Origin of the sequence: Clostridium beijerinckii, assembly GCA_003129525.1 — a bacterium.
GTDB lineage: Bacteria > Bacillota > Clostridia > Clostridiales > Clostridiaceae > Clostridium > Clostridium beijerinckii_D.
Window position 1 is genome coordinate 1,465,172 of the sequence record CP029329.1, and the last position, 461,373, is coordinate 1,926,544.

399 protein-coding genes, 9 tRNA genes, 3 rRNA genes, 1 other RNA gene, 9 pseudogenes and 4 riboswitches (2 of these 425 only partly in view) are annotated in these 461,373 nt (G+C 29.6%); of the genes and pseudogenes, 349 read left to right on the forward strand and 72 right to left on the reverse strand.

What is annotated here, in order from left to right; translation table 11 throughout:
• From atpF to DIC82_06450, 12 genes are all read left to right on the forward strand, one after another.
• A protein-coding gene (gene atpF / locus DIC82_06395; protein AWK50669.1) for an ATP synthase F0 subunit B crosses the window boundary here: on the forward strand, positions 1-391 show its 3' portion. 89 nt of this gene lie to the left of the window's left edge; only the last 391 of its 480 coding nucleotides appear in the window; its start codon lies off the left edge, out of view; the stop codon is at positions 389-391.
• A gap of 1 nt (position 392) precedes the next feature.
• Positions 393-932, forward strand: coding sequence for a F0F1 ATP synthase subunit delta (locus tag DIC82_06400; GenBank protein AWK50670.1), 540 nt, complete (start codon positions 393-395; stop codon positions 930-932).
• A gap of 10 nt (positions 933-942) precedes the next feature.
• Positions 943-2,457 (forward strand): F0F1 ATP synthase subunit alpha, encoded by a 1,515-nt coding sequence (locus DIC82_06405; protein ID AWK50671.1) that lies wholly within the window; start codon positions 943-945, stop codon positions 2,455-2,457.
• A 40-nt stretch (positions 2,458-2,497) separates the two neighbouring features.
• On the forward strand, positions 2,498-3,349 hold the full coding sequence (locus tag DIC82_06410; protein ID AWK50672.1) for a F0F1 ATP synthase subunit gamma: 852 nt from the start codon (positions 2,498-2,500) through the stop codon (positions 3,347-3,349).
• A 14-nt stretch (positions 3,350-3,363) separates the two neighbouring features.
• Positions 3,364-4,755: a F0F1 ATP synthase subunit beta gene (atpD, locus tag DIC82_06415; protein AWK50673.1), complete on the forward strand. Its 1,392-nt coding sequence runs from the start codon at positions 3,364-3,366 to the stop codon at positions 4,753-4,755.
• A gap of 14 nt (positions 4,756-4,769) precedes the next feature.
• On the forward strand, positions 4,770-5,177 hold the full coding sequence (gene atpC / locus DIC82_06420) for an ATP synthase F1 subunit epsilon (GenBank protein AWK50674.1): 408 nt from the start codon (positions 4,770-4,772) through the stop codon (positions 5,175-5,177).
• A 202-nt stretch (positions 5,178-5,379) separates the two neighbouring features.
• Positions 5,380-6,030 carry a hypothetical protein gene (locus DIC82_06425; protein ID AWK50675.1) on the forward strand — a complete coding sequence of 217 codons (651 nt, stop codon included), beginning with the start codon at positions 5,380-5,382 and terminating at the stop codon, positions 6,028-6,030.
• Between the two features lie 173 nt (positions 6,031-6,203).
• Positions 6,204-7,466 (forward strand): UDP-N-acetylglucosamine 1-carboxyvinyltransferase, encoded by a 1,263-nt coding sequence (gene murA / locus DIC82_06430; protein ID AWK50676.1) that lies wholly within the window; start codon positions 6,204-6,206, stop codon positions 7,464-7,466.
• A 312-nt stretch (positions 7,467-7,778) separates the two neighbouring features.
• The gene (gene spoIID, locus DIC82_06435) at positions 7,779-8,840 is read left to right on the forward strand and encodes a stage II sporulation protein D (GenBank protein ID AWK50677.1); all 1,062 of its coding nucleotides are present in this window, start codon (positions 7,779-7,781) and stop codon (positions 8,838-8,840) included.
• 452 nt (positions 8,841-9,292) lie between these two features.
• A complete protein-coding gene (locus DIC82_06440) occupies positions 9,293-10,027 on the forward strand; it encodes a M23 family peptidase (GenBank protein ID AWK50678.1) in 735 nt (244 codons plus the stop codon).
• Positions 10,028-10,309: 282 nt separating this feature from the next.
• Complete coding sequence (gene spoIIID, locus DIC82_06445; GenBank protein ID AWK50679.1) at positions 10,310-10,564, forward strand: sporulation transcriptional regulator SpoIIID; 255 nt, start codon at positions 10,310-10,312, stop codon at positions 10,562-10,564.
• A gap of 79 nt (positions 10,565-10,643) precedes the next feature.
• Positions 10,644-11,678: a rod shape-determining protein gene (locus DIC82_06450; protein AWK50680.1), complete on the forward strand. Its 1,035-nt coding sequence runs from the start codon at positions 10,644-10,646 to the stop codon at positions 11,676-11,678.
• A 122-nt stretch (positions 11,679-11,800) separates the two neighbouring features.
• Here DIC82_06450 and yyaC read toward each other — a convergent pair whose 3' ends face one another.
• On the reverse strand, positions 11,801-12,337 hold the full coding sequence (yyaC, locus tag DIC82_06455; GenBank protein AWK50681.1) for a spore protease YyaC: 537 nt from the start codon (positions 12,335-12,337) through the stop codon (positions 11,801-11,803).
• A 99-nt stretch (positions 12,338-12,436) separates the two neighbouring features.
• Between yyaC and DIC82_06460 the strand changes: the two genes are divergently transcribed.
• The 15 genes from DIC82_06460 to DIC82_06530 all read left to right on the forward strand — a co-directional run bounded on the left by DIC82_06460 (position 12,437) and on the right by DIC82_06530 (position 24,989).
• Positions 12,437-12,841 (forward strand): hypothetical protein, encoded by a 405-nt coding sequence (locus tag DIC82_06460; GenBank protein ID AWK50682.1) that lies wholly within the window; start codon positions 12,437-12,439, stop codon positions 12,839-12,841.
• A 158-nt stretch (positions 12,842-12,999) separates the two neighbouring features.
• Positions 13,000-13,083, forward strand: a tRNA-Tyr gene (locus tag DIC82_06465).
• Positions 13,084-13,210: 127 nt separating this feature from the next.
• Positions 13,211-13,286 (forward strand) — tRNA-Val (locus tag DIC82_06470).
• A gap of 28 nt (positions 13,287-13,314) precedes the next feature.
• Positions 13,315-13,389, forward strand: a tRNA-Thr gene (locus tag DIC82_06475).
• 59 nt (positions 13,390-13,448) lie between these two features.
• Positions 13,449-13,532: transfer RNA gene (locus DIC82_06480), tRNA-Tyr, on the forward strand.
• 10 nt (positions 13,533-13,542) lie between these two features.
• Positions 13,543-13,618 (forward strand) — tRNA-Val (locus tag DIC82_06485).
• Positions 13,619-13,646: 28 nt separating this feature from the next.
• Positions 13,647-13,721: transfer RNA gene (locus tag DIC82_06490), tRNA-Thr, on the forward strand.
• A gap of 59 nt (positions 13,722-13,780) precedes the next feature.
• Positions 13,781-13,864: transfer RNA gene (locus DIC82_06495), tRNA-Tyr, on the forward strand.
• A 129-nt stretch (positions 13,865-13,993) separates the two neighbouring features.
• A riboswitch (SAM riboswitch) is annotated at positions 13,994-14,093 on the forward strand.
• Between the two features lie 223 nt (positions 14,094-14,316).
• Positions 14,317-15,492 (forward strand): methionine adenosyltransferase, encoded by a 1,176-nt coding sequence (locus tag DIC82_06500; protein ID AWK50683.1) that lies wholly within the window; start codon positions 14,317-14,319, stop codon positions 15,490-15,492.
• A gap of 249 nt (positions 15,493-15,741) precedes the next feature.
• Positions 15,742-17,973, forward strand: coding sequence for an ATP-dependent RecD-like DNA helicase (locus DIC82_06505; protein ID AWK50684.1), 2,232 nt, complete (start codon positions 15,742-15,744; stop codon positions 17,971-17,973).
• A gap of 162 nt (positions 17,974-18,135) precedes the next feature.
• Positions 18,136-19,152: a hypothetical protein gene (locus tag DIC82_06510; protein AWK50685.1), complete on the forward strand. Its 1,017-nt coding sequence runs from the start codon at positions 18,136-18,138 to the stop codon at positions 19,150-19,152.
• On the forward strand, positions 19,125-19,781 hold the full coding sequence (locus tag DIC82_06515; protein AWK50686.1) for an amidophosphoribosyltransferase: 657 nt from the start codon (positions 19,125-19,127) through the stop codon (positions 19,779-19,781). Before DIC82_06510 ends, DIC82_06515 begins: the two co-directional genes overlap by 28 nt.
• 414 nt (positions 19,782-20,195) lie before the next feature.
• Positions 20,196-20,729 carry a ribosome-associated translation inhibitor RaiA gene (gene raiA, locus DIC82_06520; protein AWK50687.1) on the forward strand — a complete coding sequence of 178 codons (534 nt, stop codon included), beginning with the start codon at positions 20,196-20,198 and terminating at the stop codon, positions 20,727-20,729.
• A 353-nt stretch (positions 20,730-21,082) separates the two neighbouring features.
• Positions 21,083-23,650, forward strand: a complete 2,568-nt coding sequence (locus DIC82_06525; GenBank protein ID AWK50688.1) for a preprotein translocase subunit SecA — start codon at positions 21,083-21,085, stop codon at positions 23,648-23,650.
• A gap of 243 nt (positions 23,651-23,893) precedes the next feature.
• Positions 23,894-24,989 (forward strand): peptide chain release factor 2 gene (locus DIC82_06530; GenBank protein AWK50689.1). Its coding sequence is split into 2 segments (ribosomal slippage): positions 23,894-23,971 and positions 23,973-24,989, totalling 1,095 coding nucleotides; the frame shifts between segments, so codons are not numbered across the junction.
• Positions 24,990-25,092: 103 nt separating this feature from the next.
• Here DIC82_06530 and DIC82_06535 read toward each other — a convergent pair.
• Entirely contained in the window at positions 25,093-25,425 is a 333-nt protein-coding gene (locus DIC82_06535) for a hypothetical protein (protein AWK50690.1), read from the reverse strand.
• A 307-nt stretch (positions 25,426-25,732) separates the two neighbouring features.
• On the opposite strand from DIC82_06535, the gene DIC82_06540 reads away from it, so the two are divergent.
• From DIC82_06540 to DIC82_06560, 5 genes are all read left to right on the forward strand, one after another.
• Positions 25,733-27,910, forward strand: coding sequence for an RNA-binding transcriptional accessory protein (locus tag DIC82_06540; protein ID AWK50691.1), 2,178 nt, complete (start codon positions 25,733-25,735; stop codon positions 27,908-27,910).
• A 291-nt stretch (positions 27,911-28,201) separates the two neighbouring features.
• Positions 28,202-29,164 (forward strand): gfo/Idh/MocA family oxidoreductase, encoded by a 963-nt coding sequence (locus DIC82_06545; GenBank protein AWK50692.1) that lies wholly within the window; start codon positions 28,202-28,204, stop codon positions 29,162-29,164.
• Between the two features lie 33 nt (positions 29,165-29,197).
• A complete protein-coding gene (locus DIC82_06550) occupies positions 29,198-30,121 on the forward strand; it encodes an EamA family transporter (GenBank protein ID AWK50693.1) in 924 nt (307 codons plus the stop codon).
• Between the two features lie 440 nt (positions 30,122-30,561).
• On the forward strand, positions 30,562-31,029 hold the full coding sequence (locus tag DIC82_06555) for a methylated-DNA--[protein]-cysteine methyltransferase (protein AWK50694.1): 468 nt from the start codon (positions 30,562-30,564) through the stop codon (positions 31,027-31,029).
• Between the two features lie 68 nt (positions 31,030-31,097).
• Positions 31,098-31,937: an endonuclease IV gene (locus DIC82_06560; GenBank protein ID AWK50695.1), complete on the forward strand. Its 840-nt coding sequence runs from the start codon at positions 31,098-31,100 to the stop codon at positions 31,935-31,937.
• A 4-nt stretch (positions 31,938-31,941) separates the two neighbouring features.
• On the opposite strand, the gene DIC82_06565 is transcribed toward DIC82_06560, so the two are convergent.
• Positions 31,942-32,796, reverse strand: coding sequence for an AraC family transcriptional regulator (locus DIC82_06565; protein AWK50696.1), 855 nt, complete (start codon positions 32,794-32,796; stop codon positions 31,942-31,944).
• Between the two features lie 169 nt (positions 32,797-32,965).
• On the opposite strand from DIC82_06565, the gene DIC82_06570 reads away from it, so the two are divergent.
• Positions 32,966-33,754, forward strand: a complete 789-nt coding sequence (locus DIC82_06570) for a gluconate 5-dehydrogenase (protein AWK50697.1) — start codon at positions 32,966-32,968, stop codon at positions 33,752-33,754.
• A 58-nt stretch (positions 33,755-33,812) separates the two neighbouring features.
• Positions 33,813-34,451, forward strand: a complete 639-nt coding sequence (locus DIC82_06575; protein ID AWK50698.1) for a hypothetical protein — start codon at positions 33,813-33,815, stop codon at positions 34,449-34,451.
• 155 nt (positions 34,452-34,606) lie between these two features.
• On the opposite strand, the gene DIC82_06580 is transcribed toward DIC82_06575, so the two are convergent.
• Positions 34,607-36,301, reverse strand: coding sequence for a DDE transposase (locus DIC82_06580; protein AWK50699.1), 1,695 nt, complete (start codon positions 36,299-36,301; stop codon positions 34,607-34,609).
• A 383-nt stretch (positions 36,302-36,684) separates the two neighbouring features.
• Positions 36,685-37,491: an IclR family transcriptional regulator gene (locus DIC82_06585; protein AWK50700.1), complete on the reverse strand. Its 807-nt coding sequence runs from the start codon at positions 37,489-37,491 to the stop codon at positions 36,685-36,687.
• Positions 37,492-37,816: 325 nt separating this feature from the next.
• Between DIC82_06585 and DIC82_06590 the strand changes: the two genes are divergently transcribed.
• From DIC82_06590 to DIC82_06635, 10 genes are all read left to right on the forward strand, one after another.
• A complete protein-coding gene (locus DIC82_06590) occupies positions 37,817-38,764 on the forward strand; it encodes a 2-keto-3-deoxygluconate kinase (GenBank protein AWK50701.1) in 948 nt (315 codons plus the stop codon).
• An 84-nt stretch (positions 38,765-38,848) separates the two neighbouring features.
• Positions 38,849-39,475 carry a 2-dehydro-3-deoxyphosphogluconate aldolase gene (locus DIC82_06595; protein ID AWK50702.1) on the forward strand — a complete coding sequence of 209 codons (627 nt, stop codon included), beginning with the start codon at positions 38,849-38,851 and terminating at the stop codon, positions 39,473-39,475.
• Positions 39,476-40,185: 710 nt separating this feature from the next.
• The gene (locus tag DIC82_06600) at positions 40,186-40,599 is read left to right on the forward strand and encodes a siderophore-interacting protein (protein ID AWK50703.1); all 414 of its coding nucleotides are present in this window, start codon (positions 40,186-40,188) and stop codon (positions 40,597-40,599) included.
• A gap of 55 nt (positions 40,600-40,654) precedes the next feature.
• Positions 40,655-41,968, forward strand: a complete 1,314-nt coding sequence (locus DIC82_06605; GenBank protein AWK50704.1) for an electron transport complex subunit RsxC — start codon at positions 40,655-40,657, stop codon at positions 41,966-41,968.
• A gap of 16 nt (positions 41,969-41,984) precedes the next feature.
• Positions 41,985-43,025, forward strand: a complete 1,041-nt coding sequence (locus tag DIC82_06610; GenBank protein AWK50705.1) for an electron transporter RnfD — start codon at positions 41,985-41,987, stop codon at positions 43,023-43,025.
• 4 nt (positions 43,026-43,029) lie between these two features.
• Positions 43,030-43,593, forward strand: coding sequence for an RnfABCDGE type electron transport complex subunit G (locus tag DIC82_06615; protein AWK50706.1), 564 nt, complete (start codon positions 43,030-43,032; stop codon positions 43,591-43,593).
• Position 43,594: 1 nt separating this feature from the next.
• Complete coding sequence (locus DIC82_06620) at positions 43,595-44,233, forward strand: electron transport complex subunit RsxE (GenBank protein ID AWK50707.1); 639 nt, start codon at positions 43,595-43,597, stop codon at positions 44,231-44,233.
• On the forward strand, positions 44,218-44,793 hold the full coding sequence (locus DIC82_06625) for an electron transport complex subunit RsxA (protein AWK50708.1): 576 nt from the start codon (positions 44,218-44,220) through the stop codon (positions 44,791-44,793). The genes DIC82_06620 and DIC82_06625 overlap by 16 nt, the downstream gene beginning before the upstream one ends.
• Positions 44,794-44,982: 189 nt before the next feature.
• On the forward strand, positions 44,983-45,834 hold the full coding sequence (locus DIC82_06630) for an RnfABCDGE type electron transport complex subunit B (protein ID AWK50709.1): 852 nt from the start codon (positions 44,983-44,985) through the stop codon (positions 45,832-45,834).
• A gap of 333 nt (positions 45,835-46,167) precedes the next feature.
• The gene (locus tag DIC82_06635; GenBank protein AWK53041.1) at positions 46,168-47,112 is read left to right on the forward strand and encodes an FAD:protein FMN transferase; all 945 of its coding nucleotides are present in this window, start codon (positions 46,168-46,170) and stop codon (positions 47,110-47,112) included.
• 42 nt (positions 47,113-47,154) lie between these two features.
• On the opposite strand, the gene DIC82_06640 is transcribed toward DIC82_06635, so the two are convergent.
• On the reverse strand, positions 47,155-47,481 hold the full coding sequence (locus DIC82_06640; GenBank protein AWK50710.1) for a hypothetical protein: 327 nt from the start codon (positions 47,479-47,481) through the stop codon (positions 47,155-47,157).
• A complete protein-coding gene (locus tag DIC82_06645; GenBank protein ID AWK53042.1) occupies positions 47,453-47,680 on the reverse strand; it encodes a hypothetical protein in 228 nt (75 codons plus the stop codon). Before DIC82_06645 ends, DIC82_06640 begins: the two co-directional genes overlap by 29 nt.
• A gap of 90 nt (positions 47,681-47,770) precedes the next feature.
• On the opposite strand from DIC82_06645, the gene DIC82_06650 reads away from it, so the two are divergent.
• The 5 genes from DIC82_06650 to DIC82_06670 all read left to right on the forward strand — a co-directional run bounded on the left by DIC82_06650 (position 47,771) and on the right by DIC82_06670 (position 52,103).
• Entirely contained in the window at positions 47,771-48,160 is a 390-nt protein-coding gene (locus DIC82_06650) for a bacteriohemerythrin (protein ID AWK50711.1), read from the forward strand.
• Positions 48,161-48,310: 150 nt separating this feature from the next.
• Positions 48,311-48,427: riboswitch (FMN riboswitch) on the forward strand.
• A gap of 174 nt (positions 48,428-48,601) precedes the next feature.
• Positions 48,602-49,186: an ECF transporter S component gene (locus DIC82_06655; GenBank protein ID AWK50712.1), complete on the forward strand. Its 585-nt coding sequence runs from the start codon at positions 48,602-48,604 to the stop codon at positions 49,184-49,186.
• A 379-nt stretch (positions 49,187-49,565) separates the two neighbouring features.
• Positions 49,566-50,753 carry an MBL fold hydrolase gene (locus DIC82_06660; protein ID AWK50713.1) on the forward strand — a complete coding sequence of 396 codons (1,188 nt, stop codon included), beginning with the start codon at positions 49,566-49,568 and terminating at the stop codon, positions 50,751-50,753.
• A 114-nt stretch (positions 50,754-50,867) separates the two neighbouring features.
• Positions 50,868-51,026, forward strand: coding sequence for a rubredoxin (locus DIC82_06665; GenBank protein AWK50714.1), 159 nt, complete (start codon positions 50,868-50,870; stop codon positions 51,024-51,026).
• A 312-nt stretch (positions 51,027-51,338) separates the two neighbouring features.
• Positions 51,339-52,103 carry a DeoR/GlpR transcriptional regulator gene (locus DIC82_06670; protein AWK50715.1) on the forward strand — a complete coding sequence of 255 codons (765 nt, stop codon included), beginning with the start codon at positions 51,339-51,341 and terminating at the stop codon, positions 52,101-52,103.
• Between the two features lie 208 nt (positions 52,104-52,311).
• Here the strand turns inward: DIC82_06670 and rimI are convergent, their stop codons facing one another.
• The 3 genes from rimI to DIC82_06685 are packed head-to-tail and all read right to left on the reverse strand — an operon-like array spanning position 52,312 to position 53,968.
• Positions 52,312-52,755, reverse strand: a complete 444-nt coding sequence (rimI, locus tag DIC82_06675; GenBank protein ID AWK50716.1) for a ribosomal-protein-alanine N-acetyltransferase — start codon at positions 52,753-52,755, stop codon at positions 52,312-52,314.
• 2 nt (positions 52,756-52,757) lie between these two features.
• Positions 52,758-53,510: a tRNA (adenosine(37)-N6)-threonylcarbamoyltransferase complex dimerization subunit type 1 TsaB gene (gene tsaB / locus DIC82_06680; protein AWK50717.1), complete on the reverse strand. Its 753-nt coding sequence runs from the start codon at positions 53,508-53,510 to the stop codon at positions 52,758-52,760.
• A complete protein-coding gene (locus tag DIC82_06685; GenBank protein AWK50718.1) occupies positions 53,507-53,968 on the reverse strand; it encodes a tRNA (adenosine(37)-N6)-threonylcarbamoyltransferase complex ATPase subunit type 1 TsaE in 462 nt (153 codons plus the stop codon). Before DIC82_06685 ends, tsaB begins: the two co-directional genes overlap by 4 nt.
• A gap of 320 nt (positions 53,969-54,288) precedes the next feature.
• Between DIC82_06685 and DIC82_06690 the strand changes: the two genes are divergently transcribed.
• From DIC82_06690 to DIC82_06705, 4 genes are all read left to right on the forward strand, one after another.
• A complete protein-coding gene (locus DIC82_06690; GenBank protein ID AWK50719.1) occupies positions 54,289-55,191 on the forward strand; it encodes an ABC transporter substrate-binding protein in 903 nt (300 codons plus the stop codon).
• A gap of 136 nt (positions 55,192-55,327) precedes the next feature.
• A tRNA-Trp gene (locus DIC82_06695) sits at positions 55,328-55,402 on the forward strand.
• A 333-nt stretch (positions 55,403-55,735) separates the two neighbouring features.
• Positions 55,736-56,149 (forward strand): hypothetical protein, encoded by a 414-nt coding sequence (locus tag DIC82_06700; protein ID AWK50720.1) that lies wholly within the window; start codon positions 55,736-55,738, stop codon positions 56,147-56,149.
• Positions 56,150-56,365: 216 nt separating this feature from the next.
• The gene (locus DIC82_06705) at positions 56,366-56,746 is read left to right on the forward strand and encodes a regulator (protein ID AWK50721.1); all 381 of its coding nucleotides are present in this window, start codon (positions 56,366-56,368) and stop codon (positions 56,744-56,746) included.
• 95 nt (positions 56,747-56,841) lie between these two features.
• Here DIC82_06705 and DIC82_06710 read toward each other — a convergent pair whose 3' ends face one another.
• Complete coding sequence (locus DIC82_06710; GenBank protein ID AWK50722.1) at positions 56,842-57,909, reverse strand: nitronate monooxygenase; 1,068 nt, start codon at positions 57,907-57,909, stop codon at positions 56,842-56,844.
• Between the two features lie 326 nt (positions 57,910-58,235).
• Here DIC82_06710 and DIC82_06715 point away from each other — a divergent pair.
• The 13 genes from DIC82_06715 (at position 58,236) to DIC82_06775 (ending at position 75,944) form a co-directional block, all read left to right on the forward strand.
• Positions 58,236-58,310 (forward strand) — tRNA-Trp (locus DIC82_06715).
• Between the two features lie 721 nt (positions 58,311-59,031).
• Positions 59,032-60,543: ribosomal RNA gene (locus DIC82_06720) — 16S ribosomal RNA — on the forward strand.
• Positions 60,544-60,861: 318 nt separating this feature from the next.
• Positions 60,862-63,775, forward strand: a 23S ribosomal RNA gene (locus tag DIC82_06725).
• 179 nt (positions 63,776-63,954) lie between these two features.
• A 5S ribosomal RNA gene (gene rrf / locus DIC82_06730) occupies positions 63,955-64,071 on the forward strand.
• The 16S, 23S and 5S rRNA genes sit together here, the layout of an rRNA operon.
• 554 nt (positions 64,072-64,625) lie before the next feature.
• Positions 64,626-65,630, forward strand: coding sequence for a hypothetical protein (locus DIC82_06735; GenBank protein ID AWK50723.1), 1,005 nt, complete (start codon positions 64,626-64,628; stop codon positions 65,628-65,630).
• Between the two features lie 217 nt (positions 65,631-65,847).
• Positions 65,848-66,033 carry a small, acid-soluble spore protein, alpha/beta type gene (locus tag DIC82_06740; protein AWK50724.1) on the forward strand — a complete coding sequence of 62 codons (186 nt, stop codon included), beginning with the start codon at positions 65,848-65,850 and terminating at the stop codon, positions 66,031-66,033.
• A 190-nt stretch (positions 66,034-66,223) separates the two neighbouring features.
• A complete protein-coding gene (locus tag DIC82_06745; GenBank protein ID AWK50725.1) occupies positions 66,224-67,357 on the forward strand; it encodes a DNA repair exonuclease in 1,134 nt (377 codons plus the stop codon).
• A gap of 107 nt (positions 67,358-67,464) precedes the next feature.
• Positions 67,465-70,200 (forward strand): hypothetical protein, encoded by a 2,736-nt coding sequence (locus DIC82_06750; GenBank protein ID AWK50726.1) that lies wholly within the window; start codon positions 67,465-67,467, stop codon positions 70,198-70,200.
• A gap of 88 nt (positions 70,201-70,288) precedes the next feature.
• Positions 70,289-71,200 (forward strand): ABC transporter substrate-binding protein, encoded by a 912-nt coding sequence (locus DIC82_06755; protein ID AWK50727.1) that lies wholly within the window; start codon positions 70,289-70,291, stop codon positions 71,198-71,200.
• Between the two features lie 359 nt (positions 71,201-71,559).
• Positions 71,560-72,306, forward strand: a complete 747-nt coding sequence (locus tag DIC82_06760; GenBank protein ID AWK50728.1) for a Maebl — start codon at positions 71,560-71,562, stop codon at positions 72,304-72,306.
• Between the two features lie 269 nt (positions 72,307-72,575).
• Positions 72,576-74,366, forward strand: coding sequence for a DNA mismatch repair protein MutS (locus DIC82_06765; protein ID AWK50729.1), 1,791 nt, complete (start codon positions 72,576-72,578; stop codon positions 74,364-74,366).
• 99 nt (positions 74,367-74,465) lie between these two features.
• Positions 74,466-75,371: an exonuclease gene (locus tag DIC82_06770; protein ID AWK50730.1), complete on the forward strand. Its 906-nt coding sequence runs from the start codon at positions 74,466-74,468 to the stop codon at positions 75,369-75,371.
• Positions 75,372-75,494: 123 nt separating this feature from the next.
• Positions 75,495-75,944, forward strand: a complete 450-nt coding sequence (locus tag DIC82_06775; protein AWK50731.1) for a CBS domain-containing protein — start codon at positions 75,495-75,497, stop codon at positions 75,942-75,944.
• A 43-nt stretch (positions 75,945-75,987) separates the two neighbouring features.
• On the opposite strand, the gene DIC82_06780 is transcribed toward DIC82_06775, so the two are convergent.
• The 3 genes from DIC82_06780 to DIC82_06790 are packed head-to-tail and all read right to left on the reverse strand — an operon-like array spanning position 75,988 to position 78,007.
• Positions 75,988-76,647 (reverse strand): DUF1292 domain-containing protein, encoded by a 660-nt coding sequence (locus DIC82_06780; GenBank protein ID AWK50732.1) that lies wholly within the window; start codon positions 76,645-76,647, stop codon positions 75,988-75,990.
• Positions 76,648-76,656: 9 nt separating this feature from the next.
• Positions 76,657-77,307 (reverse strand): phage shock protein A, encoded by a 651-nt coding sequence (locus tag DIC82_06785; protein ID AWK50733.1) that lies wholly within the window; start codon positions 77,305-77,307, stop codon positions 76,657-76,659.
• A 22-nt stretch (positions 77,308-77,329) separates the two neighbouring features.
• Positions 77,330-78,007, reverse strand: coding sequence for a hypothetical protein (locus DIC82_06790; GenBank protein AWK50734.1), 678 nt, complete (start codon positions 78,005-78,007; stop codon positions 77,330-77,332).
• A 370-nt stretch (positions 78,008-78,377) separates the two neighbouring features.
• Here DIC82_06790 and DIC82_06795 point away from each other — a divergent pair, with 370 nt between their 5' ends.
• On the forward strand, positions 78,378-79,532 hold the full coding sequence (locus tag DIC82_06795; GenBank protein ID AWK50735.1) for a 30S ribosomal protein S1: 1,155 nt from the start codon (positions 78,378-78,380) through the stop codon (positions 79,530-79,532).
• Between the two features lie 171 nt (positions 79,533-79,703).
• On the opposite strand, the gene pyk is transcribed toward DIC82_06795, so the two are convergent.
• The gene (gene pyk / locus DIC82_06800; GenBank protein ID AWK50736.1) at positions 79,704-81,122 is read right to left on the reverse strand and encodes a pyruvate kinase; all 1,419 of its coding nucleotides are present in this window, start codon (positions 81,120-81,122) and stop codon (positions 79,704-79,706) included.
• Positions 81,123-81,286: 164 nt separating this feature from the next.
• Between pyk and DIC82_06805 the strand changes: the two genes are divergently transcribed.
• The 21 genes from DIC82_06805 (at position 81,287) to DIC82_06905 (ending at position 109,693) form a co-directional block, all read left to right on the forward strand.
• Positions 81,287-82,744: an aminoacyl-histidine dipeptidase gene (locus DIC82_06805; GenBank protein ID AWK50737.1), complete on the forward strand. Its 1,458-nt coding sequence runs from the start codon at positions 81,287-81,289 to the stop codon at positions 82,742-82,744.
• 316 nt (positions 82,745-83,060) lie between these two features.
• Positions 83,061-83,654, forward strand: coding sequence for an NlpC/P60 family protein (locus DIC82_06810; protein ID AWK50738.1), 594 nt, complete (start codon positions 83,061-83,063; stop codon positions 83,652-83,654).
• A 363-nt stretch (positions 83,655-84,017) separates the two neighbouring features.
• Positions 84,018-84,704: a sporulation-associated protein gene (locus tag DIC82_06815; GenBank protein AWK50739.1), complete on the forward strand. Its 687-nt coding sequence runs from the start codon at positions 84,018-84,020 to the stop codon at positions 84,702-84,704.
• A gap of 264 nt (positions 84,705-84,968) precedes the next feature.
• A complete protein-coding gene (locus tag DIC82_06820) occupies positions 84,969-85,535 on the forward strand; it encodes a septum formation inhibitor Maf (protein AWK50740.1) in 567 nt (188 codons plus the stop codon).
• 45 nt (positions 85,536-85,580) lie between these two features.
• A complete protein-coding gene (locus DIC82_06825) occupies positions 85,581-86,270 on the forward strand; it encodes a hypothetical protein (GenBank protein ID AWK50741.1) in 690 nt (229 codons plus the stop codon).
• 21 nt (positions 86,271-86,291) lie between these two features.
• On the forward strand, positions 86,292-87,308 hold the full coding sequence (locus DIC82_06830) for a rod shape-determining protein (GenBank protein ID AWK50742.1): 1,017 nt from the start codon (positions 86,292-86,294) through the stop codon (positions 87,306-87,308).
• 3 nt (positions 87,309-87,311) lie between these two features.
• The gene (locus DIC82_06835) at positions 87,312-88,160 is read left to right on the forward strand and encodes a rod shape-determining protein MreC (GenBank protein ID AWK50743.1); all 849 of its coding nucleotides are present in this window, start codon (positions 87,312-87,314) and stop codon (positions 88,158-88,160) included.
• Between the two features lie 10 nt (positions 88,161-88,170).
• Positions 88,171-88,662 (forward strand): rod shape-determining protein MreD, encoded by a 492-nt coding sequence (gene mreD, locus DIC82_06840; GenBank protein ID AWK50744.1) that lies wholly within the window; start codon positions 88,171-88,173, stop codon positions 88,660-88,662.
• The gene (locus DIC82_06845) at positions 88,659-91,574 is read left to right on the forward strand and encodes a penicillin-binding protein (protein ID AWK50745.1); all 2,916 of its coding nucleotides are present in this window, start codon (positions 88,659-88,661) and stop codon (positions 91,572-91,574) included. Before mreD ends, DIC82_06845 begins: the two co-directional genes overlap by 4 nt.
• A 173-nt stretch (positions 91,575-91,747) precedes the next feature.
• Complete coding sequence (locus DIC82_06850) at positions 91,748-92,428, forward strand: DNA/RNA nuclease SfsA (protein AWK50746.1); 681 nt, start codon at positions 91,748-91,750, stop codon at positions 92,426-92,428.
• 194 nt (positions 92,429-92,622) lie between these two features.
• Complete coding sequence (locus DIC82_06855) at positions 92,623-93,282, forward strand: septum site-determining protein MinC (protein AWK50747.1); 660 nt, start codon at positions 92,623-92,625, stop codon at positions 93,280-93,282.
• 20 nt (positions 93,283-93,302) lie between these two features.
• The gene (minD, locus tag DIC82_06860) at positions 93,303-94,103 is read left to right on the forward strand and encodes a septum site-determining protein MinD (GenBank protein ID AWK50748.1); all 801 of its coding nucleotides are present in this window, start codon (positions 93,303-93,305) and stop codon (positions 94,101-94,103) included.
• Positions 94,104-94,118: 15 nt separating this feature from the next.
• Positions 94,119-94,388, forward strand: a complete 270-nt coding sequence (locus DIC82_06865) for a cell division topological specificity factor MinE (GenBank protein ID AWK50749.1) — start codon at positions 94,119-94,121, stop codon at positions 94,386-94,388.
• 449 nt (positions 94,389-94,837) lie between these two features.
• Positions 94,838-95,968, forward strand: a complete 1,131-nt coding sequence (locus tag DIC82_06870; GenBank protein ID AWK50750.1) for a rod shape-determining protein RodA — start codon at positions 94,838-94,840, stop codon at positions 95,966-95,968.
• 252 nt (positions 95,969-96,220) lie between these two features.
• Positions 96,221-96,694: a hypothetical protein gene (locus DIC82_06875; protein ID AWK50751.1), complete on the forward strand. Its 474-nt coding sequence runs from the start codon at positions 96,221-96,223 to the stop codon at positions 96,692-96,694.
• A 125-nt stretch (positions 96,695-96,819) separates the two neighbouring features.
• On the forward strand, positions 96,820-97,680 hold the full coding sequence (locus DIC82_06880) for a peptidase M50 (GenBank protein AWK50752.1): 861 nt from the start codon (positions 96,820-96,822) through the stop codon (positions 97,678-97,680).
• Between the two features lie 372 nt (positions 97,681-98,052).
• Positions 98,053-100,140, forward strand: coding sequence for an S-layer protein (locus DIC82_06885; GenBank protein ID AWK50753.1), 2,088 nt, complete (start codon positions 98,053-98,055; stop codon positions 100,138-100,140).
• A gap of 600 nt (positions 100,141-100,740) precedes the next feature.
• Positions 100,741-104,982 (forward strand): hypothetical protein, encoded by a 4,242-nt coding sequence (locus DIC82_06890; protein AWK50754.1) that lies wholly within the window; start codon positions 100,741-100,743, stop codon positions 104,980-104,982.
• Positions 104,983-105,564: 582 nt separating this feature from the next.
• On the forward strand, positions 105,565-107,421 hold the full coding sequence (locus DIC82_06895; GenBank protein ID AWK50755.1) for a TIGR03960 family B12-binding radical SAM protein: 1,857 nt from the start codon (positions 105,565-105,567) through the stop codon (positions 107,419-107,421).
• Positions 107,405-108,106 carry a radical SAM protein gene (locus tag DIC82_06900; GenBank protein ID AWK50756.1) on the forward strand — a complete coding sequence of 234 codons (702 nt, stop codon included), beginning with the start codon at positions 107,405-107,407 and terminating at the stop codon, positions 108,104-108,106. Before DIC82_06895 ends, DIC82_06900 begins: the two co-directional genes overlap by 17 nt.
• Before the next feature lie 138 nt (positions 108,107-108,244).
• A complete protein-coding gene (locus tag DIC82_06905; protein ID AWK50757.1) occupies positions 108,245-109,693 on the forward strand; it encodes a ribonuclease in 1,449 nt (482 codons plus the stop codon).
• An 82-nt stretch (positions 109,694-109,775) separates the two neighbouring features.
• On the opposite strand, the gene DIC82_06910 is transcribed toward DIC82_06905, so the two are convergent.
• Entirely contained in the window at positions 109,776-110,255 is a 480-nt protein-coding gene (locus DIC82_06910; protein AWK50758.1) for a hypothetical protein, read from the reverse strand.
• Entirely contained in the window at positions 110,252-110,461 is a 210-nt protein-coding gene (locus tag DIC82_06915; protein ID AWK53043.1) for a transcriptional regulator, read from the reverse strand. The genes DIC82_06910 and DIC82_06915 overlap by 4 nt, the downstream gene beginning before the upstream one ends.
• A gap of 260 nt (positions 110,462-110,721) precedes the next feature.
• Between DIC82_06915 and rplU the strand changes: the two genes are divergently transcribed.
• The 9 genes from rplU to DIC82_06960 all read left to right on the forward strand — a co-directional run bounded on the left by rplU (position 110,722) and on the right by DIC82_06960 (position 117,575).
• Positions 110,722-111,033 carry a 50S ribosomal protein L21 gene (gene rplU / locus DIC82_06920; protein ID AWK50759.1) on the forward strand — a complete coding sequence of 104 codons (312 nt, stop codon included), beginning with the start codon at positions 110,722-110,724 and terminating at the stop codon, positions 111,031-111,033.
• 7 nt (positions 111,034-111,040) lie between these two features.
• Entirely contained in the window at positions 111,041-111,427 is a 387-nt protein-coding gene (locus tag DIC82_06925; protein ID AWK50760.1) for a ribosomal-processing cysteine protease Prp, read from the forward strand.
• Between the two features lie 4 nt (positions 111,428-111,431).
• Positions 111,432-111,731 carry a 50S ribosomal protein L27 gene (locus DIC82_06930; protein ID AWK50761.1) on the forward strand — a complete coding sequence of 100 codons (300 nt, stop codon included), beginning with the start codon at positions 111,432-111,434 and terminating at the stop codon, positions 111,729-111,731.
• A gap of 206 nt (positions 111,732-111,937) precedes the next feature.
• Positions 111,938-113,230 (forward strand): GTPase CgtA, encoded by a 1,293-nt coding sequence (locus tag DIC82_06935; GenBank protein ID AWK50762.1) that lies wholly within the window; start codon positions 111,938-111,940, stop codon positions 113,228-113,230.
• 198 nt (positions 113,231-113,428) lie between these two features.
• Positions 113,429-113,725 (forward strand): ribosome assembly RNA-binding protein YhbY, encoded by a 297-nt coding sequence (yhbY, locus tag DIC82_06940; GenBank protein AWK50763.1) that lies wholly within the window; start codon positions 113,429-113,431, stop codon positions 113,723-113,725.
• A gap of 210 nt (positions 113,726-113,935) precedes the next feature.
• Complete coding sequence (locus DIC82_06945; GenBank protein ID AWK50764.1) at positions 113,936-114,553, forward strand: nicotinic acid mononucleotide adenylyltransferase; 618 nt, start codon at positions 113,936-113,938, stop codon at positions 114,551-114,553.
• A gap of 21 nt (positions 114,554-114,574) precedes the next feature.
• Positions 114,575-115,159: a phosphohydrolase gene (locus DIC82_06950; GenBank protein ID AWK50765.1), complete on the forward strand. Its 585-nt coding sequence runs from the start codon at positions 114,575-114,577 to the stop codon at positions 115,157-115,159.
• A 77-nt stretch (positions 115,160-115,236) separates the two neighbouring features.
• A complete protein-coding gene (locus tag DIC82_06955; protein AWK50766.1) occupies positions 115,237-116,532 on the forward strand; it encodes a LytR family transcriptional regulator in 1,296 nt (431 codons plus the stop codon).
• A 128-nt stretch (positions 116,533-116,660) separates the two neighbouring features.
• Positions 116,661-117,575, forward strand: a complete 915-nt coding sequence (locus DIC82_06960) for an RluA family pseudouridine synthase (GenBank protein ID AWK50767.1) — start codon at positions 116,661-116,663, stop codon at positions 117,573-117,575.
• Positions 117,576-117,761: 186 nt separating this feature from the next.
• Here DIC82_06960 and DIC82_06965 read toward each other — a convergent pair whose 3' ends face one another.
• Positions 117,762-118,997: a D-alanyl-D-alanine carboxypeptidase gene (locus DIC82_06965; protein ID AWK50768.1), complete on the reverse strand. Its 1,236-nt coding sequence runs from the start codon at positions 118,995-118,997 to the stop codon at positions 117,762-117,764.
• Between the two features lie 292 nt (positions 118,998-119,289).
• Here DIC82_06965 and DIC82_06970 point away from each other — a divergent pair, with 292 nt between their 5' ends.
• Positions 119,290-119,964: a competence protein ComEA gene (locus DIC82_06970; protein AWK50769.1), complete on the forward strand. Its 675-nt coding sequence runs from the start codon at positions 119,290-119,292 to the stop codon at positions 119,962-119,964.
• Between the two features lie 114 nt (positions 119,965-120,078).
• The gene (locus DIC82_06975) at positions 120,079-120,918 is read left to right on the forward strand and encodes a MurR/RpiR family transcriptional regulator (protein AWK50770.1); all 840 of its coding nucleotides are present in this window, start codon (positions 120,079-120,081) and stop codon (positions 120,916-120,918) included.
• 47 nt (positions 120,919-120,965) lie between these two features.
• On the opposite strand, the gene DIC82_06980 is transcribed toward DIC82_06975, so the two are convergent.
• Positions 120,966-121,418, reverse strand: coding sequence for a YhcH/YjgK/YiaL family protein (locus DIC82_06980; GenBank protein ID AWK50771.1), 453 nt, complete (start codon positions 121,416-121,418; stop codon positions 120,966-120,968).
• A gap of 197 nt (positions 121,419-121,615) precedes the next feature.
• On the opposite strand from DIC82_06980, the gene DIC82_06985 reads away from it, so the two are divergent.
• The 12 genes from DIC82_06985 (at position 121,616) to DIC82_07040 (ending at position 135,477) form a co-directional block, all read left to right on the forward strand.
• The gene (locus DIC82_06985; protein ID AWK50772.1) at positions 121,616-123,331 is read left to right on the forward strand and encodes a methyl-accepting chemotaxis protein; all 1,716 of its coding nucleotides are present in this window, start codon (positions 121,616-121,618) and stop codon (positions 123,329-123,331) included.
• Positions 123,332-123,674: 343 nt separating this feature from the next.
• Positions 123,675-125,318 (forward strand): ABC transporter substrate-binding protein, encoded by a 1,644-nt coding sequence (locus tag DIC82_06990; GenBank protein AWK50773.1) that lies wholly within the window; start codon positions 123,675-123,677, stop codon positions 125,316-125,318.
• Between the two features lie 75 nt (positions 125,319-125,393).
• On the forward strand, positions 125,394-126,353 hold the full coding sequence (locus tag DIC82_06995; GenBank protein ID AWK50774.1) for a peptide ABC transporter permease: 960 nt from the start codon (positions 125,394-125,396) through the stop codon (positions 126,351-126,353).
• Positions 126,354-126,362: 9 nt separating this feature from the next.
• On the forward strand, positions 126,363-127,292 hold the full coding sequence (locus tag DIC82_07000) for a peptide ABC transporter permease (protein ID AWK50775.1): 930 nt from the start codon (positions 126,363-126,365) through the stop codon (positions 127,290-127,292).
• A gap of 11 nt (positions 127,293-127,303) precedes the next feature.
• Entirely contained in the window at positions 127,304-128,314 is a 1,011-nt protein-coding gene (locus DIC82_07005; protein AWK50776.1) for a peptide ABC transporter ATP-binding protein, read from the forward strand.
• Positions 128,301-129,332: a peptide ABC transporter ATP-binding protein gene (locus DIC82_07010; GenBank protein ID AWK50777.1), complete on the forward strand. Its 1,032-nt coding sequence runs from the start codon at positions 128,301-128,303 to the stop codon at positions 129,330-129,332. The genes DIC82_07005 and DIC82_07010 overlap by 14 nt, the downstream gene beginning before the upstream one ends.
• 2 nt (positions 129,333-129,334) lie before the next feature.
• Positions 129,335-130,264, forward strand: coding sequence for a dihydrodipicolinate synthase family protein (locus DIC82_07015; protein AWK50778.1), 930 nt, complete (start codon positions 129,335-129,337; stop codon positions 130,262-130,264).
• A complete protein-coding gene (locus tag DIC82_07020) occupies positions 130,254-131,873 on the forward strand; it encodes a F420H(2):quinone oxidoreductase (protein ID AWK50779.1) in 1,620 nt (539 codons plus the stop codon). Before DIC82_07015 ends, DIC82_07020 begins: the two co-directional genes overlap by 11 nt.
• Positions 131,874-131,883: 10 nt before the next feature.
• Entirely contained in the window at positions 131,884-132,849 is a 966-nt protein-coding gene (locus DIC82_07025) for an acetylxylan esterase (GenBank protein AWK50780.1), read from the forward strand.
• A gap of 1 nt (position 132,850) precedes the next feature.
• Positions 132,851-133,804 (forward strand): acetylxylan esterase, encoded by a 954-nt coding sequence (locus tag DIC82_07030; GenBank protein ID AWK50781.1) that lies wholly within the window; start codon positions 132,851-132,853, stop codon positions 133,802-133,804.
• 23 nt (positions 133,805-133,827) lie between these two features.
• Positions 133,828-134,526: an N-acetylmannosamine-6-phosphate 2-epimerase gene (locus DIC82_07035; protein ID AWK50782.1), complete on the forward strand. Its 699-nt coding sequence runs from the start codon at positions 133,828-133,830 to the stop codon at positions 134,524-134,526.
• A 3-nt stretch (positions 134,527-134,529) separates the two neighbouring features.
• Positions 134,530-135,477, forward strand: a complete 948-nt coding sequence (locus tag DIC82_07040) for an ROK family protein (protein ID AWK50783.1) — start codon at positions 134,530-134,532, stop codon at positions 135,475-135,477.
• 245 nt (positions 135,478-135,722) lie between these two features.
• On the opposite strand, the gene DIC82_07045 is transcribed toward DIC82_07040, so the two are convergent.
• From DIC82_07045 to DIC82_07060, 4 genes are all read right to left on the reverse strand, one after another.
• A complete protein-coding gene (locus tag DIC82_07045; protein ID AWK50784.1) occupies positions 135,723-137,687 on the reverse strand; it encodes a class 3 fructose-bisphosphatase in 1,965 nt (654 codons plus the stop codon).
• A gap of 263 nt (positions 137,688-137,950) precedes the next feature.
• Complete coding sequence (locus DIC82_07050; GenBank protein AWK50785.1) at positions 137,951-138,511, reverse strand: adenylate cyclase; 561 nt, start codon at positions 138,509-138,511, stop codon at positions 137,951-137,953.
• A 37-nt stretch (positions 138,512-138,548) separates the two neighbouring features.
• Complete coding sequence (locus tag DIC82_07055) at positions 138,549-139,403, reverse strand: transcription antiterminator BglG (GenBank protein ID AWK50786.1); 855 nt, start codon at positions 139,401-139,403, stop codon at positions 138,549-138,551.
• Positions 139,404-139,447: 44 nt separating this feature from the next.
• Entirely contained in the window at positions 139,448-139,936 is a 489-nt protein-coding gene (locus DIC82_07060) for a PTS glucose transporter subunit IIA (GenBank protein AWK50787.1), read from the reverse strand.
• Between the two features lie 436 nt (positions 139,937-140,372).
• Between DIC82_07060 and DIC82_07065 the strand changes: the two genes are divergently transcribed.
• The 9 genes from DIC82_07065 to DIC82_07105 all read left to right on the forward strand — a co-directional run bounded on the left by DIC82_07065 (position 140,373) and on the right by DIC82_07105 (position 150,261).
• Entirely contained in the window at positions 140,373-141,809 is a 1,437-nt protein-coding gene (locus tag DIC82_07065; protein AWK50788.1) for a PTS glucose transporter subunit IIBC, read from the forward strand.
• Between the two features lie 367 nt (positions 141,810-142,176).
• On the forward strand, positions 142,177-144,927 hold the full coding sequence (locus DIC82_07070) for an AAA family ATPase (GenBank protein AWK50789.1): 2,751 nt from the start codon (positions 142,177-142,179) through the stop codon (positions 144,925-144,927).
• Positions 144,928-145,133: 206 nt separating this feature from the next.
• On the forward strand, positions 145,134-145,445 hold the full coding sequence (locus DIC82_07075) for a PTS sugar transporter subunit IIB (protein ID AWK50790.1): 312 nt from the start codon (positions 145,134-145,136) through the stop codon (positions 145,443-145,445).
• Between the two features lie 20 nt (positions 145,446-145,465).
• The gene (locus tag DIC82_07080; GenBank protein AWK50791.1) at positions 145,466-145,771 is read left to right on the forward strand and encodes a PTS lactose/cellobiose transporter subunit IIA; all 306 of its coding nucleotides are present in this window, start codon (positions 145,466-145,468) and stop codon (positions 145,769-145,771) included.
• Positions 145,772-145,815: 44 nt separating this feature from the next.
• Entirely contained in the window at positions 145,816-146,703 is an 888-nt protein-coding gene (locus DIC82_07085; GenBank protein ID AWK50792.1) for an ATPase, read from the forward strand.
• A gap of 18 nt (positions 146,704-146,721) precedes the next feature.
• Positions 146,722-147,825 carry a DUF871 domain-containing protein gene (locus DIC82_07090; GenBank protein ID AWK50793.1) on the forward strand — a complete coding sequence of 368 codons (1,104 nt, stop codon included), beginning with the start codon at positions 146,722-146,724 and terminating at the stop codon, positions 147,823-147,825.
• Positions 147,826-148,064: 239 nt separating this feature from the next.
• The gene (locus tag DIC82_07095; protein ID AWK50794.1) at positions 148,065-149,354 is read left to right on the forward strand and encodes a PTS lactose transporter subunit IIC; all 1,290 of its coding nucleotides are present in this window, start codon (positions 148,065-148,067) and stop codon (positions 149,352-149,354) included.
• Between the two features lie 90 nt (positions 149,355-149,444).
• Positions 149,445-149,585, forward strand: a complete 141-nt coding sequence (locus DIC82_07100) for a hypothetical protein (protein ID AWK50795.1) — start codon at positions 149,445-149,447, stop codon at positions 149,583-149,585.
• Positions 149,548-150,261 carry a hypothetical protein gene (locus tag DIC82_07105; GenBank protein AWK50796.1) on the forward strand — a complete coding sequence of 238 codons (714 nt, stop codon included), beginning with the start codon at positions 149,548-149,550 and terminating at the stop codon, positions 150,259-150,261. Before DIC82_07100 ends, DIC82_07105 begins: the two co-directional genes overlap by 38 nt.
• A gap of 158 nt (positions 150,262-150,419) precedes the next feature.
• On the opposite strand, the gene DIC82_07110 is transcribed toward DIC82_07105, so the two are convergent.
• From DIC82_07110 to murQ, 3 genes are all read right to left on the reverse strand, one after another.
• The gene (locus DIC82_07110; GenBank protein AWK50797.1) at positions 150,420-150,911 is read right to left on the reverse strand and encodes a PTS glucose transporter subunit IIA; all 492 of its coding nucleotides are present in this window, start codon (positions 150,909-150,911) and stop codon (positions 150,420-150,422) included.
• 140 nt (positions 150,912-151,051) lie between these two features.
• Positions 151,052-151,888: a MurR/RpiR family transcriptional regulator gene (locus DIC82_07115; GenBank protein ID AWK50798.1), complete on the reverse strand. Its 837-nt coding sequence runs from the start codon at positions 151,886-151,888 to the stop codon at positions 151,052-151,054.
• Between the two features lie 216 nt (positions 151,889-152,104).
• Positions 152,105-153,013: an N-acetylmuramic acid 6-phosphate etherase gene (murQ, locus tag DIC82_07120; GenBank protein AWK50799.1), complete on the reverse strand. Its 909-nt coding sequence runs from the start codon at positions 153,011-153,013 to the stop codon at positions 152,105-152,107.
• A gap of 570 nt (positions 153,014-153,583) precedes the next feature.
• Here murQ and DIC82_07125 point away from each other — a divergent pair.
• The 3 genes from DIC82_07125 to DIC82_07135 all read left to right on the forward strand — a co-directional run bounded on the left by DIC82_07125 (position 153,584) and on the right by DIC82_07135 (position 157,287).
• Complete coding sequence (locus DIC82_07125) at positions 153,584-155,005, forward strand: PTS trehalose transporter subunit IIBC (GenBank protein AWK50800.1); 1,422 nt, start codon at positions 153,584-153,586, stop codon at positions 155,003-155,005.
• Positions 155,006-155,025: 20 nt separating this feature from the next.
• The gene (locus DIC82_07130; protein AWK53044.1) at positions 155,026-156,072 is read left to right on the forward strand and encodes a DUF871 domain-containing protein; all 1,047 of its coding nucleotides are present in this window, start codon (positions 155,026-155,028) and stop codon (positions 156,070-156,072) included.
• Positions 156,073-156,249: 177 nt separating this feature from the next.
• On the forward strand, positions 156,250-157,287 hold the full coding sequence (locus DIC82_07135; GenBank protein ID AWK50801.1) for a nucleoid-associated protein: 1,038 nt from the start codon (positions 156,250-156,252) through the stop codon (positions 157,285-157,287).
• A 152-nt stretch (positions 157,288-157,439) separates the two neighbouring features.
• On the opposite strand, the gene DIC82_07140 is transcribed toward DIC82_07135, so the two are convergent.
• The 10 genes from DIC82_07140 to DIC82_07185 all read right to left on the reverse strand — a co-directional run bounded on the left by DIC82_07140 (position 157,440) and on the right by DIC82_07185 (position 168,276).
• A complete protein-coding gene (locus DIC82_07140; GenBank protein ID AWK50802.1) occupies positions 157,440-158,069 on the reverse strand; it encodes a flavodoxin family protein in 630 nt (209 codons plus the stop codon).
• A gap of 294 nt (positions 158,070-158,363) precedes the next feature.
• Positions 158,364-159,284: an ornithine carbamoyltransferase gene (gene argF / locus DIC82_07145; protein ID AWK50803.1), complete on the reverse strand. Its 921-nt coding sequence runs from the start codon at positions 159,282-159,284 to the stop codon at positions 158,364-158,366.
• A 117-nt stretch (positions 159,285-159,401) separates the two neighbouring features.
• Positions 159,402-160,586 carry an aspartate aminotransferase family protein gene (locus DIC82_07150; protein AWK50804.1) on the reverse strand — a complete coding sequence of 395 codons (1,185 nt, stop codon included), beginning with the start codon at positions 160,584-160,586 and terminating at the stop codon, positions 159,402-159,404.
• A gap of 107 nt (positions 160,587-160,693) precedes the next feature.
• Positions 160,694-161,548, reverse strand: coding sequence for an acetylglutamate kinase (gene argB, locus DIC82_07155; protein ID AWK50805.1), 855 nt, complete (start codon positions 161,546-161,548; stop codon positions 160,694-160,696).
• Between the two features lie 20 nt (positions 161,549-161,568).
• Positions 161,569-162,792 (reverse strand): arginine biosynthesis protein ArgJ, encoded by a 1,224-nt coding sequence (locus DIC82_07160; protein ID AWK50806.1) that lies wholly within the window; start codon positions 162,790-162,792, stop codon positions 161,569-161,571.
• A gap of 203 nt (positions 162,793-162,995) precedes the next feature.
• Positions 162,996-164,030 (reverse strand): N-acetyl-gamma-glutamyl-phosphate reductase, encoded by a 1,035-nt coding sequence (locus DIC82_07165; protein ID AWK50807.1) that lies wholly within the window; start codon positions 164,028-164,030, stop codon positions 162,996-162,998.
• Between the two features lie 186 nt (positions 164,031-164,216).
• Positions 164,217-165,602, reverse strand: coding sequence for an argininosuccinate lyase (gene argH, locus DIC82_07170; GenBank protein AWK50808.1), 1,386 nt, complete (start codon positions 165,600-165,602; stop codon positions 164,217-164,219).
• Entirely contained in the window at positions 165,602-166,825 is a 1,224-nt protein-coding gene (locus DIC82_07175; protein ID AWK50809.1) for an argininosuccinate synthase, read from the reverse strand. Before DIC82_07175 ends, argH begins: the two co-directional genes overlap by 1 nt.
• 378 nt (positions 166,826-167,203) lie before the next feature.
• Entirely contained in the window at positions 167,204-167,584 is a 381-nt protein-coding gene (locus DIC82_07180) for a hypothetical protein (protein AWK50810.1), read from the reverse strand.
• Positions 167,584-168,276 carry a DUF421 domain-containing protein gene (locus DIC82_07185; GenBank protein ID AWK50811.1) on the reverse strand — a complete coding sequence of 231 codons (693 nt, stop codon included), beginning with the start codon at positions 168,274-168,276 and terminating at the stop codon, positions 167,584-167,586. Before DIC82_07185 ends, DIC82_07180 begins: the two co-directional genes overlap by 1 nt.
• A 270-nt stretch (positions 168,277-168,546) precedes the next feature.
• Between DIC82_07185 and DIC82_07190 the strand changes: the two genes are divergently transcribed.
• The 9 genes from DIC82_07190 (at position 168,547) to DIC82_07230 (ending at position 180,115) form a co-directional block, all read left to right on the forward strand.
• Positions 168,547-170,202 carry an AAA family ATPase gene (locus DIC82_07190; GenBank protein AWK53045.1) on the forward strand — a complete coding sequence of 552 codons (1,656 nt, stop codon included), beginning with the start codon at positions 168,547-168,549 and terminating at the stop codon, positions 170,200-170,202.
• 515 nt (positions 170,203-170,717) lie between these two features.
• Positions 170,718-172,049 (forward strand): citrate synthase, encoded by a 1,332-nt coding sequence (locus DIC82_07195; protein AWK50812.1) that lies wholly within the window; start codon positions 170,718-170,720, stop codon positions 172,047-172,049.
• A gap of 347 nt (positions 172,050-172,396) precedes the next feature.
• Positions 172,397-173,074, forward strand: a complete 678-nt coding sequence (gene sdaAB, locus DIC82_07200) for an L-serine ammonia-lyase, iron-sulfur-dependent, subunit beta (GenBank protein ID AWK50813.1) — start codon at positions 172,397-172,399, stop codon at positions 173,072-173,074.
• Between the two features lie 91 nt (positions 173,075-173,165).
• Complete coding sequence (gene sdaAA / locus DIC82_07205; GenBank protein ID AWK50814.1) at positions 173,166-174,050, forward strand: L-serine ammonia-lyase, iron-sulfur-dependent, subunit alpha; 885 nt, start codon at positions 173,166-173,168, stop codon at positions 174,048-174,050.
• A gap of 629 nt (positions 174,051-174,679) precedes the next feature.
• Positions 174,680-174,789, forward strand: a riboswitch (TPP riboswitch).
• Between the two features lie 98 nt (positions 174,790-174,887).
• Complete coding sequence (gene thiD / locus DIC82_07210; protein ID AWK50815.1) at positions 174,888-175,691, forward strand: bifunctional hydroxymethylpyrimidine kinase/phosphomethylpyrimidine kinase; 804 nt, start codon at positions 174,888-174,890, stop codon at positions 175,689-175,691.
• A 368-nt stretch (positions 175,692-176,059) separates the two neighbouring features.
• Positions 176,060-177,376, forward strand: coding sequence for a thiamine biosynthesis protein ThiC (locus tag DIC82_07215; GenBank protein AWK50816.1), 1,317 nt, complete (start codon positions 176,060-176,062; stop codon positions 177,374-177,376).
• A 2-nt stretch (positions 177,377-177,378) separates the two neighbouring features.
• Entirely contained in the window at positions 177,379-178,209 is an 831-nt protein-coding gene (locus tag DIC82_07220) for a hydroxyethylthiazole kinase (protein ID AWK50817.1), read from the forward strand.
• A gap of 94 nt (positions 178,210-178,303) precedes the next feature.
• Positions 178,304-178,933 (forward strand): thiamine phosphate synthase, encoded by a 630-nt coding sequence (locus DIC82_07225; protein AWK50818.1) that lies wholly within the window; start codon positions 178,304-178,306, stop codon positions 178,931-178,933.
• 207 nt (positions 178,934-179,140) lie between these two features.
• On the forward strand, positions 179,141-180,115 hold the full coding sequence (locus DIC82_07230; GenBank protein AWK50819.1) for a D-2-hydroxyacid dehydrogenase: 975 nt from the start codon (positions 179,141-179,143) through the stop codon (positions 180,113-180,115).
• 156 nt (positions 180,116-180,271) lie between these two features.
• Here the strand turns inward: DIC82_07230 and DIC82_07235 are convergent, their stop codons facing one another.
• The 5 genes from DIC82_07235 to DIC82_07255 all read right to left on the reverse strand — a co-directional run bounded on the left by DIC82_07235 (position 180,272) and on the right by DIC82_07255 (position 185,797).
• On the reverse strand, positions 180,272-181,243 hold the full coding sequence (locus DIC82_07235; GenBank protein ID AWK50820.1) for a peptide ABC transporter ATP-binding protein: 972 nt from the start codon (positions 181,241-181,243) through the stop codon (positions 180,272-180,274).
• Positions 181,236-182,216, reverse strand: coding sequence for a peptide ABC transporter ATP-binding protein (locus tag DIC82_07240; GenBank protein AWK50821.1), 981 nt, complete (start codon positions 182,214-182,216; stop codon positions 181,236-181,238). The genes DIC82_07235 and DIC82_07240 overlap by 8 nt, the downstream gene beginning before the upstream one ends.
• Positions 182,217-182,228: 12 nt before the next feature.
• The gene (locus DIC82_07245) at positions 182,229-183,137 is read right to left on the reverse strand and encodes an ABC transporter permease (GenBank protein ID AWK50822.1); all 909 of its coding nucleotides are present in this window, start codon (positions 183,135-183,137) and stop codon (positions 182,229-182,231) included.
• Between the two features lie 16 nt (positions 183,138-183,153).
• Positions 183,154-184,158, reverse strand: a complete 1,005-nt coding sequence (locus DIC82_07250) for a peptide ABC transporter permease (protein ID AWK50823.1) — start codon at positions 184,156-184,158, stop codon at positions 183,154-183,156.
• A 76-nt stretch (positions 184,159-184,234) separates the two neighbouring features.
• Complete coding sequence (locus DIC82_07255; GenBank protein ID AWK50824.1) at positions 184,235-185,797, reverse strand: ABC transporter substrate-binding protein; 1,563 nt, start codon at positions 185,795-185,797, stop codon at positions 184,235-184,237.
• A 557-nt stretch (positions 185,798-186,354) separates the two neighbouring features.
• Here DIC82_07255 and recQ point away from each other — a divergent pair.
• Complete coding sequence (recQ, locus tag DIC82_07260; protein AWK50825.1) at positions 186,355-188,139, forward strand: DNA helicase RecQ; 1,785 nt, start codon at positions 186,355-186,357, stop codon at positions 188,137-188,139.
• Positions 188,140-188,441: 302 nt separating this feature from the next.
• Positions 188,442-188,875: pseudogene (locus DIC82_07265) on the forward strand (phosphohydrolase).
• Positions 188,876-188,997: 122 nt separating this feature from the next.
• Here DIC82_07265 and DIC82_07270 read toward each other — a convergent pair.
• On the reverse strand, positions 188,998-189,690 hold the full coding sequence (locus DIC82_07270; GenBank protein AWK50826.1) for a PHP domain-containing protein: 693 nt from the start codon (positions 189,688-189,690) through the stop codon (positions 188,998-189,000).
• 394 nt (positions 189,691-190,084) lie between these two features.
• Between DIC82_07270 and DIC82_07275 the strand changes: the two genes are divergently transcribed.
• From DIC82_07275 to DIC82_07300, 6 genes and pseudogenes are all read left to right on the forward strand, one after another.
• Positions 190,085-191,077 carry a serine protease gene (locus tag DIC82_07275; GenBank protein AWK50827.1) on the forward strand — a complete coding sequence of 331 codons (993 nt, stop codon included), beginning with the start codon at positions 190,085-190,087 and terminating at the stop codon, positions 191,075-191,077.
• 278 nt (positions 191,078-191,355) lie between these two features.
• The gene (locus DIC82_07280) at positions 191,356-191,676 is read left to right on the forward strand and encodes a PTS lactose/cellobiose transporter subunit IIA (protein AWK50828.1); all 321 of its coding nucleotides are present in this window, start codon (positions 191,356-191,358) and stop codon (positions 191,674-191,676) included.
• 120 nt (positions 191,677-191,796) lie between these two features.
• Positions 191,797-193,346 (forward strand): annotated as a pseudogene (locus DIC82_07285) (aryl-phospho-beta-D-glucosidase).
• Positions 193,347-193,514: 168 nt separating this feature from the next.
• A pseudogene (locus tag DIC82_07290) lies at positions 193,515-194,853 on the forward strand (PTS cellobiose transporter subunit IIC).
• A gap of 293 nt (positions 194,854-195,146) precedes the next feature.
• Positions 195,147-195,854, forward strand: a complete 708-nt coding sequence (locus DIC82_07295; protein AWK50829.1) for a GntR family transcriptional regulator — start codon at positions 195,147-195,149, stop codon at positions 195,852-195,854.
• A 310-nt stretch (positions 195,855-196,164) separates the two neighbouring features.
• On the forward strand, positions 196,165-197,031 hold the full coding sequence (locus DIC82_07300; GenBank protein AWK50830.1) for a Cof-type HAD-IIB family hydrolase: 867 nt from the start codon (positions 196,165-196,167) through the stop codon (positions 197,029-197,031).
• Between the two features lie 111 nt (positions 197,032-197,142).
• Here DIC82_07300 and DIC82_07305 read toward each other — a convergent pair whose 3' ends face one another.
• Together DIC82_07305 and DIC82_07310 are read right to left on the reverse strand one after the other, a co-directional pair.
• A complete protein-coding gene (locus DIC82_07305; protein AWK50831.1) occupies positions 197,143-198,198 on the reverse strand; it encodes a galactose-1-epimerase in 1,056 nt (351 codons plus the stop codon).
• Between the two features lie 265 nt (positions 198,199-198,463).
• The gene (locus DIC82_07310; GenBank protein ID AWK50832.1) at positions 198,464-200,161 is read right to left on the reverse strand and encodes a methyl-accepting chemotaxis protein; all 1,698 of its coding nucleotides are present in this window, start codon (positions 200,159-200,161) and stop codon (positions 198,464-198,466) included.
• A 325-nt stretch (positions 200,162-200,486) separates the two neighbouring features.
• Here DIC82_07310 and DIC82_07315 point away from each other — a divergent pair, with 325 nt between their 5' ends.
• From DIC82_07315 to DIC82_07345, 7 genes are all read left to right on the forward strand, one after another.
• Complete coding sequence (locus DIC82_07315; GenBank protein AWK50833.1) at positions 200,487-201,689, forward strand: DNA-binding response regulator; 1,203 nt, start codon at positions 200,487-200,489, stop codon at positions 201,687-201,689.
• A gap of 1 nt (position 201,690) precedes the next feature.
• Complete coding sequence (locus tag DIC82_07320) at positions 201,691-202,632, forward strand: LacI family transcriptional regulator (GenBank protein AWK50834.1); 942 nt, start codon at positions 201,691-201,693, stop codon at positions 202,630-202,632.
• Positions 202,633-202,772: 140 nt separating this feature from the next.
• Positions 202,773-203,783, forward strand: a complete 1,011-nt coding sequence (locus DIC82_07325) for a LacI family transcriptional regulator (GenBank protein AWK50835.1) — start codon at positions 202,773-202,775, stop codon at positions 203,781-203,783.
• Positions 203,784-204,144: 361 nt separating this feature from the next.
• Positions 204,145-205,662 (forward strand): sugar ABC transporter ATP-binding protein, encoded by a 1,518-nt coding sequence (locus DIC82_07330; GenBank protein AWK50836.1) that lies wholly within the window; start codon positions 204,145-204,147, stop codon positions 205,660-205,662.
• A gap of 1 nt (position 205,663) precedes the next feature.
• Positions 205,664-206,704 (forward strand): sugar ABC transporter permease, encoded by a 1,041-nt coding sequence (locus DIC82_07335; GenBank protein ID AWK50837.1) that lies wholly within the window; start codon positions 205,664-205,666, stop codon positions 206,702-206,704.
• Positions 206,701-207,711 (forward strand): sugar ABC transporter permease YjfF, encoded by a 1,011-nt coding sequence (locus DIC82_07340; protein ID AWK50838.1) that lies wholly within the window; start codon positions 206,701-206,703, stop codon positions 207,709-207,711. Before DIC82_07335 ends, DIC82_07340 begins: the two co-directional genes overlap by 4 nt.
• Positions 207,712-207,875: 164 nt before the next feature.
• Positions 207,876-209,639, forward strand: a complete 1,764-nt coding sequence (locus DIC82_07345; GenBank protein AWK50839.1) for a histidine kinase — start codon at positions 207,876-207,878, stop codon at positions 209,637-209,639.
• Positions 209,640-209,904: 265 nt separating this feature from the next.
• On the opposite strand, the gene DIC82_07350 is transcribed toward DIC82_07345, so the two are convergent.
• Positions 209,905-211,371: an L-arabinose isomerase gene (locus DIC82_07350; protein ID AWK50840.1), complete on the reverse strand. Its 1,467-nt coding sequence runs from the start codon at positions 211,369-211,371 to the stop codon at positions 209,905-209,907.
• A gap of 413 nt (positions 211,372-211,784) precedes the next feature.
• Between DIC82_07350 and DIC82_07355 the strand changes: the two genes are divergently transcribed.
• The 22 genes from DIC82_07355 to DIC82_07460 all read left to right on the forward strand — a co-directional run bounded on the left by DIC82_07355 (position 211,785) and on the right by DIC82_07460 (position 241,620).
• Positions 211,785-212,858, forward strand: coding sequence for a GntR family transcriptional regulator (locus DIC82_07355; GenBank protein AWK50841.1), 1,074 nt, complete (start codon positions 211,785-211,787; stop codon positions 212,856-212,858).
• Between the two features lie 297 nt (positions 212,859-213,155).
• Entirely contained in the window at positions 213,156-213,842 is a 687-nt protein-coding gene (gene araD / locus DIC82_07360) for an L-ribulose-5-phosphate 4-epimerase (GenBank protein ID AWK50842.1), read from the forward strand.
• A gap of 198 nt (positions 213,843-214,040) precedes the next feature.
• Positions 214,041-214,697, forward strand: a complete 657-nt coding sequence (fsa, locus tag DIC82_07365) for a fructose-6-phosphate aldolase (protein ID AWK50843.1) — start codon at positions 214,041-214,043, stop codon at positions 214,695-214,697.
• Positions 214,698-214,787: 90 nt separating this feature from the next.
• Entirely contained in the window at positions 214,788-216,779 is a 1,992-nt protein-coding gene (gene tkt, locus DIC82_07370) for a transketolase (protein ID AWK50844.1), read from the forward strand.
• 179 nt (positions 216,780-216,958) lie between these two features.
• Positions 216,959-218,566: an ATPase gene (locus DIC82_07375; GenBank protein AWK50845.1), complete on the forward strand. Its 1,608-nt coding sequence runs from the start codon at positions 216,959-216,961 to the stop codon at positions 218,564-218,566.
• Positions 218,567-219,171: 605 nt separating this feature from the next.
• The gene (locus tag DIC82_07380; protein AWK50846.1) at positions 219,172-219,444 is read left to right on the forward strand and encodes a hypothetical protein; all 273 of its coding nucleotides are present in this window, start codon (positions 219,172-219,174) and stop codon (positions 219,442-219,444) included.
• 196 nt (positions 219,445-219,640) lie between these two features.
• Positions 219,641-220,777 carry a sugar ABC transporter substrate-binding protein gene (locus tag DIC82_07385; protein ID AWK50847.1) on the forward strand — a complete coding sequence of 379 codons (1,137 nt, stop codon included), beginning with the start codon at positions 219,641-219,643 and terminating at the stop codon, positions 220,775-220,777.
• Between the two features lie 68 nt (positions 220,778-220,845).
• Positions 220,846-222,399 (forward strand): ABC transporter ATP-binding protein, encoded by a 1,554-nt coding sequence (locus DIC82_07390; protein ID AWK50848.1) that lies wholly within the window; start codon positions 220,846-220,848, stop codon positions 222,397-222,399.
• Positions 222,396-223,616: an ABC transporter permease gene (locus DIC82_07395; GenBank protein ID AWK50849.1), complete on the forward strand. Its 1,221-nt coding sequence runs from the start codon at positions 222,396-222,398 to the stop codon at positions 223,614-223,616. The genes DIC82_07390 and DIC82_07395 overlap by 4 nt, the downstream gene beginning before the upstream one ends.
• A gap of 615 nt (positions 223,617-224,231) precedes the next feature.
• Complete coding sequence (locus tag DIC82_07400) at positions 224,232-224,483, forward strand: iron-only hydrogenase system regulator (GenBank protein ID AWK50850.1); 252 nt, start codon at positions 224,232-224,234, stop codon at positions 224,481-224,483.
• Between the two features lie 109 nt (positions 224,484-224,592).
• Positions 224,593-226,011, forward strand: a complete 1,419-nt coding sequence (gene hydG, locus DIC82_07405) for a [FeFe] hydrogenase H-cluster radical SAM maturase HydG (GenBank protein ID AWK50851.1) — start codon at positions 224,593-224,595, stop codon at positions 226,009-226,011.
• 247 nt (positions 226,012-226,258) lie between these two features.
• Positions 226,259-227,965, forward strand: coding sequence for a methyl-accepting chemotaxis protein (locus DIC82_07410; protein ID AWK50852.1), 1,707 nt, complete (start codon positions 226,259-226,261; stop codon positions 227,963-227,965).
• A 538-nt stretch (positions 227,966-228,503) separates the two neighbouring features.
• The gene (locus tag DIC82_07415) at positions 228,504-229,571 is read left to right on the forward strand and encodes a galactose/glucose ABC transporter substrate-binding protein MglB (GenBank protein ID AWK50853.1); all 1,068 of its coding nucleotides are present in this window, start codon (positions 228,504-228,506) and stop codon (positions 229,569-229,571) included.
• Positions 229,572-229,668: 97 nt separating this feature from the next.
• Positions 229,669-231,168: a sugar ABC transporter ATP-binding protein gene (locus DIC82_07420; protein AWK50854.1), complete on the forward strand. Its 1,500-nt coding sequence runs from the start codon at positions 229,669-229,671 to the stop codon at positions 231,166-231,168.
• A gap of 54 nt (positions 231,169-231,222) precedes the next feature.
• Positions 231,223-232,449, forward strand: a complete 1,227-nt coding sequence (locus DIC82_07425; GenBank protein AWK50855.1) for a galactose/methyl galactoside ABC transporter permease MglC — start codon at positions 231,223-231,225, stop codon at positions 232,447-232,449.
• Between the two features lie 315 nt (positions 232,450-232,764).
• On the forward strand, positions 232,765-234,378 hold the full coding sequence (locus DIC82_07430) for a DNA-binding response regulator (GenBank protein ID AWK50856.1): 1,614 nt from the start codon (positions 232,765-232,767) through the stop codon (positions 234,376-234,378).
• A 10-nt stretch (positions 234,379-234,388) separates the two neighbouring features.
• On the forward strand, positions 234,389-236,197 hold the full coding sequence (locus DIC82_07435) for a sensor histidine kinase (protein ID AWK50857.1): 1,809 nt from the start codon (positions 234,389-234,391) through the stop codon (positions 236,195-236,197).
• Entirely contained in the window at positions 236,197-237,177 is a 981-nt protein-coding gene (locus tag DIC82_07440) for a LacI family transcriptional regulator (GenBank protein ID AWK50858.1), read from the forward strand. The genes DIC82_07435 and DIC82_07440 overlap by 1 nt, the downstream gene beginning before the upstream one ends.
• Positions 237,178-237,421: 244 nt before the next feature.
• Positions 237,422-238,474, forward strand: coding sequence for a galactose ABC transporter substrate-binding protein (locus DIC82_07445; protein AWK50859.1), 1,053 nt, complete (start codon positions 237,422-237,424; stop codon positions 238,472-238,474).
• A 299-nt stretch (positions 238,475-238,773) separates the two neighbouring features.
• On the forward strand, positions 238,774-239,838 hold the full coding sequence (locus tag DIC82_07450; protein ID AWK50860.1) for a galactose ABC transporter substrate-binding protein: 1,065 nt from the start codon (positions 238,774-238,776) through the stop codon (positions 239,836-239,838).
• 46 nt (positions 239,839-239,884) lie between these two features.
• On the forward strand, positions 239,885-240,937 hold the full coding sequence (locus tag DIC82_07455) for a galactose ABC transporter substrate-binding protein (protein ID AWK50861.1): 1,053 nt from the start codon (positions 239,885-239,887) through the stop codon (positions 240,935-240,937).
• Between the two features lie 122 nt (positions 240,938-241,059).
• On the forward strand, positions 241,060-241,620 hold the full coding sequence (locus DIC82_07460) for a carbonic anhydrase (GenBank protein AWK50862.1): 561 nt from the start codon (positions 241,060-241,062) through the stop codon (positions 241,618-241,620).
• Between the two features lie 55 nt (positions 241,621-241,675).
• Here DIC82_07460 and DIC82_07465 read toward each other — a convergent pair whose 3' ends face one another.
• The 7 genes from DIC82_07465 to DIC82_07495 all read right to left on the reverse strand — a co-directional run bounded on the left by DIC82_07465 (position 241,676) and on the right by DIC82_07495 (position 249,928).
• On the reverse strand, positions 241,676-242,413 hold the full coding sequence (locus DIC82_07465) for a DNA metabolism protein (GenBank protein ID AWK50863.1): 738 nt from the start codon (positions 242,411-242,413) through the stop codon (positions 241,676-241,678).
• 2 nt (positions 242,414-242,415) lie between these two features.
• Entirely contained in the window at positions 242,416-243,843 is a 1,428-nt protein-coding gene (locus DIC82_07470; protein AWK50864.1) for a putative DNA modification/repair radical SAM protein, read from the reverse strand.
• A gap of 209 nt (positions 243,844-244,052) precedes the next feature.
• Positions 244,053-245,066, reverse strand: a complete 1,014-nt coding sequence (locus DIC82_07475) for a LacI family transcriptional regulator (protein AWK50865.1) — start codon at positions 245,064-245,066, stop codon at positions 244,053-244,055.
• A gap of 12 nt (positions 245,067-245,078) precedes the next feature.
• The gene (gene galT / locus DIC82_07480) at positions 245,079-246,575 is read right to left on the reverse strand and encodes a UDP-glucose--hexose-1-phosphate uridylyltransferase (protein AWK50866.1); all 1,497 of its coding nucleotides are present in this window, start codon (positions 246,573-246,575) and stop codon (positions 245,079-245,081) included.
• A gap of 12 nt (positions 246,576-246,587) precedes the next feature.
• Complete coding sequence (galE, locus tag DIC82_07485) at positions 246,588-247,583, reverse strand: UDP-glucose 4-epimerase GalE (GenBank protein AWK50867.1); 996 nt, start codon at positions 247,581-247,583, stop codon at positions 246,588-246,590.
• A 224-nt stretch (positions 247,584-247,807) separates the two neighbouring features.
• The gene (locus tag DIC82_07490) at positions 247,808-248,977 is read right to left on the reverse strand and encodes a galactokinase (protein ID AWK50868.1); all 1,170 of its coding nucleotides are present in this window, start codon (positions 248,975-248,977) and stop codon (positions 247,808-247,810) included.
• A gap of 453 nt (positions 248,978-249,430) precedes the next feature.
• Positions 249,431-249,928, reverse strand: a complete 498-nt coding sequence (locus tag DIC82_07495) for an RNA-binding protein (protein ID AWK50869.1) — start codon at positions 249,926-249,928, stop codon at positions 249,431-249,433.
• Between the two features lie 289 nt (positions 249,929-250,217).
• Here DIC82_07495 and DIC82_07500 point away from each other — a divergent pair, with 289 nt between their 5' ends.
• Positions 250,218-251,021, forward strand: coding sequence for a hypothetical protein (locus tag DIC82_07500; GenBank protein ID AWK50870.1), 804 nt, complete (start codon positions 250,218-250,220; stop codon positions 251,019-251,021).
• A 104-nt stretch (positions 251,022-251,125) separates the two neighbouring features.
• Here the strand turns inward: DIC82_07500 and DIC82_07505 are convergent, their stop codons facing one another.
• Together DIC82_07505 and DIC82_07510 are read right to left on the reverse strand one after the other, a co-directional pair.
• Positions 251,126-251,371 carry a spore coat protein gene (locus DIC82_07505; protein AWK50871.1) on the reverse strand — a complete coding sequence of 82 codons (246 nt, stop codon included), beginning with the start codon at positions 251,369-251,371 and terminating at the stop codon, positions 251,126-251,128.
• Positions 251,372-251,776: 405 nt separating this feature from the next.
• A complete protein-coding gene (locus tag DIC82_07510) occupies positions 251,777-253,924 on the reverse strand; it encodes a methyl-accepting chemotaxis protein (protein AWK50872.1) in 2,148 nt (715 codons plus the stop codon).
• A 483-nt stretch (positions 253,925-254,407) separates the two neighbouring features.
• Between DIC82_07510 and DIC82_07515 the strand changes: the two genes are divergently transcribed.
• The 17 genes from DIC82_07515 (at position 254,408) to DIC82_07595 (ending at position 274,760) form a co-directional block, all read left to right on the forward strand.
• Positions 254,408-254,971 (forward strand): hydrolase, encoded by a 564-nt coding sequence (locus DIC82_07515; protein AWK50873.1) that lies wholly within the window; start codon positions 254,408-254,410, stop codon positions 254,969-254,971.
• A gap of 48 nt (positions 254,972-255,019) precedes the next feature.
• Positions 255,020-255,622, forward strand: a complete 603-nt coding sequence (locus DIC82_07520; GenBank protein ID AWK50874.1) for an HAD family phosphatase — start codon at positions 255,020-255,022, stop codon at positions 255,620-255,622.
• A gap of 129 nt (positions 255,623-255,751) precedes the next feature.
• Positions 255,752-256,444: a hypothetical protein gene (locus tag DIC82_07525; GenBank protein ID AWK50875.1), complete on the forward strand. Its 693-nt coding sequence runs from the start codon at positions 255,752-255,754 to the stop codon at positions 256,442-256,444.
• 336 nt (positions 256,445-256,780) lie between these two features.
• On the forward strand, positions 256,781-257,596 hold the full coding sequence (locus tag DIC82_07530) for an adenosylmethionine decarboxylase (protein AWK50876.1): 816 nt from the start codon (positions 256,781-256,783) through the stop codon (positions 257,594-257,596).
• A gap of 18 nt (positions 257,597-257,614) precedes the next feature.
• Positions 257,615-259,078, forward strand: coding sequence for an arginine decarboxylase (locus DIC82_07535; GenBank protein AWK50877.1), 1,464 nt, complete (start codon positions 257,615-257,617; stop codon positions 259,076-259,078).
• Between the two features lie 99 nt (positions 259,079-259,177).
• Positions 259,178-260,032, forward strand: coding sequence for a spermidine synthase (locus tag DIC82_07540; GenBank protein ID AWK50878.1), 855 nt, complete (start codon positions 259,178-259,180; stop codon positions 260,030-260,032).
• Positions 260,033-260,172: 140 nt separating this feature from the next.
• Positions 260,173-261,375 carry a saccharopine dehydrogenase gene (locus tag DIC82_07545; protein ID AWK50879.1) on the forward strand — a complete coding sequence of 401 codons (1,203 nt, stop codon included), beginning with the start codon at positions 260,173-260,175 and terminating at the stop codon, positions 261,373-261,375.
• A gap of 257 nt (positions 261,376-261,632) precedes the next feature.
• The gene (gene nspC, locus DIC82_07550; protein ID AWK50880.1) at positions 261,633-262,775 is read left to right on the forward strand and encodes a carboxynorspermidine decarboxylase; all 1,143 of its coding nucleotides are present in this window, start codon (positions 261,633-261,635) and stop codon (positions 262,773-262,775) included.
• Between the two features lie 59 nt (positions 262,776-262,834).
• Positions 262,835-263,680 (forward strand): agmatinase, encoded by an 846-nt coding sequence (speB, locus tag DIC82_07555; protein ID AWK50881.1) that lies wholly within the window; start codon positions 262,835-262,837, stop codon positions 263,678-263,680.
• 599 nt (positions 263,681-264,279) lie between these two features.
• On the forward strand, positions 264,280-266,478 hold the full coding sequence (locus DIC82_07560; GenBank protein AWK50882.1) for an alpha-galactosidase: 2,199 nt from the start codon (positions 264,280-264,282) through the stop codon (positions 266,476-266,478).
• Positions 266,479-266,639: 161 nt separating this feature from the next.
• The gene (locus DIC82_07565) at positions 266,640-267,161 is read left to right on the forward strand and encodes an NAD(P)H nitroreductase (protein ID AWK50883.1); all 522 of its coding nucleotides are present in this window, start codon (positions 266,640-266,642) and stop codon (positions 267,159-267,161) included.
• Between the two features lie 213 nt (positions 267,162-267,374).
• Positions 267,375-268,310: a cysteine synthase A gene (gene cysK, locus DIC82_07570; GenBank protein ID AWK50884.1), complete on the forward strand. Its 936-nt coding sequence runs from the start codon at positions 267,375-267,377 to the stop codon at positions 268,308-268,310.
• A gap of 460 nt (positions 268,311-268,770) precedes the next feature.
• Positions 268,771-269,754, forward strand: coding sequence for a hypothetical protein (locus DIC82_07575; protein ID AWK50885.1), 984 nt, complete (start codon positions 268,771-268,773; stop codon positions 269,752-269,754).
• Positions 269,755-270,074: 320 nt separating this feature from the next.
• Positions 270,075-270,875 (forward strand): nucleotidyl transferase, encoded by an 801-nt coding sequence (locus DIC82_07580; protein ID AWK50886.1) that lies wholly within the window; start codon positions 270,075-270,077, stop codon positions 270,873-270,875.
• A 100-nt stretch (positions 270,876-270,975) separates the two neighbouring features.
• Complete coding sequence (gene aepX / locus DIC82_07585) at positions 270,976-272,274, forward strand: phosphoenolpyruvate mutase (protein AWK50887.1); 1,299 nt, start codon at positions 270,976-270,978, stop codon at positions 272,272-272,274.
• Positions 272,275-272,454: 180 nt separating this feature from the next.
• Positions 272,455-273,588 carry a phosphonopyruvate decarboxylase gene (aepY, locus tag DIC82_07590; protein AWK50888.1) on the forward strand — a complete coding sequence of 378 codons (1,134 nt, stop codon included), beginning with the start codon at positions 272,455-272,457 and terminating at the stop codon, positions 273,586-273,588.
• 29 nt (positions 273,589-273,617) lie between these two features.
• Positions 273,618-274,760 (forward strand): 2-aminoethylphosphonate--pyruvate transaminase, encoded by a 1,143-nt coding sequence (locus tag DIC82_07595; GenBank protein AWK50889.1) that lies wholly within the window; start codon positions 273,618-273,620, stop codon positions 274,758-274,760.
• A gap of 516 nt (positions 274,761-275,276) precedes the next feature.
• Here DIC82_07595 and DIC82_07600 read toward each other — a convergent pair.
• From DIC82_07600 to DIC82_07610, 3 genes are all read right to left on the reverse strand, one after another.
• Positions 275,277-276,077 carry a metal ABC transporter permease gene (locus tag DIC82_07600; GenBank protein AWK50890.1) on the reverse strand — a complete coding sequence of 267 codons (801 nt, stop codon included), beginning with the start codon at positions 276,075-276,077 and terminating at the stop codon, positions 275,277-275,279.
• A gap of 21 nt (positions 276,078-276,098) precedes the next feature.
• Positions 276,099-276,770 carry a metal ABC transporter ATP-binding protein gene (locus tag DIC82_07605; GenBank protein ID AWK50891.1) on the reverse strand — a complete coding sequence of 224 codons (672 nt, stop codon included), beginning with the start codon at positions 276,768-276,770 and terminating at the stop codon, positions 276,099-276,101.
• A gap of 91 nt (positions 276,771-276,861) precedes the next feature.
• On the reverse strand, positions 276,862-277,266 hold the full coding sequence (locus DIC82_07610; protein ID AWK50892.1) for a hypothetical protein: 405 nt from the start codon (positions 277,264-277,266) through the stop codon (positions 276,862-276,864).
• Between the two features lie 287 nt (positions 277,267-277,553).
• On the opposite strand from DIC82_07610, the gene DIC82_07615 reads away from it, so the two are divergent.
• The 46 genes and pseudogenes from DIC82_07615 (at position 277,554) to DIC82_07840 (ending at position 328,492) form a co-directional block, all read left to right on the forward strand.
• Positions 277,554-277,955: a hypothetical protein gene (locus DIC82_07615; GenBank protein ID AWK50893.1), complete on the forward strand. Its 402-nt coding sequence runs from the start codon at positions 277,554-277,556 to the stop codon at positions 277,953-277,955.
• A gap of 148 nt (positions 277,956-278,103) precedes the next feature.
• On the forward strand, positions 278,104-279,888 hold the full coding sequence (gene pepF, locus DIC82_07620; GenBank protein ID AWK50894.1) for an oligoendopeptidase F: 1,785 nt from the start codon (positions 278,104-278,106) through the stop codon (positions 279,886-279,888).
• 324 nt (positions 279,889-280,212) lie between these two features.
• Entirely contained in the window at positions 280,213-281,259 is a 1,047-nt protein-coding gene (locus tag DIC82_07625; protein ID AWK50895.1) for a rhomboid family intramembrane serine protease, read from the forward strand.
• A gap of 131 nt (positions 281,260-281,390) precedes the next feature.
• Positions 281,391-282,734 carry an NADP-specific glutamate dehydrogenase gene (locus tag DIC82_07630; GenBank protein AWK50896.1) on the forward strand — a complete coding sequence of 448 codons (1,344 nt, stop codon included), beginning with the start codon at positions 281,391-281,393 and terminating at the stop codon, positions 282,732-282,734.
• Positions 282,735-283,037: 303 nt separating this feature from the next.
• Positions 283,038-284,426 (forward strand): glycosyl transferase family 2, encoded by a 1,389-nt coding sequence (locus DIC82_07635; GenBank protein AWK50897.1) that lies wholly within the window; start codon positions 283,038-283,040, stop codon positions 284,424-284,426.
• 346 nt (positions 284,427-284,772) lie between these two features.
• Positions 284,773-286,725, forward strand: a complete 1,953-nt coding sequence (locus tag DIC82_07640) for a DNA topoisomerase IV subunit B (GenBank protein ID AWK50898.1) — start codon at positions 284,773-284,775, stop codon at positions 286,723-286,725.
• Positions 286,726-286,821: 96 nt separating this feature from the next.
• Entirely contained in the window at positions 286,822-289,728 is a 2,907-nt protein-coding gene (locus DIC82_07645) for a DNA topoisomerase IV subunit A (GenBank protein ID AWK50899.1), read from the forward strand.
• A gap of 468 nt (positions 289,729-290,196) precedes the next feature.
• Positions 290,197-290,745: a DJ-1 family protein gene (locus tag DIC82_07650; protein ID AWK50900.1), complete on the forward strand. Its 549-nt coding sequence runs from the start codon at positions 290,197-290,199 to the stop codon at positions 290,743-290,745.
• Positions 290,746-291,017: 272 nt separating this feature from the next.
• Entirely contained in the window at positions 291,018-292,784 is a 1,767-nt protein-coding gene (recJ, locus tag DIC82_07655) for a single-stranded-DNA-specific exonuclease RecJ (protein AWK50901.1), read from the forward strand.
• Positions 292,785-293,047: 263 nt separating this feature from the next.
• Complete coding sequence (locus tag DIC82_07660) at positions 293,048-294,121, forward strand: undecaprenyldiphospho-muramoylpentapeptide beta-N-acetylglucosaminyltransferase (GenBank protein AWK50902.1); 1,074 nt, start codon at positions 293,048-293,050, stop codon at positions 294,119-294,121.
• Between the two features lie 151 nt (positions 294,122-294,272).
• Positions 294,273-294,704, forward strand: coding sequence for a flavodoxin (locus DIC82_07665; protein AWK50903.1), 432 nt, complete (start codon positions 294,273-294,275; stop codon positions 294,702-294,704).
• A 172-nt stretch (positions 294,705-294,876) separates the two neighbouring features.
• Positions 294,877-298,386 (forward strand): pyruvate:ferredoxin (flavodoxin) oxidoreductase, encoded by a 3,510-nt coding sequence (gene nifJ, locus DIC82_07670; GenBank protein ID AWK50904.1) that lies wholly within the window; start codon positions 294,877-294,879, stop codon positions 298,384-298,386.
• Positions 298,387-298,573: 187 nt separating this feature from the next.
• Complete coding sequence (locus DIC82_07675) at positions 298,574-298,954, forward strand: DUF1292 domain-containing protein (protein AWK50905.1); 381 nt, start codon at positions 298,574-298,576, stop codon at positions 298,952-298,954.
• 155 nt (positions 298,955-299,109) lie between these two features.
• On the forward strand, positions 299,110-300,303 hold the full coding sequence (locus tag DIC82_07680) for an aspartate aminotransferase (GenBank protein AWK50906.1): 1,194 nt from the start codon (positions 299,110-299,112) through the stop codon (positions 300,301-300,303).
• A gap of 529 nt (positions 300,304-300,832) precedes the next feature.
• Positions 300,833-301,471 (forward strand): HAD-IB family hydrolase, encoded by a 639-nt coding sequence (locus DIC82_07685; GenBank protein AWK50907.1) that lies wholly within the window; start codon positions 300,833-300,835, stop codon positions 301,469-301,471.
• A 362-nt stretch (positions 301,472-301,833) separates the two neighbouring features.
• Complete coding sequence (locus DIC82_07690) at positions 301,834-302,574, forward strand: aminotransferase class IV (protein ID AWK50908.1); 741 nt, start codon at positions 301,834-301,836, stop codon at positions 302,572-302,574.
• 111 nt (positions 302,575-302,685) lie between these two features.
• The gene (locus DIC82_07695; GenBank protein AWK50909.1) at positions 302,686-304,644 is read left to right on the forward strand and encodes a DUF342 domain-containing protein; all 1,959 of its coding nucleotides are present in this window, start codon (positions 302,686-302,688) and stop codon (positions 304,642-304,644) included.
• Positions 304,645-304,658: 14 nt separating this feature from the next.
• Positions 304,659-305,108, forward strand: coding sequence for a chemotaxis protein CheW (locus DIC82_07700; protein ID AWK50910.1), 450 nt, complete (start codon positions 304,659-304,661; stop codon positions 305,106-305,108).
• A 9-nt stretch (positions 305,109-305,117) separates the two neighbouring features.
• On the forward strand, positions 305,118-305,606 hold the full coding sequence (locus tag DIC82_07705) for a chemotaxis protein CheD (GenBank protein ID AWK50911.1): 489 nt from the start codon (positions 305,118-305,120) through the stop codon (positions 305,604-305,606).
• A gap of 17 nt (positions 305,607-305,623) precedes the next feature.
• Positions 305,624-306,733: a chemotaxis response regulator protein-glutamate methylesterase gene (locus DIC82_07710; GenBank protein ID AWK50912.1), complete on the forward strand. Its 1,110-nt coding sequence runs from the start codon at positions 305,624-305,626 to the stop codon at positions 306,731-306,733.
• Between the two features lie 8 nt (positions 306,734-306,741).
• Positions 306,742-307,509, forward strand: coding sequence for a chemotaxis protein CheR (locus tag DIC82_07715; protein ID AWK50913.1), 768 nt, complete (start codon positions 306,742-306,744; stop codon positions 307,507-307,509).
• Positions 307,510-307,522: 13 nt separating this feature from the next.
• The gene (locus DIC82_07720; GenBank protein AWK53046.1) at positions 307,523-309,592 is read left to right on the forward strand and encodes a chemotaxis protein CheA; all 2,070 of its coding nucleotides are present in this window, start codon (positions 307,523-307,525) and stop codon (positions 309,590-309,592) included.
• 38 nt (positions 309,593-309,630) lie between these two features.
• A complete protein-coding gene (locus tag DIC82_07725; GenBank protein ID AWK50914.1) occupies positions 309,631-310,230 on the forward strand; it encodes a CheY-P-specific phosphatase CheC in 600 nt (199 codons plus the stop codon).
• Positions 310,231-310,249: 19 nt separating this feature from the next.
• Positions 310,250-310,609, forward strand: coding sequence for a response regulator (locus DIC82_07730; protein AWK50915.1), 360 nt, complete (start codon positions 310,250-310,252; stop codon positions 310,607-310,609).
• A 174-nt stretch (positions 310,610-310,783) separates the two neighbouring features.
• Positions 310,784-311,185 (forward strand): chemotaxis protein CheW, encoded by a 402-nt coding sequence (locus DIC82_07735; GenBank protein ID AWK50916.1) that lies wholly within the window; start codon positions 310,784-310,786, stop codon positions 311,183-311,185.
• Between the two features lie 33 nt (positions 311,186-311,218).
• Positions 311,219-312,214, forward strand: coding sequence for a flagellar motor switch protein FliM (locus DIC82_07740; protein AWK50917.1), 996 nt, complete (start codon positions 311,219-311,221; stop codon positions 312,212-312,214).
• A complete protein-coding gene (locus DIC82_07745) occupies positions 312,207-313,403 on the forward strand; it encodes a flagellar motor switch phosphatase FliY (GenBank protein ID AWK50918.1) in 1,197 nt (398 codons plus the stop codon). Before DIC82_07740 ends, DIC82_07745 begins: the two co-directional genes overlap by 8 nt.
• A 283-nt stretch (positions 313,404-313,686) precedes the next feature.
• On the forward strand, positions 313,687-314,487 hold the full coding sequence (locus DIC82_07750; GenBank protein ID AWK50919.1) for a replication protein: 801 nt from the start codon (positions 313,687-313,689) through the stop codon (positions 314,485-314,487).
• Positions 314,488-314,645: 158 nt separating this feature from the next.
• Positions 314,646-314,921, forward strand: coding sequence for a flagellar biosynthesis protein FlgM (locus DIC82_07755; protein AWK50920.1), 276 nt, complete (start codon positions 314,646-314,648; stop codon positions 314,919-314,921).
• Positions 314,922-314,923: 2 nt separating this feature from the next.
• Positions 314,924-315,334, forward strand: a complete 411-nt coding sequence (locus tag DIC82_07760) for a flagellar protein FlgN (GenBank protein AWK50921.1) — start codon at positions 314,924-314,926, stop codon at positions 315,332-315,334.
• A 170-nt stretch (positions 315,335-315,504) separates the two neighbouring features.
• A complete protein-coding gene (locus DIC82_07765) occupies positions 315,505-317,358 on the forward strand; it encodes a flagellar hook-associated protein FlgK (GenBank protein AWK50922.1) in 1,854 nt (617 codons plus the stop codon).
• Between the two features lie 11 nt (positions 317,359-317,369).
• Positions 317,370-318,653, forward strand: coding sequence for a flagellar hook-associated protein 3 (gene flgL / locus DIC82_07770; protein ID AWK50923.1), 1,284 nt, complete (start codon positions 317,370-317,372; stop codon positions 318,651-318,653).
• Positions 318,654-318,669: 16 nt separating this feature from the next.
• Positions 318,670-319,056: a flagellar assembly protein FliW gene (locus tag DIC82_07775; GenBank protein ID AWK50924.1), complete on the forward strand. Its 387-nt coding sequence runs from the start codon at positions 318,670-318,672 to the stop codon at positions 319,054-319,056.
• Between the two features lie 596 nt (positions 319,057-319,652).
• Positions 319,653-320,783 (forward strand): transposase, encoded by a 1,131-nt coding sequence (locus tag DIC82_07780; protein ID AWK50925.1) that lies wholly within the window; start codon positions 319,653-319,655, stop codon positions 320,781-320,783.
• 306 nt (positions 320,784-321,089) lie between these two features.
• Positions 321,090-321,308 (forward strand): carbon storage regulator, encoded by a 219-nt coding sequence (gene csrA, locus DIC82_07785; protein ID AWK50926.1) that lies wholly within the window; start codon positions 321,090-321,092, stop codon positions 321,306-321,308.
• A 43-nt stretch (positions 321,309-321,351) separates the two neighbouring features.
• Positions 321,352-321,738, forward strand: coding sequence for a flagellar biosynthesis protein FlaG (locus tag DIC82_07790; protein ID AWK50927.1), 387 nt, complete (start codon positions 321,352-321,354; stop codon positions 321,736-321,738).
• A 32-nt stretch (positions 321,739-321,770) separates the two neighbouring features.
• Positions 321,771-322,055, forward strand: a complete 285-nt coding sequence (locus DIC82_07795; protein AWK50928.1) for a hypothetical protein — start codon at positions 321,771-321,773, stop codon at positions 322,053-322,055.
• Between the two features lie 12 nt (positions 322,056-322,067).
• Positions 322,068-322,442: a flagellar export chaperone FliS gene (fliS, locus tag DIC82_07800; GenBank protein AWK50929.1), complete on the forward strand. Its 375-nt coding sequence runs from the start codon at positions 322,068-322,070 to the stop codon at positions 322,440-322,442.
• A gap of 21 nt (positions 322,443-322,463) precedes the next feature.
• Positions 322,464-323,933 (forward strand): flagellar hook-associated protein, encoded by a 1,470-nt coding sequence (locus tag DIC82_07805; GenBank protein ID AWK50930.1) that lies wholly within the window; start codon positions 322,464-322,466, stop codon positions 323,931-323,933.
• A 33-nt stretch (positions 323,934-323,966) separates the two neighbouring features.
• The gene (locus tag DIC82_07810) at positions 323,967-324,296 is read left to right on the forward strand and encodes a hypothetical protein (GenBank protein ID AWK50931.1); all 330 of its coding nucleotides are present in this window, start codon (positions 323,967-323,969) and stop codon (positions 324,294-324,296) included.
• 464 nt (positions 324,297-324,760) lie between these two features.
• Positions 324,761-326,341, forward strand: a complete 1,581-nt coding sequence (locus DIC82_07815) for a flagellin (protein ID AWK50932.1) — start codon at positions 324,761-324,763, stop codon at positions 326,339-326,341.
• A gap of 456 nt (positions 326,342-326,797) precedes the next feature.
• Positions 326,798-327,112, forward strand: coding sequence for a hypothetical protein (locus DIC82_07820; protein AWK50933.1), 315 nt, complete (start codon positions 326,798-326,800; stop codon positions 327,110-327,112).
• A 51-nt stretch (positions 327,113-327,163) separates the two neighbouring features.
• On the forward strand, positions 327,164-327,343 hold the full coding sequence (locus tag DIC82_07825) for a putative motility protein (protein AWK50934.1): 180 nt from the start codon (positions 327,164-327,166) through the stop codon (positions 327,341-327,343).
• A gap of 5 nt (positions 327,344-327,348) precedes the next feature.
• Positions 327,349-327,600: a hypothetical protein gene (locus tag DIC82_07830; protein AWK53047.1), complete on the forward strand. Its 252-nt coding sequence runs from the start codon at positions 327,349-327,351 to the stop codon at positions 327,598-327,600.
• 493 nt (positions 327,601-328,093) lie between these two features.
• Positions 328,094-328,271: pseudogene (locus tag DIC82_07835) on the forward strand (putative motility protein).
• Between the two features lie 5 nt (positions 328,272-328,276).
• Positions 328,277-328,492, forward strand: a pseudogene (locus DIC82_07840) (hypothetical protein).
• 20 nt (positions 328,493-328,512) lie between these two features.
• Here DIC82_07840 and DIC82_07845 read toward each other — a convergent pair.
• Entirely contained in the window at positions 328,513-328,767 is a 255-nt protein-coding gene (locus DIC82_07845) for a hypothetical protein (GenBank protein ID AWK50935.1), read from the reverse strand.
• Between the two features lie 65 nt (positions 328,768-328,832).
• Entirely contained in the window at positions 328,833-329,168 is a 336-nt protein-coding gene (locus DIC82_07850; protein AWK50936.1) for a hypothetical protein, read from the reverse strand.
• A gap of 499 nt (positions 329,169-329,667) precedes the next feature.
• On the opposite strand from DIC82_07850, the gene DIC82_07855 reads away from it, so the two are divergent.
• From DIC82_07855 to DIC82_07990, 28 genes are all read left to right on the forward strand, one after another.
• Positions 329,668-330,504, forward strand: a complete 837-nt coding sequence (locus tag DIC82_07855; protein AWK50937.1) for a flagellin — start codon at positions 329,668-329,670, stop codon at positions 330,502-330,504.
• Positions 330,505-330,903: 399 nt separating this feature from the next.
• Positions 330,904-330,991: riboswitch (cyclic di-GMP riboswitch) on the forward strand.
• Between the two features lie 464 nt (positions 330,992-331,455).
• Positions 331,456-331,857: a flagellar basal body rod protein FlgB gene (gene flgB / locus DIC82_07860; protein AWK50938.1), complete on the forward strand. Its 402-nt coding sequence runs from the start codon at positions 331,456-331,458 to the stop codon at positions 331,855-331,857.
• Between the two features lie 12 nt (positions 331,858-331,869).
• Complete coding sequence (locus tag DIC82_07865; GenBank protein AWK50939.1) at positions 331,870-332,277, forward strand: flagellar basal body rod protein FlgC; 408 nt, start codon at positions 331,870-331,872, stop codon at positions 332,275-332,277.
• Positions 332,278-332,290: 13 nt separating this feature from the next.
• Positions 332,291-332,608: a flagellar hook-basal body complex protein FliE gene (locus DIC82_07870; GenBank protein AWK50940.1), complete on the forward strand. Its 318-nt coding sequence runs from the start codon at positions 332,291-332,293 to the stop codon at positions 332,606-332,608.
• 21 nt (positions 332,609-332,629) lie between these two features.
• Positions 332,630-334,207, forward strand: a complete 1,578-nt coding sequence (locus DIC82_07875; protein ID AWK50941.1) for a flagellar basal body M-ring protein FliF — start codon at positions 332,630-332,632, stop codon at positions 334,205-334,207.
• Between the two features lie 9 nt (positions 334,208-334,216).
• On the forward strand, positions 334,217-335,233 hold the full coding sequence (locus DIC82_07880) for a flagellar motor switch protein FliG (protein ID AWK50942.1): 1,017 nt from the start codon (positions 334,217-334,219) through the stop codon (positions 335,231-335,233).
• Entirely contained in the window at positions 335,217-336,008 is a 792-nt protein-coding gene (locus tag DIC82_07885; GenBank protein AWK50943.1) for a flagellar biosynthesis protein, read from the forward strand. Before DIC82_07880 ends, DIC82_07885 begins: the two co-directional genes overlap by 17 nt.
• A 14-nt stretch (positions 336,009-336,022) precedes the next feature.
• Positions 336,023-337,339 (forward strand): flagellar protein export ATPase FliI, encoded by a 1,317-nt coding sequence (gene fliI, locus DIC82_07890; protein ID AWK50944.1) that lies wholly within the window; start codon positions 336,023-336,025, stop codon positions 337,337-337,339.
• Between the two features lie 343 nt (positions 337,340-337,682).
• A complete protein-coding gene (fliJ, locus tag DIC82_07895) occupies positions 337,683-338,120 on the forward strand; it encodes a flagellar export protein FliJ (protein ID AWK50945.1) in 438 nt (145 codons plus the stop codon).
• Between the two features lie 142 nt (positions 338,121-338,262).
• The gene (locus tag DIC82_07900; GenBank protein AWK50946.1) at positions 338,263-339,618 is read left to right on the forward strand and encodes a flagellar hook-length control protein FliK; all 1,356 of its coding nucleotides are present in this window, start codon (positions 338,263-338,265) and stop codon (positions 339,616-339,618) included.
• Between the two features lie 11 nt (positions 339,619-339,629).
• A complete protein-coding gene (locus DIC82_07905; protein ID AWK50947.1) occupies positions 339,630-340,406 on the forward strand; it encodes a flagellar hook capping protein in 777 nt (258 codons plus the stop codon).
• 6 nt (positions 340,407-340,412) lie between these two features.
• The gene (locus DIC82_07910; protein AWK50948.1) at positions 340,413-340,808 is read left to right on the forward strand and encodes a flagellar biosynthesis protein; all 396 of its coding nucleotides are present in this window, start codon (positions 340,413-340,415) and stop codon (positions 340,806-340,808) included.
• A 217-nt stretch (positions 340,809-341,025) separates the two neighbouring features.
• Positions 341,026-342,036 carry a flagellar biosynthesis protein FlgE gene (locus DIC82_07915; protein ID AWK50949.1) on the forward strand — a complete coding sequence of 337 codons (1,011 nt, stop codon included), beginning with the start codon at positions 341,026-341,028 and terminating at the stop codon, positions 342,034-342,036.
• 250 nt (positions 342,037-342,286) lie between these two features.
• Positions 342,287-342,478 (forward strand): endoflagellar protein, encoded by a 192-nt coding sequence (locus tag DIC82_07920; GenBank protein AWK50950.1) that lies wholly within the window; start codon positions 342,287-342,289, stop codon positions 342,476-342,478.
• A gap of 44 nt (positions 342,479-342,522) precedes the next feature.
• Positions 342,523-343,008 carry a flagellar basal body protein FliL gene (locus DIC82_07925; GenBank protein ID AWK50951.1) on the forward strand — a complete coding sequence of 162 codons (486 nt, stop codon included), beginning with the start codon at positions 342,523-342,525 and terminating at the stop codon, positions 343,006-343,008.
• Positions 343,009-343,016: 8 nt separating this feature from the next.
• The gene (locus DIC82_07930; GenBank protein ID AWK50952.1) at positions 343,017-343,415 is read left to right on the forward strand and encodes a flagellar formation protein; all 399 of its coding nucleotides are present in this window, start codon (positions 343,017-343,019) and stop codon (positions 343,413-343,415) included.
• On the forward strand, positions 343,405-344,184 hold the full coding sequence (gene fliP / locus DIC82_07935; protein ID AWK50953.1) for a flagellar biosynthetic protein FliP: 780 nt from the start codon (positions 343,405-343,407) through the stop codon (positions 344,182-344,184). Before DIC82_07930 ends, fliP begins: the two co-directional genes overlap by 11 nt.
• Positions 344,185-344,195: 11 nt before the next feature.
• Entirely contained in the window at positions 344,196-344,465 is a 270-nt protein-coding gene (fliQ, locus tag DIC82_07940; protein AWK50954.1) for a flagellar biosynthetic protein FliQ, read from the forward strand.
• A 16-nt stretch (positions 344,466-344,481) separates the two neighbouring features.
• On the forward strand, positions 344,482-346,323 hold the full coding sequence (flhB, locus tag DIC82_07945; protein ID AWK50955.1) for a flagellar biosynthesis protein FlhB: 1,842 nt from the start codon (positions 344,482-344,484) through the stop codon (positions 346,321-346,323).
• Between the two features lie 219 nt (positions 346,324-346,542).
• Entirely contained in the window at positions 346,543-348,609 is a 2,067-nt protein-coding gene (gene flhA, locus DIC82_07950) for a flagellar biosynthesis protein FlhA (GenBank protein ID AWK50956.1), read from the forward strand.
• The gene (locus DIC82_07955) at positions 348,610-349,896 is read left to right on the forward strand and encodes a flagellar biosynthesis protein FlhF (protein ID AWK50957.1); all 1,287 of its coding nucleotides are present in this window, start codon (positions 348,610-348,612) and stop codon (positions 349,894-349,896) included.
• Entirely contained in the window at positions 349,890-350,750 is an 861-nt protein-coding gene (locus tag DIC82_07960; protein AWK50958.1) for a MinD/ParA family protein, read from the forward strand. The genes DIC82_07955 and DIC82_07960 overlap by 7 nt, the downstream gene beginning before the upstream one ends.
• 9 nt (positions 350,751-350,759) lie before the next feature.
• Positions 350,760-351,404, forward strand: a complete 645-nt coding sequence (locus tag DIC82_07965) for a pilus assembly protein PilZ (protein ID AWK50959.1) — start codon at positions 350,760-350,762, stop codon at positions 351,402-351,404.
• 79 nt (positions 351,405-351,483) lie between these two features.
• Positions 351,484-352,212 (forward strand): FliA/WhiG family RNA polymerase sigma factor, encoded by a 729-nt coding sequence (locus DIC82_07970; protein ID AWK50960.1) that lies wholly within the window; start codon positions 351,484-351,486, stop codon positions 352,210-352,212.
• A gap of 49 nt (positions 352,213-352,261) precedes the next feature.
• The gene (locus DIC82_07975; protein ID AWK50961.1) at positions 352,262-352,852 is read left to right on the forward strand and encodes a hypothetical protein; all 591 of its coding nucleotides are present in this window, start codon (positions 352,262-352,264) and stop codon (positions 352,850-352,852) included.
• A 195-nt stretch (positions 352,853-353,047) separates the two neighbouring features.
• Complete coding sequence (gene flgG, locus DIC82_07980; protein AWK50962.1) at positions 353,048-353,818, forward strand: flagellar basal body rod protein FlgG; 771 nt, start codon at positions 353,048-353,050, stop codon at positions 353,816-353,818.
• Between the two features lie 17 nt (positions 353,819-353,835).
• Positions 353,836-354,603 carry a flagellar basal body rod protein FlgG gene (gene flgG, locus DIC82_07985; protein ID AWK50963.1) on the forward strand — a complete coding sequence of 256 codons (768 nt, stop codon included), beginning with the start codon at positions 353,836-353,838 and terminating at the stop codon, positions 354,601-354,603.
• A 264-nt stretch (positions 354,604-354,867) separates the two neighbouring features.
• Complete coding sequence (locus tag DIC82_07990; protein AWK50964.1) at positions 354,868-356,514, forward strand: inorganic diphosphatase; 1,647 nt, start codon at positions 354,868-354,870, stop codon at positions 356,512-356,514.
• Between the two features lie 157 nt (positions 356,515-356,671).
• On the opposite strand, the gene DIC82_07995 is transcribed toward DIC82_07990, so the two are convergent.
• Entirely contained in the window at positions 356,672-357,433 is a 762-nt protein-coding gene (locus tag DIC82_07995; protein AWK50965.1) for a hypothetical protein, read from the reverse strand.
• Between the two features lie 310 nt (positions 357,434-357,743).
• Here DIC82_07995 and DIC82_08000 point away from each other — a divergent pair, with 310 nt between their 5' ends.
• From DIC82_08000 to DIC82_08010, 3 genes are all read left to right on the forward strand, one after another.
• On the forward strand, positions 357,744-360,344 hold the full coding sequence (locus tag DIC82_08000) for a calcium-translocating P-type ATPase, PMCA-type (GenBank protein AWK50966.1): 2,601 nt from the start codon (positions 357,744-357,746) through the stop codon (positions 360,342-360,344).
• 719 nt (positions 360,345-361,063) lie between these two features.
• A complete protein-coding gene (gene ltrA, locus DIC82_08005) occupies positions 361,064-361,978 on the forward strand; it encodes a group II intron reverse transcriptase/maturase (GenBank protein AWK50967.1) in 915 nt (304 codons plus the stop codon).
• 84 nt (positions 361,979-362,062) lie between these two features.
• A complete protein-coding gene (locus DIC82_08010; protein ID AWK50968.1) occupies positions 362,063-362,407 on the forward strand; it encodes a maturase in 345 nt (114 codons plus the stop codon).
• Positions 362,408-362,976: 569 nt separating this feature from the next.
• Here DIC82_08010 and DIC82_08015 read toward each other — a convergent pair.
• Complete coding sequence (locus DIC82_08015) at positions 362,977-363,405, reverse strand: hypothetical protein (GenBank protein ID AWK50969.1); 429 nt, start codon at positions 363,403-363,405, stop codon at positions 362,977-362,979.
• 329 nt (positions 363,406-363,734) lie between these two features.
• Here DIC82_08015 and DIC82_08020 point away from each other — a divergent pair, with 329 nt between their 5' ends.
• From DIC82_08020 to DIC82_08070, 11 genes are all read left to right on the forward strand, one after another.
• The gene (locus DIC82_08020) at positions 363,735-364,781 is read left to right on the forward strand and encodes a DNA polymerase IV (GenBank protein ID AWK50970.1); all 1,047 of its coding nucleotides are present in this window, start codon (positions 363,735-363,737) and stop codon (positions 364,779-364,781) included.
• 122 nt (positions 364,782-364,903) lie between these two features.
• On the forward strand, positions 364,904-367,210 hold the full coding sequence (locus DIC82_08025) for an ATP-dependent protease (protein AWK50971.1): 2,307 nt from the start codon (positions 364,904-364,906) through the stop codon (positions 367,208-367,210).
• Between the two features lie 683 nt (positions 367,211-367,893).
• Positions 367,894-368,229: an anti-sigma F factor antagonist gene (spoIIAA, locus tag DIC82_08030; protein AWK53048.1), complete on the forward strand. Its 336-nt coding sequence runs from the start codon at positions 367,894-367,896 to the stop codon at positions 368,227-368,229.
• Between the two features lie 14 nt (positions 368,230-368,243).
• Entirely contained in the window at positions 368,244-368,675 is a 432-nt protein-coding gene (locus DIC82_08035) for an anti-sigma F factor (GenBank protein AWK50972.1), read from the forward strand.
• Between the two features lie 9 nt (positions 368,676-368,684).
• Positions 368,685-369,440 carry an RNA polymerase sporulation sigma factor SigF gene (gene sigF, locus DIC82_08040; GenBank protein ID AWK50973.1) on the forward strand — a complete coding sequence of 252 codons (756 nt, stop codon included), beginning with the start codon at positions 368,685-368,687 and terminating at the stop codon, positions 369,438-369,440.
• A gap of 359 nt (positions 369,441-369,799) precedes the next feature.
• On the forward strand, positions 369,800-370,267 hold the full coding sequence (spoVAC, locus tag DIC82_08045) for a stage V sporulation protein AC (GenBank protein ID AWK50974.1): 468 nt from the start codon (positions 369,800-369,802) through the stop codon (positions 370,265-370,267).
• A 218-nt stretch (positions 370,268-370,485) separates the two neighbouring features.
• A complete protein-coding gene (gene spoVAD, locus DIC82_08050; protein AWK50975.1) occupies positions 370,486-371,505 on the forward strand; it encodes a stage V sporulation protein AD in 1,020 nt (339 codons plus the stop codon).
• A 64-nt stretch (positions 371,506-371,569) separates the two neighbouring features.
• Entirely contained in the window at positions 371,570-371,926 is a 357-nt protein-coding gene (gene spoVAE / locus DIC82_08055; GenBank protein AWK50976.1) for a stage V sporulation protein AE, read from the forward strand.
• Positions 371,927-372,066: 140 nt separating this feature from the next.
• Complete coding sequence (locus DIC82_08060) at positions 372,067-374,586, forward strand: ATPase (GenBank protein ID AWK50977.1); 2,520 nt, start codon at positions 372,067-372,069, stop codon at positions 374,584-374,586.
• Positions 374,587-374,590: 4 nt separating this feature from the next.
• On the forward strand, positions 374,591-376,291 hold the full coding sequence (locus tag DIC82_08065; GenBank protein ID AWK50978.1) for a competence protein ComEC: 1,701 nt from the start codon (positions 374,591-374,593) through the stop codon (positions 376,289-376,291).
• Between the two features lie 202 nt (positions 376,292-376,493).
• Positions 376,494-377,528, forward strand: coding sequence for a DNA polymerase III subunit delta (locus tag DIC82_08070; GenBank protein ID AWK50979.1), 1,035 nt, complete (start codon positions 376,494-376,496; stop codon positions 377,526-377,528).
• Positions 377,529-377,633: 105 nt separating this feature from the next.
• Here DIC82_08070 and DIC82_08075 read toward each other — a convergent pair whose 3' ends face one another.
• Complete coding sequence (locus DIC82_08075; GenBank protein ID AWK50980.1) at positions 377,634-377,897, reverse strand: 30S ribosomal protein S20; 264 nt, start codon at positions 377,895-377,897, stop codon at positions 377,634-377,636.
• A gap of 172 nt (positions 377,898-378,069) precedes the next feature.
• Here DIC82_08075 and DIC82_08080 point away from each other — a divergent pair, with 172 nt between their 5' ends.
• The 29 genes from DIC82_08080 (at position 378,070) to DIC82_08220 (ending at position 411,561) form a co-directional block, all read left to right on the forward strand.
• Positions 378,070-379,053 carry a GPR endopeptidase gene (locus DIC82_08080; protein ID AWK50981.1) on the forward strand — a complete coding sequence of 328 codons (984 nt, stop codon included), beginning with the start codon at positions 378,070-378,072 and terminating at the stop codon, positions 379,051-379,053.
• Positions 379,054-379,300: 247 nt separating this feature from the next.
• Positions 379,301-380,359, forward strand: a complete 1,059-nt coding sequence (locus DIC82_08085) for a stage II sporulation protein P (GenBank protein ID AWK53049.1) — start codon at positions 379,301-379,303, stop codon at positions 380,357-380,359.
• A 752-nt stretch (positions 380,360-381,111) separates the two neighbouring features.
• A complete protein-coding gene (locus tag DIC82_08090) occupies positions 381,112-381,441 on the forward strand; it encodes a hypothetical protein (protein ID AWK50982.1) in 330 nt (109 codons plus the stop codon).
• A 527-nt stretch (positions 381,442-381,968) separates the two neighbouring features.
• Positions 381,969-383,774 carry an elongation factor 4 gene (locus DIC82_08095; GenBank protein ID AWK50983.1) on the forward strand — a complete coding sequence of 602 codons (1,806 nt, stop codon included), beginning with the start codon at positions 381,969-381,971 and terminating at the stop codon, positions 383,772-383,774.
• A 181-nt stretch (positions 383,775-383,955) separates the two neighbouring features.
• Complete coding sequence (locus tag DIC82_08100; GenBank protein AWK50984.1) at positions 383,956-384,396, forward strand: hypothetical protein; 441 nt, start codon at positions 383,956-383,958, stop codon at positions 384,394-384,396.
• 102 nt (positions 384,397-384,498) lie between these two features.
• Positions 384,499-385,623, forward strand: coding sequence for an oxygen-independent coproporphyrinogen III oxidase (locus DIC82_08105; protein AWK50985.1), 1,125 nt, complete (start codon positions 384,499-384,501; stop codon positions 385,621-385,623).
• A 356-nt stretch (positions 385,624-385,979) separates the two neighbouring features.
• On the forward strand, positions 385,980-387,011 hold the full coding sequence (locus DIC82_08110; protein ID AWK50986.1) for a heat-inducible transcriptional repressor HrcA: 1,032 nt from the start codon (positions 385,980-385,982) through the stop codon (positions 387,009-387,011).
• A 38-nt stretch (positions 387,012-387,049) separates the two neighbouring features.
• Positions 387,050-387,658, forward strand: a complete 609-nt coding sequence (locus DIC82_08115; GenBank protein ID AWK50987.1) for a nucleotide exchange factor GrpE — start codon at positions 387,050-387,052, stop codon at positions 387,656-387,658.
• An 87-nt stretch (positions 387,659-387,745) separates the two neighbouring features.
• A complete protein-coding gene (locus DIC82_08120) occupies positions 387,746-389,593 on the forward strand; it encodes a molecular chaperone DnaK (GenBank protein ID AWK50988.1) in 1,848 nt (615 codons plus the stop codon).
• Positions 389,594-389,929: 336 nt separating this feature from the next.
• Entirely contained in the window at positions 389,930-391,051 is a 1,122-nt protein-coding gene (gene dnaJ / locus DIC82_08125; protein ID AWK50989.1) for a molecular chaperone DnaJ, read from the forward strand.
• Positions 391,052-391,397: 346 nt separating this feature from the next.
• Positions 391,398-392,948, forward strand: coding sequence for a ferredoxin--nitrite reductase (locus tag DIC82_08130; protein AWK50990.1), 1,551 nt, complete (start codon positions 391,398-391,400; stop codon positions 392,946-392,948).
• A 189-nt stretch (positions 392,949-393,137) separates the two neighbouring features.
• Complete coding sequence (locus DIC82_08135; protein ID AWK50991.1) at positions 393,138-393,794, forward strand: tRNA (guanosine(46)-N7)-methyltransferase TrmB; 657 nt, start codon at positions 393,138-393,140, stop codon at positions 393,792-393,794.
• A 316-nt stretch (positions 393,795-394,110) separates the two neighbouring features.
• Positions 394,111-395,055 carry a 50S ribosomal protein L11 methyltransferase gene (locus tag DIC82_08140; protein AWK50992.1) on the forward strand — a complete coding sequence of 315 codons (945 nt, stop codon included), beginning with the start codon at positions 394,111-394,113 and terminating at the stop codon, positions 395,053-395,055.
• A gap of 8 nt (positions 395,056-395,063) precedes the next feature.
• Complete coding sequence (locus tag DIC82_08145) at positions 395,064-395,831, forward strand: 16S rRNA methyltransferase (GenBank protein ID AWK50993.1); 768 nt, start codon at positions 395,064-395,066, stop codon at positions 395,829-395,831.
• Positions 395,831-397,222: a tRNA (N(6)-L-threonylcarbamoyladenosine(37)-C(2))-methylthiotransferase MtaB gene (locus DIC82_08150; protein AWK50994.1), complete on the forward strand. Its 1,392-nt coding sequence runs from the start codon at positions 395,831-395,833 to the stop codon at positions 397,220-397,222. The genes DIC82_08145 and DIC82_08150 overlap by 1 nt, the downstream gene beginning before the upstream one ends.
• A gap of 247 nt (positions 397,223-397,469) precedes the next feature.
• Positions 397,470-397,814 carry a histidine triad nucleotide-binding protein gene (locus DIC82_08155; GenBank protein AWK50995.1) on the forward strand — a complete coding sequence of 115 codons (345 nt, stop codon included), beginning with the start codon at positions 397,470-397,472 and terminating at the stop codon, positions 397,812-397,814.
• Between the two features lie 144 nt (positions 397,815-397,958).
• Positions 397,959-398,135, forward strand: a complete 177-nt coding sequence (locus DIC82_08160; GenBank protein AWK50996.1) for a 30S ribosomal protein S21 — start codon at positions 397,959-397,961, stop codon at positions 398,133-398,135.
• A 30-nt stretch (positions 398,136-398,165) separates the two neighbouring features.
• Positions 398,166-398,618: an aspartyl-tRNA amidotransferase gene (locus DIC82_08165; GenBank protein ID AWK50997.1), complete on the forward strand. Its 453-nt coding sequence runs from the start codon at positions 398,166-398,168 to the stop codon at positions 398,616-398,618.
• Positions 398,619-398,771: 153 nt separating this feature from the next.
• On the forward strand, positions 398,772-399,050 hold the full coding sequence (gene yqfC / locus DIC82_08170) for a sporulation protein YqfC (GenBank protein ID AWK50998.1): 279 nt from the start codon (positions 398,772-398,774) through the stop codon (positions 399,048-399,050).
• Positions 399,051-399,056: 6 nt separating this feature from the next.
• A complete protein-coding gene (gene yqfD, locus DIC82_08175; GenBank protein AWK53050.1) occupies positions 399,057-400,184 on the forward strand; it encodes a sporulation protein YqfD in 1,128 nt (375 codons plus the stop codon).
• 69 nt (positions 400,185-400,253) lie between these two features.
• Positions 400,254-402,371, forward strand: a complete 2,118-nt coding sequence (locus tag DIC82_08180; GenBank protein ID AWK50999.1) for a phosphohydrolase — start codon at positions 400,254-400,256, stop codon at positions 402,369-402,371.
• 8 nt (positions 402,372-402,379) lie between these two features.
• Entirely contained in the window at positions 402,380-402,889 is a 510-nt protein-coding gene (locus DIC82_08185; protein ID AWK51000.1) for an rRNA maturation RNase YbeY, read from the forward strand.
• Positions 402,890-403,115: 226 nt separating this feature from the next.
• Positions 403,116-403,817: a diacylglycerol kinase gene (locus tag DIC82_08190; GenBank protein ID AWK51001.1), complete on the forward strand. Its 702-nt coding sequence runs from the start codon at positions 403,116-403,118 to the stop codon at positions 403,815-403,817.
• A 309-nt stretch (positions 403,818-404,126) separates the two neighbouring features.
• Complete coding sequence (locus tag DIC82_08195; protein ID AWK51002.1) at positions 404,127-405,017, forward strand: GTPase Era; 891 nt, start codon at positions 404,127-404,129, stop codon at positions 405,015-405,017.
• Positions 405,018-405,113: 96 nt separating this feature from the next.
• On the forward strand, positions 405,114-405,863 hold the full coding sequence (locus tag DIC82_08200; GenBank protein AWK51003.1) for a DNA repair protein RecO: 750 nt from the start codon (positions 405,114-405,116) through the stop codon (positions 405,861-405,863).
• Between the two features lie 6 nt (positions 405,864-405,869).
• On the forward strand, positions 405,870-406,502 hold the full coding sequence (locus tag DIC82_08205) for a ubiquitin (protein ID AWK51004.1): 633 nt from the start codon (positions 405,870-405,872) through the stop codon (positions 406,500-406,502).
• Between the two features lie 188 nt (positions 406,503-406,690).
• Positions 406,691-407,329, forward strand: a complete 639-nt coding sequence (locus DIC82_08210; protein AWK51005.1) for a transcriptional regulator — start codon at positions 406,691-406,693, stop codon at positions 407,327-407,329.
• Positions 407,330-407,409: 80 nt separating this feature from the next.
• Complete coding sequence (locus DIC82_08215; protein ID AWK51006.1) at positions 407,410-410,037, forward strand: pyruvate, phosphate dikinase; 2,628 nt, start codon at positions 407,410-407,412, stop codon at positions 410,035-410,037.
• A 285-nt stretch (positions 410,038-410,322) separates the two neighbouring features.
• A complete protein-coding gene (locus DIC82_08220) occupies positions 410,323-411,561 on the forward strand; it encodes a GNAT family N-acetyltransferase (GenBank protein AWK51007.1) in 1,239 nt (412 codons plus the stop codon).
• A 177-nt stretch (positions 411,562-411,738) separates the two neighbouring features.
• Here DIC82_08220 and DIC82_08225 read toward each other — a convergent pair whose 3' ends face one another.
• The gene (locus DIC82_08225; GenBank protein ID AWK51008.1) at positions 411,739-412,806 is read right to left on the reverse strand and encodes a CotS family spore coat protein; all 1,068 of its coding nucleotides are present in this window, start codon (positions 412,804-412,806) and stop codon (positions 411,739-411,741) included.
• Between the two features lie 239 nt (positions 412,807-413,045).
• On the opposite strand from DIC82_08225, the gene DIC82_08230 reads away from it, so the two are divergent.
• From DIC82_08230 to rnpB, 7 genes are all read left to right on the forward strand, one after another.
• The gene (locus tag DIC82_08230; GenBank protein AWK51009.1) at positions 413,046-414,071 is read left to right on the forward strand and encodes a deoxyguanosinetriphosphate triphosphohydrolase; all 1,026 of its coding nucleotides are present in this window, start codon (positions 413,046-413,048) and stop codon (positions 414,069-414,071) included.
• A gap of 288 nt (positions 414,072-414,359) precedes the next feature.
• Positions 414,360-416,141 (forward strand): DNA primase, encoded by a 1,782-nt coding sequence (locus tag DIC82_08235; protein AWK51010.1) that lies wholly within the window; start codon positions 414,360-414,362, stop codon positions 416,139-416,141.
• Between the two features lie 5 nt (positions 416,142-416,146).
• Positions 416,147-417,280: an RNA polymerase sigma factor RpoD gene (locus DIC82_08240; protein ID AWK51011.1), complete on the forward strand. Its 1,134-nt coding sequence runs from the start codon at positions 416,147-416,149 to the stop codon at positions 417,278-417,280.
• A 363-nt stretch (positions 417,281-417,643) separates the two neighbouring features.
• On the forward strand, positions 417,644-418,336 hold the full coding sequence (locus DIC82_08245) for an SAM-dependent methyltransferase (protein ID AWK51012.1): 693 nt from the start codon (positions 417,644-417,646) through the stop codon (positions 418,334-418,336).
• 11 nt (positions 418,337-418,347) lie between these two features.
• The gene (locus tag DIC82_08250) at positions 418,348-419,139 is read left to right on the forward strand and encodes a Nif3-like dinuclear metal center hexameric protein (protein ID AWK51013.1); all 792 of its coding nucleotides are present in this window, start codon (positions 418,348-418,350) and stop codon (positions 419,137-419,139) included.
• 235 nt (positions 419,140-419,374) lie between these two features.
• A complete protein-coding gene (locus tag DIC82_08255) occupies positions 419,375-419,680 on the forward strand; it encodes a hypothetical protein (protein ID AWK51014.1) in 306 nt (101 codons plus the stop codon).
• A gap of 211 nt (positions 419,681-419,891) precedes the next feature.
• Positions 419,892-420,238, forward strand: an RNA gene (gene rnpB / locus DIC82_08260) — RNase P RNA component class A.
• Between the two features lie 58 nt (positions 420,239-420,296).
• On the opposite strand, the gene DIC82_08265 is transcribed toward rnpB, so the two are convergent.
• Entirely contained in the window at positions 420,297-421,457 is a 1,161-nt protein-coding gene (locus DIC82_08265; GenBank protein AWK51015.1) for a site-specific integrase, read from the reverse strand.
• Positions 421,458-421,804: 347 nt separating this feature from the next.
• Positions 421,805-422,179 (reverse strand): XRE family transcriptional regulator, encoded by a 375-nt coding sequence (locus DIC82_08270; protein ID AWK51016.1) that lies wholly within the window; start codon positions 422,177-422,179, stop codon positions 421,805-421,807.
• Positions 422,180-422,433: 254 nt separating this feature from the next.
• Between DIC82_08270 and DIC82_08275 the strand changes: the two genes are divergently transcribed.
• From DIC82_08275 to DIC82_08305, 7 genes and pseudogenes are all read left to right on the forward strand, one after another.
• Positions 422,434-422,658, forward strand: coding sequence for a transcriptional regulator (locus tag DIC82_08275; protein AWK51017.1), 225 nt, complete (start codon positions 422,434-422,436; stop codon positions 422,656-422,658).
• A 165-nt stretch (positions 422,659-422,823) separates the two neighbouring features.
• Complete coding sequence (locus tag DIC82_08280; protein AWK51018.1) at positions 422,824-423,045, forward strand: transcriptional regulator; 222 nt, start codon at positions 422,824-422,826, stop codon at positions 423,043-423,045.
• A gap of 82 nt (positions 423,046-423,127) precedes the next feature.
• Entirely contained in the window at positions 423,128-423,319 is a 192-nt protein-coding gene (locus DIC82_08285) for a hypothetical protein (GenBank protein AWK51019.1), read from the forward strand.
• 141 nt (positions 423,320-423,460) lie between these two features.
• Positions 423,461-424,705 carry a phage replisome organizer gene (locus DIC82_08290; GenBank protein ID AWK51020.1) on the forward strand — a complete coding sequence of 415 codons (1,245 nt, stop codon included), beginning with the start codon at positions 423,461-423,463 and terminating at the stop codon, positions 424,703-424,705.
• A gap of 49 nt (positions 424,706-424,754) precedes the next feature.
• A complete protein-coding gene (locus DIC82_08295) occupies positions 424,755-425,381 on the forward strand; it encodes an AAA family ATPase (protein ID AWK53051.1) in 627 nt (208 codons plus the stop codon).
• A gap of 50 nt (positions 425,382-425,431) precedes the next feature.
• Positions 425,432-425,674: an AbrB family transcriptional regulator gene (locus tag DIC82_08300; protein AWK51021.1), complete on the forward strand. Its 243-nt coding sequence runs from the start codon at positions 425,432-425,434 to the stop codon at positions 425,672-425,674.
• A gap of 22 nt (positions 425,675-425,696) precedes the next feature.
• A pseudogene (locus tag DIC82_08305) lies at positions 425,697-426,452 on the forward strand (phage antirepressor Ant).
• A gap of 80 nt (positions 426,453-426,532) precedes the next feature.
• On the opposite strand, the gene DIC82_08310 reads toward DIC82_08305, so the two are convergent.
• Together DIC82_08310 and DIC82_08315 are read right to left on the reverse strand one after the other, a co-directional pair.
• Positions 426,533-426,751, reverse strand: coding sequence for a DUF2922 domain-containing protein (locus DIC82_08310; GenBank protein AWK51022.1), 219 nt, complete (start codon positions 426,749-426,751; stop codon positions 426,533-426,535).
• Between the two features lie 43 nt (positions 426,752-426,794).
• Complete coding sequence (locus tag DIC82_08315; GenBank protein ID AWK51023.1) at positions 426,795-427,019, reverse strand: hypothetical protein; 225 nt, start codon at positions 427,017-427,019, stop codon at positions 426,795-426,797.
• A 796-nt stretch (positions 427,020-427,815) separates the two neighbouring features.
• Here DIC82_08315 and DIC82_08320 point away from each other — a divergent pair.
• Positions 427,816-429,549, forward strand: a complete 1,734-nt coding sequence (locus DIC82_08320; GenBank protein ID AWK51024.1) for a carboxylesterase — start codon at positions 427,816-427,818, stop codon at positions 429,547-429,549.
• A gap of 269 nt (positions 429,550-429,818) precedes the next feature.
• Here DIC82_08320 and DIC82_08325 read toward each other — a convergent pair.
• Positions 429,819-430,127: pseudogene (locus DIC82_08325) on the reverse strand (IS30 family transposase).
• A gap of 114 nt (positions 430,128-430,241) precedes the next feature.
• Between DIC82_08325 and DIC82_08330 the strand changes: the two are divergent.
• The 6 genes and pseudogenes from DIC82_08330 to DIC82_08355 all read left to right on the forward strand — a co-directional run bounded on the left by DIC82_08330 (position 430,242) and on the right by DIC82_08355 (position 432,770).
• Positions 430,242-430,607, forward strand: coding sequence for a MerR family transcriptional regulator (locus tag DIC82_08330; GenBank protein ID AWK51025.1), 366 nt, complete (start codon positions 430,242-430,244; stop codon positions 430,605-430,607).
• A gap of 28 nt (positions 430,608-430,635) precedes the next feature.
• The gene (locus DIC82_08335; protein AWK53052.1) at positions 430,636-430,692 is read left to right on the forward strand and encodes a hypothetical protein; all 57 of its coding nucleotides are present in this window, start codon (positions 430,636-430,638) and stop codon (positions 430,690-430,692) included.
• Positions 430,693-430,839: 147 nt separating this feature from the next.
• Entirely contained in the window at positions 430,840-431,601 is a 762-nt protein-coding gene (locus DIC82_08340; GenBank protein AWK51026.1) for a carboxymuconolactone decarboxylase, read from the forward strand.
• 150 nt (positions 431,602-431,751) lie between these two features.
• Entirely contained in the window at positions 431,752-432,150 is a 399-nt protein-coding gene (locus DIC82_08345) for a cupin domain-containing protein (GenBank protein ID AWK53053.1), read from the forward strand.
• A 281-nt stretch (positions 432,151-432,431) separates the two neighbouring features.
• Complete coding sequence (locus tag DIC82_08350) at positions 432,432-432,566, forward strand: hypothetical protein (GenBank protein AWK53054.1); 135 nt, start codon at positions 432,432-432,434, stop codon at positions 432,564-432,566.
• Positions 432,562-432,770: pseudogene (locus DIC82_08355) on the forward strand (MerR family transcriptional regulator). Before DIC82_08350 ends, DIC82_08355 begins: the two are co-directional and overlap by 5 nt.
• Positions 432,771-432,978: 208 nt before the next feature.
• Here the strand turns inward: DIC82_08355 and DIC82_08360 are convergent.
• A complete protein-coding gene (locus DIC82_08360; GenBank protein AWK51027.1) occupies positions 432,979-433,629 on the reverse strand; it encodes a TetR/AcrR family transcriptional regulator in 651 nt (216 codons plus the stop codon).
• A gap of 131 nt (positions 433,630-433,760) precedes the next feature.
• Between DIC82_08360 and DIC82_08365 the strand changes: the two genes are divergently transcribed.
• From DIC82_08365 to DIC82_08380, 4 genes are all read left to right on the forward strand, one after another.
• A complete protein-coding gene (locus DIC82_08365; GenBank protein ID AWK51028.1) occupies positions 433,761-434,612 on the forward strand; it encodes a 2,5-diketo-D-gluconic acid reductase in 852 nt (283 codons plus the stop codon).
• A gap of 34 nt (positions 434,613-434,646) precedes the next feature.
• A complete protein-coding gene (locus tag DIC82_08370; protein ID AWK51029.1) occupies positions 434,647-435,774 on the forward strand; it encodes an alpha/beta hydrolase in 1,128 nt (375 codons plus the stop codon).
• A 278-nt stretch (positions 435,775-436,052) separates the two neighbouring features.
• Positions 436,053-436,625, forward strand: a complete 573-nt coding sequence (locus tag DIC82_08375; GenBank protein AWK51030.1) for a histidine phosphatase family protein — start codon at positions 436,053-436,055, stop codon at positions 436,623-436,625.
• Between the two features lie 90 nt (positions 436,626-436,715).
• Positions 436,716-437,936, forward strand: coding sequence for an MFS transporter (locus DIC82_08380; GenBank protein AWK51031.1), 1,221 nt, complete (start codon positions 436,716-436,718; stop codon positions 437,934-437,936).
• A gap of 245 nt (positions 437,937-438,181) precedes the next feature.
• Here DIC82_08380 and DIC82_08385 read toward each other — a convergent pair whose 3' ends face one another.
• Positions 438,182-439,027: a 2,5-diketo-D-gluconic acid reductase gene (locus DIC82_08385; protein AWK51032.1), complete on the reverse strand. Its 846-nt coding sequence runs from the start codon at positions 439,025-439,027 to the stop codon at positions 438,182-438,184.
• Positions 439,028-439,194: 167 nt separating this feature from the next.
• Here DIC82_08385 and DIC82_08390 point away from each other — a divergent pair, with 167 nt between their 5' ends.
• From DIC82_08390 to DIC82_08470, 17 genes and pseudogenes are all read left to right on the forward strand, one after another.
• Positions 439,195-439,656, forward strand: a complete 462-nt coding sequence (locus DIC82_08390) for a MerR family transcriptional regulator (protein AWK51033.1) — start codon at positions 439,195-439,197, stop codon at positions 439,654-439,656.
• A gap of 582 nt (positions 439,657-440,238) precedes the next feature.
• The gene (locus tag DIC82_08395) at positions 440,239-441,150 is read left to right on the forward strand and encodes a LysR family transcriptional regulator (protein AWK51034.1); all 912 of its coding nucleotides are present in this window, start codon (positions 440,239-440,241) and stop codon (positions 441,148-441,150) included.
• A gap of 352 nt (positions 441,151-441,502) precedes the next feature.
• The gene (locus tag DIC82_08400) at positions 441,503-442,528 is read left to right on the forward strand and encodes an alpha/beta hydrolase (GenBank protein AWK51035.1); all 1,026 of its coding nucleotides are present in this window, start codon (positions 441,503-441,505) and stop codon (positions 442,526-442,528) included.
• A gap of 17 nt (positions 442,529-442,545) precedes the next feature.
• A pseudogene (locus DIC82_08405) lies at positions 442,546-442,689 on the forward strand (heme d1 biosynthesis radical SAM protein NirJ1).
• 96 nt (positions 442,690-442,785) lie between these two features.
• Positions 442,786-443,463 (forward strand): flavodoxin, encoded by a 678-nt coding sequence (locus DIC82_08410; protein AWK51036.1) that lies wholly within the window; start codon positions 442,786-442,788, stop codon positions 443,461-443,463.
• Positions 443,460-444,158 carry a hypothetical protein gene (locus tag DIC82_08415; protein AWK51037.1) on the forward strand — a complete coding sequence of 233 codons (699 nt, stop codon included), beginning with the start codon at positions 443,460-443,462 and terminating at the stop codon, positions 444,156-444,158. The genes DIC82_08410 and DIC82_08415 overlap by 4 nt, the downstream gene beginning before the upstream one ends.
• 295 nt (positions 444,159-444,453) lie before the next feature.
• Positions 444,454-445,014, forward strand: coding sequence for a flavin oxidoreductase (locus DIC82_08420; protein AWK51038.1), 561 nt, complete (start codon positions 444,454-444,456; stop codon positions 445,012-445,014).
• Positions 445,015-446,110: 1,096 nt separating this feature from the next.
• On the forward strand, positions 446,111-446,371 hold the full coding sequence (locus DIC82_08425; protein ID AWK51039.1) for a hypothetical protein: 261 nt from the start codon (positions 446,111-446,113) through the stop codon (positions 446,369-446,371).
• Between the two features lie 16 nt (positions 446,372-446,387).
• A complete protein-coding gene (locus DIC82_08430) occupies positions 446,388-446,891 on the forward strand; it encodes a hypothetical protein (protein AWK51040.1) in 504 nt (167 codons plus the stop codon).
• Positions 446,892-447,025: 134 nt separating this feature from the next.
• Positions 447,026-448,165, forward strand: coding sequence for an alpha/beta hydrolase (locus DIC82_08435; GenBank protein AWK51041.1), 1,140 nt, complete (start codon positions 447,026-447,028; stop codon positions 448,163-448,165).
• Positions 448,166-448,392: 227 nt separating this feature from the next.
• Positions 448,393-449,295 carry an alpha/beta hydrolase gene (locus DIC82_08440; protein AWK51042.1) on the forward strand — a complete coding sequence of 301 codons (903 nt, stop codon included), beginning with the start codon at positions 448,393-448,395 and terminating at the stop codon, positions 449,293-449,295.
• A gap of 348 nt (positions 449,296-449,643) precedes the next feature.
• The gene (locus DIC82_08445; GenBank protein ID AWK51043.1) at positions 449,644-450,405 is read left to right on the forward strand and encodes a flavodoxin; all 762 of its coding nucleotides are present in this window, start codon (positions 449,644-449,646) and stop codon (positions 450,403-450,405) included.
• 189 nt (positions 450,406-450,594) lie between these two features.
• The gene (locus tag DIC82_08450) at positions 450,595-451,560 is read left to right on the forward strand and encodes an aldo/keto reductase (GenBank protein AWK51044.1); all 966 of its coding nucleotides are present in this window, start codon (positions 450,595-450,597) and stop codon (positions 451,558-451,560) included.
• A gap of 196 nt (positions 451,561-451,756) precedes the next feature.
• Entirely contained in the window at positions 451,757-452,524 is a 768-nt protein-coding gene (locus DIC82_08455; GenBank protein ID AWK51045.1) for a 4-carboxymuconolactone decarboxylase, read from the forward strand.
• A gap of 304 nt (positions 452,525-452,828) precedes the next feature.
• Positions 452,829-453,239, forward strand: coding sequence for a cupin domain-containing protein (locus tag DIC82_08460; protein AWK53055.1), 411 nt, complete (start codon positions 452,829-452,831; stop codon positions 453,237-453,239).
• 219 nt (positions 453,240-453,458) lie between these two features.
• On the forward strand, positions 453,459-454,559 hold the full coding sequence (locus DIC82_08465) for an IS4 family transposase (GenBank protein AWK51046.1): 1,101 nt from the start codon (positions 453,459-453,461) through the stop codon (positions 454,557-454,559).
• Between the two features lie 316 nt (positions 454,560-454,875).
• Positions 454,876-455,904 (forward strand): alpha/beta hydrolase, encoded by a 1,029-nt coding sequence (locus tag DIC82_08470; GenBank protein ID AWK51047.1) that lies wholly within the window; start codon positions 454,876-454,878, stop codon positions 455,902-455,904.
• Between the two features lie 121 nt (positions 455,905-456,025).
• Here DIC82_08470 and DIC82_08475 read toward each other — a convergent pair whose 3' ends face one another.
• Positions 456,026-456,484 (reverse strand): MerR family transcriptional regulator, encoded by a 459-nt coding sequence (locus DIC82_08475; GenBank protein ID AWK51048.1) that lies wholly within the window; start codon positions 456,482-456,484, stop codon positions 456,026-456,028.
• A 133-nt stretch (positions 456,485-456,617) separates the two neighbouring features.
• On the opposite strand from DIC82_08475, the gene DIC82_08480 reads away from it, so the two are divergent.
• Complete coding sequence (locus DIC82_08480) at positions 456,618-457,787, forward strand: alcohol dehydrogenase (protein ID AWK51049.1); 1,170 nt, start codon at positions 456,618-456,620, stop codon at positions 457,785-457,787.
• 157 nt (positions 457,788-457,944) lie between these two features.
• On the opposite strand, the gene DIC82_08485 is transcribed toward DIC82_08480, so the two are convergent.
• Positions 457,945-459,639, reverse strand: a complete 1,695-nt coding sequence (locus DIC82_08485; GenBank protein AWK51050.1) for a DDE transposase — start codon at positions 459,637-459,639, stop codon at positions 457,945-457,947.
• 159 nt (positions 459,640-459,798) lie between these two features.
• Here DIC82_08485 and DIC82_08490 point away from each other — a divergent pair, with 159 nt between their 5' ends.
• A complete protein-coding gene (locus DIC82_08490) occupies positions 459,799-460,701 on the forward strand; it encodes a LysR family transcriptional regulator (GenBank protein ID AWK51051.1) in 903 nt (300 codons plus the stop codon).
• 390 nt (positions 460,702-461,091) lie between these two features.
• A protein-coding gene (locus DIC82_08495; GenBank protein ID AWK51052.1) for a flavodoxin crosses the window boundary here: on the forward strand, positions 461,092-461,373 show its 5' end (the start). 393 nt of this gene lie beyond the right edge of the window; only the first 282 of its 675 coding nucleotides appear in the window; its start codon is at positions 461,092-461,094; the stop codon falls past the right edge of the window.

Below are 461,373 nucleotides of genomic sequence, written 5' to 3' on the forward strand. Positions count from 1 at the left end.
AAAAGGAATAATTGCAGAAAGACAAAAATATGTAGATGATAAGTTAGCCAAGGCAGATGAAGATTCTGAAAAAGCTAGAATGTATTTGCTTAAAAATGAAAGCATATTACAATCTGCTAAAGAAGAAGGTAAGAAAATTACTGAAAGACAAAAGCAAAAAGGCGATAAAGTTTACGAAGAAATCATTGATAATGCCAAGAATGAAGCAATTTCATTAAAAGAAAGAACTATGCTAGAAATTGAAAGAGAAAAAGAAAAAGCTGAATATGAAATCAAAAGGCAAGCAGCAGATTTAGCATTAGAACTTGCAATTAAAGCATTAGAACAAAAAATTGATGAAGATACACATAGAAAACTTATAGGCGATTTTATTGCTAAGGTAGGTATATAATATGTATGAATATTTAGACAGGCGATATGCCTTAGCTATTTATGAAGTTGCTGAAAAAAAAGGCAAAGTTGATGAATATTTAAGAGACTTAAGAGAAATATGCGATTTAATTGATAATAATCAAGATTTTCATGAAGTAATTAAGCATCCACAAATTAATACAACAAAAAAGAAACAACTTTTTACTGATTTATTTAAGGATAAAATTGATGAACAATTACTTTCTTTCATGATTATATTAATTGAGAAGAACAGGATACTTTATTTAAGAGAAAAACTAAATCAAATGGAAAATATTGATTTAGAAAGAAGAAATATAATAAGGGGTATAGTTAAAACTGCTATACCACTTTTACCAGAAGAACTAGAAAAGATGAAAGTTATCTTTGAAGAGAAGTATGATAAGACGATTATATTCGATACAGAAATAGATAAAAGTATTTTAGGTGGAGTTTATGTAAGTGTTGGAAATGATATTATTGATGATACTATTAAATCAAAGATAGAAGAAATGAAAGCTTTAATGCTTAAGAAGGAATAGAGGTGAATCCATGAATATTAAACCAGAAGAAATAACTTCTATTATTAAAAGAGAAATAGAAAAATATGAAAAGCAAATTCAAACAGTAGATTCTGGTACAATAATCACAATTGGTGATGGTGTTTCAAGAGTTTATGGATTAGATAATTGTATGGAAGGGGAATTGTTGGAATTCCCTAATGAAGTATACGGAATGGTTTTAAACCTTGAACAAGATAACGTTGGATGCGTTATTTTAGGAGACGATAAAGGAATAAAAGAAGGCGATATCGTTAAAGGAACAGGTAAAGTAGTTGAAGTTCCAGTTGGAGATCAAATGCTAGGTAGAGTTGTTAATGCATTAGGACTTCCTATAGACGGAAAAGGACCAATAGTTACAACTGAAACTAGACCAATTGAAGTTCATGCTCCTAGTATAATAGATAGAAGTTCTGTTAATGAACCATTACAAACAGGAATTAAGGCAATTGACTCAATGATTCCAATTGGTAGAGGTCAAAGAGAACTTATAATAGGAGATAGACAAACTGGTAAAACAGCAATAGGTATAGATACTATCCTAAACCAAAAAGGTAAAGATGTTATATGTATATATGTAGCTATAGGTCAAAAACAATCTACAGTTGCTAATATAGTGAATATTTTCACTGAAATGGGAGCTATGGATTATAGTATCGTAGTAAGTGCTACAGCATCAGAATCTGCACCATTACAATATCTTGCTCCATATGCAGGATGTAGTATAGGCGAATATTTTATGCATAAAGGAAAGGACGTATTAATTGTATACGATGATCTTTCTAAACACGCAGTAGCTTACAGAGCAATGTCATTATTGCTTAAGAGACCACCAGGTAGAGAAGCTTATCCAGGAGATGTTTTCTATATTCATTCAAGATTGCTTGAAAGAGCAGCTAAATTATCTAAAGAATTAGGTAGTGGATCATTAACAGCTCTTCCTATTATAGAAACACAAGCTGGAGATGTTACAGCTTATATACCAACAAATGTTATATCAATTACAGATGGACAAATATTCCTAGAAGCTGATTTATTCTTTTCAGGACAAAGACCAGCTGTAAATGCAGGTATATCAGTATCAAGAGTTGGTGGTAATGCACAAATTAAAGCAATGAAACAAGTTAGTGGTACATTAAGACTAGAACTTGCACAATACAGAGAACTAGAAGCTTTTTCTCAATTTGGATCTGATTTAGATAACGATTCTAGCAGAAGACTTCAAAAAGGTAAAAGATTAGTTGAAATATTAAAGCAAGATCAATATAGCCCGTTGGAAGTTGGAAAACAAATTGCAATATTATATGCTGCAGTTAATGATTTCTTATCAGACATTAAGGTTAGCGATATAAAAAGATTCGAAAAAGAATTTTTAGAATATTTGGATACTCACTATAGAGAAATTGAAAAATCAATTATTACAGGAAAAACTTTAACTGATGAACTAAAATCTAAGTTAGAGGAAGCAATAGTTGAATTCAAAAAGGTATTTTTACAAGAAGCATAGCTTAAATTTGAGCTATGCCCTTCTTTAGGAGGTGGAAATCATGGGTGCAGCTGGACTTCTTGAAATTAAAAAAAGAATTAAGTCAGTAGAAAATACAAAGAAAATTACAAATGCCATGGGGCTTGTTGCCACTTCAAAGCTTAGAAAATCTAGAAAAGAATTATTGGTAAACAATAAATTTATTGAATCAACTGAACCAATAGTAAGAAATCTTGCAACAACTGCTTCTGAAGATGGTGCTAATATTTATTTTGATGGGAATAAGAGTGAAAATAAATTATATGTAGTAATGACATCAGATTCAGGATTATGTGGTGGGTTTAATGGTAATGTAGTATCTTACTTACAAACTTTAATTGGAAATAAAAAAAGTAGTACAAAAATTATTGTAGTTGGAAATAGAGGAATTGGTTATGTTAGAAGAGCTCAACTGGATACGGTAGGAGAATATGTTGATATTTCAGATTTACCAACAGTAAGAGAAGCAAAAGTCATATTTGATAAAGCACTTCAAATGTATATCGATGGAGAAGTTTCAGAAGTAAATATTGTGTATTCTGATTTTATTTCACCAGTTAAACAAATAACAAAAGTAGATAAGATTTTACCTATCGAGAAATTTGAAGGTAAAGTAAAGAAAAATCTTATTGAGCCAAGTTTAGAATTGGTATTAGAAGATGCTCTTAATATTTATCTAAAGGGAAAAATCAGAGGTATTTTATTAAGTTCTAAATGTAGCGAGCAAAGTTCAAGAATGACAGCTATGGATGGAGCTACAAAAAATGCAAATGATTTATTGTCTGATTTAAAACTTAAATTTAATAGAATCAGACAAGGTGCTATTACACAAGAAATAAGTGAAATTGTTGGAGGAGCAGCAGCTCAAAAATAGTAAGGAGGTATCTTATGCCTGGAAAGATAGGAAAGGTAGTTCAAGTAATTGGACCAGTAATAGATATAAAGTTTGATTCAGATTCTCTTCCAAATCTATATAATGCAATTAGTATTAAGATGGGAGAACATGAGTTAGTAGCTGAAGTTGAGCAACATGTTGGAGACGATATCGTTAGAACAATCGCTATGTCAGCTACAGAAGGATTAAAAAGAGGAATGGATGCTGTTGATACAGGAAATCCTATTTCTGTTCCAGTAGGTCAAGAAGTATTAGGAAGATTATTCAATGTTTTAGGTGAGGCTATTGATAATTGTGGAGCAGTTGATGTAAAGGAAAAATATCCAATTCACAGACCAGCTCCTAGTTTTAAAGATCAAACTGTTGAGCCAGAGATGTTTGAAACAGGAATTAAGGTTGTAGACTTACTTGCACCATATCAAAAAGGTGGTAAGATAGGTCTATTTGGAGGAGCTGGAGTTGGTAAAACAGTTTTAATCCAAGAATTAATAAATAATATAGCTAAAGAACATGGTGGATTATCAGTATTTACTGGAGTTGGTGAAAGATCAAGAGAAGGTAATGATTTATATCATGAAATGATGGAATCAGGAGTTATCAGTAAAACTGCATTGGTATTTGGACAAATGAATGAACCACCAGGTGCCAGAATGAGAGTTGCATTAACTGGGTTAACTATGGCAGAATACTTTAGAGATAAAGGTCAAGATGTGTTATTATTTATAGATAACATATTTAGATATACTCAAGCAGGTTCTGAAGTTTCAGCATTGCTTGGAAGAACACCTTCAGCAGTTGGATACCAACCAACATTAGCTACTGAAATGGGAGCGCTTCAAGAAAGAATTACATCAACAGTTAATGGATCTATTACATCAGTTCAAGCTGTATATGTTCCAGCTGATGACTTAACAGATCCAGCACCAGCAACAACATTCTCACATCTAGATGCGACAACAGTTTTATCTAGAAGCATAGCTGAACTTGGTATATATCCTGCAGTAGATCCATTAGAATCTACATCAAGAATATTAGATCCAAGAATAGTTGGAGAAGAACATTATAAAGTGGCATCAGATGTTAAGCACGTTCTTCAAAAATATAAGGAATTACAAGATATTATAGCAATCTTAGGTGTTGATGAACTAGGTGATGATGATAAGGCTGTTGTAGCTAGAGCAAGAAGAATACAAAGATTCTTATCTCAATCATTTACAGTTGCTGAACAATTTACTGGAATGAAAGGAAAATACGTTACAGTAAAAGAAACAATAAGAGGATTTAAAGAAATTCTTGAAGGTAAATATGATAATTTACCAGAATCAGCATTCTTATTTGCAGGATCTATAGATGATGTTATAGAAAAAGCAAAAAGCTTAGGATAAGGGGATGAGCAATAATGGCTAGTACCTTTTTACTAAAAATTATTACACCAGATCATGAGGTTTATAATGGCGAAGTTGAAAAAGTATTTTTAAAAAGTGTAGATGGAGACTTCGAAGTATTAGCAAACCATGAAAATATGATATCAAGTACTATACCTTGTATTGCGAAATATAAAGATTCTAAAGGAATTGAAGATGAATTATTTATTTCAACATCAATAGTGCATATTACTGAAAATGAAATGACAATATGTAGTGATGCAGCTGAATTTGAATCAGATATTGATGAAAAAAGAGCAGAAGAAGCAATGACAAGGGCAAAGAAAAGACTCGAGGAAGCTGGCAAGTTTAATAAAGATAGAGCAGAATCAGCATTCCTTAGAGCTAAACAAAGATTAATATTAAAAAAATCTAATAAATAAAATAATTTAAAGTGTACCTCTTTATATAGAAAATCTATATAAAGAGGTACACTTTAATTTTTTCACTATTTTTATTCTATATGTTGACAATCTATCACAAAATTTTAATAAATTTATATTATATATATATACTTCGATATAAAGAGAATAAGAACTGAAAGAGATGGTCATAATTAAAAAAGATAAAGTAGGGGGTATTACTATGAATATAAAAATCAGTATATTAATTTTTGTATTATTATCTTTTTTAAATATGGGTGCTATTTCTAATGAAAGAAGCAACACTAAAAATTCATTTAGTGTTTTAGAAACAAATATAACAAATATAAGTGAATTTCAAGAAAATGGTGCAAAGCTTCAATATAAAACAAAAAATAATATTGAAAAAGAAAGCGCTAGGATAAAAGAAAATTTGAATAATAATATAAAAGGAAGCCACAGAGAAATCAATAAAAGTCAATTTGAAATATTTAATAATAATTTTTATACTAATATAAAAATGTGGTATGAAGATAAATATACTTATGTCGAAATCACATTAATAAATAAAAATGCGAAATACACAACAGTAGATATAAAGAATATACTACGAAAATTAGAAAATCAAGAATCAGAAAATACAAAATACTTTTTTTATTATGAAGGCAAAGAAAAAGAGCTAGATAATAATTATTCTATAGATAAATTAATAAATGAAAACAATATACAAAAAACAAATTTATTAAAAATAAACAATGGTTATACAGGAACAGGATATTTAAGTAATGGAGAAAGAATTAATTTTGCACTTACTAGGTATAATACTGGTTCGCATATAATAATTGGTACGCCAATAATATTTGCAACATACTAAAGCATCTTCAAAAAAAATCTAACAGTAATAGATTATTTTATATTATACTCTTGAGTAAATTTTGCTAATAGTTTGTTAGAAGTAAAATTCATTTACCTGTCTGATATAAAATAAGTATTACATATTTGGATGGTTATTTTTCAGATGCCTAACAATTCAATATGGAGGATAATATGGAGAAAATAATAGTTAAGGGTGTAAAAGAACTTAAAGGTGAAGTTGATATAAGCTGTGCAAAAAATTCAATTTTACCTATAATCGCAGCAACTATATTGTGTCCAGAACCTATAGTTATAGATAATGCACCTAGATTGGAAGATGTTGAGGTTATATGTAAGTTATTAAGTGAATTAAACTGTGATGTTGATATTTCAAAATTAAATAATAAATTGACTATAGATACAAAAAATATAGTAGAAATGGATGCGAACGCAGAACTTATGCGAAAAATGAGAGCATCATTTTTAATTATGGGACCTATGCTTGCTCGATTTGGTTATTGTAAATTATCATTGCCAGGTGGATGTAACATAGGTAGTAGGCCAATAGATTTACATCTTAAAGGATTTAAGTTACTTGGAGCCGACGTTATAATGGGTCATGGTTTTGTAGAAGTAAAAGCAAAAAAGATGATTGGAAGTAGAATATACTTAGACTTTCCTTCAGTTGGTGCAACAGAAAATATTATGATGGCATCAGTTTTTGCTGAGGGTACAACAATAATAGAAAATGCAGCTGAAGAACCAGAAATTTGGGATTTAGCACGATTTTTAAATAAGATGGGTGCTAAGATACATGGAGCAGGACTTGGGAAAATAACAATAGATGGAGTAAAGAACTTAAAAGGAATAAACTATACTCCTATATACGATAGGATAGAGGCTGGAACATTTATGATAGCAGCAGCAATTACAAATAGTAAAATAAAGATTAATGGAGTAAATGAAGAACATTTAAGACCTATAATAGAAAAATTAAAAGAATGTGGAATTATTTTCAGTGATTATAAGAATGATTCTGTAATTGTAGATGGAAGAAAGTCTAAAAAACCATTAGATATAAAGACACTCCCATATCCAGGATTTCCAACTGATATGCAAGCTCAAATGATGAGCTTATTATCTGTAATAGAGGGAGTTAGTGTTATTACAGAAACAGTTTTTGAAAATAGATTTATGCATGTTGCTGAACTAAATAGAATGGGTGCTAATATAAAAATTGATGGTAGAACTGCTATAATTGAAGGTGTATCAAAGCTTACAGGATGCGAAGTTAAGGCAACAGACTTAAGAGCTGGAGCAGCAATGATACTAAGCGGATTGGTAGCAGAAGGTGAAACTGAAATAAGTGACATTTATCATATTGATAGAGGCTATGTTAATATTGAAGATAAATTTAGAAATCTAGGAGCAGAAATTTATAGAGTAAATAGGTAGAATATAAAATGATATTAATCTAAACTAATCAGCTTAGATTAAATTTACCAAATTTATTTAGGCATATATTTTAAGTTAATGTATAATTAGGAAATAAGATTACAAAAAAGTTTAAAGCCAAAACAATAGGAAATACAGCTCATTACATTTGCCAGTGTGATGAGCTGATCTTATTTGTTGGCGGTGTGTTATGCATTGAAATTCTATTTCTAAGCATAATAAAACTTTAATATGTGGTTTTTGAGTTAACATAATTATCATAATAATAAAACTAAAACATATACTTTATAGTGCATGTTTTAGGAGGCGAAAATGAAAATAATTAATATAAAAACTACAAATATAAAAATTAATAGTAGTATAAAAATAATTATTATTATGACTTTAATTATTTTTACTATATTAATAACATTACCATTGATTTTTTTAACAGTAAGTAAAGAAAGTGTTGATATATTTAAGCTGAATAATGAAAATATAGTTAAGAGTTCAGAAATTGTATTTCCAGTTAATGGTAGAGTTAAGCTTTATCATAAAGAAGAAGATAGTGTAGAGGAACTAGATTTAGAAGAATATATTATGGGAGTGGTAGCAAGTGAAGTTCCAGCAAACTTTAATGAAGAAGCTTTAAAAGCTCAAGCAATAGCTGCAAGGACATTTTATATGAATAAAAGGAATAATCCGGATAAGGATGCAAAAAATAAAGGTGCTGAAATTTGTGATACTACTGATTGTCAAGTATATATGAGTAAGGATGAGAGAATAGCTAAATGGAGTAGTAGTCAAGCAGGAAGTAATTGGAATAAAATACAAAAGGCGGTTTTAGATACAAAAGGTCAAGTTCTTACTTACGAAGATTCATTATTAGAATATCCACAATTTTTTGCGACTAGCTCAGGTAGAACTGAAGATGCAAAGGATGTATTCTCAATGGATGTACCATACTTAAAATCAGAAGAAAGTAAAGGTGAGGAAATTGCACCTAAATATAAAACAACTGTAGAAATTCCTATAAATGAATTTGTAGATAAGATTAATGCGAAATATAAAAATGCCAATATAAAGAAAAGTAATATAGAATCATTAATTAAAATTGAAGGTTATACTGAATCTGGAAGTGTAAAAGAAATTAAAGTAGGAAATGAGAGTATAAGAGGAACAGAATTTAGAACATTATTCAATTTAAATTCAACAAATTTTAAATTAGATTTTGAGAAAGACATAATAAAGATAAATTGTAAGGGATATGGTCATGGTGTTGGAATGAGCCAATGGGGAGCAAATGTAATGGCTAAAAATGGGTCAACATATGAAGAAATTCTTAAGCATTACTATAGTGGGGTTGAAATTCAAGAAATAAAATATACACATTAATAAAAGCGCGAAGCGCAACCAAGAACATTTCACCTTAAAAAAAGTGCGTCAGCACAACCACGATCATATCACCTTAGAAAAAAGCGCGAAGCGCAACCACGATCATATCACCTTAGAAAAGGTGCGTCAGCACAACCACAATCATTTCACCTTAAAAAAGGTGAGAATGCAACCATGAACTTTTAACATAAAGAAAATGAGTAATTTTAATATCAATTGTAAATAATCAATCAATAGGGGAAGTAAATAGAGGCAATACCTGTTTTTAGATAACTAAAAATAGATATTGCTTCTATTTCTTTGTTTAGAAAATTTAAAAGAGGAGATACTTTAAATTAATAATATTTAAATAAAAATTATTAATTTAGATTAAAAAAAATATGCAATAAAAAAATTATATTTATGTATTAATTTTCATAAAAGGGGAATTATAACAATAGGAGGTGTTCATATTGGACAAAAAGTTAAAAGAAAAATTCGGAAATTTAGTTAGGAAGGAGGGATTTTATATCGCTTTATTCCTTTGTCTTTGCATAATAGTTACTGTTGGAACTGTTTCTTATAAAATGATTAGCAATAAAAACGAAGTTAATAAGGCAGAAGATATAAATAAAGACTTAGCATTGAATTCTAACAATGAAGAAAAAACAATTAATGAGATTCCCAATGCTGAGAGGGTAGAAAATGTTCCAGACACTAGTAAAAATAATATTGATAAAGCAAAGACAGAACAATCTACTACAGTATCTACAACTAATATAGTGAAATTTTCAAATCCTATAGATGGTGTTGAAAGTAGAAATTATACTTACCCTACACCCGTAAAGATGGAAGAGGGTATTTTTAGAACTATTAGAGGTGTAAATTTAGAAACCAAAATAGGAACTGAAGTTAAGGCAGCAGCAGAAGGCGTAGTAGAAGTTGTAGAAAATTCAGGTGTTGAAGAAGGCGTAGTTGTAGAAATTAAACACGCTAATGGATTAAAAACAAGATATGGAAATCTTGATGAAAACGTACTAGTAAAAAAAGGCGATAAGGTTAAAGTAAATCAAGTTATTGCAAAAGTTGGAGAAACTGCAAAGGTATTTAGCAAAGAAGTATTTGGAGAATTTCTAAATTTACAAGTAATTGATGCTAAAGGAGAACAAGTTAATCCTGAAAAGTATTTTACATTAAAGTCTAAATAAAACATTAGGCATATTCAAAAAAGATAACAAGTCAATCAGCATGTTAGTTTATTTTGTATCATACTGCATCAGTATGTTTGCCTAATATTCAACCATGAGGGAAACATACTTTCACTCAGTTGATACAAAATATACTTTATATATTTGGCTTGTTATTTTCTTTCATATATCTTATGAAAAATAAAAATTAATCATTTATTTAATTTGAATGGATGATTAATGAAAAACAACTAAATTTATGATGTAAAAATTAATAAAAGATAAAGTCAAGGAAGTGGTATTTTGAAAGATTATATTGAAGAAAGGGTATTAGATGTTGCAAGGTATATTATAGATTCAAAGTCTACAATAAGAAAAACAGCTAAGGTTTTTGGTGTTAGTAAAAGCACAATTCATAAAGATATGACGGAGAGACTTCTAAAAATAAACCCTGAAATTGCAGAAGAAACTCATTCGATTTTAGAATTAAATAAGGCAGAACGACATATTAGAGGTGGAAAAGCTACACAAATGAAATATAAAATTATTGAATCTTAATAAGATTAAGACTATAATATAATATTAGTAGAATTATGTAAATACAGGTATTAATATGTATTATAGGAGTGAATAAGAAATGTGTTTTTGGAAAACAGGAACAGACCTTGCAATTGATCTAGGAACAGCAACTGTACTAGTTTATATGAAAGGTAAAGGAGTGATATTAAAAGAACCTTCTGTTGTAGCTATAAATAAAAGTAATAATAAATTGTTGGCTATAGGGGAAGAAGCAAGAAAAATGATAGGAAGAACTCCAGGAAATATAATTGCAGTAAGGCCATTGAGAGATGGAGTTATTTCGGATTATGATATAACACAAAAGATGCTAAAAGAATTGATAAAGAAAGCATGTGGGACACGTAGTATTAGAGCCCCTAAAGTGATTGTTTGTGTACCATCTCAAGCTACAGAAGTTGAAAAGAGAGCCGTTATTGACGCAACTATGAACTCAGGAGCTAAGACAGTTCATTTAATTGAAGAACCCTTAGCAGCAGCTATTGGAGCAGGGCTAGATATCACTAAACCAAATGGATGCATGGTAGTAGATATTGGCGGTGGTACTTGTGATATTGCAGTTATTTCATTAGGTGGAGTAGTAGTGAGAGAATCAATAAAAGTGGCTGGAGATAAATTTGATGATTCTATAATAAAATATGTACGAAATGAATATAAGTTAATGATTGGTGAGAAAACAGCTGAAGATTTAAAGATAAATATTGGTTCAGCATTTAAAAATTCAAGAAACCTAACATGTATGATGAAGGGGAGAAATCTTGTAACAGGGTTACCAGATGAAGTGGAAATTACCACAGAAGAAATAAGAAATGCAATAAGAGAACCTATAGAAATTATCGTTCAAACAGTAAAGAGAGTATTGGAAAAAACACCACCTGAACTAGCTTCAGATATAATAGAAAGAGGAATAGTAATGACCGGTGGAGGAGCGCTAATACATGGCTTAGATAAGCTGATAGAATTTAAAACAGGAGTGGTAACAATTGTTGCGGAGGATTCTGTTGAATGCGTTGCTAAAGGGACCGGTAAAGTACTTAGTTATATAGATAAGTTAGATAGTAAGATGAATTCACAACAAATAGTTTTCATAGAATAATGAAATAAATAACAGTCAAAATTATTAATTTTGACTGTTATTTATTTTTTAGAAGTAGGTATATCAAATAAAATAATATACTGAATATGTGACATATATTTGTGGGAAATGTGTATTAAAGATTAAACCATAGGAAATTGTCCACGATTTAAATTATAAGATTCAATAAATACTCTAGCTATAATTTTAGCCATATTCATAATAAAAGAAAGTCTTATACTATGTGAAAAAAAGAATTCAGAGTTATCACTTGAATCGACGATACCTATAACTGATGCAACTCCGACTTCTGGAAGCTCTTTTCCTACTCCTTTACCAGGGCGTATTGCATAGTCTCGTATACGAATATCTCCAATATCTTCAGCATCACCCAAACAAGCATCAACACCAATTATAGATGCGTTAGGATGGTTAGAATATATTTCATCTAAACGTTCATCAATATTTAAAGCATGAATTGGATGTGATAAAGTTCCATAAACAGGTAGTGGAAAAAAATTTTCTGTCAATATAGATCCAACTAAAGGACCTAGACAATCCCCAATGCATTTGTCAGTACCAATACAAACTATTACAGTGTCTTTAGTAATGTAATTTTTGATTTCTAGCGTTAGATTATAAGAAAACATAGTATTAAGATTAATATCTGGTTTAATCAAGGATAGATACCTCCTTTATAAAATATATATATGAAGAATATAAGAAATATAGTATAAAAAAATAATTTGTGGAAATTAATACTAATAAAGGAGACATTTATGAAGAAGATTACAATATATTTAATTTTAGTGTTTACAGTAATAATAAATATTTACTTAATATTTTATTGGGAACCGGAAAATAGAGTTGTTAATAAAGAAGAGAGTAGTAAAGCAGCTATATCTTATTCAAAATCGGTATATAAGTTAGATAAGGAAAAAGCATTAGAAAAATTATCACCTGCTGATAAAAATGATTTTGAAAAAATAATTGGAAAGTTATCTGCATTTGATTTAGGAAAAATAAAAGATTATTATGAAGATTCTAATGATGAAGAAGGTACAGTAAATATCTTTAAACTTTTAAGGAAAAGGCTTACAACAGAAGATTATAAACAAATACATGAAATAAGCGCTTCTTTTTTAGAATTAGAGAGGATTGATCAAAGAATAAAAAATAATTAAGGTTACTATATTAAACAAGAGTATTATGAAGAAATATAGAGTAATAGAGATTTAAATTCATTAGATTGAGTGCTGTAAGAGTTGAAAAAAAAGCTTTTTGCAGATATACTAATCATTGTTGATTGGTAATTAATCAACATAGTTAAATAATTAATTTTGGAGGAGTTCCCGAGTGGCCAAAGGGGGCAGACTGTAAATCTGTTACGTTAGTTTCGATGGTTCGAATCCATCTTCCTCCACCAATTTTATCTGATGTCTAGCATTTCTAACCTCCTATCGTAGATGGTAGCTAAGAACTGCACGACCCTAGGTAAGTTCAACTAAATTCAGCTAAAGTACAACTTCACCTGAAAAGTTTCACTTTATAATGGGCGCATAGCTCAGCTGGGAGAGCACCTGCCTTACAAGCAGGGGGTCACAGGTTCGAGCCCTGTTGTGCCCACCATTATAAAAATTAATTATACAATCTATATGCTGGCATGGCTCAACGGTAGAGCAGCTGACTTGTAATCAGCAGGTTGTAGGTTCGATTCCTATTGCCAGCTCCAGTAAAATAATATAAGAAAATAAACAATTAAAAACTTATATTATAATTAAAAATGAATATGGAGGAGTTCCCGAGTGGCCAAAGGGGGCAGACTGTAAATCTGTTACGTTAGTTTCGATGGTTCGAATCCATCTTCCTCCACCAATTTTATAATGGGCGCATAGCTCAGCTGGGAGAGCACCTGCCTTACAAGCAGGGGGTCACAGGTTCGAGCCCTGTTGTGCCCACCATTATAAAAGATAATTATACAATCTATATGCTGGCATGGCTCAACGGTAGAGCAGCTGACTTGTAATCAGCAGGTTGTAGGTTCGATTCCTATTGCCAGCTCCAGTAAAATAATGCAAGAAAATAAATAATTAAAAACTTGTATTATAATTAAAAATGAATATGGAGGAGTTCCCGAGTGGCCAAAGGGGGCAGACTGTAAATCTGTTACGTTAGTTTCGATGGTTCGAATCCATCTTCCTCCACCAAAAAAAAGAATAAACTTAGTTTATTCTTTTTTATTTATTTAAAGAATAAAAAGAATGTAAAATTTTTATTGTAACATTGACTAATTATAAATCATATGATAAAATATTTTTGAAAATTAAATTATGTAACTCTTATCAAGAGAGGTGGAGGGAAAGGGCCCTATGAAACCCGGCAACCTGTATTATATAAGGTGCCAATTCCTGTAGATATATTTCTACGAGATAAGAAAAGGATTATTAAAATCGCGCTCTTCTTATTGAAGGGTTTTTTTATTTCTATTTATAAGTTTATACAGATTTAAGCTGTGAACAAACAGTGAAGATTACAAAAAATTATTAACACATGTATAAGTTTATAATAATAGAGAATTTAATTAAGGATATATCTTTTAATAAGAGACAATAAATTTATCAAAAATTGATAAAGAGTTAAGTCGAGGGGAGAAAAAAGTATGAAACGATTATTTACTTCAGAATCAGTTACAGAAGGTCATCCAGATAAGATGTGTGATCAAATTTCAGATGGTATTTTAGATGCTATTTTATCAACAGATCCACTTGCTAGAGTTGCCTGTGAAACATGTACAACTACAGGTATGGTTATGGTAATGGGAGAAATAACAACAAATTGTTATGTTGATATTCCTAAAGTAGTTAGAGAAACTGTAAGAGAAATTGGATATGATAGAGCGAAGTTTGGATTTGACTGTGATACTTGTTCAGTTATTACAGCAATAGATGAGCAATCAGCAGATATTGCTATGGGTGTAAATGAAGCTTTTGAATCTAGAAAAGGTGAAAAAGATGATGTTGAAGCAGTTGGAGCTGGAGATCAAGGTATGATGTTTGGTTTTGCAACCAATGAAACAGACGAATTTATGCCACTTCCAATATTTATGGCTCACAAGTTATCTAGAAGGCTTACAGAAGTGAGAAAGAACAATATATTAAGCTATTTAAGACCAGATGGTAAAACTCAAGTTACTGTTGAATATGAAGATAATAAGCCAAAGAGAATTGATACTATTGTAATATCTACACAACACGATGAAAAAGTTACTTTAGAACAAATTCAAGAAGATCTAAAGGAATATGTAATTCAAGCTGTTGTACCTGCGGAATTATTAGATAGTGAAACTAAATATTTTATAAATCCAACAGGAAGATTCGTTGTTGGAGGGCCTCAAGGAGATTCAGGATTAACAGGAAGAAAGATAATAGTTGATACATATGGTGGATATGGTAGACATGGCGGTGGAGCCTTCTCAGGAAAAGATCCAACAAAGGTAGATAGATCAGCTGCATATGCTGCAAGATGGGTAGCTAAGAATTTAGTTGCTGCGGGTGTTGCAGATAAGTTAGAAATTCAACTAGCATACGCAATAGGGGTTGCAAAGCCAGTTTCAATTGAAGTAGAAACTTTTGGAACAGGAAAAGTAGATGAAGACAAGATTGTTCAAATAGTAGAAAAGGTATTTGATTTGAGACCAGGAGCTATAATTAGAGATCTTGACTTAAGAAGACCAATATACAAACAAACAGCTGCTTATGGACATTTTGGAAGAAATGATCTTAATTTACCATGGGAGCAATTAAACAAAGTACAAGAAATAAAAAAATATTTATAATATGATATATGAGCTGTCTCGAATTTATTTTGGGACAGCTTATTTTAGTATTAAGAATTTATATAATTATAATTACCTAAGATAAAGTAACTAATTATATGAAAATAATAGCCAATAGCCAATAGTCAATTTAAGATTATTATAAAGAGTATTATGATATAATTAAAAAATAAAAGTAAAATTAAAAAAGTTAAGTTTTATTGTTAGAAATTTAAAATAAATATTATAGAAAAGATTTGGAGAGATTCTATGGAAGTTCTAAATGGTTTTGTTGAGAACATTGTTTTTAAAAGTGAAGATACTGGTTATGTAGTTTGTAAAATTAGGAATGGAAAAGAGTTAGTTAGTGCTGTAGGGACAGTTCCTTTTATGAAGGAAGGTCAAAATGTAAAATTAACAGGGTACTGGACAGTACATAAGCAGTTCGGCAATCAATTTAATATTCAAGAGTATGAAGAGCTTCTTCCAAATTCATTAGATGGAATAGAAAAATATTTGAGTGCAGGAATAATACATGGAATTGGACCTGTTACTGCTAAGAAGATAATAGAAAAATTTGGCGCTGAAACTTTAGATATAATGGAAAATAGCATTGAGAGGCTTACGGAGATAGAGGGTATAGGAGAAAAAAAGTTTCAAATTATATATGAGTCTTATATAGAACAACAAGGATTAAAAGATATAATTTTATATTTTCATAAACATGGAATGACTAATAATCAATGTGTTAAGATTTATAAGAAATTTGGACCAAATGCAAGACAAATAGTATCAGATAATCCTTATATATTATGTGATGAAATTTCAGGTATTGGATTTAAAACAGCAGATAGAATTGCCATGAGTATTGGAATTGAAAATAATTCTGAATTTAGAATTCAAAGTGCAATTAAGTATGTAATGAACCAGTTTTGTGCTGCAGGAAATACATTTATGCCTAAAAATAATATAATAGAAGAATGTGAAAAAAACTTATTAATATCTAAGGAATTAATTGAAAAAAATATATATGATATGGCAGCACAACAGAAAATAATTATTGAAAAAATAAATGATGTTGAAATTGGATTTTTACTTCAATATTATTATTGTGAACTTGGAGTAACTAGTAAAATAATTACTTTGGGATTACAGCAAATACAAACAATAAATTCAGATGTTGATTTTGAAATTGATGTTTTTGAAAAGGATCAAAAAATACAGTTTGCGCCATCTCAAAGAGAGGCAATTATTGGGGCATTTAATAATGGTATAGAAATAATAACAGGTGGTCCGGGAACGGGTAAGACTACAATTATAAAGGCTATAATTCATATCTACGAAAATAATGGCATGAAAGTAATACTAGGAGCTCCAACTGGGAGAGCAGCTAAAAGAATGACTGAATCTACTGGAAGAGAGGCAAAAACAATACATAGACTTCTAGAAATGGGCGTTTCAGAAGAGGATGAATCAGTATTTGAAAAAGGAGAATCATCACCATTAGATTGCGATGTGATAATAATTGATGAAGCATCTATGATTGATATAATGTTAATGCAGAACCTACTTAAAGCAATTAATTTAGGCACGAGACTTATAATTGTTGGGGATGTTGATCAATTGCCGTCTGTTGGGCCAGGAAACGTATTAAAAGACCTTATAGAGAGCGAATATATAAAAGTAGTAAGATTAAAAGAAATATTTAGACAAGGCGCAGAAAGTTTAATTGTTATAAATGCGCATAGGATTAATGAAGGTGAAATGCCATTATTAAATCAAAAAGACAAGGACTTCTTCTTTATTAATGAAAATGATCAAGATAAAATTTTAAACACAATAATAGATTTAATGAATAGAAGACTTCCTAAGTTTAATAAATCATGGGATATACTTAAGGATATGCAAGTGTTAACTCCTATGAGAAAAGGAATACTTGGGGTTAATAATTTGAACATTAGACTTCAAGAAATATTTAATTCACCATCAAAAGATAAAAAAGAAAAAACTTCTCGAGATATATTATTTAGAGAAGGAGACAAAGTGATGCAAACAAAGAATAATTATACTTTAAAGTGGGTTAGAGTAAATGGGTTTGGAGAAAGTGAAGGTTCTGGAGTCTTTAATGGCGATTTAGGTTTTATTGAGAGTATCGATGAAGAAAAAAAAGCTTTAACAATTATATTTGATGATGAAAGAAAAATTGTTTATGATTTTAATTTTCTAGATGAATTAGATCTTGCATATGCAACTACAATCCACAAAAGTCAAGGAAGTGAATTTAAAGTTGTAATTATTCCCGTATTTATGGGATCACCTTTTCTAATGAATCGTAATTTACTTTATACAGGAATCACAAGGGCAAAACAGTTGGTAGTTGTTGTTGGATTTCAAAAAGCATTAATGTATATGATTAATAATACAAATAGTATAGAACGATATTCAGCTTTAAAGCATAGAATTAGAGATATAATAACTAAAGATGAGTTTGAAGATAAGTAGATAAGTGAGATCCGAATCTACGATTTTGCGTGAATCACTTACTCAGCGACTAAAAGGAGTCGAGTTTCATAAGTAGAGAACCAAAATCTATGATTTTGTGTGAATCACTTACTCAGCGACTAAAAGGAGTCGAGTTTCATAATAAAGAAAGGAGATGGAGGTATGGGAGATGTATGCAAAGTAACTCAAGAGGACTTAAAGTATGCATATGATAAAATAGATTATTGGTATAAAAAAAATATTAAATTTTTGACAATAATCACAGTTCCGTTTAATACACCTTGTGTTTTTTCGAATATAATAAGTTATATTGCTCAAAATAATGGAAAAGTACTATATGTTTGGGGAAAAAATGCAGAGAATAGAGAATTAATTAATATAATAAGAGATCTTAATTCAAACATAACGCACTCATATATTGAAAAGGGAGTTTCAACCACTAATTTAGTATTTATACATCATGACAATTTAACAAAACTTGATGGACAATATGATATGGTAATTTTTGATGATATAACATATTTTTCAAATTTAAGTAGTCTCAATGTAAGAGATGGATTAGAGATTTGTGCAAATTTAGGAGAAAGAGTTTTGTTATATAGCATAGAGAAAATGGCATTAGTTGGTGAAAAGTTTGAACTTGCAGCATATAACTATAAGAAACCTTTTGTAGAGCCTAGGATATTAACAACTAGGATAGATTTAAATGTAGATATTCCATACACTCTTTATGATTATCTAAAATGGTTCAAAGAAAATAATCATAAAGTAGCTATTTATGTACCAAATAAAGAAAAATTAGATATAGTTTATGATTATTTTGCCAATAAATTAAAGCTTTCAGAAGTTAAAATAATAAAAGTTTCTAAAAGTGATGAAATAAAAAGATGTGAGAGAGTATCAAAATATAAAGATAAGGCAATATTTATAATAACTAATAAAATAGAGGAGTTACTTGAATATTGTTATATTGACGATAGTGTAATAATGTTTTCTGATAATGAAAGATATAATTACAAAAAGATTTTATATGTATGTGGTCAAATGAGAAATATAAATTCAAAATTACCAGAAGTACTTTTAGTATCAAATGATATATCAGAAGATATGGATAAGGCAAAAAATATGGCAAGAAATTTCAATAAAAGAGTATGGGAAAAAAGATTACGAAAATTATAAGGAAATTATGGGAAGGGTTACTTGAAGTAGTATATCCAAGAGAAAATTATTGTATTATATGCAAAGAAGATGATTGTTTCGGGATATGTAATACTTGCAAAGATAGTATTAAAATTTTAAATGAAGTACATCAAGATGAAGTAATAAGTTATGGATATTATGGCGGAGTATTGAAAGATTTAATACTAAAACTTAAATACAAAAATAATTTTACAGCAGGAGATATACTAGCAGAATTTTTGGAAGAGTATATAACTAAAAATTTAAAGTATAAAGAATACATAATAACATATATACCTTTATCAAAAAAATCTAAAAAAAATAGAGGCTTTAATCAGTGTGAATATATTGCGAAAAAGATAGCTAGAGATTTATCAATTGAAGTTTTAGATGTATTGATTAAACAAAAAGAAACCAAAGAACAAAAAAAGTTAAAAAGAGATGAGAGATATGAAAATATAAAAGATGCATTCGAAATAAAAAAAGGAATAGAAGTAAAAAATTACAATATTATATTGATAGATGATGTGGTAACTACAGGTGCAACTCTTCAAGAAGCATATAAATTATTAAAAAAATTTGAAGTAAAAGAGATAAAACTATTGACCTTAGCCAAAAGTCATATATAATATTAATGTAAAGCTAGGTTTGTGGTTGAAAGTCGATGCCAGTCGCAGGCGAAACGATCCACGTAATTTAGATAAAATGTCTAGGGAGCATGGTGCGGTATAGAAGTAAGTCCTGCCAGTGTATAGTACTGAGAGGGTTAGTAGTGAGGGATTAATTTCTATTAGCAAAAGCTCCAGCAGGCGAGTGTGGGGGCAAAAACCAGGTCAACTAGCTTTACTCTTTAATTATATGAACTACTAAATAGTATAAAGTTTCTCTAATCTATAATTTTATGGATTAGATTTTTTTTGAGATAAATTATCAGAATTTACTGATAATTATCTTGTTAAATTTGTGAAGAAGTGATAGAATAATATTAACTTAAACATATTAAATTTAATAAAACTTTTTCATGTAGAGAGGGGCTGGAATTTATGAAAGTAACAGTTATAGCAAAAAATATGGAATTAACAGATGCACTAAAGGAAATAGTGCAAAAAAAGATAAGTAAATTGGAAAAGTATTTTGAAGCAAATATAGAAGCAAGAGCTACATTGAGTGTTCAGAAAAATAGACACATAATTGAAGTTACTATTCCATTTAATGGAGTCATATTAAGAGGAGAAGAAGCAACATCAGATATGTATAAGTCATTAGATTTAGTAGAAGATAAGTTAGAAAGACAAATTAGAAAGCAAAAAACTAGATTATCAAGAAGACATGGAGCATCATTAAGATTCGGTGAAATAAATACTATAGACCTTAAACCATCAGAAGAAGAACAAGGTCAATTAGTTAGAGTAAAGAAATTTGGAGTTAAACCAATGAATTCTGAAGAAGCAATTCTTCAAATGGATTTATTAGGACATAATTTCTTCGTATATCAAGATGCAGATAGCAATAAAGTAAATGTAATTTATAAAAGAAAAGATGGAGATTATGGTTTATTAGAACCAGAATTTATATAAGACATATTTAAAAAAAATAACTGTCTAATATGCATGTTTAACTTGTATATTCTGACAGTTATTTTTTCATATGCTCAAGTGAAAAATGTATTATTTTAAAGTGAAAGTAAGTTAAGAGTATGTTTTATCTCAAAATTGGCAAGTATTATTAATAATTTATGATTAAAATATTAAAAAACAGTTAAATTTAAATGTTTTATATAGGATTTAATACAAAAATCGTAAGTTTTATTGAAAAATAGATAGTTAAAATGATATAATTGAAAAATACGTGATTTATAAAATAAATTATGAATCAATAAACGATGTGTTAGAAATTAATATGAAATATAGAATTTCGAAAGGATGACATTATGGGACTATTAAATGCCGTATTTGGAACATATAGTGAAAGAGAAGTAAAAAGGCTTAAGCCTACTATACAAAAAATAAATGATTTAGAGGAAGGGTTACAAAAACTTTCAGATGAAGAGTTAAAAGCAAAAACATCTGAATTTAGAGAAAGATTAAGTAATGGTGAAACATTAGAAGATATTTTACCAGAAGCATTTGCTGTTGTAAGAGAAGCATCAGTAAGAGTATTCGACAAGAGACATTTTGACGAACAACTTATGGGAGGAATGGTACTTCACCAAGGTAGAATTTCAGAAATGAAAACAGGTGAAGGTAAGACTCTTGTTGCAACGTTACCAGCTTACTTAAATGGATTAAGTGAAGATGGGGTTCATGTTGTAACTGTAAATGACTATCTTGCTAAAACACAATCAGAAGAAATGGGTCAATTATATGGATTTTTAGGATTGACTACAGGAGTAATAATTCATGATTTAAATAACGATCAAAGAAGAGAAGCTTATGCTGCAGATATTACTTATGGAACTAATAATGAGTTTGGATTTGATTATTTAAGAGATAACATGGTTGTTTATAAACAAGAAAGAGTTCAAAGAGGATTAAATTTTGCTATAGTAGATGAAGTTGACTCAATTTTAATTGATGAAGCTAGAACTCCACTTATAATTTCTGGTCAAGGAGAAAAATCTACTGAATTTTATAAGGTTGCAGATTATTTTGCAAAGAAGTTAGTCGTAGAAAAAGATTTTACAAGAGATGAAAAAGCTAATGCAGTAATGTTAACTGATGAGGGTGTTAGAAAAGCAGAAGTAACATTCAAAATAGAAAATTATGCTGATGCTGAAAATATAGAATTACAACATTACGTAACGCAAGCATTAAAAGCAAACTTTGCCATGAGAAAAGATAAAGATTATATGGTTAAAGATGGAGAAGTAATAATTGTTGATGAATTTACAGGAAGACTTATGGAAGGTAGAAGATACTCAGATGGCCTTCATCAAGCGATAGAAGCAAAAGAAGGCGTTAAGATCGCAAGAGAATCCAAGACTTTAGCAACTATTACATTCCAAAATTACTTCAGAATGTTTAAAAAATTGGCAGGTATGACTGGTACAGCATTAACTGAAGAAAATGAATTTAGAGAAATCTATGGATTGGATGTTATTGTTATTCCTACACACAGACCAGTAGCTAGAATAGATAATCCGGATTTAGTTTTTAGTACTGAAATGGGTAAATTTAAGGCTGTAGTATCAGAAATAAAGAGGGTACATGAAAAAGGTCAGCCAGTATTAGTTGGTACAGTAAGTGTTGAAAAGTCAGAACTTGTTTCAAGTCTGCTTAAGAAAAGTGGAGTGTCACATCAAGTATTAAATGCAAAGTTCCATGAACAAGAAGCTGAAATTATAAGTCATGCTGGAGAGTTCGGTATGGTTACTATAGCTACTAATATGGCTGGCCGTGGTACGGATATTAAGCTTGGTGAAGGTGTAGTTGAAGTTGGTGGTCTTAAGATAATAGGTACTGAAAGACATGAATCAAGAAGAATAGATAACCAATTAAGAGGACGTTCTGGTAGACAAGGGGATCCAGGTGAATCAACATTCTTTATTTCACTAGAAGATGATTTAATGAGAATATTTGGGTCAGAAAAGATTCAAGGAATTGTTGAGAAGTTAGGACTTCAAGAAGAGGAAGCAATTGAAAGTAAAATGGTTTCAAAAGCTATAGAAAATGCTCAAAAGAAGGTTGAAGGTAATAACTTTGACATAAGAAAACAATTGTTAGGTTATGATGATGTAATGAACATACAAAGAGGAGTTATCTATAAGCAAAGATCAGAAGTTCTTGAGGGTGAAGATGTAAAAGAAGAAGTATTATCAATGGTAAAAGAAGTTATAGCTAAAGGCGTTAATACTCATATTACAGGTGAATCTGAAGACTATAGAGAAGAATTCCTACATTTAATGATGCAGTTACAAGAAATATGTATACCACCAAATTCAGTTAATTTGCCTAGTCTTGAAAATCTTTCAAATGAAGAAATAACTCAAAGTCTTTATGAAACTGCATGTAAATTCTATGAGCAAAAGGAAGAAGAATTTACTTCAGAAAGATTAAGAGAAATTGAAAGAGTTGTTCTTTTAAAAGCTGTTGATACTAAATGGATGAATCATATAGATAATATGGATCATTTAAAGCAAGGTATTGGACTTCAATCATTTAAACAAATTGATCCAGTTCAAGCATACCAAATGGAAGGTAGCGAAATGTTTAGTGAAATGATTGAAGCAATCAAAGAAGAAACAGTTAAACTATTATTCCATGTTAAAATAGAAAGAGCACCAGAAAGAGTAAGAGTTGCACAAGAAACTGCTGCAATTCATGTTGATACTTCAAGTCCATCAGCAGGACCAGGAGCAAATCCAGGATTAGGAGCAAACCCAGGACCAGGAGGTCCAAGTGTAGGACCTGTTAGAAATCTTGATAAGCATGGAAGAAATGATTTATGCCCATGTGGTAGTGGAAAGAAATTCAAGAATTGTTGTGGAAGAGAAGCTTAGTTCAGTTAACAGTGAACAGTTAAGGTGAAAACTCTACAGAGTTTTTAAAACAATAAATATGTTATAATAAATTCCGTAGATGTTTTGAGAATTGTTGTTATTAATGTAAGTAGCAATTATGGTTAAATTTCTACGGAATTTTTATTTAATTAAATTAAAGTTAAAGAAATCCAGAAAGGATTTCATCATAAATTGTTAACTGTTACTTGTTAACTGTTAACTGATAAAAAGGGGTGAAAATAGATGATTATTGAGCTTGAAAAAGAATTAGTAAAGCTTCCGATTATAAAAAAATCTATAGAAGAAATGGGGGCTTCACTTTGACAGGGGAGGCTTAGAGCGAGAACTTCATGAATTGGAATGTCAAATGCAAGAGACGGGATTCTGGGATGATACTAAAAGAGCAGAAGAAGTTACTAAAAAGAGTAAATCCATAAAAGATAAAATTCAAGGTTTTGATAAGTTAAAATCTCAAATTGAAGATGTTGAAGTGCTGAAAGAGATGATGGAAGAAGATGATCAAGAATCAGCCAATGAAATAATACAAACAATGAGAGCAATAGAAGCTCAAATTGATGATTATAACATGAAGGTACTTCTATGCGGAGAATATGATAAAAATAACGTTATTTTAACTTTACATGTTGGTGTTGGTGGTACTGATGCTAATGATTGGACTGAAATGCTTTTAAGAATGTATACAAGATGGTGTGAAAAACAAGGCTATAAGGTTGAAACTTTAGATTTAATTCCAGGAGATGAAGCAGGAATTAAAAGTGTTACCTTAAAGGTTACTGGAGATTATGCATATGGATACCTAAAGGCAGAAAAAGGAATTCATAGATTAGTTAGAATTTCACCATATAATTCTAATGGCAAAAGACAAACTTCTTTTGCATCTATGGAAGTGCTTCCAGAACTTACAAAAGAGCAAGATATAGATATAAAACCTGATGATCTTAGAATAGATACCTATAGATCTGGAGGTGCTGGAGGACAACATGTTAATACAACCGATTCGGCAGTGAGAATTACTCATCTTCCTACGGGGGTAGTTGTACAATGCCAAAATGAAAGAAGTCAATTTTCTAATAGAGATACAGCTATGGAAATGCTTAAATCTAAATTAGTTGAATTAAAGGAAAGAGCTCATAAAGAAAAGATTGAGGACTTAACTGGAGAGTTAAAAGACATGGGCTGGGGAAGTCAGATAAGATCATATGTATTTCATCCATATAGTATGGTTAAGGATCATAGGACAAATGTTGAAACATCAAATGTCACAGCAGTGATGGATGGAGAAATAGATATGTTTATAAATGCATATTTAAAGCAGTAATAATATAGATAACCAATGTATGAAGGCCTCTCTTTGCTTATAAACAGAGGGAGGTCCTTTATATTTGTGGATAAATTTTATGTTAAAAAGGTGCTTTAAATAGCTAAGCGACCCTATAAAACATATCAACTAAGGAATATACTACTGTAAGAACTACACAAACATATAAAGATATATTTAATCCTGGCTTAAGAATTGAAATAACTCCACCAGCCACTAGTGCAAATATTATTATTACACTAATAAATTTAAAGAAGCCAGATTTATTTGTTAATAGTGTTGTAACAGAAGAAAACATTATTAAAATCAGCGCCAAAAAATAAAAAATTTTTTTTAAATCATCCGAATAATTCATTATTTGAAATTGATTCAAGGTAAGAAGAGAAAGCAAAAATAATAATAAAAAAGAACATATTTTACTAATGTTTTTAATCATAAGCCACCATCCTTTGGTAAATATTTACATAATAATTATACAGTCATATTTTTATTAGGGCAATATAAAAATTGCTTACAGTCTACTTATTTACAATAAAATGTACTTATAATTCAGATAAAGGGTTGGAGTTATTCATGAATATAGAAAATTCTTGCCTTAAATTTAAATAAGTTTATAATATTAATAGGAATATGAGATAATTATATTATTGCCATTACTAAAAATAGTAATGGCAATAATAATTTATGTGGTAAAATATTGTTAGATTAGTAAGAACATAACTAATATAAAGCAGGAGGAAATTATGAATTCAATTGAAGAAAGAATCGCAAAAGAGTTAGAAATAAGATTAGGTCAAGTTCAAAGTGTTATTGAACTCTTAGATGATGGAAATACAGTTCCCTTTATTTCAAGATATAGAAAAGAAGTTACAGGTGGACTTTCAGATGAAGTTTTAAGAAAATTATCTGAAAGATTGACTTATTTAAGGAATTTAGAAGAAAGAAAAGCAGCTGTTACAAGAATAATACAAGAACAAGAGAAGTTTACAGAGGAAATTGGAAAGGCTTTAGAAAAAGCAACAACTTTAACTGAAGTTGAAGATATATATAGACCTTATAAAGCTAAAAAAAGAACAAAAGCAACAATGGCTGTTGAAAAAGGATTAAAACCTCTTGCAGAATTGATTTTAGAAGGTAAATTTAACGGTGATTTAAATGAAGAAGCAACTAAATATATAAGTGAAGAAAAAGGTGTAACAAGTAGTGAAGAAGCTATTTCTGGAGCTTTAGACATAGTTGCAGAAAGTATATCAGATGAAGCAAAATATAGAAAATATATAAGAGACTTTGTTATGAGAGAAGGAAACATAGAAAGCAAAGGAGAATCTAAAGAATCAACACCATACGAAATGTATTATGAATATTCAGAAGCAGTAAACAAAATACCACCTCATAGAATACTAGCTATTAATAGAGGGGAAAAAGAAAAAGTATTAAGCGTTAAAATTACTGTAAATGAAGATAAGATTATACAATACTTAGAAAATCAAGTATTAAAGAAAAATTCAATTTTAGATGAGAAACTAAAACTTGCAATAAAGGATTCATTAAAGAGATTAATTTATCCATCAATTGAAAGAGAAATTAGAAGTGAATTAACTGATATTGGTGAAGAAGGTGCTATTAACATCTTTAAAGAAAATCTAAAAGCATTACTTTTGCAAGCTCCAATCAAGGGAAAAGTAGTAATGGGGTATGACCCTGGATTTAGAACAGGTTGTAAGATTGCAATATTAGATGCAACAGGAAAGTTCTTAGAAAATACAGCGGTATATCCAACAGTACCTAAAAGAGATATTGAAGGAACAAAGAAAACTTTAAAAGCACTTATTGCTAAACATAATGTTGATGTTATTTCCCTTGGAAATGGAACTGCATCTAGAGAATCAGAAGAAGTAATTGCTGAAATGATTACTGAAATAAAAAATGAAACTGGAAGAGAATTAGCTTATGTGATTGTATCAGAAGCAGGAGCATCAGTTTATTCAGCATCTGAACTTGCAACTAAAGAATATCCAGATTTAGATGTTACAGTAAGAGGTGCTATTTCAATAGGTAGAAGATTACAAGATCCACTTGCTGAATTAGTTAAAATAGATCCAAAGGCAATTGGGGTTGGACAATACCAACATGATGTAGCTCCTAAAAAGCTAGAAGAATCTTTAGCAGGAGTCGTAGAAGATTCAGTTAATACTGTTGGAGTTGATTTAAATATAGCAACACCATCACTTTTAACACATATTTCGGGAATAAATGCAGCAATTGCTAAGAATATTGTTGATTATAGAGAAGAGGTTGGTCACTTTACTTCAAGAAAAGAATTACTTAAAGTAAAGAGATTAGGACAAAAGGCATATGAACAATGTGCAGGGTTCTTAAGAGTAGATGATAGTAAAGATCCTTTAGATAATACATCAGTGCATCCTGAATCTTATAGCGTAGCTAAAAAGTTAATTGAACTGTTAGGATATAAGAAGCAAGATCTTAAAGATAACAAACTAGGAGACATTGATGAAAGAGCAGAATCACAAGGATTAAAGAATTTAAGTGAAACTCTAGAAGTTGGAGAACTTACTTTAAAAGATATAATCAAAGAACTAAAAAAACCAGGCAGAGATCCTAGAGAAGAAATGCCAAAGCCAATACTTAAGACAGGAATAGTTGAACTTAAAGACTTAATGCCAGGAATGGTTTTAACTGGAACAGTTAGAAACGTATCAGACTTCGGTGCTTTTGTAGATATTGGAGTTCATCAAGATGGATTAGTACACAAAAGTCAAATGGCAAATAGATTTGTAAAGCATCCTTTAGATATTGTTAAAGTTGGAGACATCGTAAAAGTAGCCATAATAGAAGTTGATGAAAAGAGAAAAAGAATTTCTTTAACTATGAAGGATATTAATGAATCAGCAGAAGTATAATTTTAATCAATTCACAGTTTGCAATGCACAAATAACAATTCATAATAATTGTTATTGAAAGAACTGTATATTTAAATGTATAGAAAAGCCTTAAGAATAAATATACAATTATTCTTAAGGCTTTTAAATATAAAAAATCATAGTTTATTATTACTTTGCTGATAAAATTCAATTCTAAATAAAACTTCATAATATCAGTATAAAAAAGTTATATTAAATAATATAATAAACATAAAGTATATTCAAAGAAACAAGCAGTCGAATTGTTTTTATAAGAAGGAGAGAAAATGAATGATTAAATGGGGAATTATCGGACTTGGAAATATAGCTATGCGTTTTGCAAAAAGTTTATCTTATACAAATGAAGGAAAATTATATGCAATTGCTTCTAAAACAAAAGATAAACGGGATTCTTTTTATGAACAATATAATTGCGATAAAGTTTATGAAGATTATCATGAATTATTAAACGATGAGGAAATAGATGCTGTTTATATTGCATTGCCTCATGGGTTACATAAGTATTGGTCAACTGAAGCAATAAGGCACAAGAAGGCTGTTTTATGTGAAAAACCTGTAGGTTTAAATGCAGACGAAATGAAAGAAATAAAAGATGAGGTTTTATTAAACAATACTTTCTTTATGGAAGCGATGAAAACGAGATTTATTCCACTAATTCATACCATCAAAGATATAATAAGAAATAAGGAGATTGGAGAAATTATATCTATTGAAGCTAATTTTTGTAATCATGTAACAAATATTAAGCAGGGATCTTATTTATTGGATAAAACACAAGGCGGAGCTTTACTAGATGTTGGAGTTTATCCATTATCATTTGTTATGGATATGATTGACTCACAAGTTAAGCAAGTGAAATCACATATGGAAATAAATGAAACAGGAGTAGATTCATATTTTAAAGCAATATTAACCTTTGAAAATGGAGTAATAGGAACAATTGAAGGCGCCATTGATAGAAATAAGGAAAGAACTGCTATTATTAAAGGAACAAAGGGTTATATGGAAATTCCAATATATAATAGGCCAGATAAGGTTTTTGTCAATTTAAATAATGGGGAATCTTATAAAATAGAAAAAGAATTAGAATTTGATGATATGTATGCGGAAATTAATGAAGTACATAATTGTTTGAAAAAATTAAAACTCGAAAGTGAGCATTTATCTTTAAATGAGTCAATTCGTGTAATGAATGTATTAGATCAAATTAGAAAAACTGCAACATTAAATTAAGCTCTTATAATAGACAGGAGAGAGAACTACAACATGGATAAAACTAAATTTTATACTAATAGAAAAAACATCATAATTTTAGCAACCTTATGTTGCATTTTATGGGGGAGCGCCTATCCATCAATAAAAATAGGATATTCACTATTTAATATAAATGATATGGGATCCAAATTAGTTTTTGCAGGATACAGATTTGCGCTTGCAGGTATTTTAGTACTTTTATTAGAATTAATTACAAAGAAAAATGTATTTAATTTTTCTAGAAAGCAATTTGGACAAATAACACTATTAGGTTTAACACAAACTGCCCTTCAATATATATTTTTTTATATAGGAATGTCATATACTACAGGGGTCAGAGGATCTATAATTAATGGAACAGGGACGTTTGTAAGTATTATATTGGCTCATTTTATTTATAAAAATGACAAGCTTAATTTTAACAAGATAATAGGATGTATCATAGGATTTTTAGGAGTAGTAATTGTTAATTTAAATGGACAATCATTAGAGGGAAATGCTTTTACTTTTAATGGTGACGGTTTTGTAATGATTGCAGCAATCATATTTGCAGCTTCTGCAATATATGGCAAGAAAATAACACAAACTCAGGAACCATCATTAGTTACAGGATTTCAACTATTTATAGGCGGAATTATATTAACAATTCTAGGATGGTTTTTAGGAGGTAATTTAAAAGGATTCACAATAGGATCTACATTGCTTTTAATTTATATGGCATTATTATCATCAGTGGCATTTGTTATATGGACTCAATTATTAAAATATAACAAAGTAGGAATAATATCAGTGTTTAACTTTTTAATACCTGTCTTTGGAACATTATTATCATCAATATTTTTGGGTGAAAATATATTTGATATTAAGATCTTGATAGCATTAATACTTGTATGTTATGGAATATTTTTAGTTTATAGAGTTAAGAAAGAAGAATAGCATTAACTAGCATTGCTAGGTGCAGCAACAAAGGCAAAAAACATATCAATAGAATAACAAGGTATTTGGATATGCTAATAATCCTAATACAACAACAATAATTGATAAAATGCTAGAATTAGGAGCAAACAATAGGAATTGTATATAAATGGGAAATAAAAGGATGAGTATAACTGGTACTCATCCTTAAATACTTTATGGATATGAAAGAAAATAACTGATAAAAGTATATAATATATATTAAAAAAAGTATCTTATGTAAATACATAAGAGTGTTTAAGATAATAGCAAAGGAAGAACTTGATAAAATCTAGATTTATTCTATAATCGTATTAGGAAGTAGGCACATTCAAAAGATATATATGCATAGAGTTCTTCCTATGTTATTTCAAGTGCTTTATACGAGTTAATAAACACATTTTAATTAAAAGGAGGATAACATGAAAAATATATTTTATTACAACACTAAGATCGGAAGAATTGGTATAGAAGAGAATGGTACAGCTATTACAAAATTAGATTTTATAAATAAAGATATGGAAGAAGAAATAATAGAAGAAAATGAAACAGCATTATTAAAAAAAGCTATAAATGAGCTTAATGAGTATTTAGATGGAAATCGTAGTTCATTTGATTTACCATTAGACCCTAAGGGGACAGAATTTCAAAAGAAAGTATGGAATGCTCTAAAAGAAATTCCTTATGGTGAAACAAGAAGTTATGGCGAGATTGCAAAGATAATTGGAAATGAAAAGGCAGCAAGAGCTGTTGGAATGGCAAACAATAAAAATCCAATTGCTATTATAGTTCCTTGCCATAGAGTAATTGGAGCTAATGGTAAGCTAGTTGGTTACGCAGGTGGGCTTGATTTAAAGGAAAAACTTCTTCAATTAGAGAGCATGAAGTAGTATATTAAAAAATTTGATAAAATATTATTCAGAGTTGTGTATTACAAAAGATATGAGGAGGAAATACAATGTTAAAAATAGGATGTCACTTATCAACTTCAAAAGGATTTAAAAATATGGGAAAAGAAGCTCTTAAATTAGAAGGAAATACATTTCAATTTTTTACTCGAAATCCAAGAGGAAGTAAAGCGAAAGCTATTGATGAAAAAGACGTAGCAGAATTCTTGGAATTGGCAAAAGAAAATAATTTTACTACAATATTAGCACATGCCCCTTATACATTGAATGCTTGCTCAGCGGATGAAAATACAAGAAATTTTGCAAAAGAATTAATGGAAGATGATTTAATTAGAATGGAATATACACCGAACAGTCTTTATAATTTTCATCCAGGCAGCCATGTTAAACAAGGGGTTGAGGTTGGGATTAAATATATTTCTGATATGTTAAATGAGGTGCTAAAACCAGAGCAAACAACAACTGTATTACTTGAAACAATGGCAGGTAAAGGCACTGAAATTGGCCGTACATTTGAGGAATTACAAGAAATTTTAAGTCGTGTAAAATTATCTGATAAGATGGGAGTATGCCTTGATACTTGTCATGTATATGATGCAGGGTACGACATTGTGAATAATTTAGATGGTGTGTTAGAACAATTTGATAAAATAATCGGATTAGATAAATTATGCGCAATACATTTAAATGATAGTATGAATGTATTTGAAAGTCACAAAGATAGACACCAAAAAATTGGAGAAGGTTCTATTGGTTTAGAAGCAATTACAAACATTATAAATCATCCTAAACTACGTAATTTGCCATTTTTCCTTGAAACTCCAAATGAACTTGACGGTTATGCAAAAGAAATAGCATTATTAAAAAGTCTTTACAATAAAAGCATATAAAAATCTAATTCATGCTAAATGTAGAATACTTTTTAGGAGATACTCCCACAGCTTTTTTAAATGACTTCAAAAAGTTGCTATAATCATTAAATCCACATTGAATATAGACATCATTAATACTTAAACCATTTGAAAGCATAGATTTTGCTATGGATATTCTTCTTGCAGTAATATATTTATTTATAGTGGTGCCAGTAGCCAATTTAAAAATTCTACAAATATATGATTCGCTTAAAAAAAAGTGTTCTGCTAAATTTTTAATAGTAATGTTTTCTATAACATTGTCGTTGATATAGACAATTATTTCTTGAATTTGATTGTGATATTTATAACAGGATAACAATGAATCTTCATTATCTACAAATGCTTTAGTTAAATAGGTCATCAATTCTATAAAACTTGAATACTCGATCATATCAGAACCAAAACCTTCAGTGCTCGTAATTTTATTTATGAAATATATAAATCTATTTTGCTGTTCTTTATCAAGTTCAATCTTATGACTAAAATTTTCATCACGATGTGTAAAACAATAGCTTAAATCTGTTTTATTAGTAGAGATAGATTTTAAAAAGTCAGGGTGAATAGAAATTACTATTCGCTCATGAATCATTTTATTTATTTGAGAAACATAGTGACTCTCAAACGGATTTATAACAAATAAATTCCCAGCATTAATATCATATAATTTATTATCTATTAAAAACTGTTTACCACCAGAAATAGAATAATAAATTTCATAACAATCATGTATATGAATAGACATGGTTTCTTCTTCAGTATGTAAATGAGCAACTGAAAAGTATTTATTTTTTATACAATTATTTATGGATTCTTTACATGATGTAAATTCCTTCATACAGTCACCTCGTTAAATATTAGTCTATTAATTTTAATTATACTAATCGCTTCAGTATTTGCAATATTTTAATGAAAATATAACAAGAAATAGTGAAAACATAATAGTATAATTAAATTAATAAACTAAGGAATAAACTAAGAGACCTAAATATAAGGAGGCAAATATTATGGATATGATTAAAAATTTTTCATTAGAAGGTAAGATAGCATTAGTAACAGGAGCAGCATATGGTATTGGATTTGCGATTGCAAAGTCTTATGCAGAAGCAGGAGCGACAATAGTGTTTAATGATATTAAGCAAGAGTTAGTTGATAAGGGATTAAAAGCTTATGAAGAAGCTGGAATAAAGGCATATGGATATGTGTGTGATGTTACAGATGAACCAAAGGTAATTGAATTAGTTGAAAAAATAGAAAAAGAAGTTGGAGTAATTGATATTCTAGTAAATAATGCAGGAATAATTAAGCGTATCCCAATGCTTGAAATGAAAGCAGAGGAGTTTAGACAAGTTATAGATGTAGATTTAACGGCACCATTTATAGTAGCTAAAGCTGTAATACCTGGAATGATTAAAAAGGGACATGGAAAAATAATCAACATATGTTCTATGATGAGTGAACTTGGAAGAGAAACTGTTTCAGCTTATGCCGCTGCTAAAGGTGGGCTTAAGATGTTAACAAGAAATATTGCATCTGAATATGGTGAATATAATATCCAATGTAACGGACTTGGACCTGGATACATAGAAACACCACAAACTGCACCGATTAGAACACCAGGACATCCATTTAACGAATTTATAATAGCAAAGACTCCAGCTGCACGTTGGGGAACACCAGAAGATTTAGCTGGACCAGCTATATTCTTAGCTTCTGATGCATCAGATTTTGTAAATGGTCATATTTTATATGTAGATGGCGGAATCTTAGCTTATATTGGAAAACAACCACAATAATAATTAAAATAACAAAATAGTAGTAAAATCAAACCGAATAATTAGGAGGCAAACAAAAATGAAAATAGCTTTAATAAATGAAAATAGCCAAGCGGCAAAAAATGAAATGATATACGCATCATTAAAAAAGATAGTAGAACCAATGGGACATGAAGTATTTAATTATGGAATGTATAGTGCAGAAGACCCAGCAGTATTAACATATGTTCAAAATGGTATTTTAGCAGCTATCCTTTTAAATTCAGGAGCAGCAGATTACGTAATAACTGGATGTGGAACAGGAGAAGGAGCAATGCTAGCATGCAATGCATTCCCCGGAGTATTATGTGGCCATGTAGTAGATCCTTCAGATGCATTTATGTTTGCACAAATTAATGATGGAAATGCAATAGCAATACCTTTTGCAAAAGGATTTGGATGGGGAGCAGAATTAAATTTGGAATATATATTTGAAAAATTATTCCAAGGTGAAAGTGGACAAGGATATCCAAAAGATAGAGTTGTACCAGAACAAAGAAATAAAAAAATATTAGATGAAGTTAAAAAAGTAACACATAAAGATATGGTAACAATCTTAAAAGAAATAGATCAAGATTTATTAAAGGGAGCTATAAGTGGAGAAAAATTTAAAGAATATTTCTTTAATAATTGTAAATCTATAGAGATAGAATCTTGTATTAGAAATATATTAGAGTAACACATTGAGCTAGTTTAATTTTATTATAACATGCTCTAACTAAACCTGCATTATTGGCGCATATTCTTCAGAATATATATGGTAATATGGTTTAGAATAAATATTATTTAAAATATATATGGTGATTAAACCACAAAAACTATAAAGTATCGTGATTAGTTTGACAGCTTTGCTTCAAATTCTAAAAAATATAATTTAAAACAGTTAATTATTACAGCAACTATACATGCAATTATATTGAGAAAACACTCTATGCCACTTTCAAGAAACTGTTTTAACAGTTTCTTGAAGTTATAGGCTGCGATTTTAAATCCAACCCATAATTTTGAGCGCAATAATCCCCGGATAGGCATGGTATCAATTTTATATCTTCTCCTCAAAACAGAAGGAATACCTTCTATACCAGCCCTTTTATTTGCAAGCTTTATATACTCACTCTCGTGCATTTTTTCTCTTTGAGTAGCTGTATTATAAGCTTTTTCGCTAACTCTTATGGTATTAAATTTCTTTGATATTTTCTTTGGACATTGTGAATTTAAAGGACATTTTTCACATGTACTGGAGTCAAATTTGGCTGTATAAGATTTTGAACTATAATAAGACTCTACAGGTTCGACTCCGTTAGGACAACAACTTATTACATTTTTTTCGTCATCTACAATGAATTTTGAATAACTCAGTTTATCAGTAGATACTTTTCTGCCAACTAGTTGACTTGGAATCATTTCAATTCCTTGTTTTAAAGCATTTTTGGCTTTTTCTTGTTCATAGTAAGCACCATCAACTAGTAGTTTACAGTTTGAATTTTTATTTTGTGAAGCTAAATTAGCAATAACATCATCAGCAAATTTTGAATCGCTGTGAATATTTTGCTTAAGGTCATAGCCTGTTATAACACTGTTTTTATCATTAAATGATTCTTGTATATTAACAACATAACCAACGTTACCACCATATTTTTTTCTGTAGGTTGCATCTTTGTCAGTTGGATTTTGTAAACTAGTTGAAGTTATATCTTTTGAATCTTTAATAACTAAATTTTTTGCAGCATCTTCTGTAGTTTGGTCCTGAATAACTCTATTTAAAAGTTGAAACTCTTCTGTTGAAGTAACTATATCTCCAGCTTTCAGAGCGATATTGTATAGAATTTTAGAATGTTCGATTAAAATTGAAAGTTTTGAATCAGCCTTTAAATCTTGAGTTCTATATATAGTGTCATTTTTATGCCCCTTTTCAAGGTACGGTTTTAGTTCATCACTTATAATAGGTGGATTTATTATATTTAGAGCTTTAATAAGTCTGCTATTTATAGAATATACTAGCTCAATTCTACTTAATTTTTTGCATGATGAACTAACCATTAACGAATCCACTCTAACTTTTTTATTATCAACAGATAAATACTTAGCAATGCTTTCGGATAAAGCTTCAACTTCAGCTTTTATTAAGTCTTCATTAGTTGACGCTTCATATTCAACAAGTCTGTTTCTAAAATTTGTTAGAGTATTTATAGATACTGGTTGTGTTTCATAATTAGTTGTATTTAAAGCATATTGATATCTTACATCGAAATGAATAGAGCCGATAAGCTCTTCATCAGTCTGCTGAAATATTTCTTTTATAATTAGTAAGCCAAGAATAACATTAATAGGTGAATTAGTCCTTGAGGCTTTATTGCTATATAAAACCGAAAAACGCTCCTCATTTATTCGCGGAAAAATATGATCCTTAAATGCCTTAGCCCAACTTTTATTTAAAATATCTTGAAGGTATTTTGGCATTTGGTTGATTGGTTCAAATAATGAAGTTTGTTGAAGGTCATTTTTGCAAAACATAGTAATTCTCCTCATACGTTTAATTTTATAATGCTATTATATCATTAAATTCTAATTGGATGATATTTGTCAGCTTTTTGTGGTCTAATCATATGGTAAGCCATATTAGAATATTCAGTGTCTAATTGTAGTAAGTAAAAACATACATTCAATTAGTATGGATATATTAAAAAAACTATCACAATACGTTAGAATAATAGAAAATAGACATAAAGAACCAGTCCTTTGAATATTCATGTCTATTTTTTAGTTATATGAAGAGTTGAAAAATATAGTACTTTTAATAATATCTCGTCATTAGGGGAAATTAAATTTGCAATATAAAAAGTAAAGAAAAGAGAGAGGGTATTAAACAATTAGCCACAATTTAAATTCAAGAATATAAAAAATATATAATATTACAAAAGACTAGATTGAATATATCCCATAACTTTACTAATATTATTGGCAACATTCATGAACTCATTTTTGTACTCTAATAAACTCTCTATATTATTAAAAAAAGTTACCGAGGAAAGGCTAGTAGCCGCAATAATTTTATTAGTTCTATCAAAAATAGGAACAGCTATGCATATAACGCCAGTATCACATTCAATGTTATCGAGTGAATATAAATTCTTTCTTATATCATGAATTTCATCTATAAGTACATTAATATCAGTTATAGTATTTTCGGCATATTTAACAAATTCAGTGTTTTTTAACAATTCTCTTATTTTATCATCAGGATACTGAGATAATAATAACTTACCAGAGGCAGTACAGTAAATTGGTGCTTTTTTACCTATGCTTGAAGACATTGTTATGTTTCTATTAGGATTTTCAGCCGATACTTTATCTACGTATATTATATTTGAATATGATTCGTCAGGAATACAAAGATGTATAACTTCATCAACTTTATTTGCAAAGTCATGTATGTAAGGTCTAGCAATACTTATTAAATCCATACTGTTTGTCATAGAAGTGGATAGATTAAGTACTTTTATATCAAGTTGATATTTATCATTATCTTTGTTTTGGGTAACATATTTTTTATATTTTAAAGTTGTGATAATTCTATGTATTGTGCTTTTACTTAATCCTAAAATTTTTGATAATTCTCCAATTCCACAACCTTTTGGGTATTCTGCTAAACAATCAAGTATGTCTAATGCACGTTCTACAGACTGAACTAAATTAAGATTATTTGAATCCTCAGACATATTAAATCCTCCATAAATAATTATTTACTTTATACTACATTGTAATATTTAATATAGATTTTAACAAATAAAAAATTTATAAGTTTTTATTGTAGCATTATTGACAATTGGGAGCGTAAATATTAAAATAACATTAGGTAGTGAAACAACGTTCCACAATGCGGAACGGAATTAAGCCTGGAAACAGACATATATAATATTCCTTAATTATATATAATATTAACCAAAAATTAATCATAGCCTTATCAAGTATAAATTTAATTCTATCTCTGCATACTTGATAAGGCTAAAAATAAAAATATAAGTTGAAAGTGGTGTATTGTTAATGGATGTAATTACTATAGGCGATGCAATGATTGCAATGTGTCCTAAAGAAAAAGGACCAATAATATTTTGTAACACTTTTGAAAGAAAAATAGGTGGAGCAGAATTAAATGTTGCAATAGGTTGTGCAAGATTAGGATTAAATTCAGGCTGGATAAGCAGACTTGGAAATGATGACTTTGGAAAATATATATTAAAAACAGTAAGAGGAGAAGGTGTTGATATTTCAGAAGTTAAACTTGTAGATGAATACCCAACATCTGTATACTTTAGAGAAGTTTTATCTGATGGCGCTAGTAGATCTTTTTATTATAGAGAAAAATCTCCAACAAGTACAATGAATCATAAAGAATTAAATGAAGAGTATTTTAAAAATTCAAAAGTACTTCATATCACAGGAGTTTTTCCTTCGATTAATATGAATAATAGAGAAGTTATATTTGAAGCAGTAAAATTGGCAAAGAAACATAATTTAATAGTTTCTTTTGATCCTAATATTAGATTAAAAATGTGGAGTAAAGAAGAAGCTAAAAGTTACATAGAAAAACTTTTACCTTATATAGATATTCTTTTAATAGGAGATGAAGAGGTAGAAATATTATTAGGTGAAACAAGTTTAGAAGATGCAATAAAAACTTTTCATAGCTATGGAATAGAAAAGGTTATTGTTAAAAAGGGCGCTAAAGGAGCAATAGGATCGGATAACGAAAATATTTATGAGGTAGATGCCATTAAACCAAAAGCTCTAGTTGATACAGTAGGTGCAGGAGATGGGTTTGCAGCAGGATTTTTAACAGCACTGCTTAAAGGGGAAACATTAGAAAATTGTGTTAGATTTGCAAATGCAGTTGGATCTTTAGTAGTTGGTGTTGAAGGTGATAATGAAGGATTACCTTATTATGATGATGTTTTAGTACATTTAGGACAATCAAAAAAAATAGAACGTTAAGATCATATTATGAAAAAAACAAAATAAAACATGGAAATATAATAATTTTAAATTAATATATAAATAAAGGATGAGGTGTAAATAATGTTTGAAAAAATTTATGAAACATTAAAAGAAGAAAAAGCTGTAGCTGTTATTAGAACTAAAACTTATGAAGAAGCAAAAGAAATTAGTATAGCAGCCATTGATGGTGGAATGAAGATTATAGAAGTAACTATGAGTGTACCAAATGCACCAAAGTTAATAAAAGAATTAAAAGAAGAATACAAAGATGCATGTGTTGGAGCAGGAACTGTTTTAACTAAAGATGCTGTAGATGAATGTATTGAGAATAATGCTGATTTTATTGTTTCTCCTTGTGTTGATGAAGAAGTAATAGCATATGCAATTCAAAGAAAAGCATTAATAATTCCAGGACTTATGACAATGTCAGAAGTAAACAAAGTTTATAAAATGGGATTAAGATTTATAAAAATATTCCCTGGAAATGTTGTCGGAAAAGGATTAATAGGAGCAGCAAAATCGATCTTTCCAGATATTAATATAATGCCTACTGGTGGAGTAAACAAGGATAATATAAGTGAATGGATACAATCTGGAGCAGATTGCAGTGGTATAGGTAGTGATTTAAACAAAATGTATAAGAGCAATGGTGCACAAGGCGTAAAAGAATATTGTGCTGAAGTTATGACAAAAGTAAAAAGTTTATAATTTATTAGAATTTTATACAGTAGTGATTAGTTTTATAATAATAGAGCTAATCACTATTTTTATGCAAAAAAGGCTATACTGAATCAATTGATGGATCAGATAATTTGTATATAACAGGGAATTAGATACGAGAATGTGAGCTATTAGTTCAAAAAGTCTAAGCAGAGGGTATGTTATTTAATTCACTATATGGGAGGTTATTGCTTGCATTATATTCTCAAAATAAAAAATTAGAAGAATATCCAAAATCCTTTAAAATAGGATAAATAAAAAATAATTTGTTTGTGAAATTCCTCATGAATTAGGGAGGAACAAAGGTTGCTGTAGAATATGAAGTTACAGTGAATTATATATGTACGATACTGATACTGCAAAATAACGTTTATATGTCCAATTTTCAGAAATAAAGATTGTTAAAAAAATAGTTATCCTTTAAAAAGTTAAAATCAAAGCTTATAATAAAACTGAAATGTTAAATTATTACACTAATATATTATAGTTACTTATATTGAAGATAATATAAGGATTACCATGTAAATCATATAAATAAAATGAAATTATATATTTTAATTAATTTGAAAGGTGGTTTTTATGTTGTATATTTCAAATGGATAAAATGCTAAGTATAGAAAATTAAAAATAGTTATAAGAGCAGATTTAATTGAAATAAACGTAATAATTTAATAATAGTTTTAGGGAGTCTGATAAATATGAAAACAGAAAGAGGTTTGGTAATTGAGATAAGTGATAATATTGCCAAAATTAAAGTTGGAAGACATAGTGACTGTAGTAATTGCGGTGCTTGTCCAGGCAACGATAGTGTGATTATAAGTGCAAATAATAAAATAGGGGCCAAAGTAGGAGATAAGGTGACCTTTGAAATGAAAGAAGTTAACATTTTAAAAGGAGCCTTTATTGTTTTTGTTTTGCCGCTAATTGTTGCATTTATTGGGGTACTGTTGGGAGGACTCATAGGAAAATACATGGGGTCTAATATAAACGTTTCTCAAATTATAGGTGGAATAACTGCTTTTTTATTATCTATGATATTTGTAAAGTTATTTGATAGAGCTGCAACTATAAGTGAAAAGTCAAAACCAGCAATTATTAGTATCTTACAGTAAATATTTTCTATGACATATTTTTTTTGTTAAAAACATAATTAAGAGGTGATTGTTAATGTTAAAGCGTTTTCTCGGAGGGATTCATCCTAAAGATAGTAAAGTATATACTATGGACAAAACTATTGAAATTCCACCTTTACCTTCTCAAGTAGTTATTCCTATGAGTCAGCATATAGGAGCTCCTTGTACACCGCTAGTTAAGGTTGGTGATAAAGTTAAGAAAGGACAAGTTATAGCTAAAAGTGATGCGTTTATGCATAGTCCAGTGCATGCATCTATTTCTGGAGAAGTTATTAAGATTGCAGAAATGCCACATGCATCTAGAGTTAACTGTTTATCAATCGTTATTAAAAATGATGGATTGGATGAGTGGGTTCAAGGTATTCCGTTACATCGTGAATGGGATCAACTAGAGACAGCAGAAATCCTTGATATTATTAAAGAAGCAGGAGCAGTTGGAATGGGAGGTGCTGCTTTCCCTACACATATTAAGCTTTCTCCAAATAAAGATGTTGATGTTTTTATTGTAAATGCAGCTGAATGTGAGCCGTATTTGACAGCAGATTATAGAATGATGATTGAATATGCCAAGCGTATAGTTACGGGTGTTAAAATAGTTATGAAAGTCCTTGGTGTTAGTAAATGTTTCGTAGGAATAGAGGATAATAAACCAGAGGCTGTAAGAGTTATGAAAGATGCTTTTAAAGGCACATCTGTTGAAGTAGTATCTTTACCTACAAAGTATCCTCAAGGTGCAGAGAAAATGTTGATAAAAGTACTTACCAATCGTGAAGTTCCATCTGGTGGATTACCTATGGATGTTGGTGTTGTAGTACAAAATGTTGGTACTACGGTTTCGATTTGTGATGCTGTAGTTAGTGGGATTCCACTAATAGAAAGAGTTACTACTGTTTCTGGAGATGCAATTAAGGATCCTAAAAATTTATTGTTAAGAATAGGGACTAGCTATGAGTATGTAATAGATTATTGCGGAGGATTTAGTAAAACTCCTGAAAAAATAATTTCTGGAGGACCTATGATGGGTATGGCTCAATTTACATTAGATGTACCTGTAATTAAAGGAACCTCTGGTATATTGGCTTTAAGTAGTGATGTTGTAAATTCTGGAGAAGAGTCTCCCTGTATTAGATGTGGTAGATGTGTTAAAGCATGTCCTATGGGGTTAGTACCAAGTATGCTAAGTATATTAGGCGAACGTAATAGATTTAAAGAAGCTAAAGAAGAATATGGTTTGTTTAATTGTATAGAATGTGGAAGTTGTGTTTATACATGTCCTGCAAAACGTAATATTGTGCAATATATAAAATATTCAAAAGCACAAAACCTAGCACAATCAGCAAAGAAATAGGGAGAGAAGGGATAAAATGAGCTCAGAAACTAAAGGAATTCAAGAAAATAAAATACAAAACATTCAACCAAAGGAAATTCAAGTACAGGATCAAAAATTTACTGTTTCAGCATCACCACATATTAGGTGTAATGAATCAATTTCAAAGATAATGTGGAATGTAAATTTAGCTTTGGCACCTGCAGCTATTTTTTCAATATTTTATTTTGGCTTTCCAGCTTTAATAAATATGATAGTAGGAATAGTTTCAGCAGTTGCATGTGAGTATTTAGTACAAAAGTTTCGTAAAATGAAGATTATAGCATTTGATGGAAGTGCATTTATAACTGGTCTTTTACTGTCAATGTCTCTTCCACCAACTTTACCACCTTATATGGTAGCAATTGGTTCATTTATAGCTATAGTAATAGCTAAACAATCAATGGGTGGACTCGGATTTAATATTTTCAATCCTGCTCATATTGGAAGAGCAGCTTTAATGGTATCTTGGCCAGTTGCTATGACTACTTGGACAAAACTCACAGGATCAGTAGATGCTGTGAGTAGTGCAACTCCATTAAATATATTAAAACATCAAGGTTATACAAGCTTAATTGAAGTTTTTGGAAGTAACACAGCTATGTATAAAGCTATGTTTATTGGTACAAGAAATGGAAGTCTGGGTGAAACATCTACCGTATTACTTCTTATTGGCGGAATATATCTTATATATAAAGGATATATTAACTGGCATGTTCCTGTTTGTATGATTGGAACCGTAGGAATACTTACTTGGATTTTTGGACCAGTAGGTTTATTTACTGGTGATCCATTATTTCATATGATGGCTGGTGGTTTAATACTAGGAGCATTCTTCATGGCAACAGATATGGTAACTATTCCTATTACGACAAAAGGTCAAATAATTTTTGCAGTAGGAGCTGGTGCAATAACTGTTTTAATTAGATTAAAAGGTGGTTATCCAGAAGGCGTTTGTTATTCAATTTTGCTAATGAATGCTGTAACACCATTAATAGATCGTTTCGTAAAACCAAAGAACTTTGGGGCAAGGGGGTAGTAAAATGTCAGATGTAGATATTAAGAAAGAACAGTCTATTTTTAAGATAGCTATAAACTTAATAGGAGCGTGCATAATTTCAGGAGTAATAATAGGAATAGTATATTTTATTACAGCGCCTATTGCAGTAGAAAAAAATGAAATGATGAAACAAGAGTCAATGAAGGCGTTAGTAAATGATGCAGATAATTTTAAAGAAATATCAGATAAAAAAGAATGGTTTACTGCTGAAAAAGATGGAAAAGTAATTGCTTATGTAGTGCCTGGTGAAAGTAAGGGCTATGGTGGAGCAATTAAAATGCTTGTAGCTGTTACTTCGGATGGAAAGATAATTGATTATACTATATTATCAGCTAACGAGACTCCTGGTCTTGGAGATAATGCTGCAAAAGAACCCTTTAGAAGTCAATTTGCAGGAAAGCAAGCCGAGGATTTAACTGTAGTAAAAGATCTTTCTAAAAAAGAAAATATTCAGGCTATGACAGGGGCAACTATTTCATCTAAAGCTGTAACACTTGCTGTTAAAAATGCAGTGGAAGAAGTAGTACAGTTTACAGGAGGTAAATAATATGAAAGAATTATGGAAAATTTTCTCTAAAGGTTTATTTGATGAAAATCCAATATTTGTATTAGCTTTGAGTCTTTGTCCAGCACTAGCTGTTACGACTTCAGTTATTAACGGATTAACCATGGGATTAACAGTGTTATTTGTTATTACAGCTAATAATGTAGTAGTTTCAATAACACGTAAATGGGTAAATGATAAAGTCAGAGTGCCAGTTTATATAACATCAATTGCAACTATAGTAACAGTTGTACAACTTGTATTACAAGCTTTTGCTCCATCTTTATATAAAGCACTTGGAGTATATTTATCATTAGTAGTAGTCTTCGCAATAATACTGGCAAGAGCTGAAGTATTTGCCTCAAAGAACAAGGTTATTCCATCTTTCTTTGATGGGCTGGGTATGGGGTTTGGATTTACAATAGCTATGCTTGTAATATCTGCTATAAGAGAAATTATTGGTAATGGAACAATTTTAGGGATTTCAGTATTCGGATCTGGGTATAATCCAGCTTTAATTATGATTTTGCCACCGGGTGCATTTATCTTAATTGGTTATATGATGGGAGCAATTAAAATTTATACTAAGCGTAAAGAGAGCAAGCAAGTAAAAGGGAGTGAATCACAATGCAAGAATATTTAACACTTTTTATAGGTTCAGTAGTTGTAAATAACTTTGTTTTAACAAAGTTTTTAGGATTATGTATATTCTTTGGAGTATCTAAAAGTCTAAATGCATCTCTAGGAATGGGTATGGCAGTTACATCTGTTATAACACTTAGCTCAATGTTAGCATGGGTGGTATATAATTTTGTACTTTTACCATATGGTTTAACATTTTTAACAACAATCGTTTTTGTAATACTTATAGCAAGTTTTGTACAATTGTTGGAATTAATAATAAAGAAACATGCACCTGCTTTATATAATATGTGGGGAATTTATCTTGTTTTAATAGCAACAAACTGTATAGTACTATCTGTTCCACTTTTAAGTGTAGAGTCTAATTATTCATTTAGTATGAGTATAGTCTATGCAATAGGATCGGGTATGGGATTTGCACTTGCACTTGTGCTTATGGCAAGTTTAAGAGAAAAATTGGTACATGCAGATGTGCCAAAGGCTTTAGAAGGAACAGGAATAGCATTTATTTTAGCAGGTATGTTATCATTGGCATTCCTTGGATTTTCAGGGATGATATGATCAACTAATAATTAACAAAGGACAATTAACAATTAAGTAATAAAATTAAAAGGTCTTTGAAAATATTCGCAGATAAAAAAAGCATGAAACGCTATAAAGACTTAAAGATATTTTGAATTAATATCATCCACAATTGTCAATTGTACATTGAAAAAACGACTAAGTTTATTAAGGAGATGAATAAAAATTATGAATACTGCTATAATGGTTATTGTTGTAATGGGAGCAGTTGGGATAGTTTTTGGATTTATTCTTGCTATCGCAAATAAAAAGTTTTCAATGGAAGTAAATCCGCTTATTCATGAGGTGGAAGAAGTTCTTCCTAAAGGACAGTGTGGTGCATGTGGTTTTGCAGGTTGTTCTAATTATGCTGAATCTGTAGTCTTAAATCCAGAAGTTCCACCAAACTTATGTATACCTGGTAAAGAGGCTGTTGCAAAATTAGTGGCAGAACTTACAGGAAAAACATCTGAACAGCTAGAAGCAAAAGTAGCTCATGTTAGATGTAAGGGATCAATTGGTAAAGCAACTTTAAGTTATAACTATAAGGGCGTAAAAGATTGTACTGCCGCAAGTTTAATTCAAGGTGGTCCTAAAGGATGTAAAAATGGATGTATTGGATTTGGAACTTGTGTAAGTAAGTGTCCTTTTGGTGCTATGACTATGGGTGAAGATGGATTGCCAGTTGTTAATCTAGAAAAGTGTACTGGTTGTGGAGCATGTGAAACAGCATGTCCTAAAAATGTTATACAAATAATACCAAAAAATGCTACTGTAAAAGTGGACTGTAATTCTAGGGAAAAGGGAGCTATTGCACGAAAGGTTTGTAGTACTGCTTGTTTAGGCTGTGGCATTTGTGCAAAGAATTGTAGTTATGGTGCTATTGAGATTAAGGACAATTTTGCAGTAGTAAATAAAGCTATATGTGCTGAAAAGTGTAGCAAAATAACATGCGTAGCAAAATGTCCAACTGGAGCTATAAGAATTGCTAATGCATTAAAAGAAGATAAAAATGCACGTGATTTAAAGGCTACTAGTTAAATATATCTAAATATAGATAAGTAAAAAATAAATCTAAGAATTACTTCATTTATTAGGGAAGAATCTTTTATATTAAATCATATTCAAAAGATAACAGATCAACATGTGTATATTTTGGTCTGTTATTTTATTTTAAAATTCACAATTAAGAAACAAATACATGTACAATAAATTATGAAGTGTGTATTGTTCACTGTGCATTGAGAAGTGATTGGAGGCTAATAACAGTTGAAGAAGATTATATGTGTATTAACAACTTATATTTTAACTATTTTAATTTGCAGTTCATGTGCAAGTCAAAAAAATAAATATTACGAAAAAAGTAATATAGTAATGGATACAGCAGTAACATTAAGTGCTAATGGTGAAAAATCAAAAGAAGCAGTTGAAGAGAGTTTTAAAAGATTAGATGAAATTAATGAAATGGCAAGTGCTAGCATAAGTACTAGTGATGTTTATAAAATCAATAGTTCTTCAGGAAGGAATTATGTAGAAGTTCATCCTGAAACTTTAAAAATGATAGAAACTTCTATAAAATATTCAAAATTAAGTGATGGAGCATGGGATATTACAATAGGTCCAATAATAAATTTATGGGGCATCGGTACAGATAATGAAAGATTACCTTCAGATGAAGAAATTAAAGCTAAATTAGCATTTGTGGGATATGAGAAAATCAGCATTAATGAAAATGATAGTAGCGTTATGCTTCAAAAAGAGGGAATGGCTATTGATTTAGGTGGCATTGCTAAAGGTTTTGCTGCTGACGAGGTATTAAAAATTTATAAAAAGTATAATATTGAAAATGGGCTTATTAATTTAGGAGCAAGTTCTATTTATGCTCTTGGTAAAAATAAAGATAACAATGAGTGGTCTGTTGGTATTAAACATCCTAGAAGTGAAGATCAGAACGTTTATATGGGAATAATAAAGTTATCTAATGATTCATTATCTACATCTGGTGATTACGAGAGATGTTTTATAAAAGACAATAGAAGATACCATCATATTATAGATCCCAAAACTGGATATCCAGTAGATAATGGTGTTATGAGTGATACAATAGTAATAGATTGTGATATTCCTGAAAAAGGCATGTTATCTGATCTTCTAACTACAACAGTTTTTACATTAGGCCAAGGAAAAGGGTTGGAATTAATAGATAGTTTGCCAGGAGTATCCTGTGAGATTACAACATCAGATTATAAGGTTTATACATCAGAGGGATTTAAAGAGAGAATTACAAACTTAAACAAAGATTTTGAATTTGCAAATTAGAGATTTATAAATACATAAAACATCATATAAACTTAGAGGATGTTACAAAATAATTTTTTTAAATCTTTTTGTAACATCTTCATTTATATTAATATCTCTAAAGTAAGATAGTTTAGACATATGTTTAACTATAAAATTTGCGGTTATGCCAATAAAAATTCCTGTGCCAACACCTGCTATGGCGAGTATAGGCAAATAAAGCATTATAGCTATGTTTTGGACTATAACTGAAGCCACAATTAATTGGCCTACATTATAAAATAAAGTCCCAGTGGCACTTACACCTATTATGCTTACCTTATCTTTTCCAAGTTCGTTAACACATATCATAACAAGATAACTAAGGATTGCTCCCGCAACACCGTACATGAAGGTTGAGAGACTTCCATAAATTTATGTGGAATAAAAGTTGACCTGGTTTTGATATAAAGCCAGATTTTATGCAAATTGCATCTCTGCAATCCCCATCGATAATTCTAATAGATGCATTCTTAAGTTTAATTACATTATATCCATACTCAGTTTTTACATCTATATGCTCTTCACCTCTATGTTCAGATAAGAGTATTTCATAGTGACTTTATAGGAAAAAGATGATATATTAATAAAAAATAGGTTGAGCAAAATTAAAATTATAGTTAGGAAGAGGGTATTATTTATGTATGAAATGAAAGAAGAATATAAAATTGGAGTAGAGCTTATTGATGAGCAACACAAGAAACTCTTTGAATTAGCTGATAAAGCATATCTGTTATTGAAAGATGATTTTTCACTTGATAAATATGATAAAATAGTACACATATTAGAAGAATTAAAGGATTATACTATTTTTCATTTTAAATCAGAAGAAGAATATATGGAAAGCATAGAGTATAAAAGACTTTTTACTCAAAAGATAGAGCATGAGAAATTTATAAAAGCTCTTGAAGAAGTAAATTATAGAGATATTGATGAAAAACAGGATGAAAGCTTAGTAAAAATTTTAAACTTTTTAAATGATTGGTTAATAGAGCATATATTAAAGACAGATAAGCTTATAGTACAATAAAATTCATGCGAGATGTTTACTATGGATGAAAGAATTAAAAATTGTATTTATACTGTCATAAATTTATCACAAATCAATCAAATTTAGTGTATGATTTATATAAAATGCATTGCAAATTATATGATAAAGTTATATAATAGAATAAATTTAATATATCTTCAGGGCAGGGCGTGAATCCCTACCGGCGGTATAGCCCGCGAGCTTTAACACAGCTGATTCGGTGTAACTCCGAAGCCGACAGTATAGTCTGGATGAAAGAAGGTAACTATTAGGAATTAAGATTTTCTTTATTCTTATTTATTGTAGCATATGCCCTGATGTTTTTTACATCAGGGCTTTTTAATTAATTTGTTATAACAATAAACAATAAAATAATAATGTAGTAAAGATGAATTACCTAATAAGCTACCCCAAGAAGATAACTTTTGGGAGGCAAATAAAATGAATAAAAACACAAATAAAATGGTTAAAATTTCTTTGTTATCAGCATTAGCACTTATACTTATGTATATTGATTTTCCAGTGATACCACTTTTTCCATGGCTTAAGATTGACTTAAGTGATGTTCCAGCATTACTAGGTGCATTTGGGTTTGGACCTTTAGCAGGAGTGCTTATCGAACTAATAAAAAATGTACTTATAGTATTAGTAAAAGGAACACAAACAGGATTAGTTGGAGAAACCGCAAACTTTTTAATTGGAGTTGCATTAATATTACCAGCATCATTTATATATAGCAGAAATAAGAGTAAAAAAAGTGCAATATTAGGAATGGTTTTAGGTGCAGTTTGCATGGAGATAGTAGGAATAGTAGCGAATGTTTATTTCCTATTACCAGCTTATGGAATGCAAATGTCACCAGCAGAATCAATCAAATATATAACTTTAGGCTTACTACCTTTTAATGGAATAAAGGCTTTAATTGTATCAGTATTAACATATATAGTATATAAAAAAGTATCAGTTTCAATTTTTAAGGCAGAGCCAAACTTTGGTAGTCCAGAAAGTAAAAGAAAAACAATATAGTAAATATAAAACAAAAAAGAAGGCTGTTTCAAAATAATTAAAGATTATTTTGGCATAGCCTTCTCTTTATTTGGGAAAAATTAAAATATTCAAACATATAATTTATTATTCAAATTACTTAATAGAATTGAATAATAAGTGTTATTTTTAATGCTTATATAAATTATATTAATTATAAAGGAATTTTATTTATGTGATTTATAAATTTTATAGCATAAATTCTGGATTAATCATGTATAATAATTTTAAAAGATAACATATTGCAGATTGAAATTAGAATTGTTAAGAAAAGCAATAGTTAATTAATAATAAATATTGAATAAGAATGCCTAATTTGATATTATATTAATATATACTTTAGGAGAAAAGGGGTTTTAACATGAGTTTTAAAATAAATGATACTATAACTTGGGTTGGGAAAATTGACTGGGAATTAAAGAAATTTCATGGAGATGAATATTCTACACATAAGGGTTCTTCATATAATTCATACTTAATTAAAGATGAAAAGACAGTACTTATTGATACTGTTTGGGGACCATTTACTAGTGAATTTATTACTAATTTAAAAAAAGAAGTAGATATACAAAAAATTGATTACATAGTTATGAACCATTCAGAAGTTGATCATAGTGGTGCATTAGTAGAACTTATGAGGGAAATACCTAATACTCCAATTTATTGTACTAAAGCTGGTGTTAGAATATTAAAAGGATATTATCATCAAGATTGGAACTTTGTAGAAGTGAAAACTGGAGATACATTAGAGTTAGGTAAGCATAAACTTACTTTCATAGAAGCTGCAATGCTTCATTGGCCAGATACTATGTTTACATATTTATCGGAAGAAAATATATTATTTAGTAATGATGGTTTTGGTCAACATTATGCTTCGGAATTTATGTATAATGATAAAGTAGACCAAGCAGAATTATATCAAGAAGCATTAAAATATTATGCCAATATTTTAACTCCGTTTAGCAAACAAGTTCTAAAGAAAATTGAAGAAATATTGAGTCTTAACTTACAAATTGATATGATTTGTCCAAGTCATGGAATAATATGGAGAGATAATCCAATTCAAATAGTAAATAAATACTTGGAATGGGCAAATGAATATCAAGAAAATCAAATCACGATAATTTATGATAGCATGTGGAATGCAACAAGAAGAATGGCAGAATGTATCGCAGAAGGAATAACAACTAATAATAAAGATGTGACAGTAAAGGTTATTAATTCAGCAAAAAGTGATAAGAATGATATAATTGTAGAAACATTTAAATCAAAAATAGTTCTTATTGGATCATCAACTATAAATAATGGAATTTTATCTTCAACAGCTTCAATAATAGAAATGATTAAAGGCTTTAAATTTAAAAACAAAAAGGGAGCAGCTTTTGGTAGTTATGGATGGAGTGGAGAAGCCGTAAAATTACTTACAGAAGAATTAGAGAAAGCTGGAATTAAGACAATTAATTCGGGAATAAGGGAATTATGGAATCCTGATGAAGAAGCATTGAATAGATGTAGAGATTTTGGAAAAAGTATTGTGGAAGAGCTTTAATTTATATACGTATTGAAATGAATAATTTAATATAGGTAATAATAAGTATACAATTATTCATAAAATATGTATATTTGATTAATATTATTATTAATTTAAGGGAGGATTTATATTATGGAAAAATACGTTTGTACAATATGTGGGTATATTTATGATGAAGAGGTAGGAGATCCTGACAACGGTGTTGAACCTGGAACAAAATTTGAGGATGTACCTGAAGAATGGGTTTGCCCATTATGCGGAGTTCCAAAGTCAGATTTTGAAAAAGAATAATAGAAAAAAGTATTTTTAGAATAAAATTAATCATAAAGGGCTATCAAAATGTTTTTAGATTTTGATAGTCCTTTTATATATATTATAACAAATAAAATATTGTTAAATATTGTTTTATATTTTTTTGTATTATTTCAAGATATAATCTCTTGCTTTTCAATTATGTATTATATAGAATATAATTAGTATATTAATTTAGGCATATGGAAGAAAATAAAGAGTCAAAGATATGTGTATATATAATTTATTATTTTTTGAATGTGCCTTATGTAAATTTGCTTTTAGTGAATGAACAGATAGGAGAATGGCATTATGTTTACAAAGGAAAGATTAGATGAGATATTAAATATACTTAATATAGAAGGAAAAGTTAAGGTTAAAGATTTAAGTCGAAAATTTAATGTGACAGAAGATTGCATTAGAAAAGACTTGAAGCAGTTAGAACATAAAGGAAGCTTGGAAAGAACTTATGGTGGGGCAATTCAAGTTAGACAATCATCTCAATTATATGATATCTCAGAAAGAGAAAAAATAGATATTTCAACAAAAACTATTATTTCAAAAAAGGCATTAGAATTAATACAAGATAGAGAAACTATATTTTTAGATATATCAACAATCAATATTTTAATAGCAAAAGCTCTTTTAACAAGTCAAAAAAGAATAACTGTGGTAACCAATATGTTAGAAATAGCAAATGTTTTATCAAAATCAAATAATAATATTACAGCAGTAGTAGTTGCCGGAGTTTTAAATAAATCATTAAATGGATTTATTGGAGCTACAGCTAACGAGTTTATCAAAAAATATAGATTCGATAAATCATTTATAGGTAGTTGTGGAGTTGATGCCTTTGATAAAAGTATAACTACTTTTGAGATTGAGGATGGAATTACTAAAGCTACAATAATACAATCGAGCAAGAAAACATTTTTAGTTATGGAAAATAAAAAGTTCAATGTAGATGGTAATTATAAATTTGCAGCAATTGATGATATTGATGCAATAATGACAGATGAAAAACCTAATGAACAAATTATGGATATATTAATAAATAATGAAATTGAGCTAATATAAAGCAGTTTACATATATAGTCATTTATCCATAAATATTGATACTCAGATTTGAAGGTACTCTTATACATTGAATATATATATCCAAAAGTAGAATAGGGCATGCATTTGTGAACGTTACATCAAAATCTTAAGTAACGGTCACAAATGCATGCCCACTATTTATCTGTATTATAAGCATAAGTAGAATTTTTACGTTACGTATCTATGATTATTGTTCTCTTAGACACATTAGCATGGCATCTTCGTTATTATCTTCATAGTATCTTTTTCTAATTCCATTTTGTTTAAATCCATGTTTCTCATAAAGTGATTGAGCAGCAATATTGCTGCTTCTAACTTCAAGAGTATAAGAAATACATCCTTGATTTTTACAGTAATTAAGTAATTCTTCAAGGAGTTTAGATGCAATGCCTTGTTCTCTATGATTTGGATGTACAGCTATATTAGTTATGTGAGACTCATCTAGTACAATCCATGTTCCTACAAAACCGACAACCTTATTATTAATTTTTGCAACTAGATATTTAGCAACAGGATTTGTTAATTCTTGTAGATAAGAATTCTTGCTCCAACAAATAGAAAAACTTAATGCGCTAATATCTAAAATCTCATCAATATCTTCCTCTTTCATAAAATCGATAATTATATTCATCTTTATTTCATCCTTTGCTCATATTCTCTTTCAGCTTGTGGCTTTTTCAAGTAAAATGGAGTGGAGTTTGGATCGTCAAAGTCACCATTTTTTAACAATATACTACCTAACTCACCTAAAGAAGAAGCACGAACTAAATTAAGATGATTAGGTGGGAAATAACAATTTGGACAATTTTTAATTAAATAATCTTTATATTTTTCTACCCCATCACCAATAAAGATAACTTTTTCTTTTTTAGCTTTGATTATTTCTAGAAGTTCATCAATATCTAATGCAGAATAGTCTAAAAGTTTTTCTAATGTAATTGGTAATTCATGTTTCAAATCAGAACTTTCTGATTCATTATTACAATCAAAAAAAGTTGAATGTCCCTTGTATAGTGAAGTATACACACTATTTCTTAAAGCATCCATTATAGGACAGATAAGTCCATCAAAATTAGATGCACTGAGTGCCAGGGCATCTAAACTAGATACACTAACATAGGGTTTACTACTTCCGAAGCTTAGACCTTTGATTGTTGCCATACCTATTCTAAGTCCTGTGAAAGAACCAGGTCCTTTAGAAACAACATAACCATCAATATCATCTATACTTAAACTATTATCAATCAATAAATCTTGAATTATAGTCATTAATATTACAGAGTGTTCTTTCTTATCATTTAAAGTAATTTCTCCAAGTAATTTCTCATCCTTAATTAAGGCAACAGTTGCAACCTTTGAAGATGAGTCTACAGCAAGTATAATCATAATTTCAACTCCTTTATATAATCATATCTTTCTCCATACGGAGTTAAAGTTATTTTTCTATAATCTTCGCCGATAGCAAAGTCTTTTTCTATTTTTATATGAAGTAAATCCTTTGGTAGAATTTCTTCTATATAATTTGCCCACTCTATAATAGATACTGCATCTGAAAATATATAATCATCAAATCCAATTGCATAAATTTCATCAGGATCACTTACTCTATAAACATCAAAATGATTAAGCTTTAATCTGCCACCTTCATATTCATTAACAATTGTAAAGGTTGGACTAGTAATATTATCATTTATGCATAAACCCTTTGCAATTCCTTTTGTAATATGGGTTTTACCAGTGCCTAAATCTCCAGTTAAACAAATTATATCGCCGGGTTTCAATAATTCACCTAATTTAATTCCTAATTGAGTAGTGTCATGAACACTATAAACTTCAAATTGCATGAAATGCCTCCTTTAAATGAGAATTTAGATTTTACATTTAGAAAATTTAATAAATAATTTGATTTTGTATTTTAGCAATATATAATAAAAATAAGCATATAAATTCTCATTCTTTTATTTTATATCAAAAATCTATAAAAGCAAATTATTAATAAGGTATATACAAAAATAATAAAATAAATTTGTATATATTTATTTTGAATTAGTTGGTATAATAAAATCAAATGTATACTAAACTAAATTAACAGATTAATAAGAAAAGTAATATATAATAATTAAAATATAAAGATAAGTAGTTGAATTTTGGAGGTGACTTATTTTTGAAGAAAATTACCTTTGCGATGGTGATAATAACTATTGCATTGTCTTTTGGTATGAGTTTATTTTCAAGCCCTTTATTAGCTAATACTGAAAAGAATAGGACTGAAAACAGAGATGAGTATTTAAATATAATGACAGTTAATAAACCACAGTATTATATGGTTAAGAAAATTATAAAGGAAAAGAATAATGTAGAATATATGTTTACTAATGAAAAAGAAATTAGTGAATTTAAATATAGTGAAGATGTTTTAAGAAACATATCAAATATGGATTTATTTATATATTCAGGTACTTCATTTGAACCTTGGAGCAATTCATTTATTGATGAATTAAAGAAGGGGAATCTTGGCATAATAAACTTAGCTAGAGGAGTCAGACTTTTTAATTATACTTATGATGGGAATTCTAAAGAAAATCCTTATTATTTCGAAGGTATAGAAGAATATAAGATATCATTATATAATGTAAAGGCAGCTATACAAGATAAAGATCCACAAAATAGGGATTATTACGAAGAAAATTATAATGAATCTATTAAACAATTTGATGAAAATATAAAAAAATATGTAGATAAAATAAAACTACTTGATGAGTATAAATTTATAACATTAAACAATGATTTTGACTATTTAACTAAATCTCTAAATTTAAATACAATTGAGCTTGATAATCATGAAGTAGCTGAATTTATAAAGATTAATAATTTAAATCCTAAAAAAGTTATTATTATAGTGGATGGAGAACAAGGAACAAAAATTAATTTATCAGGATATAATACAATAAAACTATGGAAATATTATGGAGATATGTCTTTTGATGATTTAATTTTATATAATATAAATGAATTATCGAAATGGGCAAAAACAAAAGAAGTTACGGATTTAAGCAATATAACATAACTTAAATATAGATATGAAGAGTATAATAATTTTAACTTTTGGTATCTACATAATAATATTATATTTAAGTTTACATTGATAGAATAAAAAACTTATTGATTTATTTATAAATGTGTTATATAATCATTATTGTCTTAGGGGTATGGCTCAACGGTAGAGTAGTGGTCTCCAAAACCATTGATTCTAGGTTCGAATCCTAGTGCCCCTGCCAAAAAATCGTAATACGTTGTATTACGATTTTTTTTATGCAAAAAAATTCTTATATGACATATTTTTAGAGCTGATCACCAGGGTATTCATAATTTATTTATGGTATTCGGGTGGGAATTATTTTAGAAAAGACGTTTAAATATTTATATAGTATTAAATAAGAAAGTACTCTCATATAATATATATGATTCTAATTATATTATTTGTGGAAATATCAAATTTTGATGAAAAGTAGAAATGAATGATTTGAATTTTGACTACTGCTTATATTAATATTAGATATATATTAAGTGCATATAAATTAATTATAAAAAATTATAGGGGCTGATTTTTAATGAAGGGAATATTTGAAAGGATATTTGAAGATTCAAATGAAACTTATGAAAATGATCTTAATACAGCAAGCTTGGTAGCTATGTCAAAAAAAAATGTTGATGAAATTAGACATTCTACAGGTTTTGATTTTGTTTTTAACAATAATGGTACGTATAAATATATAACAAGACAACATGGTTTTGGGAAAAGTGTGAAACTTCGTGGAAAGATTACAGTTCCAGGAGATGGAGTCTATTCTGTAAATATTCGATCTTCAGATGGTGGCGGTGGTAAATGGGATGGTATTAGAGCAAATCAAGAAGTATCATGTATTATAAATACAAGTTTTTGGCATGAAACAACTATTACAGTTTATATATATTCAAATAAGCCTAACTGCAATGGGCATGCAATTATAGATTATTCTCTATAAGATATATTTAATACAAATTAGGCATATTAAAGAAAAGATAACAAATCAAAATAAAGTATATTTCATGCAAGAAGAGGAAGTATGATACAAAATATACTTGTATACTGATTTGTTATTTTTTAAAGAAACACTGACTATTTACATATCGACATATTTACTTAATATTGCTATCATAGGATTTAAGATAAAATTTATTTTGATTGGGGAAATTAAAAGATGTTAAAAGTAACAAAAACGGATAAAGCTCCAGCAGCTATTGGACCATATTCTCAAGCTATAGGTTTTGGAGATTTATTATTTACATCAGGACAAATACCTTTAAATCCATCAACTGGTGAAATAGTAGGTACAAATATACAAGAGCAAGCAACTCAAGTTATGAAGAATATTGCAGCTATATTAGAAGTTAATAACATCGATTTTAATAGTGTTATAAAAACAACCTGCTTTATTGCTAATATGAGTGATTTTGCCAAGTTTAATGAAGTTTACGCTAAATATTTCATAAGTAATCCAGCACGTTCTTGTGTGGCTGTAAAAGAACTTCCGAAAGCAGTTTTATGTGAAGTTGAAGTAATTGCTTGTAAAAATGCATAATTGATTAATTTTAAGATCATACATATTACAATTTCATAAAAAAGTAAAAGTGTACTATTGCAAAGTTTGTCTTTACAATAGTACACTTTAAAAAATTAAGCTTTCTTTATTTCTAGAACTAATTCGTCCATAAGCTCTTTAACAGTAGTCATTTTTGTAAGTCTGCTAGCATTTTCTCCACAAAAGATAAGTCCTTCATCAACATTGCCGTTTACTGCATTTATTAGAGCTTTACTTATACAATAAGGAGTATTAGCAGGATTACAAGGCGTTAAACAATTGTAGCAATGAGTTATTTTTTCTCTTTCAACAAGAGTTCTTTTAACAAAAGGATTTTTAATAGCACGCCCAGGCATTCCTACAGGACTTTTAACTATTTGAACATCCTCATTTGAACAATTTAAATATGCGTCTTTAAATGCTTGTGAAGCATCACATTCTTCAGTTACTACGAATCTTGTTGCCATTTGAACACCGCTAGCACCAAGTTTAAGATACTTAGCAATATCATATCCGTCAAAAATTCCTCCAGCAACTACAACAGGAATTTCTTTATTATATTTTTCAGCATATTTTTTTGTTTCATCTATTATATCTATAACAGTTCTATCAAAATCAAAATTTTCATTTTCTAATTCTTCTAATTTAAATCCTAAATGACCACCAGCCTTCGGACCTTCAATTACAATGAGGTCTGGAGCTACATTATTATGTTTATCCCAAAGCTTTAATATTACTTTGGCAGCTTTTAAAGTAGAAACAATAGGTGCGATTTTTACAGAAGTTCCTTTAACTATTTTAGGCAACATGGTAGGAAGTCCTGCACCAGAAATTATTAAATCAATTCCTGCCTCTATTGCAGCTTTTATATGTTCTTCATAAAAATTAGTTGCAACCATGACATTGATACCTATTATGCCGTTTGGTGCTTTAGCTTTTGCTAGAGCAATGTGTTTTTTTAAAGCTTTCAAATTTGATTCTACAGGGTTTTTTATAAAATCATCTTCATTATAACCAAGTTGAGCAGCGGAAATAATTCCAATGCCACCAGCATTTGCAACAGCAGAAGCTAATTTAGAAGATGAAACACCAATGCCCATTCCTCCTTGAATAATAGGAATAGGAGCAATTAAATTTCCAATTTTAAGTGAATTAAAATTCATTTTACATATATCCTTTCACGAGAAAATTCGATAATAAAATATTTTGACAATCAAAGCATTTTATTTTACTATATTATAAAATAATATTGGTACTTAAACAAGGAGAATTTTAAAAAAGTGCTGTTTTATTAGGAATATGAAATAAAGTAATGATAAAAATATACTAGTATACGGTCTTGCTATTTTTATGTATGTATAATAAATGTTCTTTTATAATGCTTAATTAAGTTATTTAGTGTGATTAATTACAGTTTAAGATTTAATAAATTTAATTTCTATACTTGTTGACATAAACTATAAATGCATGATACAATATTAGATGTCTTAGGGGTATGGCTCAACGGTAGAGTAGTGGTCTCCAAAACCATTGATTCTAGGTTCGAATCCTAGTGCCCCTGCCACAAAGGTTGTAGTACGTTGTACTACGGCTTTTTTTTATACTCTATTAAATTATAATGTGCGGATAATCCTTAGAGAAAACAGAAAAACATAATTTGTTATTAGAGTTTCATATATAATAAGAAATATATGAAAAAATATAATGTAGTTAAAATCATAGATGATATATTTAGTGAAATGGTTAATTTCATTATAAGCAGTAATTAAAGGCTTTTAACTTAAGTATATTTAGTAGTTAAGTTTAGTAATTTTGAATGCATTAAATATGATTTGGTCAAAATAAAGTATAAATACTCATACAAAATCAATTAAACGAGTGTATTTACAAGACAACTGCTTCTAGTGTATCAATATGCATTAAAGGGAATAAAATAGAGAATAATATAGAATTATGAATTTAAAGTGCAAAAACAATAGTTATTTTAATGGTTTCGATAAATATAAAGTGTTAAGATAAAAGACGTCGCAAAGAGACACAAACAACTTAAAAGAATTTAATAAGAACCCTTTGAAATATAGGAGTTTGAAAGATTTAAAAAAAGTTGTTGACAAGATTGAAACCAAGTGATACACTAAGTGAGTTGCTTGATTGCGACAAAGAAAAACAAATAGTTACAACGAAAGTTGTGAAAGAAAATGGTCTTTGAAAATTGAACAGAATAATATAAGTACATTTAAGTAAACCAGCAATTTTTATTTGAGTAAGCTAAGATTAAACTTTTTATTGAGAGTTTGATCCTGGCTCAGGACGAACGCTGGCGGCGTGCTTAACACATGCAAGTCGAGCGATGAAGCTCCTTCGGGAGCGGATTAGCGGCGGACGGGTGAGTAACACGTGGGTAACCTGCCTCATAGAGGGGAATAGCCTTCCGAAAGGAAGATTAATACCGCATAAGATTGTAGTTTCGCATGAAACAGCAATTAAAGGAGCAATCCGCTATGAGATGGACCCGCGTCGCATTAGCTAGTTGGTGAGGTAACGGCTCACCAAGGCGACGATGCGTAGCCGACCTGAGAGGGTGATCGGCCACATTGGGACTGAGACACGGCCCAGACTCCTACGGGAGGCAGCAGTGGGGAATATTGCACAATGGGGGAAACCCTGATGCAGCAACGCCGCGTGAGTGATGACGGTCTTCGGATTGTAAAACTCTGTCTTTGGGGACGATAATGACGGTACCCAAGGAGGAAGCCACGGCTAACTACGTGCCAGCAGCCGCGGTAATACGTAGGTGGCAAGCGTTGTCCGGATTTACTGGGCGTAAAGGGAGCGTAGGTGGATATTTAAGTGGGATGTGAAATACTCGGGCTTAACCTGAGTGCTGCATTCCAAACTGGATATCTAGAGTGCAGGAGAGGAAAGTAGAATTCCTAGTGTAGCGGTGAAATGCGTAGAGATTAGGAAGAATACCAGTGGCGAAGGCGACTTTCTGGACTGTAACTGACACTGAGGCTCGAAAGCGTGGGGAGCAAACAGGATTAGATACCCTGGTAGTCCACGCCGTAAACGATGAATACTAGGTGTGGGGGTTGTCATGACCTCCGTGCCGCCGCTAACGCATTAAGTATTCCGCCTGGGGAGTACGGTCGCAAGATTAAAACTCAAAGGAATTGACGGGGGCCCGCACAAGCAGCGGAGCATGTGGTTTAATTCGAAGCAACGCGAAGAACCTTACCTAGACTTGACATCTCCTGAATTACTCTTAATCGAGGAAGTCACTTCGGTGACAGGAAGACAGGTGGTGCATGGTTGTCGTCAGCTCGTGTCGTGAGATGTTGGGTTAAGTCCCGCAACGAGCGCAACCCTTATTGTTAGTTGCTACCATTTAGTTGAGCACTCTAGCGAGACTGCCCGGGTTAACCGGGAGGAAGGTGGGGATGACGTCAAATCATCATGCCCCTTATGTCTAGGGCTACACACGTGCTACAATGGCTGGTACAGAGAGATGCGATACCGCGAGGTGGAGCCAAACTTCAAAACCAGTCTCAGTTCGGATTGTAGGCTGAAACTCGCCTACATGAAGCTGGAGTTGCTAGTAATCGCGAATCAGAATGTCGCGGTGAATACGTTCCCGGGCCTTGTACACACCGCCCGTCACACCATGAGAGTTGGCAATACCCAAAGTTCGTGAGCTAACCGCAAGGAGGCAGCGACCTAAGGTAGGGTCAGCGATTGGGGTGAAGTCGTAACAAGGTAGCCGTAGGAGAACCTGCGGCTGGATCACCTCCTTTCTATGGAGAAATCTAGTTCAGCATGATGTCTGACTAGTACAGATACATTTATGTATCAAAAATAAAATACTTACTCGACAGGTTGCTTAAATGTTACTTATATTCTGTTCAATTTTGAAAGACTAAGTCTTTCAAAAAAAAATTTTGCTTTAAATAGTGAAATTGAAGATGTTCTTTGAAAATTGCATATAGATTAATGTATAAAATACAACAAAGCCAAGAATTATATTCTTTGTGAAATGATTATAGATAAACAAATTGTAAACAATCTTTGGGTATATATCGCTATATACACAAAATGTATATTAATTTGTAAATAAAAGGTCAAGCTACAAAGGGCGTATGGTGAATGCCTTGGCATCAGGAGCCGATGAAGGACGCGATAAGCTGCGATAAGCTTCGGGTAGACGCACATAGTCAGAGATCCGAAGATTTCCGAATGAGGAAACTCACATGGGAAACCCCATGTATCTTAAAGTGAATACATAGCTTTATGAAGGTAAACCCAGGGAACTGAAACATCTAAGTACCTGGAGGAAGAGAAAGAAAAATCGATTTTCTTAGTAGCGGCGAGCGAAAAGGAAAGAGCCCAAACCAGAAATTTATTTCTGGGGTTGCGGACAGAACATAACGAGAAATCATGGTTAATCGAACATAACTGGAAAGTTAGACCGTAGGGGGTAATAGTCCCGTAGATGAAAATTATGATAATCAGTTCTGCACCAGAGTACCACGAGACACGTGAAACCTTGTGGGAAGCAGGGAGGACCACCTCCCAAGGCTAAATACTACCTGATGACCGATAGTGAAGCAGTACCGTGAGGGAAAGGTGAAAAGAACCCCGGGAGGGGAGTGAAATAGAACCTGAAACCATATGCCTACAACCGATCAAAGCACCATATGTGTGTGATGATGTGCTTTTTGTAGAACGAGCCAACGAGTTACGGTATGTAGCGAGGTTAAGTACTTAAGGTACGGAGCCGAAGGGAAACCAAGTCTTAATAGGGCGACTAGTTGCATGCTGTAGACCCGAAACCGGGTGACCTATCCATGGCCAGGTTGAAGCGAGGGTAAAACCTCGTGGAGGACCGAACCACGTTGCTGTTGAAAAAGCATGGGATGAGCTGTGGATAGCGGAGAAATTCCAATCGAACTCGGATATAGCTGGTTCTCCTCGAAATAGCTTTAGGGCTAGCGTCGGAAAATGTGAGTAGTGGAGGTAGAGCACTGAATAGGCTAGGGGGCATAGCGCTTACCGAACCTTATCAAACTCCGAATGCCATATACTATCAGTCCGGCAGTCAGACTGTGAAAGATAAGTTCCATGGTCAAAAGGGAAACAGCCCAGATCGTCAGCTAAGGTCCCAAAGTGTAAGTTAAGTGGAAAAGGATGTGGGATTTCTAAGACAACTAGGATGTTGGCTTAGAAGCAGCCACTCATTAAAAGAGTGCGTAATAGCTCACTAGTCAAGAGATCCTGCGCCGAAAATGTCCGGGGCTCAAACTTACCACCGAAGCTACGGGTTCACAATTTATTGTGAGCGGTAGAGGAGCGTCGTAATCGGGCTGAAGTCGTACCGTAAGGAGCGGTGGACTGATTACGAGTGAGAATGTTGGCATTAGTAGCGAGATGTAAGTGAGAATCTTACAGGCCGAATATCTAAGGTTTCCTGAGTAAAGTTTGTCTTCTCAGGGTTAGTCGGGACCTAAGGCGAGGCCGAAAGGCGTAGTCGATGGACAATTGGTTGATATTCCAATACCACTACAATCGTTATTATCGATGGTGTGACGGAGAAGGATAGGATGTGCTAGCTATTGGATGCTAGTCTAAGCGTTTAGGGAGTTAGGATAGGCAAATCCGTTCTAACAATTCTGAGGCGTGATGGGGAAGGTTCTACGGAACCGAAGTATCTGATTCCATGCTTCCAAGAAAAGCATCTAGAAAGAGAAGTAGTGCCCGTACCGCAAACCGACACAGGTAGATGAGGAGAGAATCCTAAGGCCGACGGAAGAATTGCAGTTAAGGAACTAGGCAAATTGACCCCGTAACTTCGGGAGAAGGGGTGCCTGCAGCAATGCAGGCCGCAGAGAATAGGCACAAGCAACTGTTTAACAAAAACACAGGTCTCTGCTAAAGCGTAAGCTGATGTATAGGGGCTGACGCCTGCCCGGTGCTGGAAGGTTAAGGGGAATGCTTAGCGGTAACGCGAAGGTGTGAACTTAAGCCCCAGTAAACGGCGGCCGTAACTATAACGGTCCTAAGGTAGCGAAATTCCTTGTCAGGTAAGTTCTGACCCGCACGAATGGCGTAATGACTTGTGCACTGTCTCAACTGCAAATCCGGCGAAGTTGTAGTGCGAGTGAAGATGCTCGCTACCCGCGATTGGACGGAAAGACCCCGTAGAGCTTTACTGTAGCTTAGCATTGAATTTCGGTATTGTCTGTACAGGATAGGTGGGAGACTGGGAAACCAGAGCGTCAGCTTTGGTGGAGTCGTTGTTGGGATACCACCCTGATAGTATTGAAGTTCTAACTGGATGCCATGAAACTGGTGACAGGACATTGTTAGGTGGGCAGTTTGACTGGGGCGGTCGCCTCCTAAAATGTAACGGAGGCGCCCAAAGGTTCCCTCAGAACGGTCGGAAATCGTTCGAAGAGTGCAAAGGCAGAAGGGAGCCTGACTGCGACACCTACAAGTGGAGCAGGGACGAAAGTCGGGCTTAGTGATCCGGTGGTACCTCGTGGGAGGGCCATCGCTCAACGGATAAAAGCTACCTCGGGGATAACAGGCTGATCTCCCCCAAGAGTTCACATCGACGGGGAGGTTTGGCACCTCGATGTCGGCTCGTCGCATCCTGGGGCTGAAGTAGGTCCCAAGGGTTGGGCTGTTCGCCCATTAAAGCGGCACGCGAGCTGGGTTCAGAACGTCGTGAGACAGTTCGGTCCCTATCCGTCGCGGGCGTAGGAAATTTGAGAGGAGCTGTCCTTAGTACGAGAGGACCGGGATGGACTGACCTATGGTGTACCAGTTGTTTCGCCAGAAGCATAGCTGGGTAGCTAAGTCGGGAATGGATAAACGCTGAAAGCATCTAAGTGTGAAGCCAACCTCAAGATTAGATTTCCCATAGCGTAAGCTAGTAAGACCCCTTGAAGACTACAAGGTTGATAGGTCAGAGGTGTAAGTATGGTAACATATTTAGCTGACTGATACTAATAGGTCGAGGGCTTGACCAATATATAATCAAGTTGTAAAATATACATTAACATCTATATGCAATTTTGAAAGAACAATTCTTTCAATAAAATAGCACAAACGATAGTTTGAGTCAGTTTTCTTTAAAGGAAACACTAACTCACATGCGTTCGTTGGTGTGCAGTTTTTCAACCAAATCGTAGATTTGGGAAAAACAAGCATCTCGTGACGATGGCATAGAGGTAACACTCCTTCCCATTCCGAACAGGACAGTTAAGGTCTATAGCGCCGATGGTACTGCACGGGTGACTGTGTGGCAGAGTAGGACGTTGCGAGGTAAGTTAAAAGAGAATGTCTTAAAGTGATTGGTAAAATCATTTTGAGATATTCTTTTTTTGTATAAGAAATTATAGAACTTTCGAAGTTGCTTATCTATTATTTTCTAGAGTTACCTTTGGGCTTTAAAGCGAATAAAACAGCAAGAAGAATTTAATAAAAATGAACAAGATAATGATATATTAGAATTATATAATTAGTGGTTTAAAGTTTTATATTATGTTAGAAAAACATAAAAAATATTAATATATATTCTATAATACATAATAAATTTAATTTAATTTATTATAAATAATATCTTCAAATATATATATGTAATAAAGTTAAAAATAAAATTTTACAATATATAAAAATAATACTAAAAAAATGTTATAATTATGTTATTTAAAAGTTATATTTTATCAATTTAATAAAATATGTTTGGAAAAATGGATATTTTAATGTGAAATTTATGTCATTTTATGGCTGAATGGTATTGAATTCCATTGAAATGAATACATTATTAGTATAAGATAAGCATATTATGGCAAAAATCCATTATGAGGTGGAATACAATATGAATAAATTAGTTTTACTAAGTGAAGTAAGAAAAGGAAAAAGTAAATTATTAGAATTTAATAAAATTAAAAGTGTAGAAGAAGACTCTGATAATTCATATGTTATTTTTAAAGAGAAATTTGATTTTTTACAAAATCATGAGGATTTTATGGAGTTAGATGGTAAAAAAAAAGATTATACTAAATATGAAAAAACATTAAATGCACTGATGAAAAGAACTTTTTCATTAGATAATAGAATTTTCTTAATAGAATTTTTTAACTCAATATATAATGATGAGTTAAGTGGAAATACTAGAATTGAATATATTAAAAATAAAGATATTATCAATAATGAAGAAGTGATAGTTCTAAAAAATTCTAGTTATAATGTTAGAATTTCAGTAGAAGATGAACACAGAAGATTCCAATACCAAATGCAGTTTCAAACTAGAGACGCTGAAAATATAGCAATAATAATAAATAAAAAAGAGTTGACTAATGGTTATGATAATATAGTAAGTCTTAACAAAAAGAAAAGGGAATATGAAAAAGATAATTTGAATAAAATCAAAAAACACAATTATGCAAAATGTTTAATAATGTTGAATTCCAATATTCAAGTCCCTGATGTATATGAATTTAAATCAAGTTTTAAAGGGGAAAATATAGATTGTAAGATTAATGTAATTAAAAGCTGGAAATACGATTTCAGACAGCTGTTTGAAAAAAATATGTATCTATTATTTCCAGTAAAAATACTAGATCTTAAAAAAAGATTATTAAGCTTAAGCACAGAAATGAATTCAAGAGATTTAATCAAAGATTATATAGTTAAGTTTTTTAAAGACATGAATAAATATTTAAATAAAATTAAAGATAAAAATTTAATTACAGACAAAGATATTAATGAAATGAACTTAATAGCAGTTGATTTATTAAATCATTTTATAAGAGAAAAAAATAATATTTTTGTAGATATAAAGAGAGACATAGAAGCTACTTTAAAAAGTATAGTCGTATAATAAATATCAACTAAGGTATATGCAATAAAATAACAAACTAAGTATGTGCTGTATATTCTTTTAATGTATGTTATTAATACAAGGATATATTTTGTAAATTAGCCTTATATTAATAAGAATAAAAAAAAACCTAAGGGTTAAAATATTATTATCGGCAGAGGAAATTAATCAAGTTTTTTCTACTGATAAATACCAAATTAACCGAGGAGGGATTTATATGTCAAAGAGTAGTTCATTAGTTCCAGAAGCAAGACAAGGTTTAGCTACATTCAAGAACGAAGTGGCTCAAGAACTAGGAGTTCCATTTAAAGAATATAATGGTGACTTAAGTTCAAGACAATGTGGTTCAGTAGGCGGGGAAATGGTAAAAAGAATGGTAGAGGAATATGAGCATAGAATATAATAAGAATCATATGGTTCTAAATTAAAAATGTGTATATGTTAGAAATAACATAATCATATTCTAAAATGAGAGATACATTACAAATATGTAATGTATCTCTTATTTTTTTGTTTTACTTTGGACTCTTTCTTAATTTCGTGCTAAAATTAGAACAAAAGTTCGTGATAAAAAATTGATTATAGGTGATTAGATGAAAAAAATTAAAATTTTACATACAGCAGATATACATTTTGATACTCCATTTAGTGGAATGACACCAAAAGAAGCTTTAAAAAGCAAAGAAGAATTAAAGCAAGTTTTTGAAAAGATAATAAAAATGACTTTGGAAAAAGAAATTGATATCCTTTTAATTGCAGGTGATATATTTGATAATTTATCTGTAAATAAAACTACACTTTATTTTATTAAAAATTGTTTTGAAAATATAAGTAAAGTTAATGTTTTTATAAGTCCAGGAAATCATGACCCATTTAACGAAAAATCTTTTTATAATATTGTAGAGTGGCCTAATAATGTTCACATTTTTAAAAATTCTATGGAAAATATAATTTTGGAAGATTTAAATACTGTAGTTTGGGGTGCTGGATTTAATACTTCTCATGTTAATAAATCACTATTAAAAGAAGTTAAAAGAGTAGAGGAATATAATAATATAATGGTTCTTCATGGTGAAATTACAAATACCAAAGATGGAAATGAGTATAATCCCATTACTGAAGAAGAGATAGCTAGAAGTAATATGGATTATATAGCACTAGGGCACAGACATAAGTTTTCAGACGTTAAAAAGATAGAGAACACTTATTATAGCTATAGTGGTTGTCCACAAGGGAGGGGCTTTGATGAGCTTGAAGATAAGGGAATAATTCTAATAGAGCTTAAAGATAAATTTGTAGAAAGTAAGTTTGTTAGAACATCAATTAGAAATTATTATGAAAAAGAAATAAATATTCAAGGGTGCTTTGGATATAGTGAAGTAAAAAACAAGATTATTAATGAAATTCCAAGTAATCATAGGAAAAGTAATTTTTATAAAATCATTTTAAAAGGAGAAGTATGTGAAGAATTTACATTAAATGAAGAATTTTTGCAAGAATCACTTAAAGATGAATTTCATTTTGTAAAGATCATAGATAAAAGTGAAATTAAATTAGATATAAATGAATTAATTAAGGGCTATTCATTAAAAAGCATATTTGCTAAAAAAATATACGAAAGATTACAAAGTGCAGAAACAGAAGAAGAAAGAGAATGTATAATTTTAGCACTAAAGATAGGGCTTCAAAGTATTTCGGGAGAAGAGGTAAAGATTTATGAAGGATAAACTAATTAAAAATAGATTTATAATTTATAGATTTAAATTATATAGGAATAAGAATGAAGAGGAATACAAACATGGATCAATTTTATCTTATGAAAGAGGTGAGATTGTTGATAATTAAAAAAGTTAGTATTGAATTTTTTGCTGGGCTTAAGGGGAAGAGTTTAGATTTCACGAAGGGGTTTAATTTAATTTATGGAAAAAATGAGAAAGGTAAAAGTTCAGTAGAGAATTTTATTAGAATATGGTTATATGGAATTGATAGTTCTAGAGGGAAGTTTAATGATAGAAAAAAATACTTACCCTTAACTGGAGAAAAAATTTCAGGTGAATTAACTGTAAATTATAACGGGAGAGGTTATATTATAAAACGTAGCTTTGGAACAACTAAAAAGGACGATACTTGTGAAATTTTAGATGAAATAACTGGTGAAGTCATAGAAATTGAGCATAATAACGAACCTGGAAAAGACTTCTTTAATATTAATTTAGCTACCTTTATGAAAACTTTATTTATAAGCCAGCTGGGGGTTATTGTTTCAAAGGATAAAGAAGAAGAAATAATGGAAAAAATAACTAACATATATAATACTGGAGATGAAAACACTTCTGTGAAGAAAGTTATTGAAAAACTAGAGAAAAGGAAAAAACAATTGGTAGCAACTAGAAAAGGTGGAGAATTAGATCTATTAAAAGAAAATAATAATTCTCTTAAAACAGAATTATGGGAAGCTTATAAATTAGGAGAAGAAAATGTTGATAATGAGGAAAATTTATTAAAAAAGAAACAATATAAAGTGAATATAAAAGAACAAATTCAGAAGTTAGACTTATATAAAAAATATATCAAGAAAATAAAACTTCAGAAGGATTATAAAGAAATAAGTAATTACTGTATAAAAGGAGAAGAACTTAAAAGGAAACAAGAGGCTATAAGTGGAGAACTTAAAAATGGAAATGATTATATAACAGTTGAATTTTTAGATGAAATAAATGAAAAATCTTCTAGATACTTAAGCTTATTGGATATAAAACAAGAAAAATCAAATAAATTTTACCAATTACAAGAGGAATTAAAAGAAAAAAATAAAAATATGAAAAGTTATAGTGTATTTTCATCAATGGGAAATAATATCAAGGAAAAGATATATACTTTAAAACTTGAACAAAAGAGCCTAGAAGAAAAGCTTAATGATATTATTAATATTCAAAATTCAATTTCTAGATTTAAAATGGATATAAGTAAGCAAGCTAATAATATTGGTAATTTAGAATTTGTAGAAAAATATAGAGATGAAATAGAAGAATTACTCAACTTTTATAAGGAGGGATTAAAGGAATTAAAATATAAAATTGAAAGCCAAAGTTATAGAAAACCGGAAGCAAGGTCAAAGAATTCCCATAAAAAAATAAATTTTGTTTATTTAACTGTATTTATTAGTGTTTTGATATTTATTTATTCAATGATAAATCAGATAATTCCTGTCGTTATTACATGTATACCTGTATTTATTGTATTGATAAAATTGTATTTAAAATATTCTCTAGCAATAAAGAATAGTGATTTTATTAATAAGAACAATCAATCAATTGAAATGCTGAAAGAAAGAATTACAGAATATGAAGATAAGTTGAATTTTTATATTTATGACACTAATTCTGCAACCTATGAAGAATTTATTAATAAGCTCACTCAATATGATAAGTATAAAAGTTACAAAGATAGTGTATCTTTGGTTGTAAAAAATAAAGAAGATGAGCTTAATAAATATGATATTACTGAATTAAAATCAAAATATAATAGAAACAAGGGAATAATAACATCTTTATATAGTGTTATGTCATGTGATTCATTAGAGAAGGTATTAGAACAAGTGGAATTTTATGAAGAATTAAAGGCAAATATAAATAGGAGTGAGTATGAAATTAATGGAATTAAGCAAGAAATAGAGAATATTAATGAACAATTAATTGATAAAGAAGATGAAATAAGAAAAAAAGTTTCTATGCTCGGATTAGAAAATGTAGAAATAATAGACTTGCATATTAAATTAAAAGAATATAAAGATAAGATGAACAGGATGAAAGAAATTAAAAATGAACTTCAGAATGTAGAAGAAACTTATAAGGTTTTATTGAAGGATAGGAATATAAATGAAATAAAAGAAGAAATGAGACAAATAATTAGCCAAGAAATAAATTACACGTATGAGTCAGAAGAAGAAATAGATGTTGAAATTAGAAGACAATCAAATGAATTGTTAAAAGTTGAAAAAGAAATAAAAGACCTAGAGCATCTTATAGAAAAGAGATATCTAGGAAAGAGAGAAATTTCAGAAATAGAAGAGGACATATTAATTAATAAGGAAAGAATTATAAAATTAGAAAAAGAATTTAAAGCGTTAGAACTAGCAAGTGATATATTTCAAGAATCATTTAATGAAATTAGGGAAAATGTAGGTCCAGATTTAAATGAAAAAGTTGTTAAAAAATTTAATTTGTTAACAGATGAAGGTTATGAAGAAGCTAAAATATCAGAAGATTATAAGCTTAAGATAAGAAATAACGGAGTATTATTTGATGGAGACATATTAAGCAATGGAGCTAAAGATCAACTATACTTAGCTTTAAGACTTTCTTTTATAAACATGTTATTTAAAAATAAAGATGTCCCAATATTTCTAGATGATGCTTTTGTACAGTACGATGATGAAAGAAGAAAGAAAGCATTACAACTTCTAATTAAAGAAGACTTTGCGCAAACAATTTTATTTACGTGTCAAAAGATAGAGAGGGTAATCTTAGAGAATGATTGCTATGAATATAATTTAATCATGCTAAATTAAAGTGCCTTATCTTGACATATTTAAGTTTTATCAGTAATATTATAAACAGAGTTGCAAATGCAAATCAAATGCAAAACGGAGGTATAATATGAAAAGGAAAATTATTTCAGGGTTTTTAGCCACATTAATGAGTATTATGTTGATCGGCTGTGGATCTAAGAACGATACTACAATAGAAAATACAACTGATGAGAAATTGAGTATTATTGTTTCGATATATCCATTGAAAGAATTTACAGAGAAAATTGCAGGAGATAAAGTGACGGTTACTTGTTTAGTACCAGAGAATATGGAACCTCATGATTATGAACCTAAAACTAAAGATTTTGAAGAGTTAATTAAGAGCAAGGCCTTTATTTATAATGGATTGGGTATGGAGACTTGGGTAGATCAAGTTAATGAAACTATTAAAGACAAGGGTGTAACTATTGTGGATTCAAGTACTGGTGTTGAAGTTAGAAAAGAAGAAGATACTATTGATCCTCATATTTGGTTAAGCTTAAAAAATGCAGAAATACAATCTGAAAATATAAAAAATACTCTTGTTAAGCTAGATGAGAAAAATAAAGATTATTATGAAGAAAATTATAAAAAATTTAAAGAAGAATTAGAAAGTTTATATAATGAATACAAACCTAAATTTGATACATTAAGTAAAAAGAATTTCATAACAGGTCATGCTGCTTTTGGATATTTATGCAGAGATTTTGGATTAACACAAAAATCAGTAGAAAACTTATTTGCAGAGGGAGAACCCACTCCAAAGCAATTAGAAGATTTAGTTAATTTCTGTAAGGAAAATAATATAAAGACTGTTTTCTCAGAATCGCTAGCAAGTCCTAAAGTTTCAGAAACTTTAGCGAAGGAAGTTAAAGCAAAAGTTGTACCAATATTAACTTTAGAAGCTAAAGAAGAAGATAAGAATTATATACAAGCTATGAAATATAACTTAGATGAAATATATAGATGTTTATCAGAAGAGGCAAGTAAAGCTGAATAGAGCATAAATTATGCTAAAAATTCACAATGTATTTAAAGATTACAAAACTATCTTTCAAAGCAAATTTGAGAGATAGTTTTTTTCTTTTATATCACTGAAATTAATTTAGAATAAAGATCAAAAAACAAGAAACTATATTAAAAATAAAATTACTCATCGTTAAACCTCTGATAATATATTGCTTTGTTATATATAATTTACATATTTGAGCTAACTCAAAGTCAATACTTTTTGAAAATAAAAAAAAGTGTTAAACAATATAAAAAATAGCATAATAATTACAAAAATTCATTAGAAGAGTGATACAATATTTATTATAGAAGAAAAAGACTAAATTATTGAGACAAGGGGTAGGAAAAATGGAGAATGACAAAAAGATTGCAGTTTTAATTGATGCAGATAATGTATCAGATAAATATATAAAATATATATTTGATGAAATTTCAAATCATGGAACACCAACTTATAAGAGAATTTATGGAGACTGGACTAAGCCACAACTTGCTTCTTGGAAGAATGTGCTTCTTAATTATTCTATTACTCCAATTCAACAATATAGCTATACAACAGGTAAGAATTCAACAGACTCAGCATTAATAATTGATGCAATGGATATACTTTATTCAAAAAATGTAGATGGCTTTTGTATTATTTCAAGTGATAGTGATTTTACAAGGCTGGCTGCAAGATTAAGAGAAGCAGGAATGTATGTTGTTGGTATGGGAGAGAAGAAAACACCTACGCCTTTCATATCAGCTTGTGAGAAATTTAAATATCTTGAAGTTTTAGCTGGAAGCATTACCAATATTAATAATATTGACGAAGTTCTAGAAAAGCAACATACACCAAAAGAAGAGGGTTTGACAAATCTAGGAGAGTTAATAAAATCTATAAAGAATATTATAATAGAGAGCTCTGATGAGGAAGGTTGGGCAAATTTAGGTGTGGTTGGAAATAAACTAAATATGCGTTACCCAGATTTTGATACAAGAAATTATGGATATCCAAAGCTATCTTCTTTTATATCATCATTAAACAAATTTGAAATACAGTCAGGAAAAACAAATAGAGGAGAAACACTTATTAGAAACAAAATAAAAAAATAAAAAATTAATAGTGCTAACTATCAGATAAAATAGAACAGTTGAAATTACGCGCAATAAAGCAGATTGAAATATCTTACAAGAAATATAAGATGTCTTAATTTGCTTTTATTCTACTATGGGAGAAAATTAATAATTAAAAGAATGTATGGCAAATAATTGACACACTCTTATAATAACGTAAAATAGAAATAGTAAGTGTTAATTATACAGATAATTTAAACTAAAGCTTTATTATTATAATAAAAATAAAATTGTATTAAGGAGAGATTATGAGTTTATCAGAAGAATTTTATAAAAATAATGTGGAAAATAATAGCAAAAAAAGTAATGCTTTAAGCAGTAAAGTAAATATTATTGGATGGAGTAGATTAGTTGTAGTATTACTATGCACTTTGATTGATTACTTTTTATATAGACAAAATAAAATAATGTTAATTGTAGTTGCAACAATATTTCTTATAGGAGTCTTTTTAGGTTTAGTATTTTATCATAATAATATATTTGAATATAAAAAAAGAATTGACTTGTTAATAAATATTAATAAAAATGGGCTAAAAAGACTGTCTGGAGAGTTTAAAAATTTAAAAGATAATGGATCAGAATATTTAGATGATGAGCATTCATTTATAAATGATTTAGATGTGTTTGGGAATAATTCAATTTTTCAATACATTAATACTACAGTTACTAAAGGGGGAAGAACAGAATTATCAAAATTATTGAAAAGAGAAAAGGTTTTAACTAATAATGAGATAAAAGAAAGGCAAGAAGCTATAAGGGAGTTAGGGGAAAAAGTTATATGGAGACAAAAAATAATTGTTGAAGGTAGCTTAAAGAAATCAAAAGATATGCACTTATCTTCTCTCATAAAGTGGAGCAAGGATAAAGAATTTTCAAACCCTTTAAGAGTAGCCATTGCTTGTACTTTTATGCTAGCAACTATTTTTTCAATATATTTAGCAGTTAAAGGAATAATACCAGAATCATTTTTAATTTTAGATTTTATGGTGAATTTTATTGTTGTTAAAATATTATCTAAAAGTATGGCAAAAGAACTTAGATTATTTGAATCTATAAAACATAGTGTAGATGGATATAGTAGAATTTTATGTTTAATAGAAAATGAAAAATTTAATTGCTTATATTTGAAAAAATTAAATAATAAATTAAAAAGTGATAAATTAAGTTGTAAAGAAGAAATGAGAAAACTTTCGAATATATTAGATTGGGCTGGCAATAGTTCATATAATGCATATTATTTAGTATTAAATATCCTTTTCTTTTCAGATGTGTTTTTAATGAGAAGTCTAGAAAATTGGAGAGAAAGAAATGGTGACAAACTTGAAGAATGGCTTAAAGTAATGCATGAGATAGATGCATTAAATAGTATATGTAATCTTTCTTTTGAAAATGAAGATTGGACTTATCCTGTAATTTTAAATGAGAATGAGATAGAAGGAATTAATATAGGTCATCCACTACTTGGAACGAAAGCGGTTAGAAATACATTTTCATTAATAGGAGAAAAAAAGGTATCCCTAATTACAGGTTCTAATATGTCTGGTAAAAGTACGTTCCTAAGAACATTAGGTGTAAATTTAGTTCTTAGTTATATAGGGGCACCGGTATGTGCAGATAAATTCTCATGTGGTATTATGAATATATATACTTGCATGAGAACAAAAGATAATTTAGAAGAAAGTATTTCATCCTTCTATGCAGAAATTCTAAGGATAAAAATATTAATAGAAGCATCCAAAAGAGGCGAAAAGATATTTTTTCTTTTAGATGAAATATTTAAAGGAACCAATTCTAAAGATAGACATACAGGTGCTATAGTACTAATCAAACAATTAATTAAATATGGAGGAGTAGGACTTGTATCTACACATGACTTAGAATTATGTGACTTAGAAAGAGAAAACAAAAGTATAATAAATTATAACTTTAGAGAATTCTATGAAAATGATAAAATAAAATTTGATTATATATTAAGAAGTGGAAAGAGTGAAACGCAAAATGCAATTCATTTAATGAAACTTGCAGGAATAGATATTTAAAGGAAACTCAACTCGTATTCACTCACTGAGTGTGATTCACACCAAATCAGAGATTTGAGTTCTCTACTTAAAATAAATTAATTTTAGAAAGGAATAGATATGGGGTACATTATTATTGATTTGGAGTTTAATAATTTAAAAAATATAGCTAATTATCATAAGAATTTTTTTCAAGAATATGGGGAATTTGATTCAGTCAATTTGGAAAATGAAATTATAGAAATAGGAGCTGTAAAAGTAGATAAGTATATGAAACCTATAAGTGAAATTAGAGAATATATTAAACCTACAGTATTTCCTCTGATTAATCCTGTAGTAACTGAAATCACAAAAATAGATATGGATATACTTAATGAAAAGGGAATACCATTTGATAAAGCTATAGGGAAACTTAAAGATATGTTTGAAGATGGAGATATTCTTTGTTCATGGGCAAAAGATGATGTTGTAGAATTAATTATAAATGCAAATTATTATAATTATAATGATTTAAGCTGGCTTAATGAATATTTAGATATTCAAGAATATGTAACTAAAATGTTAGCTCATAAGAAATCATTAGGACTTAAAGCAGCTTTAGATGAGCTTAAAATTAAGGTAGATGAGACAAAATTACATGATGCATTAAATGATGCTAAGTATACAGTTGAGGTATTTAGAAGAGTATATAATTCTAGAGTTATTAAAAATTATTTAGTTAAAGATATATATAATATGCCAGCAATACATGTTTCAAATCTTGAAAGTATTAAAATTGATGAAGAAAAATTAATGCTAAAATGTCCTAAGTGCGGCAAGAAAGTTAAATTAGAAACGCCAATAAAACTTTTGAATTGGAGGTTTGCAGCTGTAGGCATATGCACTAAATGTAAAAATAATGTTTTGTGCGAAGTTTTAGTAAAAAAAACCCTCAAGGGAGAAGAAGCATATAATGAAGTTAATAGTATTCTAAAAGATGAAGTGTATTTAAATTATATTTATAAATTGGAAAATTGGAATGAATAAAGGTGAATTTAAATAAATATTCAACGATAGTAAGAATTTCTTTAAAGAATTTCAACTTAAAATGTGCTAAAATAGACTTATAAAGAAAAGTCGGACGAATATATTAACGAAAGGATTTTATTTATGAATATAGCCTTTTTTCTTACACCTAAAAATGAAGTGGTATGTGAAAATCAGGATGCAACAATGAGACAAGTTATGGAAAAAATGGAGCAGAACGGATACACAGCAATACCAATTATAGATAGAGCAGGAAAATATGTAGGAACATTAACAGAAGGAGACTTATTATGGAAATTAAAAAATACTAATAATTTAAATTTTAAGAACACTGAAGCTGTTAAAGTTAAAGATATAACTAAGAGAATAATTCATAAATCTGTATCTATAACTTCCAATATAGAAAGCCTAATATCGTTAGCAGTAAGCCAAAATTTTGTGCCAGTAACTGATGATGACGGAACCTTTATAGGAATAATAAAAAGAAGTGATATAATAAATTATTGTTTTAATGAAATGGAAAAGAGAAAAGATTTAGAAAGACAACATTTTTCAATGTATGATGAAGGATAAAAAATTACGGGTATTTCACAATACCCGTAATTTTTTTAATTAGTTATTCTGCACTTTGATAAGTTTCAATTACAAAATCAAATTCAGCAGCATCTGTTATTTCACCATAGGAGTCTTCCTTAATTCCTGGATAATAATAGAGTACTAATTTATCACCTGAATTATTTATATTTTCTAGTAAAATATATAGATTATTTAATGTGCAATCTTCAACAACAGCTAAGACTTTATATTTTGAAGAGCTTCCATTGTCATTGTTAGTAAGATCTAATATGAAATTGTTAAATTTTCGTACATTAACTCTTTCTTTATCACAAAAGCAAATCAGAGATTCACTCCTACAGCTTGAACATTTTTTAAAATTACAATCAAAAGCACAGTTTAAACATTCGCAATGAGAACATTTTTCTAATTGCGTAAAAGTTTCTCTGTTTTTAGCTTTAAAATCTTGAAGTAAGGTAATACTTGGATTAGATTTAAACATTGAAAATAAAGATTTCTTTTTGCAATCAGCTTCAGCAGAGTCTAAAAGCTTAGTATATTCTTGAAGTATTGATGATTTAATAAAATATTTTCGTATATTTAAATCTCGTTCAGAAACAAAGGGAGATATCTCACTTATAGCATAAGCTACATCAGTATAAATTTCCCCCCAATATCTTCTTTCTTCATTGATAAAATCAATATCTTTATCATTATCCATATTGAGCACCTAATTATTCTTATATTTTGCTAATTCAAGGTCTAAGTCAACTTCATCTAGTTTTGCAAATTCACTATCGAAATTATCTAAATCTCTTAATTCTCCCAAGCCTTGAGCAAGAGATTCCTTTCTTTGAATTTTTCTTTCTATACTATCAATTTGTATTGAATTACTCTTAGTTTTAACATTAGCAAGTACTTCATTAACTTTTTGAGATGCTTCAGCATTTGCAAATCTAGCAGCAGCCTCATCTCTATAACTTCTAGTTTTTGTTATTTCGTCTTCTAAAGCACGAAGATTTGATTTTAATGTATCAGCTTGAACTTTTGAGTTATCATAGCTTGCTTGTAAAGAAACAATTTTTTTATCTACTTCAACTTTTTTAGCCAAAGCTCTCTTAGCTAGTTCTTCGTTTTCTTTACTTAAAGCTAATTTTACTTTTTGATCATAATCTTCAGATTCCTTTTTAGAAAGAGTTAATTTCTTTTCAATTTCATGAACATTTCCCAAAACTTGAGCTGAACTTAATTTAGCTTTATTGAATTGTTCATCCATATCTCTTATTTTTTGATCTAATAACTCAACAGGATTTTCCATTTCATCTAATGTAGTATTTACCTTTCCTTTAATCATATTTGACATCCTTGTAAAAATTCCCATATAAATACCTCCAAAAATTTTGTTATTTTCTCTTATTATTTAAATATTTTTTTATTAATACAATGGCTAATAGAAATACTCCAGCTAAAACTAAAGTATTAACTATTGAACTCGAAGCTGAACCAAAATAAAATGGTCTGTAAAATCCACCGAAGCCACCAAACCCGCCGAAGAATGGAAAGAAAGAGCTTCTGCCAGAACTATTGTTATAGGTCTGAGTGGTACTATTTTTATTATCATTTGTATTAGAAGAACTCGAAGAATCATTAGTTTTATTTTTATCAGTTGTAGAATATGAGCCACTACTAAATCCCTTCGAAGCACCATCACTATTAGAAGAAGTACTTGAATCAGAACTAGCTTTTGAACCACTACCACTACTACTATTTGAAAAGTCACCTGTTTTAAATCCTTCAGCACTTTTTGAACTAGTTGAATCTTTGCTTGTACTAGTAGAAGATTTACTCGATGAATTGCTAACAGATCCTGAACTAAATCCACTTTTTGATTTTGAACTACTTGTACTAGATTTACTGCTAAAACTTGACTTGCTACTACTTTTAGCAAAAGCTGTTGTGCTATCATACGGACTTATACCTGTGAAGGACAATGCATCTAAAGGAAAACTTGAAAATGCAAAGATAAATGTTAAAAGCAGAATTAAAGCATATTTTTTCTTAATCTTATTAATAGTGATCACCCCTTAAAGACTATGTATTTATTATATAAAAAAGATTACTTATACACAATATGGAGAAACAACGAAAAAAGACTAAAAAAGATTATTAGAATTAAATATCATCACTATAGGGTCATATATCTCACATATAGCAGTAATATCTAATGTTTTAAACGGTATTTCATACCGCTTAATCTATATTTGCCATTTGAGTCTTGATTTAAGAATAATTATTTACAACAAATTATATATTTTGCTATTTATTATATAAAGGTTTTCAATTAATTATATCATAAGTATGTTAGTAGTACATTAACATATACTTGTATAATCGTTTTTCTTAGATTAATATTGTAAGTAGAGTAAATTATAATTTAAGGAGTGATGATTAATGTCTAATGAAGAAACAATGAATAGTATGGGTGAACTTTTAAATGATTATGATGTAAAGAGATTGAGTAGGGGGGATATTTTAAAGGGTAAAGTAATAGATGTAAACGATAAAGAAGTTTCGGTTAATATAAATTATGCTTTTGATGGACTAATATCTAAAGAGGAACTATCAGCAGATGGAAAAGATCCTAGGGAAGTAGTTAGTACGGATGATGAAATTGACGTATATGTTATATCTCCTAACGATGGGGAAGGATACGTTGAACTTTCGTTAGTAAGAGTATTAGAAATAAAAGAAAAAGAAGAAATAAAGGAATCTTTTAAAGAACAAAAAAATATTACTGTTAAAGTTAAGGAAGAAACTAAAGGTGGAATAATTGCTTATTATGGAAATGTAAGAGTCTTTATTCCAGGTTCACTTGCAAGTAGAGAAAGAGTTGAACTTAGTGCTTTAGTAGGAAAAGAACTAGAGATTAGAATTACAGAATTAGATTTTAGAAATAAAAAAGTTGTAGGATCAAGAAGAGTTATTGAAGAGGAAGAATACAACAAAAATAAAAAGGTTATATGGGACAGTTTAATAGAAGGCGAAAAAAGAAATGGTGTTGTTAAGAAACTAGTTAAATTTGGTGCTTTTGTAGATATTGGTGGAGTAGAAGGTTTAATTCATATTTCAGATTTATCCTGGGAAAGAGTAAATAGACCAGAGGATGTAGTTAAAGAAGGCGACAAAGTTGAAGTGTTTATAGGAACTGTAGATAGAGAAAAAGAGAGGTTATCTTTAATATTAAAAGATGTAACAAAGGAACCATGGACAGTTCATAGTGAAGATATTAAAGTAGGAGATTTGGTAGATGGTAAAGTTGTACGTCTTACGACATTTGGAGCATTCGTTGAACTATTTGAGGGTGTAGATGGATTGGTACATATTTCGGAAATTACAGATGAGCGTATTGTAAAACCTTCAGATATATTAGAGGTTGGTCAAAAAGTAAAAGTAAAAGTATTAGATATTAATAGAGAAAATAAGAAAATAGCTTTGAGTATAAAAGATGCTGAAGAAACTAACAAAGAATATATTAATTACACCGATAATGAAGATAGTGAAGGAACATCTTTAGGAGATTTACTTAAAGGATTTAAGTTCAATTAACAGTTAATGCCCTTTAGGGTACCCTGTGGGCAATTAAGGAACAAAGCCTATGGGCTTTGGAATAAATAAGACTCTGAGAATCAATTTTTTTGATTCTCAGAGTCTTATTTTAATTATTCAATTTCCAGAAAAAATTGTACCATAATTTTTAATTGTAAACTGTTAATTGATTTAAATTTTTTCTATCTTTAACATATTAGTTCCACCAGTTTGTGTTGTTGGCATTCCAGCAGCAACTATTATGTCATCTCCAGGTTGTGTAAAGTTTAACTTAAATACAATATTCCTAGCTTCTGTTAATATTTCATCTGTTGTATTAAACATTTGACAAGTCATAGGGAATATTCCAAAGTTTAAGCTCAAAGTTTTCCTTACCTGTTCATAAGGTGTTATAGCTATGATTGGAGCTTTTGACCTGTATCTTGAAAGTAATTTTGCTGTAGCACCGCTCTTAGTTGCAGCAACGATTGCTTTTGCATGTAAAATGTTAGCAGTTCTACAAGCAGAATAACTTATTGCAGCTGCATAATCAGTAAGAGAAGGTTCTCTAAGTCTTGCCGTTAAATGATCATAATCTAAATATTCTTCAGCTTCTTGAGCTATTTTAGACATTGTCTTTGCAGCTTCTATAGGGAACAGACCAGAAGCACTTTCACCACTTAACATTATTGCATCAGTACCATCAAAAATTGCATTACAAATATCACTTGCTTCAGCTCTAGTTGGAATTGAATTTCTGATCATTGAATCAAGCATTTGAGTTGCAGTTATAACAATCTTACCTGCTTCATTACATTTTCTGATTATCATTTTTTGATTTATAGGTACTCTTTGAATTGGAATTTCAACACCCATATCTCCTCTGGCAACCATTACAGCATCGGTTACTTCAATGATAGAATCTATATTATCTACGCCTTCTTGATTTTCTATTTTAGCTATTACTTTTATGTGTTCACCATGATTTTCTTTTAAAACTTTTTTTACATCTAGGATATCACTAGCTTTTCTTATGAAAGAAGCAGCTATGAAGTCAACACCCATTTTACAACCAAATTTAATATCTTCAATGTCTTTTTCAGTGATTGATGGTAGTTTTATAATTACATTAGGAACATTAACACCTTTATGGTTTTTAATTTCTCCACCAACTACAACTTTGGTATGTATTGTTTTGCCTTCAACCCCAGTAACTTTGAACTTTAAAAGACCATCATCAACAAGAATTTTCCCGCCGACTTGTATATCTTGATAAAGTACATCATATGAAATTGAACATCTTTTTTCATCTCCAAGAATTTCTTCTCCACAGATAAAATCAAAATTACTACCGTCAACAAGAGTTACCCCATCATTTACAAAGTTATGAGTTCTAATTTTAGGTCCTTTTATATCAAGAACAATAGCTGTTGCAGAATCCATTTCTTTGCTTAAGCGTTGAATTAATTGGATTTTCTCTTTGTGTGATTCATGTGTACCATGAGAAAAATTTAATCTTGCAGCACTCATACCGATTTCAATAAACTTTCTTAGAATTTCTTCATTATCACTTGCTGGACCAATAGTAAAAATCATTTTTGTTTTTTGCATTTAAACACCTCACATTAAAATTTTATCCATTATACTATAGTGTGTAAAATAATAAATCATAAAATAATAAAAAATACATAATAATAGGAGTATTTTATGATAAACTAAAAAAAGATATGTACAATGTTATTTTATCACATAATTCAAGAAAGGAAGAGTAAAGAATGAAATATTTAGAGAATATTACAGAGAAAAGAATTTTTTATCATTTTAATGAGATAAGTAAAATACCAAGAGGTTCTGGTAATGAAAGGCAAATAAGTGACTATTTAATTAAATTTGGAAGAGACTTGGGATTAGAATGTATTCAAGATGGAGCACTAAATGTAATAATTAAAAAACCAGCAACAAAAGGTTATGAAAAAGCACCAGTAGTTATAATTCAAGGGCATATGGATATGGTATGCGAAAAGAATGGAGATAAAATACATAACTTTATGGAAGATCCTATAAAATTAATTATTAATGATGATTATATATATGCAGATAATACTACTCTTGGAGGGGATGATGGTATTGCACTTGCTTACGCAATGGCTATATTAGAAGATAATACTATAGAACATCCAGCTCTTGAAATATTAATAACATCTGACGAAGAAGCTGGAATGAGTGGTGCCATGGCAATTCAACCTCAGTATATTAATGGGAAAATTGTATTAAATATAGATTCTGAAGAAGAAGGAAAGCTTTTAGTTAGTTGTGCAGGAGGAATTAGAACAAAATCTACTCTTAATATTGAATGGATAGATAAAAAAGAAAATACAAAAGAATATACTCTTGTAATTACAGGATTAAAGGGAGGACATTCAGGAACTGATATTCATTTTGGAAAAGGAAATTCGAATAAATTAATGGGAAGATTATTAAAAGAAATCACAAATGAAATTCAAATAAATTTAGTTTCATTAAATGGTGGTTCAAAAAATAATGCAATTCCAAGAGAAGCTACAGCTGTTGTGTCAATTAATTCAATAGATGAAGAAAAATTAATTGAGTTAAAAACAAAAGTCTGTGAGAATCTAAAAAAAGAATTTAGCAAAAAAGATTCAGAATTAAAAATAAGTTTACTAGAATGTAAAAGTAATATAGAAAAGGTATTTTCAGATGATACCACAACCAAAGTAATTAATTTATTATATATGTATCCAAACGGAGTAAACACAGTAAGCTCAGAAATAGAAGGATTAACAGAAAGCTCAACAAATCTTGGTGTGGTGACAACTAATGAAAATAGTGTAGAATATGATAGTGCAGTTAGAAGTTCTGTATTTTCATTAAGAGAAGAACTAGTTGAGAGAAATAAATCTATAACTGAAATTCTAGGTGGAACATTTATTACTAATGCAGGATATCCAGAATGGCCATATAAAACTGATTCGAAAATAAGAGATTTATGTAAAAATGTATATTCTAAAATGTATGGAGAAGAGCCGGAAGTTGTTGCAATTCATGCTGGAGTGGAATGTGGAATACTTAAGGAAAAACTAGGCGATTTAGATATGATTAGCTTTGGACCAGATATATTTGATATACATACCCCAAATGAACATATGAGTATATCATCTGCCTGCAGATGCTTTGATTACCTATTAGAAGTTCTTAAAGAAATAAGAGATTAATAAATCTATTCTATAGAAATAAAAAACAAACTAAATCTCAATGCAATTGCTAATAAAATTGGGATTTAGTTTGTTTTTTTTATATATGGAAAAGTCAGAAAATTATAAATTTACAGTATATTACTATTACTTGGAGAAATATTGAGGAAAATGAAGATAGTTTATTCTAAAATAAATATATATAAGTGTTAATAGTTTGACCTATATTCCAATTATGAATATACTAAGACCATGTGTAAAAATAAGAAGGGGCTATAAGCCAAGATGAAAATGTTTTCGGTATTAATATATAATCATGTAATGGAGAGGAATAAATATGAATAATAAAAAAAATATGATTACCAAATTTATAATTGCAACTTTTGTTTTTTCAGGAACATGTTTTCTTAATACTCAAAATACTAATGCTGATACTACACTAAAGGCTAATAAAGGAATTACACTTAAAACTAGTCAACTTAAAACAACTAAAGTAATTAAAGCACCTTCCAATACAGAAGAAACATCGAATAGTGGAAGCAAAGCTTCAAGAGGTACTATTAGCAAAGGAAATCAAGTTGTTAATTATGCATATAAATTTTTAGGAAAACCATATGTTTATGGAGCAACTGGACCAAATGCTTTTGATTGTTCAGGATTAACACAATATGTATACAATAAATTTGGTGTAGATATATCTCGTACTACATATACTCAAGTAGAAGAAGGAACTAAAGTAAAGAAAAGTGATTTAAGAGCGGGAGATTTAGTCTTCTTTAATACAGAAGGTTCAATAAGTCACGTTGGTATTTATATTGGAGATGGAGAGTTTATTCATGCACCAAGAACCGGGAAACCAGTAATGGTAAGTTCCTTATCAGATGGATACTACTCGACAAGATATGCGACTGCAAGGAGAATATTTGATTAAGAAATAACTATAACAATAATTTATATTATAGTATTTTCTAAAATAGTAACATTATCATTCAACAAATAGTTCAAGGCTCATATCTAGCATTATGAAAACGATTTTAAAAAAGTTTCAGAATCATACCTATATATTTAGTAGTTAAGTCTCTGTCAATATACTACAATCCATTAATGCGCTAGTATTAAACATTACAGCAGCACATGAAACAGTCATTATTTTACCAAGTAGTCTTTGTGTAGCTAAATTAATCATACTTAAAATACATAATTAGGTTATATCTAATTATGTATTTTTTATTTAACATAACTCATATATGTGTAACTTATGGAATAAATATAGTATATGAAAAGGGGGTATACTATGAGATACACAAGATATGAATATAAAAAATCAGGTAAGATAAAATTTTTATGTAGTATTACAATTATTGTTGGAATATCAATAGTATGTGGATTATATATTAGTAATTTTATTTTTAATGAAAAGCAGATTCAAGATAACAATAATGATAATTCAAGATATTCAATTGAAGGAAATAATGAAGCTGAGATTAAGAGCATTATATCATTACAATGTGGGTATTATTCTAAAGAAGAAAATGCAAAAGAATTATTAACTCTAATATCAAAATATTGCCAGCCTTTTATAATAGAGGATGATGGGAAATATAGAGTGTTGGCTGGAATATATAAAGAAGAAGATGGATTAAAAAAAATAGAAGAATTTAAAGCTAACAATATCGATGTTACAAAGGTTAATTTAATCATTTCAAGCAATAATATAGAAAGTAAAAAAGTAATAGAAGTTATAGATGGGTTTTTAACAATTACAAAAAAACTTGAAGAAGCGTCAGTTAAAAGTATAAAAACAGCAGAGTTCAAAGAATGGGCTGATAAAATTGTAAATGATGGTAGTAATGCTAAATCTAAAACAATAGAGGGTTTAAGTAGCTATGTAAAAAACTTGCCAGATGAAATAAATAAAGAAAATAATAATATAAATATACAAGATTTATATAAATTAATTAAATCACGCGAAATAAAATAGTAAACTGACGTATTATTTTTGCGAGTGGGCCTAAGACTATATTAAAAAATTAATAATTATTACAATAAAATTACATTTATATAAAAAAATCTATAAGTTAGTATAACAGACTTGTTTAAGAACATCTTAAATGATAAACTATAGGGTATAGAAATGGTTTGTGGGTATACCTGCCATTTCTATACTCTAAAAAATTAACATGTCTATAATATATATTATTTGTCAATAATATATATTAAATTCTTTATTTTAGGATGTGAATATATGAAAATCGTTTTAGCTTCTGCTTCAGAGAGAAGGCAAGAACTTTTAAATAGATTAATTGAAAAATTTGATATAATAGTCAGTGATTTTGATGAAAGTAAAGTTCTATTTGAAGGATCTATAGATAGATATGTTAAAAATGTAGCTTTAGGGAAGGCACTTGATGTTAAAAATAAACTAGATGAAGATGCAATAATAATATCGGCAGATACTATAGTTACGTTAGATGATAAGATACTTGGAAAACCGAAAGATGAAGAAGATGCTTTTAAGATTTTAAAATCACTTCAAGGTAAAAAACATTTGGTTTATTCAGGCATTGTTATTATTAATACAGCTAGAAATTTAATAAAACAAGAAAGCTTAGCTACTGAGGTCACTTTTTCTGAAATAAGCGATCATGAAATACTAGAATACATAAAAACTGGTGAGCCTCTAGATAAAGCTGGGGCTTATGGCATTCAAGGCATAGGTGGAATATTTGTTGAGGAAATAAAAGGATGTTATTATAATGTTGTTGGACTTCCATTAAACAAATTAAAATTTATGCTAAAAGAAGTACAATAATTTGAGGGGATTTAGGGGTATCATATATGTGGAGGTAGTATATTAATGGATAGTAGCCTTAAAATTAAGGATATACCACAAAATGAAAGACCTAAAGAAAAATTATTGACATACGGAGCTGATAGCTTAAGCAATTCAGAGTTATTAGCACTTATACTTAGAACTGGAACTCAGGGAGAAAATGTACTTCAACTTAGTAGTAGGCTTTTATCAGAATTAGAAGGATTAGATGGGATTTTAAGTGCAAGTTTTAATGAAATAACATCTATAAAAGGTATAAAAGAAGGAAAGGCTTCTCAAATTTTAGCATTATCTGAGCTTTTTAGGAGATTTAGAACATTAAAAGCAACGAAAAAATATGTTAAGATTAATTCACCTAAAGACTTGGCAGACCTTCTAATGGGAGAAATGAATGAGCTAACTCAAGAAGTTTTGAAGGTGGTATTATTAAGTACAAAAAATATGATTATTGGAACAAAAGATGTTTTCAAAGGTAGTTTAAATACATCTATAGTGCATCCAAGAGAAATATTTAAGCAAGCAATAAATAAAAATAGTGCATCTATAATTATATGTCATAATCATCCATCAGGTGATCCAACGCCTAGCAAGGAAGATATAAATATTACATTAAGAATTAAAGAATGCGGAGATATAATAGGAATTCAATTAGTAGATCATATTATAATAGGAAATAATAAATTTGTTAGCCTTAAAGAAAGAGGACTAATATAGAATCGGAAGGGGAAAAAATAAATGGGATTTTTTGGATCAGGAAAAGATATGGGGATAGATTTAGGAACTGCAAATACATTAGTATTTGTAAAAGGAAAAGGGATTGTTTTAAGAGAGCCATCTGTTGTTGCTGTAAATACAATGACTAAAAAAACATTAGCCGTTGGATCAGAAGCTAAACTTATGATAGGTAGAACTCCAGGAAATATAGTAGCTATAAGACCGCTTCGAGATGGTGTAATAGCAGATTTTGATATAGCTCAAACAATGATGAAAAGTTTAATAGAGAAGGTATCAACAAAGAATGCATTTAAGAACCCAAGAATAATAGTTTGTTATCCATCAGGTATTACTGAAGTTGAAAAGAGGGCTATTGAAGAGGCAACAAAGCTTTCAGGAGCTAGAGATGTTATTTTAATGGAAGAGCCAATGGCAGCAGCAATCGGCGCAGGGCTTCCAGTAAGTGAACCAACAGGAAGCATGATAGTTGATATTGGCGGTGGTACTACTGAAGTAGCTATTATTTCTTTAGGTGGGATAGTAACTAGTAAATCTCTTAGAAAAGCAGGAGATGAATTAGACCAATCAATAATATCTTATATTAAAAAAGAATTTAACTTAATGGTCGGAGAAAGAACTGCTGAACAAGTAAAAATGGAAATAGGTTCAGCTTATAAAGTTGGAGATGAAGAAATGGTTATGGAAATAAAGGGAAGAGATATGATTTCAGGCCTTCCAAAAACTGTTCAAATTTCAGAAACTCAAGTGAGAGAAGCATTAAAAGAACCAGTATATGCTATTATAGAGGCGATTAAAACTACATTAGAAAAAACACCACCTGAGCTTGCAGCAGATATTATAGAAAAGGGAATAATGCTTGCTGGCGGTGGAGCTTATCTAAGAGGCTTAGATGTATTGATAAATAAAGAAACAAATATGCCTGTACATATTGCAGAGGCACCTCTTGATTGCGTAGTACTTGGAGCAGGAAAGGCACTAGAAGATTTTGATAAAATTAGTAGAGATCAAAGAGGTTAGTATATGAAGCTTCTTAGGAATAAACTGGCAGTAACTATTATAGTACTGTCAGTTAGCTTTTTAGGATTAATAGTTTATACTGTTAAGAGAGAGAATAGAAGTATTATTGAAAATGGTGCCGGTAGTACTCTAAATCCTGTACAAAGTCTTATGTATAATGCAACTGATAAACTTAAGGAAACTTTAGACTTTTTCTTGAATTTTTCAGAAGTAAAAGCACAAAATAAAGAATTAATTAATAAAAATCAAGAGCTTGAAAACAAATTAAGTACTTATTCAGATTTGAAAGAAGAAAATGATAGATTAAGAGAAGTATTAAATTTTGTAGAAGAAAGAAATAACTATAACTATATATCATGCGATATTATAGGATATAGTGGAGGAAACTTTTTAGATGGATATATAGTTAATAAAGGTAAAAATGAGAATATTCAAAAAGGCATGATAGTTATAGCAGCTCAAGGATTGGTAGGACAAGTGACAAGTGTAGGGAATAACTGGAGCATAATTCAATCTTTGGCTAATGAAAATATAGCTGTAAGTGTTATGGTTGAAAGCACTAGAGATGCCACTGGATATTTAAAAGGATTTAAAGATAGTAAAAATAGAAATTTAGCAAAAGTGTACGATCTTCCAATGGATTCTGAAGTTAAAGAAGGTGATGTAATAATGACTTCTGGAGTAGGTATGATTTATCCAAAGGAAATTAGAATTGGAGAAGTAATTTCAGTTGAGGAAGATAAAGTAAAAGTAATGAAAAGTGCAGTTGTAAAACCATATGTAGATTTTAATAAATTAGAAGAATTATTTATTGTCTCTCCGAAGGATACGAGAGAAATTAAATATAATTAGGGGTTCGTAAATGGAAAAATTAATTATTATTCTAGTTTCAATAGGCTTAGCTATATTAGACAATTCATTGGTCCCATTTTTTTCTATAAAAGGGGCTTATCCTAGTCTGTTATTTACAGTTGCTATTGCTTATTCAATAATAAATGGCAAAGAAAAGGCTACATTTATAGGTGCTGTGAGCGGTGTGTTGCAAGATGTTTTCTTTTTTCATGGATTTGGAGTGAATTCTTTATTAAATTTATTATTATGTCTTTTAGCAAGCATTATTGGAGAAGGAATAGTAAAAAATAAGAGATTAATACCTGTAATTTCAATTTTTTTTATTACAATAATGAAGTATATAGGAGTAATTATAATATTTTATTTGTTAGATATTGATATACAATTTTCAAAAAGTATTATTATGGGAATATATAATGGAGTAGTAATGTTTTTTGTATATAAGTTAGTAATGAATGTTTATGATGATGAATATTCAAAACAAAGGTGGAGGTTTAAATGATACTAAATAAACCAACAAATAGAAAAAAAAAGAAAACTTCTAGGTATACTGTTTTGGGTATTATTATGGGAATTATATTTGGAATTATTATTTTAAGATTATTGTATATTCAAGTATTTAGTTATGAAGAATACAAGGAAAGAGCAAATGTTACATCGACAAGGTTTGTATCAGAGAAGGCTCCAAGAGGAAAGATATATGATCAAAAAGGTAATATTTTAGCAACTAATATACAAACATATACCATTACATATACTAAAACAGATGATTCAGATAAGCAATTTTATACGACAATGAAACAATTGTTCAAAATATTAGATGAAAATAAAGAAACTGTTCAAGATACATTGCCATTAAAAATAGATAGTGATAATGAGATATATTTTGAATATACTAGTAGCGGTAAAGAAGCGCAAAATTATGAGGAATTAAGATTTAAAAAAGATAGAGGTATAAGTGATACTTTAAAAAATATAATGTTTAAAGATGTTGAAGAACTATCTGATACGCAAAATTCAAAATTAGATGAAGCTCTTCTAAAGATGACACCAGAAGATTCATTTTATGCTTTAGTTAGATATTATAATTTAATTGAAATTATAGATTCTGATTATAAAAATAAAGATAAGAGTAAAATATATTCTAACATGTCAGATAAAGAGTTAACTTATATGATTTTAAATGAAGGCTATTCTTTAAATGATATTAGAAAATTTATGGTTATAAAAGATTCTATAAAGATGCAGAGTTTTAAAGGAGACAAGTCAGCAACAATTGCAGGAAATATAAAAAAGGATACAGCTTTTATAGTTTATCAAAAACTTAATGATTTGTCTGGAATAGATGTTAGCTTAGCACCAATAAGATATTATCCATTTAACAATTTAGCATCTTCAGTTTTAGGTTATGTATCTCCAATTAATGACACTCAAAAAGAAAAGTATGAACTTAAAGGGTACGATGTTTCATCTGACTTAATTGGTAAGTCTGGTATAGAATCAGCTTTCGAAGAACAACTAAAGGGCGTTAAGGGTGGAACTACTGTCAAGGTAAATTCACAAGGTAGAGTTACTCAAGAATTATTTAAACTTGAATCTTATCCTGGAAATGACGTTCATCTTACAATAGACAATGATATTCAATATGCCGCAGAGCAATCTTTAGTAGATACTATGAAAGTTTTACAAAATACATCAGATCAAGGATATACTTATAAAAATGCAACAAGAGGAGCAATAATTGCAGTTGAAGTTAAAACAGGAAGAATCTTATCACTAGTAAGTTATCCTGATTTTGATCCTAATTTATTTGCAGTTCCGGGACAATTGACATCAGAAGAGCGAACAAAATATTTCAATCCAGACTTGGATGCATTTGGGCAAGAGTTAATAAAAAGCATGGGTTTGAACAAGACTGTAGATGATTTATTTCCAATGAAGGATGAATATAGAACAGATCAATATGATTTATATCCAAGAGCATTTTATAATTATGCTACTATGTCATTGTTGCCACCAGGATCTACATTTAAGCCCCTTACATCAGTTGCGGGTATGGAGTCTGGTGTAATAAACGCTGACACAGTTATAAATGATATAGGTAAATTTACTGAACATCCAGAAACTTTTGGTAAAAGCTTTGCACCAGGAAGTGATATAGAAGGTGCAAATGGACCAACAAATTTAACAACAGCTATACAAAAATCAATCAACTATTATTTCTATGAAACTGCATATAGAATGTATATTCAAAAGCAAAATCAAGGAGAAAGTAAGATCGAGGCTTTAAATTCTATTGCAAAATATGCTTGGCAATTTGGATTAGGTGTTGATACAAACAGTAAAGAAAAAGCTACAACTGGAATAGAAATAGGAGAAAATTATGGTCAAACATATAACTTTAAATCATGGAAAGATACCTCTATTGCATATGCTAAATATAACTTAGTTGATGCTTTAGAAAATGGAGATTATAATGGAAAAACTTTCATTCCATTTGACATTCGTGTTTTAGAAGATGATAAGGAAGAGGTTAGTAATGCAAAACAATCCATAAAAGACAAAGTTGTAAATAGCTTAAATAAAGTTGGAACGGATGAACCACAAAGTAGTCATGATGATTTTGCAAAAGATATTAAGAAAGATATTCAAGATATAATTGATAATTCAGATATATATAAACAAAGGATACAAGATTATGAAGCATCAGGGAAAACGGTAAATCTAGATAATCAAGCTTCAATCATAGCAGAGGTTTTGGCTCAATTTACAATTAACGATAAACCTGGAGAAATAAGATCACCAGCTCAACTTGTTTATGCATCAATTGGTCAAGGTATGAATAACTATACTCCAATGCAGTTAGCATCATATATTTCAACTCTTGCCAATGGTGGAACAAGATATAAACTTCATTTAGTTGATAAAGTTACAGATAATGATGGTAATGTAATACAAGAATTCAAACCAGAAATATTAAATACAATATCTATTTCAAAAGCAACCCAAGAGGTAGTTAAGCAAGGGATGACAGCTGTTAATACTGAAGAAGGTGGTACAGCAGCAACTGCATTCTTAGGATTCCCAATAGAAACAGCTGGTAAAACTGGGACAGCTGACTTTGCAGCAGATCAGAGAGAAAAGGGGAGATCGCCCTATGCAACTTATGTAAGTTATGCTCCAGCAAATGATCCGCAAATAGCTGTAGTTGCAGTAGTTTTTGATGGAGGTCATGGAGGGTATATTGCACCAACAGTTAGATCAGTTTATGAAGCATACTTTAAGGATGAATTACTAAGATTGGATCCTAATTATGCATCTAAATCGGAGTCTTTCCAAAAGTATGTTACTAATAATCCATATAATAAAAATAGTAGTGTAATGCAAGTAAGTACAATAGATGAAAAAAAATAAAGGTAGATAACCAAGAATCAAATATGGAAAATTAAAAATAGTTTTTGTAATATCTTTATAGGCATTGGATTTTTGCCTATAAAGATATTTTTTTGCAAAACAATTAAAAATATAAGTTATAATATATATTATATGAAGGATAATATTAGGCGTAGGCCTTGGTGGAGGTAATAATGAAATATGATAATATAAAAAAAGGGAAATTTATATTAAGACCAAATAGATTTATTGCGCATATTGAAATTGATGGGAAAGTTGAAATTTGTCATGTTAAAAATACAGGAAGATGCAAAGAATTATTAATTCCAAATACAAGAGTCTTTGTTCAAGAGAATAATAATCCTAAAAGAAAAACTAAGTTTTCTCTTATAAGCGTTATAAAACAAGAAAAGCTTATTAATATAGATTCTCAGGTACCAAATAAAATTGTTCATGAATGGATATCAGACGGTAATCTTATTAAGGACATTACTTTAATAAAGCCAGAATCTAAATATAAGAGTTCTAGATTTGATTTTTATATTGAAACAGAAAAGAGAAAAGCGTTTATAGAAGTAAAGGGAGTAACGTTAGAGAATCAAGGAGTTGTAAAGTTTCCAGATGCACCTACGGAAAGAGGTGTTAAGCATGTGAAAGAACTTTGCGAGTGTGTAAAAGAAGGGTATGATGCATATATAATATTTGTAGTACAAATGAAAAATGTATTACATTTTGAACCTAATGTAGAAACACATAAAGAATTTGCGGACGCATTAAAAGAAGCAAAAAAACAAGGTGTAAATATACTTGCAGTAGACTGTGAAGTTAAAGAAGACAGCATCAAAATAATGGATTATGTTGAGGTGATAATATAAATGAAAAAAATCAGTTTACATATATTGTACAAAATTGAAAAAAATTGAGTATTATATATTTTTTAATAGAATTTTATTGAAATTTATTGAAAGATATATACAAAAAAAGTTATTATAATGATATAATCTTAAATAGGTTGACAATTTAAAATGAATTTATTGTTTTAATCCGCAAAATTCATTGGAGGGAATGAATGTATAATAATGATGGTATTTTAATAAAAGGGAATAAAGATGGAATAAATACAACTATTCATATGAATAAGTTTGCTTGTTTTGAAGATATGCTTAAAATGTTAATAAAAAAACTGTCTAAAGGAAAACATTTTTACAAAGGAACAACGCTAATTTTGAAAATAGATTTAAAATTAATTAATAAGAAAGAACTTGAAATTATTAGGCGCGAATTATTATCTGAAATAGAAATAAAGGATATCGTGTTAGAAGACATAGAAAAAGAAATTGAACAAGTACATGAAAAGGAGACTAGAATATTTGCTGGTGTATATGAAGGGAAAACTAAATTTATAAGAAAAACAATTAGAGGTGGACAATCTATAAGTTATCAAGGTAACATAGTTATAATTGGTGATATAAATAGTGGAGCAGAAATATATGCAGATGGAAATGTAATTGTTTTAGGAATCATAAAAGGTAAAGTAAGTGCAGGAGCGAATGGGAATACGAAAGCCGTAATTGCTGCATTTTTATTGCAACCAGAAATTCTAAAAATTGCAAGTGTTATAGCAATGTCTCCAGATGATATTGAAAAACCAAGATATCCGGAATTAGCAAGGATTAAGGATGGATCAATAATAGTTGAACCGTATTTGCCAAACAAATATATATATTAGAATGTCGGAGGGATTTGTAAATGGGAGTATCTATTGTAATAACTTCAGGTAAAGGTGGTGTTGGTAAAACAACCACTACAGCGAATATAGGAACTGCTTTAGCATCAATTGGAAAGAAAGTAGTTGTTATAGATGGTGATACAGGGCTTAGAAATTTAGATGTATTACTTGGATTAGAAAATAGAATAGTATATACAATAATAGATGTTATAGAAGGAAGATGCAGATTAAAACAAGGGCTTATAAAAGATAAAAGATTTCCTAATCTATGCTTATTACCTACTGCACAAACAAAGGATAAGGATGATATAAGTGCACAAGATATGCTTAAAATAGTAAATGAATTAAAAGAAGAATTTGATTATGTATTAATAGATTCACCAGCAGGTATTGAGCAAGGATTTGAAAATGCAGTTATAGGTGCAGAAAGAGCAATTATAGTTGTAAATCCTGAAATCACATCTGTTAGAGATGCAGACAGAGTCATTGGAAAACTTGATTCAAAGGGATTAGAGGATCATGCAGTAATTATAAACAGGCTAAATTATGAAATGACTAAAAATGGAGATATGCTTGATGTAAGTGATATTATAGAAACTCTTTCAATAGAATTATTAGGGGTCGTACCAGATGATAAGAATGTAACTATTTCAACTAACAAAGGAGAACCTATTGTATTAGATGAAAATGCATATGCTGGACAAGCATTTAAAAATATTGCAAGAAGAATTACAGGAGAAGAAGTTCCTCTTATGAATTTACAGATAGAAGATCATCAAGGATTCTTTGGCTCCTTAAAAAAGCTATTTAAGCGCAATTAAGGGAGGAGAGAAGAAATGGGGTTTTTTAAAAATTTAAGTAACAAACCAACGCCTAAAGAAGTTGCAAAAGATAGATTGAAATTGATTCTTATACATGACAGAGGCGAGATTGCTCCTGAGATTATAGAAAAAATAAGAGAAGAAATATTAGCAGTAATTTCTAAGTATATTGATATACAAGTAGATGATGTGGAAATATCGGTAAACAAAAGTGACGATGAAGAAGGAGAAAATACTTCTGCATTAATAGCTAGTATTCCTATCAAGGGAATAAGAGGAAGATAAAGCAAAAATTATTTAATATAAAATTACACCACATAAAAGAAATTAGTTAATGATAAAGTGAAATATAAGAGATATTCGTTTTAGAAAAATAGAAATATTAATTTTCTAAAAATGAGTATATCTTATATTTTTATTTTTAATATGAAATATATAGATACTAGCTATGAATTATTACAAAATTATTATGTTTCATATCATCAATGTAATTATTATGGAGAATGAAGAAATAATAATGTATAATTAAAGGTAATTAGATTATACAAAAACAAATTTAATTAATCAGATAATTATTAAATTATAAATGATTGAATCGTAAATTATAAAATTGGAATCAAGTGAAACTTGATTCAGGTGGGGTTTGATCCCCAGATAAAATCATTTTAATATTACTAAATTATTTATATTGTAAAATATTTAAGACAATATATATTTAACTAGGAGGTGAAGTATTGTTTAAGCAATTTAAACTTGATATGAGATTAGTTAAAGAAATTGATAAAACTCTATTAATTTCCTTAATTCTTTTAATTTTATATGGTACATTAAATATATATTTATGTACAAAAGGAACGTATGGATTATCCTTTGTCAAACAACAATTTTTTTGGTTTATATTATCTATGGTTGCACTATATATTATTATTGCAGTAGATTATTCAATAATATTTAACTATGTACCTATATTTTATTGGGGAGTAGTAATTCTTCTTATATTAACTAAAATACCGGGAATTGGAATTGTTGTCAATGGTGCTAGAGGATGGATTAATCTTGGAATAGGTCATATTCAACCAGCAGAGTTTGCTAAGCTTGGAATTATACTAATGCTTGCTAAAAAGCTAGATGATATGGAAGGTAAAATAAATGAAGTAAAGAACTTTTTTATATTAGTTTTCTATGCTGCAGTACCAGTTTTATTTATTGTTACACAACCTGATATGGGCATGAGTATGGTTTGTTTCTTTATAGTTCTTGGAATTTTCTATGCAATAGGATTAGATATGAAAATTATTGGTGGAGGATTAATGTCATTAGTTCTTGCAATAGTAATTGTTTGGAATTCAGGACTTATAGAATCATATCAAAAGGCAAGATTTACAGGATTTTTAAATCCTGAAGCGGATAATGCTAACACTTATCATTTATCTCAATCTTTAATTGGAATAGGTTCAGGAGGAATACTTGGAAGTAGGCCATCTTTAAGTAATGATGGAAGTTCGAGTTATTCAGCGCAAAATGTGCCAGAAGTAAGAACAGACTTCATTTTTGCGGCAATAGCAGATCAATGGGGCTTTTTGGGCGCTATTGGATTATTAGCTTTGTATGGATTTTTAATTTATAAAATGATTTCAATAGCACGAACTTCAAAAGATATATTTGGTTCAGTTATATGTGTTGGAATAGTTTCATATTTCTTGTTCGCTATATTTCAAAATATAGGAATGACAATAGGATTAATGCCAATTACGGGAATAACATTACCACTCATAAGTTATGGAGGAAGTTCGCTACTCACAACAGTAATTTCAGTAGGGTTAGTGATAAATGTGGGAATGAGAAGGAAAAAGATATATTTTTAAGGTATTAAGGACTTACTTACATAAAGGAAAATAAAAAATGAAATATATTCTAACTTGTTATTTTCTTTAAGGTGCCTTATAACTTAGTAAAAATAGGATTGACAATTTAAATGCAAGATTACAAAAACTTCAAAACATAAATTTTAGAGTTTTCTGCATAATTATCAATTCTATTTTTGTTTCTATTTTATTCTCATAATCTTCCTTGTTATTTAATATAATTTAATGATAATGAATTTAAAGGAGTATATTATGAGTATCTACAGAACAGCTTATGAAAATTATTATAAGAACATAAACAATACAGCGAAAGGAAAGAAAGATAATAATAAACATTTTAGTTTAGGTAAGAAAGCCGATGATTCTATTGGTTCAAAATATGGAATTAATTTAAAATATAATGAGAGAATTACAAATACTTTGATTAAAAGAATAATTAGAGAATTAACAGGAGCTATAATTTTATTATTATTTTTTCTTGGGTTAAAATATATTCCATTAAACCAAGTTAAAGAAATGCATGTTAAATATAAGCAAACATTAGAACAAAATTTTAATTATAATGAGTATATAGATGCATTTAATGCTAGTCAAATAGGAAACATAAAAGGAAAAGATTTAACTATAGGTAACTTTACTACAGAAGATTTAAAGATAGATAATTTGAAGATAAAAGCATTGAATTTTATGGAATACTTAAAGAATAGTAGTAATTCACAAAACTAGACATTAGACATGGTAAAGCAAAACTATAAACCAATATATATAGTGTAAATTAATAGATTATTAATTTACATTTTAATTCATACATTGCAAAGTTTCTTCATATAGTAATATTATAGGGGTTATAAATGAAAAAATGGTATATGGCATTGATTGTAGAATTATTAATATTAATGTGGCTTGGAAATTTTAAAAGCGATGTTATTGTTAGTTTTCTATGGGTAATACTACATGAATTTGCACATATAATAGTTGCAAATAAATTTAAGTGCAAATTTAATAATTTTAATATTAGCATATTAGGTGCTAAAGCTGAATTAAGTGATATTGATGAATTAACTGAAAGAAAGAAATTAATTTTATATCTAATTGGACCATTATTTAATATTTTTATGGCTGTGGTTACATGGCTTTTTTATGATTATTTTGGGTGGGAATTTATAAAAAGTAGTATAAGTATTAATTTATGCTTAGGTTTTTTTAATTTGTTACCTGCATATCCATTAGATGGGTCAAGAGTATGTGAAATATTATTATCAAAAAGGTTTCTATATAAAAAGTCAAAGAAGATTACAGAAGTTTTTAGTTTTATTATTTCCGGAGTACTATTTTTAGTATTTAGTACAATGTTATTATTACATAAGGTAAACATAAGTTTATTTCTTGCAGTCATATTAATCACATACACAACCATTTTGGAAAGAGAAAAAACCATGTATATAATAATGGGAGATATGATTAGGAAAGTAAGAAAGTTAAAAAAATATAAATACATAGAAAATAAATCTATTTCTGTGTATTATAAAAAAGGTTTAGTTAATGTATTAACCTTGGTTGATAAAAATAAATTTAATAGTTTTTATGCTCTTAATGATGATATGGAGTTAATTGGTATAATTCATGAGGATGAACTTTTAAAAGCATTGAAATATTACGGTAATATAACATTGGAGGAATATATGAAAATACGAGAAATAGACAAAAAATAACATAGAAGTAATAGGGATTTAACTTGCTTTTTTATAATTAATATAATTATTATTTTACAGTATATAGTGAAAATAAAATTAATATACAGATACCTGAATTCGAAGTTAGTTTAATTAAAGTAGAATTAATATTTGTTTACCAACAAGTGTTAATTCTACTTTTTATTTTATTCATATAAAAGGAAATAACATATCCAAGATGAATTTATATTTAACTTAATTTACATTAATAGTATTAAATTTTTATAATATATATAAAATATTAACTAGTGCAAAATTTTGGAGTCATAAATCGTATTAGTATTGAAAGGAGATTTAAACCGTGTTAATAATTTAATATATAAATAAAACGATAAAGGAAGGTGTGTATTGATGAAAAAGAAGAGGTTCTTGAGTGGAATAGTAATGTTCTGTTTATTGGTATCAACTATGTCTGTTCCGGCATTTGGAGCGGAAGAAGATAGCAAAGGACTAGAACAAGCTATTGTAGCAGCTAAAAAGATATTAATAATTCCAGACAGTTATAGTGAGTTTACACATTATTCAAGTGAAGTTGAAAAAAATGGAGACAAGGTTACAGTTTGGAGACTTAACTGGGCAGAAAAAGAAGGAAACAATGGATCTGTAGGCGCTTATATTGATACAAATGGGAATTTGTATCAATATAATCAATATAGCGGCGATGAAAACAACACAGGGTTAGCACAAGTTACAAAGAAAGAAGCGCAAAATTCAGCAGAAAAATTTTTAAAAAAAGTTATTATAACAGATGTTGGAGAAATGAAGATAGTAGACAAAAATCAAAATGCTTTTCAAAGTGGGACATACGATTTTACTTATGAAAGATTTATAAATAATATTCCAGTTAACTTTTATACTGTTAATATTAGTGTAAATAAATACACTGGTGAAGTAACGTCTTTCAATGAATTAAATACAGATACTGATAAGCTTGAATATCAAACTTTAGAAGGAATAATTGAACCTTCTGTGGCAGAAAAAAATTATATTGATAAAGTTGGCGTTGAATTAAAATATTATTCTTATTATGATTATAAGCAAAAGAAAATGAATGTATTTGCAGGATATGCAACAAATGATAACAAATACAAAGCTATAGATGGAAAAACAGGAGAAGCAATTACTGTTTATAACCAAGATAAAATTTTTTATAATAGTTATGTAGACGGCAAAGGTGATCAATCTATAGCAGCTAACAGTCAAAAAGAATTAACTAAAGAAGAAGCAGATGCTGTTAATAATATTACAGGATTAATCACTAAAGAAAAGGCTGAAGGTATTATTAGAGAATCATCGGACATAATTACTTCAGAAATGAAAGTTAGTAATGCATCTTTAAATAGAGATGATTTTAATGAAAAATATGTATGGCAAATTGGATTTGAAGGTGGATATGGTCAAGTTGATGCACAATCTGGTGAGTTGATATCTGTACATTTTTTTAATAATAGTGGTGATCAAAATAAAAAAGTGTCCAAGCTTCAAGCACAAAATATAGCAGAAAGCTTCTTAAAAAAAATTACACCAGGTAAGTTTTCACAAACAAAATATGAAAATAATGAAGATGTTGAAAAGCCAATGCCAATGGTTAAAATTGGTGTTGTAGTGGGAGGAGATGTTTCTTATTTTAATTTTGTACGTCAAGTAAATGGAATAGAATTTGATAGCAATTCTTTACGAGTAGAAGTTGACAACACTAATGGCAAGATTATTGGATATGATAATAACTGGTATGATAATGTAACATTTCCTGATGTTAGTGGAGTCATGAATAAGCAAACTGCATTTAATAAAATAAAAGAATATAAGAACTTTATATTACAATATGCTATGGTAGACAAAAATAAAGTTCAACTGGTATATAATTTTGAAGATTTAAATGATAATTATATTATTGACCCAATAAGTGGCGTTAGACTAGACTATACAGGACAAGTATATAAAGATAATAAATTACCGGAATACACAGATATAAGTGGACATTGGTGTGAAAAAACAGTGAAAAAACTTTTAGAAAATGGATATTATATTGAAGGAGACAAATTTAATCCTAATATGAACATTACTCAAATTAATTTCTTTAAATATATATATTCATCTTATGGAAGTAGTGATAATGATGAGTTTTATGACATGCTTTTACAAAATGGAATAATTAAAAAAGAAGAAAAAGCTCCAAGCTCATTTGTTTCTTATCAAGATGCAGCAAAATTTATTATAAGATATTTAGGCTATGATAAAGTAGCGGTGCATCCGGAAATATTTATCACTCCTTTTAAAGATAATATAGAAGAACAATACAAGGGATATGCAGCAATGTGCTATGGGTTCGGCATTATTAAGGGCGATAAAAATGGAAATTTTAATGGAACTCATAATATAAATAATGCTGAAGCAGCAGTACTTGTATACAATTTAATTAAGAATAACACACATTAAACTTATCTTTAAATTCTCTATGAGCACAAATAAATTTAAAGTGAATAAGTATTAAAAAAATAAGTAAACAACAGAAGGGATAGTAATTCTTTAATTAGATAACTAGCCCTTCTATTATTTTAAAAAATGTACCTAAAGAAAGTAAAATAATTTATAAGTATTTTAAATATCAAGTAAATTGAAATTGTGTTTGAAAGAGAATCAATGTATACTACCTAGAATATAACGATGAAAAGGAAACGCAAGAATAAGATGTAAAATGCTATGAGGGAAATTAATGAAGATGATATGAAATTTAGACTTTTACTTTTGGATTATTACTTATAGTGATAATGAGGATTTAACTTTAAAATTATATTAAATAGAATATTTATTTATATAAGATTTGCGAAATAGGTAATGCTATAAATAGATGATAAATGTAGAAATATAATTGATAAATAAGTATAATATGAGTAAAAGAACACTATTTTAGGGATGTAAAATAATAATTGCAATATACAATCATACTGAGATTTATTTTTTAAAATTTCTTATGATAAAAGTGTTATTAAGTTACCCTAAAAAAGGTGAAGATTAAATATGAGGAGATAAAGATTTATGTGGAAATCATTTTTTTTATTAGTTTTCCAAGGGATATCTGGTGGGGTAGCTGGATATATTACTAATAAATATGCCGTAAATATGCTTTTTAAGGAATATACTCCTTTAAAATTAGGTGGAGTAATTAAAAAGAAGAAAGAAAAGTTTATAGAAGAAATTAGTGAACTAGTTGAAAGAGATATAATAAATGCTGAAACTTTGAAAGCTGAAATTTCTAATAAGGATTTAAATAGTTATATTGAACAAATGGCTGAAGCCTTTTTTCAAACAGGATTAAAAGATAGTTTAGGTCACACTAAATTATGTGAAGTTTCCGATTTTTCTAATAGTTTTCTTAAGAATGAAGAATTTGCAAGGAGCAATTTGAATGCAACTTTACCAGAATTATTAGATGATATTTTTATTAATGTAAAATTAGAAGATGTACTAACTAAAAATCAAATTTCAAAAATAGTAGATTCAGGCTATTATTTGCTAGTTCAAGAGCTTGGAAACAGTGATACAGTAAATAAATTTATTTCTGGTTTTTATAATGAAAATTCTAATATAACTCTTTCGGATATTTTTTCAGAAGAAGTGCAAAGAAAGTTTATGAAAAATATTACTAAGCGTGTTATAGAAATAATTAAAGAAGATATTTTAGAAGATGAAGATGGATGTAAATTATTTTTTGATAAGATTTTTTCGGCAATAAATATAGATGTAACTCTTATGAAATTACAAGGATTAATTGGAGATTATGAAATTAATCAGTTTGTTACTACTTCTGAGGAAGAAGAGTTTACTTTAAAGTTATTTAGTAAAATTAATGAGTTTATTAATTCAGAAAAAGGCAAAGAATTAATAAAAAGTCTTATGGATAAAATTTTCTTGATTGGAAAGGATATTGACTTTACAGTTTATGAAATTCTTCCACCTGAAATGGAAGAATCACTTACTAATTTTATAGAAACTGTTATACCAAGTGTTATGCCATATATTTCAGAATGGATTTCAGGCAATAAAGAATCATTTGATGAAATGATTGAAGCAGCTATTGATGAAGCTATTCAAGATGTGGATGGTAATATTAAAAAGCTTATAATTTCAAAAGTTAGAAGCGCACTTATGGGGGATATTTCATCTGAAAAAAATATTGTTAATAAGATAATTAATTATCTTAATGATAGCTTCGATGGGGAGTCATATAATAAAATGGCTAATTCTATCATTAATTATTTAAAGTCAAAGAAAATAAAAGATATAATAGAGTTAATTGAAAAACAAAATTTATTTAATTCTGACAAATTATCAGAACTTATTATTAAAGAATTTGATGTGCTAGGGGAAAAACTTTTAGGTGTTATAATAAAATCTCAATTCTCAAAAAAGATACATACTGTTTTAAAATTTGATTTGGTAAAATTGTTTAATGAAAAGCTTAAACTAGTAATATATCAAAATATCTTAAAAAACAAAGATAAACTAAGTGAAAAGCTTATTACGTTGACTACAGATTTTATAAATTCAAAAAGTAATGAAGTTTTTAATAAAAAATTATCTCAATTATTTACACATAGTCAAATTTCTAATTATTCTAATGATTTTGCAAAATTAACTAATAAATTATTTGTTAAGAATGCGCTTACATATAAAACAAAGATAGCAGAATTTTTATCTTTGCAAGTTAAGAATATAAATTTATCTCATGCATTGGGTAATTCTAAAGTGGATATTTCAGATTATATTGTGGATAAGTCTATGGTAGTTTACAAAGAAACTGTGGACAAATATAAGAACTATGAGTTGAAAGAACTTATTACTAAATATTTTGATAAAAATACATTATCTAATATTCTTATAAATGAAGGATATCCAATGTTAATGGATAAATTACCAAATTTATTGAATGGAAATATTAAAAAATTTGCAAGTAATAATTTAAAAAAATATGATGAAGATGAGATTTGTAATATAGTTCAAGATTTTATGGGTGGGCAACTTAAACCTTTATCTATCTTTGGTGCTGTTCTTGGAGTTATAGTAGGAGTATTATATGAATTAATACACCCAACATCTGTGGGGAATTTTGGATTCGCTAGCAGTCTACCAAATATGGTAATGTCATGTGGAGTTATGGCATTCATTGGATATATTACAAATGTAATAGCCTTATGGATGATCTTCCATCCATATAAGGAAAATAAAATTATGGCTAAAATACCATTTCTAAAGAAATTTGCATTAGGGTATATACCTGCACATAAAAATGAATTTGCAATTGGAATGGCTAAGTTAATAGATGATGAATTATTAAATAAAGAAGAAATTAATAAAGTTTTTAAAGTAAAACATAATAAAATGAAGTCAGTACTGATGACGTTAGTTACAAATAATAATTATCAAACTTTAATAAATCTTATTAAAGATAAAAAACAAGATTTATCAAAGTATATTTATGAGAAAATTTTAAAGTATTGTAAGGATAATTCACATTTATCAAAAGGAATTTCAAAAGTAATAACAAATAGTAAATTTAATGAATTTATTGAAAAAGATCATGTTTTAAGTATAGTTCCTAATTTAGTAGGTAAAATTAAAAATGTTGAAGATGCTTTAGTTAAGTTTACAGAAAAAAAACTTGCTGAAAATAATAGAGTTAATGACATTTTGCCCAAGGGAGTATCTGTGGAAACCCAAAGATATGTTGAAACTACCATAAATACATTGATTATAGAAAAAATTCATAACACTAAGAATACAGACTTTGCAAATAAGATTATTAATAATTATAGTAACGATTATGATTTGGAAATAAAAAAATCATGTAAAGAAATTTTCAGTGAAGAATTATTAATAGACATAAAAAACAATATGGAAGTAAAGCTTGAAGCATATGTTTTCAATGACTTGAAAATTTATATAAGTAATTTTGCAAAACAATTTTTACGTAGTGGATTAAATGAAGACAATACTATTGGTTGCATGTTTAATGGAAGAATTAAAAGTATTGTTGATAATAATTTATATTTATTAACTAGTTATATTACAAAGAAATCAATTGATTATTTGCAAGATAATCAATATGAAATAGCTATAAATGTACAAGAAGCCATTAAAAATGAACTTAACTTTTTTGAAAAAATGGCTTATGGAGCATTTGGTGGAGATGATATAGCAAATAAAGTTGTAGCAATAATATTAAATGAAAAGTTACCAGTAATGATTAAAGATGAAACTGATAAAATTATTAGTATTGCTAAAATTACATTAAATGATGATATTTATCCTATGAAAACTAGTACCTTAAAAATTAAAGCTGATGAAATTAATATTTCAATGTTGCTTGATAATTTATTTGAGCAATTTAATAATAATGATTCTGCAAAACAACATATTCGTAATTTTGGTAATTTGATTTTAGATTTATTAATAAAAACTCCAATTATTGAATATCTTGAATTATGCAATTTAAATAGCTTAGATTTAGTGTATAGAAAGTTTTACAATGAAGTCACAATTGTAAAAGAAGATATTTATAATAATATAAATATTAATAATAGTAAATTATCACAAACGGTAGAAGAATTTTTAAATGAAAGAATAGTAAAACCATTATTTAATTCATATAATTCACAAATTTTTAAAGAAATTACCTTAAGAAATATTCAAGATAGTATAAAAAATATCTTAAATTTAATTAGTTCAAGTGAAGAGACTGAAAAACATTTAAATGTATTCTTAGAAAAATTTTATGATAATACATTTTCAAAATTACAGATTAAACAAATTATTCATGCAGATGTATTAAGTAAAGATATTGAAAAAATTATTAAATCAATTTTTGATAATGAAGATTTTAATAAAAATAATATTATGTTAATTGAAAGAATTATGAAAAATGCAGTTGATAATAATTTAGATTTTATTACAGAGGATACAAAGAATTATATAGCAGAGAAAACAATTCAAACAGGATTATATTCTATTAGTGATTATATTGTTCCAATATTGCAAGAAATCAACTTAAAGAATATTACCAATAAACAAATCGAATTGCTTAATCCAGAAGAAATTGATATATTATTCAAGTCTTTTGCAGGAGATTTTTTTAAGAAATTAGAGAAGTATGGAGTATTTGGTTTTGTATTTGGTATTAATGCAGGATTATCAATTGTTTTATGGGCACTTGATTTGAGATATAGCAAGATTTCTTCTAAAAAAGAATTAATTGCATTAGATGATTTATCCAACAGATAGTATGTGTAACACTCCTACTTATATGAAACTCCTCTTCCTAACGTCAGAGGAGTAAGCGATTCACACTAAATCATAGATTTAGGTTCTCTGCTTAACTTGGAGATGACGGCTGCACGCTCATGAATGAGGTGCCATGAGGGTATAGGTTCTTCTAACTTCAGGTTGGGAAAATTGTATTCCAATTAAGAAAACTCAATCTGAGGTTAAGAATCACCTTATAGTATAAGATACAAAGAATGTGGTAACTTATTAAAAATAAGAATTACTGCTAGGAAAATAAAAAATAAACTTTTATATTTTCAGGTGAATAAACATGTCTTATTGTTACTAATCGTAGCAATAAGAATATTCACAATAAAGATTAATTGTGTTAGAATAGTGATAGCAAATAAGAAGTATAGCAAGCTAAGTTTATACTTCTTTTATTTATGTGCAGGAAGATTTTCGCGTAATTAAAATGTGGGGATTTAGTTGTGGTAAATAATTGAAATAAAATAAATAATTTAAAACTTGCTAGAATTTAAAAAATAGTTAGACAAAGATTAGCACATAAAAATGTGCTTTTGAGGAGGAAATATATTAATGAATAAAATTTCAGATGATATCTTATATAAGGTTGAAAAACCAAGTAGATATACTGGTGGGGAATTAAATGAAATTGTTAAGAACCCAAGTGAAGTTGACATAAGATTTGCATTTTGTTTTCCTGATGTTTATGAGGTAGGTATGTCTCATTTAGGAAGTAGAATTCTTTATCATACTTTAAATGCAAGACAAGATACATATTGCGAAAGAGCATTTGCACCATGGCCTGATATGGAAGTACAACTGAGAAAAAATAATATTCCATTATTTACTCTAGAGACTAAAGACTCTTTAAAGGAATTTGATATTTTAGGATTCACTCTTCAATATGAAATGAGTTTTACAAACATTTTAAATATGCTAAACATGTCAGGTATTACTATAAGAGCATCAGAAAGAGGAGAAGATGAACCTATAGTTATGGCAGGAGGTCCTTGTGCATATAATCCAGAACCATTATATGATATAGTTGATTTCTTTGAAATTGGTGAAGGCGAAGAAATGATGAATGATGTTTTGGATGTCTATAAAAAATATAAGGGAAAAGGGAAAAAGAAAGAATTTTTAAGAGAAATATCTAAAATTCAAGGTATATATGTGCCTTCACTATATGATGTTATTTATAATGAAGATAATACTATAAAAGAATTTAAACCAAAGTATGATGATGTTCCTAAAACTATTAAAAAGAGAATAATAAATAACTATACTAATGTTGATTTTCCAACCAATATTATAGTTCCTTATTCAGAAATTGTTCATGACAGAATAGTTCTAGAAATATTTAGAGGATGCACAAATGGATGTAGATTCTGTCAAGCTGGAATGCTATATAGACCAGTTAGAGAAAAGAAGAAAGAAGATCTTGTAAAGCTCGCAAGAGAATTAGTTAAAAATACAGGGTATGAAGAAATTTCACTTTCATCATTAAGTACATGTGATTATTCTGATATAAAGGGACTAATTGCAGATTTAACAGAAGAACATGAAGAAAACCGAGTTGGAATAGCGCTTCCGTCAATTAGAGTTGACTCTTTTTCAGTTGATTTACTTAAGGATATCCAAAAGGTAAGAAAGACCGGATTAACTTTTGCACCAGAAGCAGGATCTCAAAGAATGAGAGATGTAATAAATAAGGGACTTACAGAAGATAAAATTTTAAATGCAGCTAGAAGTGCTTTTGAAGCTGGATGGAAGACTCTTAAGCTTTATTTTATGGTTGGACTTCCTTATGAAGAACTTGAAGATTGTACTGGAATTGGAGAACTTGCAGAAAAAATTGTTGATGAATATAAAGCAGTTCCTAAGAAAAAAGGTGATTATAAGGGCTTAAGACTTACAGTAAGTACATCAATACTTATACCTAAGCCATTTACACCATTCCAATGGACTCCTATGGCAAGACTTCAAGATGTAAATGAGAAGATTGATGCTGTTAAGGATTCAATTAAATCAAAATGTATAGTTTATAATTACCATGAGCAAAAGACATCTATAATGGAATCTGTATTTGCAAGAGGGGATAGAAGGTTATGTGATGTTTTAATTAAGGCCTTTGAAATGGGCGCGAAATTTGATGGATGGGGTCAATACTTTAATTATAGATTATGGATGGAAGCTATGGAAGAATGTAATTTAGATGTAGATTTTTATGCATATAGGGAAAGAAGTTATGATGAAGTATTACCATGGGACTTTATTGATATAGGAGTAAATAGAAAATATTTAGAAGTGGAAAGTGAAAAAGCAAAGAAAGCAGAATTGACTCAAAACTGTAGAAAAGGATGTACAGGATGTGGCATTGATGTAAACTTTAAAGATGGGGAGTGTTTTGAAGGTGCGATACTTAACTAAATTTACTAAAGAAGAGAATATTAAATTCATATCTCATTTAGATGTACTTAAAACTATTCAAAAAAATATTAGAAGATCAGGCCTTCCAGTAGAATTTTCACAAGGATTTAATCCACATATGAATACTTCAATAGCACAACCTTTATCTGTTGGAGTATATTCAAGTGGTGAATATATGGATATGATATTAACAGCTGAGATGGATGAACAAGAAATTGTGGATAAATTAAATGCAACTGCTCCAAGTGGAATAAAATATATAAGTGCACTTGCAATTCCTTACACTCAAGGTGAAAAGAAAGTACCTCAAGCTATGGCATTAATTGATGCAGCAAGGTACACTATAAAAGTTAAATATTCTGATGTTTCCAACTTAGAAGAAGAAATGACTAATCTCTTAGAAAATGAAGCATGGAATACAATAAAGAAGAGCAAAAAAGGTGAGAGAGAAGTTAATTTAAAAACTTTAATTAAGGAATTTAGCTTTTGGATTAAGGATGAATTTTTAGTGCTTAATGTATTAATTAGTACAGGAAGTAGGGAACATTTAAGTGCAGATTTAGTAGTGAGCTATATTCAAGAAAAAACTTCAAATGCAATTGCAGATGCTTTTGTTAATATAAAAAGAGAAGAAATGTATTTTTATAAAAATGAGAAACTTGTGCCACTATACAAGTGCATATAGCTTTTGAGTTATACTTATACTCTAAATTGAATTGATAATTTTAAAGTGCTAATTGTCAATGTTCGATGCTCAATTTTCAATTATTAATTATTGAAAATTGAGCATTGATAATTGTTAATTGAATAGGGATGTGTTGATATGAAAGAGATTTTTATTGAGAGAAGAGAAAGACTTTTAAGAATAGCTGTTAAATCTAATAATGAATTAATAGAAAGTATTGTAGAAGAAAAGAATAATGAGCCTATAATAGGAGAAATTTATAAGGGAAGAATTAAAAATATTCTTCCAGCTATAAATTCTATATTTGTTGATTTAGGATTAGATAAAGAAGGCTATATGTATTATAGCAATGAACTTAAGGCAAAGGGAATAAAAAAGGGTCAAGAAATATTAGTAGAAGTTATAAAAGAACCTATTAATGATAAAGGTGCTAAATTGACTTCTAATGTTTCAATTCCTGGGAAATATATTGTCTTAAATTGTTATAGAGAAGGAATAGAGTTTTCTAAAAGAATAGACGACAAAGAAAAGAAAAAAGAAATTTTAGAAAATATTGAACCTTTAAAAGATGTGTGTATAACAGTAAGAACAGAAGGGGCAAATGTAAGCTTAGAAATTCTTGAAAAGGAAATAAATAAACTTTATGATGAATTTGAAAATATAGACAAAAAAATGAAGTATTCATTAGGATTAAAAAAAGTTTATGGTGAAGATTTAAGTTTAACTAAGCTTTTAATGAATTCTAGTTACGAAGAAGTTACAAAGGTCCATGTAGATAATGAACTAGACTTTGAAAAGGTAGATCACTTTATTAAAGGAGAAGAAAATTTTAAATTAGAGAAATATGAAGGTTATAGAAATCTTTTTGATTTTTATGGATTAGAAAAGGAATTATTAAAACTTCGACATAATAAAGTTAATTTGCTATGTGGCGGTTATATAGTAATAGATAAAACAGAAGCAATGTATGTTGTTGATGTTAATAGTGGTAAAAATATAAAAGAAAGAAGTTTCGATAAAACCATTTTAGAAACTAATTTAGAAGCTGCTAAAGAAATAGGAAAACAAATAAGACTTAGAAATTTAAGTGGAATTATAGTTATAGATTTTATTGATATGAGAGATAAGAGCCAAAGAGCTATTGTAATGTCTACTCTTAAAGAAAGCCTAAAATTAGATAAAGGAAACGTAAGAGTATTCCCATTTACTGAATTGGATTTAGTTCAAATTGCAAGGAAGAGACAAGGAAAGAGCATATACGAGTATATGGAAGAAGAATGCAGTTTATGCAAAGGTAGAGGCATAATTTTAAAATTATCTTATATAGAAGGACTTATAAAAAATGAAATTATAAGAATAAAAGAAGAAAATTCAATAGACTGTTTTCATATAGAAATTGATAGTGTTTATAAAGATAGAATTAAAGAAGATATTTTTGATTTCATAAAAGAAATAGATGGTTTAGATAAAGAAATATATTTAAATTATGTAGATGGAATAGAAGGATATAAAATTGAACCACTTATATTTCAAGGACAAAAGGATAATTTAAAAGATTATAAGGTTACTGCTATAGAAAAAATTTAATTTAAGAAATTAAAAATCAAAATTATATCTGGATAATTCCATTTATAATTTTGAGTTTTACTATTTATTATAGATAAATTTATTACATTTTTTTATTATAATATTTATATGCTACTACATAAGTTAATAAAAATATATAAACTATGAAAGAAAGAACCTTGAATAATATTGGATAGAATATTCCACCAATTAGTCCAATAACATATAGGGAAGCAAGCATTACATAAGCAGCTATATTAAGTGCTTTGCGTGCAATTTCTTGATTTCTTTCATCAGTATTATTTAAACGGCTTTGTCTTAATTTTTCTTCATTATTAAGAATTCTTTTATTCTTAATCCATAAAATTAAACCAGCTGCGAAAAGGCTTGAACCAAGACTAGTATATAGTCCTAAGATTTTATCACTAACTTGTGTTTTAAAATAAAGTTCTATTAAAATAGAAGCAAAGAATGTTATAACACCAATTACCATTAATCCAACCATAACTTTTATACGTTTTTTTATAACATTTTTATATTCTTCATTAGTTTTTTGGGTAGTTGTACAGAAAATATTTTTCATAGATTTTCCTCCTCTAGATCAAAAATAAATATTTCCTCAATAGTTATATTAAAGAATTGTGCTATTTTATATGCCAATATCAAGGAGGCATTATACCTTCCGTTTTCAAGAGAAATAATTGTCTGCCTTGTGACATCAACAGCATCTGCAAGTTCGCTTTGAGTTATTTTTTTTGCTTTACGCAAATCCTGTATTCTATTTTTCAAATTTTCACGACCTTTCAATAAGTACAGTACACTTTACATTTTTAGTATAGTACACTTTACATTTAGCGTCAAGCAAACTATACATTTTAAATTTTGCGATGAAAAAATAAACTTTATTTCAGATAAATGAAGACTGTGCTTTACAAACTACAAAAAATATGATAAACTGACATTTGTAAACCGCGCACGTAAGGTTTTAAATAAAACAAAGTTAAATCTTTGTACCAAAAGTGGCGAGACCGTTATGAGGAGGTGTTTTAATGTACGCAGTATTAGCAACAGGAGGAAAACAATACAGAGTTCAAGAAGGAGACGTAATATACGTTGAAAAACTTATCGCTGATGTTGACTCAACAGTTGAATTAAACGAAGTTTTAGCTGTAGGAACTGACGAAGGTATCAAAGTTGGTACACCAGTAGTTGAAGGAGCTAAAGTTGTAGCTAAGGTTGCAGCACAAGGTAAGGCAAAGAAGGTTATAGTTTTCAAATATAAGTCTAAAAAGGACTATAGAAGAAAGAATGGACACAGACAACCTTACACTAAGCTAGTAATCGAAAAGATCGAAGCTTAATAAAATTATGGTTAAAGTAAAAATCAAACAACATAATGAAAATATTGTTGGATTTGTAATGAATGGTCATGCGTTGTGTGATGATAGAGAATTTTCAAGTGACCCTGCTCTAGTAGGAGAGGCATTTGATTTGATATGCAATTCTGTTGCAGTGTTGTCTCAAAGTGTAATCATTGGATTGGATGAAGTCTTAAAACTTAATTCAACTTACGAAATCAAGGATGGATACTTAAAATTAGATCTTCAAGATTTTAATTTAGAAGAACTAAACCAAGCTCAAGTTCTGTTAAAGACTTTTGAAAAAAGCTTGGAAAGTGTAATTTTAGGATTTGATCAGTTGGTAGGGCAAAAGAAACGTAGAGAATATATAACATTAATAAAAGAGGAGGTGTAGTCACATGCTAATTATGAACCTTCAATTATTCGCTCATAAAAAGGGAGTTGGTAGTTCTAAGAATGGTAGAGACTCTGCAGCACAAAGATTAGGAGCTAAATCTGCTGATGGAGAATTTGTTCTTGCAGGAAACATTCTTTATAGACAAAGAGGAACTAAAATCCACCCAGGTGAAAATGTTGGAAGAGGTAAAGATGATACTTTATTTGCTAAAATCGATGGAATCGTTAGATTCGAAAGACTTGGTAGAGATAAAAAGAAAGCAAGTGTTTACCCAATAAACGTTGAAGCAATAGCTGAATAATTATTCTAGAAATTAAGCACTCTTAGTTTAAGAGTGCTTTTTTTAAATGCCTATGAAATAAATTGTTTTTTAGTTGAGATTAAACATTAAATCGAATATGATATAATAAAGTAAGATTTCATAGGGAAGAATAGTTTATATTGAAATTTAGGAAAATTTTAATTATGAAGTAAGATAATAAAAAATACACAAGGAAAGGTGATTATATGTTTATAGATACAGCGAAGGTCTTCATTAAATCTGGTGATGGTGGCGATGGTGCTATTACTTTTAGAAGAGAAAAGTATGTACCACTAGGCGGACCAGACGGAGGAGATGGAGGAAGAGGTGGTAGTATCATTTTCCAAGTTGAAACTGGTATAACTACATTATTAGATTTTAAATATAAAAAGAGATTTGTTGCAGAAGAAGGCGGAAGAGGCGGCGGTGCTAAGTGCTATGGAAAAGATGGTGAAGATCTTTTTATAAAAGTACCTATGGGAACAATCATAAGAGAAGCAGAGACTAATAAAATAATTGCAGATCTTTCTCATAAAGGTCAAGAATTAGTATTATTAAGAGGTGGAAAAGGTGGAAAAGGTAATGTTAAGTTTGCTACCGCTACTAAACAAGCACCTCACTATGCTGAACCAGGAATGCCAGGAGATGAGTTAAATATACTTTTAGAACTAAAGTTACTTGCAGATGTTGGATTACTTGGATTTCCTAATGTAGGAAAGTCAACATTACTTTCTATGACAACAAAAGCAAAACCAAAGATTGCAAATTATCATTTTACTACTATAAAGCCTAACTTAGGAGTTGTTGCAGTACCTGGAATTGAACCATTTGTTATGGCAGATATTCCGGGAATTATTGAAGGTGCAGCAGAAGGTGTTGGTCTTGGAATACAGTTTTTAAAACATATTGAAAGAACTAGACTTTTAATTCACATAGTAGATATTTCTGGTGTTGAAGGAAGAGAGCCTTTTGATGACTTTGTTAAAATCAACGAAGAATTAAAGAAATATTCTGTTAAGCTATGGGATAGACCTCAAATTGTAGTAGCTAATAAGAGCGATATGCTTTATGATGACAGTATATTTGAAGATTTTAAGAAGAAGGTTCAAGAATTGGGATTTGAAAAGGTATTTATAATGTCAGCAGCTACAAATGAAGGTGTTGATGAGGTAATGAAAGAAGCAGCAAGAATACTTAAGGAAATTCCGGTTAAGGAATTAGAAATTTCAGCAGATGAGATGTATATACCAGAACAAAAGAGATTTACTTATGATATTACAGTTGAAAAGAATGTTGAAGAAGGATATAACGTTTATGTTGTTAATGGTACATTTGTAGATAGAATATTAAGTGCTGTTAATGTAAATGATGCAGATTCTTTAAGATATTTCCACAAAGTTCTTAAAAATAAAGGTATATTCGATGAACTTAGGGAAATGGGAATCAAAGATGGAGATATGGTAAGATTAAATAACTTTGAATTCGAATATGTAATGTAATCAATTGACAATTTACAATTGACAATGAATAATGAACAATTTAGGAAAAAACTCCAAAGGAGTTTTGAAAAAAAGATATATAAATGGCATAGATATTTTATCCTTAATTGTTAATTGTGAACTGTCAATTGAAAAAAGCCCCCAGGGATAATTAATACAACAAATATATGTTGAAAGAAATTTTAGGAGGAAAATAAAATGATAACAGGAAAACAAAGAGCTTACTTAAGAGGCTTAGCTAATCAACTTTCACCAATATTCCAAATTGGTAAAAATGGTGTTGAAGAAAATTTTTTAATACAAGTTTCACAAGCATTAGAAGCTAGAGAATTAATTAAAATAAAAGTTTTAGAAAATAGTGGATTGGAATCTAGGGAAACTTCAGATATGATATGCAAGGCCGTTAAATGTGAAGGAGTTCAAGCAATTGGAAATAAGATAGTACTATACAAAAAGTCAAAAAATAAAGCTAAGATAGAATTACCTATTAAATAAATAATCTATTTTAAAATTTAGGTGTGTAAAACTTAATAAAGTAAATTCTAAACTATAAGATTATTAAAAAAAGAAGTTGTTTTAAAATGAAATTATTTTAAAGCAACTTCTTTTTTTGTGTGAAATTCAAGATATTTTGAATATGCCTAATATTTAATATTGCTTCGTGATATAATATTTAAATAATGATTTTACTTTAGGAGGAAGCTTATGAAACGGTATGGTATAATAGGAGGTACATTTGATCCTATTCATAATGCACATTTATATATAGCTTATGAAGCTAAAGAGCAATTAAATTTAGATGAAGTGATTTTTATGCCAGCAGGAAAGCAACCACTTAAAACTGAAAATATAGTTACTGATTCTAAATTAAGATATGAAATGGTTAAAATTGCAACAGAGCCTTTTGATGAATTTTCGGTTTCAAGTTATGAAATAGAAAAGGGTGGACTCAGCTTTACTTATGAGACATTAAAATATTTTAAAGATGAGAGTGATGTTCAAAACGAAGAAAAAGAATTGTTTTTTATAACAGGAGCAGACTGTTTATTTAATATAGAAAAATGGAAAGCTGTTCAAGAAATATTTTCATTGGCTACTCTTGTGGTATTTGCAAGAGGAGGAATTAGTACAAAAGAATTGATTGAGGAGAAGAAAATAATAGAAGAAAAATATAATGGAAAAATAATTATTTTAGATTTAAAAGAACTTGAAATATCTTCAACAGATATAAGAGAGAGAGTAAATCAAAATAAGAGAATAGATTTTTTTGTACCACCAAAAGTTATAGATATTATTTATGAAAAGGGATTGTATCATTATTAATTATAGCAGGAGGTAATAATTTTGTTATCTATAGAAGAAATAAATTTATATATTAAAGAAAATTTAATTGAAAAACGTTATGTTCACATTTTAGGAGTTGCGGATACAGCTAAAAAACTAGCTAAGTTAAATGGAATATCAGAAGAAAAGGCTGAAATTGCAGGTCTTGCACATGACATAGCTAAAAATTTATCTAAAGTTAGAATGAAAGAAATAATAGAAGAAAATAATATTATTCTTTCAGCTGTGGAAAAGGATAATGCGAATTTATGGCATAGTATTATTGGAGCTATAGAAGCTAAGGATAAGCTAGGGATTGAGGATGAAGAAATATTAGATTCAATAAGATGGCATACTACAGGAAAAGAAAATATGTCTATTTTAACGAAGATTATTTATATTGCTGATATGATAGAACCATCCAGAAATTTTGAGGGTGTTGAAAATATAAGAAAAGCTACATTTGAAGATTTAGATATGGGAGTTTATTATGGATTGACTCATAGTATGGAATTTTTACTAATTAAGAATTTATTGATTGATGAAAACACTATAAAAGCTAGAAATTACTTTTTGTTTGACTCTAAATTCAAGGGGAAATTCTAAAAATGTTGCTAATTAGAATAAGATAAATAAGTTTTAATGAAATGTATTAACTGATTTCGAAGTAAAAGAGGTGGCATATGCGAAGAAGGACCAATAATAAAAAGAAATATAAAACATTTTTGAAAATTTTCAGAAAAAATGATGACACCACAACAAAATTTGAAAAAGTAGTTTTAGGAGCAATAGCTCTTGTAATAACATTTATTATAGTCTTAATGGTATCTGGAGTTTCTGCCTTAATGAAGGTGGGAAGTAAGTCAATGCCAAGTAGTATGGATGTAGCATCAAATGAACCAGTGAATATTTTACTACTTGGGATGGATATAGGAGATCCAAATCAAGTTGATAATATATCAATAAAAAGAACAGATACAATAATGGTGCTAAATTATAATCCTACAAACAAGAAATTAAATATTGTATCAATTCCAAGAGATACATTGATAAATATTAATGATAGAAACACAAAGATAAATGCAGCTTATGCAATTGGCGGATATACTAAAATAAAAGCAGAAACTGAAAGTTTACTAAATATAAAAATAAATTATATAGTTAAAATTGATTACAATGCATTTCGAGAAATCATTGATTCTCTAGGCGGAATTAAAATGAAAATTGAAAGAAATATGATTTATGATGATGAAGGTCAAAATCTTCATATTAATTTTAAAGCCGGGGAAACTGTAACTTTAGATGGTAAAAAAGCAGAGGAATTTTTCAGGTGGAGAAAAAATAATGACGGAAGTGGATTTGCTAATGGTGATTTGGACAGAATAGAAAATCAGCAAAAATTTATATCAAAAGTTGTTGATAAGTGTACAAGTCCTTTTATGTTATTTAGAGTTCCGAATATAATGTCAGCTTTAGGTGATAATATAGAAACCAATATGTCATCTACTAAGATTTTGAGTTATGGGTTAAAATTCATGAACACAAAAAGAGAAAATATGATAATGATAACGGCTGCGGGAATACCGAAAACTATAAACGGAGAGTCGTTTTTAATATTTGATAAAAGTGCCAATAAAGATATATTATCATCACTTAGTTCGTCATCTTCTTCTGAGAATGCATCTGTAAATACATCAAAAGATGATATTAGAATCAAAATATTAAATGGAACTAAGATTAATGGATTAGCAGCTAAAGCAACAAAAGAATTAAATAATGCTGGATATTCAAAGATTGATACAGGCAATGCTGAGCTTAGTGATAAGAGTATAATACTTGCAAATGATAGTGATAAATTAAAAACTGTTAAACAAGATTTGAATATTAAGAATAGCGATAAAAAAGAAAATAAGACAGAATATAATGACTATGATGTGATAATAATTCTAGGTAAGGATTTTAAAACCTTTGGGGAATAAATTGTGCACATATAAAAAATCGCGGAGCACAATCAAAAACTTAAATAATTAGCAAATTATTAATGATGAATAAGTAAAATATCCTTTAATAATTCATCATTTATTTATATGAGGAGTAGATTAATTACATGAGCATTTTAGAAAAAAAGGTTATTAATATAGAAGAAGGTACTAAAATAAGAGAATATCTAAAAACTGAACTTGGATTATCAACAAGATTAATAAGAAGTGCTTCAATTGATAAAAGAATATTTGTTAATGATGAAGTCGTAAAAATGAATAGAATATTAAATGCTGGAGAAATTATAAAAATTGATTTAGCAAAAGATGAAAGTCAAGACATAGCTCCAGAAAAGATGGACATAGGTATAATTTATGAAGATGAAGATATATTAGTAGTTAATAAAAAACCTTTTATGGTAGTTCATCCAACTAAAAGTTATCAAAGTGGAACTCTTGCTAATGGAGTAATAAATTACTTTATGGAAAGTAATCAAAATTGTATAGTTAGATTAGTTTCTAGGCTAGATATGAATACATCAGGACTTATTATAATTGCTAAAAATCAATTTTCACATGGAATGTTATCAAAAGAAATGAGTGAAAATAAGGTTAAAAAAAGGTACTTGGCAATAGTTCATGGTAATTTAGAAAAAGAGTCTGGAACTATTGATTTACCAATATATAAGCCCGAGGGAATCGAAAATGGAATAAGAAGAGTAATAGATGAAAGAGGTCAAAGGAGTGTAACTCATTATAAAGTTATTGAAAGTTTTGAAAATGCAAGTTTAGTTGAATGCAAGCTTGAAACGGGAAGAACACATCAAATTAGAGTTCACTTAAATAGTATAGGACATCCTATTTATGGAGATACATTATATGGGTATGGAGAAGAGGAAGAAGAATTAATAAAGAGGCAAGCGCTTCATGCTTATGCACTAGATTTTAAATCTCCAAGAACTGGAGAAATGCTTTCACTTAAATCGGAACTTCCACAAGATATATTAGATTTAATAGAAAAAATTAAGAATAGTAAAGAATAATATAAGTTGAATTATTTTAAAGATTCATTATATTAAAAAGAAGAGTGTAATAAACAAAGAAATAGGATTGATAATTATTTAATAAACACATGAAAATTGTTAACACAAATTTCAGAATATTTATTAGTAATTATCAATCCTATTTGTATTAGTAAATATATTGTAAAAATAACTATATCAAAAAAGTTACTTTTTGGGTTTCATCTTTATAAATCTCCTTAAGCCAGCTAATCCAGCTAATATAGCAACACCAGATCCGATATAAATTGGAAGGCTAGAATTTTGAGATAAAGATTTAACAGAGATTATAGGCTCATAATATCTAGAAACTCCAGCTGCTAAATCAACAGTTATATATTGTTTATCATTAACATAAACAGTTCCTTTCAAGATATTATCATCTTTATTAAAAGATTGCTTACTTAAATCTGCATCTTCTATTTTAATATCAGAAGATATTGTATTCTCTTTTCCTTTAGGAACAATATAATCTATATCTTTTTTACTCACAATTGGTATTGTAAGTTCATTAGTTACTTTATACTCTGAAATTTGTGTATCTTTCTTATAAAGATGTACTAAAGAATAATTATCAAATCCATAATTAAAAACAGTTTGCATGTCATTAAAGTTTTGATCCTTATTAAGTGCATTTAAAAAGGAAGCTATAAGTACATGACCATCTTTTTCGGCAGCAGCTACATAAGTATGATTTGATTTTGTTGTATATCCATTTTTGCCAGATATGGCAAATGGATAATAATATCTAGAATTTTTGTTAATCATATAATTTTTATTGTTTATTATAATTGTTTTAGAAGTATTATTTTTCATTGTTATTGTACAAGACTGAGTATTAGAAATATTCATGTAATCTTTATTATTTATAGCTTCCCTTAGAAACAATGCTAAATCATGTGCTGTTGTTGTATGTTCTGGATCTGGTAAACCACTTGGATTTTTAAAGTTTGTATGTAATGCTCCAAGTTCTTTTGCCTTGGCATTCATAAGTTTAGAAAACTCAATTGTGCTTCCGGATATATGATCGGCTAAAGCATTTGCACAATCGTTCCCAGATTCTAAAATAAGACCTAGAAGTAAATCTCGTACAGTTAATACATCACCTTTTAATAGCCCGATGGCTGTTCCATCTATTTTTGTAAAGTCCTCTTGAACTGTAACTTGATCGTCAAGTTTACATTTTTCTAAAGTTATAAGTGCTGTCATTACTTTAGTTGTTGAAGCAGGCTCTAAAACCTTCTCTTCATTTTTCCCATATAATACTTCACCAGTAGAGGCATCAATTAAGATACATCCTTCAGCATTAATTTCGGGCTGAGTTGTTTCTGCTTTTACATTAGTAAATGTAAAACAAAATAAGAATAAAAATATTATATTAAATGTTTTAAAAATTCGTCTCATAAAAATCTCCATACTAGATATGTTGAAATACTATTTTTTTTGCATTTGCAACATATAAATTTAAAATATTTTTCATTACGTTTACAATATATTCTACCAAAAAAATCACAATTACGCCATATAAAATTTATATTAATCCACCAAATGGTCTAAATTATAATAAATGTGGAAATGATATACATAATAGAAATTTTAGCTAGGCATATGAAAGAAAACAACAATAAAAAATGAAATATATATTTCGAATTTGCCTTATAAAAGTTCCAATAAATATAAAGAGGAGATAGGAATAATGATGCAAGAATTGCTAAAAGACAAGAAAAAAATAGGAATATTAATTATATTAGCTATTGTATTATTTACATTTGGAATTTTATATCTAAAATCTGGATTTAAAGAATTAAAGAAGAACGATACAGAAAGTATTTTTGTCGACGATACAGAAAATACTGATATATCAACAGTATCATCAAGCAATAATGTGAAAAATAATAAGGAAGTAACTATTGCGGGAAATGATAAAAGTATAGTTGTAGAAATTAAAGGTGAAATCAAAAAACCAGATGTGTATACATTGAATGAAAATGCTATAGTAAAGGAACTTATAGAGGTTGCCGGTGGACTTACTGAAAATGCAGATTTAAGCAATATAAATAGAGCAAAAAAATTACAAAATCATGAGTTAGTTTATATTGCAAACAAAAATGATATAACTAGAGAAGGTATAAATACAAATTCAGAATTAAATACAAATAACAGTCAAGGAATTTCTAATAATATAGTAAATATAAATACTGCAACAATAGAACAATTAAAAACATTAGATGGCATAGGTGATTCAAAAGCGAATAGCATAATTGAATACAGAGAACAAAATGGAGGATTCAAATCAAAAGAAGATATAAAAAATGTAACTGGAATTGGAGAAAAGATGTTTGAAAAAATAAAAGAACAAATTGAAACTTAGTGATATTAGATGATTTTACAATGAAATACTTAACATAATAAAACTATTTGGAGAAAAATGTTATACAAGGAATTTAAGTATTGTGATAATATATAATTAAAGGTTGGTGAAAAAATGAAGTACATAGCAATTATAAAATCTTGTTATCCATCATTAAGTAAGACAGAAAAAAAGGTTGCAGATTATATTTTAAAAGAAAAAGGAAAGATAATATATCAAACATTATTAGAAATATCACAAAACATAGAGGTTGGTGAAGCAACCATTATAAGATTTGTAAGAAAGATAGGCTTTAGCGGATTTCAAGATTTAAAGCTTGAAATAGCAAAAGAAGCTAATACAGATAATGAAAATATGGACAATAGGGAAGAACATAATACTTACGAGAATTATATAGAGACAAATGCTGAAAGAATTGTACAAACAATTACAAATACCAAGGCAACTCTTGTTCAAGATAATCTAAACTTAGCTATTAAAATGATTACTGATGCAAAGAGAGTATTTTTCTACGGAGTAGGATCCTCAGGATTTACCGCTAATGAGGCGCAAGTTAGATTTATGAGGTTAGGGGTTATAGGGAATTCTGTAATAGATCCACATTTTCAATCCATGTATTCATCAATTGGTAATAATAAGGATGTAATCATTGTTTTTAGTATCTCAGGTTATACTAAAGATATTATTGAAGCATTAAAAATAGCGAAGGGAGAAAATACTAAAGTTATTGCAATTACAAGCTACATACTTTCTCCTATTGCCCAGCTTGCAGATTGTGTATTACTTACAGCGGCAAAAGAAAACCCGCTAGAAGGAGGATCTTTTACAGGAAAAATATCACAGCTGTATATAATAGATCTACTTTGTTCAGAATATTTAATGCAAAACAAAAAGAGTGCAGTATTACAAAAACAAAAGACAGCAAAAGCAGTTGTAACAAAGGCTGCTGATTAACATAAAAGAAGTATCGATATATTGATACTTCTTCTATGTTTTTAGAATTATTTAACTAGTACTTTACATACTGCTTTTTCAACAAAGTCATTATTTATTGATATCTTTGGCATATGTATATCTTCTGGAAAGGTGATAATAAAGTCACCAACGAGTGATTTACAATAAGTTTGTACTGAACCAGAATATTTAATAAAGTCATCCTTTGGATCATACTCTGTCACAGCATTTAAATTTGATACATCACTATAACCTAATAACTCTTGGCCTTTAAGTACTAAGTGAATATCTAAGTAATCTTTATGACCTTCAAAAAAACAATCCTCTTCTTTTAAACAAGTGTAAGAAAATCTATTGAGGAAAACATTATCCCCATCAATTTCGTTACGACCATGCTCTAAAGAAAGTAAATCAGTATTTAAAATAAAGTCTATTGCTTTGTCTAAGTTAATATTTAATCCTTTATAACGATTTAAATCTTTAATCTTACCTATTATCATAAAAATCTCCTTTTTGATTTATTATAGCATTAAATAAATAATATCAAATAAATATACTATAAAAAGAAACATGTTCCATTCAATGACAACAGGTTTCTAAAACTCTGTATATTATTGGATTTATTAACTTTCTGTATTAATATTTGATATTAATAGCAAGACAATTGTTAAAATTAATAGGAAATGGGGAGTTTTTCATGAAAACGTTTAAGAATTTTAAAATATCACAAAAACTAATATTATCTTTCACTATTGTTGCAATATTAATTGGGATTGTCGGTTTTATTGGAATATATAATATGAAAATTATTAATAATAATGCAGTTACTATGCATGATTATAATTTAGAAACAGTAAAAAATTTAACTACTATAAGACAAAATTTTGACGAGGTGCGTATTGACTTATTAAAACTTATATATGAAAAAAATAGTAATCCGCAAAATGATATTATAAAGAAGGATATAAATGAATTATTTAATCAAACTAATAATCTTATTGATTCATATGAGAAAAAATTAATTTCTAAATCAGAAGAAAAAATTTTTTTTCAGCTAAAAGAGAATTCAAAGGCATTCATTGATTCATCTAATTCAGCAATAAAATATGTTGATATGAATAATTATGATGCAGCAGAAGCTAGTACTGCTGTAATTAATCAAAATATAAAAAATGTATCTTCAAATATGAGTATATTAATAGCCAATTCTATTAGTCAAGCTGATAATTCCTATGCATTGAATAACTCCAATTATAGAATTTCTTCATACGCTACAATTTCTATAGTAATATTAGGTTTTATTATTGCTATTGCATTAGGATTATCACTATCACTTATGATTTCAAGAAAATTAAAAATGATAGTATTATTTGCTGAAGCTTTTGGAAATGGAGATTTAACTAAAGCTATACAAGTTGATACAAAGGATGAAATAGGTAATCTTTCAAAATCATTAAACATTGCAAATAAAAATATAAAAAATCTAATAATTGAAATAATCAATGGTTCTAGTGATATAAGTGCAACAAGTGAAGAGCTTTCTGCAACCACTGAAGAAATTTCATCTCAAATGAATGTAGTAAATGAATCTACAAATCAAATATCCAAGAGAATACAAGACTTAAGTGATACTGCTGAAAATGTAACCGTTTCAGCAAAGGAAATAAGTATTACTACAAAGATTCTTGCAAAAAATGCAAGTGATGCAACAATATCTGTAAGAGAAATAGAGAAGCGTGCTGTTGATATAAAAGATAAGGCATTAAAAAATATAGAACAAAGTAATTTAATTTACGATAAAAATCGTACAAATATTCTAAAAGCTATCGAAAACTCTAAAGTTGTAGTAGAAGTTAAAGTCATGGCAGATTCTATTGGCAGCATAGCAGAACAAACTAATTTACTTGCTTTAAATGCTGCTATAGAAGCAGCAAGAGCAGGAGAACAAGGAAAAGGATTTGCTGTAGTTGCTGATGAAGTAAGAAAACTTGCTGAACAATCTTCACAAGCAGTTGCTATCATTCAAAAAATGGTATCAGAAGTTCAAAGTGCAGTCGGAAGTCTTTCGAAGAGTGGACAAGATGTTCTTGAATTTATGAGTGACAATGTAAAGCCAAGTTATGAATTTCTTATGAATACAGGTATGCAATATGAAAAGGACGCTGAATTTATGAAGAATCTAATAGGAGAATTTGCATCATCCTCAACACAAATGAATGAAGTGGTAATGAAAGTAGAAAGTGCTATACAAAACGTTTCGGAAGTAGCTAAACAATCTGCAGCTGGCTCTGAAGAAATATTGAGAAGTGTTAATGAAATAACATTTGCAACTTCTGACATTGCAGAATCTTCACAAAGTCAAGCTGAACTTTCACAAAAACTAAATGATATAGTACAAAAATTTAAAATATAAAATTAATGTTAATAATATCTGGAATATGGTATATATTTTTTTTTATATTATTAGAAAGGTAAAAGCAAAGACAATAGAATCTAATTAATTATTCTATTCTTTGCTTTTTTGCATTTACATGGATAGGTGGATAACATGGATATATAAAGATTTAAAAAGCTATTTATATATAATATTCAATAGAATTGTGTAAACGTATTAAGAAATAAAAAAATGCAAAAATATCGTTTACAAAAGTAAAAAGAGATGCTATAATCAAAACAGATGAAGCGATACTCCAAAAAAAATAAAAAAAGGGAGTGGTACTTCAAATAAAATGTTAAAAAATATGGAGGGTAAAATAATGAAAAATAAAAAAATGGTTGCCTTACTTTTAACAGGAATTATGTCATTATCATTAATTGGATGTGGAGGTGCAAACAAAGGATCAAATGGAAGTGCAGAAGCTACTAATATTATGTATTCAAATGGAGGACCAGTTGAATTTTTTGAAACACCTTGGTTAAATCCAGGAAGTTATACATATTCAAAGGTATTGTATGATCACTTAATAGTTGCAGATGAGAATTTAAAACCTTCTGAAGGACAATTGGCAAAAGATTATTCTTTAAGTAAAGATGGTACTGAATTGATATTCAATTTAAGAGATGATATTTACTGGCATGATGGAGAAAAAATCACTCCACAAGACATTAAATGGAGTATAGAATATTCTTTAAAAACTGCTGTATTAAATCAAGTATTTATTAATACTTTCAAAGCTATAAAAGGTAGTGACGCTTATATAGATAAAACGGCTGAATCAATAGATGGTATAGTTATCGATGGTAACAAAATAACTATTACGTTTAATAAAGTAGCACCAGATGCATTATTAACTTTCACACAATTTGCACCATTACCTGAGAAATATTTTAAAGATGTTGATCCATTAAGGTTCCAACAAGCAGAATACTTCCAAAAACCTATTGGATCTGGTCCATTTAAAATAGGGGAAGTAAGCATGAATGATTATGCTACTTTAGTACCATTTGATAAGTACTACAATGGAGTGCCTAAATATGATATTCAATTAACTCCAAGCCCTGGGGACAGTGATCCTAACTTAGTTAACAATGCAAAATCAAACATGTTAGATTTTGGATACACTAAGACTGTTTCCGATATTAAAGCACTTAAAGACTCTAAAGACGTTACATTAAATAAAGTTGATGTTAGATATACTCGTTTATTATATGTAAATAAATTTAATAAAAAAGATGGAACAAAATCTCCACTTTCTGATGTAAGAGTACGACAAGCCCTTAAATATGGTATTGATATGAATACTATATCTAAAAGCTTATATGATGGAACAGTAATTCCAGCAAACAGCTTAACTCCAGATGGACCTGATAAAGTTGAAGGATTAGAAAATTATGATTATAATCCAACAAAGGCTAAAGAATTATTAGCTCAAGCAGGTTGGGATCCAAATTATACATTAAATGTTGTTTACTATTACACAGATCAATTAACAGTTGATCTTATGACTACAATTCAATCTCAACTAAAAGAAATTGGTGTTAATATGAAATTTAAATTAGTTGAAGGCGACTTAGCTTCAATACTTTGGAAAGCACCAGCTGATCAAAAGAACGGCCCAAGTGCTGTAGATTGGGATATGGCTTATGCAGCTAATGCAGCATTATCAATGCATGAATACTATGACAGATATAGAGAAGGTTCACCATCAAACTCTCATACTCCAGCAGATGAAAAATTAAATGCATTAATTGATGCAACAAATTCTTCTATGGATACTGAAGTACAAAAAAATGCATTCTTCGAATTACAAAAGTATGAAAATGAAACATTGTTTAGTATTCCACTATATTATCAACCAATTTATGTAATCCAAAGTAATAAAGTAGATACTGGTATTGAAAAATATGGTAATCCTCAATTTAACTACAACTGGAATATTCAAAATTGGACACTTAAATAAAATTTTAAACATAACAAAAAATAAATGGTGAACTGATTAAATTCAGTTCACCAAGTCTCAAAAAAGGAGGAAAATATGTTAAAGTTTACCGTAAAAAGATTACTCAGTTTAATTCCCATGGTATTTGTAATAACATTCATTATATACTTTGCCCTTGATTTAACACCAGGAGATGCAGTATCGCATATGATTAGTCCAGAAATGTTAGCAAATGTTGATGCTTCAAAGCTGGATGAAATTCGTGCATCTTATGGATTGAATGATCCATTTCTAATTCGTTATTTTAAATGGCTTGGTCAGCTACTAACAGGTAATTTTGGATATAGTTTAACTAGTGGGGTTCCTATAGCTGATGAGTTAAAGAAATTAATACCTGCAACTTTAGAATTATCAATAGCTGCATTATTAATATCAACAATACTTGGTAGTTTGTTAGGTCTAATCAGTGCAATTCGTCGTGGTACTATTGAAGAAGGTGTATTAACTGTAGCAGGAATGATTGGGGTATCTATTCCAGAATTCTTCTTTGGTATGGTTATGATATTAATTTTTGCACTGAATTTAGATTGGCTTCCAGTAGGAGGACGTATGGCACCAGGGAAAAAAGAATTCTTTGACCGCATTCAATACTTAATTATGCCAGCACTTGTTTTAGGAATATCTTTAACAGCTGGAGTTATGAGATATTCTCGTTCAAGTATGTTAGATACAATGAACAAAGAGTATATCCGTACAGCAAGAAGTAAGGGTTTACCAGAATGGCGTGTAAATTTAGTTCATGGATTTAGAGTAGCTTTAACACCTGTAATAGTTTTAGTAGGATTTAGACTACCTACATTGATTGGAGGATCAGTTGTTATTGAAACAATCTTTAGATGGCCAGGCGTTGGTAGTGCGTTTGCTACAGCAATTCGTGCTCAAAACTACTCGTTAGTTATGATGATTGCATTGTTCTCAGTAATTGCAGTTTTACTTGCAAGTTTAATCGTAGATGTTGCAACAGCTTTACTTGACCCACGTGTTAAGTTAGATTAGGAGGGTACTATGGCAGAATTAAATGTAAAAAGAAGTAAATTTGATCGTAAACTTGATAAAATTAAAGAATTAGAAGAGTCAGGACAATTAAAAAATCAAAATGTCAATCGTACACTAAGAAAATTTCTTAATAATAAACTAGCTCTTGCTGGAGCAGGGATATTTATAATTATTTTGGTAGCTTCAATATTGGCACCACTGCTAACTTCATATGATCCTCTTAAAGCAGACATGAATAGTGTATTACAATCACCATCAGCAAATCACTTTTTTGGAACGGATAAAGTTGGAAGAGATGTATTCTCAAGAGTTTTATATGGTGGAAGAATCTCAATATTCATTGGTTTAGGTAGTGCACTTGGTTGTGCCCTTATAGGTGTATTACTTGGTTGTTATGGAGGATATAAAGGTGGATGGTTTGATAAAATAGTATTACATATTTCAGAAGTATTTATGTCATTTCCACAACTAGTTCTTGTATTACTACTTGTAACAATACTTGGACAAAGTTTAACAAACTTAATTGTAATATTTATTTTAACTGGATGGGGTAGCGTATACCGTATGGCTCGTTCGCAAATATTAACAATTCGTGAAGAAGAATATGTACAATCACTTAAAGCTTTTGGACTAAATGAATTTCTAATATGTTATAAACACATGTTACCAAATGCAATTGGGCCAATAGTTGTTAATATAACATTAAGTACAGCAATGTTTATTTTACAAGAAGCATCATTAAGTTTCTTAGGATTAGGAGTTCCATTAGAAATAGCAACTTGGGGTAATATCCTAAATGCTGCACAAGATATGTTTACATTACAAAATAACTGGTGGTTATGGTTGCCTGTCGGCATAACAATTTCATTATTTGTTATGGGCATAAACTTTCTTGGTGATGGTATTCGTGATACTACAGATCCAACACAACAAGGTTAGGAGGTAAAGATATGGAAGATAGACCTATTATTTCGGTAAAAAACTTAAAAACGTACTTTTATACTAATCAAAGATGTAATAAAGCAATCAATGGAGTGTCTTTCCAAGTAAAGAAAGGTAAAACCCTTTGTGTTGTAGGAGAATCTGGTTGTGGTAAGAGCGTAACAGCATCGTCAATTATGCAGTTATTGCCAAAACTTTCTCGTATTGAACAAGGCGAGATTATATATCATGGTGACAAAGGTGATATAAGAATAGATAAGTTAGAGAGAAATGGTAAAGAAATGCGCCATTTAAGAGGACAGGATATTGCAATGATATTCCAAGATCCTATGACAGCATTGAATCCTGTATATACAATAGGATATCAAATAATGGAAAATATTCTTTCTCATGAAAAAGTAACTAAGAAAGAAGCTTACGATAGAGCACTAAAATTATTAATAGATATGGGAATCCCTTTTCCAGAACAAAGAATTAATGAGTATCCACATCAATTTTCAGGTGGTATGCGTCAAAGGGCAATGATAGCACTAGCTATGAGTTGTAATCCAAAAGTATTAATAGCAGATGAACCTACAACAGCTCTTGATGTTACAATCCAAGCTCAAATATTTGAACTTATGGATAAACTAAAGAGAGATTATGATACAGCAATACTTTTAATTACTCATGATATGGGAGTTGTTGCTGAATTAGCTGATGAAGTAGCAGTAATGTATATGGGAAATATCATTGAATCTGGAACCGCAAGAGAAGTATTAAAAACATCTGCTCATCCATACACAGAAGCTTTATTAAAATCAATTCCTATCTTAGGAAAAGGAAGAGAACAAGAATTACATCCAATAAAAGGTTCAACACCAGATCCATTTGATAGACCAATAGGATGTCAATTTGCTCCAAGATGTAATTATGCATGTGAAAAGTGTAATACAATGCCTGGAGAAGAGATGACAAGTGGAACACATATGGTACGTTGTTGGAATCATAAAGAGGTGATGAAGAATGGAAACAAATAACAAAGAAGTTTTATTGGAACTAAAAGGTCTTAAAACTTTATTCCCAGTTAAATCAGGTTTTTTTAATAAAGTAAGTAACTATGTAAAAGCAGTAAATGGTATTGATTTAACTATATACAGAGGAGAAACTCTTGGACTTGTAGGAGAATCAGGATGTGGGAAGACTACTCTTGGAAAATCAATTCTTCAATTAGTAAAGCCTACCCATGGAGAAATGATTTATGATTTTAAACAATATGGTGGTAAGAAAGATTTAAGAAAATTAAATGCAGAGGAAATGGATTTAGCTCGTAAAAAGATGCAAATAGTATTTCAAGATCCACAATCTTCATTAAATCCATCTTTTACCATATATCAATCATTATCAGATCCACTAAAGAAATTTGGAGTAACACTAAAAGAAGATAGACGTATATTAATTGGAGATATTCTAGAAGCAGTAAATATGCGTCGTGAATATATGGATAGATATCCACATGAATTTTCAGGCGGACAAAGACAAAGAATTGGTATAGCTAGAGCCCTTTGTATTAATCCAGAGTTAATAGTATGTGATGAATCAGTTTCAGCATTAGATGTATCTATACAAGCACAGGTGTTAAATCTATTAATGAAGATAAAAAGTGAAAGAGATTTAACATATATATTTATAACTCATGATTTAAGTGTTGTAGAATACATAAGTGATCGAATAGCTGTAATGTATCTAGGAAGAATTGTAGAACTTGCAGAAACATCACAAATATTTAATAATACATTACATCCATATACACAAGCTCTATTATCAGCTATTCCAATAGCTGATTTAGATAAAAAAGGAAAACGTATCATTTTGGAGGGTGATGTACCTAGTCCAGTAAACCCACCATCAGGATGTCATTTTCATCCACGTTGCATAAAGTGCATGGACATATGTAAAAAAGAAGAACCTGAATTAAAGAAATATGTTATAAATGGAGAAGACCACTTCGTTGCATGTCATTTAGCACAACAAAATATGAATAAAAAAGGAGAATAACAATGAGTAAATTTGACATTAAAGCCTTTAAAGGTGTAATTCCAGCTGTATTAACAGTATTTGACAAGGAAGAGAATATTGATGAAGTAGGTATGAGACAATTAGTTTCATTCTTAATAGGTAAAGGTGTAAACGGACTTTATTTAACTGGGTCAACTGGAGAAGGTTTCACAATGACTTCAGAAGAAAGAAAAAAAGTTGTTGAAATAGTAATGGACGAAACAGCAGGTAGAGTACCAGTTGTAGTTCATGTAGGAGCTATTGGAACAAAAATTTCAATCGATCTTGCTAAGCATGCTGAAAGTGTTGGAGCAGATGGTATCTCAAGTGTACCTCCTTTCTACTGGAAGTTTAATGAAGATCAAATAGTTAATTATTATACAGATATAGCAAATTCATGCAGTCTTCCAATGATAGTATACAATGTACCTCTTGCAGGATTACTTGGAATGAATGCTATAAAGCGTTTAGCTGCAGTTGAAAATATTAAGGGAATTAAATACACTGCATTATCTTTATATGAAATAACACAAATAAAAGATGAAGTTGGAGAAGACTTCTTAGTTTATTCTGGTGCTGATGAAATGGCTGCCCAAGGGTTGCTTTCAGGAGCTGATGGAATAGTTGGATCTTTCTATAACATAATGCCAGAATTATTTATAAATATCTTTAATGCAGTTCAAAATAAGGATCTAGATGAAGCAAAAAAACTACAAAAACAAGCTGTAGAAGTTATAATGTATGCATTACAATTACCATCATTTTATGCTGGAATGAAAGTAGTTTTAAAATGGTTGGGTGTAAATGGCGGATATTGCCGTAGACCATTCCAAAATTTAACATCAGAAGATGAAGTTAAATTCAAAGAAGGATTTAAGAAGTTAAAAGAAACTTATGATTTAAAAGGAATTGATTTCTTAGATGCCCTATAAAATCAATCTAAAAAAATCACGTGAATGTGATGTGTTTATTATTGGTGCAGGTATTGCTGGCGTTATGTCAGCAATCCAAGCATCAAATAATGGAGCATCAGTAATTATATCTAGTAGTGCAAATATTTTATCTGGATCTAGCTTTTATCCTGGAACATGGGGATTAGGTCTAATAGGCCCAGAAAACAAAGAAGATGAAAAAGATTTAGCAAAAACAATTAAAGAAGTTGGTTGTGATGTAGTTGATGAAAATCTAGTTCAAACTTTTGTAAGCAATATACCAAAAGCAATACGGCTAGTTAAATCAATGAATATAAATATGAAAGAAGCAGCTAACAAAGATCAAAAAGAGTTTATTCCATGCTTTGATCATAAAATAAGGAATTGGAACGGAATTTTATTTGATAGTGCAAAAGAAGTATTTAGTGAAAAACTTAAAGCACAAAATATAAAGACATATCCTTTTTCCGAGGTAATTGAAATTATAAAGGAAGAAGAAAAGGTTATTGGAATTATATTAATTAATAAGAATAAGGAATTTGAATTTATTAAATGTAAAGCAATTGTAATAGCAAGTGGAGGAATCGGCGGATTATTTAAGTATAGACTTAATACAAATGATATTACTGGAATGGGACAATCGTTAGCATTAAAAAGCGGATGTAAATTAGTAAATATAGAATTTATGCAGATGATGCCAGGATATATAAATCCATGTCCTAAAACAATATTTAATGAAAAGACATTTAAATATGTAGATATTTTAAACCAATATGGAAAAAATATCTTTGACGGAATGGAAAACAAACTGGAAAAATTAGAGGAGCGATCAACACATGGTCCCTTTACATCTAGATTAAATTCAAGAGAGATTGACTATAAAATCTTTAATGAATTTATGAAAGATAGAAATGGAGTTGTAGTTAGGTATAAAGAAGAAATTAAACATCAACAACCTGAATTTATCAAAGTATATTTTGATTGGTTAAAGGAAAGAAAAAATTTAACAGTTGATGATGACATAAACTTAGGAATTTATTTTCATGCTGCTAATGGGGGCATTAAAATTGATGAAAAGGCCCAAACTGGAGTAAATGGTTTATTTGCAGCAGGTGAAGTAACTGGAGGAATGCATGGAGCTGATAGGATTGGAGGACTATCAACTGCAAATGGATTAGTATTTGGAACAATAGCAGGTGAGTCTGCTAGTACATATGCTTCAAATATTATTATGAGCAGTATAGAAAAAATAGAATTTGAACCTTATGAGATTGAAAATGCTGAAGAACTAATTAATGAGTTACAAGAAATCATGTTTAGGGCAGCAATGATCGAAAAAAATGAAATAACGGTTCAAAGTGCGATTAAAAGAATAGATGAAATACAAAGCAATTTAGTATATAAGTCAGATTTTAATATGAAGGATATAAATAAATCTTATAGATTAAAGGCTAATCTATTATTATCTAAATGTATTTTAATGGCAATTGATCTACGTAAAGAAAGTAGAGGATCCCATTATCGTAGTGATTATAAGAAATCTAATTCTAATATGAACAAGAAGATAATTATTGAACTTAATGATAACATAGATGTTCATTTTGAATAGGAGGTAAAACATGCCAGTAGTAGATATGGATTTAGAAAAATTAAGAGAATATACCGGAACAAATCCAATACCAAGTGATTTTGATTTGTTTTGGGATGAAAGACTTAAAGAAGTAAATAATCATCCATTAAACTATAAAGTAGAGAAAAGTGAAATACAAGGATATGACTCATGTGAATATTATGATTTATGGTTTGATGGTATTGATGGAGGAAAAGTATATGCTAAGTATTTACATCCTAAGTCAGAGGAAAAGGTGCCTTTAATACTACAATTTCATGGATACCCTGGAGCTAGTAGAAGTTGGTTTGAACAATCATCATTTGCAGGGATGGGATGTGCAATTATTGCAATGGATTGCCCGGGACAAGGTGGCAAGGGCGATGATATTGGTGGTATAAAAGGTACAACAGTAGCTGGACATATAGTAGCTGGTCTAGATGATGAGCCTAAGAATATGTATTATGTTCGTTTATTCCAAAATACATCAATATTATGTAGAATAGTTCAAGAATTAGAAGGAATTGATATTAATAGGATTTATGCAAATGGTGCTAGTCAGGGAGGTGGCATTGCTCTTGCATGCACGTCACTAAACAAAATAATAAAAAGGTGTGCTGCATTATATCCATTTCTTTCTGATTATGAGAGAGTTTGGGATATGGATTTAGATATGATTGCTTATGAAGGTCTACGTTATTATTCAAGATGGTTTGATCCTATGCAGGAAAATCAAGATGAAGTCTTTACTAAGTTAGGATATATCGATGTTCATAATTTTGTTCATAGATTAGAAGCAGAAGTACTATTTGGAACAGGATTAGTAGATAATGTATGTCCTCCATCAACACAATTTGCAATCTATAATAATATAAAGTCAAAAAAACAACATTTCATATTTCCTGATTATACCCATGAAGAAATTTCAGCATTTGATGATATGTTAATTGATTTCTTCTTAAAGGAGGACGAATAATATGCCAGCATTAGATATGCCTATAAATGAAATGGAACAATATTTAGGCTCTGGAATAAAACCTAAAGATTTTGATGAGTATTGGGATAATCAAATAAGAAAAGCAAATGACATGAAATTAGAATATATAATTACACAAAAAGAATTTAAAAATAAAAAAGCAAAATATTATGAAATAATATTTAAAGGCATAGATGGAGCTAATATATATGCTAAGTACATATGTCCAAATCATGAAGGCAAAGTTCCTACAGTGTTAGAATTTCATGATTATAAGCAATCAAGTAGAGGCTGGCATCACTTAACTAGATATATTGCACTTGATTATGCAGTTCTTGCCATGGATTGCAGAGGTCAAGGTGGAAAGAGCGAAGATTTAGGCGGTGTAAAAGGATCTACAGTGTGTGGACATTTAATAAATGGAATCCACGATGAAGTTGATAAAATGTATTATACTAAGGTTTATTTAGATGGATATATATTATCAAAAATAGCTGAAGCACTACCCAATACAGATAAAGATAAAATGATTACTTTTGGTAAAGGTCAAGGTGGAACAATAGCTCTTGTGACTTCAGTATTTAATGGGAATATAAAGAAGTGTTCACTTCAATATCCATTTTTAAGTGACTTTAAACGTGTATGGGATATGGATCTAGATATAGAGGCTTATGAAGGAATTAGATATTACTTTAGATGGTTTGATCCAATGCATATTAATGAAAAAAGGATATTTGAAAAGCTTGGATATATAGATGCTGTTAATTTTGCATCAAAACTTAAATGTCAACTATTTGTTGGAACAGGATTACTTGACAATATTTGCCCACCAAGTACCCAATATGCCATCTTTAACAATGCAAAAGGTGAAAAAAAGCATGTTGTTTTTCCAAAGTATGGACATGAATTAATTAATTTTTTTGAAGATGAAAATTTAAAATTTATTAAATTGTAATTTAATAAAACATGGAGGTATTTATGAAAAAAGAAGATATACTAAACAAAATAAAAGGAAATCTAATTATATCTTGTCAAGCATTAGAAGGAGAACCTTTATATATAGAAGATGGTTCTATGATGCCACTTATGGCGAGAGCAGCGAAACAAGCAGGGGCTTGTGCTATTCGTACAAATGGAGTTCTTGATGTTATAGGAATAAAAGAAGAAACTAATTTGCCTGTAATAGGAATAATAAAAAAATGTTATGAAGGCTATGAGCAACATATTACAGTTACAATGGATGAAGTAGATCAATTAGTAGAAGCAAAAGCAGATATTATTGCCTTTGATTGCACTTTAAGAGACAGAGTAGATGGACGCACAGTGGCAGAATTTATTAAAGCTATTAAAGAAAAGTATCCAGAAGTAATTCTTATGGCAGATATATCAAACTTAGAAGAGGGTATAAATGCATGGAAGTCTGGAATTGATATGGTTGGAACAACTCTTAGCGGATATACTCCATATACTGAGAAGTTAGAAGAACCAGATTTCAAACTAATAGAAGATTTAGCTAAAAATATTGATATTCCTATAATAGCTGAAGGGAGAATTCACAAACCAGAACAAGCAGTAAAAGCCTTTGATTTAGGTGCATATTCAGTAGTAGTTGGTGGTGCAATTACTAGACCATTAGAAATAGCAACAAGATTTATTAATGCTATTTCAGAGATGTAGATTATGAGATATTTAGGTGTAGATATTGGTGGTACAGCTGTAAAAATGGGAATAGTCACAGAAACGGGCGAAATACTTGATAAATGTAGTTATGATGTAGCATTCGATGGCTATGAAACACCAATATTTGAAACAGTAAAAAAATCAATAGATACATTTTTAAGAGATTCTAATGTATGTGCAAAAGATTTAAGTGGAATTGGAGTTTCTGCAACAGGACAAATTGACAGCAATATGGGTAGTGTTGTTGGAATAGGTGGAAACATTAAAAATTGGTGTAATACTGAAATAAAAAAGGAATTAGAATTAATATATAATGTAAGAACAACAGTTGTAAATGATGCTAATTGTATGGTAATTGGAGAACAATGGTTAGGTGGAGCAAAAGGATATAAAAATGTCATAGGGGTTACTATTGGAACTGGAGTTGGTGGAGGAATTATTGTTGATTCAAAGATTCTTTTAGGCAGTATTGGAATAGCAGGAGAACTAGGACACTTTTCTATAGATGCAAATGGAAGAGCGTGTACATGTGGAAATGTAGGCTGCTATGAAAGATATGCATCTATGACAGCACTAGTAAAAGAAGTAAAAGAAAATTATGAAAAATTAGGTGATGTTTCATTTAAAAAAGAAGAGATAAATGGACTAGCAATATTCAATGAGGTAGAAAAAAATAAAGAATTAAAGAATATTGTAAATGAATGGATTGAAAATATAAGTAAGGGTCTAATAAGTTTAACCCATATATTTAATCCAGAGATAATTTTAATTGGTGGAGGAGTAAGTAAGCAAGAAAAATTATTTATTGAACCAATAAGAGAAATAGTTTTAAATAAAGTAATGAAGAAATTTTCACAAAATTTAAAAGTAGAAGCAGCTATGTTAGGAAATGATGCTGGACTTATAGGTGCTGTGTATTATAATATTAAATCAACAAAAATAGATTAGTATACTTCATAATTTCACTATTTTATTGTATCTAAAATAGGCCATTGCTGGTTTTGGAAAATTTAGTAACCTTAAAAATTTGAGTATATAATAAAGCATAAAATGACAAGAGTGAGTTTATAACTGTAAATATTAAGTAGAAATAGCCATGAAATTAATTTATTAATTAACTTCATGGCTATTTCTTTACTATGGTATTTGTAAATTACTTGTATATACTATTTTATATTAATAGTAAAACTTATTTATCTTACCTCATTTATTAGCCCTTTTCTATAAGCTCTAAGTAATAATTTTAAATCTGTAATCTGATTCTTTAATTCTTTGCCTACATCAGTATCTCCAACTTTTTTTCTATCTAATTTTTCTACTATTTTTCTTGAAGATAGTATATCTGTTTCCTTGCTAAATGCGTCCTCAATTGATTTAAAAGGTTGATGAGATATAAGGTGCAATCCATAGGAGTTGTAAGTTAATGTATATCCGGCTAAACCAGTTTGACTTCTATATGCTTTTGCAAAACCTCCATCTATAACTATAAGTTTACCATTAGCCTTTATTGGATTTTCACCCAATTTATTTTTTACTGGGACATGTCCATTTATTATTCTAGATTCTAATGGATTTAAACCAAATTCTTCAAAGATTAAATTACACATTTCTTCTGTATCCCTAAAATCATAATATGGATTTTTATTTTCTTTATGTGTGGTCTTATCTTTAATAAAATACCTTTCAAAGGTAGTCATATCTTCTTTTCCAAAAAGAGAAGAACAAGATCCTGTCCATAAATACCACATTATATCCATCCCATATAACTTTTCTTCGCTACCTCTATTGTTGAAGTAACCTTCTCTAGCTAAGGTATCAAATTTATCTAAAAGATTTTTACCTTTGTAGTTTTGTCCATTAAGGGTTATGCTTTTAAAGGTTTTATCTTTATTTAGGGGAATACACCCATGGAATAAAAGATTAGAGTTATAAGTTAAGTATATGCTACCTTTATTAAATAAAAATAAAACATGTTTTTGTAATTTATCACTATTTAAAAATGAAATTTGGAGTTTATCTATCAATTTTTTTTCTTCACTTGTAAGCTCGAATGGATTCTTATAATTTATTGTAGGAAAACTTTTATCACTAAGTTCATAAGTAATGTCATTTAACGTTATAGATCCATCTTTATAATTTATTTTATTTAAAAGTAATCTATGATCCATTTTAAATTCAGGTCTTCTCTTTATTATTTCATATTCAAGTTTAAATTGAATAATTGTTATAGCTTTATGCATTTTAGATATAAGTTCAATTTCAGAAGTTCCATATCCAGTTTCATCATTATTTTTAGGAATAAAAGCAGTGCAGCTATCATCCTTATAATATTTAAGTGCAAAGGTTGCAAGTGGTAATAAGTTTATACCATATATATCTTCAATTACATCTACATTAGAATATCTAGCTGCTATTCTTAAGACATTTGCTATACAGGCAGTATTGCCAGAAGCAGCTCCCATCCATAATATATCGTGATTACCCCATTGTATGTCAACAGAATGATAATCCATAAGGGTGTCAATTATTATATCAGGTCTTGGCCCTCTATCATATATATCTCCTAGTATGTGTAACTTATCCACAACTAATCTCTGTATTAGGTTTGATATAGCTATTATAAATTCTTTTGCTCTATCAATATCTATAATAGTATTTATTATTCCATCATAATAACCCTGTTTATCATTGTTAGCAGCTTCTTCATGCAATAATTCTTCTATAATATAGCTGAAATCTTTTGGAAGTGCTTTTCTTACCTTTGATCTTGTATATTTAGAAGATGTATATCTACATAACTCAATTAACCTGTATAAGTTTATTTTATACCAATCATTTATATCCTTTTCTTCCTTTAAAACTATCTCTAATTTTTGTTCGGGATAATAAACTAATGTGGCCAGCCTTCTCTTCTCAGAGTCCATTAATGAGTTGCCGAAAACTTCTTCAATCTTTATTTTAACGGCACCTGAACCATTTCTTAAAACGTGAACAAATGGTTCATATTCACCATGAAGATCAGCTAAGAAATGTTCTGTTCCTTTAGGTAAATTTAAAATTGCTTCTAAATTAATTATCTCAGTAGATGCTTCTGCAATAGTTGGATATTGCTTAGCAAGTAATTTTAAATATTTTAAATCATCATTATAAATATCCATAACATCCTCCCTTTATAAGCAAAAATGTTTAGCTTTATGCATATGAAAAAATAACTATTCGTAAAAAGTATATAATCATACTGAACAGTTATTTCGAAAAATATGATTTAATATATAAACTAAACAGATTTGATTTAAAAGTATATCTATCTCTATTTTACATTAGATTTACTTTTAATACTATAAATAATATTAGGAATATAAAAGAAAATAACAAGTCAAATATGCTAGCATACTAACTTGTTATTTTTTTTGTATGTGTCTTAAACTCCTTTAGGATTATTATTAAGCATTCCTCTTTGAGACAAAATATCGTAAATGGTTTGAGCAGTTGTATCTTCTAAGGTGTAGCCAAGTAACTTAACTACTTTTTCTAATTTCTCTTCAGATGTAGTTTCTATTTCTAAATAAGGAAATGGACAAAAACTCTTATCATTTATGTCTATTTCAATGAGACAATCATATAATTTATAGCTTTCTCTATATTTCTTATTAGATTCTTTTAGAATAAGGCCAAGAGACTTAAATATTCCTTCACCCATGTGTTTATCTTCTATTATTGTTTCATTTTCTTCCATGACTTTAAATATTTTCTGAGACAACATTTTCTTTGTTGTCATGAAATATACAACTTTACTATTAAGAATGTCATTTACCGTTCGTATTCGAGCATATCCCTTTTTTTCTAGAAGCCTTCCATCTTCAAAATCATATATATCATTAACTTGATCTTCCATCTTAACTTTTTCAGCACCATTTGATAATAAAATACTTCTTATATTTTCAACATCAATGTCAATAATTCTAGTTTCTAATTCTTGCATAAAAAATAGTCTCCTTTTATTTAAGTTAAATTATTTTCTATTTGTCTATTGTAGATATTCTGAATCTTTCTATATGCATTGCTAAATATGCTATTTCATCCACTGTAACATCCTTTTCTAATTGCTCAATTAATATCTTTGATACACCCTTAGCTATCTTATAAGATAGCTTATACCTGGACTTTATTTCCTTAATAAAATCATTTTTAATAGATATATCAACTAATATTCTTTTTATTGCAAATCTTAAATGTGTCAAAAATCTAGCATAATCTAAAGATGTTTTGTTTATTTGTACGTCTATTTGTTCTTCAACATATTTAACTACTGAATTTATTAGATGCGTACTCTTTATTGTATTAGATAATTTGCCACAATTTCTAGCAGAATGAATATGCAATGCTATAAATCCAATTTCACCAACTGGAATGGTTATATTTTTTTCATTTTGTAAAGTTTCTGCAACTTTTTCTGCCAAGGTATATTCCTTTTGATATAGTGCTTTAATTTCCATAAGAAATGGATTCTCTATTTCCTCATTATTTGAAAGTCTTTTCACTGTAAAGTTTAAATGATCTACTAATGCAACATGTATTCTCTCATCTAAATTTTCTTTCAATTCAGTTGCTATATTGGATATGATCTTTTCACATAACATTAAAAATTCTTCATCAACATTTTCAATTACCTGTTTAAAATTCCTTAAATTATCTTCATCCTCAATAACAAATACCTTTTCAACTTCAGTACCTTTTTCAATCTTGTCTCCAAATTTTTTACCAAATCCAATGCCTTTACAAAAAAGTATTCTTTCATTTCCGTTTATTTTCACAGAAACTATATTGTTATTATAAGACTTTAATATGACTGCCGAATCAATAAGTATACTCATATTCTCACCCTTTTTATTTATCATTTAAATAATAAAATTATTTTTTATAAACTAAAACTAATTACTTCATCCTGTCCTGAAATAACATCTTTATCAATATTGGCTTTCAATTCTTTAACAATATCCATATTGGTAATTAGAACAGGAGTTATTAAAGAAAAACCTTTGCTTAAAATAAAATCTCTATTTATTTTTATAATTGGAGTTCCAGATTTAACCATAGTTCCAGCTTCAACTAGTTGTTGAAATCCTTCACCATTTAGAGAAACAGTATCAATCCCTATATGAATTAATAATTCAGCACCACTCGCAAGTGTTATTGCAAAAGCATGTAATGTTTTAAATACTAATGTTAATTCTCCATCAGCAGGTGCAACTATTATATCACCGATTGGATCTATAGCAACTCCATCACCAGCTAATTTTTGAGCAAATACGCTATCAGGTACTTTAGATAAATCTATTGTTCTACCAGTTATAGGTGCAACTAATTTTATTTCTTTGTTTGACTTCCTTTTAAAAAAATTAAACATATTTATATTCCTGACTAATCAGGAATGTTCACTTCCTCTCATTTTTTTATTTTTTCATACGTCTTAGTACTAAGAAAAAGGCATAAGCTTCCTGTACAAGGTAAACTCATGCCTGATTTAACAGTAACACATTTATAGCACTAATTATATTATCTAAGATAATTCGTGTCAACAATGAAAAAAGTATTGATTATACAAAAAAGATATAGTAATATAAAAGCATAGAACCATAAAAGAATATATAAATTTAATATTCCGCGTGTAACCGATTAAATTGGGCATTAGCTGAAAAGGATAATAGTAATTTATCCTTCTCAGCTTTTTTTATTTTTCTAGAATTAATAGGAATTTTATTAATAAACTTAATAGTGTAATAGTGTATTTCAAGGATGTAAAAATCCTTTAAATAAATAAAAAATATAGGGGGAATTATATTATGATGAAGTATTTACAAAGATTAGGCAAATCATTAATGCTTCCAGTTGCTTGTTTACCTGTTGCAAGTATTTTAATGGGTGTTGGTTATTGGATTGATCCTACTGGATGGGGAGCAAACAGCGTAGTTTCAGCTTTCTTATTAAAAGCAGGTGGTTCATTAATCGATAATATGGGAATTTTATTTGCAATTGGTGTAGGTGTTGGAATGTCAGATGATAATGACGGTACAGCAGGACTTGCAGGACTTGTATCATGGCTTATGATTACAACTTTGTTAGCTCCAGGCGCTGTAGCAATGTTTAGCCATATTGATGTTAAAGAAGTAGCACCAGCATTTTCTAAGACTCAAACGCAATTTATTGGTATTTTATCAGGTTTAATTGGTGCTGCTTGTTATAACAGATTTAAAGGAGTTAAATTGCCAGATGCTTTAGGATTTTTTAGTGGAAAAAGATGTGTCGCTATTGTAACAGCAGGAGCATCAATTGTTGCATCTTTAATCTTATTCTTTGCATGGCCTCTTATTTATGGAGGATTAGTAGCTTTCGGTAAATCAATTATATCTACAGGCGCTATTGGTTCTGGTATTTACGCATTCTTAAATAGATTATTAATACCATTTGGTCTTCATCATGCACTTAACTCTGTATTCTGGTTTGATGTAGCTGGAATTAATGATCTTGGTAACTTCTGGTCAGGCAAAGGAGTACTTGGACAAACAGGTATGTATATGACAGGATTCTTCCCAGTAATGATGTTTGGTTTACCAGCAGGTGCATTAGCTATGTATCATACAGCTAAAGACAAAAAGAAAAAAGCAGTATATGGTTTATTATTAGCAGCTGCAATATCTTCTTTCTTTACTGGTGTTACAGAACCAATGGAATTTGCATTCATGTTCTTAGCTCCAGGTTTATATTTAGTTCATGCTGGACTAACAGGTGTTTCTGCAATTGTATGTACATTGTTACCAGTAAGATCAGGATTTAACTTTAGTGCAGGTTTTGTAGATTGGTTCCTAAGTTTTAAGGCACCTATGGCTGAAAATCCACTTATGTTGATTCCAATTGGTCTAGTAGTCGGTGTTGTTTATTATATAGTATTCCGTTTTGTAATTACTAAATTTAATTTAAAAACTCCAGGTAGAGAAGATGATGAAGATGAAGAGATTAATGTGAAACTTTCAAATAATGATTTCACACAAGTAGCATCTATTATCTTAGAAGGTGTTGGCGGAAAAGAAAACGTAGTATCTATTGATAACTGTGTAACTAGATTACGTTTAGAAATTAGAGACCAAGCAAAGGTGAATGAAAAGATTATTAAATCTGCAGGAATATCAGGGATAATAAGACCTGGTAAAACAAGTCTACAAGTTGTTGTTGGAACACAAGTACAATTTGTAGCAGATGAATTTAAAAAATTATGTAAATAGAAAAAATAAATGCAATAATTTATAACCATATTTTAATAACCTTTATAAGTAAGTAGTAATAAACTAAAAATACTTACTTATAGAGGTTATATATATTTAAAGGCACACTCAAAAAATAACAAACTAGTATGCTTGTCTATTTTACGCCATACTTCGTCACTAATAGCCTCTGATATGAACAAAACTTACCTCCTTGTATGAAGTAAAACATGCATCGCATCTTTGGTCTGTTATTTTATCTCATGTGCATAAAGGCTTTTTTTTACAGTGGCTAAAGTTTATAATAATTAATATAGCAAAGTTAATATTAACTTAGTAGAAAGTTTTAAGGAATATTGATTATGATTGGAGGAAGGGGGAAGCTTTTATGGAAGGTCTGACGAGAGAAGAAGAAGTTCTAAAATATCTAATTAAAGTTGAAAAGGATAAGAAAAGGGGAATAACAGCTGCTGAACTAAGTTCTTATATGGGATTGGATCGGACAAATATAAGTAGATATTTAAATAAACTATATAAGGAGAAGCGAATAAATAAAAAAGATGGAAGACCTGTTATATATAGTAGTATTGAAAAACTAATAGAAGATAACGATTTAAGTGAAAATAAATATGAACAGATAGTTAAAAATCAAGATAGTTTAGAGAGGCTTGTAGGTGCCAAGCAGTCACTTAAGCTACCAATACAACAAGCAAAAGCGGCAATATTATATCCACCTAGGGGACTACATACTATTATATTGGGTGAAACTGGCGTGGGAAAATCATTATTTGCTGAAGTTATGTATTACTTTGCTAAAGAATCAAATATGATAGCTGTTGATGCACCCTTTGTTAGATTTAACTGTGCAGATTATGCAGATAATCCACAATTAGTTGTAGCTCAGATATTTGGAGTAAAAAAAGGAGCATTTACTGGTGCTGATAGTGATAAAGAAGGATTATTAAAGAAAGCAGATGGGGGAATATTTTTTTTAGATGAAATACATAGATTATCGCCACAAGGGCAAGAAATGCTATTTACTTTCATTGATAAGGGATATTTTAGACAACTGGGAGATACTGAGAAAAAAATAAAAGCTGAGGTACAAATTATAGTAGCAACAACTGAACAACCTCAATCGTTCCTATTGAAAACATTTACGCGAAGAATTCCCATGACTATAGTATTACCTCCATTAAGAGAAAGAAAATTGGAAGAAAGATATTACCTTTTAAATGATTTTATAATAGCAGAATCATTGAGGCTAGCGAAGAGCATATATGTAAGTAAAAATGCAATTATATCATTTTTATTATATGATTGTCCGAGTAATATAGGTCAATTGAAAAGTGATGTTCAGCTTTCTTGTGCTAAGGTATTTTTAAATTATAAAATAAATAAAAATAGTTATATTTTAATAGATCAAGGTGACTTGCAACCTAGAGTTCAAAAAGGAATAATGAAAATCCAAGAATATAGAAAAGAAATAGATTATTTATCCAAAAACATGACGGATATTTTAAGATTTTCTAATGAAGATAATGTATTAAGAAATTTTGAATTAGAGGTTAGTCAAACAGAAAATTCTGAGAATAAGAGTTTTTACTCAATTATAGAAAACAAGATGGAAGACTTAAAAAACCAAGGCATGGACGAAACTAGGATAAATAATATTTTAAATATTGATTTTGAAAAGTATTTTAAAAAATATATTAGTACTATAACTACAAACTTTAAAAAAGATGAAATTTCAAAGGTTGTGGATTTAAGAGTAATAACAGTTGTTGAAAAAATGTTAAAAATGGCATCAGAAAAATTACACAGAGAATTTGATCAAAAAGTTTACTTTGGATTATCACTTCATTTGCAAGGCAGCATTGAAAGGATTACTTCACAAAAAAAGATATATCATCCTAAACTTAATTTTGTCAGGGTTCAATACAGAGAAGAATTCATTGTAGCCATGGAAATAGTTAAGATTGTTGAAAAAGAATTTAATTTAGATGTCCCATTAGATGAAATAGGTTATATAACTATGTTTTTATCTACAAGTAATGATGATAATTGTGTACAATTAGAAGAAAAAGTTAGTGTATTAGTTATGATGCATGGAACAAGTACAGCTAGCAGTATGGTAGAAGTAGCTAATTCGTTGATAGGAGAAGAATATATACAAGCATTGGATATGCCACTAACAATGAAAACAGAATATATGTTTGAAAAGGCTAAGGAAAAGATTAAAAAAATATACAATGAAAAGGGTATATTAATCTTAGTTGATATGGGATCATTAATTAACTTTGGAAATATTATTAGTAATGAGTTGGGAATCAAAATTAAAACAATTGATATGGTAACAACTTTAACTGTTATTGAAGCAGGGAGAAAAGCTTTAAATGGTAGAAGTTTAGATTCGATATATAATTCATGTCAGGAGATAGGAAGGGCATCTATACAAATGCCTAAAGAAGATTATAAGGATGATAAAGAACTTATTATAATTACTACATGCTTTACAGGTGAAGGTGCAGCAGAAAGAATAAAAACAAGAATAAGTTGTAGTTTGAGAAATATAGAGAAAGTAAAGATAATACCTCTTGATATTTTAGATAAAGAAGACTTTTTAAAAAAGGTAAGTGAATTAAAAGAAAAGTATACAATATTAGCAGTTGTAGGAACCGTAAACATATTTATTGAAGGCGTGCCATTCATATCTGCCCAAGATATTTTTATAGAACAAGGAATAAAATATTTAGAACATTTACTTGATATTGAACAAGACTTTTTTAAGGTAAAGAAAGCATTAATAACTCAAATAACGGGATTAGATTGTATAAAATTAGTTACTAATATTAGAGATATGATAAAACAAATAGAAGAAAGCTTAGAAGTAAGAATACAGAATGATGCACAAGTAGGAATTTTAATTCATGTGAGTTTCCTTATAGATAAGCTAAAACATGGTGGAAATGAAATAACATTTAAAAATCTTGAAGATTATAGATATAAAAATAATAAAGAATTTATATTAATTAAAAAGGCTTTAAGAGTTTTAGAACAAACCTATGAGATAAACATTGGAGATGATGAATTAGCATATATAGTTAGGATGGTTACAGAAAATATAGTTATTGTGTAAAAATGGGAATAGTGTGTAAATATAGTTTACACACTATTTTTTTTATTTTTACACTCTAAAAAGTAAGCTGAAATGTAGTAATAAAGCTATTTCGCTTTTTAAAACTAATATATTAAAAGTTGGCATGTTAATTGCTTTATATAATGGTGTAAGGAAAGATAAATAATAAATAAAACTAAATCAAAAGTTTAAAGGAGGATTCAACAATGAAGAAAATATTATTAGTTTGTTGTGCAGGAATGTCTACAAGTTTATTAGTTTCAAAAATGGAAGCAGCAGCAAAAGTAAAAGGGATTGAGTGTAGAATACAAGCTATAGGTGAAACAGATGCTAAGGAATATATAGATGATACAGATATTTTATTATTAGGGCCACAAGTTAGATTTTTATTATCAAAATTCAAAAAGAGTTTAGAAGGAAAAAATATACCAGTAGAAGTAATAAATACAGTTCATTATGGAACAATGAACGGAGAAAAAGTTTTAGAGAGAGCTTTAGAGCTTATAGAAAATAAGTAGTTTAAAAGGAGTAAAACATGATGGAAGAAATAATAATGAATCTTATAGTACACAGTGGAGAAGTTAGAAGTTATTCAATGGAAGCAATTCAATGTGCTAAAAAAGGAAATATAGATGAAGCAAAAGAACTAATAGTAAAAGCTGAAGAAGAACTATCCAAAGCACATAATGTTCAAACATCTTTAATACAAAAAGAAGCTAGTGGAGAAAAGACAGAAGTTTCACTACTTATGGTACATGCTCAAGATCATTTGATGACAAGTATGACATTAAAAACTCTTGCAGTAGAAATCATAGATATACATGAAGAATTACACAAGAAATAGATTCAAATTTATTTTTATGTAAAACAAAGAATGGTGGTGAGAATATGAAGTATGTAATAGGAGTGGATGGTGGAGGAACAAAAACAGAGGCTAGTGCTTATGACTCACATGGAAAAGTTATAGCAACATCAATAAAAGGCTTTGCAAATTTATTAAATAATAAAGAAATAGCTTTAGATAATATAGTAAGTGCTATAAGGGAAATAATAAATAGATTTGGAACTAATGATCTTAATGGAGTATATTTAGGGATTGCTGGATCAGAGGTTGGTGAAAATTCAAAGATAATTTCAGATACAATAAAAAGAGAATTAAAAATTAATTGTGTGGTTATGAATGATGCAGAAATAGCATTAAAGGCTATGCTAAAAGGAAAAGATGGAATACTGACTATAGCTGGTACGGGCTCAGTGGCTTTTGGAATTAATAATAATGTTACTTCGAGATGCGGAGGCTGGGGAAATCTATTAGGAGATGAAGGCAGCGGATATAGAGTTTCAATAGATGCAATAAAGAGAATGATATATGAAGAAGAAAATTCTATTGAAAAATCAGAGTTAACTAAAAAGATTATGAAACACCTAGAAATTATTTCAGTAGAAGAGGTAACAAAGTTTGTATATTCATCAACTAAGGATGAGATAGCAGCTTTAACTCCAATAGTTGCAAGACTCGGAGAAGCTGGTGATGAAATAGCAGCTGGAATATTGATTAAAGAAGGAAGAGAACTTGCTAAGACAGTTATAAATGTATACAAGAAATTAAAGTTTAAAAGCTGCTCTATAGCATTAGTTGGCGGAGTTATTAGAAAAGCTAAAGTACTTAGAAATGCTTTTGAAGATTATTTAAGAGAAAGTATAGTAATTGAAGACATTGTAGATGAAGAAATTTCTCCAACAATAGGAGCTTACTATATAAACAAAATTAAATAAGAAAAGGAATGTGAAGATATGAAAAGATTAGGAATTTCAGTTTATCCAAGCCATAATGACATAAATGAAATAATTAAGTATATACATTTAGCAGGAAAGTATGGATTTAAGAGAATATTTACATGTCTGATTTCAGTAGCTGATAAAAAAGTAGAAGATATAATAGGCGAGTTTAAAACTATGGTGGCAGCAGCAAAAGAAGAAAATATGGAGGTTATTGCAGATTTAGATCCAACAATATTTGAAAAATTACATGCATCTATATACGACTTAAAGGTATTTAAGGATATGGGTTTAGATGGAATAAGATTAGATATGGGTTTTAGTGGTTATGAAGAGTCTATTATGAGTTTTAATGAATATGGATTGAAAATAGAATTAAATATGAGTAGTGGAACTAAGTACATTGATAATATTCTATCATATAAAGCTAATACTAATAATTTATATGCATGTCACAATTTTTATCCTCATAAATATACAGGACTTTCATTTAAACATTTTATAAAATGCTCAAAACAATTTAAGGAACTAGGGTTAAATACAGCAGCATTTGTAAATTCATCCAGTGCAAAGTATGGACCTTGGCCAGTTTCAGAAGGTTTATGCACATTAGAAATCCATAGGGATTTACCAATAGATGTACAAGCTAAACATCTTCTATCAACAGGGTTAATTGATGATATTATAATAGCAAATTCATTTGCATGTGAAGAAGAACTTAAGGCATTAAGTGAATTAAATAAAGAAAAATTAATATTTAAGATTGAATTTAATGAAAGCGCAACTGAACTAGATAAAAAAATTGTTCTTGAAGAGTTTCATAATAATAGAGGAGATGTCTCAGAATACATGTTAAGGTCTACTCAAAGTAGAGTTAAATATAAAGGTGAAAGTTTTCCAGCAGTTAATACTATTGATATAAAAAGAGGAGATATATTAATAGATTCAGATTTATATACTAAATATGCAGGTGAGCTTCAAGTTGCTTTAAAAGATATGAAGAACAGTGGCAAGACTAATGTAGTGGGTAAGATAGCAGATGAGGAAATATTTCTATTAGACTATATTGAACCTTGGATGAACTTTGGTTTTAACTTAAATAAGAGCCCAAATGCATAGCTGCTATGTTTTCTGTATTTTGTGATTGAAGGCAAAAAACAAGCTAAAAGTAGCAAAAAATCTTATTCTTTTAAATTATGCTATTTACCTTCAATTATGTTTTTATATTTTTGTTGTTATTAATATTTTAACATAATAGAGGAAAATATAAATATCTAACTTAAAAAAGTTAGGGAAATAAGCGCTTGTAAAATTCATACAAGCAAATAAAAAATAATAATTGATAAGGGGGAAATATTATGAACAAATTTTTTGAATGGATGGAAGAACACTTTGTGCCAATTGCAGCTAAAATTGGTTCACAAAGACATCTTATGGCAATCAGGGATGGGTTCGCTACAATTATGCCAATAATTATGGCAGGAGCATTTGCAGTATTATTTAATAATTTAGGCTTTCAATGGTATCAAAACTTATTGAATTCAATCTTACCTGTAGGATGGCAAGCCTGGGGAGGCAATATTTGGACTGGATCATTTGCAATAATGTCTATATTAGTTGTATTTACGGTATCATATCATTTAGCAAGATCATATGAAAAAGATGGTTTAGCAGCTGGAATAGTAGCTGAAGCAGCATCTATCATTCTATATGCAGCAACTCCGGATGGGGGAGCATTACCATTTACATTCTTAGGAGCACAAGGACTATTTATTGCATTAATAGTAGCATTAGTATCTACAGAACTATTTGTTAAATTAATAGGAAATCCTAGATTGGTAATAAAAATGCCTGATGGAGTACCACCAGCTGTTACTAAATCATTTGCAGCATTAATTCCATCAATTATAATCCTAGCAATAGCAGCAGGTATTAAGCAGTTATTTATAACATTTAGCATAACAGATATGCATCAAGCACTATTCTTTACAATTCAAAAGCCATTACAAGGATTTGCAGGAAGCTTAGGTGGAGTATTGATAATAGTATTCTTAACACAAGTATTATGGGTCTTTGGACTACATGGGTCAAACATACTTGCACCAGTAATAAATGCATTATTACTTCCACTACTTATGGCTAACACAGAAGCAATTAAAAATGGATTACAACCAGAAAACATATTAAGCAGTCAATTCTTAGATTCATTTGTATATATGGGTGGATCAGGAGCTACAATAGCTTTAATAATTGCAATATATATATTAGGGAAAAAAGCAGGTACTCAACAAAGAACAATTGCTAACTTAGGACTAGCACCAGGATGCTTCAATATAAATGAACCAATAGTATTTGGTATGCCAATAGTATTAAACCCAATGTACTGCGTTCCATTTATATTAGCACCTATGGTTTCAACAATTATAGCATATGTATTAACTTATATAGGATTTGTACCAAAAGTATCAATAATGGCAGCTTGGACAACACCACCAATTTTAAATGCATTGATATCTACTAATTCAATTATGGGTGCAGTTACGTCTGTTATTTGCTTAGCTGTAAGTGTAATAATATATCTTCCATTTGTATATATTGCAGGTAAAGCAGAGATAAAAGTTGAGGAAGGCGCAGGAGTAGAAATTTAATAGGCAGATTATATAAACAAGTAAAGCTTATAATGATTATTTGGAATGTTTTATGTTAAGAACAATAGAAAAATATTTAGAGTATTTTAGATGGAGGTTCTAAATATGAAAAATAAGAAAATAAAGATAGTTACTATTGGAGGAGGATCAAGTTATACTCCAGAATTAATTGAAGGATTTATAAAACGTAGTAATGAATTGCCTATTAAAATTAATAGAATTACTATATAATCCAGAAAATGCAGATTCAAATAATGAAGCTGTAGTAGCTAATATTAAGGAATCAAAGTTTATATACGAACAAATAAAAGATTTAGGATTATTACCTTGTCCATATCACAATTACTATTATGCTACAGATGATATGTTGAAAGAAGAATTAGAAAGTTTTTCAAAAGGGGAAACAAGAGCAGAAGTTGTAAAAAGAACTGAAGCAGAGTTATTTGAATTATATAAAGATCCTAAACTAGATTATAAGCCAGAACAATTAACTAAACGTGGAGGGGCCTACTATAGTGATGCTGCATGTGAAGTTATATGTTCAATATATAATGATAAGAAGACAACAATGGTGGTTTGCACTCCTAATAATGGTTCGGTTTCAGATCTTCCATATGATTCAATTGCAGAAGTTTCAAGTATAATAACAGCACATGGGCCAGAACCAATAAATTTTGGCAAGTTAGATGTAGAAGCAAAAGGAATGCTTCTATTAATGAAATCAATGGAACAAATAACAATATCAGCAGCTATTACAGGAAGCTATGATGAAGCGATCCACGCCTTTACAATAAATCCATTAGTTCCAAGTGGATTTATTGCTAGAGATGTATTAGATGAATTATTAATAGCACATAAAGACTATTTGCATCAATTTGCTGAAATAATAGGCAAATTATATAGATAGAGAATAAATTATAGAAAAGAAGTAAACTGTACCCTGTCAGTTAGACACAGAAAAAGAGGTTGTGTTAATTGACAGGGTACTTCTTATAAAAAATAATTTTATATATAACACTTAATATTCTTTTTATTGTAAACTTTAAATGTATTACAAAACTAGTGCTAGTATACTTTAAAGTTAATTACTTCATCTTGTCCTGCAACAACAGCTTGATCAACATTCATATGTAATTCGCTTACAATATCCATATTGGTAACTAAAACTGGGGTTATTAATGAAAAACCTTTATTTAAAATAAAATCTCTATTTATTTTTATAATTGGTGTTCCAGCTTTAACCTTACTTCCAGCTTTAGCTAGCAGTTCAAATCCTTCACCATTTAAAGAAACAGTATTAATTCCTATATGAATTAATAACTCAGCGCCATTTGAAAGTGTCATGGCAAAGGCATGCAGTGTTTCACATATTAATGTCAATTCTCCATCAGCAGGAGCAACTATTACATCACCAGTAGAATCTACAGCAATTCCATCACCAGCTATTTTTTGTGCAAATACAGTATCAGGTACTTTAGATAAATCTATGGTTTCACCAGTTACAGGCGCAATTAATTTTACTTCTTTATTTGAACTCTTCTTAAAAAAATTAAGCATGTTTATATTCCTAACTAATCAGGAATGTTCACTTCCTTTCATTTGTTATTTTATATGTATTATCACTAAGGCATAAGTTTCCTATAGAATGCAAACCTATAAGCTATTAATTTTGGTGAAAAGTAGATAGCTTATAAAATTTATGATCGTAATTTATTTACTAAATTTCTCGAAGCCATTAAATTTTTCTTGTAATCATCTAATTCATCTTTAATCATACCTAAATATAATAAATCTGTTAAAATTAAAGATGCATTTCTTGATGAAACAGCTCCAAGCCTTAAATCTTTTTCTTGAGACGGCACATATAAAACTAAATCTGAGAATTTTAATAATGGACTTTTTATAAACTGAGTTATTGAAATAGTAGTTGCACCTTGATTTTTGGCATGTTCCATTGCTACATTTATTTCTTTTGTATTTCCACTATAACTAACTGCAAGAGCAACATCCTGTTTAGTTATATAGGTTGTTGCTGCTAATTGCATATGAAAATCGTTATAAAACACTACATCATAACCAACACGAGATAACTTTTGGGCTAAATCATAACAACATATGCCAGAACTGCTTATTCCAAATAAGTAGATACGCTTAGCATTTTTCATAGCTTGCACTGCATTATTTAAAGTTTCTATTCTTAGAAGTTTATAAGTTTGTTGAACAGCGGAAGTATCAGATGCCATTGATTTTTTTACTATTGTTTTTAAAGAATCTTTTTGACAAATTTTTTCAGAAAATAAAGGAACTTCTTCCGTATTATCTTTTGCAAGATCAAGCTTTAGTTCAGCAAACCCATTATATGCAAGCTTTTTTGAAAATCTTATAACTGCAGCAGCTGATGTATTTGTTTTAGCAGCAATATCTTGAACAGAATCATATATTATACTATTAACATTTTCTATAATATATTTAGAAATTTTTTCTTCTGTTTTTGTAAAATTTTCACATGATTTAATTTTATATAAACAACTCATTACAAGACCTCACTTTAAGTAAAATCAGATAGAGTAAAAACGCTATCTGAAATTTTAAATTCTACCAATAAAATTACTATGGATATCAAAAGACAAGATTATACTTATATTATAAAATAATTTCTATGGATTTATTGCATAAGTATGAGTTTTACTGTTGATATCTATAAAATATATAATAATTGTATCAAATTTATTGATAACTTACATTAAAAATTAATTTTTTATATTTCGAAGTGCTTTAGATATATTTCCATTTTCTTTATTTAAGATTTCGTTACATACTTCTTTATTTTCCTTTGTTAAAACCATGCATATTGCAACTTTAACATTATAGTCACTTTGCACCAAATACTTATAAGCCTCATCTATTGTACATTTTCCACTTGTAGCTATAATATTCTTAGCACGTTCTACTAATTTTTCGTTAGTTGGCTGAACATCAACCATTAAATTATGATAAACTTTTCCAAGTTTTACCATTAATGAAGTGGAAATCATATTTAAAATCATTTTTTGTGCACTTCCAGCTTTCATTCTTGTACTACCAGTCACAACTTCAGGACCTACTATGGCCTCAATTGACACGATTGCATGCTTGCTAATTTCAGAAGAATGTACACATGAAATTGCTCCAGTTAATGCACCAATTTCATGTGCATAATCAAGTCCGCCAATTACATAAGGTGTTCTTCCGCTGGCAGCTAATCCTATTACAGTATCATTTTTATTTAATTTTATATTTTCTAAATCCTCTTTGGCAAGAGTTAATGAATCTTCTGCGCCTTCTTTTGCTTTAAGCAGTGCGCTATAGCCTCCGGCAATTAATCCTTGGACTAAAGATGGATCTACTCCATAAGTTGGGGGACATTCACTAGCATCTAATACACCTAATCTTCCGCTTGTACCAGCACCGATATATATTATACGCCCACCTAATAACATTTTTTCGTATGCTAGATTTATTAAATTTTCAATATAAGGAATTACTTTTTCTACAGCGAGTGCCACCTTTTTATCTTCATTGTTAATTATATTAAGTATGTTCTTTGTATCCATAATATCGATATTTATACTATCTTCATTAATTTTCTCTGTATCAAGAACGTTTAGATTTACTTTCATTACAATCACTCCTTTATAAAACATATTATACAAATAATAAAATATAATTTCAATATATTATTAAAATTTATGTAATTAATTTTCAAAGGAAGTTAGAGTACTATGAAAAATATTTTATTTAATTCTATTTATGTAAATTTCAATAACATCGATATAATATAATAATTTCTATAAACATAAATCACGGAGTTCCATAACGAATAATAGAATGGTTCTGTATTACAACTTATATAGATAAGAGAAATTTAAAGAAGATATAATTTAATATATATAATATATTAAAAATGAAGATCTATATTAAGATAGATTAATGTTAATTACTAAATTATTTAATATAAAAAATTATTATTTGAAACAGTTGAACTAAAATGAGCTCTTGTGAAATAAAATTTTAAAAAATGTAAAAAATAATTGAAATATTATTGACATAAATATTAGGGTGGTTATAATAAAAATATATCAGTAAGAATTAGGCGATGTTATTATAATAAACAAAGTAGGAGGCTATTAAAAATTTTATCATAACGTTTTCTTATTTGATAATTATTATAGCAGAAAGGGGTATTTATTATGGATTATAAAAGAATTGCTCAAGAAGTTTTAGTTTGTATAGGTGGAAATGGTAATGTTTCTGGAAATGCAACTTGTATGACAAGGCTTCGTATCACTACTAAAGATTCATCTAAAGTAGATTTAGAAGGATTAAAGAAAATAGAAGGTGTTATGGGGGTTGTTGAATCAGACACTCTACAAATAGTTTTTGGACCTGGAAAGGTAAATAAGGTTGGTGCAGAATTTTCAGAGTTAACAGGTATTTCCTTAGGGAGCTCAGAAGAAGTAAATGCAGAAGATCTTGCAAAGCAAAATAAAGCAGCAAGTAAAGCTAACCAAACAAGTATTGTTCAAGTATTTTTAAGAAAAATTGCAAATATTTTTGTGCCGTTACTTCCTGGAATAATTGCAGCAGGTTTAATAAATGGTATTACAAATGTTGTAAATGTTTCAACTCATGGTGCAGTAAGTGGACAATGGTGGTATGAATGTATAAGAACAATGGGATGGGCACTTTTCGTTTATTTACCTATTCTTGTTGCTATGAATGCAGCCAAAGAATTTAAAGGATCGCCAGTACTAGGTGCAATGGCAGGAGCTATGTCAATTGCCAATGTAGCTATGCCACTTCTTTCTAAATTTAAAGATGCACCAGTGGTTCTTCCATTAACAGGTAATGTGTTTAACCCAGCATCAGGTGGATTATTAGCTGCACTTATTGCCGGTATGTTCTTTGCTATTTTAGAACGTAAAATTAGCAAGTTTATGCCAGATATACTTCAAACATTTTTTACTCCATTATTAACAGTTATTATAGGTGGAATAGTTACATTATTAGTACTTCAACCAATAGGTGCTGGTTTAACAATGGCAATATTCGGAATATTAAATTTTATATATGTAAGTTTAGGGGTAGTTGGTGGATACATATTATCTGCTGGATTCTTACCTTTAGTTGCAGTAGGTTTACATCAAGCATTAACTCCAATTCATGCTATGTTAAATGATCCCAATGGGGCTACACAAGGAATAAATTATTTATTACCTATTCTTATGATGGCAGGAGGAGGACAAGTTGGTGCTGGTCTTGCTTTATATTTAAAAACAAAAAACAAAAAATTAAAACAATTAACTAGAGATTCATTACCAGTTGGTATATTAGGTATTGGTGAACCAATGATGTATGCAGTAACACTTCCACTTGGAAAACCATTTATAACTGCATGTTTAGGATCTGGAATTGGAGGTATATTAGCATCTATATTCCATTTAGGTACAGTATCTCAAGGAGTATCAGGATTATTTGGACTATTAATAGTTATACCGGGAACTCAAATTTTCTATATTATTGCCATGTTAGGCGCTTACGTAGGTGGATTTATATTCACATATTTCTTTGGTGTTGATGAAAAAAGAATTGATGAAGTTTATGGAAAATAACTATGGAAAAGGTGATAGAAATGAATTCATTTGGAATATCATTATATCTTGGAACAGGATACAAGAAAAATAAAGAAATAATTGAGAAAGCTCATAAGAATAATGCTAAGTATGCTTTCACTTCCCTTCATATACCAGAAGAGATAGTACGTGATTATCAAAAAGAGGTGGAATCCTTATTAACTATTTGCAAAGTAAATAATCTTAATTTAATAGTTGATGTTGGACCAAGGACATTAGAAAAGCTCGGATTTAAAGATTTTAAGGAACTAAAACAAACAAGTATAACTCATTTACGTTTAGATTATGGCTTTACTTATGAAGAAATCATTGAATTATCTAAAGACTTTAATATTGTGTTTAATGCATCAACTTTACTAGATAATGATATATATGAGCTTAAAAGATTAAATGCAGATTTTTCAAGGTTTTCAGCATGCCATAATTTTTATCCTAAACCATTAACAGGATTATCTTTAAAAAAGGTAAATAAAATTAATAAGAAATTAAAAAATCTCGGTATTACTATAATGGCATTTGTAGCCGGAGATAAAGATTTACGGGGACCTCTTCATATGGGATTGCCTACTGTTGAAGAACATAGAAGCGGAGATATATTGTTTAATGTATTGCAATTAACAAAAAATACTGAAACTGAGATATGCATAATTGGTGATATAGATATTACGGATGAAGCTTGGATTAAATTAAAGCAATTATCAGAAGGATATATTTCTTTACATGCTAGAATTGATGAAAAGTATTCATTTGTTAAAGATATAATACATCATGATAGACCAGATTCTAGCGACTATGTAATTAGGTCTCAAGAATCACGTGAGTTTAGTTCACAAGGAAAAATTTTTCAAGTTGAATCACCAAAAGAACGTAAGAAAGGTAGCATTTCAATAGGAAATGCTGATTATTTAAGATATTCAGGAGAACTTGAAATTGCAAGACAAAATCTTGAACCAGAACCTAAAGTAAATATTATTGGAGAAGTTGATATAAATGATATTAAATATTTAGATTATATTACTGACGGTATGGGATTTAAATTTATATAGTTTTAGAAAAAATAAAATCTATCCTTAACTTATTAAATATTTTAATAACCTCAATAAGTAAATTAGTTAATAAACTAAAAATACTTATTGAGGTTGTCTATGTTTAAAGGCTTTTTTTTACTTTGATTAAAGTTTATAATATCTAATGTAACAAATTTAATTGGATGGTGAAAATACATGGAATATATAAATGATATTAACATAAACGAAGCAGTTATACACATATTAGATAGTAATGGGGAAGAACCTGTGCTTAATGAATACAGTTTGGAACTAGATGAGGATATACATAAATTTTTATATAGACATATAGAAAGATGTTTAAATGATGATGAACTTAAATATGCACGTTTTAACCCTGAAAGAAATATAGTCAAAGAAGTTGTACAAGACTATTTAAATGGAATAGATAGTGATTTAATTAATTTATCGAAGGAGCTTGCTAGGCAACTATTCATAATAATGAAAGGAAATGTAAATATTCCAGCGGGGGATCTAATAATAGTATCAATATCTACAGATCAAGGACCGATGATAGGGATACTAAAAATGGATTATGTTAAGAATTTTACTCATGAAATCCAATTTGTAGATCAAAAAATTGGGATAGGAATAGTGCCACAAGTAGCTGGACTTCCAGGTAGTGGACAAAAGATACAAAAGGCTGCATTTCTTAAGCCAATTAGGGAAGATGAAAAATATAACTTGATGATTTTAGATAAGCAAAAAAGTAGTAAAGAAGATGAATATGGAGCAAATTATTTTATAAATACATTTTTAGGTGCAAGTATTATTACTAATGAAAGAGATATGACGAAAACCTTTGTAAAAGCCGCAGAAAACTGGACTAGAAAAAATATTACTGAAGATGCAGGAAAAGCAGAAGAAATTAGGACTGCTATTAAAACTAAATTAAAAGAAGAAGATACTATAAATATAGATTCATTCTCAGAAGAGTTATTCAATGAACAACCACAAGTAAAAGAAGATTTTTCAAATTATATAAAACAACAAGGTTTAAGTGAAGAAGTGGCAGTTGATAAAACTTGGGTTGATAAAAAACTAAAAAGAGTTAGGCTTAATATAGATAAGCAAATTGACTTGTACATAAATGAAGATACTTACCATGATTCCAATAAATTTGAAATTCAAAGAAATGGTGATGGAACTATAAACATGATAGTAAAAAATGTAATGAATTATATAGAAAAGTAAGAGTCCGAATTTTACATTTGGTTACTCGAACTTTCTCTGTAAGCAAGTAGATAGCCCAAATCTACGATTTGGTGAAGGTCACTTTCTATTAGAACAAGAAGATAGCACCTTGTACAGATGCTATCTTCTTTAATTTACATTAATATCTATAACTAACGGATAAAATTAGTACCTACTCTAGGCTCTTTTTCAGGTAGTGAAACTCCAGCTTCTTTACCTGTTTGTATACATTTTAGAAGCCATGCCATATTTTTGCCTAATGTTCTCATTGTTTGCATTCCTTCTAAATCTTGTTTTACTTCTTCAGGAGTATTTCCATGAACCATATTCCAATATTGAGAAGAGACAACAGGCATATTAGAAATGGTAAAGTATTTATTCAACTGATCAAAAGCTGAAGTTGCTCCACCGCGGCGGCAACTCACAATTGCAGCGCCAAGTTTATATTGAAATGAGCCTCCTCCTGCATAGAAAAGTCTATCTAAAAAGGATGTAATTGAACCAGATGGAGCTGCATAGTGTACAGGAGAACCAAAGACAAAGCCATCAGCTTCTTTAGCTTTTTCTAAAGCAACATTGACGATATCATCACTAAATACACACTTACCTTCACCATTCTTATGGCAACCGCCACAACCAATACAACCACTAATAGGCTTGTTTCCAATATGGAAAATTTCTGTTTCAATATTTTCTTTTTCTAATTCATTAGCCACTTCGCACAAAGCAGTATAAGTACATCCTTTGGCTTTTGGACTACCATTAATAAGTAATACTTTCATTTTTGACACCTCATTATAATTTTTTTATCTAATTTCTCACCACTGTAACAATTATTAATATACAACAAAATAATGTTAGAAGATATAACTTGCATAAACATTCACCGTTTGATTCAATAATATTTTTATACCAATAGAATGATTTTTTAGGGATACGCTAATATTATATTTAATGTATATTGAGTAGACATTGTAAAGATAACAGTTGAAAGAAAATATACTATGGTATAAAAATTAAGACATAGATGATTTACATGCATTGTAAACATCTATGTCTTCTATTTTATAACCATATTATTTCATCAATTTAACAAGTACAGCTTTTTGTGCATGTAATCTATTTTCAGATTCATCAAAGATTGCATCCGCATGTTCTTCTAAAACTTCGGCTGTTATTTCTTCACCTCTGTGAGCTGGAAGACAGTGGAGCACCATTACATTTTTATCAGCGATTGTGATTAATTCTTTGTTTATTTGGAAGCTTTCAAAAACTTTAGCACGGATTTCAGTTTCTTCTTCATGTCCCATACTAGCCCAAACATCTGTAATTAATACGTCAGCATTTTTAGCAGCTTCAGATGGGGAAGTAGTTATTGTAAAGTTAACCCCTTCTTTTTCTGCAATTTCTTTTGCTCTGTTTAAGTATTCATCAGTTGCAGTATAATCTTTTGGTGAAGCAATTGAAAAATTCATTCCAACTTTTAAGCAACCAATCATTAAAGAATTTGCCATATTGTTACCATCGCCGATGTAAGCAACTTTTAATCCTTCAAGGATGTTTTTATTTTCTCTTATTGTCATTAAGTCAGCTAAAACCTGGCAAGGATGTTCAGTATCTGTTAAACCATTAATAATTGGAATTGATGAATATTTAGCTAATTTCTCAACTTCTTCATGAGAAAATGTTCTAATCATTATGCCTTGTATAAATCTTGAAAGAACCCTTGCAGTATCCTCTATTGGTTCACCTCTGCCGATTTGTAAGTCTCTATCAGTTAGGAACAATGAATTTCCACCTAATTGATACATACCAGCTTCAAAAGAAACTCTGGTTCTAGTAGATGATTTTTCAAATATCATACCTAAACTTTTTCCTTTTAAGTGGTGATGCTCTATACCATGTTTTTGTTCATATTTTAATTGATCTGCTAAGTTTAAAATATCTAATATTTCTTCTTTAGAAAGATCATCCATTTTTAATAAATCTTTTTTCATATAAACCCCCTAAACAATATACAACTGACAATGGATAATTAATAATAAAAGTTAATAAAAACTTAAAATATTGCATTCTCTATTACAAATTGCTAATTATCACTTGTTCATTAATAATTATTTTTCAATTTTAGATAATATTTCAAGAATAATATCTATTCCTATCTTTAATTCCTTTTTAGTTATAACAAGTGGTGGGAGAAGTCTTACAACATCTTTTCCAGCTGTTAATACTAATAATCCTTTTTTTATAGCTTCTTTTTGAACTAATGTTGGATCGCATTTTACCTTTATTCCAATCATTAATCCAATACCACGTACATCTACAATTTGTGGATTTTTAGATTCTTCTAAAAGTTCTTTTACATAAGCACCTCTTTTTGTTATTTTTTCAAAAGACTTTTCATTACAAAGCTCATCAAGAACAACTAAAGAACCAGCACACACAACTGGATTAGCTCCAAAAGTTGAACCATGATCACCTGGTTTAAATACATCATCTACTTTAGAAGAGCATAGGAAACCACCTATAGGAAGTCCAGCTCCAAGACCTTTAGCTACAGTAACAATATCAGCTTCTACATCAAAATGATTATATCCAAACATTTTACCAGTTCTAGCTATACCACATTGAACTTCATCAAAGATAACAAGTACATCTTTTTCATTACATATTTTAACTACTTCTTGTACAAATTCTTTATCTAGTGGAATTACGCCACCTTCTCCTTGAATTGCTTCAAGCATTATGGCACAAACTTTATCTGTAAGTTTTGCTTTAAAATCTTCTAAATCATTTGCTTTTACATAATCAAAACCCTCAGTGAAAGGGAAGAAGTATTTATGGAATTTTTCTTGTCCAGTTGCTTTTAAAGTAGTTATTGTTCTACCGTGAAAAGATTGCATCAAAGTAAGAACTGTACTTCTTCCACCACCGTATTTGTCGTAGCTATATTTTCTAGCTAGTTTAATAGCACCTTCATTAGCTTCAGCACCGGAATTACCAAAAAATACCTTATTCATATTAGATTTTTCAGTTAATTCTTTAGCAAGTTTTACACTTGGCTCAGTGTAAAACATATTTGAGCAATGAACAAGAGTTTTTAATTGCTTACTAGTAGCTTTAATCCATTTTTCATGACTATATCCTAAACTGCTAACACCAATACCACTTGTAAAATCTAAATATTTATTTTCATCTGAGTCATAAAGATAAACACCTTCACCATGATTGATTACAGGCTCTAAACGACCATAGCTATTGACAATATGTTCTTTTGCTTCATTAAAATCATATGACATAAAATTACCTCCCATATTAAATATAATTAACAATGAACAACGAATGACGAAATTCCTTTGGAATTTATTCATTAATTGTTAATCGTACAATGTGCATTGTTAACTGATTAATAAATCATTGTTCCAATTCCTTCAGGTGAGAACAACTCTAGAAGAATAGAATGAGGAATACGGCCATCAATAATAAGTGCTCTTTCTACACCCATTCTGATTGCTTCAACGCAACAATCAATTTTAGGAATCATACCACCTTTTATTACTCCTTCTAAACATAACTTAGGAATTTGATGTATTCTTAAAACACTAAGTAATGATGAAGGGTCTTTTGAATCCATAAGAACACCAGGTACATCAGTAAGCAACATTAATTTTTCAGCTTTTAGTGCAGCTGCAATTTTAGATGCACATATATCTGCATTGATGTTATATGGTTTGTTATCTTCTTCGCCTAAAGCGATACTTCCAATAACTGGAATATAACCTGAATTTATAGCCATTTTTATAACTTCAGTATTAACCTTAGTTATTTCACCTACATAACCTAAATCAGCATCAGTTTTTAATTTTTTAGCTTTAAGAAGAGAACCATCCATTCCGCATAAACCAATAGCCTTGCCACCAAATTTCTCTATAAGAGAAACTAAGTTTTTATTTACTTTTCCACCAAGAACCATTTGAACTATATCAATAGTACTTTCACCAGTGTATCTTAAACCATTAATAAATTCGCTTTTTTCACCTAGTCTATTTAAAAAGTCTGAAATATCAGGTCCGCCACCATGGACAACAACTGGTTCAATGCCAACACATTTCATTAATATAATATCATTTATAACTGTTTCACGAAGTTCTTCGCTTATCATTGCATTTCCGCCATATTTTACTACTATTATTTTACCATAGTAACGTTGAATGTAAGGCAATGCATGAACTAGAACCTCAGCTCTTTCGTTATTATTCAATTTACAACCCCTCCCTAGAATTAGCTTCTATAATCTCCGTTAATCTTTACATATTCATAACTTAAATCACAGCCCCAAACATAAGCACTATAATTACCTAAGAATAAATTAACTTTAATAATAATTTCATTTTCACTTAGAACTTTTTTAGCGATATCCTCATCGAAAGGTAAAGAACTACCTGCTTCACAAACTTTTATAGTACCAGCATGGCTTTCAAAGGAAACATCAACTTTTTCAGAATCAAAATCAATTGTTGTATATCCTAGAGCACAAAGAATTCGTCCCCAGTTTGCATCACTACCAAACATTGCAGTTTTTACTAAACTAGAATTAATAACGCTTTTACCTAAAATAACAGCATCTTCTTCAGTACTAGCTCCAATGATTTGGCATTCTAATAATTTTGTAGCACCTTCGCCATCTTTAGCAATGTTTTTAGCCATAATTGTGTTTAACTCTGTAAGAACTTTAAGAAAGGAATCATAGTTTTCATCTTTTTCAGTTATAGTAGGATTTTCAGCTAAACCATTAGCTAAAATTAATATCATGTCATTAGTACTTGTATCACCATCAACACTAACTCTATTGTAGGTAACAGTAACACTTGACTTTAAAGCTTCAGCCAATAATTCTGGGGAAATAGAAAGGTCGGTTGTAAGAAAAGAAAGCATTGTTCCCATGTTTGGTTCAATCATTCCAGAACCTTTTGCCATTGAACCTATAGTAACCTTTTTGCCTCCAATATAAAATTCTAAAGCCAATTGCTTTTTAAATGTATCAGTTGTCATAATGGCAGAAGAAGCATCATCAAAGCCTTCTTTTGATAATTTTTCAGTAAGTAAAGGAATACCATCTTTAATAGCATCTATATTTAAAGGAACCCCAATTACCCCTGTAGATGCAACTAAAACATCATCTGTTTTTAAATTTAATGCTTTAGCTTGAAGACAAGTCATCTTTTCTGCTTTATGTAAGCCATCATCACCATTACAAGTGTTTGCATTACCACTATTTATAATTATAGCTTGTGCTTTTTTATTTTTTAGATGCTCTTTAGTAATATAAATTGGAGCACCTTTAACTTTATTTTTAGTGTACATACCAGCAGCTGCTGCTGGTACTTCAGAATAAATTAAAGCTAAATCTTTTTGTAAATTACTTTTCTTTAATCCACAATAAATACCTGAAGCTAAAAAGCCATTAGGAGATGTAACTCCACCATCTATATATTTTATATTCAAATTTAGTCCCCCTTTAATTCAGTTGGCAGTTAACAATTAACAATTAACAGTTTAAGAAACAAACTCCTGAGACAGTTATAAAATAGGAAATTAGACTGTTAACTAATTATTCACTACGATTTTATTGCATTACTTTATTGCTTTTTGTTATTTTTAATATAGAACTTAGAATTTTATATAATTTTCATTAATCTATTAACTTATTAAAACGCTGGTGCAATCAAATTTAAGCCATCTGTTTCATTAAAACCTAAAATAATATTCATGTTTTGAATCGCTTGTCCAGCAGCACCTTTAATCATATTATCTATTGTACTTACAACTATGATTTGATCTTGTCTATGATTTAAATGTAATGAGATAAAACAATCATTTGTTAACCTTACATTTTTTATTGAAGCAGTTTCTCCAAGTGGTAAGATGTTAACGAAAGGTTCATTTTTATAACAATCTACATATAATTTATGAATTTCTTCAAGATTTACTTTATTCTTAGGAGTACAATAAATAGTTGAAAGTATACCTCTATTTATTGGAAGTAAATGAGGTGTAAAAGTTATATTAACTTTATCATTTGCCATTGTAGACAAGGTTTCTTCAATTTCAGGTGTATGTCTATGAGCTCCAACTTTATATGGTGCAAAAGTTTCATTTTCTTCAGGAAAATGAGTATTTAAAGTTAAGCCTCTTCCAGAGCCTGTAGTTCCGGACTTAGAATCGCAAATAATGTTATCTAATTTTATTAATGAATTCTTAAACAACGGCATTAATCCGAGTTCTATAGTTGTTGGATAACAACCAGGGTTAGCAATTAATGAACATTCTTTAATTTTTTCTCTATTTAATTCTGGAAGTCCATAAACACTGTTAATATGTATTTCTGGTTGTGTAAATTTTTTACCATACCATTCTTCATATTCAGCTTCATTAGATAATCTAAAATCTGCCCCCATATCAATACAAATCTTTTTATTATCAATTGCTTTTTTTGCGATATCTTCACTTAATCCATGAGGAAGGGCAGTAAAGATTACATCACATTTTTTAATAACTTCATCTGAAGATTCACAAATTAAATCTGTTTTATTTAAAAAGTTTTTATATACGTTACTAATTTCTTGTCCTTTAAAAGAAACTGAACTTAAAGCAGTAACTTCAACTTTTGGATGAGATAATAATAATCTTAAAAGTTCAGCACCAACATATCCTGTAGCACCTATTATTCCAATTTTAACCATTTTAAAATTAGCCTCCTTAATTTATTGATAAATTATTTTTCTATGCATGAATTTTCAATTATTATATTTCAATTGTCTATAAAATTTCATGATGGAAAGTTTATAGTTTAAATTTCATAGACAATTGAAACTTTTAATGTGCATTAAAGAAGAAACTTTAAATTTCTTCTTTAATACTTAGAATTATTATATTTCTTTAAATTCATTTATAAATTTTTCTAATGATGCAATTTGTATTTTCACTGATTCTGTAGATGGACCCCCAATAACTTTACGTTCTTCTACACAAGTTACTAAATCTATTGCATGATATACATCATTTTCAAAGATAGGAGAGAAGCCTTTAAGTTCTTCAAGTGTTAATTCTTCAATCATCTTGTTTCTTTTAATACATTCAAGAACTATTTCTCCAACTACTTCATGAGCATTTCTAAATGCCATACCTTTCTTTACTAAGTAATCAGCTACATCAGTAGCATTAGTAAATCCAAGTCCTGCACCTTTTCTCATATTATCTTTTTTAACTTTCATAGTCTTAACCATTCCACAGAAAGTTTTAAGTGAAAGAGTAACAGTATCTAATCCATCAAAAAGAGCTTCCTTATCTTCTTGCATATCTTTGTTATAAGCAAGAGGAATTCCTTTCATAACAGTAAGAAGTGTCATAAGATCTCCATAAACTCTGCCAGTTTTTCCTCTAACTAATTCTGCAACGTCTGGATTTTTCTTTTGAGGCATTATACTGCTTCCAGTACTATAACCATCATCAAGTTCAACGAAACTAAATTCATTAGTACACCAAAGAATTATTTCTTCTGAAAATCTTGATAAATGCATCATTATCATTGAAAGACAAGAAAGTGTTTCAATGGCATAATCTCTATCAGATACAGAATCTAAACTATTTAATGTAACTTTTGAAAATCCAAGGTCACGAGCAACAGCTTCTCTATCAATAGGGTAAGTAGAAGTTGCTAGTGCTCCAGAACCAAGAGGCATTTCATCAACTCTCTTATAACAATCAGAAAGTCTTCCAAAATCTCTTTTAAGCATTTCAGCATAAGCTAAAATATGATGAGCAAAAGTTATAGGCTGTGCCTTTTGCATATGTGTATAACCAGGCATTATAGTATCTATATTTTCATTTGCTTTTTCTAAAAGAACTTCTTCTAGTGCGATGATATCTTCTTTTAAGCCTGCAATTGCTTTTTTTAAATATAATCTTAAATCCAATGTTACTTGATCATTTCTACTTCTTCCAGTATGAACCATCTTACCTTCTTCACCAATATAGTAAGTTAAAGTTCCTTCAATAAAACTGTGAATATCTTCAGATGTTTCATCTATATCAATAGCCCCACTATCAAGTCTTTTTAATATTTCAAGAAGACCAGAAGCAATTTTATTACTAGCTCCTTTAGGAATTATATTTTGATTTCCAAGCATTGAAGCATGAGCAAGACTTCCTTCAATATCTTCTCTATACATTCTTGAATCAACATTTATAGAAGAATTAAAATCATTAACTAATTTGTCAGTGCCTTTTTTGAATCGTCCGCCCCAAAGCTTCATTATATTTCCTCTTTCTTGACTTTTTCTTGCATTTTTGATCTAACAATAGATGGAAGACCAAATAGATTTATGAATCCAGCTGAATCCTTTTGATCATATACACCATCTTCTCCAAAGGTTGCATATTCTTCACTATATAATGAGTATGGACTTGTCATACCAGCATTGACAATATTCCCTTTGTATAGTTTTAATTTAACTTCTCCTGTAACTGTTTCTTGAGTTTTAGTAACAAATTCAGATAATGCTTCTCTAAGAGGAGTAAACCATTGTCCGTTATATACTATATCAGCAAATTTTAATGCAATTTGTTCTTTATAATGTGAAGTTTCTTTATCTAAACAAAGTTCTTCTAAATCTTTATGTGCTCTGTAAAGTATAGTTCCACCTGGAGTTTCGTAAACGCCTCTTGATTTCATACCAACAAGTCTGTTTTCTACCATGTCAGTAAGACCAATAGCATTTTCTCCACCAACTTTATTTAATGCATCTAATAATTCAACGCTTTTCATTTTTTGTCCGTTTAGAGCAACAGCGTTTCCTTTTTCAAAAGTTAAAGTTATATAAGTTGCTTCATTTGGAGCAGCTTCTAATGTCTTACAAAGTTCTAAAATTTTATCATACTTTGGTTCATTTTCAGGAAATTCTAAATCTAATCCTTCATGACTTAAGTGCCAGATATTTTTATCCTTACTATAATTTGTTTCACGGTTAATTTTTAATGGAATATTTTTAGATTCCGCATAATCTATTTCATCTTCTCTTGATTTTATATCCCAAATTCTCCAAGGAGCAATTATTGCCATCTCTGGAGCAAATGTTTTAACTGCTAATTCAAATCTTACTTGGTCATTTCCTTTACCAGTACATCCGTGACAAATTGCATCTGCGCCTTCAGCCTTAGCAATTTCAGCTAATCGTTTCCCGATTATTGGTCTAGCAAATGAAGTTCCTAGTAGATATTTTCCTTCATATATAGCACCGGCTTGAATAGTAGGGAAGATATAATCATCAACAAATTCTTGAGTTAAATCTTCGATGTATAATTTTGATGCTCCTGTTTTTAGAGCTTTTTCTTCTAAACCATCTAATTCGTCCTTTTGACCAACATTACCACAAACAGCAATTACTTCGCATCCATAATTATCTTTAAGCCATGGAATTATAATTGATGTATCTAGTCCTCCTGAATAAGCTAAAACTACCTTGTTATATTTTGTCATTTTAAAAGCCCTCCTCAAATATTAGACATACCAATTTACTATTTTTAAAATATGCCTTATGTAAAATATAAATTAATATAATTTTCTAAGTTAATGTGTTATTTATAATTATACATTCTAACAAAACAATAATCAAGGGGTATAAGTAATAATATTCATAAAAATACAAAGAATATACATAAAAACACAATGATTATGCATTAAATATTAATTTTTATGCATGAAATATTATATATATCAAAGTTATAAAGATGATGTATATTTATGAAACGTGATAATGTATGGAGGTTAATAGATAATTTTAAATTAAGGTATCTGTAAAATAATTATCCTAGTATATACAAGAATAATTACCCTGTGCTTTTTTCTTTCATATGGCTAAAGTATATTTTCTAAATTTGGCATTTGTAACTTTCTTATATGATCAATATTATGTTTTAGTAAATGTAGGGATGTATGAGCCTCTGTTACATCTTCATGAATTATGTAGGTAGATAATTTTACAGCCTCATTTAGTAAATTATCAAATTCTTGATGACTAAGATATATAGATGTTACCAAATTTTTCTCTTGAATGGAGTTTAACAATTCAAGAGACTTAGAATAAGCTTCTTCAAGCTCACCGCCTGTAATTTTAATTTCTATATCTTCAGCTTGCGTTTTAATATCATTACATAAATTGAGGATAGAATTATTTAAGAAACATACACATATCATAGTGAAGAGAAAGAGAAGTATTGATAATATTGCATTTCTCATTATGTTTTCTCCTTTTGATATTCATCAAAAAGCTGAAATTTAAATTTGCCTTCAGTGTCGTATAAAGCTATTAATACATGTTTTATTGATAAAATATTATGATTTTTAAGTAAATTAAGTATCCATTTTTCATCTTTGTCTATGGACGTTAAAGAATTTTTGTTTATTTTACCATCAGAAATTAATACCTTAGGCAATGTAACTTCAGCATTTTGGGTACTTTTTCCACAATTGATTTTAGATGAATTATAATCTACGGGCAATATAGACATCTGGCCATCATTTTCTAATATTGCATATTGAATTTCATCAAGATTAAAATAATTTGCAAGTCGTAATTCTTCTAATAATTCATCTATATTTAATTGTTGTTTTTTCAAAGTCGAATAATTAATTCTTCCTTTATGAATCAATATACAAGGTTCTCCATCAACAAACTTTCTTGTATATTGAAATTTCAATCCTATTTGGGTTAAAATAGTTTTCAAAAATAATAGGGTTATTATAGGAATAATACCTTGCAATAATGGTAATCTTGAGTCTTGCATGGGTAAGGACGCTAAATCTGAAATCATGATTGTTATTACAAATTCATAAGGTTGAAGTTCACCAATTTGCCTTTTTCCCATTAATCTCATTGTGAGTACTACTAATAAGTATAATATTGCAGTTCTAATTGACACTACAAACATAAAAAACCACCTCTAAAAATTAATATTTGCAATAATAAAATTAATATACAAAGAAAAAATAGTTTTATCATTTTTGGAAAACATGTATATAATATATTTGAAACTATTTAGATGGTTAAAATATATTAGAATAATAAAATCACCAAGAATAAATATAGTTTTAGCTTGGGATACCTATGTATTAAAAGGAAATTTACTTTTAAATTATTACTAAAAATTTGAGGATACCTAAGATTTATAACTAATTTGAGAGGAAAGGTATTGAATTATATGATTAATAAAGGATTAGAATCAGAATGTAATACTATTAAAGCTAAAAGAGGAATAACGTTTTATAATTTAATTCTTGATAATTATAAAGATAAAGTTAAAGATGTTGCTATATGTAAGCTAAATGGAAGATATCATGAATTAACTGAAGTGATTGAAGATGATGGAGAAGTAGAAATTATAGGTTTTGATACAGAATTGGGAATAAAAATTTATACTAGAACATTACAATTCATTTTTATTAAAATAGCGTTAGACTTATTTCCAGAATCTAAAATAACAATAGAACATGCTATAAGTAAGGCCATATATGGAGAAGTGCATAAAGAAATTCCTTTAAATAAAGATGATATTAATAAAATTAAAACAAGAATGCAGGATATAATAAATAAGGATGTACCAATAAACAGCATTATAACATCAAAAGAAGAAGCAATAGAAATTTTCAAGGGTTACAAAATGGATGATAAAGTTAATCTTTTAAAGTACTGTAATATAAAAGATGTACAACTTCATGAACTTGAAGGAAGATACGATTATTTTTATGGGCCAATGGGATATTCTACAGGTATAATAAAAATTTTTGATGTTTTTAAGTATGAATCAGGATTTATTTTGCAAAGACCAGAAATAAAAAATTTAAATGTACTTCCTAAATTCAAGGAACAAAAGAGTTTAACTAAGATTTTTATAGAAGCACAAAAATGGTTAAATATATTAGAGTTGGAGGATGTTGGAGCATTAAATGAAAAAGTAATTAATAATGAATTAAGAAATATAATTATGGTTTCAGAAGCTCTTCATGAAAAGAAGATAGCTAATATTGCAGATGATATTTCAAATAAAAAAGATGTGAAAATTATACTTATTGCAGGACCATCTTCTTCAGGAAAAACAACATTTGCAAATCGGTTAAGTATACAACTTAGGGTAAATGGATTAATACCTATTCCATTATCACTGGATAATTATTTTTTTAATCGAATAGATACACCTAGAGATGAAAATGGCGATTATGATTATGAATCTATTAATGCATTAGATTTAAAATTATTAAATAAAAATTTAGAAAAGTTAATGAATGGGGAAAAGGTTGATTTACCAATTTATAATTTTAAAACTGGAGAAAAGGAATGGAATGATTATAAAGTAGAACTACCACTAAATGGAGTGTTAATACTTGAAGGAATTCATGGATTAAATCCAAATTTAATTTCAAGTGAACTGAATAGTAATGTATTTAAAATATATATATCAGCATTAACCCAATTAAATATAGATAATCATAATAGGATTTCCACAACGGATGTAAGAAAAGTAAGGCGAATAGTTAGAGATTCATTATCAAGAGGATATCGAGCAGAGGAAACTTTAAAAATGTGGAAATCTATAAAAATTGGAGAAAAAAACAACATATTTGTTTATCAAGAGGAAGCAGATGTTGCATTTAATTCTACATTGGTTTATGAACTTGGAGTATTAAAACCATATGCATTAAAAGAATTAAATAAAATAACTGATGAAAGTCCAGTTTATTCAGAAGCTATAAGATTAAAGACTTTCTTAAGTTTTTTTAAAAAAATTCATGTTGAGGAAGTACCTAATAATTCTATTTTAAGAGAATTTATTGGTGGGTCAGCTTTCTATGAATATTAGATGAAAATAATAAGTGCCCATTAAGGGCATAAAGGAAAAATAATAACTCAATTGCAAGAAAAAATGGCATCAATGAATTCAAGTTGATGTCGTTTTTTTGATTTTAAATAAGAAATAAATTAATAAATATTTAACATAAGTTATTTTAAATGGTATGAAATTAGTATCAATAAACTTAATAATGGAATTTTTTTTTAAAAAAATATAGCTAGATTACTATATTTATAATATGTCTTAACTAAATATGTGTTATGATAGTAATAATGGCATATTCTACTTTTGCTACAACCTACGAGCAAACATTTCATTTTATTTAGAAGTATTTTCTATGATGGGGACAAAAGTGTCTAAAGAAATTACAATCTTTCTTATATATTCTCTACAATTGATGATTTCAAAACTATTATTATAATTTATATATTTTGCAATACTAATATAGTGTAAGTAAATATAACTAAAAGAATTTATTTGGGGAGGTGCTCTAACTGAAAAACAATATAGAGCTTGAAGAGAAAATGTTAAAAATCCTTAGTCATAAGGCACAGGAAAATAACAAAATTAATGCCGGATTATTTGGTAAATATCAAGTTAAAAGAGGACTTAGGGATATTGATGGGAGAGGCGTGCTTGTTGGGCTTACAGAAATTGGAGACGTACGTTCATATATAGTTGAAGAAAATGAAATGGTTCCTATGCCTGGGAAATTATTTTATAGGGGATTTGACATTTCTGATATTGTTAATGGATTTCTTAAAAACGATTCTTTTGGATTTGAAGAGACGTGCTATTTGCTTTTATTTGGTAATCTTCCTACGGAACAGGAATTGAAGGAGTTTGAAGAACTCTTGTCAGTATATAGGAATTTACCTGATGGTTTTGTGCGTGATATGATATTAAAAATGCCTAGTAAAGACATTATGAATTCAATGGCACGAAGTGTATTGGCATTTTATAGTTTAGATGATTTAGCAGATGATACTTCTATAGAAAATGTATTAAGGCAATGCTTAATACTAATAGCATGTTTCCCACTGATGGCAGTTTATGGTTATCAAGCTTGTACTCATTACCATGACAACAACAGTTTATTTATACACAGCCCACAACCTGAATTAAGCACTGCTGAAAATATTCTTTATATGCTTAGACCAGACAACCAATATACAAAACTTGAAGCAATTCTTCTTGATCTTGCACTTGTTCTGCATGCAGAGCATGGTGGAGGAAATAACTCAACCTTCGTGACACACGTTGTTACATCATCTGGTTCAGACACATATTCAGTTATGGCTGCGGCTCTTGGTTCGTTAAAAGGTCCAAGGCATGGTGGTGCAAATATCAAAGTTGTACAGATGTTCGAAGATATAAAAGAAAACATCAAGGACTGGACAGACGATAGAGAGGTTGAAGAATACCTTATGAAAATACTCAATAAGGAAGCCTTTGATGGTTCAGGACTAATTTATGGTATAGGTCATGCAGTTTATTCAATATCAGATCCCCGAGCTGTTATTTTCAAAGAACATGTTGAAAAGCTTGCAAAGGAAAAAGGATTTGAAAATGAATATAATTTGTACGCAAAAGTTGAAAAATTAGCACCTGAGGTAGTTGGCAAAGTACGTAAAATATATAAGGGTGTAAGTGCAAATGTGGATTTTTACTCAGCTTTTGTATATAGAATGCTTGATATACCTCCAGAATTATTTACTCCTATTTTTGCTATGTCAAGAATATCTGGGTGGAGCGCTCATCGCATTGAAGAAATTGTGAATGCGGGTAAAATAATTAGACCTGCATATAAGAATGTTATTAAAAGAAAGAAATACGTTGATATGGATGAACGATGATGTTTATCTAATAGTAAATTATGAGATAAACATACTTCACATTATATCAAGTCAAATATACATCGTATCTTCAACTTCTTATGAATAACTTTTTTATTTAGATAGTGATGGAAGCATTACAGTAGCTAGACATCGAGGAAAGAATTTAATGAAAATAATTTGGAGAGTGAGTTTGATATATAGACTCACTCTTTCTAATTTTAAAAAAGGTAATTTAAATTAGTAAGTTATAATAGAAAATTAAATTATATGGTGATTTAATATATTAAATTTAGTGATGTTATGATTTAATATATATAAAACATACAAATTAATGATATATTCATATATAAGAAAGAGGAGTGACAATGAAAGGAATCGGAGTTTTTGATATTTTAGGACCTATTATGATAGGCCCATCAAGTTCACATACAGCTGGTGCAGCTAGGCTTGGCAAAATTGCAATGAGTATAGCTGGTGGAGATATAGCAGAGGTAACATTTTTATTACATGGCTCATTTGCTAAAACATACAAAGGTCATGGAACGGATAGAGCATTGATTGCTGGAATTCTAGGAATGGAACCAAGTGATGAAAGACTTAGGAATTCTATGGATATAGCAAAAGAAAAGAAGATTAAATTTTTATTTAAGGAAGCTGATTTAGGTGATGTTCATCCTAATACAGTGAAATTTATTATGAAGACAATAAATGATAAACATTGTGAGGTTATGGGCTCTTCCATTGGTGGAGGAAGTATTCAAATTATAGAGGTTAATGATAATGAAGTTGATTTTACTGGAATGTATGAAACCTTAATAGTATCTCATAAAGATGCTCCAGGGGTTATTAATAGTGTCACCAGTATTCTTTATAGTGAAAATATAAATGTAGCTTTTATGAGGGTTTTTAGACATCAGAAAGGTCAAGAAGCCACAATGATTTTTGAACTGGATAATAAGGTTAGTGATGAATTAATAGAGAAAATTAAGAATATTGAATTGCTACATAATGTAATCACAATAAGCCCAGCGGAAATAAGTTAACAGTTGCTTGGTAAGATATCTAAATTAATTATGCTGGAATTTAATATCTACAGTGAACAAAGACTAGTTAAGAAAGGTGGAATAGTTATTTATGATAGCAAAGACAGGCGTAGAATTATTAGAAATATGTGAGAAACATAATATTACATTAAGTGAATATGCTATAAGATGCGAAGTAGAGGAAAAAGGATTAACAAGAGATGAAGTCATAGAAAAGATGAGAAAGAATTTAAAGGTTATGATTTCAGCAGCTAATGAGGGAATGGAAAAGGAAGTTTATTCAGTTAGCGGATTAATAGGAGGAGATGGCTTTAAGTTATATAATTATGCTAAAGAAGGAAAAACTCTTACAGGTACTGTAACAAATATGGCAATGGCAATGGCACTTTCTTCATCAGAAGTTAATGCATCTATGGGAAAAATAGTTGCATGTCCAACCGCAGGTTCATGTGGGATATTGCCAGCTATAATTTTATCAGTAGGTAAAAAACTCGACTTAGATGAAGATGGACTTTTAAATGGATTATTTGCAGCAGCAGCAGTTGGAATTATTATTGGATTAAACGCTACATTATCAGGAGCAGAAGGTGGATGTCAAGCAGAATGTGGTTCAGCTTCAGCAATGGGGGCAGCAGCCACTGTTGAGATGATGGGAGGAACTCCTCAAATGAGTTTAGATGCAGCAGCTATAATATTTAAAAATGTGTTAGGACTTGTATGTGATCCAGTTGCAGGACTTGTGGAAATACCTTGTGCTAAGAGAAATGCTCAAGGAGCCATAACTGCATTATGTGCAGCTGATATGGTAATGGCTGGTGTAGCATCTAAAATTCCATTTGATGATACAGTAAGTGCGATGTATAAAGTAGGTAAAAGTTTGCCACCAGCTCTTAGAGAAACAGCATTAGGTGGAGTGGCAACAACAAAAGAAGGATTAAGACTTAAGGAAAAGGTTTTTGGAAAAGATAATAGATAGAAGAAATTCATCCACAGATTAAAATTCTTTGTGAAAATAGAAAACTACAATTAGAATTAAAGGATAATATAAATAGAAATGAAATAAAGGGTACTCTTTTGTAGAGTGCCCTTTATTTTATAGATTCTATTTTTCCCAGCAAATTCTCAGCTTGGGTTAAGGTAGTATTAAGATTACCTTGTTATAATTCAAATAATAAATTAATTAGTTGATGTATTTAGGGCATTGAACATATGCCACGGAGGTATTATTTGACTATAAGTACAATAAGCATTGAATTATTAATAATTGAAATTATAGTAAGTTTAATTTTTATATTTGCTACTGGAAAATAGGAAAGGCCAGAAGTAGTAAAGAGTAGATATGCTCTTGGTACTATAATAAATTTTGAAATATCAGGCAGTCTACAATGATACCAATAAAACAAATAAAAACAAAGAAGGATACAATTTTAATTGAAGTTGCAAAAAACCAAGTTATAGGCGAATTTGTTAATGGTTTTGAAGTAATTAAACCTGTTAAAAATATGGAAAATATTATGCATTAGCACAGAATAAGTAAAAAAATATATACTTGACGTTTTGCAAGTAATGGTATAATCTTTACCTTGTACAAAACAATTTAATAATTTAGATAACTAGAGGGGCTAATATTTTAGCTGAGATTGGAAAGATTGATTTCCTGACTCTTATAACCTGATTTGGTTAATGCCAACGTAGGGAAGTATATTAATATTTATGTATAGTTTTGAAGTATATTTGTGCATAGTTTATTGATGTATTCCTTAAGGAATACATTTTTTTTGCGTAAAAATAATTAAAATGAAAGGATGATTTTATGTTTAGAGCATTGACAATTGCAGGATCTGATACTTGTGGAGGAGCAGGAATTCAAGCAGATTTAAAGTCTTTTTCAGCTAATGGAGTTTATGGAATGAGTGTTATTACAGCAGTAACTATTCAAAATACTATGGGTGTTTTTGGCATTCAAGATATAAATGCAGAAATAATTGAAGGTCAAATTGATGTTATTTTTGAAGACATTAGAGTGGATGCTGTAAAGATAGGAATGGTTTCTAAGATTGAGTCTATAAAGGCTATATCAAAAGCATTAAGAAAAATTGAAAAGTTACCAGTAATAGTTTTAGATCCTGTTATGATTTCAAAAAGTGGATTTAATTTATTATCAAAGGATGCAAAAGATACTTTAGTTAAAGAATTATTTCCTTTAGCAACATTAATCACTCCTAATTTACCAGAAGCAGAAGAAATTTTAGGAATTGAGATAAAAACTTTAGATCAAATGAAGGAAGCGGCTTTAAAACTTATGGAACTTGGACCAAAAGCTGTTTTAGTTAAAGGTGGACATTTAGAAGGTGCAGCTACTGATTTATTATTTGATGGAAAAGAATTTATATTTTTAAAGCAAGAAAGAATAAATACTACCCATACTCATGGAACAGGATGCACTTTATCTTCTGCTATAGCTGCTAATTTAGCTAAAAACATGACTATGGAGGAAGCTGTGAGAGAAGGAAAGAGATACATAACGTGTGCCATTGAACATGGATTTGATCTTGGGAAGGGTGTTGGTCCTACTAATCATTTTTATGAACTTTATAAGAAAGCAGGAATGCTTTAACAATTTACCATACACAATTTAGGAACGAGCCCACAGAGAAAGTTTAAAGAATGAAATGTAAAATGCACTGTGTGAAAGTTTTGCTAGCCAAATATAAAATTTGGATCATCACTTTTCGATTCTCACTTTTGCTTATGGCATTTGAAAAAATATTTTAGAAACCCTAAGGGGATTTTATATATTCTAATATGGCAAAAATTAAAACCATATATTCTGAAGAATATTACCATATATATTCTTCAGAATATGCACCGCTAAAAAAAGTGCAAAGCACAACCAAGAACTTTTTATAGCACAATTAAGAACTTCTGCAAATACAAGTCAAGGCATAATTAGATTAAAAAATGAATGTGAGGAGAGAAGAAAAAATGAATTATAAAACACAAATGGAAGCAGCTAAAAAGGGTATAGTCACTAAAGAAATGAAGGTGGTAGCTGAAAAGGAAAAGATTTCAGAAGAAAGATTAATGAAGCTTGTAGCAGAAGGTAAGGTCGCTATTCCAGCTAATATTAATCATAAATCACTTAGCGCAGAAGGTATTGGCGATGGACTTAAAACTAAAATAAACGTAAACTTAGGTGTTTCTGGAGATTGCATTGATTACTCTAATGAAATGAAAAAAGTAAAAATGGCAATTAAATTTGGTGCTGAAGCTATAATGGATTTAAGTAACTATGGAAAGACTCAAGAATTTAGAGAAAAACTTATTGAGTATTCGCCAGCTATGATAGGTACAGTTCCAATGTATGATGCAATTGGATACCTTGAAAAGGATCTTTTAGATATAAAAGCAGAAGATTTTCTTGGAGTAGTTAGAGCTCATGCAAAGGCAGGAGTTGATTTTGTTACTATTCATGCTGGAATAAATAAAAGAACAGTTGAATTATTTAAAGAAGATAAGAGAAGATTAAATATTGTATCTCGTGGAGGATCTTTATTATTTGCTTGGATGGAAATGACAGGAAACGAAAATCCATTTTACGAATATTATGATGAGTTACTTGAAATCCTAAGAGAATATGATGTAACGATAAGTCTTGGAGATGCAATGAGACCAGGCTGTCTTGATGATTCAACTGATGCAGGACAAATTACTGAACTTATAGAACTAGGATTATTAACAAAGAGAGCTTGGGCAAAAGATGTTCAAGTTATGGTTGAAGGACCAGGGCACATGGCTATGAATGAAATTGCAGCTAATATGCAAATTCAAAAAAGATTATGTCATGGTGCACCTTTTTATGTACTTGGACCTCTTGTTACAGATATTGCTCCAGGATATGATCACATTACATCAGCTATTGGTGGAGCTATTGCAGCAACACATGGAGCAAATTTCCTTTGTTATGTAACACCAGCTGAACATTTAAGGCTTCCAGATTTATCAGATGTTAAAGAAGGAATTATTGCATCGAAAATTGCAGCTCATGCGGCAGATATAGCTAATGGACTTCCAGGAGCAAGAAACCAAGATAATGCAATGGCAGATGCTCGTCAAAAACTTGATTGGGAAGAAATGTTCAAGGTTGCTATTGATGGAGAAAAGGCTAGAACATATTTTGAAAGTTTGCCACCAGAAGAAAAACATAGCTGCTCTATGTGTGGAAAAATGTGTGCAGTAAGAACAACTAATAAAATTCTAAATGGTGAAAAAGTAGAACTTTTTGATAAAGAGGGGAAATAGTTATGAGTAAGGAAATAGTTGTAGAAATAGAAAAATTATTAGATGAGGTTAGAAATAAGAAACCTCTTGTACACAATATAACAAATTATGTTACAGTTAATGATTGTGCAAATATATTACTTGCATTAGGTGCATCACCAATTATGGCTGATGATATTAAAGAAGCAGCTGATATTACTAATATTTCATCTGCACTTGTAATAAATATTGGTACATTAAATGAAAGAACAATTGAATCTATGATTGCATCAGGCAAGAAGGCAAACGAATTAAATATTCCAGTTGTGTTTGATCCAGTAGGTGCAGGTGCATCTGAGTTTAGAAATGTAACTACTAAGAGAATAATAGAAGAAGTAAAAGTAAGTGTTTTACGTGGAAATATGTCTGAGATTAAATTTATAAGTGGTTTGGAATCTACAACTAATGGGGTTGATGCCTCTGAAAGTGATATGCAAAATAGTAATGATGAATGTGTTCATGTAGCTAAAAATTTAGCAAATAAACTTAAATGCACTGTAGCCATTACAGGGGCAACAGACATTATATCTGATGGAGAAAGAGTAGCTATACTTGGAAATGGAAATAAAATGTTATCAAATGTTACAGGAACAGGTTGCATGACAAGTGCATTAGTTGGAGGTTTTTGTGGAGCAAGTTCAGATTACTTTATAGGAGCTATTTCTGGTATTATATCTATGGGGATTGCTGGAGAAATTGCTTTTGAAAAGGCTGGGCAATTTGGTATTGGAAGTTTTCATATAGCAATTATAGATGCTATAAGCAATTTGAATTCTGAAATAATTAGAACTATGGCTAAAATTGAAGTGAAATAGAGTGTAAGGCGTGTATCATATTTAGAGAGGTACACGCTTTATTATATTTAGTATATAATTAGAAATAGAAATGATATAAGAGGAGGAAATATTAATGAAAGCAAAAATAGATTATAGTATTTATCTTGTGACAGATAGGGATTTAATGAGTACAGAAACTTTAGAAGAGGCTGTAGAACAAGCTATAATTGGAGGTTGCACATTAGTTCAATTAAGAGAAAAAGATTGTTCATCTCTTGATTTTTATAATACAGCAGTAAAGGTAAAGCAAATAACAGATAAATATAATGTACCATTATTAATAAATGATAGATTAGATATTGCACTAGCTGTTGATGCCGCTGGAGTACATGTAGGACAAAGTGATTTACCATTGGTAGTTGTTAGAAAAGTTATTGGTGAAGATAAGATTATTGGAGTTTCAACAGGAACATTAGAACAAGCACTTAAAGCACAAGATGATGGAGCAGATTATATAGGTGTTGGTGCTATGTATTCTACTGGTACTAAAAAGGATGCAAAGCCAACATCAATGGAAGAGTTAAAGAAAATAAGAGAAAATATATCTTTGCCTATAGTTGTAATAGGTGGAATTAATAAAGAAAGAGTTAAGGATTTCGAAGGTACTGGCATTGATGGGCTTGCAATAGTTTCAGCTATTATTGCTCAGAATGATATTGCAGAGGCTACAAAAGAATTAAAAAAAATATTCACACAAGGTTAAATTAAAATGGAAAAATAGAACTCTTTTTAAATAGATGTTTTTAAAATTTATATGATTTGCAATAAAAGCATATAAAAACAAAAGAATATAACAATTTATAGGAAACATTAGCATAACAGACAAAAGTGCAACCTATATTTTTAATAAAACAATGTAGATATATATAATATATAATATGATTATTAAAGAATAATGGAGGGTAAAATTATGAATGTTGGTAATATACTTATACTGTTACCTATAAATGAAAGACAAAGAAAATTAATAGAAGTTGAAGCACCTAATGCTAATTATATATATAAAACATATGCTGAGGTAGATAAATCAATAGTTCAAAAATCAGATATAATCATTGGAAATCCACCAGTAGAAATGCTTATGGGTTCTCCAAATTTAAAATGGTTACAATTAAATAGTGCTGGAAGTGATGCTTATATAGAGGAAGGTATACTAAAAAAAGAAGTGTTATTAACAAATGCAACAGGTGCATATGGTCTAGCGATATCTGAACATATGATAGGGCTTCTTCTTCAACTATTTAAAAAACTTCATATTTATAGAAATAATCAAAAGCTACATCTTTGGAAAGATGAAGGTGAAGTTAAATCTATTTATAACTCTAAAGTTTTAATAATAGGACTTGGAAATATTGGTGGAGAATTTGCAAAGAGGATAAAAGCATTTGGGGGCTATACAATAGGAGTAAAGAGAACCAACACTGATAAACCAGATTTTATAGACGAATTGTATTTAATGGATAAAATAGATGAGTTACTCCCATTAGCAGATGTTGTAGCACTTACGATACCTGGTACAAAAGAAACCTATAAAATGTTTTCTAAAGAAAAACTTAAACTTATGAAAAATGGAGCAGCACTATTAAATGTTGGCAGAGGCAATGTACTTGATACTGATGCACTATGTGATCTAGTAGAAAGTGGACATCTTTTAGGTGCTGGACTAGATGTAGTTGATCCAGAACCACTTCCTAAAAATCATAGAATCTGGGATGTAGATAATATAATAATCACTCCTCATATTTCTGGAGGATATCACATTCCAGAAACTTTAGATAAGATTGCTCAAATCAGCGCTAAAAATCTAAGGAATTTTATTAATGGAGATAGGCTTGTAAATATTGTTGATTTTTCTACAGGGTATAGAACTTTGGATATTAAATAAACATAAAATTTGAATTGAAAATTAATATATTAAAAATGTTTAAATATAGAATCTATAAAAATATAACAAGTAAAAAACAGCAGCAAGTTTAGACTTTATATAAACCTAAACTTACTACTGTTTTGTAATATAATATTTTCCATTATAACTATAAAACTATTTTTCATCATAAAGGTGACAAGCCACTTTATGACCAGATTCTAATTCCACTAAATTAGGTTCAGATTGCTTACAGATATCCATGCACTTAGGACATCTAGTATGGAATCTACAACCTGCTGGTGGGTTTATTGGACTTGGTACATCACCTGTTAATATGATTCTTTCTTTTTTCTTTTCAGGATTAGGAATAGGTATAGCTGAAAGTAGAGCTTGAGTATATGGGTGCATTGGAGTACTGTATAATTTATCTACAGTTGCAATTTCTACCAATTTACCAAGATACATAACACCAACTCTATTACTTATATGCTTAACTACATTTAAACCATGAGCTATAAATAAATAAGTGAAGCCCAAATCTTTTTGTAAATCTGACAAAAGATTCAGAATTTGTGCTTGAATAGAAACATCAAGTGCAGAAACAGCTTCATCACAAACTATAAGTTTAGGATTAACTGAGATAGCACGAGCTATTCCAACTCTTTGTCTTTGGCCACCACTAAATTCATGTGGATATCTATCTTTATGGTAAGAAGCAAGGCCAACTTGTTTTAAAAGAATATCAAGTTTATTTTCTAATTCATCTCCACTTGCAATACCATTGATTTTCATAGGTTCTCTTATAATATCTCCAATGGTCATTCTTGGATTTAGAGATGCATAAGGATCTTGGAATATAATTTGTATGTTTTTACTTATATCTTTTCTATTATTCTTACGAATTGCATTAACTTCTTTACCTTCAAAAAGAATTTCACCAGAAGTTGAATCAAGTAAAGTTACAAGAAGTCTTCCCATGGTAGATTTACCACAACCAGATTCTCCAACAATTCCTAAAGTTTCACCTTTATAAATATCAAAGGTAACATCATCAACTGCTTGCACATAGTTTGCCTTTTGAAAAAATCCTGAGGATGCTACAGGAAAGTACTTCTTTAAATTTTTAACTTCCATTAATTTATCCATTAGCTTTATCCTCCTTATTTTCATATAAGAAACAACGAACTTCTCTTTCTACTAGATTAATTAAAGGAGGAGTATTATTATTACATTTTTCAAAACAATTTGGGCATCTATCCCTAAAGGCACAGCCAGTAGGTAAGTCAAGTGGGTTGGGAACAGTACCCGGTATAATAAATAATCTTTCTGCATCTTCATCTATTTTAGGAATTGAGTTAAGTAATCCCTGAGTATATGGATGCTTTGGATCTTTAAATAGATCTTTAACAAATGCCTTTTCAACAACTCTTCCACAATACATAACTACAACTTTATCTGCAACTTCAGCAACAACACCTAAATCATGTGTTATAAGAAGTATAGCAGTACCAAACTTTTCTTTAAGTTCAAGCATAAGTTCAAGTATTTGAGCTTGTATTGTAACATCAAGGGCAGTTGTAGGTTCATCGGCAATTAAAAGTTCAGGACTACAACTAAGTGCCATAGCTATCATAACTCTTTGTCTCATACCACCACTTAATTGATGAGGATAATTGTCAATTCTAGTTTCAGGTGAAGGAATACCAACAAGTTTGAGCATTTCAATTGATCGAGTCCGTGCTTCTTTTTTAGTTACACCATCATGTTTTATAATCGATTCAGAAATCTGTTTTCCAATTGTAAAAACAGGATTTAAAGAAGTCATAGGTTCTTGGAAGATCATAGATAATTGTTTTCCGCGCATTTTTTGCATTTCTTTTTCAGATTTGCTTAGTAAATTTTCCCCTTTAAATAAGGCTTCACCAGTTACATTTGTATTGTCAGTCTTTGAAAGCAGTCTCATTAAAGATAGAGATGTAACACTTTTCCCACTACCAGACTCACCAACTATTGCAACTACTTCACCTTTATCTACACAAAAATCAACACCATTGACAGCAGCAATTATGCCTTTTTTAGTTTTGAATTCTGTCTTTAAGTTTTTTATATCAAGTAGCATTTAAAATCCCTCCTATGCATTTAGCTTAGGATCAAGTGCATCTCTAAGCCCATCTCCAAATAAGTTAAAAGCAAGTACTGTAAGTGTAATTGCAAGTCCTGGGAATAGTATTATATAAGGAGCATTGTAGAAATAACTTCTGCCTGATCCAAGCATTGTTCCCCATTCAGCAAGTGGAGGTTGAACTCCAAGTCCTAAAAAGCCAAGTGCTGCTGTGTCTAAAATTGCACTTGAGATACCAAGTGTAGCACGAACAATTATTGGAGATAAAATATTTGGGAGTACATGTTTAAAAATTATAGTAAATTCGTTATTACCTATGGCCTTTGCAGCTTGAACATATTCGCTTTCCCGTACAGAGAGCACACAGCCACGAACTATACGAGCATACTCTGGAATTGTAACTATACTGATTGCGATAACTGCTTTATCAAGGCCCTTACCTAAAGCACTCATAAATGCGATTGCAAGTAATAGTGAAGGGAAGGCAAGTATTACATCCATTAATCTCATTAAAAACATATCAAGCTTTCCACCAAAATATCCACAAATAGAACCAATTACAGTTCCTATTGAAAGTGCAATAGCAACTGAGATAATACCAACTCTTAATGAAATTTTAGTACCGTCAATTACTCTCGAAAAAATATCTCTTCCTTGTTCATCAGTACCAAAAAAGTGAGTAGCTGATGGAGTCTGAAGACTGTTTGATAATTCTCCAGTATAAGGATCATAAGGCATTAAAAATTTACCGAAGATTGCAACGATAACTATAATCCCAATAATAATCAAACCAATAAGAGCAGCTTTATTGGATACAAGTATCCCCATGAAATTTTTAAATCTAGTAAGTTTTGTGTTTTTTTCAGAAGATACTTCATTTGAAGATGAAATATCTTCATTAGTTAAATCAGTATTCATAAAAATTAATCCTCCTTTAAGAATATTTGATACGAGGATCAATATACGCATAAAGTAAATCTACGAATAAATTTACTAAAACAAATACTACAGCCATTATCATAACAGCACCTTGTACCACTGGATAATCTGATTTTAAAATAGCATCAATTGTATAACTACCAATTCCAGGCCATGAGAAAACTGTTTCAGTTAAAACGGCACCGCCCAGAAGAGAACCAAGTTGAAGTCCAATAACAGTAGTAACTGGAATTAGAGCATTTCTAAGTCCATGACTTTTAATAACTACATTTTCTACAAGTCCTTTTGATCTTGCAGTTCTTATATAATCTTGTCCAAGTACTTCAAGCATAGCAGAACGAGTCATACGAGCAATAATTGCTGTAGAGTACGATGCTAGTGCAATTACAGGTAAAACTAAATGTTTTAAAGAATCCCAAAATGCAGTCATATTTCCTGCCATTAAACTATCTAAAAGATACAAACCAGTAATTTTAACAGGTTCCATGCCGATTGTTGCCCTGCCAGAAACTGGGAGTATATGTAATCCAACTGAAAATATAACAATTAAAATTAATCCAAGCCAAAATATAGGCATTGAAACTCCGATTAAGGATCCACCCATACAAAGATAATCTATAATTGAATTTTGCTTAACTGCTGAGAGAACTCCAAGAGTTACACCAACAATAGAAGCTACAATAATAGACACAATTGCAAGCTCAATAGTTGCAGGAAATCTTGTGAAAATTTCTTTGGCTACAGAACTTTTGGTTATAAGAGAATTACCAAAGTCTCCTTGAAGAATACCTTTTAGGAAATCCCAATATTGTATATACAAAGGATCGTTTAATCCTAATTGTTGCCTTAATGCAACAATTTGATCTTCACTTGCGTGTTGTCCTAAAATTATTGAAGTAGGATCACTAGTAAGGACATGCATAATTAAAAATACTAGTACTGAAACACCAAGAACTACAGGTACTAGTAATAATAATCTCTTAATAAAATATTTGAACATAAATTCACCTCTTTTTAAAATGTTAATTATAAGGCTCCGATATGTATCGGAGCCAATTTTTTTTAAAAGTTATTCGTTATTCTTTATCAACGTTTTTAAAGAATGCTGAACCAGTTGGATGAATACTAAAGTTTTTAACATTTGGAGCTGAAGCTGCCATTAGTTTTGCGTAAGAAATTGGAACCCATGGTGCTTCTTTAGCAAGCAAATCTTGAAGTTGTCCATAAATAGCATTTCTTTCTTCACCGTTAGGAGTTTGCTTACCTTTTAATAAAAGAGCATCTACTTCAGGATTTGAGTATCTAGCTGCATTTAAGCTTGAAGCAACTTCTTTACTGTCAAGTAATGACAAGAAATTATCTGCATCTCCATTATCGCCATTCCAACCGTAGAATACTATATCACCTTCGCCTTGTTTAGTCTTTTCTTTGTATTCAGTCCATTGATAAACATCAATTGTTGCAGTAACACCAACTTTACTTAAGTAGTTTTGAATTGCTTCTGCAAGTTTTTGACCTCCAACAGAATTGTAAGGTCTAGGATTTGAATAAGTAATCATTTTTATAGTAAGATTTTCTGCACCAAGTTCTGCAAGCATTGACTTAGCTTTTTCAGGATCATAATTATATGCAGCTACATTATCTTTGTATCCAGGTATGAAACTTGGAAGTTGAGTTTTTGCAGGATCTGCATATCCTTGGTAAAGGTACTGAACTAATTCGTCACGATTAATAGCATGTGATAAAGCTTCTCTAAGCTTTGGATTGTTAAATGGTGCTCTTTCACAGTTAAAACCGATGTAGTTTATATTCATTCCAGGTTGTGAGAATATAGTCATATTCTTTTCTTTTAATTTATCTACATCATTTGGATCTAAACCATCCATTGCATCAATTGATCCTGTCATAAGTTCACTAGCTCTTACTGAGTTTTCTTTAGTAATTTTAATTACTACTTTGTCTAACTTTGGTTTTTCACCCCAGTATTCATTGTTCTTTTCAATTGTAACTTTTTCTCCCTTTTCCCAAGATACAAATTTGAAGGGACCAGTTCCAACTGGATTTTCATTTAAGTTACCATTATACTTTTCAAGTGCAGTTGGACTTACAATTGGTGCTGCAAGTGTCATTGCAAGATTAGCTAAAAATGGAGTATTTGGAGCCTCAAGTGTGAATTTAACTGTGTTATCATCAATAGCTTCAACATTTTTAACTCCTGCATAAGTAAATGATGCATAAGGCATATCATCAGTTGCATTTGGAGGTAGTTGTCTTTGAACAGACTTAACTACTGCAGCTGCATTAAAGTCAGTGCCATCATGGAATTTAACTCCTTTTTTTAGATGGAATGTATATTCTTTGCCATCTGTGCTAATGTCCCAGCTCTCAGCTAAACATGGTTTAATATCTGTATTATTATCACCATATGCAACTAAGCCTTCATAAATATTACACATTACTTTAGCTGATTCACCATCATCAACAAAAGCAGGATCTAATCCTCTTGGATCTGCTCCTTGTGCAAATATAAATGTTTTACCAGCAGGGTTAGATGTGTTAGTTTGTCCACCACCACAGCCAACAAGTGCAGTTGTAGCAAGTAAACCTGCTAACAAACATGCTAAAATTCTTTTTTTCATAAAAGTAGCCCCCTTAAAAATTTTTTATATTACGTATTCTAATAAAAGGTCTACATTTAATAAGTGTTTATATACTAAATTTACATGCAGATTTTTTACTGAAATACATGTTTATAAAAAGATAAACAACTAAACTACAATAATTAAAAATAAATATTATAGAATGCTGTTCACCTTTGAATAGCTTAAATAATATTATCCTAAATTGATTTAGATAATATTAAAATGAATAAATTAACATATTTGAATTATAGCATATAAATAGCATATTGTATATTAAAAAAATATTATTTTATCATATTTATTAACACAATGATAAAGATTTGCTCTTAAAAATTAAGATTCAATAATTAACAATGAAACAGAAAATTGTTTTATTCGACAAAATATTAATATGATTTAGAATTGAAATATAAATTTTTATTGTTTCAAGTTATTTAATCTATAGATTAAATATAGGTAGCTCTTTTTTGTTTAAGAATTTGAATTTGTGGTATATACTATTATTAAAGCCTATTCAAAAAATAACAAGTCATTATGCGGAAAGGTAATTAAACATGGATAATAAACAGAAGATTTTTTATGCTTTAAAAAAATATTATGGTTTTGATACTTTAAGAAAAGGCCAATTTGAAATTATAAATAGCATTTTAAGTGGTGTAGACACTTTTTGTCTTATGCCAACAGGTGGTGGTAAGTCTGTTTGTTATCAGCTTCCAGCAATAATATTTCAAGGGATAACTATTGTAATATCACCGTTGATTTCACTTATGAAGGATCAAGTGGATAATCTAATAAGTATTGGAATTAAGGCGGCATATATTAATAGTACACAAAACATGGACATGATAAAAAATATATTGATTGAAGCTTCTATTGGAGAATATAAGATAATTTATATTTCCCCGGAAAGACTTGAATCTAAAATATTCAGAGATATGATTAAAGATCTTAATATTTCTCAAATTGCAATAGATGAAGCTCATTGTGTATCACAATGGGGCCATGATTTTAGAAAAAGTTATTTGGAAATTTCAAACTTTTATAAAATTCTTAGAAATAAGCCGATTATTTCAGCCTTTACGGCTACTGCAACTGAAGAAGTCAGAGAAGATTCAATAAAACTTTTACGTTTGAATAACCCATATATATATATAGGGGATATTAATAGAGAGAATCTAAATATTAATGTTCTAAGAGAAGTAGATAAGCTTGAAACACTTAAAGACATAATAAGAGATAATGAAAACTTGGCAGGAATAGTTTATTGTGCATCTAGAAAAGAAGTAGATAATCTTCATTATTATTTAAAAGACTTAGGATATAATGTGGGAAAATATCATGGTGGACTTAAAGACGAAGAAAAAGAACAATTTCAAGAAGATTTTCTATATGAGAATTTGGATATAATTATTGCAACTAATGCTTTTGGCATGGGAATAGATAAGTCTAATATTAAATTTATAGTGCATTTTACTCTCCCTCAAAATATAGAATCCTATTATCAAGAAATAGGCAGAGGGGGAAGAGATGGGGAACAGTGTAATTGTTATTTGTTTTATTGTGAAGCTGATATAAGAAGAGTGGAATATATAATAAACAAAAGTGCTTCAATGAATAGAAAAGAAATACAACTTAGAAAGTTTCAAGCTATGATTGATTATTGTAATTTAAAGGAATGCTATAGGAAATACATATTGAATTATTTTGGAAATAAACGTAAATTAAGTTACTGTAATAATTGTAGCAATTGTTTAAATGATGATGAATTAAAGGATTTTACAAGAGAGAGCCAAATGATTTTATCCACAGTTTTTAGAACTAAAGAACAATACGGGATTTCAGTTCTTGTGGATATCTTAAAGGGATTTAAAGGACCTAAGATAATACAAAATAATTTAGATAAAGTAACTACATATGGAATAATGAAGGAGTATGGCAATGGTTTTATAAAAGATTTAATTAAGAGCTTATTAAATGAAGGGTGTGTTGATTTAAAGGAAGGTACATACTCAATGCTAAAACTTAATCCAAGATCAATGAAAATATTAAAAAGTAAGGAAACAGTAGTGTTTAAGATTTTAGATAAGGAAGAACCAATTTTAGATAAAGAATTATTTGAAGCCTTAAAGAAGTGGAGAAAAGAAAAATCTTATAAAGAAAGAATAAAACCATATATAATATTTTCTGATACAAGCTTAATTGCTATATCAAATAGTAAACCTAAAACTTTAGATGAACTATTAGAAGTAAGAGGTGTTGGTACTAAGAAAATTGAGGCTTATGGAAAAGAATTATTAAATATAATACAAGTAGTTGGCGAAAAAGAAGTGCGAGGGTAAAGTGAAGTTATATATTAGAGTCTTTTTAATTGCCAAAATAAGTTCATGACAACAATTATTAAAATTGTTGTAAAATTTCTTTTAAGAAAATATCAAAGACGAAAATAAAGTATTTCATAAAAATTGCAATAGTTAATATTAAAGTGGTAAAATCCATTCCTTTTAGTTTATATTAAATAACGGTTTCAGTTTTGTTATTAACAAAATAATTAATATTTACTTGATTATAATGGATAATTATGCAAACAACCAAATGATATTATAATATGTGGAAATAAAATAGGTGATGAGATAGTAAAAAGATGTTGAAAGAATATAAAGATGATATGTATCATGATATTATAAAGAGTATGGTTGCTGTATTGGAAGCAAAAGACCTTTATACATCTGGTCATTCAATAAGAGTAGCAAATATGGTATATAATTTAGGAAAAGCTTTAGGAATTACAGAGAAGAAATTAAAAATTATATATATTGCAGGTGATTTCCATGATATTGGGAAAATCGGAGTGCCAGATAATGTTTTAAATAAACCAAGTAAATTAGAATTTGATGAATGGAAATAATTTGTAATTCTATAGATGCAATGAAAAGTGATAGAACATATAGAAAATGCATAAGTGATGAAATATGTAGAGATGAAATAAGTAAAAATCAAGGAGTAATGTATGATTCCCAAATAGCCGAATGTATGCTTGAAAATTGGGGGCAAATAGTAACAAAAATTTATAATTAAAATTGTAACTATATATAGTTTTTTCTATAGTATAGTTACAATTTTTTTGTATAATAATTTATTTGAACTTTTAAGATTTAATATAAAATCAATTTTATATTATGTGAATTTAAATTTAAAAATTAGGAATAAGTTAAATTGCCACCAACTAAAAAATTAGATATTTCTTCTCCATTAAGATAAACATCACCTATTATTCCATGGGTTCTATAAAATTCATTGCAGCTATGAAAATCTGATCCGGCTGTGTAAAGTAAATCTCTATCTTTAGCTATTTTTAAAAAGTACTCAGTATCTTCATCTTTATTGCTGAAGTATTTAGCTTCTAATCCATCAAAATTCATTTTTATAATATCATTAAAATCATCTCTATTTAAAAGCACGGGGTGAGCTAAAATAACTGTAGCCCCAAAGAACTTTAGAATTTCAATTCCTGTTTTTACATATAATTTATCTTTTTTATCATAAAAATTTATATGAGTTCCTAATAGGTGCCTAATAGTAGAGATCTTATGCGCTGCTACATTTTTTAGCACTTCAACAAGAAGCTCATTTTTATAGCTATCGTCTTTAAAATATCCTAAAACATGTACCCTAGTACTATTATATCTAGTAGATAGTTCAACACCTGGAATAACCTTAACTCCAACTTCTTTGCCAGCTAGGATAGCTTCATCTATACCACATGTATTATTGTGATCTGTTAAAGAAATAATGTCTACATTTTTCTTCTTAGATATCATAACGACTTCCCTAGAGGTATATGCACCATCTGAGCAAGTAGAGTGAATATGAAAATCACCTTTTTTATACATTACAGCTCCTATTTAAATGTTATCCACTTTTTAATATATGAGATTATATTTGAATTGTTAAATCACAAATTCACAAAATCAAAGAAAAATATAATTAAATTGAAAAAATATATTCAAAAGAAAAGCTATGTAAAGCTTGATAAAATGGGGGGGAAGGTGATATAGTACTGTAAATAGAAGGAATTCCATAGTTTTTTGGAGATAATCATAGCTAATTTTCGTTGCTAGAATTAGACAAACAAAGAAAAGGTTGAAAAATGTCGAATGTATATGTTAAGATTAGTGCATGGACAAACTTGTAATAAATTTGAATATATGAAAGGAAATTAATAAAACACAATTATATTGAATTTATTGGAATGTCTAAATAAGAATTAGAAAAGAGGAAAAACTAATGAATAAAGCTTCTTTAAAAAAGATAGTGAGTGCAGTTGTTGCAGCTGCAACAATTACTACTCTATCACCATTAGGAGTATCTGCACAGTGGAGACAAAACACTGATAGTACTTGGAATTACATAGAAGGAAATAAAATAGTGCAGGGCTGGGAAAATATTTCTGATATATGGTATTACTTTAATTCAAATGGAAAAATGAATATAGGTTGGATTTGTGATAATGGAAAATGGTACTATAATAATAATTCAGGTGCAATGGAAAAAGGTTGGGTTAATGATAATGAAACATGGTATTATCTCGACAATACAGGAGCAATGAAGACAGGTGCCATAAATATTGGTGGTAAAACATGTATCTTTAATAAATCAGGTGAGCTACTAACTGTTAATAATGCAAGCCAAACAACAGAAAATACGTCAGTAAATAATAACCAAGAAATAAGTGGACAAGATTCAGTGGTAACGATATCTACTAAATCAGATGAAAATAAAGAAATAACCAATATAGATAGTAAACAAAATTCAGATGGAACAACAGAAAATGATAGTTTTACTACAACAGATGTAAACGGATTATCTAAGCTACCACAAAACTATGACATAAGTGTACAAGCTACTGCTGAAAATAAAATTCTAGAATTAATGAATCAAAAAAGAACAGAAGCAGGATTACAACCATTAACTATGGATAATACTTTATTACAAGTATCACGATATAAGAGTAACCATATGATACAATATGATTATTTTGATCATACGAATCCAGATGGAACAAAATGGACTGACTGGCTTAAAACAATCGGTTATAAATATACTGCAACTGGAGAAAATATAGCATATAATACCTACGATGCAGTTGAATTATTCAACCAATGGTGGAATTCACCAGGACATAGAGCAAATATGATGAATAATTCTTATACTAAAGTCGGTGTAGGAGTACTTAATGGAAATGGCAAATATATGGGTACACAAGAATTTTCAAACTAATATTTAAAAATACAAGTAATATTAAATAAAAACTAAATTATATTATAAAAACAACTAAAAGCTACTAATTATTATAATTAGTAGCTTTTGTCTATTTATGATTTTTTTTGTGAATAATAATTTAAAAAACATTTCGAGAAAAAATTTACAAATATAATTCACAGGTATACAATAAATTCATACCTATGAATTATGGATATATAAACCAAATGTTATAAATTTGTATGATTTATAAATAAAACAATAACACTTTAATAATTAGATGTGAGGGATTAAATATGGATGAAATTGAAATGGCAATTATGAATATTATAATTAATGCTGGAGACTGCAAAAATCATGCGTACATGGCTCTTAATAATGTAAACGAAGGGAAATATGAAGAAGCGGATAAGGAATTAGAATTAGCAAATGATGCATTGGGAAAAGCTCATGATGGACAAACAATGTTTCTTCATAAAGAAGCAAGTGGTGAAAAGATAGATATGTCGGTTTTATTTGTACATGCACAAGATCATTTGATGACAGCAATAACAGAAAAGAATTTAATTGAACAAATAATTGAATTAAGAAAAATCATAAATACTTTGGTTAAATAAAATGTAAGTATTAAACTTATAATTAGGATAGATATATATCTAGAGCTAAATTAGAGAGCATTTATAAAAAATCAAATTTTATTATAAAAAAATTATTGTGAATTTAAGGAGGAATAAACTATGATAACAATTAGATTATTTTGCGCAGCAGGGATGTCAACAAGCCTTTTGGTTAGTAAAATGAAAGATGCAGCTAAAGCCAAAGGAATAGAAGTAGATATTCAGGCTTTCCCAGAAAGCCAAATGGACAACCACTTAGAGAATGTTAACGTTGCGTTATTAGGCCCACAAGTTGCATATACAATAGCAAAAGCAAAAAAAATATGTGGAGCAAAAGGAATTTCTAATTGGGATGTATTTTCCAAAATTAAAGGAAAGACTTTTGAAGGCACAAATGGTGATGTAGCGGTAGATCACTATCATAGATACAAAGAAGATATCAAATTAATGGCGGATATGGGATTGGAGTCATATAGATTTTCAATTTCATGGCCTAGGATAATTCCAGATGGTGATGGAGAGATAAACAAAAAAGGAATTGATTTTTATAACAGTGCGACTTAATAGATGAATGTTTAAAATATGGAATAGTACCTTTTGTTACACTGTATCATTGGGATATGCCTCAAAACTTAGAAGAAGATGGAGGCTGGACGAATAAAAGAACAGTCCATGCTTTCGTAAAGTATGCAAATGTATGTTTTAAAGCCTTTGGTGATAGAGTAAAACATTGGATTACCTTTAATGAAACCGTTGTATTTACAACGTTAGGATATTTATCAGGAGCACATCCACCAGGTATAAAAAACAATCCTAAGAAGTACTTCCAAGCAACTCACAATGTATTTACAGCTCATGCTAAAGCCGTGCAAAATTACAAGAAAATGAAACAATTCAGTGAAATAGGAATAACACATGTATTTTCACCAGCATTTAGCATAGATGACAATGAAGAAAATATAAAAGTAACAGAACATGCTAATCAATATGGTATCAATTGGTATTATGATCCAGTGCTAAAAGGAAATTATCCTGAATATGTGGTTAAACAATTAGAGGAAAATGGCTGGACGCCGGATTGGACTGAACAAGAACTAAACATAATAAAAGAATCAGCACAAAAAAATGATTTTATAGGTCTTAATTACTACCAACCACAAAGAGTAATGAAAAATGATGTTTTAAATGAGAGTCAAGAAAGAACTAGAGAGAATTCTACAGGGGCGCCAGGTAATCCTTCATTTGACGGAGTCTATAAAACGGTTATGATGGATGATAAAGTTTATACAAAATGGGGCTGGGAAATTGCTCCAGATGCATTTTTAGAAGGCTTGAGAATGTTAAAGAAAAGCTATGGTGATATAAAAATGTATATTACTGAAAATGGACTAGGAGATGAAGACCCTATTATTGAAGATGCAGTGGTAGATGTTCCAAGAATAAAATATATTGAAGCGCATTTAAAAGCAGCAAAAAGAGCTATTGAAGAAAATATAAATTTAAAAGGATATTATGCTTGGTCATCAATAGATTTGTTAAGCTGGTTAAATGCATATAAGAAACAATATGGATTTATATATGTTGACCACAAGAACAATTTAGATAGAAAAATAAAATTATCAGGATATTGGTACAAGAAGATAATAGAAGAAAGAGGAGAAAACCTTTAATTAAAAAAGCTAGTGTTAGTTATGGAATTTCTATGTGACTTAATGCATGTGTTAATGATGAAATCACATGGAAATCTGTAACTTTAAAGTAATGATTATAAATCTGATACATTTGTAATTATTACACTAAATATAATAACACATTAATTTATAAGGGGGAATTATATTATGTCATCATTCGAAACAACGTTAAATGAAAAAGTAATACCAGTCGTTATGAAATTTGTTAACTTAAAGGGTGTTATTGCCTTAAAGGACGGAATTTTATACACATTACCTTTAACAATGATAGGGTCATTATTCTTGTTACTTGCTCAAATACCTTACCAACCTTTAAATGATGCAATAGCTAATATATTTGGTGCAGGATGGACAGGATCCATTATGGAAAGCATTTGGAGCAACTTTTAATGTAATAGCATTAATTACAACAATAGGAATAGCATATATTTATGCTCAAAATGAAGGACATGAACCATTATCCGCAGGAGTAATATCTTTTGTGGTATTTTTGGTAACAACTACTTCTTCTGTAACAACTAAAAGCGGAGAAGTAGTAGGTGATGTTATACCAACAGCATGGACTGGCGGAAAAGGCATGGTTACAGCAATTATTATAGGATTAGTAGTCGGTGCAGTGTATTCATGGTTTATGAAGAGAAAAATTACAATAAAAATGTCAGCTGGTGTACCACAAGGAGTTGCAAATTCATTTGCAGCATTAATACCAGCAGCAGTTATAATTTTAGGTGCAACTGTACTTTATAGTATATTTAAATTTGGAATGCAAACAACATTTATTGAATGTATATATAAGATTCTTCAAACACCATTACAAGGAATGACAGATTCATTAGGTGGAGTTTTAGTTATGGGATTCTTGATTCCTTTCTTATGGTGGTTTGGTGTTCATGGTGCAACAATTGTAAGTGGTGTAATGTCAGGAATATTACAATCAAATACATTAGATAATGCAGCTATAGTTACAAGTGGAAAAGAATTAACAATAGCAAATGGAGCACATATAGTAACACAACAATTCTTAGATCAATTTATGACAGTAACAGGCTCAGGAATGACAATAGGACTTGTAATATGTATGCTATTCTTTGCAAAATCAGCACAATGTAAACAATTAGGTAAATTAGCTTTAGTACCAGGAATATTCAATATAAACGAACCAATTACATTTGGAACACCAATTGTAATGAACCCATTTATGGCAATACCATTTGTAGTTGCCCCAACATTATCAGGTATAATAACTTATTTTGCAATTGCAACAGGAATAGTACCACCATTTGGAGGAGTAATGGTTCCATGGACAACTCCAGCGCCAATTTAAGGACTTTTAACAGGTGGACCTAGAACAGCTATATTACAAATAGTAGTTTTAGCATTATCAATATTTATTTATCTTCCATTCTTTAAGAGACAAGATAATATAAACTTTAAGAATGAACAAGCAGCACAAAATGTACAAGAAACACAAAATGTACAAGCATAATAATTATTAATAAAAAATACAACTATTTAATAAAGATATAATTAGTTAAACCCAATATTTCTAAGTGTAATATGCTAAAGAAATATTGGGTTTGCTTATTAAAAAGCTATTAAATTAAAATTAATATGGCATTGGTTTTGATGATATGGAGTTTGTGTTTTATCAAAAGTAAAAAGTTATAAAATGTTATAAGTCAAAATACTTATTATGAGAGCTGATGCTTTGATAAAAACATTAAAGTTTGTTATATTAATATTAAAGTAGTCAAATATTGATGTGAGGTAACTATAAATATGGAGAAAAAATATGAAACAATTGTAAATATATTGGAAAAAGAAATATTAGAAGAAAAATATAATTATAACAAGAAACTTCCTACAGAAGAAGAGTTAATGAAAAAACTTAATGTTAGTAAAAATACTATAAGAAAAGCAATAGAAATATTGGTTAGTAAAGGTTATATTTATCGAGTCCAGGGGAGTGGAATATTTTTAAGAGAATTTTCAAAACTAGGTTGTGTAGATATGAAAGAAATGAATGGATTAACTAAGACATACCCTAGCGAAAAGTTAGAAAGTAAAGTTTTGAAATTTTCATTGATAGAGGCTGATGAAGAACTAGCAAGTAAGATGAAATGTAAAGTTAAGAATAAAGTATATTATGTCAAACGTGTAAGGTATTTAAATGGAGAACCAATTGAAATAGAAGAATCTTATTATAATAAAGATGTAGTTCCATATTTAAATGAAGAAATATGTAACAATTCTATATACAGTTATATTATAGATGATTTGAAATTAAAAATTGGATTTGCAGATAGGGTAATAAGTTGCGAAAAATTAAATGAAGAAGAGGCAGAACTTTTAAATTTAAACAAAAGTGACCCAACGTTAGTTTTAAATAACACTGTATTTTTAAGTAGTGGTATAGTGTTCGATGTATCTTTAGAAAAATACAATTATACTAAAATGAAAATAATAAGTTTAACTAGCAATAACTAATAATTAAAGTTTTTATTAATTAAATATAATATGATAAGAACTTTCTGAAAATGATTTTAAAGGAGTACTTATTATATTCAGAAGTAATTAAAAAAACAATTTACATATAAAAAATATAATATTATAAATTAGTGAATAATACGTAGAAAATTTAAAGTCTAAATAAGGCAAATATAGAAATAGAAATAAACAATTATGAAAACGGACACAAGAAATCAATTTGGAATAGTTAAATTTTATAATTATATAAACTTTGGTATAATATATATAATGGAAAATTTAATTAAAAGGATTTAGGAGATGATTTCAGATGATAAAGCTTATTGCATCAGATATGGATGGAACCTTGTTAAATGAAAAACATAAAATAGATAAAGAAACTGTAGTTGCTATAAAAAAAGCAGAAGAAGCAGGTATTGTATTTGCGATTTCAACAGGTAGAGAATATGAAACTGTTGAGTCACTTCTTAAGGAAAATAATATAAAATGTCAATGCGTTCTTATGAATGGTGCAGAGTATAGAGATGAAGATGGAAATATTTTAGAAGAAATAAATATAGAACAAAAAACTGCAACTGAAATTATACGTATACTACAACAAAAAAAAGTAACTGCAAGAATATTTACTAATAAAGGAATATATACTACTGATACTAAGGAAGAAGCATTAAAAGAAATGGTTTATAGAACTTTATCATTTGAGCCACAATTGACTCAAGAGGAAGCTATAGAAATAGCTAAGGTTCAACCATATTTTACTCAGCTTAAATTTATTTCCAATTTAGATGAATTCTTAAAAAGTGACATGGAAATTAGAAAATTTGTAGCTTTTCATAACGATACAGAACTTATAACTAAAATGAAAGAAATTATAGGGAAATTAGAAGGAATTGCTGTTTCATCTTCTTTTAGAGATAATATAGAGATTACACATATAACAGCACAAAAAGGAATTATACTTGCAAAGGTAGCTAAAAAAATGGGATTTAAAAGAGAAGAAGTATTGGTGCTTGGAGATAGCTTCAATGATTATTCTATGTTTACAGAATTTACAGAATCAGTTGCTATGGGAAATGCTATTCCAGAAATAAAAGAAATAGCAAAGTATATAACTGACACTAACGACAATTTAGGAGTTGCAAAAGCAATTTACAAAATCTTAGAAGAACAAAAATAAATAATAGGATATACATTTGTGTAAAAGATGAAACTCTAATAGTCATCTTGCACAAATATATATCCTATTTTATTAAGGAATTATTTTTTTTATTAAATGATATTTTAAGTCTTATAGTATAGAGAACTTATAAATTGTTTTATGTTTATATTCTTCTCCAACCCTAAGAATCGGAGATTCAAAATTACTACAATTTATAGAATTAGGGAAGTACTGAGTTTCAAGACAAAAGCCATTTCTAATGTTATAAATGGCTTTATTTTTACAAATATCAGATCCATCAAGAAAGTTTCCGCTATAAAATTGAATACCAGGGGTAGTTGTATAAACATCCATTACTATACCTGTATTTTCGTCAATTGCTTGAGCTGCTTTCAATTTATCAGAACCATTAGTATTTAATACCCAATTATGGTCATATCCTTTTCCGAAAATAATTTGATCATAGTCACTATTTATATTTTTTCCAATAGGAGTTAATGTTCTGAAATCCATAGGAGTACCATTTACTTCCTTAATTTCTCCAGTAGGGATTGAATATTTATCATTTACAGTAAATTTGTCTGCATTAATCATTAATTTATGATTAAGAACATCACCAGAAGAATGACCTGACAAATTAAAATAAGCATGATTTGTAAGATTTACAATTGTATCTTTATCAGTAGTTGCGAAGTAACTTATTTCCAAGGCGTTATCTTCAGTAAGCACATAAGTGACTTTAATATTAAGATTTCCAGGGTATCCTTCTTCACCATGTGGACTAAAATAAGAAAGTTCTAATGTATTAGGTGAACTTTCGATTATTTTTGCATCCCATACTACTTTATCAAAACCTTGTGTTCCACCATGAAGATGATTTTCACCATCATTTTGTACTAAGTTATATTCTTGACCGTTAAGAGTAAACTTACCATACTGAATTCTATTGCCAAAACGTCCTATTAAAGCTCCGAAAAATTTATCTCCTTTTAAATAGCCTTCTAAATTATCATATCCAAGTATTACATCATGAAATTTACCATTTTTATCAGCAACAATTGATGAAACAATTGCACCACCATAAGTACAAATTCCTGTTTCCATTCCGTTAGAATTTTTTAATGTATAAATATAGACCTCTTTTCCATTAGACATTGTACCAAAAAGTTTTTTTTCTATTGCCATTATATGAACACCTCCAAATTTAATAAGACGCATGAATCAATAGACAAACTTACTAGTCTATTATTTTTATAAATACGTCTAAAACAATCATTTGTTTTAGCATACATTTACATAGGATAAACATTATTGTATACGTATGCACAAACATATTATAATACAAGAAATTTGTACAAGCAATTATTTTAGTCATATGATAATATTTCATAAAAGTTAGATTATAAAAAGGAAAAGATATTAAGCATAGAATGTTTTCTAAGATGAACTATTATTTTAATGAATATTTTGCAATTTCTGTTTCTATGAGTTGGGTTTGAGAAACTAATTCTTCGGTAGATGCAGCTAATTCTTCTGCCGTTGCTGAGTTCATTTGAACTACTTGGGAAATTTGCTCAACTCCGGCAGTTACTTGACTTATAGCTTCAGTCTGATTTTCAGATGCTATAGTTATTTCTTTTACTAAAGTTGCTGTATCCTCGACATTTTTTACTATAATATCTAATGAAGCTGCTGTTTCTTTAGCTAAATTTTCTCCGTTAGTTACAGCAGACAAAGAATTTCCTATAATTATTGTAGTATTTTTTACTGCGGTACCAGATTGTTCAGCAAGATTTCTAACTTCATCGGCAACTACTGCAAAACCTTTGCCAGCTTCACCAGCTCTAGCAGCTTCTATAGCTGCATTTAATGCTAAAAGATTTGTTTGAGAAGCTATGTCTTCTATTGTACTTATAATGACAGCAATTTGTTTTGAAGAAATAGTTATTTCTTTCATAGAATCCATTAATTTTTGCATTTTATTATTACCATCCACAACAATTTGTTTAGTATTGTTTGAAAATTCATTAGCTTTCTCAGCATTTTCAGTATTTTTTTTAACTTGATCTAGTATTTCAGTAAAACTTGCTAAAAGTTCTTCTACAGAGCCAGCTTGATCTGAAGAACCCTCAGAGAGCATTTGAGTAGTCAAAGATATCTGCTCTGAACCATTAGAAATTGAAGAAATTGATTGATGCATATTAAGGAAAATAGTATTTAAGGAATCAATAATATTTTCAAGTGAATTTTGTATAGGAGTAAAATCACCTATGTATTCTATTGATTTATTTAAGTGTATATCTAAGTGACCGCTTGCTAATTTCTCTAAAGTAGTAGTTATATCATTAATATAAGAAACTAACATGTTTATAGAATTGGTCAAATCATTTGACATCTCACCCATTTCATCTTTTGAATTATATTTAGAATCTATCTTAAGATTTCCGGAAGATAGGTTTTTTGCTATATATTTAATATGGCGGATGCCTTCAAGCAATACGTCTTCTAACAATTTACTTAATAAGAGTGATATTGCTATTAAAATAATCGTAATAAGAATAATAAGTACAAGGGATATATTTTTATATATGTTCGAGCTATTAACAAAAGATTTGGCACTTTCTTGGGATACTTCAAAAAGCTTAAGTATAGAATCTTGAGCAGTTTTAATTTGGGAAGAATAAGTATCTTGACTTACTTTAAGTACTGATGGATTGACAGGTGATTTAAGTAAATTACGTAATTTTTCTCTTTTCTCTTCAGAATTTTTTACATTTGATAAAAATTCATTTAATAATGATGGGTTTTCTTTAAATGTTTCTTTTAGAATTTCTATATTATCTGTAAGAGCTATAGATTCAGTATCAGCTTGTTCTAAATATACCATTCTGATTTCTAAATCCGTCTCAGCAATAGCTCTATACATATTCATCTTTATTGTCTGTAGGTTAACTCTAATATCAGATATATTTTGAGAAACTTTATATGGTCCATCATATAATGAATTTGTTCTTGAAGATATAAAGAGTAAAACACAGATTACAACTATCATGAGAAAAAGTGTTAATCCAAGTATAGATGAAAATGTTCTTTTTAATTTAGTGTGTATGGAATAATTTCTCATCAGTTCTTTTAATTTATTATACATATTTAACTCTACTCCTTTAACAATTAAGTGATTTAGATAAACAATCCATTTTTTCTATTGAAATTATGAACACATCCCAATTTAATGAAAAAATCATTTATTTCGTTAAGTATACATTTACATAAGCTAGATTGATGGGGATGTATGCACAAGTATATTATAGTATATTAGTATTGTGCATACAACTATTTATAATAAATTTCCAAAATATATTGAAATAATATAAATATATATCTAATATAGATATTATTAGGTAAAGTAAAAAAATAGAAATAATAAAATGTTTGCTATATAGTTAGGTAATACAGAAAAATGGAGGTTTCTTATGTGGAAATTAGTTATTGCTGATGATGAACCGAAAATTAGAAGAGGAATTGAAAATATATTAAACTGGAATGAATTTAATATTGATATAGTAGGAGAGGCTGAAGATGGGGAACTTGCATTGGAGATAATTCAAGAAAAAACTCCCGATATTATTCTATTAGATATAAATATGCCATTTTTAAACGGACTAAACCTTTTACAAAGATTAAAAGAGATTAATAATAAGAGTATTGTAATTATAATAAGTGGGTATGATGATTTTTCATATGCACAAAAGGCTTTGAAATTTAATGTATTTGATTATATTTTAAAACCTGTAAATAAAAAGAGTATGGAAGAGATAATAACGAAAGCAATTTATAAACTTAATGAAATTGAAAGAGAAAACAATTACTTACAATGGATAAATAAACAAGTGACTGAAAATATAGATGCATTAAAAAAGACTTTTTTTAGTGAATGGCTAAATAACAAATTAAGTGATGATGAAGTATTAAGAGAAATGGAATTTTTCAATATTGATTTCGGAAAGAACATAGGCATTATAGTTATAAAAATTGTAGATAAATTAAATATTGAAATAATAGATAAGAAATGGAATACAGAATTATTAGAATTTGCAATTGCTAATTTACTAAATGATAAGTTTAAGGAATCAAATGTAAAATTTATTTTTGCTGATGATAAGAAAAATGTTATATTAGTGAGTAAAATAGATGATATGCTTGAGTGGATTACTCTTGGGAATCAATTGGAAGTAGAAATATCTAAATATTTAAAGTGTAATGTAATAATTGAACAAGCAAATGTATCAAGTGGAATTTTAAAGATAAAAGATGTTTACTTAACAATAAAAAATAATGTAAATGAAAAAAAGAAATGTAGTCCAATGGCATTATTGACAATTAAATATATAGAAGAAAATTATTATTCAAATGAGTTAAATATAAATGATGTTTCAGATAAATTGGAAGTAACATCTTCGTATTTAAGTAAGTTATTAAAGAAAGAAACAGGCTTATCATTTATTGAGTATTTAACCAATATAAGAATAAAAAAAGCTATGTATATTATGGAGGATCCTACAATTAAGATTTATGATGTTGCTGAATTAGTGGGGTATAGTAATCAACATTATTTCTGTAGAGCTTTTAAACGAGTTGTTGGTTTTTCTCCTACAGAATATAAGAGAGGGAAGTAAGATGAAGATTAAAAATAATATAGTATATATAATTGGAATCATTACAATTTTATCAATGACTGTAGCAATTTATTTCTATAAGACAAGCTCTAATGAAAACGATATATTCATAATTGGAATGTCTCAATCTAATCTTTATGAGCCGTGGAGAATTGTTATGAATAAGGAAGTAGAAGAAGAAGCAAAAAAGCATAGTAATGTAAAGGTAATTTATAAAGATGCAGGCGGAGATGTGGAAAAACAAAAAAAAGATATACAGGATTTAATTAATTTTGGATCAGATTTGTTAATAGTATCAATAAACGATTCTAAACAATTAACGGGAATAGTAAAAAAGGCATATGAATCCATACCAGTTATAATACTAGATAGGGCAGTGGAAGGATATGATTATACATTATATATAGGTTCAGATACTAAATCTATAGGAGTGCAAGCTGGTGAATTAGTAGCAGAATTAGCAGGAAACAATAATGCAAAGGTTATAGAAGTACAAGGAATGCTTAATTCAAGTTCAGATGAAGAAATAACGAGTGAATTTAAAGATTCAATTAGTAAGTATAGAAACATTACTATTGATAGAACTATTGTAGCAAATTGGCAAAAAAATGAAGCACAAGATAAAATAGAAGCAATATTAAAAGAAGATACTGATATAGATATAATATTTGCTCATAGTGATTATATGGCGTTAGGTGCATATTATGCTAAATTAGTAACAAAATCTAACAATGTTAAAATAATAGGAATTGATGGGCTTGAAGGTCGTGACGGTGGAAGAGAATTGGTTAGGAATGGTATACTGCAAGGAACTTTTACTTGTGAAACAGGCGGAAAAGAAGCCGTAGAGTATGCTCTTAAAATACTAAATAAAAAAGAGGAAATTCCTAAAAAAGTAATATTGGAATGTAATAAGATTACTAAAGAAAGTTTGAATAACTAGAATAAAATATATATTTATGTAAATTATAGTAATATTAACAAAAAGTGTACAAAAGTGCTGATTAGTACAAATACAATTTAGGATTGAGGTTATATAATGAATATATGAAAACGAAATCATAAATGTAGGGGGAATTAATTATGAAATTAAAAAAAATGGTTGCATTAATGGCAAGCACAATTTTATGTGTAGGTATGCTTGCAGGGTGTGGGAGTTCAACCACAGCAACTTCAAGTTCAGCAGGATCAACAGCAAGTGGTAGCTCATCAGCTAAAAAGGTAATAGGATTTGCACAAGTTGGTGCAGAAAGTGGTTGGAGAACGGCAGAAACTGATTCTATAAAAACAATTCCAACTTTGGATCCTAATTTTGACTTAAAGTTCTCTGATGGTCAACAAAAGCAAGAAAATCAAATAAAAGCAATAAGATCATTTATTGCACAAAAGGTAGATATAATAGCGTTAGATCCAGTTGTTGAAACAGGATGGGATACAGTTTTAAAAGAAGCTAAGGATGCTAAAATCCCAGTAGTAATTGTTGATAGAAAAGTAACAGTTTCAGATGAATCACTTTACAAAGCTTTCTTAGGTTCAGACATGGTTGAAGAAGGTAAAAAAGCAGCTCAAGTAATAATAGATCAGTTTGGTAAAGATGCTACACTTAACATAGCAGAACTTCAAGGAACTGTTGGATCAACTGCTATGGTTGGAAGACAACAAGGATTTAATGATGCAATAAAAGATTGTCCTAACTATAAAATTATAAAATCACAAACTGGTGATTTTACTCGTGCAAAAGGTAAAGAAGTTATGGAAGCTTTCTTAAAATCAGATGGAGACAAGATAAATGTATTATGGGCTCATAATGATGATATGGCAGTTGGAGCTGTTCAAGCCATAGAAGAATACGGCAAAAAACCAGGAAAAGATATATTTATAGTTTCAGTTGATGGTATTAAAGATATGTTCGAATTAATGGCTGCTGGTAAATCAAATGCAATCATTGAATGTAATCCATTGCTTGGACCTCAATTATTAGAAGTTTCTAAAGATATATTAGATGGTAAAGAAGTAGAGAAATCTATAAAGTCTAAAGAAAGCCAATTCTTACAAAAAGATGCCGCTGCTGAATTACCTAATAGAAAATACTAGACTTATTAATATAACTAACAAAAAATAAAGGGAACTCTTTTGTTCCGGTTACTGAGAATTAGGTTGTGGGAAAATGAAATTCGATTTACTTTGTTCACTTAGTAATTTTGAATAATCAAATGTGAAATTTGGATTCTCACTTAACATCATAAGTTGCACTATTTATGCTTACTTCTGAGGTAAGTTCAGGACAAACATAAATGGAAAAACTTCTAATGAAGAAATGCCTACAGCCAAATTCTCAGATGTAATACTGCACAAAAGAATACCCTTTATTTCCAGTTGTGGATATGCATTTAAAACATAAGCACAATTTTAGAAGATAGTAGTACGTACATATAAAATAAGAGGAGGGATATAAATGGGCGATTCTAATATAGTTTTAGAAATGAAAGGTATAAGTAAAACTTTTCCGGGGGTTAGAGCTCTTTCAAATGTTGATTTTACTCTTGAGAAGGGAGAAATCCATGCGCTTATGGGAGAAAACGGAGCTGGAAAATCAACTTTAATAAAGGTACTTACAGGTGTTTATGAGATAAATGAAGGAACAATTATACTTAGAGGAAAAGAAATAAAAATTTCATGTACACAAGAAGCTCAAAGCTATGGAATAAGTACTGTTTATCAAGAAGTTAATTTATGTTCCAATTTAACAGTTGCTGAAAATATATATATTGGTCGTGAGCCTATAAAAAATGGAAGCATTGATTGGAAAAAAATAAATGAGAATGCAACAAAATTACTACAAGAGAGGTTGAATTTAAAAATAGATGTAAAAAAAGCATTAAATAATTATTCAGTAGCAGTACAACAAATGGTAGCAATTGCACGTGCTGTAGATATTTCAAAAGGGATATTAATTCTTGATGAACCAACATCTAGCTTAGATGATAATGAAGTTAAACAATTATTTAAAATTATGAGAAAATTTAGAGAAGAAGGAATGTCAATAATATTCGTTACTCACTTTTTAGAACAAGTATATGAAGTTTCAGATAAGATTACAGTCCTTAGAAATGGAGAATTAGTTGGAACATATGATGCTGACAAACTTTCTAAAATTGATTTGGTTTCTAAAATGATAGGTAAAGATTATGGTGAAATAGAAAAGAGTACAAGAATAAAGAAAGAAAGCAATGATATAAAAAGAGGAAATTTAATAACAATAAATAATTTTGGTAGAGTTGGAACAATAAATTCATTTAATATGGAGATTAAAAAAGGAGAAATTCTTGGCTTTGCAGGACTTCTTGGATCAGGTAGAAGTGAATGTGCAAGAGCAATATTTGGGATAGATAAATCAACTAGTGGAAATATAACGATAAATGGAAAGAAGTATTCATATATATATCCTCAAAAAGCAATTGAAGAGGGACTTGGATTTTGTCCAGAAGATAGAAAAGTGGAGGGAATAGTTGGAGATTTAACAATAAGAGAGAATATAATATTAGCCTTACAAGCAAACAAGGGTATATTTAAATATTTATCAATGAAAAAACAACAAGAAATAGCACAAAAATATATAGATTTACTTAAAATTAAAACTCCTAGTATGGAACAAAAAATAAGTAATTTAAGTGGTGGTAATCAACAAAAAGTAATTTTAGCTAGATGGCTTGCAACAGAGCCAAAGATTTTGATTTTAGATGAACCAACAAGAGGAATAGATATTGGAGCAAAGGGAGAAATAATGGAATTAATATTAGCATTAGCTAAGCAAGGTATGACAATTTTATTTATTTCTTCAGAACTTTCAGAAGTTGTTAAGTGCTGTGATAGAGTAATAGTACTCAGAGATAGAAATATTATAGGGGAATTAGCTGGAGATGAAATTGAAGAATCGAACATAATGAAGACTATAGCAGGAGGTGCAAATTAATATGGAAAATAAAAAAGACAAAAATATTTTTCGAAAATTTTATAGTGTAAAAATATTTTGGCCAGTAACAAGCTTGATAGTTTTACTTTTAGTTAATTTTATTATGACACCAAGTTTTTTAAGTATAACTATGAAAGATGGACATTTATTTGGAAACACAATAGATATATTAAACCGTGCAGCACCTCTTATCCTTATATCTATAGGAATGACACTTGTTATTGCAACTCAAGGAATTGATATTTCAGTGGGTTCTATAATAGCAATAAGTGCAGCATTATCTGCAACTGTCATAGTTGATGGTGGTTCTGTGCCACTAGCTATATTAATAGGTGTATTTAGTGGAATATTATGTGGAGTATGGAATGGATTCTTGGTTTCTTATATTGGAGTTCAACCCATGGTTGGAACATTAATTTTGTATATAGTAGGTAGGGGAATTGCCCAACTCATAACTGGAGGCCAAATATTAACTTTTACTAATAAAGATTTTATATTTATAGGAACTGGATATATGCTACTTCCAGTAGCAATATTTATTGCACTTATAGCTGCATTTACTATGTATATATTAATAAGAAGAACGGCACTCGGATTGTTTATAGAATCTATAGGTGTTAACAGTAACTCATGTGAATTTGCAGGCATTCAATCTAAAAAAGTTGTATTTTCGCTTTATATTATATGCGGAATGCTTGCAGGTATAGCAGGTATAATTCTATGCTCTAATATAAAAAGTGCAGATGCTAATAACGTAGGATTATGGCTAGAACTTGATGCAATACTTGCAACAGTTATAGGAGGAACTTCTATGTCTGGAGGAAGATTTTATCTCGGAGGTACTGTGGTAGGCGCTTTATTTATTCAAACATTAACAACAACAATTTATAGTTTAGGAGTTGCACCAGAAATCACATTAGTGGTTAAGGCTATAGTTGTTATAGTTGTATGCATAATTCAATCTCCTGAATTAAGAAAAATGCTAAATATAAACAAGACACATAAGTCCACTTTAAAAGAAAAAGAGGTGATTGGTGCATGAATAAATCCATAGAGAAGAGAAGATTACTTAAAATAAATAAAGATTATATTGCAATTTATGCTACAATCTCATTATTTATTGGATTATTTTTAATAGGATCAGTTTTGTACAAAGGATTTTTATCACCACAAGTATTTACAAATTTATTTATAGACAATGCATATTTGATAGTAGTTGCAATTGGAGAAGCAGTAGCAATATTAACTGGTGGAATAGATCTTTCAGTAGGTGCTATGATAGCTCTTGTAAGCATGATAACTGCAAGTTTATTACAAAAAGGAGTAAATCCATTTTTAGTAATGATAATAGTGCTTGCGGTGGGAATAATTTTTGGAACAGTTCAAGGATTCTTAATTCAAAAATTTAAATTACATCCGTGGATAGTAACTCTCGCAGGTATGTTCTTTGCAAGGGGATCAAGCTATATTATAAGCATAGATACAATTACTATTGATAATCCTGTATTTACTAAAATCTCATCATTTAGAATACCAATAATACCAGGAGCATTTATATCAATTAATGTGGTAGTAAGCTTAGTAGTTGTAATTGGAGCAGCTTATATGCTTAAGTTCACAAAGTTTGGTAGAACAATATATGCTGTTGGTGGTAATGAAAATTCAGCTAAACTAATGGGATTACCAGTAGAAAGAACAAAAATACTTGTATATACATTCTCAGGATTTTGTTCAGCATTAGGTGGATTATTGTTTACAATATATACACTTTCAGGATATGGTCTCCACTGCAATGGAATGGAAATGGATGCAATAGCAGCTTGCGTAATAGGAGGTATACTTTTAACTGGAGGTTATGGATATATTATAGGACCATTATTTGGGGTGCTAACAACAGGAATTATACAAAGTCTTATAATGTTCGATGGAACACTAAATTCTTGGTGGACTAAGATAGCTGTTGGAATGTTATTATTTATATTTATAGTATTACAAAGAATAATTGTTATTAGGGATGAGAAACGAAAAGTTCAAATACCAATAAGTTAATAAAATATCTATAAGGGTATATGAAATAAAACAAACAAAAACACTAAGCTGTTATTGTATTTCATGTGCAGAAAAACAAAGTGTAGAGTTTATAATGATTTAAAACTCTACACTTTGTTTTATATAAGGAATATAATATATATGCATGGATTGGAGTGGATGATTTGAATAATATAAAAATACATTTTATGAATAAAAGTATTGGTTATAAGCTTATATTATATTTTTTTGTAGTAATTTTAGCAGTAACAATTACAATAACTACTTTAGGAAATTTACTATATAAGGATTCTATAAATCATTCACAAAATGAAAATACAAATCAGATAATAAAGCAAATAAATAATAGTATGGAGTCTTATGTAAATAACACTGAAAATATAATTAATTATATGTCTACTGATCCAAGAATATTAAAGTTTTTTAATGATAATAAGCTGAAAAGCAATGATATAGAAGATGATGCTTATAAGCCAATATATAATTTCATTGAGTTCAATCCAGAAATAGCTGGAATAATGATTGTAAACACTAACGGTGGATATATAAGTGATGTTATGAACAAGGTATCAAGAGATTCATTAGTGTATGAAGATTGGTATTCAAAATCATATAATGAGCCAGACAAAATACATTTATTTACCAAACCAATAGGAAGAAATATTGATAATATATTTCGTTATTCTGCTGATGAAGTTTTTTCAATGTCCAAGGCAGTGATAGATTATAATACCAAAGAAATAAAAGGCGTAATACTTATTGATATAAAATTGGATGTCATAAAAAGTTTTATCGAAAATTCAAAACCAGGAACAGCCGGGTTCATATATATTATAGATAGTAATAAAAATATAGTATATACTCCTGTTAATAATATAGTTTATAGAATTAAAAATGAGTGGATAGAAAATATTAATAATGAAATAATAATAAAAAATATAAACGGAGACAATTACCAATTAACCAAGATTTCATCAAAATATACAGGATGGGAAACAATGGGTGTATTCCCGGAAAGTGAAGGGCTACGTGTAATAAAATATATAAAATATTATTCTTTAGTTCTTGGTATTATAGCGCTAATAATTGCAGAAGGGTTAGTTGTGATTTTTACAAAATCTATAGTAAAGCCAATTCAAAAATTGAAAAAGTTAATGAAAAAAGCTCAAGAAGGAGATTTGACAGTATCTTTTAATACTAAATATAGTGATGAAATAGGTGAACTTGGAAGTTCATTTAACACAATGGTAAAGGAAATTAATAATCTTATAAACTTGGTACAAATAGAGGAGAAAAATAAAAGAATTGCTGAGATGAATGTACTTCAAGCTCAAATTAAACCACATTTTATGTATAACACATTAGATACAATAAGATGGATGGCAGAAGAACACAATGAACAGGATATAGTGGAAATAATAGAGGCATTTACTAATTTGCTTAGAATCAGTTTAAGTAAAGGAAAAGAAATAATAAGTGTAAAAGAAGAATTAAATCATGTACAAAGTTATTTAACCATACAGAAAATAAGATATGAAGACAAGTTAGATTATGAAATTGATTTTGACGAAAACATGTTTGATTACAAATTAATAAAATTAATATTGCAGCCATTAGTAGAAAATGCAATTTATCATGGCATTAAAGAGAAAAGAGGAAATGGAAAGATTTCAATAATAGGCAAGATTGAAGGCAATTTATTATGCTTTATTATAAAGGATAATGGAAAAGGAATAGAAGCGGAAGCATTAGATAAAATAAATAGAATGCTTATAAATAGTAGTGAAAAAAGAACAGAAATGGGATATGGAATTTTTAATGTAAATGAAAGAATACGACTTATGTATGGTGAAGAATATGGACTAAAATATAAGAGTGTTTATGGGGAAGGAACTATTGTAGAGTTAAGGCATCCTATAATTGAATAAGGTATATTAAATGAATACTTTTCTATTATACCTAAAGTTAATTCCTAAAGAATAAAAAGGACAAAGTCTGAAAGCAGACTTTGTCTTTTACTAATTGGGAAAATATAATAAAAATAATATTATTAACGGGGGGGTATCCGTTTTAGAACAATAATATTTTACATTTTGTTAATCGAACTTACTCAACAAACAAACAAACAAACAAAGTGAATGAAGTTTGTTTTTGAATTTTTATGAAATAAAATAACTAGGGGAAGATTTTAACTTATTTCCAAGCAACGCTAGCAAATTTTAATTCATTTTTGAAAGTTGAAAGTTTAGTATCATTATTAATTAATACGCATTCGACACCAACCATATCAGCCCAATCTACTAATTGTTCTTCATCAACTATGAAAGAGAAACTAGTATGGTGAGCACCGCCAGCAATAATCCATGCTTTAGCACCTTCTTTTAATGATGGTTGTGGTTTCCAAAGAACGCTTGCTACTGGTAAGTTAGGCATATCTTCAGTTACTTCAACAGCATCAACACTGTTAACAATCAGACGGAATCTATTACCCATATCTATTAATGAAGCAGCAACAGCAGGACCTGAAGCTCCTTTAAATACTAAACGAGCAGGATCTTCTTTATCTCCAATTCCAAGTGGATGTACTTCAATAACTGGTTTTGTTGCAGCAAGTGTTGGACAAATTTCAAGCATATGTGCGCCAAGAATTAATCCATTTTCAGAATCAAGGTTGTAAGTATAATCTTCCATTAAGCCTGTACCTTTTCCTTCAGCCATGATTTTCATAGCTCTAAGGAGTGCAGCAGTTTTCCAATCTCCTTCAGCACCAAATCCATAACCCTCAGCCATTAAATGTTGAGCAGCAAGTCCTGGAAGTTGTTTCAATCCATGAAGCGCTTGGAAGTTAGTTGTGAAAGCTGTATATCCTTTTGCATCTAAGAAAGTTCTTATACCAATTTCAATTTTTGCTTGCTCACGAATAGAATCTACTGGAGCTTTAGGATCTATATCGTATAATGAAGCATATTCAGCCATAAGCTCATCAATTTGACTTTCAGTAACATTAGCCATTGAGTTAACCAAGTCTCCAACGCCATAGTAATCTATAGTCCAACCAAATTTAATTTCAGCTTCAATTCTATCACCATCAGTAACAGCAACATCTCTCATGTTGTCTCCAAAACGAGCAACTTTAATGCTACGTCCTTCAGTAACAGCAACAGCAGGAGCCATCCATTTAGCTATATCAGCAGCAACAGAATCATCTGTCCAGTGACCAACTACTATTTTACGAGCTATATCAAGTCTAGCTCCGATATATCCAAATTCTCTATCTCCATGAGCTGCTTGGTTTAAATTCATGAAGTCCATATCAATTGTTCCCCAAGGAATTTCTTTATTAAATTGAGTATGAAGGTGAAGTAATGGTTTTCTAAGTTCTGTTAAACCATGAATCCACATCTTAGCTGGTGAGAATGTATGCATCCAAGTGATTATACCAGCGCAATTTTCAGAAATATTAGCATCATTACATACTTTTCTAATTGAATCAGAATTAGTAGCAACTGTTTTAAATATAATTTTATACGGTAGAGCTTTAGAATTTAACCCTTCAACAATTTTTTTAGTGTTATCGGACACTTGATCTATTACTTCAGGACCGTAAAGAGGTTGACTTCCTGTAACAAACCAAAATTCATAATTTTTTAACTTTATCATTTAAAATTCCTCCTACATAATAAAATATTTATTAGATTTTAATATACATTTTCATAAATACAAACAAACTTAGATGTATGTACAAGTATATTATAATATAATAGTATTGTACATACAAGAGGAAAGCGAAAAAATTATTGATAATTTTTTTATAAAATAAAAGAAAAATAGAGAAAATATTAAGATGGATTTATATTTATGATTTGAGTAAACACTGTGTTGTACAATGTATTAGTAAAAACATGCGATATGGTGAGATGTTTCAATTTAATTAAATAAATAATTCGTAAAAACTATTGATATAATAATAAAATGGATATATAATCAAATCATCAAGTGCGTACAACTTCTGAAATTTAATATTTTAAGAAAAGTAGTGCATACTCTATTTGAATGGAAGTAGTTGATAAATAATGAAAGAATCTGAAACAAAACACGAAATTATTGAAAAATATTATATAAATCTTGTAGAAGAGAATAAGGTTTCATCAGGAGAACAATTAGCTTCTGAGCATGAAATAGCCACTCTATTTAATGTAAGCAGGCATACAGTAAGACAGGCACTTAGTTATTTAGTACAAGAGGGGTGGATATATAAAGAAAGAGGAAAAGGAAGTTTTTACTCTAATAAAAAAACAAATGAAATTAAGAAGAATGTTGCGGTACTTACAACGTATATATCAGATTATATTTTTCCTAAAATTATAGCAGGTATAGAAGAGGAACTTAGAAAAAAGGGATATAATTTATTGCTATTTAATAGTAATAATGATATTGAAAATGAAAGAATTTGTTTTGAAAATATTATAAATCAAGATATAGCGGGGCTAATAGTAGAACCAGCACAAAGTACTATAAATAATTTACACCATGAAAGCATAAAAAAATTAGAAAAGAATAACATAAAATATATTGCAATAAATGCTAATTGTGATGAAGAAAACTCTGCTTTCATTATAGTGGATGATGAACAAGGTGGATATAAACTAACAAATTATTTGTTAGAACTTGGTCATAAGAATATTGCTGCAATATTTAAAGCAGATGATTTACAAGGTGAAAAACGTAGAAAAGGTTATATAAAAGCTCTTAAAGAATACGATTTGAGTTTTGATAAAAATATAGTAGGAGAATATATAACTGATAATGAAGAAATGTACATAAATCAATTTACAAAAAAGATATTAAGTCTTGAAAATAAACCAACAGCAATTGTCTGCTATAATGATAAAGTTGCTTTAAGAGTAATAGACAATTGTAGAAAAGAAGGTATAAAAATACCTAGAGATTTATCAATTGTAAGTTTTGATGATTCTAGCTTAGCAGTTTCATCAGATGTTAAGCTTACAACAATAAAACATCCAAAGGAAGAAATGGGGATAAAAGCAGCAAAATGTATTATTGATATGATTGAAGGAAGAATAGATAAACCTCAATATACATATAATGCTGAGCTTATTGTTAGAGATTCATGTTCTAGAGTTTAATATTTTATCTTTGTTTCACAGTAATTTAAATTTTAAAATGCTTGAAGCAAAGATGAATTTTAATATATTATTATGCATATTGTTGTACGTACAAACATACAACAAGAGGGTATGTGTAAATTTTAAAGATATACACAGCTAAAAAAGTGCGAAGCACAATAGAGAACTTTTTAAAGCATATATAAGACCATTTAATAGAAACCACGTAGTGGTTTTATCATTAGTTGTTAACTATACATTGCCCACAGGGGATACCAATAAAGGGCATTAACTCTTAATTGAATTAAGGAGGATATTATGTTAGAAAAATTAAAGAAAAAAGTTTATGAAGCAAATATGGAACTACAAAGAAAAGGACTTGTAATTTATACATGGGGAAATGTAAGCGAAATTGATAGAGAAACAGGCCTAGTAGTAATAAAACCAAGTGGTGTTGATTATGACACTATGAAAGCAGAAGACATGGTAGTTATAGACTTAGATGGAAATATAATTGAAGGAAAATATAAACCTTCAACTGATACCGCAACTCATTTAGTTATGTATAACACTTATCCAAGTATTGGAGGAGTTGTTCATACTCATTCAGAATGGGCAACAACTTTTGCTCAAGCAGGAATGTCTATACCAGCTTTTGGAACAACTCATGCAGATTATTTCTATGGAGATATTCCATGCACTCGTGACTTAACTGATCAAGAAATTAGTGGAGAATATGAAAAAGAAACAGGAAATGTAATAGTAGAAACAATTGGAGATAAAAATCCATTAGAAATTCCTGCTATTGTAGTTAAAAATCACGGACCATTTGCTTGGGGAAAAGATGCTAATTCAGCAGTTTATAATGCAGTAGTATTAGATAAGGTGGCTGAAATGGCATATAAAACAATCACTTTAAATAATAATGTAAAAGGTGTTAAACAACATCTTTTAGATAAACACTATCTTAGAAAACATGGTGCAAATGCATATTATGGACAATAAAATCAATGTACAATTGACAATTGAGGGAAAAAAGCTTATAGCTTTTCGAAAAATATATAAATTTAGAAATTCCATTAGGGAAAAGTGATAATCCAAATCTTGTATTTGGTTATCAGACCTTTCTCTTTGAGGTTCATCCTAAATTATTAACTGTTAATTGTCAATTGTTAACTAAATTAATGAGGAGATGTTGAGAAAATGAGATTTTTTTTAGACACAGCAAACATAGAACATATAAAAGAAGCAAATGAAATGGGAGTAATATGTGGTGTAACTACAAATCCATCATTAGTTGCAAAAGAAGGTAGAGACTTTAATGAAGTAATAAAAGAAATAACAGAAATAGTAGATGGACCAATAAGTGGAGAAGTTATAAGTGAAGATGCTCAAGGAATGATTAAAGAAGGAAGAGAAATTGCAGCAATTCATAAGAATATGATTGTAAAAATTCCAATGACAGCAGAAGGACTTAAGGCAACTAAGGTTCTATCTAAAGAAGGAATTAAAACAAATGTAACTTTAATTTTTTCAGTAACACAAGCATTACTTGCTGCTAATGCAGGAGCAACATATGTAAGTCCATTCTTAGGAAGAATAGATGATATTTCAATGGATGGAATGGAACTTGTTAGAAATATTGCAGATATATTTGCAATTCATGGAATAGAAACAGAAATAATCGCAGCTAGTGTAAGAAATCCAATTCATGTTATTCAAGCAGCACAAGCTGGAGCAGATATTTCAACAATACCATATAGCTTAGTTCTACAAATGATAAAACATCCGTTAACAGATCAAGGATTAGAAAAGTTTAAGGCAGATTGGGCGGCAGCGTTTGGGTCAGTTAACAATTAACAGTTAAGTAGGAAAAGCTTGCAGCTTTTCTGAAGATTAATATATTTAGAATGTAATTTATAAAATTAGTAATGTAAAGTGAGGAAAAAAATGAGTAGAGAGTTAGATAAGTTATCTATTAATGCAATAAGGGTGCTTTCAGCAGATGCAATTGAAAAATCACAATCTGGACATCCGGGACTTCCGCTTGGCGCAGCTAGTATGGCATTTACACTATGGACAAAGATGAATCATAGTGGAAAAAACCCTTATTGGGAAAATAGAGATAGATTTGTATTGTCAGCAGGACATGGTTCAATGCTTGAATATTCATTATTACATTTATTTGGATATGGTGTAACAGTTGAAGATATAAAAAATTTCAGACAAGTAGGTAGTTTAACACCAGGACATCCAGAGTATGGTCATACTCAAGGTGTTGAAATTACAACAGGACCACTTGGACAAGGTATATGTAATGCCGTAGGAATGGCAATGGCAGAAGCACATCTTGCAGAAAAGTTTAATAAAGAGAACTATAGTGTAGTTGAACACTATACATATGCAATCTGTGGAGATGGTTGTCTTATGGAAGGAATCTCAGGAGAAGCATCATCACTAGCTGGAACTTTAGGTCTTGGAAAATTAGTTGTATTATATGATTCAAATAATATTTCAATTGAAGGAAGTACTGATATAGCATTTAGAGAAGATGTAGCTAAGAGATATGAAGCTTATGGCTGGCAAGTATTAAACATTGCTGATGGAAATGATATAGATGCAATAGAAGCTGCTATTGAAGAAGCTAAAGCAGAAACTTTAAAACCTTCAATTATAATAGTTAAAAACCAAATTGGTTTCGGATGCCCCGCAAAACAAGGAAAAGCATCAGCACATGGGGAACCATTGGGAACTGAAAATGTAAAAGCTATGAAAGAAAACTTAGGTTGGAAGACAGAACCAGCATTTTATGTGCCAGATGAAGTATATACAAATATGAATGAACATATAGAAGAAGGCGTTTCAAAAGAAGAAGCTTGGAACAAATTATTTAAAGAATATAAAAAAGAATATCCAGAATTAGCAAAAGAATACGATCAATGGTTTAGCGATGAAGTTGATAAGGAAGCATTATTAAATAATGAAGAATTCTGGAGCTTTGATAAAGAAATGGCTACAAGAGAATCTTCGGGAATAATGATAAATAGATTAGCTAAATTAATTCCTAATTTAATAGGAGGATCAGCAGATTTAGCTCCTTCAAATAAAACTTATATGGCTGGCAAGGGAGACTTCTCAGATACTGACAGAAGCGGACAAAATCTTCATTTTGGAGTAAGAGAACATGCAATGGCAGCTATAGTTAATGGTATGTATGTACATGGTGGACTTAAAGTATTCTGTTCAACATTCTTCGTATTCAGTGACTACATGAAGGGTGCTATGAGACTATCAAGTCTTATGAATCTTCCAATAGCTTACGTTTTAACACATGATAGTATTGGAGTGGGAGAAGATGGTCCAACACATCAACCAATAGAACAATTATCAGCACTTAGAAGTATGCCAAACATGACGGTATTTAGACCAGCTGACTCAAAAGAAACAGCAGCAGCTTGGTATTATGCTGTAACTAATGGAACTACACCAACATCATTGGTATTAACAAGACAAAAATTACCACTATATGATGGATGTCCTAAGAGAGCATTAAAGGGTGGATATATACTTAAAGATTCTAAAAAGGAAACTCCAGATGTACTTCTTATGGCATCAGGTTCAGAAGTTGAATTAATATTTAAAGCAGCTGACGAATTAGCTACTAAAGGAATAGATGCAAGAGTTATAAGTATGCCATCATTCGAGTTATTCGAAGCACAAGATGAAGCTTATAAAGAATCGGTTATGCCAAATAAAGTGAGAGCAAGAGTTGCTGTTGAAGCATTAACATCATTTGGATGGCATAAATATGTAGGTCTAGATGGAGATGTTATTTCACTAGATACTTTCGGAGCATCAGGAAATGCAAATACATTATTTAAACAATTTGGATTTACTGTAGAAAATGTTGTTGATAAGGCCATGAAGGTAGTTAACAAATAATTATAACAATATATACCTAATAAATATAATAAGTAGTTAAATATAAAAAATATATGTATAGATGTGTGTAAAATAGTAATTATGTAGTTTTAACAAAAATAAAAGAAAGTGTACTTTATAGAGTACATTTTCTTAAATGGTTTAAATGAAATCAATAGATATATAATGGAGGTTTTTTTATGAGTATAGAAATTAATGATATAAAAAATGCCATCATCAATGGTAAAACAGTACTTGGCATTGAACTTGGTTCAACTCGAATTAAAGCAGTTCTGATTGATGAAGATAATGCACCTATCGCTTCTGGTAGCCATGATTGGGAGAATAAATATATTAACAATATATGGACTTACAGCTTAGATGACATTTGGACTGGTGTACAAGACAGTTATAAGAATATGGCTGAGGATGTTAAACAAAAATATGGAGTAACTCTTCAAAATATAGGAGCAATCGGATTTAGTGCCATGATGCATGGCTATATGGCCTTCAACAAAGAGGGAGAACTTTTAGTACCATTCCGTACATGGCGAAACACTATTACTGAAAAGGCTTCAGAAGAATTGACAAAACTGTTTAATTACCATATTCCTCAAAGATGGAGCATTGCTCATCTTTATCAGGCTATATTAAATCAGGAAGAACATGTAGCTGATATTAATTTCCAAACAACCTTAGAAGGATACCTACATTGGAAATTAACAGGACAAAAGGTTATAGGAATTGGTGAAGCATCGGGAATGTTCCCTATTGATATAAATACGAAGAACTATAATTCACATATGATTCAGCAGTTTGATGAATTGATTGCTTCTAAAAATTTTTCATGGAAACTTGAAAATATTTTTCCAAAGGTTTTATTAGCCGGTGAAAAGGCTGGTGTTCTTACTGAAGAAGGAGTAAAGCTTTTAGATGTCACAGGACAGTTAAAACCAGGTATTCCACTTTGCCCTCCAGAAGGCGATGCAGGAACAGGCATGGTCGCAACTAACAGCGTAGCAAAGCGTACTGGTAATGTTTCTGCTGGAACATCTGTTTTTGCAATGATTGTACTTGAAAATGAATTGTCAAAAGCATATGAAGAAATCGATTTAGTTACAACACCTACTGGTAACTTAGTAGCTATGGTTCACTGCAATAACTGTACTTCAGACCTAAATGCATGGGTTGGATTATTTAAAGAATTTGCAGAAGCAATGGGTGTAGAAGTTGACATGAATAAGTTATTTGCAACTTTATATAACAAGGCACTTGAAGGAGATGCAGATTGTGGAGGCTTATTAGCTTATAATTATTTCTCAGGTGAACATATAACTAATTTTGAAGAAGGACGTCCATTGTTTGTGCGTTCACCAGAAAGCAAATTCAACCTAGCTAATTTTATGCGTGTTAATTTATTCACATCATTAGGTGCACTAAAAACTGGTTTAGATATTCTTCTTAAAAAAGAAGGAGTTCAACTAGATGAAATCTTAGGTCACGGTGGCTTATTTAAGACTAAAGATGTAGGACAAAAAATTATGGCTGCTGCTATTGATGCTCCAGTTTCTGTTATGGAAACTGCTGGAGAAGGCGGATCATGGGGTATTGCATTACTTGCGTCTTATATGCTAAACAAAGGGTCAAATGAAACATTACAAGACTATCTTACAAATAAAGTATTTATAGGAAAAATGGGTACAAAGATAGATCCTGATAGTAAGGATGTTGAAGGTTTTAACGAATTTATGAAACGTTACACTAAAGGACTTGCTATTGAAAGAGCAGCAGTAGATAATCTCAAATAAATATTTAATATAATACACTTATGAAGGAGTTGTCGCAAAATGATTTAAGTTTTAATCATAAGCGAAGCTCCTTTTGTGATTGTCAACTAATGGTGATTTAAAAAGAGTAGTTAGTTTATTATGAAATTTCATAAATACAAATGAATTTTAGATGTATGTACATGATAGGGATAATACAATGATATTGTACATACGATATTAAAATAAAAAAAATATTAATAGATTATAGTTATTTATTAAATAAAAAAATGAAAAACTATTGATATAATAATGAAAACGATATATAATAAAAACATCAAGTACGTACAACTTATTAACAAGTACCATTTTATAAAGTTATAATTATTAAGAATTTATGGAATGCTTTAATTAGATGTAAGTAACTGAGAATGATAAAACAAGTATTTAATTTGGACAAGCAGACTGAATATGTAAAGAAAGGTGAAACGGAAGTCTTTAATCCAGTGAGAAAGCAAGAAAATATTGCTGTACTTACAAGATACATATATAAAGAGTATATATTACAATTTTTCATATTTAAATTATGAGAAGAGTATCAATTCAATATAAAATAATAATATCTATTAAGATTGGAGAGAAGTTTAATGAATGAAAAGTACATTACTTTATGTAACAAATTATTATACTATTTAATAGCGCCTTGCTTATTACTATATTTCATTATGATAGATATAGGTTTTCTTACTACTTCCTTCGGGATGTTATTGATATTTGGAATATGCATAGTTTTGGGTGTAGCTATCCCGACGATATATAAGAAAAAGAATACAGAGTATAAGTTTAATGTTAGTAGTAAATATGCCAATATTATGGCTGTATTAGTTATTTTGGAACTTTCATATAATTTCTATAAATAGGAATAAATTTGTAATCAGTAAAGAAAAAATCTGGTTCGAAATAAGAGATACATAATGCAAAGTTGTAACTGTATTTATTAAGTTAGTATATTACCTTTTAGTATATTTTAATTTATCATAAGTGATAACGATTAAATAGATTAGAAGAAAATATAAATTAAAAAAATATATATGGAGATTGAAGGGAGAAATAATTATGAAAAAGAAATTAATGGCAATGTTAGTATCAATGACACTTCTAGGATCATTAGTAGGATGTGGGGTTTCAACTACTGCTCCAGGGGGTGCAACAGACGAGAAGAGTAGTTCTAGTTCAGACTCAAAAGAAACAAAGGCTGATGGAAAAACTATTGGTATTCTTATGCCAACTAAATCTTCTGAACGTTGGATAAAAGATGGAGATGATATGGTAAAAGCATTAAAAGACCTTGGATATTCTACAGATTTGCAATATGCAGAAGATGTTGTAGAAACTCAAGTATCACAAGCTGAAAACTTAATCACAAAAGGTGTAAGTGCTTTAGTAATTGCTAATATTGATGGTGAATCTTTAACTGATGTTTGTCAAAAAGCGAAGGATGCAGGAATTCCTGTTATTGCTTATGACCGTTTGATTAAAAATACTGAAAATGTAGACTATTATATTTCTTTTGATAATACTCTTGTAGGGGTTCAAGTTGGTCAATACATTGAAAAATCATTAGATCTAAAAAATGCAAGTAAGTCATTCAATATAGAATTATTTGCAGGTTCTCCGGATGATAACAATGCACACATGTTATACGATGGTGCAATGAGTGTACTTAAACCTTATATAGATTCTAAAAAATTAAATGTAGTTTCAGGACAAACTTCATTTGATGAAGTTTGTACATTAAGATGGGATGGTGCTTTAGCACAAGCAAGAATGGAAAATTTATTAACAGCTAATTACTCAGCTGGTAAAAAAGTTGATGCAGTATTTTCATCTTTTGATGGATTAAGCCGTGGTATTGTAGAAGCATTAAGAAGTGTTGGTTATGGATCTGCTGATCTTCCATGGCCAGTAATTACAGGACAAGATGCAGAAACTGCAACAGTTAAATCTATTATTGCTGGTGAACAAACACAAACAATATTTAAAGATACAAGAATGCTATCAGCTCAAGCTGTTAAGACAGTTGATGCAGTTTTAAAAGGACAAAAAGCAGAAGTTAATGATGAGAAAACTTATAACAATGGCGTAAAAGTTGTACCATCTTATCTATGTACTCCAGTTTCAGTAGACAAAACTAATTATAAGGCAGTTTTAGTTGATTCAGGATATATAAAAGAAGCAGATCTTTCTAAATAGAATTATATTATAGCAATTATAGTGGCAACTTATTGCCACTATAATTGAAATAAGGAGGGGCGTAACATATGGTGAATAATAATGATATTATTCTTGAAATGATAAATATAACAAAAACATTTCCAGGGGTAAAAGCCTTAGATAATGTTAATCTACAAGTACAGTCCGGAGAAATTCATTCTCTTTGTGGAGAAAATGGAGCAGGTAAATCTACATTAATGAAAGTTCTAAGTGGAATATATCCTTATGGGACATATGAAGGCGCTATTTTATATAATGGGAAAGCTTGTAAATATAAAAGTGTAAAAGATAGTGAAGCTGATGGAATAGTTATTATACATCAAGAGTTAGCTTTGAGTCCTTATCTTAGCATAGCAGAAAATATTTTTATTGGAAATGAAGTTGCAAAATATGGAGTTATTAACTGGCATGAGGTAAAAATTAGAACTAAGGAATTACTTGAAAAAGTTGGATTGAATGAAGATCCAGATACTGTTGTCAATACACTTAGTGTTGGTAAACAACAATTAATTGAAATTGCTAAAGCATTATCAAAGAACGTAAAATTATTAATTCTAGATGAACCAACAGCATCATTAAATGATGATGATAGTGAGCATTTATTGGATTTAATGTTAGAGTTGAAAGAACAAGGAATTACATCTATTTTGATTTCACATAAATTAAATGAAGTTTCAAAAGTTTGTGATTCTATAACTATATTGCGTGATGGAGCAACTATTGAAACTTTAGATGCATCCGGTGGGAAAGTCCCAGAAGATAGAATTGTTAAAGGGATGGTAGGTCGTGAACTTACAGATCGTTATCCAAAGAGAACTCCTAAAATAGGAGATATACTATTTGAAGTGAAAAATTGGAATGTTTATCATCCAGATTATCCTGATAGAAGAATGGTTCATAATGTAAATATAAATGTAAGGAAAGGTGAAGTTCTTGGAATTGCTGGACTTATGGGCGCAGGAAGAACTGAACTTGCAATGAGTATTTTCGGAAGAACATACGGAGAAAAAATTTCTGGAACTCTTATAAAAGATGGTAAAGAAATTCATATAAAAACAGTTAAAGATGCAATTGATGCAGGTATTGCTTATGTAACTGAAGATAGAAAGGAAGCAGGGTTAAATTTAATTGATGATATACGTCATAATATTACAATTGCTTCATTAAATAAAATTTCTAATAAAGGTGTTATAAATGAACAAGTTGAAATTTTAGCATCAGAAGAATTTAGGAAATCAATGAAAATAAAAACTCCAAGCATATTACAAATTACAGGAAACTTAAGTGGAGGTAATCAACAAAAAGTAATACTTTCAAGATGGATTTATGCAGAACCAGACATATTAATACTTGATGAACCTACCAGAGGAATTGACGTTGGAGCAAAATATGAAATATATACAATTATAAATGATTTAGTGGCTCAAGGAAAAGCTGTTATTGTAATTTCTTCTGAATTACCAGAAGTTCTTGGAATAAGCGATAGAATTTATGTTATGAATGAAGGGAAAATGATAGGAGAACTAGATGGAAAAGATGCTACTCAAGAAATTATTATGAGTAAAATAGTTGCAGCAAAAAACGAGGAGGCAGTAAAATGAGTGAGGAAAAAATTATAAAAAAAAATAATGATCAACAAGAACATAAAAAAGTTGAAAAGAGTTCATTAAGTAAATTTATGACGGAAAACGGTATGTTTATTGCATTGTTAGCAGTAGTAGCTATATTTCAAATTTTGACTAAAGGAATTATGTTAAAACCACTTAATATAACAAATTTAATTCAACAAAATGGATATGTACTTATTCTTGCGGTAGGTATGCTACTGGTAGTTATTGTTGGTACTGTTGATCTTGCAGTTGGTTCTGTTTGTGCCTTTATTGGAGCTGTAGCAGGGGTTGTTATGGTTAACCGAGGAATGGACCCTGTAATGTCTGTTATTATATCACTTTTAATAGGTATGGCTGTTGGAGCTATTCAAGGATATTGGATTGCCTATAAATTAATTCCTGGCTTTGTAGTAACTTTAGCTGGTCAATTAATCTTTAGAGGATTTACAATGATAATATTAAATGGTAAGACAATTGCACCATTTCCAACATCATTTGCTAATCTAGGATCAGGATTTGTACCACCATTATTTTATGTGCAAATGGGTTCGGGTTATTTAGTTGGATCATCAATAATTATTGGTATTATATTAGCAGTAGTTATGGTATTGAAAAATATACAAAGTAGAAATAAACTTCAAAAATACAATTTTACTGTTGAAAATAAGACATCGTTTATGGCTAAAAATGCTGCTATAGTTATAGTAATTATTGCTGCAACGTTTGTATTAGGATCTTATAAAGGAATACCTAATATATTAGTAATCGCAGGAATAATAATAGCAATTTATTCATTTGTTACAACTAAAACAGTATTTGGTAGACAAGTATATGCAGTTGGTGGTAATAAAAAGGCAGCGGCACTATCAGGTGTAAAGGTTGATAAAACTACATTTTTAGTATTTGTAAATATGGGACTATTAGCAGCAGTAGCAGGACTTGCTTATGCAGCTCGTGTTAACTCAGCCCAACCTAAAGCCGGTGTTAACTTTGAATTAGATGCTTTAGCAGCCTGTTACATAGGTGGTGCATCTACAGCAGGTGGTACTGGAAGAATTATGGGAGCAGTTGTTGGTGGACTAGTATTGGGAGTTCTTAACAATGGTATGTCTTTAATGGGAGTTGATAATAACTGGCAACAAGCTATTAAAGGATTCGTATTACTATTTGCAGTAGTATTTGATTTATATTCAAAGAAAAAGAAATAATGTTTAATTAGTACTCTACATAAGTAGGGAAGCAAACCTATGATCTTGTGTGAGTCACTTACTCAGCGAACGCATGTGAGTCGAGTTTCCCTTAAAAAATGTTTTGAGTAATTTCATTAAATATATCTATTAGTAAATAATAAAATTAATTATGTATAAATTAAAAGAGAATAGTGTGTATAAAATAATAAATAAAAATGAAAGCAAGTTTTGCAACAAATCATTTCAATGAAAGTGCAAAACTGGCTTTTATTTTTATATAAAATATCAAATGGAGTAATATTAAAAATAGATATTAAGTAATATTTTTACGGTTGTTTTTCAAGAGTTGTTAATATAAGAAAAACAGATATTAATAATAAAAAATAATACACAATTTAGTGGTTAACATAAAAGGTAAAAGCTTTGCTACAGGATTAAAATTATGTTAAAATAATAAGATAATCTGACTTTGAGGACAAATCCAACAAGGAAGATATATAAAACGAAATCGTTCTGAAGTACATTAGGGTTAGTCCCAAATGATAAGGCGGTATTATAAGATAGCTTTGAATACACTATCTCTATGCCTTTTTTGGGGTATAGAGATTATTTTTTTGAAAGGAAATAACTAATATGGATACAAGAATAGCGTTAGTTGGAATTATAGTAGATAATATTGATTCAACAGAAAAATTAAATACTATTTTGCATGAGTATGGACAATATATTATTGGTAGAATGGGTATACCTTATAGAGAAAAGAATGTCAGTATTATAAGTGTAGTTATAGATGCTACTAATGATGTTATAAGTTCATTATCTGGAAAATTAGGCATGATTGAAGGGATAAGCGTTAAAACAGTTTATTCTAAAACAGGAAAATAACATAACCATTCAAAAAAATATAAATAAAAAATGCATTCTATAAATAAATTTATCTTATGAACACCTTAATAACAAAGAAAAATTTAATTAAAGAAGGAAGAGATAAATAATGTATAATGTTAAATCAAAAGTAGCAACAGAGTTTATTGATGATGAAGAAATACTAGAAAGTCTTAAATTTGCTAAGAAAAATAAGAACAACAGAGAATTAATTAATGAAATTTTAGAAAAGGCTAAAGAATGTAAGGGACTTTCACATAGAGAAGCAATAGTTTTGCTTGAATGTGAATTAGAAGATGAAAATGAAAAAATGTACAAACTTGCACAAGAAATTAAACAAAGATTTTATGGAAATAGAATAGTAATGTTTGCTCCATTATATCTTTCTAATTATTGTGTAAATGGATGTACTTATTGTCCATATCATCATAAAAATAAACATATAACAAGAAAGAAACTTACTCAAGAAGAAATTAAGAGAGAAGTAATTGCGCTACAAGATCTTGGACATAAAAGACTTGCATTAGAAACAGGAGAAGATCCAATAAATTCTCCACTTGAATATGTACTTGAAAGTATAAAGACTATATATAGCATAAAACACAAGAATGGCGCTATTAGAAGAGTTAATGTAAATATTGCAGCTACAACTGTTGAAAATTATAGGAAATTAAATGAAGCAGGAATTGGAACATACATCTTATTTCAAGAAACATATAATAAGAAAATATATGAAGAACTTCATCCAACAGGTCCAAAACATGATTATGCGTATCATACAGAAGCAATGGATAGAGCTATGGAAGGTGGAATTGATGATGTTGGAATAGGCGTATTATTTGGATTAAACATGTATAGATATGATTTTATTGGATTGCTTATGCATGCAGAACATTTAGAAGCGGCAAAGGGCGTTGGACCACATACAATAAGTGTACCAAGAATAAGGTCTGCCGATGATATAGATCCAGAAAACTTTTCAAATGGAATTTCAGATGATATCTTTGCTAAGATAGTTGCAGTACTTAGAATTTCAGTACCATATACTGGTATTCTTATTTCAACTAGAGAATCTCAAGAGTCAAGAGAAAAAGTACTTCAACTTGGAGCTTCTCAAATAAGTGGAGCATCATCTACAAGTGTTGGTGGATATGCTGAAAAAGAGAAAAAAGAAGAGAATTCAGCTCAATTTGATATCAGTGATGATAGAACTTTAGATGAAATAGTAAATTGGTTACTTGAACTAGGATATATTCCAAGCTTCTGTACTGCTTGCTATAGAGAAGGAAGAACAGGTGACAGATTTATGAGTCTTGTTAAATCTGGGCAAATAGCAAACTGCTGTCAACCTAATGCACTTATGACTTTAAAAGAGTATTTAGAAGACTATGCATCTGAAGACACAAAAAGAAAAGGTGAAGAAGTAATTAAAAATGAAATTCCAAGGATTTCAAATGAAAAAGTTAGAAAAATTGCTGAAGAAAATTTAAGTAAGTTAAATGAAGGAAAACGTGATTTTAGATTTTAATAACAATGAAGAAATAAGGTGGATAATTGCTAATATTAGCATTAATTCACCTTATTTTTTCATTTTTTTATATATATTTCCAATATAACGTTTACAGATTTAATATGTTAGATTATAATAAAATAATAGTCCAAACTATTACAATTAAATAAATAATAATACAAATAATTATTTTATATAAAGAATTAGCATAATAAATGAGTAAAAAGTATGTGAGAGATATTATATATTAGGAGGAAAGATTAATATGAATATATTGAAGAAAGTAAAATCTAAATTAATAGTTGCATTTTTGATTGTATCTATTTTGATTGGAGTAGTGGGTACTATCGGAGTAGTATCGTTAAAAAATGTAAATAATAAAGCAACAGAAATGTATACGGTAAGTCTTCAACACGTTAATCAAATATTATCCATAAAGGCTAATGTTCTACAAATTAAAAGTGATATTTTAATTATTATCTATGAAAAGGATAAATATAAAGTTGAAGAGTCAAAAAAAAGTATCAATTCTGCAATAAATGAGAATGACAAATACTTATCTGATTATGAAAACTCTCAAATGACAAAAGAAGAAGGAATAGTATGGGCAGAGTTTAATGAAAGTATGAAAAGATATAAAGATATTAGAGACAAAGTAATGGAATATGTTTCGTCTAATAATTTAGATGAGGCACAAAAAAAGTATTTAGAAATGGTACCTGTTCAGACGAATATGATTTATAATGTTAGTAAAGTTATTGATATGAATTTATTGCAAGCTAAATTAGCAAAAGAAAATATTACGTATACATATTCAAATGCTAATATAACAATTGTTATATTAACTTTTACTGGTTTTATAATTGCAATTATACTTGGTTTGATTATGTCAAACAATGTAAATAAACCTTTAAAAAAAATAAAAACTTTTGCAGAGAGGTTAGCGTTATATGATTTCTCCAATCCGATTATTATTAATAGAAAAGATGAATTTGGACAAACTAGTGTTGCTTTAAATAAAGCACAAGAAAATGTAAATTATTTAGTTAAGCAAATCATTGAACAATCTCAGGATATAAGTGCATCTAGCGAAGAGCTTTCAGCAACAGCGGAAGAATTATCCTCTAAAGTTGTATGCGTAGATCAAGCAGTAAATAATATTGCAGCTGGTATGCAAGAGTCTAGTGCTACATCAGAAGAAATAAGTGCTTCGGTTCAAGAAGTAGATTCAAGTATTAATGAACTTTCAGAAAAGGCTATGGAAGGAAGTAATAATGCAATTGAATCTAAAGAAAGAGCTTCAGGAGTTCAAAATAATAGTAGGCAAGCTATTGATGAAACACTAAAACTATATGATGAAAAGAAAAAAAATATGTTACAGGTTATTGAGAATGGAAAAGTAGTAGATAATATTAAGATTATGGCGGATACTATAGGAAGTATAGCTGAACAAACAAATTTACTTGCACTAAATGCAGCTATAGAAGCAGCAAGAGCTGGCGAACAAGGTAAGGGATTTGCAGTTGTTGCAGACGAGGTGAGAAACCTTTCAGAGCAGTCATCACAAGCTGTAATAGGAATTAAGGATACTATTATTACTGTTCAGGAGGCGTTTAAAAATAGTATTGATACTGGAAAGGATATACTGAAATTTATTAATACTGATGTGAATAAGCAACTTAATGCATATGCAGAAACAGGTAAACAGTATTATAATGATTCTGATTTTGTAAGTAAAATGTCGGAAGAAATAGCATCTATGTCAGAAGAAATTACAGCTACAGTAAGTCAAGTAAATAAAGCTATACAAACTATGGCATACACATCGCAAAAATCTACTGAACAAGCTGAAGAAATAAAAGACAGTATGAATGAAACTACAAAAGCTATAGAACAAGTGTCATTAACAGCACAAAGCCAATCAGAACTTGCTCAAAAACTTAATGAAATTGTACAAAGGTTTAAGATTTAATCATTACATGTAAAAATGATTTAGGCACATTATCTTCTGTTTTTTGTTGTTTTTATAATTAGTATCATAAAATATGTAGTGTGGAAAATTATATATATCACATAATAAACTTGTTAATATAATTAACAAGTTTATTATGTGTGTAGGTGAAAGATAGTGGTTACCTTCCTGTGTAGATTTGAGGTATAACTATGGTTTTCTTTTTAAGGAAATTCGACTCGAATGCGCCCCCTGATTAAGTGATTCACACCAAATCTTTTTAAAAGGAAGTTAACTTATGTACATAAGTTAACTAAGTTCAAGGAACTAAATCAAAGATGCCCACAAGGGGAAAGTTCGAAGAACGAAATATAAAATTTCGATTCTCACTTTTGGACTTTCACTTATCTACTTAAGAAATTCGATAAAAGTGTGAAGAATTTCGTATGGAGAGTAAATTGTAAAGGGTTTATAATGAATACTGTAAACAAATAACAAATAATACATTTCGTTTACGAAGATTAGATAAGTGTTAGATAAGAATATGGAGGGGTAAAAAATGAAAAGGTTTAAAAATTTATTAACAATTGTTATGGCTGCAACTATGATTGCTGCAACAATGGTAGGGTGCGGAGCAAGCAAGACTGCTCAACCAGATACAGCTAAAAAGGCTGAAACAAAAAATGTTTTAATAGGTTCTGCTATCTATAAGTTTGATGATACATTCATGACAGGCGTTCGTACTGCTATGGAAGGACAAGCTAAGGAAAAAGGATCAACTCTTGAATTAGTGGATTCACAAAACAAACAACCTACACAAAACGAACAAGTTGATACATTTATTACAAAAGGTGTAAATGCTTTAGCAGTAAATCCAGTTGATAGAACAGCTGCAGGTCCACTTATTGCAAAAGCAAAAGAAAAAAGTATTCCAATTGTATTCTTAAACCGTGAACCAGAGAAAGCAGATATGGATGGTTATGATAAAGTTTGGTATGTCGGTGCACATGCAGAACAATCTGGAACACAATCAGGAGAAATTATATCTGATTATTTCAAAGCACATCCAGAAGCAGATAAAAATAAAGATGGAGTAGTACAATATGTAATGCTTCAAGGTGAACCAGGACATCAAGATGCAACTCTTCGTACAGAATATTCTATAAAAGCTATAGAAGCTGCTGGACTTAAAACACAAAAACTTGCAGCAGATACAGCAATGTGGGACAAAGCAAAAGCAACTGACCTTATGAAAGCATTTATTACAGGTCAAGGACTTGATAAAATAGAAGCTGTTCTTTGTAACAATGATGATATGGCTCTTGGCGCAGTAGAAGCTCTAAAGGCAGAAGGATATAATAAAGGCGATGCAACTAAATATACTCCAGTAGTTGGAGTTGATGCAACAGCACCAGCGCTTCAAGCTATGAAAGAAGGATCACTTCTTGGAACAGTTCTAAATGATGCAGCTAACCAAGGTAAGGCTACAGTAAATATTGCTCAAGCAGCAGCTGAAGGTAAAGATATTACAGAAGCAAATATTGGTTACCCAGTAACAGATTCAAAATATGTATGGATAAATTATGTAAAGGTTACTCAAGACAATTATAAAGATTATCTTAAGTAAGATATAATTAAATTTATAAATAAAAAAATAAGCAGGGATGTGAAATTTTATAAGTTCCCATCCCTGAATTATTGTTTAACAGAAGGAGGATGTATGTATGAGTGAATATGTACTGGAGATGAATCATATAACTAAAGTATTTCCGGGTGTAAAAGCTCTAGATGATGTATCCTTAAAGGTTCGTAAGGGCAGCGTACATGCACTAATGGGTGAAAATGGTGCGGGTAAATCAACCTTGATGAAATGTCTTTTCGGAATATATCATGAAGATGGCGGAGAAATAATATTAGATGGAAATAAAATGGAAATAAATACTTCAAAGCAAGCATTAGATTTAGGTGTATCAATGATACATCAAGAATTACATCCAATTCGTTTCAGACCAGTCATGGAAAATATCTGGCTTGGGAGATTTCCAATGAAAGGAATTGCTGTAGATAAAAAAACTATGATTCGTAAAACAAAGGAATTATTTGAGCAAATTGGATTAGATATTAATCCAGAAGCATTAGCTGGAACACTTTCACCATCTAATCTTCAATTGGTTGAAATGGCAAAAGCAGTTAGCTATAATTCGAAAATTATCATTATGGATGAACCTACTTCATCATTAACAGAAACTGAAGCCGAACATTTATTTAAGATAATAAGGCAACTTCAAGACAAGGGGTGTGCAATTATATATATATCTCATAAAATGGAAGAAATATTAAGAATATCAGATGAAGTAACTATAATGAGAGATGGTCAATATGTAGGAACATGGCCAGCTAAAGAGTTAACAACAGATTTAATTATAAATCGTATGGTAGGTCGTGATATGACTAATAGATTTCCACCAAGAACATATGAACCAAGTAAAGATGTTGTATTAAAGGTAGAAAAACTATGTTCTCCACTTCCAAAATCATTTCAGAATGTAAGTTTTAATTTGCATAAAGGAGAAATACTCGGAATAGGTGGTCTTGTTGGTGCACAGCGTACAGAACTAGTAGAGGCTTTGTTTGGACTTCGCGGGATAGAATCTGGAACCATAGAAAAGGATGGTAAGGTTATTAAAATAAGATCTTCAAAAGATGCTAAAATGCAAGGACTTGCTCTTTTGACAGAAGAGAGACGTGCTAGTGGAATATTCGGTATTCTTTCAGTATTAGATAACACAGTAATTGCTAGTCAAAAGGAATATTCTAAATTTGGTGTACTACAAGATGCAAAACGTTATAAAGCTGCTATAAAGTCTAATGATGAATTAAAGACTAAGACTCCAAATATGGAACAGTTGATTCAAAACCTTTCAGGTGGTAACCAACAAAAAGTTTTAATTGCACGTTGGCTTCTTACAAATCCAGATATCCTCATATTGGATGAACCAACAAGAGGAATTGATGTAGGAGCTAAATATGAAATTTATTCAATTATGCATGAATTGGTTAAAAGGGGAAAATCAATTATTATGATTTCTTCTGAAATGCCAGAATTACTTGGAATGTCAGATAGAATTATGGTTATGTGCGAAGGTAAAGTTACTGGAATTTTAGAGCAAAGTGAAGCAGATCAAGTAAAGATTATGCATTATGCGACACAATTTATGAAATAGAATAAATTTTTATTACAAATGATTATTATAAGAATAAAGAAATGAGGTATAAGTATGCAAGAAGCTAAGTTAATTTCACGTAAAGATTATGCAAAAGCATTTTTAGGTATTGGTGCTTTTCTTATTATTTTAGGAATTGTTTTTAAATTAATTTTAGACCCTAGTGTGTTTTTTGATCTATACATGTATATAGAAGCAATTGGAATAGGAGCTGTTGTTTATGGAACAAAGCAGCTTGTTGATAAAAGTAATAAAAATGTAGGTATTTCTTTTTCCTCAAAGCATGTAAAAAACTTTTTAACTAATAATGCAATTATTTTAGCAATGTTATTATTAATTGTTGTAATTATGATAATTGAGCCACGTTTTATGCAATATCAAGTATTTTTAGATATTTTAACACAATCATCAACTAGAATGATTGTTGCACTTGGTATTTGTTTTACATTGTTAATTGCAGGTACTGATTTATCAGCTGGACGTATGGTTGGACTTGCAGCGGTCATATCAACTTCTATGTTGCAAAATTCAGACTATGCAAATCGCTTTTTCCCTAATTTGCCTGAGCTTGCAATTATCATTCCTATATTGATATCAATTGCTGCATGTATGGTGTTTGGTGTATTTAATGGCTTTTTAGTGGCTAAATATGATATGCATCCATTTATTGCTACATTAGCATCACAAGTTATGGTATATGGTGTATGTTCTTTATACTTTGATTTACCTCCCAATAAATCACAACCTATTGGAGGTATTCGTCCAGACTTTATAGCTCTTGGTCAAACAAAAATATTACAAGTAGGAAGTTTCCCTGGAATATCAATTCTAGTTCCAATTGCACTTCTATTTGTTATCTTAGTTTGGTTCATTTTAAATAAAACTATATTTGGTAAGAATGTATATGCTATTGGAGGTAACCGTGAAGCAGCAGTAGTTTCTGGAGTTAATGTATTTGTAACTATTCTAGGAATATTCATTTTTGCATCAGTTTTATATGGTGTTGCAGGAGTTCTTGAAGCCGCTAGAACGGCTGGTGCAACAAACAATTATGGTAATGGATATGAGTTCGATGCAATCGCAGCCTGCGTTGTTGGTGGTGTCTCACTTAATGGTGGTGTTGGTAAAGTAGGAGGAATCGTAGTCGGTGTATTAATCTTTACAGTTATTCAATACGGATTACAATTCATAGCTGTTAGTCCTATGTGGCAACAAGTTATTAAGGGTATTATTATTGCAGTTGCAGTTGCAATTGATATGGGTAAATATAGAAGAAAATAGAATTTAATTGAAATATAAATATTTAATTTTAATGTAGAATATTTAGTACAAGACTTAAAGAAGTACAGGTAAATCCTTAGGCTATATAAGCAAGGGATTTACCTGTATTTTTTAGTTTCATTTTAAATTAATATGGTAGATTTATTAGAGTAATTATACCTATGCTAGCAATAATCCAATACTTAATGTATAATTGATAATGTTAATAAATTTTACTTATAGAAATTTTAAATATAGTGAGGGCGTAAATTTAGAGAACAAAATATTTTGGTATTTATTATAGAATTGAATAAGTCATCTATAGGAGGGAATTAAATGAATTTATATAGGATTATGGTTGTGGATGATGAAGAAGAAATAAGGCTTGGAATTATTAAAAAAATTGATTGGGAAGCTAATGGTTTTGTGGTAGTTGGTGATGCAGAAAATGGTAAAGACGCACTTGAAAAGGCTGAGAAACTTCAACCAGATGTTATAATGACTGATATTAAAATGCCATTTATGGATGGATTAGAATTAGGGAAAAGACTTTTGGAGTCAATGCCATCCACAAAGATTATTGTATTTTCTGGTTGTGATGATTTTGAGTATGCTCATAGAGCAATCAAGCTTAATGTAATTGAGTACGTTTTGAAACCGATTAACTCTATTGAACTTATTGAAGTGTTAAAAAGATTAAAGGTACAGCTAGATCATGAATATGATGAGAAGCGAAACTTGCAAACACTTTATAAGCATTATGTGGAAAGCTTACCAGTAATTCGAGAACAATTTTTAGTTGGTGCAATTGAGGGGAGAATAAGTAAAAATCAATGGGATGAGCAATCAGAGAAGCTAGACATAGATTTTAAATCAGAGTATTTGTCCGTAGCATTAATTCATGCAGATGGAACTTTAATATCACAAAATGTAAATAGTGTTTCAATTCAAAAAGATTCAGCACTAATATCTATTTCAATAAAAAAAATAGTAGATGAAAATATGGGGAAGTATTGTGAATTTGTTAGTTTTCCATATTCTGATATGGTTGTGGTTATAGGAAACTTTGCTAAAAAAGAAGATATACTGTTATTTATAAAAGGAATAAATGAAGTATGCAAAATTTATGAACGAATTATTGGATTAACAATGTCAGCAGGAGTTGGACATGTTTATAATGATCCTTTAGAAATAAGGTTATCATGCAGGAGTGCACAAAGCGCTTTAGATTATAGATTTATACTTGGAACAGGCAAAGCTATTTATATTGATGATGTTGAGCCGGATAATTCTATTCAGCTTCAATTTGACGAACAAGAAGAGCGTTCAATGTTAAATGCTATTAAAATCTCTTCAGAAGAAGAAATTACAGAAACAATAGATAAGTTATTTAGAAAAATTGAAGATTTACTTTTACCATTTAATAAATATAGGATTTATCTTATGGAAATTATGACATCTCTTTTGAAACTAATACAAGCATACAATTTAAATATAGATGAAATTTTTGGTGAAAACTTTAACTGCTATAGTTATTTAGATTCTTTTGATTCGATACATGAAGTAAAAAAGTGGTTTATAAACAAAGCTATTAGAGTAAACACTTTAATAAAGAAAGAACGTATAAACTCTTCTATGATACTTATTGAAAAGGCAAAACAGTATGTAAAAGATAATTATAGTGATTATGATATTTCTGTAGAAAAGCTTTGTTCTGAGCTGCATGTTAGTCCAACGTATTTTTCTACAATTTTTAAACGGGAGACAGAAATGAATTTTGTGAACTTTCTTACTACAGTACGTTTAGAGCAAGCAGTGAAACTTTTAAATACCACAGATGATAAAACATATATGATAGCCGATAAAGTTGGATATCCGGAAGCCAACTATTTTAGTTACGTCTTTAAACGAAAGTTTGGAGTATCACCTTCAAAGTATAGAAAGAATTGAGCTGATATCTATGTATAATTTAATGAAATTGAGAATGGAAAAAATAGTGAAGGAATGTAAAAATGCAAGTATACAGCACATAATATCAATTTCATTTACAGTAATTGCAGTTATGGGAATGCTTATGGTAGGAAGTGCACTATATTTACGTTTTATAAATTCTACTGAATCGATGGTATCTGAAAATAATAAATCTATGTTGGATCAGGTAAATTTAAACTTAGATAGTTATCTTCGGAATATGATGAAAGTATCTGATGCAACTTACTACAATGTTATTAAAAAGAAAGATTTATCAACAGAGAGTATAAATAAAGAAATGGATTTATTATATGAAACAAATAAAGATTATCTTATTAGTATATGTGTTTTTTCACAAAATGGTGAGGTTGTATCAGCATCTCCAGTTGGCCAGTTAAAAAATTCAGTTAATCCAAGGGTAAACGAATGGTTTTCTAAAGCTGTAAATAAGAAGGAAAATCTGCATTTTTCAACACCACATGTTCAAAACTTATTTGTAGATCCAGATAACAAATATCGTTGGGTTGTATCACTAAGTCGTGCAGTAGAGCTAACTAATAATAAAAGGATTACCTCTGGAGTTTTATTAGTAGATATGAATTTTAGTGGAATTGAGCAGATTTGTAAGAATGTAAATGTAGGAAAATCAGGGTATGTGTATTTAGTTGATAGAGAAGGTGAAATTATATATCATCCTAGACAGCAACTAATTTACTCCAATTTAATAGAAGAAAATAATAAGGTTGTAGCTAGCTATGAAGATGGAAATCATATAGAAACTTTTCAAAATGAAAAAAGATTAGTTACAATTAAAACTGTTGGTTATACTGGATGGAAAATTGTCGGTATTATGCCAATGGAGGATATTACATCTGATTACCGCCAAATGAGTCTTTTTGCAGTATTTATTATGTTTTTTGCTATTTTTATACTTGTATTTCTTAATATGTTTGTTTCTTCACGTATAGCTAATCCAATAAAATCCTTAGAAAAATGTGTAAAGAAACTTGAAAATGGAGTTAAGGATGTAGATATTTCAATAAGTGGGTCATATGAAATTCAGCATTTAGGAAAAGCAATTAGATCCATGGTTAATCAAATGCATACACTTATGGATAACATAATGATTGAACAGGAATCTAAAAGAAAAAGTGAACTCGATGCACTTCAAGCACAAATCAATCCACACTTTTTGTATAACACTTTAGATTCTATTATATGGATGATAGAAAATGAAAACTATGATGGAGCTATTATTATGGTAACAGCTTTAGCAAGACTTTTTAGAATTAGTTTAAGTAAAGGAAAAAATATAATAACATTAAGAGATGAAATAGAACATGCACGTAATTATTTAACGATTCAAAATATACGTTATAAAAATAAATTCACATATGATATGGAAGTGGATGAAGAAACTCTTAATTTTGCAAGTATTAAGCTTATTATTCAACCTTTAATTGAAAATGCTATTTATCATGGTATGGAATTCATGGGGGGAGATGGTGAGATTCTAGTAAAGACATATGTTAAAGGAAATGATTTGTATATTGATGTTATAGATAATGGACTTGGAATGTTACCGGAGGTTTGTGATACTCTTTTAACAAATGATAGTAAAATTGAAAGAAAGAGCTCAGGTATTGGATTGAAAAATGTTCACGAGAGAATACAGCTATATTTTGGTATAAACTATGGTCTTGAAATTTACAGTGAGCCAGATGAAGGAACAACAATTCGAATTCATATGCCAGGGATAGATTTTTATGAGATTCAGAAAAGGGAGGAAGAAAAATAGTGAAAAAGAAAAGAAAACAAATTTCTATAATTTTATTTATATTATTAGTACTATCTTTCTTACTTCTTCTGAATGATACAATACTAAATGCAAATAATAAAAAAATATATAACATTTCAATTATTGTTAGAGGCAAAAATAGTGAAAGTTTAATGATAATGAAACAAGGAATAGATCAGGCGGCTTCAGAAATGAATGTCAATATAAGTTTTGTTACATTGTCAGAAGAAAACAGTTATCTAGAACAGACAGAGCTTATTCAACGAGAAATTAACAATAAAGCAGATGCTATAATTATAGCTCCAGTAGATTATGAAAAAATGATAGAGCCTATAGAAAATGCAATGAAGAAGGTTCCAGTTATATTAATTGAATCAACTGTTAAATCGAAAAATGTAAGATCAAGTATTTCATGCGATAATTATAATCTTGGAGTAAGTTTGGGAGAAAAAATGATACAGATGGGAAATATAAATTCTAATATTGCTATTGTTAAAAATAATTTAGAGTGTAGTAGTATAAAAGAACGATATGATGGATTTATGAGCATTATGAATAATACAGGGAATAACTGTATATATTGGGAAATTTCAGACGGAAAAGAGGTCACTTATTATAATGAAGCAAAGCAATTATTAAAATATAATGATGTTGATGCTGTAGTAACATTTGATCCCAAAATACTAGAACTGGTTGCGGAGGCCAAAAAGGATTTGAGTAGTATTAATAAAGAGAAAACATCTATTGAAATTTATGGGACGGGTAGTACAAATAAAATAATTTCACTATTGGAAGATAATGTAATTAATGCGACTGCCATGCAAAATGAATTTAATATTGGATATTTAGGAGTAAAGACTGCAGTGAGTGTAATTAATAGGAAATATGTAAATAATGAAATTATATATTCAACTGTTATTAATACCAAGGATATGTACTCAGAGGAGAATCAAAGATTATTATTTCCTTTCATAAGATGAAGCAGGCATATTAAAGATAGATAGTTAGTTAGTATGTTAGTTAAATTAATTAATATTGTATTGGCATAATATTTTGGAAAAGTTTTTAATAAGAACATTATATATTAAGTTTAGATAAAGTGAAATTTTCCAGATGGAATTTTAGAACTGTTATACATCACATATAAAATATTCATCACATATTTAATTGTGTTATTTTAATTAAGAAGTGCCTGGGGTAATCATATTGCGGGAGGGATTTATATTGAGATTAATTAGGAAATTATCAGGGATATTAACAATATTTTCAATTTTCACTTCATTATCGGCATGTACTACTAATGCAAATATAATGAAAAATGGTTCTGGCGTGAAAGAGATAAAAATAGGTGTAACATTATACAAACAAGATGATGCATTTATAGCCACAATTACTAAAAATATCGAAGAGATAGCAAAAGAAAAGGAAGGTAAATATAAAATAACTATTAATGTTCTAGATGCAAAAGGTAGTTTAAACAATCAAAGTAACCAAGTAGATAAATTTGTTTCACAAAATTATGATGTTATCTGTGTAAATATGGTTGATCGTACTGCTTCATCAATGATTATTGATAAAGCCAAATCAGCAAATATTCCTATTGTTTTTTTTAATCGTGAACCAGTAGAAGAAGACATGGAGCGATGGAATAAGTTATATTATGTTGGATCACAAGCAGAACAATCAGGAGAAATGCAAGCTAATATTATTATAAATGCTTACAAAAAAGATATCTCAAGAGTAGATATGAATGGAGATGGAAAGATTCAATATGTAATGCTTGAAGGCGAACCTGGTCATCAGGATACTTCTATTAGAACAGAATATTGTGTTAAGACTATAACTAAAAATGGAATTGAATTAGAAAAGTTAGCAGATGATACTGCAAATTGGCAAAGTGCACAAGCAAGCACAAAAATGACACAATGGATCAAAGAATTTGGTGATAAAATAGAAGTGGTATTTAGTAATAATGACGATATGGCACTTGGAGCAATAAATGCAATAAATAATGCCAACATAACTGGAAATAAACCTCTTGTTGTTGGGATTGATGGATTGCCAAAAGCTTTGGAAGCCGTTAAGAATGGATCTATGATTGGGACTATTATAAATGATTCTAAAAAACAGGCAAATGCAATTTTTAATATTGCTTATACATTAGCTACACATGGAAATATAAATTCAGTTGAAGGACTGGAAAATGGAAAATATATTAGAACATCTCATACTGAGGTTACAAGTGACAATGTAGATTTATATTTAGAAAACAAGTAATACTTGGATTTCATATATCACTGAAATAAAGGAAAATGTATTCTATAAAGTAGAGTGCATTTTCCTTTATTCTTTTTCAAAAGGATCGTTAATCATAACAAGTTTAATTTCTCCATATCTATAATTAATTTATCAGCAAATAAAGTATAAACTCCTCTGTTAAAATGCATAATAGATTTATAGATTCATATATATAGATTTATATTGAATTAATATTACAATAATTATGTGAAGAGTTTATTTAAGCAAACTTTAAAGTTTCTGCATTATTATTCGGTAAAATGATATGGAGGATTAATATGAGAAGATGTAAAAGAACATTAGTAACTATAATGATATCATTTATTATAACTGCGGGACTGGTAATTTATAGTCAACGCACAATTGGTGCTACTTTACAGGTTGTTGAAGGAAAAATTGTTAGAGTAAGTGTGTTATTACGCACAACTGATGATCCATACACTCTGTTACTTAAACAAAGTTTCGAAGAAATTCAAAAGAAAAATGAAGATAAAGTAGAATTTACCTTTTATGACTGTAAAAATGATCAATATATACAAAATCAAAATCTTAATTTAGTAATACAAAATCAGGCAACAGATCTTGTATTGCTAAATTTAGTAGAGACAGGAGGTTCACAATTTATTATTGATCAAGTTAAAGAAAAAAATATTCCAGTAGGTTTATTTAATATAGAGCCACCTAGCATAGAGTCAATTAAATCCTACAAGAAAGCCTATTTTGTAGGAACGAGCCCAGAAGAAGCAGGAATGCTACAAGGGAGAATTCTCATTGATGTATGGAATAAGAATAAGGCCGCTATAGATAAAAATAAAGATAATATAATGCAGTATATTATGTTAATGGGAGACCGTAATAATCTTGAAGCAATTGGTAGAACCAAGAATTCAATTTTAACAGTTAATAATGCAGGAATAAAAACACAGGAAATTGCTTCAAGAGTTTGTGATTGGGAAAAAGATCTAGCTAAAGATGTTATGGAACAACTAATTTTACAAAATGGTGATAAAATTGAAGCTATAATATCAAATAATGATGCAATGGCAATTGGTGCTATTGAATCATTACAAAAGTATGGATATAACAAAGGTGGTACAACTAAAAAAATAATAGTCGTTGGAGTAGATGCTATACCGGAGGCTCAAGAACTAATTAGGCAGGGTATCATGACAGGTTCTGTTCTTCAAGATGCTTATTCTATGGCTGAAGCAACTTATGAAATTGGAATGAACTTAGTTTATGGTAGAGCACCGCTTGAAGGTACACAATATAAATTTGATGATACTGGAGTTGTAGTTCGTATTCCTTATAAAGAATATATATATAATCCTAATGCAACTTAAAAATAAAGTCACTATTGTTATTTAGAAAACAATATGGAGGATCAAGATGAAAGTATTAAAAAAAATACCGATAATTATTATAGTTTCAGTTATTATAATCACAATGATAGCAAGTTGTAATTATAATGTGATTAGCACTAATTCACGGGTTGCTGAAGAAAAGCTTGTAAAAGTAGGAGTATTATTATATAGATTTGATGATGCTTATATTTCTCTAGTTCATCAAAGTTTAGAAGAGATTCAAAGAGAAAATGAAGGAAAGGTTAAATTTACGTTCTATGATGGAAAAAATAATCAATCCATACAAAATGAGAATCTTGATACATTACTTGAAAAAGATGATGTAGATCTTTTATTATTAAATTTAGTGGAAACAAACAGTACACGATTAGTTATTGATAAAATTAAAGAAAAGAATATTCCAGTGATTCTGTTTAATAGGGAGCCTGTTGCCATAAATTCTATCCAATCCTACAATAAATCTTGTTATATAGGAACACAAGTGGAAGAGGCTGGAGTGTTACAAGGAAAAGTTGTTATTAAGGCATGGAATAATACTAAAGTAGCTGCAGATAAAAATAATGATAATGCGCTGCAATATATTATGTTAATGGGTGAAAATGATAATCTAGAAGCAATAACAAGAACAAAATATTCTATTTTAACAATTAATAATGCAGGAATAGAAACGCAGAAACTTGCATTAAAAGTTTGCAACTGGAGTGAAGAAGAAGCTAAAAATACTACTAAAGCACTGTTTTTACAATTTGGTAATAAAATTGAAGCAATAATTGCCAATAATGATTCTATGGCAATAGGTGCTATTAAAGCACTACAAGAATATGGCTATAACAAAGGAGGGGAAACTCCAACAATAACAGTTGTTGGAGTTGATGCAATACCAGAAGCTCAAGAATTAATTAAAGAAGGTATTATGACAGGTTCTGTTCTTCAAGATTCTTCTGCTTTGGCTAAAGCTCTTTATACTGTTGGAGTGAATTTAGTTTATAATAGAAATCCACTTTATGATACAGAATATAAATTTGATAATACAGGAGTTTCAATTCGTCTTCCTTATCAAGAATATATGAGTAAGTAATTATATTTCTATAAAAATATAAAATAATTAACTTTACAACATTCATAACTTAATTTAATATTAAGTTAAAAATGAAAAGTATATTTAAAATTCTAACTGAATTTACGAGGATGTGGGGCTAAATGAGTAAATTAGAACAAATAATAGAGTATAATAGAAAATTTATAAATAACAAAGAATATGAAGAATACATAACAACTAAAATACCTAAGAAAAAAATGGCAATATTAACATGTATGGATACTAGATTAACAGAATTATTACCAAAAGCTATGAATATAAAAAATGGTGATGCAAAAATAATCAAAGATGCAGGAGCAACTGTTATTCATCCTTTTGGTGGGGTAATGAGAAGTATATTAGTTGCAGTATATGAATTTGGTGCAGAAGATGTTTTTGTAGTAGGGCATCATGGTTGCGGAATGAGTAATTTAGATACAAAAAGCCTTGTTAATAAAATGATAAGTAGAGAAATAAAGGAAGAAACCTTATTAACCATAAATAATGCAGGAATTAATGTTGAGGGTTGGCTTCATGGATTTGAATCTGTTGAAGAATCTATAAGGGAAAGTGTAAGAATGATAAAAGAACATCCTTTATTACCTAAAGATATAAAAGTACATGGTCTTATTATGAGTCCCGAAACAGGGGAAATAGATATAATAGTAAATGGAGACGATTAGTAGATGAATGATGAAGGATGAAAAATTAAGTATTCATCCTTTATTTTTATAATTTTTATGTTTCCAATATATGTTTCCAATATCTTTTGGGCATCATTCTACATTGTAATCTGAGGTTTTTTCTTTCCTCAATCGTTGTAGATTTAAAGTAAGATTTCCAGAGGTTTGCATATTCATCCTCATAAGACTTAAGTTTTTCGTAAGTATCTTTATCCATGGCAATTATTTCATAAAAAATTCCATTATAAATTAAAGCTTTTTCCCTAGAGATATCATGAATAATGAAATATTCGCTAGAGAATCTATTCTTAAAATGATCACCAAGAAGTTCTAAAATATCATTATCAGGTTCAATAGAGGAATATAAAAATTTTTCGTCAATATAATTAAATCTAACAAAACCTTCAAACCTATGACATTCCATTGAAACTCTTCTATTTATATCATCAACAAGTCGTATTGCATATATATTCAAAAAACTATGAACATCGTGTCCAAGCTTAAATGCTATTTTCAAATATTCAAATATAATCATAGCTTTATCCTTCTCGTTACATAAATAGACCATATATATCTTTTTTAATGCAAGAAGATCTAGTTTATTTATAATTGCATCTCTAACTTTTTTTAATTTAACTTTGTCAGTAATAATTTCAATAATGTCGCCAAGTAAAAGTGGAGCATTAGTTTCATTTTTCCCATAAATAGAGGTTGGTGATTTTTTAGAGTAAAAACCATCATATATAGCAGTTAATAATCCTTCAAAAGTATCATCATATATTAATATTTTCATAATCAAAACTCTCCATGCATAGAAGTAAGTCTATCATTTATCCTAAGAATATTTGTTTCAGGCAATATAATATTTGAAGGTCTATCTTTTTTTATAGAATAGATAATACTTGGAGAGGAAATAGTTTCTTTGGGTAGTATAATACCGGATACTGTAGTTTTTTCTTCTATTGATGGTTTATCAAAAAATGATAATTGATTAGGATTTATACTATTATGTTTAGGGAGATTTTGTTCTAAAAGCTTATTCTTTATTCTAACATCATCAAATAAAACATCACCACAATATTTACCACTACAAGTAATAAAATATTTAGCTCTTTTAAGAACTACCCTTAATTTTTTTAAATCCTCAAAAGTTAAATTATGAACTCTTCTAACTTTCAAAATTTTCTTAGCAGAAGTAACACCAATGCCAGGTATACGCAATAATTTTTCATAAGAGGCTTTATTAATTTCAACTGGGAATTCATTTAAATTTGACAATGCCCAATATGTCTTTGGATCAAAATTCAAATCAAAATTATCATCATCATTTTTCAAAAGTTCATCAGCTTTAAAGCCATAATATCTAAGAAGCCAATCAGCTTGATAAAGCCTATGTTCGCGGAGCATAGGCGGATGAGTTATATCAGGAAGTAGTTTATTGTTCTTAATAACAGGAACATAAGCAGAGTAGTAAACTCTCTTCAAACTATATTTGTTATAAAGATTTTCTGAAAGCTTAATAATTTTCCTATCACTTTCAGGCGTAGCACCAACAATTAACTGAGTACTTTGACCACCCGGAACAAAAAGGGGAGTACTCTTTATACTTTTTTTCATTTCATTATGATTGATTATAGAATTTTTAATGATACCCATAGGTTTTAAAATCTTATCTTTGCTTTTTTGTGGTGCTAAAAGTTTAAGGCTATCACTAGAAGGTAGTTCAATATTAACACTCATTCTGTCAACATATGTACCGGCTTCTTGAATTAGATTCTCATTTGTTCCAGGTATTGCTTTAAGGTGAATATATCCATTAAAGTTTTGTTCTAAACGCAATTTTTTAACAGTCTTAAGTAAAAGTTCCATAGTGTAATTTGGATTTTTAATAATAGCAGAACTTAAAAAAAGCCCTTCAATATAATTACGTCTATAAAAATTAATAGTAAGATTACAAACATCATCAGGGGTGAAACTAACTCTTAAGAAATCTCTAGAAGCACCATTTATACAATATTTACAATCGAAAACACAATCATTTGAAAATAATATTTTAAGTAGAGAAATGCAACGTCCGTCAGAAGTAAAGCTATGACAAATACCACTTTCAGAAGCATCGCCAATTCCATTATTAGAGTTCTTTCTCTTTGAACCAGAAGAAGAACATGAAACATCATATTTTGCAGCATTAGATAGAATTTTTAATTTATCCATTAAATCCATTGTACTTACCTTCCTTATAATAAAAATAAAAAGAGAACATATATTCTTATATATAGATTATATAAGAATGTATGTTCTTGTGCAATGTTTTAATGATATAAATAAATAATTATAAAGCAAAAATATGTTGACATATATGATTATCTAAACAATTGAAAAAAGAAAGGGTATATTTCCATTTACATTGATAAATATACCCTTTACTAATTTTAAATTGGGCCTACAGTATCACGTTCAATTAGAGAATTTACAAGTATTATTCTCTTGCTATAAGAATTATTATATTCTATCTTTTCTAGTAATAACATTGCTGCATTAGTTCCAAGATGGAACATGTTTTGATCTATAGTTGTTAATTTTGGTTCTACAAACTTACTCAGAGATATATTATCAAATCCTATAATGGATAGATTGTTTGGGACATGTAAATTTAATTTTTTGCAAGCGTTAAGAACACCGACAGCCATAAGATCATTACATGCAAAAACAGCAGTTGCAGAAGTTGTTTTTAATACTTTAAGAAATATATTAACAGTATTATCCACAGTTTCATTACTATTCCCATTACCTATGTTAATAATATTTTCAGTTTTAAAATTATGTAAGTCTTTCATTGTTTCTTTATATACTTTTTCTTTTACATCATAAGAATAACTATCTTTTCCTCTAACAAACAATATATCCTTATGATTATTTTCTAAAAGATAATTTAGAGCAATCGTTGAACCCATAGCTTCATCATTAATAACTGATGAAATATTGGTAGATACTGAATGACCATTTACAAAGACAAGTGGAGTTTGCTTTGAAATATTATGATAAAATTTAGAATTAACATTATCTGTATTAGGGTCAATAACTATTATTCCAGATACATTCCTAGATAATAAATTATTAACGCATGATTTTTCTTCTTCAGCATCATTGTTGCTGCAAGCTAAGATTAAAGATAAAGAATTAAGTTTTAAGTTACTTTCAATGCCCTTTATAACTTCAGGAAAAAACATATTATTAATACTAGGAACTACAACACCGATAGTAGCTGACTTTTGCTGTGTAAGTTCACGTGCTTGCATATTAGGAATATAATTAAGCTCTTCTACTACTTCTAATACTCTCTTTTTTGTTTCAGCCTTTACAGGGTAATTTCCGTTCATTACTCTTGAAACTGTTGCAACAGATACATTTGCTTTTTTCGCCACATCTACTATGGTAATTTTCATAATTATTCCACCTTATAATGTATTTATAAATTTATCAAAAGCAACAAAGCCAGTTTCATCTCTCTTGAAAACTCCAGCATGACATAATACTTCTAGGAATTTAAGTCCAACTTCTTCTTGTAATATTTCATAAGCATTTTTCTCAGAAATATTTGAGTGTTTTTCTAAAAGATATTTATACCAATCAGAATGTTTTTCTACTGTTTCATCATTTGAAACATCAGGAGTCTTGTTAATTAAATATTCTTTTAAAGTATTTAATTCTTCTTTTAATCTTGCAGGAAGTACCGCAAGTCCCATAACTTCAATAAGTCCTATGTTCTCTTTCTTTATATGATGAACTTCATCATGAGGGTGGAAAATACCAAGAGGATGCTCATTGCTAGTTCTGTTATTTCGGAGTACTAAATCTAGCTCATATTTACCATTTCTCTTTCTTGCAATAGGAGTTATAGTATTATGTGGTTCATCACCTGTATGACTTAGTATATTTACTGATTCATCAGAATAATTTCTCCAAGAGGTCAATACATGATCTGCTAAATCTAGTAATGTATCTTTATCATTACCTGAAAGTCTAACAACAGACATAGGCCATTTAACTCTGCCTATTTCCACATTTTCATAGCCAGATACAGTATATATTTTCTCTATAGGAGACTCTGCCATAGCAAAGGTATAATGACCACCTTGATAATGATCATGAGAAAGTATAGAGCCCCCAACTATAGGTAAATCTGCATTAGATCCAGCAAAGTAATGAGGTAATATATTTGTAAATATTAGTAGATTTCTAAAAGTATCCTTGTTTATTTTCATAGGTATATGTTGGTCATTGAAGATTATGCAATGCTCATTATAGTAAGTATAAGGAGAGTATTGCAAAAAATACTTTTGCCCTTGAGTAAAATCTAAAGGTATAATTCTATGAGTTTGTCTAGCAGGATGATTTATATGTCCATAAAATCCTTCATTTTCTTTGCATAACAAACATTTGGGATATGAACTTGATTTAACTAATTTAGCTTTTGCTATATCTCTTGGATCTTTTTCTGGTTTTGATAAATTTATTGTTATATCTAAATCACCATATTCTGTAGCGGACTTCCAAACTATATTGTTATTAATTCTATCTTTTCTTATATAATTAGATGCTATGCTCAAATTATAATAATACTGTGTTGCCTTTTCTTTAGAGGCCGTATATAATTCGTTGAATTTGTTTATAACCTCTGAAGGTCTAGGCATTACACAATTCATTATTAAAGTATCCAATAAATCTCTTTCAGTCACAGTGTTTTCTATCAAGTTTTGCTCTGTGGCATAATCTAATATGTTTTCTAATATGGGGGTTGGAGTTTCTAATGTTTCATTAACTTCTGTAGTATTAAATTCATTTAAGTTAAGTACTCCAAGAATCATATTAGTAGAATATATTTTATCTTCTTCGCTTATAAGGTTTTGTTGCATAGCAAAATTTATAAGTCTGTTTATTTCATAATTTATCATTTAAAGTCCCCCTTATTTACGGTCTCCATAGCCATCTGGATGATTTTTATGCCATCCCCAAGCAGTGCTGATTACATCTTTTACATCAGTATATTTAGGCTCCCAACCTAATATTTTTTTAGCTTTCTCATTTGAAGCAATTAATTTTGCAGGATCTCCAGCACGTCTTTCGCCAATGACAACTTTAATGTCTTCATTAGTAGCTTGTTTTGCAGAATCAATGATTTCTTTAACACTAAAGCCAACACCATTACCAAGGTTGAAAATATTACTCTCATTACCTTTTTGTAAATAGTCAACTGCTTTTATATGTGCATCTGCTAAATCAAGCACATGAATATAATCTCTAATACATGTACCGTCTGGCGTTTCATAATCTTCACCAAAAACAGTTATAGCATCTCTCTTCTTTAATGGAACTTGAAGAATTAATGGTATTAAGTGACTTTCAGGAAAATGATCTTCACCTATGCTTCCATCAAGAAGAGCACCACATGCATTAAAGTATCTTAAAGAAACATAAGTTATTCCATAAGCTTTGCTAACCCATTTCATCATTTTTTCCATAGTTAATTTTGTTTCTCCATAAGTATTAGTTGGATTTGTTTCATCATCCTCAAGGATAGGAATTTTTTTAGGTTCCCCATATACTGCAGCAGTTGAAGAGAAAACTATATTTTTAATGTCATGCTTTACCATGCTTTCAAGTAAAACTTGCATTCCATATACATTATTATTGAAATATAATAGAGGTTTTTCCATGCTCTCTCCAACTAAGGAATTGGCAGCAAAATGTATTATAGCTTCAATGTTATTTTCAGAAAAGACTTTATCTAAGAATTCAGCATCTCTTATATCACCTTTATAAAATTTTGCCTTAGAATTTATAGCCTTCATATGGCCTGTTTGTAAATTATCAACTATTATAACATCCTTATTTTGATTTACAAGTTCATGTACTGTATGTGAACCGATGTATCCGGCACCACCGCAAACTAAAATTGACATATTAACATCTCCCTTAATTCAGTTAACAATTTACAGTTAACAGTTAACAATTTAGGAACAAATCACTACGTGATTTGAATTTAAGATAAATTCATTGTTAACTGTTATTTATACATTGTTAATTATTATTGTAATATATATTCTTATTAGATAAGTATAGCTCAAAAATCAATATTTTAACAGAAAACCTCTGGTTTTCATCAATAACTGTTAATTGTTAACTGTTAACTGATTCGTCTTGTTCCATCAGAAATACTAACTACGTAGAAATCTGGTTCATAACCTATTTTTTCTTTATATTTAACTGCGATAGTTTCTTTGAAATTATCTATACATTCATCTTTTACAATACTAACAGTGCATCCACCAAAGCCTGCTCCAGTCATACGTGCACCAACTACACCTTCAGTTCCCCAAGCTAATTCAACTAAAGTATCTAATTCTATTCCAGTAACTTCGTAATCATCTCTTAAAGAAACGTGAGATGCATTCATAAGTTGACCAAATAATTCTAAATTATTTTCTTCTAATGCTTTTACAGCCTTTAAAGTTCTTTGGTTTTCATATACAGCATGTTTAGCTCTTTTTATTTTGATTGGGTCGCCGATACAATCTTTTACTTCTTCAAATTCTTCTTCAGTAAGTTCACCTAAAGCTATGATATTTTTAACTGTTTGTATTTTAGCTAATGCATCTTCACATTCACTACGTCTTTCATTATATTTAGAGTCAGCTAAACCTCTTTTTTTATTTGTGTTTGCAATTACTATTTTATGACCAGCAAGATTTAATTTGCTGTAAGAGTATTTTAAAGTATTACAATCTAAAAGTATTGCACAACCTTCTTTACCCATTCCAATAGCAAATTGATCCATTATTCCACAGTTTACACCTATGAATTTATTTTCAGCCTCTTGGCACATTTTAACTATATCAACCATATCAATATTTAGGTCGAAGGATTCATTTAATATAGTACCCATTAAAACTTCAAGTGAAGCAGAAGATGATAATCCAGACCCGTTAGGAATGTTACCATAGAAAATTATTTCAAAACCACTTGGAATATTATAACCATGATTTTCAAAAGTTTTAATTACACCCTTAGGATAATTAGCCCAATTATGTTCCTTTTCGTTAACCATATTATCTAAAGAAAATTCTATAATTCCTAAATCTTTAAAATTTAAAGAATGAACCAAAACCTTCTTATCATCTCTTTTAGCAACTACAGCATAAGTACCAATAGTTAGTGCACAAGGAAAAACATTACCACCATTATAATCAGTATGTTCCCCAATTAAATTAACTCTACCTGGTGAAAAGAAAACATTTTCAGAATCCTTTTGAAATAGTTCCTTAAAATCATTTTTCAATACATTAATATTATCCATAATTAACGCCTCCCTTTTATTTTATAGTAAGCGATTTCTATAAAAAAGTAAAGAGATAATTAAAAATAATTTTAATTATACATACCTAAGTAAAAACTACACTTAGACGACGGATTTACAGAAAGAAGAGGGGATATATTTGTTGCAGTTACTGAAAATATTGATGTAATGCTCCAAAAAGTCACGTCATGGCTTATTTGAAATTTGGTATACCATATGCAAGGTATAAGAATAACTTAGAATTTGGATTCACATAGTTTTACAAGGAAAAATATAAGATATTATAGAAAAGGCTTACTGTATTTGCAGAGAGTAATAAATTATAATTATTTTACACGAAAATCAGAAATGAAATAATTTTATAAATTTGAAGATTTTAATCTTTTTAAATATTCTAGAAAAGGTTAACTTTAATAGGTAGCTTAAAAATTAAGCTACCTATTGGTATCCTCATTATTTTTTTGAATGAGAGTGTCTAGATGAATTATTAGTCATAGGATTCATGCTATTTGTAGAATTCATATTGTTCATGGACATACCGTTTTGGTTTCCCATTAACATGCTTAAAAGTGAACCGATATTATCCATATTAGGATTATTACCATTCATATTATTGAAAGGAACGTTATTAACATTACCCCTATTGTTATTATTACTATTCATATTCATATTATTAAATGGAGTACTGTTATTATTACCCATATTTCCCATAAGCATATTCATTAAAGGATTTCCATTCATAGAATTCATGCCACCGCCCATGACTCCCATAAGCATATTTAATAAAGGATTACCAGCCATCATATTCATATTAGGATTCATTCCACTCATTTGCCCTGAATTATTTCCTCTATTTTGATTAGGCATCATAGGATTCATCATGTTATTTCCCATACCGCCTCCAATTCCAGAAAAAATAGAAGAAAGGATCATGTTTAATAAAGGATTCATATTACCACCTTTTTTATTAATTACTTTAATATAATCTATTGCAGTTAAGGGAAAAACGATACAAAAACTAAAAATAAGTATTTCAGATTTAATAAATTATTTGAATAATCAAACGAAAAATAAATAAAAGTAGAATATAACTTTAAATAGCTGAGAAAGATAATCTTAGTTCTTTTTTTCTTCCTAGGTGTAAAAATACATAAAATAATTAAGACACTAATAATTTTATCTGTTTTACCATAGAAGAAAATAAAAAGAAAATATAATTTTAAAGATTTAGGAGTAAAGTATGAGAATTGGAGAAGTTGAAGTAGCAATAATTGATGTAATAACATTCATAGGAATTATAATTACTTTTTTAACGGGAGTATTTAACTTATTTCAAAATAAAAAAAGTCTTTATATAAATAATATTACAAAGTTTAGAGTAATATGGATTACTACATTAAGGGGACATATTGCCAATTTGAAAGAATTGAGTAACATAACTAATTTGTATATTATAACTAAGGATGGAACTAACAAAATAGCTTATAGAAGGGAACTGGAGAAAAATGTATCATTAATAAGAATGTATCTTGATTTTACATCTAAGTTTGATATTCAATTAATATCTAAAATAGAGGAATTAAAAGCAATAATTAATAGTTATTTATTAATATATTATTGTAGAAATACTATTGAATCTGTTGATAATGATGATGAACTTGTGACCAAATTTAATGAAGCTGTGGATATAATAAGTGAGAAAAAAGTATTGGTGGCGCTCTTAAATATAGCAATAAATAATAAAAAAATTCAAAAGATAGCTGAAACAAAAGATGTAAAGTTATTAGATTTAAGAAATAATGTTAAAGTAGCTTATAAGGATGATTTATTGTTAATAAAAGAAATACTTAAGCAAAGTTATTATATAATAAATGATTTAGAAAATGACATTGAAAGATTAAATAAGGATATAGATCATATTGTACAAATATATTTAAAAGCAGAATGGATCAGATGTAAAATAGAAACTAGAATGTGGCCCTTTAGTAGATATAATGAAGAAAAGGTAATAAATAAATTACAAAAAGAATATAAGGAAAATTGAAAAAAATATGCAGGTTCTAAATTATAGATATGTATCTATAAATAAACCTGCATTTATTTTTTATATGTATATTAGATATTTAAAAATAAAATTATAGTAAATTTCTATTGTGCAGAGAACTTTTGTCTAGCCTGATCTATTTTAGTTTGTTCAGCTTGTTGTGCTGGATACCAGCCCTTTGCACTCATTTTGCTATAAATTTCATTTTGCATCTTTAAGGAATCACATAATGCTTTATCAAATGCAGAATGAACATTTGGAGTAGCAGATTCTATGGTTCCGTGTAAATATAAATCAGAGGCACCTTTTACTGTTAATAGAATATCTTCAAGTAGATCTTTATCATTCATATCTTACTTCTCCTTATAATTTATAATAATTGATAAAATTGTCCAAATGTTTGTTGGTGGGCATTAACTAATTGATTAACATAAGATTTAAGTTCAGCGTCTTGAATTTGATTTGCATAATCTGTACATTTTGTTTTCATATGTTTTTCATGACTTAAGGCATCTTCAATATATGACAATTCTTTTGGACTCATGATTTTCACCTCCTATATAAATAATTATATGAATGTATTTAACAAATTTATTATGTGATATATATTTTTTTTTTATACCAGATAATTGATGATGAAATTATGATTAAATTTAATTAAATTGTGGATAAAATTAAAGAAAGTAATTATAAAAGTACCTTAAACATTGCAAAATGTTTAAGGTACTTTTATGAAACTTATGATATTCACCAATTTAAAATGTAAATTGATCAAAATTAGCATCTAATTCATTTGATAATGTATTAACTTTTTGGGCTGTATTTGCCACTTCAGAACTTGCTGCACTTAGCTCTTCAGATGATGAATAAATTTCTTGGGTAGTTGCTGAGATTTGTTCAGATACAGAGGAAATATTAGAAATATTACTTACTAAGGAGTCTTTTTCATTATCTAATTTAACAAAGTCTTTTGCAATTGAATACATATTAGGTATCATTTCCTCTACCTTTAAAGAAATTTCTTTAAAGGTAGCTATTGTATTATTTACAACTTCAGTCTGATTCTTTACATCATCATTTATGCTATTTGTACTAGTTACTATTCCATTGGTATTTTTTATAACATTAGATACAATAGTATAAATCTTTTGAGCAGAATTTTTACTCATTTCAGCCAGTTTTCGGACTTCATCAGCAACAACAGAAAAACCACGCCCAGCTTCTCCAGCTCTTGCAGCTTCAATAGCAGCATTTAAAGCTAAGAGATTAGTTTGCTCTGCTATATTATTTATTATATTAGTCATTTCATTAACTTCTTTAATATCAGCTGACATTATACTTAATGAAGAGGTGAAATCATCAAAATTGTGATTAAGTGAATTTATTGAAAATATTAATGACTCAAGTTCAGAATTACCTTTTTTAGCACTATCTCCAATGTTAGAAGATGTAATAGTAACATTGCTTATTTTTTCAGTCAGTGCAGAAATTTTGTCGCCAAATTCATTTAAACTGCTAGTGCTGTCTATTAAATTATCTGTTTGACTTTGTGCACCTTGAGAAATATCACTAATTGATTGGGAAATGCCTTCAATTAATGAAGATAATTCTTGAGATATAGATGAAAGTCCCATAGATTCATTGTTAAGATTGTAAGAATTTAATTTAATTATATCAATGCTTCCATTTAGAGAATTTTGAATTGCAACTAAGGAATTACACATAATTCCAATTTCAGAAGAATCCTTTAGAACGTTATTATCTATTTTGGTAGTAAAATCTCCTTTAGCAAACTCTTTCATTATACTTGCAACGTATAAAATCTTTTTGGAGATTTTTGATATGGCAAATATTAATACTACAGATATTAATATTAGACTTAGAGCACCTGTTATAATATTTGCAGATTTTAAGCTCACAAGTGATTTTAGTAAGTCACTTTTATCAACTGTAACTATAACACACCATCCAGTATTCGGAACTAAAGCATAAGATAAGGTTTGAAGTTTATTATCAGAAACAACTTCAGTAGATCCACTTTTTCCTTGACTGATTTGGCTAATTAAATCATAATCACTTGAACCATCAGTATTTTTTAATATTTGATCGATATTTGAACCACCCTTAACATAATCATTATTAGAATGTCCAATAATTTTACTACTAGAATTTACTACAAATGCTTTCCCAGTATCTAAAAATGATATTTTTTTGCTTAAGTTGGAGATATCATCTCCATATCTAAAGGCAACTAAAACTCCAAGTGTTTTATTCATGTCTTTTATAGGTGAAGATATTGCTATTAAGGAATCTTTACTAAAATTACTTTGAAAAGGCTCTGAAATGTAAGAGTGTCCAGAAAGTGCAACATTAAAATAATCATATGAGCGAATATTTACCTTAGTTCCATTTAGAAGAGTTAAAGTTCCATCAGGATTTGCTATACCCATATCAGAATATTGTTGAAATTTCTTTTCTTCTAATAATATATTTAATTTATCTTGTATAGGTGTTTCGGAATTAATAACAATTGGATTATGTGCTAAACTTTCAATGGATTTTATTTTTTCAGACATTACATCACTTATATCTTGTGCTGCAACACTACTAATTTGGTTTAACAAATCCCTACTATTAGAATAAAGTGCTCTTTCTCCTAAGGAATATGTACAAAATATAAGAGTAGTTAAAGTCAAAATTACAATAGGAAGTACTATTAGCAGAACTCTGAAGCTAATAGAGTTCTTATTAACTTTATAAACACTTTTATTAGACGGTGTAGATTTTCTATTATATTTAAGTAAATCTAAATGTAATAGAAAAGAAGGTTTTTTTAATTTGAATTCTTTAAAGCAATTTTTGCTACGAATAGAATTGATGTGAATTTTTTTTAAAATGTTCATTAGTATAAGTCCCCTTTTTATAAATAAATATTTAATCAAAAATAGTATGAGTTTTACAATTAACATTGTTTTTAATTATATTATTCCTTAATTAGTAATAATTAAATTAATATCAATGTATTACCATATAAGAATTATAATAATTTAAAATTCATAAAAAGTACAGAAATTTTAACAAACGATTAGAATTTTACACTGAATATTAAGAATGTAATAAAGTTATTTTTTTATCCGTTAAAATATTATAATTTAGCATAAAAAACTGATAAAAGGTATTATATGAATTATAAGAAAAAAATAAAAAGAATTTAGAGAAATTAAAGTTTTTAAGTGTAAATTTTGAAATAATATAAGGGTTATTTTGATTATGTAATATAAATATTGATACGGAAAAATTATAGTGATATTATTTTAATAGTAATGTGTATATTAATTAAATATATAAAATTAAATTAATATACACATATATAGGGGGCCATAAATATGGAAGAAAAAGTGGAAAGAGAAAAAGCATGGGAGTTACTTTGCAAATATAATAAAACTGATGCACTTAGAAAACATGGGTTAGCAGTAGAAGGAGCAATGAGACACTTTGCAACACTTTATCATGAAGACCAAGATATATGGGGTGTAATAGGACTTCTTCATGATATTGATTATGAAATGTATCCAGAAGAGCATTGCTTTAAATGTCAAGAAATAATGAAAGAAGAGAATTTACCAAAGAGTTATATAAGAGCGGTTGCATGCCATGGATATGGAATAGTTAATGATATAAAGCCTGAAAGTAACATAGAAAAAGTGCTTTATACAATTGATGAGCTTACAGGACTTATAGGTGCGACAGCATTAATGAGACCATCTAAAAGTGTTATGGATGTAGAAGTTAAATCTGTAAAAAAGAAATTTAAATCAAAAGGTTTTGCAGCAGGGGTTGATAGAAATATAATTTTAAATGGATGCACCATGATAGATATGGAATTAGATAAGGTTATAGAAAATACAATTTTAGGAATGAGAAGTGTCGCAGAAATAATTGGATTATAAATTTAGGCTCTGACAATAAAAAGATCACATTGGAAAGGGAGATTTAAAATGATTAAAAATATAATATTTGATCTTGGTAATGTACTATTAGATTTTAATCCTGAAGTGTACGTTAAATCAAAAATTACCGAAGAAAAAGTAGAAGAAATATATAAGTGCATTTTTCAAAGTGATGAATGGCCAATGCTTGATAGAGGAACGATTAGTGAAGAACAAGCTAAAACAAATATAATTAATAGAAATATTGAAAATCAAGAATTAATAAATTTAGTTTTTGAAAATTGGTATGATATTTTAATTCCTATAGAAAGCAGTGTAGAGGTGTTAAAAAAATTAAAACAAAATGGATATAGTGTATATTACTTATCTAATTTTCATTTAGCTGCTTTTGAGCATGTAACTAAAAAACATGATTTTTTTAGAACTTTTGATGGTGGAGTTGTTTCATATAAGGAAAAACTTCTTAAGCCTGAAAAGGAAATTTATGAGAAAATTATAGATAAATATGATCTTGAACCAAGTCAAACGGTATTTGTTGATGATATGAAAGAAAATGTGAAAGCTGCTATAAGAGCAGGTTTAAAAGTAATTCTTTTGAAGAATCCAAAGGATTTGAAAATAGAATTAGAAAAATTAAATGTTAACATTTAACATCAATATTAATCGGATAATAAAAGTGTTAAAATGATAAAAGAGGCATAATTAATATATATATATATATATTAATGCGAAAAATTAATAATAATTATAAGAACTTAGTTAAAGTTAGGGGATGTATTAATGAGTGATTTAAGTGATTTAAAGGAATTAACGGAAGCTAAAGCAGCAAAAGAAAAGCAAGACTTAAAAGATAAGATAATTGAAAGATTAAGCTCGATTAAAAGAGATGGAATAGATGAATTGATAAAATATCTTATGGATAGAACAGATTATTTTACAGCACCAGCATCTACAAAGTTTCATTCAAACTTTGATGGAGGATTAGCATTTCATTCAGATAATGTTGTTGAATTATTAACTCAGAAGAATAAACAATATAAGCTTGGATTAAGTAATGATACAATATATTTAACAGGATATTTGCATGATCTTTGTAAATGTAATCTTTATGAAAAAACAATGCGATTAAAAAAAGATGAATTGACAGGAAAATGGATAGGATATGCTTCTTATGAATTTGATGAGAAAATTCCTTTAGGGCATGGAGAAAAGAGTGTAATTTTACTACAACAATTTGTTAAATTAACATTAGAAGAATGTTTAATGATAAGATGGCATATGGGGGCTTATGTACCTAAAGATGAGTATAGAGATTATAATAAAGCCATAGAAATGCATAAATCAGTTCTAGCATTCACAAATTCTGATGCAGAAGCATCACATTTCTTAGAAGAAGTAAGAGAACCAGAACTGTATACAATAGAAGAATATAATCAATATGTAAAAGATAAGGCTATGAAAAAAATGAATTAATTATATTTATAAGAAATAGGAAGTATTTTAAAATAAAATGGAGCATAAGCGACTTGAAATCAATTTTTAAATGTATATGAGAAATATTGCGATAAATAGTAGCAATTTTAAAGATAATATAGTAAAATGTCAATGTTGTATGATAAAAATGTTTCAAGTAAAAGCATATTAAATAAATTTACTATCATAAGTACTTGTTATTTTTTTTGAATCTGCGTAAACTAAAAGTTAAACATTTGTAAGATTATAAAACTTGAAATAATAAGCTTTTAATTAATAAATTTTTCGAATAAATTCTATTACAAATAGAATTTAAATTGAATCAGAAAGGTTGTGATGTTAGGGTTGGACAACAAGCTGAAATTATACGGCTTTAACAACCTCACAAAAACACTTAGCTTTAACATCTATGATGTATGCTATGCAAAAAGTGAGCGCGAGCAAAAGGACTACATTGCTTACATAGATGAGCAATACAATTCAGAAAGACTTACTAGGATTTTGTGTGATGTAACAGAAAGTATTGGTGCACATGTACTTAATATTTCAAAACAAGATTATGACCCTCAAGGAGCAAGTGTAACTATTTTAATATCAGAAGAAACTTTAGCAGTTAAGGAAATAGATGCATCTTGTAATAAAGGTGAAATTGACATTTTGAAGACAAGAGAAACTGTTGTAGGACACTTAGATAAGAGTCATGTAACTGTGCATACTTATCCAGAATATCATCCAGATAACTCAATTGCTACTTTTCGTGTGGATATTGATGTAGCCACTTGCGGAGAAGTTTCGCCTTTAAATGCATTAAACTACCTTATAGGAAGTTTTGACTCAGATATTATAACTATAGATTATCGTGTCAGAGGCTTTACTCGAGATGTTGATGGTAAGAAATTATTTATAGATCACAAAATTGCATCAATACAAGATTATATTGATGAAGGTACTTTAAAGAGATATGATGCTATGGATATAAATGTATATCAATCAAATATATTCCATACTAAAATGTTAATAAAAGAAATTGAACTTCAAAATTATCTTTTTAATAGGGATGTTTATGAAATTAAGCCAAAAGAAAGACTTGATATTGAAAGCAACCTACGCAAAGAGATGATTGAGATTTTTAGTGGAACTAATATATATTAATGGGGGGATGAGTTAAGAATGAAAAATAAAGAATCCCACTCAAAAGCACCTATTTATGAGGCTCTAATTGAATATAAAAAGGCTAGAGTGGTTCCTTTTGATGTTCCAGGTCATAAGCAAGGCCGTGGAAATGCTATGCTTAGAGAATTTCTTGGTGAACAATGTCTTTCAGTAGATGTGAATTCAATGAAGCCACTGGATAACCTTTGTCACCCAGTATCAGTTATAAAAGAAGCAGAAGAACTTGCAGCAGATGCATTTGGTTCTAAATATGCATTTTTAATGGTAAATGGAACAAGTTCATCAGTTCAAGCTATGGTTATGAGTGTTTGCAAAAAGGGAGAAAAGATTATAATGCCACGTAATGTCCATAGAAGTGCAATTAATGCATTAGTAATTAGTGGTGCAGTTCCAATTTATATAAATCCAGGGGTTAATAAAAAACTTGGTATACCACTTGGAATGTCAGTTGAAGATGTTAAAAAAGCAATTAAAGAAAATCCAGATGCTAAAGCTGTGCTTGTAAACAATCCGACTTACTATGGCATTTGTTCAAATCTAAAAGAAATTACGAGTCTTGCTCATGAACATGGAATGTATGTTTTAGTAGATGAAGCACATGGAACACATTTTTATTTTGGAGAGAACATGCCAGTATCAGCTATAGAAGCAGGAGCAGATATGGCAGCAGTTAGTATGCACAAAACAGGTGGATCATTAACTCAAAGTTCTTTCTTATTATTAAACTGTGATTTGCATGTTGGATATGTTCGTCAAATAATTAATTTAACACAAACAACAAGTGGCTCTTATCTTTTAATGTCATCACTTGATCTCGCAAGAAGAGATCTTGTGTTGCATGGCGAGGAAATATTTAAAAAGGTAACGCAAATTGCAGAATATGCAAGAAATGAAATAAATAAAATAGGTGGATACTATGCTTTTTCAAAGGAATTAATAGATGGAGATACAGTTTATGACTTTGATGTAACAAAGTTATCTATATTTACAAGAGAAATAGGACTTGCGGGAATTGAAGTATATGATCTTTTGAGGGATGAGTATGGAATACAAATTGAATTTGGTGATATTGGAAATATTCTTGCAATCATCTCTGTGGGGGATCGTAATCTAGCAATTGAAAGATTAATATCTTCTTTATCAGAAATTAAGAGATTACATTCAAAAGATAAAACAGGAATGTTTGATCATGAGTATATAAATCCAGAAGTTGTACTTACTCCTCAAGAGGCATTTTACTCTTCAAAGATTTCTGTACCTATGAATGATAGTGATGAAAAGATATGTGCTGAATTTGTAATGTGTTATCCACCAGGAATACCAATTCTTGCTCCAGGAGAAAGAATTACTAAGGAAATTTTAGATTATATAGATTATGCAAAAGAAAAGGGCTGTTTTTTAACTGGGACAGAAGATGTTAAAATTGAGAATATTAATATAGTTGATTCAATTAACAATTAACAAAGAACAATTAACAATTAAGGAAGAAACCCTTACAGGATTGTAACATTAATTGTTAATTATTAACTGTAAATTGTTAATTGGGAAAGGTGGGTTATTATGGAGTTGTGGTATACAGAACAACATACAGAAAATGTCAGGTTTTCAATTAAGGTTGAAAAACAATTACATAGTGAGCAAACAGAGTTTCAAAGAATAGATGTTATGGAAGCAAAGGAATTCGGAAGGTTTTTTACCTTAGATGGATTAATGATGATAACAGAAAAAGATGAATTTATTTATCACGATATGATAGTACATGTACCAATGGCAACAAATCCTAATATTAAAAAAGTTTTAGTTATTGGTGCTGGAGACGGTGGAACTATAAGAGAGCTAACAAGATACAGTACTATTGAAGAAATTGATATGGTTGAAATAGATGAAAGAGTTGTTGACGTATGTAAAGAATATTTTCCAATAACAGCATGTAAACTTGATGATAAAAGAATAAAAATATTTTTTGAAGATGGTTTAAAATTTGTTAGAGGCAAAGAAAATAAATATGACTTAATAATAGTAGATTCAACAGATCCGTTTGGACCAGGAGAAGGATTATTTACAAAAGAATTTTATGGAAATTGCTATATAGCATTGAAGGAAGATGGAATGTTAGTAAATCAACATGAAAGTCCATATTATGAGTATCATGCTAAGGCAATGAAAGATGCACATCAAAAAATAGTAAATTACTTCCCAATTAATAAAGTATATCAAGCACATATTCCAACTTATCCATCAGGACATTGGCTATTTGGATTTGCTTCGAAAAAATATGACCCTATTAAAGATTTGAACGCAGATGCTTGGAATAAATTAGGCATAAAAACAAAATACTATAATACAGATCTTCATGTGGGAAGTTTTGCATTACCTAATTATGTGAAAGACATGTTAGAAGGTATTACTGAATAAAGTAAAACTTCTCAAAATAATGTATGAAAAATAAGGCATTTTTGAGATGCCTTATTATGTTAGAATTTTATTTTAAAGTATATATTATTAATTAAGATATATATTTATACATAATTTGAATGAATTGGAGGAATTATATAATGGGAAAAGCTTTAATTATTGGTGCTGGCGGTGTTGCTAGTGTTGCTATTCATAAATGTTGTCAAAACTCAGAGGTATTTGAAGAAATTTGTATTGCTAGCAGAACTTTATCAAAATGTGATGCTATAAAAGCTTCATTAGAAGGAAAAACTAAAACTATAATACATACAGCGAAGGTAGATGCTGACAATGTGGAAGAGTTAGTAACTCTTATTAATAAATTTAAACCAGAAGTTGTTCTAAACCTTGCTCTTCCTTATCAAGATTTAACAATCATGGATGCTTGCTTAGAAACAAAAGTTCATTATGTTGATACAGCTAACTATGAACCACTTGATACAGCTAAATTTGAATATAAATGGCAATGGGAATATAAAGAAAAATTCGAAAAAGCAGGGATTACAGCATTACTTGGTAGTGGGTTTGATCCAGGAGTTACAGGTGTATTTAGCGCTTATGCTCAAAAACATTATTTTGACGAGATTAACTATATTGATATTTTAGATGCTAATGCTGGAGATCATGGATATCATTTTGCAACTAATTTTAATCCGGAAATTAATATTCGTGAAATTACAGCTAATGGTAGCTATTGGGAAGAAGGGAAATGGATAGAAACAGAACCTCTTGAATTAAAAGAAGTTTATGATTTCCCAGAAATAGGACCAAAGGATATGTATTTATTACATCATGAAGAATTAGAATCTTTAGCTCTTAACATTAAAGGTATCAAGAGAATTAGATTTTGGATGACATTCTCACAAAAGTATATAACACACTTAAATGTACTTGAAAATGTTGGTATGACTTCTATTGAACCAATTGAATATGAAGGAAAACAAATAGTTCCATTACAATTTTTAAAAGCAATTTTACCAGATCCAGCATCACTTGGACCAAGAACAAAGGGTAAAACGAATATAGGATGTATTTTCCAAGGTAAAAAAGATGGAAAAGATAAGACTTATTATGTATACAATGTATGTGATCATGAAGAATGTTACAAAGAGGTTGGATCACAAGCAATTTCATATACAACAGGAGTTCCAGCTATGATAGGTGCAAGTCTTGTAATGAAAGGTATATGGAATAAAGCTGGAGTAAATAACATTGAAGAATTTGATCCAGATCCATTTATGGAAGAATTAAATAAATGGGGATTACCATGGAAAGAAGATTTCTCTCCAACTTTAGTTAAATAGTATATTACAATGCAATTAAGAATGATGAGGGAATATGTTTTCTTCATCATTCTTAATATTAAGGATAAATTTAATTATAGTTATCTATATTGGAAATCGTACTTATACGTAGAACTTTAATTATCAATGATTAACGATTGAAAATTGATTATTGAGCATTTACAATTAGTACTTTAAAATTATCGAATTAATTAATGTATAAGCACAACTTATAATGTGGTTATCTATATAGTTAAGAGTGGAGGTTGATAACAACTATGAAAGATATAGATTTAAATAAATTACCATCGCCATGTTATTTGGTTGATGAAAGACTTCTTAAAAAGAATTTAGAAACTTTAGATTATGTTCAAAGGAAAACAGGGGCGAATATCATTCTTGCAACAAAAGCATTTTCAATGTTTTCAACTTTTCCTTTAATAGGAAAGTATTTAAATGGGGTTACATCAAGTTCCTTACATGAAGCTAGACTTGGATATGAAGAAATGGGCAAAGAAGTACATATTTATGCTCCAGCATATAGAGAAGATGAATTTGATGAAATTATAAAATACTCTGATCATATAGTGTTTAATTCATTTAGCCAATGGAAAAAATTTAAAAATAAAGTTAAAAATGTTCAAGGGAAAAAAATTGAGTGTGCTATTCGCATTAATCCTGAATATTCTGAAATAGAAACAGACATATATAATCCATGTTTTGAAAATTCAAGAATGGGGGTTACTTTAGATAATTTCGAAGAAGATGAGCTTGAGGGAATAGATGGATTACACTTCCATACTATGTGTGAACAAAATTCCGATACTCTTGAACGTACAATAAAAGTGGTAGATGAAAAATTCGGAAAATACATAAAAAAGATGAAGTGGATTAATTTTGGTGGTGGACATCATATTACTAGACCAGATTATGATTTAGAAACTCTAATCAAATCTATTAATTTCATAAAAGATAAGTATGGAGTGAAGGTATATCTTGAACCAGGTGAAGCTATTGCTTTAAATACAGGTTTTCTTGTATCAACAGTTCTAGATACAATGAAAAATGGAATTGATATAGCAATACTAGATACTTCAGCAGAATGCCATATGCCAGATGTACTTGCAATGCCATATAGACCTAATATTATAGGATCAGGAAAGCCTAATGAACTTGAGTTTACTTATAGACTCGGCGGACCAACTTGTCTTGCTGGTGATATAATAGGAGATTATTCTTTTAAAGAACCATTAAAACCAGGGGACAAATTAGTATTTTGTGATATGGCTATTTATTCAATGGTTAAAAACAATACTTTTAACGGTGTAAATCTTCCTGCTATTGTAAAGTATAGTGAAGAAAAAGGTATTGAAGTAATAAAACAATTTGGATATGAAGATTTTAAAGGTAGGTTATCTTAAAATCTAGAACAAAATGAGGATTTTTGCTTGAATCATTTTATAAAAAGGAGAGATCACTGATGAATAGAAATATCGAAACTTTTATAGGTTGTGATAATGAATACGAAGAATCTAAAATAGTTATTTTTGGAGCCCCTTTTGATTCGACAACTTCTTTTAGACCAGGAACAAGATTTGCAAGTAAAGCTATGAGAAGTGAATCTTTTGGAGTAGAGACATACAGCACATATCAAGATAAGGATTTAGAAGACATATCTATCTTTGATGGAGGAGATTTAGAACTTCCTTTTGGAAATCCTAGTAGAGCTTTAAATCAAATTGAAGAATTTACAGAAGAAATAGTTAATGATAATAAAATTCCTTGCATGATAGGGGGAGAACATTTAGTTACATTAGGTGCAGTTAGAGCTGTAGCTAAAAAATATCCAGACCTACATGTGATTCATTTTGATGCACATGCTGATTTAAGAGATGATTATTTAGGCGAAAAATTATCACATGCTTCAGTTATTCATAGGGTATGGGATATTATTGGAGATAATAAAATATTTCAATTTGGAATAAGATCTGGAGATAGACAAGAAATTTATTGGGGAAAAGATCATGTATTTACCCAAAAGTTTAATTTTGTAGGACTTGAAGAAGTTATTGAGAAATTAAAAGGGAAGCCAATATATTTTACAATAGATTTAGATGTTTTAGATCCATCAGTATTCCCAGGGACAGGAACACCAGAAGCTGGAGGGGTAACTTTCATGGAGTTATTAGGTGCAATTTTAAAGGTTTCAAAATTAAATGTTGTTGGAATGGACGTAAATGAATTATCACCAATATATGATCAAAGCGGAAGTTCAACAGCATTAGCTTGCAAAGTTTTAAGAGAATTATTACTTAGCATATATTAATAAAGCATATAAATAAGGTGAATTTTCAACTAAAATAATATTAAAAGTATTTCATTTAAAGTTCCTAAGAAGCAAACGGAAGAAACAAAGAAAGTTGTTAATTTAGTAAAAAAGTTATTTATATATAAATAGAAAATGAATTGTGTATATTAATATACACGATTCATTTTTTTATTTGTTATTCATGAGTGCCATAAAGAGAATCAATTCTCAGTTAATATAAAGAGAAGAATGTCTAATTCTTTAGAAAATTAACATACTGTTACCTAATTGATGTAAATTATTTCTTGCAACTTATATATGTCAAAATTAAATTTCGAATATAAAATTTTTACATAAGAAACATACATAATACCATATGATTTGCTAGTATATCAGATTATAATGAATACATACAATAAAATACATTGAAAAATAATAAGTTAGTAACTAGTTTATTTTGTGTCATATCCCTAGGGCTAATCTAAAAATAAGATATTCACGTCAAAACAATAGCATTATTGAAATCATTTACATAATGTTACTATTTATGTTAATATTTTCTTAAGCGGGATATAAATATAGCTCAACATCGAAATAGAATAAACGGAGGAATTGACATGGCAATTATTTATGAAAAAGATATAAAAACATTTCATCTTAGAACAAAAAAAACAAGTTATATATTAAAGGTATTAAAAAGTAATCATTTATCTCATTTATATTGGGGGAAAAAGATAAACACTAATAATTTAGATTATCTTATAGAAGAAAATTTATGGGGAAGTTTTCTTACTAATACGGATAATGTAGGAACATTTCAGTTAGAAGCAACTATGCAAGAATATCCGGTCTATGGGCATACAGATTTACGTTCACCAGCTATTGAACTTCAGTTTGAAGATGGTAGTACAACAACGGACTTAAGGTACAGTGGATACAAAATCTATAAAGGAAAACATTTTCTTAAGGGATTACCATCAACATATGTTGAAAATGACGAAGAAGCAGAAACTTTAGAAATATATTTAAAGGATGACTTAAAGAATATAAAAGTGATTTTAACATATAATGTGTTTAAGGATTTTGATGCAATAACAAAATCAGTTAAGATAATAAATGAAAGTAAAGAAGAAGTAAATATATTAAGAGCTTTAAGCGCCAATGTAGATTTTAAGGAGGATGACTTTGATTTTATACACTTATCTGGTGCATGGGCAAGAGAAAGACATATTGTTAGAACAAATCTTAGATCTGGTATGCAGTCAATAGAAAGTAGAAGAGGGGCAAGTAGCCATGCTCAAAATCCTTTTATGACACTCGCAAGAAAGGGATCAAATGAACAAAATGGAGATGTGTATGGATTTAGTTTAGTTTATAGTGGAAACTTTTTAGCTGGTGTTGAAGTTGATATGTATAGTAAATCCAGAGCTCAAATTGGAATAAATCCATTTGATTTCAAGTGGTTATTAGAAAAAGGAGAGGAATTCCAAACTCCAGAGGCAGTGCTTGTATATTCTCCAGACGGGTTAACAGGTATGTCTCATATATACAATAATTTATATGGAAAACGTTTATGTAGGGGAAAATATAGAGATAAAGTAAGACCAATACTTATAAATAATTGGGAAGCTACTTATTTTGAGTTCAATGAAACTAATATAAAAGAAATTGCAAAGGAAGCAAGTAACTTAGGAATAGAACTGTTTGTTCTTGATGATGGATGGTTTGGCAAGAGAGATGATGATACTACGTCCCTTGGAGATTGGTTTGTTAATGAAAAAAAAATAAAAGGTGGACTTGGAAAACTATCTAAAGAAATAAATAATCTAGGATTACAATTTGGTCTTTGGTTTGAACCAGAAATGGTATCTCCAAGTAGTAAATTATATAAAAAACATCCAGATTGGTGCATACACGTACCAGGAAGAATCAGATCAACAGCAAGAGAGCAACTTATATTAGATTTATCAAGAGAAGAAGTATGTGATTATATAATAAAATCGGTAAGTGATGTTTTAGAAAATGCTTCAATATCATATGTAAAATGGGATATGAATAGAAATATGAGTGAAATAGGTTCACTTGGATTGCCAATAAAAAGACAAAGAGAAACAGCACATAGGTATATGTTAGGTCTATATAGAATTCTTGAGGAAATAACAACAAGATTCCCAGAAATTTTATTTGAAAGTTGCTCTGGTGGTGGAGGAAGATTTGATCCGGGAATGCTTTACTACATGCCACAAACATGGACAAGTGATGACACAGATGCAATAGAAAGATTAAAAATCCAATTTGGAACATCTTTAGTTTATCCAAGTGCATCTATGGGATGCCATGTATCAGCAGTACCAAATCACCAAGTGGGTAGAATTACTCCTATTGAGATAAGAGGAATAGTTGCCATGGCAGGGAATTTTGGTTATGAGCTTGATATTACAAAATTAACTGAAGAGGAAAAAGACGCAATAAAATATCAAATTAAATTATATAAAGAAATAAGAGAAACAGTTCAATGTGGAGATACTTTTAGGTTATTAAGTCCATTTGAAAGTAATGAAGTTGCATGGATGAATATTTCTAAGGATAGATGTGAAATTGTTGTTAGCTACATTAAACAATATGCAGAACCTAATAAATGGAATAAACCACTAAAGTTAATAGGATTAGAAGAAGAAGCTAAGTATAAAATAACTAATCAAGATATAATATTTGGTGGGGATGAATTAATGAATATTGGATTAATGATACCTGAACTTAAAGGTGATTATGCATCTAAACAATGGGTGTTAAGAAAATATACACCTTTAAAATAAGCGCGAAGCGCAACCAAAGGATGTTAGCTTTATAAAAGAATGATTTAGTGTGGAATTGATTACTCCTCTGACGTTAGGAAGAGGATTTTCATATAAGTGCCTGTGTTACGAATGCTAGCTATCAGATAAAAATAATCAACAGATGAAAGGAAGATATTATTATGAATGAAGTATTACAAAACATTTTAACAAGAAGGAGTGTAAGAAAATTTAAGAAGGAACAAATAAAGGATGATGAACTAAACATGATATTGGAAGCAGGTATATATGCGCCAAGTGGTATGAATAAACAAAGTTGGCAATTTACTGTTATTCAAAACAAAGAAAAAATAGCATTACTTGCAAAAGTGGTTAGAGAATCCTTAGGAAGAGATGTTGGATATAATTTTTATGAACCTCCAACTCTAATTATGTTATCGAATGAAAAGGATAATACCAATGGGTTAGCAGATTGTTCTTGTGCACTGGAAAATATATTTTTAATGGCAAATTCGTTAGGGATAGGTTCATGTTGGATTAATCAATTAAAAACTATTTGTAATGAAAAAGAAGTACGAGAAGTATTAACAAGCTTTGACATACCGGAAAATCATATTGTTTGGGGAATGGCATCGATTGGATATGCGGATAGTGTGTCAAAATCACATAGGAAAAAAGAAGGAGTTATTAAATTTATAAAATAAGTGAGAAAAAATTAATAAACAATATATAAATAAGCAAATAACCTAAACAAAAGGATTTTGCTTATTTTTCGTTTGAAAAGCTAAAATGTTCTTATGAATTAGTATAAAATTTAAAAAAATATACAAAACTATTGACTATATGATAATACAAGAATATACTTATAGTATAGTAAACAGATAAGAATTATGCGAAAAAGATAAGGAGTGGTTAAAATGTCAAGAATATATAGGAATCTAGCAGATCTAGTGGGGAAAACACCATTGTTAGAAGTATCAAATTATAGTAAGGGCAAAGATTTAAAAGGTACTATATTAGCTAAACTAGAATACTTCAATCCAGCAGGAAGTGTTAAGGATAGAATTGCAAAAGCTATGATTGAAGATGGTGAAAATAAAGGATTATTGAAATCAGGATCAGTTATAATTGAACCAACTAGCGGGAATACAGGAATCGGAATTGCATCTGTAGGAACTGCAAAAGGATATAAAGTTATAATTGTTATGCCAGAAACAATGAGTGTAGAAAGACGTAGTCTTATAAAAGCTTATGGAGCTGAAATAGTTTTAACAGAAGGCGCTAAAGGAATGAAGGGAGCAATAGCTAAGGCAGATGAATTAGCAGCTGAAACTCCAAATTCATTTATACCAGCACAATTTAAGAATCCGGCTAATCCAGAAATACACAAAAGCACAACTGGACCTGAAATATGGGAAGATACAGATGGAAAAGTTGATATTTTTGTTGCAGGTGTTGGTACAGGTGGAACAATCACAGGGGTTGGAGAATATTTAAAATCTAAAAATCCAAACGTTAAGATAGTTGCAGTAGAACCAGCTGCTTCACCAGTATTATCAGAAGGTAAGCCTGGTCCACATAAAATACAAGGAATTGGTGCAGGGTTTATTCCAGACGTGTTAGATACAAAAATATATGATGAAATTATAAAAATCGAAAATGAAGATGCATTTGCTACAGCTAGAGAATTATCTAAATCAGAAGGATTACTTGTTGGTATTTCATCAGGAGCTGCAACATTTGCAGCAACTGAACTTGCTAAACGTCCAGAAAATGCAGGAAAGACAATTGTAGTATTATTACCTGATACAGGAGAACGTTATTTATCAACTGGATTATTTGAAGATAAGTAAAATTCTACTTATAAATGTACATTGTGCATTAAAGTATTATTAAGTAAAATTAATTAAGAACAAAACTTTATAAGCAATATTAAATTAAGGCAAAGAAACTCAAAAAATGAGATTCTTTGCCTTTTGTTTATAATAAAAGAAAAAATTCTGATCAAAATACTTAATTAGAGAGTTTTTACAACAAGTTAAATAGATATAAGATAATATGGTATAAACAGTAGTATCTATAGCATTTGCAGTAAGTTTAAGTTTTTACATTAATACAAACATTCTTATATTTCTTAATACCCATGTGTGATGGAAACTTATGAAAATTTAAGTATAAATTAAGATAAATTTAATATTTAAAGTGGTATTTACTAATAAAAAATATGTATAATAAGAGTGTGATATAAAGTTAATTATTAACATGTATTGTATTTTTATCATAAGAAGATAAGCATTATAAGGGGGAATAAAAATGAAAATGAAAAAAACTTTAGTACTAATTATGACAGCGGCTTTAACAATTGGAACAATGGCTGGATGTAGTCAAACAACGATCAATTATTCAAAGGAAATTTCTAATACAGCAAAATGGGAGACAACAACGTCTGATACAACTGGAATAATTAGTATTGATGGTCAAGGAATAAAGGAAGAAGTAACATTTACTGCTACTGGATATACAGCAAATGATAAATCATATGTGGATATGAAATTCAATAATACATCAGGCGAAATTAAAATCCCAGAACTTAAAGCATATTCAGATGGAACTACAAGTTATATTAATAAGAGCTTTTATGAAGGATTATTCGCTTTAAATGGACAAGCTCAATCAACAGGGTTAGCTAGTATTAAAGAAGAATATATAGCAATTGATGATACAACAGCTACAGGAATGGATATAAATAAAATAAAAGCATTAAGTAACCAATCAAATTCAATGGTGGAGCTTGGGAAAATAATATTTGGAGAGAATAGTGATCTTGATTTACCTTTTATTCAAAATGGAAGAGAATACACAATTAATCTTGATGCAGATAGAGCAGTAAATTTATCTGCTAAAGCTATAAAAGTTGCAGGTAACAATGTAGATAATATTAATAACACCTTTAAATTAGGATTAACTACTGATGATATCACACAAATTAAGACAGCAGTTAACGATGCAAGTTTTGATGCAGGCTTAAATGATGTTAAGACAGCATTAGCTGGTTCAACTATTACTTCAAAAGATGTATTTACAGATACTAATTATACTTCAGAAGTTAATATGAATTTACAAGTTAAAGATTTTGGGAAGATTTCAATTTCAGTGAAAGGAACAAACACTAAGAGTGAAGTTAAAGAAGTAACTCTTCCAGCTAGCAAGATTAAACTTACAGCAGAAGAATTTGCTAAGATATCAGCACCAACAAATACAACTATACCAGCAACTACCAATGTAATAGCCAAATAATATAAGATAAAAAATTATAGTTAGAATAAAGTCTACATCAAAATGATTTTTAAAATTGTTTTGATGTAGACTTTTTATTTTAAAACATATTTTAAAATATAAGTCATTTTATGTATGAACATATTGTTTTGAACAATGAAAGATGATAATATAATATTGTTCATAAAATGAACTTAGTTAATATATCTTTTATTAGATATAAATGGGTAATGAGAATTCAGGATTAAAAAAATAATTTATATCATTAAATAAATTCAGCTGGACATAAAACTCCAATTGAAAAGTTTCACTTTATAAATAGAAAGGAGTTCTGATAATCAATGAAAAAAATAAAAACAGCTGTAATTTTAGCTGCTGGTATGGGATTAAGATTACAAGATATAACTAATGACATGTTGCCAAAGGGTCTTATGAAGATAAATGGTAAGAGCTTAGTAGAAAGATCTATTGAAAAATTAAGAAGCTTAGGAATTGAAAAAATTTATATAGTCACAGGTCATTTAAATGAATTTTATGATAAACTCGCAAAAGAAAATAATTATATAGAAACAAGAAAAAATAGAAAATATAGAGCTACAGGGAGTATGACTTCTCTATCAATACTAGAAAATGAATTAAAGGAAGATTTTTTATTACTTGAAAGTGATCTTATATATGAAGTTTATGGATTAATTAAGGTTATTAATTATGAAAAAGATGATTGCATTTTGCTAAGTGGAAAGACAAATTCAGGTGATGAATGTTATGTGGAAGTTAAGGAGGACAACTTATATAAGATTTCTAAAAATATACAAGAGATAGAACGAGTATATGGGGAATTGGTTGGAATTTCAAAAATATCAATTGAACTATATAGAGAGATGTTAAAACAATATAAAGATTTTAATAATAAAATAAATGATTATAAAAATGAAGATAATTTTTTTGAAAGTGAAAATAAAAAATCAAAGAAATATGATTATGAAAATGCAATATTTGATGTTGCAAAAAAAAGAAAAGTTGGATATTTAAAAATAGAAAATTTAGTATGGGGAGAAATTGATGATAAAAGTCATCTTGAGAGAATAAAAACAATTGTACTTCCTAAGTTAGAGAAAAATACAGAAGAGAAAATAATTTAATATTTAGAAGAATTCTATTTAAAGTTGAAAATATTAAATTTTCTAATATATAAAAATTAAGCACATTAAGAAATTATGAATTTTAGGAGAGTGTTAATATATGAAAACAGTTTACATTGCTATGAGTGCTGATATAATTCACCAAGGGCATTTGAATGTAATAAATGAGGCGAGAAATCTTGGAGATGTAATAGTAGGTTTACATACTGATGAGGTTATAAGAGGCTATTGGAGAAATCCTATAATGAAGTATGAAGAAAGAAAAGAAGTTGTTAGTAATATTAAGGGAGTTCTATCTGTAATACCTCAAGATAGTTTAGATCAAGTTCCAAATCTTATAGAACTTAAACCTGATTATGTTGTTCATGGAGATGATTGGCTAGAGGGCTCTCAACAAAAACTTAGAGAAAAAGTTATAAATGCAATAAAGGAATGGAGAGGAGAACTTGTTGAAGTACCATATACTCAAGGGGTTTCTATTTCAAAATTAGATGAGGAATTAATGCAAATAGGTATAACACCTCAAATGAGAATGAAAAGCCTTAAGGAATTAATTTATTCAAAAAAACCAGTTAGAATACTTGAAGCTCATAATGGATTGACTGGACTTATTGTTGAAAAAACTAAAGTTGAAAAAGATGGGAAAATAAAAGAATTTGATGGTATGTGGATAAGTTCTTTATGTGACTCGACAGCTAAAGGAAAACCAGATATAGAATTAGTAGATTTAACATCAAGATTAAATACAATTAATGACATTTTAGAGGTCACTAGAAAGCCTATAATTGTTGATGGAGATACAGGAGGACAAATTGAGCATTTTGTTTATACAGTTAAAACATTAGAAAGATTAGGCGTGTCAGCAATTATCATTGAAGATAAGACAGGACTTAAGAAAAATTCATTATTTGGCACTGATGTGACTCAAACTCAAGATACTATAGAACATTTTAGTGACAAAATAAGAGCAGGAAGAGAAGCTAGAGCAACAAGTGACTTTATGATAATTTCAAGAATTGAAAGCTTAATTGCAGGGGCAGGAATGGACGATGCAATAAATAGAGCAAAAGCATATATTCAAGCGGGTACAGATGGAATAATGATTCATAGCAAAGAAAAGGATGGAAAAGAGATAGTTGAATTCTGTAGAATATACAATGAATTTGAAAATAGAGTTCCATTAGTAGTAGTACCAACTTCATATAATTTCATGAAAGAAGATGAATTAGTGGACTTAGGAATTAATGTGGTTATTTATGCAAATCACCTAATAAGAAGTGCATATCCAGCAATGGTAAATACTGCAAAGAGCATCTTAGAAAATGAAAGATCAAAAGAAGCTTCAATAAATTGTATGCCTATAAAAGAAATTCTTACTTTAATTCCAGGTGGAATGTGATTCAGTTAACAATTAACAGTTAACAGTTAACAGTTAGAAAATAAAATAAACAATTGATAATGAAGGATAAAATCCATTTAAGGGATTTTTAAAATATATTTTTAAAGACAACCTGCGGTTTTCATCCTTAATTGTACATTGTCAATTTTCAATTGTTAATTGAAAAGGGGGTTGAATTAAATGGTTGAAGTTAAAGAGTTTTATAATGAATTATTAAATAATAATATAAGTTTTTTTACAGGAGTACCAGATTCTTTGTTAAAATCTTTTTGTGCTTATATTAAGGATAATGTAAGTGCCCATAAGAATATCATTTCAGCTAATGAAGGAAATGCTATAGGATTAGCTTCTGGATATTATTTAGGAACAAGAAAAATTGGACTTGTATACATGCAAAATTCAGGACTTGGGAATGCAGTAAATCCACTTGCTTCCCTTACTGATAAATTAGTTTACAGTATACCAATGCTTTTAGTAATTGGGTGGAGAGGTGAGCCAAATAAGAAAGATGAACCTCAACATAAGAAACAAGGGCTAATCACTACTGAAACATTAGAAATGTTAGGAATTAAGTATGAGATTTTAGATAAATATACCAATAATAATGAAATGAAATTAAAAGTAAAAAAAGCATATAGTTATATGAAAGAAAATAATGAGCCATATGCTTTGATAATAAAAAAGGATACCTTTGATGAATACAAACTCAAGAGTAATACTAGTTTTGAGTTTAAAATGACTAGAGAAGAGGCTATAGAAATTGTAGTATCTCAGATGAAAGAAAATTCAGTAATAGTGTCAACAACAGGAATGGCATCTAGAGAGCTTTTTGAATTAAGAGAAAAGCATAAAGAAAATCATAACAAAGATTTTTTAACTGTAGGCTCTATGGGACATGCATCTCAAATTGCTTTGGGTATTGCATTAAATAATAAAAATCAATATGTTTATTGCATTGATGGAGATGGGTCTTTATTAATGCATCTTGGGAGCTTAGCTATAATAGGAAATGCAGAACCTAAGAATTTTAGACATATTTTAATTAATAATGGAGCACATGATTCCGTGGGAGGTCAAGAAACTGTTGGCTTAAAAATAGATACTTTAGCTATTGCAAAAGCTTGTGGATATAAGGAATGTTATTCATGTAGCTCAAAAGCAGAGTTAGTAAATTTATCAGAAAAAATAACAAATGTAGAAGGCCCTGTATTGTTAGAAATTAAAGTTAAGAAAGGGGCACGAAAGGATTTAGGAAGACCTACTACAACGCCAATTGAAAACAAAGAAGCCTTTATGGAATTTTTAGATAAATAAAAGATTAATCATAATAGGGAGGAATCAAAGTGGAGATTAAGAGAAATATATTATTAAATCCAGGGCCTGCAACTACTTCAGACACAGTAAAGCTCGCTCAAGTTGTGCCTGATATTTGTCCAAGAGAAAAAGAATTTGGAGATGTTATGGAGTTTGTATCAAAAGAGCTTACTAATTTTGTAGGTACTAATGATAAGCATACAACTATATTGTTTGGAGGATCAGGAACAGCATCAGTTGAAGCTATTTTAAGTTCAGTAGTAGATGATGGAACAATTATAATAATTAATAATGGTGCTTATGGAAAAAGAATGTGTGAAATAGCAGAAATATATAATTTAAATTATATAGAATTTAAAAGTTCACCTATAGAAGAAATAAGCTTAATTGAATTAGAAGAAATAATAAAAATACATAACTTAGAGAGTATAAGATCTGAAAAAACATCTATAAGCCATATAGCAGTAATCCATCATGAAACTACAACAGGAATATTAAATGATATAAAATCAATAGGAAGTATTTGTGAAAGGTATGAAATAGATATGATAGTTGATGCTATGAGTTCTTTTGCAGGGATTCCTATAAATATGGATGAAATGAACATAAAATACTTAGCTTCAAGTTCAAATAAGTGTATACAAGGAATTGCAGGAACAAGCTTTGTAATAGCTAATAAAGAATCTTTAGAGAAAACTAAGAGTATTAAACCAAGAAATCTTTATCTTAATATATATAAACAATATTCATATTTTAAAGATAACTACCAAATGAGATTTACTCCACCAGTGCAAGTTCTTTATGCTTTAAAACAAGCCATAGTAGAAGCAAAAGAAGAAACGATAGAAAATAGATATAAAAGATATAAAGATTGCTGTAAAATCCTTTGGGATGGCTTAGATAAACTTAAATTAAAAAGATTAGTAAATGAAAAAGCATCATCTATGCTTTTAACTTCAATTATTGAGCCTAAAATTAAAGGGTATAACTTCAATGATTTGCATGATTACTTATATAATAAAGGATTCACAATTTATCCAGGAAAAGTATCTTCTAAAAATACATTTAGAATAGCAAACATAGGAAAAATCTATCCGGATGACATGAATAAATTCATAGAAATATTAGAAGAATACTTTGTGGGTATTGCGCAACATAGATACCCAAAGTGAAAATTAGGGTTAATTGAATAAACTACCGAAATGAAGGTCATGCATTTGTTCGGGTTACTGAGGATTTAGCTGTGAATTTCTAACAGCAAAAGTTGTACCCATTTCCGCATGTTCCTAAAGACAAGCTTAGGACAATTTATCATTAAGATATGCCTATAGAATACTTTACTATAGGCATTGTCAACCTCAGAAATATAAAAATACTTGCATGAATATAGGCATACTTTAAAATTACACTAAACAAAGAAATCAGAGTTATGCTTTTGCGCAACGTTGCATCAGAGAATTTTCTGGGTATATTTCTTCATTAGAAGTTGTTCCAAAGATGCTTGTTCAAAGCTGTGGCTTTGAGGCTATCACTTTGGGCGCAACTTCTAATGTTAGAAATATCCAGAAAATTCTCAGCAACTGGAGCAAACGCATAACTCTGATTTCGGTTGTTAAGCAATAGATTTAAATTATCCTCAAACTGCAAGTATTTTTATATTTCGTCTGATTCGCAATCCCCGTATTTTATTAATTTTCATAGTTGAAAAATCTTGTAAAAGCTAGAGTTAGTAACAAGAAGATAACTGATGTTAATGCTATTGTGCCTCCTGGAGCACTGTTTATGTAATAAGAGAGTACTAATCCTATCATAACATCTAAAAATCCAAATAAAATTGAAAAAATCAAGGTTTTAGTGAATCCTTTTTTTAGTTGCATAGCAGTTGCTACAGGTACAACTATTATTGAAGAAACTACAAGGATTCCCATTACTCTTATTGAAAGAGAAATTGTAGCACCAACGAGTAATGTAAAGATATAGTTTACTAACTTAACATTAATGCCTGATGTTTTTGCACCTGTTTCATCAAAAGTTACATAAATTAATTTATTATATAGGAATAAAAGTGTTATAAGACAAATTCCACCTACAATAGCAATTAATAATATATCAGATTTTGTAACAGTTAAAATACTACCAAATAAAAACGAATCTACCTTAGCGGATGCCTTGCCACTACTTACTAAAATAATGGCTATACCTAAACTTAGAGTCAAAACAATGGACATTACAAGTTCGGCATATTTTTTATAATAAGTCCTTAAAGCCTCTATAACAAGAGCACAAACACTAGTGAATAAAAACGCAGTTAAAAGGGGGTTTGTGCCTATAACAAGGCCAATTGCAACTCCAGCAAAAGAAGAATGGGATAAGGTATCACCAATCATTGAATAACGCCTAAGCACAATAAAAAGTCCTATAAACGGACATAGAATAGAAACAATAAAACCTGCAATAAATGCATTTTGCATAAAACCTAATTGAAACATATATTATTACCTTCCTAATACCTATATTATTTTAGAAATTGAATCTTCAACTTCTAAATACTTTATAAAATCTTCTTTCGTAAATAATTTTAGAGTACCATTTTCTATTTTTAAAATATGTGTTGAATATTTTAATGCAATCTTAGTATTATGTTCAACAGAAATTATAGTTTTTCCTAAATCTTTATTTAAAGTTTGGAGTAATGGATAAATTTCATTTTGACTTTTTTCATCTACTCCAGTTGATGGTTCATCTAATATTATTAAATCCGGATTTCCAAGTAAAGCTCTTGCAATAAAAATTCTTTGCTGTTGGCCACCTGATAAACTTCCGATTAAAGTACTGTCAAATTCACACATATTAACTTTGTGTAAAGATTCTTGAACGCTTCTTGAATTTTTTATACCAACAGTCTTTGCATGACAAGACAATACTTCCTTAACTGTGATTGGAAATTCTGAATTGAAATTATCTAATCTTTGAGAAACATAAGAAATTTTATTGGAAGCTAAAGTAATTAACCCAGAATCAGGTTTTAAGATACCTAATATAAGCTTTATCAATGTACTTTTACAACTTCCGTTTTCACCAAGAATAGATAAATAAATCCCCTTAGGTATATGAAGATTAACATCTTTTAATAAATCATTTGCTTTTGTATATGAAAATGATAGGTTTTTTATAGTTATCAAATAATCAACTCCTTAAAACATTATTATATTATACACTTAAATGCAAATGATTTGCAATAGTGCATAATCCATATTGCCAAAATAATAAAGATTATTGAGTAAATATTTTTTCTAAATACCAACTTTTATTATCTTTCTTAAAACTTCCTTTAACAGAGACATTTTTATGTGGTTCATTTTTAGAAAGACCAGACGCCTCTACAACAGCAGTTTCACCATCACAGTAAATTAAAGACATTTTTTGAACTCTAAGAAGTTCGCTTTCTGATGAAAAATCACTAGTGAAATTATATTCCACAGCAAATCCAAGGTCTTTAGAATTACTGCGTATATATAGATCATGTGTTATGAAAAAAGAAACTATGGTTATAAGTCCTAAGGAAATTATTGCAGATAACATAACTTGTCTTTTAGCTCTTAATATAATTTTTCTTTCAAGTCTTCGTCTTTTTTTATAGACAAGGGATTCCTTTTTTAGTTGTAGATTATTTATCACAATGGAGACCTCCTTTATTTTAAAGCTTTGAATGATTAAATAGATTTTTGGAAAGATTATTTGATGTAATAAATATTTTTTAGAATAAAAATAACCATACGAAAATATTACCATAATTTTACATATAATAAAATTAAAAATCAATGACAATGTAAGGTAAAAAATATAATAATATGAGCAAATTCCAGTAATTAAAAGTGCACATTTTATTTATATGGTTATAAAATGTCTTTTTTGATATAATTTTATTTAAGACACATTCAAAAAAATAATAGGACGGTGAATTTATGGATTTTTCAAGTTTAGTATTAATGGAGAAAGATAAAGAAACAGGATTTATAAAAAAGGAATTAGGAAGTTTTGAAGTAAATGAAGGAGCTTTGTTTGTGAAAAAGCTTTATGTACTAGATGAAATTGTGTATATGCATTTTGATACAAATAAAAATGTGGAAGAATGGGAATACTCAGCAATATATGATTTATTTAATAGCGAAGCATTTACAGAAAGTGGTTATGAGATAGAAGAAGATTTAGAAGAATATAATCCTGCATATATAATAAAATTTAAGTATGAGGATGATTATGATTTAATGAAGAAAAAGATACAAGAAGCAGTAGGAACAATAGAAAGAGAAATGAACTCAGTATTTGAAGCGATACAAGGAAAAGAATCGGAGTATGCAGAATAATTATATATAACAATTCATAAGATATACTTATATATTAAATTGGTAATTTAGAAGTGATAATTGTCAATGCTCAATACTCAATGTTCAATTATTGACCATTGAACATTGGGCATTGATAATTGAATTCTGAAAAGAAAGGTGTGTTAAGATGAGTGAGTTAAAAAAAAGGGAAGAAATTGAAGAGAAGTTTAAGTGGAATGTAGAGAAAGTATATAAAAATATACAAGAATGGGAAAAGGATTTTGAAGATTTAAAAAATGAAGCAGTTAAATTGAAAAGTTATTCTGGAAAACTAGTAAATGGAGAAAAGATTTTAGAATATTTTAAATTAAATGAAGAAATATCTAGAAAAGCAGAAAAAATATATATTTATGCACATTTAAAATCTGATGAGGATACTTCAAATTCTACTTATCAAAGTTTAATGAGTAAAATTGATATATATATGGCTGAATTTGCAAGTTATACAGCTTTTTTTGTACCAGAAATTTTAACTTTAGAAGATAAATTTATTGAAAGTGAAATAAACAGATTAGATGAACTTAAGAAATTTGAATTTTTAATTAGAGATATATTAAAAGAAAAGCCACACATATTATCAAAGGAAATGGAAGAACTATTAGCAGCCGCATCAGATTGTTTAGATGCACCTTCAGCAATACACAATATTTTAACTAATGCAGATATGACATTTGGGAAAATAGAAGATGAAGAAGGCAATAAAGTAGAATTAACGGAAGGAAACTATTCTTCATTCATAAGAAGTAAGAATAGAAATGTAAGAAAAGAAGCATTTGAAAAATTATTTGGAGAATATGACAAACTAAAAAATACTTTAGCTACTACATTAACTTCATCACTAAAAACATTTAATTTTAGTAGTAAGGTAAGAAACTATAGTGGTGCATTAGAAGCATCATTAAAACCAAATAATATTCCACTCGAAGTTTATAAAAATGCAATTAAAGTCATAAATGATAACTTAAATTCACTTCATAGATATGTTAAAATTAAGAAAAAGTTACTAGGATTAAATGAACTGCATATGTATGATTTATATGTTCCTGTAATCGAATTACCAAAAGAAAAAATTGAATTTAATAAAGGTGTAGATATAGTATTAGATGCATTAAAGCCACTTGGAGCAGAATATTTAGATATATTTAAAAGTGGGATTAAAGATGGCTGGATAGATATATATGAAAACAAAGGTAAAAAAGGTGGAGCCTATTCATGGGGTGGATATGATACTATGCCTTATGTACTATTAAATTATAATAATGAACTTGGCGATGTATCGACTCTAGCTCATGAAATGGGGCATTCAATTCATTCATATTATTCAAGAAAAGAGCAATCATATTATTATGCAGGTTATACTTTATTTTGTGCAGAAGTTGCATCAACAACAAATGAGTCTTTACTTATTCATTATCTAATTGAAAAAGAAAGTGATGAAAAGAAAAAACTTTATTTAATAAATCAAGAATTGGAGCAAATAAGAACAACAGTATTCAGACAATTAATGTTTGCAGAATTTGAACTTTATACTCATGAAACATTAGAAAATGGAATGCCTTTAACAGCAGAAGATTATAATAAGGTATGGCATGATTTAAATGTTAAATATTTTGGAGATGAGATTGTAATAGACAAAGAAGTAGATGTAGAATGGTCAAGAATTCCGCATTTTTATTCTGATTTCTATGTTTATCAATATGCTACAGGATATGCAGCTGCATCAGCTTTTTCAAAATCAATTTTAGAGGGAAAAGAAAATGCAGTAGAAAAATATAAAGGTTTCTTAAAATCAGGCGGTAGCGATTATCCAATAAACATTTTAAAAAATGCGGGAGTAGATATGACTACGAATATGCCTATAGAAGCTACTATAAAGAGATTTAATGAACTTTTAGATATGATAGATAAGTAGATAAGTGAGAATCCAAATTTTACATTTGGTTCCTCCAACTTAGTTAACAACCAAAGGGCGTTAACCTCATTGAAAAATGATTTTGTGTGAATCAGTTAAGCAGACATCCCAATCTGTGATTTGATGATGGTCGCTTACTCTGTGAGCACTCAGCGAGTGTATATGAGTCGAGTTTCATAAAAAAATAAATAAATCTTAGAACAATGCACAATGAACAATGTACAATTCATAATTAAGGAACAAAGATCACAGAGAAAGTTTATTAATTATGAATTGTGAACTGTTAATTGTGCATTGAATTCTTATATAGGATAGGTAAATAATATGAAAAAATTCGAAGAAAGTTTTTATAAGATTTTAATAAATAAAGAAAATTTTTATATAAAACAATACTATAGCAATTTTCATGGTGAAGATAAGTTCTTAGCTATTAAGGAACTTAATGATGGTATATATTGTGCTTTGATAAGTAATGATGAAAGTGAAAATATAGATTACTCAGAAGCAATTAAGTATATAGAAACATTAGCGAAACCATTCTCTTTAAATATGATAATTTTATCACATAAAGAATATGTACAAATGGAGTATTCATCAATGAGACATAAACTTATTATAAATAAGGAAAACAATAATATTATCTCATGTGATAAATCATGTATACCATTAAAACAGATATTTGAAAATAATTTGCAAGAAAATAATTTTAAAATTAAGCGTACAAGAGAAAGTTTTTTTAAAGATAAAATAACTACATTAGTTATAATAATAATAAATATAATAATATTTATTGTTATGCAAGTTGTTATTATGAATATTACTAATACTGTGCGTGGTTCTTCAAATGGGATATCAAACGAAGTGATAAATAATTTGGTACTAATAAATTTTGGAGCTAAATATAATGTGTTAATTGAACAAGGTGAGATTTGGAGATTATTAACTTGTGCCTTTTTACATTCTAATTTAATTCATATAGCATGTAATATGTATTCGTTATATATAATAGGACCACAAATTCAACAAATTTATGGAACTAGAAAATATTTAATTATATATATTATCTCATGTATAACGTCAAGTTCGTTAAGTTATTTAATGAGTCCGAGTAGCATATCAGTGGGTGCATCAGGTGGAATATTTGGTCTTATGGGAGCATTATTATCTTTTGCTATTATAGAAAGGCATAAAATAGATAAAAAATATATATCAAGTTTAATGCAAATAATAGTAATAAATTTATTTATAGGTTTAAGCATTAAAAATATTGATAATTTTGGGCATATTGGTGGTCTAATTGGTGGTGCATTAGTAGGATATCTTGTTTATAGAGTATCAAGTAAAAGAATACAAGAAATACAGTATAAATGATTGCATAAAAAAGTGAAAAAAATTTTACAAAATGATTAAAAAATGAAAAAGAATTATTGGAAAATGATAAAAAATGCAGTAATATATTAAAGTAATAAGAATTAACAATAAGAAATAAGGAGATGTAAACTATGAATGGTAAAGAATATGTATCAAGTGTCTTAGAAAAAGTGAAAAAAACTAATGCTGCAGAAAAAGAATTCTTAGATGCGGTAACAGAAGTATTAAACTCTTTAATTCCAGTCTTTGATAAGCATCCAGAATTTACTAAAGCTGCATTGTTAGACAGAATAGTTGAACCAGAAAGACAAATTATGTTTAGAGTACCATGGGTAGATGATAATGGGGATGTACAAGTAAATAGAGGATTTAGAGTTCAATTTAATAGTGCTATAGGACCATACAAAGGTGGATTAAGATTTCATCCATCAGTAAACTTAAGCATAGTTAAATTTTTGGGATTTGAACAAATATTTAAAAATTCTTTAACTGGTCTTCCAATAGGTGGAGGTAAAGGTGGAGCTGATTTCGATCCTAAGGGAAAATCAGATAACGAAGTAATGAAATTCTGTCAAAGTTTCATGGCAGAATTATGTAAATATATAGGAGCAGATACAGACGTTCCTGCTGGAGATATCGGTGTTGGTGGAAGAGAAATAGGATACCTATATGGATATTACAAGAAAATAAGAAATTTAAGTGAAGGGGTATTAACAGGAAAAGGCTTAACTTATGGTGGAAGCTTAACAAGAACTGAAGCTACGGGTTATGGCTTAGTATACTTCACAGAAGAAATGCTTAATGACAATGGTGACAGTTTTAAAGATAAAACAGTTGTAATTTCAGGATCAGGAAATGTTGCAATATATGCAACACAAAAAGCTCAAGAATTAGGTGCTAAAGTAGTTGCGTTATGCGATTCAACTGGATACATATATGATGCAGATGGAATTAAATTAGACGTAATTAAGGATATAAAAGAAGTTAGAAGAGCAAGAATAAGTGAATACGTTAATGCAGTTCCAACAGCTGAGTATCATGATGGATGCAAAGGAATTTGGACTATTAAATGTGATATAGCTCTTCCATGTGCAACTCAAGGCGAAATAGACGCTGAAAGCGCTAAAATATTAGTTCAAAATGGAGTTAAAGTTGTTTCAGAAGGTGCGAACATGCCTACAGCTCTTGATGCAATTGAAATATTCCAATCAAACAATGTATTTTTTGGACCAGCTAAAGCTGCTAATGCAGGTGGAGTTGCTTGTTCAGCTCTTGAAATGTCACAAAATAGCATGAGATTAGCATGGACATTTGAGGAAGTTGATGGAAAACTTAAAGATATAATGAAAAATATTTATCACAACTCTAAAAATGCAGCTATAGAATATGGTTGTGAGGGTAATATATTAGCAGGTTGTAACATAGCTGGATTCATGAAAGTTGCAGAAGCTATGATGGCACAAGGAATTGTGTAATTTAAAGAAATTTTAAATATATACTACTAAATAAATTGATGAGTTATTAAGAGTGCCGTTAAAAGTAAACTTAATAACTCATTATTTTTATGATTTTTAAAGAATTTACACTATCTCAAAAAATTCCAATACAACAAATATTAACCTGTATTAAAAAAATAAATTTAAATATTAACTTTATCTTAAGAAATATAGGGTTGATTTTTTATTTCTATTGAAATATTATTAAATAGGAATAATATGAAAGAAAATATATATAAAATGAATGGGAATAATTCTCATTGAATATTAGGAGTGAATGTAATGGGAAAATATATTTTTACCATAACTGCTTTTTTTCAAATTTTTGTTTTTGCAATAACATGTTATTATTTAGTTTTAGGATTAATAGGTCTTTTTAGAAGAGAAGAAAAGAAAAATTATACACCTAAAAATAAGTTTGCATTATTAATTGCAGCACATAATGAAGAAGTAGTTGTTGGTAGTCTTATAGAAAGTATGTTAAAACTAAATTATCCTAAAGATATGTATGATGTTTTTGTTATTGCAGATAATTGTACAGATGATACAGCCAAAATAGCTAAAGGCTATGGAGTAAATGTTTGTGAAAGATTTGCAGAAGATAAAAAAGGAAAAGGTTATGCATTAGAATGGATGTTTGCAAAGTTATTTAAGATGCAAAAACAATATGATGCTGTTGCTATATTTGATGCAGATAATCTTGTACATAAGGATTTCTTAAAAGAAATCAATTCTAAATTACAGGATGGATACAAAGTTGTACAGGGATATATAGATAGCAAAAATCCAGAGGATTCATGGATTGCTACAGCATATTCTATAGCTTTTTGGACTCAAAATAGAATGTTCCAATTAGCTAGAGCAAATGTTGGATTTTCTAATCAAATTGGTGGTACAGGATTTGCGGTAGAAACTAATACATTAAAAAAATTAGGTTGGGGAGCTACTTGTTTAACTGAAGACTTAGAATTTACTTGTAAACTTGTATTAAATGGAGAAAAAGTAGGTTGGGCTCATGATGCTATTATATATGATGAAAAGCCATTAAAGCTTAAGCAATCATGGAATCAAAGGAAAAGATGGATGCAAGGATTTACAGATGTTGCTTCAAGGTATTTCTTTAAATTAATTAAGAAATCAATCATAGATAGAAAATTTTATGTATTTGACTGCGCACTATATGTATTGCAACCTTTTATAACATTGTTAATAGGTATTTCAGCAGTACTTACGTTAATACAGGCCAATACTAGTGGTGTGAATATATTTATAATAAACTATTTATTTAGTGATACAGTGTTTAAAGCATTTGCAGTTATTCAATTTTTGATTACGCCATTAGTACTCGCAATTGATAAGAAGGTTACAAAACCATTTTTATTTATGATGGCATTATATTCAAGCAATGTTTTTGTAGTTCCATATTTAGTTACCAATATAGATAATTGGATTATTTCATGGTTAATAGGAATAGGATATAACTTACTATTTTTAATAATAACTGGAATATTCTTAGGGAAAAAAGAATTAATATTGTTCTTTAGATTCTGGTTATATGCATTCTATACAGTAACATGGATACCAATTACAATTCAAGGCATTTTAAATAAGAATAATAAGGAATGGAGTCATACAAAACATGTTAGAAAGATAGAAATATGTGATGTATAAAACTTTGGAATTTTGATTTTAAGAGTGTATTATTTTGATAGTACACTCTTTTATTATGGTATAGAATGTAGGGATGATTCTGGGTAAACAATTATTTTAATTCAATATGTACAATAAAGGAGTAAATATCTTAGAAGATTTGAAAAATGAAAAAATAAGAAATGCTAGAGAGCTTTTATAAGGAAACTCGACTCACATTCGTTCGCTGAGTAAGTGATTCACACAAAATCATAGATTTTGGTTCTCTACTTAAGTTTTTTTGACATTAAAGCAGAAAGGAAGTATATTCTTATAGAATAGAAATTTATAAATAAATAAGAACTGGTGTTCAAGATGGAGGGATTTTGTGGAATTAAAAAATACTAATACTTATGATGTGACAGATTTAACATCGCTTGAAAAATTAGAACCTGTAAGAGTAAGACCAGGAATGTATATAGGTTCTACAGGAAGCAAGGGGCTACATCATTGTATATGGGAAATAATTGATAACTCCATAGATGAAATAGCTAATGGATATGGAAATAAGGTGACTATAACTTTAAATGAAGATAAAAGTGTAACAATATTAGATAATGGAAGAGGTATACCTACAGGAATTCATCCAATTAAGAAGAAATCTGGAGTTGAGATGGTATTTACAGAATTACATACAGGGGGGAAGTTTGATAATAAAAATTATAAAACTTCTGGAGGACTTCATGGAGTTGGATCAGCTGTTGTAAATGCCTTATCAGAATGGTTAGAAGCTGAGGTATATCAAAATGGTAATATATATAGACAAAGATTTGAATATGCTTTTGATAAAGAATTAAAAAGAGATATGCCAGGAACAGCAGTTGGAAGCTTAAAGATAATTGGGAAAACAGATAAGATGGGAACAAAAGTTACATTTAAACCAGACAAGGAAATTTTCTCAACAACTGATTTTAAATTTGACATAATAGATAGTAGATTGCAAGAATTAGCATTTCAAAATAAAGGTATAACTTTAGAGTTAATAGATAAGAGAAAAGGACAAGAAATAACTAAGGAATATTATTCTGAAAATGGTCTTTTAGATTTTATTAATTATTTAAATGAAAGTAAAACACCAATTCATGAAGTACCTATAATTTTTGATGGTGAAAGAACAGTCGGAAATCTTCAAATGTATGGAGAAGTTTGCATGCAATTTACAGATTCAACTACTGAATATATTGCAAGTTATGTAAATAACATTCCGACAACTGAAGCAGGAACTCATGAAACAGGGTTTAAAACTGGAATGACAAGGTCTTTTAAAGAATGGGCAAAGAAGCTTGGACTAGTTAAGGAAAAAGATAAGGACTTTGAAGGAGACGACTTAAGAGAAGGTATGACAGCTATTGTAAGAATAAAAATAACAAATCCTATCTTTGAAGGTCAAACTAAAACTAAGCTTGGTAATAATGAAGCGTATACTATGATGAATGATTTAGTTTATACTAAATTTTCTGAATGGATTGAAGATAATAAACCTTTAGCGACAAATCTAATAAATAATGCATTAGAAGCAGCAAAAAGAAGAGATAAAATTAAGAAAATAAATGATGCAGAAAAAAAGAAGATAGGTAAAGGAACTGCACCACTTGCGGGCAAGGTTGCAGTGTGTACATTAAAAGATAAAACTGTAAATGAATTTATAGTTGTGGAAGGAGATTCAGCAGGTGGTTCTGCAAAGCAAGCTAGAGATAGAAGATTTCAAACTATAATGCCTTCTAAAGGTAAAATAATGAATACGGAAAAACAAAAGCTTGAAAATGTATTGGCATCAGAAGAATTGAAAATATTTAATACAGCCGTTGGAACTGGAACATTAGATAACTATAAAGAGGCAGATTTGAAATATGATAAGATAATAATAATGAGTGATGCTGATGTGGATGGATATCATATTAGAACACTTTGGATGACTTATATTTATAGATATATGAAGCCATTAATAGCAAATGGCCATTTGTATTTAGCTCAACCTCCCTTATATAAGGTATATAAAGAAACAAAAGGTAAAACTATAATGAAGTATGCTTATAGTGATGAAGAGCTAGAAAAGACAAAGAAGGAAATAGGAAAAGGTGCATTGATTCAAAGATATAAAGGTCTTGGAGAAATGAATCCAGATCAATTGTGGGATACAACATTAAATCCAGAAAGCAGAACACTTCTTCAAGTTAATATAGAAGATGCAGCAAAAGCTGAAAAGATGGTTTCATTACTTATGGGTGAAATTGTGGAACCTAGAAAGAAATATATTTATAAGTATGGAGAATTTAATTAGCAATTAACAATTAACAATGCACAATGCACAATGGAGGAAAAAGTTCCACTGGAACTTCGTCCTTAATTGTGCATTGTGAATTGAAAGGAGATCAGTATGGCAAAGAAAAATGATATACCTAAAGATAATAATATAATCGGTATTCTTTTAGAAGAAGCAATGCCTGAAAATTTTTTACCATATGCAATAGAAGTTGCAAAAGATAGAGCACTTCCAGACGTTAGAGATGGGCTTAAGCCTGTGCATAGAAGAATTCTATATGGAGCATATATGCTTAAAGCTTTTCCGGATAGACCTTATTTTAAATCTGCTAGAATAGTTGGGGATATTTTAGGTAAGTTTCATCCTCATGGAGATACATCTGTATATGAAGCTATGGTAATTTTAGCTCAAGAATTTTCAACTAGAGAACCTCTTATAGAAGGTCATGGAAATTGGGGCTCAATAGATGGGGATGGAGCAGCGGCAATGAGATATACCGAGGCAAGATTATCACCTATTGCCATGGAAATGTTACGTGATATTGAAAAAGATACTGTAGATATGATTCCCAATTACTCAGAAAGTGAATTAGAACCTAAGGTGCTACCAAGTAGATATCCTAATCTTTTAGTAAATGGTACTTTCGGTATAGCAGTTGGTCTTGCAACTAATATACCACCACATAATTTAAAAGAAGTAACTGATGGAGTGTTGGCTTACATCGATAATAATGAAATAACTACTTCAGAACTTATGAAGTATATAAAAGGGCCAGATTTGCCTACAGGTGGAATTTTAATTGGAGAAAAATCTATGTTGTCAGCGTACGAAACAGGAGAAGGAAAGGTTGCATACAGAGCTAAGACTTCAATTGAAAAATTAGAAAATGGAAGAGTGGGAATAGTAATAACTGAATTTCCGTATAGAAAAAATAAGGCAAAACTTCTTCAGCTAATATCTGAAATGACAGGAGATAAAAGACATGCAAAGGCATTAGAGTCAATAACAGATATTAGAGATGAATCTGATAGAAATGGAATAAGAGCTGTTATTGAATTAAAGAAAAATGTTGATGAAGATATTGCAGATAAGGTATTAAAATATTTATTTAAAAAGACTGATTTACAATCTAATATAAGCTTTAACATGGTTGCACTTTCAAATGGAAAGCCAGAAACTATGAGTTTAAAGGCTATAATAAAATATTATGTAGAGCATCAAAAAGAAGTAATCACTAGAAGAACTAAAAAAGAACTTGATACAGCAAAAAAGAGATTTCACATTGTTGAGGGTTTTATTAAAGCGATAGATGTTTTAGATCAAATTATAGCAATAATTAGAAGTTCAAAATCTAAAAAGGATGCTAGCGATAATTTAATAAGTAAATTTGAATTTTCAGAAGCTCAAGCACAAGCTATATTAGAGCTTATGTTATATAGATTAACAGGACTTGAAATAGAAATATTTGAAAAAGAATATGCAACTCTTGAAAAGTTAATTAAAAAACTTGAAAAGATTTTATCTAGTGAAAAGGAACTCTCAAAAGTAATAAAAACTGAATTGAAAGAAATAAGTGATAAATATGGAAATAAGAGAAGAACTGCAGTTGTAAAAGATGAAAGTGAAAGTAAAATTGATATTGAAGAATTAATTGTAGTAGAAGAAGTGATGATTACAATATCGAAGGATGGTTTCATTAAGAGAATGCCACTAAAGAATTACAATAGATCAAGTTCTAATCCAGAGGATATTGAATATAGAGAAGGGGATAAATTACAATATTTAATAAGCTCCAATACCAAGGATACGTTACTTATATTTACGGATAAAGGATTTATGTATCAAACAAAGGGTATTAATATACCAGAAATGAAGTGGAAGGAAAAAGGAGAGAGATTAGATACAGTAATTAAAACTATAAATCTGGATAATGAGAAGATTGTTGGAGCTGTATCTTTAGATAATTTTAATCCAAGTAAAGTATTTAGATTTATAACTAAGCATGGAGGAATTAAACAAAGTTCAATAGATAAGTTCCAAACTGCATATACTAGACTTCAAGCTTTAAAGCTTAGAGATGATGATGAATTAATAAATGTATCAATAAGAAAATTAGAAGATGAAAGTAAGTTCTTAAGAGTTAAAAGCAAATTAGGTTTAGAGTTTACTCTTGAGGTGCAAAATCTTGAAGATACTTCTAGAAATATATTACCTATTCAATTATTCAATTTTGCACAAGACGATGAAATTATTGAAGTAGAAGATACAAATGAAATTGAATATTTTGAGCTGAGCCTTGGAATTACAGATAAGAATAAGCTTAAATCTTATGGAAGAATTAAAGAAGATTCTTTAAAGGTTAAAACTAATTCACTAAAAGAATTATTACTGTTTAGTAATAAAGGATATGCTTATAAAGTACCAGTATTTTTAATGAAAAATGTGATTAATGAGGAAATCCCAGTAGAAGCATTTTTAGGAAAGCTAGAAAAGGGAGAAAAGATAGTTAGTTTAGTTTCAATTGATTCTTACGATGAAGAGCTTGGAGTATATACTTTTACTAAAAAAGGAATGGTTAAGAAGACATTATTAAAAGAATTTGAAGGGGAGTACTTTAAGCAAGTATGCCATAAATTTAAATTTGAAGATGATGAAGTAGTTTCAGCAGAGATAGATAAAATGAAACTTGGATATTTAGTTATGATTACTAAAAAAGGAATGGGAATAAGATTCCCTGTTGAAAATGTTAATACTATGGGAAAATTAGCTTCAGGTGTTACAGGAATGAGCTTAAGAGATGAAGATGAAGTTATTTTTGGAAAGTATCATAGTAATTACATGAGTAGTGACGGGAATAGTATAATTTTATCTGCAGATAAAACAGAAGTAGTATTGACTTCTAAATCTAAAGAAAAATTAGTAATTAAAATAAATGATATTAAATTACAAAATAGAGCAGGTAGAGGTACAAATATAATGATGATTATACTTGATGACGAAATCAAAGATGTACACATTTAAAAAAGGCACGAAGTGCAACCAAGAACTTCTCACCTATAAAAAAAGTGCACACTGCACTTGCTGATGGAGTAAGTTCGAAGAGCTAAATAAAGGAAACCCGACTCACATTCGCTCGCTGGGGAAGTTCAAAGAACAAAATATAAAATTTTTATTTTCACTTCAAATTTCGATTCTCACTTTCTCACAGAGTAAGTGATTCACACAAAACCAAAGATTTTGGTTCTCTACTTGCTCTCGGAGTAAGTTCGAAGAACGAAATAAAGGAAACCCGACTCACATTCGCTCGCTGGGGAAGTTCAAAAAGCAAAATATAAAATTTTGATTTTCACTTCAAATTTCGATTCTCACTTATGGTAGTGGGTTAGTAAATGGGGTATAATAAAGATATAAATAAAAAAATAGAGTGAGGATATTCTAAATGTTGTTTAGGATATCCTCATTGTTTAGATTATATGAGGAGGACTTAGTGTGAAAAAAGTATGTGTATTATTAGCAGATGGTTTTGAAGAAATAGAAGCACTAACTGTATCAGATGTAATGAGAAGAGCAAATTTAACTTGTGATTTAGTATCTATTAAGGAAAAACAAGTTAAATCAAGCCATGGGTTAGTAGTTGAAGCGGATAAACTTTTTCATGAAGATATGGAATATGATTTAGTAGTAATTCCAGGTGGAGTTCCAGGAGCTCCTAATTTAAGAGATGATGAAAGAGTAATAAATTTTGTAAAAAAACAAAATAAAGAAGGTAAATTAATAGGAGCAATTTGTGCAGGACCTATAGTATTTGCAAGAGCTGGAATTATAGAAGGAAGAAAAATAACCTCTTATCCAGGATTTGAAGACGAGTTGCCAAAATGTGAGTATTTAGAAGAAGCTGTAGTGGTTGATGGGAACATAATAACTAGTAGGGGGCCAGCAACAGCAATGGCATTTTCATATAAATTATTAGAAAAGCTTGGATATGTTAATGAAGCAAGAACTATTTTCCAAGGAATGCTTTATTCAATTAACAGTTAACAATTAAGGAACAAAACTCACAGAGAAAGTTCGAATGACTGAATACAAGATGCACTGTGTGAAAGTGCAGCTAACCAAATATAAAAGTTCTAAAGAGAATGTTCGAGATCCCAAATATAAAATTTGGACTCTCACTTTTTGGAGCTTTACTTTTGGATTTTCACTTTCCAAAAGGAGTTTGAAAAAATATATTTTTAAGAAATTCTGAAAAAGTTTCTTCATCAATTGTGCATTGTTAATAATGCATTGTTAATTGAGTTTAGGGGGTTGAAATGGCAGAACGCTGGTTTATAAAAAATAAAAAAGCTAACTATAAGCAAATATCAAATAAATATGGAATTACAGAGCTTATGAGTAAGATTATAATAAATAGAGATATTATAAATGATGAAATGATAAAAAGTTATATAAATCCAGATTTTGATAAACTTCATAATCCAAGAGAAATGAAAGATTTAGAGAAAGCTGTAGACATACTTGATAACAAAATAAAATCAAACAAAAAGATAAGAATTGTTGGAGATTACGATGTAGATGGAGTCATAAGTGTTTACATTTTATATACGGCATTAAAAAGATGTAATGCAAATGTTGATTATGAAATTCCAGATAGAATAAAAGATGGATATGGAATAAATATAAATATAATAAAACAGGCCAAAGAAGATGGGGTAGATACTATTTTAACTTGTGACAATGGAATATCAGCTATAGATCCAATAAAATATGCTAAGGATATGGGACTTACTGTAATAGTTACAGATCATCACGATATACCGTTTGTTGAAGATGAAAATAAGACTAGAAAATTCATAAGTTCAAGTGCAGATGCTATAGTAAACCCAAAACAAGAGGAATGCAATTATAAATTTAAGCAATTATGTGGAGCTGGAGTAGCATTTAAACTTATAGAAGTGCTTTATGAGAAATTAAGTATAGATAAAAAAGAATGTTATAAACTTATAGAGTTTCTTGCAATTGCAACAGTTTGTGATGTTGTAGATTTAATTGATGAAAATAGGATTTTTGTTAAAAAAGGATTGGAATTAATAAATAATACTACTACTTTAGGAATGCAAGAATTAATAAGAGAATGTGAAATGACTGAAAAAACTTTATCAGTATATCATTTGGGATTTATAATAGGACCATGTATAAATGCGTGTGGAAGACTTGATTCAGCTAAAAAAGGATTAAAGTTGTTACTCTCAAAGGAAGAAGAGGACGCAATTAAGCTTGCAAAGGAATTAGTTAAATTAAACGAAGAAAGAAAAGACATGACTATGAAGGGTATGGAAACTGCTATAGAAATTGTGGAAAAGAATAATATGATAAATGATAAGGTATTTGTCATATATATTAAGGATGTACATGAAAGTTTAGCAGGAATAATAGCAGGAAGAATAAGAGAAAAATATAATGTTCCAACTTTAATAATAACAAAGTGTGAAAATGGAGCAAAGGGATCCGGCAGATCCATAGAAGAATATAATATGTTTGAAGAACTCGTTAAATGTAAAGACTTACTTGGAAATTTTGGTGGCCATCCCATGGCAGCAGGATTTTCTTTGAAGGAAGAGAATATAGATGAGTTTAGACGAAGATTAAATCAAAATACATTATTAAAAGATGATGATTTACTGAGAAAGGTTACTATAGATTGTGCTTTACCCCTTGATTCAATAAATTATGAATTAATTAATGATTTAGAAAGATTGGAACCTTTTGGTAAAGCAAATTCTAAACCATTATTTGCAGAAAAAAATGTAAATCTGTTAAAAGCTACAATATTGGGCAAAAATAAAAATGTATTGAAGTTTAAATTGAAGACAAAATTTAATAAAGCTTTGGATGCTATTTATTTTGGTGATATTTATGAGTTTGAAGAAGTTATAAATGATAAATATGGCAACGAAGAACTACAAAAACTTTATGATGGGACATATAATGATGTAAAGATGGACTTAGTATTTTATCCGAGTGTTAATGAATATAATGGAAATACCAGTATTCAAATTGTAGTACAAAACTATAGATAGTAATTGACAATTGACAATGGGCAATTGTGAATTTAGGAACAAATCTCACAGAGAAAGTTCAAATAACAAAATCATAGATTTTGATTCTCACTTTTCCTTTGGAGTTTGGAAAAAATTATATAGTTAAAAAGCGCGCATATTAAAAAGATGCGCACATATGAAAAAGGTATGAAGTGCAACCAAGAACATATAAAATAAAAAGAAATCCGGGCGGGATTTTATCAATAATTGTAAATTGTCAATTGAAGAAGGGGTGATAGTTTTTGTATAAATACAAAATAATAATGACAGGTGGAGGAACAGCAGGGCATGTAACTCCTAATTTAGCGTTAATACCTAAATTGAAAGAAAGTGGTTTTGAAATTAAATATATTGGTAGTATTGATGGTATTGAAAAGGAAATAATAACAAGAAATAATATTCCTTTCTTTGGAATTTCATGTGGAAAGTTAAGAAGATACTTTGACGTGAAAAATTTTACAGATCCTTTTAAGATTCTGAAGGGAGTTGCACAATCAATAAAAATATTATCAAAAGAAAAACCAGATATTATTTTTTCAAAAGGAGGTTTTGTAGCAGTACCAGTTGTTATTGCAGCATCTATAAAAAAAATACCAGTAGTAGCTCATGAATCTGATATGACTCCGGGTCTTGCCAATAAATTATCAGCACCATTTTGTAATAAGTTATGTGTGACTTTTAGAGAAAGTTTAAACTTTATAAATGGAAATAAGGGAGTACTTACAGGAAGTCCTATACGAGAAGAAATATTTAATGGAAACAAGGATAAGGGAAGAAAAATATGTGGATTCATTGATAATAAAGAAGTGTTGTTTATTATGGGGGGAAGTCTTGGGTCAAAAATAATAAACGAAGAAATAAGAAAAAGTTTAGAGCATCTTTTGAAAGAGTTTAATATAATTCATATTTGTGGCAGCGGTAATATAGATAAGAAACTTATAAACTTTGATGGATATAAACAATTCGAGTATGTAAATGAAGAACTGCCAGATTTGATGAAAACAGCTGATTATATAATTTCAAGGGCGGGAGCAAATTCTATATTTGAATTCTTAGCATTAAAAAAACCTACTCTATTAATACCTCTTTCTAAGAAGGCCAGTAGAGGAGACCAAATTTTGAATTCTAAATCATTTGAAAAAGAAGGTTATTCTTTAATGTTAGAAGAAGAAGAACTTAAAGATGATATACTATACAAGAAAGTTTTAGAACTTAAAGATAGAAAAACAGAGATTATTAATAATATGGAAAGAAGCCAAATTAAAAATGGTGTAGAAGCAATAATAGGTGTATTATTAGAGAGTATAAAGAAATAGATTGCTAAAATATATAATTATTACTTAAAAAAATACAAATTGTACAATCAAATCTTGCAAAAAAAAAAATGTGAGATATAATAAAAGGGTAAGTTTATTTTAGTGAAAAACAAATGTTAAGTATTTAACGAGAAGATGAGGTGCTATTTTAATGAAAAAGGTATCAATCATTTATTGGAGTTGCGGAGGGAACATAGAGGCCCTTGCAAATGTGATGGCAGATGGTGCTAGAGAACAAGGTGCAGAAGTAATTATCAAACATGTTACAGACGCTACTATAGAAGACGTTTTAGAAGCTGACTCTATTGCGTTTGGAAGTCCTGCAGTGGACTCGACTAAAATAGAACAAGAAGAAATGAAGCCGTTTCTAGAACAGTTAAAAGGTTTGAATCAAGAAAATAAAAACAAAAATTGTATTTTATTTGCTACCTATGGATGGATTGAGGATACTTTCATGAAAATATGGAAGGCTGAAATGACATCTTATGGGTTTAATGTAATTGGAAATTTAGCAATTAAAGATTCGCCAACTAAAAAACAAACAAATCTTATTAAGAAATTAGGAGAAGAACTAGTTAAATAATATAAGGTTTAAAAGTTTATTTATAATATTATTTATATGTGCAATGTTGGAAATAAGACTTTAATAGCTAAATATTTAGTGTGTTTATTAGGTAGTCTTTAAGACTTACTTATATAAAAAATTCAAAATATTCAAAATTTAGGTTTTAAAAATAGAAAGAGGGGTCAACGCGATGAGAAAAATGAAAACTATGGACGGTAATACTGCAGCAGCTCATATATCTTATGCATTCACAGAAGTTACTGCAATATTCCCAATTACACCATCATCTCCAATGGCAGAACATGTAGATGAATGGGTAGCACAAGGAAGAAAAAATATATTTGGACAACCTGTAAAAGTTATGGAAATGCAATCAGAAGCTGGAGCTGCTGGTGCTGTTCATGGATCTTTACAAGCTGGAGCTTTAACAACTACTTATACAGCTTCACAAGGTTTATTATTAATGATACCAAACATGTACAAAATTTCTGGTGAAATGTTACCAGGAGTATTCCACGTTTCAGCTAGAGCATTAGCTACATCTTCTTTAAACATATTTGGAGATCACCAAGATGTTATGGCAGCAAGACAAACTGGTTTTGCAATGCTTGCAGAAGGATCAGTTCAAGAAGTAATGGATTTATCGGCAGTAGCTCATTTAACTGCTATTAAAACAAGAATTCCATTCTTAAACTTCTTTGATGGATTCAGAACTTCTCATGAAGTGCAAAAAATCGAAGTTTTAGAATATGACGAATTAGCAAACTTACTTGACTGGGATTCAGTTAAAGCTTTCAGAGAAAGAGCATTAAACCCAAATCATCCTGTAACTAGAGGAACTGCTCAAAATGCAGATGTCTATTTCCAAGAAAGAGAATCTGTTAATAGATTCTACGATGAATTACCAGAAACAGTTGAAAATTACATGGCTGAAATTACTAAATTAACAGGTAGAGAATATCACTGTTTCGATTACTATGGAGCACCAGATGCTGATAGAGTAATAGTTGCTATGGGTTCAGCTACAGATGTATGTGAAGAAACTATAGACTACTTAAATTCTAACGGACAAAAAGTTGGTGTTATTAAAGTAAGATTATTCAGACCATTCTCAAATGAAAGATTATTAGCTGCTATTCCAAAGACAGTTAAGAAAATTGCTGTTTTAGATAGAACTAAAGAACCAGGATCAGCTGGAGAACCATTATACTTAGATATTAGAAATGCATTCTTCGGACAAGCTGATGCACCAATTATTATTGGTGGTAGATTTGGTTTAGGTTCAAAAGATCCAAATCCAGGACATATTGCTGCAGTTTATGCTAACTTAGCACAAGAAGCACCAAAGAATGGATTTACAATTGGAATCAATGATGACGTTACAAATACTTCATTAGAAGTAACTGAAGATATAGATGCTACTCCAGAAGGAACTACAGCTTGTAAGTTCTGGGGATTAGGATCAGATGGTACTGTTGGAGCAAACAAGAGTGCAATCAAGATTATTGGAGATAATACTGATATGTATGCTCAAGCGTACTTCTTCTATGATTCAAAGAAATCAGGTGGAATTACAGTATCTCATTTAAGATTTGGTAAGAAAGCAATTAAGTCACCATACTTAATAAACAAAGCAGATTTTGTTTCATGTTCTAACCAATCATATGTCCACAAATACAATGTACTTGAAGGATTAAAGCCAAATTCTACTTTCTTATTAAATACTATCTGGACTCCAGAAGATTTAGAAGAAAAATTACCAGCATCATATAAGAGATTCTTAGCAAACAACAACATTAAGTTCTACACTTTAAATGCTGTAGGTATTGCTCAAGAAATCGGTCTTGGTGGAAGAATCAACATGATAATGCAATCAGCTTTCTTCAAGTTAGCTAACATTATTCCAGTTGAAGATGCTATCAAACACTTAAAAGATGCAGTTGTATCTTCTTATGGTAAGAAGGGTGAAAAAGTTGTTAACATGAACAACGCTGCTATAGACAAGGGTGTTGAATCAATTGTTGAAATAAATATTCCAGAAGCTTGGAAGACAGTTGCAGATGAAGAAGCAGTAGAAATTAAGTATGCTACTAAATTTGTAAAAGATATAGTTATTCCAATGAACAGACAAGAAGGAGATCAACTTCCAGTTTCAGCATTTATAGGAATGGAAGATGGTACTTTTGAAAATGGTACTGCAGCATTTGAAAAAAGAGGAATTGCAGTAAATGTTCCAGAATGGGATTCAGAAAAATGTATCCAATGTAACCAATGTGCAATAGTATGTCCACATGCTGTTATAAGACCATTCTTATTAACTGAAGCAGAAAAGAATGCTGCTCCAAGTGCAACTAAGATTGTAGCTGCTAAGGCATTAAAGACTGAAGAGCCATTATTATATTCAATGGGTATAACACCACTTGACTGTTCAGGTTGTGGAAACTGTGCTCAAGTATGTCCAGCACCAGGAAAAGCATTAGTTATGAAACCACAAGAATCTCAACATGATCAAATAGAAGCTTGGGATTACTTAACTCATGATATTTCAGTTAAGAAGAACCCAATGAACAAGAAGACAGTTAAAGGTAGCCAATTTGAGCAACCATTACTTGAATTCTCAGGAGCTTGTGCAGGTTGTGGAGAAACTCCATATGTTAAAGCTATAACTCAATTAGTTGGTGATAGAATGATGGTTGCTAATGCAACTGGATGTACATCAATTTGGGGAGGATCTGCTCCTTCAACTCCATATACTAAGAATAAAGAAGGACATGGTCCAGCTTGGGCTAACTCATTATTCGAAGATAATGCTGAATATGGATTAGGTATGTTCTTAGGAGTTAAAGCTATAAGAGAAAGAATTGCAGGAGAAGCAGAAGCTGCTATAGCTGCAAATGATCCAGCAAAAGCTGAATTACAAGATTGGTTAGACAATGTTGATGAAGGTGAAGGAACTAGAGAAAGAGCTGATAAATTAGTTGCTGCTCTAGAAAAATCAGGAACTGAAGCTGCTAAATCAATTTTAGCTCAAAAAGATTACTTCGTTAAGAGATCACAATGGATCTTCGGAGGAGACGGATGGGCATACGATATCGGATACGGTGGAGTTGACCATGTATTAGCTACTGGAGAAGATGTAAATATATTAGTAGTAGATACAGAAGTTTATTCAAACACTGGTGGTCAATCATCTAAAGCTACTCCAACTGCTGCAATCGCTAAGTTTGCTGCAAGTGGTAAGAAGACTAAGAAGAAAGATCTTGGAATGATGGCTATGAGTTATGGTTATGTATATGTAGCTCAAATTAACATGGGTGCTGATAAGAACCAAGTTATGAAAGCTCTTGCAGAAGCAGAAGCATACAAAGGACCATCATTAATAATAGCTTATGCACCATGTATCAATCATGGATTAAGAATTGGTATGGGTAACAGCCAAGAAGAAGCTAAGAGAGCTACTGCATGTGGATACTGGCAAATGTACAGATTCAACCCAGAATTAAAAGAAGCTGGAAAGAATCCATTTGTATTAGATTCTAAAGAACCAACAGCAGACTTCAAGGAATTCTTAATGGGAGAAGTTAGATACTCTTCACTTGCTAAGGCATTCCCAGAAGCAGCAGACGCTTTATTTGAAAAGACTAAACAAGATGCTATGGAAAGATTAGAAGGATACAAGAAATTAGCTAATCAACAATAAGATAAAATATAAATAACTAAATTTGCGCAATAAAAAAGAGTCATTCTTTGAAAAAAGAATGGCTCTTTTTTCATCATTAATCATTCATCAAAATTGCATTGCAATTTTAAGTATTTAAGGGTAAAATTAATTGATATATCTGAAAAGTTAAGTTTTTAGATAATTAGAACCTAAAGGAGGTTATAAGATGGAAAAGGATTTAGAAAAATGTGGATGTAATAGTGAAGAAGGTAATTGTGGATGTGGTGGACATAATCATGATGACCATGAACATGAATGCTGTGGTGGACACGATCATGATAAAGATCATGAATGTGGATGTGGATGTAATGATGACGAAGAAAACTTCGTTATAGATTTAGAAGATGAAAATGGGAATATAGTTACATGTCCTATAATTGATGAATTTGAGTTTGAAGAAAAATCATACTACTTAGCTCAAAATCCAGAAGAAGATTCAGTTTATCTTTTTAGACTTGATGATGAGGAACTTGTAGTTCCTGATGAAGAAGAATTTGATAGAGTATCAGCTTATTATCAAGATGAATTAGTAGGCGGAGAAGAATAAAATAAAAGACTTTAGTATTATTACTAAGGTCTTTTATTTATGTATTTCATATTGTTTACAATTTAATATATTAATGATATATTTTTATTACGTGACAAAAATCTACAATTGGATTAAGGCATCTTAAAAATATCTAAACTGGAGGGAATAGAGCAATGCAATTATCTAAAAAGGCGGGGAATATTAATCCATCAATTACACTAGCAATTACAGCTAAAGCTAATGAATTAAAAAGTCAAGGCGTTGATGTAGTAAGTTTTGGAGCTGGGGAACCAGATTTTAATACACCAGAAAATATAATTCAGGCAGCTATAAAAGCAATGTATGATGGTAAAACTAAATATACTCCAGCAGGAGGAATATTAGAATTAAAACAAACTATATGCAACAAATTTAAAAATGATAATAACTTGGAATATAAGCCAAGTCAAATAACAATTTCAACAGGTGCTAAACAATGTTTAGCTAATGTTTTCATGGCTATTTTAAATCCGGAGGATGAAGTATTAATTCCAGTACCATATTGGGTTAGTTATCCTGAATTAGTAAAGCTAGCTGACGGGGTACCGGTATATGTAGAAACATCTAAAGAAAATAATTATAAATACACAATATGTGATTTAGAAAAAGTAATAACAAATAAAACAAAAGCAATATTAATAAACAGTCCTAATAATCCAACTGGAACTATTTATCATGAAGAAGAATTATTAGAAATAGCGAATTTTGCTAAAGAACATAATCTGTTAATTATATCAGATGAAATTTATGAAAAATTAATATATGATGGAGAAGAGCATATAAGCATAGCATCTTTAAATGAAGATGCATATGAAAGAACAATGGTAATAAATGGTGTATCTAAAACCTATGCGATGACTGGGTGGAGACTGGGATATGTAGCTGCAAGTGAAGAGATAACTAAACTTATGACTAGTATTCAAAGTCATATGACATCAAATGTAAATACAATGGCGCAATATGCTGCAATAGAAGCATTGAATGGACCAATAGAAGATTTAAATAATATGATAAAAGAATTCGAAAATAGAAGAAACTTTATGCTTTATAAATTGGAAAAGTTGAGTGAAATATCTATTATAAAACCAAGTGGAGCATTTTATATTATGGTTAATATATCAGCATATTTAAATACTACTTTTAAAGAACAAGTAATTAATAATTCAGTGGATTTTGCAAAAGTATTATTGGAAGAAGAAAAAGTTGCAGTAATACCAGGAACTGGTTTTGGATTAGATAATTACATAAGATTATCATATGCAACATCCATGGATATAATAGAAAATGGAATCGATAGAATTTCAATATTTTTAAGCAAAATCAAATAATAAATGTATAAATACTCGAGGTGAAAATCATACTAATGAGTATAATGTATCGAAATAAGGGGGCGTGCATTTGTTCCAGTTACTGAAGATTTTGATGGGTGCTTCTAAGATTACAAGTTGTACCCAAAATGCTTGCTTCAAAGGCAAGCTTTGAACAAGCGTTTTGGAACAACTTATAATCAAGAAGCACAGCCATCAAAATCTTCTAATGTAACATTCACAAAAGCAAGCCCCCTTATTTCTAATTTAGGATATACGTCTAAGTAAAGTAGGCATTAAATATAATATCAATTATCAATATTTAGCGATGAATGCTCAATAATTGAAAGTTGAATATTGATAATAATACTATTAAATTGCATATTTAATTCAACTTATAAGTATAACTTGAAATTTGGGTATCTATAATAATATTTAACTCTGAACACTTAATATTTAGAATGGAATTTAAATAATTAAGAGTGAGTGCTTAGAATTAAATATTAGGATTTAAGGTAAAAATGAATATTATAAAGGTAGGTATTGTAAATTGAGAAAACTTGCTATATTTGATATAGATTATACTATTACTAAAAGCGAAACTTTAATGGAATTATTTAAATATGTGATAAAAAACGATAAAAGAAACATTCGATTTCTACCTAGAGCTATATATAGCGGAAGTATGTACACTTTAGGAATATATGATGAAAGAACAGTAAAAGAGAAATTTTTAAAATTTATAGATGGAATAAAGGAACAGGATTTATCAAAACTTGTGAAAAATTTTTATGAAGAGAAATTAAAAACAATAGTGTATGAAGATGCACTAAAAATGATGAAAAAACTTAAAAATGAAGGATATGATATATATTTGATTTCAGCATCTCCTGAGTTTTATATTAATGAATTCTATAATATAAAAGAAGTTGATAAAATTATAGGAACTAAATTTAATTTTAGTGATGGAATTTTTACAAGGAAGATGGAAGGTGAGAATTGTAAGGGTGAGGAAAAGGTGCGAAGGCTAAAAGAAGTTCTTAAAAATGAAAACATAGAGGTGGATTTTAAAGAATCATACATGTTTTCAGATTCTCTATCAGACAAACCATTATTAGATTTAGTTGGAAAACCATATTTAATAAATTATAGAAAAAAGCATGATATAGAAATATTAAAGTGGAAATAAGTATAGATACCCACAGTGAAAATCATACTTAAAATTATGTCTCGCCGAAATGAAGGTCATGCATTTGTTCAGGTTACGTGAGGATTTAGCTGTGAATTTCTAATAGCAGAAGTTGTACCCAAAATGCTAGCCTCAAAGGCAAGCGCTCACAGAGAAAGTTCGAAGAACGAAATGTAAAATTTCGATTCTCACTTTTTGAACAAGCATTTTGGAACAACTTCTACTAAAGAAATATCTACAGCTAAATCATCAATGTAACACTTCCACAAAAGCATGACCTTCATTTCTAGTTGGAATATTTTAATGGGATGAGTATAAATTGAAAAAAAGTATTTATACAGAAATAGAAAGGGGATATAAATATGGAAGATAAAATAATTTATGAAGTACTAAGAGTTATAAATGGCAAACCAATTTTTCTAGAAACTCATTTAAAAAGAATGAAAAATTCATTTAGTTTAATTAATGAAAAATTTGAATTCAGCTATGAAGAATTAAGAATGAAAATAGATGATTTAATAAAAACTGAAAATAAATCTGAAGGTAATATAAAAATAACTTACGGAGTACATGAAAAAGTATTAAAAGTATTTTTTATAGAACATTCGTATCCTTCTGAGGAAATGTATCAAAGTGGTGTTAAAACAATATTATATTTCGGAGAAAGAGAAAATCCTAACGCAAAAATAGTTAATGAAAATTTTAGGAAAAAGGTAAATAGTGAAATAAAAGATAAAAATGCCTATGAGGCTATATTAGTCGATAAAAATGGATATATAACAGAAGGTAGTAAATCCAATATATTTATGGTTAAAGATAATGAACTTTTAACATCACCTCTAAAAGCAGTATTACCAGGGGTAACAAGAGGCGAAATTATAAAAATAGCAGGGAAAATTGGGATTAAGGTTAAAGAAGTAGAATATAAATATTCAGATATTGACAAATTAGATGGAATGTTTATTTCAGGTACATCTCCTAAAGTATTGCCTATAAGTTCGGTTGATAATATAAATCTAGATCCTAATAATAGTATTATTAGAAAATTGTTTAAAGAATATAATAATGAGATAAACCTATATATAGGTAGTGACCTAAAATAGGTTTAATTGCAATTTAATGTAATTTATTGAGGATTAATATAAATTTGGATATAAAATTAAACTACGCTATGGTATACTTAAGAAGAGAAGTATTTTTATGGGGGAGTATTTATGAATATGAAATTTTCTGGAACATCTTTAGAAGAATGCATCGAAAAAGCATCGGCAGAATTGACTATTTCTAAAGAATCTCTAAAATATAGGGTAACTAAAGAAGAAAAGAGATTTTTCAAAAGAAAAGTAGAAATAGAAATATTAAATGACAACAAAAATACTGAGGAAGAATTTAAAGAAAAAGAAATAATAGGGGAAAAACAAAAAATAGAAGAGAAACAAGTATTTGGAGCCAAGGTAGAAGATGGGAAAATAATAATAACCGAATCTGAAAATAATGATGAGATTATTACAATTAAATCATGTCCAGGTGTGAATCTGTTTGTTAATGGGGAGAAAAGTGACTTAACAACGATAGTGACATGTAAAGATAAAATTGAATATAAATTTGAACAAATTCAACCTATGAGGAATATTGATATATCTATTACAAACGATAAGATGGAAGCTTATATTAATATAAACTCTATTTCAAAACATATATATGAATTGGTTGACCAAGAATATCATAAAAACTTGACACTTATAAAGAAAAAAATTGGTGATGAATATCCACCTAAATATGATTTAATGGAATTAAAGGAATTACTAAAAAGTAAAGGTATTCGATATGGTATTATAGAAGATGAACTTAATAATATATGTAATGAACATAACGTAAATAATAAATTAATAGCTAAAGGATTACCAGTTCAAAATGATATACCTGATGAAATTAAGACTTTATTTAAAGATGCAGAAGAATTAATAAAGCATGAGGATTCAGAACAAAAGGTAGATTATAGAAATAGATATTCAATTTCTAATGCAAATATAGGAGATATTATAGGGGAAGTAACACCAGGTAAAGTAGGTAGTGATGGCATAGACGTATTAGGTATGCCAATAAAAAGAAAAACAACTAAAAAAGTCACACTAAAAACCGGAGAAGGATGTAAATTTGAGAATAATAAAATTATAGCAACTACGAAGGGGAAACCTGCTCTTAGTGGGGGTAAATTTACAGTGAATAAGCTATATAAGGTAGATGAAGTTGATTTAAAAAGTGGAAATATAGATTTTGTTGGTAACGTAGAGGTAGTTGGAGCTGTTTCAGAGGGCATGGAAGTTAACGCTGGAAATGAACTTTATGTTGGAAAGAATGTGGAATCAGCAGTAGTAAAAGCTCTAGGAGAAGTTACTATTAAGGGAAATGTGTTAAACTCAACAATAACTGCTGGAAGTGAAAATGTGGAAAGAAGACAATATATAGATAATTTAATTATTTTTAAAAATATTATAAATGATTTGGGGTCTACTGTGGAACAAATAAATGAAAATAATTTATTGGGAATCAAGCAATATGGTGAAATTATTAAAATATTAATAGAAAATAAGTTTAAGTTAATTCCTAAATTATCAAGAAGCATTTTAAATTATAATATGTCCCAAGGAGTTCAACATAGTGATATAACTACATTTATAATAAATAAATTATTAGGACTTGGACCATTAAAAATAAAAAAAAGCAGAGAAGTAGAGGAATTTAAAGAAATATTAGAAGAAGAAATAGAAGAGATGGAAGCTTTAGTAATAATCCCAATCAATATTTATTTGGCGTATGCTCAAGGTGCCGATATAGAATCATCAGGAAGTGTTTTTATAACAGGTAAAGGACAATATACTTCCAATATAACAGCGTTAAATAATATAGAATTTACTGCTGACAATTCTGTTTGTAGAGGAGGTACTTTATGTGCTGGTTCTGAAATAAAGTTAAAAGCAGTAGGAAGTGTAGCCGGGGTTAATACTGTATTAAAAGTTCCTAAAACAGGTCGTATTACGGCTGATATAGCGTATAATAATACAATTTTTTGCTTTGGGGAAAAACAAATAATGTTAGAAGAATCAGTTAAAAATGTACAAGCATATTTAGATAAAAGTGGTCAAATTGCAATTGATAAATTTAATTTATAGGAGGCTTAATAGTAATGGAAAATAATGAAATTAAAATGTTAATATTTGCATTAAATGGAGAATATTATGCAACAGATATAAAAGAAGTTGAAAGAATTTTGGGATATCAAGAACCAACAATTCTTCCAGATGCACCTATCTTTGTAAAGGGAGTAATAAACCATGAGCAAAGTATACTTCCAATAATAAGCTTATCAAGAAAGTTTAATTTTGGAGAAGATAAAGAAAGTGAAAATAGAAAAATAATAGTTGTAAAAAGAAAAGAAAATAAATTTGGAATTATTGTAGAGAATGTTTATGAAGTAAGAGATGTTAATAGCGATTTAATGGAAGCTGCACCAGCAATAACAACTACAATAGATAGAAAGTACATTGCAGGATTAATAAAATTAGAAGATAATATAGTTATTTTATTAGATTTAGAAAAAATATTATCATCAGAGGATGAAGGTAATATTTTCTAGGGGGTAAAAATGGTAAGTACAGATATAAAGGTTGGAATAGCTGATTTGAATTTAGTATTAGATCCAGGATCTATAATGACAATAGGATTAGGATCGTGTATAGGAATAGCTTTATATGATAAGATCCTTAAAGTGGCTGGATTAGCTCACATAATGCTTCCAGATAGTACTCAATTTAAAAATAATACAAACCCCATGAAATTTGCAGATTTGGCTATTCCACTGCTAATTGAAAAAATGGAGGAACAAGGGTGTAAAAAGAGAAACCTCATAGCAAAAATTGCAGGAGGGGCTTCGATGTTTAATTTTTCTGATAAAAGTATAATAAGCGATATTGGAAAGAGAAATGCTGAAGCAGTTAAAAAAACATTAAAAGATAAATTAATTCCAATAGTTGCTGAGGAAACAGGAGGAAACAAAGGAAGAACTATGATTCTTCAAGCTAGTGATGGAAAAGTAATACTTAAAGTAGTAGGCCTTGGAATTATTGAATTATAAAGAAAGGTGTGGTATAGATGGATAAAATAAAGATTGTAGTTGTTGATGACTCTGCTTTTATGAGAAAGGCAATATCAGATATGATAGAGTCAGAAAGCAGCTTTGAAGTTATAGCTAAATTAAGGGATGGAAGAGAATTAGTTGAAAAGATAGATACATATAATCCAGATCTTATCACATTAGACGTACATATGAAAGATTTAGACGGACTTGCAACACTTAAAGAGTTAAAAGGACTAGGAAAAAGTTATCCGGTATTAATGATTAGTAGTTCTACAACAGAAGGCTCAGAATTAACATTGGACTGTTTAGATAATGGAGCAATCAGTTTTATAACTAAGCCATCAGGAAGTATTTCTTTAGATATAATAAAAGTTCAAAAAAACTTAATAGAGGAAATTAAAAGTATAACAAATAATATAAATTCAAGTAGAAGGATTCGCAACACAACTAATAAAACGATTTATAAATCTAATCCTGAGACTGCATTTGGTAATGTGGCTACAATAAAAGAAAGTTCTATTAAAAGAGAGAATACAATGATTGTACCTAAAAATAAAAAGATAGATGCGGTTGTGATTGGTGCATCTACAGGTGGTCCTAAGGCGCTTCAAGAAGTATTAACAAAACTTCCATCAGATTTAGGAGTTCCAGTTTTTGTAGTTCAACATATGCCAGAAGGATTTACAAAAGTTTTTTCAGAAAGATTAGATAAAGCTTGCAATATGAAGGTATTAGAAGCAGCAGAAGGAATGAAGGTAAGCAAAGATACAATATATATTGCTAAAGGTGGTAAACATATGACAGTTGGTTCAAATAATGTAATACATTTGAATGAAGAGCCATCTATATGGGGTGTAAGACCAGCTGTTGATAAATTATTTGATTCTGCTATAAAAATATATGGAGGCAATTTAATATCAGTAATTTTAACAGGAATGGGAAGAGATGGTGCTAACGGGACTAGTAATATAAAAGATAGTGGTGGGGTAACAATATCAGAAGATAAATGCACATGTACAATTTATGGTATGCCAAAAGCTGCATTTGAAACTGGAAAAGTAGATTTGGTAGTTCCGCTTAATGAAATAGCTAGTAAAGTAATAAAAATAGTAAAAGGGGTATAGGAGGAAACATGGATTTTAATGAATTTCATAAATGGGTTCATAAAGAATTAGGAATAAATTTATCAGCATATAAACCAGAGCAACTTAATAGAAGAATAAATAGTTTGATGACTAGAGTTGGAATAAAAACATTAGATGAATATTCAAAAGTTATAAAAAGTAATCCTGAACAAAAACAAAAATTCTTAGATTTTATAACAATAAATGTAACAGAATTTTTTAGAAATCCAGAATTGTTTCTTGATTTAGAAAAGCAAATTTTAAAAGAATTATTACCTAATACTCCTAATTTAAAAATTTGGAGTGCAGCTTGTTCAATAGGCTGTGAGCCGTATACTGTAGGAATGATATTAAATAAATTAACACCAAATGGAAGACATAATATAATAGCAACGGACATAGATGATACTATACTTGCAAGAGCAAAAGCTGGAGAATATACTCAAAATGAAATGAAGGGCATAAATAATGCTGATTTGACTAAATATTTTAAAATAAAAGACGATATATACTATATAGAGTCTAAAATTAAGAATATGGTGACTTTTAAAAAACATGATTTGATTTTGGATAAATATGAAACTGGGTTTGATTTAATAATATGCAGAAATGTTGTTATTTATTTTAATAATGATAGTAAACAAGAAATTTATAAAAAATTTAGTAATTCATTAAAAAAAGGTGGGCTTTTATTTGTAGGAGCTACAGAAAGCATTTACAATTATAGAGACTATGGCTTTGAAAAAGCATCTACCTTTATCTATAAAAAAATATAAGGGAGGACTAAAGATGGATACATCTCAATATATGTCAATGTTTTTAGAGGAATCATTAGAAAATTTGCAAACGTTAAATGAATCTCTATTAGAATTAGAACAAAATCCAGAAGATACAGATAAAGTAAATGCAATATTTAGGGTTGCTCATACAATTAAAGGAATGGCAGCAACTATGGGATTTACAGATCTTGCAGAGCTTACACATAAAATGGAGGATGTATTAGCTGAGTTTAGAGAAGGAAAATTAAAAGTAACTCAAGATGTAGTAACAGTATTATTTGATTGCCTTGATACCTTAGAAAAAATGATTGATAATGTTCAAGAAGAATGTGATGAAAAAATAGAGATAGATAGTATAATTAAAGCTCTAGCTGATATAAAAAATAATGGAAATAAAAGTGGGACATCAGAAAAGATTGAAACAAAAGAAACTTCAGATAAAAATGTTATGGATTTAATAGTTAGTGATGATTCAGAACTAGATCTAAATGAATATGATACATCTGTAATTAAGCAAGCAAAGGAAAAAGGATTTAATTCAATTGAAATAAAAGTAACATTAAGTGAAAATACATTACTAAAATCTGCAAGAGCTTTTCTAATCGTTAAAGATCTTGAAGAACATGGTGAAATTTTAAAATCAGAACCATCAACTCAAGATATTGAAAATGAAGAATTTGATTTTGAATTGAAGTTTGTTTTAGTAACTAAAAATACTGTTGATGAAATAATAGCTGTTGTAAATGGAATTTCAGAAATAACAGAAGTTGAAGCTTCATTAATTGAATTTGAAAATATTGAAGTAGTAGCTCCGAAAGAAATAGAAAAGAAAGAAATACTACAAGAACAAAAAATAGAGAAAAAAGATTCGAGTGAAAACCCAGTACAAATAAATACTGAAGTTGAACAATTACTAGCAAAGAAAGCAATTCAAAAGAAAGAAGTTAAAAAAACACATCAATCTGTAAGAGTTGATTTGGAAAAAATAGATAATTTAATGAATATGGTTTCTGAACTTGTAATTTATAGAACAAGACTAGAACAAATAGTTATTTCACATAAATCACAAGAATTAAATGAAACTTTAGAACAAGTGGGAAGAACAACATCTGATCTTCAAGATTTAGTTATGAAGATTAGAATGTTACCATTAGATACAGTATTTAATAGATTTCCAAGAATGATAAGAGATATATCAGTAGAATTAAACAAGGAAATTAACTTTATTATAGAAGGTGCTGATACTGAACTTGATAGAACAGTTATTGATGAAATTGGGGAACCGTTGATTCATTTATTAAGGAATGCAGCAGATCATGGTGTAGAATCAGCAGAAAAGAGAATCGCACAAGGCAAGCCACCAGTTGGAACTGTTAAGTTAGTTGCATATCAAGAAGGAACAAAAGCATTAATAAAAGTAATAGATGATGGTGCCGGAATAAATCTTGAAAGAGTAAAAGCAAAGGCTGAACAAAAAGGAATAAATACAGATGGCATGTCAGATAATGATATCAAAAACTTGATTTTTGCACAAGGCTTTAGTACTAATGAAGTAGTAACAGATATTTCAGGTAGAGGCGTTGGAATGGACGTTGTTAAGACAAAAATTGCAGCTCTTGGAGGTACAGTAGATTTATATAGTGAAGAAGGCAAAGGATCAACTTTTGTTATTAAACTTCCACTTACATTACAAATAATACAAGCCCTACTTGTAAAAATAGGTGAAGAAACACTTGCTATATCATTAGGTTTCATAGACAGAGTAATAGATTATAAAGAAGAAAATATAAAGAGAAGTAATGGAAAAGAAGTTATTGTTTATAGAGAAAGTGTAATTCCATTAGTAAGATTAAATGAAACTTTAGATATAGAGGCTAGCGCAACTGATAAGAAATTTGTTATAATAGTGAATGTTGGTGATAAAACTATAGGTTTATTAGTGGATTCATTACTTGGACAACAAGAAATAGTAATAAAACCACTTGGAAAAACACTAAAGAGTTTAGATCAATATATTGGTGCAACTATACTTGGAAATGGTCTAGTAACATTAATATTAGATGTAGGAGCATTACTATAACCACTAAATATAAGAAGTATTTTTAAGGAGGGGTATAAGTGGAGTATTCTAATTTAAGCGCTTTGCAATTAGATGCACTTAAAGAAGTCTCTAATATAGGTGCAGGAAATGCAGCAACTGCTCTTTCCATGATGATAGGGAAAAAAGTAGATATGACAGTACCGTCAGTGAATATAGTAAGATTAGAAGATATAGTTGAAGAAAATGGAGAATGTGAAGTGGCTGGTACAGTTGTTAGAGTACTTGGGGATATTGCAGGGAATATTCTTTTGGTATTCGAAAAACCAACAGCTGAAAATATAATAGAAAAATTAGTGGGAAGCAAGCAGTCACCTGAAAGTGAAATGGGCAGTTCAGTATTATGTGAAATAGCAAATATAATATCAGCATCTTATATGAACGCTATATCACAATTAACTAATCTTGCTATGGCACCATCAGTGCCAGCAGCATCATATGATATGCTAGGTGCGATACTTACAACGACATTTATAGAATCTAATCAATATGATGAATACATATTAGATATAGAAACTGTATTTTTAGACGATACAGATGAAAATATAGGGGGACACTTTTATTATATCCCTATGCCAGGGTCATTAGAAAGAATATTAGAATCTATAGGAATAAATTAAATTTTGGAGGTAAAATTATATGGCTAGAGTTTTGATTGTGGACGATGCAGCATTCATGAGAATGATGATAAAGGACATTTTAGAGAAGAATGATTTTGAAATAGTAGGAGAGGCAAATAACGGAATAGTTGCAGTAGATCTTTATAAAAAGGAAAAACCAGATGTTGTTACAATGGACATAACTATGCCTGATATGGATGGTATAGAGGCTGTTAAACAAATAAAAGCATTTGATCCAGATGCTAAAGTAATCATGTGTTCTGCAATGGGACAACAATCAATGGTTATGGATGCAATAAGAGCAGGGGCAAAGGACTTTATAGTAAAACCATTCCAAGCAGATAGAGTTTTAGAAGCTATAAAGAAAGTTGTAGGCTAAATTCAATTAACAGTTAGCAATTAGCAATTAACAATTAAGGGATAAACTCATGGAGAAAATTCTGATAACCAAATATAAGATTTGGGGCAGCACTTTTCCTTTTGGGATTTGAACAGTAAGTGATAATTGATAATTGACAATTGACAATTGACAATTGTTAAGGAGGTTAAGAAAATGCAAATAGTAGTATTCAAATTAGGAGAAGAACATTTTGCAGTAGAAACAGAAAAAGTTCAAAGCATCAATGATACTATGGGGATTACAATAGTACCTAAAGCTCCACGTTATATTAAAGGATTAATAAATTTACGTGGAAGCATTAAATCTCTTGTTGACATAAATTTGTTATTGAATGTAACTCCTGGGAAAGAACAAAATAATATAATAATTTTAACAGTTAAAGATGAAGAAATAGGAATAACAGTAGATGAAGTTGAAGAAGTTTTAGACATAGATGAAAAAAGTATACAAAGATTAGATAAGGAAGCAGATAAAGAACAACCTTATATAAAAGGTATACTGAATTATGATGAAAAACTTCTTACAATAATAGATATTGATAAACTATTAAAGTGATTATGGAACTAATTATTGAAATGAGGGAATAAAATGGCAGATGTATTATCGCAAAATGAAATAGATGCCTTGTTATCAGCCCTATCTACAGGTGAATTAGCATCAGAAGAAGTTGGAAAAGATGAAGAAAATCATAAAATTAAACTTTATGATTTTAGGAGTCCTCAGAAATTCTCAAAAGAGCATATAAGGACTCTTGAATTGATTCATGATAATTATGCAAGAATTATTTCTAACTACTTAACTGGTCAAACTAGACAAAATGTTAAAGTTAAAATAGAAACTGTAGAGCAGATATCATACGAGGAATTTATACATTCTGTACAAAACCCTACTATTATTACAATATTTAAAATGCCGCCATTATCAGGCACAATAATATTTGAAACTAATCCTCAATTTTCTCTTCAAGTAATAGATATTTTACTTGGAGGAAAAGGAGATAGAAAAATTGAAACAAAGGAATTTACAGATATTGATAAAAATATAATGCGACAAATTACAGCTGGAATGATAAGTAATTTGAAATTAGCATGGGAATCTATTTTAGATGTTGAGCCTGAAATTGAAGCAGTTGAAACAAACCCTGCAGTAAATCAAACTATGGCCCCTAATGACCCAGTAGCATTGATAACATTTTCAGTAGAGATGAATAAACGTAGCACTTTTATAAATATGTGTATTCCTTATTTAAGTATAGAAAAAATATTGGATAAATTAGTAGTACAATACGCATTCAGAAATGATGACGAAAGTCTTATGGCTGAATCGAGAGAAAAAATAGAAAAAGGCATTAATAAAGTTGATGTTGATGTAATAGCTGAACTTGGACATACTAATATAACTGTAGATGATTTTTTAAGATTAACAGTAGGTGATGTAATTAAACTTGATACTAAAAGTTCATCCCCAATAAAGGTATATGTAGGTAATGAAGAGTGCTACTATGCGAAGCCGGGTATAACAGGAAAGAACATGGGGGTTATTATTTTAGACATAACAGATAAGGAAGTGAATGAATATGAGTAATAACTTTTTATCGCAAGAAGAAATAAATGCATTATTAGCAGGAGAAGATATATCTTCTAGTGAAAGCGAAAACACATCATCTGATGAGAATAAATCAGAAGTAGAGATCATAACTGATATTGATAAAGATTTATTGGGGGAAATTGGAAATATTTCCATGGGTTCAGCTTCAACAGCATTATATCAACTTATAAATCAACAAGTTAACATAACTACACCAGTAGTAACTGTAACAACTTTAAGGGAAATAAAAGAAGCATTTGAAACTCCTAATATTGTTCTAGATATTCAATATGTTGCAGGAATAATAGGAAGAAATATATTAATTATAAAGATTCAAGATGGTTTAGTTATATCAAATCTTATGATGGGTGGAGATGGAAATATAGCAGATACTCACGAATTATCTGAAATAGAAATTAGTGCAGTATCAGAAGCTATGAATCAAATGATAGGTTCAGCAGCCACATCAATGGCTACTATGTTTGGAAGAAAAGTTGATATATCACCACCAACATCAAGAATAGTAGAAGATGGATCTTTACCACTTTCAGATGCTATATCAGAAGATGAACCAATAGTTAGAGTATCATTTAAAATGACTATTGGAGATATTGTAGATAGTAACATAATGCAAATATTCCCAATTAAGACAGCCAAGAATATTGTAGCAATTATGACTGGAGAAGATAAAGTAGAAGAAGTGGCAAAAGTGGAACCAACTAAAGCCACATATAGTGAACCAATTGTGAATAAAGAAATAAGTGAGAGACAAGATACTGTTAGAGTAGATCAACCACAATATCAGCCGGAACCACAGTATCAAATGCAACCTCAATATGAACAACCTATGCAAAGAATGCAACAACCAGTGGAAGTTCATGCAGCTGCATTTGAACCGTTAGTTCCTCAAGACAATATTCCACCAATAAAAAATATAGATTTAATATTGGATGTTCCTTTAGATATATCTGTAGTGTTAGGTAGAACTAAAAAAAGCATACAGGATATCTTAAATTTAGGAACTGGTTCATTAATAGAATTAGATAAACTTGCAGAAGAGCCAGTTGAAATATTAGTTAATGGAAAACAAATAGCACTCGGAGAAGTTGTTGTTGTTGATGAGAACTTTGGAATAAGAATAACTAATATAGTAAGTAGTGTTGAAAGAATAAAGAGAATAAGATAATTTATCATGAACTCCCGAAAGGGAGTTTTTTGTTCGTCCAGCATCTTTGCTTAGCTAATGAAATTTGGTAACACACTGAACGAAAAAACTCAAAAATTATTTCTGAGTTTTACCTACTAAATAAAAAGATTGTATTATTTTGAAGGAAAAAAATTTCATTGAAATCTGTAAAACTTTATTTATAAAGCATATATCTTAAATGTAGGGAATAAAATTAACCCTTAAATTTTAGTGAGAAGGCACAATCAAAAAAATAATTTATAAATGAAGGGGAATGATGGATATGAGAGAAAGAAAATATATTAGATTCAGAGTTGATATGTATGAGGATACTAAATTTAAAATAATAGACAGAATGATTAAAAGAGATCTTATTCACTATTGTTGGAATAGGCTTGTTATTTTGGCAGGGAAGGTTAATAAAGAAGGCGATTTATATATGTCTAAAAATATTCCATATACAGTAGAGACTTTAGCAATAGAATTCAATAGAGATATGAATGAAATAAAAGCTGCTTTAGATGTATTAATAGAATTAGAAATGATGGCACTTACAGAAGATAAAGTTTATACAGTAAAGAATTTTGCAAAGCATCAAAATATTAAGATTAAAGAAAAAATTGTAGTTAAGAATAAAGAAAATCAAGTAAATGATGCAGAAAATAACATAATGAAAAATGAAGTTCAAAAAGAAGAGCGTTTAAAAAATGAAACGTGTACAGCCAAAAATGAGGAGGATAATAGTAAAGTAAATAAAATTGATGTAGTGCCACTATTAGATTATGCTGGGCTAAATTCAGATGATGTAAATAAATGTGATGATAATATAGAGAAGGAAATAACTATGAGTAGTCAACATAACAATTCACCAGTAATTTTAGATATGAAAAATAATAAAAAGCTAAATAGAAAGAATAAAAAAGCAAGTAAGAAGAAAATTAGAGATGATATTATTGAAACAGGAGAGGATAATATCATAAATATTATGGAAGAAGAAAATGTGGAAGATTTATTATGTTGGACTACTGGAGAAGATATGAGTTTGGGGGCGGATGAGAAAATAGTATCGGAATGGGGATTTTAAATGGCTAAATTTCTTGTTATATAGGAAACAGTTTGCGGAAATTGCTGTGAATAACATTTATATTTGACAGTAGGAAGATTTTGTTCGATTTATCTATAAACTTATAAAAGAAAAGGCCGATAATTATAGTAATAGAGTAAAGAATGGAGAAATGTAATATGAGTATTGAAGGAATAAATAGATCAACGTATATAAATGCATATAAATCAAATTCTAATAAGCCTGTAGATAAGGTGAATAAAACTAAAGATGTAGATAGAATTGAAATTTCAGAACTTGGTAAGAGTCTTAAAGATTATTCATTAACTAGTGACATTGGAAATGCTCAAAAAGTGGCTGATATTAAAAATAAAGTAGATAGTGGAACATACAATGTGGATGCTAGATTAACAGCAAAAAGTTTATTAAATGCAATGAAGGAGAGTAATTCATAGATATGATAAATGAACTTATTAAATTAATACAAAACCAAGAGGGAGATTTAAAGAACCTCTTAGAATTACTAGAAACTCAATATAAGATGATAATGAGTAAAGATGTATTTGGTTTAGAAGGATTAGTTGATAAGATTAATGAATGTGGTAAGAAAATTGCACAAGAAGAAGTTAAAAGAAGAAAACTAATAGGAACTCAAGAGATAACGGATGTTATAAATAAATCAAATAATAAAGAGTTACAGGAATTGTATAGTGAAATAAAAAACACATTAAGTGAAGTAGTTTCAAAAAAGGAAACAAACGATATATTATTAAAACAACAAATAATATTTAATAATAAAATGATAGCTTTGATGAACCCTAGTAGAGAAATAAAAACTTACAATTCTTATGGAAATTTGAAGAGGTAAGTTGGACAATTAACAATGCACAATCAAGGATGAAATTCATTGGGAATTTTCTTTAGTTCTTAATGCTCTTTTGCTAAGGTGTATATTTTTTCAAACTCCATAGGAGCTTGTTCATGAATTGTTAATTGTTAATTGTGAACTGCGAATTGAAAAGAAAGGTAGGAAAATATATGTCAGGACTATTTGATACATTTAACGTTGCTAAAAGAGGGTTAAATGTACAACAAAGTGCAATAAATACAACATCACACAATATAGCTAATGCAGATACAGTAGGATATTCAAGACAAAGGGCAGTAGCAGAAACAACAAAACCTTTTGGAGGTATGTCAAGATTTGATACATCAAGTGCTGGCCAAGTAGGAACAGGTGCTGAAATAACTACTATACAAAGAATTAGAGATTCATTTATAGATTATCAAGTAAGAAGTGAAACAGGTACATCTGGATATTATACTACAACTAGTAAGACTTTATCACAAGTTGAAGACGTTTTTGGAGAACCATCAGATACAGGGATACAAGAACTTATAAGTCAATTTTACAGTGCATTTCAAGAAGTATCAAAAAGCCCAGATAAATCAGATGTAAAAACAGTAGCAATTCAAAAAGCATCATCACTTGCAGATGCAATAAATTATACTTATAATCAATTGGAAAAAGCTTGTCAAGATACCCAAGATGTACTAAAGACTAATGTTACAGATGTTAATAGTTATTTAGATCAAATAAATGAATTAAATAAACAAATAAGAGGCGTATCAGCAGTAGGACAAGCACCAAATGATTTAATGGATAAAAGAGATAATCTTTTAGATCAATTGAGTTCTAAATTTGGGATAAAAATTGATAAAGATAACTTTGAAACAATAAATCTTTCATCAACAGAATATCCAGATTCATCTTTAGTTAACGCTAATCCTAATGATACGGATTATTCTAGACTTTCATATGTTAAAAGTACAAAAGCTAATGCTGATGGTACTGTTGATGTAGAATATTATCCTTTAGGAAATGAAAATTCTGCAACTAAAACATTTAAAATAGCTGCAGATACAACGGCTACTGATCAAAAAGAAGCTGCTAATAAATTAGCTGATAGTCTAATGCAAAATAGAATTCTAATAGGAGACAAAGATGGAGTAGTAGGGACAACTACATCAACAACAGATGCAAAAGGCACAATAACAACTGTTACAACTCCATTTACAACACCTTCACCTTCAGACGTAAATAAGGCCATATTCCAAACTTATAAATATGATGGAAACACGAATAGTGTAGATAATAACCATATAAAAGGAGAAATAGCTAGTAATCAATCAGTACAAGCAAAAATACAAGGATATATGAATAATTTGGATAGACTTGCAGCAGGATTAGCTTATTCTGTTAATGCAATTCAAGTAGGAAGTTTAGATACGGCTAATCCAGATTTAGCAAGTAGCAGCCTCGTGTTTGTTACTTATGATGATATTAATAAAAAGAATAAAACTACAGATGATGGAATTACTGCTAAGAATATAAGAATTAATGGTGATTTAGTAACAGATCCAACAAAGCTAAATTGTAATACAACATCGACAAGTGGAGAAGGAGACGGGGCTAGAGCTAATGCAATTGCTAATCTTAATATATTAAAAATAAATTTAAGTGAAAGCGATGGATTAGACTTAAGTGGAATGACTAGAGAAACTTTTCTAAATAAAGTAGGCATATCAGGATTCTCAGATACTAATTGCTTGAATTTAAATGCTGGAACAGAAGGCTCAACAGTAGATTCTTATTATAAAACTATAATAAATAATCTTGCAGTAGCTAATCAAGAAGCTACTAGAATATCGAGTAATCAAGAGACTATATTAGCAAATTTAGAGGATCAAAAATCAGCAGTTTCTGGAGTATCACTAGATGAAGAAATGACAAACTTAATACAATTTCAACATGCATATCAAGCAAATGCAAAAATGATATCAACAATAGATGAACTATTAGACGTAGTAATAAACGGATTGAAGAGGTAGGAGGAATAATCATGACTGGTAGAATAACAAGTAATATGCTAAGCTCAAATTATTTAAGAAACATGCAAAGTAATTTAACCAATATGCAGACATTGCAAAATCAATTAGCTTCAGGAAAAGTGATACAAAAAGCCTCTGATAATCCTTATACAGCATCAAGAAGTATGCAATTGAATGCAGAAATTTCATCGAACAAGCAATATAATGAAAATATAAAGGATGTATCAAATTTGCTGGACACCACTGACACTGCATTATCACAAATAGGAAATGTTTTCGGAAGAATAGAAACTTTACTTGTGAATGCTGGAAATGGAGCTTATGGAGATGATGAAAGAACTTCAATTCAAGACGAAGTTAAGGAAAAAATTAATGAGTTATCTCAGATTTTAAATACTAGCTTTGATGGATCTTATATATTTGGAGGAACAAAGACTGGCTCAAAACCAACTACGGTTGTGGATGGAGTTTTACAATATGCTGATAAAGCTGGCAAGTCTATGACTGCATATAAGAAGGAAGATGGAACAGTTACAAGTTCTGTTAATATAACAAATGCTACATATGTATTAGATGCAGCTGATATAACAACACTTCAAACTGAATTGGATAATACTATAACACCACCAAGTAGTGAGAGAAAGACTGAACTTAATGCATTGATATCAGCTGGGGTAACGTCATCTGCATATAAGAAGGAAGATGGAACAATTACATCTTCGTCTACAACCGCCAATAAAGAAATATCTTTAAATATGATAGATGTTAAAGCGCTTCAAACTGAATTAAACACAGCAGTTGAACCGAGAAAAACTGAAATCAATGGTCTGCTAGAAATCTCAATACCTATAGCTCAAATAAATTCAGACTTAAAAGTTGATATTTCTGAAGGCGTTAAAACTGATTATAATAAAACAGCAATTGATGTATTGGAATTCACAGATAAAAGTGGAAAAAATATAAATGTTTCAGAGCTATTAAAAAATATTATAACTGATTTAGGATCCGGTGGAACTACCAACAATTTAACTACTACTCACTTGGCAGACATACAATCTGTAACGGCTAATTTATTGCAACAAAGATCAGAAGTTGGATCTTTACAAAATAGAATGGATTCAGCACAAGAAAACAACGAAACTCAAAATTATAATATGACAGATATATTATCTAAGACAGAAGATATAGACTTTGCAGAAACGACTATGCAATATTCAATGATGCAAACAGTATATACAGCAGCACTTCAAACTAGTGCAAAAATATTACCAATGACCATATTAAGTTACTTATAATTAGGAGATGATAAAGATGAAATTTATTTCTAAAGTTCATGGTGAAATGCAATATGAAGAAAATAATATAATCACTTTTAATAAAGGTATTCCAGGATTCAATGGATTAAAAAAATTTATTCTTTTAGATTTACAAGAATATGAACCTTTTAAACTACTACAATCCTTAGAAAATGATGAAATTTCCTTAATAATAACATCACCATATGAATTTTTTGATGAATATGAAGTTAAATTAAGTGAAGAAACCATTAAAAATTTAAAAATAGGTTCTCCAGAGCAAGTAATGATATTAACTACAGTAACATTGAATTCAGATGTAAAAAAAATCACTACTAACCTACAAGGACCTATGGTTATAAATACTTCTAATAATTTTGGGGTAACTAACAGTTACAAATAAGTTATAACTTAGAAAATTGTTGACAGCCTCCCATATTCGTAAAGAGTATGGAGTGTTGGTTTGATATAACCATCCAAAATCCTTTGAATTGCTGGAAACTCGTAAAGGCACATTGACTAAAACGTAAGTATGAAATAAGGCTAAGCGTGAATGTTACGAAAGTAGAAAAAACGAATGTGTATAGCATAAGGTTAAATCCTAAGTGCATTAATAATCGACAATCAGCAGGTAAGACTCGAAATAGAGTAAACTTCAACGACTATCCTGTAATGGGAGTACACTCAAGTGGGTGGAAGTGGAGGACTGCCTAGAAATAGGTGGATGATATAGTCTACGCTTATATGAAAGTATAAGAAGTTCATAAGTTTGCAGAGCTTTGAGAACTGCATAGGATTAACGAACCTATGTGAATACGCATAGAATTTGTAAAAGCTATAAATATATAAAATATACTATAAATTACGAGATCTACTTACAAAATTTTTGTATGTGTCACCTCAAAAGCAAATTATGTTTTTATTGTACAATTAAAGCTAAATTTTAATAAGTTGATATCATTTGGTTATAATAAAGACATAGAGAAGAGGTGATAAAAAATGATAAAGTCAGTAAAAATAAGATTAAAACCTTCTAAAGAACAAGAAATATTAATGTTTAAATCATGTGGTATAGCTAGATTTACTTATAATTGGGGATTAAACAGATGGAATGAGTTATATAAGCAAGGGCTAAGACCATCTAAATATGTAATTAAAAAGGAATTTAATAATACCATTAAAAAAGGTGAAGATTTTAAATGGTTAAATGAAGTAAGTGCTAAAGTTACAGCGCAAGCATTTGTAGACTTAGATCAATCATTTAAAAATTTCTTTAAGAAAATAGGTAAACATCCCAAATTTAAAATTAAGAGAAAATCAAAAAAATCATTTTATGTTAGATATAATACTATTAAATTTAAAGATGGAAAAGTTAATTTAGAAAAGATAGGAAAAATTGAGTATAAAACCAATTATGATATTCCTGATTTATCTAAATACAACAATCCTAGATGCAATTTTGATGGTAAGTACTGGTACCTAACATTTGGATTTGAACACAACGAAAACCAAGTTGAGTTAAATAAAGATTTGTCTATAGGTATAGACTTGGGAGTTAAAGATTTAGCAATATTAAATTGTTTAGATAAACCTATTAAAAACATTAATAAATCGGTTAAAGTTAGAAAGTTAAAGAAAAGACTTAAAAGATTACAAAGACAAGTAAGTAGAAAATATGAAGCGAATAAAAATGGAAATAAGTTTATAAAGACTAATAATATAATTAAATTAGAAAAAGATATTAAACTTATTTACAGAAAACTATCAAACATAAGAAATAATCACATTCATCAATCTACGAGCAAAGTAATAAAATTAAAACCACATAGAGTGGTTATGGAAGATTTAAATGTTAGTGGTATGATGAAAAATAGACATTTATCTAAAGCAATAGCACAGCAATGTTTTTATGAATTCATTAGACAAATGAAATATAAATGTCGGTTTAGTGGAATTGAATTTATTCAAGTTGATAGATTTTATCCATCATCGAAAATATGTAGTTCATGTGGTAATGTGAAAACAGAATTAAAGCTTAAAGATAGAATTTATATCTGTTATGAATGTGGCTTGGAAATTGATAGAGATAAGAACGCTTCAATTAATCTCGGAAGATATAAGTTAGCATAAATTAAAATTTCGAGAATTATGTTAACATGTAGGGTGCGTTGTACCCGAATTTAAGCCCTTGGAAAAGTAGAGACGTAAAGCTTTGCTTTTAAGTTAATCACTTGATGGTTTACTTAGAACCATATCAAACTAAATTAGATTACTTAGGTAATTGAAATGGGGTTCTGTGAATAGGGAATGTTATTTAGCAATGAATAACAAAAGTAGAATTTATATATGTAGACTTTTATGAGTTTTATGCAACGGAACAAATAGTATTAGATAATTCTAAATATAAAGTTAAAAGTCCTTTAATGGAGGTATAAAATGCTTATTATAACTAGAAAAAAAGGTGAATCTCTTATGATCGGGGATGATATAGAGATTATTATAAGTAAAATAGATGATGGAAGTGTCAAAATAGGAATAAAAGCTCCAAGAGATGTTCAAATATTAAGAAAAGAATTATATGAAGAAGTAGAGCAAGAAAATAAAGAAGCAACTAAAATTGATATTAGTATGCTTGGTAATATAAAGAAAAGATAGATATTAAGATTTAAGTATAATAAAACATGGAGGTAGAATAAACATGGATGTTAATAATATAGGACAAAACGCAATTAATATAAATGCGTATAACTTAAATTCTGCTGTATCCCAACATACAAATAATAGTGGTGAGGTGTCAATTCCACAAGTTCAACAGGTTGAAACTCAATCATCAACAGAAAATCAATGTAAAAATGAAGAATATAGCAAAAAAGATATAGATAATGCATTGAATAAATTAAATAACTTTTTAAAAGATGATAAAACTCATGCAGAATATACTTATAATGAAGAAATGAAAACAATGATGGTAAAAGTAATAGATGAAAATACTAAGGAAGTTATATTAGAAATTCCACCGAAAAAGATTTTAGATATGGTAGCTAGTATGTTGAGGCAAGTAGGTTTATTAGATGAAAAAGCTTAATTTAGTGTAAAATCCAAAGGAGGCAACTATAGTTGGAATTTAAATTAAATAAGATTGATACTGATATTAGAAAAAAGATGCATGAAGAAATAAAAGATGATAAAGTTCATTCAGGAAAAAGTATAAATATAAAGAAAGATATAAAAGATGAAAAACATGAAGAAATAAAACGCTTTAATGAAGAAGAAAATGAAAAAAGATATATTACAATAGATGGAATAAGAGACAATGGAAAAAATATAAGTATAAAAGTAGAAAGATTAGAAGAAATAAATTATGAAAATTCAAAAGGTAGGATTTTGGACAAGAAAAAGTAGGAGGATTTACAAATGAATTCTAATGGATATAATGTTTATAAAAATAATTCTGTAAATTATGCATCAAAGGAACAATTGTTACTGATGCTAGTTGAAGGTGCAGTTAAGTTTAGTAAAATAGGTAGACAAGCAATATTAGATAATGATGTAAAAAAAGCGCATGATTCGTTAATAAGAACACAAGATATATTTTCAGAACTTATGGTAAGCTTAGACTCAAAACAAGGTGAATGGGCAGAACAATTATTTAGGGTATATGCTTTTATTAAAGAAAAGTTAATTGAGGCTAATATGAGTAAGAGTATAGAGATTATGGATGAAATCATTCCTCTTATTGAAGATATAAATGAAACTTGGAAAGAAGCTTATAAGAGATCAAAGAAATAAAAGCTGAAAGGAGTGATAAAAATGTCAACAATACAAAGAATAACAGGAACCAATTCGGGCTTAGATGTAGATGCTTTAGTTAAAGCATCACTGACAACTTACCAAAATAAAATTGATAAAGAAAATCAGAATAAGAAAGTTTTAGAATATCAACAAGAACAATATAAGCAAATTATGAGTGATGCAACTGGCTTTTATAATAAATATTTTGATGTTTTAAAAACTGGAAATTTAATGTCGACAAACACCTATGAATCAGTAAGCTTTAAATCTGGAGACGAGGCAAAAGTAACTGCAAAAGGATTTGCTGGAGCTAATGTTAGTGATTATAAAGTTACAACGACTAAAATAGCAAGTAAAGCAACACATACATTTGATAAAAGTAGTTTAAATATTACTAATCAAAATATGTATGTTAAAGTTGGCAGTAAATCAGTTTCAGTTAAAATTGCCAATACTGGGGATTTTGAAGCAGATATGGCTACAACAGCCAATAATCTTAACATACAATTAAATAAAGAGGGAATTGATGTTTCGGCTAAATACAGTCAATTTTCTAAGGGGATAGTTTTAGAATCAGGAACAATGGGTGAAAGCGTAAGTTTTGAAGCTGGAATAGGTAGTAGTCCGACATATACAGAATATAAAGGAACAAATGCTAAAGGAGTAATAACTAAAGGTAATGGTAACGAAAAATATGAGTTTAATCAAGCATCTAATGTATTAATGCTTGATAATGTACAGTTTAGCTTTAAAGCGCTAGGTACAGATGTTTCATTAACAGGAACAACTAATGTTACTGATTTAAAAGACAAGATTGTAAAATTTGTTGAGGATTATAACACATTATTAAAAAGTATAAATACAAAAATCTATGAAACTAGAGATAAAGATTATATGCCTTTAACAGATGCTCAAAAGGAAGCAATGACAGAAGACCAAATTACTGCTTGGGAAACAAAAGCAAAAACAGGATTACTTAGAAAAGATAGTAACCTTGAAAGAATAACTAGTGCTATGAAAAGTGCTATGTCATCTGTTATGTCAGGATCAGGTTTATACTTGGAGAATATAGGAATAAATCCTGTTAAAGACTATACAGATAAAAATGGAACATTTACTATAGATGAGGATAAATTAACAAAAGCATTAGAAGAGAATGCGGGAAATGTAAAAGATTTATTTACAAGATCTGCAAGTACAACAGATAAAGGTGGAGTACTTACTCAACTTGCAGCAACTTTAAAAAGTGAATTTAAATCAAGTTCTTCAGTATTAGCCAAAAAAGTTGGGTTAGATGGGACAAGTACTCAATATAACAATACATTAACTGCTAGTATATATAAGAAAAAATCATTAATATCAGAGTTAAATACTGCATTTACTAACAAAGAAACTGCATTATACAATAAATACTCAGCTTTAGAAACAGCTATGCAAACATTAAATTCTCAACAAGCATCATTAACTAGTATGCTTGGAACAAATTAGAAAAAATCTAATTTAATAAAGAGGTTATAATTTATGAACTTACGTGAATATTTAGAAGAATATAGAGCTTTAACTTTAGACTTAATGGATGAGATTCAAAAAGATGGGCAAATAAGTTCTTTACTTGAAGAAAGAGAAGCTATTATTAAGTCAATTAACAGTCTTAATTTTGATAAAGAAGAAATTAAGAACATTGGAAATTCATTAAATTTAGTTAAACTAGAGGCGGAGCTACAACTTTCATATAAAAAGGAAAAAGTTAAAATTAAGAAGCAAATGGAAAATATAAAAAAAGCTAGACAAGTTAATAAAAATTATAATACTGCAGAAAATACAGCTAGGGTATTTAATAAAACTATTTAAAATTAAACTGAAAATACTATAAAGTATTAGAATTTATCAACGAAAGTATAAGTATAAGATTTAAATATTTATTACTTATTAATATAATAAATAAAACTTAAAAAATTAAAATAAATACTAAAGTAATAATTAATTAAATCGAATATATAAATATAAAGCTTATAAGCTATTAACTCTTAAGAGTTGGTAAAGTTTTAATACATTTAAAACTTTAGTTTAAGAATCAATACTAGAAAAATTGACGGCAGAAGGTTGCCTAACTGTTGAAAGTCAACATGGTGTTGAAAAGGCAATAAAAGCCTTGATATCATTGGATGATGAAATTTAACAAGAAAGCAACATAACTTCAACAAGGACAAGTTGAAAAGCAACATTTCAACAAACAAGTTAGTAAACTCACAGAGTTTAACTATAAATACAGTGGAACAAGGATGTCCACTTTAAAAATCAAGGAGGAATATATTATGATAATTAATCACAATTTACCAGGGGCTAATGCAATTAGCAGAATGAATGCTAACTCAGCATCTGCAAGTAGTTCAATGCAAAAACTTTCTTCAGGTTTAAGAATAAACAAGGCTGGAGACGATGCAGCAGGTCTTGCTATATCAGAAAAAATGAGAGGTCAAATCAGAGGTTTAGACCAAGCTTCAGCTAATGCTCAAGATGGTATATCAATGATTCAAACAGCTGAAGGTGCATTAAGCGAAACTCACAGCATACTTCAAAGAATGAGAGAACTTGCAGTCCAATCATCAAATGACACTAACGTAGCTGTTGACCGTAGCGAAATTCAAAAGGAAATGGATGAATTAGCTAAGGAAGTAACAAGAATATCTAATAATACTGAGTTCAATACTCAAAAGCTTATAAATGGTGGAATAAAGACTGATGGAATAAATTCAGCAAAATTCCATGTTGGAGCAAATGCTAACCAAGATATTACTTTATCTATCAATGCAATGGATGCTAAGTCTTTAGGAGTGTCAAGAGATGTGACTACAGCTACTGGTACTACTGCAGGTGATGTAAACACTGCAACATTTGAAAGCACTGTAGGAGCTAAAATAGTTAATGCTGCTGAATTAACATTCCAATATAATGCAGCTGGTGCTGGAACAGCAACAGCAGCAACAGCAACAGCAGGCTCATTAACGGCTTCGACTACTGATGTTTCAACTTTATCAGGTACAGCACAGCTATCCATAACAATTGACGGTACAGCATACGATATAGGTGATGCTGCATTAAAAGCAGCAGCAGGTGCTGGTAAAACAGATACAGATTTAACAGGAGCTATTAACACTGCAATTGGTACAAGTGGTACTGCATCAATTGTTGGGGGTAAGATTCAAATTGTTTCTGCAACTTCTGGAACTTCATCTAATGTATCCATAGGATTCGGTACTAGTGTTGCTGGAGATAAAGCATTACTTACTACAGCCTTTGGTTTTGCAGGTACAGAAACTGCAACAGGTTTAGCTGCAGTACCAACTTCAGCAAATGTAACAGTTAGTGATGGAACAACATCTCAAGCTGTTGATATTACAGATGCAACTGCAACAACTTTCAAGGTTACTTCAGGAAATTATCAAGGCGTAACTATTACAATGGATGCAACTAAGACTCTTGCGGACCTTGATAGTACGAATGATAAAGTAACAGTAGCTGCTACAACTAAAGCTGCTACAGCTACTACATTTGCAGATAATGAAAAGACTGCAGATGCAGTAACTGAAGCTGGAATTGACGTATCAACTCAAACAGCTGCAAGTTCATCAATTACAACAATTCAAACAGCTATTGAAACAGTATCTGCTGAAAGAAGTAAACTAGGTGCTTACCAAAACAGATTAGAACACACAATAGCTAACTTAGGAACTTCAAGTGAAAACTTAACATCAGCTGAATCAAGAATCAGAGACGTTGATATGGCAAAAGAAATGTCAACATTCTCAAAGAACAATATTCTTGCTCAAGCTGCTCAAGCAATGTTGGCTCAAGCAAATACTCAACCTCAACAAGTGTTACAACTTCTAAGATAGAGTATTTGAGGGTCTCTTAAAGAGTAATCTTTAAGCACACATTGGGTGAATTGCTGGAACTTCCTTAAGCCGTTTCTCTACAGCGGAGTTTGAAAAGACAAACGTGAGAGATTGAAAAGCAAACGGATTGGATAATCAGCAGCCAAGCTCCTGTACTGAAAAGTTGGAGACGGTTCAACGACTAGAGTATACCGCCTAAAGCAATAGCCATGGTGATGAAACTCGTAGGGATGAGGTTTCCCGAAGTGCCCAACCCCTAATAACTAGGGTGAAGATATAGTCTGGCAATGATTGAAAGGTCATTGATGAAACGCAAGCAAACCAACAACCTCAACAAGTTCTTCAATTATTAAGATAATTGATAAACTTATAAAAATAATATTAAGGAGTCAGGGTGAAAGCTCTGGCTCTTTTGTTAAATATGTAGTATAAAAAATAGATTAAGGGCGGATATATATGTCTATAAATGATAAAATAATAGTTAATAAGGATAGCTTAGAGAAAATTGAGATAAAATTAAGAGGACTTAAAGTCATGGTTCAAGATAAAGAAATTCAATCATTAGTTAGTGATATACTGGAATTGTTAAATGGCGAGTTAAAGTCAATAGATATTTCATTAGAAGATATAATATATAATAAAATGAAGGAAACTAAGCATTCAAATCCAGATTTACATTTTAAACTATATATGTTGTATCGTAAATTATCAGATGGGAAAATGGATGAAGATGAAGCGCTGAAAGCTTATAAAGCATACATTAGTATATAAAAGTAAGTATGACTTTAGAGCGTGTGAAAATATTAAAAGGGAGGTCATAAAATGGATATAGCAATGCTATCAATGATAATGAGTGAATCGAAGGCACAAACAGGGGCTGGTATAGCAATGGCGAAGATGGCTATGGATACAAATAAGGAAACTGGTATACAGATGACAGAAATGATGAAGAATGTTGTAGTAGACCCTAATTTAGGGAATCACATAGATGTTAGTGCCTAATGCAGATGGATGAAAGAGAAGAACTAAAGCAAGAATTAGAACAGGAGATTAAGTGGATAAAGTACAGACAAAAGATGTTGGATATTATGGAGAATAAATTACTACAAATGAGACAGTTAGCAGAGCAAGTTAAGCAAGGCAATTTCACAGCAGGAGAAATAGAAGTAATAAACGTTAGACTAAATAATCTAGCAGCACAGGTTAAAGCGCTAGATGGAGAAAGCAGAAGAATAGAAGATGGAAAAATATTAGAATGAGCATCAGTGGCAGGAATAATAGCTACTGGTGCTCATTTGCTTGTGCTGCATATTTCTATTTCGTAGTGAAAAGAGAGCACAAGTTTCGCCGTACTAGCCCTCAAAAATTGAAGTAGTCATGAAAGCGAGCTAAAAATTGTAGTTAAAAAACACTTATGTAAGCCTAAAATAGTGATATTGTTAGCACTGTAGAAATTAGCATGAAGATAGTTTCGGTATTGGTTACAATATAAATATCTATTGAAGTATAAGGACTAACAGAAAATCAGCCGCAAAATATTCACTGCATAATCTAAATAATGCAGTGAACTGTAAGAAGCCTAAGATGGAGTCAATCTGTCTTAAAATATTTGATGAATTTATAAATGTAACATTAAGGAGCCAGCATTGATATGCAACCTGCTATTTGGTGCTTTATGTCGAAGGAGAAAATACTTTGATATTTTAAGTGGTCATATTACTGAATCTAAAAACAAATATTGGAGGGATAACTATGGATATAGCAGCATTATTAATGATAATGAGTCAATTAAGGATAAGAACCTGCTGGCATAGCGGTAATTAAGATGGCTATGAATACTGGTAAAGAAAATGCTACACAAATGACAGAAGTGATAAAGAATTTTGCAGTAGATCGTAATCTAGGAAATCACTTAGATGTAAGTGTATAGAATAGATGGGTGAAAGAGAAAAACTAAAGCAAAAATTAAAATGAGAACTTCAATGAGTAAGGTATAGAATAAGAATGTTAGATATCATTGAAGAAAAGCTAATGCAAATGAGAATTATGGAAGAAATAGACAAATGGGGAAATCTTAGTGTGGATGAAGTTGAGTCTATAAATGCAGAAATAAGTAATTTAGCAGAACAGGTTAGAGCATTAGATGAAGAAAGAGCAGAAAATTTGAGTTTCTATCTTGAATTTTCTGCTTTTTTCATTCTACGTAATTTATCTACCACACCCAAATAAGATCGATTAAGAGTTTCGGCAATTTGTTTAGTTGACATTCCATTTTCCTTTGCTTTTAAAATAAATAATTCATTTTCTTTACTATAAGAATTATCAACAATACTTTCAGTCCAAGAATTAATATTTATATAACCAAGTTCTTTAAGACTAAATCTTTTTTCTTCAAATCTTCTTTGTAAATCAATTTTGTATATCATACAGGCAACCTCAGATACATAAGGTTTTACAATATTTATAAAATTAATTACATCAACTTTCTTATTTATTTCAAGGATAGTTCTTTTGCATCTTTTCTATATTTAAGCTTTGTTTTAACACCATTAATGTAAAATTTATTGTATAGCTCAGTAAAAAATATATTACTATGCGAAGATAGTTTTGCATATTTAAAACTTGTATTTAAACTAAAGTCCAATCCAGATAGTTTTTGACATTTCCATAATCTATATGGTATTTGTGCATCACAGCCATGCTCTCTATAGTAAGTATTTTTACTTTTGCCATATATTGTAAGACTTACATCTCCTAAAAGGCTTCCTACAATAATATTTTGTTCTATTTCTGTAGCGTTATATATTTTATTTATATATTCATTTATTTCTTAAACCTCGTATTTCAGATTAAATAATTATATTTATTAGTATGCTTAATTTAGTGTAGGAATAAACAACATTATTAAGGGGATATTTGAGAATCTTCACTATGCAACTTACAATATAGTGGTGCTTGTTTTGTTGTATGGGTGTCTGATTATCTTTATGTTTAAATAAACTTAAAGATGATAGAATACATATATGGTAGAGGAAAAAAGAAAATGATTTTTGCTATGGAAAAGGAATTTGGTATAACAGTCCTTGGAATATAGCTTCAGATTTTGATATAAACATGGGTTTTTCAATAGAAGAAATAGATACAATGCTTGAAGATTGTATTAAAAACCAAGAAGTATATTATTAGAAGAACCTAAAGATATACCATTATAGAAATAATTATATGTGCTATTAAATATCTGTTTAAATTTAACTTAAGATATTTTTTCTTTGTACGATAATAAATTAGAATGTATAGAGATAATTGAAACAAGGAGGTTTTATAAAGTGAGACTTACTCATAATATGTATTCATTAAGTATATATAAAACGTATAAAGGTAGAATTGATGATAATGCTAAAGCATTAAATAACATAAGTACTGGAAGTAAGTTGAGTTCTGCTAAAGATAATCCTAATAAAATTGGTAAAAGTGAGACTTTGAAAATACAAGTATTAACTAATGATGCTGCAAGTAAAAATATTCAAGATGCTAATTCTATGATTCAAACTTTTGATGGTGCACTTCAAGAAATTAATAATAATTTATCTAGAATTAAGGAATTGACAGTTAGTGCTGGTTCTGGCTCATTAACTGCTGATGATAAAAAAATTATTCAAAATGAAATTGACAGTATTAAGTCAGATATAAATGATTTGGCAAATAACACAGAATTTAATGGAATTAAATTATCTGAGCCTAGTTTATCCAGCTTGAATGGAGACCCTACAAAAATAATAAAAACTGCTATAGGAAATATGGATGATGAAAGCATGGATATACCGTTTTTTGATGTTAGTGCAAAAAATATAGGTATTGAAGATTTGTATGTGAAAAATTTAGATACATCTCTTGACGCTATTGATAAAGCAATTCAAATGGTTACCAAAGTAAGAAGTAAATATGGCTCAATACAAAAAAGGTTAGAAGGAACTGCTGATTATTTAGGTAATAAAGATATTTCAGTTCAAACGGCTCAAAGTAGAATTGGGGATGCAGATATTGCAGAAGAAATGATGAATTATTCGAAAAGTCAATTATTAGTTAATTCTTCAATTGGATTAATGGCACAAAGCAATAATTTCCCTAAAGATGCATTGAATATTTTAGCTAATGTTAAATAGTTAATAACGTTATCAAACACTTCAAATTGTGAAATATATTAAAAAATTGACATGCATACTGGTCTGTTAATATTTTTGAAATAAGAATGGTAAATTATTAATGTGATAATTTGAATAATAAGAACTATAGTAAATTTGAATTTTTAAAATTTACTATAGTTTTTATTATTTTTATGAAATTAAAGTAGAAGCATTTAAAAATTAAGATTTCACTAAGGAACCTTATAGATAAATCTACGTCAGTACTATTTAAGTTGCTAAAAATAATTGTAATAGTATATGAAGATTTAAATGGAAGGAATATTTATTCAGAAAATATACAAATATCATTTATATTTGCATTATTATGTTGAAAATTAAAGGAATAAATGGTAATATGTTAAATGAAAAGTAAATTATAAATGATACTAGCACACTTATTGAAAAGTAAGGCCGCAAAGCCATGAGTCTAAGGAAAATTTTTTTCTATGATTGTCAGGTTGCCAAAATATAATTGTAATAAATTTTTACGTTTATTTGTGTTGCTATATTTTGGTGTCTATGATTTCATAGTCACCTTTTTGCATTTCAGAAAATTATTATTAAATTGAATTTGTAGAGGCTGTGCCTAGTGAGTATAACTTTATGAAGGCATAAATATACATTCTTAAAATGAGAATTTTTAATGCTATATCAATAAAAATAGAATAATATGTTAAAGAATACAAAAATAGTTGTTATTAGTAAATAAATTGTAGAAGATTTTTTAAAAAATTATGGATAAAATACTCTAATTATTCTATAATTAAAGTATTAGTAATTTTAATGGGAATATAAAGTTTCGATTTAGTAAAGATTAGTGGGAAAAGTATATTATTTTACAAATTATACTTAATAATAAAAAATATGCATTTATATGGGGAATTTTAAATATTTATGAAAACAAATTGGAAAGCGTAAGGATGTGAATTTATGGCAATACAATCTATTGGTTCCAATGATAATTATGATTTAATTAAGGCAGGAATTAAAGCATCGAATGTTAGAGCTAAAACAATTGCTAATAATATGGCTAATATTAATACTAAGGATTACAAGAAATTTAATGTGGTTTTTGAAGAGAATTTAAAAAAAGAAAATAATTCATCAGGATTAGAATTAAAGAGAACTAATTCTGCTCATTTTGCTAGTAAAAATGCAGAAAATGAAAACATTTCAATAGAACAAGACAATAGTACAAGCATGAGAAGTGATGGTAATAATGTTGACTTAGATATAGAAAAAGTTAACCAAGCTGCTAATACACTTAAATATAATGCGTTAATAACCAAGATAAATGGTAAATTTAATGATTTAAAGATGGTTATGAAATAAGGGGGATTGTAAATGAATGCATTTAGTTCTATGCAAATAAGTGCAACAGGTCTTTCGGCAGAAAGATTAAGAATGGATACTATAACTTCGAATATGGCAAATGCTAGTACAACAAGGAGTGCTGATGGAAGTGGTCCATATGTTAGAAAGATAGCTGTATTTCAAGAAGCTCTTGATGCTAATAAGGAAATGGCTGGAGTTAAGGCAGTGAAAATTGAAAAAGACAATTCACCTTTAAGAAAAGTATATGATCCTGCTAATCCAGATGCGGATGAAACAGGATATGTTACTATGCCTAATGTAAATGTATTAAATGAAATGGCTGATATGATGGTAGCAACTAGGTCTTATGAGGCAAATGTTGATACTTTTAATGCTTTGAAAAGTATGTTTTCAAAAGCTTTAGAAATTGGAAAGTAGGAGGAATTGAAAAATGAGAATAGAAGATAAGTTTGCACAAAATGAAGTTCTATTTAATAATAAGTTTCAAAATATTAGTGGAAATAAAACTACAGATGAAAAAAGCAATAATATTAGTTTTGGAGATGTTCTTAAGAATTATGTGAACGATGCTAATGATAAAATAGTAAAATCTGATGCAACTTCAACTAGTTTTATTAAAGGTGAAGATGTTAATATTGATGAAGTTATGATTAAAGGCCAAGAAGCTAGCTTGAATTTACAATTTTTAACTCAAACTAGAGATAAATTACTTGAAGGGTATAATCAATTATCAAGGTTGCAATTGTAGTACGGTGAGGAGAGCTAAATAATGAAAAAACTTTTAGAAAAAGTTAAAGAACTTTTGGACAAGTTTAAATCCAAAAGTAAGAAAATAAAAATTGCAGTAATAATAGCAATTATAGCAGTTCTTATTGCGATAATAAGTGCAATTTTTTATTCGTCTTCTAACAAATACCAAGTTTTGTTTTCTAACCTTGATGCAGCAGATGCGCAAACCGTAATAAATACTTTAACTGATAGTAAAGTTGATACAAAAATAGATAGTACTACTAACACTATTTTGGTTCCAACAGATCAAGTAGATAAACTTCGATTAGAATTAGCTCCAACTCTAACAGCTGGAAGTAAAGGCTATGAACTTATGGATAGTGGAAGTTCTTTTGGTATGACAGATGAAGAGTTTAAAATCAAAAAAGTTAGAATGCAACAAGGTGAGTTAGAAAAGACTATAAAAAGTTTTCCACAAGTGGAAAGTGCAAGAGTACATATTACTGAAGCTACGACTTCCGTTTTTGCAAAAGATACAGCACCTGGGAAAGCAGCTGTTTATTTAAAAATAAAAAAGGGGGCAACTATTGATGAAGATCAAGTTAAATCAATAGTTGCCTTAGTATCAGGAAGCACTGAAAATATTCCAAGAGAGAATATTGATGTTATAGATGATAATATGAATTTACTTACTAAGGATATTAATGCAGATCAAACTGCCACAGTGAGTTCTGAAGCTCTATTAAAACAACAAAATGCAGAAAAAGCTTATGAAGACAAACTTCAAAAAGCAATTGTTAGTTTGTTAGAACCAATTGTTGGTAAAGATAAAGTTAAAGCTACAGTTAATGTTAATTTAGATTTTGACTCAAAGCAAAAGACACAAACAGTAGTTGATCCTAATAAAGTTATTATAAGTCAAGAAAATTCTAAAGAAGCAAATACTTCAGGAACTGGAGCTGATACAGCTCAAAGTCCTGTGGATAATAATATGAGTAATACAATAACTACTACTAATGGTGACAAATCAACTTCAAGTAAAGAAGATCAAAAGACTAACTATGAAGTTGGTAAAAATGAATCAAAAGTTATAAGTGCACCAGGAGAAGTTAAGAGACTTACAGCATCAGTTGTAGTTGACGGAACTTTAGATGCTGAAACACAGCAGACAATTGAAAATGCTGTAGGGAACGCAATTGGAATGGATACACTTAGAGGAGATCAGGTTTCAGTACTTGGAATGGCGTTTGATACAACTCTTCAAGATCAAGCTAAGGCGGAGATAGATGCAATGAATGCACAAGAAGCAACAGCAACATCAAATACTAAAAATATAATGATGATTATTGCAGGGATTTTAGGAGTATTACTTTTAGGTGTAATTATTTTCTTAATTGCAAAGAGAAGAAAGAAGAAGAAGGTAGAAAATGATCAATTATTAGATACATTAATAGATGATAGTATAATACCTAAAGAACCAGAACCATTTGAGCCAATAGAATTCGAATCTAGATCACAAAAGACTCATTTAGAAGATGAGATTAAGAAATATGCGATAGAAAAGCCAGAACAAGTTGTAGAAATAATTAGGTCATGGTTGACTGAAAATGAAAGGTAGGTGATAGCTATGGCAAAAGAACCAATTGAATTATCAGGAGTTCATAAGGCAGCGATATTATTTATAACCCTTGGACCAGAGGCATCATCTGGAATATTGAAAAAGTTACCGGAAGCTGATATTCAAAAAATAACTTATGAAATCGCTAATATTACTTCTGTTACTCCAGAACAAAGGGAAGCGATATTAAATGAATTTTTACAAATAAATAAAGCTAGGGAATATATAATTGAAGGTGGTATGGATTATGCTAAGACATTATTGTCAAAAGCATTAGGCTCACAAAGGGCTAGCGAAATATTGGAAAAGGTATCAGAAGCTACTGCTCAATACAGACCTTTTTCAATTGCGAGAAAAGCAGATTCTCATCAATTGTTAAATGTAATTATATCAGAACAGCCACAAACTATCGCCCTGATTTTATGTTATCTTCAAGCAGATAAAGCTGCACAAGTTATGGCGGAATTACCTGAAGAAACGCAAAGTGAAGTCGCTTATAGAATAGCAACCATGAATAATACGTCTCCTATGGTAATTAAAGAAATAGAATCTGTACTGGAAAGTAAGTTATCTTCTGTAGTAAGAACTGAGATGACAAGTTTAGGTGGAGTAGAAACTTTAGTTAACATATTAAATGCAGTTGATAGAACAACTGAAAAGAATATTACTGAAGGTTTGGAAAGAGAAGATGCAGAACTTGCTGATAAAGTTAAAAGTTCAATGTTCGTATTTGAAGATATTGTTTCTCTTGATGATGTATCTATTCAAAGAATTCTTAGAGAAGTTGAAGTTAACGATCTTGCACTTGCACTTAAAGGATGTTCTGATGAAGTTGCAAACAGCATTTACAAAAATCAATCAAAGAGAGCTGCTGCTTCATTAAAGGAAGATATGGAATTCTTAGGACCAGTAAGACTTATGGATGTTGAAAAATCACAACAAAAGATTGTTTCTGTTATTAGAAGGCTAGATGATGCTAATGAAATCATCATTGCAAGAGGTGGAGAAGATGCAATCATCGTATAGTTTAATAAAGAATGGCTTTGCAAAACAAGGGGAAAACAAAGTTATTTCAACAGAATATGTTATTAAAAAAAAGGTATTTGAAGAAATTGAAGAAGAAAAAGAAGAAATTGAAGAAGAAGTTATAGTAAAAGCACCTGAAATTGATCCGGAAGAAATTCTAAGACGTTATGAAGATATTGGACAAAGAATAATACAAGATGCAAAAAATGAGAGACAAGTTATTACATTAAAAGCACAAATAGATGCCAATATTTCAGAAAAAAAGGCTTATAAAAAAGGATATGAACAAGGACTTCAAAATGGCTATGATGATGGATATAAAAAGGCATATGATGAGACCATTGATACTGCAAGAGCAGAGGCAGCAGATATTGTTAGTAAAGCAGAATTGCTTTTGAAGTCCGCACATGAAAATTACTCCAAATATTTGGAAGCTAAAAAAGTAGATGTTGTGAATTTAGCATTAGAGATAGCTGAAAGTATAACACAAAAATCATTAGGTAACGAAGACTCAATGAATTCAATTATTGAAGAGGCTTTTAAGATTTCAAAGGGCGAAGATAATATTATTTTAAAAGCAAATTCAATTCATGTTGAAGAATTAAAATCTCAAGTTGAAAGATGGAAGATATCATACGGAGTGAAAAACGAAATTTTTGTACTTGTAGATGACACTATGGAGCCAGGAAATGCAGTCTTAGAAAAACCTAGTGGAATAGTTAAGGTTGGTGTAGATACTGGTATGGAACAAATAAGAAAAGCAATACTTGGATAAAGGAGTAGTTATATATGTTAGAGTTAGACTTAGATTTTCATAAGTTAATTAAAAAAGTCAATAATATCTCAACAATATATAGTGAAGGTGTTGTTAAGAAAGTAATAGGCCTTACCATTGAGGTACAAGGAATTAAGGCATTTGTTGGCGAACTTTGTATAATATATAATGAGAAAAATACTCCTGTAAATTGTGAAGTTGTAGGATTTAGAGATGAATTTATAATTCTTATGCCTCTTGATGAACTTATTGGAATTTCACCAGGATGTAAAGTTGTACCACAACATAAACCATTAAGTGTTAAGTGTTCAGATAAGTTACTTGGCCATATAATTGATGGACTCGGCAATCCTCTAGATTGTGATAACATGTCAATTGAAGGTGAAGATTATCCATTGGAAAATGAGGCTCCAGATCCTTTAAAGAGAAAGAGGATAAGGGATATAATGCCAACTGGAGTTAGAGCAATAGATGGATTTTTAACTTGTGGAGATGGACAAAGAATTGGTATTTTTGCAGGTAGTGGTGTTGGTAAAAGCACAACCCTCGGAATGATAGCAAGAGAAGCTAAGGCAGATGTTAATGTTATTGCACTAGTTGGTGAAAGAGGAAGAGAAGTTCTGGAATTTATAGAAAATGATTTAGGTCCGGAAGGTATGAAGAAATCTGTTGTAGTTTGTGCTACCTCAGATAAACCGGCTTTAATAAGAATTAAAGGAGCACTAACAGCTACTGCAATAGCAGAATACTTTAGAGACAAAGGCAAAAAGGTGATTTTGATGATGGATTCCGTTACTAGATTTGCTATGGCTCAAAGAGAAGTTGGACTTGCTATAGGTGAACCTCCAGCAACTAAAGGATATACACCTTCAGTATTTGCAAAGCTTCCTAAGTTAATGGAAAGATCAGGTACATCTGAAAATGGATCAATAACAGCCTTTTATACTGTACTTGTTGATGGTGATGACTTTAATGAACCTATAGCTGATGCGGTTAGAGGTATATTAGATGGACATATAGTTCTATCAAGAGATTTAGCACATAAAAATCATTACCCTGCTATTGATATATTAAATAGTGTTAGTAGACTTATGAGTCAAATAGCACCTAAAGATCATAAAGAAGCAGCGTCTATGGCAAGAGATCTTTTAGCAACTTATAAGGATTCAGAAGATCTAATCAATTTAGGTGCTTATGTTAAAGGAAGTAACAAAAAAATTGATATGGCAATCAATTATAATGATTCATTAAATGGCTTTTTGCGTCAAGGAATTGATGAAAAATCAAGTTTTGAAGTAGCGGAAGAGACTTTAATATCTATGTTTAAGTAGATAAGTGAGAGTCCAAATCTATGATTTGGTTCCTCGAACTTATGCAAATCTGTTTAGGATTTGTATTCCTTAGAAAAAAGATTTGGTGTGAATCAGTTAAGCAGACATCTCAAATCTATGATTTGATGATGGTCGCTTACTCTGTGAGTACTCAGCGAACGAATGTGAGTCGAGTTTCCTTTAACAGGGAAGGAACAAATTCCTTTAGAATTTGCAAAAATATACACAGATAAAAAAGCGCGAAGCGCAACCAAGAACTTTTTAAGAATAGATAAAGAAATCCCAACGGGATTTCATCAATAACTGTTAATTATTAACTGTTAACTGAAGGAGTGGTTTCACTTTGGCTGAAAGATTTAAGTTTGGTTTAGATAAACTTCTTGAAATTAGAAAAGAAAAAGAAGAGGAAAGTAAAAGGTTATTTACTGAAAGTCAGAGAGAAAAAAAGAAAATAGAAGAAAAATTAGAAGAACTTAATGAAAATTATAATAAATATAAAGGAATATCTCCTAATGAAGATATAATATATCAAAAACTAAAAAGATATTATATTCAAGGAGTGCAAAGTGGAATAGACTCTAGTGAAAAAGATTTGGTTATAAAAAATCAAGAAATTAATAAAAGAAGAAGAGATTTAACAGAAAAACAAATGGAAAGAAAAACTGTTCAGACACTAAAGGATAAAAAATATGAAGCATATGTAAAGGAACAAGATAGGGTAGAACAAATAAATCTTGATGAATTAGCTCTTTATGCATTTGTGAGAAATAAAAACAATTAGCAATGAACAATTAACATTTAGCAATTAAGGAACAAATTTCTATGGAATTTAAAAAAAGAATATATTTAAGAAATCCTGAAAGGATTTCATCAACGACTGTTAACAGTTAACTGTTAATTGCTAATGAAGGGAGGTGAGAATAATGGTTACAACTACAAAGACATCAATTAATTCTAAAACAAATAGTATTGATATTTTATCAAAAACTTCTAATACAAATTTATCTAGTAAATCTACTTCAGAATTATATAAAGTAGATAATAATAAAACTGCTTCTAAATCTAAAACTTCTAAAAACGAAGATTTTAAAGATGTATTAAGTTCAAAAGCAAATTCTAAAGATGAGGTTGCTAAAAATGAAATTTCAACTGACACTAAAGATACTACTAAAATTGATGAATTAAAAGAAAAGCTTGAAGAACTAGAGGAGGATAGTAAATCTGATTCTAAGGATAAAGTGAATGACATATTAAATCAATTGCTAAGTTTACTTGCTAAGTTAGGCATTAAGGAAGAAGATTTAAAGTCAAATGGAGAAATTAATTCTGATGTTTTAAAAACTATGATTGAAGGAATTAATGGAGATGCAGCTTCTAAAAGTAATTCAAGTAGCATTATGGATAAGTTGATGGAACTTTTAAAAAATGATTCAGTGAAAGGTAACTTAGATACTGATGCACTAAAATCAATGCAGAAAATTTTAAGTAATTTAAGTGCTAATCTTGCAGATGATAATACTGAGGCTACAAAAGATGTAAAAACCGGTATAAAAAACTTAATGTCAGAAATATCTAATGTGCTAGACAATAAACAAAGCGAAAGTGGAAAAGTTTTATCACTTGAAGATATGTTGAATAAAAAATATTCACAAGATAATAAAGAAAGTTCAACTGAAAATGAAAGTAATAAGAATGATACTACTAAAGCTACAAAAGAAGATAAGTTTTTAAATTCATTAATTAATGATGATAAGGATAGCTCTTTAAATAAAATAAATTTATTTGCATCAAGGACTCAAACTGTTCAAAATCAAGGCGTTGATGCTGCTAGAGGATTAACAATTAATAAAGCTACTTTTGCAGATGATCTAATAAGAGATGTTAAATTTATGAGTAATAATTCACTTAAAGAATTAACAGTTAAAATCAATCCAGGTAATCTAGGAGAAATAACTATAAAATTAATTCAAGAAGACGGTGTAATGAAAGCTAACTTAAAAGCTAATTCAAAGGAAACAACAGCTTTACTTTCACAAAATTTAACGGATATTAAAAAGCAATTAGGAGAACAAAATATTAAAATATCAGATGTTAATATTGAACTTTACCAGGATGATACAACATTCTTTACAGAACAAGGTTTTGGAAGACAACTTCCAGAAGAAAAAGGAAGAAACAATAACAGCAATGGTAATACTAGAAATAATACAACAATTACTGAAGAAGATTTAATAGAAAATATTACATCTACTAATAATAATGTAGAATTTTTTGCATAGGAGGTAAAAATATGAGTAGTTCAGCAAATTCCTTAAATAATACTACTGTTAATGTTGCTACGTCAGGAACCACTACTAAGGGAACTAAAATTGTAACATCAACTGGCGGTAATATGGATAAAAATTCATTTTTGAAAATTTTGGCAGCACAATTAAGCAATTTAGATCCAACACAAGATCAAGATTCAAGTGCTTATGTTAGTCAAATGGCTCAATTTGCGTCAATGGAACAAATGACAAATTTAAATACTACTATGTCAGATTCTGCATATCAACAAATGGTTGGTAAAACAGTAATAACAAATGAAAAAGATGATGCTGGTGCATATGTTCAAGGTTCTGTAACTGGAGTAATAAAAAGATCTGGAGGAACTTATTTGGAGATGTTGATTGGTGGAAAAGAAGAAGAAGTTTCTGTTGAAAATGTAATAGGAGTTGTAAAAACAACAGACACTAATACAATTGTAAATAGTAGAGCAGCACTTAACTCAGATTTCTTAGCGGCTTCAGCTTTGGCAGCTGACAAAAAAAGTGTAGTTCTAGCAGAAGTTGGTACGGACGGTAATACTACTCTAGTAAAGGGAACCGTAAGTGGTGCTTATATGGATACTGTTAGTAATGCAACGGTAAAAATAAAAGTTAATGTTTTAGATTCAAATGGAAAACCAACAGGTGAGACTAAGACATATGACTATGGAAATATAGTAAGAGCTGGAGATTTAACAGATGATGAAATGAATGTAAAGCTAAATACAACAACAGATACAGCAACGACAACAACAGTGTGAGAATAGATGAGTTATAGAATTATTAATGGACAAACATATTTAGTAGGAAATTTTGAACAAATTAATAATACACAACCTAAACTAAATAATACAACTAATGCAAAGGAGAATAAAAGCTTCAAAGATGTATTAGATAGTGTTAAAAGTAAAGATGAAGGTTTTACTGTATCGAAACACGCAGCTCTAAGACTTAATGAAATTAATTTTACAGAAGAAGACATGAAACAAATAGAAAAAGGATTTAAGATAGCAAAAGATAAAAATTCAAAGAATACAGTTATGTTATATAAAGACACAGCAATAATTGCAAGTGTTGAAAATAAAACAATTATAACAGCTGTTGATAAAGAAAGAGCAAAAAACAACATATTTACAAATATAGATAGTGTAGTGATTTTATAGCCTGGACTTGGACCAATTAACAATTAAAAATGAACAGTTAACAATTATGGAACAAAGCACTGCGTGCTTTGAAAAAATATATTTGAGAAATGCTGTAAGCATTTCAACATTAATTGTTAATTGTTAAATGATAATTGTTAATTGACATACGGGGTGGTTGAACTTGTGGAACGACAGAAGCAAGTTAAAACAAAAAAATATGATTTGGAGGAACGTTATGTTAAGATGTATGTATTCTGGAATAAGCGGAATGAAGGTTAATCAAACTAAATTAGACGTTATTGGTAATAATATAGCAAATGTAGGTACTACTTCATTTAAGTCTTCAAGAGCAGAATTTAGTGATATGTTATATCAAAACTCTGGAGAAGCAGCAGCACCTACATCAACCAAAGGTGGAACAAATGCTAAACAAGTAGGACTTGGAGCAAAATTATCAAGTATAAATAAAGTAATGGGACAAGGAAATGCTTTATCAACAGGAAGATCACTTGATGTATGTGTTGATGGTGATGGATATTTAGTAGTTGCTAAAGGACCTATAGATGGTGATATATCTACAACAACAACAGCAGCTAAAAATGCTATGGATGAAACTCTTTATACAAGAGATGGAAATTTGACTTTAGATAAAGATGGAAATTTATTAACAGCAGATGGATATAGAGTTATGGGATATGCTATGTCTGCTACTAGCGGTGGTACAAGTAGCCTTGTTGCTAGTACTACTGGTGGACCAACAACGGTTAACTTTGTAGATGCAGACGCTGCTACAAAGCCAACTGCAGTGACTGGAAATTTAGTGCCATTAGTAATACCAGATTCAGTAACTAATGGTAGTGTACAAGATCCGATTAAGAAATTTGAAATAGGTAAAGATGGGCTTATTACAGCTGTACTTGGAAGTGGTGCAAGAACAGCTATAGGGCAAATGGGCATGGCAAGCTTTAAAAATACCGAAGGATTAACAAGTATCGGAGGAAATATGCTACAAGTATCATCAAACTCTGGCGCAGCTTTGTATAAAACAGGTATTGGAGAAGCAGCCGATAAAGATAATAGTGGTGGTTTTGGAGATCTTGTTCAAGGAGCTCTTGAAGCATCAAACGTTGATTTAACAGAACAATTTACAGATATGATTACAGCAACTAGAAGTTTCCAAGCAGCGGGAAAGATGATAACAACAGGAGATGAAATTCTTCAAACTATTACTGGATTAATGAGATAGTTTATAAGCTAGGTAATAATATACTATAACAATTCGCAAGTTGAGCTAATAATGCTCAACTTGCAAATATTTATATATTGCAATGTATAATGCAGAATACACATAAGATAATTGACAATGAATGATTCAATTTCCGAAGGAAATTTTACTATAATTGTTAAATGTTCATTGCCAATTGTGCATTGGTACGTGTGTATTGTGAATTGTACATTGATTAATGCATATTCGAAAAAATAAGGGGTGAGAATTTATGATAGACGTAACAGGAATGAACCATGAAAAATTTATACTTAATGCTGATCATATTGAAAAAATAGAAGAGGTTCCTGAAACAATAATAACATTAACAAATGGAAGGAAATATATAATTCTAGAAAGTGTTGAGGAAGTAAAAGCTGCGGTTATAAAGTACAAGAATAAGATATTTACATACAAAATATAAAAAATTAGCATTTTAATTGTTGGAAATAGTAAGGAGTGATACTAATGGCTTTTGGAAAAGGAAAAACAAAGGAAAAGGGTGAAAACACTGGCAAGAATAGTAAAGGGGTTATGATAATCTTATTTATTTTGGGATTAATAGTTTTAGGTGCAGCGACTTTTGGGGGAGTATATTTATATATGAAAACTAGTAAAACAATAGATGCCCAAGAAGTTGTTATAGAAAATACATATATGGATTTAGCAGAATTTACAGTTAATTTAGCTGATGAAGGTGGAAAAAGGTATTTTAAAGGGGAATTATCTTTAGGTTATGATAAGACAAAAACAAAGTTAGTTGAAGAATTGACAGGAAATCAAGTAGTTGTAAGAGATAGTATTATATTTTATTTTAAAAGTAAAAAAGCTAATTATATAAATGATGTGAAAAATACAGATGAGATGAAAAAACAACTTATTGAAGCTATTAATAAAGACTTGACCAAAGGTAAGATTACAGATATAAGATTTAAAAGTATGATAATTCAGTAGGTGGAAAAATGAATTTTGAATTATTAGCAATGCTCGTAAAACTTATTTTAGCACTGGGAGTAACACTCGGATTAATGTTTTTAAGTTTTAAATTAATGGGGACAAAACTGAGTGCAATTAATAATAACAAATATGTTAAAGTTATTGATAGAGTACAGGTGACAAAAGAAAATTTTATATTAATAGTTAAAATTGGGAAAAAAGGATATGTAATGACTAGTACTGCAGGACATATGGAGAAATTATCAGAACTATCAGAAGAAGAAATTAATATTATTGAAGAAGATAAGAAAAAAGCAGCAGCGGAGATATCTGAAAACTACAATGAATTGATTTTGAAATTAAGAAAAAATTTTTCTAAGATAGTAAAGAATATAAAATCAAAGGAAGAGAAACATGAAAAATAATAAAAACAGAATAGTATTTACGCTTTTGATGGCTCTCGGAATCATTATGTTTTGCACTATAAATGCATATGCTGCTCCGAGTAGTACAGATTTACCACAACTTAATATATCACTTGGAGATAAAAGTGGTACACCACAAGATTATGTATCAAGCATTAAAATATTAATATTTTTTACGATTATATCATTATTACCATCTATAGTAATAATGATGACATCTTTCACTAGAATAGTGGTAGTTTTCTCATTTCTTAAGAGTGCAATGGGAGTACAACAGGCTGTTCCAAATCAAATTTTAACAGGACTAGCTATATTCCTAACACTATTTATAATGGCACCTGTTTATAATGAAATAAATACTAATGGAATTCAGCCATATTTGGAAAATAAAATAACTCAAGAACAAGCAGTGGAAGAATCTTCAAAGCCACTAAAAGCATTTATGCTAAAACAAACAAGAGAAAAGGATTTAGAATTATTTGTTGAAATTGGTGGAGTTGATAAAGAAAACTTAACAAAAGAAAATGTTTCATTTGTTACATTAATTCCTGCTTTTGCAATAAGTGAATTGAAAACAGCATTTCAAATTGGATTTTTAATATATTTGCCTTTTCTTGTAATAGATATGGTAATATCCAGTGTTTTAATGGCAATGGGTATGTTTATGTTGCCACCTACAATGGTATCTCTTCCATTTAAATTAATAGTATTTGTAATGGTTGATGGATGGTATTTGTTGACAAAATCTTTAGTGCAGAGTTTTATGTGAGGTGAAATGTTATGACACAAACAATGCTTAATGCTATAGTTAAAGATACAATAATAACAGCAGCAAAAGTATCAGCACCTATATTAATTATAGTGCTTGTATTAGGATTAATTATCAGTATTTTACAAGCAACGACTCAAATACAAGAACAAACATTAACTTTTGTGCCTAAATTAATAGCAACAGCTGTTGTTGGAATACTTTTAGGTAGTTGGATGCTTCAAACAATTATGTCTTTTACTACAAGAATCTTTGATTTAATTTCAAAGATTACCACATAAAAGGAGGTAAGCCACTGTGATAGATGTAGCCTACTTCCTTGCATTGTTTTTGGTTTTTTTAAGAATAACTTCATATTTTATAGCTGTTGAAATATTTTTTCCATCTGGAACACCTCAAATTATGAAAGGTGTATTTTCACTTATACTTTCATTTGGTATTATATCGGGAATAGATTATTCTACAATGAACGTTATAAATAATGGCTATATTTTGGTGTTTTATGCAATAAGTGAAATAATGACTGGGTTAATACTAGGTTACATAACTAATTTAGTTTTTCAAGCAGTTAAACTAGCAGGAGCATGGATGGATATTCACGCAGGCTTTTCAATGGTGTCTGTATTAGATCCAACAAGTCATACTACATCAACTTTACTTGGAAATTTTTCTTATTTTATTTCACTAGCATTCTTTTTTATAGTTGATGGTCATCATGTACTTATAACTATGTTATTTGAAAGTACAAAGATAGTACCAATTGGGAAAACCATAGTTTATCAAGAAACTTTAATGGGAGTTATGCAAACTATTTTTAGTTATTTTACACTAGGTGTGAAAATGGCAATACCTTTGGTATTAATAATTGTTATAACAGATGTGTGCTTGGGACTAATTTCGAGAACAGTACCTTCAATTCCAATTATGATTTTTGGTATGCCTATAAAAAATATGTTAGGTCTTATAACATTTATTATATTATTACCATTACTACTTAAATTAGTAGGTACAGCTATATATAACTTACCGAATATTTTCCGGGAAATAGTTAATTTAGTACCATTAGTTCCATTAGCATTAGTTTTTGCAAGTGATGATAAAACAGAAGAAGCAACTCCAAAGAAAAAATCAGATTCTAGAAATAAAGGTCAATTAGCTAGAAGTAAAGATGTATCAGTAGCAATTACAATGCTTGTTTGTACAATGCTTATTTCTTCTTTATGGGGAATGCTGACATCTGGATTTAAAGATGTAATTATCTATTTTTTTAAGATTCCTATGCTAGAAAATTTCGATAAAGGAACACTTTCTAATATAGTGATTACTGTAACATTAAAAATAGCAGCTTTGCTTTTACCTTTTGCATTACCTATAATGATTGGTGGAATTATTGCGAGTTTACTTCAAACGGGTTTCTTATTTACAGGAGAACCTTTGAAGCCTTCTTTTGGGAAATTAAATCCAATATCAGGAATGAAAAATATGATATCCAAAAGAAGTTTGGTAGATTTGGGAAAAAATATGATAGTAATAACTATAGTATCAATTTTGGCTTATAAGTATATATTAGCAAATTATCAAAGTATATTGGGGATTTCAAATTTGTATTTACCTACACTGGGAGATGAGGTTAAAAATTTAGTTGTTGGTATTTTTAAGCAAATAAGCTTAGTTCTTGTTATTATTGCAGCTACTGATTATTTTCTTCAAATTAGAATGCATAATAAAGAGATGAAGATGACCAAACAAGAAATTAAGGATGAATACAAACAATCAGAGGGAGATCCACAATTAAAAGGGAAAATTAAGCAAAGACAAAGAGAAATGGGTATGAAGAGAATGATGTCATCTGTTGCAGATGCTACAGTTGTAATAACTAACCCTACTCACTTGGCGATTGCTATAAAATATGAAGAAGGCGGAAACATGGAGGCTCCAAAAGTTTTAGCTAAAGGAGCAGATTATATTGCAATTAAAATAAAGAGTATAGCAAAGGAACATGAAATTCCAGTTATAGAAAATAAACCACTTGCAAGAATGATGTATGATAGGGTGGAAATAGATGATGATATACCACAAGATTTATATCAAGGGGTTGCAGAAATTTTAGCAGTAGTAATGAAACTAAAAAAGAAATAAGAAACTTAATTTAAATGCTTAATTTGAAAACTGCAATGTGAATTCAATAAAAGTTCTCATAAGACTCAAAAGATGATATTATATAGATAATAAGGATAATAATTTTATTTATGGAATTATGAAAGACACTTCATCTATTAGCAAAAAGATAAGATTTACATTACAAAAAGTAAGTAATTGAGAATTAAGAGTAATAGTGGAGAATAGGAGGTTGAATTTTTGGAATTTGGTAATAAAAGGCTAAATGTAAAAGACAATTTAGACGTAATAGTGGCATTGGGCGTTATAGTAATAGTACTTATGATTATAATACCTTTACCTAAAGAACTAATAGATTTACTGTTAGCCTTAAATATAACACTTTCTATAGTTATAATTTTGATTACAATGTTTACAACCAGTGTATTACAACTTTCGGTCTTCCCTACATTGTTGCTGGTTACAACATTATTTAGACTAGCACTTAATATATCCTCTACAAGATTAATACTTACTGAGGCAGATGCAGGAACCATTATTACAGCCTTTGGTAATTTCGTTATACGTGGAAATTATGTAGTTGGTATAGTTATATTTTTAATTATAGTAGTAATACAATTTATGGTTATTACAAATGGTGCTGGAAGAGTTGCAGAAGTATCAGCTAGATTTACACTTGATGCTATGCCAGGTAAACAAATGAGTATTGATGCAGATTTAAATTCAGGAATGATTGATGAAGCTCAAGCTAAAAAAAGAAGACAAGACCTTCAATCAGAAGCGGATTTTTATGGATCTATGGATGGTGCATCTAAATTTGTTAAGGGTGATGCTATAGCAGGTATTATTATTACAGTTATAAATGTAATAGCTGGTATTATAATAGGTGTACTTCAAAAAGATATGACTGCAGCTACTGCAGCTCAAACTTATGTTATATTAACTGTTGGTGATGGTCTTGTAAGCCAAGTTCCAGCATTACTTATATCAACAGCATCAGGTATTTTAGTTACACGTTCAGGAAGTGCAGATAATTTTGGAGATACATTATCTAAACAATTAACAGCTTTTCCTGTTGCTACAGGAATTTCAAGTTTTTTAATGTTATTTTTAGGACTTGTACCGGGTATGCCTAAATTACCATTTTTTACAGCTTCTCTAGCTACTGGGGGATTAACTTATTTACTTTATAAAGAGGCAGCAGTTAAAGAAGCGAGGGAAATTGTATCGGAAGAAGAGGAAATTATTCAATCTGAACGTAAAGAACCAGAAAATGTTATGAATTTAATTTCTGTAGAATCAATGGAAGTTGAAATAGGATATGGTCTTATACCACTTGCAGATGAAGCATCAGGAGGAGATTTACTCCAAAGAATTGCATCAGTTCGAAGGCAGTGTGCTATAGAAATGGGAATTGTTGTTCAGCCTATAAGAATTAGAGATAACCTTCAACTTAAGACTAATGAATATATAATAAAAATAAGAGGTACAATGGTTGTTTCTTCAGAGTTAATGCCAAGTATGCTACTTTGCATGGATCCAACTGGAGAAAATTCAGATATACCAGGTATAAAGACAATTGAACCAACATTTGGGCTTCCAGCAGTTTGGATAAATAAGGACCAAAGAGAAGAAGCGGAAATTAAAGGTTTAACAGTAGTTGATCCAACAACTGTTATGGTAACTCATTTAACTGAAACTATAAAAAGTCATTCTTATGAATTGCTTGGAAGACAAGAAGTTAAGCTTATTGTTGAAAATGCAAAAGAAAAATATAGTGCAGTTGTTGAAGAGCTTATACCGGATTTGTTATCCATTGGTGAACTTCAAAAGGTATTACAAAATTTACTTAAAGAAAAGGTTCCAATTAAAGATATTGTTACTATAATGGAATCTTTAGCTGATAATTCTAGAAATACTAGAGATTTAGAGGTTTTAACTGAATATGTTAGATTCTCCTTAGCTAGAACTATTTGTAATCAGGTAGTTGATGAAAATAAGAGAATCACATTAGTAACTTTAGATCCTAATATAGAAGACATAATAGCGAATAATACCCAAAAATCTGTTCAAGGTTCTTTTCCAACAGTAGATCCAGATACAACTACTAAAATACTTACAGGTATAAAAAATACTGTAGAATCAGTTTATTTTTACAATAATCAACCAATTATATTAGTTTCTCCAAATATAAGATGTGTATTTAGAAAATTAATAGAAATGGTATTTCCTCATATTATGGTAATTTCTTTAAATGAAGTACCAAATGATGTTCAAATTAATAGTGAAGGAGTCGTAAGAATATAGATGATTATAAAAAAATATCTTGTAAAAAACATGAACGAAGGTTTGACTCGCATTAGATATGAACTAGGAAAAGATGCTATTATAATAAGCCAAAGAAAAGTTAGAAAGTCAGGTATAAAAGGATTATTTTCAAAAAAAGTAATTGAGGTTACAGCAGCAGTTGAAAATTCATCTAATCAAGAAAAAAATAATTTTAATCAAGATAGAAATAATTTCAATCAAGATAAAAATTATTTTGACAGAGATGAAGAATTCAAGAATTCTTTGCAAAGTATTAAAAAAATGATGCAAGATGAGATGTCAGTTGCAAGAGAACCATTAAAATTGAAAGAAATTGAAAAGTCTGAATCATTAAATAGTAAAATATTTGAACATAATTCAAATATAGAAAAAGAGATTTCTAAAGTTAATATAGAAGAAGAACATAAAAAGATAGAAGATACCAATATAGAAGCTATACATAAAGAAGTTAGTGAATTAAAGAATTTATTTAACAAAGTAATAGATGGTACACCATACAAAGAAAAATCAACTGATTATTTAAAAGAGAAATTAAAGAATTTAGAGATTGACGAAGAATTTCAAGATGAAATTGTGAAAGTAGTAAAGGAAAATTGCAATGAAATTAATGATGAAACAGAAGCCTTAAGGGATGTTTTTGAAAAAGACATATTGGTATCTAGACAAGGTTTAAGTGGACGTGTTGTATTAGTAGGCCCAACTGGAGTTGGAAAAACTACTACCATAGCAAAACTTGCAGGAAGACTTGCTCTTGTTGAGAAAAAGAAAGTTGGATTAATAACAGTAGATACATATAGAATTGGAGCTGTAGAACAACTTAAAACTTATGCTGAAATAATGAATATTCCTTTTGAAGTTGTTATTACTATGAAAGAAATGGAAGAGGCTATTGAAAAGATGAAAGACTGTGAGATTGTACTTATAGATACTACAGGAAGAAGTAGTAAGAATGCAATGCAAATTTCAGAGCTTAGAGCTTTTGTTCAAAAGGCGAATCCCAATCATGTAAACATGGTAATAAGTGCTACTACGAAAAATAGTGATATAAAGAGTATATTAAAAGGTTATGCAGAACTTGAATATGATAATATTATTATTACAAAGCTCGATGAAACTACTGTATATGGATCTTTATATAATATATCAAAGATTTCTAATAGGCCAGTTAATTTTATAACTATAGGGCAAAATGTACCGGATGATATAAAGGTGCCTACAAAAGAAGAAATTGCAAGTTTCATCCTAGGGGAGGAAATACTATGCTAGATCAGGCTGAAGCATTACGAAAATTGATAAATAATGAAGAGCAGGATAATAAAAAGACATCTACTAAAATCATAACAGTAACATCGGGAAAAGGTGGAGTTGGAAAAAGCAATTTTGTTGTTAACTTAGCTATAGTTCTTCAAAATAAAGGTAAAAGAGTTTTGATTTTTGATGCAGATTTGGGCATGGGAAATGATGATGTCTTAATGGGTCTTTATCCTAAACATAATATATTCGACATTGTATTTACTGATTTAGGCATAAAAGATATAATTATAGAAGGAACCAATGGCGTAAGCTTGATTCCAGCTGGATCTGCATTAAGTAAGGCTCAAGACTTAGAAGAAAACGATAAAAAAATATTTTTGGAAAAACTTGATACATTAGATGAGTATGACTACATATTAATGGATACAGGTGCAGGCGTTAATAAAGACGTTTTATCTTTTATAGCCGCATCAGAAGAGTTGATTGTTATAACTACTCCAGAACCGACGTCTCTTACAGATGGCTATAGTTTAATAAAGGCTATAGATCATTACAAACTTAAAACTAATGCAAAAATAATTGTAAATAAAGCGTTTACTAAAGAAGAAGGAGATGAAACTTATAGTAGATTCAATAGGGCAGTTAGTAAGTTTCTAAAGATTAATATTGAATATTTGGGATGTATACTAGACGATAAAAAATTAGTACAGAGTGTAAGACAACAAAAACCTTTTGTTGTGTTGTATCCTAATTGTGATGCATCTAAAGATATAGAAAATATCGCTATGAAACTTATGGGTCAAGAAATAAATGCAGTAAATGGAGCAAAAGGATTATTTAAGAAATTATTTAATAGATTTTCATAGGGGGATTTTATTGTGGATGGTTTTAACTTAAAAGTTAATGATAGAATAGAAGTTGTGGTAGATGAAAGAGCATATAAATCTTTAATTATAGATGTGCAAGATGATTTTTTGAGAATAAATTTGCCAGTTATAGATGGCGAATATCTAATGGTGCATATAAATGAGAAGGTTGAAATAAATTCTTATTTAGATGAAGGTAGATGTTTTAAATTTTATTCTAATATAATTTCTAGAGGAAAAGAAGGAAATATAATATATTATACAATATCAAAACCTTTTGATATAAAAAAAATACAACGAAGAAACTTTTTCAGAGTAGCGTTATTAAATACAATAAAATATAAAGTAATTACGAACATTAATAAAGAAGATATTGATAGTTTGCCTTATAAAGAAGCATTTATGGTAGATTTAAGTGGCGGTGGATTAAAACTTAAAACAAAAGATGATATAAAAAGAGATGATATACTTTTAATTAGGACGAAAATAAAAGAAACTGAAATGGAATTAAAGTGTGATATTGCTAGAATTGAAAATACAGAAGATAAAGAAAAACTTTGTGGATTAAGATTTTTAGATATTACACCAGTTCAAAGTGATTTTATAATTCAAGAACTTTTTCAAATAGCGAGAAAACAAAGAGCTAAATTATAAAGTGGCTAGACATCAGATAAACAAAGGATTTATGGAATATGACCTATGAGATAGATGAAGGAATGGGTGGTAATATGATATGCATGTAGTAAATGATGTAGATGGAAAAGAGAAAATAATAAAAGAATATATTCCATTAGTAAAGTATATTGCCTCTAGAGTCATGTTTGGAAAAAACAAATATATGGAATATGAGGATTTGGTAAGCTATGGTTTGATTGGACTTATGGATGCAATAAATAAGTTTGACGATACAAAAGGAATGAAATTTTCTTCTTATGCATCTATAAGAATTAAGGGATCAATGATAGATGAGTTAAGAAAAAATAGACCAATATCTAAGGGTGCTATGGATAAATTAAATAAATATAATAAAGCTATTGATAATTTACAAATGCAGTTATTAAAAGAGCCTACAAATGTTGAAATAGCAAAATATATGGAGATTTCGCTAAATGAAGTAGCAGAAATTGAAAATTATATAAATTATATCTCAATGGTATCTTTAGAAAATGTTATTTTTTCAGAAGATGAAGATGTAAATCTCATTGGTATTATAGAAGATAAAACTAGTCCAAGTCCTGAAACTCATCTTCAAGATAAGGAACAATTAGAGATTTTAACACAAGCAATAAGTTTGCTTAAAGAAAAGGATAGAATAATATTAAATCTTTATTATTACGAAGGTTTCACATTAAAGGAAATAGGTACAGTATTAAGTGTATCTGAGTCTAGAGTTTGTCAATTACATAGTAGATCCATTAGTAATTTAAGAGAATGTATGAAAAAATTGCATTACATAAATTAATGTACAGTAATTGTTAATTGTCAATTGTCAATTGAAGTCGAGGTGTTTTATGCCATTAATATTATTGATAGTAGGATTGGTTTTGATAATTTATAATTATCGAGCTATTAAAAGAGAAAGTAAAGTAAAAAAAGAAGACAATATTTTAAATATATCTTTCCAAAGTGTATTACAGGATAGTAAAGAAGAATTGAATGATTATAAAATGGAAATTGGAATTTTAAGAAAAGATATAGCTGAAAGCTTAACAGAATTGCAAGAAGAAATTATAGATATAAAAAATAATTTAAATAAGCTTAAGAATAATGAAGAAATATACGATAATAAACAAGATTTAGAAAATAAATATTCGATAAATGAAGATGAAATAGATACTAAAATGAATAATGATTATAGTAAAACAAATAAGATAAATAAAATAGATCAGATTATTGGGAATACAGGGGAAAATTTAGTTGTTGATTCAGACATAAATGAAGAAAAAACAACAGAAGTTATTTTTTCTGAAAAAGTGGACAGTAATAAGACTCAAAGTATTAAAAAGCTTTTAAAAGAAGGATTAACAGAAGAACAAATATGTCATGAATTATCTGTGAGTAAGGGGGAAGTATTATTAGTAAAGGGTTTATTCAAAAAATAAAAGAAAGTATTATATTTCTCATAGATAAAAAAATTTTATTTGGAGTAGGGATAGGGTTAGTTTTAGGGGTTATATGTATGTTTGGATATAAATATACAATTAATCTTTCAGACAGTCAAATAGAAGAAAAAGCTAGAGATTTAGGAATGATATATGAGAGTGAGCGTAAGTCAATTTTAAAAGGAGCGGATTAAATTGATAAGAGGATTTTATACTTCTGTTTCGGGACTAATAACATTACAAAATGAGCAAGAAGTAATTACTAATAATATTGCCAATGTAAATAATAATGGTTATAAAAAACGTGAATTGACAAAACAAAGTTTTGAAGATGTTATGATATCTAATAGACAAAAACTTTTGGGAGATAAATATGTAAAAAATGATATTGGTAGTTTAAACTTAGGCGTAAAAGTTAATGATGTAGATACAGTTTTCACTCAAGGATCTTTTAAGTCTACAGATAGTAGCACAGATTTTGCTATTGATGGAAGAGGCTTTTTTGTAGCTCAAAATGGAAATCAAGAAGTGTATACAAGAGATGGAAATTTTAAGGTTAATCAACAAGGATATTTAATGACAAATGATGGATCTGAAGTGTTAGGAACAAATAATACTACTGGTGCTAGAGAACCAATATATATAGGAGATGCAAAGTTTTCTTTAGATGGAGAAAATAATATTGATATCCAAGGCATCGGTGCAACACATAAATTAGTAACAGCTGATTTTGAAAATTATAAGACTTTACAACCTCTTGGAGATAACTATATAACATTGGATAATCCTATTTACAATGCTAAAGTTAATGTAAGGCAAAATTTTCTTGAAACATCAAATGTTGATCCTTCGACAGAATTAGTAAAGCTTATGGAAGTAAAAAGACAATTTGAAACAAATCAAAAGTTTGTTAAGATGCAAGATGAAACTGTGCAAAAAGCTGCAACTGAATTAGGTCGTGTATAATGAGGAGGAAATAAATTATGTTTAATATTTTTGCTACTGCAAAAAGTGGTATGAACGCATTTCAAGAAAAACTGGATTATCTTTCAAATGACCTAGTTAATAGTGAAACAACAGGATATAAAAGTACAGATGTAGGATTTAAAGATCTGTTGACAGAATCATTAGACAGAAATGGAACTCCACTTGTAAATAAAAAAGCTATAAGTGGTACCGGAGTTAAGCTTGGTATAAACTATGCAACAAATAAGCAAGGAAATCTTTTGACAACAGGCGGAAAAACAGACTTGGCTATAGATGGAAAAGGATATTTTGCGCTTATGCAATCTGATGGGAATATAGTATACACCAGAAATGGTAATTTAAAGATTGATTCAAATGGAACTTTAGTAGATGCAAATGGAACAAAAGTATATGTTGAATATGAAAATGGAGCTTCAGAAGGAAATCCTGCTTTAGAAAATGATAATATATCCATAGATCAAGATGGTGGAATAACAATGAAGGTTGGAGAAGAGACAGCTAAGGTTGGAACTATTCCAATTTTTACAGCAATAGGCGATAAAGGATTTATACCTATAGGAAATAGCTATTTTACTCCAAGTTCAGATGCACAAGTAACATTAAGTAATGATTATAATGTAGTACAAGGTGCTTTAGAAGCATCAAATGTAGATACTGGTGAGGTATTCTCTGATCTAATATTAACTCAAAGAGCTTTTCAACTTAGTTCAAAAGCAATAACAACAGCAGACGACCTCTGGAGCATGATAAATAACATGAGGTAATGAAAACTGCACAAAAGCAAGTACATTATTTCTAGTTTTGAATATATATTAAAAGTTTAATCAACAATTTTATTATTCATAGATAAGATAAAATGTATAATGAAGACATGAAAGTGTTAGAACGAGTATATATAACATAAATATTATCTTTACTTTATTTCAGTTTATAAGTAAAATAAACATGTATTAAGTATGGAAATTAGGCAGATTTGACTTGTTATTTTTTCATATTGCCTAAAATGAAAATTCGTAGGAGGAATTATTTTGGAAAATGTAGTTTATGTAACTGGACATAAAAATCCTGATTCAGATTCTATTTGTGCTGCATATGGTTATTCTGAATTTAAAAATAAGACTAGTAATCTTCCAACTATACCTGTAAGATTAGGGAATGTAAATGCGGAAACACAATTTATTTTAGATTACTTTAAAGTTGAGGCACCAAGGTTATTAGAAACAGTTAAACTTAAGGTGGAAGATTTAGACATTGATACGATTGCATCAATATCACCAGATCTTTCTTTAAAGATGGCATGGAATATAATGAGAGATAATCATATTAAATCTTTATCAGTAGTTGATGATAAAGATAGATTGGTAGGAATTCTTTCAATTTCAAATTTGGCATCATCATATATGGATATATCGGATGAAAACATATTGGCTAAAAGTAAGACATCAATAGAAAATATATTAGATACACTTTCAGCTAGAAGCATATACATAAATGAAGATTGTAAAGTATTTAAAGGAAAAATTGCAGTTACTGCAATGAAACCAGACAGCTTAAAAGAACTTATTAATGAAGGGGACATTGCACTTGTAGGAGACAGGCCTGATGCGCAAGAAGCTTTAATTGATATGAAAACATCATTAATTATAATAACTGGTTCTCATACACTTTCAGAAAACTTACTTCATAAAGCTAAGGAAAATGGAGTTAATGTAATAAGTACACCTTATCATTCCTTTGTGGCTTCAAGATTATTAACTCAAAGTATACCAGTAAGTTATGTGATGGCTACTGATAATCTAATATCATTTTCAAAGGATGATTTAGTTGAAGATATTAAAGATGTTATGGCTGAAACTAGGTATAATAGCTATCCTGTAACTGATGAAAATGGAAAAGTTATTGGAACTGTTTCAAGATATCATCTTATTTCAGATCATAAGAAAAAGGTTATTCAAGTAGATCACAATGAAAGAGGTCAATCTGTTGATGGTTTAGAAGGAGCAGAAGTTCTTGAAATTATAGATCATCATAGAGTAGCAGATATTCAAACAAGTAATCCAATATATTTCAGAAATGAACCACTGGGAAGTTCATCAACTATAGTTGGAAAGTGTTATTTTGAACTTAATATGACACCATCTAAAGAAGCTGCTGGATTATTATGTGGAGCGATTATTTCAGATACTTTATTATTTAAAAGTCCTACTTGTACAGAACAAGATAAGATTGTATGCAAGAGGTTAGCTGAAATAGCTGGAATTCCAAGCTTAGAAGAATTTGCAAAATCAATGTTTAAAGCAGGGACTTCTTTAAAAGGAAAAAGTGTATCTCAAATATTTAACCAAGACTTCAAGCCATTTAAAATGGGAGAAGCTAAGGTTGGAGTAGCTCAAGTTAATACTATGGATATTGATGGATTTATGCCATTAAAAGATGAAATGTTAAGTTTCATGAAGAGCGAAGCAGATAGCAAAGGTTATGATGTAGTTATGCTACTTTTAACTGACATATTAACAGAAGGTTCACAAGTGTTAGTTGCAGGTGAAAGACATGACTATATTGAAAAGACTTTTAATGTTGAATTAAAAGATTCAATGGCATTTTTACCCGGAGTATTATCAAGAAAGAAACAAGTAATACCACCACTTACAAACGTGATTAACTCTATGAAGTAATTAATGATGAATGATGAAAAATAAAAAAAATCCCTATGGGGATTTTTTTTATCTATAAATCTATAAATCTATAAATCTATAAATCTATAAATCTATAAATCTATAAATCACTAAGTAATTTTATCATTAACAATTGATCTTTAATTATTCATCAGTTTTATTCTAATATAGTGGGGTCATTTAGATTTTCTAGAATAAATTTTAGTTGAAGTAAGCAGTATCTTACCCAATCGTCTATTTTATATTTTACTATAGCATCTTCTATAGCAGTGTAATAGAACTTTTTATCTGAATCTCTAAATACTATTCGAGGAAATTCTTTGTTTTCAAGTAGACTGTTAATAATCAGCCGTGAAGTTCGTCCATTGCAATCAATAAAGGGATGAATTTCAACAAAACGTAACTTAAATATAAATATATCTCTAAGAGTCCTATTAGAAGAATTATATTCATTTATTATTGTCAAAAGTTTATTTAATACTTCTTCTGGAACAGGAGGCGTGTGCATGCTATTTGTTATATAGACTTTTTTATTTCTTAATTTTCCACAATCATCATCACTTAATAAATCCTCTGTAATTTCGCTATGAATGTTTAAAATAAGGTCTAAGTCTAAAGTATCTAGTTTTCTAAATTTATTTAAAGCCCTTCTTAGGTTTAAGGATTCAATAATATCAGAGTACTTACCTTCTTCAGGCATTATTTTGTCTTCTAATAATAATTTAGTATCTATTCTACTTAATGAATTTCCTTCAATTTTATTTGAATTATATATTTCAAAAAATAGTCTATTTCCATAAGTAAAATCACTTTTTGCAGTATTTAAATCTTGAATTTGTTCAAGTAAATTTTCTTGTGTGAAATTTCTATTGTGAAATATAAATGATTTGAATTTCTTTTTTTTTATTGGTTCAATCATTAGAAAGTACCTCCATTTATAATTTTAATATGCCTAAGGAAATAATAAATATGAATAAACTACGTAATAATACTATTATACTCAATATTTAAAGAGTAAAACATAGATTAAAGAAATATAGTTCCAAAAATGTGAAAAGAACTTGGTTGTGCTGACGCACTTTTTTTTAATGGGAGAAGATCTTGGTTGTGCTAAAGCACTTTTTCAAAAGGTGAGAAGATTTTAATTGTGCTTCGCACTTTTTTTAAGGGGCATAACTTTTAAAAAGGAAAATATATATAGTATATAGTCTATATTAGGAGGAAAAGTTGTGATACAGGAAAAAGAATTTACATCTGGTCTTAGCACTAAGGAAGCGGAAAAGAGAATTAATAACTTTGGACTTAATGAATTGAAGCACCACAAGAAAGCATCGCCACTTAAGATATTTTTATCTCAATTTAATGATTTTATTGTTTGGGTATTAATTGCAGCTACGATAATTTCAGGAATTATTGGGGATAAGGCAGATGCTGTTACTATACTTATAATAGTTGTTATTAATGCAATTCTAGGATTTGTTCAAGAATTTAAGACTGAGAAATCATTGGAAGCATTAAAGGAACTAGCAGCGCCAACTTGCAAGGTTTTAAGGGATTCAAGCATAAAAATTATAAATTCAATTTATCTAACAATTGGAGATGTTGTTATTTTAGAGGCTGGAGATAGGATACCTGCTGATGGATTTTTTATTGAAAGTTCAGCAATAGTTGTTGATGAATCCTTATTAACTGGCGAATCAGTTGGTGTAAATAAGGATGTTAAACAATATAAAATTAATGGTACACAATTAAAAGTAGAAAATGGACAAAAAGCATCAAAGAGAAACAATATAGGATTTATGGGGACAACTGTAGTAAAAGGAAAAGGCTTATTTAAAGTTGATTGCATAGGCATGAAAACTGAAATGGGGAAAATAGCAGATTTAATTCAAAACATTGAGGAAGAAAGGTCTCCTTTAAATAAAAGATTAGATTCACTAGGAAAGGTTTTAGTTGTTATTTGTATTATAATTTGTGCTATTGTTACTATAATGGGAATAATAAGAGGAAATGACGTGACAGAGATGTTTTTACTTGGAGTTAGTCTTGCAGTTGCTGCAATTCCAGAAGGCCTAGCTGCCATAGTTACAGTCTCATTAGCTCTTGGAGTATCGAGGATGCTTAAAAAAAATGCTCTTGTAAGAAAACTGCCAGCGGTAGAGACACTAGGATGTACATCTGTAATATGCTCTGATAAGACTGGTACGTTAACTCAAAATAAAATGACTGTAAAAGAAGTTTATATAAATGGTGGACTTCATGAACTTGAGAAAGAAAAAATAAGTGATTGTACAAAATTTATGAAGGCTCTTGTTTATTGTAATGATTGTAATTATGATTTTACTAAGAATAAAATGAGTGAAGCACTTCATGGAGATCCAACAGAAACAGCATTAATAAATATGTTTTTTTATGAAGTTAAAGATCTTGAAAGTTTTATAAAAAAGACCACTAGAGTATTTGATATACCTTTTGATTCGATTAGAAAAATGATGTCAGTTATTGTAAAAGAAGGAGAACAGGAAACTTGTTATGTAAAAGGTGCGCCGGAAAGGATAATAGAAAGGTGCGATTTTATATTGGAAAATAATAAAATTAAACCGTTCACATATCAAAAGAAAAAGCAAGTAACTGATTTTATTACAGCAATGTCATCAAGAGCATTGAGATGTATAGCAGGGGCATATAAAGAAGAACATTTAATAAAAGGAGAGAAACTAGAACAAAATTTAATTTTTCTAGGTATAGCAGGAAGTATAGATCCTCCTAGAGAAGAGGCTAGAGATGCAGTTTTAAAATGCAAACTTGCAGGAATAAAGCCTATTATGATAACAGGAGATCATCAGAATACTGCCCTTGCAATAGCAAAATCTTTAAACATATGCAATACTTCTGATCAAGTTATGACAGGCGAGGAAATTGAAGCAATAAGTGATTTAGAATTAGAAGGCAAAATAAAAAAAATACGCGTATTTGCACGGGTTTCACCTAATCATAAATTAAGAATCATAAGAGCCTTTAAGAAAAAAGGGAATATTGTTGCTATGACAGGAGATGGTGTAAATGATGCACCAGCTATTAAAGAATCAGATATAGGTATTGCCATGGGTATCTCAGGCACAGATGTAACCAAAGAAGCATCCTCTATGATTCTTATGGATGATAATTTTTCAACTATAGTTGCAGCTGTGGAAGAGGGAAGAATAATATATGATAATATAAGAAAATTCATACGATATTTATTATCTTGTAATCTTGGGGAAGTTCTTACTATGTTTTTAGCAACATTATTTTATTTACCGAATCCATTAAGCCCAATACAAATTTTACTTGTAAATTTAGCTACTGATGGACTCCCAGCCATAGCACTTGGTATTGATCCACCAGACCAAGATATAATGAGACAACTCCCAAGAGAAAAAAATGAGAGTATATTTGCAAGGGGATTAGTTGAAAAGATAGTTATTAGAGGTGCTTTAATAGGATTGTGTACTTTGTTATCATTCATGGTAGGTAGATATTATAAAATGAATCTGGAAACATGTAGAACTTTAGCATTATGCACATTAGTTATGTCACAACTTATACATGTATTTGAATGCAGATCAGAAAGACATTCCATATTCCAAATAAAATTATTTACAAATCCATATTTAGTTGGAGCAGTTACAATATCAATAATATTATTATGTTCAGTATTATATGTACCATTTTTACAAGATGTATTCCATACTGTAGCATTATCCCTTAATGAATGGCTTATTGTAATGTTCTTCTCAGGAATAATTGCATTTATTAACAGTGTTTATTTGTTAATTAAGTCAAAATAAAATGGTATTGCGTAACATAGATACCCAAAATGAAGGTCATGCATTTGTTCGGGTTACTGAGGATTTAGCTATGAATTTCTAACAGTAGGAGTTGTACCCATTTCTACATGTTCCCAATATACATTGGACAAGTAAAAATGGAACAACTCCTACTGAAGAAATATCTACAGCTAAATCCTCTAATGTAACACTTCCAGTACGCCAAGCAAGGGCGTAGAAGATAATGAAAGCGAAGCTTTTATTATTACTATATAGCAGGTGGGAATCCTGCATGACAAAGGCTAGCAACCAGTCATTAGTTAGTCTTGGGCTTATTATGGTGATGTAATGAGTTAAGTGTAGACAAACAAGGTACCAGACCGCAAGCGAATGCTGAAACTAGTAGCCCCGAAATTACATTAATCGGAAAGGACGATAATTTTGGAGTCTTAGAAGTCAGTACATAGGTAGTCGTTATTGCAAGAATACCTATGCTTTCCCGGGGTTGTAAGGTGCAGTATGGTATACACAGTTATAGTACGTCAACTTGGGAGGACTCAATATTCTCTATTGCAGAGTATGGAAAACAATGATTAGTAATCAGAGATATCCAAATGATAATGAGTAGTCGGATTACATCATAGTACCGATGAAGTGAGTAATGACCATGGAGGGAAGGGTGTAACATATTATAGATCTTGAAAAGAGAAACAGAAATTCTTACACAGAGGAGAAATAAAATGTATACAAAACTTGAGAGGATAGCAGAAGTAGCTAGAAATAATCCTAAAGACAAATTTACATCATTAATGCATTTAGTTAACAAAGAAATGTTAATGATGTGCCATTATGAATTAAGTGGTAACAAAGCAACAGGGGTGGATAAAGTAACAAAAGAAGAATACGAAACTAATTTAGAGGTAAACATTGATGACCTAATAATTAGAATGAAAGCTTTTAAATACAGACCGCAACCTGTAAGGAGAGTATACATAGAAAAACCGGGTTCTGATAAGAAAAGACCGCTAGGTATACCAGCTTACGAAGATAAAATTGTTCAATTAGCCATTAACAAAATACTGAAATCAATATACGAGCAAGATTTTATGGATAATTCTTTTGGTTTTAGAGAAAATAGAAGTTGCCATGATGCTCTTAAAATTCTAAATGTATATCTATCTGAAAAGACTGTGAATTATGTAGTTGATGCTGACATAAAAGGATTCTTTGATAATGTAGACCATAAATGGATGATGAAATTTCTTGAACACAGAATTGCTGACAAGAATCTTTTAAGATATATTGGACGATTTTTGAAAACTGGAATAATGGAAGATGGACAATTTTATAAAGTTTATGAAGGAACACCTCAAGGAGGTATAATATCACCAACATTAGCTAATATTTATTTACATTATGTATTAGATATTTGGTTTAACAACTTTATTAAAAAGAAATGTAAAGGTGAAGCCTACATTGTGAGATATGCAGATGACTTTGTGTGTTGCTTTCAATACGAAAGCGAAGCGAATGAATTTTACAAAGAACTAAAGGATAGATTAAATAAATTCAATTTGCATATTGCTGAGGATAAAACTAAAATTTTATACTTTGGCAAGAATGCATACTACGATAGAAAATTTAAGAGAGCTTGAAATTCAGAATTATACAAAGAGAAAACCTTTGATTTTCTTGGTTTTACGCACTATTGCAGTTGCAGTAGGTATAGAAGATTTAGAGTGAAACGAAAGACTAGTTCGAAGAAATTTAGAGCAAGTGTTAAGAGATTAGGTGAATGGTTAAAGAAGAATAGAATATTACCGCTTACAGATTTGATGGAGAAACTAAAACAGAAAATGGTAGGATATTTCAGGTACTACGGAATTACTGATAATATTCTGAATTTATACAAATTCAGATATTTAGTAAGAAGATTAACTTTTAAATGGTTAAACAGAAGAAGTCAGAAAAGAAGTTATAACTGGACTGGTTTCGATAAAATGTTTAAATATTTTAAGGTGCCTAAAGCCCAACTATATGTTAATATATTCGAATTGAAAGAAGATATTACATATATTCTGTGAATTATAATATGGGGAGCCGTATGCGGGAAATCCGCACGTACGGTTCTGAGAGGGGCTAGGGAAGTGACTCCCTAGTCTACTTACCCAAAAGCATGACCTTCATTTCTAGTATATATTATACATTTAAGGTATAAATATAACTTTAGAGTCGGTATCTATGTGCGAAATAACCAAAGTGTATCAATGGACAATTTCTCATTAAGATATGCATATAGAATACTTTACTATAGGCATTGTGAACCTCAGAAATATAAAAATACTTGCATGAATATAGGCCTACTTCAAAATTACACTAAACAAAGAAATCAGAGTTATGCTTTGCGCAACGTTGCATCAGAGAATTTTCTGGGTATATTTCTTCATTAGAAGTTGTTCCAAAGATGCTTGTTCAAAGCTGTGGCTTTGAGGCTAGCACTTTGGGCACAACTTCTAATGTTAGAAATATCCAGAAAATTCTCAGCAACTGGAGCAAACGCATAACTCTGATTTCGGTTGTTAAGCATTAAATTTAAATTATACTCACACTGCAAGTCTTTTTATATTTCGCAATAACCGTACTTTGTAAAGTACTATCTTCTCATGTTCATTGATTGTTGACGTGATTTTTTAATTTGGCTGTGATCTATTGGGACTAAATCTTTTTTTGTTGTAAGATTTAATACATTCATGATTTGTACTTGTTGAGAATTTTCTTTCTTGTTATCCTTTTCACCTGTAACACCCATGATAATAACTTTATGCCCTTGTTTTACAGCAATGAATTCAGGTTTCTTGAACCAACTATTTTTTTTATACCAACACTTAACAATTGTTTTGCCAGTTTCAGGTTTAATAACCATTTCAACCATTAATCTATGGAATATAATGTAACTTTTTGGAATAAGCTTTACAGATAAAATAGTTCCAGATATACTTGTAATTCTGTCACCGTATTTTTCCATATAAGCATTTTGAAAATAGTTACTAAATTTACCTGTTAATTTTTCTTTAAGACTCATAATAATTACTCCTTCACATAAAAATATCGATAATAACAATATCATATATAATAATACTTCATTATTATATCATATGTAATGAGTTAATAGGTAATATTTTTAATTGGTTCATATATCTTATATGCTTTTATTATTGCTAAGTATTCATTATATTGACTATAATATAATAAACAATATAATGAATATGAAATGAAATTCCTGAAAAATTAAAGTAACAATAAATTGTATTTAATAAAACAATATAGAAGTTACCTAAAAATACAAGAAATTAAATATGAGACGTTATTAATTTACATATTTTAATATGATAATGAGGTGAGCTGTATAAAATGGAAAATGTAATATTACATGTAGATATGGATGCTTTTTTTGCGTCTGTTGAGCAGAGGGATAATCCAAATCTTAGAGGTAAGCCTGTTATTGTAGGGGGAGTAAGTGAAAGAGGGGTTGTATCAACCTGCTCGTATGAAGCTAGAAAATTTGGTGTACATTCAGCTATGCCAATGTTTATGGCCAGAGAAAAATGTCCTAATGGAATTTATGTTTCAGGGAGATATGGTAAGTATGTTAAGATTTCTCAAGAAGTGTTTAAAATATTTAATGAAGTGACTCCGTTAGTTGAGTCTGTATCTATTGATGAAGGTTTTTTGGATTTGTCACAAGGGAAGATTAAAGATGGTATGGAAGCTGCAAGATATATTAAAAATAGGGTTTTTAAAGAAATTGGATTAACTTTATCTATTGGCATATCCTATAATAAATTTTTAGCGAAGCTTGCTTCAGATTGGAATAAGCCTAATGGAATTAAAGAAATAACGAAGGAAATGCTTCCAGATATACTTTTACCTCTTCCTATATCAAAGATTCATGGTTTAGGCAAGGTATCAGTAAGTAAATTAAATAACATGGGAATATATTATATAAGTGATTTATATAGAATGCCAAAAGAATTCTATACAGAATATTTAGGGAAAAGTGGCACTGATATATATGATAGAATTCATGGCATCGATAATAGAAAAGTTGAAATCGTTCGTGAAAGAAAATCTGTAGGAAAAGAAAAAACTTTGAAGGTTGACACGAAAAACAAGGAAGAATTGTTACAATACATAAAAGAATTCTCTTTTGAAATAGAAGATGTTTTAATAAGAAAAAATGTTAGTGGAAAAACTGTAACTTTAAAATTTAAAACTAAAGATTTTGAAAATCATACAAGAAGTAAAACTTTAAATAATTATATGGGAACTCATAATGAAATTTTTAAAATTGCTGAAGAACTATTAGAAAGTGAAGAACTAAAAGAAGAAGTAAGACTAATTGGAGTTAGCATATCTTCATTTAAAGAAACACAAGTTCAACAAATGAGTTTATTTTAAAAAAGTATATCTATTTTACTATTTAAAGAATATTAATATTATATACTATAAATTTAAGGAGGAGTCTGCTTTGGAATATTTTAGTTATATGATTCAATAATAACTTCAAAGTAGGATAATATATGAAAAAAGAGTTAACTCTAAGTGAAATTATTTTTTGTGCATCAAGCACAGACACCCTTAAAAAAAGTAATATTGATAGAATACCTGAAATTACATCTACTTTAAATAAAATAAAAAAGAGCTTAAGCATTCAAAAAGACGGATACAATATATATTATGTAGACTCATTTTCAAAAGAGAAATTAGAAAATCTAGTGGAGTATGTTACGAATATATATGAAAAACTCCCACCACCTAAAGATATTTGTTATGTCACATCACTAGAACAATCAAATCCAAAAGCTTTATTTTTACCTAATGGCAAAGGTAATATATTGAAAGAAATGATTGAAGATATTAAAGAAAAATATTTTGAATGTATAATGGACTTTTACAGTAGTTCTTCAGATGATGAAAAGGAAGATATAATTGAAGATATAAGTGAAAAAAGGAATGACTATATAACTAAGCTTATGGATTCAGCAAAGACTAAAAATTTTGATGTCAAAGCAACTAATGGTGGATTTGTTTTTATTCCGTTAAAAGATGAAGGCAATGAGATGAGCAAAAATGAATATGATAATCTAGAAAATATCACTCAAGAAACTATTGAAAAACAAGCATCAAAGCTAAAAAAGGAAGCAGAAGTTATCTTAGAAACATTAAAGGATATTGAAGTAAAATCAATTGAAAAACTTAAGAATATTTATAGAGACTATATAAAAAAGAATATGCAGAAAGAAAAAGATGATTTATTATTGCAATTTATTTCTCTCGATGAAATATATAAATATTTAATCCAAATGTATGATGATTTTGAAGAAACAATAGTTGAATGTTATACAATAAATTTAGAAGATGATGAAGAATATATAAAAGAGGCGTTTTCTAAATATGATGTGAATGTAATTGTCGATAATTCTAAAGAAAGTCATCCGAATGTGGTATATGAAGAAGATCCTACTATTAGCAATCTAATTGGAAACATTGAATATAGAAATAATAATGGTGCATATAGTACAGATATTTCCTTAATTAGTGCAGGAAGCTTACTCCGGGCTAATGAGGGATGCTTAATATTAAGGCTAAATTCTTTAATAAGCAGTGGGCTTAGTTATTATTATTTAAAAAAGGCATTAATTCATGGAAAAGTAAATTATAATTATACGAGAAATTATTTAGAAGTACTTTCTATTGCGGGACTAAAGCCAGAATCTATTCCTATTAACGTAAAGGTTATTTTGATAGGGGATTATGAAAGTTTTCAAATATTATATGATAATGATGAAGATTTTAAAAGGATATTTCAACTTAGAATTGAAGCAGATATTGAATTAAAATATAATGATACTACTAGAAACTCAATTATTGAAATAATTAAGGAGAAAATAAGCAAAGACAAGTTATTAAATATTACTGATGATGCACTTAATGAAATGATTAAATTTTTATCTAGAGTTACAGGGCAAAGAAATAAGTTGTCTATAGATGATTATTATATAAATAAATTATTATATTTAGCTAATAATAATGCAAAAGAGGATAATAGAACCAATATAGAAAAGAAAGATATAATAGATATTGCTTATGAAGATGAAAAAATTTTAGAAGAAATAATGGATAATTATAAAAATAAAAAAATATTAATTACTACAAATGGAAAAAAAGTAGGGATAATTAATGCACTTGCAGTAGTGGGAAATGGTTGTTATAGTTTTGGTAAGCCCATGAGAATAACATGTTTATCTCATATAGGAGAAGGTAGAATAATTGATATTCATAAGGAATGTAAAATGAGTGGAAATATTCATGAAAAATCAATTAGTATACTCCGAGGACTCTTGAGCAATTTAATAAGTCCATATGAGAAATTGCCAGTGGACCTTCAATTAAGTTTTGAACAAACCTATGGAATGGTTGAAGGAGATAGTGCATCAGTTGCAGAAATAATTTGCATTTTATCAGCTTTAAGCAATAGAGGGGTAAGACAAAATATTGCAGTAACTGGATCTATAAATCAGTTTGGAGAAATTCAAGCAATTGGTGGTGTTAATGAAAAAATAGAAGGTTTTCATAGGGTTTGTACAATGATAGATGAAATAAATGGGAAAGGTGTTTTAATTCCAAATACAAATGCAGATGAATTAATATTAAGATGCGAAGTTGAAGAAGATGTTAAAACAAAAAAATTTCATATTTATACTATGGAAACTTTAGAAGATGCAATTGAGGTATTAATACTAGATGAAGGTGAATCTGTAAAGAGCTTTTTTAAAGAAATAGAAAATGAACTTTTGAAATATAAAGGTGGTAAAAAGAAAAAATAATGTATATATACTACCAAAACAAAGGACACTCTGATGTAATTACACAAGAGTGCCCTTTATTTTTGGTTTAAGGATATGTAATTACAGTATAAGTATAATTTACTTTGGTTATTTAAGATAATTTAATTGAAAATATAAACCAATAAAAAATACGCACATATAAAAAAGTGCGATAGCACAATTAAGAACCTTTACACATATTAAAAAAAGTGCGATAGCACAATTAGGAACTTTTACACATATGAAAAAGTGCGATAGCACAATTAAGAACTTTTTAAGTGCAACCAAGAACTTATAAAATAAATATATTTCAAAGGAATATCATACTAAATAGAACTTATACAATTTGGACTTTAAAGTAGGTTAATTGCATTATATGCACTAATTGTAAAATTGAAAATATATGGATAAACATTTGAATTTTTATAAGTTAATAATTAAATTATTAAAAAATAGAAAAAATTGTAATAAATAGTTTGACGGTGGATGGAATACTATGTTAAAATATGGTAAATAGATCAAACAACGGTAAAGAAGGAGGTGAAAGTGGAATATCTCACAACTGAAGTATTTGAGTTTAAATTAATATATATGTTGAGATCGTAACTTTATACTAATTAGTAAATGAAGATTTGAACATAAATTTATAATTTAAATTTTAATTTGAGATATTCTTAATGTATATGTATTTAAAATTTGAAAAGCAGGGAAATATTCTAATTACAACTCTTAGTGGAGAACTGGATCATAATAGTGCTGAGGAGGTTAGAGTAAAGATTGATGATAGAATTGACAGGGATGACATAGAAAAGGTAATTTTAAATTTTTCAGGAGTAACTTTTATGGATAGTTCAGGAATTGGAGCAGTGTTAGGTAGGTACAAGAAGTTATCTAATAAGGGAGGAGCGCTTTGCATTGCAGAACCTAATAAAAATGTTAATAGAATCTTTGAACTAGCGGGTTTATATAAGGTAATTAAAAATTATAATACTGTAGATGAAGCAGTAAGGTGCATTTAGATGGAGGGGTTATCATGTCTGACAATAAAATGAGTGTAGAATTTGTAAGCAAATCTCAGAATGAAGGTTTTGCAAGGGTTGCAGTTGCGGCTTTTGTTGCTCAATTGGATCCAACAATTGATGAAATAAATGATGTAAAAACAGCTGTATCTGAAGCAGTTACTAATTCTATAATACATGGATATGAGAATAGAGGAGATGGATTAGTTAGAATTGAAGCAGAAATTAATGAAAATGAAGTTACAATAGTTATCATTGATCAGGGGATTGGAATTGATGATATAGAGCAGGCTATGGAACCATTATATACGTCAAGGCCAGATATAGAAAGATCAGGGATGGGATTTACTGTAATGGAAACATTTATGGATGAGTTAAAGGTAGAAAGCGAAAAGGGGATTGGTACAAGGGTGGTAATCAAGAAGAAATTCAACGTGGTAAGTTAGGTGAAATATATGGAAAAAGAGGATTTAAAACGAGAGGATTATAATTATGACAAGAATCCAGAACTAATAGCTTCAGCTAGAAACGGTGATAGTGATGCTATGAATACATTAATAGAAATGAATTTACCATTAGTATCATCTCTAAGTAAAAAGTTTTTAAATAGAGGGTATGATTATGAAGATATATTTCAAATAGGATCAATTGGATTAGTTAAAGCTATAAATAATTTTGATTTAACTTATAATGTTAAGTTTTCAACTTATGCAGTTCCTATGATTATAGGAGAAATTAAAAGATTTTTAAGAGATGATGGAATGATAAAAGTAAGCCGTAATGTTAAAAGTTTAGCTAGAAAGGTATATTTCTATAAAGAAATTTTAACTAAAAAGCTTAAGAGGTCACCTACTATAGAAGAACTTGCTGATTATGCAGATGTTGACAAGGAAGAAATTTTATTTGCAATAGAATCTTCAAATAGTTTACAGTATTTATATGATACAATACATCAAGATGATGGAGCACCAGTTCTTTTAATAGATAAATTAAGTGAAAAAAGTGTAGATGATGGAAATATTATTGAAAGAATAGCTCTTAAGGAAGCTTTAAGTAGTTTAGACAACAAGGCAAGACAAATTATATTGTTACGTTATTTTAAAGATAAAACACAAGTTCAGGTAGCTAAAATGCTTGGAATAAACCAAGTTCAGGTATCTAGAATTGAAAAAAAGGTTTTAGCTGAAATGAGAAAGAAACTAGAAGAATAAAAGATAGTAAAAATAGAATGTATATTTGTTCCAATTTCATTAAGAAAATTGAAACAAATATACATTCTATTTTTTATTAATTAGTTAATCATATTCATTGCAACATTAACTGGTTATTTTATTTAATAGGCCTTACCAAAAAATAACATGATTAATTTTCATAATTTTGCAAATGATAGATATACAGATAAAGTGAAACTTTTCAAGTGGAGTTTGTACGCCAGCTGAATTTATTTGAACTTATAACCTCAAGGGTCATAATGTTAAGGAACGTGTAGAAATTATCTCTCACGTGAAGAAGATGGAGTATTACAGTATTACAGATGTTAACTATCGGATAAAAAGGAGAGTGGATTACTTTGAGTAGCAATAGAGAAATGAAAGAAGCAAAAATTAAACAGAAATATGAGGCTATGGCAAATGAAGTTATACCAAAATCTAAAATATTTCAAGATTGTTTGAAGGCTTTTTTAGTTGGAGGATTAATTTGTGATGTAGGTCAATTTATAAATAATATAGCAACCAACTATGGATTTCCTAAAGAGCAAGTTATGAGTATTGTTCCAATTGTAATGATATTTTTAGGCGCACTATTAACAGGAACAGGTACATATGGTAAGCTAGCTCAGTTTGGTGGAGCAGGTACCGTTGTTCCTATAACAGGATTTTCAAATGCTGTAGTTTCACCTGCAATAGAATTTAAAAAAGAAGGATTTATATTTGGAGTTGCAGCCAAAATGTTTACAATTGCAGGTCCAGTTTTAGTATATGGAATTGGAACATCTGTAATTATAGGAATAGTTTATTATGTAATTACGTTATTTTAACGATTCAATGGGAGATAATAAAATTTAAACATTAAAAATGTTAAATAGTGAATAAGTATGAATTAATGCTCAATTGTCAATTAAATCATTAATACTCAGTTTCAAAAGGAACAATTGAACATTGGTAATTTAATATTAAACATTAAAAAATTGATAATTAGTATTTCATAAGGGAAAATTGATTTTATATTAAAAAAGTGTAGGAGGAGTTGTTAATTATGCAAATGCATAGTAAAAAAATGGGTAGGCAAACAGTAAAATTTGATAATCCACCTAAAATAATAGCAGCACATTCTATAGTAGGACCAAAGGAAGGTGAAGGTCCTTTAAGTGGATATTTTGATGAAGTCTTAAATGATGATACATTGGGAAAAGATAGTTATGAAAAAGCAGAAAGTGAAATGATGTTTACGGCTATAACTGAAACATTAAAAAAAGCAAAACTCAAAGAAACAGATATAGATTACTTATTTTCTGGAGATTTACTAAATCAAATAATTTCATCAAGTTTTGCAGCAAGAGAATTTAGTATTCCGTTTTTTGGATTATATGGAGCATGTTCTACCATGTCAGAATCTTTAAGTTTAGCAGCAATTATGATGGATGGTGGATTTGCTAAACATGTAATTGCAACAACTTCTTCTCACTTTAGCTCAGCAGAAAGGCAATTCAGATTTCCACTTGACTATGGCTCTCAAAGAGCTCAGACAGCTCAATGGACAGTAACAGGATCAGGAGCATTAATTCTTGGATATGAAGGTAATTATCCGGAAGTAACTTATGTAACCACTGGAAAAGTAAAAGATTTTGGACAGAAGGATGCCAATAACATGGGAGCCGCTATGGCACCAGCAGCTGTTGATACAATAGTGAATCATTTTAAAGATACAGGAAGAAAACCAAGTGATTATGATATTATAGCAACAGGAGATTTGGGTTTAATAGGAAAAGAACTTGCCGATAAATTAATACAAGAATTTGGTTATGATATTAGGAAACAACATATTGATTGCGGTGATATTATATTTGATAAGGAAAAACAAAAAACTGAAGCTGGGGGCAGTGGATGTGGATGTTCAGCAGTTGTGTTTACAGGATATTTATATAAGAAGCTTATGAAAAAAGAAATAAAGAAATTATTATTGGTTTCTACAGGTGCACTTATGAGTACAACATCTTCACTTCAAGGTGAAACAATCCCAGGAATAGCTCATGCAGTTGCCATTGAGATGAACTAAGAAGTACTCAAGGAAAGTATTAATAATTCAAGAGATATTGTAATAGAAAGGAATGTGTATTTAAATGGATTATATAAGTGCATTTATAGTTGGAGGCATTATTTGTGTTATAGGTCAAATATTAATAGATGTAACAAAATTAACACCAGGAAGAATATTAGTTGTATTTGTTGTGCTTGGAGCAATAGTAGGATCTTTTGGCTGGTATGATAAATTAGTTGACATTGGTGGAGCTGGAGCAACTGTTCCATTGCCGAGTTTTGGAAATGCTTTGGCTAAGGCTGCAATAAAGGAAGTTAAAGAAATTGGATTGTTAGGGGCATTTACAGGAGGTATTAAAGGAGCTGCAGCTGGAATTACAGCATCAATATTCTTTGGATATTTAATGGCACTTATTTTTAATCCTAAAACTAAAAAATAACACTATATTAAAATTTTGCCTTTCAATGTATTAACAAGTATAATTATACTGTAAATAAATATAACTATATAAAATGATAAATTATAGTATAATGATTTAATAAGGTTAATAATCAAGTGATTTAGAATGGTGGGGTTCTTTTGGAAAAATACTGTATTAATTCATGGGCTCAGATAATTGAACTATTAAATAGTAATGTTCAAACTGGAGTTAGTGAAAATGATTGTGAAGCAATAAGATTAAAACATGGTACAAATAAAATTGATTTACCAAGTGGAAATGGGCTTTATAAGCATATATTTAATGCGTTAAAACAAAAAGGTATAATTATATATATAATAATTACAATAATATTATTTGTATTTAGATTTTATTTATTTGGTGGAATAGTAGCATTAATATTAATATCAAATTTAATAATACTAATAATGCATACTACAAAAAGAGATAAAGAAATTGGAGTTTTAGAAAGATTGAATTCTGCAGATATAGTAGTTATTAGAGATGGAATACAAAAAAATATAAAGTCTGAAGAATTGGTAATGGGAGATATAGTTAAATTTAATAGAGATTCAGTTATTCCGGCAGATTTAAGAATAATAAGTGCTAAAGATATAAAAGTAGATGAAAAGAGTATAACAGGAGAAACTTTTTATAAAGAAAAATTTGAAAGTAAAATAATAGGTAATATTTATTCACTTTCAGATATGAAAAACATATTATTTAAAGGTTCTGTAATAAAATCTGGTGATGGCTTAGGAATAGTTATTGCTACTGGAAACTTTACGCAACTAGGAAGAGTCCTTGCAATGCTTACTTATGCAAGTAATAGGAAACATAACTTTGGAACAATGATATCAACGCTTTTAGAAAAATATTTATTAATATATTTTGTGAGTATCTTAATTATAGGTTCATATTTTGTGCATACAGGACAAGATATACAAAAAAAATACATATGTACAGCATTATTTGCATTAGGTTGCTTTCCAATTGCAACAATTGCAAAATTGATTTTTAATAGTGTAGTTAAAAGTTTTTTTAATCAAAATATTGAAATAATAAATTTCTCGGTATTTAATTTAATTAAAGATGTTAATATTTTATTTTTAGATAAGGTTGGATCTATAAGTAAAAAAGAAATGATTGTAAAAAAGATATTTATTAATAATAGTGTAATATCTACAAGTGATTCATATTCAAAAGAAATAACCTTTGATAGAATAGTAGAAATATCATTAATATGTAATAATGCGATTTATAACGCAAGCAATGATAGTGGAAAAGGCGAATTAGATGAACTTGCTTTTTTAAGTTATGCTGCTAAAAAGAAAATTTATAAGGCCTCTATAGATAGTAAAAATTCAAGAACTTTAGAAATACCTATGGATTCTGATAAAAGATTTTTGACTGTTGTAAGTAATTTCGATAGAAGATATAGGGCAAATACTAGAGGAAATGTGGATGATGTTTTAGAAAGATGTAAATATATTATGATAGAAGGTGTTGAGAGAGAGTTAACAGATGAATATAAAGCTATAATAAAAGATACAGATATGAATTTATCTATAGAAGGATTAATAACAGAGGGTTTAGCTTACAGAAACTTTAGTTATGAGCCATCTAAAGGTGAAAATATAGAAAGTAATTTGGTTTTTGTGGGTATAATTGGATTAGAAAATCCTCTTGAAGAAAATCTTAAAAATAGCATAGAACGTATTAAGGATAAGGCAATAGTACCTATATTATTTACCGAAGAAAGTAAATTGAGTGCTATAACAAATGCAAAAAAAGCAAATATAATAAAGAATGATAATCAAGTAGTAGCAGGAATAGAATTAGATTCATTAAATCACCAAGAGCTTAGAGATTTACTTTGCAGAGTTAGAGTGTTTTGTAGAGTAAATCCTGAAATTAAATCAAAAATAGTTTCATTGTTCATAAAAGATGGACATAAGGTTGCGACTACAGGAGAAAATTTAGGCGATTTACCAGCCCTTAATTTATCTAATGTTGGAATAGGCAAAGGAAAGGCATCTGTAATGGTAAAAAGATTATGTGATGTTTATATTCAAGAAAATTATTTAGATGGATTTTTCAAAATAAGGGATTTTTCAAGAACATTTAGTAAGAATATAGATAGAGGCTTTAAAATGTACTTTATGACTATTCTTTCAGAACTTTTTGTTTTGCTAGGTTGCCTTATAATGGGACAAGCTGAAAGCTTAGATTTGTGGAACATCTTAGTTATAAATGGATTTTTATTTATTCCAGTATCTTTAATAATTTTGTTGAAACATGGACGAGATATTAGTAATAATGAAGTGATAACTAGAGCTTCAATATTAAGTATAATTACTATGATTTCAATTTATAGGGTTGATGGTAAGGAAGCAACTTTAATACCTTTAACCATTTTATCAATGGGAATTTTATTGTGTACATTGTTTAATAGCAATGTCTCTATAAGGAGATTGTCTAATGAATTAGTTATGGGAATAGTATCGCTTTTAATAATTATTATAGCAATAGTTGCTGTTATTTTAATTAATAATATATTACCTAGAGATATAATTATAATTGAATTAGCAGTTTCAGTAATATTTTTAATTATTTTTGAAATTTTAATTAGAAAGTGGCAAAACTCATTAATGAGGTGAGTTGATGTTTTCTAAAAAGATAGAGGAAGTAGCAAATCCATTAGTATATATTTTTTTAACACTAGCTATTAGTTGTATTTATTATGGAATAAATCAAGGATTTAAGGGGCTTGCAATATTTATTGTGGCCTTCTTTTTTATTTGTTTATTTTATTACTGTGGAATTAGTTTTACATGCATTATGATTATATTTTTTATTATTGGAATCCTTATTAATTTTTCATATTATAGAATTGAAAATGAAATAAGTGGTGAAGTAAGAATAGTAAAAGTGAATAACTATAGTATTATAGGAGATTATGAAGGAAAAAATATTATATTAAAAACTAATAAGAAAGCTTTATATGTTGGAGAAAAATATAAAGTTACAGGAGAAGTTCAAAATATACAAGATAAAAGTAATGGGGTTGTCGGGGAGCTTGAACCGAAAACAATGACTAAAGTTAATGGCGATTTTATAACTAAACTTTATGATTTGAAAAGAAAAATATATACTAATTTAGAAGAAAACTTAGGTAGACGAAAAGCGGGATTAATAGCATCAATTGCTTTTGGATATTCTGATTATTTAGATGAAGAAGATAAGGAAGATATGAAAAACTTCGGGGTCATACATAGTATAAGTGTTTCAGGATTACATGTAGCTATAGTTTATGGGTTTTTAAGGATTTTTATAGGCGGTAAGTTTGGACTTTTAGCTACAATGATATATGTAATATTTACTGGGTATAATTATTCGAGTATAAGAGCTTTCGCAATGCTTTCATGTGTAGAAGTGGGACATATATTAAAAAGGAATAATAGTTCAATTTCAGCACTATGTCTTTCAGCTATGATTTTAATAATTTACCAACCCTATAGTATTTTTAGTATATCTTTTCATTTGTCTTATTTAGCTACACTTGGAATAATAATGTTTAATAAGAAATTTAATAATATACTATATAAACTGCATGTTAAGTTAAGAGAACCATTAAGCTTAACATTAAGTGCACAAGTTTTTACAATACCATATTTAATCTTGATATTTAAAGATTTTTCTGCAAATTTCATTATTGGTAATTTATTTTTAGTTCCATTTGTAGATCTTATAGTTATTACTGGAAATATATTAGCACTTACATATGTTTGTCCAAGATTATTCGATTTTTGGTGTTATTTAAATTTAAATATAATAAAAATATTTGACTGGATGTTAAATACCATTGATAAAATTTCATTACCTATGTTTTATGGAAATGAGTATGTAGTGTTTTTTTATTTATTTTTAATGTTAAGTTTTTATTTCGTTAGGAAAGGATATAAAAAATTTATTTACCTTCCACTTATATCTATTTTAGTAATAGTAATTCAAATATATAGTCCAATTCTTAATATAAAATATTATACAGAAGGAGCTATTTTAATTAGTTATAGAAATCAAAGAGTGCTTATTGCCAATAAAAATCAAATTGACTTAAAAAGGCTTTCAGAAGCTACACTAGCAACAAAATCATATAGACAGGGAAAATCAATAAGTATAGATGGTATTTGTAATATTAAATTACAAGGGAAGAATTATATTTTAGAGACTTCAAAAGAAAAATATTTATTAAAAATGGTTAGTAGTAAGGAGTCAAGTGAATATGATATAATAAATTTTAAAGATGGACTTACGAATAAAATATTTGTAATAAATGGAGAAGCAATAGAAATATGCTCATAGATATCCATACTTATGCGTATATCTGGCGGAAATAAGAACATGAATTTGTTACAGTTACTGAAAATTTTGATAGGTGAACAAGTTGTACCAAAAATACTAGATTCAAAAGGAAGCGCACACAGAGAAATTTGGAAGAACGAAATGTAAAATTTCGATTTGGGGTATTTATATAAAGTTATTTTTATATGAGAGGAAAATTAAATTGATTAATTATGAAGTTTATGAACAAGAAATTGAAAAAGGTAATGTGAAAAATGGATATATATTTTGTGGATTAGATGAAGAGCTTATTAAGGATGGGATAAGTCTAATTATTAAAAGAGAAGTATCTGAAGAGTTTAAAGAACTTAATTTAATAAGAATAGATGGTATGAATACGAGTTTTGATGATATTATGAATGCTTGTGAAACAATGCCTTTTATGAGTGAAAAAAAAGTTGTTGTTATTTATAGAGCAAGTTTTTTGCAGGACAAAAGTGATTCTACAGGTACTAAAATATATAATGATATTAAGAAATATGTAGAAAATCTACCGCCTGATACTATTTTGATAATGTATTATTTATTAAATGATAAGAGAGATAGACCTAACAAAAATAAAAAATTAACGACTATAAGTAAGTTTTTACCTATAGTATATTGTGATAAGCTAAAGAAAGATAAATATTTAAAAAAGGTTTCGGAGATATTTAAAGAAAAAGGAAAGCAAATTGGAAGAGTTGAATTAATGTATTTTTGTGATAAGGTACAAAGTAATTTTGATATTATAAAAAGAGAGGCAGATAAGCTTATATCATATTGTGAAGGTAGAGATATAAAGAAAGATGATATTAATTTACTTATTTTAAATTCTCATGAAGATGATATTTTTGATTTAGTAGAATTAATAGCTGTAAGGAAGATTGATAAGGCCATAGACATAATGAAAGAAATTTTATATAAATCAGATCAACATATGCTTATAATAAGTGCAATTGAAAAACACTTTTTAAGATTATACGAAATAAAGGTTAAAATTGCTAACGGAAAAAGATTAGATGATATTATATCAGAATATAGATTACCACAATTTGTATGCGAAAAATTAATAACACAAACTAATAGATTTACACAAAAACAATTAATGGAATTAATTAAACTTTGTGTAAAAACAGAAACAAAATTAAAATCCACAGGATTAGACAAAAATATGGAGATGGAATTTCTCCTTATAAATACCCTTACAGTGAAAAAATAAAGAAAAATTTATATCCTAGCCATCAGATAATATGAATCAACCGAGCGCAGTACCCGTAATTTGCGCAAAAAAATAACCCATCTAGTGATAGATGGGTTTTTAAGATTAAGCCATAGCGCTTAACTTTGTAGCTAATCTTGATTTCTTTCTAGCAGCCATGTTCTTATGAACAACTCCCTTAGAAGCAGCCATGTCTAATGACTTAACAACTGATGTATATAAAGTTTTAGCTTCTTCACTATTCTTAGCTTCTACAGCAACTTCAAACTTCTTTATAGCAGTCTTTAAAGCAGACTTAACCATTCTATTGTTTAAAGTTTTAGTTTGAGTAACTTTAATTCTCTTTTTAGCTGATTTTATATTTGCCATTCTTAATTCACCCCCTTAAATTTTTATAGGGTCTCTGCAGTTTTTGGGGAAATCTGCGTACGAGTTCATATTCAACAAACCTTATTATAGCATCAGAGGTTATGTAATTCAAGTATTAAATTCAAAGAAAAAGGAAAAATAAAACTGACTAAATATATAATGAGGTGTTTATATGATAAATGTTAGAACAGATCTAGTACTTGAAGCAAGGGAAATATATAAAGAAAACCATAAGGCAGAAGGAGATATCGATGGAATTGAAGTTATTGAAGAAAGTGAAAAGAATATTAAAGTAACTACAGTAAAAGTAAAAAATGAAGAAGGAGCTCAAAAAATTGGAAAACCAAAAGGGAATTATGTAACTATAGATATTCCTGATTTTACTGCTTATGATGGAGAAACTATGGACAGAGTTTCTGAGGTGGTATCAGAAATTTTAGGAAGATTAATTAACATGGATACTAAAAAAACTGCATTAATTGTGGGACTTGGAAATTGGCAAGTAACTCCAGATGCTTTAGGTCCAAAAGTAACAGAAAAAATAATGGTAACAAGACATTTGCAAACAGTAATGCCCGAAGCAATTGACGACTCTGTTAGACCTGTTTGTTCGATAGCTCCAGGAGTATTAGGAGTTACAGGTATTGAAACAGTGGAAATAATTAAGGGAGTTGTGGAAAAAATCAAACCGGATTTAGTAATATGTATAGATGCACTAGCTGCAAGAAGGGTTCAAAGAGTAAATACAACAATTCAAATTGGTGATACAGGAATATCACCAGGTGCCGGAGTTGGAAATAATAGAAAGCAAATAAATGAAGAAACTTTAGGCGTAAAGGTTATTGCTATAGGAGTACCAACAGTTGTAGATGCAATTACAATTACCAATGATACCATAGATTTAGTTGTAGATTCACTAATAAGTCAATCATCAAGTGGAACTGATTTTTATAAAATGCTAAAATCTCTTGATAAAAACGAGAAAGAGAATCTCATTAAGGAAGTAATATCAACAAAAAACAATACAGATATGATAGTTACACCAAAAGATATTGATTTGGTCATAAATTCCTTATCAAAAATAATAGCTAATGGAATAAATATGGCTGTGCAACCTAATATGAATATGGAAGAAATCAATAAGTTTATGGGGTGATTTTGATTGGAAGAATAATTATGTAAATTTATTAATATAATTATAAAGTAAAACTTTTCAGGTGGAATTTTGTATTCCACTTGAATCTGAATTTAGTTTAATAATCCCAATAATGCACATATAGTACCCATAAGGGGCACCTGGTATATGGCTGTGTGGTATTAACTTCTATCTAAAGAGTGGGAGTAGATAAAAAATAGTTATAGACATAATATAAAATAGTACAAGGGGGAATAAGGTGATATATATGATCAGAAGAGAAAGAACAAATAACATTCGAAAAAAAATTAAAGTAAAATCTAATATAAATATAGGTATAGTAGTGCTTATTTTGATTTTAAGTATCTTATTTATAAGACTTGGTAGTGTTTTAAAAGATAATAGAGAAAGAGGAGCCTTTGCTTATGTTGAATTATTAAATTTAGGAATGCCAATAATAGAATCTCAAGCTTACGATGAGGGGAATTATGCTGAAAATAAGCTTTCACTAAAGACAGTTTGCTTTGAAGTATTAGGTTTAAATAATTTTAGTTATAGAGGAATAATACAAAATGAAATTAGTTTTTTTTATAATATAGATGATAATGATACTAAGTCAACTTTTACATTTAATCCATTCCAAGTCAGTGAAGAGAGTATTTCTAAGTTACCTGCAAATAATGATAGTAAAAATACACAAATTTATGATGCAAGTTTAAAAAAGGAAATAAATAAGTCAAAGCCAGAAATATTAATTTATCATAGTCATACTACTGAAAATTATAATGCAACAGAACCAGAAAGTTTAGATGAAAATACAAATGTGGTTGGAGCAGGGGATGTTCTTTCTAAGGAACTTGAAGAAAATTATGGCATTTCAGTAATACATGATAAAACAGATCACTGTATTTCTTATAATGATAGTTATACACGATCTGGAGAAACTGTTGATAAATATTTAAAACAGTATGGAGATTTTAAAATGATTATAGATTTGCATAGAGATTCAATTGAAGATAAGTCTGTGACTACAACGCAAGTTTATGGAATGAATGCATCAAAAATAATGTTTGTAAATGCTAAAAATAGTACAAGATATGGTAAGAATAAAGAACTTACTGAAAAGGTATTTAACAAAACTTCAGAACTGTTTCCAAGTTTACCTATAAAAATATTGACATATAATAGAGGGAAAAATGCGTTTAATCAAAGTAAGAGTGATGGGAGTTTACTTTTTGAAATAGGTTCACATACTAATACTCCAGAAGAGTCAAAAGTTACAGCAGAATGTATGGCTAGAGTAATTGCAGAAATTTTAAACAAATAAATATAGAAGGTGAAAACTGCACTTTGAGTATAATCTGCCGAAAGAAATGGTACTCTGTTGTTTCGGTTACTAAGAGAATATGCTGTGGATTTCTATCAGTAGAAGTTGCACCCATTTATGCATGCTCCCGAGGCAAGCTCAGGACAAGCATAAATGGAACAACTTCTACTGAAGAAATACCTACAGCATATTCTCTAATGTAACACTGCACAACAGAGTACCATTTATTTCTAGTACGGAGTATATTTTAATATTATAAGTATAGATTATAAGGTGAGTATATATAGTTTCTCAATAAAAATTTAAGATGTTCATACAAATACATATGATACTATAAGAGCGATGTCTTGGATATATTTTAAATTTTGAATAAGGACTTCATAAACTTATTAAGTAAAAAGTACAGATTATAATAGGGTAATATTATAAATCATATATATTCTCGAAGATATGCACATATAAAAAAAGTGCGATAGCACAATTAAGAACTTTTACACATATAAAAAAAGTGCGATAGCACAATTAAGAACTTTTACACCTATAAAAATCCTAAGAATTTATTAAGTTATTGTAAAATTCAGGGTAACATAGTATTAGATTAAAAAAACACTTAGGTAGATATAATAATAACATAATATTAGTGAAGTAATGAATAATAGGTTCTAAATATGGAAATAATCTAAATAAAAAGTTAAAGAAAATATTAGGGATAGTTAAAATATGAATTAACTTATTTGAAAAGGGTGTTTTTATTGAAGAATATTTTTAAGGGTTACATATTTAAAAAAGTATTGCCAGCATTTTTAATTTTATTTTTTGTTTTACTTGGAATTATTAAAGTAGATGTGATTAATACTAAAGCATTATCACCTCTTGGAAATACAAATGAAAATTATGAACTTGTAAGTGAAAAATTTGGAGAAGATTTTTCGAATTTTATAAAAGATAATTCATTTCTGAAAATTTATAAAGAATCAGAAAAAGACATATTAGTAAGATTAGGAGAGAATAATTTTAAAATAAAAAATGAATCTGTTTTTATAAATAAAATAGAAGAAATATTAAAAAAAATACACAGCTAAAAAAGGCGCGAAGCGCAACCAAAAACATTTCACCGATAAAAAGTACGCACTACTAAAAGGATACGCACATAAGAAAAAAGCACGAAGTACAACAAAGAACTTATTAAGCACAACCAAAATCATTTCACAAATAAAAAAAGCAAACACTATAAAAAGAGTATGAAGCGCAATCAAGAACTTAAAAAAACTAATAATAACTTATAGCATAAAGAAATTACGAGTAAAAGTGAAAAATGAAATTCGAAGTGAAAATCCAACAGAGTCCAAATTTTATATTTGGCTTCTTGAACTTTCACAGGGCATGACTGCAAGTCATGTTTCCTTTAATATTTCATTATTAGAACTTTCTCCTTGTAGTTTTTATTGATTATTGCCCCCAGGGTACCTAAAGGGCATGAATTGTCAATTGAAAAGTCTATGAAGAGATTTTCTTGTAGCCTTTTTAAATGGATGTATGTTATAATTTAGCTGATTTAATTATAACGGGGGTGAAGGAACTGCCTTAAGTTTAGAAGGCAGTTATGCGTATGAAAAGTGAAAGACAAGAACATATCAGAAATTTTTCAATAGTAGCACATATTGATCATGGTAAGTCAACCCTTGCTGATAGATTACTTGAAACTACAGGAACATTAACTAAAAGGGAAATGGAAGAACAAGTTCTAGATAATATGGATATAGAAAAAGAAAGAGGGATTACAATAAAGTCTCAAGCAGCGAGACTTATATATAAAAGAGACAATGGGGAAGAATATATTTTTAATTTAATTGATACGCCAGGACATGTAGATTTTAATTATGAAGTGTCAAGAAGTTTAGCAGCCTGTGAAGGCGCTATATTGGTTGTTGATGCAACACAAGGTGTTCAAGCTCAAACTCTGGCTAATTGCTATTTAGCATTAGATAATAATTTGGAAATTGCACCAGTAATAAATAAAATCGATTTGCCATCTGCAAGACCAGAAGAAATTAAAAAAGAAATTGAAGATATAATAGGAATAGATGCATCGGAAGCGCCTTTGATATCTGCAAAAACAGGCCTTAATATAGGCGACGTGTTAGAATATGTTGTTAAGAACATACCGGCGCCAGATGGAGACGAAGAAGCACCTTTAAAGGCATTAATTTTTGATTCATATTATGATAGCTATAAGGGCGTTGTGTGTATAGTAAGAGTAATAGATGGAAAAATAAAAATTGGAAGCAAAATTAAGCTTATGGCAACTAATAAATTTTATGATGTTACTGAAGTAGGTGTATTTACTCCAGGAATACTTCCAATTGAGGAATTAAGTGCAGGAGATGTTGGATATGTAACAGCATCAATTAAAAATGTTAGAGATGCTAGAGTTGGAGATACTATAACAGAAGCTAATAGACCAACACAAAATGCACTTGTAGGTTACAAACCTGCTATACCAATGGTTTATTCAGGAATATTTCCAGTTGATGGAGCAAAGTATGATGAATTAAGAGAAGCTCTAGAAAAATTACAAATAAATGATGCCGCATTAAACTTTGAACCAGAAACATCTATGGCTTTAGGATTTGGATTTAGATGTGGATTCTTAGGATTATTGCATATGGAAATAATTCAAGAAAGAGTTGAAAGAGAGTTTAATTTAGATATAATTACAACTGCACCATCAGTTATATATAAAGTAATAAAAACAGATGGTGAAATATTAGAAATAACAAATCCAACTAATTTGCCACCTTTAACTGAAGTGGATTATATGGAAGAACCTGTAGTTAAAGCGTCTATAATCACTCCGAAAGATTATGTTGGATCAGTTATGGAATTATGCCAAGACAGAAGAGGCGTATATATTGATATGGAATATATAGAAGAAACTAGAGCAGTTGTAAAATATGATATTCCACTAAATGAAATAATATACGATTTCTTTGATACTCTAAAATCTAGAACTAAAGGATATGCATCTTTAGATTATGAATTAAAAGGATACATTAGAACCAAGTTAGTTAAGTTAGATATATTATTAAATGCTGAGATAGTTGATGCATTATCAATGATAGTTCCAGAGGAAAGAGCATATCACAAAGGAAGAGGAATAGTTGAAAAATTAAAAGAAGCAATTCCAAGACAAATGTTTGAAGTTCCAATTCAAGCAGCAATTGGAGGTAAAATTATAGCAAGAGAAACTGTAAAGGCTATGAGAAAAGATGTATTAGCAAAATGTTATGGTGGAGACATTTCAAGAAAGAAGAAATTGCTTGAAAAGCAAAAAGAAGGAAAGAAGAGAATGAGACAGGTCGGATCTGTTGAAGTTCCACAAGAAGCATTTATGGCGATCTTAAAAGTAGATTAATATATGAATTAAAATATAATGGGAATATTTTATACATATAATTCATATAAATTAATTTAAATTATAATAAAAAAGCATAAGTGCACAAAATAAAATATATTAAATTTAAGGAATTATTTGTATAATAATAATTAGTATTATGCAAATAATTTTTATTAATAGAAATTCAGGAGGGGTTTATATGTTTTTAAATGAATTAAGTAAAAATGAAGGAATTTCTTTTATGCAATTGGTCAAAGGTCTTATAAATTCAGACAATACCTTCGCAAAAGAAGAAAAAAATCTTTATACTGATTATCTTGAAGAACTAAATATAAAAGAAACTGAAATATTAGACTTGAATTTAAATTCTATATATGAAAATTTAAAAAGTTCTTCTGAAAGAAGCAAAAATATTATTTATTTTGAATTAATAGGTCTTGCTCTTATTGATGGAGAATATGATGAGAAAGAAGTAGAATTTTTAGAAGAAATAGGCGCAAAATTAGAGATAAAACGTAATAAAAGAATATCTTTTGCTAATTATTTCTATAATTTTGTGGATGTATATGGTTTTTCAGTTGTAGATGCAGAAAGTAAAATTACTTTGCTAAAAGAACAAGCAGAAAAATTACTAGCATAAGAATTAATAACCTAAAAAATACTTGTAGTAAATTTAATGATTAAATATTACTGCAAGTATTTTTGTGTTTTTTTATAATTTAAAAAATTGGAGGAGAATTTTATGAAAGAGATTTCTTTATATATACATATTCCGTTTTGTAAACAAAAATGCCTTTATTGTGATTTTCCATCTTATTCTGGAAAAGAAATATTAATGGAGGAATATATAGATGCTCTTAATAGAGAAATATTACAAAAGGCTGAGAAGTATAATATAAATAGCATATTTATTGGTGGTGGTACACCTTCATACTTAAGAGAATCCAATTTACAAAGTCTGTTAGTTACTTTAAATAAATTAAAATTAAAACAAAATTTAGAATTTACAGTAGAATGTAATCCAGGAACATTAAATGGAAGAAATTTAGATATTATGAAAAAATATAATGTTAATAGAATAAGCATGGGATTACAATCTACAAAAAATTCTATTTTAAAGGAAATTGGAAGAATACATAGTTATGAAGAGTTTAAAAACAATTATTTTTTGGCTAGAGATATGGGATTTGACAATATAAATGTAGATTTAATGTTTGGATTGCCAAATCAAACTCTTAAAGATTGGGAAGAATCTTTAGAGGAAATAGCAAAGCTTAAGCCTGCTCATATATCAGCATATAGCTTAATAATTGAAGAAGGAACACGCTTTTATAATTTATATGAACAAGATAAATTGAATTTGCCAGATGAAGATGAAGAGAGACTTATGTATTTATCAACGAAAGATATTTTAAAAAAACATGGATATCACCAATATGAAATATCCAATTTTGCTAAGACAGATAAAGAATGTTTTCATAACAAAACTTATTGGAAATGTAATGAATATTTAGGATTAGGCGTATCAGCTAGTTCATTTATAGATCAAAAGCGAATTAAAAATATAGATAATATTGAGGAGTATATACAAAAGATAAATAGTGGTGAAAATGTAATAGAAGAAATTCATGTAAATGATATAAGTGATGATATGGAAGAATTTGTTTTTATGGGGCTTAGGATGATTGAAGGAATAAAAATAAATGAATTTAAGGAAAGATTTAATAAAGATATATATGAAGTCTATGGCGATGTGATTAAAAAAAATATAAAAAAAGAATTATTAATTTGTAATTCGGAGAAACTAATTTTAAGTTCTAGAGGTATGGAAATATCCAATTATGTTATGAGTGATTTTATATTATAATAGCAAATCTATTCTAAGGCATATAAAAAAGGAATAGGTGGTATGTGTGCTTAATAGACTACTATGAGATTTGCTACTTTACAAAATATACCTCACATCTTGACTTGTTATCTTCTGTATATACGCCTAAAAAGACTAGAATGAATATTAAAAAATCATGTGTAAAAATAAGTAATATAGAAAATCAAAGTAAATAGGAGAAATAATGAGAAAAATTGATGAAATCAAATTATTTTTACCTGTAGAAAGCTATAATAAATATAAATGGAATTGACAAAAAACATCATAAATAATATATTAAAAACATAGTCATTAGCACTCGATGTTAATGAGTGCTAACAAAAAGAGGTGAAGTTATGAGTATTGAGGACAGAAAAATAAGAATACTTCAAGCTATTATCAATGACTATATTCGTACAGGAGATCCTGTAGGGTCAAGAACACTTGCTAAAAACTATAACTTAGGTATCGGCTCTGCAACTATAAGAAATGAAATGGCTGATCTTGAAGATATGGGATACTTAGAACAACCTCATGCTTCTGCAGGAAGAATTCCTTCTAGTAAGGGATATAGATTATATGTTGATAAACTTATGGACAATCAAAGGCTGACAGTTGAGGAAGATTTGAAAATTAAACAATATATAATTGATTCTGCAATGCTTGAAGTAGATAAAATTGTAAAGCAGACTAGTGCATTGTTGTCAGAACTTACTAAATTGACTTGCGTGATTGAATCTCCATCAGTTAAAAAGAGCTTTGTTAAATCAATTCAGCTTATTAAAGTTGATGAATATAATTTAGTATCAGTTTTTTTAACAGATACTGGCCTTATAAAAAATCATATGATTAAGTTGAACAATGGAGTTCCTAAAATTGAAACTTTAATGCGAATAAATCAAGTTATTAATAATAGATTAGTAAATCTTTCAATAGAAGAAATTAATCTAGAAGTAATTAATAATCTAAAAAATGATTTGGGCGAATATGAAGAAATATTTAATGCAATTTTACCTGTTTTATATGAAACATTAAATACAACAAATTCGTCAGAAGTGTTTATGGAAGGAACAACCAATATATTCAATTATGCAGAATATAACGACATTGATAAAGCTAAAGAAATATTATCACTTTTTAACGATAAAGAATCTATAATGGATTTATTTAATCCACAAGATAATATTACAATTAGTATAGGCGATGAAAATTATAAACAACAAGCTAAGGACTGCAGTATAATATCTGCTGAATATTCTTTTAGAGATAGACCAATTGGTAAAATTGGGTTAATTGGACCTAGAAGAATTAATTATTCAAAGGTAATAACAATTATGGCGGAAGTCATAAAAGAACTTAATAATATGTTAAGTAATGAAAAAATATAGATATTAGATTTGAAAGCGAAGAGGTGTGTTTTAAAGATATGAAAAATGAAGAACTGAATAATGAAGAAATTAAAGATGAAACAGTAACTAATGAAAATCAAATTACAAATAATGACCAAATGGAAAATGAGGAATCTAGTGAAACACTTGATGAAGTTTCTGAAAATGAGGGGACTACAGATGGTGAACTAAATATAGTAAAAAAGCAAAAAGACGAAAATAAGAAATTACAAGAAGAATTAGATATGACTAAAGATAGACTTTTAAGAGTGACAGCTGAATATGACAATTATAGAAAAAGAACAACTAAAGAAAAAGAAGGAATATATAGTGATGCATATGTAGATGTATTAAAAGAAATTATTCCAATTATTGATAATTTAGAAAGAGCTGTTGCAGCTGATGGAAGCATAGAAGATTTGAAAAAAGGAATTGAGATGACAATAAAAGGATGTCAAGATTCATTTACAAAGCTTGGAATTGAAGAAATAGATGCTTCGGGAGAATTTGATCCTAATGTTCACAATGCAGTAATGCATATAGAGGATGAAAGTTTAGAAAAAAATGTAATAGCAGAAGTATTCCAAAAAGGATACAAAAAGGATGATAAAATAATAAGACATACAATGGTTAAAGTAGCTAATTAAATTTTAACAATATAGTTAAAAGATAAAAATAATTAAATGCAAAATTCAAATTAAAATAAACTAATAAAGTTTTAGGAGGAATATATTATGGGAAAAATTATAGGAATTGATTTAGGAACTACAAATTCATGTGTAGCAGTTATGGAAGGTGGAGAACCAACTGTTATTGCAAATGCAGAGGGATCTAGAACTACTCCATCAGTAGTATCATTTCAAGCAAGTGGAGAAAGATTAGTTGGTCAAGTTGCAAAAAGACAATCAATAACAAATCCAGATAAAACAATTATCTCAATAAAGAGACATATGGGAACTGGATACAAAGTTGATATAGATGGAAAAAATTATTCACCACAAGAAATTTCAGCTATGGTACTTCAAAAAATCAAAGCAGATGCTGAGTCTTATTTAGGCGAAACAGTAACACAAGCAGTTATAACTGTACCAGCTTACTTTAATGATAGCCAAAGACAAGCAACAAAAGATGCAGGAAAGATTGCAGGCCTTGAAGTTTTAAGAATAATAAATGAACCAACAGCAGCAGCACTAGCTTATGGTTTAGATAAAACAGATAATAATCATAAAATATTAGTTTATGATTTAGGTGGTGGTACTTTCGACGTATCTATTCTAGATCTTGGAGATGGAGTATTCGAAGTATTATCAACTAATGGAGATACAAAACTTGGTGGAGATGACTTTGATGAAAAGATCATGCACTTTATTGCAGATACATTCAAAGCTGAAAATGGAATTGATTTAATGCAAGATAAAATGGCACTTCAAAGATTAAAAGAAGCTGCTGAAAAAGCTAAGATTGAATTATCAGCATCAACTCAAACAAGTATTAACTTACCATTTATTACAGCAGATGCAACAGGTCCAAAACATATAGATTTAACTTTAACTAGAGCTAAATTCAATGAAATTACTAATGACTTAGTTCAAAGATCAATTGAACCAATGAAAAAAGCATTAGCTGATGCTAAACTTTCATTAAGTGACATTGAAAAAATAATCTTAGTGGGTGGATCAACAAGAATTCCTGCAGTAGTAGATGCAGTTAAGAACTTTACAGGAAAAGAACCATCTAAGGGGGTTAATCCAGATGAATGCGTCGCAGTTGGTGCAGCTATTCAAGCAGGTGTATTAACAGGAGAAGTTAAAGATATAGTATTACTTGATGTTACTCCATTAACACTAGGAATTGAAACAGCAGGTGGAATCGCTACTCCATTAATCGAAAGAAATACAACTATACCAACAAAGAAGAGCCAAGTATTCTCAACTGCTGCAGATAGTCAAACATCAGTTGAAATCAATGTAGTTCAAGGTGAAAGACAAATGGCTATGGATAATAAGTCACTTGGACAATTCACACTTTCAGGAATAGCTCCAGCACCAAGAGGAATTCCTCAAATCGAAGTAACATTTGATATAGATGCTAATGGTATTGTTAAGGTATCAGCTTTAGATAAAGGAACTGGAAAAGAAGCTAATATCACAATTACAGCTTCAACTAACTTAAATGATGATGAAGTTGATAAGGCTGTAAAAGAAGCTGAAAAATTTGCTGAAGAAGATAAGAAGAGAAAAGAAAAAGTTGAAACTGCAAACACTGCAGATCAAACAATCTATCAAATAGAAAAAACATTAGGAGAAGTTGGCGATAAAGCTACAGATGAAGAAAAGGTTGGAGTTCAAGCTAAAATTGAAGAGCTTAAGAAGCTTAAAGATAGTGATGATGTAGAAGCTGTTAAAGCTGCAATTGAAGCAGTAAACCAAGCATTCTATCCAATAGCTACAAAGATGTATCAACAAGCTGGAGGAGCAGATGGAGCAGGAGTTGATCCAAATGCAGCAGCTGGAGGAGCTCAAAGTGCACCACATGATGATAATGTTGTAGATGCAGATTTCAAGGTAGATGAAGACAAATAAGATAAATAGGTGACTAAATACTAATTATCTAATATAAGTGAGAATCGAAATTTTATATTTCGCTCTTCGAACTTACCCAGCGAACGTATGTGAGTCGGGTTTCATTAGTGAAATAGGGAAGGCAAACTCGTCTTCCCTTTTTCTAAAGCATAAGAAAAGAACAAGTAAAAGATGTAATGTATATATTGTGCAGGGGAGAGAATACTACTAGTTTATTATATGTACTATTAGCAAGTATTACTAATGCAACATGATACAAAATCGAGTATAATATAACTTGTTATTTTTTAAAATATGCTTAAATTAAAAATAAAACCAGGTGGTGAATATATACAAATGGCAAGTAAAGACTATTATGAATTACTTGGACTTGAAAAAGGTGCAGGTGATGATGAAATAAAAAGAGCCTTTAGAAAATTAGCAGTAAAATATCATCCAGATAAAAATCAAGGAAATGCTGAAGCCGAAGAAAAGTTTAAGGAAATAAATGAAGCTTATCAAATTCTCTCAGATCCTGAAAAGAGAGCTAAGTATGATCAATTTGGATCAGCTGCTTTTGATGGTAGTGGAGGCTTTGGTGGCGGAGGCTTCGATGGCTTTGATATGGGCGGTTTTGGTGATATTTTCGAGTCATTCTTTGGTGGTGGCGGCGGAAATGCTAGAAGAAAGAATGGTCCAGTAAGAGGAAATGATATTGAGTATACAATAACATTAACTTTTGAAGAAGCTGTTTTTGGGGCCGAGAAAGAAATATCAGTTACTAGAAGTGAAAATTGTGAGCAATGTCATGGAAGTGGAGCAGAACCAGGAACTAATTCAAAGACTTGCCCAACCTGTGGTGGTCAAGGACAAGTAAGAGTACAAAGACAAACTCCTCTTGGAAGCTTTGTTTCAACATCAACATGTGATACATGTAGGGGTACTGGTAAAATAATAGAAAAACCATGCTCACATTGTAGAGGAAAAGGTAATGTTAGAAAGACAAGAAATATAAAAGTTAACATACCAGCAGGTGTTGATACAGGAAATGTAATGCCGCTTAGAGGACAAGGCGAGCATGGATTAAGAGGTGGAAGCCCTGGAGATTTATATGTAAAGATTAATGTAACACCATCAAAAGTGTTCACAAGAAAAGGAAATGACGTGTATATAGATGCTCATGTTTCTATGGCTAAGGCTGCCTTAGGTACAGAAATAACTGTATCTACAGTAGATGGAAATGTTAAATATAACGTTCCAGCAGGGACTCAATCAGGAACAATGTTTAGATTAAAAGGCAAGGGTATACAAAGAGTTAATTCAAGTGGAAAAGGAGATCAATACGTGAAAGTTGTAGTTGATATTCCTAAGGCATTGAATAAAGAGCAAAAGGAAGCATTGTATGATTTAATGAGAGCATCAGGTGAAGACTTTGATGAAACTAACGCTCCTAAGAAAAAACTATTTGGAAAAAAATAAATAAGATATCTAAATTAAGCACTTATGTCACTAGATAGTAAGTGCTTTTTTTGATATACTTATAAAGTAAAAAAGTCATATAAAAAGGTAAAAAAGTTATAAAGGCGATGTTTAAAAAATATCAAATGAATAAAAAGGAGGTAGTTACCAAGAATTAATAACATTGCAAGCCCTAAAAGAATAAAAGAATTTCATGGTAAGTTATAATAATTAAAATTATACTAGCTACTTGATTTTTTTAGAAAGTCAAAACCATTGATGTTTGAATGAATTAATAAAGTAACTTATTATTTAAATTTAATAATATTTTTATAGAGGTTTATGGAATTTTGGTGACGGAAGTGATTTGAATAATTTAAAAGAAGAATTATTAGGCGAAATAGAAGGATTTAGAGCATTAGGTCATAAATTTTTAGATGGTGAATTATCTGTTTCAGAATTTAAACATGCATCTGGTGGAATGGGCGTATATGCAGAGCGTAATAAAAAAAGTTTTATGATTAGACTTAGAACGTCCTCAGGCATAACAGATATTGATCAAATGAAATGGCTTTGTAATATGGCAGAAAGACATGGATTAGAAAAGATTCATTTAACTACAAGAGAAGCAATTCAATATCACAACTTATCAATAGATGGAGTTTGTGAAATTATGAGAGAAGCATTAGAACATGACGTATATAGCAGAGGAGCAGGTGGAAATTATCCTAGAAATGTTGCAATGTCTCCTTTAGCTGGAGTTGATAAATTTGAAGCTTTTGATGTAACACCTTATGCATTAGCTGTAAATAAGCATTTTATAAAACAAATAAATACATATAAATTACCTAGAAAAATCAAAGTATCTTTCTCAAGTAGCAATATGGATTCTGGACATTGCAATATTACAGATTTAGGATTTTTAGCAGTTGTAAAAGATAATAAGCAGTATTTTAAAGTTTATTTAGGTGGAGGACTTGGAAGAAATTCTAAGATTGGCATAGAATATGATGAACTTGTAGATCCGAGTGAAGTATTAGATTATGTAGATGCAATGATAAGCCTTTTTATAAAAGAAGGAGATTATGAAAATAAAAATAAAGCTCGTATAAGATATATATTAGAGAGAATGGGTAAAGATGACTTTATAAAATGCTATAAAGAACATTTAAAAATAGTAAAAGAAAAAGAAAATTTAAAGCTAGAAGTATCATCAAAAGAGTATAACAAAGAAGGTAAAGAAATAGACGTAGACCATCAAAGACTATATGAGCAAAAACAAAAAGGATTATATAGTGTTTATTTCCATCCAATTGGCGGTCAAATATATCTTAAAGATTTAAAGATGATCTTAGAAGCTTTAGATAAAATAGATGATGCACAAATAAGACTTACTATGACAGAAGGAATGTATCTTAGAAATTTAAATGGTGAAGAAGCAAAGAAGATGCTAGAGCTTACCCAAGATCTTGGAGGAGAAACTCATTTAGAACAAAGTGTATCTTGTATTGGAGTACCAATATGTCAGATTGGAATTGTAGAAAGTCAAAAAACATTAAATGCTATAATTGATTACTTCAAAGAAAAAGGATATAAGAAAGATGTATTGCCAAGAGTTCACATATCAGGATGTGGAAATTCATGTGGAATACATGAAGCAGCATTAATTGGATTTACAGGAACTCGTAAAAAGGTAGATGGGAATTTAGAAGATGCCTTTGAACTGCATATAAATGGGTCATTCGAAGATAGAAAAGCAAGACTTGGTAAAGTTTATGGCTGTATACTTGCAAAAGAGGTTCCAGAATTTTTATATGAATTAGCTTTACTTTTAGAAAAGAGAAATATTAATTTCCATGATTATGTTGAAAAACATGAAGAAGAATTAATAGGATTAGTAGATAAATATAAAAAATAACAATTAAGGCATATTCCGAAGAATTTATGATAATATTCTTCGGAATATTGTCATATTAGGATATATTTAATGGAATATATCTAAATAAGAATTGTAATGGACATCACAATACCTTTTTTAGATAAAAATTGCAATATAAATTTTTATATGTATAATTATTATGAATGATAAAAGATGGAGTGAATTAACATGAGAATGAGAAAAAAACCATGGGCGAGGCCAGAGTTAGAATGTTGTGACTTTTTTGTTATAAGTCCTAAAGAATATAAAGGTAAATGGAAAGAATCTTTTGGAAATGATAAACCTATATATTTAGAGCTTGGATGTGGAAAAGGAACCTTTATAGCAGTGCATGGCTCTGAAAATTCTAATATTAATTATATTGCTATTGATATAAAAGATGAAGTTTTAGGATTAGCCAAGAGAAATATCGAAGAAGCATATAATGAAAAAAACAAATGTTTGGACAATATAAAGCTAATGGCTCAAGAAATAGGACTTATTAATGAAATGTTAAACGAAGAAGATTTAATAAGTAGAATATACATAAATTTTTGTAATCCTTGGCCTAAGGAAAAACATAAAAAGAGAAGATTAACTCATACAAGACAATTAGAACAATATAAGACATTCTTAAAAAATGAAGGTGAAATTTATTTTAAAACAGATGATGATGAATTATTTGAGGAATCACTTGAATATTTTAAAGAATCTGGGTTTAAAATTACATATATAACTTATGATCTTCATAATAGCGATTTTAAAGGGAATGTTGAAACTGAACATGAAAAAATGTTTACTAAGCAAGGAATAAAAACTAAATTTTTAATTGCTAGTAAGATATAAAATATTTATAAATTACTAGTTGAATAGTGCAAGTAGACGAATTATAATTACTAGAATTTAAGAATTTAAGAATTTAAGAATTTAAGAATTTAAGAATTTAAGAATTTAAGAATTTAAGAATTTAAGAATTTAAGAATTTAAGAATTTAAGAATTTAAGAATTTATAGTTACAATGCGAATTTAAGATGAATTTCTAGAAAATATACACATATAGAAAAGATGCAACACAGTAACTACAAAGAACTTTAGAAATCTCAGAAAGAGATTTAATCAAAAATTGCTAACTGCTAACTGAATTAAAGGAAGGATGATAAAAATGGATGGAATGTGGATTGAAATTAGTGTAATAACAAAAAGTGAGGCGCTAGAGCCTATATCAGGAATATTCTATGAATTAAATTGCCCAAATATTGCAATCGAAGATCCGGAAGATTTACTTTCAAGAGAACAAGGACCATTGACTTGGGATTTTGCAGATATAAATATTTTAGAACATAAAGGAAACGCAGCTGTAATTAAAGCTTATTTTTCTCAAGACGATAATGTTGAAGAAATCGTTGAATATGTAAAAGAAAAGATTACAGAAATTAAAGAACTTGGATTTGATATTGGTGAAGGCAAAGTAGAAGTTAAAAAAATGCATGAAGAAGATTGGGCAAATAATTGGAAACAATATTATAAGCCAGTTAAAATAACAGATAAAATTGTTATTAAACCTATTTGGGAAGATTATGATAAAAGTGAAAAGGAATTAATCATAGAATTAGATCCAGGTATGGCATTTGGAACTGGAACTCATGAAACTACTAGAATGTGTATTAAAGCTTTAGATAAGTATGTAAAGCCTAATACAACAGTATTTGATGTTGGGTGTGGATCAGGTATACTTTCAATAGCTGCTGCGAAACTTGGAGCTAAACATGTAGTAGGTGTTGATTTAGATCCTGTTGCTGTCGATTCATCTAAGGAAAATATAAGTTATAATGATTTAGATAATATTGAGATATTAGAAGGAAACCTTTTAGATGTAGTAGATGGAAAAGCTGACATCGTAGTTGCTAATATAATAGCAGAAATTATTTGTGTATTAACAGATGATGTTAAGAAAGCTTTAAATAATGGTGGCTTATTTATTACTTCAGGTATAATTCACGACAGAGTAGATATGGTTAAAGAGAAGTTTGCAGAAAGTGGATTTGAAATTATAGAAATAAATCAAGATGGAGAATGGAACTGCATAGTGGCAAAATCTATCGGTTAGGAGTTTGTATGCATAAATTTTTTACAGAACCTTATAATATCAATGAAACTGAAGGAAAAATAATTGGAGATGATGTAAAGCATATTTATAAGGTCTTAAGGTTGTCTGAAGGTGAAGAAGTAGTATTAAATAATTGTGAAGGTTTAGAATATTTAGGAGAAATAAAAACTATAACTAAAAATGAAGTTGTAGTTAGTATAATTAAGAAATTAGACATAAACAATGAAAGTAAAGTCAAGGTGCACCTTTTTCAAGGATTACCAAAAGGACAAAAGATGGATTTAATAGTGCAAAAGGGAACAGAACTTGGAGTCTTTGAATTTATTCCTACAATTACAGCTAGAGTTGATGTAAAGTTGAAGGGCGAATTCAAAAAGCTTGATAGATTAAATAGAATTGCACTTGAAGCGTCAAAGCAATCTAAAAGAAGTATTGTTCCTCAGGTTAAAGAAGTTATTGAATTTAAAGAAGCTTTAAATCAGTTGAAGGAAATGGATTTGACTATAATTCCTTACGAAAATGCAGAAGATTTTGGTATTAAAAGTCTTGTGAATTATCTTAATAATAAAAATATAGATTTGGATAATATAGATAATGTGGGAATTTTAATAGGACCTGAAGGTGGATTTGAAGAAGAAGAAATTCATGAGTTGAAAGAACAAGGTGCTTACATTGTAACACTTGGGAATAGAATATTACGTACAGAAACAGCTGGATTTACAGCAACTGCCCTAGTTCAGTATGAACTAGGGGATTTAGGAGGGAAGCTACTGTAATGGGAGAAAACCAAATAAAAATAGTTAGGTCAAGTAATGATAAACTTGAAGTTAAAAAGATAGCCAAGAAGAATATTGATGGAAAACAGTTCGTAGCCTTTGCAACATTAGGTTGTAGGGTAAATCATTATGAGACAGAAGCAATGGCAGAAAAGTTTATTAGAGAAGGATATGAGGTCACAGATTTTGAAAACTTCGCTGACGTTTATGTTATAAATACATGTTCAGTAACTAATATGAGCGATAAGAAATCAAGGCAAATAATAGGTAGAGCAAGACGAATAAATGAAAATGCAATAATTGCAGCAGTCGGTTGTTATTCTCAAGTATCACCTGAAGAAGTATCTAAAATAGAAGGTGTAGATGTTGTTCTTGGAACTAGAAATAAAGGTGATATTGTTTATTATGTAAATAAAGCTAAGGATGAACAAAAGCCACAATTGATGGTTGGAGAAGTTCTTAAAAATAAGCAATTTGAAGAATTAAATATAGAAGAATATCAAGATAAGACTAGAGCATTTTTAAAAATACAAGATGGTTGTAATAGATTTTGTGCATATTGTTTAATACCATATACAAGAGGAACAACTTGTTCTAAAGATCCGGAAAAGGTATTAAATGAAATAGAGAAGTTATGTGAACATGGATTTAAAGAAATAATTTTATCTGGAATCCACACAGCGTCTTATGGTGTTGATTTAGATGGAAATATAACTTTAATAACGTTATTAGAAGAAATTGAAAAGATGGATGGTATAGAAAGAGTAAGAATAGGCTCTATTGAACCAAGTTTTTTCACAGATGAAGTAATAAAAAAGATGAAGAATATGAAAAAATTATGTCCACAATTCCATTTATCACTTCAAAGTGGATCTGATTCTACGTTGAAAAGAATGAATAGAAGATATACGGCTAAAGAATATGAAGATGCAGTTAATAAAATAAGAGAAAATTTAAAAGATGCTTCAATAACAACAGATGTGATTGTTGGTTTTCCAGGAGAAACTGATGAAGAATTTAATGAAACATACGAATATTTAAAGAAGATTAAACTAACTAAAACACATATATTTAAATTTAGCCCAAGAAAAGGGACTAAGGCAGCAGATATGTCTAATCAACTAGATGGTACAGTTAAAGATAAAAGAAGTAAGGCTTTAATCGAATTAAATGCAATAAACGAAGGCAACTTTAGTAAATCATTAGTTGGACGAGAATTAGATGTTTTGGTTGAACAAGAAGTTTCTAACAAACCAGGAACATTTGAAGGATATACTAGAAATTATGTGAAAGTTGAAATAGTTAATGGCATTGAGAATATGGTTGGCAAGATAATTCCTTGTAAGATAGAAGAAGCAAATGGAGATTATGTTGTTGGAAAAATTATATAAGTTTGATATAATAAAGTATAAAATGAAACTTTACTTATATTAAATCGCTAAGTAAGTTCCATGAACCAAAGGAAGTTAAATTACATGCGTAATTTAATTAAGTTCGAAGGATGAAATGTAAAATACCTACAGAGAAAGTTGTAGTATTCAAATGAATAAGTAAGTTAACTAGCAGAACTAGTTAATTAAGTTCGAATAATCAAATACAATAGTTGAATTCTCACTTATAACTTAGGGAGGTGAATTTATGGAAGATTGTTTGTTTTGTAAAATTGCAAAGGGAGAAATTCCAAGTAAAAAAGTATATGAAGATGATAAAGTATATGCTTTTTATGATATAAATCCAGAAGCACCAATACACTTTTTGGTAATACCCAAAGAACATATTGAAAGTGCTAATGATTTAAATGATAATAATATCGATATTGTTTCACATATATTTAAGGTTATTAATAAGCTAGTATCAGAACTTAAGATAGCTGAGACCGGATATAGAATTGTAAATAATTGTGGTGAAAATGGAGGGCAAAGTGTAAAACATCTTCATTTTCATGTACTTGGAGGAAGATGTTTACAATGGCCACCAGGTTAAAAGTCAAATGATTATTTAAGCTAGAAATCTTTGGATATTCTTTCTTAAATTATTGACATTGTTTATTTGAATATTGTATAATATAGCATGTGTTATTAAGCCCATAGCTGAGTTAATATTAGCTAGCGGAGGGAGGGATAGTAAATGTCAGAAATTAAAGTTGGAGAAAATGAAACAATTGAAAGTGCATTAAGAAGATTTAAGAAAAAATGTGCTAGAGCTGGGGTTCTTTCTGAAGTTAAGAAGAGAGAACATTTTGAAAAACCAAGCGTTAGAAAAAAGAAAAAATCAGAAGCTGCTAGAAAGAGAAAGTTCAAATAATGATGTTTTCTTTTGAAAGAAGGTATAAATATGTCAGCAATTAAAGATAGATTACAAGAAGACTGGAAAACTGCTTTAAAAGCAAAAGATAGGTTCACAACTAGTGTAATTAGTACAGCTAAAGCTGCAATATTGTTAGTTGAAAAAACTGATAATAGAAAGCTTGAAGAGGATGAAGTCATCAGTATACTAGCTAAAGAAGTCAAGCAAAGAAGAGAGTCTATGCTTGAATTTGAAAAAGGTAATAGACAAGATTTAGTTGATCAGTGTAAAGCTGAAATCGAAATTTTATTAAAATACCTTCCTCAGCAGTTAGGTGAAGAAGAAGTAAAGCAAATAGTAAAAGAATCGGCAGAAGAATTGGGTGCAAATAGCATTAAGGATATGGGAAAAGTTATGTCAGCTGTTAGACCTAAGATAGTAGGAAAAGCTGATGGTAAACTTGTAAGTCAGATTATTAAAGAATATTTAAATAATAAATAATAAAAGAACTCAAGAAAATCTTGAGTTCTTTTATTATTTATTATGTACATTAAAAAAATAACTGCAAAAAGATACTTAGGTATAAATATTTTGAGTATTAATCTTCTAATCCTATCATAAATTACAATGAAGAAGTTTATGTAGGAGGAGAATATGGAAGATAAATTTCAAAAAGGAAAAGAAAAAATACTTGATAAATTAGATTTTCCACGAGATATTTCGCTAGATTTACCAAAGATAATAGTTGTAGGAAATAGAGAGATAACAATTGAAAATCATAAGGGTATTATATTTTTTGAAACTAATATGGTTAAAATAAATTCTAGAATTGGATTTATCGTAATAAGAGGGGAAGGATTGGAAATACTTTTTATTGCTGAAACAAGTATTACCATAAGTGGAACTTTTGAGGGTGTTTCATATGAGAGGTAAAGAATGATATTTAATGAGCTAAAATTAGGACAAATAACCATAGAAGTTAGTGCTTTAATGCCAGAAAAAATATTAAACATACTTTGGAAAAATGAGATTTATACATGTAATATTGTCAAGATTGATTTAACTACAATTAGGTTTATAATATATTTTAAAGACTATAAAGAAGCAGAAATGCTAATTAAAAAGTATAAAGGAAAAGTAAGAATAGTTAAAACAAGTGGTATAATTGTTTTACTTATGAAAATGAAAAGGAAAGTATCCTTGGTTATTGGAATTTTAATGTTTTTTATAGTTATATATATATTATCTAATTATATATGGGCCATAGACATACAGACACAAAAAAACTTAAGTCCTTTCGAAATTAGACAACAACTTTCATCAATTGGAATCAAACCAGGACTTAATAAATCACAAGTAGATGTATATGAAATAGAAAAAAAGATGGAAGATTTAAATAGTCAAATAATGTGGATTAGAATTAGAGTAGAAGGATCAACACTCAAGCTAGTAATAAAAGAAAAGGTAAATCCACCATCTACAGAAAAAGTATTATTTAATCAGGTTGTTGCTAAGATGGATGGAGAAGTAAAAAGAGTATATACTAATTCAGGTAATCCAGCAGTAATTCCTGGGGATATAGTAAAAGCTGGTGATGATTTAATATTACCTATTCAAGGAAGAGAAGGCTTTGAACAAGAAGTGAAACCTAATGGAACAGTTATAGCAAATACTTTCTATGAAAAGTTTATGGAAGTTCAAATAAGTGGAGAAAAACTTGAAAGAACAGGGGAGAAGAATAGTGATATTTATTTAAGTTTTTTTGGGAAAAAAATTTACTTAGAAAAAGCTATAAATCCATTTCATTATTATGATAAAATAGAAGAAAAGGACGGAGTTGTTAATAAAACAATATATTTCAAAAAAGAGGGAAAAACTGTAAAGTTAGATAAAGATAATACAGTCAAAGAAGCTACTGAAAAATTACAGGAATCATTACGAAAAACACTTAGCAATGATGCTAAAATTATAGATAAAAAAATTACAGTAGATGATATTAATGATGGAAAGATATTAGTCAAAGTTACATTTACTGTAGAACAAGATATTGCAAGAAAAATATCATAAGTCATAGTTGACTTGTTATTTTATTTCGTGTATTTAAATACTTTATTATAAGATGAAAAGGTGAATAACATGAATATAAAACAGAATAAACAAAATAATAATAAGATTCAAAGAATTATATTATTTACATTTGTATTTATTATAGGTTATTTATTGCTTGCTACTGCGATAACTCCAAAGCAATATAGTTTAAAAGAAGGAGATATACCTAGAGTAGATATAAAAGCACCAAGAGATACCGTAGATGAAAAAGCTACTAAAGAAAAGGAAGAGCAAGCTCTTGAAAAAGTGGGGAAACAATATACATTAAGACCTGAAGTTAAAAAAGAAGCGGAAGAAAACACTAAAGCTTTATTTGAAAAACTAATAACCCTAAGTACTAATTCTACAGTTGATGCAAATTCTACAGTTGATGCAAAAGAAAGTGAAAAAATAACTGAACTAAAGAAGTTAACATCATTTCAGTTGACAGAAGAACAATGTAAGGTACTAATAGGTATTACAAAAGACAATTTAGCAGATTTAGAAATAAAAACAATTAATATAATTAATAAGGTATATGAAAAAAATATAAATGAAAATGATGAGGTTGCTATCCAAGGCGCAAGAGGAGCTGCTATATTAGAAATAGATACTTTAAAGTTAGATAATGAAGTATCAAGCACATTAAAGCCTATTATTCAAACTCAAATAAATGCAAATGTTTTTTTTGATGAAGAAAAGACAAATGAAACAATACAAGAAGCTCAAAAAAATATATCTAAAGTTATAATAAAGCAAAATCAGATTATAGTGAAAGAAGGAGAACCTGTAACTCAAGATCAGATAGATATCTTATCAGACTTAGGAATGTTAAATGATGAAAATGAAACAGTATATCTATATGTATATTTAGCACTTGCTGTGTTTTTAGCAATAGTTCTATTTCTTCAATATAATTATATTAAGTTAAATTATAAAGAGATATTTAAAAGTACTAAAAAATTGATTTTAATAAGCGTTATAAATTTGATTTCACTAATACTTGCTAGAACAATAGGAATTATATCACCATTTTTAATTCCATTTGCTTGTGCACCTATGATGCTTACATTATTATTAAATTATAAAATATCACTTGTAATTAGTACTTTAAACATAATAATCATAGGTGCACTAAATGGATTTGATGTTCAAGTTATGTTACTTGGTATTGTAAGTTCAATATTAGGTGCTACATTGTTAAAGAAGATGCAACAAAGAAATGAATTATTATATTCAACAGTAAATATTGCAGTAGTTAGTGCAATACTGACATTATCCACAGGAATATTAATATCAAGTAATCTTCGAGATGTATTAATAAAGGCTGGTATTACAGTTATAGGAGGCCTTTTATCAGGTATATTTGCACTAGGAATATTACCATTTTTAGAAGGAATGTTTAATGAGGTTACAACTTTAAAGTTATTAGAATTATCAAATCCTAATAATCCACTTTTGAAAAAATTATTAATGGAAGCACCAGGCACATATCATCATAGTATGCTTGTTGCAAATCTTGCCGAGATGGCAGCAGAAGAAGTTGGTGCTAATTCAGTAATTACTAGAATAGGGTGTTATTATCATGATATCGGAAAAACAGAAAGACCATACTTTTTTGGTGAAAATCAAATGGGTGGGGATAATCCTCACAAGAATATAACTCCTAATTTAAGTACAATGATAATAAAATCTCATGTAAATGATGGTCTTGAATTAGCAAAAAAACATAACTTACCAAAGGTAATTCAAGATATCATAGCAGAACATCATGGAAATACAGTAGTTAAATATTTTTATTACACAATGAAAAATAGTGCTGAAGATCCAAGCGAAATAAAAGAAGAAGATTATATGTATGAAGGTCCGATACCAAGTTCAAGGGAAGCTGGAATAGTAATGCTTTCTGATAGCGTTGAAGCTGCTGTAAGGTCTATTAAAGAGCCTAATAAAGATAAGATTAATGAAATGGTAAATAGTATTATTGATGATAAATTATCATGCGGTCAATTAAATAATTGTGATTTGACATTAAAGGATATAGAAAAAATTAGAATATGTTTTTTAACTGCATTAAATGGTATATATCATCAAAGAATAGAATATCCTAAAGAGAAAATCAAAGATTTAAATGATGAAAATAATAAAATCAAAACTAAGGAGTAATTTAAATAATGATTTATGTAGATAACAGACAAAACAAATTAGAAGTAAATGATGGGTTGATTAAAAAACTATCAAAAGTAATAGAATTTGCATTAAAAGAAGAAGAAGTTGATTTAAAATGTGAAGTTTCTTTATTATTTGTAGATAATGATGAAATTAAAGAGATTAATAATGATACTAGAGGCATAAATAAAGAAACGGATGTATTATCTTTTCCTATGTTAGAATATAAAAATAAAAAGGTATTTAAGGAAGTATATAAAAATTATAAATTTTCTCAAACTGATTTTGATGGGGAAGAACTTGTACTTGGGGACATAGTACTTTCTTTAGAAAAAGCACTAGAGCAAAGCAAAGAATTTAATCACTCCTATGAAAGAGAAGCTTCGTATTTAGTAGTACATTCAGTATTACACCTTTTGGGATATGATCATATGGAGGATGAAGAAAAAAATGTTATGAGATGTAGAGAAGAGGAAATTTTAAACAAACTTAGTATAACTAGGGAATCCAATTAACAGTTAACAGTTAACAATGTACAATGAAGGAACAAATTCCTTTTGAATTTACAAAAATTGTATACAGATAGAAAAGTGTAAGTGCAACAGTAAACATTTAAAGCAAAAGAAAGAACTTTTTTAAGTTGAACTAAGAATTTATAAAAAACAAATCTCGCAGAGATTTGAACAATAACTGTTAATCGTTAATTGTAAACTGTTAATTGAACAAAGTGGGTGAAGGTAAATGAAGATAAAAAAAACTCTAGAAAGTTTTAACAATGCAATAACTGGGATTATAGACACTGTAAGAACTGAAAGAAATATGAAAATACACTTGATTGTATCTTTAGGTGTGCTAATTGTTAGTTTTTTCTTTGATATAACAAAATATGAGTTTCTTATTTTAGCAGTTACAATAACTATGGTAATGACAGCTGAATTAATAAATACATCTATAGAAGCAGCTATAGACATGACAACAAATTATTATCATCCATTGGCTAAAATAGCTAAAAATGCAGCTGCAGGTGGTGTACTAATTGCAGCTATAAATGCATTACTAGTTGGATACATTATATTTTGGGATAAATTATCTAATTTTTCATTTGATTTAATTAAAAAAGTTAAAAACTCAGAGCCATACACAATATTTATTGTATTAGTAATAGTTTGTATAGCAACAATAATAGCTAAAGCAATATTTGGGGAAGGAACTCCTTTAAAGGGTGGAATGCCAAGTGGGCATAGTGCCCTTGGATTTTCTATTGCAACTGCAATATCATTAATAACAGAAGAGCCAATTTGCATATTGCTTAGTTTCTTATTGGCATTTATAACTGCACAAAGTAGGGTTGATTCGGAAGTTCATAGTATTCTTGAGGTGATAGTCGGGGCGATCTTTGGAATATTATTAACTTTATTTATTTTCACTTTGTTTAGTCTTTAACAAACTTAGAATAATAATATATACAAAAATAAAAAAGTGATAAGCACAACCAAGATCATTTAAGGGAAGTTAACTCGTGCACGAGCTAACTAAGTTCGAGGAACCAAATGCATAAGGGAAGTTAACTAGCAGAGCTAGTTAACTAAGTTCCAATAATGAAATACAAGATTTGGATTATTACTTGTCTCACTTTGGGTACTCTATAATATTTGTACATTGTCAATTAACTTATAAATAGAGTATACTATTTATAAAATAGCAGAATGTTATTTAAGCTTTCTATAGAAGGCTTATTTCAAGGAGGAAAAAATGTTTAAATCAGGATTCGTTACAATAGTTGGAAGACCAAATGTAGGAAAATCAACTTTATTAAATTACATAATGGGAGAAAAGTTATCAATAGTTTCAAATAAACCACAAACAACAAGAAATAATATTCAAACAATATTAACAGGTGATGAGTATCAAATGGTATTTGTTGATACCCCAGGTATACATAAGCCTAAGCATAAATTGGGAGAATTTATGGTGAATTCGGCAAAAGAATCAACTAAAGATGTTGATTTAGTATTGTTTTTAACCAATCCAGACGAGGAAATAGGAAAAGGGGACAAATTTATATTAGAAACTTTAAGAGATAAAAAGTGCCCCGTATTTTTAGTTTTAAATAAAGTTGATGAAAGTACACAAGATAGAGTGGCAAAAAGTTTAGAAATGTACTCAAAAGAATTTAATTTTGCAGAAATCATACCTATATCTGCAATTAAGGGAAAAAATGTTGATGCATTAATAGAACTTATGAAAAAAGTTATGCCAGAAGGACCTAAGTATTATCCAGATGATATGATAACAGATGTTCAAGAAAAGTTTGTTGTATCTGAAATAATTAGAGAAAAGGCTTTAAGAACACTAAGAGATGAAGTACCTCATGGTATAGCAGTAGATATAATTCAAATGAAACAAAATGATATTGGTACATATCATATAGAAGTAGATCTAATATGTGAAAAAGATTCGCATAAAGGAATAATAATAGGTAAGAATGGGCAAACACTTAAAAGAATTGGAGAAACTGCTAGATATGAATTGGAAAAATTCTTAAGAGCTAAAGTTAATGTAAAGATATGGGTTAAGGTTAGAAAAGAGTGGAGAGATAATCAAAACTTATTAAAGGAATTAGGATATAAGCCTAAGAAATAGAATTAATTAATGATGAATAATGAAGGTGGAAATTACTTCGTAATTTCATCCACAATCATTAATTATTCATCATTAATTCTTAATTATTTATAGGGGATGATTAATCTGTCAATTTTTGAAACTAAAGCTGTTATTATAAAGACACAAGATTTTAAAGAAAATGATAAACTAGTTTGGTTTTATACCGAAAAGCTAGGCAAAGTTACAGCTGTAGTTAGAGGTGCCAAAAAAAGTAAAAGTAAGTTTTTAGCATTGACATTGCCTTTATGTTATGGTGAATATATGTTATATAAAGGCAAAAATTTATACACGCTCCAAGAAGGAAAGATAATCAACTCATTTCAAGGGCTTTTAAATGACTTATATAAACTTACTTATTCATCATATTTATGTGAACTCATAGATATTGCATGTTCTGATAATGAAGTTAATATTGAACTTTTCAAAAATTTAGTTACAACATTATATTTATTAAATACAGATGCAATAAATTATGAATTGCTAATAAGATCATTTGAATTAAAATTATTGAGAACTACAGGGTATAATTTAACATTGGATAACTGCAGTATTTGTAGAAAAAAGATATCTTCATCAAATTATATAAGTTTATCTTACTATGGAGGAATATGCGATGAATGTCCAAAAGAACATGGAGTATTCATATCAAAAGGTGCATATAATGCTTTGAGATTCTTGAGGAATCTGGATGTAGATAAGTTATATAGATTAAATTTAAATGATGAGATAAAAGATGAAATAGAAAAGGTGACTACTTTTTTTATATGCAATAATTATGCAAGAAAACCTAAAAGTTTGGATATGTTAAAATTTATTAAGGAGTGATAATTTATGGAAAAGATAACGTTAGAAAAAGTTGACATGGTACGTGAAAGAACAGGCGTAAGTTATGAAAAAGCAAAGGAAGCTTTAGAAGTATGTGAAGGAGATGTATTAGAAGCTTTAATATATATTGAAAAGACTCAAAGCATATTAAATGACAATAATGAATTTTCTAAGGAACCGGAAGAAAATAAAACTTCAATCTCCATAGAAGAGTTAAAAGCTTGGTTCAAACAAATGATAGAAAAAGGTAATGTAACAAGAATAAAGATTAAAAAAGATGATACTGAGTTAATTGATATTCCAGTTAATGCGGGAATTGCAGCTGGTGTAGTAGCTATTATTATTCCATCAATACTAGCAGCAGGAGTTATTGCAGCAATAGCAACTCAAATCACAATAGAGATAACTAAGGAAGATGGTTCTGTAGAAATAATAAACAAACAAGTTTCTAAAGTTGCAAATGATGTTAAAAATAAGGCAAATGATTTTGCAGATAAGGTTAAAAATAAAGTTAATGAAATGAAAAAAGATGCTAAGAATGATAGCTCTGATTCAAAACAAAATGTATATACTGGTTCTGATACAGTATATAGTTATACTGTTAACTTTGATGAAGAAAAAGAAAATTCAGAAGATTAATGATATTAAGATCAATATAGAGAAAAACAGACATAAAAATATTATAAAAGTATTATACAAGAAATAATTAGTAAATTTATTTGATTTTTCTGAAAATTTAGTCTAGTCAAACAATAATTACATGATATAATTAAAGAGTAATAAATATTAGCTAAATATTTCTTGCATTAGTAGAAAGAGGGATAAGATTGAAATTATCACCTAGACAAGAAGAAATAGTGTGCTTAGTTAAGGAAAATCAACCAATAACAAGTGAAGCACTTGCAGGGAGAATTGGGGTAACAAGAGCAGCACTTAGAGCAGATTTAGCAGTTCTTACAATGATAGGAACTTTAGCTGCTAGACCTAAAGTTGGATATGTATACTCTGGAAAATCTTCTAGTGGATTAGCCTATGCACATATAAGTAAAATCAAAGTGTCGGAAATAATGTCTAAACCAGTGACAGTAAGTGAAGATACAATGGTATATGATGCAATCGTATACCTATTTCTTAATGATGTAGGAACATTATTTATAGAAAACAATGGAGTACTTACAGGTGCAGTTTCTAGAAAAGATTTTCTTAAAATTTCAATAGGGGGAACGGATATACATAAAGTTCCGGTTGGCGTAATCATGACTAGAATGCCAAATATAATTTGTGCAAATGAAAATGACAATGCTTATGATTTGGCTAAGAAAATTATTGAACATGAAATTGATAGTATTCCAGTCGTTGAGATATTAAAAAAGATAGAAGGAAAAGACCAAATAAAAATAATTGGTAAGGTCTCAAAGACTAACATAACAAAATTATTTGTTAAACTTGGAGAAAATGAAAATTAATTATTAGGGTAACTACGAGACCTTAGGAAGGAATCGATAGTAATATATTGAGAAAATTATAGAAAAGAGGGAATATTGAGATGACAAATAAGTATGTATATCTTTTTAATGAAGGAAACACTTCAATGAAAAATCTACTAGGAGGAAAAGGCGCTAATTTAGCAGAAATGACTAATATAGGAATCCCTGTACCATTTGGATTTACTGTTACAACAGAAGTTTGTAATAAGTATTATGAAGATGGTAGAAAGATTTCTGATGAGATAATAGGTCAAATTTATGATAGCTTAGCAAAGCTTGAAGAATCTACTGGTAAAAAATTTGGAGATAATTCTAATCCTTTATTGGTTTCAGTAAGATCTGGTGCAAGAGTTTCGATGCCAGGTATGATGGATACTATTTTAAATTTAGGATTAAATGACGTTGCTGTAGAAGCTATGGCAGAATTAACTAACAATCCTAGATTTGCATATGATTCTTATAGAAGATTTATTCAAATGTTCTCTGATGTTGTTATGAATATAGAAAAAAGATTGTTTGAAAACAAGATAGAAGAACTTAAGGAAAAGAAAAACGTTGAATTCGATACAGATTTAACTGCTGATGATTTGAAAGAATTAGTTAGTGAGTTTAAAGAACTATATAAAAAAGAAAAAGGCGAAGAATTTCCAAGTGATCCAAAAGTGCAATTGATTGAATCTATAACAGCTGTATTTAGATCATGGGATAATCCAAGAGCGATAGTATATAGAAGAATGAATGATTATCCTGGAGAATGGGGTACAGCAGTAAATGTACAAGAAATGGTATTTGGTAATAAGGGAGAAACATCAGGAACAGGAGTTGTATTCTCTAGAAATCCGGCTAATGGGGATAATAAAATATATGGTGAATATTTAATGAATGCACAAGGTGAAGACGTTGTTGCAGGAATTAGAACACCACTTCCAATATCAAAATTAAAGGATCAAAATCCTACAATATATAAAGAATTTGAAGATATAGTTAATAAATTAGAATCTCATTATAGAGATATGCAAGATATGGAAATAACAATAGAAGAAGGTAAGTTATACTTCTTGCAAACTAGAAATGGTAAAAGAACAGCTCAAGCAGCTTTAAAGATTGCTGTTGATTTAGTTGAAGAGGGAATGCTTAGTAAAGAAGAAGCAATTTTAAAAGTTGAACCTAAACAATTAGATACATTGTTACATCCAGCATTCTATACTGAAGATTTAAAGAAGGCTGAGCCAATCGGTAAGGGGTTACCAGCATCTCCAGGAGCTGCATGCGGTAAGATTGCATTTACAGCTAATGAAGCCAAAGATAGAGCTGCTCTTGGCGAAGATGTAGTACTTGTAAGACTTGAAACATCTCCAGAAGATATAGAAGGTATGGTAGCTGCCAAAGGAATTCTTACAGTAAGAGGAGGCATGACATCTCATGCTGCTGTTGTTGCAAGAGGAATGGGAACTTGCTGTGTAGCTGGATGTGGAACTATTAGAGTTGACGAGAAAAAGAGAACTGTAGAAGTTAATGGAAAAGTTTATACAGATGAAGATTTTATCTCAATTGATGGTACTAGTGGTAATGTATATGGAGAAAAGATAAAGACAGTTACTCCAGAAATTTCAGGGCATTTTGCAATATTTATGGGATGGGCAGATGAAATAAGAAAATTAAAAGTTAGAGCTAATGCAGATAGTCCAAAAGATGCACAACAAGCAGTTGAATTTGGAGCTGAAGGTGTAGGTCTTTGTAGAACAGAGCATATGTTCTTTGCAGAAGATAGAATTATGGCTGTAAGACAAATGATTACATCTAAAGATCTAGAACAAAGAAAAGTAGCATTAGAGAAGATATTACCAATGCAAAGAGCAGATTTTATTGGTATCTACGAAGCGTTAGAAGAAAAACCTGTTACTATAAGATTATTGGATCCACCTTTACATGAATTCTTGCCAACAGCAGAAGCAGATATTAAAGAATTAGCAAAAGAAATGGGAATAGCTTTTGATGAATTAAAATCTACAGTTTCAGAGTTACATGAATTCAATCCTATGATGGGTCATAGAGGATGCCGTCTTGCAGTATCTTATCCAGAAATTGCAGAGATGCAAGCAAGAGCAATTATAGAAGCGGCTATAGAAGTTAAAAAGAATAAAAATTATGATATTGTTCCAGAAATAATGATTCCATTAGTTGGAGAAATTAAGGAATTAAAATATGTTAAAGATGTTATAGTAAATACTGTAAAAGAAGTTATGGAAGAAAAGGGAGTAACTTTAGAATATAAAGTTGGTACTATGATTGAAATTCCAAGAGCAGCTTTAACAGCTGATGAAATAGCTAAAGAAGCTGAATTCTTCTCTTTTGGTACAAATGATTTAACTCAAATGACATTTGGATTCTCAAGAGATGATGCAGCTAAGTTCTTAGGCTCATACTACGATAAGAAAATATATGAACAAGATCCATTTGGTAAATTAGATCAAACAGGAGTTGGGTCATTAATCAAGATAGCTGTAGAAAAAGGAAAATCTACAAGACCAGACATCCATCTTGGAATTTGTGGAGAACATGGTGGAGATCCATCATCAATTGAATTCTGCCACAATATAGGACTTGACTATGTATCATGTTCACCATTTAGAGTGCCACTTGCAAGACTTGCAGCAGCACAAGCACAAGTAAAAAATAAAAGATAAATCTAAAAAATAAAGAAATAGTATAGGAGTAGTCCATTAACTTGATAAAATAAGAGTTTCAGGCTGTTAATACTATAAAAAATATAGGATATTGGAACTTAAAATTAAGTTCCAATATCCTTATTTTTATATAAGAATTACATGATGAACAATATTATTTTTTTATAAAAAGTAGAATAAAATGAAGATGGGATGTGGAAAATAGAAGCATATTCAACTATATTCTGTTTTAGATACATTTGCATCTAGATAATTTTATATTTTTGATATAGACAAGGAGGATTTATGAAAGATACAAAAAAATTTATTAAAGTATATGGCGATTTTAAGATGCGAAAACTAACAGAAGATGATTTAGAGCAATTTAATGGTCTTTTACGCTATGCTTTTCAAATAACAATGGAAGATCTTTTGCATACCGGCTGGACAGAAGATAAAATTATGCATGCAAAAATGCCTATTCTTCAAAATGCATATGTCCTTGGTTGGTTTTACCACGACAAACTAGCTTCAATGATTGTAGTATACTCCATGAAAGTGAATATTCATGATAACATTTGTAATATGGGGGGAATTACAGGAGTTGCTACCTATCCTGAATATACAGGCAAAGGATTAATTAAATCACTGATTAAACAAGTTATTATGCATATGCATGAAGAAGGACAATCTATTTCTTTTTTATACCCTTATTCAATTCCTCTTTATAGAAAACATGGCTGGGAAATTATTTCTGATAAAATCACTTTTACAATAAAAGATTCTCAGCTTCCAAAAAAAAGGCCGGTAGAAGGAATGATGGAGCGTGTAGATTTGGATTGTGAGGATATTTCTAATGTACATGATTATTTCTCTATGCAGCGTCATGGAGCTATGATTCGTGATGAACTGGCTTGGGATGAATATTGGCGTTGGGATAATGATAATATTATTGCTTCAATTTATTATAGTAAAAATCATAAACCTCTTGGCTATTTAGTTTATTATATTAAGAATGATACATTTTATATTAAGGAAATGGTTTATTTAAATACTGAAGCACATCATGGAATTTGGAATTACATAAGTGCACATTATTCTATGGTAAACGAAGTAAAAGGGAATAATTATTCTGGAGAACCAATGGCTTTTTTATTTGAAGATAGTGAAATGGTTGAGAACATTGAGCCATATTTCATGGCAAGGATTATAAATGTACAAGAATTTATTTTAAAATATCCCTTTTTAGCCATATCACAAAAACTAAAACTTAATTTAAAAATAAATGATTCTATCGCTCCATGGAATAATGGAGTTTTCAACGTTTACTGGGATGGTGAAGAAACAGTTTGTAAAAAAACTGATGATATTCATGCTGCTAATTTGATAGAAATGGATATTCAGACATTAACAACTATGCTCATGGGATATAAGCGTCCTACATTTTTATATGAGTGTGGAAGAATACAGACAGAATATTATATGCTGCGAATTATGGAACAGTTGATACCAGTAGAAAAACCTTATTTTTCAGATTATTTCTAATTTAATAGAACATTTGAATATTCAAAAACATTCATTAATGCTTGCAGGAATATTAAAAAATTTAGTTTATTACTAACAAAATGAAATGGAAGGCATACATTTGTTCCAACAAAATCTTCAATAATTAGAATAAATGTATGACCTTTCTTTCAGTAGTTTATGAATATAATTCTAGGTTTAAAGCAAAATTGTGTTGAATTCTTTTTGTACCTCATCTATTATCCTTAATGCAAAATCATATTGAAGGTCTGTTTTTGCGGTTGCATTTGATAGTAAAGTTAAAAAGGCAGATTTATTACACTTGTTAATATTTTTATAATAATCTCTTGATATTTTCCAGTATTTTTGTGGAAAACAAATATATGAAATCAAATATTTTAAATCTGATTCTGTTAAAGGGGAATATTCATTATAAGTTTTTAATACAGATAAGGCTAAGTCAATATTCCATTTGGTGTTTTCGCGCTTAAGTAATCTACGCATAAAATATGCTAAGTCTTTTGCACAATAATCTACCTTGCATTTATCAAAGTCTATTATCCAAGGATCTAAATCAGATGGAAAAATTAAATTTTTATTTACATAATCACCATGGCATAAAGATTTACTCAAATTATTATTATCAATTTTATTTGACATATTTAAAGAAATTTTAGCAAGACGTAAATTCATATCAAAGGTTGAAATAAATTGTCTTGAAAATGTATCTTTATACTTAAAGGCTTCATTTGATGTTTGAAGTAAATCTTGAAAATGTTTTAAAATTGATATGTAATAATCATCAAATCCTTCTTTTAATGAACTACCTAAAATAGGCTGAAAGTCACGAGAAATAGAGTGGACTGTAGAAAGCTTTTTTACGGAAAGTATGACATGATTAATATTATCAAAATTACATTTCTCTCCTTCAATCCAAGGTGTTAGTATAAAAAGCATGTTTTGATAAGATACAAATCTATTATTATCAATAGTAGGTAAAAGTTTTGGTACTCTGATATTATTTCTATATAGCCATTCAATTGCTGAATATACATATAGTAAATCTTTTGTATTATAATAAACTTTTTTCAAACAATAACTTTTTTCTTTAAAATCTATTCTATATACTGCTCTTTGTTTATCTGTATCTTTAAATTTAATAATTGAAATTCGTGAGTTTTGTAAATTATAGTGAGTCAAAACATTTTGCTTTATGATTTCAGGGGAAAGATTACATTCTTGTAAAGATAAAACTTCATTGCTCATAAATACACTCCTTAATAAGGTGATTATTGTTTACATAGAGATTTAATACTTTAGATAAAAATCTTTATTATTAAATAATATTAAAGTTATTTTAGTAATATACTTAAAGAATTTTATAAAAATATAAAAAATTATATGTAAACGATAGTATTTTTTTATTATTTGCAAATAATAAATATGGTCGATAAATAGAGGAATATAATGATAAATATAGAATACATAAAAAGAGGTGATAATATATGAATGTGAGGGAAAAAATTCAGAGTTTTGAAAGCTTGACATTAATTAAAGAAGCGGCTTTTTCAAAAAAATCTTTAGGAAGAAAAATTAAAGAAGAAGAAGACGATATTAGAACTTCTTATATGCTTGATAGAGATAGAATTATTCAAAGCAAATCATTTAGACGCCTTAAGCATAAAACACAAGTATATATAAAAACTTTTGGGGATCACTATAGAACTAGATTAACTCATACATTAGAAGTGTCACAAGTCGCAAGAACTATTGGTGTTGGAATTGGATTAAATGAAAATTTGATTGAAGCAATAGCATTGGGCCATGATTTAGGCCATGTTGCATTTGCACATAATGGGGAAGAGGTATTAAATGAGTATTTAAAAGGTGGATTTCGCCATAATGAACAGAGCGTAAGAGTAGTTACCAAACTTGAAAATGATGGGAATGGACTCAATTTAACAGAAGAAGTAATTAATGGAATATTGAATCATAGTGGTCTTGGAACAACAAAAGATATTATTACTTTAGAAGGAATTGTAGTTAAATTTAGTGATAAAATGGCATATTTAAATCATGATATAGATGATTCTATAAGAGCAGGTCTGCTAAGTGAGGAACAATTACCTAAAAACATTGTTAAAGTTTTAGGAGATAATACTACTCAAAGACTAGATACTTTAATTAAAGATTTTGTGAAAACTTCAAATGATAATATTAATAATGGAATAAAAAAAGTTGGATTAAGTAAAGAAATTAATGCAGCAATGATAGAACTTAGACAATTTATGTTTAAAAATATATATTTAGGAGATACATTAAAGGTCGAGAGAAATAAAGCAAAATTTATATTACAACACTTAATTGAATATTTTGAAGAAAATCCAGAACAAATGCCTCAAATTTATTTAATAATAGCTAAAAATGAAAGTCTACAAAGAGCAGTAGCAGATTATATTGCGGGCATGAGTGATGATTATTGTTTATTATTGTTTAATAAAATATTTGTTCCCAAAGTGGTAATAGATTAATATTTTTCAATTAAGAACTCATATTATGTCTGGAGGTCTTAAACAAAGATGGTTTAAAACCATAAAGAAGAGTTTAAAATAAAAAAAGGAATTTTAAAATAAAAAAGAGGATTTTAAAATAAAGAAAAGAATTATTAAATAATAGTGCTATTCAACTAGATATTATTTCAAAATGAGCTGAAGCTTCAATTAAAATAAAAATTATTATAATAATTAGAAGGGAAAACTCGTTAGTGTGTCGAATAATATATAATTGTTGAAAAAAAGCAGTAGGGAGGAGATGTCTCCTTGCAGATACCAGAAGAAATAATAGAAAAAATAAAAGAACAAAATGACATTGTTGATATTATTTCAGAAGATGTAAGGCTAAAGAAATCGGGAAAAAATTATATGGGGTTATGTCCATTTCATAATGATAAATCCCCATCATTTAGTGTTTCTAGTGAAAAGCAAATATATAAATGCTTTTCGTGTGGTGAAGCAGGAAATGTACTTACATTTGTTATGAAATATAAAAAACTTACTTTTCTAGAGGCTTCAAAATATTTAGCAGATAAAGCAAATATTATTTTACAAATAGAAGGGCAGGAAAATGATAAGGTTTCTAGAAAAAAGGAGAGTTTATACAACATAAATGTAGAAGCTGCTAGATATTATTTTGCAAATCTACAAAATAATAAAATGGCAAAAGAGTATTTTCTAAAAAGAGGAATAAAAGAAGAAACTATAAAACGATTTGGACTAGGTTATTCGCATGATAATTGGCATGGAGTAATAAATGGTTTAAGATCAAAGGGGTATAAGGATGATTTACTAATTGAAGCTGGGTTAATTTCTAAAAATGAAAAGACTGGGAATACATATGACAGATTTAGAAATAGAGTAATGTTTCCTGTGTTTAATGTAAAAGGTAAAGTTATTGGATTTGGAGGTAGGGTTTTAGATGATTCAAAGCCAAAATATTTAAATTCACCAGAGACAATGATTTTTCAAAAGGGAACTAATCTTTATGGATTAAATTTTGCAATTAAGAATAAGCTGCAAGAGGATTACGTTATTATAGTGGAAGGATACATGGATTTAATAGCACTTCATCAATATGGTATAACGAATACTGTAGCATCACTTGGAACTGCACTTACTGTAAATCAAGCAAGACTTCTCAAGAGGTATGTAAATAAAGTTATAATTTCTTATGACGCCGATTTGGCAGGACAGACTGCTACACTAAGAGGACTTGAAATTTTAAGGAATGCCGGATTTGATGTAAAAGTATTAACAGTACCAGAGGGCAAAGATCCAGATGAATTCGTGAGAAACAATGGAAGAGATGCATTTTTAAGGTTAGCAAAAGAATCACTGCCTCTAATTGAATATAGAATTAAAAGAGCAGCCCAAGGCATAAATTTAAAAAATGGAAATGAATTAATAACATATGGGGAGAAATTCGCGGAAATTTTGGCAGAGTTAAATCCTATAGAAAAAGATGTATATATAAAGAAGATTTCAGAAGAAACATCAATTAAAGAGCAGGCATTATATGACTTACTATCACAAGTAATAGCAAAAAAACAAAAAGAGGAAAATTTTATAAATAAAAAAGAAGATTTTGGAACAAAATTATATGTAGAACCAGGATACTTAAAAGCGGAGAGAGCATTAATTAAATTGATGTTTAAAGATGAATTTTATCATAATCTAAAAAGTGTTATAAAACAAGGAGATTTTGTAATAGAATCACACAATAAAATTTATTCATTAATATTACAAGGAAAAAATGTTGATACTATCAATATAATATCTTATGTAGAAAGCAGATGTGATGATATAGAAAGTTCTAAAGAATTGACCAAAATAAAAGAACATGAAATTTTAGCTTTCGCAGATAACGATAGGTTAATCAAGGACTATCTAAACGAAGTCAAAAGCTTTAAATTGAAATTACAAATTGAAGATTTAAAGAAAAAACAAAATAGATTTGAAAAGAATGGGGAAATTGAAGAATCTATAAGAATTGCTATGGAGCTTAATAAATTATCAAAAGCACTTAAAAAGGGAGAGAGAGGTTAAAGGTTATGACGGAAGGAGGCAATAATAATATGGAGAAAAAAACCAGTACAAAAGCAGCAAAGCCAAAAGATGATAAAAAAGATAAGAACAGCAAGATGGTGGCTGTAAAAGAATTAATTGATAAAGGTAAAAAAAATGGTTCTTTAACATATAAAGAAATAATGGAAACAATGGATCACATTGATTTTAGTCCAGAACAAATAGAAAAGATATATGAAGTATTAGAACTGGCAAATGTTGAAATTATAGGTGATGTGAACGATACTGAGACTGCACATGAAGAAATTGATTTATCAGTACCAGAAGGTATAGCAATAGATGATCCAGTTAGAATGTATTTAAAAGAAATTGGAAAAGTGCCTTTATTGTCGTCAGAACAAGAAATAACATATGCTATAGAAATTGAAGAAGGAAATCCAAAGGCTAAGAAAAAATTAGCAGAAGCTAATTTAAGATTAGTTGTAAGTATAGCTAAAAGATATGTTGGAAGAGGAATGTTATTCTTAGATTTAATTCAAGAAGGAAACCTTGGACTTATCAAAGCAGTTGAAAAATTTGATTATAGAAAAGGATTCAAATTTTCAACTTATGCTACTTGGTGGATTAGGCAAGCAATAACAAGAGCTATTGCAGATCAAGCTAGAACAATTAGAATACCAGTTCACATGGTAGAAACTATAAATAAACTTATAAGAGTGCAAAGACAATTATTGCAAGAATTAGGTAGAGATCCATTCCCAGAAGAAATTTCGAAAGTTATGGAACTTCCAGTAGAAAAAGTTCGTGAGATTCAAAAGATAGCTCAAGAACCGGTTTCATTAGAAACGCCGATAGGTGAAGAAGAAGATTCTCATTTAGGAGATTTTATTCCGGATGACGAAGCGCTAGCACCAGCTGAAGCTGCTGCATTTACAATGCTTAAGGAACAATTAATTAATGTATTAGATACTTTAACTCCTAGAGAAGAAAAAGTATTAAGACTAAGATTTGGACTTGATGATGGAAGAGCTAGGACTCTTGAAGAAGTAGGTAAAGAATTTAATGTTACAAGGGAAAGAATTAGACAAATTGAAGCTAAAGCTTTAAGAAAGCTAAGACACCCATCAAGAAGTAAAAAATTAAAAGATTATTTAGATTAATAAACAAGCACCTATAATATTTAGGTGCTTTCTTTTAAGTGAGACTCTAAATCTTTGATTTAGTCAGTCGAACTTACTCAGCGAACGCAGTGAGTCGAGTTTCCTTAAGTGAGAGTCCAAATCTATGATTTGGTTTCTCGAATTTAGTTAACTCGTGAATACGAGTTAACTTCCTTAAAAAGGATTTGGTCAGATATATAAGTGGGTATCTATATAGGGTTTATAACTAAAAATAATGACTATATATTAATTATGATAGATTAATTATTTAAAAAAAGGATAATTAAAAAATACACAGTTATAATTGAGGAAACAAATTTTATGAACTTTAATTTTTAATTGAGTATTAGAAAGAGGCAAGTGATGGAATTAAGTAAAAGATTAAATTGGATTATAGAAAAACTTGATAAAGTTGAAATTATTATGGATGTTGGAACAGATCATGGTTATATACCTATTTATTTAGTTAAAAATGATATAGCTAAAAAGGTTATTGCATCAGATATAAATAAAGAACCTTTGAAAAAGGCAAAAATAAATGCATCTTTAGATGGAGTGTTAGATAAAATAGATTTGAGACTAGGCGGAGGATTAGTTCCTTTAAATAATAAAGAAGCTAATGCTGTAATAATTGCTGGAATGGGTGGTAACCTAATTAGAGATATATTAGAAAATGATTTAAATAAAGTGAAAAATTTAGATTATTTAATACTTCAACCTGCCCAAAATCCTGAAGTTTTAAGAAAATATTTATATAATAATAACTATGAAATTTTAGAAGAAGATATATGTTTAGATGAAAATAAGTATTATGAGATATTTAAAGTAAAATATAAAATTGGAGATTATATATTATTAGAAGATATATTCTATGAAATAAGTCCAACTATGTTAAGTAAAAAATTACCTTTATTTAAATCATATATAGAAAACAAAATTGAAAAGAATAAAAGAGTTATGGAATTTATTAAAGATAATACTGAACATGCAATAGAACGTAAAAACGAATTAAAAGAAAAAAATCAGAAATTAGAGAAATTATTAAAAAATTTTTAGGTGGTGAAGTTATGACTAAAGTAATAGATATAGCAAAAGAAATTGAAAAATTTGCTCCGAAACTTCTAATGGAAGATTATGATAATGTTGGATTAATGGTTGGAGATGAGAATAAAGAAATAAAGAAAGTTTTGTTAGCCTTAGATTGTACAAATGAAGTGATTAAAGAAGCTATAAGCCTTAAGTATGACTTAATTATTACTCATCATCCACTTTTATTTAAAAGACCTAAGAATATAATCAAGGGAGATTTAATTGGAAATAAAGTTATTACTTTAGTTAAAGAAGATATAGCACTTTACTCATGTCATACAAATTTAGATAGTGCTAAAAATGGAATAAATCAAACTATAGTTAATATGTTAGGATTTAATTCAAGTGAAATAATTGAACCTAATGAATCTGGAAAGTATAAAGATGGTGGGCTTGGAAGATTAGTAATACTAGAAAAAGAAATTTTACTGTGTGATGTCATAAAACTTGTTAAAGAGAATTTGAATATAGAGAATATGAGAATCGTTAGAGGGTCTGAGAAAGTAAAAGTATTGGCAATAATAAATGGCAGTGGTCAAGACTTGTTTTATAAAGCAAAAAGTCTTGGAGCTGATTGTATAATAACTGGAGATACAACTTATCATTTTGCATCAGATTTTAAAGAAATGAAAATAAGTATCATAGATGCAGGACACTTTTCAACAGAATATCTTGTATTTCTAAAAACATTAGAATTTCTAAAAGAAAAGTTTATAGATATAGAATTTAGTGCTTCAGAAAAATGCAAGGACCCTTATGATTTTATTTAGCAATATAGATATTCACAGTAAAAATCGTACTTATGAGTATAACTCACTGAAATAAGGGAGCATGCATTTGCTTCCTTATTTCTGGTTGTGGATGGATATTCATCTTATAAGTATAAATTAGAAGATGGATATCTATATAGATAAACAAAGCAAAAATTACATATATAGATTAAATAACTAAAATATGACTCATATGCATATAATGATATTGTAATAATAATTTTGTGGGTGGGTTATGAGCAAAGATGACGATTTTGCTAGCGGAGCTGGAGAAGAATTGAAGAAGGATATAAAAAATATATATAAACATAGTAAAAGAGCAATTAAAGGTTTTTTTAGAGGAGGAAACAGAAGAAATAACTGTGGAAGAAGACCAAATTGGGGTCCACCATTGTTCGCGTTTAAATCTCCACTTTTGATGTTACTTTGGCCTAAAATAATTGTTGCGGGAATAATACTTTTAACGCTGTTACTTTGTGGAGTAAGCTTATATGGAGTAATAATAATATTATTATTAACATTAATATTTATTTTAATATAAAGTATATATCTTTTGAAATTTGCAATTTACAATGCATAATTGATTCCATTTAGGATGTGCATTATGAGCAATTGAAGAACAAACTACTAGATCATTTAATATAATTAATATATTAAAAATTAACAAATTAGGATACTAATTTATTTTATAACATATATTTAATTAAAATTTCATTTGTATAATTTAAAAAAGTATGTTAAGATAAATCTTGCGAGTGAGACGTGCAATCGCTGCTAGACTAGATCTAGGAGAGGAAAGTCCGAGCTCCATAGGGCAGGGTGCTGGCTAACGACCAGTCAAGGCGACTTGAAGGAAAGTGCAACAGAGATATACCGCCTAAGTTTTACTTAGGTAAGGGTGGAAAGGTGATGGTAAGAGCTCACCAGCGTGATGGAGACTTCACGGCTATGTAAACCCCACTTGGAGCAAGACCGAATAGAGAGGCATTAAGGGGCTGCCCGTCCCGCCTCCGGGTGCGTCGCTTGAGTCTAATGGCAACATTAGACCTAGATAGATGATTGCTTAATACAGAACTCGGCTTATGGCTTATCTCGCATTACTAAAATAGCTACATTGGAGATGATGAAGTGTAAAACTTCCACTATTCTTCCACTGGCTATTTTTTTTTGTTTGGAGAGAATAAATCTGATAGTTTTTTACTTGCAGATTTCTGCATTTCAGTTGTAACATGGGAATAGATATTTAATGTTGTGCCAATATCTGAATGTCCTAATCTTTCTTGAATGATTTTAAAATCAACTCCTTGTTCTAAAAGTAAAGTGGCATTCGTATGTCTTAAATCATGGAAGCGAACTCGTTTATTTATTCCTGAATCCTTTGATAATCGATTGAATTTTAATGTAAAGTAATTTGGATGAATATATTTCCCAGACTCCCAGGTAAAAACGAAATTACAAAGTCTATTGTTAAATATATTAGTTTCATATAATTCACCATATTTTGCTTTGTTTGAAGCTTGGAGTTCTTTATGATCTTTAAGCTTTTGAAGAATTTCATCTGATACATAAATATTTCTTCGACTTTCTGAAGTTTTAGGAGTACCAAGTTCAACAGATGTATTTATATAAATGAGATTATTTTGTATTTTAATTATATTATTTTCGAAGTCTATGTTTTCCCATTCTAATCCTGCAACTTCTCCACGCCTTAGACCAAGTTCAATAGTAACCATTAATACTAATTCAAATATATAGTTACCATATATAGTTTTATCTAAATGATTTATCATAATATTAAACTCATCTATGGTTAATATATTGGCAATAAATTTATCTCTACGAGGTCTTTCTACAAATCTGCATATATTATCATTGACCACTTGTAATTTTACAGCTCTATTAAGAGAAGTATTGATGACACCAAAAATTGTTTGAAGTGTAGTATTACTTAAGCCTTTCTTTTTTTCAGAATTAATTAGATTTTCTATTAACATTGGCTTAATATCTTTCAGTAAATATTGTCCAAGATAGGGTTTAACATTATTGGTATAGAGTTCCTTGTAGCGGACATATGTATTTATTTTTCTATTTTGTTTTATATAGTTTTCGAGCCAATCATCAACATATTCATCATATTTTAATTTATGTGGTTCAACATAGCCATTGTTATACTTATATAGTGCTTTATTTAAAGCTTCCTCAGCCTCTGGTTTGGTTTTGCCACCACTTCGTTCAATACGTTTCCTTTTCCCTCCTATATCGATGATATCAAAATAATAATACCACCTATTTCCTTTCTTTCTAACACTTCCTTGCATGTTTTAACACCTCCACGTTAGATAGTATTTCACAATCTATAGTATTTTTATCCAATAAACTTTTATCTTTATCTAATATACAATTTTCTTTTTCGTCTATCATCCTTTTATAAACAACATCATTATTAATTCTTATATTTAAAATATACTTCCATGGCATTAAAACTTCCCCCTAACGCAAACCGAACTTCTGTTCTGAGGAAAATTATACCATTATTAAATTTTAATTTCAATATTTTGGAATAGAAATTTAATTTTTTAGAAGAAAATATAAATATATAATAATATTAAGTCAAAAATAGTATAAAAAAACTATAGATAAAAATCTATAGCCTATTTTAATTGCATTATTTTTTCTTAGAGTTTTCTATTAATTTTTTCACATCTAATCCAACTGCATCTAGTTGTCTAATAATATTTTGAACATCTTCAGCAGTTAATTCATGAGGATATCCCTTGTCAATTTCTATTTCTATAGTTTGATTATGTAACATTCCAGAGTATACTTTTGAAAGTTTATCATCAGTTCTACCTAATAGGTAATCTGTACTACAATCAAAATAATCAGCAATTTTAATTAGTACATCATCCTTAGGAAATCTATTTCCTTTTTCCCAATTCGTAATTGTTGCAGGTTCAACGCTCATAAGTTTAGCAAAGTCTTTGCTTAATAATCCTTTTTCTTCACGAAGCTCTTTAAGCCTAATAGGAAATTTACTCATATTATCACCACCCTATACTTTATAAACAATTTGCTAACTACTATTATAAACTATTTGCTAATTAATAAACACTAAATTAACTAAAAGAAAAATATGTTTTATAAAATTAGATTAAACATATTGAAATTAACTAAATGATAATTTATAATAAAATTAAATTAGCAATGTGATAATTATAAAATGTGAATTATCATAGTGTTAATTTTGGAGAGAACTCTGATTAAGATTTAGATGATTGAAAAGGGGAATGAGAAATGTATAGTAAACTAAAAGGTCTTATGGTAGAAAAAAGAATTACTCAACAAGAATTAGCACAAATACTAAAAATAACTGCAAGTGCATTAAATTTTAAAATAAACGGTAGATCTGACTTTAGCGTAACAGAGGCTAAATTGGTTTCAAGTTTTTTTGGAAAAACAATAGAAGAAATATTTATTATTGATGAAGTCAATAAAATGAAAACTGTTAAAAATGTTTAACATAACTAGAAAAGGAGAAATAGGAAGATCAAGGCTTAGATGTGATTTGTAAATTAAGCGAAGCACTTGGGATAATGAAAAATAAACTTATAGGAGTAAAAACTCCACAAGAAAAGATTCACTTTATAAGGGGAGAATCATGGTAATGAGAATAGGGGGATTAGGATGGAGCCAGTTTTATATACTGTAACTGAAGCAGCAGAGTTATTAAAAGTTAATAGAAATTCTGTATATGATCTACTAAAGAATAATGTAATACGAGGTTTAAAGCTTGGGAGTCTAAAAATAACCAGGACAGAATTAATTAAGTTTTTAGAAGAGAACAATGGAAAGGATTTATCTAATTTAGAAGATATTAAAGATTTGACTTTTGAGAGGGATCAATAGTTATTTAAGTATTGATCCAAGATAGTAGAATGAATTCATTTCCATGCATATAGTTAATGATTTTAGAAAGAAGGGATTTAGAATGATTAGAAAATTTGAGGGGTTAACGGCTAATGATTTAATTGAAATATTAAAAAGTTATCCAAGGGATGCAAAAGTATGCACTCAAATGCTAGGAGAAAATTTTCCGGTTAAACAAGTAGAAGAGTGTATTTATTATGATTTTCAAAATGGAAAAAGAGTGCAGCAGCATAAAGGAATTTTAATAAAATAATATGAAATTGTAAATGAGGAGGAAGAGTGAATTTTAAAGTCTTCAAATGTTATATCTATGTTTGTAATTCAATTGGATTAACTCCATCATGGAATGGCCTTGAAAGGTTTAGAAAATTTTATTTATGGGAGCGTGAAAATAATGGCAGATATTAAATGGATTAAATTAGCTACTGGTATGCCTGATGATGAAAAAATGAAATTAATAGATGCAATGCCGGAGAGAGATACAGTTTACTATTTATGGATAAGATTACTTATACAAGCTGCTAAGACTAACGCTGACGGTGAGATATTCTTATCAGAGGATATGCCGTACACTGATAAAATGCTTGCAGTAATATTTTCTAGACCTTTAGCATCTATAAAACTTGCATTAAAAACATTATCGCGTCTTGGGATGATTGAAATAACTTCTGATAAAGTAATTAGAATTGTAAACTGGGATAAGCATCAAAACATAGAAGGAATGGAAAGGGTTCGTGAGCAAAATAGAAAAAGAGCTGAGAACCATAGAGAAAAGAAGAAACAAGAGAAGAAAGATTCTAAAAGTAATAATGAAGAAACTTATGAAGATGAAGTCTTAGAAGAAAATAAAGATTTAGAAGAGAAGAATGATTTACAAAAAAATAAAACTCTGGATGAAAATGAATCATTAGAAAATTTACAAACTAGTGAGGAAGCTTCTACAAATGCTATTAATGATGAAAAAACTAATACTGCTACTAATGAAGCTGGCAGTAATAACATTGTAGAAACTGGTGATAATGATTGCGATGTTACTAAAAATACTAGTAACGTTACGCAAAACGAAAGTAACGTCAAAGTAACGGAACAGAATAAGAAAGAGATAGAGAATAAGAAAAAGAATAAGAAAGAGAAAAAAGAGATAGATAAAGATACAGAGAGTAAAAAGAGTACTTATGACGTAAATAATAAAAACTCAGCTTGTGGTGAAGAAGTGAGCCAGTCTAGTCTCTTTGAACAGCGTAATAATACTAAAAGTGAATCAGGAGAAGAGGCGGATATAAATCTTAAAGCTTTAGAGCTTATGCAGTACCATGAAAAAATAACAGGAAAAGTTGGTGGATGTGACTATGTTGCACTTAGATCAGCTATTAATCTTCATGGAGAAAAGAGAGTTAAGATGGCCATGGATATAGGCTTTGAAAAAAGCTGTCCGGAAATAAAGTATGCAATTGGCATATTAAAAAACTGGAGAAGAGATGGGTATCCTAAAGATGATATGGAGGTGAAGACAAATGGGTTTAGAAGTACTGGAAAGAGTAACACAACAGATAAAAATGAATTTGCAGGATTCAAGCCAAAGGAACCACGAAAACTTACAGAAGCTGAACGAAAGAAGGCAGATGCAAACCTCATATAAGTGTGATAAATGCGCAGATACAGGATGGATACTTATGCCTCAAGAAAATATGCAGCCGCTTGCTATAAGTTGTGAATGTAGAAAAATAGAAAAGATAAAAAGTGAATGGAGATATTCAGGAATCAATGTTGAACAAAGTAAACTTACTTTTGCAAGTTTTGAAATTTGGAATCAAGCATCACAAAGAACAAAAGATACTGCAGTAGCTTATTGCAATGATTTCGATGAAATTAGAGAAGGTAGACGTAATAGTATTTTATTTTGTGGACAAGTTGGTAGTGGTAAAACTCACGCAAGCATTGCACTTGCATTAAACTTCTTAAAGCAAAAAGTTAGAGTAGTGTACATGCCTTATCGTGATGTAATTACAAAGATAAAGCAAAATATGATTGATGAAGAATACTATACCAAGACCATTTCAAAGTATCAATTATGCGAGGTCCTACTTATTGATGACCTCTTCAAGGGAAAGATTAATGACAGTGACATTAATATAGTATTTGAGATCATCAACTATAGGTATTTAAATTTTCTTCCTATCATAGTTAGTAGTGAATTTTCTATTGATAGATTACTGGCCTTTGATGAAGGGGTAGCCTCAAGAATATATGAGATGTCAAAAGATTATGTGGTGGAAATTGAGAAGGATATTAGGAATAATTATAGACTTAAGTAAGTTAAAAGCTATTAATAAATTAATCTATGAATGAAAGGAAGTTGTTTTAGATGAAAGCATCAGGAATTATAAGAAATGTTGATCCATTAGGAAGAGTTGTAATACCAAAGGAAATAAGAAAAGTTATGGGGATTAATGAAGGAGATCCTATGGAAATAGTTCAGGTTAATAATGATATAGTTTTAAGGAAATATAGTAAGGGATGTATATTTTGTGGAAGTGATGAAGATATAAGTGAATTTAATACTGTGCCTGTTTGTAGTCGATGTAGAAAGGCTTTAGGTCAGGATTAACTTAGGAAAGGGGATAAGCAAAATGAGAGGTTTACTAATTTTTAAAGATAAAATATTTGGCGAAATAAGATGGGTAAAGATTAATAATAAAGATTATGCAGTTGGGATTGATATAGCAAAAGCTTTAGGATATAAAAAGCCTAATGATGCAATTTCAAGACATTGTAGGGGGGCCGTGAAACACGGAGTAGGGGTAGTTACTGGAAAGAGGAAAGATGGAACGGATGCTATTCAAAATATAGAAATGAGTGTCATTCCTGAGGGGGATATTTTTCGCTTGGCGGCAAAATCTGAATTACCAGGTGCAGAAAAATTTGAAGCTTGGATTTTTGATGAAGTATTACCTTGCATACGAAAAACAGGAATGTATGCAACAGATGAATTATTAGATAATCCGGATTTACTTATTGCTGCAGCTACAAAGTTAAAAGAGGAAAGAGCAGCAAGGTTAGAAGCTGAAAAGAAAGTAAAATTATTGGAACCAAAAGGACAATTCTATGATGATGTTGCAGGGTCCAAAGACTCTATAGAAATGGGACATGTTGCTAAAGTTCTTGGAATTAAGAGAATGGGAAGAAATAGATTATTTTCTTTGCTTAGAGAGAAGAAAGTCTTAGATAAAAACAATATTCCTTATCAGCAGTTTGTTGATTGTGGTTACTTTCGAGTATTAGAACAAAAGTACAACTTATCTAATGGCCAGATTAAAATTAATATAAAAACAATGGTATTTCAAAAAGGTATAGATTTTATATTAAGAAAAATTAGAGAAGAATAAATTAAATATTCTTATAAGAGATAAATACTAAAAATGGAGATTCATCCGAGTAAGGACAAACCTCCATTTTCTATTCAAAACTAAGCCACTTCATATTTAGTAACTTGTCTTTGAGTTAATTGAGCTCCAGATTTCTTAACTAAATCGCCAGAATTAGTTGTAAAGATGTTCTTAGCAATGATATTGTCCATAAGTGTATTTACCTCATCTTTAGTAAGAGTAGGTTTAACACCACTAATGCTTAAATTAGTCTTTAATCCAGCAGCAGTTAAAAAAGTCATAGATAAAGAATATTCCATTTAATCACCTCCATTCTTTCAGTTGTGAATTAAGAAGTATGAGTTAAGAGTTTGCTAAAGCAGAAGATTCATTAACAAAATAATCTCTTGTTGAAGCTTCTAAAACTGCTGTAATAGCATTAGCAACATCGTAGATGTTTTGAGGTGCAGCATTTGTTTTAACGTTAGCAAAAGTCTTCTTGGCATAAATTGGGTCTCCGGCTTTATCAAGTCCTTTTTCTACTTCGATACTGAAAGAAACTGTGTCGATAGTTTTAGTAACAGCCATAGTTTTTTACCTCCTTTATTTTATTTTCATAAAGGATATATGGACAAATGCTTGCTATTACATAAATAGATGAAAATTATTTATATTTTAATCAACAAAGAACTAAAATAGATGAAAAATATTGAAAGGATGAAGATGAAAAACGAATGCTTTATTGAAGGACAAATTAGTATATTGGATTTATCTATTATAGAAACTGTAAAATCAAAGAAAATTATGGTTAAAGAATAACATAAAGAAATAGATAAGTTTGATAGTATTATCAAATTGTAGTCATAACAAAGTTACTACTAAAATGCTAGAGAATGAATTAGAAAGAGATATAAAAGTTACTAGAAAAATTTAAAATACATTAAGAGGTAAGAGAATATTGGAATGGTACATCCCAAAATGATTCAAAGCAATATTATAAGATTAGTAATGAAAAGTAAAATTAATCATATTAGTAGAATTAGGAATGAGAGTTTGTGCAATGATAGGGATATATTTATATATGTAAAATACTTGAATGTAATTGTAAATAAAGAGACAATTTCATAAATAAAATTCAATATTGGGGAAGAGTAATTAAATATTAAAAGCGGTTGGAGATAAATATAATAAATAAATTTTCCGGAATTTAGTTTGAAGTTACAACCTTTGGGTTTATACTGAAGAACTTATTGAAACTTCTGTTAATTATTAAATTTATTTATAATAAAAAATGGGGATTTTTATAAAAGGGAATCTGAAGGCTGTACAAAAAAGAGACTTATAGATTCTGAGGGATTATTTTAAAAAATGGAGGAAACAATCTATGAGAAATAACAAACAAATTATTTTGACCGCATTGGCTAGTGTAATGACACTTTCTATTTTAACCACTTTCGGCATAACAGAAAAATACTCTGTTGCAAACGCTTCAACAACATCGGTAAAAAGTGAAACCGAAAAATCTCCGGTAATTGCTGCAGGGCCTAATATCGCTGTTGTTGAGACAGAGGCTGGAAAAGTTCAGGGATACAGTAGGAATGGAATTTATACCTATCATGGAATTCCATATGCTGCGGCAAAAGAAAGATTCGTGCCAGCAGAGAAAGTAGAGCACTGGGATGGAGTCAAACTTGCTTTTGACTACGGTCAGATATCTCCACAACAACAGAGAGCAGGCGGATCTGACAGCAGCTGGGAAAATCCGTCTAGACAGTTTGCAATGGACAATAACAGTCAGAATCTGAACATCTGGACACCTGGTATTAATGATAAAGCAAAGAGACCGGTGATGGTATGGCTGCATGGCGGTGGATTTTCATCAGGGTCATCTGCACAAACAGCTGCCTATGATGGTGCAAATCTTAGCCAAAAGGGAGATGTTGTAGTTGTCTCAGTAAATCATCGCCTTAATGTTCTTGGACATTTTGATCTTTCTCAATATAGTGAAAAATATAAATACTCTGAAAATGTAGGAATTACTGATATCGTAGCTTCTCTTAAATGGATTCGTGACAATATTGCACAGTTTGGTGGTGATCCTGACAACGTTACAGTATTTGGAGAGTCGGGAGGAGGTGCAAAGGTACTTGCACTTATGACAACTCCATACGCAAAGGGGCTTTTCCAAAAAGGAATTGTTGAGAGCGGTGCGACAGACACAATGGGGGTTAATTTTACTTCACAAGAAGCCAGTAAAAGAGTGACAGAACTTACACTTCAAAACCTTGGAATTACTGCAGATCAGATAGAAAAATTGCAGACTATTCCATATGAAGAACTGTCACAAGCATCTGACAAAGCACTTCAGCAGACGGCAGAAGAACTTCATATCCCGGCAGCACTTGGGACAGGATATGGATTATCATGGGAACCGGTAGTAGATGGAGACTATATGCCTACAAGTCCGGTCACAAAAGAAGGATTTGCGGAAGCTGGTAAGGATATACCGCTACTGATTGGCTCAAACCTCACAGAGTGGACAGCCTTTTCGCCAATCATGAATATGGCGAAAGCACAATCAGATAATAAAGATACATGGACCGAAGAAGAAATTGACAAGCATCTAAAGGAAACTTATGGAGACAAGGCAGATGAAATTGTAAATACATTTCTTAAAGCGTACCCTGATAAAAAGAAGGCAGATGCATTATATATTGATTCAACAACAATTAGACTGCCACTTTTAAAGATTATGTCCCACAAGGCTGATCAGCAGGGAGCACCTGTTTATTCCTACATTTTCAGCTGGGAATCTCCGATTATGAATGGTGTTTTCACCTCATACCACACATCCGAGATACCATTTGTATTTAACAATATAGATAAGGCGGATACAACGATTGGTGGAGGTGAAGATGCCAAGATTCTGGAAGACCGTATGAGCCAGGCATGGATCAATTTCGCAAGGAACGGTAAACCAAGTACCGACAATTTACCTGATTGGGAATCCTATGACCGTCAAGGCGGTGCGACAATGATTTTTGATAACAAGGTAAAGCTTGTGCATAACCATGATAAAGAGCTTATGAAGCTTCTGGCACCAGATTATCAATATTAACATTTTGCCAAAGACGTTTCTAAAACCGTGCTATCATAAATCATACAACAGAGTTATAGAAATGTTGGCAAAATAGAAGAATTGATTATCAACATTTTGATATACTTTTTATTCTTTATGTAAAAAGTTAAATTCATTATTTATATAAGTCATTAAAAATGCAAGACTTAAGTCGCTTTATTTGTACTCTACGTGCAAAAATAAATTCCACATGCCGCTCTTTTGCAAGATTAAGTTCGTGGCAATGAATTACACTGTGTAGCTAAGTATTATTTAAGTAGTGTTGGCTTAAATGTGGTCTTATCTGGAGAAATTTCTACCGGTTTAAGGAATTTATGCAACTTGTTATTTAAGCATTAGGGACAGCTTAAACGGGAGGCAGACGTTTAGACTGTCCCTTACTGTGCTCTGTTAATATGATTTGTTAATATGATTTGTTAAAAGAGTAGCATCTTACTGTGTATATGGATCTAGGCTGTATCCCTTAGGAATTACATATCGTATATGTTAATGATTTTTTAGATCATTACTTTTTGCCAAGAACTGTTTGGATTGCAGTAATAAATTTTTGTATGAATCGAGAAAATAATTGTAAAAATAAAAAAAATTGACATTGAGTTAACTTCAAGGAGTAGAATTTGGTTAAGCTTAAAATTCAATAAGAATAATTAAAAGATAGGGGATGAAATAGTATGACGATTAAGGATGTAAGTAAAAAACTTGATCTTTCACAGGATACACTTCGTTATTATGAACGTATAGGACTAATTTCTGATGTTAACCGTAATAAGAGCGGAATTAGGAACTACACTGAAGAAAATTGCAAGAGGGTTGAATTTATCAAATGTATGAGAAGTGCTGGCCTTCCTATTGAAGTCTTAATTGAGTATGTTACGCTGTTTCAACAAGGAAATGAAACTATTGAAGCAAGAAAAGAGCTGTTAAAGGAACAACGTGCACAGTTAGCTCAAAAAATGGAAAACATGAAAAAAACCTTAAATCGTTTGGATTATAAAATAGAAAGATATGAACAAGGAATAGTTACAAAATCATTATGACTTATTAGAACATCATGTTAGTGAATGCATAGAATGTGGCGCATGTATGAAAAACTGCCCATTTAAATGTAGATATAATAAATAAAATGAAACAAGCAAATCAGTTATTTGGTAATTAACCATGGAACAAGTGAATTGGAAAAGAGAGACATTCTTAGTCTTCGGGTAATGCATGAAGACCAAGAAATGAGAAAAAGTGTTTAATAGAAAAGAAAATAAAGGAGAGATTAAAATGGCAATTACAGATTTTTCAAAAGAGTATCATGAGAGGATGTTTCCAGGATATGAATCAAAGTTCTTAGAAACAGACCCCGAATTTATTGAGTTTTTTGACAACTTTGCATTTGATGAAGTTGTAAACCAGGATAATTTAGATGACCGTACTAGAATGATGGCAATTATTGCGACCTTGATTGGATGTCAAGGGAGTGATGAATTTAAAGCAATATTACCAGCTGCACTTAATTTTGGAGTAACACTAGTAGAAGTGAAAGAAATTGTATATCAATCCGTAGCTTATCTTGGAATCGGAAGAGTATTTCCATTCCTTAATGGTGTCAATGAAATATTTACAGCAAGAGGAATTAAGTTACCACTTGAAGGACAGTCTAACACTACAAGAGAAAATCGTTTAGAAAAAGGAATTCAGGCACAGGTTGATATCTTTGGAGATAGAATGAAAGAATTCTATAAATCAGGGCCAGAAGAATCACGACATATTAATCAATGGTTAGCTGATAACTGCTTTGGTGATTATTATACGCGAAGCGGTCTTGATTATAAACAACGCGAAATGATTACATTCTGTTTCTTATCTGCCCAAGGAGGTTGTGAACCTCAGCTTACAAGCCATGCAGCAGGCAACATGAGGATTGGTAATGATAAGCAATTTTTAATTAAGATTATTTCACAGTGTATTCCGTTCATAGGTTATCCAAGAAGCCTGAATGCACTTCGTTGTGTAAATGATGCAGCTGCTCAGATGGAGAAATAAAACTAAAAGTTAGATTAAAGGCTTAGATTAAATGTTTAGGTTAAAAATTGGAGTTATTGCTTTACTTTGAGTGAGCTCCAGGGAATATAATGATGGTGTTGTAAATCATATTATTAAAGGAGATTAAAGAATATGAGTAATAAAAAAGAATTGAATAATAATACAATTTTTCCAAAAGGAGAGCCCCTTCCAGAAAAGTTTGCCAAGTATTTCGTTGGGCAGGCATATCTAAATATGCTTACTACTACTGGAGTACCAATTGGAAATGTAACATTTGAACCTGGATGCCGTAATAATTGGCACATTCATCATAAAGGTGGTCAGATTCTTCTTGTAACAGAGGGGAGAGGATGGTATCAGGAATGGGGAAAAGAGCCTCAGGAGCTACATCCAGGCGATGTTGTTAACATTCCAGCTGAAGTAAAGCATTGGCATGGGGCAGCAAAAGACAGTACTTTTTCACATTTGGCAGTAGAAGTACCTGCAGAAGATGCATCTAATGAATGGTTAGAAGAAGTTACAGATAAAGTGTATGTAAAGATCAAATAAAACGGAGAATGAAATGAGATACTTCGCAACAGACTAATGAAGAGTGAGTTTGTTGCTCTTTTTAAATTCAATGTTTTTCTGAAATATATGGATTTACCTATGATCATATAAATGTATTTTTTATTCATTTTCATTAAACCATTGACTTAGAGCTACTCGAATGGGGTACAATAATTTTATCGTAGAAAATTCAGTTGTGTAAGGATAGCTTTGCTTAAGTTAGATTACAAAGAACATAGGGACAATAGAATAAAGAACAAATTAAAGGAGAGATTCTAATGATTATTATTCATGCATTTTTAAATGTCAAACTTGAAAAACGAGAGGAGCTTTTAGAGGTTGCAAACCAAATGACAGCATCAATTCAGACAGAAGAGGGATGTATAAGATTCAATTTCTATGAAGATACTGCTTGAAGTCTTAATTGAGTATGTTACGCTGTTTCAACAAGGAAACGAAACTATTGAAGCAAGAAAAGAGCTGTTAAAAGAACAACGTGAACAGTTAGGTCAAAAAATGGAGAACATGAAAAAACCTTAGATTGTTTGAATTATAAAATAGAAAGATATGCACAAGGCATTTATATAAAAGAAAATCAACTAAAAAGATCTGAGAATTAATACTTTTTAATTTTATAATAGAAAGTTATCAATTAAATTCTCTTTATACTTGTCCTTAAAAAAGGTGTAAAGAGTTTTTTGCTTTTTAATACTAAAAAACGTTAAGTGAAATAGAAGAAATAGGATGATAATGGAATAATTTTGCATTAGTAACCAATAATATTAAAAGGCAGTGAAGATTCAAAATCTTCTTCACTACCTTTTAATATTAGGGATTATGTCTGTAGTGACTCAAGCACATAAGCATAAAATTACGAAAATTTTGGGAAAAGTCATTTTTTAATTCTGGTAAACCAGCAAGTTTCATTGCTTCTTCAACAAGTGGATTGACATCACAACCGTTATTTAATCCACATGCGTGAAATAGTAAAGTCCAATAAAGAGTAGTAGCTCTATCACTTGATATACAATGACAATGCTTAGTTAAAATTTGTATGATGGGATTAAAACCAGAAAGAACAGTTTTCTTAAATTCAGTTAATCGATCTATAGTAACATTGGTTTCAATAATGGTAGCAAGTATTCCGTAATATCGTAAATAGTCATGATGTTTATCTAGAATACTGGTCCATAAATTAGTAAACTCTTCATCGGTTAAATCATCTTTGTCTGCGAAAGCAGATTCTATGTCGGAAAAATAGCTATTCTGCTTTTCCAGATATAATTCCAAGAATATTTCTTCCTTTGTTGTTACATATTTATATAAATTACCGCGAGACCACCCTAATGCTTCGGCTATGGTGGTTAATGTAATATCGTGATAAGTATAGTCATGAAAAAGTCGATCAGTCGCTTTTGTGATTTCGCTCATGCGCCGTTGTTTTTGCTCGATGCTGCGGGCTCTAATAAATTCAGTCATCTATTTTTCCTCCAAATTGAATTTGATTTTAGTGTAACATAAAAAAATATAGTTGACAAGAAACGAAACGTCACTTATAATACAAATATAAGAAACGATATGTCACTTATTAAAATTTGGAGGTAGAAGAAATGGAATTTATAACATTAAACAATGGAATTATGATGCCAATGGAAGGATTCGGAGTATTTCAGGTACCGGATTCAACACAATGTGAACAGGCAGTGGTTGATGCAATTCAAGCAGGATATAGATTGATTGATACAGCATCTGCATATTTTAATGAAGAAGCAGTAGGAGCAGCAATTAAGAGATGTGGTGTTCCAAGAGAAGAACTTTTTATCACTACAAAATTATGGGTACAAGATGCAGGGTATGAAGAAGCAAAGAAAGCATTTCAGACTTCACTTGATAAGCTAGGTCTCGATTATCTGGATTTATATATGATACATCAGCCGTTAGGTGATTATTATGGAGCGTGGCGTGCAATGGAGGAATTGTATAAAGAAGGGAAAATTAAAGTAATTGGAGTATGTAATTTTTATCCAGAAAGATTGACGGATCTTTGTTTAACTGCTCAGGTAGTACCAGCAGTTAATCAGGTTGAGCTTCATCCATTTTTCCAACAGGAGAATGCTTTGGCAACTATGAAAGAATTCGGTGTTCAACCTCAGGCATGGGGACCACTTGCAGAAGGAAAACATGGCATATTTACAAATCCAATGCTTACTGAGATAGCTGAGAAGTATGGGAAATCAGTTGCGCAGGTGGTTTTACGTTGGAATACACAAAGAGGAGTTGTAATTATTCCTAAGTCTGTACATCAAAATCGTATCGTAGAAAATCTTAATATATGGGATTTTGAATTATCACAGGAAGATATGAATAAAATTGAAGCAATGGATTTAGGACATAGTGAAATTGTTGATCATAGCAGCCCTGAATTTGTAAAATATCTGCATGCTGCTAAAGTTCATGAATAAGAAAAAATAGAAATTAAGGAAAGAGGGGAAATTAATGAAAAAGAGAAAAATAACAACGTTACTGTTAACATGTGCAATAAGTTTAGTATTATTAGCTGGACCTGGAAGTATAGCAACTAATGCAGAAACATGCAAATCGGTTGCTGGAACAGAAACAAAAAATGATACCAATTCAAAAGTTTTATCTATTGCAGAACAAGGAATCTTCTCAGTAGGCGGAACCACAGTGACTTCTAATGGTACATTTAATCCAGAAAATCAGTGGGAAGAAAGTGGAGCTGGACAGACTTCTCATGTAGATCACGCAAATGTACTCTATCAAATTCCGGCAAATAATACAGAGCTTCCGATGGTATTTCTACATGGCTATGGACAGTCACGTATGGGCTGGATGACAACTCCAGATGGTAGAGAAGGCTGGTCTGATATGTTTTTGAGAAAAGGGCATGGTGTATTCCTAGTAGATGAACCAAGACGTGGAGAGGCTGGTATGACCTCGGTAAGTGGTAATATCAGTACGAAGACATTAGATCAACGCTGGTATACTCAGTTTAGAATCGGACGCTGGGAGGGCGGAAAATCTGTTGTCAATGAAAAATCTCAGTTTCCAAATGATGAAGCATCTGTAGATCAGTTCTTCCGACAAATGACACCGGATACAGGTATGAAATCAGATATGGGAGCAGACTTTGATAATAAGACAGTGGCAAAGGCATTAGCTGCAACAATTGATGAGGTATATAAAAGAACAGGAAAAAATTCTATTTTAGTAACACATTCTCAAGGCGGTGGTCCAGGATGGACAGCAGCAGGATACACAGATCACATTGCAGCAATCATTGCAATTGAGCCAGGCGGAGCACCAGCTGCTGACTCAGAGGATTATAAGGCAGTTACAGAGAAAAAAATACCAGTTACATTTTATTTTGGTGATTATATCGATAATGGAGATCCGACTATTCTGGCAACAAAGATGTGGCAGGCAATGCGTCAGGCTTGCTATAATTTTGCCGATGCGTATACTGCTAAGGGTGGAAACTGTACGGTAGTAGATCTTCCAAAGATAGGTATTACAGGAAATGATCATTTTATGTTCCAGGATTTAAATAATGATGTGATAGCAGATCATGTTGAAAATTGGATTAAGAAGAATGTTAAATAAATTTTGAAAATAAATGGGGCTTTTGCAAAATAGTTGATTTAACTATGAAGCAAAGGCTCCGTTTTTTATACCTTCCAATAAGCTTAGAGGAATCCACTTACATATAAATTTTATCAAAAAAATAGTGCAAGACTAAAGTTATTAATCACGAATTTACTATCGCAATCAAGAACTTACCTTTTCATTTTAGGCTTAAAATCTAAAAAAAGCATTGACATGGACTGAACTCCAAGGTTTATGATAATAATATAAGTTACTATGCAGTAGGGGGAAAGACAGTGAAAAAAACAGTATATCTAATGAGACATGGACAAACGTTATTTAATGTAAGAAGGAAAGTTCAAGGCTGGTGTGATTCACCACTTACAGAACTTGGAGTTAAACAAGCAGAAACTGCTTCGAAATATTTTAAAGAGCACAATATTATTTTTGATCATGCCTATAGTTCAACAGCTGAAAGAGCTTGTGATACTTTAGAAATTGTAACTGATACGCCTTATACAAGATTAAAAGGTCTAAAGGAATGGAATTTTGGAACTTTTGAAGGTGAAAGTGAAGATTTAAACCCGTCACTTCCTTATGGTAACTTCTTTGCTAATTATGGTGGAGAAGAGGAGAAAGCATTTCAAAAAAGAGTTGTTAATACTTGTCAAAGAATAATGAAGGAAGATAATGAGGTTGTTTTAATCGTATCTCATGGAGCTGCTTGCAGGCAATTTATGAGATATTGGCAACATACAAGTTCTGTTGATCAAAAAGAAAGACTTGGGAATTGCTGTGTTTTAAAATTTGAATATGAAAACAAGAAATTTAAATTAATTGAAATTATAAATCATAATTTCAATTATTAAAATGTTTGAAAGAATTGGTAAAACCAATAGTTAAGGATAATGAAAAGGATAAATAATTGTTAGCTTGGAACCTATAGGGAGGGGTAAAATTTGTATAGACGTTTAAAAAACTTATTTGCCATTAAAGGATATAATCTATTTATTATTTGTATGCTGCTAGTAGGTATTGGGATTTCTATTACCCAGCCCTATTTGTCACTTTATTGTACTGAGGAACTAGGTATGAGTGCAGGAGCTTTTGGGATTTTTATGGCGATTACATCATTGAGTGGAGTGGTAGTAAATTCATTTATTGCTAAACGATCAGATAGTGAGATGGATCGAAAATGGATTATTATTTCAGCCATGATATCATCTGCTTTGGGATATGCTTCGTATTTAGTGTTTCATAACTTCTTTATTCTACTAATTGTTGTTAGTATTTTTACAGGACTAGGTGCGGCAGCCATGCCACAAATTTATGCTTATGCTCAGGAATCAGCAAATGCAAGTAAATCTGATGATAAAACTTTTGCGATGTCAGCCTTACGTTCTTTAGTCTCTCTAGGATTTCTAATTGGACCGCTAGGAGGAACAATGATTTTAGTATATTCGGGATACAAGGGACTCTTTTGGGGGACATTCATAATTTTTATTATAATTTCATTTATTGTATTCTTTTTTTTAGGAAATAAAAAAGTAGTTAAGAGTAATACTGATAAGAAAAAAAGCACGTATGATACTTCGCTAAAAAGCAGGCATATAATGCTGCCATTTATAGCTTTTATATTACTGTTTGTAGTCAATACTATTAATGGAATTAACACTCCGTTATTTATTATAAATGAACTTCATGGAACTCATGCAGATGTTGGATTAGTGGTAAGTATTTCTGCTGGTTTGGAAATTCCAATTATGATTGTACTTGGGGCTATTAGTAAAAAAATATCCAACCATGCATTGATGATTTACGGCTGTTTTATTTCTATTGCCTACTATGTGATTTTAAGTGTATCTACACATTCATGGCAACTAATAGTAGCACAGATTTTGCAGGCAACCACAGTAGCCATTATCATGGGAAATGGCTTAAGTTATTTTACGGATCTTATGCCTAATTCACCAGGAATGTCTACAACTATATACTCAAATGGGTCAACTATTGGAAGGCTAGTAGGAAATTTAGGCGGGGGTATCATTGCTCAGTTTGCAGGATTCCGTCATGTTTATTGGGTATGCCTTGTAATTATTGTTTTCTCGTTCTTTATATTATGGAAAACAAGACCTAATAAGGAGTTAGAAGAAGCTATAGAACTGGATCAATTATTATAGTTTGGAATCATAAATTTTAAAATAAATTTAGCATAATCTCTTGAATTTAGCGGCACCAATTAAATAACGTTTATTCTATAGTTGGACATGTGATATTATTTCACCACGATCTTCACGAATAATTACTGTATTTCAGACCATAGGTATTCTGAAGAATATTAGAATATAGTTAGAAAATTCATAATAAAATTAAAACCATGCATATAAATTGTTTATGCATGGTTTTTTTAGAATATTTATTTCTTCTATCTTACTAAGCCTGTTAAATATTCAACTGTTTGTGGATCATAATGTGAGAAGAATAAACTTTCTCCTTTATCTAAAGTAGTGATCAAATCCATATCATCTTTTGTTAATTCAAAATCAAATACATCAATATTTTGTATCATTCTTTCCTTGCTAACGGATTTAGGAAGCACTGATACTCCTCTTTGAATAAGATATCTTAAAGCAACTTGTGCAATTGATTTATTATATTTATCTCCAACTTCTTTCAATGTTTCATTGCTAAATAAGTTATTTTTCCCTTCAGCAAAAGGTGCCCAAGCTTGAATCTGAACGCCATATTTTTTCATTACTTCTTGAGCCTTTACTTGTTGATTAAATATATGTGTTTCAACCTGATTTACTGCTGGAACAACCTCATTAAACTTAATAATGTCAATTAATCTATCAGGATAAAAGTTACTTACACCGATTGCTTTTAGTTTTCCTTCTTTATATAAATCTTCCATCGCACGATAAGTTCCATAATAATCATTAAATGGCTGATGGATTAATAATAAATCTAAATAATCAAGCTGAAGTTTTTTCAAAGATTCTTCTATAGATTTCTTTGCATTTTCATATCCAGCATTGGCAATCCAAACTTTGGTAGTAATAAATAGTTCTTCTCTTGGAATGCCACATTTTTTTATAGCTTTTCCTACTGCTTCTTCGTTACCATAACCCTGAGCAGTATCGATTAATCGATAACCTACTTCTATTGCATCTAGTACACATCTTTCACATTCTTCCGGATCTGCAATTTGGAATACTCCATATCCCAAAATTGGCATTTTGATACCATTATTTAATTCCACATACTTCATACTAATTTCTCCTGCTTTTCGTTATTTAACTTAAGCAGAACTATCTTTACACAACGGAATTTGCTGTGATAAAATTAGTGTACCCCATTCGAGTAACTCGAAGTCAAGAATTTTATAGAAATTATTTAAAAATATATTTCGTCTTTGACGATGGAAGCGAGGTAATAATGTATACAGTAAAAGAGATTGCAAAATTACTTAATATTACGGAACATACGGTAAGGTATTATACAGATATAGGACTTGTGCCTTCTTTAAAGCGTGATAAGAATGGAAACAGACTTTTTGATGAAGAGTCTAGGAATTGGCTGATTGGAATAAAGAATCTTAGGGGATCTGGTATGTCCGTAAAAGCTGTTAAAGACTATGTAGACCTGTGCTTGCAGGGAGAATCAACTATAGAAATAAGATATGAAATTATCATAGAACAAAAGAAACAACTAGAGGAACAATTGAAGGAAATAAATGAAAGGTACCAATATATTGAACATAAAGAAAAATGGTATCTAGATATCATGAATCACCGTATACCAGATAACAGTAATCCCGGGACATGGAGTATTTCTAGTCCGGAATCACAAGAGGAGAATTGTGCATCTTTAGTTTCAGTTGGGCATGAAGCCTCGTGAAAAAATTACCATTCCTTTTCATTAGAAGAGTGCTTTACACATAGCTATAATTTCGATACAAAATTTAAAACTAGTTATAACATAAAATCCCAATAACATAGTAAATTCCATTGGAATTAATGTAATAGAATTAAAAAATATGCTTTAACAAAAGCCTTAATTACCAATATAATGGTGATTAAGGTTTATTTAGTATAATTTATGATTTTTACTGTTTTAATTATCTTATAGTCATCATTGCTCCCTTTTATTCCGTTAAATGAAACATTAAATGAAAATATACTTCACTTCGCGTTGCTCGAATGTGATACGATAATATTAGTAATGAACATAGTCATTTTTTTAGATTTAAATAATGTTCAGGTTGAGAGTCAACTATCATCACGGCTTACAAAAAGGGAGTTTAATATAAACGTAGGAGCTCGATGAAATGAAGTATGGAAGTGATACACATCTTGATATTTTTTATGCAGTGTATGATATTTTTGAAAGCTAAAGTTGACTTTTTCAAAAACTGCTAAAAGTATAGAAGAAAATAACAGCTTTTGAATGAATATGAGTAATAATGGAAGGGTGTTTTTTATGTACAATACACAGTTAGAAACTTTTATACAAGTAGCAGACGCGGGGAGTTTTTCTAAAGCTGCCCAGATTTTATATATTACACCTACTGCGGTTACTAAACAAATCAATCTTCTAGAATCTAATCTTGAATTACAATTGTTTGTAAGAACTCATCGGGGACTTACATTAACAGAGGCAGGAAAATCCCTTTATATAGATGCAAAGTATATCATTCAATATTCAAAAGAATCTATTGATAGAGCAAAAAATGCTATTGATAAGAATTTGAATACTATTCGAATTGGTACATCATTCATGACCCCGAGCCATTTTTTAATAGAATTATGGCCGAAAATTCATGAGTTTTGTACTAATCTGAAAGTTCAATTGGTTTCATTTGAAAACACCCCGGAAAATGCTAGGGAAATTCTGATGAATCTGGGGCAAAACATCGATTTGGTGCCAGGCGTTTTTGATGATGAATTTCTGCATCAGCGAAAATGTGCAACACTGGAACTTTCCAGAAAACGTATTTGTTGTGCAGTATCCATCAATCACAGACTGGCTACCAAAAGCAAGCTGACAATTCAGGATTTGTTTGGCGAAAACCTAATGTTGATTCGAAGAGGATGGAACAGTTATGTTGATATTATGAGAGATGATATTTCTAATAATTATCCTGAAATTACAATAAAAGATTTCCTGTTTTATGATGTGGGCGTGTTTAATCAGTGTGAAAATAGCAATGATGTATTAATGGCATTTGATCTCTGGGAGAATGTACACCCATTGTTGAGAATTCTTCCTGTAGAATGGAACTATGAAATTCCCTTTGGATTACTACATTCACCAACTCCATCTGAGCATGTACGTTCATTTTTAAATGCTGTTTCGCAGGTTTTTGAATTAGAAGAATCAAGTGAAACTTGATTCAGGTGAGTTTTATCCCCATCTGAATCTTAGTTGAACTTATAACCTCAGGGGTCACAATGTACCATCAAGGGGTACCTCGTCCGGGAGTGTTACGGATGCTAGCCATCGGATAAAAAATAAATTAGGTTAAAAGTCCACGTTGCAGTTGCATCGTGGACTTTTAACTGTATTGAGTTACAACCTTTGGGTTTGTACTGAAGAACTTATTGAAACTTCTGTTAATTTTTAAATTTACTTATAATAGAAATATAAAAGAAAACTAGTGAGAGAGTAGAATAGTTAACTTTTTCGGGGGTGTTTAAAGGTGGTAAAAGAGAAGCGAACAATAATCATTTGACTATCGATCGTTTTGATTATATTTATAACAGGCTGCACTGATAATGGCGAGATAAATACCTTGAATTTAAATAGTAATACAGATAAGAGCTTAAATGAAGGAGAAAATCTAATGAAGAACGATAAAGCAAATACAGTTGGAAGCTATACCCATATTAGCACCAGTGATACCGTCCTTGATGTCATAAGTCATCCTGCATTCAAGGGTTTTGGCCAATTTATACTGCCATTAGAATGGGGATATGATGAGGATATGAAGCTAAGCAGTGTTGGCTCTCTTTTGCCTTATCACAATCATGTAATGCCTGAAAAGGTTGTAGATACTATCAATTACATGATTGACAAAGTTCAAGAAGGCAAAACTATATTCTACGACTTCTACACAGAACAGCAAAAGCAGGAGGATTCTTCAAAGAAAAACACCGGCTTATTTTTCTTTGAGGGAAAACCTGGGGCTCCTTTCGCGATTGTGTGTCCTGGTGGTGGTTATTCTTACGTTGGATCTGTGCACGAAGGTTTTCCATACGCCATAGAGCTGAGCAAAAAAGGATACAATGCCTTCGTTCTCCAATATCGTGTGGGAGGTGAACAAAGGGCTTGTGAAGATTTGGCGGAAGCCATATCTTATATTTTTGAGAATGCAGATATGCTAGGAGTAAGCAGGTTGGATTACTCTGTATGGGGAAGTTCAGCTGGTGCACGGATGGCAGCAAATATTGGATCCTATGGAGTTGCTGGATTTAAAGGTAGTGATGTTCCTAAACCAAGTGTTGTTGTTATGGCATATACAGGACATCAACACTTTACTAAAAATGATCCACCGACCTTTGTTACATCTAGTGAAGATGATCCTATTGCTAGTGTATACAGTGTTGAAAGGCGTGTGAATGCAATGAGATCTGCCGGAATTGATGTGGAATATCGAAAATATAAGAATGCAAGTCATGGTTTTGGACTTGGAATTGGTACAGATGCGGAAGGGTGGATTGAATACGCAATTCAGTTTTGGGAAAAGTATATAAGCAGAACTTACGACTAATCTTTGGATGTTTACTGAAAAAATTAAATGGAAGATGCTCTAATTGAAAGTGATTAAATGTCTGTAATGGAAGTTTTAGAGATAGAGCAGAAGCATTGCATAATGATTTTTGGACTGAAGATCCTGTCTTCTATCTTACAGATGAAGAAATTAAAATTTAATTTGAGTTCTATTGCAGTTTGCCTAGGTGGAGAAGTGATATGATTGAATGTTTGAAAGAACTGAGTACATTGAAATAATTTTTAAGGAGAATAACTATGATCTATAAGAAAATAAAAAACAAAATAATCGCTATCTTGTCAATACTATTAATCTTATCCTTAAGTGCATGCGCTAATAAAACAGAGACAGGTACAAATGATACTCAAACGAAGATTGTCAGATCAGAAGGTAAAAAAATCCTAATTGTTTACTTTGCTGTGGCAGAAAACAGTGAAGTAGATGCTATTTCTTCTGCCAGTGTGCGTGAAGTGAATGGAGAAGCCAAGGGTAATGTACGCATTCTTGCGGACACAATTCAGAGTCAGGTTGGTGGAGATTTCTTCTCAATTGAAACAGAAGAGGATTATCCTGGAGAACTAAAAACACTAGTAGATTTTGCAGAAGAAGAACAGAAAGCAAATGGCAGACCTAAATTATTGTCACATATTGAAAATCTTGATGATTATGACACAATTTTTATTGGGTACCCTAATTGGTGGTATGATTTACCTATGCCTCTATACAGTTTCTTTGAAGAATATGATTTATCTGGAAAGAATATTATACCTTTTTGTACCCATGATGGCAGCGAATTTTCCAGTACCATAGATACTATTAAAGAACTAGAACCAGATGCTGCTATTGTAAAGGGCTTGGCCGTTAATCATAAGAATGTACTAAAGGCAAAAGATGATGTGACTAAATGGCTTGGCGAAATGGGGATGAAAGAATGACATCAAAGCTGAAATTTAAAATTACAATTGATATTTTATTAACTGTGCTGCTACCAGTTCTCATGGCCTATGCGTTAACAGGACAGAAAGTACATGAATGGATTGGAGCGGTTATGTTTACAGCATTTATCATTCATAATGCCTTAAATGCCAAGTGGCATCTAAATCTATTCAGAGGGAAGTATACCACTCAGCGAATACTGCAGACTGTTATCAATCTGATGGTGTTTGCAACTATGATTGGATTAATGATTAGTGGCATTATTATGTCACGCTATGTGTTCTCTTTTCTACCCATAAATGGGAGCGCATCATTTGCACGGGAACTGCATATGTTGTCAGCTTATTGGGGATTTGTTTTAATGTCTTTGCATCTTGGTATGCATGGAAACATGATTAAGGGTATAGCTAATAAGTCATCTGGAACTCAGTCGGGTTCTCGTCCATATAAAGCAGTGCTTCCATTAATAGCAATAATCATTGCTGCATATGGTTTGTACGCATTTATAAAAAATGATATAGCCTCTTATATGTTTTTGAAAAACATGTTTGTATTCTTTGATCCTAATCAGCCAGCAATATTATTCTTTGCTGAATATCTTGCTATGATGGTTTTATTTGCATGTGTCGCATATTATTTTTCAATGCTTTTACAGATATATACCCGTAAAAAACATCGGAAGAAATCTAAATAGCAGTTTAGAAGCCAAGGTACTTGTACTTATGACAACTTCATACGCGAAAGTGCTTTTCCAAGAAGGAATTGTTTAGAGCAGTGCGACAGAAACAATGGAAGTTAATTTTACTTAACAGGAAGTTAGTGAAATGTCTTCGCATCCGGAATTATTGCGAACTCAATATTGGGGATTTTCGGATTAGATATCTAATATCCTATTAAACAACTACGATATGGTCATAGAATAATAACTATCTGTTAATACAGGATAAAACTATATATTAAAAATTATAAAAGAAAGAAGGATAAAAGAAATGAAGAAAGATTTTGGAACAAAAACAATCGTAACACCATTACCAGTATTAATCGTAGCTACTTATGATGAGAATGGCATACCAGATGCAATGAATGTTGCATGGGGAGGACAATGTGGAGGAAAACACGTCGCATTGAATCTTTCTAAGCATAAGACAACGGATAATCTGCAGCTGAAAAAAGCATTTACTGTAAGCTTTGCAGATAAAAAGAATCTAGTTATTGCAGATTATTTCGGTCTTGAATCGGGAAAAGATGCAGACAAGATTACAAAAGCTGGGGTTCATGTAACAAAGAGCATCCATGTAGACGCCCCAATCATTGATGAATTCCCATTAACTTTGGAATGCAAGGTTGTCAGCATGAACGAAGAACTTGGAGAATTAAGAGTAGTCGGTGAAGTGGTAAACATGAGCGCAGACGAATCAATCATTGATGAAAATGACAATATTGATTTTGATAAATTACAGCCACTTTCCTTTGATTCTGCAACGGGTTCATACCGTGTACTTGGAGAAAAAGTTGGAAATGCATTTAAGGATGGAGCAGTATTGAAATAAAGATAGGTAATCCAGGCACTGGATGAGAACACTGATTCAGAAGCAGTAGAGTGCGAAATAGGCAAGCATATTGGTCTATTATTTTTTTGATTGTGCATAGTAAGGGAGGAGAAAGTAAAAATGAAAGAAGTATATGATATTTCGGAAAAAATTTGGAATGCAATTATTTATGATAGTGCGACACGTTGTAATATGAAAAGTATTGCCTAAATAGCGAAGCTATTTAAGAACTAATAATTTGAAAAGTCAAATGAGAGGGTAACGCCTTGAAGGGCTTTCTCTGATACTCCGAATAGCATTTTTATTTATAAGAATAAATTTGTTATAAGCTCGGTGAAGTCGGCTGAGAATACACCCTAACAATTTTGAAAGAGATTGTGGAAAAGCGAACCAGAGGTGGTCGAGTGTATGATAGGTCGGGAGTCCATAAAAGACCTATGGTAAGAATGTCTAAATTATAAAAGACTGACAAAGTTCCGAATGTAAGGTTCTAAAAAAAAATGGAGCAGAAATGCGTCACCTACCGAAGTTGTAGGGTCTGTGAGGGTGAGTAAAATTTGTCGTTATGAAAATCCTTATACTGTTACAGGCAGTATTGTGCAGACAGGATTATAGGAACTACCTAAGGGTATATGAAAGGATAAAATTATTGGAACGTGGTAAGCTGATAACGCAGAGGACTTATATCCAACGAAGCGGTAGCAAGGAAAGACAGAATGTTATAACTTGCTTTAATATCAGTGAAAGTAGTGGCATAGTACCAGTGAAGTTATGGAAACATAATGGAGGGATAGCCACAAGTCAATGAAATGGGAAACATTTTATTATACAATACAATCAGGTTCGAGTAAGAATAAGAGAAGCAGAACGTTGGAAAAATTCCAATGAAAGACGCTGACTGTATGGGATATTATGAATAATAATATTTTCAGTTGTATGGATAAAATATAGTAAAACTTCATTGATGGAACGCAGTGTGCGGTGAAAGTCGCAAGCACTGTGTGGAGGAGGGGAAAAGGCAGAGATAACTTCAAAGTCTTACCTATTCCTATAGGTGGAACAGTTAGAAAAATATGTTCATGAAGAAGCAGTATTTGTGCATATGGGAGTAACGTTAAAAAGAGACAATGAGATTGCTATTATGAAGGAAGGAAGAATCAATATTCAAACTGTAGAATTTCAGGAGAAAACAATTCAGCAGATGGAATCTACCGTTGTTCTATTGAACAAAGTAAAGATGACTGCAATTGTAGGTGGAAAAGAAGTGGAAAATCCATTTGTTGTAACAGAGGTCTATACTATAAGTGAGGATACCATTAAGCTGGCATCTATGTCTTATACAAGAATCTTATATTAAGGAAGGAAAAACATTTATGAGTTATAAAAAAATATTAGTCACATATCTTTCGATATTTCCATCGAAGGATAAATTTACAGAAAAGTTCGCGAAAATTATAGCAGAAAAGACAGGTGCAAATCTGGTAGAAATTGAGTCTGTAAAAGCATACCCTGGATTGTCTTCTAATTATCTACAGATAGAGGTTATTGCCAAAAAGGAAAAAGATGCAGATGAACGACCTGAAATAAAAAATGAAATTCCAGTTGAAGATTATGATGTGATTTTTGTTGGATATCCCATATGGTGGTACACACTTCCACAGATTATGTTTACATTCTTTGATAAATATGATTTTAGAGGTAAGACTATTATTCCTTTTAATACCCATGAGGGAAGCGGTGACTGTGGAACGTATGAGACAATTAAAGAGCTTGAGCCTGATGCAACTGTACTCAAAGGATTGCCAATTCGTGGCTTTGATATGGCAGAGGATCAAACCAAAGTGATTACGGATTGGATTCAGGGACTTGCCTTATGAAAGGAGGTCCCATATAGGCATGGTATCCATTAGGACTTGCTTAATAATCTAGTATTTATAGAGATTGGAAAGAAATATGGATAATCCGTTTACAGAAGATATAAAATCGTAAGTGCAGGATTGGAGGGAAGAAAATGAAGAAACCCATCATCAACAAGAATTCTTATAGGAGTAGAAATAAATCATTGTCTCACAGAAAATGGAGTTTGTATCATCTGTTACTACTAATGGTGATGTCACTTCTATCTGGATGTAGTACAGGTTCCGAGTCTGTGAGTTCATCTGAAGAAAATGTTGTACAAGAGAAAGTTGTGTCAGAAAGCGCAGATGTTCAGAAAAATACAAAGGAGAATAATGTAATGAAAGCAATCAAAGATACTGGAGCACCGGGAATTCGATCTAAGGATATTCCATTTTCTTATAATGCAATGTCTGTTAAGACGGAAGAACCAGATAATGCTTCTGATACTGTTCTTACGGTAAAAGCAGATGCGAAAAACAGTCAGCGTTTATATCTTTGGGAAGAAGGAAATGTGCCGGCAGTAACAAAATACACAGAAAACCTTGGAAATTATTTTGATAATCCGGATTTTCGTCCGTATCTCACTTCTATTCTTGTTCCAGAAGGAACAGAGATCAAAGGCGCAATGTTACTCTGTGCTGGAGGAGCATTTGCATTTCGTGGTAATCTGACGGATACAGTCCCAGTGGCAGAGGAACTGGCAAAACTGGGCTTCCAGTGCTTTGTGGTAGATTATCGCTTACGTCCATATACGCAGGAGGAAGGTGCTCTGGATTTGGGAAGGGCAGTTCGTTTTGTAAGAAAGAATGCTGATATTTACGGAATTGACTCAGCTGATATTGGAGTTATGGGTTTCTCAGCAGGTGGCATACAGGTAGGCGAACTGTTGCTTAACTATGATGGACTTATCAATGGAACTGCACTTGATTCGGCTTATAAGACAGATGAATTAGATGAAATCACTGCTGATGCATCTGCTGCAGGAATGATTTATTCCTTTTATGGACGCCTAAGTGTTGCGTCTAAAGATGTAGAAAAGCTTGCTACATCAAATTTGCCACCTACGTATTTTTGTTATGGTACGGGTGACCCGTTTGTAAGTGAATTTGAAGCTAATATTTTTGCGTTGGAACAAGCTGGTGTGCCGGTAAGATATCAGGTACTGCAAAACACACCTCACGGATTTGGACCTTATGGCGGATGGATTCCACAGTATGCAGAATGGCTGACAGAGGTATTTGCAGGAAATTAGCAATTAATACTTAGCAGTTACTTATATGGGATTCAGATGTGTGTTGGCTCCTGCACAAGTGCACACCATTCGAGAATGCATTGAATATTGTGTAGAAATTTACAAAGAATCGTACAAATAAAAAATAGTAAAAAAGGTCGTGCCTGTGTAGTTGCCATAGTAGAGTGGTATCTTCACAGGTTTTTGTCTAAAATACATAAACGTTCATCGTCAGAAAGTGAGGTAGTATGGAAAATAGAAAAGTTATTTTGATTGTAATATTACTCCTTTTAGGCTTCATAGGTGTGGGATGCTTGTTTTTATTTCATGATTCACGAAATAAAACTAATGATAATGTTAGCAGTGAAAATAGAAAGGAAGACAATAAAGAACTCGCAAGTGAAGAAAAAAATCTCGAAGAGGAAGTTAATACGGAAGGAGTAGAAAAGTACAAAAATTTCTTACTAAATAATGTACTTCATTCGCAAACAAATGGTGATATTCATTATAACGTGTATATTCCTGAAAGCTATGATGGAAGCGAGCCATATGCATTGTATTTGACACTTCCTGGTTATGAAGGATTATATTTTCAAGGTGTTGGTGTAAATCTGCGTGCGGAGAAATTTGGATTCGAGGCACAAAAATATAATTCGAATATGATTATTGTTGCACCCCAACTTGAAGACTGGGGTGAGAGATCAGCTGATCAGACAATTGCGTTAGTAGAATATTTTCTTAGTAATTACAATATTGATCGAACAAAAGTATATGCCAACGGTTATTCAGGAGGTGGAGAAACCATGTCTATCGTGTTAGGAAAAAGACCGGATTTATTTACAGCATATCTGCATTGTAGTTCTAAATGGGATGGAGCTTATGAACCAGTCGTTGATAAACATATTCCGGTATATTTTGCAGTAGGTGAGAACGATGATTATTATGGTTCAGGGCCAACAAAAGAGGCATATCAGAAACTGCATGAATTATATGAAGCACAGGGAATGACAGAAGAAGAAATCAATCGGTTGTTAGTACTTGATGTGAAAAATCATGATTATTTTGTACAAAGGGGAGCTAAGGATGAACATGGTGGCGGTGCACTGTTTGCCTATGACAAAGATATCATGGAATGGCTGTTAAAAAAATAGATTTTTAAAATTCACGATGTAATTGCTTCGTGGATTTTTTGTTCATAAAATGAGTTGCAACCTTTGGGTTTATACTGAAGAACTTATTAAAACTTCTGTTAATTCTCGAATCTATTTATAATAAAAATGTAAAGATATAACTAGTGACGAGCCAGTAAAATAGTTAACATTATTATTAAATACGATTCCACGCAATACTGAAATTAGGGATAAATATTTTAAAAGAATAACCGTTTAAAAAATAAATCAAATAAAAAGTCCACGTTGTAATTTGTTTCCTAGATTTTTTAGGGAGACTTAAGGATGAAAGAATGATTTGTTAGATAATAAAGGAGTGTGTTAAATTATATGAAAAAATTATTTACTTTTATGATTACCTGTGTTCTTCTATTCAGTTTTGGTGGGTGCAGCAAAACAGGTACGTCCTCTACTGACAATTTGAAGTCTGATTCCTCTGATACCGCAAAGCAAGGCACAGATAGTGTTTCCAGCCAAAGTGAAGCATCTAAGGAATCTGCTTCGTCTAGTAAACCTAATGCCCCTACTGAGAAAGGCTCAAAAACACTTGTTGTTTATTTTTCTATGCCAGAAACCACAGATCCGAATAATATGACCAAGGCGGAAGACGATAGTACTGTGGTCATTGATGGAAAGGTTTTGGGAAATACACAGTATATGGCTTACGTGATTCAGGAGAATACAGGTGCAGATATTTTCCGTATTGAGCCTGAGACACCTTATCCCACTGATCACACCAATCTTGTAGACTTAGCAGCAGAAGAGCAGAAAAAAAATGCGCGTCCTGTAATTAAATCTCATATTGACAATATAGAACAGTATGACACCATTTTCTTGGGTTATCCCAATTGGTGGGGGGATATGCCAATGATTCTATACTCTTTTCTTGACGAATATGACTTGTCCGGTAAAACGGTTATTCCATTTAATAGCCATGGAGGCAGTGGTTTCTCAAATACCATCAGTAGTATTGCGAAGCTTGAACCTAATGCAACGGTAAATAAGAAAGGATATACGGTATCAAGAAACAAAGTTGAGGAGGATGCACCAAATATTATTTCATGGATAAATGATTTAGGATATGCAAAATAACCAGTATCAAGTGAAACTTGATTCAGGTGGAGTTTGATCTCCATCTGAATCTTAGTTGAACTTATCTAGGGTCGTGCCACTGTTATCTCCCACCTTAGAGGATGGGAGTGTTACAGTGGCTAGACATCAGATAAAGAGAGAAAAATTCATGTTTAAAGTAATAACTATAAAAAAGAGAGGAAGATAACAATGAAAAAACGCAAATTGGGAAGTAGTGGTATTGAGATATCAGCAATTGGACTAGGATGTATGGGAATGGATCATGCTTATGGAAAACCAGCAGATCGTGCAGAGATGATTCAATTAATTCGCAAGGCAGTTGAATTAGGGTGTAATTTCTTTGATACAGCTGTTGTTTATGGTGAATCTAATGAAGAGTTATTAGGTGAAGCATTAGCTCCAGTGAGAGAGAAAGTTATAATTGCTACAAAATTTGGTATTACCGGTCAAGAAATTGTTGATGAAAAACCTCAAAATATCTTAGATAGTAGACCTGAATCTATTAGAGAACAAGTAAAAGGGTCTTTAAAAAGATTAAAGGTTGATTGTATTGATTTATATTATCAACATAGAGTTGATCCAAGAGTTGAACCTGAAGTTGTCGCGGGTGTAATGAAAGAATTAATGTCTGAAGGAAAAATCAAAACATGGGGATTATCAAATGCACCGATTGATTATATGAAGCGTGCTCATGGAGTATGTCCGTTATCAGCTATTGAGAATCAATATTCAATGGTGTGGAGAGAACCAGAAAAAGAATTGTTTGATTTATGTGAAGAATTAGGTATTTCATTTGTTGCTTATAGTCCTTTAGGTAATGGATTCTTAAGTGGTAAGTATACAAAGAATACAAAATATCAAGAAGGTGACTTCAGAAGTTTCATGGGAAGATTTAAACCTGAAGTTATGGAACACAATCAAGCATTATTAGATTTAATAGCAGAAGTCGCTGAAAGTAAAAATGCAACATCAGCACAAATCGTATTAGCTTGGGAATTGGCTCAAAAACCTTATATTATTCCGATTCCTGGTACAACAAAAATGCATAGGTTAGAAGAAAATCTGGGAGCTGATAATATAACATTAACGGAGAAAGAATTAGCTAGTATCAATGAAGCTTTGTCAAAAGTTGATATAGATGAAACACATTTTTAATTACAACTATTAGCAAAGGCATTCATAAAAGGAAAATGTAGGATTGTTTTTCATTAAGTTTAATCTACCATAGTTTGAATCTTTGGCTTGAAACTGATGAACGTATTGAGACTTCTATAAGGACGTAGCTTTTTCTATAATGAAGCTGCAATTAAAATTCTATGGTTTAATTTTTTATTGAGAAAGGAAGAAGAAAATGAAAAAAATAATAGTAATGATCTTATCGATTTCACTGCTTGTTTCAGTGAGTGGATTTTCAGGAAAAGCAACAGCAGCAGAAGTAAACAAAAATTCACAAGCACAAGCCACAAATAACCAAAGTTTGAGTATCAAGCAACAGAGTATAGTTCCAATCGCAGCGTTCACTGCAAATGGTGATTTAGAGAAGCTGAAGATAGCTTTGAACGAAGGGTTGGATTCTGGTTTAACTGTTAATGAAATCAAGGAAATTTTAGTGCAGATGTATGCATATGCGGGATTCCCTCGTAGTCTGAATGGTATTAGTACATTTAGGAGCGTTATGGAAGAACGCGAGCAAAAAGGAATAAAGGATGAGGTTGGCAAGGAAGCAAGCCCATTACCTGCCAATAAGAGCAGTGTAGAACTTGGAACTGAAATTCAGACTAGTCTGACAGGAATGCCTGCCAGTGGTGGAAATACTTTTGTTCCAGTTATAGATGATTTTTTTAAAGGGCATCTTTTCGGGGATATATTCGGACGAGATATACTAGATTTCCAAAGCAGAGAGATAGCTACCATTTCCGCGCTATCAAGTATTGAGGGCGTCAACCCACAGCTACAGGGTCATTTTAACGTTGGGTTTAATGTAGGATTGACTGAGGCACAGATGAGAAGCATAATATCTGTACTCGAAGCAAAAGTTGGCAAGAAACAGGCTGATAATGCGAGTGGAGTACTAAATAATGTTTTAATTAGCAGAGCAGCTAATGCTACAAATAAATAATCTAATTCATCTAGTAATACCTAATCTGAAAAGCTTGGAAAATTAATGTTTACGAAATTCCTGTGAAAACAAATAAAATATTTATAAGAATGGAAGAAAAATTATGAAGAAAATAAAAGATTTATTAGTATTAGCTATTACCCTGATAATTGCTGTTACATTAGTAGCTTGTAATAATAGCCAAAGAAGTGCAGGCAGCCAGGAAAGTGTTACACAAAAGGAAATTAAAACTACCGATACTAATGATAATGGAAATACTGAGACAGGAATAAAAGAAGCTAGTTCAACTACAAATGAGGAAAATGTGAAAGATTTAAGTGAAGGTGTAATTTTCCCAAAAGGTCAAAAAAATACTGATACGGAACATTTTGCTGGGGAAGAATGGGTTGAAATGCTGGTACCTAATGATGAAAATTTTAATTGCCCTACATTTAATGTAACTTTTAAACCAGGTGGAAGAAATAGTTGGCATAAACATCCAGGTGGTCAAATTCTGCTTGTTACTGGAGGAGAGGGATATTATCAGGAAGAAGGAAAGCCAGTACAGGTTCTTCATGCGGGGGATGTTGTAAAGATACCGCCGAATGTGAAACATTGGCATGGCGCTACACCGAATAGCTGGTTTACGCATATTGCGATGTTACCTAATATTGAAAAGGGAGGAGTCGAATGGCTAGAACCTGTAACTGATGAAGAATATAATAATTTAACATAAAATTAAGGTTGATAAGGAGAAGGGGTTAGTGAAATAGAACCAATCATCTTTTTTATCTTTTTCTCTTGCTTTAGAGTTAACTATAAGATGTACACTAATTTTATAAATAAATAAGAATTGGTGGAGGTTTTAGTGTTGCATAAAGCAACAATTTTCAATGAATAATTATTGAGTATCAAGGACAACCTTCAATTATAAGAATGGAGGTTGTTTTTGATTATGGATAAACTTGCAAATAGAAGTGTGTTTAGAAAATTAATTAAACTTATTGATGGGAATATTGGAAGAAAATTAAGAAAAGCGAATAATGAATATAAATACTCAAAGTGTTATACAGGTCGGGATCATATTCTAACAATGTTGTTTTTACAAATCTCCGGCTGTGATGGCTTAAGAGATATTAATGCTAAATATAAAAATTCATCGAAGATAAGTAAGGATTTCAACATGCCAAGTTATTCCCAAATATCTAGATTAAATAAGAGTAAGTCATCAGATTTATTTAGAAATGTTTTCGAAGAATTATTGGTAAAAGCTGATAAAGAAATGAATTCTTCAGTTAAAATAAAAAACTTTAAAGATATTAAAATAATAGATTCATCAGTAGTTAGTATAGGTAAGGGCTTAGCCCCTGAACTCTATTATGAAGATGAAAAATCTGCTATTAGAATTAGTACTCTTTTATCATTTGGAACTAAGTTACCTGATAAAATTAGCATCCGCCCTGCTAAAGTAGGAGAACGTAGTTGTATTGACGGCTATGTTAATTCGGATAAAAATATATATTTATTTGATAAGGGATATTTTAAGTACTCTTGGTATGATGAGATGAGTCATTATAATTATAAATTTATCACAAGACAACAAAGCAACTCTGTTACGGAGGAGTATTTATCCATTTATACTGGAGTAGATAATCTATATGATTATATTGTTACAATGGGGTCTGATTATAGTAAAAATAAAACTAAATATAAATATAGAGAGATTCTATATTTTACTAAGGACTCCGACGAAGAATTCCGTTTAGTTACTAACATATTCGATATGCCAGCTGAAGACATAGTATCTCTCTATAAAAAGCGTTGGGATATTGAGTTATTCTTTAAATGGATAAAACAACATCTGACCATTAAAAAATGGGTCGGAAGAACCCTTAACGCAATAACCATACAAATATATAGTGCCCTTATTATCTATATTTTATTACTTTTAATAAAATATAGATTTAAAAGTAATTTAAGCACTTTTGATGTACTCCGAAAGTTTCAGACTAATATATTAGAAAGATATGCTCTAAGGAATATTTTGTTACTGTGACTAATTATTAAAGTTAAAATTTTCTTGAAAAACCAAGGGGTATCTTTACAATATTTTATATACATAATATCACTTAAAAACATCTATATTACAATTTATAAAACTCCAACCAAATAAAATGTTATTGATTGGAGTTTCAAATATTATACTATAAATATTTTGTCTTTATGCAACATCAAAATTGGTGGAGGCGGCTATTTTTATCTAGAAAAATTTGAGAAGTATTGAATTTAGTTAATGTATAGAGGGTAGTAAGTAATATGGAAAAATAACTATTCACTTATTTTGTTATGAATTGAAAATGGAGGAATTAATTATGTCAAAGATGTTATATAAAGATGTATATGTTGAAGATTTACCAATAATTAATGATAATCAATGGGGATTAGTATATCAAGGTGCTATCACCAAGAATGAATTTGGTAAAGTCAACATTCATCCAATAAGCTATGTATTAAATGGCTTGAAAATCGCTTCTAATGTTTATACACCAGCTGATTATGATCCATCTAAGAAGTACCCTGCAATTGTGGTTGCACATCCAAATGGTGGAGTCAAGGAACAAGTCGCTGGATTATATGGTCAGTGTTTAGCTGAAAATGGCTATGTCACTATTGTTTCCGATGCTTCTTATCAAGGTGCAAGTGAAGGGCAGCCGCGTAATGTTGATAAACCTAATTTTCGTGTGGAAGATATCCATGGTATGGCAGATATCATTTCAATCTATCCTGGTGTTGACTCAGAACGCATTGGAATATTTGGTATTTGTGGTGGAGGTGGCTACACTTTAAGAGCTACTCAAACCGACAAGCGCTTCAAAGTAGTTGTTACTTTAAGTGCGTTCAACAGTGGACTTGTTCGTCGCAATGGTTTCTTAGATTCTCAAGTAGATACTATCCAAGAACGTTTACAACAAGCTACAGCTGCTCGTGTACAAGAAGCTGTCGGTGGAGAGGTCTTATATTCAGCTGACCTATTAGATCTCACTGATGAACAGGCAAAAGCGTTACCATATGATCTTTATCGTGAGGGCTACGAATATTATGGTAAAACTCATAGACATCCAAACTCTACATTCAAATACACTTTAAGTAGTATTCTTGATTTATTTACGTTCGATGCTTCAGAGAGTATGGATCTTATTAACCAACCATTACTGATGATGGCTGGAAGCATTGCCGATACTTTCTATTTAACTGAAAAAGCATTTGCTGCAGCAACAGGTACGAACGATAAGGATTTGTTCTTCATCAAGGGAGCTACTCATATCCAAACATATTGGAAACCAGAATACGTTGCTCAAGCAGTAGAGAAAGCGGTAGATTTCTTCGATAAACGTTTCTAATCAATACAACAATAAATGGATTATTTAATATAAAAAAGAAAATTAATAAAGTTTAATTTAGATATAAATAAACAGCGTCACCAGAGAATATATTTTATCTAATGGTGATACTGTTTTTTTATTAGGCAAGTTTATGCATTTTCTTAGATTTTTCTCTAACATATCTAATATCATCTGGAATATCTTTTTCTTGCATTTCTCTTGGAACAGAGGTTGTACCAGCAGATTTTGCTGTTTTATAATACCAGCATTTGTATTTTAATACATCAAGGGTTTCTTGTAATTGAGATATTTGAGCTTCTACTTCTTTTTGTTGTTCTTGAAACATATTTAAACGCTGATCAATTGTTTCATCGCCTTGCATTACCCATTCAATAAAAGTCTTAATATCTCTAAGTGACATACCAGTCTTTTTTAAACAATCTATCATGAACAACCACTCAAAGTCTTCATCTTTAAACATTCGGATACCACTTTCGCTACGTTCAACAAATGGGAGTAAGCCTTCTTTGGCATAAAAACGAAGAGTATATGGGGAAATATTTATTTTTTTTGATATATCACTGATTGTATAATACATGAGTTTCCTCCTAAAAATAAAATAGAAAATTAAAATAAACTCTTGACTTAGAGTTGACTATCAAGTTTAAGATGATTATATCACATAGAAAAATATGTGTAAATTTTCAAAGTAAAATTTAGGAGGAAAAACTATGAGTTTTAATATGTATGTACCCACAAAAATTTTATTTGGAGCTGGAATGCTTAATCAGCTTCATGAACAACAATTACCAGGAAAAAAAGCAATGATTGTGATTTCTAATGGAAAATCTACAAGAGTAAATGGTTACTTAAGCCGTACAGAAGATGAGCTTAAGAAGGCTGGTGTAGTATCAGTTGTATTTGATAAGGTTGAGCCTAATCCAGTAAAGGACACAGTAATGGAAGGTGCTGCTTTTGCAAAAGAAAATGGTTGTGACTTTGTAGTGGCTCTAGGAGGCGGAAGCTGCATTGACTCTGCTAAAGCTATGGCAGTTATGGCAACAAATGAAGGAGATTTATGGGATTATATTGGAAGTGGAACAGGCAAAGGTCAACCTGTAACCAATAAGCCATTACCTATAGTAGCTATAAGCACAACTGCAGGAACAGGATCTGAAGCAGATGCAGGATGTGTAATAACAAAGCCTGAAACAAATGAAAAATTAGGATTAAAAACACCGCTTATTTTTCCGGTATTATGTATAGAAGATCCAGAGCTTATGATAAGTGTTCCAAAGAACTTTACTGCATATCAAGGATTTGATGCATTAAGTCATAGTTTAGAAGGTTATGTATCTAAATTTGCAAATCTTATGAGTGATATGTATGCAATTACTGCAATAGAAAATGCTGGCCGTTATCTTGCCCGTGCTGTTAAAGATGGTAATGATATAGAAGCTAGAGAACGTGTAGCGTTTGCAAATATTTTATCTGGAACTGTTATGTGTGTTGGAACAACTTCCAGCCAGCATTCACTTGAACATGCATTATCTGCGTATCATCCAAATCTTCCACATGGAGCAGGGCTTATAATGCTATGCCGTGCTTATTTTACCAATATCATCGAAAAGCATGTCTGTGATGAACGTTTCATACACATGGCAAAGGCAATGGGTATGGAAGATGCAAGTGATCCAATGGACTTTATTAAAGTACTAAATAAACTGTTAGAGGACTGTGGTGTGGCAGAGTTAAAGATGAGCGATTATGGAATTTCTCCAGATGAATTCCATAAGATGGCAGATAATGCAATGGGGCCAATGGGTGGTTTGTTTGCTTGTGACCGTGTACAACTGACTCGTGAAGATTGTATTTCTATTTACCAAAAATCTTATAAATAAGAGGACTGTAGTGACTGAATTTTTAGTTATACAAAATATTATAAATGAAATATTATAATAAGTCTTAGAGATAAAGTTCATTATAATGATCATTTGTTGCTATTTATGTTTCTAGCTTATAATTTGATTAAACCACAAAAACTATAAAGTATCGTGATTAGTTTGACAGCTTTGCTTCAAATTCTAAAAAATATAATTTAAAACAGTTAATTATTACAGCAACTATACATGCAATTATATTGAGAAAACACTCTATGCCACTTTCAAGAAACTGTTTTAACAGTTTCTTGAAGTTATAGGCTGCGATTTTAAATCCAACCCATAATTTTGAGCGCAATAATCCCCGGATAGGCATGGTATCAATTTTATATCTTCTCCTCAAAACAGAAGGAATACCTTCTATACCAGCCCTTTTATTTGCAAGCTTTATATACTCACTCTCGTGCATTTTTTCTCTTTGAGTAGCTGTATTATAAGCTTTTTCGCTAACTCTTATGGTATTAAATTTCTTTGATATTTTCTTTGGACATTGTGAATTTAAAGGACATTTTTCACATGTACTGGAGTCAAATTTGGCTGTATAAGATTTTGAACTATAATAAGACTCTACAGGTTCGACTCCGTTAGGACAACAACTTATTACATTTTTTTCGTCATCTACAATGAATTTTGAATAACTCAGTTTATCAGTAGATACTTTTCTGCCAACTAGTTGACTTGGAATCATTTCAATTCCTTGTTTTAAAGCATTTTTGGCTTTTTCTTGTTCATAGTAAGCACCATCAACTAGTAGTTTACAGTTTGAATTTTTATTTTGTGAAGCTAAATTAGCAATAACATCATCAGCAAATTTTGAATCGCTGTGAATATTTTGCTTAAGGTCATAGCCTGTTATAACACTGTTTTTATCATTAAATGATTCTTGTATATTAACAACATAACCAACGTTACCACCATATTTTTTTCTGTAGGTTGCATCTTTGTCAGTTGGATTTTGTAAACTAGTTGAAGTTATATCTTTTGAATCTTTAATAACTAAATTTTTTGCAGCATCTTCTGTAGTTTGGTCCTGAATAACTCTATTTAAAAGTTGAAACTCTTCTGTTGAAGTAACTATATCTCCAGCTTTCAGAGCGATATTGTATAGAATTTTAGAATGTTCGATTAAAATTGAAAGTTTTGAATCAGCCTTTAAATCTTGAGTTCTATATATAGTGTCATTTTTATGCCCCTTTTCAAGGTACGGTTTTAGTTCATCACTTATAATAGGTGGATTTATTATATTTAGAGCTTTAATAAGTCTGCTATTTATAGAATATACTAGCTCAATTCTACTTAATTTTTTGCATGATGAACTAACCATTAACGAATCCACTCTAACTTTTTTATTATCAACAGATAAATACTTAGCAATGCTTTCGGATAAAGCTTCAACTTCAGCTTTTATTAAGTCTTCATTAGTTGACGCTTCATATTCAACAAGTCTGTTTCTAAAATTTGTTAGAGTATTTATAGATACTGGTTGTGTTTCATAATTAGTTGTATTTAAAGCATATTGATATCTTACATCGAAATGAATAGAGCCGATAAGCTCTTCATCAGTCTGCTGAAATATTTCTTTTATAATTAGTAAGCCAAGAATAACATTAATAGGTGAATTAGGCCTTGAGGCTTTATTGCTATATAAAACCGAAAAACGCTCCTCATTTATTCGCGGAAAAATATGATCCTTAAATGCCTTAGCCCAACTTTTATTTAAAATATCTTGAAGGTATTTTGGCATTTGGTTGATTGGTTCAAATAATGAAGTTTGTTGAAGGTCATTTTTGCAAAACATAGTAATTCTCCTCATACGTTTAATTTTATAATGCTATTATATCATTAAATTCTAATTGGATGATATTTGTCAGCTTTTTGTGGTCTAATCATAATTTTATTTAAAACTGTTATCAGTATATAAGATTGCGGAAAGTTTGAATGAAAGATGAGTGGCAATGGAAGGATGTTTTTTATGTACAATAAACAGTTGGAAACTTTTATACAAGTAGCAGAGGCTGGGAGTTTTTCTAAAGCTGCTGAAATTTTATATATTACACCTACTGCGGTTACTAAACAAATGAATCTTTTAGAATCTAGTCTTGAATTACAATTGTTTGTAAGAACCCATCGGGGGCTTACATTAACAGAGGCAGGAAAATCTCTGTATACAGATGCAAAATATATCATTCAGTATTCAAAAGAATCTATTGATAGAGCAAAAAAAGCTATGGAGGAGAAAAATTTAAATACAATTAGGATTGGAACATCATTAATGACACCGAGCCGTCTTTTAATGGACTTATGGCCAAAGATTCATGAACTTTGTCCAGATTTGAAGGCTCAATTGGTCTCCTTTGAAAACACTCCTGAAAACGCAAGAGAAATTCTAATGCATCTTGGTCAGAACATCGATTTGGTGCCAGGAGTTTTTGATGGGGAATTTCTGAATCAGCGAAAATGTGAGGCACAGGAACTTTCAAGAAAGAAGATTTACTGTGCGGTATCCATACATCATAGGCTGGCTGTAAAAAGTAAGCTAACAATTCAAGATTTGTTTGGTGAAAACCTTATGCTAATTAGAAGAGGATGGAATAGTTATATTGATATTATGAGAGATGATATTTGGGAAAATTATCCTGATATCACAATAAAAGATTTCTCCTTTTATGATGTGAATGTATTCAATCAGTGTGAAAACAGCAATGATGTCTTAATGGTATTTGATTTTTGGGAGAATGTACATCCATTACTGAAAATTCTTCCAGTAGAATGGAACTATGAAATTCCATTTGGTTTACTGTATTCGCTAACTCCTTCTGAACATGTCAAATCATTTATACAGGCTGTTTCTCAGATTTTCGCATTAGAAGAATAAAAAATAAATCAAGTAAAAAATCCACGATTCAGTTTCGTGGATTTTTTTAAGTTACAACCTTTAGGTTCATTCTGAAGAACTTATTGAAACTTCTACTTATGAAATGATTTGGTTATAATATAATGGTAATAATAGTTAGTTCAAGAGATTAAAGGGGTGAGTTTAATGATTATTATTCATGCATTTCTTAATGTGAAACTTGAAAAACGTCAGGAATTTTTAGAGATTGCAAACCAAATGACCAACTGAAGGAGAAGATGGATGTATAGGCTTCAATTTCTATGAAAATTCTGCAGAGAAAGGTAAATTTGTTTTTATAGAAAAGTTTAAGGACTTACGTATATTTATAGTGATGATAAAGAAAATAGATGAAATATAAGCGAGGTATATATGAAAAATAAAAAAATAAGAATAGGCATACTAATTGCAGTATTGATTGTAGTAATAGCAGGTGCTGCATATAATTTTAGAGGTAGATTTGTATCTACAAGCGACAGTGTAAGCTACAAACCAGAGACACAGAAAGTACTAATTGCATACTTCTCACATGCAGATGTTGTTGGAGTAGATGCAGTATCATCTGCTAGCTTAGTTAAAAGTAATGGTGAGTCGAAAGGAAATACAGAAATAATTGCTGATACAATTGCTAAAAATATAAATGCAGATGTTTTT

Excerpts from the sequence above, each read along its gene's own strand:
- DIC82_07220 (AWK50817.1), top strand. The coding sequence starts at position 177,379 with ATGAGTAAGGAAATAGTTGTAGAAATAGAAAAATTATTAGATGAGGTT.
- DIC82_06710 (AWK50722.1), bottom strand. The coding sequence starts at position 57,909 with ATGAATTTTAATTCACTTAAAATTGGAAATTTAATTGCTCCTATTCCT.
- DIC82_06555 (AWK50694.1), top strand. The coding sequence starts at position 30,562 with ATGAAAAATATATTTTATTACAACACTAAGATCGGAAGAATTGGTATA.
- DIC82_06815 (AWK50739.1), top strand. The coding sequence starts at position 84,018 with ATGAGATACACAAGATATGAATATAAAAAATCAGGTAAGATAAAATTT.
- DIC82_06805 (AWK50737.1), top strand. The coding sequence starts at position 81,287 with ATGAAATATTTAGAGAATATTACAGAGAAAAGAATTTTTTATCATTTT.
- DIC82_07820 (AWK50933.1), top strand. The coding sequence starts at position 326,798 with ATGTCTATAAATGATAAAATAATAGTTAATAAGGATAGCTTAGAGAAA.
- dnaJ (AWK50989.1), top strand. The coding sequence starts at position 389,930 with ATGGCAAGTAAAGACTATTATGAATTACTTGGACTTGAAAAAGGTGCA.
- DIC82_07080 (AWK50791.1), top strand. The coding sequence starts at position 145,466 with ATGGAAGAAATAATAATGAATCTTATAGTACACAGTGGAGAAGTTAGA.
- DIC82_06625 (AWK50708.1), top strand. The coding sequence starts at position 44,218 with ATGCAAGAATATTTAACACTTTTTATAGGTTCAGTAGTTGTAAATAAC.
- DIC82_08020 (AWK50970.1), top strand. The coding sequence starts at position 363,735 with ATGGAAAATGTAATATTACATGTAGATATGGATGCTTTTTTTGCGTCT.
- DIC82_07020 (AWK50779.1), top strand. The coding sequence starts at position 130,254 with ATGCCCTATAAAATCAATCTAAAAAAATCACGTGAATGTGATGTGTTT.
- speB (AWK50881.1), top strand. The coding sequence starts at position 262,835 with ATGAATAGAAATATCGAAACTTTTATAGGTTGTGATAATGAATACGAA.
- DIC82_07230 (AWK50819.1), top strand. The coding sequence starts at position 179,141 with ATGAATGTTGGTAATATACTTATACTGTTACCTATAAATGAAAGACAA.
- DIC82_06605 (AWK50704.1), top strand. The coding sequence starts at position 40,655 with ATGTTAAAGCGTTTTCTCGGAGGGATTCATCCTAAAGATAGTAAAGTA.
- DIC82_07425 (AWK50855.1), top strand. The coding sequence starts at position 231,223 with ATGCAAGAAGCTAAGTTAATTTCACGTAAAGATTATGCAAAAGCATTT.
- DIC82_06985 (AWK50772.1), top strand. The coding sequence starts at position 121,616 with ATGAAAACGTTTAAGAATTTTAAAATATCACAAAAACTAATATTATCT.
- DIC82_07540 (AWK50878.1), top strand. The coding sequence starts at position 259,178 with ATGGAGTTGTGGTATACAGAACAACATACAGAAAATGTCAGGTTTTCA.
- DIC82_06590 (AWK50701.1), top strand. The coding sequence starts at position 37,817 with ATGGATGTAATTACTATAGGCGATGCAATGATTGCAATGTGTCCTAAA.
- DIC82_06705 (AWK50721.1), top strand. The coding sequence starts at position 56,366 with ATGTTAAAAGTAACAAAAACGGATAAAGCTCCAGCAGCTATTGGACCA.
- DIC82_07705 (AWK50911.1), top strand. The coding sequence starts at position 305,118 with ATGGTAAGTACAGATATAAAGGTTGGAATAGCTGATTTGAATTTAGTA.
- spoIID (AWK50677.1), top strand. The coding sequence starts at position 7,779 with ATGAAAATAATTAATATAAAAACTACAAATATAAAAATTAATAGTAGT.
- DIC82_07810 (AWK50931.1), top strand. The coding sequence starts at position 323,967 with ATGAACTTACGTGAATATTTAGAAGAATATAGAGCTTTAACTTTAGAC.
- DIC82_07975 (AWK50961.1), top strand. The coding sequence starts at position 352,262 with ATGCCATTAATATTATTGATAGTAGGATTGGTTTTGATAATTTATAAT.
- DIC82_07420 (AWK50854.1), top strand. The coding sequence starts at position 229,669 with ATGAGTGAATATGTACTGGAGATGAATCATATAACTAAAGTATTTCCG.
- DIC82_06845 (AWK50745.1), top strand. The coding sequence starts at position 88,659 with ATGATACTAAATAAACCAACAAATAGAAAAAAAAAGAAAACTTCTAGG.
- DIC82_07690 (AWK50908.1), top strand. The coding sequence starts at position 301,834 with ATGGAAGATAAAATAATTTATGAAGTACTAAGAGTTATAAATGGCAAA.
- DIC82_07875 (AWK50941.1), top strand. The coding sequence starts at position 332,630 with ATGAAAAAACTTTTAGAAAAAGTTAAAGAACTTTTGGACAAGTTTAAA.
- DIC82_08365 (AWK51028.1), top strand. The coding sequence starts at position 433,761 with ATGGAATTTATAACATTAAACAATGGAATTATGATGCCAATGGAAGGA.
- DIC82_06930 (AWK50761.1), top strand. The coding sequence starts at position 111,432 with ATGCTAATTATGAACCTTCAATTATTCGCTCATAAAAAGGGAGTTGGT.
- DIC82_07025 (AWK50780.1), top strand. The coding sequence starts at position 131,884 with ATGCCAGTAGTAGATATGGATTTAGAAAAATTAAGAGAATATACCGGA.
- DIC82_07335 (AWK50837.1), top strand. The coding sequence starts at position 205,664 with ATGGAAAATAAAAAAGACAAAAATATTTTTCGAAAATTTTATAGTGTA.
- DIC82_07930 (AWK50952.1), top strand. The coding sequence starts at position 343,017 with ATGAATTTTGAATTATTAGCAATGCTCGTAAAACTTATTTTAGCACTG.
- nifJ (AWK50904.1), top strand. The coding sequence starts at position 294,877 with ATGAGAAAAATGAAAACTATGGACGGTAATACTGCAGCAGCTCATATA.
- DIC82_06995 (AWK50774.1), top strand. The coding sequence starts at position 125,394 with ATGTTAAAGTTTACCGTAAAAAGATTACTCAGTTTAATTCCCATGGTA.
- DIC82_06500 (AWK50683.1), top strand. The coding sequence starts at position 14,317 with ATGAAACGATTATTTACTTCAGAATCAGTTACAGAAGGTCATCCAGAT.
- DIC82_07055 (AWK50786.1), bottom strand. The coding sequence starts at position 139,403 with ATGAGTATACTTATTGATTCGGCAGTCATATTAAAGTCTTATAATAAC.
- DIC82_08280 (AWK51018.1), top strand. The coding sequence starts at position 422,824 with ATGGAGCCAGTTTTATATACTGTAACTGAAGCAGCAGAGTTATTAAAA.
- DIC82_07995 (AWK50965.1), bottom strand. The coding sequence starts at position 357,433 with ATGATTGAACCAATAAAAAAAAAGAAATTCAAATCATTTATATTTCAC.
- DIC82_06570 (AWK50697.1), top strand. The coding sequence starts at position 32,966 with ATGGATATGATTAAAAATTTTTCATTAGAAGGTAAGATAGCATTAGTA.
- atpC (AWK50674.1), top strand. The coding sequence starts at position 4,770 with ATGGCTAGTACCTTTTTACTAAAAATTATTACACCAGATCATGAGGTT.
- DIC82_08435 (AWK51041.1), top strand. The coding sequence starts at position 447,026 with ATGAAGAAACCCATCATCAACAAGAATTCTTATAGGAGTAGAAATAAA.
- DIC82_07125 (AWK50800.1), top strand. The coding sequence starts at position 153,584 with ATGGATTATAAAAGAATTGCTCAAGAAGTTTTAGTTTGTATAGGTGGA.
- DIC82_07815 (AWK50932.1), top strand. The coding sequence starts at position 324,761 with ATGATAATTAATCACAATTTACCAGGGGCTAATGCAATTAGCAGAATG.
- aepX (AWK50887.1), top strand. The coding sequence starts at position 270,976 with ATGAAAACAGTTTACATTGCTATGAGTGCTGATATAATTCACCAAGGG.
- DIC82_08410 (AWK51036.1), top strand. The coding sequence starts at position 442,786 with ATGATCTATAAGAAAATAAAAAACAAAATAATCGCTATCTTGTCAATA.
- DIC82_07760 (AWK50921.1), top strand. The coding sequence starts at position 314,924 with ATGATAAATGAACTTATTAAATTAATACAAAACCAAGAGGGAGATTTA.
- DIC82_08155 (AWK50995.1), top strand. The coding sequence starts at position 397,470 with ATGGAAGATTGTTTGTTTTGTAAAATTGCAAAGGGAGAAATTCCAAGT.
- DIC82_06905 (AWK50757.1), top strand. The coding sequence starts at position 108,245 with ATGAAAGAGATTTTTATTGAGAGAAGAGAAAGACTTTTAAGAATAGCT.
- DIC82_08195 (AWK51002.1), top strand. The coding sequence starts at position 404,127 with ATGTTTAAATCAGGATTCGTTACAATAGTTGGAAGACCAAATGTAGGA.
- DIC82_07745 (AWK50918.1), top strand. The coding sequence starts at position 312,207 with ATGAGTAATAACTTTTTATCGCAAGAAGAAATAAATGCATTATTAGCA.
- DIC82_07065 (AWK50788.1), top strand. The coding sequence starts at position 140,373 with ATGATGAAGTATTTACAAAGATTAGGCAAATCATTAATGCTTCCAGTT.
- DIC82_07060 (AWK50787.1), bottom strand. The coding sequence starts at position 139,936 with ATGTTTAATTTTTTTAAAAGGAAGTCAAACAAAGAAATAAAATTAGTT.
- DIC82_08080 (AWK50981.1), top strand. The coding sequence starts at position 378,070 with ATGATAAATGTTAGAACAGATCTAGTACTTGAAGCAAGGGAAATATAT.
- DIC82_06890 (AWK50754.1), top strand. The coding sequence starts at position 100,741 with ATGTGGAAATCATTTTTTTTATTAGTTTTCCAAGGGATATCTGGTGGG.
- DIC82_07490 (AWK50868.1), bottom strand. The coding sequence starts at position 248,977 with ATGGATAATATTAATGTATTGAAAAATGATTTTAAGGAACTATTTCAA.
- DIC82_07915 (AWK50949.1), top strand. The coding sequence starts at position 341,026 with ATGTTAAGATGTATGTATTCTGGAATAAGCGGAATGAAGGTTAATCAA.
- DIC82_07215 (AWK50816.1), top strand. The coding sequence starts at position 176,060 with ATGAATTATAAAACACAAATGGAAGCAGCTAAAAAGGGTATAGTCACT.
- DIC82_06885 (AWK50753.1), top strand. The coding sequence starts at position 98,053 with ATGAAAAAGAAGAGGTTCTTGAGTGGAATAGTAATGTTCTGTTTATTG.
- rimI (AWK50716.1), bottom strand. The coding sequence starts at position 52,755 with ATGAATATAATTATCGATTTTATGAAAGAGGAAGATATTGATGAGATT.
- DIC82_07600 (AWK50890.1), bottom strand. The coding sequence starts at position 276,077 with ATGTTTCAATTAGGTTTTATGCAAAATGCATTTATTGCAGGTTTTATT.
- DIC82_06540 (AWK50691.1), top strand. The coding sequence starts at position 25,733 with ATGAATTCAATTGAAGAAAGAATCGCAAAAGAGTTAGAAATAAGATTA.
- DIC82_08185 (AWK51000.1), top strand. The coding sequence starts at position 402,380 with ATGATTTATGTAGATAACAGACAAAACAAATTAGAAGTAAATGATGGG.
- DIC82_06585 (AWK50700.1), bottom strand. The coding sequence starts at position 37,491 with ATGTCTGAGGATTCAAATAATCTTAATTTAGTTCAGTCTGTAGAACGT.
- DIC82_06630 (AWK50709.1), top strand. The coding sequence starts at position 44,983 with ATGAATACTGCTATAATGGTTATTGTTGTAATGGGAGCAGTTGGGATA.
- DIC82_08145 (AWK50993.1), top strand. The coding sequence starts at position 395,064 with ATGCATAAATTTTTTACAGAACCTTATAATATCAATGAAACTGAAGGA.
- DIC82_07525 (AWK50875.1), top strand. The coding sequence starts at position 255,752 with ATGAGTGATTTAAGTGATTTAAAGGAATTAACGGAAGCTAAAGCAGCA.
- DIC82_07130 (AWK53044.1), top strand. The coding sequence starts at position 155,026 with ATGAATTCATTTGGAATATCATTATATCTTGGAACAGGATACAAGAAA.
- DIC82_08485 (AWK51050.1), bottom strand. The coding sequence starts at position 459,639 with ATGAGGAGAATTACTATGTTTTGCAAAAATGACCTTCAACAAACTTCA.
- DIC82_08465 (AWK51046.1), top strand. The coding sequence starts at position 453,459 with ATGGATAAACTTGCAAATAGAAGTGTGTTTAGAAAATTAATTAAACTT.
- DIC82_07515 (AWK50873.1), top strand. The coding sequence starts at position 254,408 with ATGGAAGAAAAAGTGGAAAGAGAAAAAGCATGGGAGTTACTTTGCAAA.
- DIC82_07295 (AWK50829.1), top strand. The coding sequence starts at position 195,147 with ATGGAGAAAAAATATGAAACAATTGTAAATATATTGGAAAAAGAAATA.
- tkt (AWK50844.1), top strand. The coding sequence starts at position 214,788 with ATGAGTAGAGAGTTAGATAAGTTATCTATTAATGCAATAAGGGTGCTT.
- DIC82_07235 (AWK50820.1), bottom strand. The coding sequence starts at position 181,243 with ATGGATAAATTAATGGAAGTTAAAAATTTAAAGAAGTACTTTCCTGTA.
- DIC82_07450 (AWK50860.1), top strand. The coding sequence starts at position 238,774 with ATGAGAAGATGTAAAAGAACATTAGTAACTATAATGATATCATTTATT.
- DIC82_06525 (AWK50688.1), top strand. The coding sequence starts at position 21,083 with ATGGGACTATTAAATGCCGTATTTGGAACATATAGTGAAAGAGAAGTA.
- DIC82_07530 (AWK50876.1), top strand. The coding sequence starts at position 256,781 with ATGTTAGGGTTGGACAACAAGCTGAAATTATACGGCTTTAACAACCTC.
- DIC82_07755 (AWK50920.1), top strand. The coding sequence starts at position 314,646 with ATGAGTATTGAAGGAATAAATAGATCAACGTATATAAATGCATATAAA.
- DIC82_07535 (AWK50877.1), top strand. The coding sequence starts at position 257,615 with ATGAAAAATAAAGAATCCCACTCAAAAGCACCTATTTATGAGGCTCTA.
- DIC82_06740 (AWK50724.1), top strand. The coding sequence starts at position 65,848 with ATGTCAAAGAGTAGTTCATTAGTTCCAGAAGCAAGACAAGGTTTAGCT.
- DIC82_07700 (AWK50910.1), top strand. The coding sequence starts at position 304,659 with ATGGAAAATAATGAAATTAAAATGTTAATATTTGCATTAAATGGAGAA.
- DIC82_07175 (AWK50809.1), bottom strand. The coding sequence starts at position 166,825 with ATGACAAAATATAACAAGGTAGTTTTAGCTTATTCAGGAGGACTAGAT.
- araD (AWK50842.1), top strand. The coding sequence starts at position 213,156 with ATGTTAGAAAAATTAAAGAAAAAAGTTTATGAAGCAAATATGGAACTA.
- DIC82_07430 (AWK50856.1), top strand. The coding sequence starts at position 232,765 with ATGAATTTATATAGGATTATGGTTGTGGATGATGAAGAAGAAATAAGG.
- DIC82_08200 (AWK51003.1), top strand. The coding sequence starts at position 405,114 with ATGATTAATCTGTCAATTTTTGAAACTAAAGCTGTTATTATAAAGACA.
- DIC82_06785 (AWK50733.1), bottom strand. The coding sequence starts at position 77,307 with ATGGGAATTTTTACAAGGATGTCAAATATGATTAAAGGAAAGGTAAAT.
- DIC82_08150 (AWK50994.1), top strand. The coding sequence starts at position 395,831 with ATGGGAGAAAACCAAATAAAAATAGTTAGGTCAAGTAATGATAAACTT.
- DIC82_08420 (AWK51038.1), top strand. The coding sequence starts at position 444,454 with ATGAAGAAAGATTTTGGAACAAAAACAATCGTAACACCATTACCAGTA.
- ltrA (AWK50967.1), top strand. The coding sequence starts at position 361,064 with ATGTATACAAAACTTGAGAGGATAGCAGAAGTAGCTAGAAATAATCCT.
- DIC82_07845 (AWK50935.1), bottom strand. The coding sequence starts at position 328,767 with ATGATATACAAAATTGATTTACAAAGAAGATTTGAAGAAAAAAGATTT.
- yhbY (AWK50763.1), top strand. The coding sequence starts at position 113,429 with ATGATAACAGGAAAACAAAGAGCTTACTTAAGAGGCTTAGCTAATCAA.
- yqfC (AWK50998.1), top strand. The coding sequence starts at position 398,772 with ATGGAAGATAAATTTCAAAAAGGAAAAGAAAAAATACTTGATAAATTA.
- DIC82_07375 (AWK50845.1), top strand. The coding sequence starts at position 216,959 with ATGAGTATAGAAATTAATGATATAAAAAATGCCATCATCAATGGTAAA.
- DIC82_07355 (AWK50841.1), top strand. The coding sequence starts at position 211,785 with ATGAAAGAATCTGAAACAAAACACGAAATTATTGAAAAATATTATATA.
- thiD (AWK50815.1), top strand. The coding sequence starts at position 174,888 with ATGTTTAGAGCATTGACAATTGCAGGATCTGATACTTGTGGAGGAGCA.
- DIC82_07385 (AWK50847.1), top strand. The coding sequence starts at position 219,641 with ATGAAAAAGAAATTAATGGCAATGTTAGTATCAATGACACTTCTAGGA.
- tsaB (AWK50717.1), bottom strand. The coding sequence starts at position 53,510 with ATGATTATACTTGCTGTAGACTCATCTTCAAAGGTTGCAACTGTTGCC.
- DIC82_07040 (AWK50783.1), top strand. The coding sequence starts at position 134,530 with ATGAGATATTTAGGTGTAGATATTGGTGGTACAGCTGTAAAAATGGGA.
- DIC82_07970 (AWK50960.1), top strand. The coding sequence starts at position 351,484 with ATGCATGTAGTAAATGATGTAGATGGAAAAGAGAAAATAATAAAAGAA.
- DIC82_06935 (AWK50762.1), top strand. The coding sequence starts at position 111,938 with ATGTTTATAGATACAGCGAAGGTCTTCATTAAATCTGGTGATGGTGGC.
- DIC82_07435 (AWK50857.1), top strand. The coding sequence starts at position 234,389 with ATGTATAATTTAATGAAATTGAGAATGGAAAAAATAGTGAAGGAATGT.
- DIC82_07865 (AWK50939.1), top strand. The coding sequence starts at position 331,870 with ATGAATGCATTTAGTTCTATGCAAATAAGTGCAACAGGTCTTTCGGCA.
- DIC82_06865 (AWK50749.1), top strand. The coding sequence starts at position 94,119 with ATGGGGTTTTTTAAAAATTTAAGTAACAAACCAACGCCTAAAGAAGTT.
- DIC82_07115 (AWK50798.1), bottom strand. The coding sequence starts at position 151,888 with ATGAGTTGTTTATATAAAATTAAATCATGTGAAAATTTTACAAAAACA.
- DIC82_07710 (AWK50912.1), top strand. The coding sequence starts at position 305,624 with ATGGATAAAATAAAGATTGTAGTTGTTGATGACTCTGCTTTTATGAGA.
- DIC82_08445 (AWK51043.1), top strand. The coding sequence starts at position 449,644 with ATGAAAAAATTATTTACTTTTATGATTACCTGTGTTCTTCTATTCAGT.
- DIC82_07825 (AWK50934.1), top strand. The coding sequence starts at position 327,164 with ATGGATATAGCAATGCTATCAATGATAATGAGTGAATCGAAGGCACAA.
- DIC82_07925 (AWK50951.1), top strand. The coding sequence starts at position 342,523 with ATGGCTTTTGGAAAAGGAAAAACAAAGGAAAAGGGTGAAAACACTGGC.
- flgB (AWK50938.1), top strand. The coding sequence starts at position 331,456 with ATGGCAATACAATCTATTGGTTCCAATGATAATTATGATTTAATTAAG.
- DIC82_06595 (AWK50702.1), top strand. The coding sequence starts at position 38,849 with ATGTTTGAAAAAATTTATGAAACATTAAAAGAAGAAAAAGCTGTAGCT.
- DIC82_06990 (AWK50773.1), top strand. The coding sequence starts at position 123,675 with ATGAAAAATAAAAAAATGGTTGCCTTACTTTTAACAGGAATTATGTCA.
- DIC82_07245 (AWK50822.1), bottom strand. The coding sequence starts at position 183,137 with ATGAATACTGATTTAACTAATGAAGATATTTCATCTTCAAATGAAGTA.
- flgL (AWK50923.1), top strand. The coding sequence starts at position 317,370 with ATGACTGGTAGAATAACAAGTAATATGCTAAGCTCAAATTATTTAAGA.
- DIC82_06425 (AWK50675.1), top strand. The coding sequence starts at position 5,380 with ATGAATATAAAAATCAGTATATTAATTTTTGTATTATTATCTTTTTTA.
- DIC82_07870 (AWK50940.1), top strand. The coding sequence starts at position 332,291 with ATGAGAATAGAAGATAAGTTTGCACAAAATGAAGTTCTATTTAATAAT.
- DIC82_06560 (AWK50695.1), top strand. The coding sequence starts at position 31,098 with ATGTTAAAAATAGGATGTCACTTATCAACTTCAAAAGGATTTAAAAAT.
- DIC82_06505 (AWK50684.1), top strand. The coding sequence starts at position 15,742 with ATGGAAGTTCTAAATGGTTTTGTTGAGAACATTGTTTTTAAAAGTGAA.
- spoVAE (AWK50976.1), top strand. The coding sequence starts at position 371,570 with ATGGATTATATAAGTGCATTTATAGTTGGAGGCATTATTTGTGTTATA.
- DIC82_08065 (AWK50978.1), top strand. The coding sequence starts at position 374,591 with ATGTTTTCTAAAAAGATAGAGGAAGTAGCAAATCCATTAGTATATATT.
- spoIIAA (AWK53048.1), top strand. The coding sequence starts at position 367,894 with ATGTATTTAAAATTTGAAAAGCAGGGAAATATTCTAATTACAACTCTT.
- DIC82_08440 (AWK51042.1), top strand. The coding sequence starts at position 448,393 with ATGGAAAATAGAAAAGTTATTTTGATTGTAATATTACTCCTTTTAGGC.
- DIC82_07580 (AWK50886.1), top strand. The coding sequence starts at position 270,075 with ATGAAAAAAATAAAAACAGCTGTAATTTTAGCTGCTGGTATGGGATTA.
- mreD (AWK50744.1), top strand. The coding sequence starts at position 88,171 with ATGGAAAAATTAATTATTATTCTAGTTTCAATAGGCTTAGCTATATTA.
- rplU (AWK50759.1), top strand. The coding sequence starts at position 110,722 with ATGTACGCAGTATTAGCAACAGGAGGAAAACAATACAGAGTTCAAGAA.
- DIC82_08270 (AWK51016.1), bottom strand. The coding sequence starts at position 422,179 with ATGAGTAAATTTCCTATTAGGCTTAAAGAGCTTCGTGAAGAAAAAGGA.
- DIC82_08455 (AWK51045.1), top strand. The coding sequence starts at position 451,757 with ATGAAAAAAATAATAGTAATGATCTTATCGATTTCACTGCTTGTTTCA.
- DIC82_06635 (AWK53041.1), top strand. The coding sequence starts at position 46,168 with ATGGATACAGCAGTAACATTAAGTGCTAATGGTGAAAAATCAAAAGAA.
- DIC82_07750 (AWK50919.1), top strand. The coding sequence starts at position 313,687 with ATGAGAGAAAGAAAATATATTAGATTCAGAGTTGATATGTATGAGGAT.
- DIC82_08140 (AWK50992.1), top strand. The coding sequence starts at position 394,111 with ATGGATGGAATGTGGATTGAAATTAGTGTAATAACAAAAAGTGAGGCG.
- DIC82_07030 (AWK50781.1), top strand. The coding sequence starts at position 132,851 with ATGCCAGCATTAGATATGCCTATAAATGAAATGGAACAATATTTAGGC.
- DIC82_08120 (AWK50988.1), top strand. The coding sequence starts at position 387,746 with ATGGGAAAAATTATAGGAATTGATTTAGGAACTACAAATTCATGTGTA.
- DIC82_06580 (AWK50699.1), bottom strand. The coding sequence starts at position 36,301 with ATGAGGAGAATTACTATGTTTTGCAAAAATGACCTTCAACAAACTTCA.
- DIC82_08265 (AWK51015.1), bottom strand. The coding sequence starts at position 421,457 with ATGCAAGGAAGTGTTAGAAAGAAAGGAAATAGGTGGTATTATTATTTT.
- sdaAA (AWK50814.1), top strand. The coding sequence starts at position 173,166 with ATGATAGCAAAGACAGGCGTAGAATTATTAGAAATATGTGAGAAACAT.
- DIC82_07400 (AWK50850.1), top strand. The coding sequence starts at position 224,232 with ATGGATACAAGAATAGCGTTAGTTGGAATTATAGTAGATAATATTGAT.
- DIC82_07185 (AWK50811.1), bottom strand. The coding sequence starts at position 168,276 with ATGTTTGTAGTGTCAATTAGAACTGCAATATTATACTTATTAGTAGTA.
- DIC82_06925 (AWK50760.1), top strand. The coding sequence starts at position 111,041 with ATGGTTAAAGTAAAAATCAAACAACATAATGAAAATATTGTTGGATTT.
- DIC82_06775 (AWK50731.1), top strand. The coding sequence starts at position 75,495 with ATGAATATAGCCTTTTTTCTTACACCTAAAAATGAAGTGGTATGTGAA.
- csrA (AWK50926.1), top strand. The coding sequence starts at position 321,090 with ATGCTTATTATAACTAGAAAAAAAGGTGAATCTCTTATGATCGGGGAT.
- DIC82_07195 (AWK50812.1), top strand. The coding sequence starts at position 170,718 with ATGTTAAAAATCCTTAGTCATAAGGCACAGGAAAATAACAAAATTAAT.
- DIC82_07050 (AWK50785.1), bottom strand. The coding sequence starts at position 138,511 with ATGCAAGAATTAGAAACTAGAATTATTGACATTGATGTTGAAAATATA.
- DIC82_07100 (AWK50795.1), top strand. The coding sequence starts at position 149,445 with ATGGAGGTTCTAAATATGAAAAATAAGAAAATAAAGATAGTTACTATT.
- spoVAD (AWK50975.1), top strand. The coding sequence starts at position 370,486 with ATGCAAATGCATAGTAAAAAAATGGGTAGGCAAACAGTAAAATTTGAT.
- DIC82_08085 (AWK53049.1), top strand. The coding sequence starts at position 379,301 with ATGATCAGAAGAGAAAGAACAAATAACATTCGAAAAAAAATTAAAGTA.
- DIC82_06575 (AWK50698.1), top strand. The coding sequence starts at position 33,813 with ATGAAAATAGCTTTAATAAATGAAAATAGCCAAGCGGCAAAAAATGAA.
- DIC82_07280 (AWK50828.1), top strand. The coding sequence starts at position 191,356 with ATGGATGAAATTGAAATGGCAATTATGAATATTATAATTAATGCTGGA.
- DIC82_08165 (AWK50997.1), top strand. The coding sequence starts at position 398,166 with ATGTCAGCAATTAAAGATAGATTACAAGAAGACTGGAAAACTGCTTTA.
- DIC82_07740 (AWK50917.1), top strand. The coding sequence starts at position 311,219 with ATGGCAGATGTATTATCGCAAAATGAAATAGATGCCTTGTTATCAGCC.
- DIC82_07495 (AWK50869.1), bottom strand. The coding sequence starts at position 249,928 with ATGAATCCTTTATTAAACATGATCCTTTCTTCTATTTTTTCTGGAATT.
- DIC82_06850 (AWK50746.1), top strand. The coding sequence starts at position 91,748 with ATGAAATATGATAATATAAAAAAAGGGAAATTTATATTAAGACCAAAT.
- DIC82_06660 (AWK50713.1), top strand. The coding sequence starts at position 49,566 with ATGAGTTTTAAAATAAATGATACTATAACTTGGGTTGGGAAAATTGAC.
- DIC82_06610 (AWK50705.1), top strand. The coding sequence starts at position 41,985 with ATGAGCTCAGAAACTAAAGGAATTCAAGAAAATAAAATACAAAACATT.
- DIC82_07150 (AWK50804.1), bottom strand. The coding sequence starts at position 160,586 with ATGTCATATGATTTTAATGAAGCAAAAGAACATATTGTCAATAGCTAT.
- DIC82_06745 (AWK50725.1), top strand. The coding sequence starts at position 66,224 with ATGAAAAAAATTAAAATTTTACATACAGCAGATATACATTTTGATACT.
- argF (AWK50803.1), bottom strand. The coding sequence starts at position 159,284 with ATGAAAAAAGATTTATTAAAAATGGATGATCTTTCTAAAGAAGAAATA.
- recJ (AWK50901.1), top strand. The coding sequence starts at position 291,018 with ATGGCAGAACGCTGGTTTATAAAAAATAAAAAAGCTAACTATAAGCAA.
- DIC82_07095 (AWK50794.1), top strand. The coding sequence starts at position 148,065 with ATGAACAAATTTTTTGAATGGATGGAAGAACACTTTGTGCCAATTGCA.
- DIC82_06410 (AWK50672.1), top strand. The coding sequence starts at position 2,498 with ATGGGTGCAGCTGGACTTCTTGAAATTAAAAAAAGAATTAAGTCAGTA.
- DIC82_07635 (AWK50897.1), top strand. The coding sequence starts at position 283,038 with ATGGGAAAATATATTTTTACCATAACTGCTTTTTTTCAAATTTTTGTT.
- fliS (AWK50929.1), top strand. The coding sequence starts at position 322,068 with ATGAATTCTAATGGATATAATGTTTATAAAAATAATTCTGTAAATTAT.
- DIC82_06615 (AWK50706.1), top strand. The coding sequence starts at position 43,030 with ATGTCAGATGTAGATATTAAGAAAGAACAGTCTATTTTTAAGATAGCT.
- DIC82_06515 (AWK50686.1), top strand. The coding sequence starts at position 19,125 with ATGGGAAAAAAGATTACGAAAATTATAAGGAAATTATGGGAAGGGTTA.
- DIC82_08025 (AWK50971.1), top strand. The coding sequence starts at position 364,904 with ATGAAAAAAGAGTTAACTCTAAGTGAAATTATTTTTTGTGCATCAAGC.
- DIC82_07270 (AWK50826.1), bottom strand. The coding sequence starts at position 189,690 with ATGTATAAAAAAGGTGATTTTCATATTCACTCTACTTGCTCAGATGGT.
- DIC82_07165 (AWK50807.1), bottom strand. The coding sequence starts at position 164,030 with ATGGTTAAAATTGGAATAATAGGTGCTACAGGATATGTTGGTGCTGAA.
- DIC82_07380 (AWK50846.1), top strand. The coding sequence starts at position 219,172 with ATGAATGAAAAGTACATTACTTTATGTAACAAATTATTATACTATTTA.
- DIC82_06895 (AWK50755.1), top strand. The coding sequence starts at position 105,565 with ATGAATAAAATTTCAGATGATATCTTATATAAGGTTGAAAAACCAAGT.
- DIC82_07240 (AWK50821.1), bottom strand. The coding sequence starts at position 182,216 with ATGCTACTTGATATAAAAAACTTAAAGACAGAATTCAAAACTAAAAAA.
- DIC82_08035 (AWK50972.1), top strand. The coding sequence starts at position 368,244 with ATGTCTGACAATAAAATGAGTGTAGAATTTGTAAGCAAATCTCAGAAT.
- DIC82_08245 (AWK51012.1), top strand. The coding sequence starts at position 417,644 with ATGGAATTAAGTAAAAGATTAAATTGGATTATAGAAAAACTTGATAAA.
- DIC82_06450 (AWK50680.1), top strand. The coding sequence starts at position 10,644 with ATGTGTTTTTGGAAAACAGGAACAGACCTTGCAATTGATCTAGGAACA.
- DIC82_06780 (AWK50732.1), bottom strand. The coding sequence starts at position 76,647 with ATGGATAATGATAAAGATATTGATTTTATCAATGAAGAAAGAAGATAT.
- DIC82_07665 (AWK50903.1), top strand. The coding sequence starts at position 294,273 with ATGAAAAAGGTATCAATCATTTATTGGAGTTGCGGAGGGAACATAGAG.
- DIC82_06770 (AWK50730.1), top strand. The coding sequence starts at position 74,466 with ATGGGGTACATTATTATTGATTTGGAGTTTAATAATTTAAAAAATATA.
- cysK (AWK50884.1), top strand. The coding sequence starts at position 267,375 with ATGTCAAGAATATATAGGAATCTAGCAGATCTAGTGGGGAAAACACCA.
- galE (AWK50867.1), bottom strand. The coding sequence starts at position 247,583 with ATGTCAATTTTAGTTTGCGGTGGTGCCGGATACATCGGTTCACATACA.
- DIC82_08315 (AWK51023.1), bottom strand. The coding sequence starts at position 427,019 with ATGGCTGTTACTAAAACTATCGACACAGTTTCTTTCAGTATCGAAGTA.
- DIC82_06620 (AWK50707.1), top strand. The coding sequence starts at position 43,595 with ATGAAAGAATTATGGAAAATTTTCTCTAAAGGTTTATTTGATGAAAAT.
- DIC82_08100 (AWK50984.1), top strand. The coding sequence starts at position 383,956 with ATGTTTTTAAATGAATTAAGTAAAAATGAAGGAATTTCTTTTATGCAA.
- DIC82_06910 (AWK50758.1), bottom strand. The coding sequence starts at position 110,255 with ATGAAAAATATTTTCTGTACAACTACCCAAAAAACTAATGAAGAATAT.
- fsa (AWK50843.1), top strand. The coding sequence starts at position 214,041 with ATGAGATTTTTTTTAGACACAGCAAACATAGAACATATAAAAGAAGCA.
- DIC82_07255 (AWK50824.1), bottom strand. The coding sequence starts at position 185,797 with ATGAAAAAAAGAATTTTAGCATGTTTGTTAGCAGGTTTACTTGCTACA.
- DIC82_08180 (AWK50999.1), top strand. The coding sequence starts at position 400,254 with ATGAATATAAAACAGAATAAACAAAATAATAATAAGATTCAAAGAATT.
- DIC82_08015 (AWK50969.1), bottom strand. The coding sequence starts at position 363,405 with ATGAGTCTTAAAGAAAAATTAACAGGTAAATTTAGTAACTATTTTCAA.
- DIC82_07780 (AWK50925.1), top strand. The coding sequence starts at position 319,653 with ATGATAAAGTCAGTAAAAATAAGATTAAAACCTTCTAAAGAACAAGAA.
- DIC82_06550 (AWK50693.1), top strand. The coding sequence starts at position 29,198 with ATGGATAAAACTAAATTTTATACTAATAGAAAAAACATCATAATTTTA.
- DIC82_07190 (AWK53045.1), top strand. The coding sequence starts at position 168,547 with ATGATTAATAAAGGATTAGAATCAGAATGTAATACTATTAAAGCTAAA.
- sigF (AWK50973.1), top strand. The coding sequence starts at position 368,685 with ATGGAAAAAGAGGATTTAAAACGAGAGGATTATAATTATGACAAGAAT.
- DIC82_06795 (AWK50735.1), top strand. The coding sequence starts at position 78,378 with ATGTCTAATGAAGAAACAATGAATAGTATGGGTGAACTTTTAAATGAT.
- DIC82_06975 (AWK50770.1), top strand. The coding sequence starts at position 120,079 with ATGAAGTACATAGCAATTATAAAATCTTGTTATCCATCATTAAGTAAG.
- DIC82_06810 (AWK50738.1), top strand. The coding sequence starts at position 83,061 with ATGAATAATAAAAAAAATATGATTACCAAATTTATAATTGCAACTTTT.
- DIC82_08160 (AWK50996.1), top strand. The coding sequence starts at position 397,959 with ATGTCAGAAATTAAAGTTGGAGAAAATGAAACAATTGAAAGTGCATTA.
- DIC82_07415 (AWK50853.1), top strand. The coding sequence starts at position 228,504 with ATGAAAAGGTTTAAAAATTTATTAACAATTGTTATGGCTGCAACTATG.
- DIC82_08095 (AWK50983.1), top strand. The coding sequence starts at position 381,969 with ATGAAAAGTGAAAGACAAGAACATATCAGAAATTTTTCAATAGTAGCA.
- DIC82_07305 (AWK50831.1), bottom strand. The coding sequence starts at position 198,198 with ATGGCAATAGAAAAAAAACTTTTTGGTACAATGTCTAATGGAAAAGAG.
- DIC82_07470 (AWK50864.1), bottom strand. The coding sequence starts at position 243,843 with ATGGATTTAATGGATAAATTAAAAATTCTATCTAATGCTGCAAAATAT.
- DIC82_07625 (AWK50895.1), top strand. The coding sequence starts at position 280,213 with ATGAAAAAATTCGAAGAAAGTTTTTATAAGATTTTAATAAATAAAGAA.
- DIC82_06955 (AWK50766.1), top strand. The coding sequence starts at position 115,237 with ATGCGAAGAAGGACCAATAATAAAAAGAAATATAAAACATTTTTGAAA.
- DIC82_06830 (AWK50742.1), top strand. The coding sequence starts at position 86,292 with ATGGGATTTTTTGGATCAGGAAAAGATATGGGGATAGATTTAGGAACT.
- fliP (AWK50953.1), top strand. The coding sequence starts at position 343,405 with ATGAAAAATAATAAAAACAGAATAGTATTTACGCTTTTGATGGCTCTC.
- murQ (AWK50799.1), bottom strand. The coding sequence starts at position 153,013 with ATGAAAGTAAATCTAAACGTTCTTGATACAGAGAAAATTAATGAAGAT.
- DIC82_07765 (AWK50922.1), top strand. The coding sequence starts at position 315,505 with ATGTCAGGACTATTTGATACATTTAACGTTGCTAAAAGAGGGTTAAAT.
- DIC82_07325 (AWK50835.1), top strand. The coding sequence starts at position 202,773 with ATGAAATTAAAAAAAATGGTTGCATTAATGGCAAGCACAATTTTATGT.
- DIC82_06535 (AWK50690.1), bottom strand. The coding sequence starts at position 25,425 with ATGATTAAAAACATTAGTAAAATATGTTCTTTTTTATTATTATTTTTG.
- pepF (AWK50894.1), top strand. The coding sequence starts at position 278,104 with ATGAGTGAGTTAAAAAAAAGGGAAGAAATTGAAGAGAAGTTTAAGTGG.
- DIC82_08395 (AWK51034.1), top strand. The coding sequence starts at position 440,239 with ATGTACAATACACAGTTAGAAACTTTTATACAAGTAGCAGACGCGGGG.
- DIC82_08370 (AWK51029.1), top strand. The coding sequence starts at position 434,647 with ATGAAAAAGAGAAAAATAACAACGTTACTGTTAACATGTGCAATAAGT.
- DIC82_07545 (AWK50879.1), top strand. The coding sequence starts at position 260,173 with ATGGGAAAAGCTTTAATTATTGGTGCTGGCGGTGTTGCTAGTGTTGCT.
- DIC82_07275 (AWK50827.1), top strand. The coding sequence starts at position 190,085 with ATGAATAAAGCTTCTTTAAAAAAGATAGTGAGTGCAGTTGTTGCAGCT.
- DIC82_08275 (AWK51017.1), top strand. The coding sequence starts at position 422,434 with ATGTATAGTAAACTAAAAGGTCTTATGGTAGAAAAAAGAATTACTCAA.
- DIC82_08255 (AWK51014.1), top strand. The coding sequence starts at position 419,375 with ATGAGCAAAGATGACGATTTTGCTAGCGGAGCTGGAGAAGAATTGAAG.
- DIC82_07225 (AWK50818.1), top strand. The coding sequence starts at position 178,304 with ATGAAAGCAAAAATAGATTATAGTATTTATCTTGTGACAGATAGGGAT.
- DIC82_06965 (AWK50768.1), bottom strand. The coding sequence starts at position 118,997 with ATGAGACGAATTTTTAAAACATTTAATATAATATTTTTATTCTTATTT.
- DIC82_08250 (AWK51013.1), top strand. The coding sequence starts at position 418,348 with ATGACTAAAGTAATAGATATAGCAAAAGAAATTGAAAAATTTGCTCCG.
- DIC82_07350 (AWK50840.1), bottom strand. The coding sequence starts at position 211,371 with ATGATAAAGTTAAAAAATTATGAATTTTGGTTTGTTACAGGAAGTCAA.
- DIC82_07880 (AWK50942.1), top strand. The coding sequence starts at position 334,217 with ATGGCAAAAGAACCAATTGAATTATCAGGAGTTCATAAGGCAGCGATA.
- DIC82_06880 (AWK50752.1), top strand. The coding sequence starts at position 96,820 with ATGAAAAAATGGTATATGGCATTGATTGTAGAATTATTAATATTAATG.
- DIC82_07960 (AWK50958.1), top strand. The coding sequence starts at position 349,890 with ATGCTAGATCAGGCTGAAGCATTACGAAAATTGATAAATAATGAAGAG.
- DIC82_07250 (AWK50823.1), bottom strand. The coding sequence starts at position 184,158 with ATGTTCAAATATTTTATTAAGAGATTATTATTACTAGTACCTGTAGTT.
- DIC82_08105 (AWK50985.1), top strand. The coding sequence starts at position 384,499 with ATGAAAGAGATTTCTTTATATATACATATTCCGTTTTGTAAACAAAAA.
- DIC82_07615 (AWK50893.1), top strand. The coding sequence starts at position 277,554 with ATGGATTTTTCAAGTTTAGTATTAATGGAGAAAGATAAAGAAACAGGA.
- DIC82_08320 (AWK51024.1), top strand. The coding sequence starts at position 427,816 with ATGAGAAATAACAAACAAATTATTTTGACCGCATTGGCTAGTGTAATG.
- DIC82_06640 (AWK50710.1), bottom strand. The coding sequence starts at position 47,481 with ATGTACGGTGTTGCGGGAGCAATCCTTAGTTATCTTGTTATGATATGT.
- DIC82_07885 (AWK50943.1), top strand. The coding sequence starts at position 335,217 with ATGCAATCATCGTATAGTTTAATAAAGAATGGCTTTGCAAAACAAGGG.
- DIC82_08230 (AWK51009.1), top strand. The coding sequence starts at position 413,046 with ATGAATGTGAGGGAAAAAATTCAGAGTTTTGAAAGCTTGACATTAATT.
- murA (AWK50676.1), top strand. The coding sequence starts at position 6,204 with ATGGAGAAAATAATAGTTAAGGGTGTAAAAGAACTTAAAGGTGAAGTT.
- DIC82_07790 (AWK50927.1), top strand. The coding sequence starts at position 321,352 with ATGGATGTTAATAATATAGGACAAAACGCAATTAATATAAATGCGTAT.
- DIC82_06735 (AWK50723.1), top strand. The coding sequence starts at position 64,626 with ATGAATAAATTAGTTTTACTAAGTGAAGTAAGAAAAGGAAAAAGTAAA.
- fliI (AWK50944.1), top strand. The coding sequence starts at position 336,023 with ATGTTAGAGTTAGACTTAGATTTTCATAAGTTAATTAAAAAAGTCAAT.
- hydG (AWK50851.1), top strand. The coding sequence starts at position 224,593 with ATGTATAATGTTAAATCAAAAGTAGCAACAGAGTTTATTGATGATGAA.
- flgG (AWK50963.1), top strand. The coding sequence starts at position 353,836 with ATGTTTAATATTTTTGCTACTGCAAAAAGTGGTATGAACGCATTTCAA.
- DIC82_06700 (AWK50720.1), top strand. The coding sequence starts at position 55,736 with ATGAAGGGAATATTTGAAAGGATATTTGAAGATTCAAATGAAACTTAT.
- DIC82_07500 (AWK50870.1), top strand. The coding sequence starts at position 250,218 with ATGAGAATTGGAGAAGTTGAAGTAGCAATAATTGATGTAATAACATTC.
- DIC82_08295 (AWK53051.1), top strand. The coding sequence starts at position 424,755 with ATGCAGCCGCTTGCTATAAGTTGTGAATGTAGAAAAATAGAAAAGATA.
- DIC82_07465 (AWK50863.1), bottom strand. The coding sequence starts at position 242,413 with ATGAAAATATTAATATATGATGATACTTTTGAAGGATTATTAACTGCT.
- DIC82_06980 (AWK50771.1), bottom strand. The coding sequence starts at position 121,418 with ATGATAATAGGTAAGATTAAAGATTTAAATCGTTATAAAGGATTAAAT.
- DIC82_06545 (AWK50692.1), top strand. The coding sequence starts at position 28,202 with ATGATTAAATGGGGAATTATCGGACTTGGAAATATAGCTATGCGTTTT.
- DIC82_07565 (AWK50883.1), top strand. The coding sequence starts at position 266,640 with ATGAATGAAGTATTACAAAACATTTTAACAAGAAGGAGTGTAAGAAAA.
- DIC82_07630 (AWK50896.1), top strand. The coding sequence starts at position 281,391 with ATGAATGGTAAAGAATATGTATCAAGTGTCTTAGAAAAAGTGAAAAAA.
- DIC82_07390 (AWK50848.1), top strand. The coding sequence starts at position 220,846 with ATGGTGAATAATAATGATATTATTCTTGAAATGATAAATATAACAAAA.
- DIC82_06460 (AWK50682.1), top strand. The coding sequence starts at position 12,437 with ATGAAGAAGATTACAATATATTTAATTTTAGTGTTTACAGTAATAATA.
- DIC82_07395 (AWK50849.1), top strand. The coding sequence starts at position 222,396 with ATGAGTGAGGAAAAAATTATAAAAAAAAATAATGATCAACAAGAACAT.
- DIC82_07775 (AWK50924.1), top strand. The coding sequence starts at position 318,670 with ATGAAATTTATTTCTAAAGTTCATGGTGAAATGCAATATGAAGAAAAT.
- DIC82_07645 (AWK50899.1), top strand. The coding sequence starts at position 286,822 with ATGGCAAAGAAAAATGATATACCTAAAGATAATAATATAATCGGTATT.
- DIC82_06650 (AWK50711.1), top strand. The coding sequence starts at position 47,771 with ATGTATGAAATGAAAGAAGAATATAAAATTGGAGTAGAGCTTATTGAT.
- DIC82_06945 (AWK50764.1), top strand. The coding sequence starts at position 113,936 with ATGAAACGGTATGGTATAATAGGAGGTACATTTGATCCTATTCATAAT.
- galT (AWK50866.1), bottom strand. The coding sequence starts at position 246,575 with ATGATAAATTATGAAATAAACAGACTTATAAATTTTGCTATGCAACAA.
- DIC82_06670 (AWK50715.1), top strand. The coding sequence starts at position 51,339 with ATGTTTACAAAGGAAAGATTAGATGAGATATTAAATATACTTAATATA.
- DIC82_07920 (AWK50950.1), top strand. The coding sequence starts at position 342,287 with ATGATAGACGTAACAGGAATGAACCATGAAAAATTTATACTTAATGCT.
- DIC82_07010 (AWK50777.1), top strand. The coding sequence starts at position 128,301 with ATGGAAACAAATAACAAAGAAGTTTTATTGGAACTAAAAGGTCTTAAA.
- DIC82_06835 (AWK50743.1), top strand. The coding sequence starts at position 87,312 with ATGAAGCTTCTTAGGAATAAACTGGCAGTAACTATTATAGTACTGTCA.
- DIC82_07315 (AWK50833.1), top strand. The coding sequence starts at position 200,487 with ATGTGGAAATTAGTTATTGCTGATGATGAACCGAAAATTAGAAGAGGA.
- minD (AWK50748.1), top strand. The coding sequence starts at position 93,303 with ATGGGAGTATCTATTGTAATAACTTCAGGTAAAGGTGGTGTTGGTAAA.
- DIC82_08300 (AWK51021.1), top strand. The coding sequence starts at position 425,432 with ATGAAAGCATCAGGAATTATAAGAAATGTTGATCCATTAGGAAGAGTT.
- DIC82_07830 (AWK53047.1), top strand. The coding sequence starts at position 327,349 with ATGGATGAAAGAGAAGAACTAAAGCAAGAATTAGAACAGGAGATTAAG.
- DIC82_07805 (AWK50930.1), top strand. The coding sequence starts at position 322,464 with ATGTCAACAATACAAAGAATAACAGGAACCAATTCGGGCTTAGATGTA.
- DIC82_07955 (AWK50957.1), top strand. The coding sequence starts at position 348,610 with ATGATTATAAAAAAATATCTTGTAAAAAACATGAACGAAGGTTTGACT.
- DIC82_07715 (AWK50913.1), top strand. The coding sequence starts at position 306,742 with ATGGATTTTAATGAATTTCATAAATGGGTTCATAAAGAATTAGGAATA.
- atpD (AWK50673.1), top strand. The coding sequence starts at position 3,364 with ATGCCTGGAAAGATAGGAAAGGTAGTTCAAGTAATTGGACCAGTAATA.
- DIC82_07520 (AWK50874.1), top strand. The coding sequence starts at position 255,020 with ATGATTAAAAATATAATATTTGATCTTGGTAATGTACTATTAGATTTT.
- DIC82_07410 (AWK50852.1), top strand. The coding sequence starts at position 226,259 with ATGAATATATTGAAGAAAGTAAAATCTAAATTAATAGTTGCATTTTTG.
- DIC82_07340 (AWK50838.1), top strand. The coding sequence starts at position 206,701 with ATGAATAAATCCATAGAGAAGAGAAGATTACTTAAAATAAATAAAGAT.
- DIC82_08225 (AWK51008.1), bottom strand. The coding sequence starts at position 412,806 with ATGAGCAATGAAGTTTTATCTTTACAAGAATGTAATCTTTCCCCTGAA.
- DIC82_06820 (AWK50740.1), top strand. The coding sequence starts at position 84,969 with ATGAAAATCGTTTTAGCTTCTGCTTCAGAGAGAAGGCAAGAACTTTTA.
- DIC82_08470 (AWK51047.1), top strand. The coding sequence starts at position 454,876 with ATGTCAAAGATGTTATATAAAGATGTATATGTTGAAGATTTACCAATA.
- DIC82_08110 (AWK50986.1), top strand. The coding sequence starts at position 385,980 with ATGAGTATTGAGGACAGAAAAATAAGAATACTTCAAGCTATTATCAAT.
- DIC82_07475 (AWK50865.1), bottom strand. The coding sequence starts at position 245,066 with ATGAAAATTACCATAGTAGATGTGGCGAAAAAAGCAAATGTATCTGTT.
- DIC82_07320 (AWK50834.1), top strand. The coding sequence starts at position 201,691 with ATGAAGATTAAAAATAATATAGTATATATAATTGGAATCATTACAATT.
- DIC82_07105 (AWK50796.1), top strand. The coding sequence starts at position 149,548 with ATGAATTGCCTATTAAAATTAATAGAATTACTATATAATCCAGAAAAT.
- DIC82_07110 (AWK50797.1), bottom strand. The coding sequence starts at position 150,911 with ATGCTTAATTTTTTTAAGAAGAGTTCAAATAAAGAAGTAAAATTAATT.
- DIC82_07575 (AWK50885.1), top strand. The coding sequence starts at position 268,771 with ATGAAAATGAAAAAAACTTTAGTACTAATTATGACAGCGGCTTTAACA.
- DIC82_07695 (AWK50909.1), top strand. The coding sequence starts at position 302,686 with ATGAATATGAAATTTTCTGGAACATCTTTAGAAGAATGCATCGAAAAA.
- DIC82_08430 (AWK51040.1), top strand. The coding sequence starts at position 446,388 with ATGAGTTATAAAAAAATATTAGTCACATATCTTTCGATATTTCCATCG.
- pyk (AWK50736.1), bottom strand. The coding sequence starts at position 81,122 with ATGCAAAAAACAAAAATGATTTTTACTATTGGTCCAGCAAGTGATAAT.
- DIC82_07070 (AWK50789.1), top strand. The coding sequence starts at position 142,177 with ATGGAAGGTCTGACGAGAGAAGAAGAAGTTCTAAAATATCTAATTAAA.
- aepY (AWK50888.1), top strand. The coding sequence starts at position 272,455 with ATGGTTGAAGTTAAAGAGTTTTATAATGAATTATTAAATAATAATATA.
- fliQ (AWK50954.1), top strand. The coding sequence starts at position 344,196 with ATGACACAAACAATGCTTAATGCTATAGTTAAAGATACAATAATAACA.
- DIC82_07730 (AWK50915.1), top strand. The coding sequence starts at position 310,250 with ATGGCTAGAGTTTTGATTGTGGACGATGCAGCATTCATGAGAATGATG.
- DIC82_08205 (AWK51004.1), top strand. The coding sequence starts at position 405,870 with ATGGAAAAGATAACGTTAGAAAAAGTTGACATGGTACGTGAAAGAACA.
- DIC82_07045 (AWK50784.1), bottom strand. The coding sequence starts at position 137,687 with ATGGATATTTATAATGATGATTTAAAATATTTAAAATTACTTGCTAAG.
- DIC82_06970 (AWK50769.1), top strand. The coding sequence starts at position 119,290 with ATGATGCAAGAATTGCTAAAAGACAAGAAAAAAATAGGAATATTAATT.
- DIC82_07310 (AWK50832.1), bottom strand. The coding sequence starts at position 200,161 with ATGTATAATAAATTAAAAGAACTGATGAGAAATTATTCCATACACACT.
- DIC82_07135 (AWK50801.1), top strand. The coding sequence starts at position 156,250 with ATGGAATATATAAATGATATTAACATAAACGAAGCAGTTATACACATA.
- DIC82_06685 (AWK50718.1), bottom strand. The coding sequence starts at position 53,968 with ATGCAATTTGAAGTTTATAGTGTTCATGACACTACTCAATTAGGAATT.
- DIC82_06400 (AWK50670.1), top strand. The coding sequence starts at position 393 with ATGTATGAATATTTAGACAGGCGATATGCCTTAGCTATTTATGAAGTT.
- DIC82_08115 (AWK50987.1), top strand. The coding sequence starts at position 387,050 with ATGAAAAATGAAGAACTGAATAATGAAGAAATTAAAGATGAAACAGTA.
- DIC82_07000 (AWK50775.1), top strand. The coding sequence starts at position 126,363 with ATGGCAGAATTAAATGTAAAAAGAAGTAAATTTGATCGTAAACTTGAT.
- DIC82_06765 (AWK50729.1), top strand. The coding sequence starts at position 72,576 with ATGAGTTTATCAGAAGAATTTTATAAAAATAATGTGGAAAATAATAGC.
- DIC82_06760 (AWK50728.1), top strand. The coding sequence starts at position 71,560 with ATGGAGAATGACAAAAAGATTGCAGTTTTAATTGATGCAGATAATGTA.
- DIC82_07455 (AWK50861.1), top strand. The coding sequence starts at position 239,885 with ATGAAAGTATTAAAAAAAATACCGATAATTATTATAGTTTCAGTTATT.
- DIC82_07560 (AWK50882.1), top strand. The coding sequence starts at position 264,280 with ATGGCAATTATTTATGAAAAAGATATAAAAACATTTCATCTTAGAACA.
- DIC82_06755 (AWK50727.1), top strand. The coding sequence starts at position 70,289 with ATGAAAAGGAAAATTATTTCAGGGTTTTTAGCCACATTAATGAGTATT.
- sdaAB (AWK50813.1), top strand. The coding sequence starts at position 172,397 with ATGAAAGGAATCGGAGTTTTTGATATTTTAGGACCTATTATGATAGGC.
- DIC82_06825 (AWK50741.1), top strand. The coding sequence starts at position 85,581 with ATGGATAGTAGCCTTAAAATTAAGGATATACCACAAAATGAAAGACCT.
- DIC82_06510 (AWK50685.1), top strand. The coding sequence starts at position 18,136 with ATGGGAGATGTATGCAAAGTAACTCAAGAGGACTTAAAGTATGCATAT.
- DIC82_08385 (AWK51032.1), bottom strand. The coding sequence starts at position 439,027 with ATGAAGTATGTGGAATTAAATAATGGTATCAAAATGCCAATTTTGGGA.
- DIC82_06855 (AWK50747.1), top strand. The coding sequence starts at position 92,623 with ATGTATAATAATGATGGTATTTTAATAAAAGGGAATAAAGATGGAATA.
- DIC82_07075 (AWK50790.1), top strand. The coding sequence starts at position 145,134 with ATGAAGAAAATATTATTAGTTTGTTGTGCAGGAATGTCTACAAGTTTA.
- DIC82_06960 (AWK50767.1), top strand. The coding sequence starts at position 116,661 with ATGAGCATTTTAGAAAAAAAGGTTATTAATATAGAAGAAGGTACTAAA.
- DIC82_08075 (AWK50980.1), bottom strand. The coding sequence starts at position 377,897 with ATGGCAAATATAAAATCAGCTAAAAAGAGAATTAAAGTTACTCAAACT.
- DIC82_07510 (AWK50872.1), bottom strand. The coding sequence starts at position 253,924 with ATGAACATTTTAAAAAAAATTCACATCAATTCTATTCGTAGCAAAAAT.
- DIC82_07900 (AWK50946.1), top strand. The coding sequence starts at position 338,263 with ATGGTTACAACTACAAAGACATCAATTAATTCTAAAACAAATAGTATT.
- DIC82_07330 (AWK50836.1), top strand. The coding sequence starts at position 204,145 with ATGGGCGATTCTAATATAGTTTTAGAAATGAAAGGTATAAGTAAAACT.
- recQ (AWK50825.1), top strand. The coding sequence starts at position 186,355 with ATGGATAATAAACAGAAGATTTTTTATGCTTTAAAAAAATATTATGGT.
- DIC82_07180 (AWK50810.1), bottom strand. The coding sequence starts at position 167,584 with ATGAGAAATGCAATATTATCAATACTTCTCTTTCTCTTCACTATGATA.
- nspC (AWK50880.1), top strand. The coding sequence starts at position 261,633 with ATGAAAGATATAGATTTAAATAAATTACCATCGCCATGTTATTTGGTT.
- DIC82_08415 (AWK51037.1), top strand. The coding sequence starts at position 443,460 with ATGACATCAAAGCTGAAATTTAAAATTACAATTGATATTTTATTAACT.
- DIC82_07460 (AWK50862.1), top strand. The coding sequence starts at position 241,060 with ATGAGTAAATTAGAACAAATAATAGAGTATAATAGAAAATTTATAAAT.
- DIC82_07090 (AWK50793.1), top strand. The coding sequence starts at position 146,722 with ATGAAAAGATTAGGAATTTCAGTTTATCCAAGCCATAATGACATAAAT.
- DIC82_07015 (AWK50778.1), top strand. The coding sequence starts at position 129,335 with ATGAGTAAATTTGACATTAAAGCCTTTAAAGGTGTAATTCCAGCTGTA.
- DIC82_08220 (AWK51007.1), top strand. The coding sequence starts at position 410,323 with ATGAAAGATACAAAAAAATTTATTAAAGTATATGGCGATTTTAAGATG.
- DIC82_07910 (AWK50948.1), top strand. The coding sequence starts at position 340,413 with ATGAGTTATAGAATTATTAATGGACAAACATATTTAGTAGGAAATTTT.
- DIC82_06875 (AWK50751.1), top strand. The coding sequence starts at position 96,221 with ATGAGTATCTACAGAACAGCTTATGAAAATTATTATAAGAACATAAAC.
- DIC82_08215 (AWK51006.1), top strand. The coding sequence starts at position 407,410 with ATGACAAATAAGTATGTATATCTTTTTAATGAAGGAAACACTTCAATG.
- DIC82_07675 (AWK50905.1), top strand. The coding sequence starts at position 298,574 with ATGGAAAAGGATTTAGAAAAATGTGGATGTAATAGTGAAGAAGGTAAT.
- DIC82_07085 (AWK50792.1), top strand. The coding sequence starts at position 145,816 with ATGAAGTATGTAATAGGAGTGGATGGTGGAGGAACAAAAACAGAGGCT.
- DIC82_08240 (AWK51011.1), top strand. The coding sequence starts at position 416,147 with ATGACGGAAGGAGGCAATAATAATATGGAGAAAAAAACCAGTACAAAA.
- DIC82_08480 (AWK51049.1), top strand. The coding sequence starts at position 456,618 with ATGAGTTTTAATATGTATGTACCCACAAAAATTTTATTTGGAGCTGGA.
- DIC82_08490 (AWK51051.1), top strand. The coding sequence starts at position 459,799 with ATGTACAATAAACAGTTGGAAACTTTTATACAAGTAGCAGAGGCTGGG.
- DIC82_07505 (AWK50871.1), bottom strand. The coding sequence starts at position 251,371 with ATGAATGATAAAGATCTACTTGAAGATATTCTATTAACAGTAAAAGGT.
- DIC82_08135 (AWK50991.1), top strand. The coding sequence starts at position 393,138 with ATGAGAATGAGAAAAAAACCATGGGCGAGGCCAGAGTTAGAATGTTGT.
- DIC82_07680 (AWK50906.1), top strand. The coding sequence starts at position 299,110 with ATGCAATTATCTAAAAAGGCGGGGAATATTAATCCATCAATTACACTA.
- DIC82_08360 (AWK51027.1), bottom strand. The coding sequence starts at position 433,629 with ATGACTGAATTTATTAGAGCCCGCAGCATCGAGCAAAAACAACGGCGC.
- raiA (AWK50687.1), top strand. The coding sequence starts at position 20,196 with ATGAAAGTAACAGTTATAGCAAAAAATATGGAATTAACAGATGCACTA.
- DIC82_08450 (AWK51044.1), top strand. The coding sequence starts at position 450,595 with ATGAAAAAACGCAAATTGGGAAGTAGTGGTATTGAGATATCAGCAATT.
- DIC82_08475 (AWK51048.1), bottom strand. The coding sequence starts at position 456,484 with ATGTATTATACAATCAGTGATATATCAAAAAAAATAAATATTTCCCCA.
- DIC82_07720 (AWK53046.1), top strand. The coding sequence starts at position 307,523 with ATGGATACATCTCAATATATGTCAATGTTTTTAGAGGAATCATTAGAA.
- DIC82_06665 (AWK50714.1), top strand. The coding sequence starts at position 50,868 with ATGGAAAAATACGTTTGTACAATATGTGGGTATATTTATGATGAAGAG.
- DIC82_08310 (AWK51022.1), bottom strand. The coding sequence starts at position 426,751 with ATGGAATATTCTTTATCTATGACTTTTTTAACTGCTGCTGGATTAAAG.
- DIC82_06405 (AWK50671.1), top strand. The coding sequence starts at position 943 with ATGAATATTAAACCAGAAGAAATAACTTCTATTATTAAAAGAGAAATA.
- DIC82_07005 (AWK50776.1), top strand. The coding sequence starts at position 127,304 with ATGGAAGATAGACCTATTATTTCGGTAAAAAACTTAAAAACGTACTTT.
- DIC82_06600 (AWK50703.1), top strand. The coding sequence starts at position 40,186 with ATGAAAACAGAAAGAGGTTTGGTAATTGAGATAAGTGATAATATTGCC.
- DIC82_08390 (AWK51033.1), top strand. The coding sequence starts at position 439,195 with ATGTATACAGTAAAAGAGATTGCAAAATTACTTAATATTACGGAACAT.
- DIC82_08340 (AWK51026.1), top strand. The coding sequence starts at position 430,840 with ATGGCAATTACAGATTTTTCAAAAGAGTATCATGAGAGGATGTTTCCA.
- DIC82_07035 (AWK50782.1), top strand. The coding sequence starts at position 133,828 with ATGAAAAAAGAAGATATACTAAACAAAATAAAAGGAAATCTAATTATA.
- DIC82_06565 (AWK50696.1), bottom strand. The coding sequence starts at position 32,796 with ATGAAGGAATTTACATCATGTAAAGAATCCATAAATAATTGTATAAAA.
- DIC82_07905 (AWK50947.1), top strand. The coding sequence starts at position 339,630 with ATGAGTAGTTCAGCAAATTCCTTAAATAATACTACTGTTAATGTTGCT.
- DIC82_08285 (AWK51019.1), top strand. The coding sequence starts at position 423,128 with ATGATTAGAAAATTTGAGGGGTTAACGGCTAATGATTTAATTGAAATA.
- DIC82_07140 (AWK50802.1), bottom strand. The coding sequence starts at position 158,069 with ATGAAAGTATTACTTATTAATGGTAGTCCAAAAGCCAAAGGATGTACT.
- DIC82_06655 (AWK50712.1), top strand. The coding sequence starts at position 48,602 with ATGAATAAAAACACAAATAAAATGGTTAAAATTTCTTTGTTATCAGCA.
- DIC82_07300 (AWK50830.1), top strand. The coding sequence starts at position 196,165 with ATGATAAAGCTTATTGCATCAGATATGGATGGAACCTTGTTAAATGAA.
- DIC82_08190 (AWK51001.1), top strand. The coding sequence starts at position 403,116 with ATGAAGATAAAAAAAACTCTAGAAAGTTTTAACAATGCAATAACTGGG.
- DIC82_07735 (AWK50916.1), top strand. The coding sequence starts at position 310,784 with ATGCAAATAGTAGTATTCAAATTAGGAGAAGAACATTTTGCAGTAGAA.
- DIC82_08290 (AWK51020.1), top strand. The coding sequence starts at position 423,461 with ATGGCAGATATTAAATGGATTAAATTAGCTACTGGTATGCCTGATGAT.
- argH (AWK50808.1), bottom strand. The coding sequence starts at position 165,602 with ATGAAGCTTTGGGGCGGACGATTCAAAAAAGGCACTGACAAATTAGTT.
- DIC82_08330 (AWK51025.1), top strand. The coding sequence starts at position 430,242 with ATGACGATTAAGGATGTAAGTAAAAAACTTGATCTTTCACAGGATACA.